The organism is Streptomyces sp. NPDC055243 (genome assembly GCF_044544025.1).
Taxonomy (GTDB): Bacteria; Actinomycetota; Actinomycetes; order Streptomycetales; family Streptomycetaceae; genus Streptomyces.
Window position 1 is genome coordinate 741,717 of sequence record NZ_JBITWR010000002.1, and the last position, 375,089, is coordinate 1,116,805.

Sequence of the window (375,089 nt, forward strand, 5' to 3'; positions counted from 1 at the left end):
GGACGGTCCCACCCGCCGGAAGGGAACGTGCGTGTGGCCGCGCAGCCGCTCCGCGCCCGTGGCCGCGATCAGCGCCTTGATCCCGGCGGCCGACGTGCCGGGCCCGGTGGGCCCTGCCAGCGGTGAGGGCGCGGCTCCGCCCTTGTTCATGTAGCGGCTCGACACCATGTGCCACTCGTGGCCGCCGGACTGCCAGTCCTGCAGGCCCTTGGCGTACGCGAGCACGTCCGCGCACTCCTTGGGCGGCAGACCGGTCTCGGCGAAGAGCGGGGCCAGTTCGGTCAACGCCGTGTTCTCGAACTGCTGCATCCGCGAGGTCAGCAGGTCGTTCACGGCCTCCGCCGCATCCTGCGTGGAGCAGTCGAGGAACTTCTCCAGGACCAGCACGCCGTTGGAGAGTTCACCCTCCTCCTCGATCTCCCGCTGGTACGAGAAGAGGTCGTTGCGCAGGTGCACCGCGTCGGAGAACGTCTCCTTGAGGACGCGCAGCGGCCGGGAACCGGCGACGGCCACCGGGACCTCCGCGCCCGTCGCGTACTCGATGAGCCCCGCCGACCAGGGCGCGCCGCCCACCTTGCGGCGCATCTCGATGTACTCGACGGGGTTGGCGATCCGGCCCTCGTTGATGTTCGAGAGCTCCCACAGGGATTCGTTGAGCAGGTTCTCCGTGCTTTCGGCGAACCGCGCCCGCCAGTCCTTGGACATGAACGGCACCGTGCGCGCCCACAGGTCCGCGAGACCCGCCTCGACCGGATTGGTCGGCTCCGGCACGGGTGCGCACAGGTCCATCGGCATGAAGGCGGGCAGCCGGTCGAGATAGGCCTTGCCGCCCTCGCGGTCCAGGGTCCGTTTGAACAGTTCGAGGAAGTGGTCGTCGAAGAAGAACACCCACACGTACCAGTCGGTGATCAGGGACAACGCCGGGCTGTCACAGTCGGGGTGGGTGTACGCGCACAGCGTCGCGTAGTCGTGGGCGTCCAGGTCGCTTTGCTCCCAGACGCCCGACCCCTCCAGCATCCCCATGTCGCGAGCCCACTTCCTGGAGTGCTCCCTCGCCTCTTCCACATGGGAGTTGAGGCGGGCGGGATGCGCCATGTAGAAGGCGGGCAGTTCGAAGGGCTGCGACATACGGCGTTCTCCTCGCGCGGTGGCGTACGGGCAGCCGAGCACTACCCGCGCGGGGGTGACCGATGCGGCGATCACCGGAGCGTCACACCATCGCGTGACCCGCGCGGTTAAAACCGCTTGCCCGTACGCGGAGTTCGGTATGCGCAGCTCGGTACGCGGAGTTCGGCCGGATCGCTGCCTCACGCCCCCTTGTACATGACATCTTTCTCGCTTTAGCCTGCTCGCGCCCAAGCGCTTTGGTCCAGCGGTCACCGGCCGCGTCCTCGCCCACGACAACGTTGCCAGAACGGCGGCCCTCGTGGCAGTCGCCCCCTGAACCCGCCCGCACCCCCGTCCCGAAGCCCGGAGGTTCCATGCCCCGCACGACCCGCACGCTCAGACCGCGTACGGCGCTGCTCGCGCTGGCCGTCCTCGCCGTTCCGCTGGCGCCCGCGGCGGTCGCCGCGCCCGCAGCGGCCCAGGGGGAGGCCCAGGAGGAGTCCATGACCCGCAAGCTCCCCGTCGTATCGCCGACCCCGCAGCACCTGGCCCGCGCGGGCGACGACGTGCCGCTGGCCCGGCGCGCCGAACTCGTCGTCGGCGACGACACGGACGAGGCGGCCCGAAGCCGCGTCACCGAGACGCTGCGCGCCCACGGGGTGCGCGACATCGACGTACGCGCGAAGGCCTCGGGCCGTGCCCCGCTGACCGTCCTGCTCGGCCCGGCGACCCGGCCCGACATCGCGAAGGCGCTCGGCGCGACGAAGGTTCCCGCGCAGGCCGAGGGCTATGCCCTGCGGGCGAAGCACCGCACCGTCGCGCTCGGCGGCAAGGACGCGACCGGCCAGTTCTACGCGGCACAGACCCTCGCCCAGCTGATCTCCAAGGGGCGCATAGCGGGGGCCGAGGTCTCCGACTTCCCCGCCATGCCGCTGCGCGGCAGCATCGAAGGGTTCTACGGCCCGCCCTGGACCGAGGCCGAACGCCTCGACCAGATGGACTTCCTGGGCGACACCAAGGCCAACACGTACGTCTACGCGCCCAAGGACGACCCCTACCACCGCGAGAAGTGGCGCGAGCCCTACCCCGCGGACAAGCTCACCCAGCTCGGCAAGCTGATCGACCGCGCGACCGCCAACCACGTGCGCTTCACGTTCGCGGTCTCGCCGGGCGGTTCCATCTGCTATTCGGACCCTGCGGACGTCAAGGCGCTGACGGCGAAGCTCCAGGCGATGTACGACCTCGGGGTGCGGTCGTTCTCCGTGCCGCTGGACGACATCAGCTACACCAAGTGGAACTGCGACGCCGACAAGGCGAAGTTCGGCGCGCCGGGCCGCGGTCCGGCGGCGAAGGCGCAGGTGGGGCTCCTCAACACCATCCAGCGGGACTTCATCGCGCAGCGCGAGGGCGCCAATCCGCTCCAGATGGTGCCCACGGAGTACGGGGACCTCACGGACACCGCGTACAAGCAGACGATGCGGGCCGAGCTCGACGGCGCCGTGGAGGTGATGTGGACCGGCACGGACGTGGTCCCGCCGGAGATCACCAACTCCCAGGCGGAGAAGGCCGCCGAGCTCTTCGGGCGCAAGGTGTTCGTCTGGGACAACTATCCCGTGAACGACTTCGCGCGTACGGCGGGCCGGCTGCTGCTCGCGCCCTACGACAAGCGCGAGCCCGGCCTGTCCGGCCACCTGAGCGGCATCGTGTCCAACCCGATGAACCAGGAGGGGGCCAGCAAGCTCGCCGTCTTCACCATGAACGACTTCTCGTGGAACGACCGCGGGTACGACCGGGCGCGGTCGGGTCGGCAGGCGGCGCTGTATCTCGCCGGGGGAGACGAGCGGGTCGCCCGCGCGGTGGAGACCTTCGTGGACCTCAACCACGCGGCGCCGACGTTCGGCGAGACGAACTGGCAGCCGCAGTCCCCGGTCCTCGGGGCGAAGCTCGACGCCTTCTGGAAGCGGTACGAGAGTGATCCCGCCGGGGCGGTACGGGCGCTGCGGCCCACGGCGCGGGAGATCGAGAAGGTTCCCGCGGTGCTGCGCTCCGGGGTGCCGGACGCACAGTTCCTCCACGACGCGAAGCAGTGGCTGGACGCGACGGAGCTGTGGGGTGCCGCGCTGGGGCACGGGCTCGCGGCGCTGTCCGCCGCCCAGCAGGGGGACGACGCGCGGGCCGCGCGGGAGCGTGCGGCGATGGAGTCCCTCGTGGAACAGGCGCGGGCGATCTCCGTGGACCCGGCGGAGCACCATCAGCTGGGGGCGGTGAAGATCGCCGATCCGTTCCTGGATCAGTTCGTCCAGGGGGTCCAGGACCGGACCTAGCCGCCGCCGCGCGGCGAAGCTCTCCAGTCCACCCACCCGATTGCCTCCGCAGTGCAGGGGTGAGCGGGTGGGTGTTCCCGTATCCGGGCAGAAAGGGCCGGCATTGCGATAACTGAGACGTCAGTCAGGATCGCAACACCTTAGGTAGCTGCGGAAAGGTGCTCCCTGCGGATTGCGATCACCGCAACGCCCAGGTAGCGTGACCGACCATGCAGCAAGACCCCGAGGTCGCGGACAGAGTCCGCAAGGTCATCTCCGACGCCGGCGCGACGCAGCGCGAATTCGCCCGCCGCATCGTGATGGACCCCTCCAAGCTCTCCCGCTCCCTCGGCGGCACCCGCCGCTTCACCGCCGCGGAGCTGGCCCGCATCGCCGACACCGGCGGCGTGGACGCGGGCTGGCTCCTGGGCACGGGCGCCCAGACCGTGGCACCCCCGGCCCGCCGGGAACGCACCGCCGCCGCCCCGGACGGCGGCCGCCCGCTCCAGATCGTCCGCGAAACGGTCCGGCTCGTGGCCGAACGCGGCTTCCACGCCGTACGCGTCGCGGACATCGCCGAAGCCTGCGCCACCAGCACCGCCGCCATCCACTACCACTTCCCCGGCCGCGACGACCTCCTTGAGGCCGCCGTCCGCTGGTGCATGGACGAGGACACCGCCCGCCGCGCGGCCCGCGTCGCCGACGCGGCCGACGCCGCCGACGAGCTGCGCCAGCTGGTCGAGCTCCAGATCCCCCGCACCCCGCAGCAGCGCTGGCAGTGGAGCGTCTGGCTCGACCTGTGGGCGGAGGCGGCACGCTCCACCGCCGTCGGACGGCTGCACGCCGAGTACTACCGGCAGTGGCGCGCGACCGTCGCCGACGTCATCCGGCGCGGTGTCGACCAGGGAGTGTTCCGCCTCGTCGACCCGCAGTCCGCCGCGCTCCGTCTCACCGCGCTGATCGACGGTCTCGCCACCCAGGTGCTCGCCTCCACCCCCGGCACCGACGGCACGACCCCCGACGACATGCACGAGGCGCTGCTCGTGTACGTCGACGCGACGCTCGCCGCCCCGCGCGGCGCGTAGACACCCGCAGACGCGTCCAGTCGGCTCCAGCTTCGGCTCCAGCTCCAGCTCCAGCTCCAGAAGTTCATCAATACCCCATCCCCGAGGGAGAGTTCACCATGCCCGTGAACCAAGACGTCATCATCACCGCCGCCCTCACCGGCGCGGGCGACACCGTACGCAAGAGTCCCCACGTCCCGGTCACCCCCGAGCAGATAGCCACCTCCGCCGTGGAGGCCGCCGAGGCCGGCGCCGCCGTCGTACACATCCACGTACGCGATCCCGAGACCGGCGACCCGTCGCGCGATCCCCGCCTGTACCGCGAGGTCGTCGAGCGCATCAAGGAGACCGGCACCGACGTCGTCATCAACCTGACGGCGGGCATGGGCGGCGACCTGGTCATCGACCCGGCCGAGCCGCTGAAGGGGCTCGGCGAGCTGCCCGGCACCGACCTCGTCGGGGGCCTGGACCGCCTTCCGCACGTCGAGGACCTGCTCCCCGACATCTGCACCCTGGACTGCGGCTCCCTCAACTTCGGCGACAACCTCTACATCTCCACGCCCGACATGCTCCGCCAGGGCGCCAAGCGCATCCAGGAGCTGGGCGTGCGGCCCGAGTTGGAGATCTTCGACACCGGCCAGCTCTGGTTCGCCAAGCAGCTCCTCGCGGAAGGGCTGCTCGACAACCCCACCGTCTTCCAGCTCTGCATGGGCATCCCGTGGGGCGCACCCGCCGACCCGGGCGTCCTCCAGTCCATGGTCAACATGCTGCCTGAAGGCGCCCAGTGGGCCAGCTTCGCACTCGGCCGCATGCAGATGCCGTGGGTCGCGCAGTCCATCCTGCTCGGCGGCCAGGTCCGTGTCGGCCTTGAGGACAACCTCTACCTCGGCAAGGGCAACAAGGTCAGCAACGCCCAACTCGTCGAGCGCGCCGTGCAGATCACCGAGAACCTCGGCTCGCGCGTCGCCACCCCGGACGAGGCCCGCCAGAAGCTCGGCCTCAAGCGGTAGCGCTTCGCCGGATCGCGCGGAGATCCGGCCGCGGACCGGCTGTGGCCGGTCGCGCGGTCACCCGCGCCCCTCGGGGCACGACCCCGCCGCACCCCCACGACGAGTAGGACCCCCTCCATGAACGACATCACCACACCCCCCGCACCCTGCGCCCCCGAGGACGTCCGCCGCGTCGCCTGCATCGGCGCCGGTGTCATCGGCGGCGGCTGGGTCGCCCACTTCCTGGCCCGCGGCTACGACGTCACCGCCTGGGACCCGGCCCCCGACGCCGAGCAGAAGCTCCGCCGCCTGGTCGGCGCCGCCTGGCCCGCGCTGACCCAGCTGGGCCTCGCCGAAGGCGCTTCGCAGGACCGGCTGACCGTCACCGCGACCCTCGAAGAGGCCGTCGCCGACGCCCAGTTCGTGCAGGAGAGCGCCCCCGAGAAGCTGGAGCTCAAGCGGGACCTGCTCGCGCAGCTCGACGCCGCCGCGCCCGCCGGAGTCGTCATCGCCTCCTCCACCTCCGGCTACCCCATGACCGACATGCAGACCGAGGCGGCTGACCCCGGACGCCTGGTCGTCGGACACCCCTTCAACCCGCCCTACCTCATCCCGCTCGTCGAGGTCGTCGGCGGCGACAAGACCGCCCCGCACGCGGTCACCTGGTCGTCCCGCTTCTACGAGGTCGCGGGCAAGTCCGTGATCACCATGGCGAGCGAGGTCCCCGGCTTCATAGCCAACCGCCTCCAGGAAGCCCTCTGGCGCGAGGCGCTGCACATGGTCGCCAACGGCGAGGCCACGGTGAAGGAGATCGACGACTCGATCACCGAAGGCCCCGGCCTGCGCTGGGCGTTCATGGGCCCCATGCTCACCTTCGCGCTCGCGGGCGGCGAGGGCGGCATGGCCCACATGCTCGACCACTTCGGCCCGTCCCTGAAGTCCCCGTGGACGCGCCTCGAAGCACCCGAGCTGGACAAGGAGTTGTACGACGCCGTGGTCGCCGGATGCGACGACGCGGCCGACGGCCGGACCATCGCCGACCTGGTCGCCGAGCGGGACCAGGGAGTCATCGACGTACTGCGCGCGACCGGCCGCCTGCCGCAGCAGCGCACGGCACAGGAGGACACCAAGTGAGCGAGTCCCTGCCCCCCGAGCCCCTGCCCCTTCTGCACCGGACCGTGCGTCCGGAGTGGATCGACTACAACGGCCACATGAGCGAGGCCTTCTACGTCCTCGTCTTCGGCTACGCCACCGACGCCATGATGATCGAGACCGGCCTGCACGCGGGATACCGCGAGTCCACCGGCTGCTCCCTCTACACGGTCGAGGCGCACATCCGCTATCTCGACGACGTCGCGGAGGGCGCCCACCTGGCGGTCCGCACCCGCATCCTGGGCGCCGACGCCAAGAAGGCCCGCTTCACCCACGAGCTGTACGTGGTGGACGAGCCCGACGCTGCGATAACCCCGGACGCGACCCCGGCGGCGACCACCGAACTCCTGGCCCTCCACGTCGACCAGAACGCGGGCCGGACGACCCCGTTCCCGGACCCGATCCGCGACCACCTGACGAGCCTCACGGAACCGGCCCCGCAGTGGGCGGGCCGCTCCATCGCCCAGGTGCCGAAGGAGGGTTAGCGCCGGTTGCGGCGCTAGCGCTCCAGCTCCTTGTGGGCGGTTTCCGGGAGCCTGAGATACACCGCCGACGACGCGAGGCAGAGCACGGCCACGTACCAAGGGAACAGACCCGGTTCGCCGATCTCCTTGAACAGGGTGCCCATGTACGGGGCCGTGCCGCCGAACAGCGCGACGGTGAGGGAGTACGGGAAACCGATCCCCGCGGCACGTACGCGGGCGGGGAAGATCTCCGCGTTCACGGCCGCCGAGATCGACGTGAAGCCGGTGAGCAGGACCATCCCCGCGCACTGCACCATCAGGAGCGAGCTGAACGAGCCGTCCAGAGAGCGCAGGAGCGGCACGCTCAGGACGGCGAAGCCGAGGCCGAAGAAGAGCAGGAGCGGCCTGCGGCCGAAGCGGTCGGAGAGCAGCCCGCCGACCGGCTGCAGCAGCGCGAAGAACGCGAGCGAGAGGGTGCCCGACAGGAGGGCCTGGCTCTTGCTGATGTCGGTGTTGAGCTCGGCGTAGGTCGGGAGGTACGACGTCCACGTGTAGTAGGCGATCGTGCCGCCCGCCGTGATGCCGCAGATCAGCAGCGACTGGCGCGGATGCTTGCGCAGGGCGTCGAACAGGCCGGGGCGTTCGGCCGCGTCCTGCGGGGCCTGGTGGGTCTCGTACGCGCCCTGCCTGATCCAGAAGCCGACCAGACTGAGCACCGCGCCGATGACGAACGGCAGCCGCCAGCCCCAGCCGTCCATCTGCCCGTCGGAGAGCGTGCCGACGAGCAGCGCCGCGACGCCGGACGCGGCGAGCTGGCCCGCGCTCGTCGACACGTACTGGAAGCTGGAGAAGAGGCCGCGCCTGCCGGGCCCGGCGGACTCGACGAGGAAGGTCGTCGAGGCCGCGAACTCACCTCCCACGGACAGGCCTTGGAGCAGCCGCGCCAGGACGAGGACGACCGGCGCGAGCACCCCCACGGACGCGTACGTCGGCGTCAGGCCGACCAGCAGGCTGCTGCCGCCCATCAGCAGGATCGTCACGGTCAGCGCGGCGCGCCTGCCGCGCCGGTCGGCGACCGCGCCCATGAGCAGTCCGCCGACCGGCCGCATGAAGAAGCCGACCGCGAAGACGGCGAACGTGGAGAGCAGCGGCACCAGGGAGTTGCCCGAACTCTTGGGAAAGACCTGGTCGGCGATGTACGTCGCGAGGAACGTGTACGCGTACCAGTCGTACCACTCCACGGCGTTGCCCACCGACGCGGCGAGCAGCTGCCGTACGGGGCGTCCTGGCTGGGCGGGGAGCGTGTCGGGCACAGGTTCGTGCCGGTGTTGCTGTGTCATGATCGCGACCATCCCCCGCCCGGCCCGTCCGCACACGTCCGGCGCCGGCGGAGTGTGTGCGGGGTGTGCGGCCCTGTGCCGGTCAGCCCGTCGTCGGCTTGTACGAGTAGACCGACGTCGTCACGAGGCACGGCGCCGGCGGTACGACCTCGGCGCGCAGCGTGCGGCGCCCGGTGTCGTAGTCGACGCCCTCCGTCTCGAACGTGCCGGAGCAGATGCTCCGTTGCGGGACGGCGAACAGGCTGGAGACCTTCCCTGTGACGGGCTTCCCGTCGAGTGCGTGCTCCAGGTCCACCTGGAGGACGGGGCGGTCCTGGGGCCACAGCTCCTTCGACGCGTCGTTGGACGCGCACACGAGGCGGGTCGCGGAGACGAAGTCGCAGCCCTGGATGTCGCGCACCGGCTTGTCGAGCGATATCTGACCGGCCTGGGGGAGTGCGCCGCCGGTGGGCGGGGTGGAGGAGTTGAGGAGCGGGGCGGGGAAGACCTGGAGGCGGCTCTGGTCGCCCCACTCGCCCGACACCAGCCACTGGTTGTCGGGCGACACGGCCGCGAAGGAGTTGTTGAGCTTCTCGCCCGCGTCGAGCTGGTGCTCGTAGAGGTAGCGCTTGCCGCCGGGTGTCGTGACGGCGAACATCTTCGACTTCGCGCCGTCGCCGCCCTGATAGGCGTCGACGGTGTGGCCCGCGGCTATGTCCGGGTCGCCGACGTGGCCCCAGCCCTTGATCCGCAGGTCGAGCGGGATCGAGGCGAGGCCGCGGTAGAGGAGGCTGCCGTCGGCGCGGCTGGCCAGGCCCTGGCTGCCGGTGAGGGAGTTGACGGACGAGACGCCGGTCTCCTGCCAGCCGCCGGGGGATCTCGGGGCGGCGTCGGCGGACGTATCGGCGGAGGCGCTGGTTCCGGTCGCTGTCGCGAGGGTGAGGGCGCAGAGCAGGGCGAGGGATGCTTTGGCGGATGTCTTCGCGAAGGTCTTGAGGGGTGTCATCGGTGCGCTACCTCCGTGGGGGGTCGATCGCTGCCGGGCAATCGTACGTAACGTGGCCTCTGTCGACGGTCGAGTTCTGACAGGTCGACAGATGAGCGTGAGCCTGTGGCCTGATGGTGCGACGGCTGTTCCGACAGAAGGTGGTTGAGACGTGAAGCTGGTCATTCTCGGTGGCGGCGGATTCCGCGTTCCGCTCGTGTACGGCGCGCTGCTCGGTGACCACGCCGAGGGCCGGGTCACCGAGGTCGTGCTGCACGACCTGGACGCGGGGCGGCTGGGCGCGGTCGCCCGCGTGCTGGCCGAGCAGGCGGTCGGGGTGCCGGACGCGCCCGCCGTCACGGCCACCACCGACCTCGACGAGGCGCTGCGGGGCGCGGACTTCGTCTTCTCCGCGATCCGGGTGGGCGGTCTCGAGGGGCGTGCGGCCGACGAGCGGGTCGCTCTCGCGGAGGGTGTCCTGGGGCAGGAGACGGTCGGCGCGGGCGGTATCGCGTACGGCCTGCGGACCGTGCCCGTGGCGGTCGACATCGCGCGCCGGGTACGACAGCTCGCCCCCGACGCCTGGGTCATCAACTTCACCAACCCCGCGGGCCTGGTCACCGAGGCCATGTCCCGGCACATCGGCGACCGCGTCATCGGCATCTGCGACTCGCCGGTGGGCCTGGGCCGCCGGGTGGCACGCGTGCTGGGCGGCAACCCCGACGAGGCGTTCATCGACTACGTGGGGCTCAATCACCTGGGCTGGCTGCGGGGCCTGAGGATCGCGGGCCGCGACGAGCTGCCGCGGCTGCTCGCCGATGCGGAGCTGCTGGGCTCGTTCGAGGAGGGGCGGCTCTTCGGGGCGGAGTGGCTCCAGTCACTGGGGGCGATCCCGAACGAGTACTTGCACTACTACTACTTCAACCGCGAGGCGGTACGCGCGTACCAGGAGGCGGAGCAGACGCGGGGAGCGTTCCTGCGCGACCAACAGGCGCGTTTCTACGAGGAGTTGAGTGCAGGCCAGGCGTCGACATCCGCGCTGAAGGCGTGGGACGCGACGCGGGCGGAGCGGGAGGCCACGTACATGGCCGAGAACCGGGAGGCTGCGGGGGTCGGTGATCGGGCTGCCGAGGACCTGGAATCCGGGGGGTACGAAAAGGTCGCCCTCGCCCTGATGCGGGCGATCGCGCGGGACGAGCGGACGACGCTGATCCTCAACGTCCGCAACCGTACGACCCTTTCGGCGCTGGACGCGGACGCGGTGATCGAGGTGCCGTGCTCGGTCGACGCCAATGGCGCACACCCCATGTCCGTCGATCCGCTGCCCGGGCATGCGACGGGGCTCGTGTGCGCGGTGAAGGCGGTGGAGAGGGAGGTGCTCTCCGCTGCGGAGAGCGGCTCACGCACCACTGCGGCGAAGGCGTTCGCGCTGCATCCGCTGGTGGATTCCGTGGCGGTGGCGCGGCGGTTGGTGGAGGGGTATCGGGCGGTGCATGAGGGGTTGGGGTACTTGCGCTGAATCGGGCCGGGGGCCTTGGGGGGGGCAGGGCGGTCCGTTTGCATCCCGGGTGCGTCGCCGGCTGCGGGTCGTGGGGCTTGCTGCGGGGTCGGTCTGTGGGTGGGTGCGGGGCCGTGCCGGTATGTCCGTCCTCGCTATCGTCCGGTGGTCGCGAGGGTGCTGCGGCACCGGAGGAGTGGGAGCCGTGCTCCGGGCGGACATACCGGCACGTCCCCTTGCGTCTCGTTGCCGGCTGCGGGTGCGCGGCGGGAGAAAATGGGAGGACGGCTGGAGGGGGGATTGGTAAATTCCGGATCATGGAACCTATCGGCGAGAAAGAGATTCGCGCGGCCTTCGTGAACTGCTCCAAGGGCGAAGCCCGCAGACTCACTCTCCCCGCGGGCTTTCCGGAGACGCCCTGGGCCGACCTGGACTTCCTCGGTTGGCGTGACCCCAAGGCGCCGGACCGCGGCTACATCGTGACGGAGCGGGACGGCGAGTACGTCGGCATCGCGCTGCGCGCCTCGACCGGCGCGCGCAAGAGCCTGCTCAAGTCCAGCATCTGCTCGGTCTGCGTGACCCCGCAGTCCGGCTCGGGCATCACCCTGCTCGTGGCGCCCCTCTCCGGCCCGGCGGGCCGACAGGGCAACTCGGTCGGCATCTACATCTGCGCGGACCTCGCCTGCTCCCTCTACGTACGCGGCAAGAAGACCACGGCGCTGGCCCGCCGCTTCGAGGAGAGCCTCACGCTGGAGGAGCAGAACGCGCGCACCGTGGCGAACCTGCACGGCTTCATCGACAAGGTCCTCGAAGGCTCGAAGTCGGCGGCCTGAGCCTCAGACTTTCCGGGGGTCGACCACCTGGAGCGTGAGCGCCGCCGAGGGTGCCGCGATCCCCGGCCCGCCCGCCTCGGCCCACGCGACTATCTCGTCGATCGACTCGTCGTCCATGGCGAAGCCGACCCAGACGGCTCGACCGCCTCTGCGGCGACCTTCTCGCGAGGGCTGTACGACGACGATGTTCGCCTGCCCGCAGGGCCCGAGGCACTCACTCGTACGCACCGCGAACCGCCCGGCCGACTGCGCGGCGGCGGCCTGCATCCGCGCCAGCTGCCATTCGTGGTCGGTGCCGGGGTGCTTGCGAGCGTTGCCGCAGCAGCAGCCTCGGCACACGACCAGTGTGCAGGGGCGGGCGGCGGCGGATCCGATGGAGATGACGGGACTCATCCGGTGATCATCTCAGTTCTGTTGTCAGTCCCTCATGGCACGCTCGGTCCATCGCACCCTGCGGGCAAGAGGGAGAGCCTCCATGTCGACCAAGTGGACCGTGACCATCGACTGCGCGAAGCCGGGAGAACTGGCCAAGTTCTGGGCGCTGGCGCTGGGTTATGCGCAGAAGCCGCCGCCGGTCGGCTTCGCCAGTTGGGAGGCGTGGTTCGCGCTCCATGAGGTCCCGGAGGAGGAGTGGGACGACGGTGCCTATCTGTCGGATCCGGACGGTTCGGGCCCCAGCCTCTCTTTCATGAAGGTTCCGGAGTCGAAGGTGGTCAAGAACCGCCTGCACCTGGACGTGCAGGTGGGCGGCGGCCGTGAGACTCCGTGGGAGGTGCGGTGGCCGCGGGTCGTCGCGGCGGTCGAGAAGTTGACTGCTGCGGGGGCGCGGGTGATCCGGGAGCACGAGATGCGGGGGAGGCCGGATCACGTGGAGATGGCTGATCCGGAGGGCAACGAGTTCTGCCTGCTTTGACCTGGCGTGGGCGCCTCAACGTCATGCGGGTCCCCCCGCAGCCCCACCAGACCGAACAAGCCTTTCCGCCCACCCGCCCGATTGCCCCGCAGCAACGAGCGATTACCCGCAGGCGGCAGCGAGACGCGAGGGGGCGTGCCGGTATGTCCGCCCGGAGCACGGTTCGCGGCGCTCCGGTGCCGCAGCACCCTGGCGGTCACCGGACGATAGCGAGGACGGACATACCGGCGCGGCACCGCACCACCACGGGACCGGCTCCGCAGCAAGCCCAACGGCCTGCAGTCGGCAGCGAGACGCGAGGGGGCGTGCTGGTATGTCCGCCCGGAGCACGGTTCCCAACCCTCCGGTGCCGCAGCAACCTCGCGGCCGCCGGACGATAGCGAGGACGGACATACCGGCGCGGCACCGCACCCCCCCACCCAGACCCGCCCCGCTAGCCCGCACCCCCCACCGGCACCCGAGCCGCCAAGAACCGCACCCTGCGCCGCAGCCGGAACCCCAGTGACTCGTACAGCCGGATCGCGTCGGTGTTCCGCGCCGACGTGTGCAGGAACGGCGTCTCCCCACGGCCGCGGATCCCATCCGCCACCGCCAGGACCAGCCGAGACGCAAGCCCCTCTCCCCGGAACCCCGGATCCGTGCAGACCGCGCTGATCTCCGTCCACCCCGGCGGACGCAACCGCTCCCCGGCCATCGCCACGAGCGCACCCCCACGACGTATGCCGAGGTACGTGCCGAGCTCGACGGTGCGTGGCAAGAAGGGACCTGGCCGGGTGCGCCGGACCAGATCCAGCATCTCCGGCACGTCATCCGCCCCGAGCCGCACAGCCTCCGGTTCAGGCGCCGCCGCCACCCCCTCATCCACCATCTGCACGCCGTCGATGTCGAACGCCACCTCCCAACCCTCCGGAAGCACCACCCGCGCCCCCGCCAGCGGAACCTCCACCCCGGGCCCCGCGAGCGCGGCGAGATCCGCCCAGTCGTCCGCCTCCGGAACATCGGGCAGGCCGATCCACGGCGACACGTCCAGCTGGTACCGCGCCACACGCCCCCGCCGCTCGGCGAACCGCGCGTGGGGCCCGTTCAACGCGGCGTAGGCCGGGTTGTCCAAGGGGTGCGACCCGAGCGGGGGCACCTCACGGCTCAGGGGCTCAAGGCCGGCCCCCGTCAGCCCCGTCAGCCCCGTCAGCCCCGTCAGGCCCGTCAGGCCCGTCACCTCAGTCACACGCCCACCTCGATCACAACCTTGCCGCGCGCATGCCCACCCTCCACCGCACGGAGCGCCTCCCCGGCCCGCTCCAGCGGATACGTCGCCGTCACCTGCGGCCGCAGCACCCCGTCGACGGCAAGCCGCGCCACCGCGTCCAGGACCTCACGGGTCCGCGCCCGCGCGACCGCCGCCCCGCCCAGCTCGGCGACCGTCTCCTTGGCCGCGGCCGTGATCAGCTTCCCCGCGCGGTCGGGAAGCAGGGACGCCACCGCCACGAGATCCTCGCCGCCCACCAGGTCGAAGATCGCGTCGACGCGCCCGCCCGGCGCGGCCGCCCGCACCCGGTCCGCGAGATCCGTCCCAAGGCCGCCGTGCCCCGACGGCACATGCACCGCCCCCAGCGCTTCGACGAAGTCCTTCTTGCCCGCGCTCGCCGTGCCCACGACACGGACACCGAAGTGCCGCGCCAGCTGCGCCGCGGCCACGCCCACACCGCCACCGACCCCGGTGATCAGCAGCGTCGCCCCGGCGGGCAGATCCAGCTGCCGCACCCCGTCGTACGCCGTCGCCGCCGCGACCGGCAGCGCGGCGGCCTCCGCGAAGGTCAGCCCCGAGGGCTTGTGCGCGGCGAGCGAGGCCGGCAGGAGGGTGTGCTCGGCGTAGCCGCCGGTGTCCGGGTTGCCGAACACCGCGTCGCCGACGGCGAAGCCCTCCACGTCCGCGCCGACCGCCTCGACCACCCCGGCGACCTCACTACCCAGCACCTCGGGGAACGCGACGGGCGGCGCCCCCGGCCTCCGCTTCCCGGCCCGCAGCTTCCAGTCGACCGGGTTGACCCCGGCCGCCCGCACCGCGACCAGGAGCTGACCCGGGCCGGGCTCCGGCGGGTCCTGGTCGACGAAGCCCTCCACTTCGGGGCCGCCGAACCGGGTGAATACGTACGCCTTGGACATGTGCTCCCTCGCTTCGAACCGCGTGCCGTGAACCGTGTGCCGTAAACCGTGAACCGTGTGCCGTAAACCGTGCACGTGAACCGTGCATCGACGCAGGTGTCACCTTCCACGACCGCCATGATCACCCCGCTATTCCCCAGGCGACGCAGCGTTCACGAGCTCGCAATGACGGGCGCGGGCGCGGGCGAGGGGCGTCGGCGAGAAGCGCGGGCGAGCCTTCTCCGTCGCCGCCCAAAAACTGAACACCCCGCAAAGTTTTGCCGACGCGAGCCTTGACCTTAAGTGTTCAACCAATCAAGACTCAGGCCCCGTAACACCGCACTGGCGCGGATGACGCATTCAGCTCTTGGCGTCGTCGACCCAGTTCGGCACGCCCAGAGCCGCGTTCGGAGGCCATTTCGCCATGCCTGCCACCACACGTCGTGAACTCATGAAGCAACTGGGCGGCACCGCAGCCGCCTTCGCCTTCGTGGCCGCCGCCGGCCCGATCGCCGCGGCCTCGCCCGCCGCGGCCGTCGGCGCAGGCGCCGAGGCCACCGCCTCCCCGGGCGCGGCCGCCGCCACGCGCCGCGTCCGGGGGCTCATCGCCCGCCTCACCCTCGACGAGAAGATCAGCCTCGTCCACGGCGCCACCGATCCGCGAAGACTGGGCCAGGCCGGATACCTGCCGGGCGTCAAACGCCTGGGCATACCGGAGCTGCGCCTGAGCGACGGCCCCGCGGGCGTGAACGTCACCCGGTCCGCCACCGGCCTCCCGCCGGTCGCGACCCTCGGCTCCTCGTTCAACGTCGAACTCGCCCGCCAGTACGGCGAAGTGATGGGCCGTGAGGGCCGCACCCTCGACATGGACGTGCTGCTCGCCCCGCAGATCGAGCTCTCCCGCACGCCCTTCTTCAGCCGCAACAAGGACCAGTCCGGCGAGGACCCGTACCTCAACGGCCTGATCGGCGCCGCCCAGGTCGAGGGCGTCCAGGCGCAGGGCATGCTCGCCCAGGCCAAGCACTTCCTCGCCAACAACCAGCGCCTGCACGAGTTCGACCGCGAGAAGCCGGAGAACTCCTACGACTTCGTCGTCGACGACCGCACCCTGCACGAGCTCTATCTGCCCGCCTTCGAGGCCGTCGTCCGCGCCGGGGTCGCCTCCGTCATGTCGGCGTACAACCACCTCAACGGCAAGTGGAACTCGGAGCAGAGCAGCACCCTCACCGACATCCTCCGCGGCGAACTCGGCTTCAAGGGCTTCGTCACGTCCGACTGGGGCGCCACCCACTCCACGGCCGCGCTCGAAGCGGGCCAGGACATGCAGATGTGGGACGGGTCGTTCTACGGCGAGCCCCTGAAGAAGGCCATCAAGGACGGCTCCATCCCCGAGTCCGCCCTGGACACCGCCGTCTCCCGCATCCTCGGCCGGTACGACGCCTTCGGCATGCTCGACGGCAGCCGCGTCCCCGCCCGCAAGAAGATCGACGTGAGGGCAGGTGCCCGCGTCGCCCGTGAAGTCGCCACCCAGGGCGCGGTGTTGCTCGCCAACGACGGCGGCCTTCCGCTGTCGCACGCAGCGCTGCGCGATCTCGCGCTCATCGGCCCGACCGCGGGCCAGGTCGCCACTTCGGTCTCGGGCGAGCGCGCGTACGGCTTCGAGGAGCGCCTGGTCAGCCCGCTCGACGCGCTGCGCCGCAGCACCAAGCGGAAGATCGCGTACGAGGTCGGCGTCGACCTCACGGGCACGGCCGTCCCCGCCTCCGCGTTCCCCAAGGGCCTGACGCGCAAGGGCGGCGGCACGGACAAGAAGATCGACTTCGTCGGCGACAAGGCCCTTCCCGTCGGCACGACGGCCGAGTGGACCGGCACCTTCGTGCCGCCCACCACCGGCGAGTACGCGCTCAAGATCCAGGGCTGGAGCGCGGCGGTCTCGCGCAGCATCGACGGCAAGGAGCTGACGACCGCGGCGGGCGCCCGCGACAGCTTCGCGCGCAAGTGGTCCTCCATCGTCCCGACCACCGACGGCCTCGACAACGGCCAGGCCGAACCCGTCGAGCTCACCGGCGGCAGGTCCTACCAGGTCGTCGTCAAGGCCACCGGCTGGGCCGCGACCGTCGCCGACCGCGGCCCGGTCCAGGTCCGGTTCGCCTGGGTGACGCCCGAGCGGCGCGGCGCCTCCATCGACGCGGCGGCGAAGCTGGCCCGGCGCGTCCACACCCCGGTCGTCTTCGCCTTCAACGGCTCGGGCGGATCGGTGGGCGGTGGCGGCGACTTCACCACGCTGACGCTCCCCGCCCACCAGGACGAGCTGATCACGGCCGTGGCCGAGGCCAATCCGCGTACCGTCGTCGTGCTCACCACCGGCTGCCCGGCGACGATGCCCTGGCGCCGCGAGGTCGGCACGATCCTGCACACCGGTTACGTCGGCCAGGAGGGCGGCTGGTCCACCGCCGATCTGCTCACCGGCCGCGCGAACCCGGGCGGCAAGGCCACGGTGACCTGGCCGAGGAAGGACACCGACCACCCCACCCTGGACCCGGCGCACCCCGAGCGCTACTACGGGGTCGACGGAGTGGTCACGTACAGCGAGGGGATCTTCACCGGCTACCGCGGCTTCGACAAGGCGGGCATCGAGCCCCTCTTCCCCTTCGGACACGGCCTGTCCTACACGGAGTTCGGCTACCGCGACCTGTCCGTGCGCAGGGCGGGCGACGGCTACGAGGTGTCGTTCACGGTGACCAACCGGGGGCGGCGCACGGGCGCCGAGGTCCCGCAGGTGTACGTCGGGGCGCCGCGCGGCGCCGATGTCGAGATGGCCGTGAGGACGCTGGCCGCCTTCGACCGCGTCGAGCTGCGCGCGGGGGAGTCGCGCCGGGTCAGGGTGCGGGTCGCCGAGCGGCAGCTGTCGTACTGGGACACGGACCGGGGCCGCTGGGTGCGCCCGGAAGGGAGACGTGCGGTGTACGTCGGGTCGTCGTCGCGCGACATCCGGCTGACGGGGACAGCGCGCTAGACGGCGGTGAGACCCACGTCACGTTCGTGCATGTCACAACTCACGGGGGCCGTCTCGTCCAAAGGGTGTATCCAGCAAGGACGACACAGGAGTACACCATGGAAGCTCGGTTGAACCTCATGGCGAACCCGGTCGCCGCCAAGGCCCTGAAGCACCTCGTCGCCGCGGGCCAGGCGCTCACGGAGTCGACGCTGCCGGCCTCGACGCGGGAACTGGTGAGCCTGCGCGCCAGCCAGATCAACGGCTGCGGGTTCTGCGTCGACATGCACACCAAGGACGCCACGCACGCGGGGGAGACCTCGCTGCGCCTCAACCTGGTCGCCGCCTGGCGCGAGGCCACGGTGTTCACCGAGGCCGAGCGCGCGGCCCTGGAGCTGACCGAGCAGGGGACGCGGATCGCTGACGCGGCCGGTGGCGTCACGGACGAGGCGTGGGCGAACGCCGCCAAGCACTACGACGAGGACCAGCTCGCCGCCCTGGTGGCCCAGATCGCCCTCACCAACGCCTTCAACCGCGGGAACGTCATCAACCAGCAGCCCGCCGGCGACTACCAGGTCGGCCAGTACCACTGAGGAGACGACCTAGGGGAGTCGCTCCGCCCCGGCCGGCTCATCGAGGCCCTGACCGTCCACGGTGAGGGCCTGGGTGAGCCGGTCCAGGTGCGCGCGGTACAGCCCGACGAAGTCCAGGCGCCCTTCGGCGATCGCCCACTGCACCTGGAGTCCGTCGGACACGGCGAGGATCTCGCGCGCGATGCTCTCCGGATCGGTGCCGGGCCTCAACTGCCCCGCGTCGAAAGAGCGTTGCAGCGCGGAAGCGAGGGAGTGCGCGACACGCTCGTACCGCTCGGCGAAGTAGGCGTGCGCCGGGTGCGCGGGATCTCCGGCCTCCGCCGACAGCTTGGTGTAGAGCTGGATGAGCCCCGGCTGGGTGAGGTTGTACGCGGCCAGCGCGAGCACCTCCCGGAACAGCGCACGCACGTCGTCGCCGCCGGAGTCGGGGCCCAGCTGTCCGAACGTACGCACCGTGCGCTCGTCACGGGCTTCGAGGACCGCCATCAGGAGCCGCTGCTTCGACCCGAAGTGGTGGGTGATGACGGTGGCGGAGGTGCCCGCCTCCGCGGCGATCTTCGCCAGGGAGGAGTTCAGATAGCCCGCCTTGGCGAAGAGCGCGAGAGCGGAGTCGATGATGGCCGCTCTGCGGGTGTCGGCGGCGGCGTACTGCCCTGACGGGCGGTGGCGCGGGGTGTGCTGCTCCATGGGGGCAGATTACGTTCCCCGCGTCCCTCACCTCGGGCTACGTCCCCCGGTCCCTTCACTTCAGGTCACTCAGATCATTTCAGGCTTCGGTACAGCGCCCCCACCAGGTGCACGCTCCGCAGATCCTCCCCCGAGGTCCCGCCGCCCATCCGATTCATCACGTACGCGTACGCGACCTTGTTCTCCGGATCGGCGAACGCGTACGACCCGCCAGCGCCCCCGTGCCCGAAGGCGCGCGGGTTGGGCCCGGCCTGCCCGTACAGGTTCAGCATGTAGCCGAGCCCCCAGTCCCATTTCGCGCCCCACTCCGTGCCCGCCGCGAGCACCAGATCGGGCTCGTCGGGCTCCCCCTGCCGCGTCCGCAGCCGCTCCAGCGCGGCGGGACTCAGCAACTCCCCGGCCCCGAGCGCCGCATACACCGTCGCGAGCCCCCGCGCGGACGCGTGCCCGTTGGCCGCGGGGATCTCGGCGGATCGGTACGCCGCCTTGTTCACGTTGCCCACGGGCAGGTACTGCAGGGCCAGCGTGACGGCGGCCATCGGGTGCTCGTCGATCGAGGTCACCGGCGGTGCGGGCGGAGGGGCGGAGCCCAGCGCGCTGCGCGGGCCGTCGTCGGATGCGAGCGGCCTCGCCATGTCCGCGCACCGGCCGTGCTCGCTCTCCGGGGTTCCCACGAAGACATCGGCCCCCAGCGGCCCGGTGACCTCCTCGCGAAGGAACGTACCGAGCGAGACCCCCGTGATCCGCCGGACGACCTCGCCGACCAGATAGCCGAAGCTGACCGCGTGGTACCCCTGGGCCGAGCCCGGCTTCCACCACGGCGGCGTCGCGGCCAGCGCCCCGCACACCTTCTCCCAGTCGTAGAGGTCCTCCGACGTCATGGGCTCGCGCGGTGCGATCACCCCGGAGCGATGGCTCAGCAGCCAGCGCACCGGGATGTCCTCCTTGCCTTCTCGGGCGAACTGGGGCCAGTAGCGGGCGACCGGAGCGTCCAGGTCGAGATCGCCGCGGTCGGCCAGGAGATGCGCGCACAGCGCGGTCATCCCCTTGGTCGTGGAGTACACGTTCACCAGCGCGTCGCGCTCCCACGCGCGCGTGCCCCTCTTGTCCGCGTCACCGCCCCACAGATCGACGACGAACTCGCCGTCCACGGTGGCCGCGACGGCCGCCCCGAGATCGCCGCGCTCGGAGAAGTTCCGCTCGAACTCCTCGCGTACGCTCTCGAATCCGGGGGCGCAGGTGCCGTGGACGCGTGCGGTCATGACTCTCCTCGATCGCCGGAAGCGCATCTTGGCGGAGGCAAAAAGAAAAGGCAAGGAGGTGTTCCCACTCCTTGCCACTCTTAATTTATAGCGCACAGGGGGGCTTGCGGCAAGGCCCCGGTGATGCCGCACAATCGCAGGCCAAAGCCAGGACCTGCGGAAACGGGAGATTCACCAAGTGCCTGCGTTGCTGTCTGCGTTCGACCTTCCTGCCCATCTCGCCCCCAAGGCCGACCCCACGCTGATCGCCGGTGACGAGAAGCACTTCGCGGCGATCGCCCAGACCCTCGAGCAGACCATCGCCGAGGTGTCCCACCGTCTCGACGTCCTGCGCAAGGCGCCCGGCGGCATGGGCCGCGACGCGATGGACCGGGATCTGGAGATCCACCGCCTGACCGGTCGCCTGAGCGCCCTGAACCGCTTCGGGCTCGACCTGTGCCTGGGACACATCGTCGGCGCGGACGACTCCCAGCCGGTGTACATCGGACGGCTCGGTCTCACCGACAGCGAGGGCCGTCGGCTGCTGCTCGACTGGCGCGCCCCCGCGGCCGAGCCGTTCTTCGCGGCGACCCACGCCGACCCGATGGGTCTCGCGAGCCGCCGCAGGTATCGCTGGACCGACGGCCGGATCAGCGACTACTGGGACGAGGTGTTCACCGCCGACGGGCTCGAAGGGCACGCGGCCCTCGACGACCAGTCCGCCTTCATCGCCAGCCTGGGCAGCAACCGGTCGGCCCGGATGCGGGACGTGCTCTCCACCATCCAGTCCGACCAGGACGCCATCATCCGCGCGGGGTCCCGCGGCGCCCTCGTCGTCGACGGCGGCCCGGGCACGGGCAAGACCGTGGTCGCCCTGCACCGCTCCGCCTACCTCCTCTACTCCGACCCGCGCCTCGGTCACAGCAGGGGCGGCGTGCTCTTCGTCGGCCCGCACCGGCCCTACCTGAACTACGTCGCCGACGTCCTGCCCAGCCTCGGCGAGGAGGGCGTGCAGACCTGCATCCTTCAGGACCTCGTCACCGAGGGAGCGGCGGCGCGGCCCGAGACCGACCCCGAAGTGGCCCGCCTGAAGTCGTCCGCGGACATGGTCAAGGCGATCGAGAAGGCCGTCAGGTTCTACGAGGAGCCGCCGACCAAGGGGATGACGGTCTCGACCGACTGGGCCGACGTCCGGCTGAGCGCCGACGACTGGGCCGAGGCGTTCGGCGCGGCGGGCCACGGCACCCCGCACAACGAGGCGCGCGAGCTGGTGTGGGAGGAGCTCGTCGCGATCCTCCTGGACAAGCTCGACGGCGACGTTCCCGGCGAGCTCTTCGAGAAGTCGCTGCGGCACGACGAGGAGCTGGTCACCACCCTGCACCAGGCCTGGCCGCTGCTCGAAGCGGCGGACCTCGTCGGAGACCTGTGGTCGAACTCCGCCTATCTGCGGATGTGCGCGCCCTGGCTCGACCGGGACGAGGTGCGCACGCTCATGCGCAAGGAGGCGCCCCAGGCCTGGACGGTCTGCGACCTGCCACTCCTGGACGCGGCACGCCAGCGGCTCGGCGACCCGGAGGCGGCCCGGCAGAAGCGCCGCCACGAGGCCGTCCTCGCCGCCCAGCGCGAGCAGATGACGCAGGTCGTCGACAACCTGATCGACGCCGCGTCCGCCTCCGGCGCCGACGGGGACGACGGTGTGGGCCTGGTGCGGATGTTGCGCGGTCAGGACGCCCAGGTCAGCCTGGTCGACGAGTCCGAGCTGCCGCCCGCCGACCCGGACCGGCTCGCGGGGCCGTTCGCGCACGTCGTCGTGGACGAGGCCCAGGAGCTGACGGACGCGGAGTGGCAGATGCTGCTGCTGCGCTGCCCGTCCCGCAGCTTCACCATCGTCGGGGACCGCGCGCAGGCCAGGCACGGGTTCACGGAGTCGTGGCAGGAACGTCTCGAGCGGATCGGGCTCGACCGCGTCGGCGTGGAGTCCCTGAGCGTCAACTACCGGACGCCACAGGAGGTCATGACGGAGGCCGAGCCGGTCATCCGGGCCGCGCTCCCGGACGCCAACGTGCCGACCTCCATCCGCAGCAGCGGTGTCCCCGTCGTCCACGGTTTTGTCGCGGACCTGGACTCGGTCCTCGACACCTGGCTGGCCGCGCACACGGACGGGATCGCCTGTGTCATCGGCGATCCCGCCTTCGCGGCGACGTCCCGTGTCCGGTCACTGACCCCGGAGCTGTCGAAGGGACTCGAGTTCGACCTGGTCGTGCTCATCGACCCCGAGACCTTCGGGGACGGGATCGAAGGAGCGGTCGACCGCTATGTGGCGATGACCCGCGCGACGCAGCAACTCGTCGTCCTCACGAGCTGACGGCGTCGCGCCGGTCAGCGTCACGGCGGTGTCAGAGCCAGCTGCCGTAGCGCCGGATGTACAAGCCCTTCACCACCTGGGTGAGCGTGCAGTACGCGAGCAGCGTCCCGATCAGCCACGGGAAGTAGCTCATCGGCAGCGGCCCCATCGACAGGGCCGAAGCCAGCGGCGAGAACGGCAGCCACAGGCCGAGGACCATCACCGCGCCCGTCATCAGGAGCACCGGCAGTGACGCGCGCGACTGGACGAACGGGATCCGGCGCGTGCGGATCATGTGCACGATCAGCGTCTGCGACAGCAGACCCTCCACGAACCAGCCCGTCTGGAAGAGGGTCTGCTGCGCGGGCGAGTTCGCCTGGAAGACGTACCACATCACCAGGAACGTGGTGATGTCGAAGACCGAGCTGATGGGACCGACCCGGATCATGAACCGGCCGATGCCCTTCGCGTCCCAGGTGCGCGGCTCGCGCAGGTACTCCTTGTCCATCCGGTCCCAGGGGATCGACAGCTGGCTGATGTCGTAGCAGAGGTTCTGCACCAGGAGGTGGATGGCGAGCATCGGCTGGAAGGGGAGGAACGCCGACGCGACCAGGACCGAGAAGACGTTGCCGAAGTTCGACGACGCCGTCATCTTGATGTACTTGATGGTGTTGCCAAAGGTCTGACGTCCCGTCAGCACGCCCTGTTCCAGGACCATCAGGTCCTTCTCCAGGAGAATGATGTCGGCGGACTCCTTGGCGATGTCGACGGCCGTGTCCACGGAGACGCCCACGTCGGCCTCGCGCAGCGCCGCCGCGTCGTTGATGCCGTCCCCGAGGAAGCCGACCGTGTGCCCGTCGGCCTTCAGGGCCCGTACGATCCGTGCCTTCTGGACCGGGTTGACCTTCGCGAACACCGTCGTCGTACGCGCGAGGCGCATCAGTTCGGCGTCGTCGACCAGGTCGATCGTGGCGCCCGTGATCAGCTCGCTGACGTCGAGGCCGACGTCCGCGCAGACCCGCGCGGCGACCAGTTCGTTGTCGCCGGTGACGACCTTGACCGCGACGCCGTTCTCGGCGAGCGCGCGCAGGGCCTCGGCCGCGTCCTGCTTCGGCGGGTCGAGGAACGCCAGGAATCCGACCAGGGTCAGGTCCGACTCGTCCGCCGCCGTGTAGGTGTCGCGATCGGCGGGCACGCCGCGCGTCGCGACCGCAAGGACCCGCAGGCCCTCACGGTTGTGGCGCTCACTGATGTGCCTGACCTGGGCGCGCAGTTGGTCCGTGAGCTCGACGCGCTCGCCGCGGTCCATGACGTGGGCGCAGAGCTCGACGACCTCCTCCACCGCTCCTTTGGTGACGATCGTGTGCTCGTCGGCCGGTCCGGACAGTTCGTCGCGGCGCAGCACGACGGACATCCGCCGTCGGGCGAAGTCGAAGGGGATCTCGTCGACCATCGTGAAGAGCCGGTCGACGACAACCTCCTCGGCCTCGTCGACGCGGTCGACGACCGCCTGGTCCATGAGGCCCCGCAGGCCCGTCTGGAAGTGCGCGTTGAGGTAGGCGTATTCGAGCACCTCGCGGTCCTCGTGACCGTGTGCGTCGAGGTAGCGGTCGAGGACGATGCGGTCCTCGGTGAGCGTGCCCGTCTTGTCGGTGCACAGCACGTCCATCGCGCCCAGGTTCTGGATCGCGTTGAGCTGCTTGACGACGACCTTGTGCTGCGACATCGCGACCGCGCCGCGCGCCAGGTTCGCCGAGACCACCATCGGCAGCATCTCGGGCGTGAGCCCGACCGCCACGGAGACGGAGAACAGCAGCGCCTGGTCCCAGTCGCCCTTGGTGAAGCCGTTGACGGCGAAGACGATCGGGACCATCACCAGCATGAAGCGGATGAGCAGGAAGCTGACCCGCCGCACCCCGAGGTCGAAGGCGGTCTGCGGGCGGTCGCCGACCAGGGCGCCCGCCATCGAGCCGAAGTAGGTGTCCGCGCCGGTGGCGACGGCCACTCCGGTGGCCGTGCCCGAGGTCACCGACGTACCCATCAGGCAGAGGTTGTCGGCCTCGACGGGGTCGGTGGTGGCGCGCTGGCCGAGGTCGGGGGAGCGCGTGTCCGCCTTGGCGGCCGGCAGCGACTCGCCCGACAGGGCGGCCTGGCTGACCATCAGGTCCTTGGCCGTGAGCAGCCGCAGGTCGGCCGGGACCATGTCACCGGCGGCGAGCCGCACGAGGTCGCCGGGGACGACCTGCTCCATGGGGATCTCTTCGGTCGCGGGGTGCTCGCTCCACCGGCGCCGGACCGCGCAGGAGGTGGTGACCAGCGCTTTGAGCGCCTCGGCCGAGCGGGTCGAGCGGAACTCCTGCCAGAACCGCAGCAGTCCGCTGATCAGCACCATCGAGGTGAGGATCCAGACGCCGGGGTCGGCCGGGTCCTGCCAGTACATGACCGCGGCGAGCACGACCAGGACGCCGATGAAGGGGTTGCGGAAGGACTTGGCGAGCTGCGAAGTCCAGTGCGGCGCGCGCTCCTGGGCGACGACGTTCTCGCCGTGCCGCTCCAGGCGCTCGAGGACCTGGTCCTGGCGCAGTCCACGGCTGTCCGTGCCGAGGTCCCGCAGGACGTCGTGGGCGGGCTTCGCGCTCAACTCGGCCAGTCGTACGCCGACTTCGCGGGTGCGGGCGTCCAGCTCGGCGGCCTTGCGCTCGCGGTTGTTCACGGGGTTCTCGCCCGGCGTCGCCGGGCGTACCTGGGGAATCAGCTTGTTCATGGCAGACCTCCCTCCGTGCGGGGGCATGGCGAAGCACGCCCGTGCACAGGGGTCGTAGGGGTGATGGGTGGTGCCGTCGGCGGGCACGGCGCATGACCGCGGCGCAGGGCCGCGGGTGCATGACCGTGTGATGACGGAAAAGAGGGGCGAGGTGCAACGGCGCCTCAGCCGGGAAGCGCTGTCGCTTCAGTGAGCAGTGCGCTTCAGAGAGACGTGGCGCTGACGCGAGGACTTCCTTCGGGACTCATCCCGAACACCTCCAAGCGATCGCGGGACACGGAAGAACGCACCATCGAGCGGTGCAGGGCCAAGTCAGGCATGTCGGTTCACATATGTCAAATACGGGACTTTAGGCCCCATAGGGTCGGGACTTGTGTCCCACCCACCAAGGGTTGGACTTCTCTTCACATCCAGGTCACGGCCCCTTCCCTGATCCTTGCTCCCCTTGACACACTGCACCCGCTCACGTCCCCCACACCCCATATGACGAGGTCGAATCCACTCATGCCAGAACTCAATCGGCGCCGGTTCATGCAACTCGCCGGCGGCACCGCAGCCTTCGCGACGCTCTCGCAGAGCATCGCCCGCGCCGCCGCCCTGCCCGCCCAGCGCCGCTCAGGCTCCATCGAGGACGTCGAGCACGTCGTCGTCCTGATGCAGGAGAACCGGTCCTTCGACCACTACTTCGGCACGATGAAGGGCGTACGCGGCTTCGGCGACCCGCGTCCGGTGACCCTGCCCAGCGGAAAGCCCGTCTGGAACCAGTCCGGCGGCGGCAAGGAGGTGCTGCCCTTCCACCCGGACGCCGAGGACCTCGGCATGCAGTTCATCGCGGGCCTCGACCACGACTGGGCCGGTGGCCACGGCGCCTTCGGCGGCGGCAGGTACGACAACTGGATCGCCGCCAAGTCCGAGCGGACGATGGCCTACCTGACACGCGACGACATCCCGTTCCACTACGCCCTCGCCGACGCGTTCACCGTCTGCGACGACTACCACTGTTCGTTCATGGGGGCCACCGACCCCAACCGCTACTACATGCTGACGGGCCACGTCGGCAACGACGGCAAGGGCGGCGGCCCGGTCCTCGGCAACCAGGAGTTGGGCTACGACTGGACGACGTACGCCGAGCGCCTGGAGCAGGCCGGGGTCTCCTGGAAGGTCTACCAGGACATCGGCGACGGCCTGGACGCGGCCGGGCACTGGGGCTGGATAGACGACGCCTACCGCGGGAACTACGGCGACAACTCGCTGCTCTACTTCAACAAGTACCGCAACGCCAAGCCCGGCGACCCCCTCTACGACAAGGCGCGCACCGGCACGAACGTCAAGGCGGGCGACGGCTACTTCGACCTCCTCAAGGCCGACGTGAAGGCCGACAAGCTCCCGCAGGTCTCCTACATCGCCGCGCCCGAGGCCTTCACCGAACACCCCAACTGGCCGGTGAACTTCGGCGCCTGGTACATCGCGCAGGTCCTGGACGCCCTCACCTCCAACCCCGAGGTGTGGGCCAAGACGGCGCTGTTCATCACGTACGACGAGAACGACGGCTACTTCGACCACGTCGTCCCGCCGTACGTCCCCAAGGACGCGGGCCAGGGCAAGTCCACCGTCGACACGGCACTCGACTACTTCCCGGGCAACGCGCAGTACGCCGCAGGACACTACGGCCTGGGCCAGCGCGTCCCGATGATCGTCGTCTCGCCGTGGAGCACCGGCGGCTACGTGAACTCCGAGGTCTTCGACCACACGTCGATCATCCGGTTCATGGAGAAGCGTTTCGGCGTGCAGGAGCCCAACATCTCGCCGTGGCGGCGCGCCATCTGCGGCGACCTCACCTCCGCCTTCGACTTCGCGGGCAAGGACACCGACCCCGCGAAGCTGCCGGACACCGACGCCTACGAGCCGCCGGACAACGAGCGCCACCCCGACTACGTGCCCAAGGCCCCCGCGAAGGCGAACCTGCCCAAGCAGGAGACCGGCTCCCGGCCCGCGCGCCCGCTGCCGTACGCCCCGCTGGTGGACGGAGCGGGAACGCCCGCCGACGGCAAGTTCACGCTGACCTTCGGCGGCGGTGACGCGGCGGGCGTCTGCTTCCACGTGCGCTCCAACAACCGCACGGACGGGCCCTGGACCTACACCACGGGGGCCGGCAAGAAGCTCTCCGACGCCTGGAACACGGCGTACTCGAAGGGTGCGTACGACCTCTCGGTGTTCGGCCCGAACGGTTTCCTGCGCGTCTTCAAGGGCCCCGGCAAGAAGGCGGGCCCGGAGGTCACCGCCCGCCACGACAAGGCCACCGGCAACCTCAAGCTGACGCTGAGGAACGCGGGCGGCGCCGACGTGAACCTCAGCGTGGCCAACTCCTACGGCGGCGCGGCCCAGACGTTCAAGGTGAAGGCGGGCGGCACCGTCGAGCACACCGTCGACCTGCGGACGAGCAAGCGCTGGTACGACGTGACGGTGAAGTCCGACGCGGACGCCACCTTCCTGCGGCGCTTCGCCGGACACGTGGAGAACGGCCGGGCCGGGGTCAGCGACCCGGCGATCGTCTCCGCCTAGGCGCGGGGCACGGAGCGGGGCCGCCGCCGGAGCCGGATCTCCGGCGGCGGCCCCACGCCCTGGAGGCTGCCGAAAACAGGAGGCCGGCGCATCCCGCCCGCGCCTAGCATGCGGAGGCATGACCTTCCCCCATCGCACCAGCGCGGACGGCGCCCCCGACAAGCCTGTTCTCGACGGGCTCGAAGAGAAGTGGTCGCGGCGATGGGACGAGTCGGGCGTATACACCTTCGACCGCTCCAGGACGCGTGAGGAGGTCTTCTCCGTCGACACGCCGCCGCCCACGGTCAGCGGCTCCCTGCACGTCGGACACGTCTTCTCGTACACGCACACCGACACCGTCGCCCGCTATCAGCGCATGCGCGGCAAGGAAGTCTTCTACCCGATGGGCTGGGACGACAACGGCCTGCCCACCGAGCGCCGCGTCCAGATCCACTTCGGCGTGCGGTGCGATCCCGCCCTGCCGTACGACCCGTCGCTGCGGCCACCGGAATCTGCGAAGGGTCATGCGAAGGGTCAACTGCCCGTCTCCCGGCGGAACTTCATCGAACTGTGCGAGCGCCTCACGGTCGAGGACGAGAAGGCCTTCGAGGAACTGTGGCGGCTGCTGGGCCTGTCCGTCGACTGGTCGCGCACGTACCGGACGATCGGCACCGAAGCACGTGCCACCGCGCAGCTCGCGTTCCTCAACAACCTGGCGCGCGGCGAGGCCTACATCGCCGAGGCACCCACGCTGTGGGACATCACCTACCGCACGGCCGTCGCCCAGGCCGAACTGGAGGACAGGGAGCGGCCGGGCGCCTACCACCGGCTCACCTTCCACGGGCCGGACGGCCTGCCGGTCGCGATCGACACGACCCGGCCCGAACTGCTTCCGGCCTGCGTCGCGCTGGTCGTGCACCCGGACGACGAGCGCCACCGGCAGCTGGTCGGCGCGACGGTCCGCACGCCGCTCTTCGGCGTCGAGGTGCCCGTCGTGGCCCACCGCGCCGCGGTCCCGGACAAGGGCACGGGCATCGCGATGATCTGCACGTTCGGCGACACGGCCGACGTCACCTGGTGGCGCGAGCTGCGGCTCGCCACGCGCCCGGTGATCGGCTGGGACGGCCGCTTCCTCGCGCGGCCGCCGAGCGGGGTCGAGTCGGCGGCTGCCGTCGCGGCGTACGCGAAGCTGGCGGGCGCCACGGCGCACACGGCGCGGGAGCGGATCGTGGAGCTGCTGCGGGCGAGCGGTGAACTGGAGGGCGAGCCGCGGCCCGTCACCCACGCCGTGAAGTTCTACGAGAAGGGCGACCGGCCCCTGGAGATCGTCACCACCCGGCAGTGGTACCTGCGCAACGGCGGCCGCGACGAGGCGCTGCGGGAGGAACTCATGGCGCGCGGGAGCGAGTTGGTGTGGCATCCGCCGCACATGCGGGTGCGCTACGAGAACTGGGTCGGCGGTCTCAACGGCGACTGGCTGGTCAGCAGGCAGCGCTTCTTCGGCGTCCCGATCCCGGTCTGGTACCCGCTGGACGGCCACGGCGAGCCGGACTACGGCCACCCGATCGTCCCGGCCGCGTCCGCCCTGCCCGTCGATCCGAGCGCGGAGGCACCGCCCGGATACGAGGAGACCCGGCGCGGCGTGCCGCACGGCTTCATCGGCGACCCGGACGTCATGGACACCTGGGCCACCTCCTCGCTCACCCCGCAGATCGCGGGCGGCTGGCGCTCGGACCCGGATCTGTTCGCGCGGGTCTTCCCCATGGACGTCCGGCCGCAGGCGCACGAGATCATCCGTACCTGGCTGTTCTCGACGGTGGTGCGGGCGCACGCCGAGCAGGGGGAGCTGCCGTGGCGTCATGCCGCGATCTCCGGCTGGATCCTCGACCCTGATCGCAAGAAGATGTCGAAGACCAAGTCGAACGTGGTCACGCCCGGGGACCTGCTCGTGAAGCACGGCTCGGACGCGGTCCGCTACTGGGCGGCGAGCGGGCGGCCCGGCACGGACACGGCGTTCGACGTCGGCCAGATGAAGGTCGGCCGCCGCCTGGCGACGAAGCTCCTGAACGTCGGCAAGTTCGTCCTGAGCCTCGGTGCGGCGGACGGATCGGACCTCGCCGCGGTCACCGAGCCGCTGGACCTGGCGGTGCTCGCCGAACTCGCCGCGACCGTCGAGGAGGCGACCGCCGCCTTCGACGACTTCGACTACGCGCGGGCGTTGGAACGTACGGAGCGGTTCTTCTGGCGCTTCTGCGACGACTACGTGGAGCTGGTCAAGGCGCGGGCGTACGGCGACCAGGGGGAGGGCGCGGGGACGGAGTCGGCGCGCGTGACGCTGCGGGCGGTCCTGGACGCGTTGCTGCGGCTGTTCGCGCCGGTCCTTCCCTTCGTGACGGAGGAGGTGTGGTCCTGGTACGCCACGGGCTCGGTGCACCGTGCGGCGTGGCCGACCCCGCGGGTCCCCGCCGGAGCGGACGCCTCCGTCCTGGCGACGGCCTCGGAGGTCATCGCCGCGGTCCGCAAGGCGAAGTCGGAGGCGCGGCTCTCCATGCGGGCGGAGGTGGCCCGAGTGGTGGTTCTCGGCCCGCGCGCGAGCCTGGACCGCTTCGCCCTCGCGCAGGCGGACGTCCGGGCCGCGGGGCGGGTCGGGGCGGTCGAACTGGCGGAGGCCGACGCTCCGCTGAGGGTCGAGGTCAGCGTCGAGAACGCGCCACGGTGAGGCCGTCGTCACAGGGGCCGCGCAGGGCTGGCGGACGGCCCCTGCCTGCGGGGTAGTGTGCGCGGGTGACAACGCAATCGAACACTCCTGCAGGCTGGTATCCGGACCCCCAGGGCGCGCTCCAGCTGCTGCGCTGGTGGGACGGTTCCCAGTGGACCCAGCACACCAGCCCCAACCAGCAGGCCGGTGGCCAGCCCGCGCAGGCACAGCAGGTCCCGCAGCAGGCCCAGCAGCCCGCCGAGGTCCAGCAGCCCGCGCAGGCCCAGCAGCCCGCGCAGGCCCAGGCCTCGCAGGGTCAGCAGCAGGCTCAATACGGGCAGCAGCAAGGGCAGTTCGTCCAGCAGCCCCAGCAGCAGGCTCCGCAGCAGGGGTACGGTCACCCGCAGCAGGCGGCCGCGCAGGCCGACCCCGCCAAGGTGCAGCGTCAGGTCCAGCAGCAGGCGGGCGTCACGCCGTCGGCCCAGGGCGGCGGCACGCTCTTCACCGAGCCGGTCCTGGTGGTGAACCAGAAGGCCAAGCTCATCGAGCTGACGAACGAGTACAGCGTCATGGACCAGGCGGGCAACACGCTCGGCTCGGTCGTCCAGGTCGGCCAGAGCACGCTGAAGAAGGTCGCGCGCTTCGTCTCCAGCATCGACCAGTTCATGACGCACAAGCTCGAGATCCGCGACGCGTACGGCCAGCCGGTGATGCAGCTGACCCGCCCCCGCAAGTTCATGAAGTCGCGTGTCATCGTCGAGCGCGCCGACGGCCAGCCGATCGGTGAGATCGTCCAGCAGAACATGATCGGGAAGATCAACTTCGCGATCATGGTGAACGGCCAGCAGGCCGGCGCGATCAAGGCCGAGAACTGGCGCGCCTGGAACTTCTCGATCGTCGACCACGCGGACAACGAGGTCGCCCGGATCACGAAGACCTGGGAAGGCCTCGCCAAGACGATGTTCACGACCGCGGACAACTACGTCCTGCAGATCCACTACCAGCTGCCCGAGCCGCTCCTGAGCCTCGTCGTGGCGACGGCCCTGACGGTCGACACGGCCCTGAAGCAGGACTCGCGCGGCTTCGGGTGAGGTTGTTCCTCACGGGGACGGGAACGGCATCGGCGCCCTGGATCTTGGGCGCCGATGCCGTTTCTGTTCTTTCGTCTGCGGGTGTGTGGGGGCTTGTCGCGCGGTTCCCCGCGCCCCTACGGGCTAGGGCAGGTGCATGGCGACCGGCTCCGCCTGGCTTGGGATGGACGGCAGGAAGTCCTCCGAAGACAGCTCCGAGGACCGCTCCGAAGGTGCCTTGTCGTAGGCCTCGTCGCGCGGTGACCTCGTCAGGACCACCACTCCGTACGCCGCGATCGCCGCACCCCCGGCCGCCAGGAACAGTCCGGCCACGCCTCCTTGCAGGCGCTCCCCGAGCAGCGTCAGGCCGATGACGGCCGCGGCCACCGGGTTGGCCAGGGTGACGACCGCAAGCGGCGCTCCGAGGCCCCCGCGGTACGCGGTCTGGGACAGGAAGAGACCGCCCACGGCGAACGCGGCGACGAGCAGCGCCACGACGATCACCTGCGGGCTGAGCAGCGGACCCGAGCGGTCCGTCGCGGCGACCGTCACGGTCTGGGTGAGTGCGGACGCGACGCCCGACGCGAACCCGGAAGCCGTCGCGTGCCGCAGCCCCGGCCGTGTGCCCGGGCGGGACAGGGCGCCGATCACGGTCATCGTGAGGGCCGCGACGGCCACCGCCTCCGTCAGGGTCAGCGTGTCGTCGGGCGCGGGCCCGGAGGCCGTGAGCAGCAGGGCGCCGAGGCCGATCAGCGTGAGCCCCGTGCCACGCCACTCCAGCGGGGTGACCCGCCGCCCCGCGAGCCGCGCGCCCAGCGGCACGGCGGCCACCAGGGTGAGCGCGCCGAGCGGCTGGACCAGGGTGAGCGGGCCGTACTTCAGGGCCGCCACGTGCAGCAGCGCCGCGCATGCGTTGAGCCCGACGGACGACCACCACGCGCCGCTGCCGAGCAGCCGCAGGAAGCCGTTGCCGGTGCCCGCGATGCGGGCGGCGAGGCGTTCCTGGGCCACGGCGGCGGAGGCGTACGCGGCGGCCGACACGAGTGAGAGCGCGACGGCGAGGAGGGTCGCGTTCATCGGCGGACCCCCGGGGCGGCCAGTTCGCGGGCGGGTGCGTGGCGTCGTACGACGAACGAGCGCGCGGGATGCGGCAGCTTGATCACGGCGAGCGCGATGCCCAGCAGCGCGGTCACCGCGATGGCGTCGAGCCAGTAGTGATTGGCGGTCCCGACGACCACGAGCAGGGTGACCAGCGGATGCAGCAGCCACAGCCAGCGCCACCGCGAGGAGGTCGCGGCGATGAGTCCGACGGCGAGCATCAGCGCCCACCCGAAGTGCAGGGACGGCATCGCGGCGAACTGGTTCGCCATCGTGTCGGTCTGCGGGGTGGAGCCGTAGACCGTGGGGCCGTACACCTGCCCGGTGTCCACGAGGCCCGCCGCCTCCAGCATCCGGGGCGGTGCGAGGGGGAAGGTCAGGTGCAGCACGAGGGCCGCCGCGGTCAGCGCGGCGAGCACCCGCCGGCTCCATACGTAGTGCCGGGGCCTGCGCAGGTAGAGCCAGACCAGGAACAGCGCGGTGGCCGGGAAGTGGACGGTCGCGTAGTAGGTGTTCGCGATGTGCACCAGGGTGTCGCTGCTGAGCAGCGCGTCCTGTACGGCCCCTTCGCCCGGCAGGTGCAGGGTGCGCTCGGCGTCCCACACGTGGTGGGCGTTGCGGAAGGCCTCACCGGTGTGGCCGTTGGCCAGCTGCCTGCCGAATTTGTAGACGAGAAAGAGTCCTACGACGAGGAGGAGCTCGCGGACGAGGGGCGGTCGGGCAGATGTGTCCGGCTCCCGGACGGTTATGTCCGGTTCCCTTTCGGCAGGCTCGGTTCGGGATTCCATCCCCCGGCCCCTTTACGTGATGACTGGGTGGTGCGGGTAGTGAGTGAGGGAGCGCCCCACGCATCGATACGCCAGTGTACCGATACGCCAGTGTACCGATACGGAGACGTACCGGTACACTGGCGTATCGATAGGGTCGGTCGAAGCCGCCGCATCGAGGAGAAGAGTCATGACGTCGCCGGACCAGGCACCAGATACAGCGACAGCGGACCCCGCGTGCTCGTCGCGCCGCTCCAAGATCACGCCCGAGCGTGAGCAGGAGTTCTACGACGCCGTCCTCGACCAGCTCCGCGAGTGCGGGTACGACGCCGTGACCATGGAAGGCGTGGCCTCGACGACCCGCTGCAGCAAGTCCACCCTCTACCGCCAGTGGAAGACGAAGCCCCAGTTCGTCGCGGCCGCACTGCGCGCCAACCGCTGCGTGCGCTTCGCGGGCATCGACACCGGCACGCTCGCCGGTGACCTGCGCGAGGCGGCGCGGGCCGCGGGGGAGTGGTCGACCCGGGACAGCATGCTGGTCCAGGCGCTGAGCCATGCCGTGCTGCAGGACGAGGATCTGCGCAGCGCGCTGCGCGAGGCGCTGGTCGAGCCGGAGACCCGGGCGCTGGACGACCTGGTCGCGCGGGGAGTGGCCCGGGGCGAGATCGCGGCGGACCATCCGGCCACGCGGTTCATCACGGCTCAGCTCATGGGCGTGGTCCGGGCCCGCCCGGTCCTGGAGGGCAAGCACGCGGACGAGGAGTACCTGTCCGACTTCGTGGAGGCGTGCGTGCTGCCCGCACTGGGTCTGACCGGACCCACCTGATCGTGGACCGGGGTCCGACGGATGACGGACCCCGATCTGCCTGCGCCGCGCCGCACCGTGGGGACGGGGGTGGCGTGGCCGACCTTGGCCGGGCGGCCGGAACCCTCGTGGTTCCGGCCCGCCCGGCTCCGGCGTTCCGGTCGCAGTCGTGGCGAGGCCGCCTCAGAGTTCTCAGACCTCCTGGCCGTTGCCGCCTCCGCCGCCCGCCGCGGCCTTGATCCCCTTGGTGATCTCGTCCATCACGGACACCTTCGGGGACTTGTCGTTGACGTCGATGCCGAAGCGGACGATGACCAGCTCGGACTTCACGGTGGGTGAGGGGAAGGCAAGCGACTGGACGTACCCGTCGTCGCTCTTCTCGGTGACGGCCTTCCAGCGCACGAGGTAGCCCTTCTGTCCGGCCACGGTGACCGCCTTGGACTCCAGCTCCTTGTGCGAGGTGATCTTGCCGTAGGTCTTGCCGCCGTAGGACTCCTTGGCGTTGACGGCGATGTCCGCTTTGGCGGCTGCCTCCGCCGTCTTGGCGTCGACCTTGAAGCCCTTGGCGGGGCCGGAGTAGGCGCCGCCGCGGGTGCAGGTCTTGGAGGTTTCCCTGGGGCAGGGATAGGGACCCGTGGTCACCGAGGCGCCGCCCTCCTGGCCGCTCGCGCCGGTCCAGCCGTCTGGAACAGGGAGGCTTATGCCGCTGAGGAGGTCGGTGGCGTACCCCTCCTCCGACGGCGGCGCGGAGCGGCCGGGGGGCTGCGACTGCTCGGGGTCCTGAGGTGCGCCGGGCTTCGAGGGAGCGGTGGAGGAAGGGGGCTCGGAGGCGCTGTCGCTGCCGTCGTCGTCGGCGGTCAGGAAGTAGACGCCGCCGCCTATCCCGGCGAGCACCGCGATGGCCACGCCCACGGCTATGCCTATGCGGAGGCCGCGGCGAGGGGCGGTGGGCTGCCCCGGATAGGAGGGATAGCTCGGGTACGCGCCCTGGGCGACAGTCGGCGCACCGGTCGGGGCCGCGGGCGGATAGGCCGGCGGAGCCGCCGGGGCGGGCCCGCCCCACCCGGCGGCGGAACCCACCGCGCGGACCTGATCCGTCCATACGCTCCCGTCCCACCAGCGTTCGGTACGGGGGCCGTCAGTTGTCTGGCCGGGGTCGGGGTACCAGCCGGGAGGGGTTACCTGGGTCATGGGCGCCAGGGTATGAGCATTCGGTGAAAGCGGGATGAGAGGGGGCCTGTACGGAGGTCACCGTTCGGCCGCTGTATTCGCCAGGGGGAGAGGCGGGATTCACCCGGGGGAGAGGCGGGATTCGCCCGGGGGAGAGGCGGGATTCGCCCGGGGGAGAGGCGAGTTCACCTCCCCTGCCCGTCCACCACCAACCGCACAGGTCCGCCACCCTCCGGAGCGGGCACCCGCACCCCGGCCCGCCCCGGAGTGATCGACCCCAGCACGCTCGCATGCCGGGCCCCCGTGCTCTGCGGCACCGTCCCCGGCAGCCCGTGCGCCGTCAGGAAACCGAGCACCGCGAACGCGTACGCCTCCTTCGCGGCGGACGGAAGACCGAGCTCGTCGGAGGTGCGCACCGGGATCTTGCCGCCCAACTCGGCCCGCAGGAACGCCATCAGCGTCGGATTGCGCGTACCGCCGCCGGAGGCGATCACCTCGGAGGCGTCGACCCCCCTGACGGCGTCGGCGACCGTGCGGGCGGTCAGCAGGGTGAGCGTGGCGACGACGTCCTGCGGGGCGAGGTCCTCGTACCCGGTGAGGGCCGCCCGCAGATAGGGCAGGTGGAAGAGCTCCTTGCCGGTGGTCTTCGGGGCGGGCCGCGCGTAGTACGGCTCGCTCAGCAGGGCCGCGAACAGCCCTTCGTCGACCGTGCCGCGTGCGGCCATCTCGCCGTCGAGGTCGCAGGTGAGCCGCTCCCGCGTCAGCTCGCGCACGGCGGCGTCGATGAGGGCATTGGCGGGGCCCGTGTCGAAGGCGGTGCCGTCCGGGGCGGTGATGTTGGCGATGCCGCCCAGATTCAGCGCGGCGGGGGCGCCGGGCCTGCCGCGCAGCCACATCCGGTCGACGATGCTGACCAGGGGCGCGCCCTGGCCGCCCGCCGCGATGTCACGGGGGCGGAAGTCGGCGACCACCGGAAGCCCCGTCCGCTCGGCGATCCACGCGGGCTGCCCGATCTGCAGCGTGCCGTGCACCTGGCCGTCCTCCACCCAGTGGTAGACCGTCTGCCCGTGCGACGCGACCAACTCGGCGCGCCCGTCGCACAGTTCGCGGTCCGCCTCGGCCGCCGCCGCGGCGAAGGCCTGGCCGATGCGGGTGTCGAGGCGGCAGACGTCGGCCAGCGTGGTCGCGGCGGTCGGCAGCGCGGCACCGAGCGCCGTCCGCAGCGACTCGTCGTACCCCCGGGTGATGAGACCCAACGGGGAGAGCAGCAGCCGGTCGCCGTCGATCGACAGGTCGGCCGCCGCGGCGTCGATGGCGTCGTACGAAGTCCCCGACATCAGCCCGATTACGCGCACGTGCTGCCCCTCTCGCTCTCCTCACCGGTGTGTTTGATCATCGCAGCGATGACGAGGCATGCGCACTCGCACGTACGATCCAGTTCAGGCCATCGACGTGGGGGAGAGCGCGCCTTGTCCATGTCCACCACGGGATCGCCGGGCCCGAGCGCGGGGACGCGGCGCACGAACCTCACCCGAACCGATGGCCCCCGAACCGACGGCACCCGAACCAGCGGCCCCCGAACCGACGGCGCCTGGAACGGCTTGCTCCTGGAGGTGCGCGAACGGCCGCTCCCCGGCCTGCGCCTGTGGACCGCCGAAAACCGTCTGCTCCTGACGCGGGGAGCCGCCGCCGAACCGCTGCTCCTTGCCCTGGTGGACCCGGGCCGCCACGGAGTCGACTGCTACCGGACCGGTCGCCACCGCCCCCTCGTCCCACCGCTGCGCGCACACCAGGCCCGCGCCTACGGAGGCTCCCGGCAACGCTGGGCCCACCACTTCGCGACGCTGCTCACCGCATCCCCCGACAGCCCTCTGCACGACGGGCGGTGGGTGCTGAAGCCGGACCCGCTGTTGCTCCGGTGGAAGCATCCGGGCGAGCGCGAGGGGGAGTACTGGCGCTCGCTGCTCGTCGAGGGCGATCCCGACGGCTACATCGACTGGTGGATTCACAGCGGCTCGTGGGAGATCTTTCCGCTGCGGGCGATGCCGGACGCCGACGACCCCCGCGTCAAGGCGTACCGCAAGCAGGCGAGGGACGGCACGCTGCCGCCCGTCCTGCTCTGGTGGGTGAGCGGGCTCGACAGCCACCTCGTCCTGGACGGCCACGCACGGCTGGCCGCGGCGATCGCCGAATCCGTGGAACCGGCCGTCCTGGAACTGCAGCGGACCACTCCGCGGGACGAGGTGGACACCGGCACCGAGCGGGCCGTCGCGGCGTACGAGGCGGAGCTGGCGAGGTTCACCGAACTGCGCGCCGCGCAGGGCCCGCGGGTCCCCGACGGCGCCGAGTTCGCCGGACCGGCCCTCGCCCGCCGCCTCCACGAGCTGCGCACGGCACACCGCCCCACGTGGGCATGGCCGCTCCCGGGCGGCCTCCCGGAGTGGCGCCGGATCGCGCGCGAGCAGGTGGGCGAGGGGGGATGGGAGTACGCGTGAGGGAGGTGGGGCCCCATGTGCGCGGCAGGGGCCGCTTCGGATGACGCGTCAGCCGTGCCCCCGCCCTCCCGACAGCACCAGCCGCCGGCACTCCCCGGGGCTGCCCCAAGCGGTGCGCAGGGCCCGCGCCTTCGTCAGCCACAGCGACAGGTCGTACTCCGCGGTGTAACCGATCGCCCCGTGCAGTTGCAGCGCCGCTCGCGCGGCGCCGTACGCGGCTTCGCCCGCCGCCGCCTTCGCCGCGGCCACATCGGCCGTCTCCAGGGTCAACGCTGCCCCGTACAGCAGGGGCCTGGCGAATTCGAGGCCTATCAGGACGTCCGCGAGGCGGTGCTTGACCGCCTGGAAGCCGCCGATCGGCGTGCCGAACTGGGTGCGCTGCTTCACGTACGCGACCGTCTTGTCCAGCAGTGCGAGCCCGACCCCCAACGCCTGCGCGGCCGTCGCGAGCGAGGCCCAGTCGGCCGTGTACCGGGAAGCCGTCGTCACCGCCGGGCCCGAGGCGAGGAGTTCGCCGCCCGGCCACAGTCGCGCCAGGCGCCGTACGGGATCCAACGACCGCTCCACGCGCGCGTGCCCGGAGGCCACGCGCAGCTCACCGCCCGTGGCGCTCAGCCGCAGCGTCGCCGCGTCCGCGTCCAGGGCGAAAGGCCCCCCTTCGGGGAGAGCGAGCGTCGTGACGGCCTCCCCGGAGGCCAGGGGTGGAAGGAGCCGCTTGGCCGGGGCCGCTTCGCCCAGCTCGGCGAGGCGGGCGAGCAGCGCGCCCGCCGCCACCGTCTCGACCAGCGGCCCCGGCACCGCGTGGCGCCCCAACTCGACGAATGCGACGGCCACTTCTACCGGGAGCGGCCCCACCCCCTCGTGCTCCTCGGGGACGGCCAGGGCGAAGACGCCCGCATCCGCGAGCCGCCCCCACACGGCGCGGCCCGGCGCGTGGTCCCCGGCGGCCCACGCCCTCGCGGCCGCCGGGGTGTCGGCCGCCGTCAGCATGGCGTCGAGCGAGCGCGCGAACTCGCGCTGCTCGGCGTCGAGGAGGAACCTCATCAGCGGCGTCCCTTCGGCAGTCCGAGCAGCCGCTCGGCGATGATGTCGCGCTGTATTTCGTTCGTGCCCGCGTAGATCGGCCCGGCGAGCGAGAAGACGTACCCCTCGGCCCATTCGCCGCCGTCCGCCAACTCGCCCTCCGCGCCCAGGAGGTCGAGCGCGGTCTCGTGCAGCGCTATGTCGTACTCGGACCAGAAGACCTTGTTCAGGCTCGACTCCGCGCCGATCGTCTCGCCCGCCGCGAAGCGCGAGGCGTTGGCCCAGGTGAACAGCTGATAGGCGCGGGCACCGATCACGGCGTCGGCCACCCGGTCGCGCAGCGCGGTGTCCGCGGGGTCGCCGTGCGCGCGCCACTGCCGCACCAGGCGGTCGGCCGAGGCGACGAAGCGGCCGGGGGAGCGCAGCGTCAGGCCCCGTTCGTTGCCCGTCGTCGACATGGCGATCCGCCAGCCCTGGCCCGGCTGGCCGATCACGTCCTCGTCCGGCACGAAGACGTCGTCGAGGAAGAGCTCGGCGAAGGCCGGTCTGCCGTCCAGGCGCCCGATGGGGCGGACGGTCACGCCGTCCGCGTCGAGCGGGAACATCAGATACGTCAGGCCCCGGTGCGGCTTGGCGGAGTCGACGGCGGGGTCGCTGCGGAACAGGCCGAACGCGCGGTCGGCGAAGGCGGCCCGTGACGACCACGTCTTCAGCCCGCTGAGCAGCCAACCGCCGTCCGTGCGGCGCGCGGTGGAGCGCAGGGAGGCCAGGTCCGAGCCCGAATCCGGCTCGGACCAGGCCTGTGCCCAGATGACCTCGCCGCTCGCCATCGGGGGCAGTATCCGTGCGCGCTGCTCGTCCGTGCCGACGTCGAAGAGGGTCGGCGCGAGGAGGTTGATGCCGTTCTGCGAGACCCGGCCGGGGCCGCCCGCCGCGAAGTACTCCTCCTCGAACACCAGCCACTTGACGATGTCGACGCCCTGCCCGCCGTACTCCTCGGGCCAGGACACCACCGACCAGCGGTCGGCCGCGAGCTCGCCCTCCCAGGCGCGGTGGGCAGCGAAGCCCTCCTGGGTCTCCAGTGACGGGAGCGGCTCCGCGGGCACGTGCCCGCGGAGCCAGTCGCGCGCCCGCTGCCTGAACTCCTCTTCCCCGGCGGTGAAGTCGAGGTCCATCAGTGGCCCACCTCTTCGGTCGGTGCTTCGGTCGGTGCTTCGGTCGGTGCTTCGAGCGGTGCTTCGAGCGGTGCCAGGGGCGGTTCTTCTCCGGCAGTCTTCCCTAACAAGTGTTTGGTAGATTATCCTGGTGTTGGGCCAGTCGTCGAGAGCGAGTCGAGAGCTGAAGGGGGCCGAGCATGGACGCACCCGCGTATGTGCCGGGGCACGGTCTGCTCGCGGGCCGGACCGCCGTCATCACCGCGGCGGCCGGAGCGGGCATCGGCGGCGCCACCGCCCGTCGCTTCCTGGAGGAGGGCGCGCGCATCGTCATCGGCGACGCCCACCCGCGCCGCACGAAGGAGACGGTGGAGGCGCTGGCCGGGGAGTTCGGCGCCGACCGGATCGACGGGACCCCGTGCGACGTGACGGACGAGGCCCAGGTGCAGGGGCTGTACGACCTGGCGGAGCAGCGCCACGGCGGCCTGGACGTCGTCGTGAACAACGCGGGACTCGGTGGCACCGCCGAGCTCACCGAGATGACCGACGAGCAGTGGGACAGAGTCATCGACGTCACGCTGAACGGCACGTTCCGCTCCACCAGGGCCGCCCTGCGCCGCATGCGGGCCGCCGACCGTGGCGGCGTGATCGTGAACAACGCCTCGGTGCTCGGCTGGCGCGCCCAGGCGGGCCAGGCGCACTACGCCGCGGCGAAGGCCGGGGTCATGGCACTCACCCGCTGCGCCGCCGTCGAGGCCGCGCCCCACGGCATACGGATCAACGCGGTGTCGCCCAGCCTCGCCATGCACCCGCACCTCGCGAAGGTCACATCGCCCGAGCTGCTCGAAGAGCTCACCGCGCGCGAGGCGTTCGGGCGGCATGCCGAGCCCTGGGAGATAGCCAACGTCATCGTCTTCCTGGCCAGTGAGTACTCCTCGTACATGACGGGGGAGACGGTCTCGGTCAGCAACCAGCACGCCTAGGCGGAGAATGACCGTGTGTCGAAACCGAAGCAGAGCAGCACCACGACGAAGCAGAGCAGCACCATGGCGAAGCAGGGCGGCAGCGCCGCGACGAAGCAGGGCGGCACCACGAAGAAGAAGGCCCCGGTGAGTCCATCGCCCGAGCGCCGCGGCGAACTCCTCGCCATCGCGGCCGACGTCTTCGCCGAGCAGGGGTACAACGCGACCACGGTCCGCAAGATCGCGGACGCCGCCGGCATGCTCGCCGGCAGCCTCTACTACCACTTCGACTCCAAGGAGTCGATGCTCGAAGAGATCCTCTCCACCTTCCTCGCCGAGCTCTGGGACGGGTACGACACCGTGCTCCAGTCGCAGCTCGGCCCCCGCGAGACCCTTGAGGCGCTCGTCACCGAATCCTTCCGGGAGATCGACCGGCACCGCTCCGCCGTCGCCATCTACCAGAAGGAGGCCAAGCACCTGGTCGCCCAGGCGCGCTTCCAGTACCTGACCGACTCGCAGCAGCGCTTCGAGAAGACGTGGCTGACGACGCTGGAGCGCGGAGTCGCCGAGCGCGTCTTCCGCGACGACCTGGACATCCGGCTCGCCTACCGCTTCGTGCGCGACACCGTCTGGGTCGCCGCGTCCTGGTACCGCCCAGGGGGAGGCCACAGCCCCGAGGAGATCGCCCGCCAGTACCTGTCGATGGTCCTGGACGGCATCGCCGTCCGCACGTAGGGAGCGCGTCGTCACCCCGGCGACCGCCCCGACCGAGGAGTACGAGGAGTACGCAGTCATGGCCGAGGCCTACATCGTCGAAGCGGTCCGTACCCCCGTCGGCAGGCGCAAGGGCGGCCTCGCGGCCGTCCACCCCGCCGACCTGGGAGCCCACGTCCTGACGGCGCTCGTCGAGCGCGCCGGGATCGACCCCGCCGCCGTCGAGGACGTCGTCTTCGGCTGCCTGGACACGGTGGGCCCGCAGGCCGGGGACATCGCCCGCACCTCCTGGCTGGCGGCGGGCCTCCCCGAAGAGGTGCCCGGCGTGACGATCGACCGGCAGTGCGGATCCTCGCAGCAGGCCGTGCACTTCGCGGCGCAGGGCGTCCTGTCCGGCACCCAGGACCTCGTCGTCGCGGGCGGCACCCAGAGCATGTCGATGATCCCCATCGCCTTCGCCTCCCGGCAGGCCGCCGAACCGCTCGGCCTCACCGAAGGCCCGTACGCGGGCAGCGAGGGCTGGCGCGCCCGCTACGGAGAGCGGCCCGTCAACCAGTTCCACGGCGCCCAGCTGATCGCCGAGAAGTGGGGCATATCCCGCCGTGACATGGAGGAGTTCGCGCTCCGCTCGCACCAGCGGGCCGTGCGCGCGATCGACGAGGGCCGCTTCGACCGCGAACTCACCGCCTACGGAGACGTGACCACCGACGAGGGCCCGCGCCGCGACACGACCCTGGAGAAGATGGCGGGCCTCAAACCCGTCCTGGACGACGGCACCATCACCGCCGCCTGCTCCTCGCAGGTGTCGGACGGAGCCGCAGCGATGCTCGTCGCGAGCGAACGGGCCGTGCGGGAGCACGGGTTGACGCCCCGCGCCCGCATCCATCACCTCGCGGTGCGCGGCGAGGACCCGATCCGGATGCTGTCCGCGCCGATCCCCGCCACCGCGTACGCCCTCAAGAAGACCGGCATGAGCATCGGCGACATCGACCTCGTCGAGATCAACGAAGCGTTCGCGCCGGTCGTCCTCGCCTGGTTGAAGGAGACCGGGGCCGACCCGGAGAAGGTCAATGTCAATGGTGGTGCGATCGCTCTCGGACATCCCCTCGGGGCGACCGGCGTCAAGCTGATGACGACGCTCCTGCACGAACTGGAGCGCACCGGCGGCCGGTTCGGCCTCCAGACCATGTGCGAAGGTGGCGGCCAGGCGAACGTGACCATCATCGAGCGCCTCTGACCGCGTCCAGCTTCGGGCCCGTCCGTCACTCCTTGCGGCAATTGCTGGCCGGACCCCGCACCGTGAGGCCCTCTCCCCAGCTAGTCTCGATGTCTGTACGTCGATTGAGCGACCTCGGGAGGTAGCGCGATGACGCAGGGACGGCCCGGAGGTGCCATCTGGGCCCCGCTGTGGGAACGCGATGCGGAACTCGCCGCGGCCACGAGGGCCGTCGACGAACTGTGCTCCGAATCCACGACGGCGGGCGGGCTGCTCGTCTTCCAGGGCGAGGCGGGCATCGGCAAGACGGCGCTGCTGGCCGAGGTGCGCCGCATCGCGCAAGGGCGGGCCATGGTGTGGTCCGCGCGCGGCGGCGAGACCGTCACCTCCGTTCCCTTCAACGTCGTACGCTAGTTGTTGCAGCCGGCTCTCGTCGCCCTCTCGCAGGAAGAGGCACGGGAGTATCTCGGCGACTGGTACGAGATCGCCGGCCCCGCTCTCGGCATAGCCGAGCCGACCGGTATCCAGGCCGACCCGCAAGGTGTGTGCGACGGCCTGGTCGAGGCGGTCGTGCGCCTTTCGGGGGTGCACTGGCCGCTGGTCCTGCTCATCGACGACGCGCACTGGGCCGACCAGGAGACCCTGCACTGGCTGGCCGCGTTCGCCCAGCGCCTCGACGAACTGCCCGTCCTCGTGGTGGTCGCCCACCGCCCGGACGACGCCACCGGCGAGAGCGCGCGCCACCTCGCGGCGGTCGGCGCGGCGGCCCGTCCCTCGCCCCCGCTGCGTGCGCTCACCCCGGACGCGGCGGCCGGGCTCACCCGCGCCACCCTCGGTGAGCACGCGGACGCCCCGTTCTGCCGCGAGGTATGGGCGGTCACCGGCGGCAATCCCTACGAATCCGTGGAACTGCTCGCCAAGGTGCAGGACAGCGATCTCGAGCCGGTGGAGAGCTCCGCCGCCGAACTGCGCGCCCTGAACCGCTCGGCGCGCGGCCGTGGACTCGTCGCCCGCCTCGAAGGACTCGGCACGGACGTCACACGGTTCGCCTGGGCGGCCGGCATCCTGGGCACCAACATCCCGCTCGACCTCGCCGCCTCGCTCGCCGGAATGACCCGCGAGGCGGCCGAGCGGTGCGCGGAGCGGCTTCGCACCGCGCGCATCCTGCTCGGCGCCGACGAGGGCCTGGAGTTCGTCCATCCGCTGATCGCCAGCACCGTCTACCGCTCGATCCCGCCCGCCACCCGCACCGCGATGCACGGCCAGGCCGCCTGGGCCGTCACCCTGTCGGGCCGCGGCGCGGCGGCGGCCTCCCGGCACCTCCTGGAGGTCCATCCGGACGACGACCCCGAGCTGGTCAAGCAGTTGCGCGAAGCGGCGGCCGAGCACCTCGCGGTCGGCGCGCCCGACGCGGCCCGCCGCTGTCTCGAACGAGCCCTGCGGGAACCGCCGCTGCCCGAGACCCACGCCCGCGTGCTCTACGAACTGGGCTGCGCCACGCTCCTCACCTCGCCCGCCACCACCATCGGCCACCTGCGCGAGGCACTCCACACCCCCGGTCTCGACCGCAAGCTGCACGTGGACGCCGTCTGCCGGCTCTCCCAAGCCCTGGTGCACAACGACCAGTTGGAGGAGGCCCTGCGGGTCGTGGACGCCGAGGCCGCCCGGCTGGCGCCGGGGCCCGACCAGATGCGTCTCCAGGGCGTCCACTACATGTGGGAGGGCATCTACTCCCGCGAGGAGGACGCGACGGGCCGATCACGCCGCCTCGCCGCGCTCGCCGGACCGCTGCAGGGACGGGACAACTCCGAGCGCGCGCTGCTGATCCTGCGCGCCTTCGACGCCATGACCCGCGGGGAGAACGCGGAGGAGATCGTCGAACTCTGCGACCGCTCCCTCGTCAACGGCCGCCTCGCGCCCGGGCTCGGCTGGACCGACACGGAGTGGGGCTTCGAGCTCCTGACGATGCTGGGCGGCGCCTACATCTTCACCGACCGCCTCGACCGTGCCGAGAGCGTCTTCGCCGAAGGGGTCCGCGCCTACGAGGCGGCGGGCTGGAGCGGCGGTCATCTGGCCGTCGCCAAGGCCTGGCTGGGCCTGGTGTACCGCAGACGCGGACGTCTCAGCGAGGCGGAGGCCTCGCTGCGGGAGAGCCTGCGCCTGACGGACCGCGTCGGCAGCGGCCTGCCGATGCACTGGGATGCCGCGTGCAAGCTCATCGACACCCTGCTCGTCCGGGGCAGGGCCGACGAAGCGCAGGAGGTCGCCGACCGGTACGGCATCGCGCCGCCCTACCCGTCCACGATCCTCCTGCCCGACATCCACTCCGTGCGGGGCCGCCTGCTGATCGCCACGGGGCAACGGGCGGACGGCATCAGCGAGTTGGAGGTGGCGGCCAAGGCGGCGAACGAACGTGGCCGCTACAACACGGTCGTCAACCCGTGGGCACACGACCTGGCCCGCGAACTCGCCGTTGACGACCCGCGGCGGGCCGCCGAGCTGGTCGCGGACGCGCGGGTCCAGGCGGAGCTGTTCGGCACGGAGACGGCGATCGGCGAGGCGCTGCGGTGCGCGGCGTCCTTGGAGAGCGGCCAGCGCGCGATCGCGCTGTACGCCCGAGCCGTCGCCTGCCTGGAGGCATCGCCGTGCGCCTATGAGCACGCGCTCGCCCGGGTCGAGTACGGAATCGCGGCGGGCTCGGCAACCGACCTGGCCCGCGGCCTCGCCCTGGCCGAATCCTGCGGCGCAGACGGCCTGGCCGCGCGAGCACGAGCGTCCTTGGAGGTCGCGGGGGTGTGAGCTGAGGGGCGGGCTGACGCTCAGCGGCGTGCATGGTGCCGGCGGGCTGATGCCCGGCGGCCCGTCCGGTGCTCAGCAGTCCGTGCGGCGGCCGGCAGTCTGCTGCTCAGCGGCCGTGCGGCGCTGGTGGGATGGTGTTCAGCGGCCTGTCCGGCGCTGACGGGCGCTCGGCTGCCAGGTCGGCAGTCGGCAGTGGCGGGCCAGTGCTCGCAGCCCGTCCCGTGTGGTGCTAACGGGCCGGGGGCTGGGGGTGAGACCCGGCCTTGGGGGTGAGTGAGGTGGGGGAGGTCAATCGGCTCAGTACCTCGGCTGCCTCCAGCATCGTCAGCGAGATCAGCTCCTCGCACGAGGGTAGGTCCTCGATGACCCCGGCCACCTGCCCGGAAGCCATGACCCCCGCCTCCGGCACCCCGTCCACCATCGCCGACTTCAACATCATCGGTGTGTTCGCGGCGAGCAGGACCTGGCTCCACGTCATCCCCTTCCCGTGCCGCATCGCGAGCCCGTCACGGACCATCTCTCCCCAGCCCATCCCGGACATCTTCCGGAACGCCGCCGCGTGGCGTACGGCGCGTGCGAGGGATGTCATGCGCCCCGACCTCTCCAGTGAGGCCACCAGCTCCGTCCGCAGCATCCGGTGCGGGAGACCGTCCACGCGTGTGGTCACCGTGACGTCCTTGACCGACGCGGCCAGATACCGCGCCTTGACCGCGTCCGGCACCGTCGAGTCCGACGTCAGCAGGAAGCGCGTGCCCATCGCGACGCCCGCCGCGCCGTAGGCGAGCGCGGCGACCAGCCCCCGCCCGTCGAAGAAGCCGCCCGCCGCGACCACCGGTATGTCCACCGCGTCCACGACCTGCGGCAACAGCACGGTCGTCGCGACCTCGCCCGTGTGCCCGCCGCCCTCGCCACCCTGCACGACCACCGCGTCCGCACCCCACGCCGCCACCTTCTCGGCATGCCGTCGCGCACCGATGGACGGGATGACGACCACCCCGGCGTCCTTCAGTTCCGCGATCAGCTCCTTCGAGGGGGCGAGCGCGAAGGACGCGACGCGCACTCCCTCGTCGACGATGACCCGCACCCGGTCCCGAGCGTCGCCCGCGTCGGCACGGAGATTGACCCCGAACGGCTCCTCCGTACGGGACTTGACCTCCCGGACGGCCGAGCGCAGCTGCTCGACGGTCATCGTCGCGGAGGCCAGGATGCCGAGGGCGCCCGCGTTCGCCGTCGCGGAGACCAGGCGGGGGCCCGCCACCCAGCCCATGCCGGTCTGCACGATCGGGTACCGGACCCCGACCAGCCGCGTCAGCGCCGTCTCCATGCCCGGCGGGGCCGACGTCACGAGCGCACCTCGCGCTCGCGCAGAGCGCGCGGGTCCACCACGTCCCGGATCAGCCGCAGTTCCTCCGCGGTCGGCTCGCGGGTGCACGGCACGTCGTCCGCCGCCGCGAGCGGGAAGGCCGTCGCCTCGCGCACCTGCTCCACCGTCACGCCCGGATGCAGGGACACCAGGCGCATCGCGTGGTCCGCCGCCCCGAAGTCGAAGACGCCGAGGTTGGACACGACCCGGCGCAGATCGTGGAAGCGCGTCGCGGAGGGACCGGCCGCCGCCGCGCTGTCGTAACCGACCCCGCTGATCATGTCGACCTTCTCGACGAAGACGCGCGTCGAGTGACGGGGTATCCAGTAACTCACCGGATTGTTGAGGGTGTTGACCGGCGCCCCGCGCACCCCGAGCAGCTGGCGCTTGGGCCGCTCCCAGTCGCCGATGCAGGAGATGTTCTGGTTCCCGAAGCGGTCGATCTGGCTCGCGCCCATCATCACGTGACGCCTGCCGCCCATGACCATGGTCAAGTGCTTGCGGTACGGCAACCAGCCCTCCGTCACCGCCGACGGCGCCCCCACGGCGGGCACATCCCCGATCAGCAGCGCCTCCCCGTCCGTGAGCAGCAGTTCGGGCGAGAAGGTCAGCTTGGCCAGGCGGGCTGCGATGGCCGGGACCGTGCCCATCGGCGACGCGAGGATCTCACCGGCGCCACGCCAGGCCCCGGCGCAGGCGATCACGCAGTACTCGGCGCGAGTGGCGGCGCTGACGGCAGTGGAGGCGGTCGTGGCGGTCGCGGCGGTCTCCTCGGGGGTGACGGCCGCCGCCGTCGGGTCGGTCTGCGTCATCGCTGCTCCTTGTGCCAGGCCTGGACAGCCGCTTGGTAATCCTGCTCGGTGCCGCCGAGGAAGCGGTCCTCGAACTCCTTCCAGGCCTCCGGGTCGGCCGCGGCGGTCGCGTACGCCTTCTGGAAGAGTTCGTCGCGGTCGTAGTCCGGCACGCACGACGTGAAGTGCGCGCCCTGGGACGTCTCGGCCACCCCCGTCACCGCGTGCCGGGAGATCAGCATGGTCTGCGGCGCCGCGCGCTCGGTGAGCTCGCTCGACTCGACGATCCGCTCGCACGACACGTACGCCGTGTCGGCCGCCTCGCAGAACAAGTCGTCGAAGTACGGATCGGGGCCCAGATACTGGGCGTTGCCCAGGCGGTCGGCGCGGTTCAGGTGGACGAGCGCCGCGTCCATCCGCAGGGCGGGCACGGCGACGAGCTTCTCCCCGTCCTCGTACGGCGAAGTCACCGTACGCAGCTGGGGGTTGACCCGCAGGACGTCCGAGCCGAGTCCCGCGCGGATCGGCAGGAACGGCAGCCGCTGGACACCGGCCGTCAGGCCCTGCATGAACATCGCCTCGTCCAGCTCGACCAGTTCGAAGGCGCCACGCTCGCGCGCCGCGCGGAAGTGCGGCTCCAGCGGGATCGAGTCGAGTGTCGTGAACGCCGTGACCAGCTTGCGGATCTTGCCCGCTGCGGCGAGCAGGCCGATGTCCGGGCCGCCGTACGACACGACGGTGAGGTCCGTGATCCCGGACCGCAGCAGGGCCCGCACCAGCGCCATCGGCTTGCGGCGTGAACCCCAGCCGCCGATGCCGAGCGTCATCCCGCTCCGCAGCCGCCCCACGATCGCGTCGGGCGTCATGGTCTTGTCCGTCATGCCCTGCCCTTCTCTTGCTTCTCTTCCTTCTTTTCCTTGCCGGATTCCTGTCCGAAGCCCCCGCGGACGCGGTCGGCCAGACCGCTCAGGTTCGCCTCGAAGGTGAAGCCCTGCTCGAAGCGGTAGCTGCGGTGCACGTCGACCGGGTCGATGCCGTTGATCGCGGCCTTGGCGAACCGCAGCAGCGTCCCGTCCTTCTGCGCGATCTCGCGCGCCAACTCCAGGGCGGCGTCCGGCAGTTCCTCGCGCGGCACGACACGCCACACCGATCCGTGCGCGTGCAGCTCGGCTGCCGTGGCCGTGCGCGAGGTGTAGTACAGGGCGCGCATCAGGTGCTGCGGCACCAGGCGGGCGAGATGGGTCGCGGCGCCGAGCGCGCCCCGGTCCAGCTCGGGCAGGCCGAAGGTGGCGTCCTCGCTGGCCACGATCGCGTCCGCGTTGCCCACCAGGCCGATGCCGCCGCCCAGGCAGAAGCCGTGCACCGCGGCCACGACCGGCACCTCGCATTCGTACACCGCGGAAAACGCTTCGTAGCACCCGCGGTTGGCGCCTATCAGGGCGCTGTGGCCGCTGTCGCGCTGCATCTCCTTGATGTCCACGCCCGCGTTGAAACCGCGGCCCTCGGCGGCCAGGACGACACAGCGCGTCCCGGGGTCACGGCCCGCCGCGCGCACGGCGGCCGCCAGGTCGAACCACCCCTGCACGGGCAGGGCGTTGACGGGCGGGAAGTCGACGGTGACGACGGCGACGCCCTTGTCCGGGGTCGAGGTGGAGACAGACATCAGAGGATCCGCTACCTTTCAACCAGGCCCTTCAACCAAACATTTGTTAGTTAGGACGGTAGCAGCGATGACTGACACCCGACAGGTGGTCGTCGTCACCGGCGGCACCCGAGGCGTCGGCGCCGGTATCGCCCGCAGCTTCCTCGCCGCGGGCGCGCGGGTCGTCGTCTGCGCCCGGAGGCCCCCGGACCGACCGGTCGAAGTCGGCGGGGAAGCCGCCGAGTTCCGGCCCCTCGACCTGCGTGACGCGCAGGCCACGCACGCGTTCTTCGCCGATGTGGCCGCCGATCACGGACGGCTGGACGCGCTGGTGAACAACGCGGGCGGCACGCCTTTCGGGCTCCTCGCCGAGTCCGCCCCCGCCCGCCAGGCCAAGATCGTCGAACTCAACCTGCTGGTCCCGCTGTACGCGTCCTTGGCGGCGTACGAGGTGATGCGCGGCCAGCAGACCGGTGGGGGCAGCATCACCATGATCGGGAGCGTGAGCGGCTCGCGGCCCTCGCCCGGCACCGGTGCCTACGGCGCGGCCAAGGCGGGCCTGGAGAACCTCGCGCGCACGATGGCCGTCGAGTGGGCCCCGACGGTGCGCGTGAACACCGTCGTGCTCGGCCTCGCCCGCACCGAGAGCGCCCATCTGCACTACGGCGACGAGGCGGGCATCGCGCAGGTCGCCCGCACCGTCCCGCTCGGTCGCCTCGCCGATCCGTCGGACGTCGGGGACGCGTGCGTCTTCCTCGCGTCCGACGCCGCGCGCTACATCAGCGGCGCCGCACTGCATCTGCACGGGGGCGGCGAACGCCCCGCCTTCCTGGACGCCGCGTCAGTCAACCACTGAACGTATCCGAGGAGTTCCGCATGACCTCAGCCGACAAGCCGGGCACGGACAAGCCGAGCGCGCACAAGCCGGGCACGGGAATCTGCGAGGGCCGCGTCGTGATCGTCACGGGCGCGGGCCGCGGCCTCGGCCGTGCGCACGCGCGCGCGTACGCGGCCGAGGGTGCCAAGGTCGTCGTGAACGACCTCGGTGTGGGGCCCGACGGCTCCGGGGCGTCCGGTGGGCCCGCGCACGACGTCGTCGACGAGATCCGCGCGGCGGGCGGCGCCGCCGTCGCGCACGGCGGCGACATCGCCACGTCCGAGGGCGCCGCGTCCCTGGTGCGGGCCGCGCTCGACACGTACGGACAGCTGGACGCCCTGGTCAACAACGCGGGGTTCCTGCGCGACCGGATGCTGGTCAACCTCGACGAGGACGACTGGGACGCGGTGATGCGCGTGCACCTGAAGGGGCACTTCCTGCCGCTGAAGCACGCCGCCGCCTACTGGCGAGGCGAGGCGAAGGCGGGGCGCGCGCGGCACGCGTGCGTGGTCAACACCAGCTCCGGAGCGGGCCTGTTGGGGAGCGTCGGGCAGGGGAACTACAGCGCGGCCAAGGCCGGGATTCTCGGGCTCACCATGGTCGCCTCCGCCGAATTCGCCTCCTACGGAGTGCGGGTGAACGCGATCGCGCCCGCCGCGCGGACGCGGATGACGGAGCGGACCTTCGCCCGGACCATGGCCGCGCCCGAGGGCGGCGGCTTCGACGCGATGGCTCCGGAGAACGTGTCGCCGGTCGTGGTGTGGCTCGGCTCCGAGGCGTCCGCGGGCGTCACCGGCCGCGTCTTCGAGGCCGAGGCGGGGCGCATCACCGTCATGGAGGGCTGGCGGCCGGGACCCACGGCCGACAAGGGGGCCCGCTGGACCCCGGCGGAGGCGGGCGACGCGACGCTGAAGCTGCTCGCGGGATCGGAGGTGCCCCAGCCGGTGTACGGGGCGAGGTAGGAGGCAGGGCCCCGGCGGCGCCGGACGGGCCTGCCGCGAGAGCCCGTCCGGTGGGAGTCCGTACGGCAAGAGTCCGTGCGGCAAAAGCCCGTCCGGCGCGAGGCGACGTCAGGCCCCGGACGCCACGCGCACCGGTTGCGTGCCCTCCGTGCTGTGCCGCGCCGCCCAGTTCTCCAGCGACGTACGGCACGCGTGGTCGAGGTGCCGCAGCTCCGCGAGGTCGAGCTCGATCGGGCGGTCCTGGGGCAGGGCCTCCAACGCGTCGAGGAGCTTGGGGAGGCACAGGAACGTGGCGTGCCCCGACAGATGGACGCGGAGCGGTCCCGTCCCCTTGTCGACGACCTCCACCTGCACGCGCGGCGTCTCCCAGGCGATCTTTATGACGGCCAGTGCCAGGCCGATCAGGACCCCCTCGAACATGTTCACCGAAACGATCGCCACGGCCGTCACGACCAGGACGACCGCCTCGCTGCGGTGCTCGCGCCAGAGCTTGGCCAACTGCCGTACGGGGATCAGCTTGCAGCCCGCGTGCACGAGGACGCCCGCGAGCGCCGCGACCGGGATGAGGCCGAGCGCGGCGGGCAGCAGCGCCGCGAAGAGGAGCAGCCAGACGCCGTGCAGGACGCGGGACGCCTTCGTCCGCGCACCCGCCTGTACGTTGGCCGCGCTGCGGACGATGACGGCGGTCATCGGCAGGGCGCCGAGCAGCCCGCACACGGTGTTGCCCGCGCCCTGCGCGATCAGTTCCTTGTCGTACGACGTGCGCGGACCGTCGTGCAGTCGGTCCACGGCGGCCGCGCTGAACAGGCTCTCCGCCGAGGCGATCAGGGCGAAGGCGATGACGGTGCCGATGGCGCCGATGCCGAGCAGATCACCGAAGGCGGTGGCGTCCGGCATCCGCACCGCCTCGATGAGCCCCCGCACCTCGACTGTGGCCACCGGCAGGGAGAAGAGCAGCGTGGCCCCCGTGGCGAGCGCCACGGCGGCGAGCTGTGCGGGCACCGCGCGGAGCTTCGCGGGGAGCCTGCGCCAGAGGACGAGCACGGCGATGGTGGCCAGGCCGAGACCGAAGGCGGTCAGCGCGCGCTCCGAGCCGATCACCCCGGTGAGCAGGCCCGGCAGCCCGGCGATCTTGTCGAGGCCGCTCGCGGGGGCTTCGCGGTCGGCCATGGCGTACAACTGCCCGGCGACCAGGACGAGTCCGATCCCGGCGAGCATGCCCTCGACGACGGCCACGGAGATGGCCCGGAAGAAGCGGCCGAGCCTGAGGAAGCCCATGACCAGCTGGAGGACCCCGGCGGCGAGCACCAGGGCGCCGAGCGCCGCGAGACCGTACTCCCGCACGGCTTCGTAGACGAGGACGGTGAGGCCGGCGGCGGGACCGCTGACCTGGAGGCTGCTGCCGGGCAGCAGACCGGTGACGAGACCGCCGACGATGCCGGTGATCAGGCCGAGTTCGGCGGGTGCTCCGGAGGCGACGGCCACGCCCAGGCACAGGGGCAGGGCGACGAGGAAGACGACCACGGATGCGGTGAGATCGCGCCGCGCGTTGTCGGGCGCCCGGAACAGGGAGCGGGCGCGGTCGCGTACGGAGGCAGGGGAAAGCTGCATGTCGGTTGACTCCTGAGCGCCGTGGGGGGCGCGTCGGTGTGACGTGGACCGGTGTCCGGGTCCGGCCGGCGGGGTCGCCTCAGACGTGAGCGCCTGGCGGCATGGCCGTGCCGGGTGAGCCGATCAGCAGCGGAAGACCTGTAGCAGGGCGGGTAGTTCGCGTCCTGTCGGTCCCGTGTCGTGGTGGCCGACGGTGACGGGGCGCGGCGCGGGCGTGCCGACGGCCGCGGCCGTGACCCCGCGGGCGGCGAGGGGCGGGGCCGTGTCGGGGGTGAGGTCGCGGCAGTGCGGCCGGCCGCGGGCCCGGAAACGCTCGGAGGTCTCCCCGGGGTGCGTGTCGTCGCCGCAGTGCGCGTAGGGGGCCGTGGCCGGTGGCGTACGGGAGGGCACGCCGGACGCGGGTTCGTTGACGCCGTGCGCGAAGAACTGGACGATCACCAGGAGCACGGCGACGAGCGCCGCGGGCAGTACCCGCCTGCGCACTCCGGCTCCCGTCACGGTGGCAAAGTCCTCACGTGGCTGCGCAACTCGCATGGTCACCAAGTAACTTAACCCGCCAGATGTGTCACCTGGGTGACCCGGTGGTGACACGGCGCGACGGCCACCCTTCGATCAGGCGTGCGTGCCGCCCTTTCGGCCGGTGCGGTAACGGCCCCAGTGACGGCCCGACGGTGTGTCTGGCAGGCGCAGGAGTCGACACGTTCCCTGGACACCGCGCCGTCGCGCGACTCTGCTGGGGTACGCCCGTATTGCGCCACCCGAAACCCATCCGAAACCACCCCACCGCGCCGCCCACCTACACTCCGGCCCATGGCGCGGATCCTGCCCTTCCAGCCCAGGCGGCTTCCCACCGGCGACGAGAGCGGGGCCTCACTGCGGTTCCGTACCGTGCACGGCTACCGGCGCGCGTACCGCGTCGCGGGTGAGGGACCGGCGATTCTGCTGATCCACGGCATCGGCGACTCTTCGGCGACGTGGTCCCCGCTGATCCCCCAACTGGCCCGGAGCCACACGGTCATCGCCCCCGACCTGCTCGGCCACGGTGCCTCCGAGAAGCCGCGGGCCGACTACTCGGTGGCCGCGTACGCCAACGGAGTCCGGGACCTGCTCGGCGTGCTCGGCGTCGAACGGGTCACCCTCGTCGGGCACTCCTTCGGCGGCGGTGTCGCGATGCAGTTCGCCTACCAGTTCCCCGAGCGCGTCGACCGGCTCGTCCTGGTGAGCACGGGAGGCGTCGGCCCGCAGGTCACCCCCGTGCTGCGGGGTGTGTCGCTGCCCGGCGCCGCGCTGCTGCTCTCGCTGCTCGGACTGCCCGGCGCCGACGTGCCGGTGCGGGCGGTGGTCGCGCTGCTGCGGCTGCTCGACACGGGTCTGGGGCGGGACGCGCCGGAGCTGGTGGGTCTGGTCGACGCGCTGCCGGACGTGTGGGCGCGGGCCGCGTTCATCCGCACGCTGCGGTCCGTCGTCGACTGGCGCGGCCAGGTGGTCACCATGCTGGACCGCTGCTACCTCGCCCAGGGCATGCCCACGCTCCTCGTCTGGGGCGACCGGGACGGCGTCCTGCCGGTCGACCACGCCTACACCGCGCACGAGGCGATGCCCGGCAGCCGCCTGGAGATCTTCCCGGAGGCCGGGCACTTCCCCTTTCACGCCGATCCCGCGCGCTTCCTCTCGCTCGTCGAGGAGTTCATCGGGTCGACGGAACCGGCCAATTGGAGCATCGACCAGTGGTGGCGCCTGCTGCGGGCGGGTCGGCCGGGCGACGACGCGTACATCGACGAGATGGAGCGGCGGTACCGCGAGGCGAGCGAACGGAGCGCCACCTGAGGGCCCGCCTCAGGTCCCAGGGGCTCCAGGTGGCTGGCGCGCCGGCCGGACCGTCATGTCCGCCGTCAGGAAGCTGACCCCGTCCTGCGGCATCGCCGTCGACTTCACCAGGACCACGAGCAGGGCGATGTCCCCGGCAGGGTTCTTCACGCAGATCTCGCTGCCGGCCGCCACCGCGGCCAGCGGCAGGTTGTGGCTGTCGGCGCCCTTCAGGATGGTGCGGCACGCATCGAGGGTGGCCCCAGGCTTGCCGTACAGCGGCGTGATCACGCTCTTGTCGCTCTCCAGCGAGCAGCTCGACGCCCCGCAGGTGAAGCGGAGATCGCCCTTGCGGTCCTTGCGGTCGACCGGCTCCCGGAGGCTCACGGAGTTCTTCTCGTCGAACCACTGCTGGGGGTACGCGATGGCCTGCGGCGGGGTGGTCGCGGTCGAGGAAGAGTCCGCGGAGGGGCGCGAAGCGCCTGCGGCCCCGTCGCCCTTGTCGCCGGTCCCCGATTTCTCACCGGTCGCCGCCCTCTCGCCGTCCCCCGAGGTCGTCCCGCCGGATGCCGCACCGGAGCCCGACGACCGTTCGGAGCCCGACGCACCGGACTTCGAGGACGCGTCCCGGTGGCGGAGGAGGTCCGTCGCGTCCATGACCGTCCACGTCAGGCCCGCCAGCAGCAGGGCGCTCGCCGTCACGGCGCCCGTGACGAGCGCGTTGCGTCTTCGCCGGGTCCGCCGTTCGTCCGCCGCCGTAGGCACGGTCGGCTGCGGCGGCGCGAACAGCAACGGCTGCGTGTGCACCCGGGTGGGGTGGGGGACCGGAGCCGGAACCGCCACCTCGGGCCCCGTGATCTCCCGCCAGACGGCAGGCCCCGCGCCCGCGTCGGCACCCCCGCCGAGCCGCTGGCGGCACCAGTGGACGACCTCCGCCAGGGTGGCCCGCTCCGCCGGGTCGGCGGCCAGACAACGGGCGAACAGCGGACGGAGCTGCGCGGGCAGCAGGGCCAGGTCGGGCTCCGAGTGCACGATCCGGTACAGCACGCTGACCGAGGGGCCGTCCCCGTACAGTGGCTCGCCCAGCGCCGCGAACGCCGCCGTCTGACCGAGCGCGAAGACGTCGGTGGCCGCCGTGACCTCGCCCGCTGACGCCTGCTCGGGAGCCATGAACTGGGGCGTGCCGGCTGCGGAACCCGTGGCCGTGTACGCGGAGGTGGCGCTGGACGTCAGTGAGATGCCGAAGTCGATCACGCGCGGCCCGTCGGCGGCGAGGAGCACGTTCGACGGCTTCAGGTCCCGGTGCACGATGCCCGCGCCGTGGATGGCCTGGAGCGCTTCCGCGATCCCCGCCATCAGCCACAGGACCGCCGGCACCGGAAGCGGTCCGCGCCGGGCGACGGCCTCCGTCAGGGAGGGGCCGGGCACGTACAAGGTGGCGAGCCAGGGCGGCACGCCGTCCGCGTCGGCGTCGATCAGCTCGGCCGTGTACGCGCCCCGGACCCGCTGGGCCGCCTTGATCTCCCGGCCGAACCGCCGCCGGAAGGCCGGGTCGTCGGCAAGCTCCGGCCGTACCACCTTGATCGCGACAGGGCGGCCGCCCTGCGTGTGCGACAGGTAGACACGGCCCATGCCTCCCGCGCCGATCCGGGCGGCGAGTCGGTAACCGGCCACCACCGGCGGATCGTCCGTCTGTAGCGGCTGGAACACCTCAGACGCGTCGTTCATCGCCCCTTGCCCCCTGCTTCCCCTGATCCCAGGACCCCCCTGATCAGCAGCAGCCTAAAGGGTGCTGGTGGCGGCACTCGCGGCCGTTACTCCTCCGTCGGCCTCCTGTCCTGCCCTCCGCTACTCCTCCGCGAGGACCCGCTGTGCCACCGCGAACGCCGAATTGGCCGCGGGGACACCGCAGTAGACCGCCGTCTGGAGCAGCACCGCGCCGATCTCCTCGGGCGTGAGTCCATTGCGGCGGGCCGCCCGGACGTGCATGGCCAGCTCGTCGTAGTGCCCGTGCGCGACCAGGGCGGTCATGGTGATCATGCTGCGTTCGCGGTGCGCGAGGGTGGGGTCGGTCCAGACCTCGCCCCAGGCGTAGCGGGAGATGAAGTCCTGGAAGCGGGCCGTGAAGGGCGTGGTGTTCCCCTGCGCGCGGTCCACGTGCGCGTCGCCCAGGACCGCCCGCCGTACGGCCATCCCGCTCGCCGCCGCACCCGTCAAGTGCGTCCGCAACGCGGCGACCACGGCCTCCGGCCGCTCCGCGGGCGCCAGATGCGAGGCGCCCGCCAGCTCCGTGAGGGAGGCGCCCGGCACCGCGTCGGCGATCTCGCGCGCGTGGGCGGGCGGCGTCGCGGGGTCCTCGCGGCCCGCGACGACGAGCGTGGGCGCGGTGATCGTGGCCAGCGCGTCCCTGATGTCGTACGCCGCCAGCGCGTCGCAGCACGCCGCGTACGCGTCGGGGTCGGTGTTCCGGTGGTCGTCCACCAGGCCGGGGACCGTGAACCCGGGCGTGAACCAGCGGTCCGGCGCGCTCTGCGCCAGCGTGGCGAGGCCTTCGCGGCGCACCAGCGCGGCGCGCTCCTCCCAGCGGGCGCTGCCGCCGAAGTGCGCCGACGAGCAGATCACGGCCAGGCTCGCCACCCGCTCCGGGTGGTGCACGGCCAGGTGCAGGCCGACGGCGCCGCCGAGGGAGACCCCCGCGTACGAGAAGCGGTCGATGCCGAGCGAGTCGGCGAGCGCGACGACGAGCGCGGCCAGGTCGGCGACGGTGGCTCCCGGGCCGATCAGGTCGGCGGGCGACTTGCCGTGGCCGGGCAGGTCCCAGCGCACGACCCGGTGGGTGGTGGAGAGTTCGGGCGCGACGGCGTCCCACAGGGCGGTGGACGTGCCGACGGAGGAGCCGAGGAGGAGCGGGGGAGCGGTCGGGGTGCCCTCGGTGGTGTGGTGCGGCAGCTTGCCGGTCATCGTCGCTCCAGGGCTCGGTCCGTGAGGGCTCCTGCGGAGCCGGTGTAACGGGCGGGGTCGGTGAGTTCGGTGAGGTCGACGGCCGAGAGAGCGGGCTCTTCGGCGAGCACCTCCGCGAGGGACCTGCCCTCGTCGCGGGTGCGGCGGGCCGCCGACGTGAGGAGTTCCTTCGCGCGGGCCCGGCCCAGGAGCGGTGCCAGCTCCGCCGTGAGGCGTTCGGAGACGATCAACCCGTGGGTGAGGCCGAGGTGTTCACGCATGACCTCCGGGTGGACCCGGAGATGTTCGGCGAGCTCCGCCGCATGGTGGCTCGCGCCGCCGACCGTGCGCAGGAGGTCGCGCAGGGTCTCCCACTCCGCGTGCCAGGCACCTGCCGGGCGTTCGTCCTCGGCGGCCATCGACGCGTGGAGCGTCGCCGCCAGGGCGGGGGCGCGGCGGGCCGCGGCCGCGACGAGGGTGGAGCGGACCGGGTTCGCCTTGTGCGGCATGGCGGACGAGCCGCCGCCCGACCCCTCCGAGAGCTCGCCGAGCTCGGTACGGCTGAGGGTGAGCACGTCCGTGGCCGCCTTGCCCAGGGCTCCCGCGGTGAAGGCGAGAGCAGCGGCGAGATCGGCGATCGGGGTACGGAGGGTGTGCCAGGGGAGGGCGGGTCCGGCCAGCCGGAGATGACGGGCGTAGGCCGACACGAGACGCTCGCCGAGCTCGCCCGCATCGGCGGACGTCCCCGGTCGCGAGGTGCCCGCGTACGCCTCGAAAGCGGCCAACGTGCCCGCCGCGCCACCCAGTTGGGCCGGGAGGGTGTCGCGGACGGACCTCACCCGGTCCCGCGCGTCGAGGACCAGTGAGCGCCAGCCCGCCGCCTTGAGGCCGAACGTCGTCGGCACCGCGTGTTGCGTCAGGGTACGGCCCGGCATCACCGTGTTCCGGTGTTCCGACGCGAGGCGGGCCAGTGCCGCCTCCGTGCGGGTCAGGTCCGCCAGGATGAGGTCCAGCGTGCGCCGCGCGACCAGCATCATCGCGGTGTCCATGATGTCCTGGCTCGTCGCGCCCCGGTGGACGTAGGGCGCGGCGTCCGCGGGCACCGCCGCCGTCAGGTCCGCGACCAGCGGGATCACCGGATTGCCGCCGCCCCGCGCGCGCAGCGCCACATCGCGTACGTCGAAGCGGTCGGCGTCGGCCGCGGCGGCGACGTCCGTCGCCGCCTGTGCCGGAGCCATGCCCACCGTCGCCTGGGCCCGCGTCAGCGCCGCCTCCGCGTCCAGCATCGCCCGCAGGAACGCGGTGTCGCCCGTCGCGGCCTCGGCGGGGGTGCCCGCACGCCCCGGGGCGAGCAGGCCGACGTCGGCACCTTCAAGATCCGCTGGAACAAGACTCACAAGACTCACTGGAACTCCAGGAACACCGTTTCGCCCTCGCCCTGAAGGCGGATGTCGAAACGGTACGTGCGGCTCGCCTCGGGGCGGGCGATCAGCGTCGTGCGCCGCGCCGGGTCCAGGGAGCCGAGGAGCGCGTCGCCCGGCTCGTCGACCAGGTAGGCGCGCGTGTACAGGTGGTGGAGCAGGCCGCGCGCGAAGACCGCGACCGCGATGTACGAGACGCCGCCGGGCGGGAGCGTACGGACCGTCCAGTGGCCGTCCGCGTCGGTCGGCACGCGGCCGAACCCGGTGAACGCGAGCCCGTCGCGCCCGATGACCTCGCCCGTGACCGGGTCGTGCCGCAGCGATCCCGGCGCGCCCGTGCGGGAGCCGTCGGGCGCGGGCTGCCAGGTCTCGATCAGGGCGTCGGGGACGGGGTTGCCCGCGCCGTCGTACACGTACCCGTGCAGGGTGATCGTTTCCGGGTGGCCGGTCGGCGCGACCTCGCCGCCCCGCGGGAAGGGCAGCGCGTAGCCGTAGAAGGGGCCGACCGTCTGGGAGGGAGTGGGAGCGTACGACATCAGTGGTGGTCGCCTTCCTCGAAGAGCGTGGCGGAGGGGCCGTCGAGGACGATGTCCCAGCGGTAGCCGAGCGACCACTCGGGGGCGGAGAGATCGTGGTCGTAGGCGGAGACCAGGCGTCGGCGCGCCGACTCGTCGGTGACCGAGCGCAGCACCGGGTCGTGGGCGAACAGCGGGTCGCCCGGGAAGTACATCTGCGTCACCAGACGCTGCGTGAACGCCGTGCCGAAGAGCGAGAAGTGGATGTGCGCGGGGCGCCACGCGTTGACGTGGTTGCGCCACGGGTAGGCGCCCGGCTTGATCGTCGTGAAGGAGTACGTTCCCTCGTCGTCGGTCAGGCAGCGGCCGAAGCCCGTGAAGTTCGGGTCGAGCGGCGCCGGGTGCTGGTCGAGCTGGTGGGCGTACCTGCCGGACGCGTTGGCCTGCCACAGCTCGACCAACTGGCCGCGCACGGGCCGCCCTTGGCGGTCGAGGACCCGGCCGGACACGGTGATCCGCTCGCCGAGCGGCTCGCCCAGGTGCTGGCGGGTCAGGTCGCGGTCGAGCGCGGTGATGTCGGTGACGCCGAACGCGGGACCGCTCAGCTCCACCGCCTCCGGGTCGTGCAGCGGGATCAGCGGCTGCTTGGGGTGGCGGAAGTGGCTGCTGCGGTACGGGGGGTAGTCGCGCGGCGGGTGGTCGGAGGGCGCCGCGGCGGCCTGCGCCTTGGCGACCTCCGTGTCCATCTCCTGCTGGCTCAGCCCGTCGGGCAGGGGTTCGGTGAGGGTCATGTCTCTCGGCTCCGTGAGGTACGGCGTGGTGCTGACGGTGGTGGAGGGCGGGCTCAGCGTTCGAGGACCAGGGCCAGGCCCTGGCCGACACCGATGCAGAGGGTGGCGACGCCCGTGCCCGAGCCGCGCCGGGCGAGCTGGTGGGCGACGCTTCCGGCGAGGCGTGCGCCGGACGCGCCCAGCGGATGGCCGAGCGCGATGGCGCCGCCGAGGGGGTTCAGGACGTCCGGGTCGAGGTCGGGCCATTCGGCCACGCACCCCAACACCTGGGCCGCGAAAGCTTCGTTGAGCTCCAGCGTGCTCAGATCGCCGAAGGACCTGCCCGCCTTCGCGAGGGCGCGGTTGACGGCCTCGACCGGCGCGAGGCCGAAGTAGTGCGGCTCGATCGCGGAGACGGCGGATGCCGATACACGGGCCAGCGGCTCGCGGCCCGTCGCCCGCAGGCCCTCCTCGTCGACCAGGAGGAGTGCGGCGGCGCCGTCGTTGAGCGGCGACGCGTTGCCGGGTGTGACCGTGCCGCCGGAGGTGCGGAAGGACGGCTTGAGCTTGGCCATCGCCTCCTGGGACGCGTCGGCGCGCACGCACTCGTCGCGCTCGAAGAGGGCCGCGTCACCCTTGCGCCGGGGGACGGAGACCGGCGCGACCTCCGCGTCGAACAGGCCGTCCTGCCAGGCCTGTGCCGCCTTGCGGTGCGATGCGAGGGCGTACGCGTCCTGCTGCTCGCGTGTGATCCGGTGCTTGTCCGCGACGAGTTCGGCACTCTCGCCCAGCGGGATCGTCCACTGCGGCTCCATCCGCGGGTTGACCATGCGCCAGCCCAGCGTGGTGGAGTACAGCTCGGTGCCCCCGGCGGGGAAGGGCCGGTCGTTCTTCGGCAGGACGTAGGGGGCGCGGGTCATCGACTCGACCCCGCCGGCCAGGGCGATGGAGACGTCGCCCAGCGCGATGGCCCGCGCGGCCTGGATGACGGCCTCGAGCCCGGAGGCGCAGAGCCGGTTGACGGTCACGCCCGGCACCGTCACGGGCAGGCCCGCGAGCAGGGCGGCCATGCGGCCGACGTTGCGGTTCTCCTCGCCCGCGCCGTTCGCGTTGCCGAAGTAGACGTCGCCGATCCGTGCGGGGTCCAAGTCCGGTGTACGGGAGAGGAGTTCGCGGATGGCGTGTGCGCCGAGGTCGTCCGGGCGGACGCCCGCGAGCGCGCCGTTGTACTTGCCGACGGGGGTGCGTACGGCGTCGACGATGTAGACGTCACGCAGGCTCATGACGGGAATCCCTCGGAGACGGCCACGGGGACGTGGACCTTGGCCGCGGTCTTGGCGGTGATCTCGTCCGGGGTGACACCGGGGGCCAACTCGACCAGTTCCAGGCCGGATTCGGTGACGTCCAGGACGCCGAGATCGGTGATGATCCGGTTCACGCAGGCCCGGCCGGTCAGCGGCAGCGCGCACTCCTCAAGGATCTTGGGCGAACCGTCCTTGGCGGTGTGCGTCATCGCCACGATCACCGTGCGCGCCCCGTGCACCAGGTCCATCGCCCCGCCGATCCCCGTGATCATCTTGCCGGGGATCGCCCAGTTGGCCAGGTCTCCGCGCGCGGAGACCTGCATCGCGCCGAGCACCGCGACGTCGATGTGACCGCCGCGGATCATGCCGAAGGACAGCGCGGAGTCGAAGTAGGAGGCGCCGGGCCGCACGGTGACCGTCTCCTTGCCCGCGTTGATCAGATCCGGGTCCACCTCGGCGTCCGTGGGGTAGCGGCCCACGCCGAGGATGCCGTTCTCGGACTCCAGGACCACCTCGACGCCCTCGGGGAGGTAGTTCGGGATCAGGGTGGGCAGTCCGATGCCCAGGTTCACGTACTGTCCGTCGCGCAGCTCGCGTGCGGCGCGTGCGGCCATCTGCTCACGGGTCCAGGCCATCAGCCGCTCACCGTCCCTCGTGCTTCGGGCACGGAGACCGTGCGCCGTTCGATGCCCTTGTCCACCGCCTGCTCCGGGGTCAGCTCGACGACCCGCTGGACGTAGATCCCCGGCAGGTGCACCGCGTCCGGGTCGATCTCGCCCGGCTCCACCAGCTCCTCCACCTCGGCGATCGTGACCCGTCCGGCCATCGCGGCCAGCGGGTTGAAGTTGCGGGTGGACTTGTTGAACACGAGGTTCCCGTGCCGGTCGCCCTTGGCGGCCCGCACCAGCGCGAAGTCCGTACGGATGCCGCGCTCCAGGACGTACTCCTGCCCGTCGAACTCCCGCACCTCCTTGGCCGGTGAGGCGAGGGCCACCCCGCCCGAGCCGTCGTAGCGCCACGGCAGCCCGCCGTCGGCGACCTGTGTGCCCACCCCGGCCGGCGTGAAGAACGCGGGGATGCCGCACCCTCCGGCGCGCAGCCGCTCGGCGAGCGTGCCCTGCGGGATCATCTCCACCTCCAGCTCACCGCCCAGGTACTGGCGGGCGAACTCCTTGTTCGCGCCGATGTACGACCCGGTCACCCGGGCGATGCGGCCCGCCGAGAGCAGCACCGCGAGCCCCGACTCCATCGCCCCGCAGTTGTTGGACACCACCCGCAGGCCCGACACCCCGGCCTCGTACAGCGCCCCGATCAGCACGCCGGGCACACCGCTCAGCCCGAACCCGCCCACCGCCAGGGACGCACCGTCGCCCACATCGGCCACCGCGTCGGCGGCCGAGGCCACCACCTTGTCCATCCGTCGAGCCCCATCTCTTCCAAGCCTTCGATGCCCCACACATTAATCAGGGCACTGACTATTTCTACGAGGTTGAACTTACGCTGCCACTCGTTCCCTGGGCCGTCAAGAGCGAGTAGTGTTCAGTGCACCTACATAAATCTCCGGCACAGTCACAGGCACAGCTACCGGCACAGTCAGTGGAGGAACCCATGGCCGCGGTGGACCTGACCACCCACCCAGGGCACCTGGCCCGGCGTCTGCAGCAGGCGCACTATCTGCTGTGGAACACGATGGTCTCCGAGGAGATCACCTCGCCGCAGTTCGCCGTCCTGAACGCGCTGGTGGCCGAGCCCGGCCTCGACCAGCGCACCGTCGGCGAGCGGGTCGGCCTGGACCGGTCGACCATCGCGGAGGTCATCAGCCGCCTGATCCGCCGCGAGCTGCTCGACAAGGTGCGCGACCCGCAGGACGGCCGCCGCTATCTGCTGCACCTCACCGACGAGGGCAAGCGCACGCACCGCAAGCTGACCGTGCGGACGGCCCGGATGAACCAGGTCTTCCTCGGCCCGCTCTCCGCGGACGAGCAGACCGTCTTCTTCGACCTGATCCAGCGGGTCTCGGAGGCGGCGGAGGGCCTGCGCCATCCCGCCGAGCCCTTCGCGGCGGGCAGGACCTGAGTCACCCCTTCGCGTACACCACCCACACCTGGCCCGGGGCGAACGGCAGTCGATCGCCGTCGGCCGTCGTGAACTCCGTGCCGTCGTCGGCGGACGACCGCTCCCAGCGCACGTCGTAGGCGCGGCCGTCCCGCAGGACGCGCGCCTTCCCCGAGCCGATGGTCTCGGTGAACGGCGTGTTGTTGCCGGAGCGGTCGTGGAAGCGGGACTCGCGCACCTTCACGTACTGCACGACGACCGTCGAAGCGGCCAGCTGCTTTCCGTTGACGGTGCGCGCCTGCGCACCGTCCATGGAGACCAGCCAGCGCGCCCGCTCGGCCGACCAGGTGAAGGTGAACCGCGCCGCCGGGAAGCGGACCGTGCGCTCCCGTTCCGGGGTGCCGCCCTTCTTGGGGCGCGGGCCGAAGAGGAAGCCCGTGCTCTCCAGGCCTCCCTCGCCCAGGTCGGCGTTGAGTTTCTCCGGGCGTACGAAGAGGTTGTGCGGGGCCGGCTTGGCGCCGCTGCGGAAGTAGGCGTCCTCCGGTGCCTTGCCGGGCGACAGGGGGCGCAGGGGAGCCGCCGAGATCAGCGGCAGGAGCTTCGACTGGGCCCCGGAGAACGCGAGGGCCGGATCGTCGAACTGCCGGAGCAGCTCCAGATCCGTCTCCCGTGCGCTGCGCACCGGGCCGATGATCGGTGGCAGCCGGCCGGCGTACACCGCCATCAGCCGGCTCAGGCCCGCCTCGACCTGCTCCGCGTACACGACGTCGGCCGTCTCCAGGCCCGTCTGCGGGCGGGCCGGGCCCACGTTGTCGATCTTCACGGCGAGCACGCGTCCGCCCTCGTCGGACGGCCCCTTCCCGTCGCCGCCGCCGGTGTCGTTCGGGGTGCAGCCGGGCGCGAGGCCCAAGGCGGCGACGGCCGCCACCGCCGCCGCCGTCATGCGTCGTGTCCGCGTTCCCGATCCCGTTCCCATACGGAGTTCCTACCCCGTCCGCCCCTGCTCTCCCGTCCCCGGGCCCCTCAGCCCAGATCGAGGGCGTTGCGCAGGCCGAGCCGGTAGCGGGTGCGGTCGTGGCGCTTGAGGAGCTCGATCGCCGGGACGCGGTACAGAGAGGCCACCGTGCAGGGTGCGGCGTCCGAGCCGACGCTCTTCAGGATGGCGTTCACCGCCTGGCGCGCCGACGTGTTGGCGCCCTCCATCGTCGCGAGGTCGATCGGCACGGACACGTAGTCGCCCGCCAGATAGAGGTTGGGGATCTTCGTGACGGCCGACGGGCGGTTGTGGAGGGTGCCGACCGGGTGGATGAGGAGCTCGTCCTCATTGGTCGGGTTCGGCGTCCCGATGCCGTCGACGCCCGGGTCCAGGAACCACGAGTGCAGCTTGCCGTCGCTCAGGACGACCTTGCCGGTGTCGTTGAGCGCGGCCTTGAGCTGCGCCCACACCTCCTTGGCGACCTCGTCGCGCGTGCACTGCTTGGCCGTCTTGCCGTAGAGGATTCCCGGCTTGTCCCACTCGGAGATGTCCACGGAGAGGCACTCGACCGCGACGCCGTCGCCGTAGTCCGCGGGGAAGTCGCGATCCGGCCAGTGGGACGCCTGCGCGATGCCGGTGAGCGACCAGGGCGAGTCGATGAGGTTGAAGTGGCCCTTCACCACGGGCGGACGCTCCGTCAGATAGAACTGGATGCCCGTCATCCAGTCCGTCTCCAGCTTGTCGCAGCGCGCCAACTGCGGGTCGGCCGCCTTCATTTCCGCGCTCCACGTCCTGCGCGCGTGCTCCACCGGCATCGCCTGGACGTAGTGGTCGGCGGTGACGTCGCGGCGTACGCCGTCGGGGTCGTCGACGACGGCCTTCGTGATGCGGCCGCCTGCGAAGCCCAGCTGCCGCACGGTCCAGCCGATGCGGAACTCCACGCCGAGGGACTTCAGATGGGTCACCCACGGGTCGATCCACGCCTCGTTCGTCGGCGCGTTGAGCAGCCGGTCGGGCGGGCCGTCCGCGCCCTGGCCGAGCGCGTTGAAGACGAAGGCCTCGCCCAGTGTGCCGACGGTGCGGGTGCTCGCCTCCTCGGCCTTGGTGGCGACGATGTTGCGGGTGACGCCGATCGCGAGGATGCGCTGGTAGTCCTTCGACATCTTCGCGGCGCGCACGAACTCCCACCAGGGCATGGCCTCCCAGGTGTCGTCGCGGCGCTCGTCGCAGCTGGTGAGGAAGACGAGGGCGCGGTTCACGAAGTACGCGGCCTCGTGCGCGGGCAGGTTGAACGCGGTGTCCAGGAGCGCGGTGAGCGCGCGGGCGATGTCGTCCAGGGTGAGCTTCTCCGGCTCGCTGCCCGGCCACGGGATCGGCATCCGGATGTCCTCGCGCCCGGTGCGCGCGAACGCCATCTCGCGCGGCGCCGCGAGGTTGTCCCAGACGCCGTTCGCGTTCCCGGGGAAGGGGATGCGGCGCATCGTGTCCGGGAGGTTGTGGTAGATCCCCGGGATGAAGCGGAACCCGTGCTCGCCGGGCAGCGGCCTGCGGTTGCCCTTCGCGCTGTTCGGTACGTCCATGCTGCGGGCCTTGCCGCCAAGGGCCCTGCGCTCGTAGACCGTGACGGCGAAGCCGCGCTCGGCGAGCTCGTGGGCGGCGGTCAGTCCCGCGACGCCGCCGCCCAGCACGGCCACATTCCGCTGCGCCGCATCCGCTGTCGCGGCGCGCTCATCGGCCGCCGCCGGCAGCGCTCCCGCCCCCAGTGCCACCGCGCCGCCCGCCGCGGCCGCCCCCGCGACGAACGTCCGTCTCGTGCTGCCCGCAGCTCCCGAGTACCCCATGACCCGGCCCCCTTACCGTAAGTAACTCCCGTGTCAGGCGCAGGAGCTTACGGTCGCCGCCGATGACGGGGAAGCGGCGCGAGGGCGCGGGCGCGAACATTGGCGTGAATGCGTACCCGGTGGTTTTCGGCAGTTCCAGGAGGTTCTCCCGGCCGGGGGCCTTCGGCCGGTGTGACGCGCGTATGGCAGGAGTACGAAGGCTGCGTTTCCGGAGAGCCGGGGCGGGTGAGATGACTTGACCCTCTCTTGGTGCCGTGGCTAGTTTCGACGCCATGCGAATATCCCGGCGGTTCAAGCAGCGGCGCGCTGTTGATCTGATGCGCGTCGCCGCCGCCCTGTGTAGCTGACGCTCGGAACGCTTTCTCGCAGGAAGCCGCGCGCCATTCCAGGCTTCCCCTTCCGTGTACGTCCGCCACTCCCGGGAAAGAGCCCATGCCCACACACAAACGGGCGGCGCTAGGCGCTGCCCTCGTCGCCCCGCTGCTCCTGGCAGGATGCGCCGACAACGCCTCGTCGACCACGACCGTCGACGCCAAGCAGGTCTCCGCCAAGATCCCGGCGAAAGTGGATCCGGGCACCACCATCACCGTCGGGGCGCCGGAAGCCCAGGTCGCCCTGAAACTCTCCGGACAGCTCGACAAGATTCCCTTCAAGGTGAAATGGGCCAACATCAGCGGCGGCCCCCAGTGCTCCGAGGCATTCCGGGCGAATTCCCTCGACGTGTGCTCCGCGGCCGAAATTCCGTCCATTCACGCGCATTGGACGGGGCTCGACACGAAATTGGTGGCGGCCAAATACCGCAAGGACCCGCTGAAGCACCCCGTGTACGAACTCGGCATCGCACCCGGCGCCGACATCGACACGCTGAAGGACCTGCGCGGCAAGAAGATCGCCTACAGCCCGGGGCAGGCGCAGGGCGCCCTCGTCCTGCGCATCCTCGCCAAGGCCGGGCTCACCAAGGACGACGTACAGCTCGTCGAACTGCCCAGCACCGGCGACGTGTACCCGTCCGCGCTCGGCAACGGCCAGGTCGACGCCGCGCCGCTGGGCGGGGTCAACATCAAGCGCTATCCCGCGAAGTACGGCAAGGACGGCGCGAAGACGATCCAGCACGGGCTGCGGGACGACCCGGGCCACCTGTGGGTGCCCACCGAATCGGTGGAGGACCCCCAGAAGGCCGCGGCCATCCGGGAGTTCGTGAAGTACTGGGCGCGCGCCTCCGCATGGGCCGACGAGCACCCCCAGGAGTGGATCGACGGCTACTACGTCAAGGACCAGGGCCTGACCCGCGCCGACGGCGAGTACCTGGTCAAGGGCATCGGCCACCCCGACATCCCGGCCGACTGGACCGCCGCCATCGCCCGGCAGCAGAAGACCGTCGACCTGCTGGCGAAGGAGACCGGGAAGGAGACCTTCGACGCGGAGGTCCTCTTCGACCGGCGCTACGAGTCGGTCGCCGCGGACGCGGTCAAGTCCGGGGCATCCGAGAGCAAGTCCGGTGCGGACGCGGGCAAGTCCGGTGCGGGGGAGGGCTCATGAGCGCCGAGGCCCCCACCCTGACCAAGGCCTCCGCCACCCGCCCCGCGCCCGTGGTCCGGGCGGCGGGGAAGCGTCCGCGCCGCAGGCTCGGACCCGGCAGGCCCGTCCCCTACGGATGGGCGATCGGCCCCCTGCTCCTGCTCGCCCTCTGGTCGGCGGGGTCGGCCGCCGGGTTCATCGACGCCCGCAACCTCTCCGCGCCCTGGACCGTGGTGAGCACCGCAGGCGACCTGATCGCCGAGGGGCGGCTCCAGTCGAACCTTGCCACCTCCGCCGAACGCGCCCTGCTGGGGCTGCTGTTCGGCACCGCGGCCGGACTCGCCCTGGCGATCGCCGCCGGGCTCAGCAGGATCGGCGAGGGCATCATCGACGGACCCGTGCAGATCAAGCGGGCCATCCCCTCGCTCGCGCTGATCCCGCTGCTCATCCTCTGGTTCGGCATCGGCGAGTCGATGAAGGTCATCACCATCGCGCTCGGCGTGTTCGTGCCGGTCTACATCCACACCCACAACGGGCTGCGCACGATCGACGGCCGCTACGCCGAACTCGCCGAGACCGTAAGGCTTTCGCGGACCGGGTTCGTGCGGCACGTCGTCCTGCCGGGGGCGCTGCCGGGCTTCCTGCTCGGCATGCGGTTCGCGGTCACCGCGGCGTGGCTCTCGCTCGTCGTGGTCGAGCAGGTCAACGCGACCAGTGGCATCGGCTACATGATGGAGCTCGCCCGCACCTACGGGCAGACCGACATCATCATCGTCGGCCTCGTCGTGTACGGCCTCCTCGGTCTCATCTCGGACGCACTCGTCCGGCTCGTGGAGAGGAAGGCGCTGTCATGGCGACGCACACTGGCGGGCTGACGGACGACGGTCCGGCCGTGCGCATCGAGCGGCTGGTCCGGTCCTTCGGGGACCGCACGATTCTCGACGGACTCGAACTGTCCATCGCGCCGGGCGAGTTCGTGGCGCTGCTCGGCCGCAGCGGCTCAGGGAAGTCCACGCTCCTGCGGGCTCTGGCGGGCCTCGACCACGAGGTCGAGGGCAGCGGGGAGCTGTCGGCACCCGGCGATGTCTCGGTGGTCTTCCAGGACGCCCGGCTGCTGCCCTGGAAGCGGGTCCTGGACAACGTCGTACTGGGTCTGGCGGGCCCCGGAGCACGGGAGCGCGGCAGCGCGGCGCTCGCCGAAGTGGGTCTGGCGGGCCGGGAAGACGCCTGGCCGGCGGACCTGTCCGGCGGCGAACAGCAACGGGTCTCGCTCGCCCGCTCCCTGGTCCGCGAACCGCAACTCCTGCTCGCGGACGAGCCGTTCGGCGCCCTTGACGCGCTCACCCGCATCCGGATGCACGCGTTGCTGCGCCGCCTGTGCGAGGCGCACCGCCCCGCCGTGCTCCTGGTCACCCATGACGTCGACGAGGCGATCGCCCTCGCCGACCGGGTGGTCGTCCTGGACGCGGGGCGCATCGCGGCCGACGTACGGGTGGAGCTTCCCGCGCCGCGCGGCCAGGGGAGTCCTCAGTACGCGGAGCTGCGGGGGAGGCTGCTGCGGCAGCTGGGGGTCGACCTGTCCGGCGACGATCCCGTGCCCGCCGGCGGCGCCGAGCGCGCCCCGCATGCCGTACCTGCCCCGTCCGCCTCGCACGCCCCGAAGGACGAGGTGGCCGTCGCATGAGCCGCCGCGAACTGCACCTCAACCTCTTCGTCTACCCCGGCGGGCACCACGAGGCCGCCTGGCGCCACCACGGCTCCGACCCCGCGCGCATCCTGGACATCGACTTCTACCAGGACCTCGCACGGCGCGCGGAGGCCGCCACCTTCGACGGGATCTTCCTCGCCGACGGCCCGGCCCTCGCCGACAACGTCCGCTACGCGAGCCGCTTCCGCCTGGAGCCCTTCACCTGGCTCTCCGCGATCGCCGCCGTCACGCGGCGCATCGGCCTCATCGCGACCGCGTCCACCACCTACAGCGAGCCGTACAACCTGGCCCGTCTCTTCGCCTCGCTCGACCATCTCAGCCGCGGGCGCGCGGGCTGGAACATCGTCACCACCGGAGCGCCGCAGGCCGCCCGGAACTTCGGCCTCGACGCGCACCCGGTGCACGCCGAACGGTACGACCGCGCACAGGAGTTCCTCGACGTCGTCTCCAAGCTCTGGGACAGCTGGGAGGACGATGCGCTCGTCGCCGACCAGAAGACCGGGCTCTTCGCCGACACCGACCGCATCCACACCATCGACCACGAAGGGCCGCACCTGAAGGTGCGCGGCCCGCTCAACACCCCGCGCACACCGCAGGGCCGCCCCGTCTACGTGCAGGCGGGCTCGTCGGAGGACGGCCGGGCCTTTGCCGCGCGGTACGCGGAGGCCGTGTTCACCGCGCACCAGACGCTCGGCAACGGCCAGGACTTCTACGCCGATCTGAAGAAGCGGGCGGCGGGGGCCGGCCGCGACCCCGACAAGGTGCTTGTCCTGCCCGGCATCAGCCCCTTCATCGGCTCCACGGAGGCCGAGGCGCACGCCCTGCACGACGAGTACAACGAACTCACCCAGCCCGAGTACTCCTTGCAGCTCCTGCACCGCATGCTCGGCCTGCGGCTGACCGCCGGGCAACTGGACGGACCCGTACCCCGCGAGCTCATCGAGACCGGTGGTGAGCGCGGCAACGGCAGCCGCTTCCAGGTGATCCTCGACATCATCGACCGCGAACAGCCCACCGTGCGCGGCCTGTTGCACCGCCTCGCCGGGGCGCGCGGCCACCGTGTCGTCGCGGGCACGCCCGAGCAGGTGGCGGACCAGATCCAGGAGTGGTTCGAGCAGGGCGCCGCCGACGGCTTCAACGTCATGCCGCCCGGCCTGCCCGGCGGCTTCGACCTCTTCGCCGACCAGGTCGTGCCGATCCTGCGCGCCCGCGGCCTGTTCCGCACCGAGTACACGGGCACGACCCTGCGCGACCACTACGGCCTGGCCCGCCCGGAGAGCCAGTACACCGCGTGAGCCTCTAGCGCGGCGTACTAGCGCAGCACATCGGCCAGGTCGTACCGGACCGGCTCCTCCAGCTGGGCGAACGTACAGCTGTCAGGAGTACGGTCCGGTCGCCAGGTGCGGAACCGTGCCGTGTGCCGGAAGCGCTGCCCGTTCTCCATGTGGTCGTATGCCACCTCGCAGACGCGCTCGGGGCTCAGCGCCACCCAGGACAGGTCCTTCTTGCCCGACCAGCGGCTGGGCGCGCCCGGCATCCGGGACGCCTCGTGCGCGGACTCGTCCGTCCAGGCCGCCCAGGGGTGGCCCGCGGCCGTCTCCATCCGCAGCGGTTCCAACTCGTCGATCAGCTCCGCGCGCCGCTGCATGGAGAACGCGGCGCAGACGCCGACGTGCTGGAGGGTGCCCTCGTCGTCGTACAGGCCCAGGAGGAGCGAGCCGACGACGGGGCCGCTCTTGTGGAGGCGGTAGCCCGCGACCACGCAGTCCGCCGTGCGCTCGTGCTTGATCTTGAACATGAGGCGTTCGTTCTGCCGGTAGCGCAGATCGAGCGGCTTGGCGATGACGCCGTCCAGGCCCGCGCCCTCGTACTGCTCGAACCACTTCCGGGCGAGCTCGGGGTCCAGGGTGGCGGGCGCGAGGTGGACGGGGGCCGTCACGCCCTCCAGGGCCTCGGTCAGCAAGGCGCGCCGCTCGCTGAGAGGAGTGTCGAGGTGGCCCGCATCGCCCAGGGCGAGGAGGTCGAAGGCCACGAACGAGGCCGGGGTCCGCTCGGCGAGCGTCCGCACGCGGGACGCGGCGGGGTGGATGCGCTCGGTGAGCGCGTCGAAGTCGAGCCGCCCGTCCCGGGCGATCACGATCTCACCGTCGAGGACGCAGCGGTCGGGAAGGCGCTCGAGCAGGGCCTCGGCCAGCTCGGGGAAGTACCGGGTCAGCGGCTTGCCCGTACGGCTGCCGATCTCCAGGTCCGCGCCGTCCCGGAAGACGATCGCGCGAAAGCCGTCCCACTTGGCCTCGTACTGCATGCCCGGCGGGATCTTCGCCACGGGTTTGGCGAGCATGGGCTTGACGGGGGGCATGACCGGCAGATCCATGCCTCGATTCTGTCCCCATAAGTCACTCTCCGCCCGGTATGCGACTCTCGTCCGTTGCGCCTAGCGTGGCCGCATGGGTGGAAAAGCGGTGGAGCTCGACGCGGGCGGGCGCTCTGTGCGGCTCTCCAGTCCGGACAAGGTCGTCTTTCCGGAGCGGGGCTTCACCAAGCTGGACGTGGCCCAGTACTTCCTCGCGGTCGGCGACGGGATCGTGCGCGCCCTGCGGGACCGGCCCACGACGCTCCAGCGCTTCCCGGACGGGGTCGCGGGCGAGTTCTTCTACCAGAAGCGCATCCCCAAGAACCATCCCGACTGGATCCCCACGGCCACCATCGCCTTCCCCAGCGGCCGCACCGCCGACGAGATGTGCCCCACGGAGGTCGCGGCCGTCATCTGGGCCGCCCAGTTCAACACGCTGACCTTCCACCCCTGGCCGGTCCGGCGCGCGGACACCGACCACCCCGACGAACTCCGCATCGACCTGGACCCGCAGCCCGGCACGGACTACGCCGACGCGGTGCGCGCCGCGCACGAGCTGCGTGCGGTTCTCGACGCGTACGGCCTCCAGGGCTGGCCCAAGACCTCCGGCGGGCGGGGCCTGCACGTCTTCGTGCCCATCGAACCGAGGTGGGACTTCACCGGCGTACGTCGGGCCGCGATCGCCTGCGGGCGCGAGCTGGAGCGCCGGATGCCGGACGCCGTCACGACCGCGTGGTGGAAGGAGGAGCGGGGCGAGCGGATCTTCGTCGACTACAACCAGACCGCCCGCGACCGCACCATCGCCTCCGCCTACTCGGTGCGCCCCCGCCCGAACGCCCCCGTGTCGGCGCCGCTGACCTGGGACGAGGTCTCCGACGCGGTGCCCGAGGACTTCGACATCGGCACGATGCCGGAGCGGTTCGCCCGGCTCGGCGACGTGCACGCGGACATGGAGAAGCACGCCTTCTCCCTGGAGCCCCTCCTCGAACTCGCCGAACGGGACGAGCGGGAGCACGGCCTCGGCAATCTGCCCTATCCGCCCGAGTACCCGAAGATGCCGGGCGAGCCGAAGCGCGTGCAGCCGAGCCGGGCCCGGCACGAGGAGTGACGAAGGCCCCCGCGCCCCGGGTCGGGGTGCGGGGGCCGGAGCCGGACCGGTCAGGGGCTGACTACAGCTCCTTGATCCTGATGTCCCGGTAGGAGATCACGTCCGTGACCCCGTGGACCTGCAACCCGACATAGCCGGACGAGTAACGCCGCCCGTCCGTGCCCGGGTCGTCGCCACGCGGCGGCGTGAACTCCTGGCCGCCGGTGTTGTCGAACTCGTTGATCAGGACACCGTTGCGGTAGATCGAGTAGTGCTGGTCCACCACCTTGATCTCGTAGTCGTTCCACGTGCCCTTCGGGGTGACCCCGGCGCCGCCGAGACCCACCCGGTCGAAGCCGTAGATCGAGCCCGACTTGTACATGTCGCCGTCAGGCCGGTCGAGCGCCTGGATCTCGTGCCCGTACTTGATGGCGACCCACTCCGGACGTGACTCCTCCGGGTGGTCGTGGACCTGCGGGAAGCGCACGAAGACACCGCCGTTGGCGTTGCCGTTGCCCGGCGCGTCGTCCCGCCACTGGAGCTTGAGCGAGAAGTCGCCGTACTTGCGCTGCGGGAACCACAGCATGCCCATGCCCTGGACGGTGGTGCTGCTGGTGATCGAACCGTCGGGGTTCAGGCCGAACTTGCCGCCGCCGACCTGCTCCCACTTGTTCAGGGAGTCCTGGGTGCCGTCGAAGATCTTGCGGTAGCCCTCGGTCTGGCCCGGCTTGCCGATGCCGGACTGCTTGGCGGCGCGGTTGATCTTGTTGTACTCGCGCTGGTCGATCTCACCGGCCTTCAGGAGCTTGTCCGTGACGGCCTTGACGTGCTTCAGGAACAGCGCGTGGGACGTCCACTCCTTCTCGTCCTCGATCAGCTCGTTGATGCGGCACCGGTTGTTGGTGACGCGGTTGGGGATGCCCGTGTCGACCGTGCCGACGATGACCGTGAGCCGCTCGTCGAACTCGGCGCAGTTGGGGGACGGAACCCCGCCGCCCTCCGCGACCGTGAAGGAGACGTCCTTGGCCGCCGCGGTGTTGCCCGCCTTGTCGCCGGCGCGGTAGGCCACCGTGTGCCGGCCCACGCGGTCGACGACGACCGGAGCGGTGTACGCGAGATACGGACCGCCGTCCAGGGAGTACTCGACCTTGTCGACGCCCGAGTCGGCGTCGGTCGCGGTGACCGTCACCTTCGCCCTGCCGACGTACGCGCCGTCCGAGTTCTTGTCGCCCTCGACCTTCGCCGCGGTCTCCGGCGGCGTCTTGTCCTCGACCGGCGGCGTGACCACGGTGAACTCGACGGCCTTCTCCGCCGCCTGGTTCCCCGCCTTGTCGGACGCGCGGTAGCGGATCTTGTGCGCGCCCGCCGCGTGGACCATGACCGGCGCGGTGTACGCCGTCCACGCACCGCCGTCACCGACCGCGTACTCGATCTTGTTGACGCCGGAGCCGGTGTCGGACGCCGTCACGGTGACCGTCGCCATCCCGACGTACTCGCCCTTGTCGTTCTTCTCGCCGCTCACCGTGGCCGAGGTCTCCGGTGGCGTCTTGTCGTTCGTGTCCGGCGCGACCACCGTGAAGTCGACGGCCTTCTCCGCCGCCACGTTGCCCGCCTTGTCGCTCGCGCGATAGCGGATCTTGTGGGTGCCGACCTGGTCGACGACCACGGGCGCCGTGTACGGCTGCCAGGCGCCGTCGGCCCCGACCGCGAACTCGGTCTTGTCGACGCCCGAACCCGCGTCGGTCGCCGTCACCGAGACGGTGGCGGAACCGACGTACGCGCCGTCGGCGTTGGTCTGCCCCTCGACCTTGGCGGCCGTCTCGGGAGCGGTGGTGTCCTCGCCGCCGCCCTCGGTCACCACGAGGATGCCCTGCATCGAGCCGTGGCCGGGGATCGTGCAGTGGTAGCGGTAACGGCCGGGGGAGAGAGTGACCTCCGCCGTGTGCTTGCCGCCCTGGTCGTCGTTGGGGTTGGCCAGGATGTTCAGCGGGACGTCGTTGTTGTACTCGGGGTCCGAGACGTCGAACGTCAGCGTGTGCGGCATTCCGGTGTCGTTGCCGGTCGCCGTGCTGTTCTCGAAGACGATCGTCGTCGCGCCCGCGACCGCCGTGGCGGGCGCGGAGGCGTACTTGTCGATCGCGTTGTTCGCGGTCCAGGTCAGCGTCTGGGCAGCCGCCCGGCCCGGGTTGTCGGACTGGCTCGCCGCCGTCGACGTCAGGCCGAGCACCATCAGGAGCGACGCGAAGAGCGCCGTCCAGAGTCTTCGCCTGCGTATCGCGGGCTTCGTCATCCCGCCCTCCTTGCCAGGTCCTTGGCGGCCGGCGTGGCCTCGCCGCCCGAGTAAGTGACGCGCCACAGCGCCGACTTGGAGTCCGAGGTGAAGAAGCCGCGGCCGTAGTCGAGCACGTACAACGAGCCGTCGGGGGCGAACTTCCAGTCCATGAGGTTCTTGATGCCGTCGTTGCCGATCGGGATGATCTTCTTCAGGGACTCGGCGTGCACGGGCAGACCGCCGCTGCCGACCGTCTTCGGGTCGGTCAGGACCGCGTGCCGGGGCTGGTCGGAGTCGTAGAAGTCGCCGACGAACCACTTGCCGTCCCAGTACGAGGGCCACTTGTCCGCACTGGTGCTGGTGGCGTCGTAGCGGTAGACCGGGCCGTTCATCGTGGCCTGGCCGCCGCCCTTGAGCCACGGCAGGAGCGTCTTCTGCTCCGACGTCTTGTAGCTCGGGATGCCGTTCGCGTCGCGCGGGTAGTCGACGCCGCCGCCCTGCGGCGAGTACCAGATGTTGTTGGGCTCGGCCGGCGGGATGTTCACCAGGCCGTCGTTGTTGGGCGACTCGTTCTTGAGCTTCTTGCAGTCGTACCAGCCCAGCGGCTTCGACGGGTCGGGGAGATTGCGGTCGCGGTAGGGCTGGTTGTTGCCCATGCAGTACGGCCAGCCGCGGTTGGAGGCGTGGGTGATCGCGGCGAACGTGTCGTACTTCGCCGGGCCCCACGTCGTCGACGGCTCACCGGCGTCGGGACCGACCCAGCCCGCGTAGAGGGTGTCGGTCTTCTTGTCGACGGAGATGCGCGCCGGGTTCCTGACGCCCATCACATAGATCTCGCCGCGCGTCTTGCCGCCGCCCTCGTCCGGCTCCTTGCCGGTGAAGAGGTTGCCCTCGGGGAGCGTGTACGTCCCGTCGGCCTCCGGGTGGATGCGCAGGATCTTGCCGTTGAGGTTGTTGGTGTTGCCCGCCGTGCGGCGCGCGTCGGCGAAGGAGACGCCCTTGAAGTTGGGCTGCGGGTTGTTGCCCGAGTAACCGGAGCTGAAGCCCGAGGAGTTGTTGTCACCGGTCGCGATGTAGAGATTGCCCTTGGAGTCCCAGGCCATCCCGCCGCCCGCGTGGCAGCAGCTGTGGATCTGCACCGGCCACTTGAGCAGGACCTTCTCGCTCGCGAGGTCCAGCTTGTCGGTCGCCTGGTCGAGCGTGAAGCGCGAGACGTAGCGCTCGGCCATGTGCGTCTCGCGGTTGATCTTCGAGTGGGGCGTGTAGTGCAGGTACACCCAGCCGTTCTGCTCGAACCTGGGGTCCAACTCGATCCCGAGCAGGCCCTCTTCGACCTTGATCAGCTCATCGCCGCCGCCCTTGTTGCCGAAGATGGTGAGTGCTCCGGCGAGCGTCACCTTCTTGGTCTTGGGGTCGTAGACGTGGATCTCGCCCTTGCCCTTGCCGATGTCGGGGTTGTTCCAGTCGGTGACGACCGGCTGCGAGGAGTCGGCGCCGCCGCGGCCGATGTAGAAGATCCGTCCGTCGGGCGCGGTGACCAGGCCGTGCGGCTCGCCGATCTGGTCGTTCTGGCCCGGCTGGTTGGCCTGGGTCAGGCGCTGCGCCTTGTAGTTGGCGGTGATCGTCGACTTGCAGTCGGCGCGCGCGATGCGGCTCGTCCACAGCAGGGCGCCGCGCAGGTGCTGGCGGAAGTCGGTCTCGTCGTACGAGGCCGCCGTGCCGCCCATGCCGGTGTAGAAGGAGCGTCCGCCGTCGTAGTCACGGCACCAGGAGACCGGGTGGTCGGCGCCGTTCTTGCTCTGGCCCGGCTGGTAGGTCGACTCGCGCACGCGGGCCACGGTGTGGACCTCGCCGGTCGGGTTCTTGGTCCAGTTCAGCCACTGGTCGGGGCGCTTCCACTGGAGGGGCAGGTCCTTGGTGGCCGGGTTCTCCCGGTCGCCGACCTCGACGGTGGCGCGCTGCACGTTCGTGGGGCTCGAATCGGCCGGGCGGGCACCGATCAGGCCGGTGAACCAGGTCGAGTACGGCTCGGCGCGGGCCGCGTCGTGGATGCCGACGAAACCGCCGCCCGCCTCCATGTAGGCCTCGAGACCCGCCTCCTGCTCGGGGTCGAGGATGTCGCCGCCGCCGGTCAGGAAGGCGATGGCGTTGAACTTGCCGAGCTTGGCCTCGTTCGTGAAGACCGCCGGGTCGTCGGTCGCCTCGATCTTGAACCGCTGGGCGGCCGGGCCCGATTGGCCGATCTTCTCGATGGCCTCGATGCCCGCGTTCACCACCGGTGACTCGTCGCCGCCCGCGGCGGAGCCGTGGAAGACGAGGACGCGTACGTTCGCCTGGCCGGGCGGCGACGGAAGGGACATCGTTGTCAACGGTGGCTCGGGATAGGGCCGCGCGGTGGCGGCCTGTGTGGAGAGCGCGCCGGTGACCATGGCCCCGGAGAGCAGGGCGGCGGCCCAGGCGGGGCGCGAGCCGACCCGGTTGGGCTTCTGGTTCTGGTTCCTTGGCTCGTCCTGGCGGTTCGATCTGCGTCTGGCTCTGCTCAACCCTCGTACAGCCAAGGGCTCTTGATGCGGTGTGAGCCGCATGAGTACACCCACCCCTCGTCGGTCACAGCAACAGGCGCGGATGAAGCTAGACCTCTTTCCGTCACTCGCCAATAGGTACGGACGGAATTCCGCGAACTTTGTCCTGCGTGTGGATAAACGAAGATCCCCCCGATACCGTGTGGCCGTCTCGGGGGCCTCCTGCGCCCCGTCAGTCTCCGTACCGCAGTGGGGAGTTGGGCATGGACCGACGGAGCTTCAACCGGCGGATGCTCGTGGGTGGAGCGGTCGCGACGGCCGGGGTGACATCGTTGTCGCTGGCCACCGCGCCCGAGGCGAGCACGGCCGAAGGGCCGAAGACCGCCCCTGCGGGCGGCGAGGTGCGCCGCATCAAGATGTACGCCGAGAAGCTGCCGGACGGGCAGATGGGCTACGGCCTGGAGAAGGGCAAGGCGTCCATCCCCGGCCCGCTGATCGAGCTGAACGAGGGCGACACCCTCCACATCGAGTTCGAGAACACCATGGACGTGGACGCCAGCCTGCACGTCCACGGTATGGACTACGAGATATCCAGCGACGGCACCAGGCACACCAAGAGCCACGTCGAGCCGGGCGGCAAGCGGACCTACACCTGGCGCACGCACGCGCCGGGCCGCCGCAAGGACGGCACGTGGCGGCCGGGTACGGCCGGCTACTGGCACTACCACGACCACGTGGTCGGCACCGATCACGGGACGGGCGGCGTGCGCAAGGGGCTCTACGGCGCGCTGATCGTGCGCCGCAAGGGCGATCTGCTGCCGGACAAGACCTTCACGATCGTCTTCAATGACATGACGATCAACAACAAGGCGGGTCACGACAGCCCCAACTTCGAGGCCACGGTGGGTGATCGGGTCGAGTTCGTCTCGATCACGCACGGCGAGTACTACCACACGTTCCACGTGCACGGTCACCGCTGGGCGGACAACCGCACGGGCCTGCTGACCGGCCCCGACGACCCGAGCCAGGTCCTCGACGACAAGATCACCGGACCGGGGGACTCGTTCGGCTTCCAGGTCATCGCGGGGGAGGGGGTGGGCGCGGGCGCGTGGATGTACCACTGCCACGTGCAGAGCCACTCCGACATGGGGATGGCGGGCTACTTCCTGGTGAAGAAGGCCGACGGGACGATCCCGGACTATGAGCCGCATCATGTGGCCGGGGGCGCGAAGAAGTCTTCGGGGGATGCGAAGAAGTCCGGGGACTCAGGCGGGGCGAAGGAGTCCGGAGCTGCCGGGGATTCCGCCAAGGCCGGGTCGTCCGGGCACGATCACGATCACAGCTAGCGCGAGCGCGAAGGCTGGCGCGAGGGCTAACGCTTGCGCACGTTGTCGAGGAGGACGGCGAGCTCCTCCCTGGCGGCGGCGTCCGAGAAACCCTCCGGCGCGTTGCGGACGGCCCAGCCCGTGTCGTGCAGGGCTTCGAGGCGCTCGATGAGCACCTTGCGCACGGAGCGCGACGGGAGACCGTTGCGGACGCCGCCGGGCACGTACGAGAGGCCCACCAGCAGCTCCCAGTGCGGGTCGGGGGATTCGAGCGCGCCGAGGAGCCGGTCGAACGCGTCCGGGGCGCCGCGTCGCAGGGCGTCGGCGATGCTCAGCGCGCGGATCTCGGGGTCGGCGGAGTCCGCTTGGCGCTCCAGGGCTTGGGCGGCGAGTGCGTCGGCGGCTAGGGCGTGGCCTGCCTCGCCCGCCTGGAGCCAGCGCAGTTCACTGGCCGCGACGCGGCGGACGCTGACCTCGGGGTCGTGATCCAGGAGGCCGATGAGTCCCTCCACGGCCCTGCCCTCCTCGGGGGAGCCCGCGGCGATCGGGAGGAGGCCGTCGGCGGCGGAGGCGCGGACGGCGGGGTGAGGGTGACGCAGCCCGTCCAGGAAGAGGTCCAGGGGCGGGTCCTCCAGGGATCGAGGCAGGTGCAGATGCTGGTAGCACCGCAGGATCCCGCTCAGGAGGAAGGGGTCCCGCGTGTCCTGGGCCTGCCGTGCGACGAGGCGGTCGAGCGTTTCGAGCACCCGGTCGCGCCGGACCGTGTTGCAGAAGAGGACCTTGGCCAGGGCCTCCACGCCCAGAGTCACCATGTCCCGCCCCTCGTTCTCCCCCTCCTCGTTCGCCTCGCCCTCGTTCGCCTTGTTCGCCTCGCTCGTGCACAGGTCAAGTACCTCGTCCGTGCACAGGGCGAGTGCCTCGTCGGCGCGGATGGCGGCGCGGGCGCGGTCGGTCCACGACTCCTGCTCCGAGGCCGGGGCGAACGGGGCCAGGAGCACGGCTCGTTCTTCGCTCCCCGGCGCGTGGAGCAGCGCGTTCTTGAGGGCAGTGCGTGCCTCGGCGCGGACCTGGTCCGCTTCCTGACCGGACACGGGTGTGCTCCAGCGCATCGTCACGCAGGTCAGCGTGACCGCGTCGTCGAAGGCCATGGCGCGCAGGAATCCGTCCGGATCACCGGTCCGGAAGAGGCCTTCGGACGCCCATGCCCGGCCGCGCAGCCGGCGGAGGGCGGCCCGCATGTCATCGCGCAGGTCGTTGTCGACCTCCCGCAGCGCGGGGGCGCCGCCGAGCTCCGCCGTCAGCTCGGTCCAGGCGCGGACGAGGCCCTCGGGGTCGTCCAGGTGCTGCGTGAAGATCCGCTCCGTACGCTCGCGCAGCGGCCGCTCGCGGCGCAGCGCCGCGGCGAAGCCCTCCACCACCGTCTCGGAGAACTCCTCCGCCCACGGCTCGCGCTCCACCGCCGAGGCCAGCTCGCGCAGCGCCCAGGAAAGCTCGCCGGACTCGGCGGCGGTCTTCGACGCCATCCGCCGGACCTCCGCGTCCGGGTCCCGTAGCGCGGCGGCCAGTTCCTCGTGCAGCTCAGCCTGCTTGCGCGCTCTCCGCTTCGTGAACATCACGACAGCCTAGGTGCCGGTCCGCAGGGGCTTGATGCGGGTGCGTGCCCGGCCGCGGGCCGTGCCCGGCGGCGGCCATTCCGGTGGGCATACGGCCGCCATTCCGGTGGGTATACGGCGGCCTTCCGGTCGGCATGTGGAGATCCTGTAGGACATGCCGGTCCAGGCCCCATCCCTTTACCCAAAGGTCCACGGTGGGTGTACTCCTTGTACGCCTCACCCACGTCGTCGCATCAACGTCGCCTCATCCACGCGCCACCCCCCGTACGTCCTCCGTGCGCACCCTCCGTGAACTGCCATTCAAGGGAGTCGAGTTGAGCAAGGACAGCGTGTACGACTACGTCATCGTCGGTGCCGGCTCCGCGGGATGCGTCCTCGCCGCCCGGCTCTCCGAGGATCCCGCGGTGCGCGTGGCGCTCGTCGAGTCGGGGCCACGCGACCGCAAGCCCGAGATCCGCATCCCGGCGGCCTTCCCGAAGATGTTCAAGACGCCCTACGACTGGGACTACTCCACCGCGAAGCAGTCCGCGCTGAACGGCCGCGAACTGTACTGGCCGCGCGGCCACACCCTTGGCGGCTCGTCCTCGCTGAACGCCATGATGTGGGTGCGCGGCCACCGCGACGACTACGACGCCTGGGGCGAGGCGGCGGGGCCCGAGTGGTCCTACGACGCGCTGGAGCCCTACTTCCGGCGGGCGGAGCGGTGGTCGGGCCCGAAGGGGCGGGGCTGTCGGGGCGAGCGGTGCGGGCGGGGCCGGAGCGAACAGCGTCTACGGAAGTGACGGGCCGCTCTGGATCTCCCCGCCCCGCGCCCTGAACCCGACCACCACCGCCTTCCTCGACGCCTGCCGCGACGCGGGCCTGCGCGAGCTGACCGAACTGAACGAGCCCGACCACAGCGGCTTCGCGCTCACCCCGGTCAACCAGCGCCGCGGCCGCCGCTGGAGCGCGGCCGACGGCTACCTGAAACCGGCACGGCGCCGCCGCAACCTGCACGTCCTGACCGAAGCCCGGGTCCGCAGGCTGGAGTTCGACGGGACGCGCGTGGCCGGGGTCATCGCCGACGGCGTACCCGGCAGGCTGATCGCCCGCCGCGAGGTGATCCTCAGCGCGGGCACCATCGGCTCCCCGCAGCTTCTCCAGGCCTCCGGCGTCGGTGACCCGCGTGACCTGTCGAAGGCGGGCATCGAGACGCGCGTCGAGGCCCCGGGGGTGGGCCGCCACCTCCAGGACCACCTCGCCTACGCGATCACCATGCGCTGCCCGCAGCCCGTCACCCTGACCGGAGCGGACTCCTTCGCCAACATCGGCCGCTTCCTGCTCGGCGGGCGCGGACCGCTCACGTCGAACGTCGCCGAGGCCGTCGCCTTCATCAAGACCAGGCCCGAACTCGCGGCCCCCGACATCGAGTTGATCTACGCCCCGGTCCCCTTCATCAACCACGGCCTGACCCCGCCGACCGAACACGGCATCACGATCGGCGTGGTGCTGCTCCAGCCGGAGAGCGAGGGCCGGATCACGCCGAGGGGCCCGGGGGTCGGCACCGCGCCCCACATAGACCCCGGCTATCTGACGGTGGAGGCCGACATCCGCACCCTCGTCGCCGGGGTGCGCCGCGCGGAGGAGCTGGTCGCGGGCCGCGCGCTCGCCCCGTACGTGTCGGGGCCGCTGGCGCCGCATCCGGGCACGGTCGACGACGCGGCCCTGGCCCGGACGATCCGCGGGGCGTCCGAGACGCTCTACCACCCGGTCGGCACCTGCCGGATGGGCAGCGACGAGGAGTCGGTCACCGACCCCGGGCTGCGGGTGCGGGGCGTGACGGCGCTGCGGGTCGTGGACGCGTCGGTCATGCCGCGGATCACGCGCGGTCACACGCACGCTCCCACGGTGGCGCTCGCCGAGAAGGCGGCCGAGCTGATCAGGGCGGACGCGCGCAGGTGACGCGGGAAGGGGGTGTCCCCCCGCCCCGCCCGCCGGTCGTATCCTGACCGGCGCACCAGCCAGCCGCCCCCGAGGAGCCCCACGTGACCGAGCCGCCGAGCGCCGCCCCGCGCCCCACCCTGGAGGCCGTGGCGGCCCGGGCCGGAGTCTCCCGGGCCACGGTGTCCCGCGTCGTCAACGGCGACACGGGCGTACGCGAGGTGCTCGCCGAGAAGGTCAGGCGGGCGGTCGACGAGCTCGGCTACGTGCCGAACCGCGCCGCCCGCAGTCTGGTGACCCGCCGCCACGACGCGGTCGCCGTGGTGATCGCCGAGCCGGAGACACGGGTCTTCGCCGACCCGTTCTTCGCCCTGCAACTACGGGGCATCAGCAAGGAGTTGACGTCGCGGGACGTCCAACTGGTGCTGCTGCTCACGGAGGGCCGGGACGACCACGAGCGGGTCGGCCGCTACCTGTCGGGCGGCCATGTGGACGGCGCCCTCGTCTTCTCCCTGCACCTGGACGATCCGCTGCCCGGCATCATCCGGGGCGCGGGGGTGCCGACGGTGTTCGGCGGCCGTCCGGGGTGGCCGGACGGGACGGTGACGTCTCCGTACGTCGACTGCGACAACCGAGGCGGAGCGCGGGACGCGGTGCGGCATCTGGTCTCGCTGGGCCGCACCCGCATCGCGCACATCACCGGAGCGCTCGACCAGACGTCGGCGGTGGACCGCCTCGACGGCTTCCGCGACGTCCTGCCGGATGCGGGGGAGAGGTTCGTCGCGCAGGGCGACTTCACCCCGGCGGGCGGCGAGCGCGCGATGCGCGAGCTGTTGGACCGCGTCCCTGAGCTGGACGCGGTCTTCGCCGCCAACGATCTGACGGCGTCGGGCGCGCTCCGGGTGCTCCGCGAGCGGGGCAGGCGGGTGCCCCAGGACGTAGCGGTGGTGGGCTTCGACGACATGCTGGCGGTGGCCGAGCAGGTGGAGCCACCCCTGACGACGGTACGTCAGGACATCGAGGAAATGGGCCGCCTGATGGCCCGCATGCTCCTGGCGCGCGGCGAACTGCCGACGGAAAGCGTGGTCCTGCCGACGAAGCTGGTGCTGAGGGGGTCGGCGTAAGGGGCTCGGCCTAATGGGACTCTTACCGGCCCGCGCCTCCGGGTGACCGTGAGGGCAGTCGGCGCGCGGCTCACGGGCGCCGCGAGGGCCCGGGGGCGGTCGTTGTCCCACGAACGGGTGCCCTCGTTCCCCCGCACGGTCCACCTGCGTTTTTGCCGCGGTGTGCCGGGGTGAGGCTCGGTTCAGCACTTCCCCTCATCCGGAGGTAACACCATGCGCAAGTGCGCGATCCTGGCAGCAGCGGCCTTCGCCGCGGTCACCGTCATCGGCGGTGCCGGTTCTGCCGTCGCCGACCCCGGCCCCGGCGCCTACGCCGAGGGCACGGCTCAGAACTCGCCCGGCGTCATCAGCGGCAACCTCCTGCAGGTTCCCGTGGATGTCCCAGTCAACGCGTGCGGCAACTCCGTGAACGTCGTCGGCCTCCTCAACCCGGCCGGCGGCAACACCTGCAAGTAGGCCCCGGACCCCGCCCCGCCCCGTCGCGAGCTGATCGCTACGGGGCGGGGCGGGGCGTGTGCGTCAGGCCCCGACGCTCACGGTGAACCGCCGCGGATTCCCGTCGTGCGCGGCCCCGGAGACGTCGGGCTGCCCGTCCGGGCGGACGTCGTCGTACGGGAACGCGTAGCCGATGGGCGAGTTCGCGTGCACCACTCGGGCCCAGTGGTTGGTCACGTCGCCCTTGTAGTAGTCCCCGGCGCCGGCGCCGTTCGGCTGCTCCGGGTGCGACAGCATGATGCTCCGGTTGAACCCCGCGGCGAGCCGCGCGAGCAGGCCCTTCTTGTCGTCGGAGTCCCCTGGGTTGTTGGTGAACGGCCCGTGGTTGCAGGTGAAGATGTCCTTGGACGTCGGCTTCGAGAACGTGTGCCCGCCGTTGAACGTCAGCGTGTCGCCGCTCACCCGGCCGGTGAACACGCCCCGGCCGCCCTGGAGGTCGATCTTCAGGTCGGTGCTGCGGTACTTGTCCCACACCTGGTCGATGTAGCTGTTCCACACGTCCCGGAACGGCATCTCGTTCGGGCGGTCGAAGTACGGAGCCATGAGGTTCTGGGGGGAGATGACGCGCAGCACGTCGCCGCCGTCGCCGCGGATCACCAGGTCACCCCAGGGCTGCCCGTCCTTCTCCCCCTGGGCGACGAGGTCGGAGGCGATCTTGCCGACGGCTCCGTCCGGCAGCGGTGCCACCGTGTGGGTGGCGTCCCCCTCCAGGGTCAGGCCGATGGGGAGGGCCGTGACGAGGTCGACGTAGCTGATGTTCGCGTACAACTGCGTGCTGTTGAAGGTGAATTCGCAGAACGACCAGGTGCGCCCGTAGTTGGCGTCCTCCTTGGTCGCGAAGGCGGGTTCGACCAGCGACGGGCCCGGGTTGAGGAAGAAGTCCAGCTTGTCGTCGCGTACGAAGTAGACGCGCGCGCCGAACATGTGAGGAAGTGTCAGGACCTTGGGCGCCGATCCCGCCGCGCCGAGCGGAATCGCGCAGTCGACGGGCAGCGGAGTCTGCGGGGCCGAGGGGGAGTCGGGGCGGTAGACGCCGCCGTCCGGCTTCAGCAGGACCCAGCGGTCGGTGCCCTGCTCGTGTCCGGTGACGTAGGCGCGCACCTGGCCGGGCAACGACTTGTTCTGGAGGGCGAGTTCACAGGTCGCGGGGGCTGCCTTGGCGCCGGGGCTGAGGGCGCTTCCCCAGACGGGGTAGGTGAGGGCTCCGGCGGCACCCGCGGCAGTGGACAGGAACACTCGACGCGATATCACGGAAGGTCTCCCGGGATGGGTGTGTGGGGGGACGTCGTGCGGCCGTGGTGACTGTGGGGGGTGCTCGGCCGCGTGGTGCGACCACTGTCGCGGCGGCGAATTCCGGCGTCAAGAGTTATGGCTGAGAGCGCTCTCAGAATCTTGTTTCCTTCACAAGGTGGCAGCACGCGCGCACTGTCAGTGCCGGGTGTCAGACTCAGGGGACGGAAGAGAGATGCGACAAAGGAGTCGATCATGCTCAATACCCGTTATGTCGTGGGCGCCCCGACATGGGTGGACCTCGGCACGCCGGACCTGGAAGGCGCCCATGCCTTCTACCGCGCGCTCTTCGGCTGGGAGTTCCAGTCGGGCGGCGCGGAATTCGGCGGATACGGCATGTATCAGGCGGACGGGAAAGCCGTGGCGGGCGCCATGACCGTCACCGCCGACCAGTCCCCTCCGGGCTGGACGCTCTACTTCAAGACGCAGGACGCCGACGCGACGGCCAAGGCGGTCGAGCAGGCGGGCGGCAGCACGGTGTACGAGGCCATGGACGTCGGCGACCTCGGCCGCATGGCGGTGTTCAACGACGCGCAGGGCGTCGGCTTCGCCGTATGGCAGCCGGGCACGAACAAGGGCCTGGACCTGGTCGACGCCCCGAACAGCCTGTGCTGGACGGAGCTCTACACCCCGGACATCGAGGCGGCCCAGGAGTTCTACGGCTCCGTGTTCGGCTGGGGCGCCACCACCCAGGCCTTCGAGGGCGGTTCGTACACGATGGTGCACCCCGCGGGCGGCACGGAGAACGACATGTTCGGCGGCCTGTGGCCGCTGTCCGACGCCCCGGAGGAAGCCGATGCCGGGCCGTACTGGACTCCGTACTTCCAGGTGACCGACATGGACGCGGTGCTGGCCAAGGTCGAACCGTCCGGGGGCACGGTGCGGGTGCCGCGCATGGACCTCGCCGGCGTCGGCGCCTTCGCCAAGCTCGCCGACCCGGCCGGGGCGCGGTTCGCGCTGATGCAGCCGGAGGCGCCGGGCGCGGGCTGAGGAGTGCGGGCCGGCGGGTACGGCCGGGCGGGACGGCGCGGTACGAGGTTCGAGCGGCACGAGCGGCACGAGCGGCACGAGCGGCACGAGAGACGATGAACGGAACCATCCCGTCCGGCACTCGCCATGCGCCAACCCGGCACTCGACCCGATGCCGCCCCGGCTCCCGTCCGGCACCCGAACCCGCAGCGGGCGTTTCGCCGCGTTCCCGCGTGGGCAGCCAGCAGGGGCCCGAGGCGGAAGCGGCCGAAACAGCCCATGCCATGGCGTTGATCGTTCGTTGATCCCTTGTTTCGCGCGCCCTGCCAGCATCGTCGGCATGCAGATCCATATGACAGCCGAGCCGGAAATCGCCTGGGAGCAGGCCCTGTGCGCCCAGACGGGCTCCGAGTTCTTCTTCCCCGAACCGGGCAGCTCGGTGCGCGAGGCCAAGTACATCTGCCAGCTCTGCGAGATGCGCCCGGCGTGCCTCGAGTACGCCCTGGCCCATGACGAGCGGTTCGGCGTCTGGGGCGGGCTCTCGGAGAAGGAACGGCTCAGCCTCAGGCGTACGTGACCGTGAACCTCCTCGTCCCCGCCGGAATGTGCACGTCGTCACCCGTCACCGTCAGATCCCGGCCGTCCGCCGTGGCCGCGCGCACCGGGCCGAACCGGCACGGATAGACGTACCGCACGCGCTCCGGCGCCCGCGTGATGTCCACGGTGACCTTCCGGCCGCCCGCGTCATGGGTGAGCCGGTAGCCGAAGGGCGCGCCGAACAGGTTCGGGGCGTCGTCGACGGCCACCGTCGCGCCGTCCGGCACCCAGTGAGGACGTACGCCCGGGGCGATGTAGAGATGCGGGTCCCGGTCCTCGTCGGCCTCGAAGAAGAGGATGTCGCGGATCAGGAGCAGATACTCGGCCGCCGCCCAGCCGTGCGGGATGTCCCCCATGTACCAGTGGCGGGAGGGGGCTTCGCGGTAGTCGGAGGCGATGGGGAACGCGTGCTGCTCGTTCCAGGCGCCCAGCGCCACAGCCCGCTCCTCGGTGCGCGGCAGCGAGGCGCCCACGATCCAGCCGAGCAGCGCGTCCATCCGCTCGGTGTCGCCGGACAGCAGGTAGGCGTGCGCCAACTGCGTCGTGAGGTAGGGGCCGTAGGTGTTCCAGGCCGCTTCGTGGCGGTAGCCGCCGGTCACGAAGTGCGCGTACATGGTGTCGAGCGTCCAGCGGGCCGCCCGGTCGATGTCCTCGCCCAGCTTGCTGCCCATGTGCAGCCGCAGCGGGTGGAAGAACGCCGCCGCGCCGATCATCGTCGAGTCCAGCCGCCCGACGTCGGCGGGCCCGGTCGGGATGTACGTCTCCCAGGCGCCGCGCCTGCGCTGCTCGCCCAGGACCCAGCGGATCGAGGCCGCCGTCGCCCGCTTCAAGTCGTCGAAGGCGCCCCAGAGTTCGGGCACGTCGGGGGAGCCGATCCGTTCCGCGAGCCGCGCGGCCTCGTACAGACCGGCGAGGCCCCACAGGTCGTCCCAGTAGTGCGGCTTGTCGCGCTCGCCCAGGTGCTCGGCGCTCCACCCGCTGTGCAGCAGGCCGTACTGATCGCGGTTGTCGCGCAGCCACCGGGCGCCGTCGACGACGTACGGCGTGTAGAGCTTGGCGCCGAACGCGGTGGAGCGGCCGTGGGTCCGGTCGAAGCGGCCGATCGCCCACAGCGCCTGGCCGTTGCTGTCCCACTCGTGGTCGTTCTTCTCGTGCGGCCCGCCGTAGAAGCCGTACTCGGCACACGGCCCGATCCGGCCCGTGCCACGGTTGAACTTCAGCGGATAGTGCGTGCCCAACTGGCGCTCGGCCAGGGCCATATCGCCGACCAGCGAGCAAGCCGTGGCCTCGACGGACGAGTCACGGATCCAGAAGGAGTCGTACACCGTCGGGCCCGGATGGATCTCGCCGTGGTCGGAGAGGATCAGGAGCTGCGAGCGGCACTGGCGGAACTGGTCGGCCAAGTGCGAGACGGGCTGGGGCAGTTCGGGCTGCACGCCCTGCGCGATCAGCTTGCCCGTCCAGAAGACGCGGTTGGCCTCCTCCAGTGCGGCGGCCGGAGTGGCCCTGATCTCCGCCAGGTCGGCGCCGCCGCTGTAGAGGTCGACCGGAAGGCGGACGTCGAGCTCGAACAGCTCGTCGTCCGCGACCCGGTAGGGCCAGGCGAAGGCCGCGCTGCACAGTCCCGCGATCTGGTCCTGCGCCTGCTGCGCGCCGTTCAGCTTGCCGCCCATGACGAGGTCGTGGAACGGGTTGCGGGTCAGATAGGAGTCCGGGTCGTACGTGAAGTCCGGGTTGCCGTACACGCCGTACTGCTCGGGAGGCGTGTCGAACACCGGCCCCCAGCCGCTGTTGGTCTCCACCCTGCCCTCGTCGGGCAGATGGCGCAGGAAGGTCAGCCGCCGGTCGGTGATCTGGCGGCCGTTGCGGTCGTGCCGCTGGAAGCCGCTCGGCCCCGCGGGCATGACGGCCGCGCACAGCCAGCCCTCGCGCGGCTGCCCGGTCGCGCTGCCCACGGTCAGCCGGGTCACCACGAGGTCCCGCTGCCGGGGGCCGATGGCCGTCCCGAAGGTCCGCTGCACGAACTCGGTGCCGTCAGAGGTGCGGAACGTCGTCAGGACCACCGGCAGATGGGGCGCCTCCATGCGCTGGCCGACGGCCCCGGCGTCGGTCAGCTGCGGCAGGCGCACGGCGCCGGTCGAGGGCGAGTAGAGGAAGAAGGACAGGCAGTACTTGTCGTAGACCGGCTCGATCTCGCCCGCCTGCCCGATCAGGGACTCCTGGCGGTGGTCCTTGACGCCCACCATGTGCCAGTAGCGGTACAGGGCGTTGGAGGCGAAGGCGGCCTCCTTGGATTCGTACGTTCCCGCGTCGAAGTCGTCGCTCCAGCGCCGGAAGGCCGCCTGGGCCCACCACGGAACGGGATAGGGCACCCGGGCCCGCCCCGCCCAGCCGCGCCACATGACTTCGTAGAACATCCACTCATGGGTCTGTGCCATGGGTTCCACCCCCGCTGCCCACCGTTGCACCGGGGTGGGCGGCCGTAAATCCGTTCGGCACGTCGGTCCTTGTGCGGATACGATCCGGGGGCGCGGGCGGACCGAAGACTGCTGGTCGGGCGCGTGTGCGGGGTCCTGTAGAGCAGAGGCAGACTCACCGCCATGACATGGCGGATACGCCGGTTCGAATCCGGTCGGGACCACGAGCGGAACGGCGCGCACGGCGCGGGCGGGGCGGGACGGATGAACGAGAGCGGTGGGATCAGCGAGGCGGACCTGGCGGTCTTCCACGAGATGATCGGCAGGCTCCGCGAGCTGCCGGTCGACGACCCGGTACGGCTGCGCGCCGAGCAGGTCGCCGCCTCCTTCGCCCGCGACGGACGGCTGCGCAGGCGCAAGGCGCGCGGGGCCGAACTCTCCGCCGCCGACGCCGCCGTGATGGCGGCCACCGCCACCGGGGCCGACGGCCGCCGCGAGGACGCGCCGCTGGTCGCCGAGGGTGCGGCAGGGGTCTTCCGGAGGCCACGGCCCTGCTATGTCTGCAAGGCGTCGTATCGACAGGTCGACTCCTTCTACCACCGGCTCTGCCCCGACTGCGCGGGCGACAACCGTGCCCGGCGCGCGCTCACCACCGATCTGAGCGGGCGCCGCGCGCTGCTCACCGGGGGCCGCGTGAAGATCGGCTTCCAGCTGGCCCTGATGATGCTGCGCGACGGCGCCGAACTCCTGGTCACCAGCCGCTTCCCGCACGACACGGAGCGGCGCTTCCGTGCGGTGCCGGGCAGCGAGAAGTGGCTCGACCGGCTCACGGTGCTCGCCGTGGACCTGCGTGACCCGCGCCAAGTCCTCGGTCTGTGCGAGGTGTTGCGGAAAGAGGGTGAGCCGCTCGACATCCTGGTCAACAACGCGGCGCAGACGGTCCGTAGGCCGCCCGAGTCGTACGCGGCCCTCGCGGCGGGGGAGTCCGCGGAACTGCCCGCCGGGGCCCGGGGCGCGCCCGGGTTCCGGCCGATGCGGACGCCGGAGGGCTCGACCGCGACGCGGGACGCGCTCGCCCTGGTCCTGCCGGAGTCCGAGGTCCTGCCCGAGCCGGACGTCCTTCGCGCGGCCGACGAGGCGGGCCTGCTGCCCGATCCCTCGCCGGAGAACTCCTGGTCGGCCCGGCTCGGCGGCCTCGACCCGGCCGAGGTCCTGGAGACCCAGCTGGTCAACGCGCTCGCCCCGGCCCTGCTCTGCGACCGGCTGCTGCCGCTGCTGCTGGCCTCGCCCCGCCCCCGCACGTACATCGTCAATGTCACGGCGGTCGAGGGCCGCTTCGCGGTGCGCAACAAGATGCCCGGGCACCCGCACACGAACATGGCCAAGGCCGCCCTGAACATGCTCACGCGGACCAGCGCGGCCGAACTCGCCGAGCGCGGCGTGCACATGTGCGCCGTCGACACCGGCTGGATCACCGACGAGAACCCCGCCCCCAAGAAGGACCGCATCGCCGGCGCGGGCTTCCGCACGCCCCTGGACGTGGTGGACGGCGCGGCCCGGATCTACGACCCGATCGTGCGGGGCGAGGCGGGCGCGCCGCTCTCGGGGGTGTTCCTCAAGGACTACCGGGAGGCGGAGTGGTGAACACCTCCGCCCGAGGGACGGCCTGAAGCGGGAGGGTACGATCCGGCCCAAGGGCGGGGTCGTAGCGCAGAGGCAGTCGCGGCGGTCTCCAAAACCGGAACACGCTGGTTCGAATCCAGCCGCCCCGCCCCCTCCTTCTCGATGGCCGGCCGCCCCGCCCCCTTCTCGGTGCCCCGCCGCCCCGCCCTTCCCGACGACCCGCTCCTCGGCAATTCGCTGTCCCCGGGCCGCTCCCGCCGGGCAGAATCCGCGCATGGCTCTGCCCGAGAAGTCCGCCGCCCGCCATCTGCTCTCCGACCTCGACCCCCTGCCGTATCCGCGGCGCATGCGGGAGATCGCCGAGAGCGCCCGGGACTTCGCGGGGCGCGGCGCGCTGCGGCCCGTCCTGGAGGAGCTGGAGGACGGCGGCCCCTACGAGCGCGGGGTGGCCGTCGTGCTGGCCTGTGCGGGCCGGGACACCGAGTGGACCGCGGCACGGATCGCCGACCCCGACGCCTTCGTGCGGGGGCACGCGCTGCGGGCCGCGGAGAGTCACCGGGTGCCGGACGCCGCGTTCGAGGCCGCGCTCCAGGACGCTCCCGAGGCGGTGCGGCGGCAGTTGCTGCGCGCGATAGTTGCCGGGCGGCGCACCGCGCTCGCCGATCGCGTCATCGACCCGCTGCGCCACCAGTGGGGTGACGTGGAGGCGGCCCGGCTGCTGCCCGGCTGCTCGGGCCCTGTGGTGGAGCGGCTCCTGCCGGAACTCTTCCATGCCGTGCGGGGGTGGCGGCCGTTGGCGAGGCGGCATGCGGGTGCGCTGTTCGACGTGGCGGCGCGCGAACTCGGCGCGCTGCCCGAGGCGCTGCGGGACGGGTGGTGGCAGCGGTACGCGGCGGGGATCGCGGCGGCCACGGAGGCGGATCCGGTGCGAGTGCTCGACCTGCTCGACCGGTTCGCGCCCAGCGCGTTCCCCCGTCAACTCCGCCCCCGTCTCGGCGTGCTGGCCGACGCGGCGCCCGGCCGCGTCCTCGCGATCCTCTCCGGCACCTGGGGCCGGTCGCTGCGGCGCGGCGGTGCGCTCACGGCCTCCGTGCTGCACAAGCTCGCCCGCTCGGGAGCGCCCGAACTCCTCACGTACGCCCGTACCGTCGCCGACGACTCCGCCGACCTCGCCCGGCTGATGCTCGCGCACGCCCCCGCCGAGCGTGCCGCCGTCCACGCGCGGGCCGTCGAGGGGCGCGGCGCGGGATACGCCACCGTCGACGCCGTCATCCTCGCCGCGCTGCCCCGCAGCGCCGTGGCCGACGAGGCGCGCCGGGCGGCCGAGCGGGCCAAGGAGCGTGGCGGGCAGTGGAGTTCCGTGCTGCTCGCCGAGTCCTTCCTGCCCTGCGCCGAGGTGCGCGAGCGGCTCGTGGCGGCGACCCGGCGGCCGCCGCCGACGACCGCGCCGAGGCGTGGCCGCTGCTCGTCCGCAATGCGGCACGCTCCGGCAGCAGGGCCCACGTCACCGCCGTACTCGAAGAGCTGACCCGGCTCGTGAACGAGCAGGACCCCGTACGGGCCGCGGCGCTGTCCGCGCTCGCCGAGACCCGGCCCGCCCTCTTCGGCGCCGAAGCCGAACCGTTCCTCGACCGGATCTCCGCGGACGCCGTCGCGGCCCGCGACTCCTCGCACCGCACCCGAGGCAGCCTCAGCCGTCTGGCCGTCGCCGTGCTGCGCGAGCACGCGGCGGGCGGGCGGCGGGAGTTGGTGAACTGGGCGCTGCGCACCCTGGTCCGGATCTCCGGCAACACCGGCGGCGCCGACCTCGGACGCCTCGACCACACCCTGCGCCGCGGACAGGAGCACGCCGTGTTCGAGGCGCTGCGCCCCTGGATCGAGGCGGGCGCGGAGAAGGCCGACTACAGCCTCGCCTTCGCGCTGGCCCGCGCGGTCGGCCGACGTGCCGCCGGGATGGCGGAGCTTCAGGAACTCCTGTGGCAGGCCGTCCGGTTCGGCGGCAACGTGACCGTTTCGCGGGCGGTCGACCTGTGGCTCGAACCGCCCGCCACCCGCGACGAACGCGTCGCCCGCGTCCTGGCCCAGGACCCCTCGACGGCCGTGCTCGCCCCGGTCCACTCCGTGCTGTGCGCCCGCCGCACGGACCTGCTCGACCCACTCCTGTCCGGCACACCGCCGTACGGGCGGTTCCTGACCAAGGGCGCGGCCTGGACCGTGCCCGCCGAACCCACCCGGGTCCAGCGTTGGCTGCCACGCCAACAGGAAGCACTGGCACGGCAGTTGGCGCGCAGCGCGAGTGACGCGGGTCTCCCGCGGTGGGACCGTGCGCTGGCGATCGCCCGCAGCGCGCACATCCCCGGCGCGGGGGAGGAGACCGTCCGCCGCTGGACCGGGTCGCCCGACACCGTCCTCGCCGAGGCGGCGCTCGGCGCCCTCGCCCACGTCTCGCGGCCGGGGGATGCGCTGCCCGAACTGCTCGCGCACGCCGGGGGCGAGCGGGCGCGGGTCGCGGTGTACGCGGCGACGCAGGCGTCCCGGCACGTCCCGCCGTCCCGGCTCGCCGCGCTGCTGCGCGACGTCCTGTGCGGGCCAGGCAAGAAGGTGACCAGCCGCAAGGAGGCCGCGCGCCTCGCCGCCGTGCGGCTGCCCGCCCCCGAGGCGGCGGCGCTGCTCGGCGACGCCTACGAGGCGCCGGACGCCCACCGCGACGTACGGGCGGCGTGTGTCGCCTTCGCGGGCGGGCTGCTCGGCGAGGAGCGGGTGTGGGGGCTGCTGCGGGATGCGGCCGGGGGCGAGGTGGTGCTGCGGACGGCTGTGCTGCGGGTGCGGCCGCTGGATCTGGCTCAGGGGTATCGCGAGCGGTACGCGCGTCTCGTGCGCGAAGTGGTCGGCGCGGACGACGACGAGGCGGCGGGCCCGGCGCTCGCCGCGCTGGCCCGGTGGGCGCCGTGGTCGCCGGACGCGGCCTCCGTGCTCGCGCAGGCGGCCGCGGATCTCGACCGGCGGGCCACGTGGCAGGTGGCGGCGCGGGGCCTTGTGACGGCGGCGGCGACGGCGCCGCACGGCGAGGACGCACTGTGCGGGGCGCTCGCGGCCCTCGCGGGCTCCGATGCGGCCCCGTCGCCGGACCGGGATCTGCCCGCGCGGCGGCGGATCGAGTACGTGGCGCAGTCGCTGGCCGGAGAGGGCGAGGTGTACCGGGCCGCCGCCCTGCGGGCGGGCGAGCTTCTCGCCGGGTACGGGGATTTCGTGCCGCAGGCCGCCGAGCTGCTCGCCGGTGCGGTCGCACTGGACGCCGCGCCCGCGGAGGTGGGGGCCGCGCTGTCGCGCCTCGCCCGGCTGCACGAGGGGCGGCCCGCGCTGGCCGTGGCCACGGCGTCGACGCTGGGCTCGCGCCTCGCCGACCCGGAGTCGGCGGAGCGGGTGGCCCCGCTGCTCGCGGTGGCACGCCTGCTGGCGGAGGACGGAAGCCACGCGGCCGGTCTCTTCGCCGTGGCGGCGGCCGAGTCCCTCGGGGAGCGAACGGACTGGGCGGGCCCGTGGAGGGAGCTGCTGACGTCCCTGCGGGCCCACGGCGTCCCGGACGTGCGGGACGCCGCGCTGACGGTGTGCACGTCGTACGAGTGATCGTGGACCCGGCAGCCCGCAGGGCAGGGGACTACTTGCCCCGCGCTGCCATCCGCGCCTTGCGCGCGGCCAGCTTCTCGTCGAACTTGCTCGCCTCGGTGTCGAGGCCGTTCATGTAGAGCCCGAGCTCCTCCTGCGCCTTGAGACCCTGGGGGCCGAGCCCGCCGATCTCCATGACCTTCAGGTAGCGCAGGACGGGCTGGATCACGTCGTCGTGGTGGATGCGCATGTTGTAGATCTCGCCGATCGCCATCTGCGCGGCGGCCCGCTCGAAGCCGGGCATGCCGTGTCCGGGCATCCGGAAGTCGACGACGACGTCGCGCACGGACTGCATGGTGAGGTCCGGGGCGAGCTCGAAGGCCGCGCCCAGGAGGTTGCGGTAGAAGACCATGTGCAGGTTCTCGTCGGTGGCGATGCGCGCCAGCATGCGGTCGCAGACCGGGTCGCCCGACTGGTGGCCCGTGTTGCGGTGCGAGACGCGGGTCGCGAGCTCCTGGAAGGCCACGTACGCGACCGAGTGCAGCATCGAGTGGCGGTTGTCGGACTCGAAGCCCTCGGCCATGTGCGCCATGCGGAACTGCTCGAGCTTGTCCGGGTCCACGGCGCGCGAGGCCAGGAGGTAGTCGCGCATCACGATGCCGTGGCGGCCCTCCTCGGCGGTCCAGCGGTGCACCCAGGTGCCCCAGGCGCCGTCGCGGCCGAAGAGGGAGGCGATCTCGTGGTGGTAGCTGGGGAGGTTGTCCTCGGTCAGCAGGTTGACGACAAGGGCGATCTTGCCGATGTCGGTCACCTTGGACTGCTCGGGCTCCCAGGCCTGGCCGTCCTCGAAGTAGCCGGGGAAGTTCCTGGCGTCGGAGAACGGCACGTACTCGTGCGGCATCCAGTCCTTCGCCACCTTCATGTGGCGGTTGAGCTCCTTCTCGACCACTTCTTCCAGGGCGAACAGCAACCGGGCATCGGTCCAGTCGTCCGTGCTGCCGAGATGAGGAGAGGTGATCGTCACGGGGGCTCCAGGGGGGACGGGAGATTTTTTACGGACTACGTGCGTAGGGGTTACGCGGTAGCACTAGCGGGTGCTACCTACCTACGGTGTCGTAGGTTACGTTGCCGTAGGTTAAGCGCTCCGTAAAGTGCTTGCGACGGCGGGGCTCTTGTGCCCCTCCTGCCCCACCCGCCCCAGCACTGGTCAGGAGTACAGCTCTCTGAGCCGCACTGAGAGGCATGTCACACAGCCTTCGAGCTTCTCGAACTCGCTGATGTCGACTACGACCGGGTCGAACCCGAGGTCCGCGAGCAGCTCCGCGCTCTTCGGCGCGCTCGCCGCCAGGAGCAGTTTCGAGCCGCCGAGCAGCACCACGTGCGCCCCGGACTCCTCGGGCACCGGCAGGAAGCGCGGGAAGAGCGAGGGGGTGTCCACGAGCGGCGGGTGGCCGATGACCGTGCCGTCCGGCAGCGCCGTCACCGCCGACTTCAGGTGCAGGACCCTGCTGACGGGCACGGCCACGACCCGCGCCCCCAGCGGCTCGAAGACGGCCCGCAGCTGCCGGACGCCGGCCGCGTTCGTGCGCCCGCCCGTCTCCCGCCCCCGCCCTTCCAAAGAGGCGCTGCGCGCCGCACCTCCTGATCCACGCCCCACGTAGATCGTGTCGTCGATCTTGAGGATGTCGCCGCCGTCCAGCGTGCCCGGCTCCCACACCCAGTTCACGGAGGCCCCGAGCCGGGCCACCGCCTCCTCCACGCCCGCGGTCTCCGCCCGCCGCGACTCGGCGCCGGGCCGGGCGATCAGCGCCACGTTGCGGAAGACGACCACCGTGTCCTCGACGAAGACCGAGTCCGGGCAGTCGTCGGCGGGTTCCACCTCGACCGTCTCCCAGCCGTGCGTCCGCAGCGCGTCGGCGTACGCCTCCCACTGGTCGAGGGCGAGGCCCGCGTCGACCGGGGCCCGCTCGACATGCGTGACCAGGCCTTCGGCGAGGCGCGGGCTGGGGCGGCGGATCAGCGCTTTCCGGCTGGGCACGACTGGGTCTCCGTAGGTGCGGGAGCGGCGGGGCGCCCGGTCCGGCGGGGGCCGGATCAAGGCGCTGCCGCACATCATGCAGCGTGCAAGGGGTCCAGGCCCAGGTCTCGTCGCAGATGAGCGGCGGTGAACGAGCCGTCCGCGTCGACCAGCTGCTCCGGAGTGCCCTCGAAGACGACCCGGCCGCCGTGCTTGCCGCCGTCGGGGCCCAGATCGATGACCCAGTCCGCGTGCTTGACGACCTGGAGGTTGTGCTCGACGACGAGCACGGTGTTCCCCGCGTCCACGAGCCGGTCCAGGAGGGCGAGCAGGCCGTCCACGTCCGCCATGTGCAGTCCGGTCGTCGGCTCGTCCAGGACGTACGTCGTGCCCGTGCGGTGCAGCTGCGTGGCGAGCTTGATGCGCTGGCGCTCGCCGCCCGACAGGGTGCTCAGCGGCTGCCCGAGCGTCAGGTAGGTCAGCCCCACGTCGTGCAGGGCCCGCAGCCGGCGGCGCACCGACGTGTCGTCGACGGCGGCGAGGAACTCCAGGGCGCGCTCGGCCGTCATGTCGAGCACGTCGGCGATGGAGCTGCCGTCGACGGTCAGCCGCAGTACCTCGTCCTTGAAGCGGCGCCCCTCGCACGCCTCGCAGGTCGTCGTCACCGGGTCCATGAACGCCAGGTCGCTGTAGATGATCCCGCGGCCCTGGCAACTCGCGCACGCGCCAAGGGAGTTGAAGCTGAAGAGCCCCGTCTCCTGGCCGGTCTCCCGCGCGAACAGCTTGCGCAGCGAGTCCATGATCCCCAGGTATGTCGCCGGGGTGGAGCGGCCCGAGATGCCGATGCCCGACTGGTCGACGACCACCGCGTCCGGATGCCCGGCGACGAACGCCCCCGACACCAGCGTGCTCTTGCCCGAGCCCGCGACGCCCGTCACCGCCGTGAGCACCCCGGTCGGCACGCACACGCTGACGTCCTTGAGGTTGTGCAGATCGGCGCCCTTGACCCACCGGCCGCCGATGGCCTCGCGCGGGCTCTCCTTGATGCCCGTGGAGCGCCTCAGATGCCGTCCCGTGAGCGTGTCCGCGCGGCGCAGCTCGTCCGGCGTCCCCTCGAAGACGACCAGGCCGCCGCCGGTGCCCGCCGCGGGGCCCATGTCGACGACGTGGTCGGCGACGGCGATGACGTCCGGGTCGTGCTCGACGACCAGGACGGTGTTGCCCTTGTCGCGCAGGCGCAGCAGCAGGTCGTTGAGCCGGCCCACGTCGCGCGGGTGCAGGCCGATGCTGGGCTCGTCGAAGATGTACGTCATGCCGGTCAGGCTGGAGCCCAGGTGCCGCACCGTTTTCAGGCGCTGGCCCTCGCCACCGGACAGCGTGGACGTCTCGCGGTCGAGGCTGAGGTAGCCGAGGCCGATCGCCTCGATCCGTTCGAGCGCCGCGACGGCCGCCGCCGCGATCGGTCCCGCCACCGGGTCGTCGATCGGCTCCAGGGCGGCGATGAGGTCGGTGACCTCCATGCGCGAGCAGTCGGCGATGTTCAGGCCGTCGATGCGGGTGGCCAGCGCCGCCGCGTTGAGCCGCGCGCCGTCGCAGAGGTCGCACCTGCCCTCGACGAGGAAGCGCTGCACCAGGTCGCGGGTCTTCTGGGAGAGCGTCGACAGGTCGCGGTTGAGGTAGAGCCGCTCGAAGCGGTCGGCGAGCCCTTCGTAGTCGATGTCCCGCGCGCCGCCGGTGTTGTCGACGCTGACCTTGCCGCTGTGCCGGTCGCCGTGCATCAGGAACTGCCGCTGTGCCGCGGTGAACTGTCCCACCGGTTTGTGCGTGTCCAGGTCGGGGGTGTTGGTGTACGTCTGGCCGTGCCAGGTGCCCGCGGCGAACGGCGGGAAGAGGATCGCGCCGTCCGCCAGGGACTTGGCGGGGTCCAGGATGCGGTCGTAGTCGGGCCGCACGGTCTTGCCCAGGCCGTGGCACCGGGGGCACATCCCCGAGGGGTCGTTGAACGAGTAGGCGGTCGCGGGACCGGCACTCGGTGTGCCGTGCCGCGAGAACAGCACGCGCATCACCGAGTAGATGTCCGTCATCGTGCCCACCGTGGACCGGGAGTGTCCGCCGATCGGCCGCTGGTCGACGACGATCGCGGGCGAGAGCTCCTCGATGGTGTCCGCGTGCGGCCGCTCGTACTTCGGCAGCCGGTTGCGGACGAACCACGTGAAGGTCTCGTTCAGCTGGCGCTGCGACTCGACCGCGATCGTGTCGAACACGACCGACGACTTCCCCGACCCCGATACGCCGGTGAAGACCGTGAGCTGGTCCTTCGGGATGCGCAGGCTCACCTCCTTGAGGTTGTTCTCACGGGCTCCGGTGATCGTGATGTATTGGTGCATACACCCGAAGCTAGCCAAAATACCCGACACCTTCTGTCGGGATTTCCTTCATTTCGCCGTCCAGCAGCAGCCAGCGCGTGATGCCGATCGACTCCAGGAACGGCACGTCGTGACTGGCCACGATCAGCGCTCCCTCGTACGACTCCAGGGCCGTGGCCAGCTGTTTCACGCTCGCCATGTCGAGGTTGTTCGTCGGCTCGTCCAGCATCAGGAGCTGCGGCGCGGGCTCCGCGAGCAGCAGCGCGGCCAGCGCGGCCCGGAACCGCTCGCCGCCCGAGAGGGTCGCCGCGCGCTGGTCGGCCCGCGCCCCCTTGAACAGGAAGCGGGCCAGGCGGGCCCGGATCCTGTTGTTGGTGGCGTCGGGGGCGAAGCGCGCCACGTTCTCGGCCACGGTCAGTTCGTCGTCGAGCACGTCGAGCCGCTGTGGCAGGAAACGCAGCGGGACGTGCGCCCACGCCTCGCCCTCCACGGCTTCCAGCTCTCCGGCGATGGTGCGCAGGAGCGTGGTCTTGCCCGCGCCGTTGCGGCCGACCAGCGCGATCCGTTCGGGGCCGCGCAGCTCGAACTCGCCCCGCACGCGCGCTCCGTAGCGCAGCGAGAGCTCGCGCAGGGTGAGTACGGTGCGGCCCGGCGGGACCGCGGTGTGCGGCAGGTCGACCCGGATCTCGTCGTCGTCCCGCACCGCGTCGACGGCGTCGTCGAGGCGCTCCTTCGCCTCGCTGAGTTTCTCCTCGTGCATGATGCGGTGCTTGCCCGCCGACACCTGGGCCTGGCGCTTGCGTTCGCTCATGATGACCTTGGGCTCGCGCTTGGTGTCCCACATCTTCTGGCCGTACCGCTTGCGGCGGGCCAACTTGACCTGGGCGTCGGCCAGTTCGCGCTTCTGCTTCTTCAGGTCCGACTCGGCGACGCGCACCATGCGCTCCGCCGCCTCCTGTTCGGCGGCCAGTGCCTCCTCGTACGCGGTGAAGTTGCCTCCGTACCACTTGACCTCGCCGTCCCGCAGGTCGGCGATCTGGTCGACCAGGTCCAGGAGTTCACGGTCGTGGCTGACCACGACCAGGACCCCGGACCAGGCGTCGACGGCCGCGTACAGGCGCCGCCGGGCGTACAGGTCGAGGTTGTTGGTGGGTTCGTCGAGCAGGAGCACGTCGGGGCGGCGCAGCAGCAGCGCGGCCAGGCGCAGCAGCACCGACTCGCCGCCCGACACCTCGCCGGTGGTGCGGTCCAGGCCGATGTGGCCAAGGCCCAGCTGATCGAGGGTCGCGACGGCGCGCTCCTCGACGTCCCAGTCGTCACCGACCGCGGTGAAGTGCTCCTCGGCCACGTCGCCCGCCTCGATGGCGTGCAGGGCGGCGCGCGTCGCGGCGATGCCGAGCACCTCGTCGACGCGCAGACCGGTGTCGAGGGTGACGTTCTGTGGCAGATATCCGATGTCGCCCGCGACGCGCACGGCGCCGTCGCTCGGCGCGAGTTCACCGGCGATGAGCTTCAACAGGGTTGATTTCCCTGATCCGTTGACGCCGATGAGTCCGGTCCTGCCGGTCCCGAAGGCGGCCTGGAGCCCGTCGAAGACGCCGGTGCCGTCCGGCCAGGTGAAGTCGAGGGAGGTGCACGTGATGGAGGTGGGGGAAGTAGACATGGGGTCCTCGCGGTTGCGTGAGATGAAGCGCGGTCAGGGGCACGCGTTTCGGGGGCACCGCGAGGCGCGACGGATCGGGCGGAAGCAGCGTCGTCAGGAGGCGAGGGCGGAAAAATGGGCCCTGCGCCGGGGGACGGCTCGAACGCCGAGGTCGCACGCTACGCACACGGCCGAGCCGTGTGACGCGGTGACTCCAGACCTCAGACGAGCAACGTCCTACTCCTATCGGCGACAACAGAACCGTTATACACCGTAGGGTGCGACCCGATTGCTGTCAACGATTTATCGTGACCGCGAACAAGGAGGCCCGATGCCTTTTGGCTCGCTCTCACTGCCGACCCGGATCTTCCTGCTGGCCTGGGACACCGGCCGGAACAGGATCGCCGGCGCCCCCGACCTGCACTACGCGGTGCGGGCCTGCGCGCTCGCGGAGCTGGCCCAGCGGGGACTCGTCTCGGATGCGGGCGGCATCGTCACGCCGGTCTTCGGCGCGCGCACGGGAGATCCGGCGCTCGACTCGGTCCTCGAACTCGTCGAGGAGTCCCGGCCCCGCAAATGGAGCGGCTGGATCACCCACAAGTCCCACGCCACGCAGGACGCGGTGCGCGACCAGCTGGCGGCGGAGGGCTATCTGCGGATGGAGCGCACCCGCATCCTCGGGGTCTTCCCCTCCCGGCGGTACGAGCTCGAGCGCGCCGGTTACGTCGAGGTCCTGCACGCCGAGGCGCTGGCGGTGCTGCGCGGTCCGGTGCCGGTGTCCGAGGTCCCCGCGGGCGACGCGGCCCTGGTGGTGTGCGCGGCGACGGGCAAGCTGCGCGGCATCATCTCGGGCAAGGACCGCAGGCAGTACAAGGACCGCCTCGACGCGCTGACCGACCGCAGCGGGGCCCCGTCCCCGGAGCTCCCCGAGCTGATGCGGGGGCTGCGCAAGGCGCTGGCGTCGGCGGTCTCGTACGCGGAGGCGGCGAGGTCGAGCGGCGGGGGCGGCTGAGGGACCGGCGATGGCGCCGGTTCAGCAGGCGTCCCGCATCAGGTCGGCGAGGTCCTGGTCCAGGTCGACGTGCAGATGCTCGTCGCCCGTGGGCACCAGGGTCAGGGAGCGGTGCAGGAAGCGGCGCAGCTCGCCCGTGCGGATGTGGACGATGGCCGTGCCCTCGGGGGCGTGGAACTCCACGACCGTGCGGTCGAAGCCGTACGGCCGCACGCGGACGTCGCCGTCGCCCACCGCCTGCTCCATGCCCTGGGAGAGCAGCTCGCGGGCGAAGGTCCAGTAGACCTCGACGCCCTCAAGGGTGGCCGGGGCGGGGAAGCTCATCCGGACGGCGAACGGATCGCCCTGGTCGTAGTGCAGCGTCGCGGGAATGGTCTGCATCCGCGGCGCGGCTGCGACGAGGCGGGCCTCTACGGCTTGCTCGATGGTGTTGGACAACGCCTGCTCCCTCAACTACAGCTGGACGACTCGGGTCGGCACTTGGATAGACGTCGGAATGACGGAATCCGTGCACGCGAACACCGAGTGACCTCGGTCACCGCGTGCTCTTCACCGTCTTCACAGGAATTCCGGAAGGAATCCTGCGTTCCGGTGGTAACTTCGCCCGCCATGAAGTCCTTGGGGAAGACGAGACGGTCGCGGTCGGTGGGTCGTGCGGTGTCGGTGGGGCTGTGCGGGGCGGCTCTCGCCGCGACGGCCCTTGCCCTGCCAGGGCTCGCCCAGGCGGCGCCCGCCCCGGCGGGTCAGCCGCAGCACGGCGGCTGGGACCTCAAGGACAGCGGCACCGACGCCCGCTTCCGCGGTCTCGCCGCCGTCAGCCGGGACACCGCCTGGGTGGCCGGCGCGAAGGGCACCGTGCTGCGCACGTCGGACGGCGGCGACAGCTGGCGCGACGTCTCCCCGCCCGGAGCGGGGGAGCTGGAGTTCCGCGACATCGAGGCCTTCGACGGCCGCCGCGCGGTGGTCCTGGCCATCGGGGAGGGCGAGGCCTCGCGGGTCTTCCGCACGGCGGACGGCGGAGCGACCTGGACGGAGTCCTTCCGCAACACCGACCCCAAGGCCTTCTACGACTGCATGACGTTCTTCGACCGCCGCCACGGCCTGGCGATGAGCGACCCGGTGAACGGCAAGTACCGCATCCTGTCCACCGCCGACGGCGGCCGCTCCTGGAAGGTCCTGCCCGACAAGGGCATGCCCGCCGCCCAGGAGGGCGAGTCGGGCTTCGCGGCGAGCGGCCAGTGCCTGGTGAGCTCCGGCCCCCGCGACGTGTGGCTGGCCACCGGCGGAGCGGCGCGTGCGCGGGTGCTGCACTCCGCCGACCGCGGCCGCACCTGGAGCGCCACCGACGCCCCGATCCCGGCGGGCGACCCGGCCCGCGGCGTCTTCGGCCTCGCCTTCCGCGACCGTACGCACGGCATCGCGGTCGGCGGCGACTACCGCGCAGGCCAGCCGTCGCCGAAGGCCGCGGCCACCACCGGCGACGGCGGCCGCAGCTGGACCACGTCCGCCGCGCCGCCGCCCGCCTACCGCTCCGGGGTGGCCTGGCTGCCCGGGAGCCGCCGGGGCGCCCTCGCGGTCGGGCCGACCGGCACGGACGTCACGGCGGACGGCGGGCGCAGCTGGCGGACGATCGACACGGGGTCGTACGACACCGTGGACTGCACGCGCGACCGGGCCTGCTGGGCGTCCGGCGAGAAGGGCCGGATCGCGCGCTGGGAGCGGGGCTAGCGCTGCTGCGGCCGGCAGGGCTAGGGCAGTTCCTGCCGGTAGGGGGCGAGTTCCGGGGCCGTCTTCGTGGCGATGAACTCGGTGATGCGGTACTCGCAGACCTCGGCGACCACGAACGGGTCGCTCGCCGCGATCTCCTCGATCGCCGCACGGTCGTCGGCGACGGCGAGGATCACGCCGCCGTCGCGCGGATTCTTGCGCCCGGAGGCGATGAAGACGCCCTGCGCGTACAGCTGGTCGAGCCAGGCGACGTGGGCCTCCAGCTCCTTGTCGACGGCGGACACGGGCGCGGTGTAGGTCAATTCGAGAACGAACATGATCGCGAGGCTACCGCCGCGCGTCGCCGGCGTGGCCGCGGGCAGGTGCGTTCGCTTTATCCCGTATCCGTAGCAAGTGTGAACTCACCTTGTGTGCACGGTGTGAAAGCGCCTCGACCCGGCGTGTAGTCGACTCCTATGCTGACCGCTCAACCGGCCGGTCCATGAGCTGACTTCGTGGTGCGCGGCCGGTCCATTTCTGCCGGGAGTTCACTTTGCTGTACAGGAAGACCGCTTTGCGCGTTGCCGCACCCGTGGCCGTGCTCGCCCTCGCGCTGACCGGATGCAACGACGACAAGGCGTCGGGTTCCGCGGACGAGAAGCCCAAGGCCAAGGCCAGCGCGAAGCCGTCGCCCGAGTCCGGGGGCGAGATGGGGGCGGGCGAGAGCGCCACCGGCAAGGTGAAGGAGGGCGACGCCGACGTCACCTACGAGATCACCGCGCAGAAGGTGGACCTGGGCACGGAGGCCGACACCAAGAAGATGGTGTCGGACCCCAAGAAGGCCAAGGGCCTGGTCCCGGCCATCTCGTACGTGAAGTACACGCACAAGTCCGGCGCGCCCCTCACCGAGACCCCGGACGCCAACGACGGCACGACCATCTGGGCGGACGGCCGGCGCGGCACCCTGGTCATCGGCGCCGCCGACGACGCGCCGGGCTGCGAGGACGCCCTGGACATCGAGGGCTGGAAGCAGGGCGAGAGCCACGTCCTGTGCGACACGTACCTGGTCCCCAAGGACGCCAAGGACCTGGAGATCCACTGGTCCGAGGAGGACGGCGAGCCGTTCACCTGGAAGTTCGCGGCCAAGTAGCGCACGGCGGGGGCGGGTCGAGCTCAGCCCGCCCCCGTGTTCGGCCGCTCCCTGCCCGCTCTCTCCCGTTCACGGGCCGACTCCGGCCCGGGGCGAGGCAAGACCTAGTCTTGACCGCACCATGACGACCCACGCCGCCGCCCTCGCGCACATCCCCGCCGACTGGCCCACCGACGAACAGGCCGCCCGCGCCGTCCAGGACGGACTCCGCACCCGCGTCGTGCTCGACGAAGTGGGACCGCGGCCGGGCACGGGACACGTCACGGGGGTCGACGTCGCCTACGACGACGAGCGCGACCTCGTCGCCGCCGCGGTCGTCGTCCTGGACGCCGCGACGCTCGACGTCGTCGAGGAGGCCACCGCGGTGGGCCGCGTGGCCTTCCCGTACGTGCCGGGCCTGCTCGCCTTCCGCGAGATTCCCGCCGTCCTCGCCGCCCTGGGGGAGCTCGAAGCCGCCCCGGGCCTCGTCGTCTGCGACGGCTACGGCATCGCGCACCCCCGCGGGTTCGGCCTGGCCAGCCACCTCGGCGTCCTCACCGGCCTGCCCACGATCGGCGTGGCCAAGAACCCCTTCACGTTCACGTACGAGGCTCCCGGCGCGCCTCGGGGCAGCGCGGCCCCCCTCCTCGACGGGACCGAGGAAGTCGGCCGCGCCCTGCGCACCCGCGAGGACGTCAAACCGGTCTTCGTCTCCGTGGGCCACCGCGTGAGCCTGGACAACGCCTGCGCCCACACGCTCGCCCTGACGCCGCGCTACCGCCTCCCGGAGTCGACGCGGCGCGCGGACGCCCTGTGCCGCGCGGCCCTGCGCGAGGCGATCGCTAGCGCGACGCCGCCACCCGGAACCTGAGCCCCGCCGCCGTCAGCCGGGCGGTCAGCGCGTCGCCCATCGCCACGGCGGTGGTCAGCTGCCCCGCCACGTCCGGCAGATCGTCGTCAAGGGCCAGGCACAGCGCCGCCTCCGCCAGCATCTTCGCCGTCTCGTCGTACCCCGGATCGCCGCCCGAGACCTCCGTGAACACCCGCTTGCCGCCGCCCTCGCCGACGAACCGCACGGAGAACCAGCTCTCCGCGCGCCGCCGCTCGCTGGGCCCCTCGCCCGGCTTGAGCCGCGAGGACAACCACCGCCGCGCGGGCGGCAGTTGCGCCGCGGCCACCAGGGTGCTGACGGCCGCCGCGCCGCCCACCGCGAAGGGCAGGGTCTTGACGGCCGCGTAGTGCCGGTAGCGGAAGTCGGGCCCGTAGCGTTCGAGGGCCCGCGCCGAGCGCTGCACGACCTGCGGGTCGATCGTCGGCAGGGGCAGGGCCCAGGCGCCGACCTCGCCGTCGTAGCGGGGCGCGCCCGGCGGTGCGTACGCCTTGCGGCCCACCAGGCGCGGCTCGTGCCGTCGCCGGTCCCGCGCGGCGGACAGCATCTGCGGGCCGCGCGCGAACTGGGCGAGCGCGGAGGCGAACGTGCCGCCGGAGAACGTCGCGTTGCTGCGCACGAACCCGTCGACGCGCAGCGGCACCCCCTCCGGGAGCCGGCGCACCGTGAAGTACGCGCCCAGGTCGTGCGGCACCGAGTCGAAGCCGCAGGAGTGCACGAGCCGGGCGCCCGTCTCCCGTGCGCGGGCGTCGTGCCGCACGTACATGAGGTCGACGAACTCCGGCTCCCCGGTGAGGTCCACGTAGTCCGTGCCCGCCTCCGCGCACGCGGCGACGAGCTCCTGGCCGTACGCGAGATAGGGGCCCACGGTGGTGGCGACCACGCGCGCCTGCCCGGCCATCTCCCGCAGGGACGCCGGGTCCGCCACGTCCGCGCGGACGAGGGGGAGTTCCGCGCAGGCCGGGTGGGCCTCGGTGAGCGTCTCCCGCAGCCGCTCCAGCTTGCCGGTGTCACGCCCCGCGATCGCCCAGCGCAGCCCGTCGGGCGCGTGCGCGGCGAGGTACTCCGCGGTCAGCACGCCGACGAAACCGGTGGCTCCGAAGAGGACGATGTCGTACGTGCGGTCCGCCGCACGCTCCTTGCCGTTGCCGTTCTGACTGGTCATGGCACCTCTCTGCCGTGCACCCCGCGCCGATGTCGGTGGCCGAGGCTAGCGTGAGGAGTCGGCGTTGTTACCAGGAGGTACCCCATGGCTGTCCTGAAGAGTGCCCTGACGAAGTGGGAACGGGTGCGCGACTTCGCGCTCGGGATGCCGGGCGCCGTCGAGGAGTTCCCGTGGGGCGAGAGCGTCGCCAAGGTCAACAAGAAGGTGTTCGTCTTCCTCGGAACGGACGACGGAAGCTACCCACTGGGCATCACCGTCAAGCTCACGGACGAGGCGGCGCACGCCCATGCCCTGACGGCGCCGGGCGCGGAGCCCGCGGGCTACGGCCTGGGCAAGGCCGGCTGGGTGCGCGTCCCGCTGGAGGAGAAGGGCGCCCCGGCCGCCGACCTGCTCTGCGACTGGGTCGAGGAGAGCTACCGCACGATCGCCACGAAGAAGCTGGTCGCGGAACTGGACACCCGCTCCACGTGACCCGATTTGTCTAAGCGCTTGCTTGCTAGGGTCTTGTGTTGAGTGGAACACGTTCTTAGCATCACTGGTGTTACATCAGTTGTGTCATAGCGCTGGGGGCTCAATGGCAGTGCCGGACAAGGGTGTTCACGGACCGCTCGCCGGGGTGCGTGTGGTCGAGCTGGCGGGCGTCGGGCCCGGCCCGTTCGCGGCCATGCTCCTCGCCGACCTGGGCGCCGACGTCGTACGCGTCGACCGGCCGGGCGGCGGCGGCCTCGCGATCAATCCCGAGTACGACGTCACCAACCGCAACAAACGCTCCGTGATCGTCGACCTCAAGGCGGCGGACGGCGCGGACCGCGTCCTCGACCTGGTCGACCGCGCCGACGTGCTCATCGAGGGCTACCGCCCCGGCGTCGCCGAGCGCCTCGGCGTCGGGCCGGGCGCCGCTCACGCCCGCAACCCGAAGCTCGTCTACGGACGGATGACCGGCTGGGGGCAGGAGGGCCCGCTCGCCCAGCGCGCCGGGCACGACATCGCGTACATCGCCATCACCGGCACCCTCGGCATGATCGGCAATCCGGGAGAGCCGCCCACCGTCCCCGCGAACCTCGTCGGCGACTACGCGGGCGGCTCGCTCTACCTCGTCGTCGGCATCCTCGCGGCCCTGCACCACGCCCGCGAGCACGGCACGGGGCAGGTCGTGGACGCCGCGATCGTCGACGGCACCGCCCACCTCACGTCGATGATCCACGGCATGCTCGCGGCCGGCGGCTGGCAGGACCGGCGCGGCGCCAACCTCCTGGACGGCGGCTGCCCCTTCTACGGCAACTACGAGACCGCCGACGGCGGTTACATGGCCGTCGGCGCCCTTGAGCAGCAGTTCTACGACGAGTTCATCGCCCTGCTCGGCCTGGCGGACGAGGCGCCCGCGCGCAAGGACCTGGCCCGCTGGGGCGAGCTGCGCGAGGCGGTCGCCGCCCGCTTCAAGGCCCGCACGCGCGAGGAGTGGACGGCCGTCTTCGAAGGCTCCGACGCGTGCGTCGCGCCCGTGCTCTCGCTCTCCGAGGCCCCCGATCACCCGCACCTCGCCGCCCGCGGCACCTTCGTCGACCACGGCGGCATCACCCAGCCCGCTCCCGCCCCCCGCTTCTCCACGACCCCGACCCACGTCCGCAGCGGCCCCGCCCAGCCGGGCGCGGACACCGAGGACGTGGCCCGCGACTGGGACGTACCGGCCCTGCGGGGCACACCCACGAAGGAAGACGACTGATGCAACTCTCCGCACCTCTCGCCTACGCGGGCGACCCGCGCCAGGCCGCCGACGACGTCGCGGCCCTGGAGTCCGCCGGTCTGGACGCCGTCTGGGTGGCGGAGGCGTACGGCTTCGACTCGCCCACCATCATGGGCTACCTGGCCGCGCGCACCGAGCGTATGAAGATCGGCGCGGCGATCCTCAACGTCTACTCGCGCACCCCCGCGCTCATCGCCCAGACCGCCGCCGGACTCGACGCGATCTCCGGGGGCCGGGCGATCATCGGGCTCGGCGCCTCGGGCCCGCAGGTCGTCGAGGGCTGGCACGGAAAGCCGTACGACAAGCCCCTGGCCCGCACCCGCGAGGCCATCGAGCTGACCCGCCGCATCCTGCGCCGCGAGGTCATCGACCACCACGGCATCACGGACATGCCGCTGCCGAAGGAGAAGGGCGGCAAGCTGGGCAAGCCGCTCAAGATCCTCATCAAGCCGGTGCGTTCGCAAGTGCCGCTGTACGTCGCTTCCCTGGGCCCCGCGAACGTCCGGATGACCGCCGAGATCGCCGACGGCTGGCTGCCCACCCTGTTCATCCCGGAGAAGGCCCACCAGGTGTGGGGCGCACCGCTCGCCGAGGGCAGGGAGAAGCGCGATCCGGCGCTCGGCCCGTTGCAGACGGTCGCCGGAGGACTGCTCGCCATCGGTGACGACGCGGCCGCCGTACGGGATTTCGCCCGGCCCCAGATCGCCCTCTACGTAGGCGGCATGGGAGCTGTGGGGAAGAACTTCTACAACGACCTCGCGGTCGCGTACGGCTACGAGAAGGAAGCCAAGCTCATCCAGGAGCTGTACCTCTCGGGCAAGAAGAAGGAGGCCGAGGCCGCCGTCCCGGCCGAGTTCTGCGAGCTCATGTCGCTGTGCGGCCCCGAGAGCTACGTCCGCGAGCGCGTCGAGGCCTTCCGCGAGGCAGGCGTCGACATGCTCAACGTCATTCCCGTCGGCCCCGAGCCGGCCACATTGATCGAGACCGTCAAGGGCTGGCTCTAGGGCTCCAGGAGGCCGTACGTGAAGCGACAGATCTTTACCGCCGAACACGAGGCGTTCCGCGAGACCGTCCGCACCTTCCTGGCCAAGGAGGTGCTTTCCCACTACGAGGAGTGGGAGAAGGACGGCATCGTCAGCCGTGACGCCTGGCGCGCCGCGGGCAAGCAGGGGCTGCTCGGACTCGCCGTGCCCGAGGAGTTCGGAGGCGGCGGGAACACCGACTTCCGCTACAGCGCGGTCCTGGCCGAGGAGTTCACCCGCGCGGGCGCGGCCGGGCTCGCGCTCGGCCTGCACAACGACATCATCGGCCCGTATCTGACCTCCCTGGCCACCGACGACCAGAAGCGGCGCTGGCTGCCCGGCTTCTGCTCCGGCGAGATCATCACGGCCATCGCGATGACCGAACCGGGCGCGGGCTCCGACCTCCAGGGCATCCGCACCACCGCCACCGACCAGGGCGACCACTGGCTGCTCAACGGCTCCAAGACGTTCATCTCGAACGGCATCCTGGCCGACCTCGTGGTCGTCGTCGCCAAGACATCGCCGGAGGGCGGCGCCAAGGGGCTGTCCCTCCTGGTCGTCGAGCGCGGCATGGACGGCTTCGAGCGGGGCCGCAACCTCGACAAGATCGGCCAGAAGTCCCAGGACACCGCCGAGCTGTTCTTCAACGACGTACGCGTCCCCAAGGAGAACCTCCTGGGCGAGCTCGACGGCGCCTTCATCCACCTGATGACGAACCTCGCGCAGGAGCGCATGGGCATCGCCGTCGCGGGGATCGCCGCCGCCGAGCACCTCCTGGAGATCACCACCACGTACGTCAAGGAGCGCGAGGCCTTCGGGCGCCCGCTCTCCAAGCTCCAGCACATCCGCTTCGAGATCGCCGAGATGGCCACCGAGTGCGCCGTCACCCGTACGTTCCTCGACCGCTGCATCGTGGATCACTCGAACGGGGAGCTCGACGCCGTGCACGCGTCGATGGCCAAGTGGTGGGCCACCGAGCTGCAAAAACGCGTCGCCGACCGCTGTCTGCAACTGCACGGCGGATACGGCTACATGACGGAATACCGCGTCGCCAAGGCCTTCACCGACGGCCGCATCCAGACGATCTACGGAGGTACGACCGAGATCATGAAGGAGATCATCGGCCGCTCCCTGCTCGCCTGAGCCTTCCTCCACCCTCACCTGCACAGTTCTTTGCGAAAGGCTGCTGTCTTGACCACCGAAGCGTACGTATACGACGCGATCCGCACCCCGCGCGGACGCGGCAAGGCCAATGGCGCCCTGCACGGCACCAAGCCGATCGACCTCGTCGTCGGCCTGATCCACGAGATCCGGGCGCGGTTCCCCGACCTGGACCCGGCGGCCGTCGACGACATCGTCCTCGGCGTCGTGGGCCCCGTCGGTGACCAGGGCTCCGACATCGCGCGCATCGCGGCCATCGCCGCCGGGCTGCCGGACACGGTGGCGGGCGTGCAGGAGAACCGCTTCTGCGCCTCGGGCCTCGAAGCGGTCAACATGGCCGCGATGAAGGTGCGTTCGGGCTGGGAGGACCTCGTCCTGGCGGGCGGCGTCGAGTCGATGTCGCGCGTCCCGATGGCCTCGGACGGCGGCGCCTGGTTCGCCGACCCGATGACCAACTACGAGACGGGCTTCGTGCCGCAGGGCATCGGCGCCGACCTGATCGCCACCGTCGAGGGCTACTCGCGGCGCGACGTCGACGAGTACGCGGCCCTGTCCCAGGAGCGTGCCGCGGCCGCCTGGAAGGACAACCGCTTCGAGAAGTCCGTCGTACCGGTCAAGGACCGCAGCGGCCTGGTCGTCCTGGACCACGACGAGTACATGCGTCCCGGCACCACCGCCGACTCGCTCGCCAAGCTGAAGCCGTCCTTCAAGGACATCGGCGACCTCGGCGGCTTCGACGCCGTCGCGCTGCAGAAGTACCACTGGGTCGAGAAGATCGACCACGTCCACCACGCGGGCAACTCCTCCGGCATCGTGGACGGCGCCGCGCTCGTGGCCATCGGCACCAAGGAGGTCGGCGAGCGCTACGGCCTCACGCCGCGCGCCCGGATCGTCTCCGCGGCGGTCTCGGGCTCCGAGCCGACCATCATGCTCACCGGTCCCGCGCCCGCCGCGCGCAAGGCGCTCGCCAAGGCGGGCCTGACCATCGACGACATCGACCTCGTCGAGATCAACGAGGCCTTCGCGGCGGTGGTGCTCCGCTTCGTGAAGGACATGGGGCTTTCGCTGGACAAGGTGAACGTCAACGGCGGCGCGATCGCGTTGGGCCATCCCCTGGGCGCGACCGGGGCGATGATCCTGGGCACGCTGGTGGACGAGCTGGAGCGCAGGGACCTGCGGTACGGCTTGGCCACCCTCTGCGTGGGCGGGGGCATGGGTATCGCCACGATCGTGGAACGGGTGTAGCGCCGCTGGGGCTGGGGCCGTCGCCGACCGCGGGTGCGTCGTGGTTGCTCGCGCAGTTCCCCGCGCCCCTGAAGGCATGCGCTGCGCGCAGCCTTCCCCGATACGCGCCCTGGAGATGGCGCACGCAGTGCGCATCTCCAGGGGCGCGGGGAACTGCGCGACCAGCCCCCACCGGCGGTCAGCCGGTCACATCCCCTCAGTTACCCGCCCCGGATCCCGCCCGGGCCCACTCACACTTCACGGAGCGCATCATGACGCAGAGCACCACTATCCGCTGGGAACAGGACGCCACCGGCATCCTCACCCTCGTCCTCGACGACCCCAACCAGTCCGCGAACACCATGAACCAGGGGTTCAAGGACTCCATCGCGGCGATCGCCGAACGCGCGGAGGCCGAGAAGGACTCCATCCGCGGCATCATCTACACCTCCGCCAAGAAGACCTTCTTCGCGGGCGGTGACCTCAAGGACATGATGCAGGCAGGCCCCGAGAACGCGCGGGACGCGTTCGAGGCGGGCGTCGCCATCAAGGCATCCCTGCGCCGCATCGAGACCCTGGGCAAGCCCGTCGTCGCCGCGATCAACGGCGCCGCCCTGGGCGGCGGCTACGAGATCGCCCTGGCCAGCCACCACCGCGTCGCGCTCGACGCGCCCGGCTCCAAGATCGGCCTGCCCGAGGTCACCCTCGGCCTGCTCCCGGCGGGCGGCGGCGTGACCCGCACCGTGCGCCTGATGGGCATCGCGGACGCGCTCCTGAAGGTGCTGCTCCAGGGCACCCAGTACTCCCCGAAGCGCGCCCTGGAGAACGGCCTGGTCCACGAAGTGGCCACCACCCGCGAGGAGATGATCGAGAAGGCCCGCGCCTTCATCGACGCCAACCCCGAGTCCGCGCAGCCCTGGGACAAGCCTGGCTACCGCATCCCCGGCGGTACCCCGGCCAACCCGAAGTTCGCGGCGAACCTGCCCGCCTTCCCGGCCAACCTGAAGAAGCAGATCAACGGCGCCCCCTACCCGGCCCCGCGCAACATCCTGGCGGCCGCCGTCGAGGGTTCGCAGGTCGACTTCGAGACCGCGCTGACCATCGAGGCGCGCTACTTCACCGAGCTGGTCACCGGCCAGACCGCTAAGAACATGATCCAGGCGTTCTTCTTCGACCTCCAGGCCGTCAACTCCGGCGCCAACCGCCCCAAGGGCATCGAGGCACGCCCGGTCCGCAAGGCCGCCGTGCTCGGCGCCGGGATGATGGGCGCGGGCATCGCCTACTCCTGTGCCCGCGCGGGCATCGAGGTCGTCCTCAAGGACGTCTCCGCCGAGGCCGCCGCCAAGGGCAAGGCGTACTCCGAGAAGCTGTGCGCCAAGGCGGTGCAGCGCGGCCGTACGACCCAGGAGAAGGCCGACGCGCTGCTCGCCCGCATCACACCGACCGCCGACCCGCAGGACCTCGCGGGCTGCGACGCCGTGATCGAGGCCGTCTTCGAGGACACGGCGCTCAAGCACAAGGTGTTCCAGGAGATCCAGGACGTCATCGAGCCGGACGCGCTGCTGTGCTCCAACACCTCGACGCTGCCGATCACCCAGCTCGCCGAGGGCGTCACGCGCCCCGTCGACTTCATCGGCCTGCACTTCTTCTCGCCCGTCGACAAGATGCCGCTCGTCGAGATCATCAAGGGCGAGCGGACCGGGGACGAGGCCCTTGCGCGCGCCTTCGACCTCGTACGCCAGATCAACAAGACGCCGATCGTCGTCAACGACTCGCGCGGCTTCTTCACCTCGCGCGTCATCGGGCACTTCATCAACGAAGGCGTCGCGATGGTCGGCGAGGGCATCGAGCCCGCGTCGATCGAGCAGGCGGCGGCCCAGGCGGGCTACCCGGCGAAGGTCCTCTCCCTGATGGACGAGCTGACCCTCACCCTGCCGCGCAAGATCCGCAACGAGACGAAGCGCGCCGTCGAGGAGGCCGGCGGCACCTGGGCCGGGCACCCCTCGGACTCCGTCATCGACCGCATGGTCGACGAGTTCGAGCGTCCGGGCCGGAGCGGCGGAGCGGGCTTCTACGACTACGTGGACGGCAAGCGCGCGGGGCTGTGGCCGGGCCTGCGCGAGCACTTCACCAAGCCGGGCACCCAGATCCCGTTCGAGGACATGCAGGAGCGCATGCTCTTCTCCGAGTCGCTGGACACCGTGCGCCTGGTGGAGGAGGGCGTCCTGACGTCCGTCGCGGACGCCAACATCGGCTCCATCTTCGGCATCGGCTTCCCCGGCTGGACCGGCGGCGTGCTCCAGTACATCAACGGCTACGAGGGCGGCCTGCCCGGATTCGTGGCCCGCGCACGCGAGTTGGCCGACCGCTACGGGGAGCGGTTCACGCCGCCCGCGCTGCTTGTCGAGAAGGCGGACAAGGGCGAGAAGTTCAGCGACGCCTGACCTGTCGCCCCGCTGCGGGAGCGGCTCAGCCTTCCTTGAGCCACTCCCGCAGCTCCTCCTTGAGGGAGCGCTGGAACGCCGTCACCAGGGCCTGCACCACCATCGGCTGCATATGGGCCGACAGGGACCGCATCGCCGCCACGTGCTCGGGGTCCGACTCCCGCTCGCGGTAGGGCCCCCACACCTCGTCGCGGAAGAGCCGGGACAGCTCGACGGCGGCCGAGCGGGTGTGCTCCATCAGCACCGTGCGCGCCGCCAGGATCGTCTCGTGCGCGATGGGTACGTCGAGCAGCTCCACGCCCAGGCGCAGCAGCCCCGGGTCGACGCGGTAGGCCCCCGGGAACTCCGTCGGCGCGACGACCCCCATCGCCGAGAGCCGGTCCAGGTCCGCGTCGGTCAGCGACCGGCCCGCCCTGCGCTCCAGCTCCGCACGGTCGGTGTCCTCGGCCGAGTCCGGGGCCCAGGAGGCCACCACCGCACGGTGGATGGCGAGGTCGTGGGCGCTCAGGTCGGGCGGCAGCTGCTCCAGATACCGCTCGATCGCGGCCAGTGTCATGCCCTGGTGCTGCAACTCCTCGATGAGCCCCAGCCGGGACAGGTGCTCCTGGCCGTAGTGCCCGACCCGGCGCGGGCCGATCACGGGCGGCGGCAGCAGGCCCTTGGTGCTGTAGAAGCGGATGGTGCGGACGGTGACACCCGCGCGTGCGGCCAGTTCGTCGACCGTGAGCGTCGGCTCGTCGGTGTCCGACGTCGTCGTCATCGTCATGGCAGCGCTTCGCCTCCCCAGTCGTGCACCGGTGTTGTGCACCGATCAGGTGCAACAGTATTGCTGTCTCACCACTGTTGTGAAAGCGTCCCGCCCAGTCACTTGCTTCGTCGATGACGCCAGGAGGCGGTCATGACCACGATCCTGCGACTCCCCGGGGAACCCACCGACATCACGCTCCCCGCCCTGCTGCTCCGCAACGCCGAGGACCACGGCGACCGCCCCGCACTCTCCTGGCGCACCACCCCCGAAGGGGAGTGGACGACACTGACCTGGAGCGAGGCCCGCCGCAAGGTCGCCGTCCTGGCCGCCGGGTACGCGGCGCTCGGCGTACGGCGCGGCGAGCACGTCCTGATGATGATGGGCAACCGTCCCGAACACTGGCTGAGCGATCTCGCCCTCGTGCACCTGGGCGCCGTGCCCATCACCGTGTACGGCACATCGGCCCCCGAGCAGATCGCGCACATCGCCCGGCACAGCCGGGCCCGCTTCGCGATCGTCGAGGGCGCCCACGAGCTGGCCCGGTGGGAGCCCCTCCTGTCGGACACCACGGCTCCGCTGGAGCGCCTGGTGGTCGTCGAGGCGGCCGACGCGGGCACGCACCGCACGTACGGCTCCCTGCACGCCACGGGAAGCCGCCTGTTCGACCCGGACGCCTTCGACAAGGCCTGGCGCGAGTCCCGGTCCGAGGACCCGCTGACCGTCGTCTACACCTCGGGCACCACCGGCGACCCCAAAGGCGTCCGCATCACGCACCGCAACGTCGTCCTCAACGGCGTCGCCCTGGACGCCGTCGTCGAGCTCCCCGACTTCGTGGAGCACATCAGCTACCTCCCCTTCGCCCACGTCGCCGAGCGCATGCTGGGCATCTACCTGCCGGTGTTCCGCGCCTCGCACGTGCACCTGTGCGCGGATCCGACCGCCGTCGCCGCGACCGCGCGCGAGCTGCGTCCCGCGCAGTTCTTCGGGGTCCCGCGCGTGTGGGAGAAGCTGGCCACGTCCGTGAAGGCCGTGCTCGCCGGGCTGCCGCGGGAACAGCGGGAGTCGATCGAGGCGGCGAACGAGACGACCCGTGCGCACCTGGCGTACGTCGAGCGCGGCGAGGACCCGCCGGCCGACCTGGAGACGGCGTACCGCGAGGCCAAGGAGAAGGTCCTCGACCCGCTGCTCTCCCTGGCCGGGTTCGACCGCCTGGTGTGGACCGCGAGCGCGGCGGCGTCGATGCCGCTCGACGTGGTGCGCTTCTGGTCGGGCTTCGGCATCGTGATCATGGACGCGTGGGGGCTGACGGAGACGACCGGGGTCGTCACCATCAACACCCCGGCCGCCTTCCGGCTCGGCTCGGTGGGCAGGCCCCTGGACGGCCTGGAGATCCGCACCGACGGCGACGGCGAGATCCTGGTGCGCGGCGCGACGGTCTTCGACGGCTATCTCCTGCCCGAAGGCGGTGTCGAGTCGGCCTGCGACGCGGACGGCTGGTTCGCCACCGGCGACGTCGGGCGGATCGACGAGGACGGCTTCCTGTGGCTCACCGACCGCAAGAAGGAACTGATCGTCACGTCGACGGGCAAGAACGTCTCGCCCGCGCTCGTCGAGAACACCCTCAAGGAGCACCCCCTCATCGGCCAGGCCCTCGTCCACGGCGACGGCCGCTCCTACCTGGTGGCGCTGCTGGTCCTGGACACCGAGATGGCGCCCGTGTGGGCCGCGTCGCGCGGCATCACGGGCGACCTGATGGCGAGCGAGGCCGTGCACGAGGAGGTCGCGCGGGCCGTCGAGGCGGCCAACGCGCGCCTGAACCGCACCGAGCAGATCAAGCGCTACCGGCTCCTGGGGGAGGAGTGGGGCCCGGAGACCGGGGAGCTGACCCCGTCCCTGAAGCTGCGCCGTCGGGTCATCCGGGAGAAGTACGAGGACGCCATCAACAGCCTGTACACCTCGTGATCATTGTGTGTACACCCCCTGCCCACCATGTGAGAAGTGCCGCTATGTGACGTGCGCCACCGCATGCCGGGCGATCTCTGGGGGAAGGTGTCGCGTCGGTCCACGCACGTCAGGGGTGTCGTGGACCGGAGCACATCCGGACACCGGAGTTTTCCGGGCACCAGAGAGTAGACCCCCCACGTGAGCAAGGAAGCCGTAGACACGGCCGCTGCGGACGCATCCCGCACAGATGCGTCCCAGGCCCCCGCGGACGCGGGCGACGCCGGTTACAGCAAGGACCTCAAGGCCCGTCACGTCAACATGATCGCCATCGGTGGCGCGATCGGAACTGGACTCTTTCTCGGTGCGGGCGGCCGCCTGCACTCCGCGGGCCCCGCGCTCGCCGTCGCGTACCTCGTGTGCGGCATCTTCGCCTTCTTCGTCGTGCGTGCCCTCGGCGAGATGGTCATCTACCGGCCGTCGTCGGGTTCGTTCGTCAGTTACGCGCGTGAGTTCCTCGGCGAGAAGGGCGCCTACGTCGCCGGCTGGATGTACTTCCTCAACTGGTCGACCACCGGCATCGCCGACATCACGGCCATCGCGCTCTACACGCACTACTGGAGCTTCTTCACCGACATCCCCCAGTGGGTGCTCGCGCTGATAGCCCTCGCCGTCGTCCTCGTGATCAACATGATCTCGGTGAAGTACTTCGGCGAGATGGAGTTCTGGTTCGCGATCGTCAAGGTCGCGGCCCTGGTCGCCTTCATGCTGATCGGCATCTTCCTGCTGGTCACCCAGCACGACGTGGGCGGGCAGACGCCGGGCCTGAGCGTGATCACCGACAACGGCGGCTTCCTGCCGAACGGCATCATGCCGGTCGTGATCGTCATGCAGGGTGTCGTCTTCGCGTACGCATCGCTGGAGCTGGTCGGCGTCGCGGCGGGCGAGACCGCCGAGCCGCAGAAGGTCGTCCCGCGCGCGGTGAACTCGATCATGTGGCGGGTGGGTCTCTTCTACGTCGGCTCGGTCGTCCTGCTCGCGCTGCTCCTGCCGGGATCGGTGTACTCGGCCGACCAGAGCCCGTTCGTGACGGTCCTCTCCAAGATCGGCGTCCCGGCGGCCGGTGACGTGATGAACCTGGTCGTCCTCACGGCGGCACTGTCGTCGCTGAACTCGGGCCTGTACTCCACGGGACGCATCCTGCGCTCGATGGCGATGGCGGGTTCGGCGCCGAAGTTCACCGCGAGGATGAACAAGAGCCAGGTGCCCTACGGCGGCATCCTGCTCACCTCCGCGGTGTGTGTGCTCGGCGTCGGCCTGAACTTCCTCATGCCGAGCCAGGCCTTCGAGATCGTCCTGAACGTGGCGTCCCTCGGCATCATCAGCACCTGGGTGATCATCATGGTCTGCCACCTGGCGTTCGTCCGCCGCGCCAAGGAGGGCGTGATCACCCGGCCCAGCTTCCGGCTTCCCGGCAGCCCGGTCACGGAGATCGTCACGATCGTCTTCCTGCTCTCCGTGCTCGTCCTGATGTGGAAGGACCCGGAGATCGGCCGCAAGACGCTCTACCTCATCCCGGTCATCGCGGCGGCCCTGGTCGCCGGCTGGTACGGCATCCGCCGCAGGGTGGACCACGAGGCGGCGAACCTCACGAAGTAACGGCGTACGTGGCGGGAATCACTCAACTCTCGTACAGGTGTGCGTTGTTGTGCACGGTTGAGCGGGTAGATCGGCTCCATGCAGCTCATACCGATGCCGCTGGGGCCGATCAATCCGGATGTCGAGAATCTGGTCGTCGGAGCCGTGCTGTTCGGCTCCCTCTACGTCTTCGTCAGGCGCATGATCCTGCGCGTCAACCGCGTACTCGAAGAGCGCGCCACGACCCTCGAAGGGGTCACCGGCGGTCCTGCGGCGCAGCTGCGGCGTGAGGCCGAGCGGATACGCGCCGAGCGCGAGGCGACCCTGGCCGAGGCCCGTCGCGAGGCCGCGCAGGTGCGCCAGCAGGCCCGCGAGGAAGGCGCCGCACTGATCGCCGCCGCCCGCGAGGACGGCGTACGCGAACGCGACGAGGTGCTGGCGGGCGGCAAGGCCAGGATCGAGGCCCAGCGCGCCTCGGCGGATGCCGAACTGCGGGCCCACGTCTCGGAGTTGGCCTCCGAGCTGGCCGGCAGGATCGTGGGCGAGCCGGTCGCCGCGACGACGGGTTCCGGCCGCTGAGGGGACGCTTTGCGTCCCGCCCGGGCCCGTGCGGCCCACCGGTCTGGCGCCCCGGCCCGGGTCACGGCACGCTCGGTGCATGGAACTCATGGTGCCGGTCAAGGACGGCGAGGTCTGGGCCGAGGACTCGGGAGGACCGGGTGGCCCGTCAGGCGCCGGCGGTGACGCGCTGCCGCTGGTCCTGCTGCACCCCGGAGTCGGCGACTCCCGGGTCTGGGACGGCATCCTGCCGCGCCTCGAGGAGGGGCGCAGGGTCATCCGCTTCGACGCGCGGGGATACGGCAGGTCGCCCGCCCCCACCGCGTCGTTCTCGCTCGTCGACGACCTGATCGCGGTCCTCGACCACTTCGACGTCGCCCGTGCCTTCCTCGCGGGATCGAGCATGGGCGGCGCCACCGCCATCGGCCTCGCGCTGCGCGACCCCGCCCGGGTGGCGGGGCTCGCCCTGCTGGTCCCCGGCATCACCGGCAACCCGGACTTCGTCATGGAGGCGTTCACGGCCGAGGTCGGCCGGCTCGCCCAGGCGGGCGACATGGACGGCATCGTGGCCCTGGTGAAGCGCACGTCGGCCGCCGCGGGGACCGGGAGCGACCCCGAGGCGGACGAGCTCATCAGGGCGGTGATCCCGGCCTGGTTCGCCGTCCACCCCCACCAGGTGCCCGACCCGCCCGCCTTCGACCGGCTCGGCGAGCTCGACGTGCCGTGCGTCCTGGTCCTGGGGGAGCGGGACGATCCCGAGGTGGTCCGCTGCAACGAGGAGATGGCGTCCCGCATCCCGGGCTGCCGCCTCGTGCGGCTGCGGGACAGTGATCACTTCCCGACCCTGCGCGAGCCGGACGCGGTCGTCGACATCATCCGGGAAGCGTACGCGGCCGCGCGCTAGGGGGGCGGTGGGGCCGAGGGGGCGCTGTCACAGCCCGTAGCTCTTCCCGATGATGTCCCGCTGGATCTCACTGGTCCCGCCGTACACCGTCGAGACCACCGCGGCCCGCAGATGCCGCTCCATGTCGTACTCGGTCGCGTAGCCGTAACCGCCCATCATCTGCATGCCTTCCAGCGCCGCGCGCTTCGCCGTCTCGGTGGCCTTCAGCTTGACCATCGAGGCCTCGCGCGGGAAGAGACGCTCCGGTTCGGCGTCGCACCTCGCCGCCACGTCGAAGACGAGGAGCCGCGCGCACTCGATCTCCGTCGCCAGATCCGCGATCCGGTGCCGCAGCGCCTGGAACGAGCCGACCGGACGCCCGAACTGCTCGCGCCCGCGCACGTACGTGACCGTGTCGTCGAGAATCCGCTCCGCCAGGCCCAGCATGTTCGCGGCAAGGAAGAGCCGCTCCGCGTTGAGCCCCGCCATCAGCTGCGGCCAGGCCCTGCCCTCGACGCCCACCACCGCGTCCGCGGGCAGCCGTACGTCCGTGAAGTAGACGTCGTTGACCTCGCGCCCGCCCATCGTGGAGATGCCCCGGATCTCGATCCCCGGTGTGTCGGCGGGGACATGAAACATCGTCAGGCCCTCGTGCCTGGGTCCGCTCGCGTCCGTGCGCGCGACCAGGAGGATGTACGACGCCAGATGCGCGTTGGAGATCCAGGTCTTGTGCCCGTTGATCAACCACCCCTCGTCCGCGGTCCGTTCGGCCCGGCACCGCAGCGCCGCCACGTCCGACCCGGCGTCCGGCTCCGACATCGCGATCGAGAGCACCTGCCCGGCGACGGCCCCGCCCACCGCCGCCTTCTTCTGCGCCGCCGAGCCGAACCTGTCGTACGCCTTCGCCGTGATGACCGACGTGACGAAGCCGCCCGCCGGGACCAGACCGCGTGCCGTCTCGCACAGGAAGAGGCAGGCGTCCGTCATGCCGCCGCCCGACCCGCCGAACTCCTCGGGCAGGCACACGCCCAGCCAGCCCAGCTCGGCCAGCTTCGCGTAGAGGGCGGGGGAGTGCGGGCCGCCGGACGCGGCGGTCAGGGCGTCGCGCTGCTCGCGCGTGCCGCACTCGCGCTGGGCGAAATCGCGCAGCGCGGCGATGAAGTCGAGCTGCTCCGAGCTGAGCCGTTCCGAGCTGAGCCTCTCCGTCATGAAACCCTCCTGGACTGGGCGTAGTTACAAAGAGATTGAGTTAGTGTCTGTGTAGCTGTGGTTGAGTGCGTGGGGACGACGGGGAGGGCTCATGGATTCGATGATGGAGCGCGCGCTGGACTCGGCGCCGCCGTCCGACGCCCTGACCGAGCAGATACTCGACGCGGCGCGCGAGCAGTTCATGACGTTCGGCCTGCGCCGCTCGACCGTCGACGACGTCGCCAAGCGCGCCAAGGTCTCGCGCGTCACCGTGTACCGCCGCATCGGCAACAAGGAGGCGCTCGTCTCCGCCTGTCTGCTGCGCGAGTACCGCCGTTTCGTCGGTGAGGTGGACGAGGCCGTCGCCACCCTCCCGACCATGGAGGACCGCATCGTCGAGGGCTTCGTCGTGGTCCTGCGGCACATTCGCGAACACCCGCTCATCGGCGGCCTGATGCGCCTGGAGCCGGAGACGATGTTGCCGTTCCTGACCCTGGAGAGCGGCCCGGCGTTCCTCGCGATGCGCGGATATCTCACCGACCGGCTGCGCCGCGCGCAGCGCGCCGAGGGAAAGGAAGAGGGTGATCCGACACCGGTGGCCGAGCTGATGGTGCGGATCACGGTCTCCTTCCTGCTCAACCCGGTGAGCTGCTTCGAGCTGGAGGACGACGACCACGTACGGGACTTCGCGCGCCGCTATCTGGTCCCCCTGCTCGGCAGGTAGCCACGCGAGCGCGGAGCGCTAGAACCGCGCGTGCAGCCTGCGCCCCAGCTCCACCGCCCGCGCCGTCTTCTCCCGCGCCGTCGCGAAGGACGTCAGGTCCGCGTACGGCGCGAACCGCTTCACCGTCACCGAGCGCGGCACCGCGAACGCCCGCAGCCCCTCGGCGCCGTGGATCCGCCCGTACCCCGATTCCCCGGTGCCGCCGAACGGCAGCGCGGGCACCGCCGCGAACCCGAGCACCGAACCCACGGACACGGAACCGGAGTTGAGCCGGGCCGCCACGTCCAGCCCGGCCCGCCGGGACCCGGTGAAGACGGCCGCGCCCAGCGCGTACGCCGACGCATTGGTCCGCCGCACCGCCTCGTCCAGATCCCGCACCCGGTTCACCGCGACGACCGGACCGAACGTCTCCTCGGTCATCGCGGGGGATTCCTCCGGGACATCCACCAGAACCACCGGATGCACGTAGGGTCCGCGCACGGACTCGGGGCCGCCGAGCGGCGCCCGCGCCCCGGCGGCCAGAGCCTCCTTCATGTGGCGCTCCACCACTCCCAGTTGGGAGGCAAGCGTCATCGGCCCGTACGTCTCACCGGCGCTCAGCGACCGCGCCCGCTCGACGATCAGCGCGCACAGCCGCTCGTGCACGGACTCCACCGCGTATACCCGCTCCACACCCGCGCAGGTCTGCCCCGCATTGGCCATCGCGCCCCACACCACCGCGTCCGCGGCCTCCTCCAGGTCGGCGTCCGCGCCGACGATCACGGCGTCCTTGCCGCCGCACTCCGCGAGGAGCGGCGTCAGCGACCGTGCGCACACCTCCGCCACCTTCCGCGCGGTCCCCGGCGACCCGGTGAACGCGACCTTGTCGACGTCGGCCTCCGCCAGCGCCTGTCCGGTCGAGCCGGGCCCGGTCACCGTCTGGAGCAGCCCCGCACAGTCCGGCACGGCCTCGTCGAAGCTGGACGCGAGGAACGCCCCTGTGGCCGGGGTGAGTTCGGAGGGCTTGAAGACGACCGCGTTGCCCGCCGCGAGCGCGTAGCCGATCGAGCCCATCGGGGTGTAGACGGGATAGTTCCAGGGGCCGATCACCCCGACGACGCCCAGCGGCCGGTAGCCGAGCAGCGCCCGCTGATGGACGGAGAGCATCCCCGACGGCACCCGGCGCACCCGCAGCACCCCACGCGCATGACGCGCCGCCCAGTCCAAGTGGACCAGGGCGAGCAGCACTTCGGCGCGCGCGTCGTGCACCGGCTTGCCCGTCTCGGCGGCGACCGTCCGCGCGAGTTCGTCCATCCGCCCGGCCAGCGACCGCTTCCACGCGAGCAGCCGCGCACGACGGCCCGACCAGCCGAGCCCCGCCCACACGGCGGCGGCTCCCCGGCCGCGTACGACCGCGTGCGCGATGTCGTCGGCGCCGTGCACGGGGTGCTCGCCGACCTGCTCTCCGGTGGCGGGGGAACGTACGATGAAAGTGGCCATGATTCAGCGCTCCAGGGGTACTTCGTCGGGCAGCGGCCGCACCGGACGGCCCTGTGCCCAGTGCGGGCCCAGGTCGTCGAGGGTGTAACCAAAGGGATACGACCGAGGTTTGGGCAGTGCGGGCCGACGGCGCGGCCGCGCGGGAAGCAGCCGGACGAACGTCGAGCGCGCCCGGACGGCACGCTCGGCAGCGATCCGCACCCAGTGAGCCTGCGTCCGGAACCCCAGTGCGCGCAACAGGGGTTCGTCGAGCAGTGCGAGGGTGAACCGCGCGACCACCGGGCGCACCGGACGCGGATACCAGGACGCCATCACGCGGAACGTGGCGTTCGCGACCCGGCGGTTGGCCGGATCGTAGGCGAACATCTCCGCCTCGTAGTCGTCCAGGAGCTTCTCGAATCCGGCGTACGTCGTCGGGGCGTGGTCGATGTCCATCATCGCCGCCATCTTGTGGCCGACCAGGGCGAGCGCCTCCGCTTCGTTGGCGCACAGCGGCCGCCAGCCGAAGCGGTCGATCCAGCGCTTGGGCCCGACGACGGTGGTGGCGAGGACGTACAGGAAGTCCTCGTTGGGGATCTGGTACTTGCCGTGGATGCGGTTGAGGTGGCGGGCGGCGGCCCGGCCGCGCTCGGAGTCGAAGCCGTCCTGCGCCATCTCGAAGCCGAACAGGACGGTGTCGTCGTACCGCTTCTGGCCGGCCTTCTCGAACTCCTGGGTGTGGTCGAGGAGTTGCGATATGCGTGGCACTCCATAGTCGCGCAGGAACGCGATGCTCACGCCTTGCGCGTAGTCCCAGGGGAACTCGTACTGGGAGATGAGCTTGTGTATGTGCGCGTAGTCGTGGGCGGGGTCCATGCGACGGATCTCGCGCAGTCGGCTGTAGCGGCCCATGAACGCTCTCCTATCGGCGTGGCGAGCTGCTGAGTACGGTGTAGCGGACGTCGGCGGCGTCCACGAGTACCTGGCCGGCCGTCACCGGCTCCAGGGTCAGCTCGGGAAGCTGGACGGCGACCGGCAGATTGGCCGGGATGACATCGGCGCCGATGCAGATCTGCGGCGTCCTGACCTTCAGACCCGGGATCTCGATGGCGCCCTTCAAGTACGTGGCGTAGACGTCGACGTCGCGGATGTCGAGCTGTACGTCCAGGACGTGCGTCGATCCGTCGGGCCCCTTGGCCTCGAAGTGGTAGTCGCGGGCCACGATGCGCTTCGCGTGCACCCACAGCACCTTGACGCGGCCGCCGCCGACGGTCGGCAGATAGGTCGAGCCGTGGATGATCGCGTCGGTGGCGGTGAGCCGGGCGGCCTTCACCGTGGGGTGGTAGGGGCTGACGGGGTAGGTGGCGCGGCCGGGGCCCGGCTGGTCGCCGACGACGAGCGGAGGTTTGAGGGCGGTGAGGTCGCCGGGGTCGCCGATCTCGCCGGGCTCGGCGGATTCGGACGGGGGCGGCCCGGTGGGCGGCGGGTTGTCGGCACCACCGGTGTCGACGCCGGTGAGGCAGGGGAGGGAGACCTTCGCGAGGGCGTCGCGGGGGTCTTCGTCGGCGTCGCGCGCCGTGGGGGGCGGGGCTTTGGCGTCGGGTTGTTCTTGCGGAGGGCTTGCGCTGCTGCCGGTGCCGGTGCCGGTGCCGGTGCCAGTACCGGTGTCGGTGTCGGTGTCGCCCGAGCACTCCGTCGCGTCCCGGGGCAGCGGTACGTCGGGCAGGCCGAGCCGGTCCAGCGGCCAGGGCAGGGGATCGGGCCCGGTCGCCGGATCGGGGCAGTCCGCCGCCGCGCTGCTGGTGCCGGGCACGCCGACGAGGAGCCCGGCGGTGAGCGCGAGGGCGAGGGCCACGCCCGTCCCGCGCCGCGGGGAGGCGGCGGGACGCCGCCGGGCGCGGCCCTCACGTGCTTTTGGGCGCAGGCCCTCCGCTCCGCCGCCGGACGCCTCCGGGTCCCGCTCGGGCGCGGCGCCGGGCGCCTTCGCATGCGGCAGCCAGCCGAACGCCATGGACGAGCCGAGCAGGCCAAGACCCACGCCGATCCCGAACCCGCCCAGATTCGTCGTCGCGAGCGACACCAGCGAGGCGATCGCCGTCACCACCGACACGAACATCCGCTGCGCGGGCGCGAACACGAAGAAGAGACCGCCCGCGATGAGGACGAGCCCCACCCCGATCGCCGACATCGCGCCGATGCCGACCTTGAGCATCAGCGGCAGCGGCGCCAGCGGCAGAAAGATCATCTCCAGGCCGCCGAGCACGGTCCAGACGCCCGCCCAGAACGGTCGGCGCCGGCGCCAGGACCGCAGCGTCCCGCGCAGCCCGGGCGCCGGGAGCAACCGGTCCAGCCACGCCCCGGTCTCCTTGGCCAGCTCGGCGCCGAAGCCGAGCACCAGTCCGATCACGATGCGCACGTCCTTCCGGTGGCACGCTCCGCGGGCACGTCGGCCGTGGTCCGTTGCGGCGGCACGTCAGTAGCACTCCTTGCCGTCTCGGCTCAGCTCGATGCTGACCTTGTCGAGGGTGAGCGAGCCGCCGTTGGAGGCCCACGCCGTGGACTTCACGTCACGGGCCACCGCGCCCGAGGCCTGCACGCCGAAGATTCCCTTGGGGCCCTGGATGCCGGGCACCTCGTCGAGCGTCGAGGCGTCACGTCCCGCCTGGACGCCGGTCACGCGACCGCCGCCGCTGGTGAGCGCGTCGGCGTTCACGACGAGGTTCTCGCCCTTGATCGGCTTGCCGTCGCCGGACCTGACGATCATCGAGACCTCGCCGACCAGCGGCAGCTTCTGCTTCATCGACAGGCACACCCCCTTCGGCGTGCCGCTCTTGATCCCGGCGAGCAGCACCGCGTGTCCCTTGCCGTCCGAACTGCTCAGCGACGAGGGGAAGCTGGAGATCCCGCGGCCGGTGATCTCCTCGGCGGAGACCTTGAAGTTCTTGCCCGACACCGCGAAGGAGGCCGCCATCGCACCTTGGGCGAGGGCGATCACCACCGCGCCGACCGCGGCGACGCCCGGCACGAACATCACGGCCGATCTCTTCCAGTGCGTACGTCCTTCTGCGCTCAACTCGCCGTCAAGTAAAGCCATTTGACGACCCCTCTCCTTCGATGAGTCAAAGTTACAAGGACTATTGACTTGTTTCATCGAGCGCGTCAACACTGCTGACGCAGATTCGACGAAGGGAGTCGCGATGAGCGGAACACGGGCCCCACGCCCGAGCGGCATACGGGCCCCACGGCGCGGCGGGGCCGCCTGGCGCTACTTCGGAGACACCCGGAACTTCCTGATCTCGCCCCAACTGCTGCTGCTCCAGGTCGCCCACCCGGTCGTCGGCGCGGGCGTCGAGCAGCACTCCAACTTCCGCGCCGAGCCGTGGCAGCGCCTGTGGCGCACGGTCTCCTCGCTCAGCACAGTCATCTACGGAGGGCAGGCGGCGGCCACGGCGGAGGCGGACCGGATCCGCGCGATGCACGAGCACCTGAAGGGAGTCGACGATCAAGGGCGCCGCTATCACGCCCTGAACCCGGAGGCGTACCACTGGGTGCACGCGACGCTGGTGCGCGGCGGGTACGACGGCCACCGGATCTTCGGCAAGGGCCTCTCGGCGGCCGACACCGAGGCGTACTACCAGGAGATGCGGGACGTGGGGCGGGTGTGGGGGCTGAGGGACCACCATCTGCCGCCGGACTGGGCCGCGTTCTGCGCGTACTACGACGAGATGGTGCGCGAACGCCTGGAACTGAACCAGTCGGTGCGTGACGTGCTCGACGAGCTGGCGCGCCCGCGGAAACCGCCGGTGCGGTGGATCCCGGCCCCGCTCTGGCGGCCGGTCGGCGCGCTGTCGGCGCACTACGCGCTGCTCGTGAACGTGGGCACGCTGCCGCCGGTCCTCCGCGAGCGGCTCGGCCTGACCTGGACCCCGCGCCAGGAGCGCGCGCTGCGCCGCGTCACCCGGTTCGTCCGGGTCGCGATGGCGGTGGTGCCGCCACCCCTGCGGATCGCGCTGACCATGGCCGTCGCATACTGGAACACACACAAACCGGGCACCGACCGGCGGGCCCGCCGACCCCTGGGAGCCGCGTGATGACCCACCGCCGCCAGGCTCCCGAGCCGCCCCCGCCCGGCGGGGTCCTGTGGGACATCGCGGGCGACGTCCGCGCCCTGCTCGCCCTGCCCGCCGCGCTCACGATGCAGGTCGCGCACCCCGCGGTGGGCGCGGGCGTCGACACGTACTCCGTCTTCCGCACCGACCCGTGGGGGCGCGGCGAGCGGTCGCTGCGCTCGCTGCAGACCTGGGTGTACGGCGGCGAGAGCGCGGCCGAGGAGGGGCGCAGGCTGCGTGAGCTGCACAAGCACATCCGGGGCACGGACGCGCACGGCCGCGACTACCACGCGCTGACGCCCGCCTACTACGCGTGGGTCCACGCCACCGGGTTCCCCGTCTACCACCACGCCCAGAAGTACCTGGGCCGCCCGTTCACCGAGGAGCAGGAGCGGCAGCTGTACGCGGAGTGGCTCCAGGTCGGCCGGATCCTCGGCATCCACGACCGGGACATGCCGCAGACGATCGAGGAGTTCTGGCCGTACTACGCGAAGGTCCTCGCGGACGAGCTGGAGGAGACGGAGGTGGTGCGCGACCTGGTCGCCACGGACCGTCCGGTCCCGCCGCCGGACCGTGGCCCCTACGTGCTGCGGCTGGCCCTGCGCGCCCTGTGGCCCGTGCTCCTGCCACCCCTGGCCCGCTTCCGGCGCTTCATCACGATCGGCCTGATGCCTCCGGACGCGAGGGCGGCCATCGGCCTGCCGTGGACGGACGCCCAGGAGCGGAGGCTGCGCCGCCTCGGCCGGGTGATCCGCGCGGTGGTCCCCCGGCTGCCGGAACGCCTGCGCTACCTGCCGCAGGCTCGCAGGGCTCGGGCGCACCGCACGTCACCGGCTGGGCAGGGCTCGGGCGCACCGCAGGAGCACCGGCTGTGCCGGGCTCGTCCTCAAACGCCGGACGGGCTAGTTCCCCCACCCACCCCACCCCGTCCGCAGGGCTGATTCCCCCGCCCACCCATCCCGTAGGTCGGCCTGATTCCGCCGCCCACCCCGTCCGTCGGCCTGATTCCCCCCACCGCCCACCTCGTCAGCAGGGCTGATTCCCCCCACCCGCCCATCCCGGACTGACCTCCGCCCACCCGCCCTCCCCAGCAGCTGGCTGCCGGGCAATCGGGTGGGTGGGCGGGAGACATCCGCCGCGAAGCGGCGGCTCAGTGTCAGCGACCGTGACCGTGACCGTGGTCGTGCACACCGTTCGTCGCAGCGATGGACTTCCACGACTTCGGCGCAGCTGGAACCGCGGAGGACCGGGCAATCCCCGCCCCCCGAGCGGCCGGAGCGTCCGGCCGCGAAGGCTGGAACAGCCAAGCGTCGAACAGCGAAGCCAGAGGCTTCCCGGACACCTTCTCCGCGTACTTCACGAAGTCACTCACCTTCGCGTTCCCGTACGCGTGCTCCTTCGGCCACCCCTTCAAGATCGCCGAGAACGACTTCTCGCCGATCTCGTTGCGCAGCGCCTGCAGGGCCAGCGCCCCGCGGTCGTACACGGCGATGTCGAACTGGTTCTCCGGACCGGGGTCGCCCGGCTTGACCTTCCAGAACGGGTCGTCGGCGGGGTGCTGCGCGTACACGTAGTCCGCGAGCTCCTGCGCCGTCCCCTCGCCCTCCTTCTCCGACCACAGCCACTGGCTGTACCGCGCGAAGCCCTCGTTGATCCAGATGTCCTTCCAGCCGTCGACCGACACGCTGTCGCCGTACCACTGGTGGGCCAGCTCATGGACCACGACGGACACGTTGGACCCGTTCGCGAACTGCCGCGGGCTGTAGAACGGCCGCGTCTGCGTCTCCAGGGCGAAGCCGCTGGTCACGTTGGGGACGTAGCCGCCCAGGGCGTTGAAGGGGTACTTCCCGAAGACCGTCTCCAGCCACTCGGCGACCTCGGCCGACCGCTCGATGCTCGCCCGCGCGGCCCCTGCGTTGTCGCCGAGGTCCTTGCTGTAGGCGTTCAGGACGGGCAGACCGTCCGCGGTCTTGTCCGTCGTGATGTCGAACTTGCCGACGGCGAGCGTCGTCAGATAGCTGGCCTGCGGCTTGTTCGAGCGCCAGTTGAAGCGCGTCCAGCCGAGCTTCGAACTCTGCGACTGGAGCACGCCGTTGGAGATGGCCTGCGAGCCGTCCGGCACGGAGACCGAGACGTCGTACGTCGCCTTGTCGAGCGGGTGGTCGTTGGACGGGTACCACCAGGCGGCCGACTCCGGCTCCTGCGCCGCCACGCCGCCGTCCGGCGTGCGCGCCCACGCGGTGAAACCGCTGATCTTCACCTCGGACGGCTTGCCCGCGTACCGCACGACGACGGTGATCGGCGTGCCCTTGGGCAGCCCGGCCGGCGGAGTGATCTCCAGCTCCTGCTCGCCGGACTTCTTGAAGGTGGCCTTCTTGCCGTTGACGCGCACCTCGCTGACCTTCAGGCCGAGGTCGAGGTTGAAGCGGGAGAGGTTCTGCGTCGTGGTGGCGTTGATGGTCGCCGTGCCTTCGAGCAGGTCGGTCTTCGGCTGGTACTTCAGCCGCAGGTCGTAGTGCGAGACGTCGTAGCCGCCGTTGCCGCTGGCCGGGTAGTAGGGATCGCCGATACCCGGGGCTCCGGGCGTGAAGTCGGCGGCCGATGCCGGGATCGCCAGCAGCAGGGAGGCCGCGAGCGCGCCCGGGGCGATGAGTCTGCGGTGCACAAGAGCTCCAAGTCGTACAAGTCGTAGGGGCACTTCGGTAGACGCGTCCGACCCTATTGAGCCCGGTGGTCACGCGTCATGTCCATGGTCGCCACTGTCACACGATCGCCATTCGGCCGACATGTGCCAAAACGCCCCATGAGGCTGTCACCGGCGCGTACCGCCCTCTGTCGCGCGGGAGTTGACCGGTGTACCTTCCGCGCCATGCCGATACGTGCGCGCCGCACGCGCTTGATCTGGAGATCACTGCTGACGGCGGCCCTTGCCGCCCTCCTCGCCACGCTCGTGGCCCCGGGTGCCGCGCAAGGGGCGCCGAGCGCCCCGCGCGAGAGCAAACCCGTCTACTCGTACGAGAGCGCGATCCGCGAATCCGTCTGGGTCGACACGAGGATCGACGGTGACGACGACGGGAAGACCGACCGGGTCGCCGTCGACATCGTCCGGCCCCGCGAACCGGCCCAGCAGGGCCGCAAGATACCCGTGATCATGGATGCCAGCCCGTACTACTCCTGCTGCGGGCGCGGCAACGAGAGCCAGAAGAAGACGTACGACGCGGACGGCAACCCCGTCCAGTTCCCGCTCTACTACGACAACTACTTCGTGCCCCGCGGCTATGGATTCGTCGCCGTCGACCTCGCGGGCACGAACCGCTCCGACGGCTGCGTGGACGTCGGGGGCCGCTCCGACGTCCAGTCCGCCAAGGCCGTCGTCGACTGGCTGAACGGCCGGGCCCGCGGCTACACCACCCGCACCGGCGGCAAGAACGCCAAGGCGTCCTGGACGAACGGCGCCACCGGCATGATCGGCAAGAGCTACGACGGCACCATCGCCAACGGCGTGGCCGCCACCGGCGTCAAGGGCCTGAAGACGATCGTCCCGATCGGCGCGATCTCCTCCTGGTACGACTACTACTTCGCCAAGGGCGCCCCCCTCTACGACAGCGGCCCCGAGTGGCTCTCGGACTACGTGGAGAGCCCCGAGGCGCGGGCCCGCTGCGGTGCCGTGCAGAAACGACTGGTCGACGGCGCGCCGCGCACCGGCGACTGGACCCGGCTGTGGAGCGAGCGCGACCACACCCCGGACGCGGACAAGGTCAGGGCCAGCGTCTTCGCCGTACACGGCATGCAGGACCTGAACGTCCGGATGAAGCACTTCGGCCAGTGGTGGGACGCGCTCGCCGACCAGGGCGTCGACCGCAAGGTGTGGCTGAGCCAGGCCGGCCACGTCGACCCCTTCGACTTCCGCCGCGGCGACTGGGTGCGCACCCTGCACCGCTGGTTCGACCACGAACTCCTCGGCTACGACAACGGCATCGACCGCGAGCCGATGGCCGACATCGAGCGCGCCCCCGACCGGTGGACCACCGACCGCGTCTGGCCCCCGCGCGCCACGGACACGGTCAAGCTCCGCCCCGCCAAGGGGGCTTCCCCCGGCGTCGGCACCCTGGGCACCCGCCCCGGCACCGGCAGCGAGACCTTCACCGACGACCCGAAGCTGAGCGAGACCGACTGGGCCGCCCAGATCGACACCTCCACCCCCTCGAAGGCCGGGTTCATCAGCAAGCCCCTCGGCCGTGACCTGCGTCTGTCGGGCTCCTCCGAGGTGACCGTCACCGCGACCCCGACGACCCGCACCGCCCACCTCTCCGCGGTCCTCGTCGACCTCGGCCCCGACACCATCCGCGACTACGCGGGCGCCGGCGAGGGCATCACCACGCTTCCCGAACGCACCTGCTGGGGCGCGAGCACCGGCGGCGACAGCTCCTGCTTCAAGGAGACGAAGGCGAAGACCGCCGACGTCGACTACACCGTCTTCAGCCGCGGCTGGGCCGACCTCGGCAACTGGGCCGACGCCCACAAGGGCCGCCCCCTGACGCCGGGCAAGAAGCACACCATCACCCTCGACCTGGCCGCGAGCGACCACGTCGTGCCCAAGGGCCACCGCCTCGCGCTGATCGTCGCGGGCACCGACAAGGACCTCATCGACCCGCCGGCCGACACCCCGACCCTGGCCATCGACCTGTCCCGCACGTCGGCGAAGGTCCCGCTGGTCGGCGGCGCCGACGCCTTCCGCACCTCCTCCGAGAGCGTCGTCCCCCGCGAATCCCGTCTCGACGGCGTGGCCCCGCCGCGTCCGTTCCGCCCCGTACCGGGAGGCAGCACTTCATGAGACCCCGCACCGGCCTCACACCCCGCATCCGCACCCTGGCGCTCGCCTGCGTCACCGCCGCGCTCGCCGCACCGCTCCTGACGGCGCCCGCGCAGGCGACGCCGACCCCGCCCCGCACCGGGTTCGAGGAGAGCAACGGCGCACGCTGGACCAGCCAGCCCGAGGAGCAGAAGCTCCTCGCCGCCGTCGACAAGGCGACCGACCGGGTCTCCGTCTCGCGCATCGGCACCACCAAGCAGGACCGGCCCGTCCAACTGGTCCGCATCGGTGAACGCCGCACGAAGAACACGGTGTTGCTGATCTGCAGCCAGCACGGCGACGAGCCGTCGGGCCGCGACGCGTGTCTGTCGACGATCCGCGACCTGGCGTACGCGAAGGACAAGAAGACCCGCACGTTCCGCTCGCGCACCACGCTCCTCGTCGTACCGACGGCCAACCCGGACGGCCGCGCCGCCGACACCCGCGGCAACTCCGACGGCGTCGACATCAACCGCGACCACATATCCCTCCAGACGGCGGAGGCCCGCGCCATGGCCGCCGTCATCCGCGACCGGCAGCCGGACTCCATCTACGACCTGCACGAGTACGGAGCGACCCCGAAGTACTACGACAAGGACCTGTTCGACCTGTGGCCGCGCAACCTCAACACCGACGAGGCGGTGCACGAGGAGGCGCAGACCCTGTCCAAGGCCTATGTCAGGCCCGCCGCCAACAAGGCGGGCTACACGACGGGGACGTACGGAATCTGGACCGACCCCGTGACCGGTGACCCGATCAAGCAGACGGCGGGCGACGGCCAGGAGCGCATCCTGCGCAACGTCTCCGGCATCAAGCACGCGGCGGGTCTGCTCATCGAGAGCCGCGTCGACCCGCTCACGGACGCGGAGAAGAAGGACGAGGCGCTGAACAACCGGCGCCGGGTGAAGTCGCAACTGGCCGCCCTCGGCGGCCTGTTCGCCTATGCCGACGAGCGGCGCGGCCGGCTGGAGGCGGCCACCGGCGCGGCCCGCGTCGAAGGCTTCCGTGACCGTGGGCCCGTCTACATCGGCGGCGCGGACAACGACCCCGCCGAGCCGTCCGAAGTGATCCAGGACCCGCCCTGCGGCTACCGCCTCGACGCCGCCCAGTACGGCGACATCAAGGACGAACTGGCCCTGCACGGCGTCACGGTCAAACGGGACGGATCGGGCGCCTATGTGCCGATGCGGCAATCCGCGCGATCTCTCGTACCGTTGCTGCTCGACGAGCGTGCGCCCTACCACCTGGTCACAGGTTCGCCCGACACCCGCTGTTGAGTGATTGATAGGTGCGTCACATGTGGTACTGGGTAGCGGGCCACAGAGTTTGTACGAATGCGAAACCGTGAGAGGTGTGCTTGTGACGCAGGACCAACAGAAAGCGGACGACGGGGGAGGGGACGGGCACCTCATGCATGCCGCGCACGGCGGCAGCCATCCCCAGACCGACCGCATCGTCTTCGGTGTGACCGCCGTGCTCACCCTGGCCTTCGTGGTCTGGGGCGCCGTCGCGACGGACTCGCTCGAGAGCGTCTCCACGAAGATGCTCAACGGCCTGATCCACAACGGTGGCTGGGCCTTCATGCTGGCGGCGAGCGGGTTCGTGGTCTTCGCGCTCTGGCTCGCCGTCAGCCGGTACGGAAAGATCACCCTCGGTGAGGAGGGCGAGGACCCCGAGTTCCGCACCGTCTCCTGGGTCGCGATGATGTTCAGCGCCGGTATGGGCATCGGCCTGATGTTCTACGGCGTGAGCGAGCCGCTCGCCCACTTCACCACGCCCCCGCCGGGCACCGATCCCGCCGACTCCGCGGCGAAGATGGAAACGGCGATGTCCACCACCCTCTTCCACTGGACGCTCCACCCATGGGCGATCTACGCGGTCGTGGGTCTCGCCATCGCGTACAGCACCTTCCGGCGCAAGCGCAGGCAGACCATCAGTGCCGTCTTCACGCCGCTCATCGGCGAGAAGCGCGCGAACGGCGCCTGGGGCAGGGTCATCGACATCATCGCCATCTTCGCGACGCTGTTCGGCTCCGCCGCGTCGCTGGGCCTGGGCGCCCTGCAGATCGGCAGCGGCTTCGAGGTCCTCGACTGGAGCAGTGACGTCCCCACCGGTCTGCTCGTCGCCATCATCGCCGTTCTCACGGTGGCCTTCGTGGCGTCCGCCATCTCCGGTGTGGAGAAGGGCGTGCAGTGGCTCTCGAACATCAATATGGTGCTCGCGCTGCTGCTCGTCGTGTTCGTCTTCATCGCGGGCCCGACCGTCATCATCCTCGACCTGGTGCCGACCTCGATCGGCTCCTACCTCGGCGATCTGCCCCAGCTGATCGGGCGCACCGAGGCGTCGAGCGGCAAGGGCGTGTCGGACTGGCTGGGCAGCTGGACGGTCTTCTACTGGGCCTGGTGGATCTCCTGGACGCCCTTCGTGGGCATGTTCATCGCCAGGATCAGCCGGGGACGCACGATCCGGCAGTTCGTGGGCGGGGTCATCCTGGTGCCCAGCACCGTCAGCCTGATCTGGTTCGCCGTCTTCGGCGGATCGGCGATGAAGGTCAAGGAGGCCGGCGGTCTCGGCGGCGAGTCGACCCCCGAGGGCCAGCTCTTCGGCCTGCTGCACGAGTACCCGATCGCCACGGTGACGAGCCTGCTCGTCATGATCCTCGTGGGCATCTTCTTCGTCTCGGGTGCGGACGCGGCCTCGATCGTCATGGGCACGCTCTCCCAGAAGGGCGCGCTCGAACCCGGCAAGCTGGTGGTCGTCTTCTGGGGTGTCGTGACGGGAGCCGTGGCGGCGATCATGCTGCTCATCGGCGACGGTTCGGGCAACGCCCTCCAGGGCCTGCAGAATCTGACGATCCTGGTGGCCGCGCCCTTCACCCTCGTGATGATCGGGATGTGCGTGGCGCTGATGAGGGACCTGCGCCACGACCCGCTGATCGTCCGGGGCGAGCACGGCACGGACGCCGTCGAGAAGGCCGTGATCGCGGGCCACGAGCAGTACGACGGTGACTTCGAGATCCGCATCGGCCCGAGCGACAACGGCAACGGCGACGACGAGGAGAGCGGGGCCACGAAGGTCTGAGTTCTCTTCTCCCCGCTCTCAGGAGGCGGCCGCTTCGTTCGCGAGGCTGCCGCCTCCTGCGCGTCGTCGTCCAGCCGGGGAACGCCTTGTACGCCATCGACCATGCGTACGCCGATCGGGGGCACACCACGGTCATCCGCCCCGTTTGTCCCGGGAGCGCAGCGGAATGCGGGATGCCGTGCTCACATCACCGCCCAGATGGGGATACTCACACCATGTCTGCCGAGTACGCGACTTTCGGTCTGGCACCGGCCATGCGCGCCGGTGGAGTTCTCGCCAACGGTGACTATCAAGTCCACCGGGATTTCGTCGACTTCATCGTGAACGGGCGCCCGCTGCTGTTCCAGCTCTCCGACCTCGACGCCGTCTCCCCACTCGCCTCCGACGTCCCCCCGGCGATCTTCACCCACCACGTGCGCGGACTCCTCCTGGAGGCGCAGGCCCCCCTGCGCGACGACCGGCACGTCATCTACGGCTGTCCCGAGTGCGAAGGCCTGGAGTGCGGGGCGGTCACGGCCGTCATCGAGCGGGCACCGGACGGCACCGACGCCTACATATGGCGGGACTTCGCCTGGCAGACGGCCGAGCGGGCCGACATGGAACGCAACGGCTACCACGGCATAGGGCCCTTCCGCTTCGAGGGCGCCGCATACCGGGACGCGCTGGGGCAGTTGCTGGCCCGCGGCGAACCCGCGGCGCGCCGCAGGGTGCTCCTGATCGGCGCCCGTGTCGCCGTCCTCGCCAAGCTCGCGGCGGCGCTGCGCACGATCGGTGTCGGCGCCGAGATCGCGGCGGACGCGGCGGGCGTGCCGCCGGACGAGCTGCGGACGTACGGGGCGGTGGTCTTCGGGCGGGCCGTCCCGGCGGCGACGCGCACGGGGGTGCGCGCGGCGTTCGAGGGGGCGGGGCTCCAGGTCGCGTACGTCGACGGGCTCGCCCCGATCATCCCGCTCCTGGTCGCCCAGATAGAACACGCCCTGGACCGCAGCCCGTTGGAGCTGCGCCGCCTGACGCGGCTCGGGGCGGCGGACGGCGCGGCGGACGTCGAGATCACCTCGACCTGCCGGGTCCAGCTCATCGCGTACCGCCTCGACCTGCTCTCCCGCACCCAGGTCCACGAGGTCTTCGACGGTGTCCTCGCGCCGGGGGAGCACCGCGTCGAGCTGGACGCGAAGGCGACGAAGGGGGAGTCGTTCGTGGTGGCGCGCACGACGGACAGCGTTCTGGTGGCACCGATAGTGAGGTGATCGGCAACTCCGAGGCGTCGAGGCTCCTTCCTGTGTGACGTGGCTCGCATTTCTGTGCGGCGGGCTGCGGGCCTGGACGTGGGCCCGGGTCCGGCGGGCCCACCCGGAAAAACCGAGCGGCCCGCCTCGCCTAAACTCGACCCCCTGATGACCGCAACCCTCGTCGCCAAGAATCTCGCCGCCGGCCACGGCGACCGCTCCCTCTTCTCCGCCCTGGAACTGGTCGTCGCCCCCGGCGACGTCATCGGCCTGGTCGGCGCCAACGGCGCCGGCAAGTCGACCCTCCTGCGCCTCCTCGCGGGCCTCGACACCCCGGAGACCGGCGAACTGCGCCTCTCCCCGCCCGGCGCGTCCGTGGGCCACCTCCCGCAGGAGCCCGACCGCCGCCCCGGCGAGTCCATCCGCGGCTTCCTGGCCCGCCGCACCGGCGTCGACGAGGCCCAGCGGACCATGGACGAGGCCACCCAGGGCCTGGTCGACGGAACCCCGGGCGCGGACGACGCGTACGCGCTCAGCCTGGAGCGCTGGCTCGCGCTCGGCGGCGCCGACCTGGACGAGCGGGCCGAGGAGGTCGCCGCCTCTCTGGGCCTCGACGTCGGCCTCGACCAGCCCATGACCTCACTCTCCGGCGGCCAGGCCGCCCGCGCGGGCCTCGCGTCGCTGCTCCTCTCGCGCTACGACGTGTTCCTCCTGGACGAGCCCACCAACGACCTCGACCTGGCGGGCCTGGACCGCCTGGAGAGCTTCGTACGCGGACTGCGCGCCGGGACGGTGGTCGTCAGCCACGATCGCGAGTTCCTCACCCGCACCGTCACCAAGGTCCTCGAACTCGACCTCGCCCAGCAGCAGATCCACCTCTACGGCGGCGGCTACGAGGCCTATCTGGAGGAGCGCGAGGTCGCGCGCCGCCACGCCCGCGACGAGTTCGACGAGTACGCCGACAAGAAGGCCGCGCTCGAAGGCCGCTCCCAGATGCAGCGGTCCTGGATGGACAAGGGCGTCAAGAACGCCCGTCGCAAGGCGGGCGACAACGACAAGATCGGCCGCAACTTCCGCAGCGACGCCAGCGAGAAGCAGGCGTCGAAGGCGCGCCAGACCCAGCGCATGATCGAGCGGCTCGACGTCGTGGAGGAGCCCCGCAAGGAGTGGGAGCTGCAGATGGAGATCGCGTCGGCGCCGCGCTCCGGCAGCGTCGTCGCCACCCTGCGCGAGGCCGAGGTGCGCCGCGGCGCCTTCACGCTGGGGCCCGTGACGCTCCAGATCGACTGGGCGGACCGGGTGGCGATCACCGGCGCGAACGGCGCGGGCAAGTCGACCCTCCTCGGCACCCTGCTGACCCGCATCCCCACGGACGCGGGCCACGCGGCGCTCGGCTCAGGGGTGCTCGTCGGAGAGGTGGACCAGGCCCGCGCGCTGTTCCACGGACCGGAGTCGCTCCTGGACGCGTTCTGCGCGGCCGTGCCCGACACCGAACCGGCCGAAGTGCGCACGCTGCTCGCCAAGTTCGGCCTGAAGGCCGCCCACGTCCTGCGCCCCGCGGCCACGCTCTCCCCGGGTGAGCGCACCCGGGCGGGTCTCGCGCTGCTCCAGGGCCGGGGCGTCAATCTCCTGGTCCTGGACGAGCCGACGAACCACCTCGACCTGCCGGCGATCGAGCAGCTGGAGTCGGCCCTCGACGCGTACGAGGGCACGCTGCTCCTGGTGACGCACGACCGCAGGATGCTGGACGCGGTGCGGGTCACGCGAAGGCTGGAGGTGACGGAGGGCAAGGTGACCGAACTGTCGCCCTGACCTCCGCCGACCCCCGCCGGATCAGCGCTTCTTGGGGTCCAGGAGCCCGGCCCGCCGCAGCGCGTCCGCCATCGCGTCGTTGGCCGGCGGCGGGCCCTGCTGCCGCTTCCCCTGACCGCCGCCCTGGCGCTGGGGGCGCTGTCCGCCGCCCTGCTGCCGCTGCTGCGGGGGGCGCCCGCCGCGCTTGGGGCGCTCCTCGCCGGTGTCCGCCGCTGCCTCGTCGTCCAGGCGCAGCGTCAGCGAGATCCGCTTGCGCGGAATGTCGACGTCCATCACCTTCACCTTGACGATGTCGCCCGGCTTCACCACGTCCCGCGGGTCCTTGACGAACGTCCTGGACATCGCGGAGACATGCACGAGCCCGTCCTGGTGGACGCCGATGTCCACGAAGGCGCCGAACGCCGCCACGTTCGTGACGACCCCTTCGAGGACCATCCCGGAGGCCAGGTCGGAGATCTTCTCGACGCCGTCCTTGAAGGTCGCCGTCTTGAACGCGGGACGCGGGTCGCGCCCCGGCTTCTCCAGCTCCTTGAGGATGTCGCTCACGGTGGGCAGACCGAAGGACTCGTCCACGAACTCGTCCGCACGCAGCGAGCGCAGCGTCGCCGTGTCGCCGATGAGCGACGCGACCTCGCCGCCCGTCTTCTTGGCCATCTTGCGCACCACCGGATACGCCTCGGGGTGCACGCTTGAGGCGTCCAGCGGGTCGTCGCCGCCGCGGATGCGCAGGAAGCCCGCGCACTGTTCGTACGCCTTGGGGCCAAGGCGCGCCACGTCCTTGAGGCCCTTGCGCGACGCGAAGGGGCCGTTCGCGTCGCGGTGCGACACGATGTTCTCGGCGAGTCCGGCGCCGATGCCGGAGACCCGGGCGAGCAGCGGGGCGGACGCCGTGTTCACGTCCACACCGACGCCGTTCACACAGTCCTCGACGACCGTGTCGAGCGAGCGCGACAGCTTCACCTCGGAGAGGTCGTGCTGGTACTGACCGACGCCGATGGACTTCGGGTCGATCTTCACGAGCTCGGCGAGCGGGTCCTGCAGGCGGCGGGCGATGGACACGGCGCCGCGCAGCGACACGTCCATGTCCGGCAGCTCCTGCGAGGCGAAGGCCGAGGCGGAGTACACCGAGGCGCCCGCCTCGGAGACCATCACCTTGGTGAGGTTCAACTCCGGGTGCTTGGTGATGAGTTCACCGGCGAGCTTGTCCGTCTCGCGCGACGCCGTGCCGTTGCCGATCGCGATCAGGTCGACCGCGTGCTCCTTGGCGAGCTTCGCGAGGGTGGCAAGGGACTGGTCCCACTTGTTGGCCGGGACGTGGGGGTTGATGACGTCCGTCGCCACGACCTTGCCGGTCGCGTCGACCACGGCGACCTTCACGCCCGTACGGAAACCGGGGTCGAGCCCCAGTGTCGCGCGGGTGCCCGCGGGCGCCGCGAGCAGCAGGTCGCGCAGGTTCGACGCGAAGACCCGCACGGCCTCGTCCTCGGCGGCGGTGCGCAGCCGCAGGCGCAGGTCGATCCCCAGGTGCACCAGGATGCGGGTCCGCCAGGACCAACGCACGGTGTCCTGAAGCCACTTGTCCCCGGGGCGACCGCGGTCGACGACGCCGAAGCGGTGGGCGACCATCCCCTCGTACGAGGACGGGCCCTCCGTGGCCTCCTCCGGTTCGAGGACGAGGTCGAGCACGTCCTCCTTCTCGCCGCGCAGCATCGCCAGGACGCGGTGCGAGGGCAGCTCCTTGAAGGGCTCGGCGAAGTCGAAGTAGTCGGCGAACTTGGCGCCCGCCTCCTCCTTGCCCGCGCGGACCTTCGCGGCGAGCCGTCCGCGCACCCACATGCGTTCGCGCAGCTCGCCGATCAGGTCGGCGTCCTCGGAGAACCGCTCGGCGAGGATCGCGCGGGCGCCGTCCAGGGCGGCCTGCGGGTCGGCGACGCCCTTGTCGGCGTCGACGAAGGCCGCCGCCGCGGCGAGCGGCTCCACCGACGGATCGCCGAGCAGGCCGTCGGCCAGCGGCTCAAGGCCTGCCTCACGGGCGATCTGCGCCTTCGTACGGCGCTTCGGCTTGAACGGCAGGTAGATGTCCTCGAGGCGCGCCTTGGTGTCGGCGGCGCGGATCTGCGCCTCAAGATCGTCGGTGAGCTTGCCCTGCTCGCGCACCGAATCGAGGATCGCGGTGCGCCGGTCCTCGAGCTCCCGCAGATAACGCAGCCGCTCCTCGAGCGTGCGCAGCTGCGCGTCGTCGAGCATCTCGGTCGCTTCCTTGCGGTAGCGAGCGATGAAGGGCACCGTCGAGCCGCCGTCGAGCAGCTCGACGGCAGCCTTCACCTGCCGCTCCCGTACGCCGAGTTCTTCGGCGATCCTGCCTTCGATCGATGCTGGAGTGGACGTCTGCAGAGGTGCCACGTTTCCCGCCTTCTCACTGGGGTTGCGGGGCAATTGTGGCAGGTGGCGCCGACAGCGGGGGGATCAGACCCGGCGTGCCCGCCCCGCTCGGCCGCGCGTCCGGCCGCCCGACCGGCGCCCCGATCGCCGTGTGGAGCTCGAGGCACCGCCGAAGAGCCGGGCAACGGCGCGGAACGGCAGCGTCACCACGGTGGCGAGTGCCGCGCCGATCTGGCGCAGGACATCTGCGATCGCTCGGAACACGGGATTTCCCCTTTCGTCGCCCGGTCCGGCGCGAAGCGCGCGGGACCGGAGACGGACGAGTACCTCGCGGGGCGCCGTCCATGCCTGCGCCGTGCGGGTGGCTACTCCTTGCCGAGCAGATCCGCCGGGAACGCACCCGCCTGGAGCGCCGCGCCGGCGAACACCGTGCCCAGCTCCGTCAGGCGTTCGACGCCCGCCGCGCCCAGGTGCTCGTACGGTGCCCGGTCGAGGCGGTCCGTGGCCTCCTCGACGTCCTTGCGCAGCTCGACGCCCGCCTGCGTCAACTCGGTCCCGCCGTCATGGAGTCCGCGGGCGTGCAGCCGCCGCACGGCGGCGTCCCAGTCGTCCTGGTTCCAGCCGCGCGTGGTGAAGTTCCACTTCGGCGTCATGCCCTTGCCGGTCGCGGTGTGGCTCACCAGGGCCTCCAGGCCGTCGAGTTCGGCGTACTGGAGAGCCGTGAGGTGTCCGTCGCCGCGGTGCTCGCGCAGCAGCGTCGCGGCGTGCCAGAGCGCGAGGTGCGGCTGCTCGGGGACGGGCAGGTCCGCGTGGGCGGCGTAGAGCGGGCGGGCCGAGCGGGAGCAGGCCTCGGTGGCGCGCAGGGCGAGCCCGGCCGCCTCCGCCATCTCCGGGGACGCGAGGGCCTCATCGCCGAGGAGGCGCCGCAGGGTCGTGTCGACGGCCCGCAGCCGCGCCGCCAGGACGTCCTCGGGGGAGGCGGTGCGCCAGATGGCGGGCACGTGCTGGGCGACGAGGTCGTGCCGGTAGTTGTAGAACGCCGCCGTGACCACTCCGGCGCCGACCGGTCCCATCGCCGCCGTGCGGACGGCGAAATTGACCGCCCGGGGGTTGGTGATCCCGAGCTCGGCCAGCTCGCGCCCCGCGTCGGGCGAGAAGTAGTGCGTCGAGTGCAGTGCGTTGAGCACGTTGTGGCATCGACGTCCCGCGCGCGGGTGCAGCGCGGCGGCCGGGGATGGGGGCGTGAGAGAAGTCATGGAGGCACGCTACCGACTGGTTGGTATGAGGTGAAGCCCGGGGCGCGGCCACGGCAGGACCGCCCCGCCGCCGCATGCGCCCATGGCAGGAAAAGTGGGCCATTCGTCATTGCGGCCATCTCCCGCGGGGCCAAGAATCATGGGCATGGAGCAGCGAACTGTCCTGGTCGTCCTCTTCGACGGGGTCCAGAGCCTCGACGTCACGGGGCCGGTGGAGGTCTTCGCGGGCGCCGCCGCCTGCCGCGGCGGCGACACGTCGGCGTACCGCATCCGCACCGCGTCCCTGGACGGCGCCCCCGTGCGCACGACCAGCGGGCTCACGCTCGTACCGGACTCCTCCCTGGCCGATGCCCCCGTGCCGCACACCCTGGTCGCCCCGGGCGGTCTCGGCAGCCGCGAGGCGGACCCCCGCCTGATCGACTGGCTGCGGACGAACGCCCCGCGCGCCCAGCGCCTGGTCTCGGTCTGCACCGGCGCCATCCTGTACGCCGAGGCCGGCCTCCTGGACGGCCGCCGGGTGACCACCCACTGGGCGTACTGCGCCGAGCTCGCCCGCGACCACCCCGCCATCGAGGTCGACCCCGACCCGATCTTCGTGCGCGACGGCCATGTCGCGACGTCCGCGGGCGTGACCGCCGGCATCGACCTGGCCCTGGCCCTGGTCGAGGAGGACCTGGGCCGGGAGGAGGCGCTCACCGTCGCGCGCCATCTCGTCGTCTTCCTGCGGCGTCCGGGGAACCAGGCACAGTTCAGCGCCCAGCTCGCCGCGCAGACCGCCCAGCGCGAGCCCCTGCGCGAGGTCCAGCAGTGGATCACCGAACACCCGGCCGAGAACCTCTGCGTCGAGTCGCTCGCCGCCCGCGCCCGGCTCTCGCCCCGGCACTTCGCCCGCGCGTTCCAGACGGAGACGGGGATGACGCCGGGCAAGTACGTCGAACGCGTCCGCGTCGAGCACGCGCGCCGCCTCCTGGAGGAGACCTCCCACGGGGTCGAGGAGGTCTCGCGCGCCTGTGGCTACGGCACCCCCGAGGCCATGCGCCGGGTCTTCGTCAAGACTCTCGGGGCGGCGCCCGCCGAGTACCGGCGGCGCTTCCACGCCCCTCTCGCCCCTCAGCAGGCACCCGCCCTCAACGGATAGGCAGCCCTCCATGCAGATCGCCATCGCCCTGTTCGAACGGTTCACCTCCCTGGACGCGGTCGGTCCGTACGAGACCCTCAGCCGCATGCCCGGCGCCGAGACCGTCTTCGTGGCGCAGCGCCCCGGCCCGGTGCGCAACGACAGCGGCTCCCTCGCGCTCGTCGCCGACCGCGCCTTCGCCGACGTACCGGACCCCGACATCCTCGTCGTCCCCGGCGGCCCAGGGCAGAGCGACAACATGGCGAACGAGGCGCTCCTGGGCTGGCTGCGCGCCGCGGACGCCACCAGCACCTGGACGACGTCCGTGTGCACCGGCTCGCTCCTGCTGGCCGCCGCCGGGCTCCTGAAGGGCCGCCGGGCCACCTCGCACTGGCTGGCCCTCGCGGAGCTGGAGCGGTTCGGCGTCGAGCCGACGGGGGAGCGGGTGGTCTTCGACGGCAAGTACGTCACGGCGGCCGGGGTCTCCTCCGGCATCGACATGGGGCTCGCGCTCATCGGCCGGATCGCGGGCGAGGAGCAGGCCCAGACCGTGCAGCTCCTGACGGAGTACGACCCGCAGCCGCCCTACGACGCCGGGTCCCCGCAGAAGGCCCCCGCGCACCTGGTGGAGAAGTTCCGCGCCGGGAGCCGCTTCAGTCAGTAGCGGCGCCGCCGGGAGTCCAGGTGAAACGCGGCTCGCGGCGCTCCAGGAAGGCGGCGACCCCCTCGGCGGTGTCGCCTCCGGCGCGCGCCTGCCCGGTCCAGTACGCGTCCCGGTCCGTGTGCCCCGCCGCGAACTCCTTGGCCGCGGCCTGCGTCAGCTGCGAGCGCGCGGCGAGGACCTTGGTGAACTCCGCGACCCGCTTGTCGAGTTCGCCCGCGGGCAGCACCTCGTCCACCAGACCGGTGCGCAGCGCGCGCCCGGCGTCGATCAACTCACCCGAGAACAGCAGGTACTTGGCGGTGGCGGGCCCCACGAGCGACACCAGGCGCCGCGTGGAGGAGGAGGGGTAGACGATGCCCAGTTTCGCCGGAGTGATCCCGAACAGGGCGCCCTCGTCGGCGAACCGCAGGTCGCAGGCCGCCGCGAGCTGGCTGCCGCCGCCCACGCAGTGCCCGCGCACCGCGGCGAGCGTCGGTTTGGGGAAGGCGGCGAGCGCCTCCTCGGCCCGCACCGCCAGATCCTGTGCCTCGCCGGGTGACTCCCGCAGCGAGGAGATGTCGGCCCCCGCGCAGAAGGTCGCGCCCTCGCCGGTCAGCACGACCGTCCGTACGGCCGGGTCGGCGGCGAGCCCCGCGAGCAGCGGCGGCAGCTGGCGCCACATGTCCGCCGTCATGGCGTTGCGCTTGGCCGGATGGTCGATGACGACGGTGGCGACGCCGTGGGTGACGGCCTGCCTCAGCTGCGGCTCCATGCGCAGGATGCTATCCGCACTGCTCGAACGTACGATCAAGAAGGGGTGGCCCTGAGAACTCTGCGCAGCCGGGGGAAGCAGGACGGAGACGCTGATGGCCCGACCCAAGAACGCCAGGCCCGCCGCACCGGAGGCCCAGGGCGCCAAACAGCTCAACCGCAGCCTCGGCTGGCTGGCCCTGATGGGCGTGATCCTGGCGGTGGCGGGGATCGTGGGCCTGGTCTACACCGGCGTCGCCACCCTGACCTCCATGCTCCTCTTCGGCTGGCTGCTCCTGATCGGCGGTTTTGTCGGACTGCTGCACGCGGTGCAGTCCCGGGGCACGAACTTCTTCTGGCTCGGCGTGGTCGTGGCCGCGCTGAACCTCGCCGCCGGTGTCGTGATCATCCGTAGGCCGGATGTGGCGGCGGAGGCGCTGACGATGTTCGCGGCGCTGCTGTTCCTGACCGGCGGCGTGTTCCGGCTTGTCGGCAGTCTGGTGGTGCGCGGCCCGCAGTTCGGCTGGACGCTCGTGCAGGGCGCCTTCGGTCTCCTTCTCGGCATCCTGGTGCTCGCCAACTGGCCCAGCAGCAGCCAGTACGTGATCGGCTGCTTCTTCTCGCTCGCGCTGCTCTTCGACGGCCTGGGCCTGCTCGCCGCGGGCCTGGGCGGGCGCCGGATCGTGAGCATGGTCGCCGATGGGCCGGGAGCCGGGCAACCCGTACAACCCGAAGAAAGCTTGAAAGCGAAACCGGACGGACAGGAGCAGTCACACAACTGACGTGGATGTGCGTCAGTGATCAAAAACCGTCGATAGTCGCTGACTTCTGGTCAGTTATCCGGTCCGGACCAGGGCATTCCCAACACTCGATGCGTGGTGACAATCGAGCGCAAGGGCGGCGACCGGACGATGGACGACGACGGGAGGGGGCCCGGCCCGCTCCCTCCGGAGACCGGAAAGGTTCCGTACGAAGGAGTGTGGCGGTTCACTGCCGCCGCCGTCGATGCCTCGGTGCCCCAGGCGCGGCACGCGGTACGTGACCTGCTCGCCCGGCAGGGTGTGCCCGCCCCGGACGACCTGGTGCAGGGCCTGCTCCTGATCGTCTCCGAACTGGTCACCAACGCGGTGCGGCACGCGGCGCTGCTCTCGCCGATGCTGGCGGTGGAGGTGGCGGTGGGCGCCGAGTGGGTGCGGGTCTCCGTGGAGGACGACCACCCCTACCGCCCGACCGCCCTGGTGACCGACCACGGCCAGACCGGGGGCCGCGGTCTCCTCCTCGTCCGCGAGATCACGCAGGAGGCGGGCGGTGCCTGCGACGTCGAACAGACCGCGAGCGGGGGCAAGGTCATCTGGGCGGCCCTGCCCCTGAAGCCCAACGGCTGCGCCTAGCGGGGGAGTTGACTCACCAGTTGACTCACCAGCCGGCGGACGGCCCCGTCAGTTCCCGGACGGCGGGGCGCGCCGCGTCCAGGACGGTCATGAACCACGCGGAGAACGGTCCCTTCGCATGCCGCTCGGCCAGTTCGGCGGCCGTCACGAACGCGGTCCCGCCGACCTCGGACGCATCGGGCCGCAGCGGCGACTGGACCATCCCCACGAAGAGATGGTTGAACTCCTGCTCCACCAGGCCCGAGTCGGGGTCCGGGTGGTTGTAGCGCACGGTGCCCGCCTCCGCGAGCAGCGAGGGCGAGACACCCAGCTCCTCGTACGTCCGGCGCGCGGCAGCTGCGAACGGCGCCTCGCCCGGGTACGGGTGGCCGCAGCAGGTGTTCGACCAGACGCCGGGGGAGTGGTACTTGCCCAGGGCGCGCTGCTGCAGCAACAGCCGCCCCTGCTCGTCGAAGAGGAAGACGGAGAACGCCCGGTGCAGCTGCCCGGGCGCCTGATGCGCGGAGAGTTTCTCCGCTGTGCCGATCGTCCTGCCGTCCTCGTCCACGAGTTCCAGCAAGATCGCTTCTCCGGTGCCGTTCGACGAGCTGTTCGCCGCGGTGGCAGGTGTGGTCGGCATACCCATCCTTCGCTTCGGTCTTCGAGCTTCAAGTCTGCCGTACGCGAGGGGCCCTATCGGCAAGGAACCACCGGAAGCCACTCTCAGGGTGCGTCAGTGGCAGAGCTTCGCCTCGTGCTCCGCGTGGCCGACCGGCTCCAGCTGGAACGTGCAGTGCTCGACGTCGAAGTGGTCGCCCAGGCAGCCCTGAAGCTCGTGCAGCATCTTCTCGTGGCCGATCGCGTTCAGCGTCTCGGTGCTGACGACCACGTGTGCGGACAGGACCGGCATCCCCGACGTGATGGTCCAGGCGTGCAGGTCGTGGACGTCCTCGACGCCCGGCAGATCCAGTATGTGCGAGCGGACCTCGGCCATGTCGACGCCCTTGGGCGCGGACTCCAGGAGCACGTTCAGGGTCTCCCGCAGCAGCTTCACCGTACGCGGGACGATCATGAGGCCGATGACCAGCGAGGCGATCGGGTCCGCCGCCTGCCAGCCGGTGGTCAGGATGAGCACCGCCGCGACGATGACCGCCAAGGAGCCCAGCGCGTCGGCCATGACCTCCAGGAAGGCGCCACGCACGTTCAGGCTGTCCTTCTGGCCGCGCATCAGGAGCGAGAGCGAGATCATGTTCGCGACGAGGCCGATGACGCCGAAGACGATGGCGAGGCCGCCCTCGGTCTCGGCGGGCGTGATGAACCGCTCGATCGCCTCGTACAGGACGTAGCCGCCGACGCCGAGCAGCAGCAGACAGTTGGCGAGTGCGGCGAGGATCTCGGCGCGGGCGTAGCCGAAGGTGCGGTTCTCCGTCGCCGGGCGGTTGGCGAACTGGATCGCGAGCAGCGCCATGCCCAGGCCCAGCGCGTCCGTCGCCATGTGCGTCGCGTCCGCGATGAGCGCGAGCGAATCCGCCATGATGCCGCCGACGATCTCGACCACCATGACGGTGATCGTGATCGAGAGCGCGATGCGCAGCCGCCCTCGGTACGCCGCCGTCGCCGTCCCCCCGTGCGTGTGCCCGTGGTCGTGCCCAGCCCCCATGGAAGCCGCCTCCGTGTGCTCGGTATCGGTCGTCTGTTCCCTGGTCGCGCGTCTGTCGCGATCACAGTGAACTACGGGTGGGGGGTATCCGGCAACACGGCACTGAACACCGTTGTCATATGCTCTGACCTGCGGAAATGACCGCAGGTCAGAGCGTCGGAACGATCAGGAGCGGCGCGCCTCGGGGTGGTGGAGGCACCAGCCGTCCCACGCGGATTCGACCATCTCGCGTACGGAGCGCCGGGCCTTCCAGCCCAGCTTTTCGGCGGCGAGACGCGCGTCCGCGACGGCGCGCGGCGCGTCGCCCGCTCGGCGCGGTTCGACGAGCGCCGGGCGCCCGGCGCCGGAGATCTCGCCGATGAGGGTGACGAGTTCGCGTACGGAAACACCCTCGCCGCGGCCGATGTTCACCGTCAGGTCGCCCTCGGGGTGCGCCTCGACGCGGCGGGCCGCCGCGAGGTGGGCGTCGGCGAGGTCGGCGACGTGGATGTAGTCGCGGACACACGTGCCGTCCGGGGTCGGGTGGTCGTCGCCGAAGATGCGCGGCGCCTCGTCGTTGCGCAGCCGGTCGAAGACCATCGGGACCACGTTGTAGACCCCGGTGTCAGCGAGCTCGGGGGACGCCGCGCCCGCCACGTTGAAGTAGCGCAGGCACACGGTCGCGATGCCGTGCGCCCGGCCCGCCGCCCGCACCAGCCACTCCCCGGCGAGCTTCGTCTCGCCGTAGGGGTTGATCGGGACGCACGGGGCGTCCTCCGCCACCAGCTCCACGTCGGGCGGGTTGCCGTACACCGCGGCCGACGAGGAGAAGACGAACCGCTTGATCCCGGCGTCGGCCACCGCTTCGAGCAGCGTCACCAGGCCGCCCACGTTCTCCCGGTAGTAGCGCAGCGGCTGCTCCACGGATTCGCCGACCTGCTTGCGCGCCGCGAGATGCACCACACCCGTCACGCCGTGCTCGGCGAAGACCCGCCGCAGCAGCTCACCGTCGAGCGAAGAGCCCCTGATGAGAGGGATGTCCGCCGGCAGCCGCTCGGGCACCCCGGCCGAGACGTCGTCCAGGACGACGACCCGCTCCCCGGCGCCGGCCATCGCCCGCGCCACATGTGCCCCGATATATCCCGCTCCACCTGTGATCATCCATGTCATGGGCGTCGACTTTATGTCGTTTGTGCCGGTCGAACGAAGCGCGGTTTGTGGGTGCCGCCCCCGATCGACCATGATGATCGAGTTGGCACGGGCCCTCGCAGGCCGTGCTTATCGGGCCGTAAACAGGCGGTGAACGCCTGCTTCCAATCATCCGATAGCCTCTGCCGACGTGCCGCCCGGCCGCTGCCGGCCTGGGGCGCCCCTCATCACGCACGTGCCCGGCGCGAGCCGCGCCGGCAATCAAGGAGTGAGTTCGTCTGTCGACCGCCATCCTGACCGGTCAGCCGGTCCCCGGGTCGCCGCTCGAAGGCGATCTGCGGTCCCTGGGGTTTGACGTCCGCATCGCCTCCGACGCGGCGGACACCGAGACGCTGCTCGCCGCCGTCCCCGCCGGACAGCGGGTCGCGGTCGTCGACGCGCGTTTCGTGGGCCACGTCCACGCGCTTCGCCTCGGCCTGACGGACCCGCGCTTCGCCGCGTCGGCCGTCCCCGGCGCCGTCACCGCCCAGCCCGAGGCCAGGGCGGACCTGACGCGCGCGCTGCAGGCCACCACCGGCTCCGGCACCACGGGCGGCTCGGCCCTGACGGTCGAGGCACTCGCCGACCAGGCGGCGCAAACGATCGAAGCCGAGGGCCGCGCGGTCCACCGCCCCGACCTCGGCACCCTCGTCGCCACCGTGCCCAGCGATCCGCAGACGCGGAACGAGGCACGGCAGGCCGTCGCCGCCGTGGACGACGAAGCCGTACGCCTGCGCACGGCCGTCAAGTCGCGGGACGGCTTCTTCACGACGTACTGCGTCTCCCCCTACTCGCGCTACATCGCCCGCTGGTGCGCGCGCCGCGGCCTCACCCCGAACCAGGTGACCACCGCCTCGCTGGTCGTCGCGCTGATCGCGGCGGGCTGCGCGGCCACCGGCACCCGCGGCGGCTTCGTCGCGGCCGGCCTGCTGCTGCTCTTCTCCTTCGTCCTGGACTGCACGGACGGGCAGCTCGCCCGCTACTCCCTGCAGTACTCGACGCTGGGCGCCTGGCTCGACGCGACGTTCGACCGCGCCAAGGAGTACGCCTACTACGCGGGCCTCGCGCTCGGCGCCGCCCGCGGCGGCGACGACGTATGGGCGCTGGCGCTCGGCGCGATGGTCCTGCAGACCTGCCGGCACGTCGTGGACTTCTCCTTCAACGAGGCAAACGCCGACAGCATCGCCGCGACCGCCAACACCAGCCCCACCGCGGCACTCTCGGACAAGCTCGACAGCGTCGGCTGGACGGTCTGGCTGCGCCGGATGATCGTGCTGCCGATCGGTGAGCGCTGGGCGCTGATCGCCGTGCTCACCGCGGTCACCACGCCGCGCATCACCCTGGTCGTACTGCTCGTCGGCTGCGCGCTCGCCGCCTGCTACACCACGGCGGGCCGCGTCCTGCGCTCGCTGACCCGCAGGGCGACCCGCACCGACCGCGCCGCACAGGCGCTGGCCGACCTCGCCGACTCCGGGCCGCTCGCCTCCGCCTTCGCGGCGCTGGGGCGCGCCGCCCTGCCGGTGCCCGCGCCGGTGCTCGCCTTCGCCGGCGGCGCGGCCATCGTCTGCGTGGCGGGTCTCACGTCCTACGGCAGTCCGTGGGTCGTCGTCGCCGCGGTGATCTACGTCATCACTTCGGGTCTCGCCGTCGCCCGCCCCCTCAAGGGCGCCCTCGACTGGCTGGTCCCGCCGTTCTTCCGGGCGGCCGAGTACGGCACGATCCTGCTGCTCGCCGCCAAGGCGGACGTGAACGGCGCCTTGCCCGCGGCTTTCGGACTGGTGTCCGCCGTCGCCTACCATCACTACGACACGGTGTACCGCATCCGCGGCGGCGCGGGCGCGCCGCCGCACTGGCTGGTGCGGGCGATCGGCGGGCACGAGGGCAGGACGCTGGCGGTCGCACTCGCCGCCGCTCTGCTCACCGACACAGATTTCACCGTCGCGCTCACGGCACTCGCCGTGGCCGTGGCACTCGTGGTGCTCGTCGAGAGCATCCGCTACTGGGTGACCGCCCACAAGCGCGGCGCACCCGCCGTACACGATGAAGGAGAACCCGCATGATCGGCCTTGTGCTGGCGGCCGGCGCCGGACGGCGTCTTCGCCCCTACACCGACACGCTTCCCAAGGCCCTGGTGCCGGTCGACGGTGACACCACCATCCTCGACCTGACCCTCGGCAACTTTGCGGAGATCGGTCTGACCGAGGTCGCGATCATCGTCGGTTACAAGAAGGAAGCGGTCTACGACCGCAAGGCGGCGCTCGAGGAGAAGTACGGCCTCAAGCTCACGCTGATCGACAACGACAAGGCCGAGGAGTGGAACAACGCCTACTCCCTCTGGTGCGGTCGTGACGCGATCAAGCACACCGTGATCCTCGCCAACGGCGACACCGTGCACCCCGTCTCCGTCGAGAAGACGCTGCTCGCCGCCCGCGGCGACGGCAAGAAGATCATCCTCGCCCTCGACACGGTGAAGAACCTCGCCGACGAGGAGATGAAGGTCATCGTGGACCCCGAGAAGGGCGTCCAGAAGATCACCAAGCTGATGGACCCGGCGACGGCCACCGGCGAGTACATCGGTGTCACGCTCATCGAGGGCGAGGCCGCCGAAGAGCTGGCCGACGCCCTGAAGACCACCTTCGAGCGCGACCCCGACCTGTACTACGAGGACGGCTACCAGGAGCTCGTCAACCGCGGCTTCAAGATCGACGTGGCGCCGATCGGCGACCTCAAGTGGGTCGAGATCGACAACCACGACGACCTCGCCAAGGGTCGGGAGATCGCGTGCCAGTACTGACGAGGCTCATCCCCTCGCCGGTCGTCGTCGACATCCGGCCGGGGGCGCTCAACGACCTGGCCGGTGTCCTCGCCGACCAGCGGATCTGCTCGTCTTCCGGCAAACTCGCCATCGCGATCAGCGGTGGCTCCGGCGCGGTACTGCGCCAGCGGCTCGAACCGTCGCTGCCCACCGCCGAGTGGTTCGAGGTCGGCGGCGGCACGCTCGATGACGCCATCAAGCTCGCCGACGCCATCAAGAAGGGCCGCTACGACGCGGTCGTCGGCCTCGGCGGCGGCAAGATCATCGACTGTGCCAAGTTCGCCGCCGCGCGCGTCGGCGCGCCGCTGGTCGCCGTCGCGACGAACCTGTCGCACGACGGCCTGTGCTCGCCGGTCGCCACGCTCGACAACGACGCGGGCCGCGGCTCGTACGGAGTGCCGAACCCCATCGCGGTCGTCATCGACCTCGATGTGATCCGTGAGGCCCCCGTGCGCTTCGTGCGCTCCGGCATCGGCGACGCCCTGTCCAACATCTCCGCGATCGCGGACTGGGAGCTGGCCGCACGCGAGCGCGGCGAGGACATCGACGGGCTCGCGGCCGCCATGGCGCGCCAGGCCGGCGAAGCCGTCCTGCGCCACCCCGGCGGTGTCGGCGACGACGCCTTCCTGCAAGTCCTCGCCGAGGGTCTGGTCCTCACCGGCATCGCGATGTCCGTGTCGGGCGACTCCCGCCCGGCGTCCGGCGCCTGCCACGAGATCAACCACGCCTTCGACCTCCTCTTCCCCAAGCGCGCGGCGAGCCACGGCGAGCAGTGCGGCCTGGGCGCGGCCTTCGCGATGTTCCTGCGCGGGGCTCACGAGGAGTCCGCGTACATGGTGGAGGTGCTGCGCAGGCACGGCCTTCCCGTGACGCCGGAGGAGATCGGCTTCACCGTGGACGAGTTCGTCCAGGTCGTGGAGTACGCCCCGCAGACGCGCCCCGGGCGCTACACGATCCTCGAGCACCTCAATCTGAATTCCGACCAGATCAAGGACGCATACGCCGACTATGCCAAGGCCATCGGTAGCTGAACTCCGCCCCGTCGTTCACCCCGCAGGGGTGAAGGACCGGCGCAGCGGTGAGCACTGGGCGGGACGCCTGTACATGCGAGAGGTCTCGCTGCGCTGCGACCGCTACCTGGTGAACACCAGGATCACGCCCAACCAGCTCACGTATCTGATGACCGTGGCCGGCGCCCTCGCCGCCCCGGCGCTTCTGGTGCCGGGGATCACGGGCGCCGTGCTCGGCGTGATCATGGTCCAGCTGTATCTGCTGCTCGACTGCGTCGACGGCGAGATCGCCCGCTGGCGCAAGCAGTACTCCATGGCCGGCGTCTACCTGGACCGCGTCGCCGCGTACCTGTGCGACGCCGCGGTGCTCGTCGGCTTCGGCCTGCGCGCCGCCGACCTGTGGGGCTCGGGCCGCATCGACTGGCTGTGGGCCTTCCTCGGCACGCTCGCCGCGCTCGGCGCCATCCTGATCAAGGCGGAGACCGACCTCGTCGGTGTCGCCCGGCACCAGCAGGGCCTGGCGCCGGTCAAGGAGTCGGCCTCCGAGCCGCGCTCCTCCGGCATGGCCCTGGCCCGCAGGGCCGCGGGCGCCCTGAAGTTCCACCGGCTCGTGCTCGGCATCGAGGCGTCCCTGCTGATCCTGGTCCTCGCGATCGTGGACTCGGTCCGCGGCGACCTGCTCTTCTCGCGCATCGGTGTGGCCGTCCTGGCCGGCATCGCGATGCTGCAGACCCTGCTGCACCTCGTGTCCATCCTCGCCTCCAGCAGGCTGAAGTGAGTGCGGCGGGGAGCCGGCCCCTGAAGGTCGGCGCGGTCATCATCACCATGGGCAACCGGCCGCAGGAGCTGCGCGCCCTGCTCGACTCGGTCGCCAAGCAGGACGGCGACCCGGTCGAGGTGGTGGTCGTCGGCAACGGCGCCCCCGTGCCCGACGTCCCCGAAGGCGTACGCACCGTCGAGCTGCCCGAGAACCTCGGCATCCCCGGCGGGCGCAACGTCGGCATCGAGGCCTTCGGCCCCGGCGGCACCGACGTCGACGTGCTCCTCTTCCTCGACGACGACGGCCTCCTGGCCAACACGGACACGGCCCAGCTGTGCCGCGAGGCCTTCGCCGCCGACCCGAAGCTCGGCATCATCAGCTTCCGTATCGCCGACCCGGACACCGGGGAGACCCAGCGCCGCCACGTCCCGCGGCTGCGCGCGGCCGACCCGATGCGCTCCTCGCGCGTGACGACCTTCCTCGGCGGCGCCAACGCCGTCCGTACGCAGGTCATGGCCGAGGTCGGCGGCCTGCCCGACGAGTTCTTCTACGCCCACGAGGAGACCGACCTCGCCTGGCGTGCGCTGAACGCGGGCTGGATGATCGACTACCGCGCCGACATGGTGCTCTTCCACCCCACGACCGCCCCGTCCCGGCACGCGGTCTACCACCGAATGGTCGCCCGCAACCGCGTCTGGCTCGCCCGCCGCAACCTGCCCGCGCTCCTGGTCCCGGTCTACCTCGGCGTGTGGATGCTCCTGACCCTGGCCAGGCGGCCTTCGGGCCCCGCGCTCAAGGCCTGGTTCGGCGGCTTCAAGGAGGGCTGGACGACGCCCTGCGGACCTCGCCGACCGATGAAGTGGCGTACGGTGTGGCGCCTGACCCGACTGGGCCGACCTCCTGTCATCTGACAAGCTCGGGTCTGAGAACATCTGGGCCATACCCCGGTCCCTGGCCCACGCCTACGCCCGACCGGCTGCGCATCTGAAGACGAAAGTTTCCACTCGTGAGTGAGACAACGCATGACGGCGGAGTCGCGGTGACAGCGCCCCCGTCGCCCGATGACGGGCTCTCCCGCGCCGATCTCGCCGCCAAGTACGGTCTGACCGTCAGCGGCGCACGGCCCGGACTTTTCGAGTACGTCCACCAGCTCTGGGGACGGCGCCACTTCATCCTCGCCTTCTCGCAGGCGAAGCTGACCGCCCAGTACAGCCAGGCCAAGCTCGGCCAGCTGTGGCAGGTGGCGACGCCGCTCCTGAACGCGCTCGTCTACTTCCTGATCTTCGGCCTGATCCTGAAGGCGGACCGGGGCTTCGAACGTGAGGTCTACATTCCGTTCCTGGTCACGGGCGTCTTCGTCTTCACCTTCACGCAGTCCTCGGTGATGGCGGGCGTCCGGTCGATCTCCGGCAACCTGGGCCTGGTCCGCGCGCTGCACTTCCCGCGGGCCTCGCTGCCGATCTCGTTCTCGCTCCAGCAGCTCCAGCAGCTGCTGTTCTCGATGATCGTGCTCTTCATCATCACGATCGGCTTCGGCAGCTACCCCAAGCTGTCGTGGCTGCTGATCTTCCCGGTCCTCGCCCTGCAGTTCCTGTTCAACACAGGCCTCGCGATGATCATGGCGCGGCTCGGCAGCAAGACCCCCGACCTCGCGCAGCTCATGCCGTTCGTGATGCGTACGTGGATGTACGCGTCCGGCGTGATGTTCTCCATCCCGGTCATGCTCCAGGGCAGGCCGGAGTGGATCGCGGACATCCTGCAGTGGAACCCCGCGGCCATCTACATGGACCTGATGCGCTTCGCGCTGATCGACGGCTACGGCAGCGAATACCTCCCGAACCACGTCTGGGCGGTCGCGGCGGGCTGGGCCGTGCTGGTCGCCGTCGGCGGCTTCGTGTACTTCTGGAAGGCTGAGGAGCGTTACGGCCGTGGCTGAAGAAGACAAGATCACCGACAAGGGGCACATCCCCACCGTCATCGCGGACGAGCTGCACATCGTCTACCGCGTGAACGGCGCGAAGACGGGCAAGGGCAGCGCCACCTCCGCGCTGAGCCGCATCGTCCGGCGCGGCGAGGAGCGGGGCGTACGCAAGGTGCACGCCGTGCGCGGCGTCAGCTTCACGTCCTACCGCGGCGAGGCCATCGGCCTGATCGGCTCGAACGGCTCGGGCAAGTCGACCCTGCTGCGCGCCATCGCGGGCCTGCTGCCCGCGGAGAAGGGCAAGGTCTACACCGACGGCCAGCCCTCGCTGCTCGGCGTGAACGCGGCCCTGATGAACGACCTGACCGGCGAGCGCAACGTCATACTCGGCGGGCTCGCGATGGGCATGACGCGCGAGCAGATCAGGGAGCGCTACCAGGACATCGTCGACTTCTCGGGGATCAACGAAAAGGGCGACTTCATCACCCTGCCGATGCGCACCTACTCCTCCGGCATGGCCGCCCGTCTGCGCTTCTCCATCGCGGCCGCCAAGGACCACGACGTACTGATGATCGACGAGGCGCTGGCGACGGGCGACCGGAAGTTCCAGAAGCGCTCCGAGGCCCGCATCCGCGAGCTCCGCAAGGAGGCCGGCACGGTCTTCCTGGTCAGCCACAACAACAAGTCCATCCGTGACACCTGTGACCGTGTGCTGTGGCTCGAGCGCGGTGAGCTGCGCATGGACGGGCCGACCGACGAGGTCATCAAGGAGTACGAGAAGTTCACGGGCAAGTAGCCCCGCCCGTACGTCCGAATACGCCAGGGCCCCGCCGGAGTCAACCCGGTGGGGCTCTGCCGCGTCATCAGTCTTCGACTGCCCCAATGGCCTCTCAAGTCCCTTGGGCCCAGGGAAGATTGACGCCAATCGGTGTGTTGTTGTGATGCGCGGAACACCCCGACGATGCAGGCTGCGTTGTACAACGTAAGCTGTACCGGTGCTGATTCGCGGCAAGTGGGGCGATATCGCGCGGCGCCCCGGCTCATGACTCGGTCCGCCTCGCGGAGTGCCGGGCGGCGTGTCCGAAATAGGATGTATTGGGTCGGCAGTGTAGAACGGGAGATGTGACGGCAATGGCTACGGATGATCTCCATCTGCGCGACGCATCCGCCGTCCTCGCGAAGGCCGCGGACGAGAACTTCCCGGTGGCGCCCTTCTTCCTGCCCCGCGCCTGGCGCGACGACCTCATGGCCGTGTACGGCTACGCCCGCCTCGTGGACGACATCGGCGACGGCGACCTTGCCCCCGGCGGCGCCGACGCCCGGTACCTCGGCGTGGACCCCGAGGCCGCCGACGACCGCATCGCCCTCCTGGACGCCTTCGAGGCCGACCTGCGCCGGGTCTTCGACGGCACGCCCCGCCACCCGCTGATGCGCGCCCTCCAGCCCACCGTGCGCCGCTGCGGCCTCACCCCCGAACCCTTTCTCGGCCTGATCGCGGCCAACCGCCAGGACCAGCTCGTCGCGCGCTACGAGACGTACGACGACCTGCTGGCCTACTGCGAGCTGTCCGCGAACCCCGTGGGGCGTCTGGTCCTCGGCATCACCGGCACCGCGACCCCGGAGCGGATCCGCCGCTCGGACGCGGTGTGCACCGCCCTCCAGATCGTCGAGCACCTGCAGGACGTCGCCGAGGACCTGGGGCGGGACCGTATTTACCTGCCCGCGCAGGACATGAAGCGGTTTCATGTCCAGGAGCGGGACCTGACCGCAGTGACAGCAGGCGCATCGGTGCGCGCGCTGGTTGCATATGAAGCAGAACGCGCCCGCTGCCTCCTGAATGAAGGCACCCCCCTGGTGGGTAGCGTCCACGGCAGGCTGAAGGTGCTGCTTGCGGGCTTCGTGGCTGGGGGGAGAGCGGCGGTTCACGCGATCGCCGCTGCCGGATACGACGTACTTCCTGGACCGCCCAAGCCCACCAAACCGCGTTTGCTGCGCGAGGTGGGTGCGGTTCTGCGAGGAGAGGGGTGAGCCGGACCGTGGAGTCAGGCCCGAACGTGTCCGCGCCGGTACTCGCCGCATACAGCTATTGCGAGGCCGTGACCGGGCAGCAGGCACGCAATTTCGCGTACGGCATCAGGCTGCTTCCGATGCCCAAGCGCCGCGCGATGTCGGCGCTCTACGCCCTTTCGCGGCGCGTGGACGACATCGGCGACGGCGCGCTCGCGCCGGACGTCAAGGCCGAGCGCCTCGACGAGACCCGGGCGCTGCTCGCCCGCATCCGCAAGGGTGAGGTGGACGACGACGACACCGACCCGGTGGCGGTCGCGCTCACGCACGCCGCGACGCACTTCTCCATCCCGCTCGAAGGGCTCGACGAGCTGATCGACGGCGTCCTGATGGACGTCCGCGGTGAGACGTACGAGACGTGGGAGGACCTCAAGGTCTACTGCCGGTGCGTGGCGGGGGCCATCGGACGGCTCTCCCTCGGCGTGTTCGGCACGGAGCGGGGGGCGCTGAACGCCGAGCGCGCGCCGGAGTATGCCGACACGCTCGGGCTCGCGCTCCAACTGACCAACATCCTGCGTGACGTTCGCGAGGACGCGGAGGGCGGTCGCACCTATCTGCCCGCCGACGACCTGGCGAAGTTCGGCTGCTCCGCCGGGTTCTCGGGCCCGCAGCCGCCCGCCGGGTCCGACTTCGCCGGGCTCGTGCACTTCGAGGTGCGCAGGGCGCGGGCGCTGTTCGCCGAGGGGTACCGGCTGCTGCCCATGCTGGACAGGCGCAGCGGGGCCTGCGTCGCCGCCATGGCGGGCATCTACCGGCGGCTTCTCGACCGTATCGAGCGGGACCCGGAGGCGGTCCTGCGCGGACGTGTCTCGCTGCCGGGACGCGAAAAGGCGTACGTCGCCGTGCGCGGTCTCTCCGGTCTCGACGCCCGCACCATCTCCCGACAGACCGTCAGGAGGCGTACTTGATGGGCATCCACGGCGAATGCGGTGAACGTAGGGTAACCTCCGCCAACCGGTGGGCAACCCTCCGCTCCGCCCCGGCGTCCCAGACTGCAACGGCCGAGGGGGGAAGCGCATGAGAGACGACGACACGCGATCGTCCGCGGAGGCCGACGACCACGTGGGACGAGGGGCCGCCGTGGTGGTCGGCGGCGGTCTGGCCGGCATCACCGCGGCGCTGTCCCTCGCCGACGCGGGCCTGCGCGTGACGCTGCTCGAAGGACGGCCGAGGCTGGGCGGGCTCGCCTTCTCCTTCAAGCGCGGCGAGCTGACCGTCGACAACGGCCAGCACGTCTATCTGCGCTGCTGCACCGCCTACCGCTGGTTCCTCGACCGCGTCGACGCAGCGGCCCTCGCGCCCCTGCAGGAACGTCTCGACGTGCCCGTGCTCGACGCCGACCGGAACCGTCTGGGCCGGCTGCGCCGCACCGCGCTGCCCGTGCCGCTGCACCTGGCGGCGAGCCTCGCCACGTATCCGCACCTGTCGCTCGCCGAGCGCGCCAACGTCGGGCGCGCCGCGCTCGCCCTCAAGGGGCTCGACCCGGCCGACCCCAAGCTGGACGGCCAGGACTTCGGCAGCTGGCTCGCCGCGCACGGTCAGTCCGCGCGTGCCGTCGAGGCCCTGTGGGACCTGGTCGGCGTGGCCACGCTGAACGCCGTCGCGGGGGACTCCTCGCTGGGCCTCGCCGCGATGGTCTTCAAGACCGGGCTGCTCTCGGACCCGGGCGCCGCCGACATCGGCTGGGCACGCGTGCCCCTCGGTGATCTCCATGACACGCTCGCCCGCAAGGCGCTCGACTCCGCGGGCGTGCGAACCGAACTGAGGACACGAGTCACCTCCATCTCCCGTACGGAGAACGGGGGTTGGAAGGTGGAAGTTCCCGGCGAGGAGATCGAGGCGGACACCGTCGTGCTCGCCGTGCCGCAGCACGAGACCCACGACCTGCTGCCGGACGGCGTCCTGGACGAGCCCGACCGGCTGCTCGACATCGACAACGCGCCGATCCTCAACATCCACGTCGTGTACGACCGCAAGGTGCTCAAGCGGCCCTTCTTCGCGGCCATCGGCTCGCCGGTGCAGTGGGTCTTCGACCGGACCGACGCCTCCGGGCTCGCCGACGGCCAGTACCTCGCGCTGTCCCAGTCCGCGGCCCAGGACGAGATCGACGCGCCCGTCGCCGCGCTGCGCGAGCGCTATCTGCCGGAGCTGGAGCGGCTGCTGCCCGCCGCGCACGGCGCCGAGGTGCGGGACTTCTTCGTGACCCGGGAGCGCACGGCCACGTTCGCGCCGACGCCCGGTGTGGGCCGGCTGCGGCCCGGTGCCCGCACCAAGGCCGACGGCCTGTACCTGGCCGGTGCGTGGACCGCCACCGGGTGGCCCGCGACCATGGAGAGCGCCGTCCGCAGCGGCATCAGTGCCGCCGACGCGGCTCTCCGTGCGCTCGACCGCCCCCGTGACCACCTCTTCGACGTCGAGGAGGCCGCGTGAAGCTCGACCTTCTGGGGTCAGGTCCCCAGGAATCCAGCACCGGAACAAGAGGAGAGACTGTGCCGACTGTGCCCTCGGCCGAATCGGCTGCCGACACGGTGGACGTGACCTCACTGCTCGAGCGCGGAAGGACGCTGGCCACCCCGGTGCTGCGGGCCGCCGTGGACCGCCTCGCGCCGCCCATGGACACCGTAGCCGCCTACCACTTCGGCTGGATCGACGCCGAGGGCAACCCGGCGGACGGCGACGGCGGCAAGGCCGTGCGCCCCGCCCTCGCCCTGCTCTCCGCGGAGGCCGCGGGCGCCGCGCCGGAGGTCGGCGTACCCGGAGCTGTCGCCGTCGAACTGGTGCACAACTTCTCGTTGCTGCACGACGACCTGATGGACGGCGACGAGCAGCGCCGCCACCGCGACACGGTGTGGAAGGTGCACGGCCCGGCCCAGGCCATCCTCGTCGGCGACGCCCTCTTCGCGCTCGCCAACGAGATCCTCCTGGAGATCGGCACCGTCGAGGCGGGCCGCGCCACGCGCCGCCTGACCACCGCCACCCGCGCCCTGATCGACGGCCAGGCGCAGGACATCTCCTACGAGCACCGCGAGCGGGTCACCGTCGAGGAGTGCCTGGAGATGGAGGGCAACAAGACCGGCGCCCTGCTCGCCTGCGCGGTCTCCATCGGCGCGGTCCTCGGCGGCGCCGACGACCACACCGCCGACACGCTGGAGAAGTACGGCTACCACCTCGGCCTCGCCTTCCAGGCCGTGGACGACCTGCTCGGCATCTGGGGCGACCCGGAGGCCACCGGGAAGCAGACCTGGAGCGACCTGCGCCAGCGCAAGAAGTCACTGCCGGTGGTGGCCGCGCTCGCCGCGGGCGGACCCGCCTCCGAGCAGCTCGGCGAGCTGCTCGCGGCCGACGCCAAGAGCAACGACTTCGACAGCTTCTCCGAGGAGGAGTTCGCCGCACGCGCCGCCCTGATCGAGCAGGCGGGCGGCCGTGAGTGGACCGCCGAGGAGGCCCGGCGCCAGCACACCATCGCCATCGAGGCGCTGGACACCGTCCAGATGCCTGACCGGGTTCGGGCGCAGCTCGTCGCGCTCGCCGACTTCGTCGTCGTACGGAAGAGATGATCACTATCGGGCAGATATGACTCGCAGTCGCCGGCCGGCGCCCAGCGCGTCGGCCGACGGCGGACCCACAGCAGAGAAGACGACTGCACGAAGGGGAAGCCATGACAGCGACGACCGACGGAAGCACCGGAGCGGTGACGCCCCGCGCGGCCTCGGCCAGCCAGCCACTCGACCGGGCCGTAGCGACGGCAGGGCCGCTCGACGCCGCCGCGCGCGCCATACGGCGCTCCACGGATTTCCTGCTCGCGCAGCAGGACGCCCAGGGCTGGTGGAAGGGCGACCTCGACACGAACGTGACGATGGACGCCGAGGACCTGCTGCTCCGTCAGTTCCTGGGAATCCGGGACGAGAAGACCACCCGCGCCGCCGCGCTCTTCATCCGCGGCGAGCAGCGCGACGACGGCACCTGGGCCACCTTCTTCGGCGGCCCCGGCGAGCTCTCCACCACCATCGAGGCGTACGTCGCGCTGCGCCTCGCGGGCGATGCCCCGGGCGATCCGCATATGGCGCGGGCCTCCGCCTGGATCCGCGACCAGGGCGGCATCGCCGCGAGCCGGGTCTTCACCCGTATCTGGCTCGCCCTGTTCGGCTGGTGGAAGTGGGACGACCTGCCCGAACTCCCGCCGGAGCTCATCTACTTCCCCAAGTGGCTGCCCCTCAACATCTACGACTTCGGGTGCTGGGCCCGGCAGACGATCGTGCCGCTCACGGTCGTCTCCGCCAAGCGCCCCGTCCGGCCCGCGCCCTTCACGCTGGACGAACTGCACAGCGACGCGCGCGTACCCAACCCCGGCAAGCCCCTTGCGCCGATGGCCAGTTGGGACGGCGTCTTCCAGCGCCTCGACAAGGCGCTGCACCTCTACCACAAGGTCGCCCCGCGCAAAGTACGCAAGGCGGCGATGAACCACGCCGCTCGCTGGATCATCGAACGCCAGGAGAACGACGGCTGCTGGGGCGGCATCCAGCCGCCCGCCGTCTACTCCGTGATCGCCCTGCATCTGCTCGGCTACGACCTGGAGCACCCGGTCCTCAAGGCGGGCCTCGCCTCGCTCGACCGGTTCGCGGTCTGGCGCGAGGACGGCGCCCGGATGATCGAGGCCTGTCAGTCGCCGGTCTGGGACACCTGTCTGGCGACCATCGCGCTCGCCGACGCGGGCGTGCCCGCCGACCACCCGCAGCTCGTCAAGGCCGCCGACTGGATGCTCGCCGAGGAGATCACACGCCCCGGTGACTGGTCCGTACGCAGGCCCCGACTGGCCCCGGGCGGCTGGGCGTTCGAGTTCCACAACGACAACTACCCGGACATCGACGACACCGCCGAGGTCATCCTGGCGCTGCGCCGCGTCGACCACCCGGACCGCCGGCGCATGGAGGACGCGATCGCCCGCGGCGTGCGCTGGAACCTGGGCATGCAGTCCAAGAACGGCGCCTGGGCGGCCTTCGACGCCGACAACACCAGCCCGTTCCCCAACCGGCTGCCGTTCTGCGACTTCGGCGAGGTCATCGACCCGCCGTCGGCCGACGTCACCGGGCACGTCGTCGAGATGCTCGCCATCGAGGGCAAGGCACACGACCCGCGCACCCGGCGCGGCATCGAGTGGCTGCTCGCCGAACAGGAGCCGGACGGCTCGTGGTTCGGCCGCTGGGGCGTCAACTACGTCTACGGCACAGGGTCCGTGGTGCCCGCGCTCACCGCGGCGGGCCTGCCGGGCTCGCACCCCGCGGTGCGCCGCGCCGTGGCCTGGCTGGAGTCGGTGCAGAACGACGACGGCGGCTGGGGCGAGGACCTGCGCTCCTACCGCTACGAGGAGTGGCGGGGCCACGGCGCCTCCACCGCCTCGCAGACCGCCTGGGCGCTGCTCGCGCTGCTCGCGGCCGGCGAGGCGGAGTCCAAGGCCGTGGAGCGCGGCGTCACCTGGCTCGCCGAGACCCAGCGGGACGACGGCTCCTGGGACGAGCCGTACTTCACCGGCACCGGCTTCCCCTGGGACTTCTCCATCAACTACCACCTCTACCGGCAGGTGTTCCCCCTCACCGCCCTTGGCCGGTACGTCAACGGAGAGCCGTTCGCGGGCCTCACCGTCAAGGGGGGCTGATGGAGCGCACCCCGGCCGCGCAGGACCCCGCACCGCTGCTGATCGCCTGCGCGCTCGGCATCGAGCGCCTCGCCCTGCGCACGGGCGACCGCACGGGCGCGCACGGGCGGGTCACCGTGCTCCGCACGGGCATGGGCCCCAAGAACGCCGAGCGCGCCGTCACCGACGCCCTCGGCAAGGAACCGCTGCGCCACGCCGCCGTCGTGGCCACCGGCTTCTGTGCCGGGCTCGCCCCCGGCATGCACCCCGGCGACCTGGTCGTCGCCGAGGAGACCCGCGACGCACACGGCCACACGGCGTGCGTCGGCACCGATCTGCTGGTCAAGGAGCTGGTGCGCGCCCTGCCGGGACGCACCGTGCACACCGGCCCGCTCACCGGCTCCGACCACGTCGTCCGCGGACACGAACGCGCCGACCTGCTCGCCACGGGCGCGATCGCGGTGGACATGGAGTCCGCCGCGACGCTGCACAGCGCGCTGCGGGCGGGAGACCGGCCGGTTGCCGCCGTCCGGGTGGTCGTGGACGCCCCACAGCACGAACTCGTCCGCATCGGCACGGTGCGCGGTGGAATATCGGCTTTCCGTGTTCTTCGTGCCGTGCTTCCCGCATTTTTCGAATGGCACCGTTCTTCTTTGCTCCCCCGGAGGTGAGCCAGATGGCCATGCCGCTGCGCCAGACCATCAAGGTCGCGACGTATCTCTTTGAACAGAAGCTCCGCAAGCGTGAGAAGTTCCCGCTGATCGTCGAGTTGGAGCCGCTCTTCGCGTGCAATCTCGCGTGCGAGGGATGCGGAAAGATCCAGCACCCGGCCGGAGTGCTCAAGCAGCGCATGCCGGTGGCCCAGGCCGTGGGCGCCGTGCTGGAATCCGGTGCGCCGATGGTGTCCATCGCCGGTGGCGAACCGCTGATGCACCCTCACATCGACGAGATCGTGCGGCAGTTGGTGGCGAAGAGGAAGTACGTCTTCCTCTGCACCAACGCCATGCTGCTGCGCAAGAAGCTGGAGAAGTTCACCCCTTCCCCGTACTTCGCGTTCGCCGTGCACATCGACGGCATGCGTGAGCGGCACGACGAATCCGTCGCGAAGGAGGGTGTGTTCGACGAGGCGGTGGAGGCCATCAAGGAAGCCAAGAAGCAGGGTTTCCGGGTGACCACCAACTCCACCTTCTTCAGCAACGACACGCCGCAGAACATCATCGAGGTCCTCAACTTCCTCAACGACGAGCTGGAAGTCGACGAGATGATGCTGTCGCCCGCCTACGCCTACGAGAAGGCGCCCGACCAGGAGCACTTCCTGGGCGTCGACCAGACCCGCGAGCTCTTCAAGAAGGCCTTCGCGGGCGGCAACAGGCGGCGCTGGCGCCTGAACCACTCGCCCCTGTTCCTCGACTTCCTGGAGGGCAAGGCGGACTTCCCGTGCACCGCGTGGGCGATCCCGAACTACTCGCTCTTCGGCTGGCAGCGCCCCTGCTACCTGATGAGCGACGGGTACGTCCCGACGTACAAGGAGCTCATCGAGGAGACCGACTGGAGCAAGTACGGCCGCGGCAAGGACCCGCGGTGCGCCAACTGCATGGCGCACTGCGGCTACGAGCCGACCGCCGTCCTCGCCACCATGGGCTCCCTCAAGGAGTCCATCCGCGCCGCCCGCGAGACGGTCTCCGGAAACCGCGGGTGACGTGATGACCCCTGGAACGCCTGTCGCACTGGGCCTTCCTGAGCTGCCGGTCCGACCGATCGCGGAGCGTCGCGTCTCGCGGCGCATCGAGGTCGGGCCGGTGGCCGTGGGGGGCGGGGCGCCCGTCTCGGTGCAGTCGATGACCACGACGCGTACGTCCGACATCGGGGCGACGCTGCAGCAGATCGCGGAGCTGACCGCGTCCGGCTGCCAGATCGTGCGGGTCGCCTGTCCGACGCAGGACGACGCGGACGCGCTGTCCACCATCGCGCGCAAGTCGCAGATCCCGGTGATCGCCGACATCCACTTCCAGCCGAAGTACGTCTTCGCGGCGATCGACGCCGGGTGCGCGGCGGTGCGGGTGAACCCCGGCAACATCAAGCAGTTCGACGACAAGGTCAAGGAGATCGCGCGGGCCGCGAACGACGCCGGTACGCCGATCCGGATCGGCGTCAACGCGGGCTCCCTGGACGCGCGCCTGCTCAAGAAGTACGGCAAGGCAACTCCCGAGGCATTGGTCGAGTCGGCCCTGTGGGAGGCGTCGCTCTTCGAGGAGCACGGCTTCAGCGACATCAAGATCTCGGTCAAGCACAACGACCCGGTGGTCATGGTCAACGCCTACCGCCAGCTGGCCGCCGCCTGCGACTACCCGCTGCACCTCGGTGTGACGGAGGCGGGCCCGGCCTTCCAGGGCACGATCAAGTCGGCGGTGGCCTTCGGGGCGTTGCTGAGCGAGGGCATCGGCGACACCATCCGGGTCTCGCTGTCCGCGCCGCCCGCCGAGGAGGTCAAGGTCGGCATCCAGATCCTGGAGTCCCTCAACCTCCGCCAGCGGCGCCTGGAGATCGTCTCCTGCCCGTCCTGCGGGCGGGCCCAGGTGGACGTGTACAAGCTGGCCGACGAGGTCACGGCGGGCCTGGACGGCATGGAAGTGCCGCTGCGCGTCGCCGTCATGGGGTGTGTCGTGAACGGGCCGGGGGAGGCCCGCGAGGCGGATCTCGGTGTCGCGTCCGGCAACGGCAAGGGGCAGATCTTCGTCAAGGGCGAGGTCATCAAGACCGTCCCCGAGTCGAAGATCGTGGAGACCCTCATCGAAGAGGCGATGAAGATCGCCGCACAGATGGAGGACGAGGGCATCACCTCAGGGGTGCCCGACGTCACCGTGAGCTGAGAAGAACCAGAGAGGGGGCCCGAGCATGACCATTCTGGAAACCATTCGGGGGCCGCGCGATCTGAAGGCGCTGACCGAGGCCGAGCTCGACGAACTGGCCGGGGAGGTCCGGGAGTTCCTGGTGCACGCGGTCGCCAGGACCGGAGGTCATCTCGGGCCCAATCTGGGGGTGGTGGAACTCTCCATCGCCCTCCATCGGGTCTTCGAGTCGCCGCTCGACCGGATCGTGTGGGACACCGGCCACCAGAGCTACGTGCACAAACTCCTGACCGGCCGGCAGGACTTCTCCAAGCTGCGCGGCAAGGGCGGCCTGTCCGGCTATCCCTCGCGCGCCGAGTCCGAGCACGACATCGTCGAGAACAGCCACGCGTCGACCGCGCTCGGCTGGGCCGACGGCCTGGCCAAGGCGCGCCAGGTCCTGGGGGAGCGGGGCCACGTCGTCGCCGTCATCGGGGACGGCGCGCTCACCGGCGGCATGGCGTGGGAGGCGCTCAACAACATCGCGGCCGCGAAGGACCGGCCGCTGATCATCGTCGTCAACGACAACGAGCGTTCGTACGCGCCCACCATCGGCGGCCTGGCCAACCACCTCGCCACACTGCGCACCACCGACAGCTACGAACGGGTCCTGGCCTGGGGCAAGGACATACTCCAGCGCACACCCGTCGTCGGACACACGCTGTACGAGTCGCTGCACGGAGCCAAGAAGGGGTTCAAGGACGCCTTCGCGCCGCAGGGCATGTTCGAGGATCTGGGGCTCAAGTACGTCGGGCCGATCGACGGGCACGACACCGGGGCCGTCGAGTCGGCGCTGCGACGCGCCAAACGCTTCCACGGACCCGTCATCGTCCACTGCCTCACCGAGAAGGGGCGCGGCTACGAGCCCGCGCTCGCCGACGAGGCCGACCGTTTTCATACGGTCGGCGTGATGGACCCGCTGACCTGCGAACCCCTCGCACCCTCCAACGGCCCCTCCTGGACCTCGGTGTTCGGCGACGAGATCGTACGCATCGGCGCCGAGCGGGAGGACGTCGTCGCGATCACCGCGGCCATGCTGGGCCCGGTCGGCCTGACCAAGTTCGCCCAGGCCTATCCCGGCCGGGTGTGGGACGTGGGGATCGCGGAGCAGCACGCCACGGTGTCGGCGGCCGGGCTCGCGACCGGGGGTCTGCACCCCGTCGTCGCCGTCTACGCCACCTTCCTCAACCGCGCCTTCGACCAGCTCCTGATGGACGTCGCGCTGCACGAGTGCGGCGTCACCTTCGTCCTGGACCGGGCCGGTGTCACCGGCGTCGACGGAGCCTCGCACAACGGCATGTGGGACATGTCGATCCTCCAGGTCGTGCCGGGCCTGCGGATCGCCGCGCCGCGCGATGCCGACCAGTTGCGGACACAGCTGCGGGAAGCGGTCGCCGTGGACGACGCGCCGACGCTGCTGCGCTTCCCCAAGGAGTCGGTGGGTCCCGCGATCCCCGCGGTGGACCGGATCGGCGGCATGGACGTGCTGAGCCGAGACGGCCAAGACACCGATGCGGACGTGCTGTTGGTGGCGGTCGGCGTGATGGCGCCCGTCTGCCTCCAGGCCGCGGAGCTGCTGCGGGAGCGGGGGCTCAGCTGCACCGTGGTCGACCCGCGCTGGGTCAAGCCGGTCGACGCCGAGCTGCCCGCCCTCGCCGCGCGCCACCGGGTCGTGGGGGTCGTCGAGGACAACAGCCGGTCCTCCGGGGTCGGTGCTGCGGTCGCCCTCGCGCTGGGCGATGCCGAAGTCGACGTACCCATAAGGAGGTTCGGCATCCCCGAGCAGTTCCTCGCGCACGCCAAGCGGGGCGAGGTGCTCGCGGACCTCGGGCTCACCCCGGTCGAGATCGCGGGGCGGATCAGCGCCACCCTGGCAGCCAAGGAGCACGGAGCATGACCAAGGAGTTCGACCTCGGCAGACTCCTCGCCGAGCGGGGCGCCGAGCGCTACGAACTGCACGCGCGGCATTTGAACCACCAACTGCCGCGCATGCTGCACACCATCGGCTTCGACAAGGTCTACGAACGGGCCGAGGGCGCGTACTTCTGGGACGCGGACGGCAACGACTACCTCGACATGCTCGCGGGCTTCGGCGTGATGGGCCTGGGCCGTCACCATCCCGTCGTGCGCAAGGCGCTGCACGACGTCCTGGACGCCTCGCTCGCCGACCTGACGCGCTTCGACTGCCAGCCGCTGCCCGGCCTCCTCGCCGAGCAGCTGCTGACCAGAAGTCCGCACCTGGACCGGGTGTTCTTCGGCAACAGCGGCACGGAGGCCGTCGAGACCGCCCTGAAGTTCGCGCGGTACGCGACGGGCAGGCCCAGGGTGCTCTACTGCACGCACGCCTTCCACGGCCTGACCACCGGGTCCCTCTCCGTCAACGGCGAGTCCGGCTTCCGGGACGGCTTCGCACCCCTGCTCCCCGACACGGCGATCCCGCTCGGCGACCTGGACGCGCTGAGCAAGGAGCTGAAGAAGGGCGACGTGGCCGGGCTCATCCTGGAGCCCATCCAGGGCAAGGGCGTGCACGAGACGCCGCCCGGCTATCTGCGCGCCGCCCAGGAGCTGCTGCACCGGCACAAGGCGCTGCTCATCGCCGACGAGGTGCAGACCGGCCTGGGCAGGACCGGCGACTTCTACGCCTACCAGCACGAGGAAGGCGTCGAGCCGGACCTGCTGTGCGTCGCGAAGGCGCTGTCGGGCGGCTATGTGCCGGTCGGCGCGACCCTCGGCAAGGACTGGATCTTCAAGAAGGTCTACTCGTCCATGGACCGGGTGCTCGTGCACTCGGCGAGCTTCGGCTCCAACGCGCAGGCCATGGCGGCCGGGCTCGCGGTCCTGTCCGTCATGGACGACGAGGAGATCGTCGCGAACGCGCGCGTCACCGGTGAGCTCCTGAAGTCGCGGCTCGGCGCGCTCGTCGACCGCTACGAGCTGCTGAGCGAGGTGCGCGGCCGGGGCCTGATGGTCGGCATCGAGTTCGGCCGCCCCAAGTCGCTGAAGCTGCGCAGCCGTTGGGCCATGCTCCAGGCGGCGCGCAAGGGGCTCTTCGCGCAGATGGTGGTCGTGCCGCTGCTGCAGAAGCACCGCATCCTCACGCAGGTCTCCGGCGACCATCTGGAGGTCATCAAGCTGATCCCGCCGCTGACCATCGGGGAGCGGGAGGTCGACCGGTTCGTCGAGGCCTTCACCGACGTGATGGACGAGGCGCACAGCGGCGGCGGGCTGATGTGGGACTTCGGCAAGACGCTGGTGAAGCAGGCGGTCGCGAACCGCTGAGCCGCCCGGAGGCCGGGCCGGAGGCTTTTGCCTCTGAGGCAAGAAAGTTGCCTCGGGGGCAAAGGCCTGGCTCAATCGGGGTATGAGCAATGCCGAGCCCGAAACGGTCGGCCCGGAGGCCGCCGAGGCCCTGCCGGCCGTCGCCCCGCAACTGCGTGAGCTGCGGCGCCGTGCCACGCTGACGCTGGAGGCCGCGGCCCGCTCCGCCGGGCTCTCGCCCGCCCATCTCTCCCGTCTGGAGACCGGGCAGCGCCAGCCGTCCCTGCCGATGCTGCTCGCACTCGCCCGCACCTACGGTACGACGGTCTCGGAGCTCCTCGGCGAGACGCCCACGGACCGGGACGCGATCGTCCGCGCCGCGGACATGGAGCCGACACGGGCGGGCGGCTGGACCTACTGGCAGGCGGGCGCGCAGGCCCGTGGCATGCAGGCCCTGCGGGTGCACGTGCCGCACGGGGCGCAGGGCGACATCGTGCGCGTCCACCCCGGCGAGGAATGGCTCTACGTCCTCCAGGGGCGCCTGCGGCTGCGGCTCGGCGACACCACGCACACCCTCGAACCCGGGGACAGCGCGCACTTCGACTCGCTGACCCCGCACCGGATCGCCGCCGCCGACCACCTCGGCACCGACCTTCTCTTCGTCCACACCCTGCTGCAGAGTCCCGCCACCGCGCTGTGCCTCGGCGGGACCGCGCACAGCCCCAGCCTGGGAGACCCGCGATGACGGAACCCGAAGCGCAGCGTCCCGCCCCGACGGACCCCGCGCCCGTGCCCACGCCTGTGTCCACGCCCGCGCCCGCCAAGAAGGCGATGTCCATGGAGGAGAAGTTCCCCCGCGGGCTCTGGGTCCGGCTGATCGTCTACGTGGCCGTCGGCCACCTCTTCGCGGCCTTCATCTATCTGCTGTTCTCGCTGGGCGCGCAGAACCAGTGACGGGCGGCGCCCCTCAGTCCAGCAGGCGCTCGCGCAGCCGCTCGCGGATCTCCGGGGTCACCTTGAGGCCCTCGGCGAGGTAGGTCTCCGTGTCGCCCCAGATCTGCTCGATCGTCTCGAAGGCGGCGTGCAGATACTCGATCCGGGCCTCGAAGAGGGGGCTGAGCAGCTGCATGACCTCGGGGGACATCGCGTTGGGGGAGTCGTCGCCGCGGCGCACCTTGTAGCGGCGGTGGGTGGCGTTCGACTCCAGGTAGTCCGCCTCGATGGCGTCGCGCTCGACGCCGACGGCCAGGAGCGTGACGGCTATCGAAAGGCCCGCGCGGTCCTTGCCCGCGGCGCAGTGCATCAGGGCGGGCAGGCTGTCGGCGGCCATGTCGTGCAGCACGCGGCTGTGCTCGGCGGTCCGCTCCTTGATGATCGCGCGGTACGTGTCGGAGAGGCTCCCCGCGGCCTGCCCGTCCGAGAGGGCCGCGCGCAGCTGGTCTATGTCGCCGTCGCGGACCATCGTCCAGAACTCGGCGCCGTGCGCCGGGTCGGTCAGCGGCAGGTTCACGTTGCGCACGCCGGGCAGCTCGACGTCCGGGCCCTCGAGCCGCTGGTCGGCCGCGTTGCGGAAGTCGTAGACCGTGTGCAGGCCCAGGGTGGAGAGGAACGCGGCGTCGGCCGCCGTGGCGTGCGCGAGGTGACCGCTGCGGAAGAGCCGGCCCTGCCGGACCCGGCGGCCGTCCACGGTCGGAAGTCCGCCCACGTCACGGAAGTTGCGGACTCCGGCCAGCTCGGGCTCGGTCGGCTTCGTCGGCGGGACCTGCTGCGTCACGGGGGGCTCCTCCCGTCCGGCCGCCGGCGCGGCTCGCCGGTGGGGTGCGGCTTCGACCATACGACATGGGTTCCTGAGGCAATCAGTGCTGGTGCGTGAGCGTTGCCTCACAGGTCCGGCCGGGTGCGGCACCAACCCGGCCGTACGGACACGGAGTTCGGACCGCGGGTCCACGGGGGAGGTCCGCCGGGTGTAAGCGGCGCAGGGGCCCGCCGCGTATTCCTGGCTTGGAGGAAACTTGACCGGTGGCTTATCTCACCCCCCGTCAACCCCTCCCTACGGTGGCGTAGGTCACTTAGCGAGGTGAAAGATATGACGACGTGAGAGCAGAGTCGACATCCTTCATCCCAGACACATTCACCTCCTACGCAGCGGTCGGCGACAGCTTCACCGAAGGCGTGGGGGACCCCGGTCCCGACGGAACGTTCGTCGGCTGGGCCGACCGCCTTGCCGTCTTGCTCGACGACCGGCTTCCGGAGCACACCTTCCGGTACGCCAACCTCGCCGTGCGCGGCAAGCTGCTCGACCAGGTCGTCGCGGACCAGGTGCCCCTGGCCAAGGAGCTGGGCCCCGACTTCCTGACGTTCTGTGCGGGCGGCAACGACATCATCCGTCCCGGCACCGACCCGGACGAGGTCGCCGAGCGGTTCGAGCGGGCCGTCGTCGACCTCACGTCGGCGGTCGGCACGGTCATGGTGACCACGGGGTTCGACACCCGCGGGGTGCCGGTCCTCAAGCACCTGCGCGGCAAGATCGCCACGTACAACGGTCACGTGCGCGCGATCGCCGACCGCTACGGCTGCCCGGTCCTCGACCTGTGGTCCCTCAAGACCATCCAGGACCGCCGCGCCTGGGACGGCGACCGCCTGCACCTCTCCGCCGAGGGCCACACGCGCGTGGCGCTCCGCGCGGCCCAGGTCCTGGGCCTCGAGGTCCCGGCGGACCCGGACCAGCCGTGGCCCCCGGAGCCGCCGCGCGGCACGCTCGAGGTGCGGCGCGACGACATCAACTGGGCGCGCGAGTACCTGGTGCCGTGGTTCGGGCGGCGGCTGCGCGGCGAGTCGTCGGGGGACCACGTGGAGGCGAAGGGCAGCGTGGACCCGTACACCGTCAGGATGCACATCACGTCGGCGTCCTAGGCGCAGGGCGGGGGCGCGGAAAATCCGGATGCTTCCGTGGGCGGTGATCACTACGGTGAAGGTGTCCAGGTGCGAAGGCGCGGGTTACTTCCTTTGTTGGGGCGGTTGCGGGTTCGAGTCCCGTCGTCGACTTCGGGTCGGCGTAGCTCAATGGGGTAGAGCACCTTGTCACCCGCACCGACTTCGATCTCTGGACACCTGGCGTGAGCCGTCTGCCCTCGGGGGAAACCGGGCAGGCGGCTTCGTTGTGTCCGGGGTCAGTCCGTCGCCGATTCGGCCGACAGCAGGCCCAGTTCGCGGTCGAGGGCCTCGTCCACCCACGCCAGCATGCGGGTGCGGGGCAGCGCACCCTCGTACGCCGTCATCTGCACCGCCAGGCCATCGAGCAGCGCCGTGAGCCGCAGGGCCGTGGTCCGGGGGTCGGCGCAGGTGAACTCGCCCGCCGAGACGCCCTGTGCGATGACCGCCGCGAGCGCCGCCTTCCACTGCTGGTCCAGCTCGCGCGTCACCGTGCGCAGGGTGGGTTCGCGCAGCGCCGCGGACCAGCCCTCGATCCACAGGCGCCAGCCCTTGGCCTGGCCGGTGGGGGCGTACCAGCGGACGGCGGCGCGCAGACGGCGCAGGGCCGTGCCGCGGCGGTCCAGCAGGGTGCGGAGGTGGGCGAGGTCGCCCTCCGCGGCGTGCGCGAAGGCCGCCGCCACCAGCTTCTCCTTCGTGGAGAAGTGGTACAGGACCAGCGCGTTGCTCACCCCCAGCGCCGCGGCCACGTCCGCGATGCGCACGGCCGCCACGCCGCGCACCTCGATCTGTTCGACGGTGGCGGCGAGCAGCTCCGCCCGCCGTTCCGCCACGCTCAACCGCACTCTCGCCACGCCGGGCAGCCTATCCACCCGCCGCCTGCGCGTTCGCGTACCAGCCGAATCGCTCCCCGATCACCGGCAGGCGGTCGGCCGCCAGCGCGTGGGCGGCCGCGCGCGGCGTCGTGCCCTCCGCGTCCGCGCGGTCCAGCATCACCTCGACCAGGGCCCGCATCGATCGGCGCGTGTGCGCGAAGGCCTCGTCCGCGTCGGCCCCGATGTCGCCGAAGAGCGTCCACCACCACCAGGCGTTGGTACCGGAGTTGACGACGACGTCCGGCAGGACGGTGACGCCGCGCTCGGTGAGGAGCCGCTCCGCCTCCGGCAGGACCGGCATGTTGGCCGCCTCCGCTATCCAACGGGCCGTGATCCGCGCCTGGTTGGTCTGGTTGATCGTGTACGAGACCGCTGCGGGGACCAGGATCTCCGCCTCCGCGGCCAGCCAGGCGTCGCCCGGCAGCTCGCGGTCGCCGGGGCGCAGGACCGAGCGGTCCACGGTGCCGTGCGCGTCGCGGGCGGCGAGCAGGGCCTCCACGTCGAGTCCCGCGGGGTTGGCGATGGTGCCCTTGATGTCGGCGACGGCCACCGTCGTCAGTCCCGCGCGGGCGAGGAACCGGGCGGTCGCGCCGCCCATCGTGCCCAGGCCCTGTACCGCCACGCGCGCGCCCGCGTGCGCGTGGCCCGCGCGATCGAGCGCCGCGAGGACCGCCTCGGCCACTCCGTGGCCGCCGACCAGCTCGCCCAGGCCGATCCCGTCGACCTCCACGGCGAACGCGTCCGCCAGGCGCTCGCGGGCCGCCGCCTCGTCGTCCAGGAGCGGGTAGACGGCCTGGACGGAAGAGATCAGGCCTGCTTCGGCCGCCGCCTTGTCGACCAGGTCCTGGGTCAGGCCCAGGTCCTCGCCCGTCGTCCAGGAGCTCTCGATGTAGGGCCGCATCGCCCGCAGGTAGCGCACCAGGACGTCGTACGCCTCGGGGGCGCGCGGATCGCAGTCGATGCCGCCCTTGGCGCCGCCGAGCGGGATGTAGCGGGCGCCGGGGGCGTAGTGCAGGGCTTCCTTCATCGTCATCCCGCGCGCCAGCCCTGTGACCTCGTCGAGGGTGCAGCCGGGGCGCATCCGCAGGCCGCCGCTGCAGACACCGCGTACGAGACGGTCGATGACCAGGAAACCCCGGTGACCGGTGATGTGGTCGGTCCAGGTGAGGGAGAGGAGGGGCGTGGGAATACCGGCGGACACGGGGGGAACAGGGGTCATGGAGTCCACTCCTACTGAATGGGGAATCAGTAGGAGTACATCACGCACCGATGCGGTTGTGGCCGATGCGGGTCGCTCCGCCCGGCCGCTGTCGGAGGCGGTGGACATAATGGAGATCTGACCCACCCATTCCAGGAGGTGCTGTGTCCCGTTCGCTGAGCTCTGGGCTCCGCTCGCTGAGGACCGCGCCCTTCGGCGCGGATCCGGCCGGTGAGCGGCTCGCGAGGATCCGCAGATCGCCGAATTTCGCCGACGGGACCTTCCAGAACCCCGAGGGGGCGCGGACGAAGCCCACCGGATCGACGCTCGAGTTCGCGAAGATCTACTTCCGCAAGGAGGAGCGGATCCGGCGCGGTCCCACGGGCACCGTTCCCGTGCACGCCACGACCCTCGCCGACCTCGCCAAGCCCCCGGTCGGCGGATTGCGGATCACCTGGATGGGGCACTCCAGTGTGCTCGCCGAGATCGACGGGCGGCGGGTGCTCTTCGACCCGGTCTGGGGCGAGCGCTGCTCCCCCTTCTCCTGGGTCGGCCCCAAGCGGCTGCACCCCGTGCCGGTGCCGCTCGCGGCGCTCGGCCCGGTGGACGTCGTGGTGATCTCGCACGATCACTACGACCACCTCGACATGCCCACCATCCAGGCCCTGGCGGGCACGGACACGGTCTTCGCGGTGCCGCTGGGCGTCGGCGCCCACCTGGAGCACTGGGGCGTCCCCGCCGACCGGCTGCGCGAGCTCGACTGGAACGAGTCCGCGAAGGTGGCGGGCCTGACCCTGACGGCGACGCCCGCGCGCCACTTCTGCGGCCGCGGCCTGCGCAACTACCAGCACACGCTCTGGGCGTCCTGGGTCGTCGCGGGATCCGAGCACCGCATCTACCACAGCGGGGACACCGGCTATTTCGGCGGCTTCCGGGACATCGGCGCGGAGCACGGTCCTTTCGACGTCACGATGATCCAGATCGGCGCGTACAGCGAGTTCTGGCCTGACATCCACATGACCCCCGAGGAGGGCGTGCGCGCGCACCTGGACCTCCAGGGCGGGCGGCCCGAGGGCGTGATGCTGCCGATCCACTGGGGCACGTTCAACCTCGCGCCGCACCCGTGGACCGCGCCGGGCGAGGGCACGCTCGCCGCGGCGGGCCGTGCGGGGGCGCGGATCGCGCTGCCCGTCCCGGGTGAGCCGTTCGAGCCCGCGGCGGACTCCGTTCCGGCGGAGCCGTGGTGGCGCGGCGTCGCGATCGAGCCGGAGGGCGGGTGGACCCCTCCGCAGGACGTCACGGCGGACGTCGAGCGCACCGAGCCCGCCGACCGCGCGGAGCGCACGGAGGGCACCGGCGAGCCCGAGGCGGCGCGGGTCGGCTGACGGAAGCGGGACGGGAGGCGCCGGGGTGCTCGCTGCCCGCGGCACCTCCCGGGAGGCCGGGGCGCCCGCGTACGACGGACGCGCCGCCCCGAGGCCCCAGCCGGGCGCGCCGCCCCGAGCCCCGGCCGGGCGCGGACGCCAGGGCCGAGCGGCGGCCCGCACCCTGCTCGGCCGGTGCGAGCGCTAATGGGCCTCGACCAGGAGCAGGGCGCGACAGGATCACGTCGTCGGCGTCTTCTACCGTGATCCGCCGTGATCTGCGTGATCGGCCCCGGTCGGATCGCTACCGCCGCCCGCCGAACTCCCAGTCGTGGACCTCGATGCCCGCGTACCGATCGGAAGCCAGGACACCGCGTGCCGTGTCCTGGTCCGGCGCCCGGACCAGCGCCGCCGTGCCCAGCCAGGTGGTGCCGTCGTCGGAGAGCAGCGGCCCGTACGCGATCAGCTCGTCCAGGTCCGGTGGTGTGTCGAGGTCGGCGTCCCGGCCCGAGCCGAGGCCGATGACCAGGTAGCGGTTGCCCTCGGTGGTGCCACCGGGGAAGTCCCACATGGTGCGCCCCAGCGTGTTGCGCCACCGGCGCAGCAGCACGTCGCGGTAGGCGCCCGCCTGGTAGTTGGGCTCGTCGAAGGCGAATGCGCGGGCGGCGGCGGGATCCGGCAGGTCCACGATGTGCACGCTGCCGGTGGGCGTCTCGCCGTCGGCCGCGAACGTCGGACCGCGCGCGATCAGCTCCGCCGCGTACTGGTCCATGTAGGACCAGTGGGCCTCCAGCAGTTCCTCGCGCAACGTGACGGAGCCGGGCCGATCGCGGTGGTAGCAGAAGAATTCCATGCACAGACTCTCGTCAACGGACGGCCGAGTCTCAACGGGTTTTGGTGACGAGGGTCGGAACAGACGCCCCACCGAACAGACGTCCCACCGTCTATTCGGACGGTCGTGCGACGCGTCATACCAGAGCGGGACGCGGAGTGCCGGACTTTGTCAACTGCCTCCCGCACATGAAGCGTTGGTGACTACCGTGAGTGTCCGCCGGTCGACGCAGGGATCATGGACAGGGATCGCGCCTGTGCCCTCCCGACCGGTACGGCGATGCCGCGAAGCCACGCGACGCGCGCCCGTCGGAGCCCGCACCCTGACCGAGGACGCTGATGTCTCACCTTCGTGCACCGGCCGCCCGCGCAGACCGCCGTGAGGGCGGCGGGCGGCACGGCAGGCCCGGCAGCCGACCCGCCGCGCCGCTGCCCGAGGCCCGGATACGGCCCCAGCTCCTGCGTATCGCCGTGCTGCCCGCCGTCGCGGTGGTGCTCTGCGCCGGTGCCGCCGTGATCTTCATCGTCCGGTCCGCCCCGGGCCCGCTCGACCCCGCGCTCCTGCTCATCCTGGCCGCCGCCGGGGCCATCAGCCTGGCCAGCGTCGTGATCGCCGCCGTCGCCGCCGACCGCACCGCGACCTCCGTACGCGAGCGCGTCGGCACCCTGCGCCGCAGCACCGCGCGCGGCCAGGCCGAACTGCGCGACGTCGTCGAGAAGCTGCGCCGCGGCGACGGTCCGCCCCCGCGCAGGGCACCGGCCAGATCCGCCCAGGACGGCGACGACTTCGGGCTGCTCGCCGACGAACTGTCCCGGGCCCAGGACGTCGCCGTCTCCGCCGTCGTGCAGGCCTCGCAGCTCTCCAGCCACGCGGGCAGCGAACAGAAGGTCGAGGTCTTCGTCAATCTGGCCCGGCGACTTCAGTCCCTCGTGCACCGCGAGATCTCGATCCTCGACGACCTGGAGAACGAGGTCGAGGACCCGGAGCTGCTCAAGGGCCTCTTCCACGTCGACCACCTGGCCACCCGCATCCGCCGGCACGCCGAGAACCTCGCCGTGCTCGGCGGCGCCATATCGCGCCGCCAGTGGAGCAACCCGGTCTCCATGACGGAGGTGCTCCGCTCGGCCATCGCGGAGGTCGAGCAGTACTCCCGGGTCAAGCTGGTGCCGCCGATCGCCGGCACCCTGCGCGGCCACGCCGTCGCCGACGTCATCCACCTCCTCGCCGAACTCGTCGAGAACGCCACGGTGTTCTCCGCCCCGCACACCCAGGTCCTGCTGCGCGCCAACCTGGTGACGGCGGGGCTCGCCGTCGAGGTCGAGGACCGCGGGCTCGGCATGCCCCTGACCGAGCAGAACAAGATGAACCACCTGCTCGCCGACCCGGACCAGGTCAACGTCGCGAGCCTCCTCCAGGACGGACGGATCGGCCTCTACGTGGTCTCCGCGCTCGCCCGGCGGCACGGCATCGCGGTCCGCCTCCAGACCAACATCTACGGCGGCGTGCAGGCCGTACTGATCCTGCCGCAGGGCCTGCTGGGCGCCGAGCCGCAGAACGAACCCGTCGCCGCCGGGCACCCGCAAGGGGCCCCTGACGCCGCGCCGCAGGGCGCCCCCGACGGCGTACGGCAGAGGACACAGGCGCCCGCGGCCGTCCCCCACCCGGAGCCGGTGGCCGTGCCGCGGCAGCCGGTGCCGGACGTGCCGCCGAGCGGGCCGCACGCTCCCGCACCGCACGCTCCCGCACCGCACGCTCCCGCACCGCACGCTCCCGTGGCGAACGGCTCCGGGCCCGCCCCGCTGCCCGTGCGCGGCCGGGAGGGCAGGCCCACCCCGGCCGACGCCGTGCCGGGGATCAGGCCTGAGGACCGCCAGGCCGCGGCCGAGAACGCCGGGACACCGCCGACCCCCCTCAACGGCGCCGTGCGCGGCCGGGTGGGAAAGCCCCAACTGCCCAAGCGGCGCGCCCAGGAACACATCGCGCCCCAGCTGCGGGACGCCCCCGCGCCCCGCCCGGAGAGCGATTACCCCGTCGGCCACGACCCGGGCCTGATGGCCGCCTTCCAGCGCGGCATCGGACTCGCCGCCGCCCAGGAGACGCGCGACGCGGCGCCCGAAGCCGACCTCCCCGATCTCCATGTCCCCCGCGACGGGGGCGACCAGGGTGGCTGAACCCCACCACCCCGCCGGCACCACGTCTGCCCCGGCAGACCCTCGTACCCCAAGGAGTCGATCCACCATGGCGAGCGATGCGCCGACCGGGCAGGTATCCGACCTCGACTGGCTGATGAGCGGACTCGTGCAGCGCGTGCCGCACACCCACAGCGCGGTCCTGCTCTCCTCCGACGGACTCGTGAAGTCGGTCCACGGCCTCGACCCGGACAGCGCCGACCACATGGCGGCCCTCGCCTCCGGGCTCTACTCGCTGGGGCGCAGTGCCGGCATCCGGTTCGGCGACGGCGGTGACGTGCGCCAGGTCGTCGTGGAACTCGACTCCACCCTCCTGTTCGTCGCCACGGCCGGCTCCGGCACCTGTCTGGCGGTGCTCGCCGGGCGCGACGCGGACGCGGCGGTGCTCGGCTACGAAATGACGATGCTGGTCAAGAGCGTGCGCCCCTACCTGATGACCGGACCCCGGCAGCCCGCCGGCGAACCCGCCCCGATGAGGCATTGAGCGTGGCGGCCCCGCACGACGGGCCATGGCTCGACGAATCCGCCGGACGCCTCGTCCGTCCCTACACGGTCAGCGACGGACGGACCCGGCCGACCGCCCAACTGGACCTCCTGACCCAGGTGATGGCCACCGGGAGACCGGTCATCGGCTACCTGGGGCCCGAGCACACGCAGGCGCTCGGGCTCTGCGCGGCACCCACGTCGGTCGCGGAGATCGCGGCGCAGCTGAAACTGCCCGCGGTCGTGACCAAGGTGCTGCTCTCCGATCTCGTCGACTGCGGGGCGCTCACCCTGAGGGCCCCGGACTTCTACCACAACCCCACTGACCGGTCCCTGTTGGAGGCAGTGCTCGATGGACTACGACGACAGCTCTGACCCCTTCCCCACCGCGTTGAAGATCCTGATCGCGGGCGGATTCGGGGTCGGCAAGACGACCTTCACGGGCGCGGTGAGCGAGATCGCGCCGCTCAGCACGGAAGAGCTCCTCACCACGGTCAGCGAGGGCACCGACGATCTGTCGGGCGTCGAGAACAAGACCACGACGACCGTGGCCATGGACTTCGGACGCATCACCCTCGATCCCGAGCACGTCCTCTACCTCTTCGGTACGCCCGGCCAGGAACGCTTCTGGTTCATGTGGGACGAACTCTCCGAGGGCGCGCTCGGCGCGGTGGTCCTGGCCGACACCCGCCGCCTGGAGGACTGCTTCGCGGCGGTGGACTTCTTCGAGCAGCGCGGCATGGGCTTCATCGTCGCCATCAACGAATTCGACGGCGCCCACCGCTACGAACCCGAAGAGGTACGGTCCGCCATCGACCTGGACCCGCAGGTGCCCGTCGTGCGGTGCGACGCGCGCATCTCCAGCTCGGGCATCGCGACCCTCCTCACCCTCGTCAAGCACCTCCTCGCCCACGCCCCGGCCGCACCGAGCTACGGAGCCCACACCTGATGTACGACACGACCGCGAACCTGCTGCTCACCCCCGTCGACAGGGAGGCGCCGACCCGGGTGCGGAGGCTGCGCAGGCTCGGCATAGGACTCCGTCCGGACCTCGCCTTCGACGCCTTCGCCGACCGGCTCGCCGAGGTCACGGGCGCGCCGTACTCCATGGTCAACTTCATCGACGAGAACCGGCAGTTCTTCGCGGGCCTGCACACCCCGGGCGATCCGGAGCACCGCTACATGGAGCGCGATCACGGGTACTGCCCGCATGTGATCGTGCGGCGCAAGGCCCTCGTCCTGGAGGACGTCTGCGACTACCCGCGGTTCGCGGGGAACCCGGTGGTCGACGAGATCGGCATCCGTTCCTATCTGGGCGCCCCGCTCATCGACCGCACGGGCATCGCGCTCGGCACGGTCTGCGTGGTGGACGTCGAGCCCCGGCCCTGGGGCAGGGCGGGCCTGGAGACGATCAAGGCGATGGCGGCGGACCTGATCGAGCAGATCCACCGCCGGGAGGACGGCGGGATCTGAGTCACACCTCCAGGACGTCGCCGTCGGGAAAGCGGACGCGCACGGTGTCGCCGTCGACCTCGCAGGAGACGGCCTGCCGCAGCGCCGAGGGCCGGACGGCGTCCTGGGAGAGGGCGACCAGCGTGACGTGGACGCTCGCCCCGCCCTCGTGGCGGGCGGACGTCAGATACGGGGTGGCCGAGTGCGGCCCGTAGGCGTTCGCCGCCACCTCACGGGCGATGCCCGCCCCCTCGTCCCAGCCGTGCAGTGCGACGACAGCGCTGGTCAGCCCGGCTTCCGTGCGGGTGAGCGCCCAGCCGGGGCCCTGTTCGGCGTGCGGGGGTGCCTCGTCGGCCACCGCGTAGCCGCCCTCGCGGACCGTCGCGCCCGCCGGGGCCTGGACCCGGTGGACGCGGATCTCCCACGGGCCGTGCAGCGCGCTGGTCGTCTCGACGGGGAACGCCTCCCGCGTGCCGGGCAGCAGCGCCTCGTGGCGGGATGCGGCCACGCGCCCCTCGCAGCGCACCGGGTGGATGCGGCGGCGGCGCGAGGGGGTGCCGTCCGGCGCGAGGAGCGCGAGGTGGTTGTCCACGGTGCGGCCCCATGCGCTCGGGGCGGTTTCGGGGGCGGTCGCCGTGGAGTAGGCGAACTTGGCGTAGTGCGGGTCGTCGGCCGCGGGGCCTTCGAGCGGGTTGTGGTCGCTGCCGTGGTTGACCAGGCGGACGATGCCGTCGTGCCGTGTGCCGTGCAGGAGCCAGCCGGGCTCGGGGAGCGCCGTGTACTGGTCGGACTCCTCGACGGGGAGCGGGAGTTCGCGCTCGGTCCACACCGGGTGGTCGGCGGGCAGGAGCAGGCCGAGGAACCCCTTGCTGGCCCAGTAGGGGGAGGCCGGACCCGAGTAGGCCTGGGTGGCGGGCAGGAACGTCCCGTACCAGCCGAGCGGCAGCAGACCCCGCTCGTCGGGGACGCCGCGCTCCACGAAGTGCCGTGCGGTGCCGGACGCCAGGCGCCGGGTGAGGCCGGGGGCCAGGGGCGTGCAGTCCGCGAGGGCGCCCATCCAGACCGGGGCGGTCGTCGCGAACCGGTAGGTCAAGGAGCGGCCCTGGTGGACGGGAGCGCCGTCCGCACCGAAGAACTGCGGGTAGGTGTCCAGGAATTGGGCCAGCCGCTCGCGGTAGACCTTGGCGCGCGCCTCGCCGTCCGGGCCCGCCATGCGGGACCAGAGCAGCGGGTACAGATGCATCGCCCAGCCGATGTAGTAGTCGAAGTTGCGTCCGTCGCCGTCGCTGTACCAGCCGGCGCCGCGGTACCAGTCCTCGATGCGGTCCAGGCCGCCGTCGATGTCCGCCTGGTTGTACGGAGCGCCGACCGAGGCCAGGAACTGCTCGGACACCACCTGGAAGAGCCGCCAGTTGTTGTCCCACGTCCTGCCGCCGACGAAGCCGGAGAACCAGTCCACGACCCGCTCCTGGACCCGGGGATCGAGCTTGTCCCAGATCCAGGGGCGGGTCTCGTGCAGCCCGATCGCGATCGACGCCGCCTCGACCATCTGCTGCGAGCAGTCGCTGAGTGCGGGCCAGGCCTCACCGCCCGCGCCGTCGCGGTCCGTGCCCGCTGTCAGACCCTGCGCGTAGCGTTCGAGGAGGTGGGGGTCCACCTCACCGCCCGCTCCCGCGATGCGGAAGGAGGCGAGGAGAAATGACCGTGCGTACCCTTCGAGACCGTCCGAGACGACCCCCGACCAACTGCCGCGCCCCGGCAGCCGGTACTGCGCGAAGTTCGGCGTCGCGTACGGGACGAGCGCCTCCAACTGCCGGTCGGCGAGCGCCTCCCAGTGGGCGCGGGTCCACCCCGTGAGCGGGGACAGGACCCGGTCGGTGGGCGGCAGGGCCAGGTGCGGTGCGGGCATGGCGGGTCCTCCGAGAGGTCGGTGGGGCGGCGGTCACCTCGCGGTCACCTCAGGAGCGCGGTGTGCGTATGGCCGCGCGAGCCCCCGACGCGGACGGTGACGACCGGGCGGCGGCCCGGCGTGACGGTGACCGTGTCGTCGGCACGGACCACCTTCCGTACGGCGAAGGGCAGTTCCACGGTGACCGTCGTGCCCGTGCGGCCCGGGTCGGCCACGGCCAGCGACATGCCGCCGTCGCCGCCGCGTCGCACGATCACGGTGCAGGGTCCCGATGCCGTGAGACCGGCCGCGCTGCCGGGCTGCCAGAAGTGCGCGGCGACCAGGCCGTGCCGACGGGCCTCGACGGCCTGGGCGGTGGCGTCGTTCGCCACGATGCGGACCGGCCGTGAGTGGGACCAGAGAGCGGTCGCGGTGGCGCCGGCGCCGGGGAGGAGGACGTAGGCGTACGAGGACGCGGCGGGGGAGACGCCGTGGTCGAGCCACAGGGTCAGATAGCGGCGGGTGAGCGGAGTCGTGCTGCCCCCGGTGTCCGCGCCGGTGTTGATCTCCCGCCAGGTGCCGGTCCGCTCCTCGCGCAGGGCGTGCAGGCGGGCGCCGCCCCGGTCGTCGGAGGTCGTTCCGGGGTGGTCGGGGAAGACGTAGCCGCCGGTGCCCTCCAGGTGGGCCCAGCGGGCGCCGGGCAGGGTCGCCGACCAGCCCGAGTGCGAGGGCTGGCGCCGGCCGTCGACCGTGAGGCGGGGCGCCCCGGCCTTGTACAGGTTGCGGTTCTCGACGACCGTCTCGATGGTCCGGCCGTCGCTCGCCGTGATGTCCGCGCCCAGGGCGACGACGGCGTTGTCGAGGAAGAACCACGCCTTCCTCGCGCGCAGCGTGCTGCCGTCGGCGAGGAGCTCCATCGCGGCGGCGCCGTACCGGCCCTCGAGCACCGCGCCGCCCGCGACGGCGTTCTTCGGCCGGTAGGTCCCCGTGCCGCCGCCCGAGCCGATGTCGGCGCGCTTGCGGGTGTCCACGGTGGTGCCCGGCAGGCGGTACGGATCGACCGTCGCCCAGAAGCCGTCCCCGAACTGCCCCAGGTCGTCGCCGTCGTACAGATAGGCCATGCCGTCGCCGGTGTACCAGCCGTGCAGGTTCTCGCCGTTGCCCGCCTCGTACGCGGCGATGCGCTTCGAGGAGAGCGAGAGCGTGAGCGCCCAGCCGGGGCGCCGGTGCACCACCCGGTCCATGTCCGCGAACGCGAAGTGCCCGGTGAGCCGGTCGGTGGCCGGCACGGCGGGGTCGTCAATGACGGCCTTGGCGCGGGCGAGCGCCGGGACACCCACCAGGCTCAGATAGGGGTGGGTCTTGTTGCGCCTCATCCAGCCCTTGGCCAGCGCGCGCCAGCGTTCGGCGTACGCGGCCGGTGCGCCGTCCGCCAGCTGGAGGATGTTGGTGAGGGCCGCCGCGCCGTCCTTGTGGTCCGGCGCCTTCTCGCGGGACGTCGCACGGCCGCGCAGCGCGTCCATCATCAGGCCGTCGAAGATGACCGGCGAGAAGGTCCGGTCCACCGCCTCGAACAGCACGGACGTCTTCGGATCGGTGACGGCCCACTCGGAGTCCGCGAGCAGCGCGATCAGCTGTCCCGCGCTGCCGAGCAGGACACTGCCGTACGTTCCCGTGTACGCGACGGAGCCGTGCTGCACGAACGACCCGTCCTCGTAGAACCCGTCGCCCGAAGTGACGTACGTGAACAGGCTGTTCTTGCCCTTGTCCCGGACGTCGGACAGGCCGTCGCGCGCCAGGGCCAGGGTGGCCGCGTCCCGTGCGAGGAGTCCGCGCAGTGCCACGATGACGGCCTTGTCGGCGCGGTTGGCGCCCGTCTCGGACAGGGTCGGGATGTTGGTGCGGCGGTCCGGGTCCGGGCAGAACTTCGCCACCGTGGAGGTGTACTTCGCCAGGTCGGCCGCGGGAACCTTCTCGCGCAGCAGCACGCACGTGTCCATCAGGGCGCGGGGCGCGCCGATCTCCCAGAACCACCAGTTGCCGGATTCGGGGCGGCTGGTGTTGTAGGCGTCGGCGTGCAGGAAGCGCAGGGCTTCGAGCAGGCCGTCCGCCGCTTCGGCGCTGCCGCTCAGGGAGGTGCCGGGCGTGGCCCAGGCCGTGGCTATCGTGCGCAGGCGGGTGTAGCTCTGGCCGAAGTTGCCCGGGTCCTTCGCGGGGGAGAGGTCGGCCCACAGGGCGCTGCGGCCCGCGGACCGGTCCAAGTCCCGCCACCAGCCCGCCGCCTGGGTGTCCAGGACCTTCAGGGCCGCCGCGAAGTCCGGGTCGGCGGCGTCGAACGCGCCGCCGGTGAGTTGCGCCGCCGCGCGGGCGAGCAGTGGATCGTACGGGTCCGCTCCGTCCCCGGGGGCTGCCCATGCCGTGCCGCCCGTGGCCACCGGCAGAAGCGCGGAGGCGGCAGCCGCGGCGAGGAGTGTGCGGCGTCGGGGGCCGGCGGGGCCGGGGAGGGGCGTAGGCATGCGGAACTCCCGTGGGTGTCGGGGCATCGGGGCATCGGGGCAGGGGAGGGAGAGGCGTGAGCGATTCCGCGACAGCATGTAAGCGGTTGCTGTGCGGGGGCAAGAGGGCCCGGCATCTTTCTATGTTCTTTCTGTCCACAGGGGTTTCGTGGAGATCCCACGCGCCTTAACCGGTTACAGCCGCCCGCCCAGTGAGGAGGGTGGGAAAGTCCAAGAGCGGAGGGCCTTCTGGGTGTTGACGGCGACAGTAAGCGATTACTACGTTGCGGCCCCATGGCTGAGAACAGGACCCGAACCGTACGTGATCGCAGTACCCGGACCGTCCGTGCTCGCAGTACCACCCGCACCCTCCGCGCCGCGACGGCGACGGCGGCCGCGGCCGCCACCCTCGCGCTCGCCCTCCCCGCCCACGCGGCGCCCCTCGACCCGACCCCGGGCGCGGACGGCGTCGGCGACCCGCTCTTCCCGACGCTCGGGAACGGCGGCTACGACGTCCGCCACTACGACCTCTCCTTCGATTTCACGCCGGTGACGTACGACTTCACCGGCACCATGAGGATCAAGGCGAGAGCCACCCAGGACCTGTCGTCCTTCAACCTGGACGTCGACTCACTGGCCATCGACGCCATCAAGGTCAACGGCAAGAAGGCCGCATGGGCGATCGGCCCCGGCAAGACCGGCCAGGAGCTCACCGTCACCCCTGCGGGCGGCCTGCGCGACCACCGGGCCTTCGACGTCGAACTGACCTACCACGGCAACGGCAAGACCAAGCCGATCGGCCAGCCGGGCTGGCGGTACATGTCCGACGGCGGTTTCGCCTCCGCCGCCCAGGCCTCCCGCGCCGACACCTTCGCGCCGGTCAACGACCACCCCTCCGACAAGGCCACCTGGTCCTTCCACCTCACCGCCCCGGACGGCTGGACGCCAGGAGCCAACGGAAACCTGACGGGCACCCGCGACGCGGGGCAGAAGAAGACCTGGGACTTCTCCCTCAAGTCCCCCATGGCGCCCGAGCTGTTGGGGATCTCCGTCAACAAGCAGACCTACGTCCACGGCCGCGGCCCGCGCGGAGTGAAGCTGCGCCACCTTCTCCCCGAGGACCAACTGGCGAAGTACCGGCCCATCGCCGAGGAGACCGGCGGGCAGCTCGCCTGGCTGGAGAGGACTCTCGGCGTGCGCTACCCGTTCGACACGTACGGCGTGCAGATCGTGCGGGACGGCTACAGCGACGCGTTGGAGAACCAAACCCTCTCGCTCTTCGGGCCGTCGTGGTTCGACCGGCCCACCTACTCGACCACCATGGTCCACGAGCTGACCCACCAGTGGTTCGGCGACTCCGTCACCCCCGCCACCTGGCAGGACGCCTGGCTGAACGAAGGACCTGCCGTCTACTACGCGGCCGTGTGGGCGGACCAGAAGGGCTTCCAGCCCATCGAGGAGAAGATGAAGACCGCGTACGCCAAGCTCGACGCGGTCCGCAAGACCGACGGCCCGCCCGGAAAGCCCACCGGGCTCGGCGGCTTCAACATCTACGACGGAGCCGCGGTCTCCCTCTACGCCCTCGACCAGCAGATCGGCCACGAGCGGTTCGAGGCCGTCATGAAGGCGTGGCTGACCGAGCACCGGCACGGCAACGCCTCCACCCAGGACTTCATCGACAACGCCGTCGAGGTCACCGGCGACGACTCGGTCGGCACGTTCCTGCACCACTGGCTGTTCGACCTCGACAACCCGCCCATGCCGGGGCACCCGGACTGGGGTGTCGCGAAGTGAGAAGCGTGAGAAGCCCCCGCATCGCCGGGATCACCATGGCCCTCGCCGCCGCCGGGGCCGCCATCGCCCCGCAGAGCACGGCCCAGGCCGCCCCCGGCCCCAAGATCCTCCACGTGTCCCCGAACGGCTCCGGAGAGTCCTGCACCGCCGCCCGCCCCTGCTCCCCGCAGGCCGCGCGCGACGCCGCCCGCACCGTCGGCGGACGGGACGTACGCATCGAACTCGCCCACGGCACCTACGAGATGCGCGAACCGCTGACGCTGGGCGCGGCCGACTCCGGGCGCGACGGGCACACCGTCACCTGGACCGCCGCGCGCGGGGCCGAGCCCGTGTTCTCCGGCGGCCGGGCGCTCAAGGGATGGTCCGAAGCCACCGACGGCACCTGGACCGCCCGTGTCCCCGAAGGGATCACCCCGCGCCAGCTGTTCGTGGACGGCGAGCGGGCGCTGCGCGCGCGGGGGAAGGCCTGCGCGGCGAGCACCTGTGACGCCACGAAGACCGGCATGACGGGCGCCACCGCGACCGGCATCGCGAACTGGAAGCGGCCCACCGGCGCGGAAGCCGTCATCAAGATCCGCTGGCGCGACTACCACTGCCGGATCGCGGGCGTCGAAGGGGACGACCTCACCTTCGCGCAGCCCTGTTGGACCAACTCCGCGAGCGGCACGAACCGTACGGGACCCGCCTGGGACTCCACCACCGTCGACTCGTCGCGCTACTCCGGAGTGGCCTTCTTCGAGAACGCCCGCGAACTCCTCGACAAGCCGGGCGAGTTCGTCTGGGACGCCGAGGACCGCACTGTCACCTACCTCCCGCGCAAGGGTGAGGACATGCGCCACGCGCGCGTGCTCACCCCGGTGACCGAGCGGCTCATGGTCGTCGACGGCGCCCACGACCTGCGCGTGCAGGGCATCGGCTTCGCGTACGCGGCGTACGGCCAACCTTCCACCGACGAGGGCTACGCGGGCACCCAGGCCGGTCTCACCCTCACCGGAGCGAGTGGCCCGGTCGATCACGCGGGCCGCCACTACACCAAGCCGAGCGCGGCCCTGACGGTGCGCGGCGGCCGTCATGTGGCCGTCAGCGGCGCCGAGTTCACGCATCTGGGCGGCGCCGGAGTCGTCCTCGAAGCCGGCACCAAGGACACGTCCGTCACGCGCTCGCGCTTCACGGACCTGTCGTCCGGGGCCGTGTACGTCGGCGACACCGAGCCGAAGCCGGACGCGGAACTGGCGGGTGAGCGGAACACCGTCGCGTACAACACGATCCGCAGCACCGGCGTCGAGTACACCGACGCGGTGGGCATCTGGGCCGGGTACGAGGCCGAGCTGAGCGTCGACCACAACACCCTCGACGAGCTGCCCTACTCGGGGATCTCCGTCGGCTGGGGCTGGAACCAGCCCGAGGCCCAGAAGTCCGTGCTCCGGGACAACCGGATCACCGGCAACAGGATCACGGACGTGATGCGCGTCGAGAACGCCCAGCACGACGGCGGCGCCGTCTACACCCAGGGCGCCCAGCCCGGCACGGTCGTCTCCGGCAACTACATCAACCGCTCCGCCTACGGGAACACCGAGCGCGACGGCAACGGCATCTACCTCGACGAGCAGTCCTCGTACATCCGCGTCGAGGGCAACGTCATCACCCGCATCGGCTACAAGTGGGTCTCCAACTGGGCCGATTACGGCATCCAGAACCACGCCACCGGCAACTGGACCGACACCGACGCACCCGCCCTCACGGGCACCGGATCGACGATGCGGGACAACCACACGGAGCTCGACCGGCTGCCTTCGGACGCGCTCGCCGTGGCGGCCCGCGCGGGCGCGCACCCAGCGGCGCCCGAGCAGCTCCGCCCGGACCTCGCCCGCGCGGGCACCGCGTCCCAGTCCTCCACGGACGGCGCGGCCGAGGCGGCGTACGCGACCGACGGCGACACCTCCACCGACACCCGCACGCTGTCCGAACCGGGCGCCTGGTGGCAGGTCGACCTCGGCGACGTGCGGCGCGTAGGCCAGGTCGAGGTCTGGAACGGCACCTCCATGGCCACGGCCGACTTCGACGTCCAGCTCGCGCGGCGCGCGGACTTCGCCGACGCGAGGACCCTGCACGTCACCGGGCGAGCGCTTCGGCCCACACTCCTCGACACGGACGCGGAAGCCAGATACATAAGGATCAAGCTCACCGGCACGGGACGCGTGGCGCTCGCCCACGTACTCGTGCACCCTGCACGTACATAGGCAACACCCGCACTCGCACAGGTATTTGTACGGAAAGGCACACCATGACCGACCTCCGTCTCGGCGTCCTCGGCTACGGCTTGCGCGGTTCGCTCGCCCGCACCGCCCACCGGCCCGGCGCGGGCTCCCGCGTCACCGCGCTCGCCGACCACGACGTGACCGCGCGGACGGAGGCGGCCGTGGCCTTCCCCGGAGCCCTGATATCCACCGACCACCGCAAGGTCGTCGAGGACCCGGACGTCGACGCCGTCGTGATCCTCACCCCCGACCACACCCACGCCCGGCTCGCCTGCGAGGCGCTGCGTGAGAACAAGCCCGTCTTCGTGGAGAAGCCGCTGGACATCGGCATCGAGGCCTGCGACGAGATCCTGCGGACCGCCTACGAGACGGGAACGCGTCTCTACGTAGGCCACAACATGCGCCACATGCCCGTGATCAGGCTGATGCGCGACATCATCCGGCGCGGCGACATCGGCGAGGTCAAGACGGTCTGGGTACGCCACTTCGTCGCCTACGGAGGCGACTGGTACTTCAAGGACTGGCACGCCGAACGGCAGCACACCACCGGCCTGCTGCTCCAGAAGGCCGCCCACGACATCGACGTCCTGCACTGGCTGGCCGGCGGCTACACCCGTCAGGTGCAGGCCCTGGGCGACCTCATGGTCTACGGGGACAACCCGCGCCGCGAGCCGGGCGAGCCGAAGACGGACGACTGGTACACCGCGGACGGCCACTGGCCGCCGCGCACCCAGCGCGACCTCAACCCCGTCATCGACGTGGAGGACGTCTCCCTGGTCAACATGCGCCTGGACAACGGGGTGTTGGCCTCCTACCAGCAGTGTCACTTCACCCCCGACTACTGGCGCAACTACACCGTGATCGGCGACGCGGGCCGCCTGGAGAACTTCGGCGACGGCCCCGGGGGAGTGGTGAAGGTCTGGAACGAGCGCCGCTCGGCCTACCGCCCCGAGGCCGACGCCGAGTACCCGGTGCCGGACGCCCAGGACGAGGGCGGGCACGGCGGCTCCGACCCGCTGCTCATCGAGGAGTTCGTCCGCTTCGTGCGCGAGGGCGGGCGCACCGACACGTCGCCGGTCGCGGCCAGGATGGCGGTGGCGGCGGGCGTGCGCGCGACCCAGTCGCTGCGGGACGGGGGCACGCCTCGGGAGGTGCCGGTCCTCGACCCGGAGCTCATCGCGTACTTCGAGCGGGGCCAGACCCGGGCCTGAAGGAGGGGCCTGAAGCCGGGCCTGAAGGAAAGCTGCGGCGGCGCTTAAGAAATCCTCGATGGACCCGGGCGCCGCCGTAAGGAAGATTCCTGTGTCGTCGGTGGAAGAAGCGACGTACGACAGGAGCCGTTGCGTTGAAGGCGCTGGTCAAGGAGAAGGCGGAGCCAGGGCTCCGGCTGATGGACGTACCCGAGCCGGTGATCGGCCACGGAGACGTCCTGATCAAGGTGCTCCGCACCGGGATCTGCGGCACCGATCTGCACATCCGGGCCTGGGACGGCTGGGCGCAGCAGGCCATCTCGGCGCCGCTGGTCGTCGGGCACGAGTTCGTCGGCGAGGTCGTCGAGACCGGGCGTGACGTCGCGGACATCAACATCGGCGACCGGGTCAGCGGCGAGGGCCACCTGGTCTGCGGCAAGTGCCGCAACTGCCAGGCCGGCCGCCGCCACCTGTGCCGCGCGACGGTGGGGCTCGGCGTCGGCAGGGACGGGGCGTTCGCGGAGTACGTCGCGCTGCCCGCCGCCAACGTGTGGGTGCACCGCGTCCCCGTGGACCTCGACGTGGCCGCGATCTTCGACCCGTTCGGCAACGCGGTGCACACCGCCCTGTCGTTCCCGCTGGTCGGCGAGGACGTGCTGATCACCGGGGCGGGGCCGATCGGCCTGATGGCCGCGGCCGTGGCCCGGCACGCGGGCGCCCGCAACGTCGTGATCACGGACGTCAGCGAGGAGCGCCTGGAGCTGGCCCGCAAGGTCGGCGCGAGCCTGGCCCTGAACGTCGCCGAGACCTCGATCGCCGAAGGACAGCGCGAGCTGGGCCTGCGCGAGGGCTTCGACGTCGGCCTGGAGATGTCCGGCAACCCCGTCGCGATGCGCGACATGCTCGCCAACATGACGCACGGCGGCAAGATCGCCATGCTCGGTCTGCCGGCCGAGGAATTCGCCGTCGACTGGTCCCGGATCGTCACCTCCATGATCACGATCAAGGGCATCTACGGCCGCGAGATGTTCGAGACCTGGTACTCCATGTCCGTGCTGCTCGAAGGCGGCCTCGACCTCGCCCCCGTGATCACCGGGCGCTACGGCCACCGTGACTTCGAGGCGGCCTTCGACGACGCGGCCAGCGGTCGCGGCGGCAAGGTCATCCTCGACTGGACCTCCTGAACCTCTCGGCCCTCCCATGGCTCCCACGGCTTAACTCCCAAAGGAATCAAGCATGTTCGACTCCGTACGCGACGACCTGCGCACCACCCTCGACGAGATCCGCGCCGCCGGCCTGCACAAGCCCGAGCGCGTCATCGGCACCCCGCAGTCCGCCACGGTCTCCGTCACCGCGGGGGGCCGCCCCGGCGAGGTGCTGAACTTCTGCGCGAACAACTACCTCGGCCTCGCCGACCACCCCGAGGTGGTCGCCGCCGCGCACGAGGCTCTGGACCGCTGGGGCTACGGCATGGCGTCCGTGCGCTTCATCTGCGGTACGCAGGAAGTGCACAAGGAGCTCGAGGGGCGCCTGTCCGCGTTCCTGGGCCAGGAGGACACGATCCTCTACTCGTCGTGCTTCGACGCCAACGGCGGCGTCTTCGAGACGCTGCTCGGCGCGGAGGACGCGGTCATCTCGGACGCGCTCAACCACGCCTCCATCATCGACGGCATCCGGCTGAGCAAGGCCCGCCGCTTCCGCTACGCCAACCGCGACATGGCGGACCTGGAGCAGCAGCTGAAGGAGGCCGCCGAGGGCGGCGCGCGCCGGAAGCTGATCGTCACCGACGGCGTCTTCTCCATGGACGGGTACGTCGCCCCGCTGCGGGAGATCTGCGACCTCGCCGACCGCTACGACGCGATGGTGATGGTCGACGACTCGCACGCCGTCGGCTTCGTCGGCCCCGGCGGTCGCGGCACCCCCGAGCTGCACGGCGTCATGGACCGCGTCGACATCATCACGGGCACGCTCGGCAAGGCGCTCGGCGGCGCCTCCGGCGGCTACGTCGCCGCCCGTGCGGAGATCGTCGCGCTGCTCCGCCAGCGCTCGCGCCCGTACCTCTTCTCGAACACGCTCGCCCCGGTGATCGCGGCGGCCTCCCTGAAGGTCCTGGACCTCCTGGAGTCGGCGGGCGACCTGCGCGAGCGGCTCGCGGCGAACACGGCGCTGTTCCGCTCGCGGATGACGCAGGAGGGCTTCGACATCCTGCCGGGCGACCACGCGATCGCCCCGGTGATGATCGGCGACGCCTCGGTCGCCGGACGGATGGCCGAGCTGCTCCTGGAGCGCGGTGTGTACGTGATCGGCTTCTCGTACCCGGTGGTGCCGCAGGGCGCGGCCCGTATCCGTGTCCAGCTGTCGGCCGCGCACTCCACGCAGGACGTGAACCGTGCGGTGGACGCCTTCGTGGCGGCGCGGGCGGAGCTGGACGCCGCGGGTGCCTGAACCGCTGGGTGAGGCCGCTGGTGTCGGTGAGGCCCGCGGTTTGGGACAATCGGCCTCATGATCGAAGCGCGGCGGCTGCACATCCTCCGTGCGGTGGCCGACCACCGCACGGTCACGGCCGCTGCCGCCGCGCTCTATCTCACGCCGTCGGCGGTCTCCCAGCAGCTGACCGCCCTGGAGCAGGAGACCGGTCACCGCCTGGTCGAGCGGGGTGCCCGCGGGGTCAGGCTGACCCCGGCGGGCGAGATCCTGCTCTCCCACACGAACGCGGTCCTCGCCCAGCTGGAGAGGGCCGAGGCGGAGCTCGCCGCGTACAGCTCCGGCGAGGCGGGGACGGTGACCGTGGCGTCCTTCGCCACGGGGATCGCCCTGGTGGTCGGCCCCGCCCTGGCCCGCCTCTCGTCCACGGCGCCCGGCATCCGGGTGCGGGTCCAGGACGCGGAGGGCGACGCGAGCCTGCCGATGGTGCTCGACCGGCAGGTGGACGTCGCGGTGGCCGTGGAGTACCGCGGCGCTCCGGGCGTGGACGACCCGCGGCTGACGCGGGTCCCGCTCTACGCGGAGCCGTTCGACGCGGTGCTGCCCAAGACGCATCGCCTCGCGGCGGCGGAGCGCGTGCCGCTCGCGGAGCTGGCCAAGGACGCGTGGATCGGCCCCTTCGCCGGGAACCCCTGCCACGACGTGGTGATACTCGCCTGCGAGGCGGCGGGCTTCCAGCCCCTGCTCGAACACTGGTCGGACGACTTCCGCGCGGTGGTCGCGCTGGCCTCGGCGGGCGCCGGCGTGGCGTTGGTACCGAGGTCGGCGCTGCGGGGCATGGACGTCTCGGGCGTGGTGATCCGCCCGGTGGAGGGCGTCGCCCCCACCCGCCGGGTCTTCGCGGCGGTGCGGTGCGGCGCGGAGGAGCACCCGCTGATCCGCCCGGTCCTCGACGCGCTGGGCGAGGCGGCGGAGTAGCGGCGGTGTCGCGGCCCGGTCCCGCCGGGGCGTGCCCGACGGGACCGGACAGGATGCGGACCGGATGCGGAGGGCGCGGGACGGCGGCTACATCCAGAGGCCGTCCAGGAACGGGTAGGCCTCGGTGAGCTTGGACGGGCCCTGGATGAGCTTGTCCTCGGTGACGACGACGAACTCGTCGCCCTTGGTGAGGAAGTAGTGCGCCGTGGACTCGGTCACGGCCGTGGCCGCGGCGTCCGGGCCGAAACCGAAGGCATCGGGTGCGGCCGTCAGCGAGAGCTGCTGGGACGAGCCGCGCGAGAGGGCCGTGGTGAAGCTGCCCTGCATGCCGAAGACCAGCAGCCTGCCGCCATCGGCGCCGAAGCCGGTGACGTCGCACAGCTCGCCGGCCCTTTCCAGAAGGTCGCGGGACAGGACGTCCTCCGCCTCATGGAGGGGGCCGTGGCTCTTGTCGGAGAACTCGACGGCCTGGCCCTGCGCGAAGCCCAGATAGGTGTGGCCGCTGCTCTTGGGGGCGGGCCCGACGGCGTCGAAGCCGTCGCTGAACGTCTTGGGCAGGTGCGGGAACTGGTCGGCGATCCTCCGGGGGCCCGACTCGATGCCGCGCCGCTTGGAGAAGCGGATGAACTCGTCCCCGCGGAAGCCGTCGAAGCGTACGTAGGGCGCGTCGCTGTCCGGGATCGCCTTGGCCGCCGACTCGAAGATCCCGCCGCCCGCGTCGAGCGCCTGCTTGGCCGCGCCGCCCAGGGAGCCGAGGACCGAGCCGAGGATGCCGCCGCCGGCGGAGACCACGGTGGCCGTCAGCGCGTCGAACGCCTTGGCCTGGCCGCGGCTCGGCACCCGCTCCAGGCGCCACAGCTGGGCGGGTCGCGGCCCCATGGTGGGCCTGCCCGCCTGCTCCAGGGCCGCGTCCGGCGCGACGCTGTCGTCGTGGACGGACAGCAGGTGGCCGCTGTTCACGTTGACCAGCGCGTACCCGTCGCCGACCACCTCCGGCCGCCACAGCTGTGACACCAGCAGGTCCTGCCGGGTCTCCGCCGGGCACTGCTGCACCGGCGAGCCCGCGCGGCCGCGGCCGGTCATGATGTCCATGCGCAGGGTGCTGTGCACGCTCTGCAGCGTCCAGGCGCCCTCCTTGGCGGCGGTGGGCCGCACATGCCACAACTGGCTGTACCGGGCGGTTCCCTGCGGGTGCAGCTCCTGCTGCACGATCGGGACGCTCTGCGCGGTCTTGGCCCCCTGCACTCCCGCGTACAGCCCGCTCGCCTCGTTCTTGAGCAGGTAGATCCCCTCGGACAACGCAGACATTGCCAACCTCCGTGGAAGACGGACAGTGATCCCCCGCGTGTGCGCCTCACAGAGTAGGAGCTGAGACCGGATACCGATACGGATGGATTTCGGCTGCTATTCACCCCTCAATTACCGGGACTTGGGGCGTTCTTCCGTGCGGGCGTCGACCCAGGTGGCATCAACTCTCCCCGTCGGCACACCCGTTGGGGGAACGCGTGGCGGGGCGGGACGCGCCTGGAGTGCGGGGGCCGGTTCTCACCCGTGACGCCGCCGCCTCGGACGCTGCCCGGGGTTCGGCCGGGCCAGGCTGCCGGAGACCGGCGCGGCGCCGAGGCCGCCGTCCCCCTCCTCGTGGCGCAGGACCCAGTCGTCGAGGTCGCGTGCCGCCTCCAGCGGGTTGCCGGCGGTGTAAGCCCGCCACCAGCCCGCATCGCCGGGATCGCCGGTGGCGGAAATCCCCTCGGGGGAGCGCAGTTCCTCCCGGAAGCAGGACTCGGCCGCGGCGAACCGCGCCCGCGCGGTCCGTGCGTCCACGCCCAGGACGTCGCCGATCAGTTGCCACCCGGCGCCGCCGAGCCGCTCGGCCACGGCCGCGGCCTCGAAGAACCGGTGCGCGGCCCTGAGGACGTGGACGGCGTCGGCCAGTACGGAGCCGGGGGAGCGGGCGCTGCCGTCGGGACGCAGCTCGTGCTCGCCGATCGGTACGGCGGCACGCGCGAGGTCTGACAGGGCGTACGCCTCGTAGGCCATCGCGAGACGGGCTCGGGCCGCGTCGGTGCAGGGCTCCGTGGGCGGCTCCGCGTACGACGGGGCGGCGGGGCGGGGGTCGTCATCGCTGTCGCTCATGCCGGTCGGCCTCAACCGCGTACGAAGTAGAGGACGGTCATGGTCACGGCGGTGGTGAGGATGATGCCGCGCAGCAGCCGGTCGGAGAGGCGGCGTGCGAAGTGGGCGCCGGTGAAGCCGCCTGCCAGCGCGCCGACGAACATGGGGGCCAGGACGAGCGGGGTGCTCAGCGCGTCCGATGCGCCGAGGAGCAGTGCGGCGGCGCTGAGGTTGATGGCCGCGATCTGGGTGACCCGCATCGGATTGCTGACCGCGGTGTCGAGACCGAGGCCGATGCCCCACAGGGCGAACATCATGATGCCTACGGCTCCGCCGAAGTATCCGCCGTACAGCGCGAGGAGGAACTGGCCCACCAGGACGGCGCGAGGGCTCATGCTGAGCTGGTGGCCGAGCGCGTCGCTCACCGCGCTGGAGAGGCGGCGGCCGAAGGCGAGGACCACCGTGGCGAAGGCCAGCAGCCAGGGCACCGCGGCGTCGAACGACGCCGCGGGCAGCGTGAGCAGCAGGAGTGCGCCGAGTCCGCCGCCGACCACGCTGACCACCGTCAGCGCTCGCGTGGACGTCGCCCCGACCGGGGCGAGTTCGCGCCGGTAGACCCATCCGCTGGCCACGGCTCCCGGTACGAGGGCGATGGTCGAGGACGCGTTCGCCGTCACGGGGGAGAGGCCGACGGCGACCAGGGCGGGCAGCGCCACGAACGTGCCTCCGCCGCCGACGGAGTTCAGCGCTCCGGCGGCGACGCCTGCCAGCAGGACGAGCAGTAGTTCGGACACCCGCCGAGCATCGCCCTGTGACGGGCGGGTCCACAATGCGTTATCGGTGTACCCAGCCTAAGGCTGTGCCATAGGCTCACGAGGTGCGCTATGACCTGGACGATCTGCGGCTCTTCCTCGACACCGTGACGGAGGGGTCGATCACGGCGGGCGCCCGCCGCATGCATCTGAGCCTGCCGTCGGCCAGCGCCAGGGTCCGCTCCCTCGAACAACAGGCCGGTGTACCCCTGCTGATCCGCGGCCGTCGGGGCGTGCGCCCCACCCCGGCGGGGACGACCCTGGCCCGGCACGCGCGCGAGGTCCTCGCCCAGACCGTGCGGCTCGAAAGCGCGGTCGCGAGCTATACGAGATCCCCGACCGCGCCCCTGACCCTGCTGGGCGGCGGCTCGGCCGTGCACCGGCTCGTCCCGCAGGCCCTGGTCACCTTCCTCCGCGCCCACCCGGACATCGACGTCCGCGTCTTTGAGAACCGCACCCCGCAGATCGTGCGGATGCTGGCCGACGGCGATGCGGACCTGGGCGTCGTCCTCGACGACGAGGCCCGCGACTGCGGTCTTGCCATGGAACCCCTCGGCGACGATTCCCTCGTGGTGGTCGGCCAGCCCGGCGGAATCCTCGCGGGCCGTACGTCGATGACGTACAGCGAGGCCGCCGAGCACCCGCTGGTGGGGCTCGACGCCGATGCCTCGTTGCGCCGCTGGATCGAGAGACACGTGGGCCCCCACGCACCGGTCGTCCGCTACCGCACCACGGTCGCCAACCTCAACGTCCTGGTCGCCCTGGCCGCCGCGGGCGTCGGCCTCGCGATCGTCCCGCGCCGGGTGATCGACCCCACCCAGCCCCTGGAGGTATGCGCCCTCCAGGACCCCTGGGCCCGCCGCCACCACCTGCTGGCCTGGGCCACCAAAACGGGCCCCGCCTCCCCCTCGGCCCAGGCCCTGGCCGACCACCTGCGCAGGGCGTCGACTTCCGAGCCGATGCTGCCGGGCCACCGGGTGGCGTGATGGACCCCATGGCTGTGGGGGCGCCCGCCCTCCAGGCCCCTCACGTCCAGGCGCTCAGGCCGTGGGCCGCCCCGTGCTGGCCCGCAGCACCACCTCGCCCCGCACCCGCTCCACCCGTGACCGCGCGCCCCGCTCGCGCAGGGCGAGGGCGAGGACGTCGCGCCCCATCCGCGTCAGCGGCAGCGCCACCGTGGTCAGCGGTGGGGTCAGTTCCCCGATCAGGGGGATGTCGTCGAAGCCCGCGAGCGACACGTCGTCCGGCACCCGGAGCCCCCGTTCCCGCAGCGCTCCCAGCGCCCCCACGGCCATCACGTCGGTCACCGCGAAGACGCAGGTGGGCCGCTGCCCCCGGCGCAGCAGTTCCACCGCCGCCGCATGGCCCCCGTCACGCGTGAAGGCACCCTCCACGATCCGCTCCGGGGGAAGGGCGACCCCCGCCTCGGCAAGGACCGCGCGGAACCCGGCCAGGCGGTCGGCGACCGTGGTGAGCCGTTCGGGGCCGGTGAGGACGGCGAACTCCCGGTGGCCCAGGCCCATGAGCGCCCGCGCCAGCGCGCCGGCCCCCGCCCGGTTCTCGGGCTGCACCGTGTCCACGCGCAGGCTGCGGTGCCGGCTGACCACGGCGACACGGCCCCCGTCACGCATGTAGGGGACGAGCTCGGCCTCCAACGACCTCTCCCACGCGGGGTCCTGGAAGCCCGAGCCGATGAGCAGGATCGCGCGGGCGCGCTGCGCCCGCAGCATCGAGACGTACGCGATCTCCCGTGCCGGGGCGCGGAAGGTGCTGGCGAGCATGACGAGGAGGTCCAGTTCGGCCGCCGCCGCCATCACTCCGCTCGCGATCGCCGCGAAGTAGGGGTCGCCGACGTCGTGGCAGATGACGCCGATGGTGTTGTTCGACGAGCTGGCGAGCGCCTGCGCATGGGCGTTGGGGATGTACCCCAGCTCATCCGCCGCTTCGAGCACCCGCAGCCGCAGGTCCTCGCGGACGCGCGTCGTACCGTTCAGGGCCCGCGACGCGGTGGCCGGGGACACCCCGGCGGCACGGGCCACGGCATGCAGGGTCACATGAACCCCACGCTCACGCCCGCGCCCGGGGGCGGGCGGGGGGTGCTGTTCGCGTCTACGCCCGAGGCCGGGTGGGGGTTGCTGTTCGCGTCTACGCCCGAGGCCGGGCGGGGGTTGCTGTTTGCGGGTCGGCCTCGATCGGGGGTGTTCTTCGCGTTGGCGTCCGGCGTCGGGTTCGTCCTCGCGTCCACGCCCGAGGCCGGGCGGGGGTTGCTGTTTGCGGGTCGGCCTTGGTCCGGGTTGCTCTTCGCGTTGGCGCCCAGCGCCGGGTTCGTCCTCGCGTCCACGCCCGAGGCCGGGCGGGGGTTGCTGTTTGCGGGTCGGCCTCGATCCGGGTTGCTCTTCGCGTCGGCGCCCAGCGCCGGGTTCGTCCTCACGTCCGCGTCCACGCCCGCGCCCGGTCGTAGGCTGCTGTTCGCTGGCTGGCCCCGATCCGGGGTCCCCGTCGCGTCCGAGCCCAGCCCCAGGCTCTGCCCCGCGCCCCCGCCCGCGACCGCGTGAGGGCGTGGCTTGCTGCTTGCGCCCCCGTCCGCGTGGCGCGTCCCGCTGGGCGCGTTCGAGATCAGCCTCGGGCTGCCGCTCGCCGGTTCGCCCCGATCCGGGTTGCTCCTCACGGGCCGGCCCGTCTCCGGGTTCCTTCCCACGGCGGCGGGACCGCCCCGCCCCGGGCTCCCCCTCGCCCTCCGGCGCCCGCCCCGCACCCGCTCCCTGCTCGCGCCCTAGCGCCCGCACCGCGCCCCCTTCGTCTCGCGCCGCGAAACTTCGAGCCGACCTATTGACCCTGCGGTCAGCCAGTCATTAGCGTGGCGGACACCTTACCAGAAAGCGCTTTCTGAAAGCGGTTTCCGCACCTTCTCGCACCTTCCCGCACCGTCCCGGACATCTCCGCACCTCTCCGCGCCACCCGCACGCCCCTCCGCAACTGACTCCGAAGTTCGCTGAATGCCAGGGGAGTTCACCGTGAGCCAGAGCGCACTGCAGGCAACTGCCGTCAAAACGGCGGGCGTTGTCGACCGAAGCCGCCCGACTCTGCGGCAACGTACCGCCGACGCGGCCGAGAAGAGCTGGCGGCCGCTCGTGCTGCTGCTCGTCTGCTTCGGGGCCTGGTGGCTCATCGCCGCCACCGAGATGGTCGAGGCGTATCTCGTGCCCTCGCCCGGCGCGACCCTCGACGTGATCCTCGACAAGCCCGACTACCTGTGGCAGCACAGCTGGGTCACCACCTACGAGACCCTGCTCGGCTTCGTCATCGCCGTGGCCGTCGGCATCCTCGCCGCGGTCCTCATGGTCTACTCGACGACCGTCGAGAAGACGCTCTACCCGATCCTCCTCTTCGCCCAAGTCGTGCCGAAGATCGCCATCGCCCCGCTGTTCGTCGTCTGGCTCGGCTTCGGCATCGCCCCGAAGATCCTCATCGCCGTTCTCATCGCCTTCTTCCCCGTCGTCATCTCGATGGTGACCGGCCTCAAAGCCGTCGACCCGGAGATGCTCCAGCTCTCCGCCACCATGGGCGCGCGGCCCTGGCAGACCTTCCTCAAGATCCGCTTCCCGGCGTCGCTGCCGCACCTGTTCTCCGGCCTGAAGGTGGCCGTCACCCTCGCCGTCACCGGCGCGGTCGTGGGCGAGTTCGTCGGCGCGAACGAAGGCCTCGGATACGTGATCCTCCAGGCCAACGGAAACCTCGACACCCCGATGCTCTTCGCGGGGCTGCTCGTCATGTCGCTGATCGGCGTCGTCCTCTTCGTGCTCGTCGAGATCGCCGAGAAGCTGCTCCTGCCGTGGCACGCGAGCCGCAGGGACGTGGCCGCCACCACGTCGTACTGACGCCGCCACGCGCTCTGCCACGCCACGCCCCGCCCCCAGCCGTGTCCCCATATCCCCATGTCCGTCGTACGCGAGAAGGGCCGCCCCATGCACGCGCGCAGACTGCTCACCGGCCTCGTCCCCCTGACCCTCGTCGCGGTGACCGCGACGGCCTGCGGCGGCGATGACGACAAGACGAGCACCAGCGACTCCGGCAAGAAGCTGGACAAGGTGACGCTGACGCTCAACTGGTACCCGTACGGCGAACACGCGCCGTTCTACTACGGCAAGCAGCAGAAGATCTTCGAGAAGCACGGCATCGACCTGGACATCAGGGCGGGCCAGGGCTCGCAGAAGACCGTGCAGGCCACCGGCGCCGGGCAGACCGACTTCGGCTGGGCGGACACCCCGGCGGTGCTCGCGGGCGTCGACCAGGGCGTCAAGGTGAAGAGCCTCGGGGTCTTCCTCCAGACGACGCCGGCGTCCGTGCAGTACTTCGAGGCGCAGGGCATCAAGTCGCCCGCCGACCTCAAGGGCAAGACGATCGCGGGCACGGCGGGCGACGCGCTCACCAAGACCTTCCCGATCTTCCTGGCGAAGAACGACATGGAACTCTCCGACGTCAAGGTCCAGAACACGGACCCGGCGGGCAAGATCGCCGCGGTGATCTCCGGCAAGACGGACGCACTGCTCGGGTACGCGAGCGACCAGGGCCCCACCATGCAGAACAAGGCCAAGAAGGGCGTCTCGTATCTGCGCTTCTCCGAGAACGGCCTCAACTTCTACTCCAACGGCCTCATCGCCGGGCCCAAGACCCTCCAGGGCAGGGGCGACCTGGCCAAACGCATGACCGCCGCCGTGAGCGAGTCGTGGGCGGCCGCCGAGAAGAGCCCGGAGCCCGCGGTCGCCTCGATGGACGGCGCCTCCGAGCAACTGCCGCCCAAGGACGTCCTGTCCGAGCAGTTCAAGACGACGCTGACCCTCCTGCACACCGACGCGACACAGGGGAAGGCGCCGGGCGCCAACACCGAGGCGGACTGGCAGCAGACCATCGACGTCTTCTCGGAGGCGGGCCTGGTCAAGAAGGCCAAGCCCGTCGCCGACTACTGGGATTCGGCCCAGGGGATCAAGGGCTGAGGGGCGGCAGCGCGATGACGAAGGATGCGACTCTCAAGATGAGCGACCAGCCGCCCGTGCCGGCGCGGGAAGCGAGACCGTCCGCGGTGCGCCTCGGTGACGTCGCCGTCCGCTTCCGTACGAAGAAGAAGGACGTCACCGCCTTGCGGGACGTCACACTGAACGTCGGCGCCGGCGAGTTCGTGGCGATCGTCGGGCCTTCGGGCTGCGGCAAGTCCACCCTCCTGAAGCTGATCGCCGGACTGCTCGCGCCCTCGTCGGGCGACGTGCTGCTCGGCGGCGAGCAGGTGCGCGGGCCCCGGCGCGACATCGGTTACGTCTTCCAGCGGGCCGCGCTCCTGGACTGGCGCACGGCACGCCGCAACATCCTGCTCCAGGCGGAGATGCGCGGCATCCCCGGCGCCGAGGCACGCGCGCGTGCCGACGAACTGATCCGCATGACCGGACTCGACGGCTTCGAGGACGCCTATCCGCACGAGCTGTCCGGCGGCATGCAGCAGCGCGTCGCGCTCTGCCGCGCCCTCCTGCACAAGCCGCCCGTACTGCTCATGGACGAGCCCTTCGGAGCGCTCGACGCGCTCACGCGCGAGCAGATGAACGTCGAGCTGAACCGGATCTGGCGCGAGACCGGGACCACCGTGCTCCTGGTGACCCACTCGATCCCGGAGGCCGTCTACCTCGCGGACCGCGTGGTCGTGATGAGCCCGCGCCCCGGCACGGTGGAGGAGATCATCGACGTCGGTCTGCCCGCCGAGCGTTCGTACGCGACGACGCTGGCGACGGCCGAGTTCCGCGACGCCACCGGGCGCATCCGCGAGCTCCTCGGGGCGGTGTCGGCGCACGAGTGAGGCCTGAGTCACGGGCGTCGACGATTGCCGCCCGTCTCATATTCGGGATAGTGTCCCGAATGTGGAACATGATGGTGTCGACGAACGGCTCGCCGCCCGCCTGTCCGAGCTGCGCGCCGAACGCGGCTGGTCCCTGGGCGAGTTGGCGGACCGCAGCGGCGTGAGCCGCTCCACCCTCTCCCGTGCCGAACGCTCGGAGATCAGCCCCACCGCTTCCCTCCTGAACCGGCTCTGCGCCGTCTACGAACGCACCATGTCGCAGCTCCTGAGCGAGGTGGAGGCCGAGCCCGCGCAACTGGTGCGCGCGGCCGACCAGAGCGTGTGGACGGACAGCGCGTCCGGCTTCGTGCGGCGCTCGGTGTCGCCGCCCCACGCGGGGCTGCGCGGCGAACTCGTCGAGGGCCGCCTGGAACCGGGCGCGGACGTCGCGTACGACCGGCCTCCCGTGCCCGGCATCGAGCAGCACATCTGGGCGCTCGACGGGACGCTGGAGATCACCGTGCAGGGCGAGCCGCACTCCCTGGACGCCGGGGACTGCCTGCGCTTCCGGCTCTGGGGACCGACGCGCTTCCGGTGCGTGGGGGAGCATGCCGTGCGGTACGCCCTGGTGGTGGTCGCGCGATGAGGGCGGGACGGCCCACTGCGACGCCGACACGCCTGAACCCTGACCAACTCATCGATTTCGCCCACGACTTGGGCGCCCTGCTCGCCGACGTCGTGGACGGCGGTTCCTCACTCGGCTTCCTGGCGCCCCTCGACCGGGTGGCCGCAGCCGACTGGTGGCGGGGCCTGGCCCCGGCGGTGGCGGACGGACGGCTCGCCGTCTGGGCCGCGCGCGACGCCGAGCGGATCACCGGCACCGTCGGCGTCGGCTTCGTGGACAAGCCCAACGGCAGGCACCGCGCCGAGATCCTCAAGCTGATGGTGCACAGCTCCGCGCGCGGCCAGGGCCTCGCCCGCGCCCTCCTGGCCACGGCGGAACAGGCGGCGGCCGACGCTGGCGTGACCCTCCTGGTCCTGGACACCGAGACGGGCAGCCCCGCCGAGTCCCTCTACCGGTCCGGGGGTTGGACGGCCGCCGGAGTCATTCCGGACTACGCGGCCGATCCGGCCGGGGCGCTCCACCCGACGACCCTCTTCTTCAAGAAGGTGGGTGGTTCGGGCGCGCCCCAGCCGGACCCCTCACATCAGTACCGCAGCGCCGCCAGGTAGGCGTAGCTGTTGCGCGCCGTGGCGAACGGATCGGTGGGGCTGTCGTGCTCCACCAGCCACTGCTTGACGCCGCCTTCGCGCGCGTGGTCGAACATCGCGGCGAAGTCCAGCGTCCCCGAGCCGACGTCGGCGAAGCCGCCGTCCGGCGCCATGTCCTTCACATGGAGCGCGGGGAACCGCCGCCGATGCCGTACGAAGTACGTCGCCGGATCGGCGCCGCCCTTCGCCGCCCAGTAGACGTCCAGTTCGAAGCCGACCAGATGCGGGTCGGTCTCCTCGACGAGGATGTCGTACAGGCTCGTGCCGTCCACCACCACATGGTCCGTGCCGTGGTTGTGGAAGAGGACCGGGCCGAGGCCCGCGTCGCGCGACGCCTGACCGATGCGGTTGAACTGCCGTGCCGCCTCCCGGAATCCGTCCGGGGTGTGCAGCGCGCCGGGCAGACTCGGCACGACCGGCCACTTCGCGCCGAGGGTGTGCAGATCCTCCAGGGCCTGCGGCAGACCGCTGCCCTTGAGCGTGTCGTACGCGACGTGCTCCAGGACCGCCTTCAGGTCCACTGCGTCGAGCATCCGCCGGATGTCCGCCGCGCCGTTCCCGTGCCGCCCGCTGACACCCACGGTCGCGTAGCCGATGTCCGCGAGCTGCTCCAGGGTGCCCGCGAAGTCCTGCGCGAGGGCGGCGCGCATCGTGTAGAGGTGCATGCCGATCCCGCCGCGCGGGATGCGCCGGCACCCGGACGCCTCACCCGCGCGCGCGGGCAGTGCGGTGCCGAGCGCTGCCGCGAGCCCCATCGACGTACCGAGAAAGGCTCGTCTGGTTCCGTTCAGACCGGTTCTCCTGCCGGTTCTCTTCATCGCTGACATGGCTGCCCCCTCACTTCGCCGTGATCTTGACCGCGCCGGTCGTCGTGTCGCCCTTGTCGTCGGTGACGGTCAGATGCGCCGTGTACGAGCCCTTGCGCGCGTACGTGTGCTCGGCGCTGCCGCTCTCCGTGCCGCTCGGCTTGGCGTTGTCGCCGAAGTCCCAGTGGTACGAGGCCGCGGTGCGGCCCTCCGGGAGCTTCACCGTGCTGGTGAGCTTGACGGCGAGGGGCGCGGTGCCGTCGGCCGGTGCCGCCTTGGGCGTCACCTTGGCGCCGGCCTTCTTCTCGACTCCGGGGCCGTTGAAGCGCAGCCAGTCGACCGAGAGGAGGTCGGCCTTGTCGGGCGCCCACTCGGGGTTGGTGAAGACGGCGTACAGCTTCGTCGTGCCGTCGTGGGCGGCCAGCGCGGTGGTCGGCGAGACGAAGTTGCCCCAGCCGCCCGTGTTCAGCACGTTCACCTTGCCGAGCAGCTTGCCCGTGGGAGAGCCGGCGCGGAACTCGATGTCACCGCCGAGCCCGCCCGAGGACGCGCCCACCGTCACGGAGTCGACGCCCTTGAGATGCACCGGGTCGAAGGAGACCCAGTCCCCGTCCTCGATCTCGATGAGCCGCTTGCCGCCCGACGCGTCGGCCCGGTCACCGATGGTCGCGCCTTCGTGCGCGCCGCCGGTGGAGGTGCGGTGCTCGCCCTCACGGAAGGAGGTCCGCAGGGTCAGCGAGGAGGAACCCGTCAGGGCGGGCACCCCGGACGCGCCCTTGTCCTCGTACTGGGCGGTGATCCCGTAGTAGAGATTCTGACCGGCGCCATGGCTGTCGCCCGCGTCCGTCACGATCTCGCCCGCGCAGCCGGTGTAGTTGTCCAGCGGATGCAGATGCGTGTCGTGCCCGAGCTGGGACTGGACGACGACCCGCTTGCAGTCGATCGGCCCGTCCTCCTTGTCCGTCACCTTGATCCTGAACGGAATCGTGTCCCCGAAGCTGAACGTGCCGCCGTTGGGCGGCTGCTGGATCGTCACCACGGGCCGGGTGTTCCCGACGGTGATCTCCTGCACGGCCAGACCGCTCAGCTCGTCCGGGCCCGTCACCTTCAGGCGCGCGCTGAACTGCCCCTTCTTGGTGTAGGTGTACGTCGGGTTCGCCTCGGTCGAGTCGGTCGTGCCGTCGCCGTCGAAGTCCCACGCGTACGTGACGGGCTTGCCGCCGGGCAGCCCCGACCCCGCGCTGGAGAACTTGACCTTGAGGGGGACGCCGCCGTTGTCCGGAGTGGCCGTGACGCGGGCGTCCGGCAGCCGCCCGTCTGCCACGTAGTCGATGCGGTAGATGCCCGCGCCTTCGTTGCTGCCGCCGCGGCCCGTGCCGCTGCCGAGCCCGAAGTCGATGACGTACATCGCGCCGTCAGGCCCGAAATCGGCATCGAAGGGCTGGTTCCATTTCATGTCCGGGAAAATGGAGTTGATCGAATTCAGGTCGCCCGCCTTGGCGGGCTCGAAGCGCGGATCGGTGAACGTCTGGTCCTTCTCCTGCATCGAGAAGACCTTGAACCACTGCCGTGTCAGCTCGTAGTTGAACCACTTCCCCTCGAAGTACTCGGGGAATTTGGACTTGTACGTGTTGTCCGCGTCGTAGTCGTAGACGGGGCCGCTCATCGGGCCGCCGCCGCCCGTACCGAGCTCGGGGAACTTCTCGGAGGCCGAGTAGGCGTACCAGACCTTCGCGGGCTGGGCCGGGGGCAGGTCGCGCAGGCCCGTGTTGTTCGGCGAATCGTTCACGATCTTCGAGCAGTCGAATTTCGCCCCCGACCTCTTCGTCGCGAAGTCGTAGTCGTTGAACGGGGTGTTGTCGCCGATGCAGTAGGGCCAGCCGTAGTTGCCCGCCTTGGTGATGCGGTTGTACTCGACCGTCCCCTCCGGCCCGCGGTCGGCGACGGCGGCCTTCGCGTCGGGACCGTAGTCGGCCATCAGCAGGGCGCCGCTCAGCGGGTCCGTGGTGATGCGGAAGGGATTGCGCATGCCCATGGCGTAGATCTCGGAGCGGGTCTTGTCGGTCCCCGGCGCGAAGAGATTGCCCTCGGGCACGGAATAGGTCCCGTCGTCCTCGGGCGTGACGCGCAGGACCTTGCCCCGCAGGTCGTTCGTATTGCCGGAGGTGCCCTGCGCGTCCCAGGCGCGGCGGCCCTCGCGCTCGTCGATCGGGCTGAATCCGTCCGATGCGAAGGGGTCGGTGTTGTCACCCGTCGCGATGTACAGGTCGCCCTTCTTGTCGAAGGCGATCGAGCCTGCCATGTGCGAGTTCGCCCGGCCTTCGCCACGGAAGGTGGGAATGGTCAGAATCCGTTTCTCCGTCGCCGGATCGACCTTTCCGCCCGCTTCGGTGAAGCGGGAGAGGTTGATGCGTTTCTCGGTCTTGTCGGAGTTCAGGAGATAGACCCAGTGGTTGTCCTGGAACTTCGGGTCGAGCGCGAGGCCGAGCAGCCCGTCCGACTGGCTCGTCATCTCGGGGGTGTAGTCGAAGTCGAGCGCCGTGGAGACCTTCAGCGACTCCTGATCGATGATCTTCAGCTTCCCGGTGCGCTGGATGAAGAACACCCGGCGGTCGGGGGCGACGGCCAGCTCGAAGGGGTCGGCCAGGTCGTTCGTGGCGAGCGGCGTGCGCTGGAAGGCGCCGGTCCTGGTGGCCGTGCAGTCACCGGGCTTGTCGCCCGCGGCCCACTCGATGCCGCCGAGGACGTGCTTGAGGAAACCCTCCTCCTGGAAGGCCGACTTGTCGTGCCCGCCCGCCGTGTACCAGGAGCGGCCGCCGTCGTAGTTCTGGCACCAGGACCACGGCTGGTCGACGCCCTCGTCGAGCCCGGTGACGCCGTCGCGCACCTTGACCTGCGCGAGCGTGTGCACCTTCCCGGTCGGATTGGTGCGCCAGTTGTACCACTCCTCCGTGCGCTCCCAGAGCTCCGGAAGCCCCTTAGTGGAGGGGTGCGCGTGGTCGAGCACCTTGACCCGCCCGGTCTGCACCTCGGGGTGCTTGTCGAAGATCGCGCCGACCAGACCCTCGTACCAGGTCCAGTCCCGCTCGCTGGCCGATGCCGCGTGCAGCCCGACCCAGCCGCCGCCCGCGCGGACGTACTTCTGGAAGGCCGCGCGCTGTTCGGCGTCGAGCAGGTCGCCCTTCTCCGGGGTGGAGTTGGTGTTGTTGAAGACGATGGCCTGGAAGCGGGCGAGATTGGCGTCGGTGAAGGCGGCGGCGTCGTCCGTGGCCTCCACCTCGAAGCCGTTCTCGGTACCGAGCTTCTTGATGGCCTCGACGCCCGCGGGGATCGAGTCGTGGGGGAAGTTCGTGACCTTGGAGAAGACCAGCACGCGGAAGGGGCCGGCCTTCGCCTCCGCTTGCGCGCGGGGCGTCGCGGTGAGGCCGAGGCCGATGACCAGGGCCAGCAGGGCGATGATCGCGAGCCAGGGGCTCGGCGTGGTGGGGCCCGGTCTCGGCCGGACGGAGCCGCGTCTGGGCGCGGTGGGACTCGTGGAACTCATGGCGCTCCCTGGGCTGGGCGGGTGGACGGCTGCCGGTAGCCGGGTGTGCGGTGAGTGCGAGTGGCGCGGTGTGCGAGTGGCGCGGAGTGCGCGGGGAGAGTGTGCTAGAAAGCGCTTTCTCCTGCGCGTTGTTCAGCGTAGGTTCCGCTCTGACGGGGGGTCAATGGGTCGGGAGGGCCTGGCGTGAGAAGGGAGTCACCGGGCAGTCGGCGCGAGGTGTTGGTATGAGGTCGCGTGTGCGGGGGAGGGTTCCAGGACCAGGAAATGAAGCCGTACCGATGTCGTACGCAGACCGAAGCTGTACGCGGGCACGGGACCGAGCCGTGCACCGTGCACCGTGCACCGTGCACAGAACCGAAGCCGTACAAGGGGAGCCTTCCGCAATGTCTGACCACGCCTCGACGCCCGCCCCCGCCGCGTACACCGCCGGACTCGTGAACGCGGTGGACGGCGTACCCGTCGCCACGTACACCTGGCTGCCCGAAGGCGGCCGGCCGCGCGCCTACGTGCAGATCGCGCACGGCGCGGGCGAACACGGCCTGCGCTACGACCGGTTCGCCCGCCACCTGACGGCACACGGCTACGGTGTGATCGCCTCCGACCACCGTGGCCATGGCGCGACGGCGCAGGCGACCGGTGGGTACGGAGTGACGGGCACCTCCGCCGACACACCTTCGGACGCGGAGGCCGCCGACAGCTGGCGCGCGATCGTCGACGACCTCAAGGCCATCGGCGACCAGGTCCGCACCCTGAACCCCGGGACCCCGCTCTTCCTGCTCGGCCACAGCATGGGTTCGCACCTGGCCAGGGACTACGCCCAGGAGTACCCGGACGGCCTCGCGGGACTGATCCTCTCCGGAACGTTCCGCTCGCTGCCCGGCGTCGGGATCGAGGAGTCGATCGCCCGCCTGGAGCGCGAGATCGCCGAGGACGGCCGCGAGGCGCTCTCCTCCTACCTCCCCGAATTGTTCGCCGCCTTCAACGACCCGTACCCCCACCGCACCGGCTTCGAGTGGCTCTCCCGCGACGAGGCCGAGGTCGATGTGTACGTCGCCGACGAGCGCTGCGGATTCCCTTTCTCCGCCGGGCTCTGCCTGGACTGGGTGCGCGCGGTGCGCAAGATGAACGACCCGCGGAACCTGGCCCGGGTCCCGGCGGACCTGCCCGTCCACATCGCCGTCGGCACCGAGGACCCCTGCAACCAGGGCATGACGCTGGTCCACGAACTCCTTGAGGACTACCGGTACGTGGGCCTGGACGACCTCACGTGGAGGGGGTACGAGGGGGCGCGCCACGAGATCCTCAACGAGACGAACAGGGACGAGGTCCAGGAGGACCTGCGGAACTGGCTGGACAAGCGGGTGCTGTGAGGGCGGGAGCGCCCCGTATCGGACGCCCGGCATGGGACGCCCGGCATGGGACGCCCCGCATCGGACGCCCCGCATCGGCAGCCGCATCCAGCCACGCACAGGCCTTGATCCGGCCTCAGTTGCTCCTTCTCGGCGAGCTGCTTACCGTCAACACCCCGTGCCCCTATGGTGATACGGACACGACAGTGAGACTGGGGGGTGAGACCGATGGCCTTCACCGAGATCGCCGTAGCTGTGATTACGGCCGGTCCTGCCTACATCGCGGTCTACTTGGCCGCACGCACTGCTCAGGGCGAGCCCGCTCAACCGCGGGCTTGTGCGCAGCACGCCATCTGTGAGCAGTGCGAGGATCGAAGCACGGCCGACGGCATGCCGAGCCACCGGAAGGCCTGGGCCCTCGCGTCCTGACCCCTCCTCTTCGCCGTAACGCGGCGGGCCCGCCACCTCCAGTGTGGCGGGCCCGCCGCTTCGTCGTTCTGCCGTCTCGCCGTCTCGCCGTCTCGCGGAGTCGCCGTGTCGCCGTGCCGCCGTGTCGTGAACGGCGTCCGGGAGGTCGCTGTCAGTGGCGTTGGCTACCGTTCAGGGCATGTCTCGAGCTCATGCCAAAGCCCAGGTCACGGGTGACGATGTACGCCGTGTCGCACTGGCCCTGCCGGATACGACGGAGAAGATCGCCTGGAGCATGCCCACCTTCCGGGTGGCAGGAAAGATGTTCGCCACGCTGCCCGAGGACGAGACGTCCATCGCCGTGCGGTGCCCGAAGGAGGAGCGCGACGAGTTGGTCCTCGCGGAGCCGGACAAGTTCTGGATCGCCGACCACGAGGCGATGTTCGCCTGGGTGCGCGCACGGCTCTCGGCCCTGGACACGGCCGAGCTGAAGGACATCCTCGCCGACTCCTGGCGCCAGGCCGCCCCCACCCGACTCCTGGAGGCCTACCCGGAGTTGGGGCTTCCGCCGAAGAGCTGAGCGGGACCGGCCGTTGTCAGTGCCCCGTGGCATGATCCAGGCAGGGGTGGAGGGCGAGGACTCGCGGGACGGCGGGGCCGGCGCTGTCGCCAGGGGAGGGGACAGGGGTGCCGTCAGGGGACGGGGTGGACGAGGGCGCCGGGCGTGGGCGTGGGCGTGAGCGGGGTCCGGCGGCGGAAGGGCAGGGCAAGCGCGCGCTGGGTCCGGCGACTGGGGGTCAGGGCGCGCGTGGGCGAGGTCCGGCGGCAGAGGGGCGGGGCGAGTGTGTGTGGGGCCCGGCGGCGGAGGTGCGGGGCGAGCGTGTGGGGGGTCCGGCGGCGGAGGAGCAGGACAAGCGCGCGCGGGGTCCGGCGACTGAGGCGCGGGGTAAGCGCACCGCGCCCGGGCGCAAGGGCCTGCGGGTGGCCGCTGACCGCGAGGCCCTGCGGGGGAGCGCTGACCGTAAGGCCGTGCGAGTGACCCCTGACCGCAAGACCCTGCGGCTGACCGCGGACCGCGAGGGCATCTGGTCGCGGGACTTCGGGTTCTTCTTCGGCGCACGGACCGTGGCCAAGCTCGGCGACACCATGCTGCCCGTCGCGCTGGCCGCGGGCCTGCTCCAGCACGGGCACGGAGCGGGCGCCGTCGGTCTCGCGATGGCCGCCACGACGGTCTGCTTCGCGGGTCTGGTGATCTTCGGCGGGGTCTTCGCCGACCGGTTCAGCACCCGCCTGCTGATGATCGGCGCGGACGTGGTCCGGCTCGGCACGCAGGCGGTCGCGGCGGTCCTCTTCTTCACCGATCACGTCGTCCTCTGGCAGATCTGCGTGATCGGCGCGGTCAACGGCGCGGCGGGCGCCCTCTTCCAGCCCGGCGTCGCCAGCACGGTCCCGCGCCTGGCCACCGACGTCCAGAAGGCCAACGGCGCGATACGCGTGGCCGAGTCGGCCGCGGCCCTGGCAGGACCGGCCGTCGCGGGCGTCCTCGTCGCCTTCGCCTCGCCCGGCGCCGTCTTCGCCGCGCACGCGGGGACGTACGGCCTGAGCGCCCTGTGCCTGGTGCTGCTCCGGCTGCCGCCCGCACTCCCCGGCTCGCTCCCGCACAGCAACGGCTTCCGGGCCGATCTGGTGCAGGGCTGGCGGGAGTTCAGGTCCCGCACCTGGTTGTGGGGCGTCATCGCCATCTTCTGCGTCCTGATGATCACGACCACGGGCCCGCTGACACCACTCGTTGCCACCCTCGTCGTACAGGAGCACGGCTCGGGTGCGTACGGCCTGGTGAACTCCGCCCTGGGCGCCGGCACCGTACTCGGCGGCCTGGTCGCCCTGCGGCTGCGGCCCCGCCGCATGCTCCGGGCCGGTTCCCTCGCCCTGGTCGGCTACTGCGCTTTCCCGGCGGCCGTCGGCGCCCAGCTCGGCGTCCCGCTGATGGCGGTGGGCGCCGCGGTCGCGGGCGCCGGGCTCTCCTTCTGGGGCGTCATGTGGGCGACGAGCGTCCAGACCCAGGTGCCGCCCGACGTCCTCAACCGCATCCATGCCTACGACGTCGCCGGATCGATCGCCCTGCTGCCGGTCGGCCAGGCCCTCGCGGGACCGGCCGCGAGCACCTTCGGCGCGGAGCAGGTGTTGATCACGGGCGCCGTGACGACGGTCGCCGTCTGCCTGGCCATGCTCTCGGTGCCCGCGATACGCGGGTTGGTGCGGGTGGACGGGAGGGCGCCGGTATCGGGCGGGGGAGCGGGGCCCGGAAAGCCGGTTCGCAAGGCCGCTGCCGATGGACCTCGGCACGAAGCGGCGGCGCGCCGCGCGGACAGGTGATCAGCTCGGCGGTGGCGCGGCTTGCCCAGGAAATAGAACTGGGTCGTATGTACGTCGTCGACTACCAGACCGAGCGGCAGGAGCAGATCCTTCGCTGCCTGCGGGAATGGGTATCCGCGCACGGCGCCCCCGACCCTGGCCGAAATCGGCGAGGTGGTGCGCACGGGCCTGCGCTCGCGCGCCTACCATCCGGTGTAGTTGTCCACAGGCACACACGTTCCCGCAGGCCGTGTCCTACGGTGCCCGGCATGGATCAAGAGATGTGCCTCGCGCTGACCCTGGACGAAGCGCACGACGTGATGGACGTCGTGGCGCACGCCGCGACGGCGGGAGATCAGCGGGCCGAAGATGCGCGGCTGCTGTGCGAGCTGGTAGCGCGGGTGCCATCGCGGGGGGAATGACATCACCGCGCCGTAAGTGCCCGCCGAGCGTTGTTGATGACGTTGTGCGCGTCGGCGCCGTAGACGGCCGACTCGCGAAGCGTGTTCCAGACCTTCGCGTACAGCGTGATGCTGTCCGCGTCGTCCAGCCACAGCTCTGCGTGCCAGTCTTCAGCGATGACGAGCCGCTCATCGAGCACCCAGAAGCCATTGGCGGGGGCGACCTTCACGGAAGCCGTGAACGGGATGATCCCCAGGTCGACGGTGTCCATCCCGATCATCGCGGTCAGCCTGTCCAGCTGGATCGCCAGGACGGAGGGCGGGCAGATCAAAGAGCGCAGCGCTGCTTCCCAGATCAGTACGCGGAACCGGTGGTCTCGCTCGGACAACCATTCCTGCCGCCGCGCCCTTGCGCGTACGGCGTCTTCGACATCGTGTACAGATCCGTGCAGGTCGGCGTAGCGACTGAGGACGTGCCGCGCGTAGTCGGTGGTCTGGAGCATGCCGGGGATGACCGCCTCTTCCCAGGCGTGGACAACTGTGGCGCGGTCGATTTCCGCGTTCCATCGCTCCTGCACAGGCCGGTGTCCGTCCGCCAGCTGCCGCCGCCACGACTGGATATGGGTTTCGAACCCTGCAAGGCGCGCGGCTAGTTCATCGAACGCTTCAGGGTTGCCGACGGCAGCCGCGAGGGCGCGCAGATCGTCGCGCGTGGCCGTCTGCTTGCCGCCTTCGAGTTTGTAGATCTTGGAGTGCGGCCAGCCGAGTCGGGCGGCGAGCTGGGGACCGGTGAGCTTTCCTCCAGGCCGTTGGACCCGAAGCTCCCGGAGCCGTGCCCCAAGAGCCGTCCGCGCCTGCTGATAGTCGGTGCTCACCGGTCACGCTCGCTACTACTCAGTCGTGGACGCCTGGTCTACGAAGTCCGCGTACGGGATGGCGTGATGCACTGCGGCGTCACGCGCCATGGAGTACCGCACGACTTCGGCGGGCTCCGTGATGGTCTCGATGCTGGTCAGTACGTCCGTGTCGTCGAAGTGCAGGATGGCGACGAGCCGTGAGTCGAAGATCCAGAAGTCTTCTTCGAGCGGGCCGATCCGCTGCGCCTCGCTGCGCCACAGGCAGCCGACATCTTCGCCGGCCGCCACGTTGACGGCGCCATAGGCCAGCAGAAACCGCTGCCCGTCGGTCGGCGGGTCGTCGAGGACGCGGACGCGACCCACGCGCTTGCCCTGGTCGACCTGGCCGCGGATGTTCTGGTTCCACGTGCTGTCGAGATCCCAGGTCACCTTGCCGGTCCTCAGGAATGCCCCGAAGTCCAGGTCTTCACGGTCGGACGCATAGCCGGAGCGAGTCTCCAGGTGCCAGGCCGTGTGCTCGAACGTCTCGAAGAGACGGCCGAACTCCTCCGGGCTGATCATCTGCGGCACGCGCTCCATCTCCTTCGGTGCCCAGTTGACGAGCAGTTGGCGCGGTACGACGACGGCGACGTCCCCGGCACCGAAGTACTTCAGCTGCGCCACGCCGTCGGGGTCGGTGAACGGTGTGCCCTGGACGATGATCTCGCGGCTGTCCAAGTCCTCGTGCAGGGCCGGGCAGCCGCCGTTCTTGCTGTCGGTACCCGTGAAGCGCAGGCGTCGAGTCACGATCGTGTCCTTTCAGGGACGGTGATCATTCCAGGATGGCGACGCTTCGGGCCGTGCACCACAGACTCTCGCTGCCTGTGTGAGAACACCAGGGAACACTCAGCCAATGCGCGAGAACATCCGAGAACATTCGCTTTTCCTGCGAACACGTCGTCCCTAGCGTCCAGTTCATGGCCGTCACACAAGAATCGCAGGACGTCGATCCGTACGCAGCGACCGAAGCGGCGCGCGATGCCCTCGCGGATGTGGGGATCGTCTACCCCTCCCTGGGGGTCGACTACGGGTCGGTGAACCTTGGGCGTGTCCGTCCCGAGGTGGCCATACGGCTTGCTGATCAACTCCGGCGAGGGGGCCGCGAGAGATGACAGATCGTCCGACAGGGGGCGCCGGTGAGCCCCCAGGCAGGCTGACGCTGCGGGTGTACCGAGTGGCCCCGGATGGGGCCGTGACCAGCGATACCGGGATGCGTCAGGTCTACAGTGACGGCGCCCTGGCGCTGGACGACGGGCCCAAGTACCCGCCCTGCGCGTGTCCGCGGCACCGACCCCGAGGGGGCGGGGCATGAAGACGGTGCTCCTGCCCGACCCTGCGACGCTGAGCAATCTTCAGCTCACCCAGCAGGCCTGCGCCCTGTGCGGCGCGCGGCTCTACCGTGACCGGCTGCTCGGCACCGTCACGTACCGGGACCTCTACGGCCGGAAGGTCAAAGCCGAGTTGTGGGCGTGTGCCCGGAGTGTGCGGGTGGCAGGCGATGACCAAGACCTGCCGCGAGTGCAACGAGGACACGGACGAACCGGTCCCCGTCGCCCTGGAACACGTGGCATCCGGCGCCGGACGCGTCGTCTACCTCTGCCCACTGTGCCGGGCGGCGGCGGGTGATGACGGCACCCCGTCAGGGTCCCCGCCGCCGTTCGCCCATCCCGCTCCGGTCGTCCGCCTCCGAGCAAGGCGACCGGAGCGGGACAACTCCTCCATGAAAGAAGGAAGTGCCATGGTGATCCAACTCGCCGATAGCCCGGTTGTCACACTCTGCCGGGAACCGCGGGAGCTGCTCAATGCGGTGCGCCCGTACGTGAAGGAGTGCACTTACAACGTCTTCGACGCCCCCGGCAACGAAGGGTGCTTGTGGGACCGGGAGATCGCGCTGCTCATGCGCGACAACATCATGGTCAAGGACATGGCTGAACGCATCCTTGGCAACGCTGTGATGTACCTGATCACCGCCATGGAGCGTCCCGATCTGCACATCGGTATCGGCAAGGTCGTCGACATCGGCGTGCATCAGATCATCCTGGACACGCCCGTGTACTTTGCGTTCTGCGAGGTCTACAACGGCGGTCGGTACAAGCACCATGCGCCGCTGGTCCGGCGCCGCAGCGACGGCCTGGTCATCCGCACCGCCGATGTGATCCGTGAGCAGGGTTTCGCTGCGGACGAAGAGCTGTGGGCCATCGACGGCACCAGCTGCTCGCCGTGCGACGACAAGGTGCCCGACAGTCACTGATCAGTAGGACCGCCTGCCCCCACGTTCCCGAGCGGGGGCAGGCTTCCGCCACGACGAAGGAACCCCGTGCCTGTACCTCACGACATCGCCGCAGAGACCGAACTGTGGGACACCTATGCGGAGTCGGCGTTCAGTGCGAGTGCCGAGCCCGTTCTCAACTGGACGCAGTACGCCGGACATGGTCCCGGTCTCGAACTGCTCGGTGAGCCTGCGGGCGTCTTGGAGATCGGATGCGGCACCGGCCGCGCGCTCGCCCATCTCGCCGGCCAGGGCATCGCCGCCCGTGGCGTCGACCTCTCGCCCGTCATGGTCAAGAAGACCAGTGAGCGATGGGCCGAGACGGGGGCGGAGTTCACGTGCGGCGAGGTACTCGATTTCCTGCGCGAGGACACCCGCACCTACGACGCTGTGTACTCGATCTTCGGCGCCGCCTGGTTCGTCGATCCGGGCAGACTCTTCCCACTCGTGCGCGAACGCCTCGTGCCCGGCGGCGTGTTCGTGTTCAGCCAGCCACCCGCGATCCCCGGAGCCTACGGCCCGCAAGGGATGTACAAGGGCGGCTTCGCCGGGAAGGCGATGTTCACCTACCGCTACAGCTACAAGCCCGCGATCTGGGAGCGGCTGCTCCTGCGGGCCGGATTCGGGAGCGCCGCGGTGCACGTGATCGAGGCGCCGACACCCGGTCACATCGGCACGTTGATCGCGCGAGCTGCAGTCACGTGAAGTGATCTGTCGTGCCCCCGTTCCCCATGCTGCGGGGGTGGGGGCATTGTCGTCTGTCGTGGACATCTCTCGTATGGCACGCCGGGTTCATCTGGCAGCTGTGGCGGCGCAGAAGGCGCGGGCTCTGGAGCATCTCGCCGCGTTGGCTCACGAGCGACTGAGCCCGGAAGTTTCGCTGACGGACAAGGCGATCGTGTTCAATCTCCTGAAGGTGCAGCTCAAGATCATTGAACCGGTGGCGGCTGTGTCCCATGGCAAGGGCTGTCCCGTGGGCCGGTGGTTCCGTGATCACGGACGCACCGTCCCGGCGCTGACAGATGAGGCGTGGGACCGGGGCGAGCCGGTCTGCCACTCGCGCCACGTGGGGACGGAGATCGTGCCGTCACATGATGTGCTCGATTCGTTCCTGATCAAGGCTCGTACGGGGATCCTGTTCCGCGAGCTTCCCGCAGACCGAGGGAACGGCACCCTGTATGCACGGTGGCGGCGCTGGCTGGCCGCTGGGACATGGAAACAGGTCATGACCTTGCTCGAAGGATCACCCGAAGATCCACCGGCGGGGGGGCGTCCCGGTCCCCGAAGTGGAGATGACCATGGAGGTCATCCCCGGTCTCGTGCCGAAGCACCTGGACAAGGATGGTGATCTCGGCCACGCGCCGCCTGGTCCATCGGGAGGGCGAGAGCGCGGACCGTCACGGTAGTGAGGAGCGGCTTCCGTGCTTCTCGTCCCCGGTCATCCGCCCCATGAGGGGGGCCAGGTCTGCGTATCCGTATCCGTGCAGGCGTTCCGTCGTCATCGTCATGCCACCGAGCGTGCAACCTCAAGTTAACTTGAGGTCAAGAGGCCTCAAAAGGCGTGAGCGATCACGGCTTGGAGTGCGGTATTGTTTCGGTGCGCGTTCGGCCAGGGGAAACCCCAGGTCACACGGGCATCGGGACGTGGCGCAGCTTGGTAGCGCACTTGACTGGGGGTCAAGGGGTCGCAGGTTCAAATCCTGTCGTCCCGACGGAAACGTCGCAGGTAGGGGCCATCTTCGGATGGCCCCTACTTCGTTTTTGGGAGCAATTCTGGGAGCGGGAAGCGGCTCCCCGCGCTCCCTGGGAGCGAAAGTCTGGGAGCCACGTCAACCGGGGGTCGACGGCTGGTCACCCGATCCGGTCGCTCCCAGGGAACATCTCTGCTGCTTGGTCTGGTGTACGAGGCAAGGGGTCGCACTGTCCGCCCCCTTGTCCGAATACTCGTCATGGGGCCGTGCTCCCATTCGACCCTTTGACGGCTTTCACCGTATGCCGCTCGAAAATACGATTCGGTGTTGTGAGCTGCGGCGAGTCCGTTCGGTCAGGCGGTTCTTTCGTACTGGTTGATCAGGCCTCCGAGGAGGCGTTGGCGCCGGATCCGGTGGGCCTGGAGGTTGGTGACATGGGCCGGGGCGGCTGGTTCGGTGCTGTCTGGGGGTAGTTGCTGCCGGGACTGGTGGGGACGGTGCCCGTTGTAGTGCCTGATGTATTCGACCAGGACTGCGCGAGCGTGGGCCTCGTTGTAGATCAGCATGCGGTCGAGGAGCTCGCGGCGGAGGGTTCCCACGACTCTCTCGCAGATCGCGTTCGCTTTGGGCGCCTGCGGCGGGCTGAGCAGGATCTCCACGTCATCGGCCTCGAAGACGGCGTCAAAGGAACGGGTGTACTTGCTGTCCCGGTCCCGGAGGAGGAAGCGCAGCGACTCCAACCGGTGCCCCTGCGCCATGGCAAGGTTCCTTGCCTGCTGAACGGTCCACGCAACGGTGGGGTGGGCGGTGATGCCGGCGAGGTGGACGCGGCGGGTGCCATGTTCGATGAAGATCAGGGCGTACAGGCGCTCGAGCGAGATGGTGTCCAGGTGCAGGAAGTCGGCGGCGATGATGCCGTGGGCCTGTGCGGTCAGGAACTGCCGCCAGGTGGGGCCGGAGCGCTGCGGCGCGGGGTCGATGCCGGCTGCGTGGAGGATCTCCCAGACTGTGGACGGGGCGATCGGGTAGCCGAGGCGGGCGAGTTCGCCCTGTATCCGGCGGTGGCCCCAGCTGCTGTTCTCCCGGGCCATGCGCAGGATGAGCTGTTTAACGGCGGGCGCGGTGGAGGGTCTGCCGGGGCGGCGGTGCCGCGTGAACGTCCATTTCCTGGCTATGAGTTGGCGGTGCCAGGCCAGCAGTGTGGTGGGGGTGACCGCGAAGGCCTGGCGCCAGCGCTCGCGCGGGACGAACCGCGAGAGCGCGGCAAGCCAGATTCGGTCTGCGGGCTCGTAGCGGACGCGGGCGATCTGACGGCGCAGCACCGCGTTCTCATGCCGTAACGCGAGGACCTCTGCGTCCTTGGCCACGCGGCTGCGGAGCACGGCATACGGCAGCTTTATCAGGTTCCGGACCAGGGTGGTGACGATCGACAGCGACATCGAAGGAGCATCCCAGGCGCCATCGAGGCTGTTGCCCCGCGTGGAGAAGCTGCAGGCCAGAGCCGGAATCCTATTTCCGAGCGGGACACGTCATCGAATACGTCGCCAGCGCTGTGGCTACCGGCTACGACCGCCACCCCGACCTCGAACTACCGCTGCCCGGAGCGCACTTTGTCGACCGTCTGATCCTCGCCGCCGCAGCATTCATGCCGCACGCCACCAGCACCCTGCAGACTGCGGAACTGCCCAACCGGCCCCAGCCGGCCCCAGCAGCCGAGCTCTCCCCGGCCCGCAGCCGGACGCAGGAACCCGAGCGGCTGCTGGTCAAGGTCACCACCGAGGACTACGAAGGCGCATCCGTACGCCGGTTCTTCAAAGAAGCAGTCGCCGTCTGCTGGGAGAAGGCAACCGCCGCCACCTCGGCGGACACGCGCATGGCCTACTACCTCAAACGCCACCGCACACGTACAGCCCTGACGCTGACACCTACACCCGCTCCTACCGGACCCGCGGCCAGGCGCCATCCCGTGGCAGCATCACCTTTCCTGGGATTCAACAGATCCTGACCTGGTCATCACCACGCGCGGTAACCGGTGGCGCATTGGCGGACCAAGGCAAGACGCCTTCCTCCGCGGCTCAGGTGGGTGTGGCCCACGAGCGCAGCCTTCCGGCGACGGTGCGCAGGGTGAGAGTGCCAGTACGCAGTCCGGTCACGAGCTCGGGCAGGCCGCCGGCGGGGGCCTTGACGGGCTCGCCGGATTCGCGCATGTAGCGCAGTGCGAGCGCGCTGCCGGCCAGGCCGTTGTAGTCCTGTAGGGGACGGGTGGTCACGAACATCTGCAGCAGGATCGCCGCCCGGACCGGCGTCTCCACATAGAAGGGCTCGCCCGCGTGCAGCTCGTACGCGTGGCGGTACAAGGCGGCCGCGAGTGCACCCCAGTCATCTATGCCGGTCTCCCGGCCCGTCTGCTGCTCGAACTGCTGGAGCGATTCCTCGATCCAGCCGGCGTCGACACGCAGGAACATCAGCGGTTGCCCGCCTCGAACGCCTCGTCGAACTCAGCCACCAGATCGGCCATGTCACTGACCAGACCGGCCACGAACGCCTCACGGCTGGGGTCGATGTCCTTCTCGACCAGCCCGGACACGTACGCCTGGACAGACATGTGGCTCCGGCCCGCCCGCTTCTTGAGTAGATCGTGCGTTTTGGCCGGTACCCGGACGTTCAGCTGCTTCAGGTCGCTGTCCATACATCCCATGCTAGCAATTGCTAGCATGGGATGCTAGTGAACACGGGATCGCCCACCTGTGATGGGCGGCGCGCTCCGGGCTGCCAGACCCCGGGTACGGGAGCCTGATCGTCTCGGGTCATATGGGGTGTTCCTCCCTGGCAGCGGAGTGGTCAGGCGTGGCGGAACCCGCGGGCAGAATCGCGGGCGTGGGCGGAGTCGAACGGGGTAAACCAGTCGGCCGGGGCCTGGCCGATCTCGCTGTCCTCAAGCCCAGCGTCAAGGTCAAGTCCGCTCCGACCACGGCATCCAGGTCGGGTGAGGAGTTCCCCCGTCCAGGAGTCCAGACGTTCCTCACCCGCCTCGTCTCTCAGTGTCCCGGCGGGCTCCGTGGATATGTTCCAGAATTCCCGTACGGCTTCCAGAGCGGCCTCCGGCACCTCCGTGGACGCCGGTATGCGTGACGTGATCACCTCGGAGGCGGCGCGCTGCATGCGGTCGAGTTGCTGTCTCTCGTGCCGCTCGACGAGTCTGCGGCGTAGGTCAGCAGTCACATCGCCAGCCACATTCGCCCCTTCCGGCAGGTCGTTCCCAGGGGCCTAGGGGATCCTTGTTCCGGGGCCGTTGTCGGCGCTCAGGTTCTCGCCGAACAGTGCCTTCGGCGCCGGTGCTCCGATGTCCGTCGGGTTCTGGGCGGTCGAGTTCGCGGCCGTCACTCCGGAGGCGGAGCCGCGCAGGAGCCACACCGCGCCGCCGTTCACGACCGTACCCAGGTTCTCGCCCGGCGCGCCCGCGGTCAGGTCCGCCTTGCCGTCACCGGTCACGTCGAGCAGCCGCAGCGAACCTCCGAACACGTCGCCGGACTCCGCGGCACCCGGCACGCCCGCCGTGTCCTGGTGGAACGCCTGCGCGCCCTTGCCGGTGAGCCCGCCCTTGCCGCTCTTGAGTAGCACCACGGCTCCGGCCTTCGCCTTCGAGCCGATCGCCTCGCCGGGGACGCCGACGGCCAGGTCGGGGTATCCGTCGCCGTTCGCGTCGCCCGCGCTCAGCCGTCCGCCGAACTGGTCGCCCTTCTCGTTGGCCCCGGGCACACCCGCCGTGTTCTGCGTGATCGTCTGCGTGCGGGTCTGGCTGGGGCCGGACGGCGAACCGTAGTAGATCTTGAGGGTGCCGGGGTCCTTCTCGGTGCCCTCCGTGTCGCCGTTCGGGATGATCCGGGTGGCGAGGTCCGCGTAGCCGTCTTGGTCGAAGTCGGCGACGGCGGTGCTGGATGCGGAGTTCAGGGCCTTCGGAGCGGTGGACAGGCCGGACTTGCTGCCCAGCCACAGCTTGCCGCCCTCGGCGTGGTTCTCGTAGACGTAGAAGGTCGCGAGGTCCTCGATGCCGTCGCCGTTGAAGTCGCCCGCGGCGGTCGAGTTGATGGAGTTGTCGGTGCTGTACACCTTCAGCTGCTGCGAGCGGGCGGGGACGCCGTCCCGGCCGAAGGGGCCGTGGAGCACGTCGTGGTAGTCGTAGTCGTCGCCGTTGCGCATGAACAGGTCCGGGTGCCCGTCACCGTCGAAGTCGCCCGCGGTGAGGTGGTCCCCGACATCCGCGTTCGCCGGTGCGGGGACGCGGACGGCGTCCTGGCCCGAGATGCCGCCCTTGCGGCCCCACAGGACGATGACCGATCCGTTGACGTTGTCATCCGGCCGGTAGCTGCGGGCCCTCACCGCCAGGTCGGCCAGGCCGTCGCCGTCCAGGTCACGGGAGACCATCGTGTAGCCGAAGGCATTGTCGTCGCCCGATTCGCCGGGCACGCCCGGGGTGTCCTGGGTGATGACCGTGGTGCGCGCGGGGTCGATGCCCTGCGCCGAGCCATAGCTGACCGTGATGTAGCCGGCCCAGGCATGGCCGCCGACTTTTGCGCCGGGGGCGGTGACGGCGACGTCCTGGTAGCCGTCACCGTCGAAGTCCTCGCGCACGGTGCCCACGGCTGCGGCGCCCCCGTCCTTCGCGCCGTCCTTCGCGGCAGCGGTGCCGGCGACGATCGGCACGCCGAGCGACCCGATCAGGGCGGCGGCCACGGCGGTCGAAATGGCGGGTCGGCGTATGCCCACGGTTCCTCCTCAGAGCGCAAGCGACGTCGAGACGCGTGCGCGCGGATGTGATTCATCTGCGAGACACGCGGATGCGGCCGATGGTTGTGCTCCCGGCCACAAATCCCCTGGCGGGACGCCCGCGTTGCAGTCGGAACTTCTTGGAAGCGCAATGCAGTTCGATAGTGGGGGTCTCTCATGGCACTGTTCGGCAACGCGCACACGATCGATCCGATGACCGCGCAGCAGGACTACGCGCGTCTGCTGGGCCACGGTGAGCAGGTGCAGGCGGCGTTCCTGCTGATCCGCGACACGATGCTCTTCACGGACCGCCGTCTCGTGCTCGTCGACAAGCAGGGGATATCCGGCAAGAAGGTCGAGTACCACTCCGTTCCGTACCGCAGCATCACGCACTTCTCGGTGGAGACCGCCGGGCACTTCGACCTCGATGCCGAGCTCAAGATCTGGATCTCCGGGACCCCCGAGCCGATCCAGAAGACCTTCACCAAGGGCGTCGACATCTACGAGGTGCAGGCGATCCTCACGCAGTACGTGGCGCGCTAGGCGGTAGGCCCGCGGACCTCTCAGGCCTGGGGCACCCGGTCGAAGAATCCGTGCACCGTGCGGATCCGGCCGTCGTCCGCGAGCACGATGACGTCGGAACCGGCGACGGGGGCGGAGCCGTCCGCGACCGACACCAGCTCCCAGCCGAAGCGCGCGACGTGGTGGTGGCCGTCGACCGTCCCGGTCAGCCGGAACTCGAAGCCCGGGAACTGCTCGTGGGTTCCCGCGATCACGGCGGCGATGGACTCGTACCCGTAGACGTCGGACTGCGGGTCCGTGTAACTGCCGTCCTCGCTCCAGGCGGCGGCCACGGCCTTGGCCAGGGCGTCGGCGCCCTCCGTGTTCCAGGCCTCGAAGTAGCGGGCGACGGCGGTCTCGTACGCGGAAGTGTCGTGTGCGGACATGGCGGGTGCCTCCTGCGGATCGGGGGTATCGGGGTGGTGCCTTCGATGGCTTGAGCTTGCCGTGGCTGCCGCAGGGGGTCGATTACGTCCGGGGTAATGCGGGGGCCGAAAGCGCCACCCGCCGTCTTCTCACGCGCGTGCGACTGTGCTTGCCAAAGGGGCTCTTTCGGCCGCCTGAACGGGAGTTGGCGTATGCGCAAGCCGTGGATCGGTGGGGTGCTCGCCGCTGTGCTGCTCCTTGGAGCGTGCGGTGACCCCGGGGCCTCCGGGGGTGAGAGTGCCCCGGAGACCGTCCCCAAGGCACCCACCGACTCCGGCAGCGCACGGGCCAATCCCTCCGCGCCCCCGGCCTCGCCCTCCTAGGTCTCGGTCCTGCGACCGGAGAGACGACCCGCACCCGCTCTATTGCTAGCGCTCACGGCGCCGGGTGGGGCTGCCGAGGACCCGTTCCTCAAGGCCCTCGGCAAGACCCGCGACCGCGTCCCGCAGCTCGCCGAGGTCTTCGCTGCCCAGGACACCCACGCCGCCGACATCAGCACAGCTCCGTGGCCCGACCCCGCGCCCATGGGCAGCCGCGACCTGCACGAGCCCCAGCGGCACGGTCACGCCGCGTGACCCGGTTCCTCACCCCGCAAGAGCTCCTGCAGATCGCGCAGACCCTCCCGGGTGACCCGGCCTGTCTCGACCTGGGCGTGCTCGACGGAACCTGCGCCCGAGTCCAGGCCCACTACATGGGCCGCGACGTGTACGCGAGCGACTAGCTCAAGGCCGCGGCCATGCTGGAGAGCATCGCGCTGCACGAGCCGCTGGAGGCGAAGAACGAGTTCTTCGCCTGGCTGGTCGCCGAGACCTTCCTCAACACCAACGGGGTCACGCTGGACTACGAGCCGGAGGACGCACTCGCGCTCGTCATGCGCGCCAAGGACAAGGGCGCCCACGCTCAAGAGGTCGCTGCGCAGCTGCGCGCCTGGTCCGCCGGCTGAGACCCACGCCCGCCCGGAAGGACGGGCGGCCAAGCCGGTCCAGGAAGATGGATCAGCCCGGTTTTAAGGCGGTGAAGAGCCGGGCCAACGGTGCATTCCGTGGGGGATGCGGTCCAACACTGCACTCGGTTGGTCCTGTATCGGCGTACACGTCGCGCGGCGGGCCCTCTGCGGGTGCGCTCTATGCAGGAGGGACAGGCTGCTCGTCCCCGCCTGCAAAGAGGTACTCGTGCATCTGCTGCAGATAGCCGTACAGGGAGTTCTCGTCATCGAAGGCGATGTTGGTCAGCCGTTCGTAGTCGCCGACGGAAAGCTCCCGTGTGCGCAGCACACGCTCGAGGCCGTCACGCACACCGTCGACGTAGTCGCTTTTGAACGCGTGCAGTGTCGGACGCAGCCTGTGCGTGCCGGAATCTATGACACCCCTAAGCGACCTGCGAGTATTCGTGGATGAGGCCGCTGAGTCGATCGCGTCGGGAGATGCGGGTTTTGCCAGTGGCGGTAGTTGGTTCGGACTCGGTGAGTCGGCCTGGCGCCCGTTGTCCGAGGGATCGATGCGGCCGGTGACTGTTGTAGTGCTCCGTGCACTCGTCGAGGACGAGTCGGAGGTGGCGCTCGCCGGTGATCAGGATGCGGTCGGTGGACTCGCGTCGACATGATCCGATCCAGCGTTCGGCGATCCCGTTCATCCGTGGCCCAGCGGGCAGTGTGGGGATGACGCGTACGCCGGCTGCTTGGAAGACGGCGTCAAAGCTGTCGGTGAAGTAGGCGCCGCGGTCCCGGATGAGGAACTTGACCGACTCTGCGCGGTCACCCAGGTCCATGAGGTAGTTCCGCGCTTGCTGGGTGATCCAGGGGCCGGTCGGGTGTCGAGTGATGCCGGCGATGTGCACGCGGCGGGCGCCATGGTCGATGAAGAACAGCACGAACCAGCGCCGCAAGAGGACGGTGTCGATGTGGAAGAGGTCGGTGGCCACGATTGCGGAGGCCTGCGCTTTGAGGAAAGCAGCCCATGAGCGGTCCGCGCGTTGCGGTGATGGGTCTATCCCAGCCTTCTTCAGTACCTCCCAGACGGTCGAGGCGCCGACCTTGCGCCCCAGACCAAGCAGTTCGCCGTGGATCCGTCGATATCCCCACCCCGGGTTCTCCCGCGCGAGGCGCAGGACCAGGTGCCGCAGTGCTTCCGGCTTCGGAGGTCGGCCCGGGCGGCGGTGTGGATAGGTCCACTTCCGGGCGACGAGACGTGCGTGCCAGCGTAGGACCGACCGCGGTGTCACCAGCAATGCCAGCCGGGCACGCTGCTTCTTGTTCACCATCCGGAGCAGCGCTGCCATGACAGCCCGATCGCTCCAGGAAAACCGAGGCCGTGGCTGGATGCGTTGCGCGACAGCGAGCTGGTGCCGGAGCGTCAAGATCTCGACGTCCTTCGCCGCACTCGACCGGGCAAGCAGCACAAGCCATCCCAAGAGCTGGCACGCTAGTTGATAGATCAGACGTATCGCCACGACCCAGCATGATGCCGCACAGTACCCGCCAGCCTCCCGCGCTCGGGTAGATCCGAACCCGCAGGTCACCTCGGGTGACGCAGTTTCCGGCACCGACAGGCGCGCAGCAGCGTGCGAACATCTCGTACGCCCCAGGCTGGCGTGACCGCTAGCCTGGGCGCTCCGAACATCACAAGGAAAGGCGAACTCACGTGGTGGACATGCAAGCGGCCGCACGCAAGGTCTTCGACCGGTACGACCTCGACGGCGACGGCCAGATCACGGCCAAGGAGTACCGGCAGGTCGTCGCAGAGCTGAACGGCGAGCACCTCACCGACGAGCAGGCGCAGCGGTTCATCGACGTGCTGGACACGGACGGCGACGGCACCATGTCCTTCGAAGAGTTCTGGGCACCGATGCAGGACGCCTGACAGCGCTCGGCCGAGGTCATGGGCGCAGAGATGAGAGGCCGTTTGCGGACGGCCTCTTTCCGTTCTCCGGGCGCTCTCGAGTGGCAGTGCGAAGCGGGAGCACTGCCCCTGCCGAAAATCCCATCCGCGCAGTTCAAGCGGCATGCTGCGGACTTGCCGCTTCAGGTGTCTCGGCGTCGCCGTAGTTCCGCGTACGGCGTCGTACGACCGTCAATGGCGCTTCAGAGCTCCGAACCGGAATCGCGCGCCTGACTGGGGGGCAAGGGGTCGCAGGTTCAAATCCTGTCGTCCCGACGGAAACGTCGCAGGTAGGGGCCATCTTCGGATGGCCCCTACTTCGTGTTCTGGAGCAATTCTGGGAGCGGGGAGCCGCTCCCTGGGGGCGGGAGTCTGGGAGCGACGACAACCGGGGGTGGACGGCTGGTCACCTGATCCGGTCGCTCCCACGGAGCGTCTCCGCTGCCGGGTCCGGTGTCTGAGGCAAGGGGTCGTACTGTTCGCCCCCTTGTCCGAATACTCGTCACGGGGTCGTGCTCCCACTCGTCCCCTTGACGGTCTCAGCGACCCCATGTCTGCGCGAACTCCATGTCGCGGTGCGCACGTCATCCAGAGGTTGAACGCTGTGGCGAGATGCGGTGCAGGTCGGAGGGGGGTGTCGGCTGGGGGCGCCTGCTCCTGTGGGTCCCCTTGGCGCGGTGCAAGTGGCCGTTGCTGTCTGTCCCGCTGAGCCCCGAACAAGAGGGCATTTCACAGCCGTCGGCGTCGAACAGACACCGGCTCGAGCAACTGGCTGTCGTAATCCTGGGCTGCCACAGCTACCTTCTACCGCTCCGCCTTGCGTCTATCACGTCCAGGGGCGTCGCGGTCTTCGACAACCAGGCACGATGGAAACTGACTGCGAGTCACCAGTGTGCACCTCGGGCCGTGATGTGCTCGTAGGGAGGATCAGCCATGGTCCCCCAGGGTCAACCAAAAGGTACCGTCGTGATCACTGCATGCCTAGCTGACTCGTGCACCGGCGAGGTGTGCTGAACCGGTGCACGAGTCGAACTAAGCATCACCAAGGCGCCAACTCTTGGTCGGCTGGCCATTCTCATCCCACTGCAAATCTTCGCGTAGCGTCAGGCCATCACTGTCAAACACTTTCCGAGACGCCAGCGTACCGTTGGGGTGCCATTCACGGAACTCTCCGCAAGGAAGCCCCGTGCGCACAGTGCCCTCGGAGCGCAGAGTCCCGTCTTGGTACCACTCGCGCGATACGCCGTCCTGCGTCCCTTCGGTGTAATGATCCAGGCTAACCAATTTTCCGCTGAGATATTCCACTACCTCACCGGTGAAAGGCTCCCCCCGGTAAAGAAGGTGCTGCGCTTCGTCCATGTCTACTTCTGGATCATCGATGTCGATTCGCTCTGTGGGAGGCATTATTGGATCCAGTTCTCATCGCTCGGCGGATACCCCGTGAATCGTCCGTGACTACTCGGTACACCATGGAGCATGTGGTTACAGTTCGCGCAGAAGGGGGCTGGACGCCCAGGGGCGCCCGTAGCCTTGTCTGACAGGTACGGAAATTCCACAGCGGCCCGCATCTCGGCGAGCGCGGCATCTCCATCAGGTAATCCTTGTTTCGTACGCGCCCAGAGTAGCTCGTTTGCAGCTTTTACTTCGGCGTGCCCGAGAGGATGGTCGTTGTGAGGAGGCGGCGTACCGATGGAGTTGTAGCGTTCCGCAAGAGTCGGGTGCAGTTCATCGATGGGGATGACGGCATCAGCCTTGCCGTTAATACCCTCAATGATCGTGCCGGTCCGCAGATCAACCACAGCGCCTACGCAGGCTCCCGTTTGTTTCCGAGGGAAGGTTCCGGCTTCCTTCGCAGCGCGATAGGCGGCGCCACGATCACGGGCAACGTCGTCCAGGTAGTCAGCCACCGGACGGCCGTCGACGCGGGTGATCAGACCGTTTGTGCGGACCACCCGGCTGTCATCCAATTGATCGAGAACCTTCTCACCTGGACCTGGCGCAGGCGAATCGTGACCGCCTGGCTGGTTGTGGGGCTGGCCGTCGTCTCCTGATCCGTACACATGGTCGTCGAGTCAAGGCGTTCTCGACGCCCAGCGTGGACGGCCGAGGGGCGAGTGGTTCGAGTCATTCGTTGGCTTGTCGACCGGCGGGTGCTGGTGCAGTGGCGGGCAGGGGGCGGCAATTCTGCGGTGGGCAGCGTCGCTGTCGCCGATGCAGCGAGGGCGCTCGCGGGTGCAGACGTTTGCTGCCTGCCTGCCTGGCGGCGGCGGGGCGGCCCGCCCGCCGCCGATGAGTTCCCCAACGCCACAGGATGACGTACGGCCGTGTGCTGGATCGGGTGATTGTCCTGTGAGGCCGAAAGGCCGACATCGCCGGCTTGTACGGCGCTCGCCGTGACGTACCGGCGATCGGGTGCCGTTCGGGAGATCGTGACGGACGGCCTGCTGGGTGGCAGGCTGGCACCAGCATTGGTGCCGGGGGAGTGAGGCGGCGATCTGACGCAACTCTTTGGCGCCGTACTTCTGCGTACAGTGGCGTACGGGCGCCACAGGCCGTCAGGACTCCGAACCAGGATCGCGCGCCTGACTGGGGGTCAAGGGGTCGCAGGTTCAAATCCTGTCGTCCCGACGGAAACGTCGCAGGTAGGGGCCATCTTCGGATGGCCCCTACTTCGTGTTCGGGGGGAAGTGCGTGTGATGCGCTTGTTCTGGGCATGTCATTCCTGGTCGTGGGCCCCACACCGCGACGGATCAGGAGGACATGGTGAAGAAGAGCTCGCGTGCTCGCAGAGTCTCGTTCGTTCTCGGTAGTGCCGTTGTGCTGGTCGTCGCTCTTCCGGGGAGTGCGCTCGCGGAACCGCCCAGGTCGTTGCCCGCCAACGCTGACGGGCTGGAGCAGAGCTTTCAGCCGGCCTACGACTACGACACCGACGGCTGCTATCCGACGCCCGCCATCGGCCCCGACGGCAGCGTCAATGGAGGGCTGAAGCCGTCGGGTGCCGTCAACGGTCAGTGCCGTGACTCCTGGGATCTCGACAACACCAACGGGTACGCCCGGTACAAGTGCAACAACGACTGGTGCGCCATCATGTACGGCCTGTACTTCGAGAAGGACCAGGCCGTCGCGGGAAGCGGCCTCGGTGGGCACCGTCACGACTGGGAACACGTGGTGGTGTGGGTGCAGGGCAACGAAGCGCGCTACGTCTCCACCTCGGCCCACGGCAACTTCGACGTCCACGGTCGTGACCAGATCCGCTGGGACGGGACGCATCCCAAGATCGTGTACCACAAGGACGGCGTGAGTACGCACTGCTTCCGCCCTGCCGGTTCCAACGACGAGCCGCCGGAGAACCACAAGCGGACATGGCAGTTCCCCGGCCTCGTCGGCTGGAACGGCTATCCCGCGGGCGTGCGGGACAAACTGAGCCAGGCGGACTTCGGCAGTGCCGTCTTCGGGCTCAAGGACGGCAATTTCAACTACCACCTCGAGAAGGCCAAGCCGGCCGGCATCCCGTTCGACCCCAACGCCTGACGGGCGGCTGGGGGTTGGTGGGGTTGCCGGGGTTGCCGGTGCCCGGCGGCGTCCGGGGTCGCCGTGGCGGTCCCGGACGCCTGAAGTGTCGTAGGCGAGTGCCGTACGCGAGGAACGGTCTACCAATTGTCCGGCCGCACCTCGTAGGTGAGGGTGTAGTGGGCGCCGTCCTTGCGGAACACGGCGACCTGTTCGCCGCGGCCCGAGACGGACGGGCTGATGTGGAAGTCGCCCAGGTGGTCGTCCGGGTCGAAGTCGTCCTTGTCCCACATGGAGACGACGTCGGCCCCGCTGTTGACCAGTGAGAACGGCCCGTTGTTGACGTTGATGACGTTTCCGTTGTTGATGTCGCCGCGACCCCAGACACGCTGGCCGCGGAAGTCCACCCACAGCTCGTCCTCGCCGTCGTCCTGGGTCTCGATGCATCGCAGTTGGTAGAACTTGACTTGGTGTCCCATGAGTTGCTCCCGGTTCGTTCCGGCCGTCGGACGTGTTTCCGACACCCATGAGAATGCGCGCATCGGGGGTACCCTCGCGTCCACTCTGGAGTGGATTAGCGGTGTACGACCCAGGGTGTACGTTTCTGCGTCGCGCCTAGGCAGTTTCATGGAGCCATGAGCGACTCGCGCGACCCCATGGATGAGACAACCGTGCTGGTCACGGCCGCGGACGTCACCCTCGAACCGATCGGCGCCAGGGCCCTGCTCGTCGACAGGGACGCCCTCTTGGCCCCGGATCCGCCGCCTCTCCTCGCCGAGCCGCAGGGGGAGTTGGTCGCCGTGATCACACCGGTGCCCGCCGACAGCGGACCCGTGGAGCGGATCGCCGTGGTCGGTGTGGAGCGTCTCGGCTCCGATGTATCCGCGACGGATGCGACGGGTGCAACGGGCGTGCCGGACGTGCCGGAAGCGCCGGAGGGGCCGGGCGTGTGGGGTGCGGCGGCGAGCGTGGTGCGGCTCGCCGGGCGGTCCCGTTACGTGGTGCGTGCCGAGTCCTTCACCCAGCGGCGGCTGACCGAGGCGCTGCTCGCCGAGGGCGGCGACCTGTGGGCGGCGATGCGCACGCTCGGCTATGACTCGCCGGTGCCGCCTGACCGGCCCGGAAGGGTGGGCCTGAGCGGGGCCGGGGTCGGGGCCGGGCCGAGCGAGGATGAGCTCGACGCGTTCGCCGCCGGGCCGTGCCGGGTCATCCGCACCTGCTTCCCCCACCCGCCTCGCCCCGATGACCCGCCGAGTCCTGATGGCCCGCGCCCGCCGCGCCCGGGTGACCCGCGTCCGCCGCGCCCCGGCGATCCGCGCCCACCGACCCGACCATGACCGCCAGACCCGGAGCCGCCCTCGGCCGGCTGTATCGGGCGGCTCCCGCCGTTCAGGACTCGGTGCTCGCCGTCGCCCTGTTGCTGCCCGACCTGTTCCTCTTCTCGGACTTCGCCCTCCCGAACGTCGGCCTGGCCGACCGGCTGTTCACGGTCGGGTACGCCGTCCTCGGCTATGCGGTGCTCGCGGCGCGGCGGCGGGCGCCCCGGGCGGTGTTCGGCTACCTGTGGGCGCACGCTCTCGGCGGTGAACTCCTCACCGCCGTCGGGGTGTTCGACTACAGCCCGACCTTGGCCCTGCTCGCCGCGCTCTACACCGTCGCCGCACTCCGGAGCGCCCGTCTGTCCGCGCTCGCGCTGGCTTCCGTGACGGTGCCGGTGGCGCTCTCGGTGCGGGCGGCGCTCGCCGACGTACCCGCCGCGGAGCGGCTCACCTCCCTGATCGGGGTGGCCTGCTTCTACGGGATGCTCAACCTGGAGGTGTGGGCCGTCGGCCGGGGTGTGCGTGCGGGGCGTGCGGCGGCAGCCCGGGACCGGCTGGCGTTGGCGCGTGCCCAGGACGCGACCCTGGCCGAACGTGCGCGCACGGCACGGGAGTTGCACGACATCGTCGCCAACGCGGTCACCGTCATGGTGCTCCAGGCCGGGGGTGCCCGCCATGTGCTGCGGGCCGACCCGGACCGGGTCGAGCACGCGCTCGACCAGATCGAGTCCAGCGGCAAGACCGCCGTCGCCGAGCTGCGGCACATGCTCCTGGTGCTGCGCACCGACGGCGAGCGGCTCGCCGCCGAGGGGTCGAGCTTCGGGCTCGCCGATCTGGACCCGCTTCTGAACGGGGCCCGCCAGGCAGGCCTGCGCGCCCGCCTGGAGGTGACCGGTGCCCCCGCCGCGCTCGCCAGGAGCGTCGACCTGACCGCCTACCGGCTGGTGCAGGAGGCGCTGACCAACGCGGCCAAGCACGCGGGCCCCGGAGCCGCCACGGTCGTACGCCTCGACTGGTCCCGGGCCGACGGGCGGCTGAGGGTCGAGGTCGCCGACGACGGGCGGGGCACCCCGGCCGCAGCCGGCTCCGAACTGTCCACCGGGCACGGCCTGATCGGGCTCCGCGAGCGGGTGGCCGTCTGCGGCGGCACGTTCGACGCCGGTCCCACCAGGGAGGGTGGCTTCCGGGTCGCCGCCACCTTGCCCGCGGAGGAACACTTTCGGCAGGAGGCCGCGTCATGAGATGCGTCATGAGCTGCGTCATGAGTCGGGTCACGACTCGCGTCACTAACGGTCGCACCGGGGCAGGAGGAGCGTGGTGATCCGGGTGCTGCTCGCGGACGACCAGGCCATGGTGCGCTCCGCGCTCGCCATGCTGCTCACCGGCGAGGACGGCATCGAGGTGGTGGGCGAGGCCGCCGACGGGGTCGAGGCCGTGGCCCTCGCGGCCGAACTGCGCCCCACCGTCGTCGTCATGGATGTGCGCATGCCCGGCATGGACGGCGTCGACGCGACCCGGCAGATCACCGCCGACGCCTTTCCCGGCGAGGCGCGGGTGCTCGTGCTGACGACGTACAACGTCAGTGAGGCCGTCTACCAGGCGCTGCGCGCCGGGGCCTCCGGCTTTCTGCTCAAGGACGCGGCTCCCGGCGAACTGGCCGGGGCAGTACGGGCGTTGGCGGCGGGGGATGGCTGGTTGGATCCGGCCGTGATCGCTGACCTGCTGGCCGAGTTCGCCGCGAGGCCGGAGAGGATCAGACCGGCCCCGGAGGAACTGGCGGCGCTCACCGGCCGGGAGCGCGAGGTCCTCGTCCTGGTCGCGCACGGATTCTCCAACGCCGAGATCGCCGCCCATCTGTTCATCGGCGAGGCGACGGTCAAGACCCACCTCGGGCGGATTCTCCTGAAGCTGGGAATGCGCGACCGGGCCCAGGCGATCGCCGCCGCCTACCAGACCGGGCTCGTCGCACCGGGCTCCTCCCCGCCGCTGCCCTGATGAGGGGCGGGGCCGCCCTGTGCCGGGCCCGCACTGCCCTGTCCGGGCCCGCACTGCCCTGTCCCGAGTCGCACTGCCCTGTCCAGGGCCGCACTGCCCTGTCCCGAGTCGCGCTGCCCCGTGCCGAGCGACGCCCCACCGAGCCATCCCGCGCCGAGCCATCCCGCGCCGAGCCATCCCCCGCCGAGCCATCCCGCGCCGCATCGGCTTACGCCTGCGCGGACCCGCGCCGCGCCAGCCCGAACGGGCCCAGCCCGCACCGAGCCATCCCGCACCGCGTCGGCCTGCGCCGGACACGCCCGGCCCGCACCAGCCCATTCCGCACCCAGCCCATTCCGCACCCGGCCCATTCCGCACCCGGCCCGGCCCGCACCAGTCCAACCCGCACCGCAGTCGGCCCTAGGGCCCCGCATGCACCTGGCAGGCCCACAGGCTTGGGGTCTGGGGATATGCGTCGCGCAGCGCTCGCACGGTGGAGTGCAGGGCCTCGGCCGTTCGGTCGACTGCCAGGGTGCCGTCGTCAGCCGTGCTCAAGGCCTCGTACACGCCCTGGGCGACCCGCGCGCCGATCGTGTCGTCGACGTGCCACAGCGAGCCGACGATATGGGGGAAGCCCGCGATCTGGAAGGCGCTGACGATGTGGACGGCCTCGTCGGCCAGTTCGGGGCTGGTCCGCAGGGTGTCGCAGGCCGAGAGGTAGACGAGCCGCACCGATGGCAGCCGGAGCCGGGCGAGGTCGCGTACGGTCAGCGGGCGTTCGGTGTGGTCGTGCAGGACGAGTCGGCTGCCGGACGGCCGGTCGAGATCTCCCACGGCATGGCAGGCGAAGTGCGCGTACGCGTGCCGGTGCAGGGCGGAGACCACCGCCGAGTGGGTGGCCGACGCGCCGGTGAGCACCTCGGGGGCGGGCAGCAGCCGTGCCAGGTGTTCGGCCTCGCGGTGCGCGGCGGGCAGCGGTGCGAAGTCCGCGGCCTCGCCGACGGCGACGACGAGCGCACCGGTGCCCGCCGGGCGCGCGGCCCGCTGCCTGGCGTGGTGCAGCGCCCGCAGGGTCGGCGTGTACGAGGAGACGACCCGGTCCAGCGCGCCGGACGCGCCGCCGGCGGGGGCGGCCGCGTGCAGCGGCATCGTGCCCAGGGCTCCGGCGGGCGACCACCAGACCCGGGGGAGCCGGTCGGCGGGCAAGGCATCGAGGGCCAAGCTGCCCAGGACGGGGGCGACCACTGCCTGCCACAGCCAGCCGAGCGTTTCCCGTACGACCTGCTGGGCGCGCTGCGACTGCTTTCGGGAAGTGTCGGGTGCGTCGATGCGGTGCAGCGCGTCCTGAAAGGCCGTCCGGCGCGCGGTCGTTGTCCCCGGATCGAGTCCCGGGAGCGGTACGGCGGCTATGGAGTGCTCGCCGACGACCAGCGCGTCGCTGCCGTACGGGGACACGTTGACCAGGACCACCGGTCCCGCGGAGGCGGTCGCGCGCAGTTCGTGCTCGTGCCACTCCCGCACCGGGCGCAGCAGGCCGAGCTCGGGGTGCGCGGCACGGATTCGGGTGGTGAGCTCCCGCCATTCGGCGGCCAGTTGCTGGCGTCGGTCGGCTCGGGCGGCGGACGCCCGCGCGGCCACGGGGGCCTGGCCCAGCGGTTCGGCGCTGAGCGACTGCCCGCCGTCGGTCGCCGTGTCGAGGGCCTCGCGCAGTTCCTCGAAGCGGTCGGCGAGGTCCGGGGCGGCCTCCCGGAGCCGGGTCAGATCGCTGTCGGCGTCGAAGGCGTGGGACAGCAGCACGCCTCTGGCCTGTTCGAGGAGCCCCACCGCCAGCTGGGGACGGCCGCAGCGCACGGCGCACGCCGCCGCGGCGGCACCCAACCCGATGGTCCGGCTCAGCAGGAACTCCTGGTCGTCGCGGACCAGATGGCGCGGGGCGACGGAGTGCAGCAGGTCGACCGCCACCACGTACCCGTCGAGGGCGCGGTCCCAGACACCGAGCTCCGCCCAGGCGTCGCCCCAGGACCGTGCGGCGTCCAGGCGCTCGGAGGGCGCGCACTGCTCCTCCAGGGCCGCGGCCCGGAACACGTCGGCCGCCTCGGCGACAGCCGCCCGGCGGTCGCGGCGGGCCGCCTGGTCCCGCAGGGCGTTGCCGAGGTTCGTCAGGCGCAGCGTGCGCCGCGCGTGGCCGGGCGGGGTGACCTCGACCGCGCGGCGGAACAGCGCGATCGCGTCGTTCCTGAGCGTCGACGACATCAGGGCGCCCAGGCTGGAGAGGCGGGCGCCGGCGGCCACCGCAAGGGCGCCGGGAAGCTCGGGGGAGTCCGCGGGCAGCGCGGCGATCACCGCGTCGGCCAGAGCGCGTGCCTCCCGCGCGTCGCCGAGCTGGTGTGCCGCCCGGCAGCGGGTCATCAGGGCCATGGCCAGGTTGTGGCGCCGGTGCGGCAACCGGGGATCGTCCGCCGGGGTGAGGGCGAGGGCCTGCCTGAAGAGCCCGATCGCCTCGTCGAGTTGTGCGGGCGGGTCGGCGGCACGCTCGTATCCCGACAGCCGGCTGATCGCCGTCGAGCCGACCAGCGCCGCCCGGTGCGCGGGCCCCAGGCCGGGCAGCTGTGCGGCCCGGCGCCGGCACTCCTGGGCCTCCCTCAGGTCCTCGCCGTCCTCGGTGAGGCGGTGGCGCAGGCCCAGGGCCATGCCGAGGTTGAGCAGCCGTACGCCGAGGATCTCGTGCGCCTCGGAGGTGAGCGCCACCGCCTCCCGGAGGGCCTGGATGGCATCGTTCAACTCCGCCGGGTTTCCGGTGTGTTGGTAGCCGGTGCTCAGGACCATCCCGAGGTCGCTGAGGGTCACGGGCCGCTCCGGGTGGCCCGGCGGCAGGAGCTTCTCGGCCCGGCGCAGGAGTCGCAGGGCTTCGGCGAGGTCCGCGCTGTTGGCCGCCGGGTCGAGGCCGTACCGCGCGTGCAGGGCCATCGCGGGGGCGATCAGCCGCACCGCGGTGCGGGGCGTCGGCTCGCCGGACGCGGCCACCACGGCGGACAGGTGGGTGATCGCCGCGTCCAGGTCGGCGGGATCGCCGGTGAGCGCGTACCGGGCGCGCAGCGCGTTGCCCAGGACGCCGCGGACGCCGGTGCGCTGGTCCGGGTCCTGTGACGCCTCCAGCGCCCCGGTCAGTACGTCGACCGCCTCGTGCAGGTCGTGCGGCCCGCCGCTGCGCTGGTGGCGCAGGATCAGCCCGAGGCCCAGGTTGATGCCTGCCGCCGCCGGGCCCTTCGGATCGCCGGGAGCGGCACGGCGGAACAGGTCCACCACCTCGTCGCACTCCTCGGGCGTACTGCCCTCCCGCTGCCGCAGCGCCAGCAGCGCGCCGCCCAGGGTGCTGAGGCAGTGGGCCAGATGCGGGCTGTGCGGGGGCAGTTGGGCCAGCACGTCACGGGCCGTGCCGACCGCCTCGTGCAGGTCGTCCACGTCGTACGACCGCTGGTACCGCTCCAGGAACTGGACGCCCAGGTTGCTGAGCGTGAGCAGCCGTTCAGGGGCCTCGGCAGGAAGGCGCTTGAGGGTGCGGTGGGTGAGACACAGCGCCGCGTCCGGGCCTTCGTCGGTGCCCGGGTGCCGTCCGGCCAGGGACTGCGCGTAGGCCAGATCGGCGACCCGGGTCGCGTACGCGGGGTCGTGCTCCGGCGTCGCGAGGACGGCGAGGCCGGCCATCGCGACCGCGAGGCCCACCAGCACCTCACGGGTGGGTACCGATGAGCCCACCCGTACGGCCAGTTCGTACAGCCGGAGGTCGTCCTTGGTGGCGTCCGGCGGCGGGCGGTGCTGTCGGCCCTCGGCCGCGATCACGGCCGCGGCGCACTCGGCCGACCACTCGGCGGGGCCGTCCGCGTTCGCCGGGTCGGGGCGATCCGCGGGGTCGGTGGCTTCGTAACCGGCCGCCAACTGCGGCGGCACGAGCCCGGGATCGGCCACCCACACAGGGAAGAGCAGCGTGCCGGCCATGGCGCCGTGCACACTGCCCTGCGCGTCGCAGGAGGCCGCCGCGCGGGCGGCGCAGAGCCAGCCGGCCACGTGCCGGGCCTCCAGGTCGACCCTGGTGTCGGTGCTCCGGAGCAGGCCCCGGAGTTCGGCATCGGCCTCGGGACCGCACACCACGTCCCTGTGCACACCCCCGTCCGGGGTCCCGGCCCGTGCGACGCGCGCGCGGATCACCTGTACGAGCCGGTCCCGGTCGTCCCTCACCTCGTGTCTCCCCCCTGTGGTCGACTCCGGCAGCACGACGATCCACCATCGACTCTGCCTGCTTTCCGGCACACTTGGAGCATGACCGTATCGCCCGAACATCCCGAACTCGCCTCCGGCACAGCGGCGTTGTGTTCGCTGCTCGGCTCGCCGGACGACATGGCGGAGCCCGGTGTCCGGGAGCCGGCCGAGCGGGCGAGGGAGCTGCTGCGGTCCGGCGCGGGCGCCGACGAGATCGCGGAGTGCTACGAGTCCCTCGACGACGCGCTGCGCCGGGCCGGGGCCGCGGGCGGTCTGGTCAACGGCTCCCGGGGCGCCACGACGCCCGGCCTCGCGCCGCACATCAGGGTGGCCGTGTGCCCGGGCCCGGCCCGCTGCAGCCGGCTCGAGCGGGCCAGGGACCTGCTGCCCGCCCCCCAGTGCGCGGTCAACGGCGCACGCATGCGCAAGGGCCGACTGGGCCCCGGGCAGTGACCGCCTCCGGGCTCCCGGCCTCATGAACCCCCTCCTCGCCACCCTGGGCGGCAAGCTCACCGAACGCTGGCTGAACCTGCTGGTGCTGCCCGGCGCGTTCTTCCTCGCCGTCACGGCCGTCGGCGTCGAGCTGGGGCACCGCCACTGGCACGACGCCGACCGGCTGCGCGCCACCCTGGACGACCTGGCCGCACGCCCCGCGCTCGACAGGACCGGCACCGCCGCACTCCTGGTGGCGCTCGCCCTGCTCACCGCGGCCGCGGCCTCACTGGCCGCGCAGTTCCTCGGCGGCGCGATCGAGAACCACTGGCTGCGCTTCGGCCGGGACCCGCTCTCGCGTGCCCTCACCGCACGGCGCGAACGGCGCTGGCGGGAAGCGGACGCGAGGCTCGCGGACGCCGTCGCGCACGCCACCCCGACCGGCGCCGGGGCGGACGGCGCGGTGACGGTCCCGAGGAGCGCGTGGGCGCTGATCCAGGCACGCAACGAGGCCCGGGACCGCATCTCGCTGTGCGCGCCGACCCGCCCCACCTGGTACGGCGACCGCATGCAGGCGACCGCCGACCGCGTCGAGGGCGCCTACGGCGTGGACCTCGCCGCCCTGTGGCCACGCCTGTGGCTGATCCTCCCCGAACCCGCCGTGCGGCAGGTCCAGGCGGCCCGTGACTCCTTCAGCGCCGCGGCCCGTCTCGCCGCCTGGGCCGTGGGCTATGCCCTGCTCGCCTGCTGGTGGTGGCCGGCCGCGCTGGTCGCCGTCGGCTGCGGGGCCGTGGCCCGCTCCCGTTCCCGGGCCGCGCTCGACGCGTTGGCGGGCCTCACCGAGGCGGCCGTCGACGTCCACGTACGGGAACTGGCCACGCGCGTCGGCCTGCTCGGGCCGGACGCGACGGGGCTGCTGGCCCAGGACACGGGGGACGGGATGTCGGAGGTGTTCCGCAAGGCCGACTGATGGCGTCCCTCAGCACCTCGGAGACCCTCACCACCCCGTCAACAGCAAGTGATTGACGGCGAGCGCGAGTACGGCCTGTGCGGTGAGCCAGTGGCGCCGCCCCGCCGTCGGCAGGAACGCCGTCGCCATCGGCAGGAACGTGGCGAACGGCAGCCAGATGCGCTCCGTCTCCGCCTTGCTCATCCCGGACAGGTCGGCGGCGAGCAGCGCGAGCAGGGCGGTCAGGACCAGGACCGTCAGGCGGTCGGCGGGTGTTGTCCGCCCGGTGCGCAGGCGGCCGATCGCGCCGGGGGCGGCCGACGCCGTCCTGCGCAGGCCGGCCACCGTGGCGAGGCCGACGACCAGCACCGTGCAGGCGAGGTTGGCCCAGACGAAGTAGCCGTACGGTCTGATGCCGCCCGCCCCCTGGTGGTAGCGCTCGACGAGCAGGCGGTACGCCTCCCACCAGTTGAAGCCCGCCAGGGTGAAGACGAGCGGGACGACGACCGCACCGGCAAGGAACAGCGGGAGCGGGCGCCGGGTACGGGTGATCAGCAGGACGGCGGCGGCGACGAGCGCGAACAGGGTCAGGCCGTACGAGAGGTAGCAGGTGAGGCCGAACAGCAGGCCTGAGCCGAGGGCCGCGGCGGCGGGGAAGCGGACCGTGCGCGTCGCCGCCAGCGCGAGCAGGGCGATCATCCAGGCCGTGACGGCGGCGAAGTAGCCGTCGGCGGAGGCGCCGACCCAGATCGCGGCCGGGGCCAGGACGAGGAAGGGCGCGGCCCGGCGGGCGCTCGCCTCGTCGGCCAGCGCGCGCAGGGTGATCAGGACGGCAGCCACGGCGGTGCTGCCCGCGGTGATGCAGAAGGCCCCGGCCCAGGCACCGCCGCCCAGGCCGACGCGGTCGAGCAGGACGAAGGTGAGGGTGGCGCCCGGTGGATGGCCCGCGGTGTGGGCGGGCCAGTGGCCGGGGGAGTCGATCAGGATGTGCCGGGTGAAGTCCCGCAGCGCCGCGGGGATGTCCTCGAAGCGGTCGATGACCTGGAGGTATTCGTACTTGGTGGTGAGCCGCCGCGCCACGCCCCGGTGCGGGCCGTCGATCAGCGCGAGCGACCAGATCCAGGCCATGGATGCGGCCCACGCGGTGAGGAGCAGGGGTCGCCAGGAGAGTCGGGCGGTGAGGGCGGGGGCGTACGCGATCACGGCGACGGCGACCGCGAGCGCGGCGGGGGAGCCCGGTCCGATGTGCGGGTCCCATTGGGCATACAGGGGTGGCCAGTTGAGGTGCAGCGTGCCGTCCGCGTGCTCGATCGAGGCGCCGACGACGACGGCCGCGGCGACGAGCAGCGCCGCGCCGCAGGCCGCGGCCAGGTCACGGCGGTGCCCGGTGTGGTCTGTGGTGCTCACGTCTGCACGGTAGGCACAGGTGGAGCGGGCGACGCGGGTCCGAGGGGCGACGTCAGCGTTTCGTCATGAGTCGTGGGCCCCGCCCGGGGCAGGGCCCGGCATACGGTCGGTCCATGCCCCCCGCACCACGTGTGACCTCTCCTGTCGACCCCGGATTCTGGCGCAGCCCGCTGCGCGGACCATGGCTCACCTCGGTTCTCGGCGTCGTTCTGATGGCCGGTGTCACGGTGCTGTTCGTGACCGGCCTGCTGTCGTACGCCGCGTACAACCCGAACCTGTCGCCCGTCAACGACAAGACACCGGACAAGGGTCTCCTCGGCTTCTACCTCTTCGACTGGCCGACCGACCCGCACTGGCTCTACCGCCTCAACCAGGGCCTGCACGTCACCCTCGGCATCACGCTGATCCCGGTGCTGCTCGCGAAGCTGTGGTCGGTGATCCCGAAGCTCTTCACGCTCCCTCCGGCGAGGTCGCCCGGGCACGCCCTGGAACGGGTCTCGCTGCTCCTGCTGGTCGGCGGTGCGCTGTTCGAGTTCGTCACCGGGGTCCTCAACGTCCAGCTGGAGTACCTCTTTCCCGGCTCGTTCTATCCACTGCACTTCTACGGAGCCTGGGTGTTCTTCGGCGCGTTCGTGACCCATGTCGTGCTGCGCCTGCCCCAGGTCGTCCGCCTCCTGCGAGAGCAGGGATGGCGCCAGCGGCTGCGGGACCCGCGCCCCGAACCGGCCGACGAAGCCGACGAGGCCGACGAGGCCGGTGAAGCCGACGAAGCGGGGCTCGTGGCGAGACGGCCCGCGGAGCCGACCGTGTCGCGGCGGGGAGCGCTCGGCATGGTCGGCGCGGGCTCCGCCCTGCTGTTCGTGACGACGGCGGGGCAGACCGTGGACGGGCCACTGCGCCGCACCGCGTTGTTCGCCCCGCACGGCGGTGGCGATCCGGGGAGCGGGCCGAACGGCTTTCAGATCAACAAGACGGCCGGGAAGGTGGGCGTCGAGCCGCGCGACACCGGTGAGGCGTGGCGGCTGGTCATCAGCGGCCCACGGGGAGACGTCAGGCTGTCCCGGGGTGAGCTGCTCCAACTCCCCTCGCACAGTGCCGCGTTGCCGATCGCCTGCGTGGAGGGCTGGTCGACGTCGGACCAGTGGTGGCGCGGCGTGCGGCTGCGCGACCTCGCGGCCCTTGCCGGGTTCGACGCGGATCCTCCGGGCGTCCTGGTGGAATCCCTGCAGCGGCACGGGGCCTTCCGTAGGGCGGCGTTGCGCGACAACCAGGTCCGCGACCCGCGATCCCTCCTCGCGCTGCACGTCAACGGGGAGGACCTGTCGCCGGACCATGGCTACCCTGCACGGATCATCGTTCCGGCCGCTCCCGGCGTGCTCAACACCAAGTGGGTGTCCCGTCTGACCTTCGGGGAGCTGTGATGACCGGTTTCACGCACCGCTTGGGCCGGTGGTACGGCGAGGGCCCATTCCAGCTTCTCGTGCTGCTGGCCTCGTTCGCGCTCGCCGGGTATGCGGGGGTGCGCCTCCTGGACGGCCGGTGGCTGCTGATCGCCGGCTGGTTCGTCGGTGCGGCGCTGGTGCACGACCTGCTGTTCGTGCCCGCGTACGCGCTGGCCGACCGGACGCTGCGGGCCGGCGTGGGGCGGTGGGGCCGTCGGGAGTGGATCAACTACGTGCGCGTTCCGGCTTTCCTGTCCGGACTGTTGCTGCTGGTGTGGTTCCCGCTCGTCACCGGCCGGGCGGAACGCTATGAGTCCGCCACCGGGCTGCACGCCGGCGTCTTCCTCGCCCGCTGGCTGGCCGTCACGGCCGTGTTGTTCGCGGGAGCCGCCGGGTGCCGGGTGCTTCAGGTGCGCCGCGCGCGGCGCAGCGCCAGGAAGGAACGGCCGCCGCTGCTCCACTGATCGGCGGCTTGCCAGCCGAGCGGACGGGCGTGACGCAGCAGGGCGGGGGTGCCGAGACGGGCCCAGGGGAACAGCTCGCCCGGTGCGCCGCGCCCGTCGTCGACGTGCACCTCGACGCGTTCGTCGACATCCAACTGGACCGTCTCCGAGATCAACAGACCGCCGGGGGAGAGGAGTTGGGCAACACGCCGGAGCAGTGCGGTGGGGTCGCCGCCGATCCCCACATTGCCGTCGATGAGCAGGGCGGTCCCCCAGCGCCCCTCGCCCGGCAGCGCGTCGAAGACGGAGCGCAGCAGCGCGGTGCCGCCGAGCCGGAGCGTGTGGTCGACGGCTGCCTGGCTGACGTCGACCCCCAGGACTCGATGGCCCCGGGCCGCGGCCCCGGCCACCAGGCGGCCGGGGCCGCAGCCGATGTCGAGGACACTGCCCTCGCAGCGGCGCAGCGCGGAGAGGTCCGCGGCGTCGGCACCCGCGCACCAGCGCTCGACGTCCAGGGGCAGCAGCCAGCCGTCGCTGCGGCGCAGGAACAGCGGGCCGTGGCCGTTGCGCAGGGCGTTGGTGTACGGATCCGCACGCCAGGGCGTGGCTCCTGGGCCGGTCCTGCGCTGGGCGGTGTCCGGCGGCGCCGTGCTCATCGGCCACCGCCCGGTCCCGCGTGGCCGGCCGCCGTCGCGAGGCGTGCGAGCGTGGCGGCGAACCGGCTCTCCGGTGCGGTGCCGGCGACCTTCCCCGCGTCGTCGGCCGTGTCGACGTCACGCAGCGGCGGCAGGTCGCGCACCGTCAGGCCGGCGTCGGCGAGCCGGGCCCGCTGCAGGGCGCCGGTGTCGGGCCTCGACATGGGGACGCCGCGCAGCAGCCGCGGATCGGGCTCGGCCAGGCCGAGCGCCCAGAAGCCGCCGTCGACGGCGGGGCCGAACCAGGCGTCGCAGTCCTGCCAGGCGTCGGGGCCGAGCGCGGGGGCGAGGAGCCCGGGGGTGATCTGGGGAGTGTCCATGCCGACCAGGAGGGCCGGCCCCGAGCAGGCGGCGAATGCCGCGGCGAGCCGTTCGTCCAGGTCACCCGCGCACTGCGGCACCACCTCGATGCCGGAAGGCAGCCAGGGGCCCGGCCGGCCATCGAACACCAGGACGCGTCGGCGTGCGGGCGCCGCGAGCACGGCGTCGAGGGTGTCGGCGAGGGAGGCCGCGGCCAGCTCGGCTGCCTCCTCGGGGGTGTAGGGCGGAGTGAGGCGGGTCTTCACCCGTCCCGGCAGGGGCTCCTTGGCGATGACGAGCAGGGTCGTCGCACACGCGGTCACCGGGCACCACCCGACGCTCGCCCTGCGTGGCCGACGGAGGCGGCCCGCGGTGGCTCCGCGAGCACGGCCCGCATGTCGCGCACGGCGTGCCACGTCCCGCGCCACGTCCCCGTGACCTTCGACTTCCCGGCGCGCGGCAGATACGGCACGTCCCGCTCCTCGATCCGCCATCCGGCGTCGGCCGCCCGCACGACCATCTGCAGCGGGTAGCCGCTGCGCCGGTCGGTCATGTCGAGCCCGAGCAGCCCCTCGCGCCGCGCCGCACGCATCGGGCCCAGGTCGTGCAGGCGTACGCCGGTCCGCCGCCGCAGCATCCGGGCGAGCGCCAGGTTGCCCGCGCGCGCGTGCGGCGGCCAGGCGCCGCGTCCCTGGGGGCGCCGCCGTCCGACGACCAGATCGGCTTCGCCGTCCGCCACCCGGCGTACGAAGGTCCGCAGCAGCCCTGGGTCGAGGGATGCGTCGCAGTCGCAGAAGCACACGATGTCGGCGTCGGACGCCGTGAGGCCCGCATGGCAGGCGGCGCCGAAGCCGCGCCGCGGCTCGTGCACGACGGTGGCGCCCAGGGCGCGGGCGATGTCCGGCGAGCCGTCGGTGGAGCCGTTGTCGACGACGACGGCCCGCCAGTCCTCGGGGACGCGTTCCAGGACCCAGGGCAGTGCGGCGGCCTCGTCGAGGCAGGGCAGGACGACATCGACCCGAACGGTGCGCGCATCGGGTGTGTCCGGCGCGTCGGGTTCGGCGGAGGGGGAGGGGGTCATGTGGTTCACCCTATGAATCCGAACCCGGCATATCGGACTTCAGGTTCTTACGAAACGGGGACGTCGGAGTCTTGCGAACGGGGACGGCAGAGTCTTACGAAACGGGAACGTCGGCGACCGGGAGCAGGCTCGACCGGCAGGTTCGGGCCCCGCGGGTGCGAGGCTGGCGGTATGCAGCCACCACCGCAGGATCACGCATCCAGGGTGCTCGTCGTCGACGACGATCCGACCGTCGCCGAGGTCGTCGCGGGCTACCTGGAGCGCGGCGGCTACACGGTCGACCGCGCAGGAGACGGCCCCGGAGCCCTGGAGCGCGCCGGGGCTCTCCGGCCCGACCTGGTCGTCCTCGATCTCATGCTGCCCGGCATGGACGGTCTGGAGGTGTGCCGCCGTCTGCGTGCCAAGGGCCCGGTGCCCGTCATCATGCTCACCGCCCGTGGCGACGAGGACGACCGGATCATGGGCCTTGAGGTGGGGGCCGACGACTACGTCACCAAGCCGTTCAGTCCGCGCGAACTGGTCCTGCGGGTGCAGTCGGTACTGCGGCGCAGCCGCGCCGCCCGCGCCCCCGGGGCCGTCGCCACACTGGCGGCCGCGGGCCTGTGGGTGGACCCGGCGGCACGCAGGGCGACGAAGGGCGGGGTCGAACTCGCCCTGACTCTCCGCGAGTTCGACCTCCTCGCCTTCCTGCTGCGCCATCCGGGGCAGGCGTTCGGGCGGGAGGAGCTGATGCGGGAGGTGTGGGGCTGGGAGTTCGGCGACCTGTCCACGGTCACGGTCCACATCCGCAGACTCCGCGGCAAGGTCGAGGACGACCCGGCCGCACCGCGACTGATCCAGACGGTGTGGGGTGTGGGGTACCGTCTCGACGTACCGGACGTACCGGACGTACCGGACGTACCGGACGAGCTCGATGTACAGGACGAGGAAGAGGCGACGAGCGGCGCCGGTGACCCGGCCGTCCGCACCGTGCCCTCCGTTCACGATCCCCTGGACCCCCAGGGCGGGCGCGTGCCGCCCCGAGCCGAAGGCTGACCTCCATGCGGGACATCCTCGTCATCGCCCTGTTCGCCTTCCTCGGTGCCGCGAGCGCGGGGCTCCTAGGCGCCCTGACGCTGCGCCTGCTGCGCCACCGCTCCGTCACGGTGGCGATGAGCGTCGTGGCGGCCGTCGCGGTGCTCGCGATGCTGGCCGGGACGCTCGCGGTGGCCTGGGAGATGTTCCTGTCACCGCACGACCTGAAGGTGGTGACCATCGTCGTGGCGATGGCCGCCGTGGTCTCGCTCGCCACCGCGCTGCTGCTCGGCCGCTGGGTGGTCGCCCGCAGCAAGGCACTGACCCTGGCGGCCCGTTCGTTCGGCGACGGCGGCAGCTTCGCCGCCCCTCCCGAGCCCGTGAGCGCCGAACTCGCGGCACTCACCAGGGAATTGGAGTCGACCAGCGCCAAGCTCTCCGAGTCCCGCGAGCGCGAGCGGGCCCTTGAGCGCTCACGCCGCGAACTGGTCGCCTGGATCTCGCACGACCTGCGCACCCCGCTGGCAGGCCTGCGGGCCATGTCCGAGGCGCTCGAGGACGGCGTGGCGGCCGATCCCGACCGCTATCTGCGCCAGATCCGCACCGAGGTCGAACGCCTCAACTCCATGGTCGGCGACCTCTTCGAGCTCTCCCGCATCCACGCAGGCGCGCTGGCGCTGTCTCCGGCGCGGATCTCCGTCTACGACCTGGTGGGCGACGCGCTCGCGGGCGTCGACCCCCTCGCCCGCGAGCACCGAGTGCGTCTCGTCGGCGACCGCGTCGATGCCGTCCCGGTGGTGGTCGACAGCAAGGAGATGAGCCGCGTCCTGGGCAATCTCCTGATCAACGCGATTCGCCGTACACCCGCCGACGGAACCGTCGCGGTGGCCGCGGAGCGATCCCCCGACGGCGTGGTCCTGTCCGTGACCGACGGGTGCGGCGGCATCCCCGAGGAGGACCTGTCCCGCGTCTTCGACACCGGCTGGCGCGGCAGCCAGTCCCGCACACCCCCGGCGGGTGCGGGGCTGGGCCTAGCGATCGTGCGCGGCATCGTCGAGGCCCACCAGGGCCGGGCGGCCGTCCGCAACGTGGCGGGCGGCTGCTGCTTCGAGGTCACGCTGCCGACGGCGCGGGCGTAGCGGCCCTCGCACTGAGGCCTTCGTCTGAAGCTTCCGGCCGGGCTACCCCCGCAGCGGAGCCTTCGCGAAGGAAGCCATCCCCTCGGCGAAGCCCATCTCGGCACGCCACCCCAGCTCCGCCCGCAACCGCCTTGAGTCCGCCGTGACATGCCGTACGTCCCCAAGGCGGTACTCACCCGTCACCGCCGGGGCCGGGCCGCCGAACGCCCGCGCCAGCTCGCGGGCCATCTCACCGACGGTGTGCGGCTCCCCGCTGCCGGTGTTGTACGCCGTGAACGCCCCCGCCTCACGCTCGCGCACCGCCTCCAGAGCCATCACGTTGGCCGCCGCCACATCGTGTACATGCACGAAGTCCCGCCGCTGACGGCCGTCCTCGAAGACCTGGGGCGCCTCGCCCCGCTCCAGCGAGGAACGGAAGAACGAGGCCACACCCGCGTACGGGGTGTCGCGGGGCATGCCGGGACCGTACACGTTGTGGTAGCGCAACGACACGGCGCGGCCGCCGCCTGCCCGCGCCCAGGCGGCGGCCAGATGCTCCTGCGCCAGTTTGGTCGACGCGTACACATTGCGGGGATCGGCGGGTGCGTCCTCCCCCACCAGGCCGGGGGCCAACTCGGCCGCGCAGTCGGGGCAGAGCGGCTCGAAGCGCCCGGCGTCCAGGTCGTCCGCCGCGCGCGGACCCGGCCGGACCACCCCGTGGTGTACGCACTCGTACCGCCCCTCCCCGTACACCACCATCGAACCGGCGAGCACCAGATCCCGTACCCCGGTCTCGGCCATCGCGGCGAGCAGGACGGCCGTGCCCAGGTCGTTGCAGCCGACGTACTCGGGGGCGTCCGCGAAATCCTTGCCGAGCCCCACCATCGCCGCCTGATGGCAGACCGCGTCCACCCCGTGCAACGCGTCCCGCACGGCGTCCCGGTCCCGGACGTCGGCGACGGTCCAGCGCTGTCCGGCGGGTGGCCGCGGTGGTACGGCGTGGGCGGAGGGCAACAGGGCGTCGAGCACCGCCACTTCGTGCCCGCGTTCCGTGAGGGCTTCGACCACGTGCGATCCGATGAACCCGGCGCCGCCGGTGACAAGTACGCGCATGCGGCCCACGCTAGGCGCGCCGAGCCGGGGTGACGATCACCGACGGGGCTTCGTCACGGGTCCGTAAGAACCGTGCGGAGAAGGATTCACCCTGAAGCTTTGAGCTGACCCGGCTGAAGTCCGGACAGTGGATTGGCATACTTCTGCTGTGAGTTGAAGCGACCCCTTCTGTAGTCGAGACGGCCCTATGGGGGTGGTCTGGATGATGCTTCATACATCCGTCAGGCAGGGCTGCCTGGTGGTGGAAATGCCCCCGGAAGTGGATATCGGCAATGCCGAACCGCTGCGGTGGGAGCTGGGTGAGATGTGCCGGACCCGGCTGGACCGCGCCGCGCGCGACGGGGTGTCGGCAGTGGTCGTGGACTGGGCCGCCGCTCCCTTCCTGACCATGGCCGGGGTGGCCGTCCTCGACGACCTCCGGCAGCGTCTGGTCGAACGCGGAGTCGCGGTGCGGGTGGTGGCCTCGCGCAGAGTGGTGCGCGCGGTGCTGCGCATCGTGGGGCTGGCCGACGTGCTGGCGATCCACGACACCGTGGAACAGGCACTGACCGCCGGCAAAGCCTCTGGTGAAGGACGGGGCCGGCCCGAGATGGGGAAGAGTTCCTGACCGGGGGCGGACGGGAGGGTGCGGACATGACGAATGGCGAACGTCGGCGAAGCCACGGGACCCCGTCGAGTCATCTGGGCGACCACCTGGGTCTGATCACCCAGTTCACCGAGCAGGCGCGGGTCGGCCTGGAGAAGGAGACCGAGACCGCGCGGATCTTCATGGCGATCTATTCCGGCTTCCTCGTGGAGGCCGGAGCGGGGATTCGCTGGCTGCTCGAACCGTCCCTGATCGAGCGGGCGACGGTCGCCGTCCGCCGTGCGGCTCCCGAGGCCAGGGGCGCGGAGCGTGACCTGGCGACCCGTCTGCTCGCCACCTTGTGGACAGCGGGCGTCGTCGCCGGCATCGACACCGAGGACTGGATCCGAAGCGCCCCGGAGCTCCCCGAGATCTGTCTGCGCATGGCCGCTCAGGTCGTCGAGGGGACGGATGCCGGGTCCTGACCGTGTCGAGGCGATGGATGCCGGGGCCTGACGGCAACGAGTGCGCCGGATATGCGAGTTGCCGGGCGGCCTCGGCGCTGTCCCTCCCGCCCCGTCCCTCGTGCGCTCGTGCGCGAGGGACGGCCGCCGCCTGCTCACAAGGGCGGCGGCCGTCGGGCGCGCGAGGGGCGAGGTTCCCCGTCATCGCCCCCGCGCGCGGGATGCCCTCCCCGGCAGTGGGGTCGCGGGAGTACCCCACCCTCGGACGGGGAGGGCAGCGGCCGGAGAGCTCATGCGGACCACGGCTCGCGTCCTGCTGCCTCGTTTGGATGGTAGGAGCGTGCCGGGTTGATCGGAACAGGGGCTGACCAACTCCTGTGTCCCATGAGGTGACGTCAGGTCACCATGCCGCGTGCGACGCCGAGTTCGACCAGATCCTGGGGGCGCAGTCGCAGCTGCTCCGCCGTCGACCGGGTCTCGTCGCCGCCCCGTTTGAGGATCGCGGTGGCCAGCTCAGGGGCGATCACCGAGAAGTAGCTGTCCGGTGTCGCCCAGAGGTTGCCCGGCGCCGCGAGGGCGAGTGCGCCGCCGGAGCCGCCCTCGCCGATGACCAGCGAGGTGACCGGCACCGGCGCGGAGGCGACGGCGGCGAAGAGATCGGCGATCGCCGCACCGGCTCCCGCCCGTTCGGCCTCCGCCCCGTTCGCGGCCCCCGGCGTGTCCACGAGCGTGAGCACGGGAAGACCGAGCCGCCCCGCGAGCCGGACGAGGCGGGCCGCGGTGCGGTACCCGGCTGGCGTCGTCGCCGTCCCGCACTGCGCCGCGTACGCGACCGTACGCCCCTCGCGCAGCCCGAACCCGCAGAGCATCCCCGGGTCCGTGCCCCCGCACCGGTCGCCGCGCAGGGGTGCGCGCTCCGTGAAGTGGGCGTCCAAGTAGGCGGCGGCCCGCGGTCGTTCGGGGGCGCGGGCGCGGCTCACGGCTTCCCAGCCGGTGGCCGGCAGGTCGGTGCGGCCGAGGGCGGCGGGGGGCTCGGGCGGTGTGGTCGTCGGAGCGGGCGCGGACAGCAGCCTGAGGCGCAGCCCCAGCGCGTCGCGCAACTCCTCGGGGCGTACGACGTCGTCGATCGCGCCCGCCGCCAGCTGCGCCTCGGCGGTGTACGCCGCCGGGTCCGAGTCCGCCGGGCGCACCCGGGACCCGGCGAAGCCGACCTGGCTGCCGGGCAGCGCCAGGATCAGGTCGGCGCCCGCTCCCAGGGTGGCCCAGCCGCCGCCCGTGGTCGGATCGCGCAGGACCGCGATCCGGGGGAGGCCCGCGGCGCCCGTGAGCTCGGACTGCCGTGCCACGCGCTGTAGTTGGACCAGGGCGCGCATGCCTTCCTGCATACGGCTGCCGCCCGTCGCGATCAGCGAGACGAAGGGCAGCCGGTGTTCCCGGGCGTGCCGGTGCGCGGCCTCCAGACGGTCCCCGGTGCGCTCACCGAGGGAGCCGCCCAGGAAGCCGAACTCGAAAGAGGCGATCACCGCCCGGGTCCCGCCGACGGTGGCGGTGCCGCACACCACCGATTCCCGCTCGCCGGTGCGTGCCTCGGCCCGGGCGCGGGAATCGGCGTACCCCTGCCAGGCGAGCGGGCCGTCCAGCCGCTCCTCCCTCAACCCCTGTTCTGGAAGGGCGAGTTCGCGGAAGCTGTCCTGGTCGGCCACGGAGGCGATGGCCGCGCGGGCGGACTGGCGGGCGGACGGGCGAGCGGGTGCGGACTCAGGCATGGAGGGACCGCTTCATGATCTTCCCCATGTCGTTGCGGGGGAGCTCCGACAGATAGTGCACGGTCCGTGGCCGCTTGTGCGGGGCGAGCTGGGCGGCCACGTGGTCCGCCAAGTCGGCCTGCGGCGGCGGCTGTGCGGGGTCGGACGGCACGATCCAGGCGACGATGCGCTCGCCCAGGTCGTCGTCCGGCTCGCCGGTGACGGCTGCCTCCCGCACCCCCGGGTGCTCCAGCAGGGCGTTCTCGATCTCGCCCGCGCCGATCTTGTATCCGCCGCTCTTGATGAGGTCGGTGGCCTTGCGGCCGACGATGCGTACGTAGCCGTCCTCGTCGCGCACCGCCATGTCGCCGGTGCGGAACCACCCGTCGGCGGTGAAGGCCGCGGCGGTGGCGTCGGGCCGGTTCAGATACTCGGTGAACAGGTTCGGGCCGCGCACCTCGATCTCGCCGACCTCCTGGCGGTCCGAGGTCTCTGCGCCCGCCTCGTCCACGAGCCGCAGCTCCACACCGCCCAGCGGCACCCCGACGGTTCCGGCGCGCGGTTCGCCGTCGGCCCGCACGCTCGTGTTCATCAGGGTCTCCGTCATGCCGTACCGCTCGATCACCCGGCGCCCGGTGGCCGCCGCGATCCGCTCGTGGTCGTGCACGGGCAGCGCGGCCGAACCGGAGACCAGGAGCCGCGCGCCGGACAGGGCCTTGGCGAGCCCCGGGTCGGTGGGCAGCGCCTCCGCGATGCGGTGGTACATGGTGGGCACGCCGAACAGCATCGTGGACCCGTCGGCCAGTTCCTGCCGTACGCCCTCGATGGAGAACCGCCCCAGATGCCGTACCGAACCGCCACGGCGCAGTGGCCCGAGGATGCCGAGGATGAGCCCGTGCACGTGGAACAGCGGAAGCCCGTGCACCAGCACGTCGTCGGACGTCCACTGCCAGGCGTCCTCAAGGGCGTCCAGGGTGGAGCTGAGAGCCCGGCGGGGCAGTACCGCGCCCTTGGGGGGTCCGGTGGTGCCCGAGGTGTAGACGACCAGGGCGGGGGATTCCGGGTCCGGTTCGGCGGGCAGCTCCACCGGCGCCGCGGTGCCGGTGAGGGTGAGGGTGATGTCCGTACGTTCCAACGCGCGCAGGGGCGCGGGGAGTTCGTCCCCCGGAGCGGCGAGCACCACCGACGGGGCGCTGTCCGTGATGATGTGCCCCAGCTCGCGCTCGCCGATCTTCGGGTTCAGCGGGATGACGGGCACACCGGCGAGCAGCGCGGCCACCACACCGACGGCGGTTTCGAGCGTCGGCGTCGCCCACAGCGCGACCCGGCGGGCCGAGCCGATCGAGGCGGCCAGGGACCCGGCCGTGGCGGCGAGTTCGGCGTACGTCAGCGAGCGCTCGCCGAAGCGCAGGGCGGGGATGCCGGGGCCCGCGACGAGGGCCGGGAAGAGGGGCGGGAAGTCGGGCGGGAAAGGGGCCGGGCGGGGAGAACTCACGCTGCGTATCTCCTTGGTTGTCATCGAGGTGCTGTCGTGCCGTTGTGCTGCTGTGCTGTCGTGCCCTGTGGGTTCGTTCGTCCTACCCGAATCCTGGCACCACGAGGACGAGCCACACCGCGGCGGGCACCACGGCCACCACGATCCCGCCGTACACCATCAGCTGGCGGAAGAAGCGCTCCCGGTCGACGTCCGGGGCGGCGGCGAGCACCAGCGCGCCATTGGTCGAGAAGGGACTGACGTCCACGACGGTGGCGGAGACGGCGAGCGCCGCGATCATGCCGACCGCGCCGATCTCGCCCTGGGCGAGGAACGGCACCGCGAGCGGGATGAGCGCGCCCATGATCCCGACGGAGGAGGCGAACGCGGAGATGATCGCGCCGATGTAGCAGAGCAGCACGGCGGCGAGGAGCGGGACGCCGATGTCGGAGACGCCCTCTCCGGCCCAGTCGATGGTGCCCATCTCCTCCAGGACGCCGACGTAGGTGAGCACGCCGCAGATCAGCAGCACGGTCGACCAGGCGATCTCGCCGACGGCCTTGCGGCTGGAGTCGGGCCAGACCGCGCTCAGGATCACGGCCAGGGTGATGGCGCTCAGACCGGCGTCGAGATCGAAGCCGAGCACGGCGACGACGAGGGCGACCAGGGCGGCGAGAGTGGCGATCTTGGCCGGATCGAGCCGCGAACTCGCGCCGTTCCCGGCTGGTTCGGCCCCTTCGGGTCCGTCCCCGTCGATCCCCTCGGCGCCCTTGCCGGTGTCGCGGCCGCCCAGCTTCAGCCCGCCGAAGAGGACGAAGACGATCCCGGCGATGAGCACATTGACGATCAGTGAGGCGAGGAAGAGCGCGAGCTCGTTCCCCGGCAGGTTCTCGCGCTCCACGATGCCGTTGACGATCGAGCCGTAGATGCTGATGGGCGAGAAGCCGCCGCCCTGGGCGCCGTGCACCACCATGGCGCCCATCAGGAGCGGGCTGATTCCGTACTGTGCGGCGAAGCTCAGGGCGATCGGCGCGACGATCGCCACGGCGGCCGGGCTGACCGCGCCGATCGCGGTGAGCGCCCCGGTGATCACGAACATCACCCAGGGGATCAGCGCGATCCGCCCGCGCACGAGCCGGATGGAGGCGTGCACCAGCCAGTCCGTGGTGCCGTTGGCGCGGGCGATCGCGAACAGATAGGTCACGCCGACCAGGACGACGAACAGATCGCCGGGGAAACCGGCGAAGATGCCGTCCGCGTCGAGGTCGGCGGCCAGCTCGCCGACCGCGAAGGCGGCGGCGAACGCGAGCGCGCCCATGTTGATGGAGCGGGTGGTGGCGATCACGAAGACCACCACGAGTACGAGGATGGAGATGAGTTCGGCGGACATCGGGGGGCTCCCGTCCCTGGGGCCGTCCTTCATTGGCCAAGTGGCTGAGCCAATCCGGCTGTTGGCGGAACTCAGCGTCGGGGTATCGGTTTCGGCCGTCAAGGGATCGGACGCAAATTGGCTGAACCACTTGGCCACTCGTCCACCGCGTCGGCCGCTGTTAGGCTGCGAATCCATCGGCACGGGGGCCGGGATTCGGCACGGCGACCGGGCGGGGACCGAAATGGGGGGTTGGGATGTCTGACGCGCTGCGCCCCATGGGCAGGACGAGGCTGTACGAGCAGGTGCTCGACCGGCTGCGTGCTTACGTCGGCGAAGGCGGCCTGCGCTCCGGCGACCGGCTGCCGCCCGAGCGTGAACTGGCCCAGCGCCTCGGCGTTTCCCGCGCCTCCGTCAAGCAGGCCATCGTCGTGCTCGAAGTGCAGGGCCTGGTCGAGGTGCGGCACGGCGGCGGCACCTACCTGGTCAAGGACAGCCTGGACGCCGAGCCCGTGGAGCGGCTCGTGGAGCGCAGGCGGCGGCTGCCCGACGTCCTCGAGGCGCGCGAGGCCCTGGAGACCAAACTCGCCGAACTGGCCGCCGAGCGGCGCACGGACGAGGACCTGCGGGCGATGCGGGGCGCCCTCGACACGATGGCGCGGGAGATCGAGGCGGGCGAGCGGGGCGTCGAGGGCGACCGGCTCTTCCATGCCGCCGTGACCGCGGCCGCGCACAGCGTGCTGCTCGCCGACTTCATGCGCTCCATCGCCGAGCAGATCACCGAGAGCCGCAACGAGTCGCTGCGCCAGGTGCGCCGACCCGCCCGGTCCCTCGCCCAGCACCACGCGATCCTCGACGCGATCGAGGCCGGCCGGGGCCGGGCGGCGGCGGCCGCGATGCGCCGGCACGTGCGGACGGTCGCGAAGGTGCGGCTCCTGGACTGGAACCCGGACGACGAGGCGAGCGCTCCGGACCACTCCGAGGCGTAGGGCCGGGCGGCACCTGACAGCACCCGGCGGCACCAGGCGGCACCCAGGCAGTACCTGCGGTAACTTCCCGGCCGCACAGGGCTGTTCATTCGGCGTCGCAGACCTCACCATTCTCGGCACTGCTCACGCGCAACGAGTCCTGGCGACCGCGAGCGCGTGACGTCCGCCGGCCCGAGGGGGAACCTGTGCTGCGCCGAATCTCCGTCCCGCTGACCATCGCGGCCGCCGCCGCCCTGCTGACGCCGCTGACCGCGGCGCGGGCGGACGAGGCCCCGAAGTCCGCCCGCACTCCGGTGATCTTTGTCCACGGCTACAACGCCGACCCGGGCGTGTGGAGCTCCCTGCGCGACGACTTCAAGGCGTCCGGGTACACGCACGCGGAGCTGTTCTCCTGGGGCTACGACACCAGCAAGTCGGTGAACGAAGTACTCTCCGGGCGGTTCGCCGCGTACGTCGACGAGGTGCGCGCACGGTCGGGAGCCGAGGAGGTGGACATCGTCGCCCACTCCTTCGGCAGCCTGGTCACCCGCTGGTACGTCAAGCACGGCGGCGGCACCGGGAAGGTCGCCCACTGGGCCTCCCTCGCGGGCCCCAACCACGGCACCGCGACGGCCTGGGCCTGCGCCGCCTGGTCCCAGGCCTGCCGAGACATGACGCCCGGTTCGTACGTCCAGGACGGGCTCGCGGAGGGCGACGAGACGCCGGGAGACGTCGCCTACGCGACCTGGTGGTCCAACTGCGACGAGATCATCAACCCGGACGACAGCGTGCGCCTCGGCGGGGCGACGAACAACGCCGCGGGGTGCCTCAAACACAACGACCTGCTCGGGGACGACGGGGTGTCGGCGGGGGTGCGGGACTTCGTCCGCGGTTGACTTCGTCCGCGGTCGACGCGAACCCACCCGAACCCATTCGCCTGGTCCTTCGCTCCTGAACGTGTTGTTCGCCTTCGGTGCCCCGCGCGGCACCGAAGGTGGGCTCCATGGACGACGACAACGCTCCCCGTCACACAGGCACAAGCGCAGGCACAAGCGCAGGCGCAGGCGCAGGCACAGGCACCGGCACCGAAGCCCGCGCCTCCGCACTCCTGCGCCGCCCCAAGCTCTGGCTGGTGCCCACCGTTCTGACCGGCATGCTCGCCCTGCTCCTGTCGCTGCTCTACATGGGCGGCATCATCAGCCCGAACCGCGACCTGCGCGACCTGCCCCTCGCCATCGTCAACGCGGACCAGGGCAAGCCCCCGGCCGGACAGAAGCAGAACCTGGGGACGCAGGTCGCCGAGAGCATCCTCGCCGACACCTCGACCGACAAGGCCGACTGGCGCCGGCTCACCCGGGCGCAGGCCCAGGAAGAACTGGACTCCGGCAAGATCTACGGCGCCCTGCTCATCCCGGCCGACTTCAGCGACTCCGTCGCCGCGCTCACCACCACGCGCGCGACCGAGCGGCCGACGATGACGGTGCTGACCAACCCCGGCATGGGCAGCCTCGGTTCCTCCCTGGCGAGCAGGATCACCACCGCGGCGGCGCAGCAGTCCTCCCAGGCCATCGGCAAGCAGCTGAAGGAGGCGGGCGCCGACCGGCAGGCGGGCTCCACCGCGGGCCTGCTGCTCGCCGACCCCGTCGGCATCACCACCCAGGTCGGCCACCCCATCGGCGACAACAGCGGCCTGGGCCTGAGCGCGTTCTACTACACCCTGCTGCTCGTCCTGGCCGGGTTCCTCGGCGCCAACATGATCAGCATGGGCGTCGACACCGCCCTCGGCTACGCCGACAGTGAGATCGGCCCCTGGCACACCCGCCGCCCGACCGTGCCGATCAGCCGCACGCAGACGCTGCTCCTGAAGATGGCCATGACCGCGGGCATCACGGCCCTGACCACCACCCTGATCATGCTGGCCACCGTCGCGATCCTCGGGATGGACGCCACCCACCTGCCACTGCTGTGGATCTTCTCCTACTGCGCGAGCCTCGCCGTCGGCCTGGGGGTCCAGGCCATCAACGCGGCCTTCGGCGGGATCGGCCAGCTCGTGTCCATGTTCGTGTTCATCGTCCTGGGCCTGCCCTCGTCCGGGGCCACCATCCCGCTGGAGGCGGTCCCCGGCTTCTACCGCTTCCTCGGCATCTTCGAGCCCATGCGCCAACTCAGCGGCGGCGTACGTTCCATCCTCTTCTTCGACGCCCGCGCCGACGCGGGCCTCGGCCGCGCCTGGATCATGATCGCGATCGGGAGCGTGATCGCCGCGGCCTTCGGGTTCGCGATGACCCGCTACTACGACCGCAAGGGGCTGCACCGGATGACCCCGCAGCCCTCGCCCTGAACTCGCCCTGAACTCGCGCCGAACCCTCCCCGGGCCGGTCAGCGGCGCAGCCGGACCCGGGTCAGCAGATCCTCGCCCGCCGGACCCGAGCCCGACTTGTCGAGCACGTACGCGTGGCCGCCCGCCACCTGGACGTGATTGGGGTTGGCGCCGGTGGCCACGGACTTCACGACGACGCCCTTGTACGGGTCGACGATCGTGACGGTGGCGCTCGTGCGGTTGACGGCCAGGACGTGGCCCGAGCGGTGGTCGACGGCCACGGACTTGGTGCCGCCGCCGGTGGGCACGGACCGGGTGACCGCACCCTTGCGCAGGTCGACGACCGTGACGGTGCCGGAGGTCTGGTCGGCGGTGTAGGCGGTGCGGCCGTTCTTGGAGAGGGCGATCGAGAGCGGTCCCTTGCCGGCCGGGATGAGGCGCGGGCTCCCGGCGCCGGGGGAGACCTCGATGATCTGGGCGCCGTGGTAGTCGGCGGCGTACACCGATCCGGTCCGCTCGTTGACGGTGATGCCCGTCGGGCCGGTCCCGGGGACGGTGTGGCGCTTCTTCTCCTTGAAGGTCTTGGAGTCGAAGGCGACGAGGCTGCCGTCGGCGAAGGAGCTCGCCCACACCGTGTCGCGCCGCTCGTCGACGACTATCTCGCGGGCGTGGTTGACGTTCGGCAGTGTGGCGAGGCGCTTGCCGGTGCGCTGGCTGTAGACGGCGACGGAGTTGTCGCGGGTGTTCGTCGTCCAGACGGTGTTGTGCTCGTCGTCGACGGTGACGCCGTAGACCGACTCGACGGCGCCGGTGGCCGCGTCGGTGACCGGCGGCGCGTAGGCCTTCTCGACCTTCAGCGTGTCCGGGTCGACCCGCAGCAACCGGGAGTCGGTGACGGTGGCGGGCGGCATGCCCACGGAGGAGGTCATCCAGAGCGCGTCGTTCCGCTCGGAGTACGCGGACTGGTACAGGCCTTGCCTGATCGGCACCGCGACGGTGGGCGAGCCGGTCCTCGCGGTGTCGGCGCCCGCGGTGCCGGTCGAGACCAGCGCACCTCCCGCGGCGAGCGACACGGTGATCGCGGTGGTTCGGCGGGCCTGGCGGATGGTTGAGCTCATGCTGCGTCGATCTCCTTGGCAGATGTGCCTCCGGAGGAAGGCACTCGCCGATCAACTTACCTAATCCGTCAGGCCCCTCCCGTCAGCTCTTCCCGCATCCCGGCTCTGCTCAGGACAGGCAGCCCGCGTGCGCGAGGGCCTGCTTGAGCAGGACGCCGTGACCGCCCGGCATCTCGTTCTGGACCACCACCGACAAGGCCTCCTGCGGGCTGAACCACGCCAGGTCCAGAGCGTCCTGGCGGGGACGGCAGTCGCCGGCGACCGGCACGATGTAGGCGAGGGACACCGCGTGCTGGCGGGGGTCGTGGAACGGCGTGATGCCTTGCGTCGGGAAGTACTCGGCGACGGTGAAGGGCTGCAGGGAGGCCGGGACGCGGGGGAGCGCCGCCGGGCCGAGGTCCTTCTCCAGGTGGCGCAGCAGGGCGTCCCGGACCCGCTCGTGGTGCAGGACCCGGCCGGAGACGAGGGAGCGGCTGACCGACCCGTCCCGTCCCATCCCCAACAGCAGTCCGATGCTGGTGACTTCGCCGCTGTCGTCGACGCGCACCGGCACGGCCTCGACGTACAGGATCGGCATGCGGTTACGGGCCTGCTCGAGCTCGTCGGAGGTCAGCCAGCCGGGCGTGGTTTCGGTCGTGTCAGACATCGGCTGATCATACGTTCACTGGTTCCCGGCGTGCGGCTTCACCCGTGTCGCGGTGTCGCCGTCGACGGCCGATGCCAGCTGCGGCACCAGGCGGTCCAGCATGTACGGCAGGCTCAGGACCGTCACGAAGGAGACGGAGTTGCCGTAGTCGCTGCTCTCCGCGACGTAGACCTCTCGGTCCTCCTTGGCCACGTCCAGATCGGCGTAGAGGGCGTTCTTGTCGAGCTTGGCCTCGTCCTTCGCCGGGTCGGACGCGATCCACACGATCGCGTCGGTGTCCAGCAGATCGGTGCGCTCCTTGCTGATGTTGGCGCCGAACTCATCGCCGATGACCTTGTCCAGGCCGCCGGGCAGGGTGAAGCCGAGACCGGTCAGGACCCGGGAGCGGGGGTCCTGGCTGCCGAACGCGAAGATTCCCTCGTACGGAGTGGCCATCACGGCGCTGGACTTGGCGAACGCGGGGTTCTTCTTGGTCGCGGTCTTGAAGTCGGCCTCGACGCCCGTCACCAGCTTCTTCGCCTCGGCCTCCTGGCCGAGCGCCTTGCCGATGGTCTCCGTCTGCCGCTGCCACGGGACCCCGAAGTCGTTGTACTCCTTGGGCTGGGCCACCACCGGGGCGAACTTCGACAGGGTCGTGTACTGCTCCTTGGTGAGGCCTCCGTAGACGGCCAGGATCAGGTCGGGGCGGAGGGCGGCGATCTTCTCCGTCTGCGGTCCGGTGCCGGTGTCCTTCAGGACGGTCGGCGCCTTGGCCTTGCCGAGCTCGTCGGATGCCCAGGGGCCGATGGCGCCCTTGTAGCCGCCGAGCCACTCGGTGGTGCCGACGGGCACCTTGCCCAGGGCGAGCACGGCGTCCTGGTCGGTGAGGCCGACGGTGACGATCCGCTTGGGTTCGGCCTTGACGGTGGTGCTGCCGTACTTGTGCGCGATGCTCACCGGGAAGGCGCCGTCCGCGGGCGCGGCGCCGTCCGAGCCCGTGTCGGCGTCGTCCCCGGAGCCGCAGGCCGTGGCGGTGCCGATGAGGAGGAGCGCGGAGGCGAGCGCGGTGGCGAGACGCGCCGGGCGTCGGGGAGAGAGGCGTACGCGTCTGGGGGAGCCGAGCATCAGTCGTCGTCCTTCACGGTGGAGGTGTCGGGGCCGGCATGCTGCGTGGGGGTCTTGTCGGGCGCGGTACGGGTGCCGGACCACGCCTGCCACAGGGAGGCGTAGGGCCCGGAGCCCTCGCGCAGTTCGTCGTGGGTGCCGCTCTCCACGATCCGGCCGCCGTCCATGACGACGATCCGGTCGGCGGTCGCGGCCTGGGTGAGGCGGTGCGCGACGACGAGCGCGGTACGTCCCTCGACCGCGCGGCCCGCGGCCTTCTCCAGGAGCCGCGCGCCGGTGCTGCCCGCCTCGGCCGTCGCCTCGTCGAGCACGGCCACCGGCGGGTCGGCCAGCATCAGCCGGGCCAGGGCCAGTTGCTGGACCTGGGCGGAGGTGAGGCGGTGGCCTCCGTCGCCCACGACGGTGTCCAGGCCGTCGGGCAGCGCTTCGACCCACTCCAGCGCGTCGACGTCGGTCAGCGCCGTGCGCAGCTCGTCGTCGGTGGCCTTGGGGTGGGCCAGGCGCAGGTCGTCCGCCAGCGGCCCGGCGAAGACGTGCGTCTCCTGGGTGACCAGGGCCACCGGCAGACCGCTGCCCCGGCCCGGCGTCCCGGTCAGCTGCACCGAGCCCGAAGTCGCCCGGTGCACCCCGGCGATGAGCTTGGCCAGGGTGGTCTTGCCCGCGCCGCTGGGGCCGACCAGCGCCACCCGTTCCCCGGCCCGGAGCGTGAGGTCCACGTTCTGCAGGACGGGCTGTCCGGGTACGTACGCGTGGTCGATGCCGATCACGGTGACGGTGCCGTCCGGCCGCGCACCGGGCTCGCGCGGCCGTGTCGCCTGTGTGGCCGCGGGCTCCGGGGTCGGCTCGTCGGCGACCCCGACCAGACGGGCGAGCGAGGCGGTCGCCGACTGGGCGTCGTCGAGGAGTACGAGTGCGGAGTTGACCGGCGTGAACAGGCTGTGGAAGTAGAGCGCGGCGGCGGTCGCGGTGCCGATGGACACGGAGTCCGCGCGGACGAGGAGGAAACCGGTGACGAGGACCGCGGTGAGGCCGGTGTACTCGGCGACGTGCAGCCGGTTGTAGAAGTCGAGGACCAGCCGTATGCCGCGCATCTTCAGCGCGACCGCGGTCGACGAACGCCGGGTCACCCGCGCGGTGTGCTCCTCCTCGATGCGAAAGCCCCGCACGGTGCCCGCGCCGGCGATGGTGTCCAGGAGCTGTTGCTGCTGGGCCCCGGTGGCGATGCGCTGCTGGGCGTAGAGCGGGACGGCGTGGCGGACGTACCAGCGGGCGGTGGTCGCCTGGACGGGCACCGCGAGGAGGGCCGCGACCAGGAAGCGCCAGTCGAGGACCGCCATCGCGGTCAGCGTCAGGAAGATGGCCAGGAGGGAGCGGGCCAGCTCGGGCAGGGCGCTGCGCACCGCCTCGCCGACCACCGAGACGTCCCGGGTCACGCGGGCGGTGAGGTCTCCGGCCCCGGCCTTCTCCACCTGTTCCAGCGGCAGCCGCAGGGCCTTCTCGACGAACCGCTCGCGCAGCTGCGCGAGCACGGTCTCACCGAGCCGGGAGATCAGCGACAGGCCGAGCGCGGTGGTCGCGCCGTGCGCGAGGGCGACCAGGACCAGCAGCACGACCGGGAGCGTGAGGTCCCCCGGCGGACGCTGGTCGGCCACCAGGTCGACCATGCGGCCGAGGAGCGGCTGGACCAGGAGTCCCACGCCGGTCGCCGCGATCATCACCGCGAAGCCGCCGACGGCCAGGCCGCGGTGCGGTCGCACCAGCTCGCGGACCGCGGCGCGGGTGCGCGGCGCGGTGGCGGTGGGCAGCAGCTCGCGGGTGTCCTGCTGCTGCTCGGAGGTGGTCTCGTTCATGTCGGAAGGGGTCTCGTTCATGCCAACACCGCCGTGCGATAGGCCTCGTGACGCTGGATCAGGTCGGCGTGCGGGGCCGAGTCGGTGACCCGTCCCTCGTCCAGGAGCACCACCCGGTCGGTGACCGAGAGCAGGGCGGGGCTCGTGGTCACCAGGACCGTGGTGCGGCCCTTGCGGATCTCGCGCAGACCGGCCGCGATGCGGGCCTCGGTCACGGCGTCGACCGCGGTGGTCGGATCGTGGACCACGAGGACGGGCCGCTCGGCCGCCAGCGCACGGGCCAGGGCGACGCGCTGGCGCTGCCCGCCCGAGAGCGCGTGGCCGCGCTCGCCGACCGGTGTGTCCTCGCCGTCCGGCAGGGTCTGGGCGACCTGCGCCACTCCGGCGGCCGCCATCGCCTGTTCCGGGTCGGTGCCGTCGGGCGCGGCGGCCGTGACGTTCTCGCGGACGGTGCCCGCGAAGAGGTCCGCGTCGTGATCGGCGACGAGCATCGCCGTGCGCAGCTCGGCCGGGTCGAGGTCCCGCAGGGATATGCCGTCCAGTGTGACGGTCCCGGTGGCGGGGTCGGTGCGCCGGGCCAGGCAGCGCAGCAGATCGGTGGCGTGGGCGGGATCGGTCGCGACGATGCCGAGCAGTTCGCCGGGCGCGACGTCGAGATCCACCCCGTGCAGCCCGCCGTGCCGTACGCCGTCGAGGCGGACGGCGCCGCGCACCGGCTGGGGCAGGCTCCGGTCCCCGGCGGTGACGGCGGGCGCGGTGGCGACGACCTCCGCGATCCGGCCGGCCGACGCACGGCCCTGGGCGAGCTCGGCGTTGACCCAGGCGAGGGTCTCCAGCGGGCCGATCAGGAAGAGCGCGAGGCCCACCGCCGACACCAACTCGCCGAGGCTGATGTTGCCCTGGGCGGCCAGCCTGCCGCCGACCAGCGCGACGGCGGCGATCAGGCACCCCGTGAGGGCGAGGACCACACCGCTCTGGAAGGCCTGCGCGCGTGCGGCCTTGAGCGTGGCCCCCAGGGAGTCGCGGCTGGTGGTGCGGTAGCGGGCGATGGCCGCCGACTCGCCGCCGATGCCCTTGAGGATCCGCAGGCCCGTCACCAGGTCGGCGGCGACGGCGGACGCGTGCGCGGCGCGCTCCTGCTCGGCCTCGCTGCGGCTTTCGAGGGGCTTGCTCAGCAGATGCCCGAGCCAGAGCAGCACCGGCGTGCCGAGCAGGACGACGAGGCCGAGCGTCAGTGACATCCGCAGCAGGACGACGGCGCAGGTGAGGATGCCCATCAGCGCCGAGATCCCGGCCATCAGGGCCATGTTGACGGCGCCGACCCGCTTGGCGTCCTCGGTCGCGATGTTGGCCAGGGCTCCCGGCAGGCGGCCTTCCTCGGCTCCGCCGCCGGGGTCGAGTATGCGGCGTACGAGAGAGATGCGCAGGGTGTGCTCGGCGCGGGCCGCGGCGCGCTCGCCGGCCATGGCGCCGAAGCGGAAGCTCAGCGCGAGGGCCACATAGCCGACGGCCAGGACACCGAGGCAGACGAGCAGGGCGCCGGTGTCGGAGTCGGTGACGGCCTGGTCGATCGCGACGCCGATCAGGACGGGGACCAGCGCCTCGCCTATCTGATGGCCGGAGCCCAGCACCGAGCCGACGGCGACGTCGCGCCGCTGCCCCCGTACCGACTTTTTCAGGACGTCCCGCCCCGACGGACTTGAAGAACTCACCCGCCACCCCTCCAGGGCCGGACATTGGAAAATCTAGGTGAGGCTACCCTAAGTTGGTTCGCCGTGGTGACGGCCCATGGGAATGACCAGCGGAGTCCCGCTGACGGGGTCCGGTGTGATGCGGCACTTCAGCTCGAAGACGTCCCGCACGACGTCCACGGTGATCACCTCGGCCGGGGTGCCTTCGGCCACGATCCGCCCCGCCTTCATGGCGACGACGTGATCGGCGTAGCGGCAGGCCTGATTGAGGTCGTGCAGCACCATCACGACGGTGCGGTTCTCGCGGCGGTTCAGGTCGGTGATCAGGTCGAGCACGTCGATCTGGTGCGCCAGGTCGAGATAGGTCGTCGGCTCGTCGAGGAGCAGGACGGGGGTGCCCTGGGCGACCGCCATGGCGATCCAGGCGCGCTGGCGCTGCCCGCCGGAGAGTTCGTCGACGGGACGGTCCGCGAGATCGGTCATGCCGGTCGCGGCCAGTGCCTCGTGGACGGCACGCTCGTCGGACTTCGACCACTGCCGCCACCAGGTCTGGTGCGGTGAACGGCCGCGGTTGACGAGGTCGACGACGGTGAGACCCTCCGGGGCGACCGGGCTCTGCGGCAGGATGCCCAGGCGCTGGGCCAGTTCGCGGCTGGGTATGGAGTGCAGGGCGCGGCCGTCCAGGTGGATGGCGCCGTCGCGGGGCGCGAGCAGCCGGGCCAGGGCACGCAGCAGGGTGGACTTGCCGCAGGCGTTGGCGCCCACGATGGCCGTGATCCGGCCCGGCGGGACGGACAGGTCCAGACGGTCCACCACGAGCCGGTTGCCGTAGGACAGGCGCAGGTCACTGGCGCGCAGGTCCACGTCGGTGGCCGGCGCGGGGCCCGCCGGGACGGGGTCGGTCGACAGGGAGTCAGCCGACATGGGGATCAACCTCCTGAGCCCGCGCGGTTGGCGCGGACGAGCAGCCAGAGCAGGATCGGCGCGCCAAGCACGCCGGTGACGATGCCGACCGGTAGTTCCGTGCCGGGGACGAGGGCGCGGGCGACGAGGTCGCTGCCGAGGACCACCACGGCCCCGGTCAGCCCCGATGCGAGGGCGGGCGGCCACGCGGTGCGGGCCAGGCGCTGGGTGATCTGCGGTGCGGCGAGCGCCACGAAGGCCACCGGCCCGGCGGACGCGGTGGCGAAGGCGACGAGCCCGACCCCGGTGAGCAGGACGGCCAGGCGCACCGGCTGTACGCGCGTGCCGAGCCCGGTGGCCACGTCGTCGCCCAGTTGCAGGGTGCGCAGCAGCCGTCCGAGGAGCAGCGCCGTCGGCAGCAGCACCGCGAGGGCGATGGCCAGCGGCCCGACCTGGCCCCACGTACGGCCGTTGAGATTGCCGACCAGCCAGCCCAGGGCGGCCTGTGCCTGGAAGCGTCCGCCCTTGGCCACCAGATAGTCGGTGGCGCTGGTGCAGATCCAGGCCACCCCGATGCCGACCAGGATGATCCGGTAGCCGGTGGCGCCGCGGCGCCAGGCCAGGGCGTACACGATGAGCGCCGTGGCCAGCGCGCCGAACAGCCCGAGGGCCTGCGTGCCCAGGCCGCCGCCCCAGCCAAGGACGATCCCCGCGACGACGGCGGTGCCCGCGCCCTGGGTCAGGCCGATCATGTCGGGGCTGGCCAGCGGATTGCGGGTCATGGTCTGGAACAGCGCCCCGGACACGCCGAAGGCGAATCCGGCGAGCAGCCCGACCAGCGCGCGGGGCAGCCGCAGCTCCTGGACCACGAGCACGGTGCCCGGGTCGCCGGAACCGGCCAGGGCACGTACGACATCGGCGATGGCGATCGGATAGTCGCCGATCGACAGGCCCCAGCAGAACAGCAGGAAGCCGACGACGGCGAGTACGGCGCCCAGCGCCACGAGCCGGGGGCGCAGGACCCCGGAGACGGGCGGCACGGTCAGCCGGTAGGTGCGGAAAGAGGAGCCGAGCGCGGTCTTCGGAGCACTCATGCTCATACCTCCGACAGATGGCGTCGGCGGACCATGGCGATGAAGAACGGGCCGCCGATGAAGGCGACGACGACGCCCGCCTGGATCTCGGTGGGGCGCGCGACGACCCGTCCGACGATGTCGGCGGCGAGCAGCAGGCACGGGGCGAGCACCGCGGAGAGCGGAAGCAGCCAGCGGTGGTCCGGGCCGATCCCCGCCGACTGGGCGAGCACGCGCGCCACATGCGGGACGATCAGCCCGATGAAGACGACGGGACCGATCACCGCGACCGCCGCGCCGGTCAGCAGCGTGACCGCGGCGACGCCCTGGAGCCGGACCAGTCCGAGCCGCCGCCCCAGCGAGGCCGCCACGTCGTCGCCAAGGGCCAGGCTGTTGAGGGCCGGTGCGCACGCCAGGGCGAGGGCCGCGCCCACGGCGATGAAGGGCAGGATGCGCAGGACCGTCGCGCCGTCCTGGTCGGCCATCGAACCGGCCGAGAAGAAGCGGTAGCGGTCCAGGGCGTCGGGGTCGGTGAGCGCGATCGCGCTGGTGAGCGAGGAGAGCAGCGAGGTCACCGCGACGCCGGCGAGCGCCAGTTTGACCGGCGTCAGACCGGAGCGGCCCAGCCTGCATAGGAGATAGACCACGACGCTCGCCACCAGGGCGCCCGCGAAGGCGAACCAGACGTACCCGTGGAACGAGCCGACGCCGAGCACCCCGACGGCCAGGACGATGGCGAAGGAGGCACCTGCGCTGACACCGAGAATGCCCGGGTCCGCGAGCGGATTGCGGGTCAGGGCCTGCATGAGCGCGCCGGAGAGACCGAGGGCCGCGCCCGCCGCGAGGCCGAGCGTGGTGCGGGGCACGCGCGCCGACCAGACGATGTTCTCCACGAGCCGGCTGGGCGCGTGGCCGAACAGCGCCCGCACGACCTGGTCCGGCGGAACGTTCGCCGCACCGAGGGCGATCGACAGGACGCAGAGCGCGGCCAGGGCGGTGCAGAGCAGAGCCACGAGAAGGGCTGGACGGGCCCTTTTGCTCCGTGTCACCTTGCGGTCTCCAACTGCCAACTCCCTTGAGGGCGGCGGGACTTGGACGTGATGCGGGGCGCGATCTCCGCCACAGTCGGGCCGGTCGATGAGGTTACCCTAACTTTTCGGCCACCGCCGGTGAGGGCCCCGCCGCTGCCGTCGCCGTCGGACCCCTGCCCCCGTGGACCCCTAGGCTTCCTCCAGGCACCGACCCCGACTCCCTGGAGCGCACACCGTGTTCGACCCCGCACCGGCGCAGCACCCGTACCCCGACGCTCACCGGCCGGACGAGGCACCGGCACCGCACGCGCTGCTCACGCCCGTGCTCGGACTCCTGGGCAGTTGGCACGGGCGGGGCCAGGGCGAGTACCCGACCCTGGAGGCCGACTTCACGTACGCCCAGGAGGTCACCTTCAGCCACGACGGCCGCCCCTTCCTCCGGTACGAGGCACGGGCCTGGCTCCTCGACGCCGACGACGCACCGCTGCGGCCCTCGGCCCGGGAGAGCGGATGGTGGCGGCTACAGCCCGACGGCCGGGTGGAGGCGCTGATCACCCAGCCCACCGGCATCGCCGAGATCGCGGTGGGCCACGCGGCCGGCAACACGATCGACCTCTCCACCAGCGAGGTGGCCCGCACCCCCACCGCCAAGGAGGTCAAGGCGACCCGCCGCCGCTACACGCTCACCGACGACGGCCAACTGACCTTCGTCCACGACCTCGAAGCGGTCGGCCAGCCGCTGCAGCACCACCTCTCGGCACACCTGCGCCGCACGGCGTAGCCGCCTCCCGCGGCGCCTCCCGCCGCGCCGCCCGCACGTGGCCCGAAAGCGGCCTTGACCGAGGCTCGCCGAAGTCTATGGTCTGGACTAATCGGCCAACGAGAACATCTGGCCTCAGCACTTCACGCACGCCCCCCACTCACAGCGCCGTGAAGGAGTCACGCATGCACAGGAAGCGGAAGTTGGCCGCCATGATCGGTGCGGGCCTCGCCCCGGTCCTCGCGCTCACGCTGCCCACCGGTTCGGCCAGTGCGCACGGGTACGTCAACGCACCGGCCAGCCGCCAGGCGCAGTGCGCCGCGCGCACCATCGCGTGCGGCGACATCAAGTACGAACCGCAGAGCGTCGAGGGCCCCAAGGGCCTGCGCAGCTGCAACGGCGGCAACGCGCGGTTCGCGGAGCTGAACGACGACAGCAAGGGGTGGAAGGTCAGCAACGTGAGCAGGACGCAGACCTTCACCTGGACGTTCACCGCACGGCACCGCACCGCGAACTACGAGTACTTCGTCGACGGCACGAAGGTCGCCACGATCGACGGCGGCAACCAGCAGCCACCCGCCACCGTCTCGCACCAGGTCAACCTCGGCAGCGCCACCGGCAGGCACAAGGTGCTCGCGGTCTGGAACATAGGCGACACCTCGAACGCCTTCTACGCGTGCATCGACGTCAACATCCGCTAGGGCAGCCGTCCATGACCCGCGTCCTCGACGTAAATCTCTCCGGTCATGGCCCTATGAACTGATACGCCCTCTGGTTACCCTCCGCCGCATGATTTCCACGGTTGTCTGGGGAACCGGAAATGTCGGCCGAGCGGCCATCCGTGCCGTCGAGGCCCACCCGGCGCTGAAGCTCACCGCCGTGCTCGTCCACACTCCCGACAAGGTCGGCCGCGACGCGGCCGACCTCGCCGGGCTCGACGAACGTCTCGGCGTCGCGGCGACCGACGACATCGACGCCGTCCTCGCGGCATCACCCCAGGCCGTGGTGTACGCGGCCTCCGGCGACATCCGCCCCGACGAGGCCCTGGCCGACGTCGGCCGCGCGATCCGGGCCGGGGCCGTCGTCGTCACCCCCGCGCTGTACGCCCTCTACGACCAGCGCAACGCCCCGCCCGAGCTGCGCGATCCGCTCCTCGCCGCCATCGCGGACGGCGGCGGCTCCCTCTTCGTGTCCGGCGTCGACCCCGGCTGGGGCAACGACGTCCTGCCGCTGCTGATCAGCGGCCTTGGCAGCACCGTCGACGCGATCCGCTGCCAGGAGATCTTCGACTACTCCACGTACGACCAGGAGGATTCCGTACGCCACCTGATCGGCATGGGGCATCCGATGGACTACGAGCCCCTGATGCTCGCCGAGACCGTCCCGACCATGGTGTGGGGCGGCCAGATACGGCTGATGGCCAGGGCGCTCGGCGCCGAACTCGACGACATCCGCGAGACGTTGGAGCGGCGCGCGCTCGACACCTCGGTGAGCACGCGGACGATGGGCGACTTCGCGGCGGGCACCCAGGGCGCGGTGCGCTTCGAGGTGCAGGGCATCGTCGGGGGAGAGCCTCGCATCGTCATCGAGCACATCACCCGCATCCACCCGTCCTGCGCACCGGACTGGCCGTCGCCGCCCGACGGCGCGGGCGCGCACCGCGTGATCGTCGAGGGCCGCCCGCGCATCGAGGTCACGGTCGAGGCCACCGACGAGGGCGAGAACCGGTCGGCGGGCGGCAACGCCACCGCGGTCGGCCGGCTGGTCGGCGCCATCGACTGGCTCGTGGCCGCGGAACCCGGACTCTACGACGCGCTCGACGTCCCGCTGCGTCCCGCGACCGGCAAGCTCGGAAGGAGCAAGCAATGAGCTCGATGCACATCGACATCCCCGAGGGCCAGGAGCCGATCGGGTACGTGTGGGGCGACATGGTCCCCGGGATCGGCATGGCCGCCGCGAACTTCTCGCTGTCGGTGTACGAGCACACGACACTGGGGCTGCGGGAGTTCGAGGCCGCGCGGCTGCGCGTCGCGCAGATCAACGGATGCCTGTTCTGCCTCGACTGGCGGACCGAGCGCGAGGGCCAGAAGGTCGAGGAGGAGTTCGCCGAAGCGGTCACCCAGTGGCGCACCACCGACGCCTTCGACGACCGGACACGTCTTGCCGCCGAGTACGCCGAGCGGTACGCCCTGGATCACCATGGCCTCGACGACGAGTTCTGGACGCGGATGACCGCGCACTACAGCCAGCGCGAGATCGTGGAGCTGAGCATGAGCATCGGCTCCTGGCTGGCGTTCGGCCGGCTCAACCACGTGCTCGGCCTCGATGCGGTGTGCGTCCTGCCCGGGCACTGACGCGCAGTGCCCCGGCGCCGAGGGGCCGTGGCTACAGATCGGTCGCGATGATCTTCTCGATGTTCCGTTCGGCGAGCGCCGTGATGGTGACGAACGGGTTGACGCTCGTGTTGCCGGGGATCAGCGAGCCGTCGATGACGTACAGGCCGGGGTGTCCGTGCAGCCGGCCGTAGTTGTCGGTGGCCTTGTTCAGGACGGCGCCGCCGAGCGGGTGGTAGGTGAGATGGTCGCCCCAGATCTTGTACGTGCCGAACAGATCGGTGCGGTAGATCGTCCCCTCCTTTGAGTTGATCTTGTCGAAGATGGTCTTGGCCGCGTCGATGGACGGCTGCTTCCAGGCGGTCTGCCAGTTCAGCTCGGCCTTGCCCGCGGCCGCGTTCCAGGAGAAGGAGGCGCGGTTCGGGTTCCTGGTGATCGACAGGTAGAACGAGGCGTAGGTCTCGATCCCGGTGGGCAGCGGCGCGACCTCGGCGAACGCGCCACCGGCCGCCCAGTTGTCGATGCCGCCGGTGGGGATGGCCGACTGGACCTTGCCGGTCGCGTCCCACATGTGGTTGGCGCGGCCGCACATGACGTTGCCGTTGTCGCCCCAGCCCTTGCCGATCTCCCCGTTCAGGTTCGGCAGAGCGCCGGTGGCTTTCAGTTTGACGAGTAGTTTGCTGGTGCCGACGCTGCCCGCGGCGAAGAACACCCTGTCCGCGGTCACGGTCTTGGTGGCGGTGGTGGTGCCGGTGGTGTTGAGCTGCTCGATGACGACGGTGTAGCCGCCGCCGGACGCGGGGGAGACCGTGGTGACCTTGTGCAGCGGGGAGATGGTGACCCTGCCGGTCGCGGTGGCCTTGGCGATGTAGGTCTTCTGGAGGGACTTCTTGCCGTGGTTGTTGCCGTAGAGGATCTCGCCGGCGACCGCCGACTTGGGGACCGTTCCCGCCGCCTCCTGCTTCATGTAGTCCCAGTCGTAGACGCCGGGCACGAAGAGGAACGGGAATCCGGAGCGCTGGGCGTGCTTGCGGCCGACCCGCGAGTACTGGTAGCAGTCGACGCTGTCGAACCAGGCCGGGTCGATGGTGCTGACGCCGAGACCGGCGTTGGCCCGCGGGTAGTAGGTGGAGTACATCTCGTCGGCGTTGACCGACGGGAGGACGGCGCCGAAGTTCTCGCGCTTGGGCGTGACCGCCATGCCGCCGTTGACCAGTGAGCCGCCGCCGACGCCGCGGCCCTGGTAGACGATGATCCCGCCCATCTCCTCGGCGTCCAGGATTCCGGTGTAGCGGGGGATGTCCTTGTCGATCGGGAAGCCGAGGAAGTTGCTCAGGGGCTGCTTGGTCCTGGTGCGCAGCCAGAAGGAACGGGCGTCGGGCGAGGTCGTGTGGGCGAAGATCTTGCCGTCGGAGCCGGGGGTGTCCCAGGCCATGCCCATCTCGATCATGTGGACGTCGACGCCCGCCTGGGCCAGGCGCAGGGCGGCGACGGAGCCGCCGTACCCGGTGCCGATCACCAGGACGGGGACGCGGGCCCCGTCGCCGATGGGTCCGGCCGCGGCCGTCGCGTCCGGCTGGGCGGAGGCCGGGGGGATGGCCTGGGCGGAGAGGGTGACGGCTCCCAGAATAGAACCGGTTCCAGCTATGAATCTTCGCCGTGTGACGCCCTCTGGGGCAGTGATGCGCGTGGTAGTGCCACTCATGTGACGTTCCTCACTCTCGTAGGAATGGGAACGAGTTCTACTGCTACTGGCGCATTAAGTCACTGCATACCTAGAGGTAACTTCTGTCCGATCTTGTGCCTGTGCGGAGCCGTCGCCCAGGAGCTGCTTCCTGGCCAGGCCGACGTCGAAGCCCGCCTTCGGGTACTGCGGATCGAGCATCTTCAGGTGCTCCAGGAGCAGGCTGCTGATCGCCCAGTTCCGGTACCACTTGCGGTCCGCCGGGATGAGGTACCACGGGGCGTGCGCCGTCGAGCACCGTTCGAGCGCGATCTCGTACGCCTCCTGGTAGGCGGGCCACAGGGCGCGTTCCGCGATGTCGCCGGGGTTGAACTTCCAGTGCTTGTCCGGGTTGTCGAGGCGTTCGAGCAGTCGGCGCCGCTGCTGTTCGTACGAGATGTGCAGGAAACACTTGATGACGGTGACGCCGTCCTCGGCGAGGGTCTGCTCGAACTGGTTGATCCGGCCGTAGCGGCGGCCGAGGTCGCTGGGCGGGACCAGTTCTCGGACGCGGGCGATGAGGACGTCCTCGTACTGCGAGCGGTCGAAGATGCCGATCTCGCCGGGCAGCGGGAGTGCCTGCGTGATGCGCCAGAGGAAGGGGTGGCTCAGCTCCTCCGGCGTGGGCGACTTGAAGGCCCTGATGCGGCAGCCGGAGGGGTTGAACTGGCCGATGACGTGCTTGACCGTGCCGCCCTTGCCGCTGGTGTCCATGCCCTGGAGCACGAGAAGCACGCGGCGGCGGTCGCCCGCGGTGCTCGCCGCGTAGAGGCGCTCCTGGAGCTCGGCGAGCTGTTCGCCCATCCGGGCGGTGGCCAGGACTCCGGCGGCCTTGTCCGCCGGGCCCGCCGGGGTCGCGTCGGCCGCGTACGAGGCGAGCTTCACCCGCTCGCCCTCGGGGATGCGCAGCAGCTCGCGGAGCGGGGCCGGGGCGGGGGCGGAGGCCTTGCCGGACTGCTTTCCGGCCTCCTTGCCCCGCTTCTTCTTGTCCTTCTTGGAGTCCTTCTTGTCCTTGGCCACGAAGCGGCCCCTTCCGCCGGTTTTCCTCGATGGTGCGCAGGGGGAGGGGGCGCCGCCACTCGGACCGAGCCGGTCGGCGCATCCTTGTAAAGGAGTCTTTCTAAAGATAGCTTTATATGGTGGACGAGACTCCGGAGAACCCCATCCCCCCCGAGCGCAGCATTCAGCTCACCGACCCCCGGGCCCTGCGGGCCTACGCCCACCCCACGCGCATGGCCCTGGTCGGCCTGCTGCGGCAGAGCGGTCCCTTCACGGCCACGCGTGCCGCCGAGCTGACCGGCGAATCCGTGGCCAGCTGCTCCTACCACCTGCGGATACTGGCGAAGTACGGACTCGTCGACGAGGCCCCCGGCGGCCGGGGGCGCGAAAAGCCGTGGCGGGCGACAGCCCGGTTCACCGACTGGCCCGGCTACAGCGAGGACCCGTCCGTCGCCGAAGCGTCGGACGCACTGTCCGCCGCGGTCGCCCGGCGGTACTTCGATCGGGCCGCCCGGGCCATGGAGAAGCGCCACACGCTGCCGCGGGCCTGGCAGGAGGCGGAGCAGTTCAGCGACTCGCTCCTGCACCTCACCCCCGAGGAGCTGACCGACATCGGCGAGCGCATCGACGCGCTGCTGCGGCCTTACGAGGACCGGGGGACCGATCCGGCCCGGCGCCCCGAGGGCACGCGCACCGTCAGCGTGGTGCGGCTCGCTTTCGTGGACCGCGAGATCCCCGAGGGCGCCCCGGACGGCGACGGCGAGGCGGACGAGGGGACGGGCGGGGACCCGGAAGGGGAGTCCGGAGCATGAGAAAGGCGAGAGCAGGGGCAGGGGCAGGAATGTGGGCGGGGGCGGGGATACGGCAGCGCATACCCGCCCTGCTGCGCGAGCGGACCTTCCGGAGTTACTGGACCGGGCGAACCGTCTCGCTCGTCGGCGACGAGATCTCCCTGATCGCCATCCCGCTCGCCGCCGTGCTCGTCCTCGGCGCCGACGCCGCCGAGATGGGCTGGCTGAAGGCGGCCGAGCTGCTGCCCGCGCTCCTCCTCAACATCCCGCTGGGCGCCTGGGCCGACCGGCAGGCCCGGCGGAGGCGCGCCATGATCGCCGCGGACCTGGTGCGCGCGGCACTGCTGGTGTCGCTCCCGGTCGCGTATCTGCTCGACGTCCTGACCCTGACGCAGCTCTATGTGACGGCCTTCGGGATCGGCGCGCTGACCGTGCTCTTCGAGGCATGCAACAACAGCCTGTTCGTGGCGCTGGTGTCGCGCGAGCGCTATGTGCAGGCCAACTCGCTGGTCAACGGAAGCCGTTCGATGTCCTGGCTGGCCGGACCCGGCATCGGCGGGCTTCTGGTGCAGTTCCTCACCGCCCCCTTCGCCCTGCTCGCGGACGCCTGCACCTATCTCGCGTCGGCCCGCTTCCTCGCACGCATCGACCCCGTCGAACCCGTGCCCGCGCCAGTCGGCAAGGGGCACTTCACGGCCGGCCTGCGGTGGGTGGTCAAGGAGCCGTCGATGCGGGCGCTGTTCGCCTGGTCGGGGACCATCCAGTTCTTCAACTACATGTTCCACACGCTCTTCGTGCTGTACGTGACGGTCGAACTGGGCCTGAGCGCGGGCGTTCTCGGCGCGATCCTGAGCGCCGGTGCCGTCGGCGGTCTGATCGGCGCCGTGAGCAGCGGCAGGATCGTGGCCCGCTTCGGCATCGGCCCCTCGATCCTGTGCGGGTCCGTGGTGTTCACCCTGCCCCTGGTGCTCGTACCGCTCGCCGACGGGCCGGTGCCGCTCGTCGTCGTGACGCTCTTCGCCGCCGAATTCCTCAGCTGCGTCGGCGTGATGGTCATCGACATCGCCTCCGCGTCCCTCCAGATGGTGCTGATCCCCGAGGCCATCCGCTCCCGGGTGATGGGCGCCTTCCGCACCCTGAACCACGGCTTCCGCCCCCTGGGCGCCCTGCTCGGCGGCGCCCTGGGCGCGGCGCTAGGTCTGCGCCCCACGCTCTGGATCGGCACGGCAGGCGCGGTCCTTGCGATCCTGTGGCTCCTGCCGTCCCCGATCCCCGCCACCCGGTCCCTCCCCGAACCGGCCCCCCAGGACACCATCCCCGCCTGAGCGCGCCGCCGGGCGGGACGCCCCGATCAGGCCGCCGGAAAGCCCGGTGCCCCCGCCAGGCGCGTTCTACGATGAGCACCGCGCATCACCTCAGGGGGAAGGGGCCGGCTCGTGGAGGTCAATCTCACGTTCGGCGACGGAACCTCGGGCGCCCACGAACAGAGCGACGAGTTCGCGGCGTCCGTGCTGTCGCTGTATCGCTGGCTGGTGACGGAGCCCGAACTGCGCGGTCACGCCCGGGTGTCCACCGGGACGCGGCAGGCCGAGCAGGGACGCATGGGTGACGGTCTTGACCTCGTCAACGTCGTCCTGGCCAACAGCATCGCCTTGGGCGGCCTGGTCACGGCCGTCGCCGCGTGGAGGGGCTCGCGTCCGCGTCCGCCGCAGGTGCGGCTCGAACGGGACGGCGTCGTGATCGACCTGCGGGACTGTTCCCCGGAGACCGTCGAACAGGTCCTGCGGCTGTGGAACCAGGGCCCCGGCGCATCACCGCCCCCGCAGCCGGCGCCCGCACCCGCCCCGGCGGACGGGGATGACGAGTAACCGTGGCGCTGCTGTCGGATCCGGCCCGCTCCGAGGCCGTACTGGTCGGTGTCCACGACTACACCCACCTGGCAGGCCTGCCCGCCGTCGCCCGCAACCTGAAAGGGCTGCAAGCCGTGCTGACCGACCCCGCCATCTGGGGTCTTCCCGAGGGTGCCTGCACGGTGATCTCCCAGCCGGGCAGCGCCGGACGGGTTCTTGACGTGGTGCGGGACCGGGCACACCGGGCCCTGGACACCCTGCTCGTCTACTTCGCCGGACACGGTCTGACGGACCCGCACACCGAGGAGCTGTACCTGGCCCTGCCCGACTCGGACGGCGAACGTGAGTACACCTGGCTGCGGTACGAGTACCTGCGCAGGGCCGTGCTCGATCCGCGGGCCCGCGCCCGGCGCACCGTGCTGATCCTCGACTGCTGCTACAGCGGCCGTGCCCTGGTCGGCAAGATGAGCGCGAGCGCACACGTCGCGGACCAGGCCGTCGTCGACGGGACGTGCGTGATCGTGTCCTGCGCCGAGACGCGCCCCGCGCTGTCCCTGCCCGGCGAGACGTACACCGCGTTCACCGGCGAGCTCATCACGACCCTTGGCGAGGGAGTCGCGGGCAAGCCCGATCCGCTGGACATGGACACCCTCTACCGGGACGTACGGCGGGCGCTGACCGCCAAGTCCCGCCCGGTGCCGCAGCAGCGCAACCGCAATCTCGGCGGCGACATCGCCATCGCCCGCAACATGGCCGCGGCCCGCGGCGCACCGTCCCCGCCGGACCTGTCGAGCCTGGACCTGCGGCAGCGGGAGGCGGAGGAGCGGCTCGCGCGGTTGGAGCGGCGGGCGGAGCAGATGCGCCTGGAGAGCGAGGGGTTGCGCCGAGAGGCGGAGCAGCGTGCCCGGGAGACCGTCGAGACCGCGCAACGCCTGGCGTCGGCGGTGGCGGCCGCTCCCGAGCCCGACTTCCAGCCGTTCTGGTTCGCGGTGCCGGTCGCGCGCCCGCTGATGGGCGAGGACGGAAAGCTGCAGCCGATCGCGGAGCTGGCCTCGGGCGTCTGGCACCTGGCCGTGGGGAGGCGCGGAACAGCGCTTGTCGCCATGACCCAGGAAGGCCATCGCGGGCTTCTGCTCGACGTCTCGGAACTCCAGTGGGGTGTCAGCGAAGAACCCGATGGGCGCAAGGAGCCCAGTCCGTACGGCAGAAGCAACACCGAGTCGCTGCGACGCACCCAGCGGGCCGTGCGCGAGGCCCGGCGCCTTGTCGACGCGGTGACCGCCTCCGACGATCCGGACTTCGAGCCGTTCTGGTTCGCGGTGCCGGTCGCGCGCCCGCTGATGAGTGAGGACGGCGCCCTCGAACAGGTGGCGGAGCTGCGACCCGGCACGTGGTACCTGGCGGTCGAGCAGCGGGGCGAGGGGCTCGTCGCGCAGACCCAGGACGGCCGACGCGGGTTCCTGCTCAACACCTCCAACATCCAGCGGGGCTGATCGCCGCCGACCGCGGACCAGAGAGGGCCGCCAACTCCCTTGTGTCACAGGCGTTTTGGCGTCGTGCGGGGCATTGACATCCCAACCCCGCATAGAGAAGCTCCATCACGCCCGTGTTAACGCTAACACCGGGCCGACACACACCTGGGGGGAGCCACCCATGTCAGGTAGTCGTCACAGCCTTCATCCGGTGCCAGGCCCCGCGCCCGACCGCCGCACCGTCCTCGCCGCGGCCGCCGCAGGAGCGCTCGCCACGGCCTGCGCGACCGCCGGCGGACAGCCTCCCGGCAAGGTCGCCGTGCTCGGCGACAGCGCCGCCTGGGAGAAGCCCATGGCCGCCGCGGGGGCGGCCATGAAGTCCGTGGCGGGCCTGCGCCTCGTGCCGGAGGTCAACCCGTCCCTGGAGTCGTTCGAGCAGGTCGTCAAGTCCTCGCTGCGCACCAGCAAGACACCGGACATGCTCAAGTACTGGTCGGGCTACCGGCTCCAGGACCTCGCGCGCACCGGCGGCATCGTCGACCTGACCCGGCAGTGGGACCGGGCCGTCGGGAAGGGCTGGGTCGACGCCTCGTTACGGGACGCGTTCACCTACCGGGGGCGGGTCTACGCCCTGCCGATGAACCTCGCGTACTGGGTCTTCTTCTACAACATCGAGGTGTTCGAGGAGCACCGCCTCCAAGCCCCCAGGACCTGGGCCGACTTCCTCACCGTCTGCGAGCGCCTCAAGGAGAGCGGGATCAGCCCGCTGCACGGCTCGGCGGCCGACCGCTGGCCCGCCTTCATCTGGTTCCAGGAGATCCTCAGCCGCCAAGACCCGCGGTTCTACGAGGACTTGATGAACGGCCGCGAGCGGTACACCGACCCGCGCGCCGAACGCGCCCTGCGCACCGTGGAGTCCTTCTTCGACAAGGACTGGTTCACGCCCATGGACATGAGCCACGCCTCCGCCGCCCCGGCCCTCGTCCACGGCAAGGTCGGGATGGTCCCCTGCGGCACCTGGCTCGGCTCCACCCTCGTGGGCGCGGGCGCGAAGCCGGGCAAGAACCTCGGCGCCTTCGTCCTGCCCATGGCGGACCCGAAGGCCCGCCCCTGCGTCGTCTTCGAGTCCAGCGGTCTCGTCTCCACCGTCAAAGGCCCCGACCGGACGGAGGCGCTGGAAGCGGCGGGCAACTGGATGCACCCCGCCGTCATGAAGGCCTTCTCGCACAGCCTCCAGGACGGCTGCCCCAACCCGAAGGTGGAGCCCCCGAACCCGGTGATCGCCGGTCTCGCGAAGAAGGTCCGCGGCGACAGGCTCTGGCTGCTCAACCGCTTCTGGGAACAGGGGCCGCCCGAACTCGTCGAGGCGACCGTCGACGACCTGGCCGGGTTCCTGCTGAACCCGTCCTCCCACCGCAAGGTGCTGCGGACCATGCAGGACCGCGCGGACGAGGCATGGCGGGTGTGGCGGGAGGCGGAGGAGACATGACCGAGATCGTGACCCCCGCCGAGACCGCCGCGAAGCCCGTGCGCGTACGCCGCCGCGTCCCGACCCGCACCCCGCACCAGGCCGCCCGAGGCAACGGCAGGCTCGGCGGACCGCTCGCCGCGCTGCCCTGGGCGCTGCCCGCCTTCGCCTTCGTCGGCGTCCTGCTCGTCTATCCGTTCTTCCGCAGCGTCTACGACAGCTTCTTCGAGGACAACGGCTTCACGAGCAGCTTCACCGGCCTCGACAACTACGCGCGCCTCGCCGACGACCCCATGTTCGGCCGCTCGCTGCTCAACACCCTGATGTGGGTGGCCGGGACCCTGCTGCTGCCCGTCCTGGCCGGACTGCTCATCGCCGTCGCCACACACCGGACGCGTCTTGGCGGCATCGCGCAGCTCGTCATCGTGCTGCCGTACGCCATCTCCGCGGCCGCCACCGCGGTCCTGTGGAACTTCATGCTGACGTCCGACGGCGCGGTCAATCAGGTACTTCGCGGGGTCGGCCTGGACTCGTGGGCGCAGACCTGGCTCCTGGAATGGCCGCAGAACACGCTGTCGATGATCGTCGCCAGCACGTGGCAGGCCACCGGGCTCAACGTCGTCCTCTTCGCGATCGGGCTGCGGGCCATTCCCCAAGACACCGTCGAGGCGGCCCAGCTGGACGGCGCGAGCGGCTGGCGGATGTTCCGGTACATCACGCTGCCCCAGCTGCGGGCCGTGACCGTCGTCGTGGTCGGGATGGCCGTCGTGAACAGCCTCAAGGCGTTCGACATGATCTGGATCCTCACCAAGGGCGGCCCGTCCCGCTCCTCCGAGACCCTCGCCCTGAGCATGTACCGCGAGGCGTTCCGGCTCTTCCACATCGGCTACGGATCGGCGATCGCCCTCGTCCTGTCGGTGATCGTCGTCGCCTCCTCGTGGATGTACCTGCGCCGCCAGATGCCCGAGGCCGACGCCCGCGCCGCCAACGCCAAGGCCTGAGGAGGCACCCCATGGGTCGCACCGTGCGCCATGTCTTCATCGCCGGATGCGTGCTGCTCTGGCTGATCCCGCTCTACCTCCTCGTGGTCAACGCCCTGACGCCCGTCGCCGAGTACACCGGCAAGCCCGACTGGACCGTCCAGGGCTTCGGCCTCGTCGAGAACCTCGAGACCGCCTGGGACGTGGCGGGCATCGGCGACAGCTTCCAGGCCTCGCTGCTCTACGCCGTGGTGTGCGGCCTGGCCGCCGTACTCATCGCGGCCATGGCGGCGTTCGCCGTCGTCGTCCTGCCCATCCCCAGGCCCGCCTTCTGGTTCTGGCTGATCTACTCCGGCACGCTCTTCCCGCTCCAGATCTTCCTCGCGCCGCTCTTCGGCCTGTACGCGGACGCCAATCTGTACGACACCCGGCTCGGGCTCATGCTGATCTACGCCGCGTGGGCCGTGCCGTTCGCGTTCTTCCTGATCCGCAATCAGATGACCACCATGCCGCCGGAGTTGACTGAGGCGGCCCTCATCGACGGTGCCTCCTTCCGGCGGATCTTCTGGCGCATCCACGTACCGCTGATGAAAGCCGGGCTCGCCGCGGCGTTCATCTTCCAGTTCACGGCCGTCTGGAACGACCTGCTCCTGGGCATCACGCTCAGTCGCAGCCCCGACGTCCAGCCGGTGATGGCGGCCCTGAGCACCCTCAACAACGCCTACTCATCGACCGGGCCGCCCGTCATCCTGGCCGGCGCGCTGATCGTCTCCCTGCCCACGCTCCTCCTCTTCCTGGTGTTCCGCGGCCTGTTCCTGCGCGGCGTCACCGCATCCGCCCGCTGACCTGCCCCTCTCTGGGAGAACCGCATGACGACACGGGCCCTCGTCCGCACCACCGACTGGGACAACGACCGCATACGCGACAGCCTGCGCTCCTCCGTGGTCACCGCGGAGGGAAGCCTCGGCGACAGCGCCCTGAGGCTCACCGAGGAACCACTGCTGCGCAGGGCGGCGGACGGCGGCGGTCTCACGCAGTCGCTGCGGATCGAGGCCGTCAACGGGTCGGTCCTGCCGGGGGAGTTCACCGTGCGCACCGAGGCCGGGACCGCGCTGCCCGTCGAGCGGCTCGCCGGACCCGGCGGCTCCGTACGCCTCATGGTGCCCGCCGTCGACACCGAGACCCGCCTCACCGTCTGCCTGCCCGACGCCCCCGAGGGCGCCGAGGGCATCGACGTGCGTCTCACCCCACAGCGCCGCTGGACCCTCCACCTGGTCCACCACTCCCACCTCGACATCGGCTACACCGACCCCCAGGGCCACGTCCTGGCCGAGCACCTCTCCTTCCTCGACTCCTGCCTGGAGCTGACCCGGGCCACCGACGACTGGCCCGCCGAGTCGCGGTTCCGCTGGTGCGTCGAGTCGTTGTGGTCCTTCCGGCAGTGGGCGGAGGCCCGCCCCGCCGAGCAGGTCGAGGAGTTCGTGCGCCGCGTGCGCGAGGGACGCATCGAGCTGACCGCGCTGCCGTTCAACCTGCACACCGAGACCTGCTCCACCGACGAGCTGCACGAACTGCTGCGCCTCGCCCACGACCTGCGCGACCGGCACGGCGTCACCTTCACCTCCGCCATGCAGACCGACGTGCCCGGAGCAGTCGTCGGACTGGTCGACGCGCTGTCCGCCGCCGGAGTCAAGTACCTCTCCGTGGCGCACAACTGGGCCGGACGCTCCGTGCCCCACCTGGTCGGCGGCGAGAAGCTGCCCCGCCTCTTCCGCTGGCGCGCGCCCAGCGGCAACAGCGTCCTGGTCTGGGTCACCGACACCCCGCACGGCCTCGCCTACATGGAAGGCCCGCTGCTCGGCTTCGACACCAACTACGCGGACGTCGACGACCTCCTTCCCGCCTATCTGGCCTCCCTCGCGACCAACCCGTACCCCTACCGCGGCGGCATCTTCGGCTGGGCCATGGACCAGACGGAGACCAAGCGCGAGCCCTACCCCTGGGACGTGCTCCACCTGCGCGTCCAGGGCAAGTTCGGCGACAACGCGCCGCCACGGCGCATCATCGCCGACACCGTCCGCCGCTGGAACGAGACCTGGGCCCACCCCCAGCTGCGGCTCTCGCGCAACGAGGACTTCTTCACCGACGCCGAGGCCAGGCTCGGCGACGCCATCCAGTCCTTCGAGGGCGACTGGACCGACTGGTGGGTCGACGGAGTCGGCTCGGGTGCGAGGCCCCTGTCCCTGGCCCGCACCGCCCAGTCCGTGGTCGCCGACGCCCAGACCATCGGCACGTTCGCCGGACTCCTCGGCGCCACGGGGGCGGAGGAAGACAGCGCGGACGCAGCCGGGGTCTACGAAGCGGTGTCGCTCTTCGACGAGCACACCTGGGGCGCCGGCGACCCATGGACCCACGGCGACGAGGGCGGCCACAGCGGCGAGCACCAGTGGCACTGGAAGTACGGGCAGGCGATGCGCGCCCACGACGACGGGAACGCCCTTCTCGGCAGGGCGAGCGCCCGGCTCGGGCAGCGGCTCGCGACGGTGCCGGGCGTGGCGGCGACCTACCACGTGGTCAACACCTGCTCCTGGCCGCGCACGGACGTCGTACGGATCTTCCTGCCGGAGAGCAGCGTCCCGCTGGAGCAGCCGGTCGCCGTGCACGACGCCCGCGCCGGACACCGGCTCGACCACGAGGAACGACCGCAGAGCAACGACGACCACCGGGACGCCGGACGGTTCCTGCTGGTCCGCGTGGACGAGGTGCCGCCCGCGGGGTCCGTGCGCCTGGACATCACCGCCGACGCCACGCGGGCCGACGCGCGGACGCGGACCACGGTCGTGAAGGCCGCCACCGGCTGGAACCCCACCGGCGGCACCGAGCGCGACGACCCGGCGCGGACCGCCGCCGCGGCGCTCGCCCTGCCCGATCCGACGCTCCTGGAGAACGAGCACCTCGCCGTCCGCGTGGACCTGGCGCACGCCTGTATCGCCTCGGTCGTCGACAAGGCGACCGGCCGCGAGCTCGTCCGCCCCGACGCGACCGTCGGCTTCAACGGCTACATCCACGACAGCTACACCACCGCCGGAGCCTTCAACCACAACTCCAGCCGCACGACGGCCTCCGACCGCCTCGAACACCTCGGCGTCCGCGCCGTCGCCCCGCCCGCCGCGCTCATCGCCCGCGCCTCCACCGCTACGGCCGAATCCATCACGTACGAGACCCGCCCGGCCGGGGCCAACCGGCTGCGCACCACGCTCACCCTGCCCGTGGGCGTGCCCCGCCTCGACATCGAGAACCGCCTCGACAAGGACGCGACACTGCGCAAGGAGAGCGCCTACTTCGCGTTCCCCCTCGCCTTCGACGAGCCGGTCGTGCGGATGGAGGCATCCGGCGGCCTGACGGGCAACACCCTTCCCGTGGTGCCGGGTTCGGCCCTGCACATGCGGGCCGTGCGCCGCTGGGTGACCCTCGCCGACGACGGGTTCGCGGTGGCCTGGTCCACGCAGGACGCGCCGCTCGTGCAGTTCGGCAACATCGCCCTGCCCTACGCGCCCTTCCCCAGGACCATGGGGCACGACGAGCCCGCCACCGTCTTCTCCTGGATCCACAACAACCTGTGGGACACCAACTTCCCCAGCGAGCAGGGCTTCGAGTTCACCTACCGCTACAGCCTGGCCTGCGCCCCGGCCGCCGACGGGCTCGGCCCCCGGACGGCGGCGGCCTGGAGCCGCCCGCTGCGGGCCGTGCGGGCCAGGGGAGCCGAGGACGGCGGGCAGACCTCGCTCGCCTTCGTCGGGCTCGGGGACGCGCGGGTCCGCCTGGTCGGGCTCACGACGCCGCGGCCCGGCGAGGTCCTGCTGCGGCTCCAGTCCTTCGCGCAGGAGCCGGTGGCCTGCCCGGTGCGCGCCCACTTCCCGGTCGCGTCCGCCCACAGCGCGGACTACCTGGGCACGGCGGGCGGTGAACTGGCCGTGACTGGAGGGGCGCTGAGCATCGACGTCCCCGCCCTCGGTACGACCGCGGTGCTCTTCGTACGTCCCTGAATCCTCCCTACGTCTTCCAGCGAACCCCCTGCATTCTCCAGCGAAGAACCTCCGCACGAAGGAGCACGCGTGTACCGGCTCGACCCGCGATATCCCCCGGCGCCGGGGACCGTACTGATCAGCGGCTGGGAGGCCGTGGCCGCCCAGCTTCCCTCCGAACCCGCGATCGTGGCGGTCGAGGGACCACCGGCCGCCGACTGGGAGACCATCGCGGACCGCCTCGCCGCCGCGTGCTCCCTGCCCGTACGCACCCTCGACGTCCGTACGCGCTACGCGTCCCCGGCCGTGGTGCGGCGCCGCACCATGAGCGCACCGGACGCCGACGACCCCTACTACTGCCGGCTCGCGGAGAATCCGCTGGCCGACCTGTTCGACGAACTCCCCCGCGAAGACCGCGGCACGGAAGAACTGCTGCTCGTCTACGGACCCGGCGCCTCCCTGGTCCTGCACGACGTGCTCTGGTACGCCGATCTGCCCAAGCGGTACGCGGAGGCCGCGGTGGCGGCCGGAGAGGCGGACAACCTCGGACTGCCCGATGAGCGGGGCGAGTTGAAGCGGCTCTTCTACGTGGACTGGCCGATGCTCGACCGCCACCGTGACGCGGTCGTCGGCCAGCTGGACGGCTGGGTGGACGTACAGGACCCCGGGCGGCCCGTGTTCCTCGACGGGAACGGACTGCGGGCGAACTACGCCGACCTCGCACGGCACCCCGTGCGCACCAGACCGTTCTTCAACTCCACACCCTGGGGCGGACATTGGGCACAGCGTGCACTCGGATTCAATTCCGGCGCACGCAACACCGCTCTCGGCTACGAACTCATCGCCCCCGAAGCGGGCATCCTCATCGGACACGGTCCGCAGACCCAGGCGGAGGTACCCTTTCAACTCCTCTGTGTCCTGCACCCCGACGAGGTGCTGGGACGGGAGTCACGCGCCCGCTTCGGTACGTCCTTCCCGATCCGCTTCGACTACCTGGACACCGTGGGCGGCGGCAATCTGTCGGTGCACTGCCACCCCAAGGAGCCGTACATGAGGGAACGGTTCGGCTGGTCCTACACGCAGCACGAGACGTACTACATGACGCTCGGCAGCGCGGACACACACGTCTATCTCGGGCTGCGCGAGGACGCCGACCTCACGCTGTTCCGCAAGGAGATCGAGGAAGCCGCGCACGACGGGGTGCCGATGACCCCCGAGGACCACGTCATGACCTTCCCAGCCGAACGAGGCAGGCTCTTCATGATCCCGGCGGGCACCCCGCACGCCAGCGGCGCCGGGAACCTCGTGCTGGAGATCAGTGCGACCCCCTACCTCTACAGCCTGCGCTTCTACGACTGGCTGCGCCCCGACGCCGACGGCCGGCCGCGCCCCCTGCCCTACGAACACGGCCTGGCCAACCTGGAGACGGAGCGGCGCGGCGACGCGGTGCGGCGCGACCTGGTGCAGGAGCCCTGCGTCCTGCGGCGCGGGGACGGCTGGCGGGAGGAACTGCTCGGCGCGCTCGACGAGATGTTCTACGAGGTGCGGCGCTACGCGCTCGACGCGGGCGCCGTCGCCGCCGACGACACGGCGGGCCGCTTCCACGTGCTGAACGTGGTGGAGGGCGAGGGCGTCACCGTGCTGACCGCGGCGGGGGAGCGGCACGCGCTCTCGTACGCGGAGACGCTGACGGTGCCCGCGGCGGTCGGCGGCTACCGCCTGGAGTCGCGGGGCGGTCCGGCGAAGGTGGTGAAGGCGCTCGTGCGCGACCGCCGTGCCGCGGGTGCGGGGCCCTCGTGAGAGCCGTGCTGGAGCTCGGTGGCACCCATGTCACCGCCGCTCTGGTGGACCCGCTGCGCACGCGGGTGAGGCGCCGCATCCGGCGGCCGCTCGATGCGCGGGGCGACGCCGAGCACATACTCGGCACGGTCGTGCGCTGTGCCGGGGAGCTCCAGGTGCCCGCGGGCCAGGTGTGGGGCGCGGCCGTGCCGGGACCCTTCGACTACGAGAAGGGGATCGCCCGCTTCGAGGGCGTGGGGAAGTTCGACGACCTCTACGGCATCGATGTGCGCTCGGTGCTGCTCGACGGCGTGTGGCCCAGACCCGCGGACGTGGTGTTCCTGAACGACGCGCACGCGTTCACGCTCGGGGAGTGGAACGCGGGGGCCGCGGTCGGCCATCGGCGCTGTGTGGGGATCACCCTGGGCACGGGGGTGGGGTCGGCGTTCCTCGCGGACGGCGTGGTGTGCCGCGAGGGTGCCGGGGTGCCGCCCGAGGGCCGCATCGACCTGATGACCTGGTCCGGCGCACCGCTGGAGCGCTTCGTCTCCCGGCGGGCGATCCTTGCCCGCTACGGCGACCACGACGTGGACGTGCGGGACATCGCGGCGCGTGCGCGGGAGGGCGAGCGGTGGGCCGGGCAGGTCATCGCCGACGCCCTCGGCGCGCTCGGCACCGTCCTGGCCCCGTGCGTACGTGACTTCGGCGCGTCGGCGGTCGTGATCGGCGGCGCCATGGCGCTGTCCTGGGACCTGGTCGGGCCGGGCATCGGCAGCGGCCTCGGGGATACTCCGGTGAGGCCGCGCCCCGGCACACTGGGCGCGGACGCGGCGCTGATCGGGGCGGCGGAGTACGCGGGAGGCGCCGGACGGTGAGGCGAGCCCGGGGGAAGGGACCCACATGACGATGCCCGAACCGCGTCCTGCCGCGGACGGCCCGCCCACGCTGCGGGACGTCGCCGAGCGGGTGGGAGTCAGCGCGATGACCGCCTCCAGGGCCCTGCGCGACGACCCGCGCGTGCTCCCGGCCACCCGGGAACGCATCCGCGACGCGGCGGCGGAACTCGGCTACCGGCCCAACGAAGTGGCCCGCAGCCTGCGCCTGGGCCGAGGCACGGGCCTGGTCGGACTCGTCGTCACGAACCTGGCCAACCCCTTCTACTCGCGCCTCGCCCTGGGCGTGGACTCCGTCATCGCGGACGACGGCTTCAAGACCGTCATCGGCAACACCGGCCAGGACCTGGACAGCGAACGGGAACTCGTCGCCGACCTGGTGGCCCGCCGCGTCGACGGCATCATCGCCGTCCCCGCAGCGGCCGACCAGCGCCATCTCGCCGCCGCGGCGGCCGACGGCGTGCCCGTGGTGCTCGCCAGCCGGCCGCCCGAGGGGTTCGAGGCCGACTGCGTCCTGGTCGACGACTTCGGCGGGGCCCTCGCCGCCACCGCCCGCCTGATCATCCGCGGCCACCGCCGGATCGGCTTCCTCGGCTCACCACCCGCCGTCTACACCGGCACCGAGCGCCTGCGCGGGTACGCCGCCGCCCTCGCCGCCCACGGCCTGCCCTTCGACGAACGCTACGTACGCCAGGGCCAGACCGAACCGCGCGAAGCCCGGCGGGCCGCCGCCGCGCTCCTCGCGCTGCCCGAGCCGCCCACCGCGCTGTTCTGCTCCAACAACCGCAACACGATAGGGGCGTTCCGCGCCCTTCGCGCCTCGGGCACCGACACCGCGCTCGCGGGCTTCGACGACTTCGAACTGGCCGACGCGCTCGGCCTGCCGGTCACCCTCGTCGCGTACGACAGCGACGAGCTGGGCCGGGTGGCGGGCCGGCTCCTCGCCGACCGGATGCGGGGGAGGGGCTCCGACATCACGAAGCCGCCCGAGCCCGGCACGGCGCGGCGCATCGTGACGCCCACCAGCCTGGTGGAGTACGGCAGTTGACGCTACGTCCGGCCGTCCGGCGCCGGCTCCGCCTCGGCGCCCGCGCGGCGGCGTTGGCGCGAGGCGCGCAGGTTCGCGGCGTTTCCGCAGCCGCGGGTGGAGTGCCAGACGCCGCTGTTGTTGCGGGAGCGGTCGTAGAACGCCGTGGCGCAGCGTTCGTTGCGGCAGATCTTCAGGCGCCGCCACTCACCGGTGGTCTGGGCGAGCAGCGCCTCGCACAGCACGGCGGACGTCAGCCAGCGCCAGCCCTCGCCCTCGGGCTCGGTGGTCAGGGCCGCGTCGCCGTGCAGGTTGACCTGGAGGGCGCACGAGGTGAAGCGGGCGGTCTCGCCGCTCGTCGTGCCGCACCGCGAGAGCAGGGCCCGGCGCAGCTGTTCGCGCAGCTGTCGCAGCTTGGGCAGGTCCTCTTCGGTGAGGGTGAGCCGCACCGCAGTGCGGCCCGTCCGCTCGGCCCAGGTGGGCAGCGCCACGGAGACCCAGTCCTGCGCGGCGGCCACGTCTTCGAGGAGATCGGCCTCGGGAACACCACAGGAGGGTGCGGTGTTCAGGATGTCCTGCACGAGCCCCAGGCCGCCGGGGACGGCGGTGGGGAAGTAGCGCTCGGTGGCAGGCCAGGTCATGCGCATATCGTACGCGACCGGGGGCGACAGCAGTGTATGGGTTTAGCTGCGGTCGCAGCGCAGACGCCTTCGGATGCCGCCGCGAGGACGGTCCAGGCACCCCGCGCGTACGGCCCCGGCGCCACCGGGGCCGTACGCGGGTGGCTGTCGCTCAGGCCAGGCTCTTCAGCAGCGACTTGTCGAACGGCAGCGCGTCACCGAGGCGGTTCTCCAGGGCCTTGGCCGCCCACTCCGGATCGGCGATGAGGGCGCGGCCCACCGCCACCAGGTCGAACTCGTCGCGCTCCAGGCGGTCGAGGAGCGGGTCGATGCCGGTGGACGCGGACGGCGCGGCCCAGCCCTTGGGCCCGATGAACTCCTGGTCGAGGCCGACCGAGCCCACGGTGATCACCGGCTTCCCGGAGACCTTCTTGACCCAGCCCGCGAGGTTGAGGTCGCTGCCCTCGAACTCCGGGAGCCAGTAGCGGCGGGTGGAGGCGTGCAGCACGTCGACGCCCGCGTCCACCAGCGGCGTGAGCAGGCGCTCCAGCTCCTCGGGGGACTCGGCGAGCTGCGCGTCGTAGCTGCCGGCCTTCCACTGCGAGAGCCGGAAGACGACGGGGAAGTCGGGCGAGACGGCCGCGCGCACGGCCGCGACGATCTCCGCGGCGAAACGGGTGCGGGACTCGATGTCGCCGCCGTAGCCGTCCGTGCGCTGGTTGGTGCGCTCCCAGAGGAACTGGTCGATCAGATAGCCGTGCGCGCCGTGCAGCTCGACGCCGTCGAAGCCGATGCGCTCGGCGGCCGCCGCGGCGTCCGCGAACGCCCGGATCACGTCGTCGAGGTCGTCGGCCGTCAGCGCGCTGCCCTTGGGCTGCCCGTCCAGGCCGATCGCGGAGGGGCCCGCCGGGGGAGCGGAGGGCACCGGGCCCGTGCCCTCGTCGCGCGTGATGCCGACGTGCCACAGCTGGGGAATGATCTTCCCGCCCGCGGCGTGCACGGCGTCGACCACCTTGCGCCAGCCTTCGAGGGCGTCGTCGCCGTAGAAGCGCGGGACGCGGTCGCTCGTACCGGCCGACGCGTGATCGACGTACGTCCCCTCGGTGATGATCAGGCCGACACCGGCGGCGGCACGGCGGGCGTAGTACTCGGCCACGTCCGCGCCCGGCACGCCGCCCGGCGAGAACTCCCTGGTCATGGGCGCCATCACGATGCGGTTGGGCAGGGTGAGGCTGCCGACGCCGAAGGGGCGGTCGAGGGTCTGGGGGGTGCGGGCGGTCTGCGACGCCGAGGTCATGCGTCCTCCTGGCAGGGAATGAGGGTGCGGTCGATCTGTGATCGATGACGTAAGCGTACGCGCTTTGCTCATGTCGCCTGTCGGAGGGCCCTCCGACAGGCGACGACCGCCGGGTGGTGGCTTCGACCGCTGCGCACCGCCGTGAAGAGCCGACGCGCGCGCTGCCCCCGGGGCAGCTGCCGCAGGGCGACGGTCGCGGGCTGTTTGTCCCAGAGGAGGCCGGGGAGCAGCGCGGCGGCGTGGCCGCGCTCCACGAGGCGCAGGTGCAGGAGGAGGTCGCTGGACTCGAACCGCACGTCGGGTTCGAAGCCCGCGTGGCGGCAGAGCGTCGTCGCCCAGTGCCGGGCCGCCGACCCCGCGGGCTCCATGGCCCAGGGGTGGTCGGCGAGGGCGCGCAGCGCGGCGATCGGGCTCTGCGCGTCGCTCGCCGGGACGGGCGGTGCCAGGTGGCTCGCCAGTTGTGGCGGTGCCAGGTGCAGGGGGTCCTCGCAGAGGTCTTCCTGCTCGATGCCCGCGGGGCGGGGGTTCGGCAGGCCCGGGTACTCCTCGGCGATGACCAGGTCGAAGTCGCGGGCCAGCAGCGCGGACAGGGACTCCTCCGGTTCCATCTGGGTGAGGTGGACCCGCAGGCCGGGGTGCGCCTCCCGCAGCAGGGTCAGCGCGGTCGGCACCAGGGTGCGGGCGGCCGTCTGGAACGAGGCGATGCGCAGCGTCCCGGTCAGGTCGGTGAGGGAGGTGGCGATGTCCGCCTCGGCGCGCTCGAGCCGTTCGAGCACCGCCTCGGTGTGGGCGACGAGGATCTCCGCCTGCGGGGTGAGGCGCACGCGCCGCCCCACCGGTTCGAGGAGCCGGACGCCGACCTCCGACTCCAGCTGCGAGAGCTGCTGCGAGACGGAGGAAGGGCTGTACGAGAGGGCGGCGGCGACGGCCGCGAGCGTGCCGCGGTCCTTGAGCTCGCGCAGCAGCCGCAGCCGGTGAAGGTCGAACATGGGCTGGTCCTCGTCGTCGGCGGCCGACCGCTCGGATCGGACGGGGGGCGCGGGTTCACGGGGGCGTGGGTTCTCGGGTCCACGGGTTCGCGGTGGACGGGTTCTCGGGTCCACGGGTTCGCGGTGGACGGGTCTTCATCGGTCGGAAACCCTGATGAATATAGGTCGGAAACATTCGCTGGACCGATGGGTGGAGGTGGCCGCAGGCTGGCCGCATGTCTGAGAACACCGAGAAGCCGGTGGCCTGGTTCGCCCGGCCCGCCGCCCGCACCTGGACCTGCCCGCAGGCCCCCGCCGATGCCCAGGCCTTCCACGCCTCGCTGCCCGGCTACGCCGTCACGCCCCTCCACGAACTACCGTCTCTGGCAGCCGAGTTGGGCATCGGCCGGGTCTTCGTCAAGGACGAGTCCGCGCGCCTGGGGCTCCCGGCGTTCAAGGCGCTCGGCGCCTCCTGGGCGGTGCACCGGGTCCTCGCCGAGCGGGCCGCGGGCGGTGAGGCTTCGCCGGAGCCGGTCACACTGATCACCGCCACCGACGGCAACCACGGCCGCGCGGTCGCCCGGATGGCCCGGCTGCTCGGTCAGCGCGCCCACGTCTTCGTGTCCAAGGGCGTGCATCCGGCCGCCACGGCGGCGATCGCCGCCGAGGGAGCCGAGGTCACCGAGGTCGCCGGGCCCTACGACGAGGCCGTGCACCGGGCGGCCGCCGCCGCGGCGGAAGGGGCCGCCACCGTGCTCGTCCAGGACTCCGCCTGGCCCGGCTACGAGCGCATTCCGCGCTGGATCGTCGAGGGGTACTCGACCCTGTTCGCCGAGATCGACGCCCAACTCGCCGCGGCCGGTGTGGGGTTCCCCGACCTGGTGGCCGTGCCCGTCGGCGTGGGCTCGCTCGCCCAGGCCGTCGTCACCCACTACCGCAGCCGCCCCGCGGGAAGGACGGCCCCCGCCCTGCTCTCCGTGGAGCCCGAAGCGGCGGCCTGCGTCATCGAGAGCCTCGCCCGCGGGGAGCTCACCGGCGTCGTCACCGGCGACACCGCCATGGCCGGCCTGAACTGCGGCACCCCCTCCAGCCTCGCCTGGCCCTACCTGCGTGACGGCCTCGACGCCGCCGTCACCGTCACCGACGCCGACAGCGCACGGGCGGTCCGCGCGCTCGCCGCCCTCGGCGTCTCCTCCGGGCCCTGCGGAGCCGCGTCGCTCGCGGGCGTCCGAGCCGCACTGACCGGCGACGGCGCCGACGGCCGCCGCGCGGCCCTCGGCCTCGGCACCGCATCGACCCTCGTACTGCTCAGCACGGAAGGCGCGGACGCCAACCCGCACCACCAGGAGCCCTGATCCAGGGCTGACCGAACCGCCGTACCGGCAACGGAAATACACGCCCGCGTGGGAGAATCCTCCGCGTGGACGGGGGCATCCTCGAGCGGGATCTCGAGCTGGCCCGACTGACCGCCGCCGCACGGGAAGCGGCCGACGGCGCGGGCTCGGTGGCGCTCGTCTTCGGCGAGGCCGGGATCGGCAAGTCGAGCCTCGTGAGGGCCCTGCCGGGTGCGCTGTCCGCGCAGGCCAGAGTGCTGGTCGGGCAGTGCGACGACCTCGCGACGCGGCGCCCGCTCGGCCCCTTCCGCGACCTTGTGGGCAGTGTGCGGGCCGAGTTGGCGCAGGCGGTGACCGAGGGCGGCGACCGGCATCGGGTGTACGACGCGCTGCGGACCGAGCTGGGTGCCCCGCCGCATCCGACGGTCCTGGTCGTAGAGGACGTGCACTGGGCGGACGAGGCCTCCCTCGACGCGCTGCGGTTCCTGGTACGCCGTGTGGACCGGATGCCAGCCGTCCTTGTACTGACCTACCGCGACGACGAGTTGAGCCGCGAGCATCCCCTGCGGCACCTCCTGGGCCAGGTGTCGCAGGCGGCGCGCGTGCACCGTCTCCCCCTGGCCCGGCTCTCGCGGAACGCGGTGCGCACACTGAGCGCGGCGAGCGGCCTCGATCCCGCGCAGGTGTACGCCGTGACGTCGGGCAACCCCTTCTACGTCGCCGAGGTCGTCGCGGCGGGCGGCACCGGGGACGTGCCGCCGACCGTGGTCGACGCCGTCCTGGCCAGGCTGCGCGGACTCGACGACGCCGCACGCGACGCGCTCGAACAGCTCGCCGTGGTGCCGTCGGCGGCGGAGCGCTCCCTGGCCGACGCGCTCCTGCCCGACGGCGTATGCCAGTTGACCTCGGCGGAACGGCGCGGCCTGCTGGTCGTCACCCCCGAGCGCGTGGTGTTCCGGCACGAGATCATCCGCCGGGCCATCGCCGACTCGCTGCCCGCCGCGCGGCGGATCGAACTCAACCGCAAGGTGCTCGCCGTCCTGGTCAGGCGGCCGGGCGCCGACTCCTCCCGCATCGTCCACCACGCCGCTCAGGCGGGCGACCAGGACGCCGTCGCGCGCTACGGCCCCGACGCGGCCAGGGACGCCGCCCGCACCGGCGCGCACCGGGAGGCCGCCGCCCAGCTGCGGCTCGTCCTGCGCCAGCGCCGGCGCTACGGCCCTGCCGAACTCGCCGGTCTCCTGGAGAGGTACGCGGTGGAGAGCTACACCATCGCCGACTCCCCGGCCGCCGTCAGCGCCCAGCGGGAAGCCGTCGCCCTGCGCCGCTCGCTCGGCGACCTGCGGGCCCTCGGCGCCGATCTGCGCTGGCTCTCGCGTATCCACTGGTGGGCGGGCGACGCGGACGCCGCGCAGGAGGCCGCCCGGGAGGCCATCGACGTACTCGAACAGGCCGGGGACGAGCGGCTGTTGGCGCTCGCGCTCAGCAACACCTCACAGCTGCGCATGCTCTCCGACCGGTACGCCGAGGCCATCGGGTACGGCGAGCGCGCCATCACCCTGGCCCGGCGGACGGGCGACGCGGCGATCCTCTCGCACGCGCTGAACAACGTGGGTACCGCCCGCTGGCGCGGCGGCGACCCCCTGGGCCGCCCGCAGCTGGAGGAGAGCCTGGCGGTGGCGCTGAAGGCGGACGAGGCCGAGCACGCCTGCCGCGCCTACGCCAACGTCATCTGGACGCTCCTGGAGAACCTCCGGTTCACGGAGGCGGACCACTTCCTGGCGCCCGCCATGGAGTTCGCGGACCGCACGGAGCATCTGGGATTCCTCCGCTACCTCCAAGTGGAACTCGCCCTGCGGCAGTTCGCCGCAGGGAAGTGGGACGAGGCGGAGAAGCACGCCGAGTCCGGTGACGCCTACGAGTTCGCGCCCGCCCGCTGCCCCGCCCTGACCGTCCTGGCGCGGGTACGGATCCGGCGGGGCGCGCAGGGCGGCGACGAACTCCTCGCCCGGGCCTGGGAGGTCGCGGCGCGGACCCGGGAGCTCCAGCGCACCGGCCCGGTCGCGGCCGCCCGGGCGGAGGCAGCCTGGCTGCGCGGCGACCACGCGGCCGTGATCGACGCCGTCGGCCCCCTGTACGTGCAGGCGCGCGGCCTGGCCGCCACGCCCTACCGCGCGGAGCTCGGCCACTGGCTGGCGAAGGCGGGCCAGCCCGTGCCGGTGGACGACTCGGACCACCCCTATGCCCTGCAGGCCGCCGGGCAGTGGAGCAGGGCCGCCGAGGCCTGGCGGGCGGCGGGCTGCCCCTACGAGCACGCCGCCGCCCTGGCGGAGAGCCCGGACCCGGCGGACAAGCTCGCCGCGCTCGCCGGTCTCGACGCGCTGGGCGCCGACCCCCTGGCCCGGATCGTCCGCACGGAACTGCGCGCCCTCGGCGTCGCCCGGATCCCGCGCGGCCCGCACGCGGCGACCCGCCGCAACCCCGCGGGCCTCACCGGCCGCCAGCTCCAGGTCGGACGGCTCCTGGCGGAGGGCCTGACCAACATCGAGATCGCCGGGCGGCTCTATCTGTCCGTGCGCACGGTCGACAACCACGTCCGCGCGGTCCTGGAGAAGCTCGGCGCCCGCACCCGGCGCGACGTCGCCGCACGCGCCGCGCAGCTGGGAGTGGAGATCGGCCGCGAAAAGTAGGCAGTCGCCGGACGCGAGCTGGGTGGCGGGCACGGATATCGGTGCGCCCGGGACGGCACTAGAACGGGCTGATCGGATGCGCCGATCCAACGGGGGATTGCATGTCCATGACGGCGGCACAGGCTGCACGGCACGAACTGGCGGGCTTCAAGGGGGAGTTGACGGGAGCGGACGACGCCGGGTACGACGAAGCGCGCGCCGTCTACAACGCGATGGCCGACAAGCGCCCCGCGCTCGTCGCCCGCTGCGCCGACGCCGACGACGTGTCCCGCGTCATCGGCTTCGCCCGCGCGCACGGCCTGCCGCTCGCGGTCCGCGGCGGCGGCCACCACGGAGCGGGCCTCGGCACCGTCGAAGGCGGCGTGGTCGCCGACCTGTCACCGCTCAAGGCCATCGAGGTCGACGCGCGGGCCCGCACGGCCAGGGTCGGCGGCGGCTGCGTCTGGAGCGAGGTGGACCGCGCCACACACGAGCACGGCCTCGCCACGCCGAGCGGCATCATCTCCTCGACCGGCGTCGGCGGCCTCACCCTCGGCGGCGGCCTCGGCCACCTCACCCGCAGGTTCGGGCTGAGCGTCGACAACGTCCTGGAGGCCGACCTCGTCCTGTCCGACGGCCGGCAGGTGCGGGCGAGCGCCGAGGAGAACGCCGACCTGTACTGGGCGATTCGCGGGGGCGGCGGCAACTTCGGCGTCGTCACCTCCTTCCTCTTCCGGCTGCACGAGCTGAGCACGGTCGTCGCGGGCCCCACCTTCTGGCCCGCCGAGCGCGGAGCCGAAGTCCTCGCCGCCTACCGCGACTTCCTGCCGCAGGCGCCCCGCGAGGTGAACGGCTTCTTCATGTACGGCACCGTGCCACCGGCCCCGCCCTTCCCCGCGAGCCTCCATCTGCGCAAGGTCTGCGGCGTCGTGTGGTGCCACACCACCGCGGACCCCGAAGCGGCGGCCCACGCCATGGCGCCCCTGCTCGAAGCGCTGCCCGACCCGCTCCTGCACGCCGTGTCGGAGATGCCGCACCCCGTGCTCCAGTCCATGTTCGACGGGCTCTACCCGCCCGGCGACCAGTGGTACTGGCGCGCGGACTTCGTCGACACCATCCCGGACGAGGCCGTCGCCCTGCACGCCAAGTTCGGCCCCGAGGTGCCGACCATGAAGTCGACGATGCACCTGTACCCCATCGACGGCGCGGCCCACGACCACGACTCCGCCGACACCGCCTGGAGCTACCGGGGCGCCCGTTGGGCCTGCGTCTACGCGGGAGTGGACACAGACCCGGCCAAGGCCGACCTGATCAGGCGCTGGACCGTCGACTACTTCGACGCGCTGCACCCGTACTCGGCGGGCGGCGCCTACGTGAACATGATGATGGACGAGGGGCAGGAGCGCGTACGGGCGAGCTACCGCGACAACTACCCGCGCCTGGCCCGCGTCAAGGCCGCCTACGACCCGGACAACGTCTTCCGTCTCAACCAGAACATCGAGCCCGACCCGCGCGGCCCCGCGTAACCCCGGCGGCCCGCCCGCCGCGCCCCCGCGCGCCGGGGGCCTTAGCGTGAGGGCCATGTGCTGGAGCGCGACCGCCGATCTCGTGGCGGGCGTGGGTGTCGCAGCCGTGGGGGTCGCGTGTGTGACCCGGGCGGCCCGCGGACCCCGCCCGGGCGACCTGCCGCTCGCCGCGCTCCCGCTGCTTCTCGGCGCCCACCAGATCATCGAGTCCGAGGTCTGGCGCAATGACGGCGGGACGGGTCCCGCCACCGTCGCCTGGGCAGTGATCGCCATGCCGCTGCTCGCGCTGTGGATGCCCGTGGCGGTGCTGTGCGCGGCGCCGCCGAGCGCACGCCGCCGCCTCCTGATCCCGCTCGCGGCGGGGATCGCGACGGCGGCGGCGCTCTCCTACTGCCTGGCGACCCGCACCGTGAGCGCCGAGATCCGCGGCCACACGGTCGGCTACTCCCTCGGTCTGCCCCACCCCGAGGTGGTCGTCGCCGGATACCTCCTCGCCACCGTCGGCGCCCTGCTCCTCTCCGGCGACCGGGGCCTGGTCCTCTTCGGCGTCCTGGTCGCCGTCGGGGCGGCGGTGTGCCTGGCGCTGTGGGAGCGGGAGTACATCTCCACGTGGTGCGCGTTCGCGGCCGTTTGCTCGGTGGTCCTGTACTTCTGGGTCAGAAGGCGCTCTCGGCCAGCTCCAGCGCGGTCCGGTCCAGGCTCTCCAGGAGCGTGAACTGGGCTTCGGTCTTGGGCAGTTCGTGGCGGAAGAAGTAGCGGCAGGCGCCGCGCTTGCCCGCGTGGACGTCCTCGGTGCCGCCTTCGGCCGCCAGCAGCTGCTCCAGCCACATCCAGGCGACGACCACGTGCCCGACCGCTTCGAGGTAGACGCTCGCGTTGGCCAGGGCCGTCCGCGGGTCACCGGTCGACCAGAGCCGCCCGGTCGCGCTCGCCACCCGGCGTACGGACGCGTCGAGCGAGGCCCCGTACGCGGCGGCGTCACCGCCCGCCTCCGCGGCCCGCGCGGTCGTCTCCGAGACGCGCCTGCCCAGCAGCGCGAGGCCCGCGCCGCCGTTCATGACGACCTTGCGCCCCAGCAGATCGAGGCCGTGGATGCCGTGCGTGCCCTCGTGGATGGGGTTGAGGCGGTTGTCGCGGTAGAACTGCTCGACGTTGTACTCGCGCGTGTAGCCGTAGCCGCCGTGCACCTGGATCGCCAGGTTGTTGGCCTCCAGGCACCACTGCGACGGCCAGCTCTTGGCGATGGGCGTGAGCACGTCGAGCAGCAGCCTGGCCTCGTCGCGCGCCTGCGGCGACGTGCCGGTGTTCTGCTCGTCGAGCAGCCGCCCGCAGTACAGGTTGAGCGCCAGCGCGCCCTCCACGTACGCCTTCTGGGCCAGGAGCATCCTGCGTACGTCGGCGTGCTCGATGATCGGGACCTGCGGCGACGCGGGGTCCTTGGCGGCCAGGGGGCGCCCCTGGGGGCGGTCGCGCGCGTAGTCCAGGGCGTGCAGGTAGCCGGTGTAGCCGAGCGCGGTGGCGCCCAGGCCCACGCCGATGCGGGCCTCGTTCATCATGTGGAACATGTACGCGAGGCCGTGGTTCGCCTCCCCGATGAGGTGGCCCACCGCGCCGGGCGCACCGCCGGGCCGGTGGACGCCCTCACCGAAGTTCAGCAGGGTGTTCGTGGTCCCTCGGTAGCCCATCTTGTGGTTGAGGCCCGCGAGCACGACGTCGTTGCGCTCGCCGAGCGCACCGTCCTCGCCGACCAGGACCTTGGGCACGATGAACAGCGAGAGCCCCTTCACGCCGGGCGGACCGCCGGGGATGCGCGCCAGGACCAGATGCACGATGTTCTCCGAGAGCTCGTGCTCACCGCCGGAGATCCACATCTTGTTCCCGAAGAGGCGGTACGTCCCGTCGTCCTGCGCCTCGGCCCGCGTGCGCACATCGGCGAGCGACGAACCGGCCTGCGGCTCCGACAGGCACATCGTGCCCAGGAAGCGGCCCTCCACCATCGGGCGTACGAACTTCTCGATCTGCTCCTTCGACGCGTGCGCGAGGAGCAGATTGGCGTTGCCCATGGTCAGGAAGGGGTACGCGGCGGTGCCGACGTTCGCCGCCTGGAACCACGCGAAGCAGGCCTGCGCCACCACGGCCGGCAGCTGCCCGCCGCCGATCTCGTGGTCCATGGCGCCGGCGAGCAGCCCCGAGTCCCCGAAGACCCGCAGGGCCTCCTTGACCTCGGGGATGATGTGCACCCGCTCACCGTCGAAGGTGGGCTCCTGGGCGTCGTTCTTCTTGTTGTGCGGGGCGAAGTGCCGCGTGGCGATCTGCTCGCTCAGCTCGAGGGCGGCGTCGAAGGTCTCGCGGGAGTGGTCCGCATACCGCTCCCGGCCGGTGAGCGCGGGCACGTCGAGCCACTCGTACAGCAGGAACTCGAGGTCACGACGGGACAGGAGCAGGGATGCCATGCGGATTCTCCATGCGGTGACGGCGGTACCGATCCCGGGGCAGGGAGCCCCGCACACCCGATACTAAGCGGTTGCTTATGGGGTTTGTCGAGGGCGGCCCCGGCGACAGCCTCCGTACGGCAGGCTCCGGGCGGCCGGCTCAGGGCCGCGGGTCCTCCTGGAAGGTGGCCGCGTGCACGGCCTCGAACAGCGCCGTGACGTCCTGCCCGGTGTATCCCTCGGCCCGCGCCTGCCGCATCCACTCCGCGAGGGCGTTCCGCAGAGGGGAGTCGGGGCCCGACCGGGGCCGGGCGAGGGAGCGGGTGATGAACGTGCCCGCTCCCTGGCGGACCTCGGCGAGGCCCGCACGCTCCAGCTCGCGGTAGGCCTTGAGCGTCGTGTTCGGGTTGACCTTCGTGGCCGCGGCGACCTGCGCGGCCGTGGGCAGCCGGTCGCCCTCCTCCAACGCGCCCATGCGCAGGGCCTGTTCGACCTGGCGCACGATCTGGAGATACGTGGCCACACCGCTGCGCCGGTCGATGCGGAATTCGACCACTGTCCCCGCTCTCTGCTTGTCTGCGGACACTTTACGTACTCACCGTCACGGCCGTCCTAGAGGGGGCGCCGCGACGCCCACCACAGGACGAAGACGGCCACGGCGGCGGTGCCGCCGAGCAGCAGGGCGGCGCCGGTCCACTGCATGCCCGGCATCTGGTCGTAGCCGAAGTACTCGACCACGTTGTTGACGATGCCGTGGTCCTTGATGCAGGCGTTGGTGGCCTTCTCGGTCGGCTCGGCGCAGATGCCCCAGCCGTAGAGCTGCCCGTCGGCGGTGCCGACCCAGCGGTCCGTCTCCACGACGCTGCTGCTGTTGACGATGCCCGGCGTGTCGGCGTTCAGCGGCCAGGTGATCAGACGCGGGGTGGCCAGGCGGCCACGGAACTCGCCCCAGGCCACCTGGACGACCAGAGCGAAGAGGAAGGTGGCCAGCATGGCGGGCAGCACCCTGCGCAGCAGCATGCCGATCGCGATGCCGCTGATGGTGAGGAAGAGGGAGAGCGCCACCAGCATGGGACCCGTGTTGTCGAACACCGAGCCCGAGAGCCACTCCGAGAGGAGCAGGGCGCGGTAGGGCTCCCACCACCAGAAGAACAGCGTGGAGAGTACGAGGGTGGACAGCAGGACGAGCGAGAGGCACCAGGCCAGCTTGGCGGCGAGCCAGCGGCGGCGCGGCACGGACTGCGTGGTGACCAGCTGCGCGGTGCCGTGCTCCTGGTCGCTCGCGATCAGCGGGGCGCCGATGAAGACGGCGAGGACGACGGGCAGGGCGCCCAGCGCCTCGGCGATGTAGTCGTAGCTCCGCGGGGACGTGGTCAGGCTGACGTCCTTGTCCGGCCAGCCCAGCCCGGCGAGCATGTCGGCCATCTCGCCGCGCTCGTAGACGATCGCGCCCGCGCCGAGCACGACCAGGGCGACGACGATCCACGTCGTGGTGCGGTGCTGGCGCAGGACGAGCCAGGTGAGCCCGTGCAGCAGCCCCGGCTTCACGGCGGCCTGCCCGGTGCGGGGCTTCTCGGTGAGGGTGGTGCTCATGCGGCGGTCATTCCTTCGGCCTCGATGCGGGCGTCCTGGGTGAACAGCGGGTCCGCGTCCGGCGAGCGGAGGTGGGCGAGGAGGATCTCCTCCAGGCTCGGCTCGGAGACCTCCCAGTCCGGGGCCAGCGGGCCGCCGGGGCGCAGGAGGGCACGGAACTGCCGCCCCTGGAGCCGGAATTCGACCACCGTGTGCGGGGTGAGGTCCGCGGGCGGCAGGCCGTCGGGGGCGAGCCCGGTCACCAGGGCGTGGGCCGGGACCAGTTCGTCGGTGTCGCCGGCCATCCGGATCCGGCCGTCCGCGACGACCAGCAGGAAGTCGCACATGTCCTCGAGCTCGGCCAGCATGTGGGAGGACATCACTACCGTCGTGCCGCGCTCGACGGCCTCGGACATCAGCAGGGAGCTCATCTCGTCCCGGGCCAGCGGGTCGAGGTCGGCCATCGGCTCGTCGAGCAGCAGCAGGTCGGGCCGCTTGCCGAAGGCGAGCGCGAAGGCGACGCGGGTGCGCTGGCCGCCCGAGAGCGTGCCGACCTTGGCGTTCAGCGGGACGTTGCCGGAGCGCACGATCCGCTCGGCGGCGGCCATGTCCCAGCCGGGGTTGAGCTCGCGGCCCATCCGCAGCGTCTCGGCCACCGTGAACCGCTTGAACAGGGGCTTGTCCTGCGAGAGGAACGCGAAGCGGGGCATCGCGGCCGGGTCGTCCACCGGCACTCCGAAGACGCGCAGTTCGCCCTCGGTCGGTGTCACCAGGCGGGTAGCGAGCCCCAGCAGGGTGCTCTTCCCCGCTCCGTTGGGGCCGACGAGACCGCAGATCCGCCCGGCGGGCAGCCGGAAGGAGCAGTCGCGCAGCGCCCAGCCGCGGCGATAGCGCTTGCCCAGGCCGCGGGCCTCGAGCGCGGTCGCGCCCAGGGGGCCTGCGGCCTCGGTGGGGTCGGCAAGGGTCATGTCCACGCGCGCCTCTCTCGATTCCATTAAACAATTAATGGAATCATGATCTGCGCGGCAGGGCCCTGTCAAACGACTGCTGCCCGCCGGTTCCTCCGGCGGGCAGCAGATGGTGGAGCAGGGCCGAGGCGGCTACGGCATCGACTTCGTGGGTGCCGTGACCTCACGCTGGTGCGGGATCAGGCCCGGCGGCAGCTCGCCCTGCTGGACGTTCACCGTCCTGACCGGGGCGGGCACCCGGATGCCCTCGGCGCGGTAGCGCTGGTGGAGCTGCTTGATGAACTCGTGCTTGATGCGGTACTGGTCGCTGAACTCGCCGACGCCCAGGATCACCGTGAAGCTGATCCTGGAGTCGCCGAACGTGTGGAAGCGCACGGCCGGTTCGTGGTCGGGCAGGGCGCCGTCGATGTCCTTCATGACGCTCTCCACGACCTCGGTCGTGACGCGCTCGACATGATCCAGGTCGCTGTCGAAGCTGACGCCGACCTGAACCATGATCGACAGGTCCTGCTCGGGGCGGCTGAAATTGGTCATGTTCGTGCCCGCGAGCTGGGCGTTGGGGATGATGACGAGGTTGTTCGACAGCTGCCGCACCACCGTGTTGCGCCAGTTGATGTCGACGACGTAGCCCTCTTCACCGCTGCTGAGCCTGATGTAGTCGCCCGGCTGCACGGTCTTCGCGGCGAGGATGTGTACGCCCGCGAAGAGGTTGGCCAGGGTGTCCTGAAGGGCCAGGGCCACAGCGAGGCCACCGACGCCGAGCGCCGTGAGCAGCGGGGCGATGGAGACGCCGAGCGTCTGCAGGACGACGAGGAAGCCCATCGCGAGCACGACGACACGGGTGATGTTCACGAAGATCGTCGCCGAGCCCGCGACGCCCGACCGGGACTGCGCGAGGGACTTCACCAGGGTGGTGACCACGCGGGCCGCCGTCAGCGTCGCGGCGAGGACGAGCAGGGCGGTCAGCGTCATCGTGACGTTGCGGCCGGTCCTGGGGGTGAGCGGCAGGGCCGCGGCGGCGACGGCCGCGCCCGCGGATATCGCCGCGCAGGGGACCAGCGTGCGCACGGCGTCGACGATGACGTCATCGCCGCTCCACCGGGTCCTGCTGGCCCGTTCGCCCAGCCACCGCAGGATCATGCGCAGCAGCAGACCCGCCGCGATGCCGGCGGCCACCGCGATGCCCGCGGTGATCAGGTCGTGCCATGTGAGGGCTCGCTCCATCAGTTCATTCTCCAGGTTGTGCGGGCGCACCGGACGTATGTTCGCGGTCCGGCGCGAGCGTCATCCTGCCCCATGGGTGCGGCGCCTTAGCCGGGGGCCCGCACCCACCCTGCCGTCAACTCACCAGGCGCAGGGCGATATCAGACATCCCGATCACCACTGACTGACCCCAGGTCAGTTCCACCGCATCGCTCTCCACTCCATCGCCGAAGACGATGAGCCGGTCCGACTCCACGGTGACCCGCAGCCGCTCCAAGGCCCCGAGCGCCCCCTCCACCTGTGACGTCCCGGTGGCGGGCGAAGGCCACGCCTCCCGTACGAACCACACCAGGCGCTGTTCGGCGGGACCCGGGAGCGGCAACGCGCTGCCGCTCTGCTGCCACAGCGAGCGCAGCCAGCCGGTGGCGCCGGTACCGGTGCCGACCAGGACGCCGGAGGAGGCCTGCGCCTCGGGGGCGGCCGTATCGGTGTCCGGACCGATGCGGTAGCGGGCGGTCTGGTGGCCCGGCGGGCCGAGGTAGATCTCATTGAGGGCGAGCAGCCGCTGGGTGTCGTCGGACACCGCCTCCACCATGGTGAGTTCGTCCACCCGGGCCCCGGAGCCGACCGCCGCCGGGAGCAGCTTGGCCGCGTCCGCGCCCCGGTGGCGTACGAGCACTCCGGGGTTGCGCCCCGGCTCGGTGTCGATGCCGATCACCGGCTGTCCGGCGAGGTACTTCGCGGCGTTGGCGACCAGCCCGTCCTGGCCGACGACGACCACGACGTCCTCGGGGCCGAAGAGGAAGCGATCGAGATCGGCGCGTTCCACGCGGGCCCGGCGCCACTGCCGGGGCACCGCGGCCGCCACGTCGGCGAGCGTGCGGTGCGCCCGGTGATGGCGCTCGGCCACCTCCCGCAGGCTCCGGCCGCGTGCGGCGAGGAAGAACTCGGCCTGGCCGTGGGTGCCGTGCCGGGCGAGCAGCTCCTCGTACTCGGTGGTGCGGTGGACGAGCACCGCACGCGGCGCCAGGCTCATGACCGCGCGCCTCCGTCCTGGGCGCCGTGTCCCAGCTTCGCGAGCAGGCCGGTGAGGACGTCGGGGGAGAGGGTGAGGCTCTCGATGCGCGGGACGTTCTCGGCGAGCCGGGTGGCCGCCAGGGCGTGCAGGGTTGCGGCGTCCACCGCGCAGTGCGCCGCGAGCCAGGAGGCCTGGGCCGCCGCCTTCGCCTCGCCGACCGTGCGCGCGGAGGTGGCCTCGGCACGGGCGAGGCGCTCCGTGCGGGCGGCCTCGGCCTCGGCGCGCACGGCGTCGGCGGCCGCGTTCTCCTCCGCCTCGCGGCGTGCGTTGGCGCCACGCCGCTCCACCAACTCCTTTTCCTGGCGGGCGAGTTCGATGCGGCTGGTGAGTTCGTTCTCGGCGATGGCCCGCTCCCGCTGCACGGCCACGGCCCGTCGTTCGTACGTCGCCCGGTCCGCGTCCTGCTGTATCCGCTCCCGCGCGGGGGTGCGCAGGGCGCGCTCGACCTCGGGCTCCGGACGGATCGCGATCACCCGGACGGCAACCACCTCGATGCCGGTGGCGGGCAGCCTGGGCTCCTGGGCGAGGCCTTCGGAGATCCGCTCGCGGACCGCGGTGACACCGTCCGTGAGCGCCTCGGCCAGCGGGGTGCGGGCCAGTACGTCGAGGGCGTTCTGCTGGGCGGACTCCGTGAGCAGGGCGGCGAGTTGCTCCAGCGGTGCGCCGCGCCAGGAGCCGGTGTCCGGGTCGACGGCGAAGTCCAGACGGGACGCGGCGAGCGCCGGGTCGCTGATCCGGTAGGTCACCGTGGCCTGCACGGCGACGTCCTGGAAGTCGGCCGTGCGTGCGTGGAAGGTGACCGCCAACTCGCGGTCGTCGACCGGCACTTCGGAGAGCGCGGCGCTGAGCGCACGGAACCAGAAGCTCAGCCCCGGCCCTTCGTGCACCAGCCGGCCGCGCCGGTGGTGGCGGATGTGGGCGGTGGGCGCGGAGCGCAGGTGGTGCAGTCCCAGGCGGCGGGTGATGTCGGCCATGGTGGAATCCCTCCCCGTTTTCGTCATGCCGACGATATGAGGGTCTGCCTTTATAGTCAAGGTGACTTAAAAGGGGGAGGGGTTCCGCGGCGAACGACGTCGACCGGTTACGCCTTGCGGCCCACCCCCGCGTACAGCGGCACCGGCGTGCCGTTCCTGACCTCGTCGACGCCGAGCTCCGGATGCCAGTCCGGCAGCCACGCGATGCCGGGGTCGAGGAGCTCAAGGCCCTCGAAGAACCGCTCCACCTCGGCCCGTGCACGCGGCACGAGCGTGACGCCGCCCGCCTTGTACATCTGGACCGCCTGCTCGGTCCGCTCCGGATCGACGTCGCCCGCCATCTGGGACAGGACCAGATGACTGCCCGGCGCGAGGGCTGCCACCAGCCGCTCCACGACGTCGTACGCACCGTCGTCATCGCTGATGAAGTGCAGCAGCGCGATCAGCGAGAGCGCGATCGGCTGCGTGAAGTCCAGTACGCCATCCGCCTGTTCGAGGATCTTGTCCGGCTCGCGCGCGTCCACCTGGAGGTACTCCGTCGCCCCCTCGGGCGTCCCCCGCAACAGCGCCTCCGCGTGCGCGAGGACGATCGGATCGTTGTCCACGTACACGACGCGCGCCTCGGGGGCGGCCGACTGGGCGATGCGGTGGAGGTTCGGTTCGGTGGGAATCCCCGTGCCGATGTCCAGGAACTGGCGTATCCCCTCTTCGCCCGCGAGGCGGCGCGTGGCGCGCTGCATGAACCAACGATTGTGCTGCGCGCAGTACTTGGTCTGCGGTTCGAGCGACACGATCTGGAGCCCGAGCTCCTCGTCCACCGGGTAGTTGTCCTTGCCGCCCAGGAACCAGTCGTAGACGCGGGCGGGGTGCGGCTTGCTGGTGTCGATCAGCTGGGTCACGGGCGGCGGGATCGCGGACATGGGTCAACTCCCATAGGTGCGGCGGGCGTTCGGACGCACATACGGCGCGTGCGTCCGGTCATCGTGCCCGCTCGCCCCACCGGGCTCAAGCGTCAACGCGCTCAAGCGTCGCCGGGATTCCGCAGCAGGCTGCCCGCGCCCGGCACGTGCGGCGGCAGGCCCAGCTCGGTCAGGATGCGGTACGCCGTCGCGGTGGCCGCCGACAGGACGGGCAGGCCCGCCGCGTCCTCCACCGCCTGGATCGACGCCAGCGAAGGCATCTGCACACACGCCGAGAGGACGAGCGCGTCGGCGCGGCCCAGGTCCACGCGGCGCCAGTGGTCGCGCAGGTCGGCGGGGTCGAGCCGGGCGACCGCCAGGTTGTCGGGCACCTCCAGGCTGAGCGCGTCCACGACCTCGACCCCGGCGTCCTCGATGTAGTCGGCGACCAACTGCGTCAGCGGCTTCATGTACGGGGTGATGATCGCGACCCGGGCGGCACCGAGCGCCTTGATGCCGTCGAGCAGGGCGCCCGCACTGGAGATCACCGGTGCCTGCGCGCCCTCGGACCGCAGGGCCGCGGTGATCTCGTCCTCCGCCGTGCAGTGGTGGCCGGGGCCCTGCGCCATGATCGCGACGAGGCAGGCGGTGGCGACCACGTCGGGCCTGGCGTCGGCGAGTTCGAGCGCGGCACGCTCGGTCTGCGCGTTCATCGCCCTCAGCTGCTCGGGCGTCACGTGCTTCATGCGCATCCGGCTGCTGTGGAAGACGAACCGATCCTGCGGGGCCATCGCCTCGCGGTCGCGCAGCATGCGCGGCAGCTCCGTCTCCATCGTCAGGTTCGAGCTGGGCACGATCATGCCGATGTGGTGGTCGGTCGCTGTCGCGGGCGTCGCGGTCACTGCCACGGGATCCTCCGGATGGTGTCGTACGGGCTGCCCGTACGGCAGTCCGTACGGCTATGAGCCCTCGGTCAGCCCCTCCCAGTGATCGGCGAGGGACGTGAGGAGATGCATGACTTCTTCGCGCCGCTCGTCGCCGAACGGTTCGAGGAGCCGCTCGTCGAGCTCACGTGCGCGACGGTTGGAGTCGTGGAGGGTGCGCTCACCCTCCTCGGTCAGATAGAGCAGCTTGCGGCGGCCGTCGTCGGCGGCCGTCCTGCGCACGATCAGCCCCCGGTTCTCCAGGCGCCGCGCCACGTCCGCCATCGTCGACGTGTCCAGGGCCACCGCCGACGCCATCGACCGCTGGTCGTGGCCGGGCGAGGCGTCCACCGCCTGGAGCACGGCGAACTGCGGTCCGGTGAGGGTCGGGTCCACGGCGCGGATCCAGACCGCGAGGTAGGCCTGGTACAGGCGCCGTACCTGGTATCCGGGTGCGGCCGTGAGGGCGGCGGGCGGCCCGGGCTGCGTGGATCTCGTAGCCGTCGTAGGCGTCGTGGTGGAGGTTTCGTCAGCCATGGAGCCCACTTAAGCACGGGGGTTGATCGGTTCGGACGATCAGGTCAGCATCGGTCGCAGTGCCTCGCGCAGCGCGGAGATCGCCGCGCGGGTGCTGTCCCAGAACAGCATGTGACCCGCGTCCGGGACGCCGGCGAAGACGGCCGACGGGTGCAGCCGCGCGGCCTCGGCGGCGCCCGCCGCGGTGACGACGGGGCTGTCCGCGCCGTACAGGAGCGCCGTGGGCCCCGGCACGGAGGGCCACCAGGCGAAGAAGTCCTCGCTCTCGAAGCCGCGGTGGGTGGCCGCGATCGCCTCCGCGCCGCAGCTCGCCAGCCAGCGGGCCCGCAGCTCCTGCTCCCGGCGCGGCCAGCGCGGCCAGGACCGGGCCACCTCGTCCGCGTCGGTGCCGCGCCGGGCCTGCGCGAGCTGGTCGAGGAAGGCCTCCAGAGGAGTGGGGTAGGGCCCGCGCCCGGGGCCGCTCATCGGCGGGTCCCCGAGCACGGTGCCGCGCAGCGCCACCTTGGCGCGCACCGCGGTGACGGCGGCGATGCGCGCGCCCATGGAGTGCCCGAACAGGATCGGCCGGTCGAGTCCGAGGCCCGTGACGACGGCTTCGACGTCCTCGGCGTACTCATCGAGGGAGTAGGAGCCGCCCCCGTCGGAGAGCCCCCGCCCCCGTACGTCGAGGATCAACGGCCGTACGACGTCGGTCAGTTCACGTGCCACGAAGTCCATCGTGACGGCGGGGCTCGTGATGCCGGGCAGGACGAGGAGCGGGGCGCCGGTGCCGCCGTAGTCCAGCACGTGCAGGCGCGTGGCGCCCGAGCGGACCCAGCGGCTGGTGGCGGGGACGTCGGCGAGGTCGGCGAGTGCGGACTGCGGCAGGCAGCGGTCGGGCGGGGTCATGCGTTCCTCCTGGCGTGCGCGAGGGTGCCGAGGTAGTCGACGGCTTCCTTCAGGTCGATGACGTCGCCGTACTTGGCCTGGATGTCGAAGAGGCTCGCCTCGTGCGGCCCCGCGGCGCGATCGCCGACGCAGGCGCGCGGCACGAGCACCGAGAACCCGCTCTGCACGGCGTCCACCGCCGTCGCCCGCACGCAGCCGCTGGTCGTCGCCCCGCACACCAGGACCGTGTCGCAGCCGAGGCCGGTGAGCAGGGCGGCGAGCGAGGTCCCGAAGAAGGCCGACGCACCCTTCTTCACCACCATCAAGTCCCCTGGGTCACGGGGGAGTCGTGGGTCGAGCGCGACTTCCTCACTGCCCTCGACCAGGGACCGCATGCCTTGCGCCTTGTGCAGCCAGGTGACGGCGTCACCCGTGGCCTCGGCGGGCGTGTAGGAGATCGCCGTGAAGACGACGGGTACGTCGGCGGGGCGTCCGCTCTCGAGCAACTCACCCACCGAGCGCACCACTTCGGTCAAGTCGGCTCCCGAGGGGAAGCCGTCCTCGGTGAAGCCGCGGGTGAGGTCGACGACCAGAATGGCGGGGCGGCTGCCCCGTCGCACGGGGGCGCCGAATCCCGCTCGCTCATAGGTACGTTCCGTCTCCTGCCCGTAGTTCACGACGCCCTCCTCGGCGCGCGCAGGGCCCGCAGCTCCCGCGCCTGCGCCCCGAGCCGGCCGAGCAGCCAGCCCTCCAAGAGGCCGACGGCGAAGGCGCCGGCGACGGCGCCGTACTTGGCGGCGGCCGGTCCGAGCAGCATGGACAGGCCGTCGAGTTCGGCCGCCGCCGGTGCCGCGGGGTGCGCGGCGTGGGGAGCCGCGGCAGCCGCGGCAGACGGGGCGGACACGGCGGACGGGGTGGACGCGGCGGACAGGAGGGAAGAAGGCGCGGCCGGTGTCCGCTCCTGGTCGAGCAGACTGCCCAGGTTCTGTGCGAACTGCTGGAGGATGCGGTCGGACACCGTCGCGATGGCCCCCTTCCCGAACTGCGCGATCTTGCCCCGTATCACCAGATCCGTGGAGATCTTGAGCAGCGTGCCCTCGGTCGCCGCGAGTACGTCGAGCGCGACCTCCGCCTCCGCGTCGCCGCTCCCATGGGTGTCGGCGCCGCGCGCCTGGACCCGCAGCCGCCGCCCCTGCTGGTCGACCTCCAGGAAGCGGACCGTACCGGCGTACGCGGCGCTGATCGGGCCGACCTTGATCTTCACGGTGCCCTGCCAGGCGTCCCCGTCGCGCCCGTCGAGCGCCGCGCCCGGCATGCACGAGGCGACCCGCTCGACGTCGTTCAGCAGGGCGAAGACCTCGTCCGGCGAGGCCTTGACCGGGACCGAGTTGGTGAGCTGCATCAGAACTCCTTGGGGCAGCGCCGGGCGACGGCGCAACCGTCGATCGCCTCGACTACGGTCTGGTAGCCGGTGCACCGGCAGAGGTTGGAGGCGACGACCTCGCGGATCTCATCCTTGGTCGCATCGGGCCGCTCGTCGAGGAACCCCTCGGCGAGCATCAGGAAGCCGGGGGTGCAGAAGCCGCACTGCAGGCCGTGGTGTTCGCTGAACGCCCTTTGCAGATCGCTCAGGTCGGTCCCGTCCGCAAGGGACTCGACCGTCCGGACCCGGGCGCCCTCGGCCTGCGCCGCGAACATCAGACACGCACGCACGGGCCGGTCGTCGACCAGGACCGTGCACGCGCCGCAGATGCCGTGTTCGCAGCCGACGTGGGTGCCGGTCAGGCGCAGATCGTGCCGGAGCACGTCGACCAGGGTGCGGCGCGGCTCGGTGATCACTTCGTGCCGCTCGCCGTTGACGTCAAGGGTGAGCAGCAGAACGTCGGCGGCGTTGTCGCTGCGAGTACTGGTGCGAGTGCTGGTGTGAGTGCCGGTGTGAGCGCTGGTGTCGGTGTCGGTCATGAGGAGAGCTCCAGGTTCAGGGCGCGGTGCACCGTCTCCGGGGTGATGGGGGTGTGGTCGAGCTCGACGCCCGTGGGCCGCAGGGCGTCGTTGACGGCGTTGAGCACGGCGGCCGGCGCCCCGATGGTGCCGCCCTCGCCCGCGCCCTTCGCGCCGGTCTCGGTGAACGCGCACGGCGTCTCCAGGTGGTGGATCAGGACGTCGGGGATCTCGTGGGCGGTGGGCACCTTGTAGTCCATGAAACTGGTGGCCGATGGCTCGCCCATCGCGTCGTACGTCACCTGCTCGAAGAGCGCGCCCGCGATGCCCTGCGCGATGCCGCCCCGGCACTGGCCCTCCACGACCTGCGGGTTGATCGCCACACCGCAGTCCTCGACGCAGACGTACCGCAGGATCTCCACCTGCCCGGTGCCTTCGTGCAGTTCGACGACCACGCCGTGGGTGGCGTTCGAGAAGGTGCCGTCGTTGAAGACGTCGAAGGTGGCGGTGGCGCTCAGGCCGGGCTCGATGTCCTTGGGCAGCAGGTGCGCCTGGAGATAGGCGATGTCGGCCAGTTCTTCGTACGTGAGGGTGGTGCCGTCACGGCGCCGTACGCCTCCTCGCGCGATCTCCACGTCCTGCGGCCCGACCTCCCAGCGGGCCGCCGCGATCCGCCGCAGCTTCTCGCCGAGCTTGGCCGCCGCGAGCCGCACCGCGCTGCCGCCCACCGTGATGGAGCGGCTCGCGAAGGTGCCCCAGCCGTAGGTGATGCGCTCGGTGTCGCCCTGATGGAGCTTCACCTTGGCCATGTCCAGACGCAGTTCGTCGGCGATGATCTGGGCCATCGTCGTCTCGTGGCTCTGTCCGTGGCTCATGGTGCCGGTGGTGACGGTCACCGCGCCGCTGGTGTCCATCTTGACCTCGGAGATGTCGAAGCCGGGGACGACCCGCATCTTGCGCTGGGCGAAGGCCGCGGAGCCGTAGCCGGTGCGCTCGCTGAAGCAGGCGTAGCCGATCCCGATGTGCCGCCCCTCGGCTGCCGCCGCGGACCGCTTCTCGTACCAGCCCTCGTCCTTGACGAGCCGCTCGCACAGGTTCAGTGACTCCAGATAGGAGCCCGGGTCGTACGTGATGTTGTTGACGCCCGTGTAGGGGAAATCGGTGATGACGTTGCGGCGGCGGATCTCGACGGCGTCCAGGCCCAGTTCCCGCGCGGCCCGCTCGAAGAGCCGCTCCACCACCATCACGTACTGCGGACGGCTCACCCCCCGGTAGGGCGCGGTGGGCGCCTTGTTGGTGGCGACCGCCCGGCCGCGCACCCGGTAGGCGGGCACCTGGTAGACGCCCGGCATCTCCGCCGCCGCCATCAGCGGCTCGATGCCCGCCGTGAACGGATAGCAGGAGTAGGCGCCCATGTCGCACACCACATCGGCGTCGAGGCCGAGGATTCTGCCCTCGGCGTCGAAGGCCGCGCGCACGTCGTAGTGCTGCTCGCGGGCGAGGAAGGAGGCGGACAGGGCGTCCTTGCGGTCCTCGATCCACTTCACCGGCCTGCGAAGGCGCAGCGCCGCGGCCGCCGCCGCGATCTCCTCGCGCCCGACGACGCACTTCTGGCCGAAGCCGCCGCCCATGTCGGGCACCACGACCCGCACGGCCCGTTCGTCCAGGCGCAGACAGCGGGAAGCCACCGTCCGCACCTGGTGCGGGACTTGGGTGCAGGTCTGCAGGACGAGCTGTTCCTCGCGGTCGTCCCAGTGGGCGACGACACCGCGCGTCTCCAGCGGCAGGGCGTTCTGCCGCCCGGTCCGCGAGGCGACATGGACGACGCAGGCGGCGGCGTCGAAGATCGCGTCGATGCCGTCCGTGGCGAAGAGTGAGACGTCCACGAGGGTGTTGCGCGCGGCCTCTTCGTGGAGCAGGGGTGCGCCGGGCGCCAGGGCCGCCTCCTCGGAGGTGACCGGCGGAAGGGCCGCGTAACTGACCTTGGCGGCCTCCAGGCCGTCCTCCGCGGCGTACGCGTCCTTCGCCACGACGATCGCGACGGGCTCCCCTACATAGCGGACCCGGTCACGGGCCAGGACGGGCATCGCGGTCGGCACGAACTCCGTCAGCGGACGGCCCAGTTGGGCGGTGATGTCGGTCAGCTCCAGGTCGTCGGCCGTGAACGCCGCGACGACACCCGGCACGTCGCGCACCGCCGTCAGGTCGATCGAGGTGATCTCGCCGTGCGCGACCGTGCTGCGCACGAACTGGGCGTGCAGCATGCCCGGCAGCGCGATGTCGTCGACGAACCGGCCGCGCCCGGTGAGCAGCCGGGGATCCTCGCGCCGGGCCACGGATCGGCCCACCAACTGCCCTGTCGTGTCAGGCTCGTTCATCGGGCCATTGCCTCCTCACAGGCACGCCGGACCAGCGTGCGGACGAGCTGCTTGCGGTAGTGCGTGCTGCCGGACGCGTCGGCCGGGGGATCGACAAAGTGCGCCGCCGCGGTCGCGCACTCGGCGAAGGAGCCCCCGGCCGCGAGGACGGCTTCCGCCTCCGGCACCCGCACCACGCGGGCGGCGACCCCGCCGAGCGCGACGCGCCCGCCGCGCACCGAACCGCCCGCGACGTCGAGGTCCACGACGGCGGAGACGATCGCGAAGTCCCCCTGCCGCTCGGCGAACTCGGCCAGGGCGGCGTGCGGTGCCGGACGCGGGAAGACGATCTCGACGAGGATCTCGTCGAAGTCGAGGGCGGTGGTGTAGTAGCCGTGGAAGAAGTCCCCGGCCGCGATCCTGCGCTCGCCGCGCGGCCCGCGGGCCACGAACTCGGCGTCCAGCGCCACCGCCAGCAGGCACCACTCGGCGGTGGCGTCGGCGTGCGCGATGCTGCCGCCGACCGTGCCGCGGGTGCGGATCGGCAGATGCCCGATCCACGGCATGGCCTCGCGCAGCACGGCGAAGTCCGCCCCGAGCCGCCCCGCCGGGTCCCTCTCCACCGTGTGATGCGTGGTGAGCGCCCCTATGCGCAGCCCGCCCGCCGGGTCGGTGCGCAGCCGGTCGAGCTCGCGCAGGCCGCCGATGTCGACCAGGTGCCGGGGCCGGGCAAGACGGAAGTTCATCATCGCGACCAGGCTCTGGCCACCGGCGACGACCTTGGCTTCGTCGCCGAGCTCGGCGAGCAGCCGCGTGGCGCCGTCGAGGTCGCGGGCCCGGTGATAGGCGAAGGGGGCGGGCTTCATGGTCCTCCTGTCGTACGTGAGCGGTCGTGCGCCGAGCGGCCGTACGGAGCGGCCGTACGGAGCGGCCGTACGGCCGCGGTCAGAGTGCCGCCTGCTCGGTGACCGGCAGGGGTGACGCCGACGCGGGTACCGGGGGCTCCTCGTCCCCGTCCAGCTCCCGTCCCTTCGTCTCCGGCGCCGCCACCGCCATCCAGGCGACGGCGACCAGCACGGTCCCGCCGAGCACGGCGAACGTCAGCGGCAGGCCGAGCAGCGGCCACATCACCGATCCGAAGAGCAGCGGTGCGAAGCCGGTGAGCACCCGGCTGACCGAGGAGGCCCAGCCGAAGCCGCTGGCGCGCAGGGGAGTGGGGTAGAGCTCGGACACGTACGCGTACAGGGCGGGGATGGCCAGCTGGGCCAGGAAGCCGAAGACGCCGATCGCCACGACCGAGCCGGTCGGCAGGTCCCGCACCAGGGCGAAGACGACCAGGGCGAGCGAGGCGACCGGGGCCGAGACGCCGATCAGCCACTTGCGGCCGATGAGGTCGACCAGGGCGGTGGAGACCAGGACGCCGACGATGCCGACGCCGCTCATCAGGGTGGTGCTCATGAACGCGGCCGTGTCGCCCTGGCCCTCCTCCTTGAGGATCGAGGGCATCCAGCTCAGCGCCGCGTAGTAGACGAGCATGATCGTGGAGAAGAGCAGCCAGGCCGCGGAGGTGATGCGCGGGCTGAAGCGCCAGATGCGGCGCAGCTGGTCGACGGCGGCGGCCACACCGCGCGGCCCGTCGTCCACCGCCGGCTCGGGGATGACGTAGGGCTCCACGGGGGCTCCGGTGCGCGCCACCAGGTCGTCGATGACCTTGCGCGCCTCGGCCTCGCGGCCCTTCTTCGACAGATAGATGGGCGACTCGGGGATGCCGCGCCGGGCCCAGAAGAGCAGGAGCGCGGGCAGCACCATCGTCGCCAGCATCCACCGCCAGTTGCCGTCCAGGGTCAGCATCGCCGTCGAGACGAGCCCGCACAGGGTCACGCCCACCGGCCACCACGCGTCGAGCGCGGTCAGGATGCGCCCCCGGTACTTGCGCGGCGAGAACTCGCCCACCAGGGCGTAGTCCACGGGGATGCAGCCGCCGAGCCCCACACCCGCGAGGAACCGCAGCGCGAGGAAGACCGGATACGTCGGCGCGAGCGCACCGAGCACCGAGAACATGGCGAAGATCAGCAGTGTGACGCTGAACGCCTTCTTGCGCCCGATCCGGTCGGCGACCGCGCCCCAGGCGACGGCGCCTACGGCCATCCCCACCAGGTTCGCGGTGGCGACGAGCCCGCGCTCGCTGAGCGAGAGGTCGAAGTGCTTGCCCAGGAGCGGCATGAGGAAGCCGTTCAAGGCGATGTCGTACGCGTCGAAGAGGTAGCCGAGGCCGCCGATGATGAAGATCTTGCCCTGGACCGACCATCTCCAGGGGAGTTCCTGAACGATCTGATCGCCTGTTTTCACGTTCGCTCCAAAGGGGCTCAGCGGGTGAACTGGCTCAGCGGGTGAACTGGTAGGAGAACGCCCCGAGATCGGGGTCGTTGAGCGGGCTGCCGCCCCAGAGCCAGTCGTACGAGAGATCGGACTCGCCGTCGAAGTCCCGGCGGAGCTTCTCGTCCCTGGCCCGCTGCTCGGGACCGTCGGGGAAGTGGTAGAAGGTCTTGTTCTGCAACGAGGCGTCCTGGACCATCCCGGCGTGCTTGGCGCGCCGGTCGACATAGCGGCGCAGCGCCGCCTCGATGCCCTCCGCCGTGACCGCGCCCAGCTCCTCGGCGAGCACCGCGGCGTCCTCCATGGCCTGCGAGGCGCCCTGCGCCTGGTAGGGCAGCATCGCGTGGCAGGCGTCGCCGAGCAGGGCGACCCGGCCGTCCTGCCACACCGGGTCGCGGCGCCGGTGGTAGAGCGCGAAGCAGGAGACGTCCTCCTTCGCCTTGGAGAGCATCGCGGGGACGCGGTCGTCCCAGCCGGGGAAGGCGTCGACGAGGTCCTGCGCGGTGGCGGCGACGGACCACTTCTGTGCGACCTCGTCCGTGCAGGGCACGCAGGCCACGATGTTGAGGTACTCGCCGCCGCGGATCATGTAGTGGACCAGGTGGCGGTCGGGGCCGTACCAGATCGTGGACTGGTAGCGGTCCACCAGCCAGCGCGTCGCCGGGTCGGCCGCGATCAACTCGCCCGGTATGAGCGCCCGGTAGGCCATCTCGCCGGAGAAGAGGAGCGTGTCCGGGGCGCCCATCAGGTCGCGCACCTGGGAGCGGATGCCGTCGGCGCCGATGACGACGTCGGACACGTACCGCCGCCCGTCGTCGGTGATCGCCACCGGGCGCGCGGGGTCCGTGCGGTCGAGCTCGGCGACCTTGCTCGCGGTGTGCAGCGCGACGACGGGGCCAGGACCTGCCGGGTCGACACAGGCGTCCATGAGGACGCGGTGCAGATCGGCCCGGTGATAGTGCCAGTACGGCGCGTTGAACTGCTCCTTGCAGCGCCGGCCCAGCGAGGTCAGGCCGACGACCCTGCCGTCCTTCCAGCGCCGCCGCACCTGGTCGAGCGGCTCGGTGTGGATGGCCTCCAACTGGCGGCGCAGGCCGAGGCCGAGCAGGACGCGGCTGGCGTTCGGCGCCGTCTGGATGCCCGCGCCCACCTCGCCGAGCTGCGCCGCCTGTTCGAGCACGGTGACCCGCAGACCGCGGTGCCGCAGCGCCAGGGCGGCGGTCAGACCACCGAGGCCGCCTCCGACGACGGTGACTTCGTACGACTGGCTGGACGCCACGCTTCCTCCATCTTCCTTCTCCGGACGAGCAGTTGGAGCGCCGGTCAGCGCTCGGTGAGACGGCCGCCCGTCACGACCTCGGTGCCGTCGACCGCGACCGTGCAGCCGCGCATGGCGATGTCCAGATGCGCGTACGACTCGCGCCCCAGGACGGGGTGCGGTCCGGTGGACCACAGGAAGTTCCCGGCGAAGGCGCGGGCGTCCATGCCCATCAGGTCGTCCTTGCCGTACATCGCGGTGGCGAACCAGTCGGCCGTACGCATCAGGCCCCAGCCCATGTGGGAGAGGCTGCGCGCCCACTGGTCGTTCGCGTCCTCGAAGAACGTGTTCAGGAGCTCGGCCTCGGCGCCGCCCGACACCTTCTCGATCTGGCCGCCCGCGATCTGCAGGGTCACCGGCTGGCGCACGTACTCCTTGAAGGGCAGCAGGATGTCGCCCTCGGCGAGCACGATCTGCCCGTCGGAGATCTCCGGCCAGCACAGCACCATCGTGCTCGGCCAGTGGTCCCAGCGGCCCGGGTCGTCGGCGAAGCCGCACTGGAACTCGGGCTTGGAGCCCGCGAGTTGCACGGTCAGGTCCGTGCCCGCGTCCGAGGTGACCTGCATGACGGACGACCGCTTGAGCAGCTGGACGCCTTCGAGCACCTCGTCCTTGTCGGCCTCCTTGGGCAGGTTGCGGATGAGGACGTCGGGGGCGTCGCAGACGAAGATGATGCGGGTGCCCGCGCGCAGGATCTCCTGCTGTACGGGTGCGTGGATGAAGCCCTCGCGGGTGAGGTCGACGACCAGGTCGGCGGACTTCAGCAGGTCCTGCGCGGTGGAGTCGTTGAGCACCGAGACGAGGCCGGGGCCCGCGCCGGTGTGGGTGCTCGGCATCGGGGCGGGGCTGCCGCCGGGGACGGTGGCGGCGATGACATGGGCGCCGCACGTCTTGGCGGCGCCGAACGCGGCCGCCACGTAGTCGCCGCGGCTGCCGGGCTCGGAGAGGACGACGACGTGCTCGCCCTCGCGGAGCTTGCACAGCCGCAGTTCGCGGGTGAACGCGTCGAGCAGATCGACGGACGAAAGATCGAACACGGGGGATCCCTTCTTTCGGGCTGCCACGGACTGCCGGAGGCATGCGGGCAGCACGACTCCGGACACATCGTGCGAGGGGAGTTGTGGGGGAGCTTTCGGGTGCTCAGGCAGGCCTGACTGGCCCGCCGTACAGGGTCTGAGCTGCGGATACGAGGCGGTGGGTGGCCGCCCGACTGAGATAATCCGAACACGTACGATCTGCCTTGGCAAGGGGTCGCGCACGGAGTTAACCCGGGTGTTTCCTGACGGGCCATCAGGGAAATGCGACGGCAGCCCGGCGCGTCGGCCGCATGGTTTCTGCCTCTGCGAAGGGGGTTCCCCGTCGGTCATGGATATGCAAGTCTCCTCCTTAATCTCCGGGAGCGGCCGTCGACCCACTGGTCAACAGGGCTGCCCCGCCCTCGACATGGGGTGAAGAAGTGTTGCGGAACGGAACGCGGGGGCACGACCTCGCCTCGCTGCGCCGGTTGAACACCACCGTGGTCCTGCGCGCCCTGCACCGCCGCAGCCCGCAGACGCTCGCCGAGCTCGCCGCCGGCACCGGACTCTCCCGGCCCACCGTGGAATCCGCCGTCGAGGAACTGGCCGCCCACGGCTGGGCGGGCGAGGCCGAGCGTGACGACGACGGCGAGCGCACACCGGGGCGCCCCGCCCGCCGGTTCCGCTTCCGCGCGGAGGCGGGCCGCGTCGTGGGCGCCGACATAGGCCTGCACAAGATGGTGCTGCTCCTGGCCGACCTCGGCGGGACGGTGCTCGCCGCGCACCGCGAGGACATCGACCCGGAGCTGGGCGGAGCCAAGCGGCTCACACTCCTGCGGAAGGGACTCGAAGCCTTCCTGGACGCACACTCCGTACGGCGCGGCGACGTCCTCGCCCGCTGCGTGGGCGTACCCGGCGTCGTCGACGCGGGCGGCACCATCACGTCGCACGTCATCCCCGAGTGGTCCGGCGTGGACATGGGGCGGCTGCTCGCCGAGGGGGAGCCGGGCCACACCCTCGTCGAGAACGACGTGAACCTCGCCGTGCTGGCCGAGCGCTGGCAAGGCGCGGCCACCCTCGCCGGTGACGTCGTCTGCGTCCTGACCGGACACCGCGTGGCCTGCAGTCTCACCATCGGCGGGCGGCTGCACCGGGGGCGGCGCGGCGGCGCGGGCGAGCTGGGCCTGCTGCCGCTGCTCGGCATGAACACCGCGCAGGACGCGCTCAGCTGGAAGGGCGACCGGCGCGACGGCGAGTCCGAAGTGGCCGCACTCGCCCGCGCCGCCGACACCGCCGACCCGCGCGCCCTGGCGGCCGTGGCGGACTTCGCCGACCGCATCGCGCCGGGCATCGCCGCCCTCGCCCTCGCCGTCGACCCGGAGCTCGTGGTGCTCACCGGCGGCGCGACCCCGCTGGGCGGCCATCTCGTGCCGCTGATCGAGGACAGACTGCGCCCGCTGACCCTGCACGTCCCCCGCATCGCGCTGAGCACGCTCGGCGAACAAGGCGTCGCGATCGGCGCCGTACGCAAGGCACTTGACCAGGTCGAATCCGATCTCCTGGCGGATTCGGCGCTCTAGAAAGGCTCTGGAAGAGCTCCAGGACACCGCAGCAGAACCCGGACTCAGGACACCGCAGCAGACCCCGGACTCAGGACACCGCGGAAGAACCCGGAAACGGAGGCACCCATGCGCAGGAGGACTCTGCTGTACGGAGCGATGGCGGCGCCCCTGCTCGCCGCCTGCTCCGGTCGGAGTGACGACGGCAAGGAGAGCGGTGGCCGGACCACCCTCTCGTACGGCGTGTGGGACGTGGCCCATGTGCCGGGGCTCCAGAAGGTGATCGACGCCTTCGAGAAGGAGAACCCCGGCATATCCGTGCGCATAGAGCTCACGCCGTGGTCCAGCTACTGGACCACCCTGAAGACCGCGATGCGCGGCGGCACCGCCCCCGACGTGTTCTGGATGAACGCGGTCAACCTCCAGCTGTACGCCTCCAGCGGCGTCCTCGAACCCCTGAGCGGCCACATCAAGAGCGACGCGACCCCCGTGGACCGCCATCCCGAGTCACTCGTGCAGATCTACGCCTATCAGGGCACGCAGTACGGCATTCCCAAGGACTTCGACACCATCGGCCTCTGGTACAACAAGGCGCTCTTCGACAAGGCGGGCATCAAGTACCCCGACAGGACGTGGACGTGGGACGACGTGCGCGACGCCGCCGCCGAACTGACCAACCCGCGCGAGCGCGTGCACGGCATGGCCGCCGAGATGGACCGCCAGGCCCAGATCTACCCCGCCATCCACGGAGCGGGCGGCTACGTCCTCAAGGACGGGAAGTCCGGTTTCGGTGACGAGCGCTCCATCGAGGGCCTGCGCTACTGGACCGACATGATCGACCGCGGCTGGTCACCGCCGCAGAGCGCGATGGTCGAGTCCAAGGCCCGCAACCGCTTCTGGTCGGAGAAGGCCGCCATGGTCTACGAGATATCCGCGTTCTCCGGGCAGATGCACGCCACCCCCGCGATCAAGGACCACGGCGGCGTCACCGTCCTGCCCAAGGGCCGCGAGCGCGCCACGATCATCCACGGCCTCGCCAACGTCATCTCCGCCAAGAGCCGTAAGAAGGCGGCCGCCTGGAAGTTCGTCCACTTCATGGCCGGTCGCAGGGCCGCCGAGATCCAGGCGTCCTCGGGCGTCACGCTCTCCTCGTACGAGGGGACGCAGGACGCCTGGTTCAAGTCGATGCCCGAGTTCGACCTGAAGGTCTTCGTCGAGATGCAGCAGTACGCCGTGCCGTACCCGAGCTCGAAGAACACCGCGGTCTGGGAGAACCTCCAATACCCGCTCCTGGGCGCCGCGTTCAGCGGCAAGGGCGGCATCGAGAGCGCCGCCCGCACGCTGGGCGAGCAGATGGACCGGGCCCTGAAGGAGGAGCGCGCATGATGAGTGTCTTTCCCTCCACGGCGGCGGCGAAGAAGGCGGCGGGGCGCGGGAAACCGGCGGCGGGCTCCCCGCCCAGGCCCCGTGGCCAGCGCGCCGCTTACCTCTTCGTCGCGCCGCTGGGCATCGGCTTCGCCGTCTTCTACTTCTGGCCGTTGCTCCAGACCTTCTACTTCAGCTTCACCGAGTTCGGGGCGTTCGGCGGCCACACCTGGATCGGCACGGACAACTACGTGCGCGTCCTCAAGGACGTCACCGTCTGGCAGGCGCTCGGCAACACGCTGATCTACTGCGTCATCGGCCTGCTGGCCCTGCCGATGGCGATCGGCGTCGCGGCGCTGCTCAACCGGCGTGGCCTGCGCGGCGTCTCGCTCTACCGCGCCCTGTACTTCATCCCGTTCGTGACGCTGCCCGTCGCCGTCGGACTCGTCTGGAACTGGCTCTACAACGGCGACTACGGCCTGATCAACGAGGTCTTCGAGTGGTTCGGCGCGGACCGCCGCTACTGGGTCTCCGACCCCTCGACCGCGGTGTACGCGATCGGCACCGTCATGGTCTGGTCGACTACCGGCTACTACTTGATCATCTTCATGGCGGGCATCAAGGGAATCCCGCAGGACTACTACGAGGCGGCCGAGTTGGACGGCGCCGGTCCCCTGCGCCGCTTCTTCACCATCACGCTGCCGCTGCTCAGCCCGACGATCTTCTTCGCGTCCATCATCTGCATGATCAACTCACTGCAGACCTTCGATCTCATCTACATCATGATGGCCGAGAAGAATCCGGCGATCGGCGACACCCAGTCCGTGGTGAGCCTCTTCTACAAATGGGCCTTCGTCGAGAACGCCCAGGGCGCCGCCGCCGCGCTCGCCTTCCTGCTCATGCTGATCATCGCGGCGCTGACACTGATGCAGTTCAGGCTGCAGAAGAGGTGGGTGCACTATGCGTGAGTCATCCGAGTCCGCCGAGTCCGCCGAGTCCGTCGCGTCCGCCGAGTCCTCCGTGCGGCCCGCGAGGCGCCGCCGCTTCAACGGCGGATCGGTGGCCACCCACACGGTGCTCTCGCTCGGCGCCCTGGTGATGGTCTTCCCCTTCCTGTGGCAGCTGCTCACCGCCGCCAAGTCCCTCGCCGAGACGGCGAAGGTGCCGCCGACCTTCCTGCCCGACACCTGGAACTGGTCGAGCTTCGAAGAGGTCTTCACCGCGCTGCCGTTCCGGGAAATGCTCTTCAACAGCGTCTTCAACACCGTGGGGCGCACGGTCGGGCAGCTGGTGTTTTGCTCGCTCGCCGCCTACGCCTTCGCGCGCATGCAATTCCGGGGCCGCAACGTCCTGTTCGCGCTCTTCCTCTCCGTCCTGATGGTGCCGAGCTCGCTGCTCGTGCTTCCGCAGTACGACATCATCCAGAGCCTCGGTCTGCTGAACTCGGCTCCCGCGCTGTTCCTGCCGGGCATGTTCAGCGCGTTCGGGACCTTCATGCTGCGGCAGTTCTTCCTCACGCTCCCCAAGGAGCTGGAGGAGGCGGCGCGGATCGACGGCGCGAGTTCCTTCCGCATCTTCTGGTCGATCATGCTGCCGTTGGTGCGGCCCGCGCTCGCCGCGCTCGCCGTCATCACCGCGATGTGGTCGTGGAACGACCTCCTGTGGCCGCTGATCGTGAACACCGACCCGCAGAAGATGCCGATCAGTGCCGGCCTCACCTCGCTGGAGGGGCAGTTCGAGACCAACTACCCGGTGATGATGGCCGGTTCGCTCATCGCGAGCCTGCCCATGCTCGTCGTCTACGTCTTCCTGCAGCGGCACTTCGTGCAGAGCGTCGCGCTCTCCGGATCCAAGAGCTGACCCTCCTCCAGCCTCCAGTGGCTGACCCTGTCTCAGGAACCAGGAAAGGTGACCCCCTTCATGCGACCGCTTCACATCGGCCTGATCGGCGCGGGCGGCATCGCCCGCGCCCATCTTCCCGGCTGGCTGGAACTGGGTGCGCGCGTCAGCGTGTACACCGTCGACGGCTCGGCGGAGAAGCTCGCCGCCGAGTACGCGGGGCGCGAGGTCGCCGCGGTGGCGAGCCTCGGCGAACTGCTCGCCGACTGCGCGGCCGTCGACATCTGCACCCCCACCCCCACCCACAAGGAGCTCGCCCTGGCGGCCGTCGCCGCGGGCCGGCACGTCGTCTGCGAGAAGCCCCTCGCGCTCGGCGCGGCGGACGCCGAGGAGATCGCGGCAGCCGCCGAAGCGGCGGGGGTGCGGCTGCACCCCGCCCATGTCGTCCGCTACTTCCCGGCGTACGCGGCGATGCAACGAGCCGTCGAGCAGGGCGAGTTGGGCTACCTCGCGGTGCTGCGGTTCACGCGGGGCGGTGCGCGACCGCAGTGGGCGCCCTGGTTCGGTGACCCCGCCAAGTCCGGCGGCGTCATCATGGACCTGATGGTGCACGACATCGACATCGCCCGCTGGATCGCGGGTGACGTCGTCCGCGTGCACGCGCAGACGCGAGGCGTCGAGCAGACCACGGGCGGCACGGAGGCCGAGGTCGTCTCGGCGACCGCCGTCCTCACCCACGCCTCCGGCGCGATCAGTCACATCACCGGTCTCTGGGGCCTTCCGGACCAGCAGTTCCGTACGACGTTCCGGATCGCGGGCAGCGACGGTCTGCTGCGGCACGACTCCACGTCCGTGCCCGGCTACCGGATCACCGCGCAGGGCGTGCGCGCGGCCAACGAGGGCATCCCTTCCAGCCCGATGACGGAGAGCCCCTACCTGGCCGAGCTGCGGGAGTTCGCGGCCTCGTGGGAGGAGGGCGGCGGCGCGCCGAGGGTCAGCGCGCGGGACGGGATCGAGGCGGTGCGGATCGCCGAGGCGGCGGTGGAGTCGAGCCGTACCGGCCGGGCGGTCGAGATCACGACGAGCGGCCGGGCGGCCGAGGTCCGGACGGGTACCAAGGAGGTCACGCGATGAAGGTCGCCGTGCTGTCGTTCGCCCATGTCCACGCGGCCGGGTATCTGCGGCTCCTCTCCCGGATGCCGGGTGTCGAGGTGATCGGCAGCGACCCGGACACCGGGTCGGCCGCGCCCGGCGAGGTGCGGGGGCGGGCGTTCGCCGACGAGATGGGGGTCGCGTACGCCGAGACGTACGAGGAGGTCTTCGCCTGGGGCCCGGACGCGGTGATCGTCTGCTCCGAGAACGCGCGCCACCGACCGCTGGTGGAGCTCGCCGCGTCCCACGGCGTGGCCGTCCTGTGCGAGAAGCCGCTGGCCACGACGGTCGCGGACGGGGAGGCGATGCTGGCGGCCTGCCGGGCGGCCGGAGTGCGGCTCGCGGTCGCCTTCCCGGTCCGCTTCAGCCCCGCGTACGAGGCCGTCAAGGCGGCGGTCACGTCGGGCGAGGCGGGCCGGGTCCTGACCGTGTCCGGCTCGAACAACGGCTCCATGCCGACCTCGTCCCGGCGCTGGTTCGCCGATCCCGAACTCGCGGGCGGCGGCGCCCTGATGGACCACACGGTCCACATCGCCGACCTCCTGGACGACCTCTTCGGCGAGGCCCGCCCCGTCGACGTGTACGCCCAGACGAACAACCGCATGTACGAGGGCGAGGTCGACGCGGAGACCAGCGGCCTGGTCACTGTCACCTACGACAACGGCTCGGTGGCCACGATCGACTGCAGCTGGTCGCACCCCCGCTCCCACCACTCCTGGGGCGGCCTCGAACTCACCGTGGTCGGCGAGCGGGCGACCCTGGAGATGGACGCCTTCGACCAGTCGGTCCACGGCTACAGCGAACGCCACCGCCAGGGCCTCGAAGTCCCCTTCGGCGCCGACCTGGACGAGCGCATGCTGCGGGCGTTCCTGTACGGACCGGAGGAGGGCGGCATGGACGTGGCGGACGGCGAGGGCGGACTGCGGACATTGAAGATCGTGACGGCGGGCTACGCGTCGGCCAGGAGCGGGGTGCCGGTGGCGGTGGGCTGAGGGCGGTGGGCTGAGGGTGATGGGCTGAGGGCGGTGGGCTGAGGGCGGTGGGGCCGCCCGCCGTCTCAAGCTTCAGCCGCCGAACAGCTGTGTCCAGTACGTGCCCGCCGAGCCGCCGCCCGCGAAGCCGACTCCCAGGTGGGTGAAGGAGGGCTTGAGGATGTTGGCCCGGTGGCCGGGGCTGTTCATCCAGCCGTCCACCACCTCGGCGGGGGTGCGCTGCCCGCAGGCGATGTTCTCGCCGATCGCGCGGTGCGTGCTGCCCGCGGCGGACGCGCGGTGCCAGGGCTCGCCGCCGTCGGGCGATGTGTGGGAGTAGAAGGCGCGGGCGACCATGTCCGCGCTGTGGCCCTGCGCCGCCACGGTCAGGTGCGGGTCGGGGGAGAGGGGGCGCAGGCCCTGCGCCGTCCGTTCGGCGTTGGTGAGGCGGAGCACGGCGGCTGCCCACTCGGCGAGGCCCCGCGGGGTGAACGGAGTGGCCCACAGCGCCGTCCAGTAGACGTCGCCGGAGCGTGCGTCGGTGGTGTGGCCCACCCCGACCTGCGTGTACGCGCGGCTGTGCACCGTTCGCCGTGACTGCTCCCCGGAGAGGCAGTACTCCACGAAGTCGGCGGGCGTGCGCGGCCCCGAGACCAGATGCTCCCCGATGGCCAGGTACGCGTACCCGCCCGCGACGACGCGCTGGTAGAGGGACGTGCCGTCCGCGTCCTGCGAACCGAGCGCGGACCGCGCCGCCATCCCGGCGGCATGCGCGCCCGCGGCGGCGGCCAGCCGTGCGTCGAAGGCGACGGGAGGCGCGCCCACCGAAGCCCGCGCGGCGTTGACCAGCGGAAGGAAGCCGTCGAGGGAGGAGGGAGGGGAGGGAGCGGAGGGAGCGGAGGAAGGGGACGCACCGCCGGGCGCGCTCGGCAGCGGTCCGGCACCCGGCGGCTGCGCTGCTTCGTCCTCCGCCACGTCCACCCCGAAGTCCCGCGCCACCCCCGCGAGCCCGTCCGCGTACCCCTGACCCAGCGCCCGCAGCTTCCACCCCGGACCCCGGCGGTAGATCTCCGCGAGCAGCAGGACCGTCTCGCGGTCGGGGCGCGGCGGTGTGAATCGCGCCACGAGGCGGCCGCCGGGCCCGTGCACCTGGAGCGCGATGGCGGGCAGCCGGCCCAGGGGCGTGCCCGGCTCGGCGGGGCTGACGGCGACGGTCACCCGGCTCGCACCGGCACGCAGGCGCCGCCCGTCGACCGTGACCGTGTCGCCCTGGAGCCGGGCGCCGGACGTGGCGGGCTGGTTGTAGAAGACGAAGTCGCCGTCGCCCGCGACCTTCCCGCTGTCGCCCGTCACGATCACGGACAGGTCGAAGGGGCCGGGCACCCGGAGGGTGACGGCCCCGTCCGGCAGCGGCACGTTCCCCCCGGCAACCAGCTCGTTCATGCAGGGACAACGCGAGACCGCCACCGCCGGGTTCCCACCCGGGAAGGCCCGGCCGAGCGGGCACCGCCATCCGGCGGATGGCGCCTGAGACCGGAGGCGGATCCGCGCCGCGAAAGCCGCGTATTAGCGTGGGGGTCACGGGAAAGCACAATTCACCGACAGGATCCGAGGTGCCCGGCAGATGGCAAGCCGCAGCGAGAGCCGTACCCAGCTCGTCGAGGGACTCATGGAGCGGTTCCCGCAGGTGCCGCGGGAGGCGGTGATCAAGGAGGACCTGCTCAGGGGAGGCATGGCGTTCGACGAGTCCGCGCTCAGCGACAACGAGGGCGGCGAGGTCAAGCCGAAGTCGTACTTCATCTTCTCCTTCGACCACAGCACGCTCCCCGAGCTCGGCGCCGCCGCCCTGCGCCGCCCGCCCGAGGAGATCGTCCTCACCGGCGGCCCCTACGACCTGCGCCGCACGGTCGTCTCGGTCCGCGTGAACCCCTCGTCGCCGTACCGCGTGGCCGCCGACGACAACGGCGTACTCGGCCTCTACCTGGACGGCGTCCGCATCTCCGACGTCGGCCTGCCGCCGATGCCGGACTACTACCGGCACACGCTGGAGAACGGCAAGTCCGTCATGGAGGTGGCGCCCACCATCCAGTGGGGCTACCTGATCTACCTGACGGTCTTCCGGGTCTGCCAGTACTTCGGCGCCAAGGAGGAGTGCGGGTACTGCGACATCAACCACAACTGGCGCCAGCAGAAGGCGGCGGGTCGCCCCTACACGGGCGTGAAGCCGATGGACGAGGTCCTCGAGGCCCTCGCCATCATCGACAAGTACGACACCGCGAAGTCCTCCACCGCGTACACGCTCACCGGCGGCGCCATCACCTCGCGGCTCCAGGGCAAGGACGAGGCCGACTTCTACGGGCAGTACGCGAAGGCCATCGAGGAGCGCTTCCCGGGCCGCTGGATCGGCAAGGTCGTCGCGCAGGCGCTGCCCAAGGCGGACGTCCAGCGCTTCCACGACTACGGAGTGCGGATCTACCACCCCAACTACGAGGTGTGGGACCCCTACCTGTTCGAGCGGTACTGCCCCGGCAAGGAGCGCTACGTCGGCCGTGACGAGTGGCACCGCCGCATCCTTGACTCCGCCGACGTCTTCGGGCCGCGCAACGTCATCCCGAACTTCGTGGCGGGCGTGGAGATGGCCGAGCCGTTCGGGTTCAAGACGGTCGGCGAGGCCATCGACTCCACCGTCGAGGGCCTGCAGTACTTCATGTCGCGCGGCATCACGCCCCGCTTCACCACCTGGTGCCCCGAGCCCACGACGCCGCTGGGCAAGGCCAACCCGCTGGGCGCCCCGCTGGAGTACCACGTCCGCCTGCTTGAGGCGTACCGCGCGACGATGGAGGCCAACGGCCTGACGTCGCCGCCCGGTTACGGTCCCGCCGGGCCGGGGCGCGCGGTGTTCTCCGTCTCCTCGTTCATGGACAGCCTGGCCCCCGACGAGGCTGCCGAGGAAGTCGGGGAGACGGTGGCGGGCTAGGGCGCGGCCAGCGCCGACAGCAGACGTTCGGCCTCCGCCGTCACCGAGGTGAGGGCGGAGGCCGGATCGGGCGAGCGGGCCAGGAGCATGCCCGCCTCGCACAGCGCGCCGAACATCAGCTGGCAGCGCACGTCCAGATCCCCGTCGCCGATGTGGCCCGCGGCCGCCGCCGCACGCATGCCGCCGGTCAACACCCGCAGCGTATGGGCGTATTGGATCTCGCGGACGGTCTCCCAGCCGAGGACCGCGGGCGCGTCGAGCAGCACGATCCGCCGGAACCCGGGGTCGAGGCAGTGCTCCAGGAAGCGGCGGCAGCCGCGCCGCAGCGCGGACCAGGCGTCGGGCTCCCGCGCCGCCGCCCGCTCCAACTCCGCCGCGATCTCCTCCTGTTCGCGGACGAACACCGCGCGGAAGAGCGCCGCCTTGCCCTCGAAGTGGTGATAGGCCGCACCCTTGGTGACCCCGGCGTCGGCCGCCACGGCGACGATCGAGGTCGTCGCGTACCCGTCCCTGCCGAAGAGCCGCTGCGCCGCGGTGATCAGCTGCGCGGTGGTCGCGTCGGAGCGTTCCGCCTGTGTACGACGGGCAGTTGGGCGCGGGGGCGGGAACATGGTCGGCTCCTCTTGACGGACGTACTCAGGGTACGTAGGTTCCGCACCAGTTGCATACCTTCGGTATGGAAGCGAGTCGAGCATGACGAATTCGCTCTTCGCCATCTACGGAGCCTATGGACACACCGGACGCCTGGTGGCTTCCGAACTCCTCGCCAGAGGTGGGGAGTTGCTCTTGGTAGGCCGCAACGCCGAGGCGTTGCGCACGCTGGCCGACGAACTCGACGCGGGAGACCGGGTACGGACAAGCGCCGCGGCCGTGGACGACACCGCGGCACTGCGCGAGGTGATGACGGACGCCGACATCCTGATCCAGTGCGCGGGCCCCTTCGCCGTCACCGGCGCACCCGTCGCCACCGCCGCCGCGGAGGCCGGCTGCCACTACGTCGACCACGCCCTCGAACCCCACCACGTGAAACGGGTCTTCGACACCGCGCAGGCCACGGCGCAGCGCACCGGCGCCGTCATGATCCCCAGCCTCAGCTTCTACGGAGGCCTCGGCGACCTCCTGGCGGGTGCGGTGTCGGACGGCATCGCGGGCATCGACCGGATCGTCGTCGCGTACGCGGTGAACGGCTGGCGCCTGACCACCGGCGCCAAGAACACCGCGACCCACCTCTTCGCCGAGACCGAACGCCTCACCTTCAGCGACGGCGCCCTGCACGCGGGCTACGTCGAACCGCGCAACGCGGTCTTCCCCTTCCCGCCGCCGCTCGGCCCGCGCTCGATGATCGCGCCGTTCCCGTCGAGCGAGGTCGTGACGGTGCCGCGCCACGTCCCCGTCCGCAACATCGACCTGATGCTCAGCACCAGCACCTTCGAGGCCAAGGACGCCTTCGAGAGCGAACACATCGGCGCCGCGGAGCGGGCGGGCACCGACTTCACCGTCGCCGTCCAGGCGATGTGGGACGGGGGCAGCGCGGCCGGGCAGCTGACGGGCCACGACCTGTGGCGGGCCGGAGCACTGGCCTCGGTGGAAGCGGCGGTGCGGATCGCCGAGGGCAGAGGCCCGACGAAGACAGGGGTCCTCGCCCCCGGAGAGGCGTTCTCGGCGGAGCCGTTCCTGCGGGAACTGGTGCGCCGGGGCGCGTTCACGCTCACGCTGCGGCGTGGAGAGGGCGGACAGGGCGGAGGAGGTGGCGAAAAGTGAGCGGGACGCCGAAGGACGCACCGGTCCTCGTCACCGGAGCGGCGGGCGGACAGCAGGGTTCCACCGGCCGCCATGTGGTCCGGCTGCTGCTCGACCGGGGTCAGGCGGTACGAGCCTTCGTGCGCACCGACGACGAGCGCGCCGCCGGGCTGCGGAGGATGGGCGCGGAGGTGGTCGTCGGCGACCTGCGCGAGATCACGGACGTGCTCGCGGCGGTACGGGGCGTACGCCGCGCCTTCTTCACCTACCCGGTGACCGACGGCCTGCTGGAGGCGACCGGCGCCTTCGCCGCGGCGGCCAGGCGCGAGGGTCTCGAACGCGTCGTCGAGGTGTCCCAGCTGGCGGCGGCGCCGGACGCGGGAACGCCCCGGATGCGGCAGCACTGGGTCGCCGAGGAGGTCTTCGACCGGGCGGGGGTCGGGGCGGTGCATCTGCGGGCCGGGGTGTTCTTCGAGAACATCGACTTCCTGGTGCGGGCGGGCGGCGAACGTGAGCTGGTGATGCCGCTGGGCTCCCCGAGCACCGTGCTTCCGCTGATAGCGGGGGCGGACGTGGCCCGGGTCGGAGCCGGGCTCCTCACCGACCCGCTGCCGGAGTGCCCGGACCCCGTGGTGCTGCTGACCGGGCAGGTGCTGTCGGTCGGTGAGGTGGTGGAGACGTTCGGCGGCGGCCTGAAGTACGTGGACGCGTCCCCCGTGGAGTGGCGCGAGCGGGCCAGGGGCCTGTACGGCGACGCGCATGTGGTGGCCCACCTGGACAAGCTCTGGGAACTGTTCCGTCTGATCGGCTCCCACCACGAGCTGTACCAGGTGACGGAGGCGATCGAACGGTTCGGGGGGAGGGAGCCGGGGACGCTGCGGGAGTTCGTGCGGGACCGTCGGGGCTGAGGCTCGCTCCGGCGGTTCGGGAAGGGGCGGGGTGGGGGAATGATCGATCAAACGGCAATCCCGCCCACCCCGCACCTCCGGAGGATCACGTGCAGCACCACCCCGTCACGGTAGTGACCGGCGGCAGCCGCGGCATCGGCGCAGCCATCGCCACCCGTCTCGCCGCGGAGGGCCATCACATCGCCCTCGGCTACCACTCCGACGCCGACGCCGCCGAAAAGGTGGCGGCGGAAGTCCGCGCGACCGGCGCGGACGCGGGCGTCCGCTGCGTCACCGTCCGCATGGACACCGCCGACGAGGCGGACGTCGACCGCCTCTTCGAGACCGCCGCCGCGGACCTCGGCCCGGTCACGGGGCTGGTGAACAACGCCGGGATCGGCGCCCCGGTGGGCCCCCTCGCGGACGCCGACGTCGCCGCCATGCGCCGCGCGCTCGACGTGAACGTACTCGGTTATCTCCTCTGCGCCCGCCGCGCGATCCGCGACATGACGCGGACCGGCGCCGGCGGCGGCATCGTGAACATCTCCTCCGCGGCGGCGACCCTCGGCGCCCCGGGCGAGTACGTCCACTACGCAGCCGCCAAGGGAGCCGTCGACACGATGACGATCGGCCTGTCGAAGGAGGTGGCGGCGGACGGCATCCGGGTCAACGCCGTCGCCCCCGGCGTGATCTGGACCGAGTTCCACGCGGACCCCGAGCGCCCGGCGAAGCTCGCGTCGGGCATCCCCCTGGGGCGCTCGGGCCGTCCCGACGAGATCGCGGCGGCCGTCTCCTGGCTGCTCTCGGCCGACGCGTCGTACACGAGCGGCACGATCCTGCGGGTGGCGGGCGGAAGGTAGGCGGGCGGGAGGGGGTGGATGGAAGGTGAGTGGGCAGCGCTCGCGCCTGCCGCAGTGCCTACCCTTGGCGCATGATCACCGAATCCGTCCGGATCGCGCCGGACGTCGTCATGCGCCCCGCCGCCATGGAGGACGCGGACGGTCTCGCCCGCGCCCGCCTGCGCAGCCGCGCCCACCTGGAGCCCTGGGAGCCCGTGCGGCCCGAGGACTACTTCACCTCGCGCGCTCAGGCGGCCCGGCTCCGTGGCCAGCTGGAGGAGTGCAGGGCGGGGCGGGCGGCTCCCTGGGTGCTCGAATGCGAGGGGGAGATGGCCGGCTCGGTCACCTTGTCGAACATCTCCCTCGGCCCCTTCCGCAGCGGAACCCTCGGCTACTGGATCGCCGTGGACCACATCGGCCGCGGCCTCGCCACCGCCGCCGTGACGCGGGCCTGCGCGTCCGCCGACAGCGAGCTGGGCCTGCACCGCGTCGAGGCGGGCACCCTCCTCGACAACGTCCCCTCGCAGCGCGTCCTCACCAAGTGCGGATTCGAGGAGTTCGGTGTCGCGCCGGGCTATCTGCACATCAACGGCGCCTGGCGCGACCACCGGCTCTTCCAGCGGATCCTCAACGACCGCACCCCCTGAGGAGATCCCAGGGGGTGCGGTCGTTGAGGGATCGACGGAGGGACGGCTAGATGATGTCCTCCGCGATCTCCGCCTGCTCACGCTCCGATCCGTACGCCGACGGCGTGCTGTAGGAGCGCCGCGCCACGAACCACCACACCGTGGCGAGGATCAGCACCACGGCGAGCGCGATCGACGCGTAGTTCATCGTGTCGACCGTCACCGGCGAGACCTGCGGCAGGCAGAACAGGACCGTCACGAACGCCACCCAGAGCACGGCGATCCAGCCGATGGGCTTGCTCCAGCGGCCCAGGTTCCACGGTCCTGGCTGGAAGCGGTCGCCCGCCCGCAGCCGCAGGAAGATCGGGATGGCGTACGCGGGGGTGATGCCGATGACGTTGATGGCGGTCACGGCCGTGTACGCGGTCGCCGAGTACAGGGAAGGCAGCGCGATGGCCGCTGCCAGACCGACCGACAGCCACACGGCCGGCACCGGCACCTGCGTGCGGGAGCTGACCTTGCGCCAGATCTTCGAGCCGGGCAGCGCGTTGTCGCGGCTGAACGCGAAGACCATCCGGCTGGCCGCCGCCGTCTCGGCGTTGCCGCAGAACAGCTGCGCCACGATCACGATGAGCAGCAGGGCCGTCGCGCCGGACTCGCCGAGTGCGTCGATCATGATCTGCGCGGGTGGCACCCCGGTGTCCGTGTTCTGCGCCCCCGCGTAGTCCTGGATCGCGAAGGTCAGCCCGGCGAGCAGGATGAAACCGGCGATCCACGAGGCCCAGATGGCCCGCACGATGCCGCGCGCCGCCGAGACGGACGCGTTGGAGGTCTCCTCCGACAGGTGCGCGGACGCGTCGTACCCGGAGAACGTGTACTGCGCGAGGAGCAGGCCGATCGCCGTGACGTAGAGCGGGTTGTCCCACCCGGTGTCGTTGACGAACTCGCCGAAGACGAACGACGGCGACTGGTGGTGGTCCGGCACGATCGCGAGGACGCCCACGATGACCGCGACACCGGCCACGTGCCACCACACGCTGATCGAGTTGAGCAGACTGACCAGACGTACGTTGAAGAGGTTCAGGACGGCGTGCAGCAGCAGGATGCAGAGGAAGATCAGGAAGGTCTTCTCCGGCGTCGGCGTGAAGCCGAACTGGAGGTTCAGAAAGGCCCCGGTGAACAGCGCGGCGCCGTAGTCGATGCCCGCTATCGCACCGAGCAGGCCGAGCAGGTTCAACCAGCCGGTGTACCAGCCCCAGCGGCGCCCGCCGAGCCGGTCGGCCATGTAGTAGAGGGCCCCCGACGTGGGGTACGCGCTGGTGACCTCGGCGAGTGCGAGGCCCACGCAGAGCACGAAGAGACCGACGCCCGCCCAGCCCCAGAGCATCACGGCCGGGCCGCCCGTGCCCAGGCCGAAGCCGTACAGGGTCATGCAGCCGGAGAGGATCGAGATGACCGAGAAGCTGATGGCGAAGTTGCCGAAGCCGCCCATCCGGCGCGCCAGGACCGGCTGGTAGCCGAGCTCCCTGAGCCTCTGTTCCTCGTCGGGCAGCGGGGCGGTGGTCGAGGCTGGGCTCGACCAGGTGGTGCGGGACACGGATGTACCTCCGTCGGGGAGCGGTCGATCGGGGAGCGGGTGGTGCCGATGGGGGTGGTGCCGATGGGGGAGGCCGGGGTCGGGGGCCTCAGCCCGGATCGCGTACGGCGCTCAGACAGCGCGTACGTGCCTGCATGAATGCCTCGGCCGCCGCGTCCGCGTCACCGGGCGACCGTGTGCGGTACGTCCACGGCGCCACGGTGTAGAAGGGGTCGAGTGCCTCGAACACCCGGGTGGCGTCCTGGAATTGATGCGCTCCCCACAGGGCGTGGGCCACGTAGTTGAGGTCGAGGAGCGAGGTCGCGGCGGGCAGCGCGTGCTCGAACCACAGGTGCAGCGCGCGCAGGGCGGAGCGGGTCGCGTCCTCCCCTATCCAGTGCAGATCCAGGGCGTGCTCGGCGCCGCCGTCCTTGCGGTACCGCTCGACGCGCACATACAGGGGCAGTACGTGGAGCGCCGAGCCCGTGTGGGCCGAACCGGACGCCCAGTGGGCGAAGTTGACCGCTTCGGTGAGCGGGCCTCCGGGGCGGCGGGTGTACGCGAACTGGAGCATCCGGTGGTAGGCCTCGCGGTTGCCCGGGTCGCGCTTGTCTGCCTCGGCCAGGAGATGCCAGGGGCCGGGGAACAGCATCGGCTCGGGGGCCGGCACACGGTGCTCGTCCCACCGCTGCCCCTTGTCGAGCTGGGCGAGGGCGAGCAGGCAGACCCACGGCACGGGGTCCTCGGGCGAGGCGTCGATCGAGGCGCCGCACGCGGCTGCCGCCTCGCGCCACAGCTCGTTGGTGTGGCGGTGCCCGGCGCGATGGGCGCGCAGGGTCCGCTCGACCAGGACCCGGGTATGCAGGACGGAAGCGGCGGCGCTGTGCGGCTCCTCGGCCTGCCAGGCCCTGACCACGTCGGAGCCGGCGACGGCGGCCGCCAGGATCTGCGTACGTTGCGTCCACAGTCCCCAGTCGGGAGTCGAGTCGAGCAGGTTGCGCGTCGACACCCAGCGACCCGTTTTGAGGTCCTGGAGCACGGCGCGCAACTGTTCGTCGTGGCCCGCCGGGTGGTACACGGGGCGGCCTGACGGAGTGGGCATGAATCCTTCTGTGGGGGAGGGCGGAGGGCAGGTGATGGCGTGAACTGGCCTGTGAATCATTGATGTTGTTTCGGCGGTCAGTGTAGATCCGCAACTTCCGTTCTCAGGGCGATTCGTGGATCTTTTGGGATCGACTTATGGTCAACTCGGCGCGCCGGTTGGCAATTTGGGAGACAAGTGGGTCGGGATCGGCGCGCGAAGGGGGCCCTTGACGCCTTCCGTGCCGCTGTAGCAGGCTTCCGCGGTGATCACGAATGGCAGAGGACCGCGCGGCGAGGCTGTCCTCGCCATCGACCAGGGCACGTCCGGCACGAAGGCTCTCGTTCTCTGTCCGGAACGCGGGGTGATCGGTTCCGGCACCGCGCCCGTACGCCCGCGCCACCTCCCCGGAGGCCGGGTGGAGGTAGATCCGGCGGCGCTGCTCGCCTCGGTCGTCGACGCGGGACGCCGCGCCCTGGCCGACGCGGGAGAGCCGGTCGCCGCGGTCGGCCTGGCCAACCAGGGCGAGACCGTGCTGGCCTGGGACCCGGCGTCCGGCCGCCCGCTGACCGAGGCGATCGTGTGGCACGACCGGCGGGCGGAGCCGCTGTGCGCCGAACTCGCGCCGTACGCGGATGAGGTGCGGCACCTGACGGGACTGCCCCTCGACCCCTACTTCGCCGCGCCCAAGATGGCGTGGATACGCCGCAACCTCACCCGGGAAGGCGTCGTCACCACCAGCGACGCCTGGCTGGTCCACCGGCTCACGGGCGAGTTCGTCACCGACGCGGCGACCGCCGGACGCACCCAGCTCCTCGACCTGGACGACGTCACCTGGTCACCGCGCGCCCTTGACGTCTTCGGCCTGGCCGACGAGCGGCTGCCGCGCGTGGTCGACGCGGCGGGCCCGGTCGGCACCACGAAGGCGTTCGGCCCCGAACTCCCCTTGACCGGCCTCCTCGTCGACCAGCAGGCCGCGCTGCTCGCCCAGGACGTGACCGAGCCGGGCACCGCCAAGTGCACCTACGGCACCGGCGCGTTCCTGCTCGCCCAGACCGGCTCACGCCCGTGCAGGGGCGACTCCGGCCTGGTCACCTGTGTCGCCTGGCGGCTCGGCGGGGAGAGCAGCTACTGCCTCGACGGGCAGGTCTACACCGCCGCCTCCGCCGTCCGCTGGCTCACCGACCTCGGGGTGATCGAAGGGGCCGCGGACCTCGACCTCGTGGGCTCGTCGGTGCCCGACGCGGGCGGCGTCACCTTCGTGCCCGCGCTTGCCGGGCTCGCGGCGCCCTGGTGGCGCGGCGACCTGCGCGGCTCGATCACCGGCCTCGGCCTCGACACGTCCCCCGGCCATCTGGTCCGCGCCCTGTGCGAGGGCATCGCGGCCCAGGTCGCCTCCCTCGCCGACGCGGTCGCCGCCGACCTGGGCGAGCCCCTGACGAGCCTGCGCGTCGACGGCGGTCTGACCCGCTCGGCCCTGCTGATGCAGACCCAGGCCGACCTGCTCCAAATCCCCGTCGAGGTGTCGGCGTTGCCCGATGTCACCGCCCTCGGCGTGGGCGCGGTCGCCCGCATGGGCCTCGACCCCAAGCTCACGGTGCGGGACGCGGTCTCCCGGTGGCGGCCCGCCACCGTGTACGAGCCGAAGATCGACGCCACCCGGGCCGCCGAGCGCATCGGCGGCTTCCGCGCGGCGGTCGATACCCTCCTCGACCGTGCGCCCGTGCCGTCGTCATGACCGTCACCACCAAGGGGCGGCTGCCCTCCGAGCCCTACGACGTGACCGTCGTCGGCGCCGGGGTGGTCGGCTCCGCCATCGCCCGTGAACTGGCCGGATTCCAGCACCTGCGGGTCGCCCTGGTCGAAGCCTCCGGCGACGTGGGCGACGGCACGTCGAAGGCCAACACCGCGATCCTGCACACCGGTTTCGACGCCGTGCCGGGCTCCCTGGAGTCCCGCCTGGTGCGCGAGGGGCAGCGCCTGCTCGCCGCGTACGCCGCCGCGAGCGGCATCCCGGTCGAACCGGTCGGCGCGCTGCTCGTGGCCTGGGACGAAGAGCAACTTGCGGCCTTGCCGGGCCTGTTGAAGAAGGCGAAGGCCAACGACTACGACGAGGCCCGGATCATCGACGCCGACGAGGTGCGGACCCGCGAACCCCACCTCGGTGAAGGCGCGTTGGGCGCGCTCGACGTCCCCGGCGAGTCCATCATCTGCCCCTGGACGACGACACTCGCGTACGCCACCCAAGCCGTGCGCGGGGGAGTGGACCTGCACCTCAACTGCGAGGTGGAGACGATCGGTCCGTCGCCCACGGGGCCGGGCGGCGGCTGCCGTGAGCTGACCACGCCCCGCGGCGTCGTACGCACCCGCTACCTCATCAACGCCGCGGGGCTGCACGCCGACGCGCTCGACCGCGGACTGCTCGGGCGGGGCGCGTTCACGGTGACCCCGCGCCGCGGCCAGCTCATCGTCTTCGACAAGCTCGCCCGCGACCTGGTCCGCCACATCCTCCTGCCGGTGCCGACGGCACTGGGGAAGGGGGTCCTGGTGGCGCCGACCGTGTACGGAAACGTCCTTCTCGGCCCCACCGCCGAGGAGTTGGACGACAAGACGGCGACGGGTACGACGGAGGAAGGCCTCGCCGGGCTGCGTGCCAAGGGCCGGCGCATCCTGCCCTCCCTGCTCGACGAGGAGGTCACCGCTGTCTACGCGGGGCTGCGGGCGGCCACCGAGCACGACGACTACCAGATCCACAGTTCACCGGAGGAGCGGTACATCACCGTCGGGGGCATCCGGTCCACGGGTCTCACCGCGTCGATGGCGATCGCGGAGTACGTCGTCGGCCTGCTCGCCGACGCGGCGGGCCCCGACCTCGACCTGACGGCGGCCGGAAACCTGGAGCCCGTCCGCATGCCGAACCTCGGAGAGGCGTTTGCCCGCCCCTACCAGCGTGCCGACCTCATCGCGACCGACCCCGCGTACGGCAGCATCGTCTGCCACTGCGAACGCGTGACCCGCGGCGAGATCAGGGACGCCCTCATCAGCACGGTCCCGCCCGGCTCGCTGGAGGGCCTGCGGCGCCGGACCCGGGCGCGCGGCGGACGCTGCCAGGGGTTCTACTGCGGGCCCGCGGTACGCGAACTCTTCGACGGCTGGGGCGAGTCGGGGGCGGCGCGATGAGGCGGCGGCGGAGCGTGGACGTACTCGTCGTCGGCGCGGGCCCCGCGGGGCTCGCCGCGGCCGAGCGCCTCAGGGCCTTGGGCGCGGGCGCGGTGGAGGTCCTCGAACGGGAGACGCGGGCCGGCGGGGTGCCGCGCCACTGCGACCACGGAGGGTTCGGGCGCTGGGGAGTGAGGGGGCCGCAGTACGCGGAGGGCCTCGTCGAGGCCGCGCTCGGCGCGGGGGCGGCGGTACGGACCGGGGTGAGCGCCACCGGATGGGCCGGGGCGCTCTGTGTGGACACGACGGGACCGCACGGCCTGGAGCGGATCACCGCGCGGGCCGTGGTCCTGGCCACCGGCGCGCGGGAACGGCCGCGGACGGCACGGCTCGTGCCAGGGACACGCCCGGCGGGGGTGTTCACCACGGGGGAGCTCCAGCAGGCGGTGCACGTCTACGGGCAGGAGATCGGGACCCGGGCGGTGGTCGTGGGGGCGGAGCCGGTGAGCTACGCGGCGCTGTCCGCGCTGCGGCGCGCGGGGGTGGAGGTCGCCGCGCTCGTCACGGAGGAGGCGCGGGCGCAGGTGGGGTGGGCGCGGGCCGCGGTGACTCGGCTCGGGGTGGACCAAGTGCCGCTGCTGACCGGGGCGCTGGTGGCCGAACTCCTGGGGCGTGGGCGGCTGTCGGGGGTGCGGCTGCGGCGGTCCGACGGGCGGGAGAGCGTGCTGGCCTGCGACACGGTGGTGTTCACCGGAGACTTCGTCCCCGACCACGAGCTGGCGCGGCGCGGGGGCGTGCTGCTCGACCCCGGGACGCGGGGCCCGGCGGTGGACGGTTCCTTCCGCACGGCTTCGGAGGGAGTCTTCGCGGTGGGCAGCGGGGTACATGCGGTGGAGCCGGCGGGGGTGGCCGCGGGGGAGGGTGCGCGGGTCGCTCGAGCGGTGCGGGGGCATCTGGAGGGTGCGGGGTGGCCGTCCGGCGTGCCGGTGGTGGTGGACGCCCCTCTGCGGTGGGTGGCGCCGAACCGGCTCGCGCCCGGCGCTCAGGGCGGTCGCTTCCTCCTGCGGACGGCGGAGGCCGTGGTCTGTCCTGTCCTGGTGGTGACGCAGGACGGGCGGTGCCTGCACCGGGAACGGGTGCTGCGGAGGGTGCCGGCCCACCGGGGGTTGTCTCTCTCGGGGGGATGGGTGGGGAGGGTGGATGCGGGGGGCGGTCCGGTGCGGGTGGCGGTCGGGTAGGGCCTTTCCCGTCCCCAGCCCCATCCCGTCCCCAACCCCACCCCTTCCCGCAAACCCGCTCGGCGCGGGAGCCTTGGTTGCCGTCATCACCGGCTCCGCCGAGTTCGTCCTCAATCGCCGGACGGGCTAGGACTTTCCAGCACCGGCCGGAATGTTCAGCCCCTCCGGCGTTTGAGGAGCGGGGGTCTGGGGGCGGAGCCCCCCGGTCTGTCGCCGGTGGGTGCCCACCCCCGATCGGCCCCCCGAACATTCCAGCCCGTCCGGCGTTTGAGGGCCGGGGTCTGGGGAGGAGCCCCCGGTAGGTCCAGGGCCCAGGCGCGGTATATGGGAAAGATCGCTCTTCCGCCCGGCGCTCGCTGCCCGTACACTCCAAAACTAGCAGTGCTAATTTACGTCACGCCGTTGCGCCGCAACCCCGCAGACGACGACCGCAAACGATCCGGAGCCGTATCGTGCGCCCAGTCCACTTCGCCGCAGCCCGCCGCACCCCCATCGGCAAACTCCGCGGCACCCTCTCCTCCGTCCGCCCGGACGACCTCGCCGCCACCGTCGTACGCGGTCTCCTCGCGGGGACCCCCGAGCTGGACCCCGCCCGGATCGACGACGTCTACTGGGGCGCCGCCAACCAGGCGGGCGAGGACAACCGCAACGTGGCCCGCATGGCCGCCCTCCTCGCAGGGCTCCCGGAATCCGTGCCCGGCGCCACCGTGAACCGCCTCTGCGCCTCCGGCATGGAAGCCGTCACCGCAGCCGCCCGCACCATCGCGTCCGGCGAGGCCGACGTCGTCCTCGCGGGCGGCTCCGAGTCGATGAGCCGCGCCCCCTTCGTCCTGCCCCGCCCCGACGAAGCGCTGCCGCACAAGATGGAGACCGTCGACACCCGCCTCGGGTGGCGCCTGGTGAATCCCGCGATGAAGGACCTGCACGGCGTCCTCGCCATGGGTGAGACCGCGGAGGAAGTGGCGCAGCGCCACGGCGTCTCCCGCGAGCGCCAGGACACCTTCGCCCTCCGCAGCCACCACCGCGCCGCCGAGGCCCGCAAGAACGGCCACTTCGACGCCGAGATCCTCCCCGTCACCCTCCCCGACGGCACCCTCTTCGAGCGCGACGAATGCGTCCGTGAGGACACCTCGTACGAGAAGCTCAGCGGCCTGCGCCCCGTCTTCCGCAAGGGCGGCACCGTCACCGCGGGCAACGCGTCGCCGATGAACGACGGCGCGGCCGGGCTCCTCCTGGTCAGCGAGGAAGCCCTGAACGAGTTCGGGCTCGAATCCCTCGGGCGGTACGTCGCGGGCGCCTCCGCCGGCGTGCATCCGGACGTCATGGGCATCGGGCCCGTCCCCGCCACCCAGAAGGCGCTCACCCGCGTCGGCTGGTCCATCGGCGACCTCGAGGAGGCCGAGTTCAACGAGGCGTTCGCGGCCCAGGCCCTGGCCTGCGTCGACGCCCTGGGCATCGACCCGGAGCTGGTGAACCCGACCGGCGGCGCCATCGCCATCGGTCACCCCCTCGGCTGCTCCGGCGCCCGCATCCTCACCACGCTGCTGCACCGCATGCGCCGCACCGGCGCGGCCCGCGGCCTCGCCACCATGTGCGTGGGCGTCGGCCAGGGCAGCGCGCTGCTCGTCGAACGCGGCTGAATCCCACAGCCCCCAGGCCGCACGGCCCCAGGCGGCACAGCCCACCCAGGCCGCACGGCCCCAGGCCGCACAGCCCACCCAGGCCGCACGGAACGCAAGGAATCGGAGCATCACCCATGGCCACGCTGTCCCTCGCCGCGATCCTCGCCGAGCCCGCCCGCCGTCACCCGGACCGCACCGCCCTCGTCGAGGGTGAACTGCGGCTCTCCTTCGGCGAGTTGTGGGAGCAGGCCCGCACGCGGGCGGCGGCGCTCGGGGAGCTCGGGGTCGGGCCGGGGGACCGGGTGGCCCTGATGGCGCCCAACACCGCCGAGTTCCCGCGCGCCTACTACGCGATCCTCGCCGCGGGCGGCGTCGTCGTCCCCGTACACCTCCTGCTCTCCGCCGAGGAGGTCGAGCACGTCCTGCGGGACAGCGGCGCCACCCTGCTGCTGTGTCACCCCGCGCAGGCCGAGACGGGCAAGGCCGCCGCCGCGGCGACCGGCGTACGGATGCTGACCCTCGGCGCGGACGGCGAGCTCGACACCCTGGCGCACGCGGCCCAGCCGCTCACCAGCTACGTCACCCGCGAGGCCGACGACCCCGCCGTCGTCTTCTACACCAGCGGCACCACGGGCGTGCCCAAGGGCGCCGTGCTCAGCCACCTCAACCTGGTGATGAACGCAACGGTCTGCGCCTTCGACGCCCACGACGTGCGCGGCGACGACGTCGCGCTCGGCGCGCTCCCGCTCTTCCACGCGTTCGGCCAGACCGTCTCCATGAACGCCACCTGGCGCGCCGGCGCCACGCTCGTCCTCCTGCCGCGCTTCGACGCCGCGCGGGCCATCGCGCTGATGGCGGCGGAGGGCGTCAACACCTTCCACGGGGTGCCGACGATGTACGTGAACCTGGTGGCGGCCGCGGCGACGGCCGCCGAGCTGCCCGCGCTGCGGCTCGCGATCTCCGGCGGTGCCTCGCTGCCCGTAGCCGTACTGGAGCGCTTCGAGGCGGCCTTCGGCGTACCGGTCTACGAGGGGTACGGGCTCTCCGAGACCTCGCCCACCGCCTCCGTGAACCAGCCCGTCTTCGGCACCAGGGCGGGCAGCATCGGCCACCCGCTGTGGGGCGTGGACGTGGAGATCGCCCGCGCCGACGTCGAGGGGCGGATCGAGCTGCTGCCCACCGGGGAGCTGGGGGAGGTCGTGGTCCGCGGGCACAACGTCTTCTCCGGCTACCTGGGACGCCCGGAGGCGACCGCCGAGGCCGTCGTCGACGGCTGGTTCCGCACCGGGGACCTCGGCACCAAGGACGCCGACGGGTTCCTGGCGATCGTCGACCGCAAGAAGGACGTCATCATCCGCGGCGGGTTCAACGTCTACCCGCGCGAGGTCGAGGAGGTGCTCATGCGCCACCCCGACGTCGCGCACGTCGCCGTGATCGGTCTGCCCGACGAGGTGCACGGCGAGGAGATCTGCGCCGTCGTCGTCGCGGCGCCCGGCTCCGCGCCGGACGCCGCGCGGATCACCGATTGGTCCAAGGAGCACCTGGGCCGCCACAAGTACCCGCGCCGCGTGGAGTTCACCGGCGAGCTGCCGCTCGGACCGAGCATGAAGGTCCTCAAGCGGGAGCTGCGGGTCACCTACAGCGGGGCGTAGGCCCCCGGCGGTCCGGGCGTCCAGGATGTGGCCGCCGCTGACGGCGCGGAGATAGTTGGGCCTAGCATCTGTTGCTGGCATGGACATATCTCTGATGGACGTATCCCTCTGGGAATACGCCGCGCTCGCCGCGGCCGCGGTGCTGGTCGGCTTCTCCAAGACCGCCGTCAGCGGGGCCAACACGGTCAGCCTCGCCGTCTTCGCCGCGGTCCTTCCGGCCCGCGAGTCGACGGGTGTCCTGCTGCCCGTCCTCATCGCGGGCGACGTACTGGCCGTCCTCACCTACCGCCGCCATGCCCACTGGCCCACCCTGTGGCGGCTGTTCCCCGCCGTCGCGGGCGGCGTGGTGGTGGGCACGGTCTTCCTGATGTGGGCCGACGACGCCGTCGTCCGTACGTCGATCGGGGCGATCCTGCTCCTGATGGCGGCGATCACGCTGTGGCGCCGCCGGGCGCCCGCGGACGAAGCGGAGGAGCCGGCGTCCTCGCGCGGAGCCCGGCTCAAGGCCCCCTCCTACGGCGTGCTCGGCGGCTTCACCACGATGGTCGCCAACGCGGGCGGCCCGGTGATGTCGATGTATCTCCTCTCCGCAGGCTTCCGGAAGCTGAGCTTCCTGGGCACGTCGGCGTGGTTCTTCCTCATCGTCAACACCTCGAAGGTGCCGTTCAGCGTGGGCCTCGGTCTGATCGACGCGCACTCGCTGCTGCTCGACGCGGCGCTCGTGCTCTTCGTCGTCCCGGGCGCCCTCATCGGCAGGGCGGTCGTGCACCGGATCAACCAGCGTCTCTTCGAGCAGCTGGTGATCGGGGCCACGGTCCTCGGCGGCCTCCAGCTGCTGCTGCGCTGAGCGCGGGCCCCGGCCGTCGGTCCGGGCCCGGCCGCCGGCCTAGGCCTTGCTCAGCGGGACGGGCCCCCGCGCCTCGGGGGCGAGGCCGTGCTCCAGGTCCTCCACGAGCAGCCGCTTCGCGATCGCGTCGACGGCCTTGACGAGGTCCTGGTCCGCGGGCCGGCCGCTGTCCTTCTCCACCTGCTCGCCCAGCCACTTGGCCCACGCCTTGCCGATCACGTCGGCCTCGCGCTCACCCGCGGGCGTGTGCGAGAAGAGCAGGCCGGAGCGGGTGAGGAAGCCCTCCTCGACCATCCGGTCGAAGACCGGGACCAGGACTTCGTACGGCAGCTGCCGCCGGGCGGCAATGAGGCCGAGACTCGCGTGACCGACCATCCGGTCGAAGAGCGACACCTGCATCACGGCCCATGCGCCCGCGATGTCGAGCCGGGTGTCGGAATCACGGATGACACGACGCGCGGTGTCCATACCGGTACTGCGGATGATGTTGCCGACCGCCAGTTCGAGCACCCGGTCCGAGCTGCCGCTCGACGTCGGTGACGCGAAGCCCTCGCCCATGTCCGCGGAGCTCATCCGCGCGCTGTCGCGCAGCTGCACCTGCTTGAGGAAGAGGGCCACCACGAACCCCAGCAGCGCCACGGGAACCGTCCACAGGAACACGGTGTGCAGCGTGTCGGCGTACGCCTTGATGATGGGCGCGGCGGCTTCCGGGGGAAGGTCGTGCAGCCCCTGCGGACTCTGCGCGGCCTTGGCGACGACAGCGGGATCGGCGGCCCCCGCCTTGGCCGCGGCGGCGACGCCGTCCGCCAGGTTCGGCTTCAGCGTGTTGGCGTAGATGGTGCCGAACACGGCGGTGCCGAAGGAACTGCCGAGCGTACGGAAGAAGGTGACTCCGGAGGTCGCCGTGCCCAGGTCCGAGTAGACGACGGTGTTCTGCACGGCGATCGTCAGGACCTGCATGCAGAGCCCGATACCGGTACCGAGGACGAACATGTACAGCGATTCGAGCCAGGTGCTGGTCTCGCTGCCCATGAGGGAGAGCAGATAGAGCCCGAGCGCCATGACCAAGGCACCGATGATGGGAAAGATCCGATACGTCCCGGTCTTGCTCACCACGTTGCCGCTGAAGATCGAGGCGATGAGCAGCCCGATCACCATGGGCAGCGTCCGCACGCCCGAGATCGTGGCCGAGTCCCCGTCGACGTACTGCAGATAGGTCGGCAGGAACGTCATCGCGCCCAGCATCGCGAAGCCGACGATGAAGCTGAGGATCGAGCAGACCGTGAAGACGGGGTTGGCGAACAGGCGCATCGGCAGCATCGGCTCGGCGGCCCGCGTCTCGACCACACAGAACAGCGCGAGCGCGATCGCGCCGCCCACGAACAGCGCGATGATGGTGCCCGAACCCCACGCGTACTGGTTGCCGCCCCAACTCGTCGCCAGAATCAGCGCGCTGGCGCCGATCGCGACGAACGCGATGCCGAGATAGTCGATGACGGGACGCACCGCCGATCGCACGACGGGGATCGTGCGGGCCGCGGCGATCACCACGACGATCGCGATGGGTACGTTGACGTAGAAGGCCCAGCGCCAGGTCAGATGGTCCGTGAAGAGCCCGCCGAGCAGCGGTCCGATCACGGTGGCGACGCCGAACACGGCGCCGATCGCCCCCTGGTACTTGCCGCGCTCGCGCAGCGGGATCACATCGGCGATCAACGCCATCGAGGTCACCATGAGCCCGCCGGCGCCGATGCCCTGGAGGGCGCGCCAGGCGATGAGCAGCGTCATGTTCGTCGACAGACCGCACAGGAACGAGCCGGTGATGAAGACGATCGCCGACACCTGAAAGACGATCTTCCGCCCGAAGAGGTCGCCGAACTTCCCGACGAGCACCGTGGCGACGGTCTCCGCGAGCAGATACGACGTCACGACCCACGACATGTGCTCGGCGCCGCCCAGATCCGCCACGATCGTGGGCAGCGCGGTGCCCACGATGGTCTGGTCGAGTGCGGCGAGCAGCATCCCGAGCATGATCGTCACGAAGACGATGTTGCGGCGGCGCTTGTCCAGGACGGGCGGCCCCTGCTCAGGGGCCTCGGCGGCGGGCTCGGCGGTGGTGGTCACACGGTCACCCTCACACCGCCCCCGGGCCCGTGCATGCGGGGCCGGTCCGGTCCGGTGACGCGGGGACGGGCCGACCGCGCCCATTCGGTCAGTCCAGGTTGCGGCGCAGCAGATAGGTGTCCATGATCCACCCCTTGCGCTCGCGCGCCTCGGCCCGGAGGGCCTCGATGCGGGGAGCGGCCTCGTCGAGCGGCCCGGAGACGAGGATCTCGTCGGGGGTCCCGAGATAGGCACCCCAGTAGATGTACAGGCGGCCACCTGCGTGACCTTCTTGGTACTGCCGGAAGGCCTGCTGGGCATCGAGCATCACCACGACATCGTCGACACCCTCGGGAAAGCCGCCGTCGGCGAGGCGGCGCCCGGTGGTGATCTGCACGGGGCGGCCGACGCGGTTCAGGCCGGTGCGGTGCCTGGCGGCGAGCGAGGAGACACTGCTGATGCCCGGCACGACGTCGTACGAGAAGGTCACCGCACCCCGGTCGAGGATCTCCTCCAGAATGCCGAGCGTGCTGTCGTACAGCGCGGGATCGCCCCACACCAGGAACGCGCCGGACTCGTCATCGCCCAGCTCGTCGCCGATGAGCCGCTCGTAGATGTCCGCGCGGCGGCTGCGCCACTCGGCGACGGCGGGGGAGTAGTCCGCACCGCCCGCCTTCCGGTCACGCGCGGGGTCCCGCACCTCGACGACGCGGTAGGCGCCGTTGCCGCCGTCACTGCCGCCACCGCCGTCACCGCAGTGCGCGTCGAGGATGTCACGCCGCAGCCGGACGAGGTCGTCCTTCTCCTCGCCCTTGTCGAGGATGAAGAACACGTCGGTGCTTTTGAGGGCCTTGACGGCTTGAAGGGTCAACTGGTCGGGGTCGCCCGCACCGATGCCGATGACATGAATCTTTCGCACGGCGAAAGTCTGCCACCCGGCCCTACGGCGTCACGCGCTGCCGGCCCCGCGCAGCCGTGGGGCGTGCTCGGCCGCGTCGATCGTGGGCCCGTCCCCTTCCAGGGACCGCGCCAACTCCCGCGCCCACACCACCAGTCCGTCCAGATCAAGCCCGTGGGGCCGCTCCCCCCACGTCCCCGCGCCGATCGCATCCGCGCCCCTGAGCAGCAGCCGGGCCCCGCCCGTGATGTTGCCGCGGGCGGAGTGGGTCAGCCCAACGGCCAGCTGAGCGAGCCCCTTCCACAAGTCGCGCTCTTCCTCGGGCCCCGACTTCCAGGCGTCCTCGAAGACCTCGTGCGCGTGAAAGGGCCGCCCCGCGTCGAGCAGTGCCTGCGCCTGCGCGACTGTCTCCTCCGGCGTACGCGTCACCCCTTCGGGCTGCCGCTCCACCCCCTCGGTGCCGTACGGCAACGGCCGCCCGAGCCCGTCACGCGGCCGCGCGTTGCGGGCCCGCCCTTCCTCGTCACGGTCACGGCCACGGTCATCGGGTCGGGGTGCGGTGCTCATACGCCGATTGTCCCTCGCCAGGCGTCCGCCGGGGGGAGCGGACCACCCCCGAACGTGGGGTAAAGTTCTGTTTGCGCGATCACGCAGAACACCGCGAGACACGCGCATCGGGACGTGGCGCAGCTTGGTAGCGCACTTGACTGGGGGTCAAGGGGTCGCAGGTTCAAATCCTGTCGTCCCGACTCGAGAGAGTCGAGGTCAGGGCCGGTTTCGGAGCAATCCGAAACCGGCCCTTAATCGTTTTTGGGGACCACTTGAGGACCGGCGTTCCTTGACCGGTGTCAACGAGTGAGGGCGTGCGGGCTCGGCAGGGTACGTGGGGCGCACAACGCGCCGAGGTGTGCGGTGAGTGCGGTTCCGGCAGCCGAGATCTTGTGTATGTCCGGGTGCAGGTAGCGCTGGGTGGTGGTCAGCGATCCGTGGCCGGCGATGCGTCGCAGGATGTGGATCTGCACTCCGGCGTCGGCGAACCAGGTCAGGCCGGTGTGCCGGAGGTCGTGACGGCGCATCGGCCGTTGTCGCAATCGAACGCTCCGGGCTGTGCAGGAATGCCCCGGGTACTGAGCGACGGAGGCTTCTTGCAGTGGGCAGCGGTGGCTAGGTCGACAGCGCGACGGACAGGTGAGGACCTGGCTGGACGAGGAGTGCCCTGCCACGGCCGACAGAGTCGGAGTGGACAAGGTGGAGCCGGTTTGGGCGGATCAATGCGGGTTGCGCTCCGACGCGGGGCCGCCGGGCCGGTCTTGGGCACCAATCCGCAAGTCAATTCTCTGCACGCCCTTATGAGGGTTACAGCAAGTCCCAGATATACGCGCCAGCCCGGCCGCCACCTATGAGGCGGCGAGAGGAAGTACCCCCGATCCAGGCGAGAGAAGTGAGTGTCTGTTCGGTTCGTGTCATGGCGATCGACACCCCGTGTTGATCCCAGATCCGCACGGAGTGGTCGTCACTGACTGTTGCCAAATAGGCGCCATCAGGTGAGTAGGCTAGGGCTCTTACAGTGACCGAAGAATTGACGAAATCTGAAACTCGGCTCAAATGATTATTGTGGCCGCGAATTTCGAGGAGACAGGTAGGTCTCGCAGGTGCTACTGCGTCCCACACCCGCACATAGCCGTCCTTGTCTCCGGAAGCAAGTCGGGTGCCATCGGGCGAATAGGCCAGAGCCTTCACCTTGCCGGGGTGGCGGAGACGGTACTTGGGCTTGCCGGAGTCCGGAGCGATGATCAAAATGCGGAAGCCGACTGCAACAGCAAGCTGGCTTCCGTCGGGGGAGTATGCCAACGCGAGTACTTTGGCCCTTACGCGGGTCTTGGCGGATCCTGTGGCGAGGTCCCATAGCTGCATGGAGTCATCGCCCCCGCTGGCGAGTTGGGTTCCATTCGGGGCGTAGGTCACCGCGTTCACCCAATCGGTATGCCCTGTGAGGGAACGTACCAGGGTGCCAGATTCTTGGTTCCAGATACGAACAATATGGTCGTCGCAACCGGTCGCGACATGGCTTTCGACAGGTGCGTAGGCCACCGTGCGTACCCGATCAGGGTGTTCAGCGAAAGCGCGGAGCGTGTCGGTAGCCAGTTCGTAAACGTGCAGTGCATGGTTTGGGCCGGGAAAAGCGAGAGCGGCCTGAGTGCCATCGGGTGCAACGGCGAGGGCCCTCACACATGCGGAGCGGGAGTCGTCGGACGAGCCGTTCGGGTCCCAGAGCAGCACGGCACCGTCCTTGCCGGCGGTTGCAAGGCGTCGTCCGTCGGGAGAGTACGCCATTGCGTACAGATTCCCAGTGTGACGGGTCAGTGTCTGGGAGATGACGCCGGTGGCCAGGTCCCAGATCTGCACTTTTCCGTCATGGCCCGTAGTAGCCAGCTGTCCTCCGGCGGGTGCGAAGGCCACTCTTGAGACCGCGCCCGTGTGGCCGTCGAGTGTATGGACCAGAGACCTGCTGGCCACGTCCCAAATCCACGCGACGCCCTGATTCCCCGCAGCAGCGATCAGTGCTCCGTCGGGGGAGTAGACCACCGTACGGACCTTGTTGGTATGTCCAGTCAAGACGCCGATGGAGGCGCTGGTGAGCGGATCCCAGATCCGCACTGTTTCGTCGTAGCCGGCCGTAGCGATTTGTGCACCGTCGGGCGAGTAGGCCACGGCGCGGACCCTGTCGGTGTGTCCGGTCAGGATGCCGATGGAGGCCCCAGTGGCCGGATCCCAGATCCGCACCGTCTCGTCACAGCCAGCCGTAGCGAGTTGGCCGCCAACGGGTGAATATGCCACGCGGCGGCCTTTGCGTGTGTGCCGCCGGGGAAGGGTGTGGGCGACTTTACCGGTGGCGATGTTCCAGAGCCGTACTCGCGTCCCGACAGTGGCCAGCTGCGCTCCGTCTGGTGAATAGGCAAGGTCGCAGATGCGGTCGAGCGTCTTCACCCGTAGCGAGCTCATGGTCATGCCGCTCGACGGATCCCAGAACCGGATGGATCTGTCGTCGCCGGCGGTGGCCAGTCGCGTGCCATCGGGTGAGAATGCAAGAGAGTGGACCCAGTTTTTATGACCATTGAGGGCACGTTCAGAGACCGAGCCGGGGAGGTCCGGCAGCTCGAAGGAACTGACTAGAACGGGATTCACTCCCTGGGCGCGACGCAAGACGATCTGTTCGCGCCAGGCAGGGAGGTGGCTAAGGCGGTCATGAAGGATTCCCACGACAGCGTGCGCCGGGTTCGTAGGCGTCAGAAGGTGGGCGATCCGCGCGATGTCGCGAGCTCGCTGGCGTGAGCCCTCCGTAGGGACACGGAGGCAATCGTTCTGTGCAGCGGCCGCTCCCCGCTGTAAGAGGCGTGATTCCACCCAGCGCAAGTCGCCACTCGTTGCCTCGGCCTCAGTAGTCCGCCCGGCCATCAGCAAGTGGTCCAGGATATTGTCATGGATATATCCATATCCCGTCTGCCACCACTGACGTCCACTAGGGGCGCTGTCCGACGGGTCTGAATTATCAGACGGCAGGAGGGCGGCGCACGCGTCCAGAAATGTCTCGTTGGTCTGCGTCAGACGCTCAGAGCCGAGTTCGGCTCGCAGATAGTCGCGTACGACATCGTGCAGGGCCAGCGACCCTGTCGCCCCCTGAACGGGATTGGCAAGAGATAGCCCTGTAATCTTCCCGAGTAGAGCTTGGGAAGCGGTAGAGCTCAACCCCGCGGTTCTCTGCCATAAGGCTTCCACCAGCGCCGGAGGGATGGCATCATCCGCAGCGAACACGGACAGTTCAGCAAATCGATCCCCGCCGTGCTCCGGCAGCAACCCGGCAGCGGCCTCGATGGTGGCCCGCACCGCTTTGGCCCGATGCCTCGGGTCGTCCAGCTCGATGAGTTCCCACGGGTCGTCGACCGCCGTCGGCCCCGCTGCGCGCATCTCCCGCAAAATGCGTTGTGATGCTGCCGCAGCTGCCGTCATTCTGGAAGGTTCGCCTTCGTCAGTGACGAAGCTACTCTCGGCAAATACCGCCCTGTTGATCAGACGCAGCAACAGAGGCCAACGGCCCGTTGCTCTCAGGAGTTCCTCCACACATTCCGGAGGCAGCGGCGGGAGTTCGCGCAGCAGCACCTGACGTGCCTGCGCCGGGGACATCTCATCAACCACGATTCGATGGCCCGCCCCGGGAAGTATCGCCGGACGACGCGTGGTAACCAGCCGGACACAATTGCTGCCACCGATCACGAACGGTCTGAGCTGCTCTGCCTCCCACACATCGTCAAGCACAAGAAGGGTCCGGGAGTGTTTTTGCAGCAAGCGACCAAGGTGCGCACCCGCCATCTCCGGGTCCTGGAACACCTCGGTATTGCCCGTGATGAAGCGTGTGACCTCACCAACCTTGGCCGAAATCGCTGCACGTCCGCGGACGTCACGTCCCACCGTGACCCGAAAGACTCGGCCGCGGAAGCGCCGCTGCACCCTGCGGTTCGCGCAGACCAGATCGGCAATCGTAGACTTGCCGAACCCGCCAGCGCCCTCAAGCACCGCAGTGATGCCGGCGGCTCCCCGTCGGGAGGAACACACGGCGGCGATGGCCTGTTCGGTTTGGGAGCGACCGATTACCCAGTTTGGTATCTCGGCCGGCCCAGGGGCTGGCGGATCTTCCTCGACGGCGGACAGGCGCGTTGAAACGGTGGTCAGCAAGATGGTCGCTACCGTGAGCATGACGGCAACTGCTGGCCATGGATGCTCTCGTAACGCATCAAGAATGCCCGGCCAGTGAGCGTCCTCAGTCGCCGAATTACTCGCAAGGGCGAGCAGGGCAGTCGACACAGCCACAGCGACCGTCAGCCCGATCGCTACCCCCCGCAGTCTGGTCACTGATCCCCCCTCGCCCCTAGATTTGGTGGCACGTTATCCATCAGCAGCTCCTGAGTCATGCTTGAGACGTGCTCAGTCGAGACGTCGGTCCAGGGTCAACAGTGCCAGTGCGGTGGCCGCAGCCTCGCGCCTTCCCGGCAGCGACCGTTGGCGAAGCGGCAGTGGACTCCCTCTGGGTCCCTTGGCCGCAGCCCAGCTCTACACCACCAACGCCAGCCCTCTGGCCGAGAGCAAGGGCCACTCGCCGCTGTGCCGACACGCCCACGAACGCGCGGTCGTGGCCGGCGACGACCTCCTCACGGTCGCCGACCTCATGGCGCGCACCGACTTCGGCTGGTGCAGCAAGTGCGGCGGCTACGCCATGCGCAGGCTCAGCGAAACTCAACTGTCCTACTATCGGGCGGCTCACCAACTGCACGACACCAAAAGGCGATTCGACCGCGGGACCGGAACCTCCGAAACCGAGATCTCCACGGTGATCGCTCGCCTGGACGAACTGGTGGCCTGGCAACCGGAGAGTGAAGCAGAGTGGTGCGGCAGTGATTCCAGGCAATTGCAGGACACCATCCGCGAGCTCAGGCGGCGGGTCGCGAGTTCTCACACCAAGACCGTCCCTGGCGAACCCGCCTCCTGACCAGGCGGCGGTCCTCGGACGTGCGTCGCGGATGCCCCGTCGGCGATGACACAAGCGTCTCCTCCAACTGGTCCGAAAGCTCGGCGAGGTTGACTTGGGGACCAGCTCTGGGGACCAGTGGTCTGCGCAGGGACCTTGATCGTAGCGTCGACCGTGGTGAAGATCCGGGAAGCGGACGGATGCGCCCAGCACGTCGACCTCCTGATTGATGACGTGGCGCAGGTTCAAACCCTGTCGTCCCGATCATGCGGAAACGCAGGTCGGAGGCCGTTCTCTCATCCATGAGAGGGCGCACTTTCGCGTACCGAACTTGGGGCATCTCACCCGGTCATTCCTCAGGTACCCGGAGGAAGCAGGACCCCGCGCTCGTCCGGGGCGCTGTTGAGCAGGTCGCGGTGCGGAACGTCATCTGTCGCGTAGTTGTAGCGGGTGGTCAACAGCTCCTTGAACGCCTGCGGGTTGGGGGTCGTCATAGCGGAGCCCAGATTCCAGCGGCGTTGGGCGACGGCCAGCAGAGTCACGTCCATCTGTTTGCGCAGGCTGTCAGCGGTGAAGGCGTTCAGGGACAGTGCGGTTGCGTAGTGACTTTCCGGTGTCCGGAAGAAGCGGGTGGGATAGTCCCGGGGAATGCTGTCCGGGCTGGCCTGCTGCAGTCGCAGGTTAGCGGCGATGTTGGCCAGGGCCACCAGGATCTGCCAGTCGAGCCATCCTTCCTCGCGCAGTTCCTGCAGTCCTGTGCGGGTGTCCGGGTCGGCCAGGACACGGGGCAGTGTCTCGCTGAGTACCTGGGGCAGGTCGGTGTAGTTGTCGTGGATCATGTCGAGTGCTCTGGTTCGGTCGTAGCCGGGTCCCGGTGTCGTGGGCTGGGAGAGTTGCGGGGCGGTGGGCGGCTGGAATGCCGTGTCCGACCACGGCGGCATAGCGGTTTGCCGCAGAGCGTCGTAGTGGGCCTCGGTCAGCAGACCGGCAGCTTCGTCGTAGGGGCGGCCGCTGATCAGTTTGTGCAGGAGTCCGCGGGCGAATGTTGTCTCCACCAGGGACATGAACGCCTCGGTGGGCCTGGCGCTGAGGTGGGCCAGCAGGTGCACCACCGTGGCGGACAGTTCGTGTTCGAAGGCTGTGTGGTCGGTAGAGGCGTTGTAGGGGCTGAGAATGACGGTGCAGTCGACGGCGTGATTGTTGGGCCGGAAGGTGACTCTGTCCCCTCCGCTCAGTGGTGTGCCCGTGATCACCCGGACCAGGATGTCCTGGGGAAAGAACAGAGGATCGTGCGGGGCGAGTTCCGCAAGCGAGATCTGGACCGCGGCGGTGAAACGCTCGGCTGCCAGGACGGTGGCGCGGGTGTTGTCGCATCGGATCCGCCATGTCGTGCCCAGGGTTGCGAAGTTCAGATCTCGGTGTGCTCCCACGTCCGAGAACGGTCTTCCGGTGAGCTGGTCGTCTGCGTTCTGGATGAACTGCTGCTCGGTCTGCGCGAAGCTGGGCCGGATCAGCGGGAGGTGTTCGTCCAGGTCGGCCAGGTAGTCCGCATCGGTGAGCTCGCGCAAGGTCGGCAGGAGCGCGGGGCGGAACCGCTCTGCGCTGAGCATCACCATGCTGGCGTGGAAGTCGAGTTGCTGGATGTAGCCGTGAGAGGGGTAGTCCTCCGGGGTGTCGGCGAACAGGTGGTGGGCCATGAAGGCGAGTCCGCCGAGAGCGAGGGCGTCGCCCCAGTGGCCCGCCGCGTGGGTATGGGCCATGGCTTGGGTCAATGTGGCGGGCAGCAGGTCTGCATGTTCTTGGCCCGTGGTTGAGGCTGCGACGGCGGCGGCGGTCAGTGCGTACTGCCGGGCGGCTTGCTGCATGTCCAGGTCGCCGTAGATCTTCCCGATCATGCGCATGGTCAGCAGCGCGCCGCGCAGGGTGTCGCCGTGCCGCCAGTTGATTTTGACCTCGTGCAGTTCGTGCAGCGCGTCCAACGGTCTGCCCGCGCGCAGGAATGCCATCGCACGGTCCCGGCAGCGTGCAGCGACACTGCTGTCGCCTGTCAGGTCTGCCTGCGCGGCGTCCAGCGCGTCGCGGATTTTCTCGTAGCGAGGGTCTTCGGTGAGGGCGGGTGCGAACATCTGGAACGTCTCGCTCACACCGCCGACCGGGAAGGCACGGGCCTGCGGCAGCAGGTCGACAAGCTGGTCCAGACAGTCCATCGCCTCGGTGACGTCCACCGGGCGGCTGGCCGGGCTGACATCGGGCACGATCTCACCCGCCAGCCGCAGCCGTGTCGTCTCCTGCGGGGTGGGTAGCACCCCTGCGGCCGGGCGTGTGACCTGCGGCCAGCGCGGGTGCAGACACAGACGGGCGGCCACGTCGAGGAGCGACGCCTTGCGTACCGGGTAGACAGCGGCGTCGGTGTCCTCGATCAAGACGGCCACACGCTGCCGCAGGCGCAGGTCCAGCTCGCGCAGTTCCTCGGCGTTCGTCGTACCCATGTGACGCAGCCAGGCGCCGCCCCAGTACAGCAGCAGTTGGCCCGCGTCATCCAGGAGCGCGACACGCTCCGAGGACAGGGCGGCGTCGATGACCGCCCGGATATCCGCTTCGACACCGTCCAGGCTGTTCTTCCCGCGCAGCACGGCCAACACCCGTTCGTAGCGCGCCCGCAGGGCAAGCTCTCCGTCCCCGGCGTCGATGAATTCCCCGACGTAGCCGAGCCACTCGGGCAGGTCCACCCGCGCCTCGGCGTCGAAGGTCGCATGCCGCAAACCGTCCCGGACCTCGGACAGGGCTCCCGGCGTCAGACGCTTGCCCGGCCGCTCCCGCAAAGCGGTCAGGGTGGAGCAGTACCAGTCCGGATGTGCCTCGGCCGGCTCGTCCGGGATCATCGCCGAGGGCAGATCCAGAAACCGCTGGGCGATCCAGACCAGGTCGCCCTGGGTGAGCATGCCGGCCACAGCCTGCCCGTCGAACACGTCCAGGGCGACGTCGTAGGTATCCCGCGCGTGTTACTGCTCCCGGTGCCGTGCCGCCACCGGGATTTCGTGCACCGCGAAGAAGGCCACCCTGCGCACGGGTTCGCCTCGGCTGCAGATCGACTTCAGGTCGTCGCGGATCTTCCCGTCCAACGGCGGCTTCTGCACGGATGCCGCCAGGACCCAGGGCTCCGTGGTGGCACGCCCGATGAACCCGCCCGCCCCGGGCAGCTCGTGTGGCAGGTTTGTGTAGTGCGACTCGGCGTCACGTCCCTGGTCCCCGCCGGCACTCACCGGACCGGTAGCCGGCACGATGTTGCTGCTCAGCCGGCGCAGCGAAATCTGAAACACGATCTGCTCGAACACATGGTGCTCGTTGCGGCCCGCCAACTGCTCAAGCAGAAACTGGATATAGCGTTCGGTCTCAGGGAAAGTCGCCACACAAGGATTCTCTCCCACACCACTGACAACGGGCGCTTGCTGTGGGCGGGAACGTTGTGAGCCCCGATCTTCTGTGCGCGGTGGAGCAGCCGCCCACCCACGATCGGGGCGGGCAGACGTGACGCGTGACCGCGTCAGGGCCGAGAGGGGCCCGGCGGATGAGGCAGCTCGAAGTCGCGGCTGCTGTGCGAGTGAGCGAGCGGTCAGTGGCGCTGTGGTGCCAGCCTGGCGAGAGCGCGGCGAGGTCTGGGTCCCGTTGCAGGGTTCTACGGGGATGGGTTGGGGACCAGTTGGGGACCACGCGGTGTGCGCGATGATGCACGACGGAGCCCGCTATGCACATTATCCGCCCCGATTGAGCATGTTATGTCCAGAAAGTACCCTGACTCCTACTCCTGGGAGGTCAAGGGGTCGCAGGTTCAAATCCTGTCGTCCCGACGGAAACGTCGCAGGTAGGGGCCATCTTCGGATGGCCCCTATTTCGTGTTTGGGGCAACTCTGGGAGCCGCTCCCTGCGCTCCCTGGGAGCGGGAGTCTGGGAGCGACGTCAGTCGGGGGGTGACGGCTGTACGCCTGCCGAAACTCCAAGCAACGGCGGCGTGGGCGTCCGTCAGGTCCATCATCGGGTTCCGGGCGGCCTGGGCGACCCAGGCCGCAGTGGGGTGTGCGGTGGCGGACACGGCGGGTGGTGTGTTCGATGACCGCGAGGATGTGCTGGCCCTCCGTTCAGAGTGACGGTCTCGATGAAGTCGCGGGCCAGGAGAGGCAGCGGCGCCAGTAGAGCGGCAAGTAACGCCCGGCCTCCGCGGTGAACTCGGCCTGGTCCGTTCCGCGTTGTCGCTCGCCGCGCTCGTGCTGCGCGCGGTCTTCCGACGGCACGGGCGGACGTGGCTGCGGGCGGGCGGCGGCATCGTCGACCAGTCGCTGCCGGAGCGGGAGTTCGAGGAGGCCTGCGAGAAGCCGCGGAGCGTCTCGCGCACGCTGGTGCGGGCCCAGGGGTGGTGACGATCGCACGTCGGCCCGACCGGCCGCCAGTCACTGAAACTTTACGGCGCTGTTCGACTTAAGGCTCGCCCCGCGCTACTCTCAAACTGAACAGTGGTGTTCAAGTTAAGGAGCGTGTCGTGATTGCAGCGTCGCCCCCGATCTCGACCGGCGCCCCGCCGGTAGCGGCCGGGCACCCCCTGCGCCGGCCGATTCTGGTGGTGCTGTGCCTGAGCCTGCTGATCGTGGGGCTCGACGTCACCGTACTGAACGTCGCCCTGCCCACACTCGTCGGCGAACTCGGGGCTTCCACCAGCGAGTTGCAGTGGCTGGTCGACATCTACAGCCTCATGGCCGCCGGCCTGATGCTCTTCGCCGGCAGCCTCGCCGACCGCTACGGCCGCAAGCGGGTCTTCCTCTCCGGCCTGGTCCTGTTCACCGGCGCCTCCGCCGTCGCGGCGTTCTCCGGCAGCACGACCCAGCTCATGATCGCCCGCGGGGTCATGGGTGTCGGCGAAGCCCTGATCATGCCCGCGACGCTCTCCATCATCGGTGTCGTCTTCACCGACCCCAAGGAGCGGATGAAGGCGATCGGCCTCTGGTCCGCGATGATCGGGGTCGGCCTCGCCATGGGCCCGCTGGTCGGCGGCTGGTTGCTCGGGCAGTTCTGGTGGGGGTCCGTCTTCCTGATCAACGTACCCATCGGCATCCTCGCCCTGGCCGCGGCGTTCACGATGGTCCCGAACTCCAGGGCCGCCGTCGCCCGGCGACTTGACCTGCCGGGCGCCCTGCTCTCCGTCCTGGGCATCGGCACCCTCCTCTGGGCGATCATCGAGGGTCCGTCCAAGGGGTGGACCAGTGCGCCGGTGCTGATCGGCTTCGCCGTCGCCGTGCTGTTCCTGGCCGCCTTCCTCGGCCGCGAGCACACCGCGAAGGAGCCGATGCTGCCGCTGGGGATCTTCGCCCACCGGCGCCTGGCCATCGGGAACATCCTGGTCTTCCTCGGACTGCTCTCGCTGCTCGGTGCGCTGTTCGTGATCGTCCAGTACCTACAGTTCGTCCTCGGTTACGACGCGGGGGAGACCGGGCTGCGCATCGCACCCACCGCCCTGATCATCCTGATCGCCGCCCCGCTCGCGTCCTTCCTCGGCCAGAAGGTGGGCACCCGCCGGCTGGCGGCGACCGGCCTCGCGTTCGCCGGGGTCTCCCTGCTGATCCTCGCGACCACCGGCGACGGCGACGGCTACGGCCGGGCGCTGGCCGCGATGCTGTTCCTCGGCTTCGGGGCAGGGTTCATCATCGGCCCGACGAGCGACGCCATCGTCGGGTCCCTCTCCGACGACGACCTGGGCGTCGGCTCCGCCACCAACAGCGCGGCCGTGCAACTGGGGTCGGCGCTCGGTGTGGCCGTGCTCGGCAGCCTGCTGGCCGGCACCTACCGCAGCGAACTGACGGACGGCAAGGCCGCCGCCGGTCTCCCGGACGCGGCCCTGGACGCCGCGGGTGACTCCGTCGGCGGCGCCCTCACCGTCGCCGGGGAGATGCCGGGCCAGGCGGGGGAGGCGTTCGCCGATCTGGCGCGCTCCGCCTTCGTCTCCGGGATGGCGCCCTCGATGTTCACCGGGGCCGCCGTCACCGTCGTCGGCATCGTTGTCGCGGTGCTGCTGTTCCCCCAGGGCAAGGTCGGTGACGCGCGCGGTGCGAGGGTGCCGGAACAGTCCGATGCTCCGTCCGCGGCCGAGCCCGTCGAAGCCATGGATCGGCACCTGGCCCCTGGTCAGAGGGGGTGACCTACGCTCCCATCATGTCCACGCCGCATGAGAAGGTACGCCGCCCCGGCGGCCGTGCCCCAGGAGGAGAGCCGCGCCGACGCGCGGACGCGGAGCGCAGCATCGCGTCCATCGTCACCGCCGCGCTCGATTGCTTCCGCAAGGACCCCAACGTCAGCCTGTCCGCGGTCGCCGTCGCGGCCGGGGTCAGCCGGGTCACGCTGTACGCCCACTTCCCGTCCAGGGGGGACCTGCTCGACGCGGTGCTCGCGCACTCCGTCGAGCAGGCGGACGGGGCGCTGCAGAGCCAGGCGCTCGACGAGGGACCGGCCGACGAGGCCTTCTCGCGGCTCGTCCGGTCCGGCTGGCGCATTCTCGAGCGCCATGCGTTCCTGCTCGCCGCGTCCGAGGGCGTCATCGCCCCGGCCCGGCGCCGCAGTCACCACGAGAAGGTCCTCGCGCGGGTGGAGCGGGTCCTGGTCCGCGGACAGGAGGAGGGCGTGTTCCGCACGGACCTCCCGCTGTCCTGGCTGGTGACCACCTTCTACAGCCTGTTGCACGCCGCGGCGGCCGAGGCCGACGCACGACACCTCAAGGTCAAAGACGTCCCCGACATCCTCGACAGCACACTGTCGTCGATGTTGCGGACGCCCGCCTCGTCCTGACGCTCCGTACGAACGGGGCGTCCCGTCCCGACACCGGAGCAGCCGGATCGGGGCCGGGTCCCGTAGGAGGCCCCGCCCCTGCCGCATCGACAAGTTTTCTCGCCAGCCGCAAGAGCAGCCGCAATAGCCGAGCAAGAGCCGACGTAAGAGGTGGTCCCGATCAACTCGATCGACACGAACGAAAACCCGCGGCACACCCGCGTGGTCAACGCCCTGAGCGCCGAGGACCCGTCGGTCCGGCTTCAGGCAGCCATGGCGGTCGGCTCGACCCCCGACCCCGGATTCCTGGAGACGCTCGTCGAGCGGTGCGCGGTCGAGCCGGACCTCTTCGTGCGGGACACGCTGTCCTGGGCGCTGATGCGCTACTCGCCGGAGATCACCCTGCCGCGGATCCGCCGGGAACTCGACTCCGAGCGCGCCCAGGCCCGTAGCCAGGCGTTGCACACCCTCTCCAAGATCGGCGACAAGGGGGCGTGGGACTGGATCACGCGCGACGTGCTGCGTGACGCCGACGACGAGACCGCTCGGACCGCGTGGCGCGTCGCGGTCTCCCTGGTGCCCGAAGGTGAGGAGCAGGACCTGACCGACGAACTGGTCAGGCAGCTCGGCCGCGGCAACCGCAGTCTGCGACTGAGCCTGAGCCGGGCCCTGGTCGACCTCGGCGACGTGGTCGAACCCGCCCTGGACACGGCCGCCGGCGACCCCGACCCGGCGGTGGCCGAACACGCCGCCGCCACCAAGCTGCTCCTGAAGACCCGTCAGGCCGCTCTCCGGGAAGCCACCGAGAAGGCGAAGCGGGCCGCCGCTCGGGGCGAGGGCCGGCCGCCCGGCGGTGCTGTCCTTCCGTAGCTCGCGTAGCTCGTCCGTGGCTGACCCGGGAGAGGGCAGTCGGGGATGAGGGCCGGGGCGTCGGCAGGTCAGCAGACGCTGTCCGTCGGCTTCGGGTTGGTCAGGCCGAACAGCGGGCGCAGGCGCAGGCCCGCCCAGGTGCCGAGGATGGCCACGACGGCCCAGATCCAGCCGTGGAGGGATCCGGAGGCGATGCCCGCGAGGTAGGCGCCGATGTTGCAGCCGCCGGCCAGGCGGGCGCCGACGCCCATCAGGATGCCGCCGATGACCGCGGCGAGCGCCGTACGGGCGGGGATGGTGCGGTGCAGCCGCCACACGCCGCCGGCGGCCGCCGCGACGGCCGCGCCGACCATGATGCCGATGTCGGTGAGGCTGTTCTTGTCGGCGAGCACCGGCCCCGACAGCTGAGCCGCGCTGCCGGGCTGCTGCCAGAACGTCCAGGTCTCCGGCATGCCGCCCAGTGCGCCCACGACCTTCGAGCCCCACAGGGCGAACGCGCTGGTGACGCCCCAGGCACCACCCGAGACGAGCAGTACGCCGGCGCCGAGTACCGCGAGGACCAGGGCCCCCGCCGCCAGCGGCCAGGAACCGCGCACCGTACGGCGGAGCGCGCCGCGCGCCGACGGCGGGGTGCCGACCGGCGGGGGAGTGCGGCGGGCCTGCACGGCGCGGGCGGTGAACCAGATCGCGGCGAGCGCGGCGATCGTCACCGCCCAGGAGCCGAACCAGCCGATGTGGTCGGACAGCACGTACGGGTCGAGCGCGGGCAGCTCGTTCCAGAGGCCGAATTGCCAGGCGGCGAGGGTGGAGCCGGTGATGAAGCCCAGGAGGGTGAGGACGATGGTGCCCTGGCCGGAGCCGACGGCGAAGAGGGTCCCGGAGGCGCAGGCGCCGCCGAGCTGCATGCCGATGGCGAAGAGGAAGGCGCCGATGAGCAGCGCCACTCCGATCGGCCCGGCACTGGGCGCGGGCACCGAACCGAACAGACCGCTGCCGGTGCCGATGATCAGGGCGAAGAGCGTCGCCGTGGTGCCGAGCAGCAGGGTGTGGGCCCGCAGCCCGGTGCCGTTGCCGACGGCCACCAGCTGCCGCCAGGCGGAGGTGAAGCCGAACCGGGAGTGGAACAGGGCGAACCCGAGGCCGATCCCGAGCAGCAGCAGGACGCCGGGCTTCGCCCCGTGCTCCGCGAAGACGTAGCCGGCGAGCGCGACACCGATGGCGCCCGCGACTCCCAGCGGAACGCGCCGGACCGGCGGCAAGGCCTCGGCCGGAGGGGCGGAGACGGAGGTGGGGGCAGGGGCGAGCACGGCGGTGCGGGGCGGCGCCCCGGCTTCGGGAGCGGTGGTCAAGGGTGTCTCCGGGAACGGGAGGGGGGTCGGACGGGCGATGGCCGCTGAGCGCGCGGCGAGGCGTCAGCGGCGACAGAGCGCGTCGTCGACGCTCCGCGGCGTGGCCGCGAAGAGCGCGAGAGCGAGCTGACGAGCGGGTCCGAACATGCGCACCACCCTAGGCATCCCGCGGAAATCCTGGAACGCCGTCTCACATAGAGAGCACACATGGGGAGCACACACAGGGAGCACACACAGGGAGCACCCAGGGAGAGCGCATGCGTCCTGGACGCCCTCCCGGCCGGACGCCCTCCTGGCCGGGCGCCGCGAGGGGGGCGCGACCCGCCCCGGCCCCGGCGGACTGGAACAGCTCCCACCCAGGAGCTGGCCTGACGGCGCAAGCTGCGAAAGGTGTCGGCAGCAGGCCCTCACGGCGTGCAGGTGCGGCCCGGCTTGCCCGGGAGAAGGAGCTTCACCTGCCCGGCCGGGACGCGCAGCGGCTGTTCGGCCGAGGGGTTCCACAGCACGACGCTGCCGTCCGCGACGCCGAACGAGAGGTAGGGGGTGTCGGGCGACAGGGTGCCGCCCTGCTCGTTGAGGGAGCGGGCCGGCACGGTTGGCCGGACGCAGGCCCAGTCCGTGGAGATGCCGAAGTACCCCGGGGCCGCCGTGTGTTGGACGGCGGCCTTTCTCAGGAGCTCGGCTGCCCGCTGCGGTGACGAGAGCGTCGCGTCGACGGACAGGGTCACGCCCAGGACCAGGAAGAGGGCGGCGCAGGTCGCGGCGAACAGGCTCCTGGGGCGTATGAAGTGGAAGTAGCGCATGATTCCCCAGGTGGCGGCCACGAAGAGGATCGCCCCGATCGTGGGCCAGAGCAGCTTCACCGCCGAGACGATCTGCCATACGCCGCTGACCGCCGTCTCCTCGGGAGTCAGGGACAGCTCGTCGGCGTAACCGTCCTGCAGGATTCGCCCGGTGAGCGGAAGAGCGGCGACGAGCAAGGTGGCAAGGAGCGGCAGCGCACCCGCGGACAGGACCTGCCAGCGCCGACGACGGCCCAGCAGGACAAGTCCGGTCGCGTAGAAGGCGACGCCCGCGGCCGTCAGCGCGTACTTCGGGTGCAGTCCGTCGGAGAGCCCGGGGACGCCCAGCGCGTAGCAGGCCATGCCCAGGGTCGCGACGGCGGAGGCCGCCAGGCAGCGGAGCCGGGTGCGTGACAGCGGCAGCGCGAAGGCCGTCCACCAGGCGGGGACCGCGCACACGAGCGCCAGGAACCAGCACACCACGGCCGTCGTGGACCGGGTGTGCCGGGCCAGTGTCACAAAGAGCGCCATCGCGAACAGCGGTCCCATGAACAGCGCGAGGGCCCGGTTGAGGGCGTCCTCCCGGTGCTGGACCGTCCCCGTTCGCCCGCGTCCGTCGAGGGGACGCACGTACAGATCCGCGCGGGGACCATCCGGGTGCATGTGACGGGCGAGGTGCAGGGCGGCGTCCCTGCCCGCGTGCACACGGACGTGGTCGTCGAGCAACCCCGACCGTGCGGCCATCCAGCGTCCCGCCGCGAGAAGGCGTCGAGTTGGCGCTCGACGGGCCGCATCCCCGGCCGGGCGCCCCGCCGCATACACCTGCCACTCCGGTTCCATGAGCCGGTCTGTCTCGTCCCGCTGGAACAGCCGGCCGTAGACGACTGCCTGTGCCGACTTGCTCAGTTCCGTGACGCGCCACGCCGCTTCACGGTCCGCGCGCCAAGAGGAACCGGTGACCGGCACCTCCACCCAGCGGAACTCACTGACTGCGGGGTCGGCATCGAGGGCCCGGCGGGCGACGCGTCGTTCCTTCGGCGTCAACTCGTGGCACGGCCAGCCCAGTTCGTCCAGCCGACGCTGCGCCTTCTCCCACTGCGGACGGCCGCCTTGCAGCTCGACGAGGGTCGTCACCGTACAGTCCGGGCTTCGGGGAGCCACTGAGCCTCCGTCTCGTGCGGTCGGGCCTGCTGGAGCGGGGATCGACTCTTAGAAGCCTCTTAAGTGCCCCTCGGATACTCACGATCATGGACCAATCCAAGAACGCCCCGCAGGGGAAGAGCGATGGAGGCCACGGAGAGCCGGACCGCGGACGGCACCGGGACGCTGCCGTCGTCGGGCGCAGGAGACGCCGTCGCTGTCTCGGAATGGCCGTCGCGCTCGTGGTCACCGGGACCACCGCATCGGCCGGGTACGCCGTCGTCGTGGCCGCCGATGACAAGTCCGCGCAGGCCAGGCCCCCCGAGGTGCACGGCGGGGCCGTGGACTTCGAGGTGGCAGGCGGCACCACCACGGTCGACACCGGCACGCTGCGGGTGACGGGGCGGGCCGCGGGCGGTGCGCTCGTCCCCGTCTCCGCCGCCGCGGCCGACGACTTGGGCAGGCCGGGCCGGGTGCGAGTGGAGGGGCCTCGCGCCCGGTGGTCGTATCCCGCCAAGGGTTTGCAGGTCACCGCGGTCAGTGAGGCGGGGCGGCTGCGGATGACGGTCCGGGCCGAGAAGGACGGCACCCTCGCCTGGCCCGTCACCGGTGACGTCAACGGCAAGGGGCGGGGCGCCGAGGCCGCGAACGCCTCGCTGCAGATTCCCCGGGGCGAGGGACTTTCCGTGCCGGCCACGGACCGATTCTGGAACTCGAAGGCGGCGGGTCTGGCCGGCACCGAGGCGGAACTGGCCACCGGCTCCCTGACCCTGCCGCTGTGGGGATACAGCGCGGGCGGCCACGGCGTCAGCTACCTCGTGCCGGAGAGCATCGGCAGCTCACTGGCCTTCGCATCGACGGGCGGCCGGTTGAGCGCGACGGCCAAGCACGCGTTCTCCCGGCGGGAGAAGACCCTCGGCTACACCGTCACCTTCGCCCTCACCTCTGGTTCCCCCATCGCGCCGGGCAGGGACTACCACCGATGGCTGCGTCAGCACGGCGAACTGCGCACCCTCAAGCGGAAGATCACCGAGAACCCCGAGATCAAGAAGCTGCTCGGGGCCCAGCACGCGTATCTGTGGGGCGGCGCCCGCGGGACCAAGGCCGTCGAGAGGCTGCGCAAGCTGGGGAACACCCGGCTGTGGCTCGGCTATGACGCCGACGGCAGCCCCATGAGCGAGGAAGCGGTGGCACAGGCCGAACGGCAGGGCTATCTCGTCGGCCCGTACGACACCTACGCCAACGGCCAGGACCCGGAATCCGCCGACACGCCGGTGTCGAAGTGGCCGGACAAGGTCTACCCCGACTTCTGCGTGCGCGACTGGAAGGGGGAGATCAAGACGGGCTTCGGGGGCCGCGGCTGCTATCTCAGCTCGGAGGCGTTCGCCAAGTCCGCCGCCGCTCATCCCTATCTCGCCCGGCACGTCGAGGAAATGACCGAGAACGGCGTCAACAGCGTCTTCCTCGACGTCGACGCGGCGGGAGAACTCTTCGCGGACTTCTCCGAGAACCACCCGATGACCAAGAAGCAGGACCGGGCCAACCGCATGGAACGCATGCGCACGCTCGCCGACGAGGACGGTTTCGTCCTGGGATCGGAATCCGCCGTCTCCTGGTCGGCACCGGCACTCGCGTTCTCGCACGGATCTCAGACGCCGGTGAACGACACCCTGTGGCCGTACCAGAAGGAAAAGGAGTGGGGCGCCTACTACCCGGACGACGCCCCCGGGTTCTTCTTCAAGCCCACCACGCTTCCCGCGTCGCTGGCGAAGTCGATGTACGACCCCGCCTACCGTGTGCCGCTGTACCAGACCGCGCTGCACGACTCCCTCATCAGCACCGACCGCTGGGAAATGCCCTACAACAAGTTCCCCGCGCAGAAGAAGGACCGCGCGCTGATGTCCGTGCTCTACAACACGCCGCTCAACTTCGTTCTCGGCGAGAAGAATCTGGAGGCCACGGGCAAGGAGATGGCCGTACTCCAGCGGTACTTCGCCCCGCTGCACAAGGCGGCGGGCACGGAACGGATGACCGACTTCCGCCGGCTCACCAAGGACCACATGGTCCAGCGCTCGGTCTTCGGCGACGGCGCCCTGACGGTGACGGCCAACTTCGGTACGAAGCGGCACGGAAGCCTCCCGGCGGGTTGCGTGGACGCCGAGTTGAAGGCGGACCCGCAGCCGCGTCGCCTCTGCCCGGCCGACGGCTGACGACCGACAGGTGGCGGGTGACCGCTCAGTGGATGGGTGTCCAGTGCCCGAGGGCGTCGTCCAGGCATCGACGGGTTCGGCCTGCCACGGACCAGGAGATCCGCTCCGTCGATGCCCTGCTGATGCGGTACGTCGGGTACGGGCTGCCCGCGGAGTTGAGCAGCGGGGCGAACGAGGTGGGGGCGCGTACGCGCGGCCAGCCGGTCAACTGCTCCCAGGCGGCGCCGACCTGCTCGGCGCCGACCCGCTCGGCCTCATCGATCAGGCAGGCGCGGCCGCCCGAGCCGCGTAGGCGCGGACGTCTGCGTCCGGGTCCAGGACCGCCGTGGCGAGTGCCGTGCGGGCGTCCTCGGTTGCCCCGTGGCGGAGGAGGGCCAGGACCGCGGCCTTGCGGACGTCGGCGTTGGGGTCGCCCAGTGCCCCGGACAGGGCGGGTACGGCGCGGTGGGGATCGGCCGCTCCCAGTGCCGAGGCCGCACCCGCGCGGACCTGCCAGGGCGGGGCGGAGAGAGCCTCCACCGCCGTGGCGTCGTACGGCGTGGGGCAGCCCGCGGACGCCAGCGCGGTGAACGCGGCCGCGCGGACCAGGACGTCCGTGTCGTGGAGCAGAGGAGACAGTGCCTCCGGCGTGTCCAGGCCGCGCGCCACCGTGACACGGACCTCGCGGGCCGGGTCCGTGCGGGCGCGGGCGACGGCGTCGAGGGCACCGACCGAGACCAGGGCGCGGACCGACGCGATACGGACCTCGATGTCCGGGTCGGCGAGCGCACGGGCGTAGGCGGTGGCTTCACCGAGGCGCAGGGCGCGCAGGACGTCCAGGGCGGTCGCCCGGACCAGGGCGTCCTCAAGGGAGAGGGCGGCGTGCAGGGCGTCGGACAACTCCGGCTCGGCGACGAGGACTTCGACCAGTTCGCGCAGGGACGCGGCAGCCGCGCCGCGCATCGCCGGATCGGGGTCCGCGAGCGTCCCGGCGAGCGCCGGGCCCGTACCCGTGGGGACGGTCTCGGTGAGTGCGGCCACGGCCGCCCGACGCACGGCGGGGTCCGGGTCGGTCAAGAACGGGCGCAGCAGCGGGAGTTCGGGTTCGTTCTCGGTGAGGGCGAGCAGTTCCAGGATGCGGGGGGAGTGGGAGGTCGCGGCCGTCTCCCGTGACGTAGTGGTGTCGGTGCGGATGGTTCCCGAACCCACGGGGGCGAGGTCCCGCTGCCCGGCCGTGGCCACCTGCTCCGGGTGCACCTCTCCCAGATGGCGTGACGCGCCGCCGCCCGGCGTGAACTCCTCCACCGGGACCAGGTACGGCGCCACCGGGCGTGCCGTGAACTCCATCGCCCCGGAAGGGGATTTGCGGAGGTCCAGGTGGTGCAGCCAGCCGTCGTCGTCGCGCTTCGGGTGATCCGTGCGCTCGTGGTAGAGCCCCCAGCGTGACTCCGTGCGGGCGAGGGAGGAGCGGGCCGCCATCTCGGCGCAGTCCCGGATGAAGTGCACCTCGGCGCAGCGCATCAGCTCGTGCGGGGTCTGCGCGCCCATCGCGTCGATCTCGCCGCGCATCCGCTCGAAGTGGTCCACGGCCAGGGAGAGCCGGGCACCCGACTTGGGCGGGGCGACGTAGTCGTTCACGAAGCGGCGCAGTTTGTACTCGACCTGCGGCTGCGGAGGGCCGTCCGGGTTGCGCAGGGGGCGGTAGATCAGTTCATGCGCGTCCCGCACCTGGTCGGACGGCAACTCTCCCTCGTACGCGGTGAATCGGGAGGCGTCCGCGCCCGCCAGATCGCCGAAGACGAACGCGCCGATCATGTAGTTGTGCGGTACGCAGGCCAGGTCCCCGGCCGCGTACAGACCGGGCACGGTGGTGCGGGCGTGGTCGTCCACGCGGACGCCCGACGCCGAGTGGCCGCCGCACAGGCCGATCTCGGAGATGTGCATCTCGATGTCGTGGGTGCGGTAGTCGTGACCGCGGTTCGCGTGGAAGGTGCCGCGGGTCGGGCGCTCGGTGGAGTGCAGGATGTTCTCCAGCGCGCTGATGGACTCTTCCGGCAGATGGCTGAGCTTGAGATAGACCGGCCCGCGGTCGGAGGCGAGTTCGGCCGCGAACTCCGACATCATCTGGCCCGACCAGTAGTCGGAATCGACGAACCGCTCGCCGTGCCGGTTGACCTGATAGCCGCCGAAGGGGTTGGCGACGTAGGCGCAGGCGGGGCCGTTGTAGTCCTTCATCAGCGGGTTGATCTGGAAGCATTCGATGCCGGTGAGTTCGGCGCCCGCGTGGTAGGCCATGGCGTAGCCGTCACCCGCGTTGGTGGGGTTCTCGTACGTCCCGTAGAGGTAGCCGCTGGCGGGCAGGCCGAGGCGGCCGCAGGGGCCGGTCGCGAGGATCACGGCACCGGCGCGCACGGTCACGAACTCGCCCGTACGCGTGTTGAATCCGGCCGCGCCGACCGCCCTGCCGTCCGCCGTGAGCACCCGCACCGGCATCACGCGGTTCTCGATGCGGATGCGCTCGCGCATCTCGCGGCGGCGCAGCTGCCGGTAGAGGACCTTCTTGACGTCCTTGCCCTCGGGCATCGGCAGCACGTACGAGCCGGAGCGGTGCACCTGGCGCACCGCGTACTCGCCGTGCTCGTCCTTCTCGAACTTCACGCCGTAGGACTCCAGGCGCCGCACCATCGAGAAGCCGCGGGTCGCGGTCTGGCGGACGGTGGACTGGTCGACGATGCCGTCGTTGGCGCGGGTGATCTCGGCCACGTAGTCGTCGGGTTCGGCGCGGCCTGGGATCACTGCGTTGTTCACGCCGTCCATGCCCATGGCGAGGGCGCCGGAGTGGCGGACGTGGGCCTTCTCCAGGAGGAGGACGTTCCGGCCCTGCTCGGCAGCGGTGAGAGCCGCCATCGTGCCGGCCGTTCCGCCGCCGATGACGAGGACGTCGCAGGAGAGCTCCTGGGCGTCGGTGACTGCGGGGATCTGCATGGAAGGAGGGCCTCTCAGGTGCCGAGGGACGTCAGAACGGTGCGGCGCAGCTCGACGGTGGCGGGGTCGCCGTGGGACGTACGGTCGCGGGGGCGCGGGACGTCCAGGACGCGCAGGACGCGTCCCGGGCCCGCCCCCAGGAGCGCGACGCGGTCGCCGAGGAAGAGCGCCTCGTCCACGTCGTGGGTGACGAAGACGACGGTCGCGCCCGTGCCGCGCAGCACATCGGCCAGCAACTGCTGCATCCCGGCCCGGGTCTGCGCGTCCAGCGCGCCGAACGGCTCGTCCATGAGGACGGCCCGCGGCTCGCCCGCCAGGGCGCGGGCGAGCTGGACCCGCTGGCGCTGTCCGCCCGAGACGCGGTGCGGGAGTCTGGCGCCGTGCCCGCCGAGGCCGACACGCTCCAGCCACTCGTCGGCCAGGGCGCGACGCTCGTTCCGCCTCAACCCCTTGATGGCGAGCGGCAGTTCGACGTTGGCCCGCAGGGTGCGCCACGGCAGCAGCGCGTCGTCCTGGAAGATCAGTGCCCGCTCGGCGTGCGGCGCGGTGATGGGCTCCCCGTCCTGGGCGACCTCTCCGCCGAGCGGAGGCAGCAGCCCGGCGAGGGTGCGCAGGAGGGTGGACTTCCCGCAGCCGGAAGGGCCGACGACGGTGAGGATCTCGCCGGGCGCGACGTCCAGTCCGAGCCCGTCGATGACGGCGGTCCCCTCCCGCCCGATCGACGCGTCGCGCAGGGTGAGCCGGGTGCCGCGCGGCGGGGCGATGACGGGGGCGAGGGCGGATTCGGGGGTCGTCGTGGTCACTTCGGGGGGAGTGGTCATGGGGTCACGCCTCCTTGTGGACGCCGGTTCGGCGCATACGAACGGATCGGCGCATACGAACGGATCGGCGCGGTCGCACGGGCGTCTCGACGCGGGACTCCGTCCGTGGCAGCCACCGCGTCACCCGGCGGCCCAGTACCTCCACCGCCGTCGACGTCATCCACCCCAGCGCGCCGATCGTCACCATGCCGACGAGGACGCCGGGGTAGTCGACCACCGTGTAGTCCTGCCAGGTGCGGTAGCCCACGCCGTACTCGCCGGAGATCATCTCCGCCGAGATCACACAGATCCACGACACGCCGATGCCCACGGAGAGCCCGCCGAGGATGCCGGGCAGCGCCCCCGGCAGGACCACCGAGCCGAGGACGCGCCACCGGCCGCCGCCCATCGTGAGGACCGCCTCCTCCCAGACCGGGGTCAGGGCGCGCACCGCGTGCCGGGTGGAGACCATGACGGGGAAGAACGCCGCGGTGAAGGTGATGAAGACGATGCCCTGCTCGTTGCTGGGGAAGAGCAGGATCGCCACCGGCACCAGGGCGATCGCCGGTATGGGCCGCAGCACTTCGAGGACGGGCCCGAGCAGATCGGCGGCCAGGCGCGAGCGGGCGATCGCCGTGCCGACGGCCACCCCCGCGACGGCGGCCAGCGCGAAGCCGGTGACGATGCGGCTGAGGCTGTCGGTGAGGTCCTGCCAGTAGGCGTCGCTGCCGATGCGCTGCCCGAGCTCCCGCGTCACGTCGACGACCGTGGGGAACTGCTCGAAGCGCAGCCACAGTTGGACGTCGAAGGCGGTCAGCAGCTGCCACAGGCCGAGCGCTCCGGCGATCGACAGAACGCGCAGGAGGTGACGCCACGTCATGACGCCTGCTTCAGGGCCTGGTTGTACGAGACGGTACGAGCGCCCGGGTGTGCCTCGGCGTAGGCGCGGGCGGCGGAGGGCGTGACGAAGGGCAGCAGCTTCGTGCCGTCGGCCAACCACACCGCCTTGTCGGCGAACCAGGGCGTCCCGGTGGTGGTGTCGGGTACGTACGCGGCGCGCACCTTGCCCTGCTGTGCGGCTGCGTGGCGCAGCAACCCGGCCGGGGTGGCGAAGGACCGGGTCTTGTTCTCGCCCTTCAGCCAGAGCTCGCTGCGGGGCGGCCCGGGGGCAGTGGTGAGCGCGGTGGCGTAGTCGTCGCCGTGCGCCTTCTTCACGTACCGATCGTCGACGAAGCGGTCCACGTCCACGTCGCCCACCAGCTTCGCCGATTTCAGGACGGGCACGTCCTTCTTCAGTGCGGCCACCAGCGCGGGCTTGATCGTGGTGTCGAAGGTGGCGATGCCGTGCGCGCCGTTGTAGAGGTAGACGACCTCGGGCGGCAGACCGGTGGCCTTCGCCACCGACTCGGCGGCCGCGACCGGCCGCTCGTTGAGATAGGCGGTCGCCTTGGCCTGCGCGCGCAGGAAGTCTCCCAGGACGCCGGGCCGCTTCTTCGCGAAGTCCTCCCGCGCGGTGACCCCGTGGAAGGTCGGCAGGTCCAGTTCCGCACCGTCGTACAGCGCACGGGCCCGGTCCTGGAAGGCGAGAAGACCCGGCCACGCCACGAACTGCGAGAGCGCGTCCGCGCTGCCCGCCTGGAGCGCCGAAGCACCCACGGCGGGCTGCTGGTTGAGCTTGCGGATGTCCTTCTCGGGGTCGATGTCCGCCTGCCGCAGCGCCCGTACGAGAGTGCCGTCGGCGGCCGAGCCGACGCTCGTGGAGACCTTCTTGCCGCGCAGGTCCTTCAGCGCCGAGAGCTTGGAACCGGTGCCGGTGACAATGGTGTTGAGGCCGCCGCGGAGGTTGTAGCCGGTGACGGAGACGAGCTTCGTCGGCCGGTTCAGCTGGGTGCCGCGGGCGGCGTTGATCAGGAGGGGGAAGTCGCCCATCGAGCCGATGTCGATCTTCCCGGCGGTCATCTGCGCGGTGATCGGCGCGCCGGTGGCGTAGTCCTGCCACTTCACCTTGTAGGTGACGCCCTCACGCTCGCCGCGGGCGGCGAGTTCGCGCTCGAAGTAGCCGAGCGACCGCAGCAGCGTGCCCGCGGTGACGGTGTTGATGGTCTTGGACTGATAGCCGATGGTCACGGTGACGGTACCGGGATCGCCCGCGCGCGCCCCGCCGCAGCCCGCCAGGGGGATGCTCAACAGGGCGGCTGCCAGGACAGCGGTGAGAGACGTGCGTTTCCTCGTGCGTTTCATGGGGTTCACCGCCTTCACCGGAGCAGGTAGGGCATGTTGACCGTGACCGCGTCCGTGGGGCAGCGGGCCGCGCACGGCCCGCAGTACCAGCACTCGTCGACGTGCATGAAGGCCTTGCCGCTCTCCGGGTTGATCGCGAGCGAGTCGAGCGGGCACATGTCGACACAGAGGGTGCAGCCGTCGATGCACTTCGACTCGTCGATGGTCACGGGCACGTCGGCGCGCTGGGGGGCCAGAGGCATGGCTGTCTCCCGGAAAGAGGTGGCGGGTGAGATGTCAGTGGGCCCGCGGGGACGGGGCCCAAGGGGACGGGGGCCCACGGGGGCCTGCGGGTCAGAGCGCGCGGTGGAGCAGCCCGCTCATGCTGATGCGGTCACCGCGGAAGCGGATGAACTCCAGGTCCACGGGGCGCCCGTCGGCCAACGAGGTGAGGCGTTCGAGCATGAGCACGGCGACCCCGCGCGGGGCCTCGAGAACGGCGGCGGAGTGCACGTCGGCGTTGACGGCCTCCAGGGTGATCTCGGCCGTGCCGAGCGACTGCCCGGTCAGGGTCTCGAGCAGCCGGAACACATCGGTGTTCTCCAGGTCGCAGCCGATGAGACCGGAGCCGATGTCCATCGGGACGTAGGTGAGGTCGAGGGAGAGCGGCAGGCCGTTGAGGCGGCGAAGGCGCTCGATGTAGAGCACGTCGGTGTGTTCCACGAGGCCGAGCCGCCGGGCCACGGGTGCGGGCGCCGGGACGGGACCGACCGTACGGACTTCGTTGGTGACGTCGCCGTGTTCGTGCAGGGTCTCGGCGAGGCCCTGTAGCCGGTTCAGGCCGTGCGGATACTTCTCGGCCACCACGACGGTGCCGACGCCCGGCTGCCGTTCGAGCAGTCCTTCCGTACGGAGCAGGTCGAGCGCCTGCCGGACGGTGTTCCGCGACACGTGGTAATCGCTGCCGAGCGTGCCCTCCAGCGGCAGCACACCGCTGGGAAAACCTCCGGTGCGCACCTGGTGGCGCAGCAGGTCGGCGAGCTGTCGTGCCTGGTCCGCGCGCAGCCGACGCCGTCGGGCGGCGGCGACCGGCACTGTGTGCTCGCGGATACGTTCGGCTGGCATGCGAGGGACCATACCGACGGGGCCGGGGCCGTGGTGTTGCCGGAGTATTGCGCCACTCGACAGACCGCGTGTACCGCCGCTGACCTGCGGGTTCGCGAGGCTGCCGGGAAGATCTGCCAGCTGTACGACAGCTGTACGACCGCACAAGGCGCCGTCGGCGGGAATTCCGCGCAGGCCCAAACCGGGAGCGACTTCAATTCGCTCACCCTTGTCTGCCGTTGCCGGAAAGGTATTTCCGCCCGTATTGGCGAAGGATCTTTCAACGGCCGCGGTGAGGCCGCGGTGAAGGCAGAGGCCGGTCAGCGTTCGGGGTCGAGCAGCGTATGCGCGACGGAACCGCTCAGGACCTGGCGGGCCACATCGGAGAGCTTGAGCTGCCGGTTGCGGGCATAGGTCCGCATGCGGATGAGTGCCTGGTCGGCGCTGCATCCACGGGAGTTGGAGAGAAACCCCTTGGCCTGCTCGATGACGATCCGTGCGTCGAGCGAGCTCTGGAGCCGTGCGATCTGCGTCTTCTGTCCTTGCATCACCTGCTGCTGGATCACGCACATCGTGGCGGTGTCCGCCAGCGCCTGGGCCGTCCGCAAAGCGGCCTCGTCCAGCGGTCTCGGCCGGTCGTGGAGCAGGTTCAGGGCGCCGACCACCGTGTCCTGGCGCCGCAGGGGGACCGTGGCGACCGAGGTGAAACCGAGGAGGAGGGCACGCGGCGCGAACCGGGGCCACCGTTCACAGGCGGCCTCGTCGTCCAGCCTGAGTTCAGAGATGCCCGCCTGGGAGCGACAGCAGTCCCGGCACGGCCCCTCGTCCCATTCGAGGCCGAAGAGCTCCAGGGCGCGGGTGTACTCGTCGGAGGCCACGACCTCCACGACCTGACCGAGCGGAACGTCCAGCAGGACGCCGGCAGCCGACACGTCCAGCAGGTCCACACAGTGTTCGGCCAGGGTCTGCAGGACATCGGGGACGCTCACGTCTCGCACCAATGGCGCCGCGAGATCCACGAACGCGGACGCCAGCCGGTCCTCGCGCTGCCTCTCGGACATGGCGGTCATGCCGCCTCTCCTCTCCGTGACACACCGTCCACAGCGGCCGGTGTGAGGGGTCCGGCCGCAGGGGGCCGGGAGACATGTCCCGCTGGCGACGGAACCACTGCTCCCCTTCCCGACGGTCGCCCAGTACCAGCAACAGAACCGCGTTCATGCTCCAGTTGAGGAATTCACGGAATCTTCTCCACGCTACCGCGATTGTTCGTCTCATATCAGACACACGCCGATCGGATGTGGTCCCAGGATCGCAAGAACCGCAATTAACCGCCCCTCTTTCGCTCTGTTGAAAGCAGGATTGAATTCCTGTCAACCTCCTCGGTCCGTCACGGCCTTTCCGTCGACCGAGGCGGCCGGGGAAAGAATCCGCTGGTGCGCTTCCGGTAGGCGGCGTAGCCCGGCCGGTCCGCCATGTGCCGTTCGAGGAGCGCCTTGCCGCTGCCCCGCGTCAGCAGATACGCCATGACCAGGGGCCCGACGACCGTGGCGGCGGCCGCCGCGGGCGCCTCGCACGTGATGAGGAACAGGCCCCACCAGACGCAGAAGTCACCGAAATAGTTCGGATGGCGCGTCCAGGACCACAGACCGCGGTCCATGAGGCGGCCCTTGTTGGCGGGGTCCGCCTTGAACCGGGCGAGCTGGTGGTCGCCGACCGCCTCGAAGACCAGGCCGGTCAGCCACAGGAGCCCTCCAAGGGCAGCGAGCGCCCCCAGCGGCCCGGAGATGTACGCGGCGGCCTGCACGGGCAGGGACACCAGCCACACCAGCGCCCCCTGCAGCAGATAGACCATGCGCAGGGCGTACGCGTTCTTGCTGCCCGGAGCCTTGGACAGCAGCCGCTCGTAGCGCGGATCCTCGCCGTGGCCCCGGGCCCGCCAGGCGATGTGTCCCGCGAGCCGCAGGCCCCACACCACCGTCAGGGCCGTCACGAGGAGCCGTCGCCCCTCGTCGCCGTGCCCCGCCGAAAGGGCGTACGTCACGAGGGCGACGGCAGCGAAGGCGATCCCCCAGGCGATGTCCACGACGCGGTGCGGCCCGCGGCGCAGCGCGAACGCGAAGGTGGCCAGGAGCACGGCCAGGGCGGTGAGCGCGGCGAAGGCGAGATTGACGCCGAACGCGCCCCAGGCGAAGCCGTTCACGACGCACCGTCCAGTCGGATCTGGTGCACGTCGAGGTAGCCGGAGCGGAAGCCCGCTTCGGAGTAGGCCAGGTAGAAGTCCCACATGCGCCGGAAGGTGGCGTCGAAACCCAACTGACCCACTTTCTCCTCCTGTTGGGCGAAGCGCTCGCGCCACAGCGCCAGCGTCCGCGCGTAGTGCGCGCCGAAGCCGTCGCATGCGGTGACCCGTAGCCCGGTGTGGGCGCGCGCGGTCTCCTCGACGGCGCGGACGGAGGGCAGCTGACCGCCGGGGAAGATGTACTTCTGCACCCAGGTGTAGGTGTTCCGGCCGGCGAGCATGCGGTCGTGCGGCATGGTGATCGCCTGGAGCGCCACCGAGCCGCCCGGCGCGAGCAGGGAGTCCAGGGCGCGGAAGAACGTGGGCCAGTACTCCGCCCCGACCGCCTCGATCATCTCCACGCTCGCGATCGCGTCGTACTGCCCGCGCACCTCGCGGTAGTCGCACAGCTCGATGCGGACGCGGTCCTCGTGGCCCGCGGCACGCACCCGTTGCCGGGCGAGGTCGCGCTGCTCGGCGGAGAGGGTGACCGAGTGGACGCTCGCGCCCCGCTCCGCCGCGCGGATGGCCAGGGCTCCCCAGCCGGTCCCGATCTCCAGCAGCCGCGTCCCGGGTCCCACACCGCACAGGTCGAGCATCCGGTCGATCTTGCGGTGCTGGCCCGCCTCCAGATCGGGCCAGGCCGCGGGCAGTTGGTCGAACAGCGCGGCGGAGTAGCTCAGGGACGCGTCGAGGAACAGCGCGAACAGGTCGTTCGACAGGTCGTAGTGGTGCTGGATGTTGGCCTGCGCGCCGCTCGGCGTGTTGCGCTGTTCGGCCGGCTTCCTGGGCGCCCACAGGGCGCGCAGCCGCTGGAGCGGGGGCGGCACCAGCGTGGCCGCGTGCTCGGCGAACACGGTCAGCACCGCGACCAGGTCCCGCGCCTCCCACTCGTGCGCCATGTACGACTCGCCGAAGCCGACCAGCCCGTGCGTCGCGACACGCCGCAGAAGGCTGTCGGGATCATGGATCTCCAGCAACGGGCCGCCTCGGCCCAGGACTTCACCGTCGCCCATCGCCACCTTCAGCGGCAATCCGTTCAGGGCGTGTCGGACGACGGCCCGGGCCAGCGCGCGGCGCGCCGCGGAGCAGCGCGGTACGGCCACGACATCGGGCCACCGCTCGGCGTCGATCGCGTCCTGCGGACGGGAGAGGCCGGGGGCACCGGACACGCCGGACGCATCGGATACGGACGTACTCACTTCAAGCCCTCCTGGGGACGGTGCCGGGGTCGCTTCCGCACGGGCAGACCGCGCAGCCACAAGGCGATGCCGTGCCGCCGGATGGCCGCCGAGACGGCCACCGTGGACCAGGGGTGACGGACGGCCGCCCGCAGCAGCACCCCGGCGGACGCGGGACGGCGCTCGCCGCGCACGGTCGCCGTGAACATCCGGTGGCCGCCCTGGTCGAAGTGCAGCGTGACGCCGAGGCGTTCGCCCGGCACGGGAAGCCGCATCCGGTACTCACCATCGACGGGGAAGAACGGCGAGACGTAGAACTCCTTGGCCACGTCCGCGCTCCGCGCGGCATCGGGGCCCAGGAGATAGCAGTGCCGCTCGCCGTAGGTGTTGTGCACCTCGGCCACGACACAGCGCAGCTCGCCGCCGGGGCCGTGGCACCAGTACAGGGACAGCGGGTTGAAGACGTACCCCAGGACCCGGGCATGGGCGAGCATCAGCACGCGCCCGCCGTCCAGGGTGATCCCGCGCGTGGCGAGGAAGGCATCGAGCCCCGTCTTGATGCCGGTGCTCCCGCCGCCGAAGTGGTCGCGTCCGTCGAATCCGGCCAACGGGCGCAGCATGCGGGGCAGTCGGGGAGGCGCGTCCAGGTCGATCAGCCACAGGTACGTGCGGTGGGTGAGCTTGTAGTGGCGCGGGCTCGTCCGGACATGGGTGATGACGCTCGGATACAGCGCCGGCGCCGGACCGGGGGAGACGTTCACCAGCGCACTCCCAACGCCTGGGCCGCCTCGACCCCCGAGCGGCAGCCGTCCTCGTGGAACCCCCAGCCGTGATAGGCGCCCGCGAAGGCGGTGACGGGCCCGCTCAGGGAGGGGAGACGTCGCTGCGCGGCGACCGACTCCGGGGTGTAGACGGGGTGTTCGTACGCCATCCGGGCGAGCACCCGGTCGGGGCCAATCCGCTCGTCGCTGCCCAGGGTCACCACGTACGTCTCGGGGGCGTCGAGCCGCTGCAGACGGCTCATGTCGTAGCTGACCCGCACGTGGTCGGTCGTGGCGCCGCACGAAGGGAGCAGATAGTTCCACGAGGCGCGGGCGGCCCGGCTGTGCGGCAGCACCGTGGTGTCGGTGTGCAGCAGTGCGGGGTTGCGGGAGTAGGGGAAGGCCCCCAGGATCTCGCGCTCCTGAGCGGACGCGTCGGCCAGCAGACGCAGCGCCTGGTCCGGATGGACCGCGACGACCACGGAGTCGTACGTGTCGGTCGTGCCGTCCTCGGTGGTGAGCGTCACGCGGCCCTCGCCGCGGCGCACCGACCGCACCGGCGTCGAGGTGCGCACGGACTGGAGCTGCTTGCCGACCCGCTCCACGTACTGCCGCGAACCGCCCGCCACCGTGCGCCAGGTGGGAGATCCGGACACCGTGAGCATTCCGTGGTGGTCCAGGAACCGGAACAGATGGCGGGCCGGATAGCGCAGGGCCGTACCCGGCGGGCAGGACCACACCGCCGACACGAGGGGCACGGCGAAGTGCCGCACGAAGTAGTGCGAGAAGCCGTGGCGGGTGAGGAACGCGCCGAATGTGCCGCCGTCGGGTTCCGTGCCGTCCGCGCCCTGCCCGCCTGCCGCCAGGGACTGCGCCGCCCTGCGGTGGAAGCGCGGTATCTCGGAGAGCATCCGCAGGTACGGGCCGCGCAGCGCGTTGCGCGGCTGCGCGAACAAGCCTCGCGGGCCGCGCGCGCCCGCGTATTCGAGGCCGCACCCCTCGCACCGCACGGACATGCTCATCTCCGTCGGCTGCGAGGTGACGGCCAGTTCCCGGAACAGGCGGAGCAGATGCGGATAGGTGCGGTCGTTGTGCACGATGAAGCCGGAGTCCACGGCGTGCGTCCGGCCGTCCGCCCCCGGGACGTCATGGGTGTGCGCGTGCCCTCCGAGGCGGTCGTCGGCCTCGTAGAGGGTCACATCATGTACGGATCGCAGGATGTGGGCGGCGGTGAGCCCCGCCACCCCGGAGCCCACCACCGCCGTACGCCGTCGCTGTTCTCTCATGCCGTCCCATCTCCTCGTCCGGACCTGCCGGACGTGCTCTGAAGATGATTCGGAGCGGGACACTCCGTGGCTTGGTCAAGAACGCCAGGGACTCCGTCACCAGGACGTACTGGCGGGAGGAAGCTGGTCGGCGATCACGGGAGGCAGCTCGGCCAGGCCCAGCAGCCCGGCGACCGCCCCGCCGGTCAGGCCGTGCCACGCGGCGGCCCGGCGCAGCATGGCGTGGCCGCTGCCGTACATCGGCACGGTGGCCGTCTCGGCGCCCGCGGCGCCCGCCCGCGCCGCGAAGTCCACGGAGGACCTGGGATCGGTCGTACGGTCCTGGTCGCCGTGCAGCAGCACCACGCGGCGGCCGCGCAGGTGCGCCACCGGTTCGCCGGTGGGGCACCAGGGCGCGAGGCCGACCACCCCGCGCACCAGCGGATGCCCGGCGGCCCGCAGCGCGGCGCGGGCCCCCATCGAGTGCCCCACCAGGATGATCGGCACCTCACCGGTGAGCAGCTCCAGCTCGCGCAGGGCCCGGCAGGCGTCCTGCGCCGCGTCCTCCCGATCGCCGTTCCAGCCGCGGCAGCGATAACGCACCCGCCCCATCAGCACGTTGCCTCCCGACGTGGACCGACGGATCGCGCCCTCGAAGAGCCGCAGCCGCGCGTCCGGCAGATTCCACGGTGGCGGCGCGGCGGTCCCGTGCTCGCGGCCGCCGTGCAGCAGGAGCACCGCGGCACGGGGCTTCTCGACCCGCCCGCTCAGCTCCAGCGCTGAGCGGTGGCCATCGCGGAAGGGCACAGGAACTCCTCGACATGTCGGTGACCGGCCTACCGGACGGACGTGACTGGTTCGGAGCCGCGGCCCGGGCGGGGGGGGGGGGGGGGCCGGGGGGGGGGGGCCCCCCCCGCACGGCGCCCCCCGGCCCCCGCCCGGCCCCCCCGGGGCCGGGGGGGCGGGCCCCCCGCCGCCCCGG

Annotated in this window: 320 protein-coding genes, 4 tRNA genes and 3 pseudogenes (1 of these 327 only partly in view); 178 read left to right on the forward strand and 149 right to left on the reverse strand. The window is 71.3% G+C overall.

Features of this window, described 5'->3' with window-relative positions; translation table 11 throughout:
* Positions 1–1,128 carry the 5' portion of a terpene synthase family protein gene (locus ACIGXX_RS08095; protein WP_351160907.1) on the reverse strand. The gene continues 1,119 nt to the left of window position 1, outside the view, so 1,128 of the gene's 2,247 nt are visible here — the first part of the coding sequence; the start codon lies at positions 1,126–1,128; its stop codon lies beyond the left edge, outside the window.
* Positions 1,129–1,481: 353 nt separating this feature from the next.
* On the opposite strand from ACIGXX_RS08095, the gene ACIGXX_RS08100 reads away from it, so the two are divergent.
* The 5 genes from ACIGXX_RS08100 (at position 1,482) to ACIGXX_RS08120 (ending at position 7,100) form a co-directional block, all read left to right on the forward strand.
* Complete coding sequence (locus ACIGXX_RS08100) at positions 1,482–3,431, forward strand: beta-N-acetylglucosaminidase domain-containing protein (protein ID WP_399973750.1); 1,950 nt, start codon at positions 1,482–1,484, stop codon at positions 3,429–3,431.
* Between the two features lie 209 nt (positions 3,432–3,640).
* Positions 3,641–4,495 carry a TetR/AcrR family transcriptional regulator gene (locus ACIGXX_RS08105; RefSeq protein ID WP_351160913.1) on the forward strand — a complete coding sequence of 285 codons (855 nt, stop codon included), beginning with the start codon at positions 3,641–3,643 and terminating at the stop codon, positions 4,493–4,495.
* 98 nt (positions 4,496–4,593) lie between these two features.
* The gene (locus ACIGXX_RS08110; protein ID WP_351160917.1) at positions 4,594–5,484 is read left to right on the forward strand and encodes a 3-keto-5-aminohexanoate cleavage protein; all 891 of its coding nucleotides are present in this window, start codon (positions 4,594–4,596) and stop codon (positions 5,482–5,484) included.
* A 117-nt stretch (positions 5,485–5,601) separates the two neighbouring features.
* Positions 5,602–6,597, forward strand: a complete 996-nt coding sequence (locus ACIGXX_RS08115) for a 3-hydroxyacyl-CoA dehydrogenase NAD-binding domain-containing protein (RefSeq protein ID WP_361461620.1) — start codon at positions 5,602–5,604, stop codon at positions 6,595–6,597.
* Positions 6,594–7,100 (forward strand): thioesterase family protein, encoded by a 507-nt coding sequence (locus ACIGXX_RS08120; protein ID WP_399973756.1) that lies wholly within the window; start codon positions 6,594–6,596, stop codon positions 7,098–7,100. Before ACIGXX_RS08115 ends, ACIGXX_RS08120 begins: the two co-directional genes overlap by 4 nt.
* Before the next feature lie 14 nt (positions 7,101–7,114).
* Here ACIGXX_RS08120 and ACIGXX_RS08125 read toward each other — a convergent pair whose 3' ends face one another.
* Positions 7,115–8,431: an MFS transporter gene (locus ACIGXX_RS08125; protein ID WP_383817888.1), complete on the reverse strand. Its 1,317-nt coding sequence runs from the start codon at positions 8,429–8,431 to the stop codon at positions 7,115–7,117.
* 70 nt (positions 8,432–8,501) lie between these two features.
* Positions 8,502–9,404, reverse strand: coding sequence for a hypothetical protein (locus ACIGXX_RS08130; protein WP_351160928.1), 903 nt, complete (start codon positions 9,402–9,404; stop codon positions 8,502–8,504).
* A gap of 151 nt (positions 9,405–9,555) precedes the next feature.
* Between ACIGXX_RS08130 and ACIGXX_RS08135 the strand changes: the two genes are divergently transcribed.
* On the forward strand, positions 9,556–10,902 hold the full coding sequence (locus ACIGXX_RS08135) for a 6-phospho-beta-glucosidase (RefSeq protein WP_399973761.1): 1,347 nt from the start codon (positions 9,556–9,558) through the stop codon (positions 10,900–10,902).
* 296 nt (positions 10,903–11,198) lie between these two features.
* Complete coding sequence (locus tag ACIGXX_RS08140) at positions 11,199–11,714, forward strand: FBP domain-containing protein (protein ID WP_351160932.1); 516 nt, start codon at positions 11,199–11,201, stop codon at positions 11,712–11,714.
* A 3-nt stretch (positions 11,715–11,717) separates the two neighbouring features.
* On the opposite strand, the gene ACIGXX_RS08145 is transcribed toward ACIGXX_RS08140, so the two are convergent.
* Entirely contained in the window at positions 11,718–12,107 is a 390-nt protein-coding gene (locus ACIGXX_RS08145; protein ID WP_399973765.1) for a (2Fe-2S) ferredoxin domain-containing protein, read from the reverse strand.
* An 82-nt stretch (positions 12,108–12,189) separates the two neighbouring features.
* Here ACIGXX_RS08145 and ACIGXX_RS08150 point away from each other — a divergent pair, with 82 nt between their 5' ends.
* Positions 12,190–12,627 carry a VOC family protein gene (locus ACIGXX_RS08150; RefSeq protein ID WP_361461604.1) on the forward strand — a complete coding sequence of 146 codons (438 nt, stop codon included), beginning with the start codon at positions 12,190–12,192 and terminating at the stop codon, positions 12,625–12,627.
* A gap of 433 nt (positions 12,628–13,060) precedes the next feature.
* Here ACIGXX_RS08150 and ACIGXX_RS08155 read toward each other — a convergent pair whose 3' ends face one another.
* Together ACIGXX_RS08155 and ACIGXX_RS08160 are read right to left on the reverse strand one after the other, a co-directional pair.
* Complete coding sequence (locus ACIGXX_RS08155) at positions 13,061–13,798, reverse strand: GNAT family N-acetyltransferase (RefSeq protein WP_383817943.1); 738 nt, start codon at positions 13,796–13,798, stop codon at positions 13,061–13,063.
* Between the two features lie 50 nt (positions 13,799–13,848).
* Positions 13,849–14,790: an NADP-dependent oxidoreductase gene (locus ACIGXX_RS08160; protein ID WP_361461601.1), complete on the reverse strand. Its 942-nt coding sequence runs from the start codon at positions 14,788–14,790 to the stop codon at positions 13,849–13,851.
* A gap of 403 nt (positions 14,791–15,193) precedes the next feature.
* Here ACIGXX_RS08160 and ACIGXX_RS08165 point away from each other — a divergent pair, with 403 nt between their 5' ends.
* Together ACIGXX_RS08165 and ACIGXX_RS08170 are read left to right on the forward strand one after the other, a co-directional pair.
* On the forward strand, positions 15,194–17,785 hold the full coding sequence (locus ACIGXX_RS08165; RefSeq protein WP_399973769.1) for a beta-glucosidase: 2,592 nt from the start codon (positions 15,194–15,196) through the stop codon (positions 17,783–17,785).
* A 98-nt stretch (positions 17,786–17,883) separates the two neighbouring features.
* On the forward strand, positions 17,884–18,357 hold the full coding sequence (locus ACIGXX_RS08170) for a carboxymuconolactone decarboxylase family protein (RefSeq protein ID WP_399973772.1): 474 nt from the start codon (positions 17,884–17,886) through the stop codon (positions 18,355–18,357).
* A 9-nt stretch (positions 18,358–18,366) separates the two neighbouring features.
* Here ACIGXX_RS08170 and ACIGXX_RS08175 read toward each other — a convergent pair whose 3' ends face one another.
* Both ACIGXX_RS08175 and ACIGXX_RS08180 read right to left on the reverse strand, forming a co-directional pair.
* Entirely contained in the window at positions 18,367–19,044 is a 678-nt protein-coding gene (locus tag ACIGXX_RS08175; RefSeq protein ID WP_399973775.1) for a TetR/AcrR family transcriptional regulator, read from the reverse strand.
* Between the two features lie 74 nt (positions 19,045–19,118).
* Positions 19,119–20,306 (reverse strand): serine hydrolase domain-containing protein, encoded by a 1,188-nt coding sequence (locus ACIGXX_RS08180; protein ID WP_366464982.1) that lies wholly within the window; start codon positions 20,304–20,306, stop codon positions 19,119–19,121.
* A gap of 178 nt (positions 20,307–20,484) precedes the next feature.
* On the opposite strand from ACIGXX_RS08180, the gene helR reads away from it, so the two are divergent.
* Positions 20,485–22,650 carry an RNA polymerase recycling motor ATPase HelR gene (gene helR, locus ACIGXX_RS08185; protein WP_361461591.1) on the forward strand — a complete coding sequence of 722 codons (2,166 nt, stop codon included), beginning with the start codon at positions 20,485–20,487 and terminating at the stop codon, positions 22,648–22,650.
* Between the two features lie 31 nt (positions 22,651–22,681).
* Here helR and mgtA read toward each other — a convergent pair whose 3' ends face one another.
* The gene (gene mgtA, locus ACIGXX_RS08190) at positions 22,682–25,393 is read right to left on the reverse strand and encodes a magnesium-translocating P-type ATPase (protein WP_399973780.1); all 2,712 of its coding nucleotides are present in this window, start codon (positions 25,391–25,393) and stop codon (positions 22,682–22,684) included.
* Positions 25,394–25,897: 504 nt separating this feature from the next.
* Between mgtA and ACIGXX_RS08195 the strand changes: the two genes are divergently transcribed.
* The 3 genes from ACIGXX_RS08195 (at position 25,898) to ACIGXX_RS08205 (ending at position 31,723) form a co-directional block, all read left to right on the forward strand.
* Positions 25,898–27,955 (forward strand): phosphocholine-specific phospholipase C, encoded by a 2,058-nt coding sequence (locus ACIGXX_RS08195; protein ID WP_399973785.1) that lies wholly within the window; start codon positions 25,898–25,900, stop codon positions 27,953–27,955.
* A 118-nt stretch (positions 27,956–28,073) separates the two neighbouring features.
* Positions 28,074–30,653 (forward strand): valine--tRNA ligase, encoded by a 2,580-nt coding sequence (valS, locus tag ACIGXX_RS08200; RefSeq protein ID WP_399973788.1) that lies wholly within the window; start codon positions 28,074–28,076, stop codon positions 30,651–30,653.
* Positions 30,654–30,718: 65 nt separating this feature from the next.
* A complete protein-coding gene (locus ACIGXX_RS08205; protein WP_361461583.1) occupies positions 30,719–31,723 on the forward strand; it encodes a phospholipid scramblase-related protein in 1,005 nt (334 codons plus the stop codon).
* 123 nt (positions 31,724–31,846) lie between these two features.
* Here the strand turns inward: ACIGXX_RS08205 and ACIGXX_RS08210 are convergent, their stop codons facing one another.
* Together ACIGXX_RS08210 and ACIGXX_RS08215 are read right to left on the reverse strand one after the other, a co-directional pair.
* Positions 31,847–32,779, reverse strand: a complete 933-nt coding sequence (locus ACIGXX_RS08210; RefSeq protein ID WP_351160957.1) for a DMT family transporter — start codon at positions 32,777–32,779, stop codon at positions 31,847–31,849.
* Complete coding sequence (locus ACIGXX_RS08215; RefSeq protein WP_399973792.1) at positions 32,776–33,588, reverse strand: phosphatase PAP2 family protein; 813 nt, start codon at positions 33,586–33,588, stop codon at positions 32,776–32,778. Before ACIGXX_RS08215 ends, ACIGXX_RS08210 begins: the two co-directional genes overlap by 4 nt.
* 169 nt (positions 33,589–33,757) lie before the next feature.
* Here ACIGXX_RS08215 and ACIGXX_RS08220 point away from each other — a divergent pair, with 169 nt between their 5' ends.
* On the forward strand, positions 33,758–34,393 hold the full coding sequence (locus tag ACIGXX_RS08220; protein WP_351160961.1) for a TetR/AcrR family transcriptional regulator C-terminal ligand-binding domain-containing protein: 636 nt from the start codon (positions 33,758–33,760) through the stop codon (positions 34,391–34,393).
* A 171-nt stretch (positions 34,394–34,564) separates the two neighbouring features.
* On the opposite strand, the gene ACIGXX_RS08225 is transcribed toward ACIGXX_RS08220, so the two are convergent.
* Both ACIGXX_RS08225 and ACIGXX_RS08230 read right to left on the reverse strand, forming a co-directional pair.
* Positions 34,565–35,563 (reverse strand): DUF2510 domain-containing protein, encoded by a 999-nt coding sequence (locus ACIGXX_RS08225; protein WP_383823147.1) that lies wholly within the window; start codon positions 35,561–35,563, stop codon positions 34,565–34,567.
* 164 nt (positions 35,564–35,727) lie between these two features.
* Positions 35,728–36,897 carry an anhydro-N-acetylmuramic acid kinase gene (locus ACIGXX_RS08230; RefSeq protein ID WP_399973796.1) on the reverse strand — a complete coding sequence of 390 codons (1,170 nt, stop codon included), beginning with the start codon at positions 36,895–36,897 and terminating at the stop codon, positions 35,728–35,730.
* A gap of 120 nt (positions 36,898–37,017) precedes the next feature.
* Here ACIGXX_RS08230 and ACIGXX_RS08235 point away from each other — a divergent pair, with 120 nt between their 5' ends.
* Positions 37,018–38,037, forward strand: coding sequence for a hypothetical protein (locus ACIGXX_RS08235; RefSeq protein WP_399973799.1), 1,020 nt, complete (start codon positions 37,018–37,020; stop codon positions 38,035–38,037).
* A gap of 48 nt (positions 38,038–38,085) precedes the next feature.
* Here the strand turns inward: ACIGXX_RS08235 and ACIGXX_RS08240 are convergent, their stop codons facing one another.
* Together ACIGXX_RS08240 and ACIGXX_RS08245 are read right to left on the reverse strand one after the other, a co-directional pair.
* On the reverse strand, positions 38,086–39,081 hold the full coding sequence (locus ACIGXX_RS08240; RefSeq protein WP_399973802.1) for an acyl-CoA dehydrogenase family protein: 996 nt from the start codon (positions 39,079–39,081) through the stop codon (positions 38,086–38,088).
* Entirely contained in the window at positions 39,081–40,235 is a 1,155-nt protein-coding gene (locus tag ACIGXX_RS08245) for an acyl-CoA dehydrogenase family protein (RefSeq protein WP_399973805.1), read from the reverse strand. Before ACIGXX_RS08245 ends, ACIGXX_RS08240 begins: the two co-directional genes overlap by 1 nt.
* A 179-nt stretch (positions 40,236–40,414) precedes the next feature.
* Here ACIGXX_RS08245 and ACIGXX_RS08250 point away from each other — a divergent pair, with 179 nt between their 5' ends.
* The 4 genes and pseudogenes from ACIGXX_RS08250 to ACIGXX_RS08265 all read left to right on the forward strand — a co-directional run bounded on the left by ACIGXX_RS08250 (position 40,415) and on the right by ACIGXX_RS08265 (position 45,905).
* Positions 40,415–41,197, forward strand: a complete 783-nt coding sequence (locus ACIGXX_RS08250; protein ID WP_361461563.1) for an SDR family oxidoreductase — start codon at positions 40,415–40,417, stop codon at positions 41,195–41,197.
* 126 nt (positions 41,198–41,323) lie between these two features.
* On the forward strand, positions 41,324–41,911 hold the full coding sequence (locus tag ACIGXX_RS08255; RefSeq protein WP_351161675.1) for a TetR/AcrR family transcriptional regulator: 588 nt from the start codon (positions 41,324–41,326) through the stop codon (positions 41,909–41,911).
* Positions 41,912–41,969: 58 nt separating this feature from the next.
* Positions 41,970–43,127 (forward strand): acetyl-CoA C-acetyltransferase, encoded by a 1,158-nt coding sequence (locus tag ACIGXX_RS08260; protein WP_399973810.1) that lies wholly within the window; start codon positions 41,970–41,972, stop codon positions 43,125–43,127.
* 129 nt (positions 43,128–43,256) lie between these two features.
* Positions 43,257–45,905, forward strand: a pseudogene (locus tag ACIGXX_RS08265) (ATP-binding protein).
* Positions 45,906–46,134: 229 nt separating this feature from the next.
* Here ACIGXX_RS08265 and ACIGXX_RS08270 read toward each other — a convergent pair.
* Genes ACIGXX_RS08270 through ACIGXX_RS08285 form a run of 4 tightly spaced genes read right to left on the reverse strand, consistent with a single transcriptional unit; the run spans position 46,135 to position 49,722 of the window.
* On the reverse strand, positions 46,135–47,229 hold the full coding sequence (locus tag ACIGXX_RS08270; protein ID WP_361462243.1) for a nitronate monooxygenase: 1,095 nt from the start codon (positions 47,227–47,229) through the stop codon (positions 46,135–46,137).
* A 17-nt stretch (positions 47,230–47,246) separates the two neighbouring features.
* The gene (locus tag ACIGXX_RS08275; protein ID WP_399973813.1) at positions 47,247–48,080 is read right to left on the reverse strand and encodes a CoA-transferase subunit beta; all 834 of its coding nucleotides are present in this window, start codon (positions 48,078–48,080) and stop codon (positions 47,247–47,249) included.
* Entirely contained in the window at positions 48,077–48,940 is an 864-nt protein-coding gene (locus ACIGXX_RS08280) for a CoA transferase subunit A (protein ID WP_399973816.1), read from the reverse strand. Before ACIGXX_RS08280 ends, ACIGXX_RS08275 begins: the two co-directional genes overlap by 4 nt.
* On the reverse strand, positions 48,937–49,722 hold the full coding sequence (locus tag ACIGXX_RS08285) for an enoyl-CoA hydratase family protein (RefSeq protein WP_351160991.1): 786 nt from the start codon (positions 49,720–49,722) through the stop codon (positions 48,937–48,939). The genes ACIGXX_RS08280 and ACIGXX_RS08285 overlap by 4 nt, the downstream gene beginning before the upstream one ends.
* A gap of 67 nt (positions 49,723–49,789) precedes the next feature.
* Between ACIGXX_RS08285 and ACIGXX_RS08290 the strand changes: the two genes are divergently transcribed.
* Positions 49,790–50,557 carry an SDR family oxidoreductase gene (locus ACIGXX_RS08290; protein ID WP_351160993.1) on the forward strand — a complete coding sequence of 256 codons (768 nt, stop codon included), beginning with the start codon at positions 49,790–49,792 and terminating at the stop codon, positions 50,555–50,557.
* A gap of 20 nt (positions 50,558–50,577) precedes the next feature.
* Positions 50,578–51,540, forward strand: a complete 963-nt coding sequence (locus ACIGXX_RS08295) for an SDR family oxidoreductase (RefSeq protein ID WP_383823173.1) — start codon at positions 50,578–50,580, stop codon at positions 51,538–51,540.
* 108 nt (positions 51,541–51,648) lie between these two features.
* Here the strand turns inward: ACIGXX_RS08295 and ACIGXX_RS08300 are convergent, their stop codons facing one another.
* Entirely contained in the window at positions 51,649–53,151 is a 1,503-nt protein-coding gene (locus tag ACIGXX_RS08300; protein ID WP_361461545.1) for a SulP family inorganic anion transporter, read from the reverse strand.
* A 123-nt stretch (positions 53,152–53,274) separates the two neighbouring features.
* On the reverse strand, positions 53,275–53,649 hold the full coding sequence (locus tag ACIGXX_RS08305; RefSeq protein WP_351161000.1) for a hypothetical protein: 375 nt from the start codon (positions 53,647–53,649) through the stop codon (positions 53,275–53,277).
* A gap of 312 nt (positions 53,650–53,961) precedes the next feature.
* Here ACIGXX_RS08305 and ACIGXX_RS08310 point away from each other — a divergent pair, with 312 nt between their 5' ends.
* Complete coding sequence (locus ACIGXX_RS08310; RefSeq protein ID WP_351161003.1) at positions 53,962–54,978, forward strand: alpha/beta fold hydrolase; 1,017 nt, start codon at positions 53,962–53,964, stop codon at positions 54,976–54,978.
* A gap of 9 nt (positions 54,979–54,987) precedes the next feature.
* On the opposite strand, the gene ACIGXX_RS08315 is transcribed toward ACIGXX_RS08310, so the two are convergent.
* The 8 genes from ACIGXX_RS08315 to ACIGXX_RS08350 form a co-directional block, all read right to left on the reverse strand.
* Positions 54,988–56,685: a serine/threonine-protein kinase gene (locus ACIGXX_RS08315; protein WP_399973823.1), complete on the reverse strand. Its 1,698-nt coding sequence runs from the start codon at positions 56,683–56,685 to the stop codon at positions 54,988–54,990.
* Positions 56,686–56,805: 120 nt separating this feature from the next.
* On the reverse strand, positions 56,806–57,918 hold the full coding sequence (gene pcaD / locus ACIGXX_RS08320) for a 3-oxoadipate enol-lactonase (protein WP_399973826.1): 1,113 nt from the start codon (positions 57,916–57,918) through the stop codon (positions 56,806–56,808).
* Positions 57,915–59,294 (reverse strand): 3-carboxy-cis,cis-muconate cycloisomerase, encoded by a 1,380-nt coding sequence (pcaB, locus tag ACIGXX_RS08325; protein ID WP_399973830.1) that lies wholly within the window; start codon positions 59,292–59,294, stop codon positions 57,915–57,917. Before pcaB ends, pcaD begins: the two co-directional genes overlap by 4 nt.
* A gap of 5 nt (positions 59,295–59,299) precedes the next feature.
* Positions 59,300–59,854 carry a protocatechuate 3,4-dioxygenase subunit alpha gene (gene pcaG / locus ACIGXX_RS08330; protein WP_351161015.1) on the reverse strand — a complete coding sequence of 185 codons (555 nt, stop codon included), beginning with the start codon at positions 59,852–59,854 and terminating at the stop codon, positions 59,300–59,302.
* Positions 59,854–60,579 carry a protocatechuate 3,4-dioxygenase subunit beta gene (gene pcaH / locus ACIGXX_RS08335; RefSeq protein ID WP_351161678.1) on the reverse strand — a complete coding sequence of 242 codons (726 nt, stop codon included), beginning with the start codon at positions 60,577–60,579 and terminating at the stop codon, positions 59,854–59,856. The genes pcaG and pcaH overlap by 1 nt, the downstream gene beginning before the upstream one ends.
* 98 nt (positions 60,580–60,677) lie before the next feature.
* Positions 60,678–61,880 (reverse strand): thiolase family protein, encoded by a 1,203-nt coding sequence (locus tag ACIGXX_RS08340; protein ID WP_399974373.1) that lies wholly within the window; start codon positions 61,878–61,880, stop codon positions 60,678–60,680.
* A gap of 2 nt (positions 61,881–61,882) precedes the next feature.
* Entirely contained in the window at positions 61,883–62,542 is a 660-nt protein-coding gene (locus tag ACIGXX_RS08345) for a CoA transferase subunit B (protein WP_366462415.1), read from the reverse strand.
* A complete protein-coding gene (locus ACIGXX_RS08350; protein WP_351161026.1) occupies positions 62,542–63,324 on the reverse strand; it encodes a CoA transferase subunit A in 783 nt (260 codons plus the stop codon). Before ACIGXX_RS08350 ends, ACIGXX_RS08345 begins: the two co-directional genes overlap by 1 nt.
* A 191-nt stretch (positions 63,325–63,515) precedes the next feature.
* On the opposite strand from ACIGXX_RS08350, the gene ACIGXX_RS08355 reads away from it, so the two are divergent.
* Positions 63,516–63,983, forward strand: coding sequence for a MarR family transcriptional regulator (locus ACIGXX_RS08355; protein ID WP_351161028.1), 468 nt, complete (start codon positions 63,516–63,518; stop codon positions 63,981–63,983).
* Position 63,984: 1 nt separating this feature from the next.
* On the opposite strand, the gene ACIGXX_RS08360 is transcribed toward ACIGXX_RS08355, so the two are convergent.
* Both ACIGXX_RS08360 and ACIGXX_RS08365 read right to left on the reverse strand, forming a co-directional pair.
* Positions 63,985–64,938, reverse strand: coding sequence for a DUF3048 domain-containing protein (locus ACIGXX_RS08360; protein WP_383823195.1), 954 nt, complete (start codon positions 64,936–64,938; stop codon positions 63,985–63,987).
* A gap of 47 nt (positions 64,939–64,985) precedes the next feature.
* The gene (locus ACIGXX_RS08365; protein WP_351161033.1) at positions 64,986–66,779 is read right to left on the reverse strand and encodes an FAD-dependent oxidoreductase; all 1,794 of its coding nucleotides are present in this window, start codon (positions 66,777–66,779) and stop codon (positions 64,986–64,988) included.
* A 432-nt stretch (positions 66,780–67,211) separates the two neighbouring features.
* Here ACIGXX_RS08365 and ACIGXX_RS08370 point away from each other — a divergent pair, with 432 nt between their 5' ends.
* Genes ACIGXX_RS08370 through ACIGXX_RS08385 form a run of 4 tightly spaced genes read left to right on the forward strand, consistent with a single transcriptional unit; the run spans position 67,212 to position 71,300 of the window.
* Positions 67,212–68,318, forward strand: coding sequence for an ABC transporter substrate-binding protein (locus tag ACIGXX_RS08370; RefSeq protein WP_399973836.1), 1,107 nt, complete (start codon positions 67,212–67,214; stop codon positions 68,316–68,318).
* A complete protein-coding gene (locus ACIGXX_RS08375) occupies positions 68,315–69,172 on the forward strand; it encodes an ABC transporter permease (protein WP_399973839.1) in 858 nt (285 codons plus the stop codon). Before ACIGXX_RS08370 ends, ACIGXX_RS08375 begins: the two co-directional genes overlap by 4 nt.
* Entirely contained in the window at positions 69,148–69,981 is an 834-nt protein-coding gene (locus ACIGXX_RS08380) for an ABC transporter ATP-binding protein (protein ID WP_399973842.1), read from the forward strand. The genes ACIGXX_RS08375 and ACIGXX_RS08380 overlap by 25 nt, the downstream gene beginning before the upstream one ends.
* Positions 69,978–71,300: an LLM class flavin-dependent oxidoreductase gene (locus tag ACIGXX_RS08385; RefSeq protein WP_399973845.1), complete on the forward strand. Its 1,323-nt coding sequence runs from the start codon at positions 69,978–69,980 to the stop codon at positions 71,298–71,300. Before ACIGXX_RS08380 ends, ACIGXX_RS08385 begins: the two co-directional genes overlap by 4 nt.
* A gap of 17 nt (positions 71,301–71,317) precedes the next feature.
* Here ACIGXX_RS08385 and ACIGXX_RS08390 read toward each other — a convergent pair whose 3' ends face one another.
* A complete protein-coding gene (locus ACIGXX_RS08390; RefSeq protein ID WP_351161044.1) occupies positions 71,318–72,379 on the reverse strand; it encodes an ATP-dependent DNA ligase in 1,062 nt (353 codons plus the stop codon).
* A gap of 73 nt (positions 72,380–72,452) precedes the next feature.
* On the opposite strand from ACIGXX_RS08390, the gene ligD reads away from it, so the two are divergent.
* Positions 72,453–73,466 carry a non-homologous end-joining DNA ligase gene (gene ligD, locus ACIGXX_RS08395; RefSeq protein WP_366462408.1) on the forward strand — a complete coding sequence of 338 codons (1,014 nt, stop codon included), beginning with the start codon at positions 72,453–72,455 and terminating at the stop codon, positions 73,464–73,466.
* A gap of 61 nt (positions 73,467–73,527) precedes the next feature.
* On the opposite strand, the gene ACIGXX_RS08400 is transcribed toward ligD, so the two are convergent.
* Both ACIGXX_RS08400 and ACIGXX_RS08405 read right to left on the reverse strand, forming a co-directional pair.
* A complete protein-coding gene (locus ACIGXX_RS08400) occupies positions 73,528–75,735 on the reverse strand; it encodes an OmpL47-type beta-barrel domain-containing protein (RefSeq protein WP_399973850.1) in 2,208 nt (735 codons plus the stop codon).
* Positions 75,732–78,146, reverse strand: coding sequence for a ThuA domain-containing protein (locus ACIGXX_RS08405; RefSeq protein ID WP_351161683.1), 2,415 nt, complete (start codon positions 78,144–78,146; stop codon positions 75,732–75,734). The genes ACIGXX_RS08400 and ACIGXX_RS08405 overlap by 4 nt, the downstream gene beginning before the upstream one ends.
* A 356-nt stretch (positions 78,147–78,502) precedes the next feature.
* Between ACIGXX_RS08405 and ACIGXX_RS08410 the strand changes: the two genes are divergently transcribed.
* Positions 78,503–79,585: a multicopper oxidase domain-containing protein gene (locus ACIGXX_RS08410; RefSeq protein WP_351161051.1), complete on the forward strand. Its 1,083-nt coding sequence runs from the start codon at positions 78,503–78,505 to the stop codon at positions 79,583–79,585.
* Positions 79,586–79,611: 26 nt separating this feature from the next.
* On the opposite strand, the gene ACIGXX_RS08415 is transcribed toward ACIGXX_RS08410, so the two are convergent.
* On the reverse strand, positions 79,612–81,177 hold the full coding sequence (locus ACIGXX_RS08415; protein ID WP_399973854.1) for a hypothetical protein: 1,566 nt from the start codon (positions 81,175–81,177) through the stop codon (positions 79,612–79,614).
* Positions 81,178–81,491: 314 nt separating this feature from the next.
* Here ACIGXX_RS08415 and ACIGXX_RS08420 point away from each other — a divergent pair, with 314 nt between their 5' ends.
* The 4 genes from ACIGXX_RS08420 (at position 81,492) to ACIGXX_RS08435 (ending at position 84,677) form a co-directional block, all read left to right on the forward strand.
* A complete protein-coding gene (locus tag ACIGXX_RS08420) occupies positions 81,492–81,959 on the forward strand; it encodes a GMC family oxidoreductase N-terminal domain-containing protein (RefSeq protein WP_399973857.1) in 468 nt (155 codons plus the stop codon).
* Positions 81,960–81,990: 31 nt separating this feature from the next.
* Positions 81,991–83,118 (forward strand): GMC family oxidoreductase, encoded by a 1,128-nt coding sequence (locus tag ACIGXX_RS08425; RefSeq protein ID WP_399974376.1) that lies wholly within the window; start codon positions 81,991–81,993, stop codon positions 83,116–83,118.
* Between the two features lie 83 nt (positions 83,119–83,201).
* Positions 83,202–84,221: a LacI family DNA-binding transcriptional regulator gene (locus ACIGXX_RS08430; RefSeq protein ID WP_351161059.1), complete on the forward strand. Its 1,020-nt coding sequence runs from the start codon at positions 83,202–83,204 to the stop codon at positions 84,219–84,221.
* Between the two features lie 213 nt (positions 84,222–84,434).
* Positions 84,435–84,677 (forward strand): chaplin, encoded by a 243-nt coding sequence (locus tag ACIGXX_RS08435; RefSeq protein ID WP_351161061.1) that lies wholly within the window; start codon positions 84,435–84,437, stop codon positions 84,675–84,677.
* Positions 84,678–84,740: 63 nt separating this feature from the next.
* Here the strand turns inward: ACIGXX_RS08435 and ACIGXX_RS08440 are convergent, their stop codons facing one another.
* Entirely contained in the window at positions 84,741–85,967 is a 1,227-nt protein-coding gene (locus tag ACIGXX_RS08440; RefSeq protein WP_383823220.1) for a glycoside hydrolase family 64 protein, read from the reverse strand.
* 234 nt (positions 85,968–86,201) lie between these two features.
* Here ACIGXX_RS08440 and ACIGXX_RS08445 point away from each other — a divergent pair, with 234 nt between their 5' ends.
* Together ACIGXX_RS08445 and ACIGXX_RS08450 are read left to right on the forward strand one after the other, a co-directional pair.
* Positions 86,202–86,996 (forward strand): VOC family protein, encoded by a 795-nt coding sequence (locus tag ACIGXX_RS08445; protein WP_351161066.1) that lies wholly within the window; start codon positions 86,202–86,204, stop codon positions 86,994–86,996.
* 319 nt (positions 86,997–87,315) lie between these two features.
* Complete coding sequence (locus ACIGXX_RS08450) at positions 87,316–87,552, forward strand: WhiB family transcriptional regulator (RefSeq protein WP_351161069.1); 237 nt, start codon at positions 87,316–87,318, stop codon at positions 87,550–87,552.
* On the opposite strand, the gene ACIGXX_RS08455 is transcribed toward ACIGXX_RS08450, so the two are convergent.
* A complete protein-coding gene (locus ACIGXX_RS08455; protein ID WP_399973863.1) occupies positions 87,539–90,010 on the reverse strand; it encodes a hypothetical protein in 2,472 nt (823 codons plus the stop codon). The two genes, ACIGXX_RS08450 and ACIGXX_RS08455, sit on opposite strands and share 14 nt — an antisense overlap.
* Positions 90,011–90,141: 131 nt before the next feature.
* Here ACIGXX_RS08455 and ACIGXX_RS08460 point away from each other — a divergent pair.
* From ACIGXX_RS08460 to ACIGXX_RS08475, 4 genes are all read left to right on the forward strand, one after another.
* A tRNA-Val gene (locus ACIGXX_RS08460) sits at positions 90,142–90,213 on the forward strand.
* A 40-nt stretch (positions 90,214–90,253) separates the two neighbouring features.
* Positions 90,254–91,633, forward strand: a complete 1,380-nt coding sequence (locus ACIGXX_RS08465) for an SDR family NAD(P)-dependent oxidoreductase (RefSeq protein WP_399973866.1) — start codon at positions 90,254–90,256, stop codon at positions 91,631–91,633.
* Positions 91,634–91,686: 53 nt separating this feature from the next.
* Positions 91,687–91,762, forward strand: a tRNA-Trp gene (locus tag ACIGXX_RS08470).
* Between the two features lie 1,200 nt (positions 91,763–92,962).
* Positions 92,963–95,239, forward strand: coding sequence for a hypothetical protein (locus tag ACIGXX_RS08475; protein ID WP_399973869.1), 2,277 nt, complete (start codon positions 92,963–92,965; stop codon positions 95,237–95,239).
* Between the two features lie 31 nt (positions 95,240–95,270).
* Here the strand turns inward: ACIGXX_RS08475 and ACIGXX_RS08480 are convergent, their stop codons facing one another.
* The 4 genes from ACIGXX_RS08480 to ACIGXX_RS08495 all read right to left on the reverse strand — a co-directional run bounded on the left by ACIGXX_RS08480 (position 95,271) and on the right by ACIGXX_RS08495 (position 101,264).
* Entirely contained in the window at positions 95,271–96,242 is a 972-nt protein-coding gene (locus tag ACIGXX_RS08480; protein ID WP_351161079.1) for an acyl-ACP desaturase, read from the reverse strand.
* Between the two features lie 183 nt (positions 96,243–96,425).
* Positions 96,426–97,256 (reverse strand): N(G),N(G)-dimethylarginine dimethylaminohydrolase, encoded by an 831-nt coding sequence (locus ACIGXX_RS08485; RefSeq protein ID WP_366462399.1) that lies wholly within the window; start codon positions 97,254–97,256, stop codon positions 96,426–96,428.
* A gap of 74 nt (positions 97,257–97,330) precedes the next feature.
* The gene (locus ACIGXX_RS08490) at positions 97,331–99,622 is read right to left on the reverse strand and encodes an ATP-binding cassette domain-containing protein (RefSeq protein WP_399973874.1); all 2,292 of its coding nucleotides are present in this window, start codon (positions 99,620–99,622) and stop codon (positions 97,331–97,333) included.
* A gap of 10 nt (positions 99,623–99,632) precedes the next feature.
* The gene (locus ACIGXX_RS08495; protein ID WP_399973877.1) at positions 99,633–101,264 is read right to left on the reverse strand and encodes an ABC-F family ATP-binding cassette domain-containing protein; all 1,632 of its coding nucleotides are present in this window, start codon (positions 101,262–101,264) and stop codon (positions 99,633–99,635) included.
* Positions 101,265–101,574: 310 nt separating this feature from the next.
* Between ACIGXX_RS08495 and ACIGXX_RS08500 the strand changes: the two genes are divergently transcribed.
* Positions 101,575–102,255: a GPP34 family phosphoprotein gene (locus ACIGXX_RS08500; RefSeq protein WP_399973880.1), complete on the forward strand. Its 681-nt coding sequence runs from the start codon at positions 101,575–101,577 to the stop codon at positions 102,253–102,255.
* Positions 102,256–102,276: 21 nt separating this feature from the next.
* Here ACIGXX_RS08500 and ACIGXX_RS08505 read toward each other — a convergent pair whose 3' ends face one another.
* Entirely contained in the window at positions 102,277–102,693 is a 417-nt protein-coding gene (locus ACIGXX_RS08505; protein WP_351161090.1) for an SsgA family sporulation/cell division regulator, read from the reverse strand.
* 171 nt (positions 102,694–102,864) lie between these two features.
* On the opposite strand from ACIGXX_RS08505, the gene ACIGXX_RS08510 reads away from it, so the two are divergent.
* Positions 102,865–103,983 (forward strand): WD40/YVTN/BNR-like repeat-containing protein, encoded by a 1,119-nt coding sequence (locus ACIGXX_RS08510; RefSeq protein WP_399973884.1) that lies wholly within the window; start codon positions 102,865–102,867, stop codon positions 103,981–103,983.
* A gap of 20 nt (positions 103,984–104,003) precedes the next feature.
* Here the strand turns inward: ACIGXX_RS08510 and ACIGXX_RS08515 are convergent, their stop codons facing one another.
* Complete coding sequence (locus ACIGXX_RS08515) at positions 104,004–104,300, reverse strand: YciI family protein (protein ID WP_361461474.1); 297 nt, start codon at positions 104,298–104,300, stop codon at positions 104,004–104,006.
* Positions 104,301–104,515: 215 nt separating this feature from the next.
* Between ACIGXX_RS08515 and ACIGXX_RS08520 the strand changes: the two genes are divergently transcribed.
* Together ACIGXX_RS08520 and ACIGXX_RS08525 are read left to right on the forward strand one after the other, a co-directional pair.
* Positions 104,516–105,112 (forward strand): hypothetical protein, encoded by a 597-nt coding sequence (locus ACIGXX_RS08520; protein ID WP_351161097.1) that lies wholly within the window; start codon positions 104,516–104,518, stop codon positions 105,110–105,112.
* A 121-nt stretch (positions 105,113–105,233) separates the two neighbouring features.
* Positions 105,234–105,962, forward strand: coding sequence for an endonuclease V (locus tag ACIGXX_RS08525; RefSeq protein ID WP_351161100.1), 729 nt, complete (start codon positions 105,234–105,236; stop codon positions 105,960–105,962).
* On the opposite strand, the gene ACIGXX_RS08530 is transcribed toward ACIGXX_RS08525, so the two are convergent.
* A complete protein-coding gene (locus ACIGXX_RS08530; RefSeq protein WP_351161102.1) occupies positions 105,934–107,145 on the reverse strand; it encodes a saccharopine dehydrogenase NADP-binding domain-containing protein in 1,212 nt (403 codons plus the stop codon). The genes ACIGXX_RS08525 and ACIGXX_RS08530 overlap by 29 nt on opposite strands.
* An 84-nt stretch (positions 107,146–107,229) precedes the next feature.
* Between ACIGXX_RS08530 and ACIGXX_RS08535 the strand changes: the two genes are divergently transcribed.
* The 6 genes from ACIGXX_RS08535 (at position 107,230) to ACIGXX_RS08560 (ending at position 114,740) form a co-directional block, all read left to right on the forward strand.
* Positions 107,230–107,616, forward strand: a complete 387-nt coding sequence (locus ACIGXX_RS08535) for an MmcQ/YjbR family DNA-binding protein (RefSeq protein ID WP_351161104.1) — start codon at positions 107,230–107,232, stop codon at positions 107,614–107,616.
* A gap of 103 nt (positions 107,617–107,719) precedes the next feature.
* On the forward strand, positions 107,720–108,868 hold the full coding sequence (locus ACIGXX_RS08540) for a CaiB/BaiF CoA transferase family protein (protein WP_399973889.1): 1,149 nt from the start codon (positions 107,720–107,722) through the stop codon (positions 108,866–108,868).
* Positions 108,868–109,893 (forward strand): LLM class F420-dependent oxidoreductase, encoded by a 1,026-nt coding sequence (locus tag ACIGXX_RS08545; protein WP_399973892.1) that lies wholly within the window; start codon positions 108,868–108,870, stop codon positions 109,891–109,893. Before ACIGXX_RS08540 ends, ACIGXX_RS08545 begins: the two co-directional genes overlap by 1 nt.
* 18 nt (positions 109,894–109,911) lie before the next feature.
* Positions 109,912–111,054: an acyl-CoA dehydrogenase family protein gene (locus tag ACIGXX_RS08550; RefSeq protein WP_399973895.1), complete on the forward strand. Its 1,143-nt coding sequence runs from the start codon at positions 109,912–109,914 to the stop codon at positions 111,052–111,054.
* Positions 111,055–111,102: 48 nt separating this feature from the next.
* Positions 111,103–112,317: an acetyl-CoA C-acetyltransferase gene (locus ACIGXX_RS08555; RefSeq protein ID WP_351161115.1), complete on the forward strand. Its 1,215-nt coding sequence runs from the start codon at positions 111,103–111,105 to the stop codon at positions 112,315–112,317.
* Between the two features lie 251 nt (positions 112,318–112,568).
* The gene (locus tag ACIGXX_RS08560) at positions 112,569–114,740 is read left to right on the forward strand and encodes a 3-hydroxyacyl-CoA dehydrogenase NAD-binding domain-containing protein (protein WP_351161116.1); all 2,172 of its coding nucleotides are present in this window, start codon (positions 112,569–112,571) and stop codon (positions 114,738–114,740) included.
* Between the two features lie 25 nt (positions 114,741–114,765).
* On the opposite strand, the gene ACIGXX_RS08565 is transcribed toward ACIGXX_RS08560, so the two are convergent.
* The gene (locus ACIGXX_RS08565) at positions 114,766–115,500 is read right to left on the reverse strand and encodes a MerR family transcriptional regulator (RefSeq protein ID WP_351161686.1); all 735 of its coding nucleotides are present in this window, start codon (positions 115,498–115,500) and stop codon (positions 114,766–114,768) included.
* A 138-nt stretch (positions 115,501–115,638) separates the two neighbouring features.
* On the opposite strand from ACIGXX_RS08565, the gene ACIGXX_RS08570 reads away from it, so the two are divergent.
* From ACIGXX_RS08570 to ACIGXX_RS08585, 4 genes are all read left to right on the forward strand, one after another.
* Complete coding sequence (locus tag ACIGXX_RS08570; RefSeq protein WP_351161119.1) at positions 115,639–117,450, forward strand: AMP-dependent synthetase/ligase; 1,812 nt, start codon at positions 115,639–115,641, stop codon at positions 117,448–117,450.
* Between the two features lie 180 nt (positions 117,451–117,630).
* Entirely contained in the window at positions 117,631–119,088 is a 1,458-nt protein-coding gene (locus ACIGXX_RS08575; RefSeq protein ID WP_351161122.1) for an amino acid permease, read from the forward strand.
* Positions 119,089–119,166: 78 nt separating this feature from the next.
* A complete protein-coding gene (locus ACIGXX_RS08580; RefSeq protein ID WP_399973900.1) occupies positions 119,167–119,646 on the forward strand; it encodes a hypothetical protein in 480 nt (159 codons plus the stop codon).
* A gap of 79 nt (positions 119,647–119,725) precedes the next feature.
* Positions 119,726–120,529, forward strand: coding sequence for an alpha/beta fold hydrolase (locus ACIGXX_RS08585; protein WP_399973904.1), 804 nt, complete (start codon positions 119,726–119,728; stop codon positions 120,527–120,529).
* A 27-nt stretch (positions 120,530–120,556) separates the two neighbouring features.
* Here ACIGXX_RS08585 and ACIGXX_RS08590 read toward each other — a convergent pair whose 3' ends face one another.
* Positions 120,557–121,717, reverse strand: coding sequence for an acyl-CoA dehydrogenase family protein (locus ACIGXX_RS08590; protein ID WP_399973907.1), 1,161 nt, complete (start codon positions 121,715–121,717; stop codon positions 120,557–120,559).
* A gap of 91 nt (positions 121,718–121,808) precedes the next feature.
* Between ACIGXX_RS08590 and ACIGXX_RS08595 the strand changes: the two genes are divergently transcribed.
* On the forward strand, positions 121,809–122,420 hold the full coding sequence (locus ACIGXX_RS08595; protein WP_351161132.1) for a TetR family transcriptional regulator: 612 nt from the start codon (positions 121,809–121,811) through the stop codon (positions 122,418–122,420).
* An 18-nt stretch (positions 122,421–122,438) separates the two neighbouring features.
* On the opposite strand, the gene ACIGXX_RS08600 is transcribed toward ACIGXX_RS08595, so the two are convergent.
* From ACIGXX_RS08600 to ACIGXX_RS08615, 4 genes are all read right to left on the reverse strand, one after another.
* Positions 122,439–123,899, reverse strand: a complete 1,461-nt coding sequence (locus ACIGXX_RS08600; RefSeq protein WP_399973911.1) for an aldehyde dehydrogenase family protein — start codon at positions 123,897–123,899, stop codon at positions 122,439–122,441.
* Positions 123,900–123,902: 3 nt separating this feature from the next.
* On the reverse strand, positions 123,903–124,790 hold the full coding sequence (locus tag ACIGXX_RS08605; protein ID WP_399973914.1) for an oxygenase MpaB family protein: 888 nt from the start codon (positions 124,788–124,790) through the stop codon (positions 123,903–123,905).
* 10 nt (positions 124,791–124,800) lie between these two features.
* On the reverse strand, positions 124,801–126,285 hold the full coding sequence (locus ACIGXX_RS08610) for a DUF6114 domain-containing protein (protein ID WP_399973917.1): 1,485 nt from the start codon (positions 126,283–126,285) through the stop codon (positions 124,801–124,803).
* Positions 126,286–126,351: 66 nt separating this feature from the next.
* Positions 126,352–126,972, reverse strand: a complete 621-nt coding sequence (locus ACIGXX_RS08615; protein WP_399973920.1) for a DUF6230 family protein — start codon at positions 126,970–126,972, stop codon at positions 126,352–126,354.
* Between the two features lie 103 nt (positions 126,973–127,075).
* On the opposite strand from ACIGXX_RS08615, the gene ACIGXX_RS08620 reads away from it, so the two are divergent.
* Together ACIGXX_RS08620 and ACIGXX_RS08625 are read left to right on the forward strand one after the other, a co-directional pair.
* Entirely contained in the window at positions 127,076–127,969 is an 894-nt protein-coding gene (locus tag ACIGXX_RS08620; RefSeq protein ID WP_399973922.1) for an oxygenase MpaB family protein, read from the forward strand.
* On the forward strand, positions 127,969–128,928 hold the full coding sequence (locus ACIGXX_RS08625; RefSeq protein ID WP_366462387.1) for an oxygenase MpaB family protein: 960 nt from the start codon (positions 127,969–127,971) through the stop codon (positions 128,926–128,928). Before ACIGXX_RS08620 ends, ACIGXX_RS08625 begins: the two co-directional genes overlap by 1 nt.
* Before the next feature lie 215 nt (positions 128,929–129,143).
* On the opposite strand, the gene ACIGXX_RS08630 is transcribed toward ACIGXX_RS08625, so the two are convergent.
* The gene (locus tag ACIGXX_RS08630) at positions 129,144–130,652 is read right to left on the reverse strand and encodes a M1 family metallopeptidase (RefSeq protein WP_399973926.1); all 1,509 of its coding nucleotides are present in this window, start codon (positions 130,650–130,652) and stop codon (positions 129,144–129,146) included.
* Between the two features lie 204 nt (positions 130,653–130,856).
* On the opposite strand from ACIGXX_RS08630, the gene ACIGXX_RS08635 reads away from it, so the two are divergent.
* The 5 genes from ACIGXX_RS08635 (at position 130,857) to ACIGXX_RS08655 (ending at position 138,958) form a co-directional block, all read left to right on the forward strand.
* Entirely contained in the window at positions 130,857–132,821 is a 1,965-nt protein-coding gene (locus ACIGXX_RS08635; protein WP_399973931.1) for a Xaa-Pro dipeptidyl-peptidase, read from the forward strand.
* Positions 132,818–134,116 carry a M14 family metallocarboxypeptidase gene (locus ACIGXX_RS08640; protein WP_399973934.1) on the forward strand — a complete coding sequence of 433 codons (1,299 nt, stop codon included), beginning with the start codon at positions 132,818–132,820 and terminating at the stop codon, positions 134,114–134,116. Before ACIGXX_RS08635 ends, ACIGXX_RS08640 begins: the two co-directional genes overlap by 4 nt.
* Positions 134,117–134,249: 133 nt before the next feature.
* Positions 134,250–135,920, forward strand: coding sequence for a BCCT family transporter (locus ACIGXX_RS08645; protein WP_351161688.1), 1,671 nt, complete (start codon positions 134,250–134,252; stop codon positions 135,918–135,920).
* A 215-nt stretch (positions 135,921–136,135) separates the two neighbouring features.
* Entirely contained in the window at positions 136,136–137,167 is a 1,032-nt protein-coding gene (locus ACIGXX_RS08650; RefSeq protein ID WP_399973937.1) for an oxidoreductase, read from the forward strand.
* A 147-nt stretch (positions 137,168–137,314) separates the two neighbouring features.
* Positions 137,315–138,958, forward strand: coding sequence for an ABC-F family ATP-binding cassette domain-containing protein (locus tag ACIGXX_RS08655; RefSeq protein WP_351161158.1), 1,644 nt, complete (start codon positions 137,315–137,317; stop codon positions 138,956–138,958).
* Positions 138,959–138,979: 21 nt separating this feature from the next.
* On the opposite strand, the gene ACIGXX_RS08660 is transcribed toward ACIGXX_RS08655, so the two are convergent.
* The 3 genes and pseudogenes from ACIGXX_RS08660 to ACIGXX_RS08670 all read right to left on the reverse strand — a co-directional run bounded on the left by ACIGXX_RS08660 (position 138,980) and on the right by ACIGXX_RS08670 (position 142,596).
* Positions 138,980–141,361 (reverse strand): Tex family protein, encoded by a 2,382-nt coding sequence (locus ACIGXX_RS08660; RefSeq protein WP_366462385.1) that lies wholly within the window; start codon positions 141,359–141,361, stop codon positions 138,980–138,982.
* Between the two features lie 120 nt (positions 141,362–141,481).
* A pseudogene (locus tag ACIGXX_RS08665) lies at positions 141,482–141,604 on the reverse strand (LPFR motif small protein); the annotation flags it as partial.
* Positions 141,605–141,705: 101 nt separating this feature from the next.
* Positions 141,706–142,596, reverse strand: coding sequence for a hypothetical protein (locus ACIGXX_RS08670; RefSeq protein WP_351161165.1), 891 nt, complete (start codon positions 142,594–142,596; stop codon positions 141,706–141,708).
* A gap of 145 nt (positions 142,597–142,741) precedes the next feature.
* Between ACIGXX_RS08670 and ACIGXX_RS08675 the strand changes: the two genes are divergently transcribed.
* Positions 142,742–143,734 (forward strand): GlxA family transcriptional regulator, encoded by a 993-nt coding sequence (locus ACIGXX_RS08675; RefSeq protein WP_399973942.1) that lies wholly within the window; start codon positions 142,742–142,744, stop codon positions 143,732–143,734.
* A gap of 10 nt (positions 143,735–143,744) precedes the next feature.
* Positions 143,745–144,377 (forward strand): DJ-1/PfpI family protein, encoded by a 633-nt coding sequence (locus ACIGXX_RS08680; protein ID WP_351161169.1) that lies wholly within the window; start codon positions 143,745–143,747, stop codon positions 144,375–144,377.
* Here the strand turns inward: ACIGXX_RS08680 and ACIGXX_RS08685 are convergent.
* On the reverse strand, positions 144,367–145,128 hold the full coding sequence (locus ACIGXX_RS08685; protein ID WP_366462383.1) for an enoyl-CoA hydratase-related protein: 762 nt from the start codon (positions 145,126–145,128) through the stop codon (positions 144,367–144,369). The genes ACIGXX_RS08680 and ACIGXX_RS08685 overlap by 11 nt on opposite strands.
* A gap of 94 nt (positions 145,129–145,222) precedes the next feature.
* Here ACIGXX_RS08685 and ACIGXX_RS08690 point away from each other — a divergent pair, with 94 nt between their 5' ends.
* The gene (locus tag ACIGXX_RS08690) at positions 145,223–145,888 is read left to right on the forward strand and encodes an HdeD family acid-resistance protein (RefSeq protein ID WP_351161174.1); all 666 of its coding nucleotides are present in this window, start codon (positions 145,223–145,225) and stop codon (positions 145,886–145,888) included.
* 93 nt (positions 145,889–145,981) lie between these two features.
* Entirely contained in the window at positions 145,982–146,497 is a 516-nt protein-coding gene (locus ACIGXX_RS08695; protein WP_383823295.1) for an ATP-binding protein, read from the forward strand.
* 25 nt (positions 146,498–146,522) lie between these two features.
* Here ACIGXX_RS08695 and idi read toward each other — a convergent pair whose 3' ends face one another.
* From idi to galE, 3 genes are all read right to left on the reverse strand, one after another.
* On the reverse strand, positions 146,523–147,116 hold the full coding sequence (idi, locus tag ACIGXX_RS08700) for an isopentenyl-diphosphate Delta-isomerase (RefSeq protein ID WP_351161176.1): 594 nt from the start codon (positions 147,114–147,116) through the stop codon (positions 146,523–146,525).
* A 93-nt stretch (positions 147,117–147,209) separates the two neighbouring features.
* Positions 147,210–148,136 carry a cation diffusion facilitator family transporter gene (locus ACIGXX_RS08705; protein ID WP_351161179.1) on the reverse strand — a complete coding sequence of 309 codons (927 nt, stop codon included), beginning with the start codon at positions 148,134–148,136 and terminating at the stop codon, positions 147,210–147,212.
* Positions 148,137–148,301: 165 nt separating this feature from the next.
* The gene (gene galE / locus ACIGXX_RS08710; RefSeq protein WP_399973951.1) at positions 148,302–149,285 is read right to left on the reverse strand and encodes a UDP-glucose 4-epimerase GalE; all 984 of its coding nucleotides are present in this window, start codon (positions 149,283–149,285) and stop codon (positions 148,302–148,304) included.
* Positions 149,286–149,542: 257 nt separating this feature from the next.
* Here galE and ACIGXX_RS08715 point away from each other — a divergent pair, with 257 nt between their 5' ends.
* The 19 genes from ACIGXX_RS08715 to ACIGXX_RS08805 all read left to right on the forward strand — a co-directional run bounded on the left by ACIGXX_RS08715 (position 149,543) and on the right by ACIGXX_RS08805 (position 170,608).
* Positions 149,543–151,363, forward strand: coding sequence for a DUF5941 domain-containing protein (locus ACIGXX_RS08715; protein ID WP_399974381.1), 1,821 nt, complete (start codon positions 149,543–149,545; stop codon positions 151,361–151,363).
* Positions 151,360–152,097, forward strand: coding sequence for a phosphocholine cytidylyltransferase family protein (locus tag ACIGXX_RS08720; protein WP_351161184.1), 738 nt, complete (start codon positions 151,360–151,362; stop codon positions 152,095–152,097). Before ACIGXX_RS08715 ends, ACIGXX_RS08720 begins: the two co-directional genes overlap by 4 nt.
* Positions 152,085–153,149 carry an iron-containing alcohol dehydrogenase family protein gene (locus tag ACIGXX_RS08725; RefSeq protein ID WP_351161186.1) on the forward strand — a complete coding sequence of 355 codons (1,065 nt, stop codon included), beginning with the start codon at positions 152,085–152,087 and terminating at the stop codon, positions 153,147–153,149. Before ACIGXX_RS08720 ends, ACIGXX_RS08725 begins: the two co-directional genes overlap by 13 nt.
* Complete coding sequence (locus ACIGXX_RS08730) at positions 153,127–153,906, forward strand: CDP-alcohol phosphatidyltransferase family protein (RefSeq protein ID WP_399973956.1); 780 nt, start codon at positions 153,127–153,129, stop codon at positions 153,904–153,906. Before ACIGXX_RS08725 ends, ACIGXX_RS08730 begins: the two co-directional genes overlap by 23 nt.
* A 20-nt stretch (positions 153,907–153,926) precedes the next feature.
* Complete coding sequence (locus ACIGXX_RS08735; protein WP_351161695.1) at positions 153,927–154,799, forward strand: glycosyltransferase; 873 nt, start codon at positions 153,927–153,929, stop codon at positions 154,797–154,799.
* A 95-nt stretch (positions 154,800–154,894) separates the two neighbouring features.
* Positions 154,895–155,824 carry an ABC transporter permease gene (locus tag ACIGXX_RS08740; protein ID WP_351161189.1) on the forward strand — a complete coding sequence of 310 codons (930 nt, stop codon included), beginning with the start codon at positions 154,895–154,897 and terminating at the stop codon, positions 155,822–155,824.
* Complete coding sequence (locus ACIGXX_RS08745; protein ID WP_351161192.1) at positions 155,817–156,605, forward strand: ABC transporter ATP-binding protein; 789 nt, start codon at positions 155,817–155,819, stop codon at positions 156,603–156,605. The genes ACIGXX_RS08740 and ACIGXX_RS08745 overlap by 8 nt, the downstream gene beginning before the upstream one ends.
* A gap of 335 nt (positions 156,606–156,940) precedes the next feature.
* Complete coding sequence (gene hpnC, locus ACIGXX_RS08750) at positions 156,941–157,837, forward strand: squalene synthase HpnC (RefSeq protein WP_351161195.1); 897 nt, start codon at positions 156,941–156,943, stop codon at positions 157,835–157,837.
* Positions 157,834–158,784: a presqualene diphosphate synthase HpnD gene (gene hpnD / locus ACIGXX_RS08755; RefSeq protein ID WP_361461398.1), complete on the forward strand. Its 951-nt coding sequence runs from the start codon at positions 157,834–157,836 to the stop codon at positions 158,782–158,784. Before hpnC ends, hpnD begins: the two co-directional genes overlap by 4 nt.
* Positions 158,785–158,893: 109 nt before the next feature.
* The gene (gene hpnE / locus ACIGXX_RS08760) at positions 158,894–160,306 is read left to right on the forward strand and encodes a hydroxysqualene dehydroxylase HpnE (RefSeq protein WP_351161200.1); all 1,413 of its coding nucleotides are present in this window, start codon (positions 158,894–158,896) and stop codon (positions 160,304–160,306) included.
* Positions 160,303–161,433: a polyprenyl synthetase family protein gene (locus tag ACIGXX_RS08765; protein WP_351161203.1), complete on the forward strand. Its 1,131-nt coding sequence runs from the start codon at positions 160,303–160,305 to the stop codon at positions 161,431–161,433. The genes hpnE and ACIGXX_RS08765 overlap by 4 nt, the downstream gene beginning before the upstream one ends.
* A 101-nt stretch (positions 161,434–161,534) precedes the next feature.
* A complete protein-coding gene (shc, locus tag ACIGXX_RS08770) occupies positions 161,535–163,529 on the forward strand; it encodes a squalene--hopene cyclase (RefSeq protein ID WP_351161205.1) in 1,995 nt (664 codons plus the stop codon).
* Positions 163,529–164,179: a 1-hydroxy-2-methyl-2-butenyl 4-diphosphate reductase gene (locus ACIGXX_RS08775; protein ID WP_351161208.1), complete on the forward strand. Its 651-nt coding sequence runs from the start codon at positions 163,529–163,531 to the stop codon at positions 164,177–164,179. The genes shc and ACIGXX_RS08775 overlap by 1 nt, the downstream gene beginning before the upstream one ends.
* A 5-nt stretch (positions 164,180–164,184) precedes the next feature.
* Complete coding sequence (gene hpnH, locus ACIGXX_RS08780; RefSeq protein WP_351161211.1) at positions 164,185–165,207, forward strand: adenosyl-hopene transferase HpnH; 1,023 nt, start codon at positions 164,185–164,187, stop codon at positions 165,205–165,207.
* A gap of 4 nt (positions 165,208–165,211) precedes the next feature.
* Positions 165,212–166,378, forward strand: coding sequence for a flavodoxin-dependent (E)-4-hydroxy-3-methylbut-2-enyl-diphosphate synthase (ispG, locus tag ACIGXX_RS08785; RefSeq protein WP_399973965.1), 1,167 nt, complete (start codon positions 165,212–165,214; stop codon positions 166,376–166,378).
* A 25-nt stretch (positions 166,379–166,403) separates the two neighbouring features.
* The gene (dxs, locus tag ACIGXX_RS08790) at positions 166,404–168,293 is read left to right on the forward strand and encodes a 1-deoxy-D-xylulose-5-phosphate synthase (RefSeq protein WP_351161216.1); all 1,890 of its coding nucleotides are present in this window, start codon (positions 166,404–166,406) and stop codon (positions 168,291–168,293) included.
* On the forward strand, positions 168,290–169,675 hold the full coding sequence (locus ACIGXX_RS08795) for an aspartate aminotransferase family protein (RefSeq protein WP_351161218.1): 1,386 nt from the start codon (positions 168,290–168,292) through the stop codon (positions 169,673–169,675). The genes dxs and ACIGXX_RS08795 overlap by 4 nt, the downstream gene beginning before the upstream one ends.
* A gap of 82 nt (positions 169,676–169,757) precedes the next feature.
* Entirely contained in the window at positions 169,758–170,399 is a 642-nt protein-coding gene (locus tag ACIGXX_RS08800; protein ID WP_383823310.1) for a helix-turn-helix domain-containing protein, read from the forward strand.
* 92 nt (positions 170,400–170,491) lie between these two features.
* On the forward strand, positions 170,492–170,608 hold the full coding sequence (locus tag ACIGXX_RS08805) for a DUF6126 family protein (protein ID WP_135329603.1): 117 nt from the start codon (positions 170,492–170,494) through the stop codon (positions 170,606–170,608).
* A 13-nt stretch (positions 170,609–170,621) separates the two neighbouring features.
* Here ACIGXX_RS08805 and ACIGXX_RS08810 read toward each other — a convergent pair whose 3' ends face one another.
* The gene (locus ACIGXX_RS08810; RefSeq protein ID WP_351161222.1) at positions 170,622–171,428 is read right to left on the reverse strand and encodes a tyrosine-protein phosphatase; all 807 of its coding nucleotides are present in this window, start codon (positions 171,426–171,428) and stop codon (positions 170,622–170,624) included.
* Between the two features lie 320 nt (positions 171,429–171,748).
* Here ACIGXX_RS08810 and ACIGXX_RS08815 point away from each other — a divergent pair, with 320 nt between their 5' ends.
* Positions 171,749–172,567 carry an SGNH/GDSL hydrolase family protein gene (locus tag ACIGXX_RS08815; protein WP_351161225.1) on the forward strand — a complete coding sequence of 273 codons (819 nt, stop codon included), beginning with the start codon at positions 171,749–171,751 and terminating at the stop codon, positions 172,565–172,567.
* Between the two features lie 257 nt (positions 172,568–172,824).
* Here ACIGXX_RS08815 and ACIGXX_RS08820 read toward each other — a convergent pair whose 3' ends face one another.
* Both ACIGXX_RS08820 and ACIGXX_RS08825 read right to left on the reverse strand, forming a co-directional pair.
* Complete coding sequence (locus ACIGXX_RS08820) at positions 172,825–173,439, reverse strand: TetR/AcrR family transcriptional regulator (RefSeq protein WP_351161227.1); 615 nt, start codon at positions 173,437–173,439, stop codon at positions 172,825–172,827.
* Between the two features lie 10 nt (positions 173,440–173,449).
* The gene (locus ACIGXX_RS08825; RefSeq protein ID WP_351161229.1) at positions 173,450–174,679 is read right to left on the reverse strand and encodes a Glu/Leu/Phe/Val dehydrogenase dimerization domain-containing protein; all 1,230 of its coding nucleotides are present in this window, start codon (positions 174,677–174,679) and stop codon (positions 173,450–173,452) included.
* A gap of 143 nt (positions 174,680–174,822) precedes the next feature.
* On the opposite strand from ACIGXX_RS08825, the gene ACIGXX_RS08830 reads away from it, so the two are divergent.
* Positions 174,823–176,043 (forward strand): MBL fold metallo-hydrolase, encoded by a 1,221-nt coding sequence (locus ACIGXX_RS08830; protein WP_399973974.1) that lies wholly within the window; start codon positions 174,823–174,825, stop codon positions 176,041–176,043.
* A gap of 283 nt (positions 176,044–176,326) precedes the next feature.
* Here the strand turns inward: ACIGXX_RS08830 and ACIGXX_RS08835 are convergent, their stop codons facing one another.
* Positions 176,327–176,875, reverse strand: a complete 549-nt coding sequence (locus ACIGXX_RS08835) for a YciI family protein (protein WP_351161235.1) — start codon at positions 176,873–176,875, stop codon at positions 176,327–176,329.
* A 317-nt stretch (positions 176,876–177,192) separates the two neighbouring features.
* Here ACIGXX_RS08835 and ACIGXX_RS08840 point away from each other — a divergent pair, with 317 nt between their 5' ends.
* The 5 genes from ACIGXX_RS08840 (at position 177,193) to ACIGXX_RS08860 (ending at position 180,999) form a co-directional block, all read left to right on the forward strand.
* Positions 177,193–179,025, forward strand: coding sequence for an ATP-binding protein (locus ACIGXX_RS08840; RefSeq protein WP_399973977.1), 1,833 nt, complete (start codon positions 177,193–177,195; stop codon positions 179,023–179,025).
* Positions 179,026–179,092: 67 nt separating this feature from the next.
* Positions 179,093–179,527: a roadblock/LC7 domain-containing protein gene (locus tag ACIGXX_RS08845; protein WP_351161240.1), complete on the forward strand. Its 435-nt coding sequence runs from the start codon at positions 179,093–179,095 to the stop codon at positions 179,525–179,527.
* A 2-nt stretch (positions 179,528–179,529) separates the two neighbouring features.
* Positions 179,530–179,901 (forward strand): DUF742 domain-containing protein, encoded by a 372-nt coding sequence (locus ACIGXX_RS08850; RefSeq protein WP_249586447.1) that lies wholly within the window; start codon positions 179,530–179,532, stop codon positions 179,899–179,901.
* Entirely contained in the window at positions 179,879–180,475 is a 597-nt protein-coding gene (locus ACIGXX_RS08855; protein ID WP_249586446.1) for an ATP/GTP-binding protein, read from the forward strand. The genes ACIGXX_RS08850 and ACIGXX_RS08855 overlap by 23 nt, the downstream gene beginning before the upstream one ends.
* On the forward strand, positions 180,472–180,999 hold the full coding sequence (locus tag ACIGXX_RS08860) for a GAF domain-containing protein (protein ID WP_399974384.1): 528 nt from the start codon (positions 180,472–180,474) through the stop codon (positions 180,997–180,999). The genes ACIGXX_RS08855 and ACIGXX_RS08860 overlap by 4 nt, the downstream gene beginning before the upstream one ends.
* A gap of 1 nt (position 181,000) precedes the next feature.
* Here ACIGXX_RS08860 and ACIGXX_RS08865 read toward each other — a convergent pair whose 3' ends face one another.
* Both ACIGXX_RS08865 and ACIGXX_RS08870 read right to left on the reverse strand, forming a co-directional pair.
* Positions 181,001–182,887 (reverse strand): DUF2264 domain-containing protein, encoded by a 1,887-nt coding sequence (locus ACIGXX_RS08865; RefSeq protein ID WP_399973982.1) that lies wholly within the window; start codon positions 182,885–182,887, stop codon positions 181,001–181,003.
* A 44-nt stretch (positions 182,888–182,931) separates the two neighbouring features.
* Positions 182,932–185,382 (reverse strand): polysaccharide lyase 8 family protein, encoded by a 2,451-nt coding sequence (locus tag ACIGXX_RS08870; RefSeq protein WP_399973985.1) that lies wholly within the window; start codon positions 185,380–185,382, stop codon positions 182,932–182,934.
* Positions 185,383–185,655: 273 nt separating this feature from the next.
* Here ACIGXX_RS08870 and ACIGXX_RS08875 point away from each other — a divergent pair, with 273 nt between their 5' ends.
* From ACIGXX_RS08875 to ACIGXX_RS08900, 6 genes are all read left to right on the forward strand, one after another.
* A complete protein-coding gene (locus tag ACIGXX_RS08875; RefSeq protein WP_399973988.1) occupies positions 185,656–187,155 on the forward strand; it encodes a M1 family metallopeptidase in 1,500 nt (499 codons plus the stop codon).
* A 35-nt stretch (positions 187,156–187,190) separates the two neighbouring features.
* Entirely contained in the window at positions 187,191–189,395 is a 2,205-nt protein-coding gene (locus ACIGXX_RS08880) for a right-handed parallel beta-helix repeat-containing protein (protein ID WP_399974387.1), read from the forward strand.
* A 44-nt stretch (positions 189,396–189,439) separates the two neighbouring features.
* A complete protein-coding gene (locus ACIGXX_RS08885; protein ID WP_351161252.1) occupies positions 189,440–190,624 on the forward strand; it encodes a Gfo/Idh/MocA family oxidoreductase in 1,185 nt (394 codons plus the stop codon).
* 134 nt (positions 190,625–190,758) lie between these two features.
* The gene (gene tdh, locus ACIGXX_RS08890) at positions 190,759–191,787 is read left to right on the forward strand and encodes an L-threonine 3-dehydrogenase (RefSeq protein ID WP_351161256.1); all 1,029 of its coding nucleotides are present in this window, start codon (positions 190,759–190,761) and stop codon (positions 191,785–191,787) included.
* A gap of 52 nt (positions 191,788–191,839) precedes the next feature.
* Complete coding sequence (locus ACIGXX_RS08895; protein ID WP_351161259.1) at positions 191,840–193,048, forward strand: glycine C-acetyltransferase; 1,209 nt, start codon at positions 191,840–191,842, stop codon at positions 193,046–193,048.
* Positions 193,049–193,105: 57 nt separating this feature from the next.
* Positions 193,106–194,005, forward strand: a complete 900-nt coding sequence (locus ACIGXX_RS08900; protein WP_351161262.1) for a LysR family transcriptional regulator — start codon at positions 193,106–193,108, stop codon at positions 194,003–194,005.
* A gap of 87 nt (positions 194,006–194,092) precedes the next feature.
* On the opposite strand, the gene ACIGXX_RS08905 is transcribed toward ACIGXX_RS08900, so the two are convergent.
* The 3 genes from ACIGXX_RS08905 to ACIGXX_RS08915 form a co-directional block, all read right to left on the reverse strand.
* Entirely contained in the window at positions 194,093–195,313 is a 1,221-nt protein-coding gene (locus tag ACIGXX_RS08905; RefSeq protein ID WP_399973994.1) for an RICIN domain-containing protein, read from the reverse strand.
* Positions 195,314–195,550: 237 nt separating this feature from the next.
* Positions 195,551–196,141, reverse strand: a complete 591-nt coding sequence (locus ACIGXX_RS08910; protein ID WP_399973997.1) for a hypothetical protein — start codon at positions 196,139–196,141, stop codon at positions 195,551–195,553.
* A gap of 11 nt (positions 196,142–196,152) precedes the next feature.
* Positions 196,153–196,914: a sulfite exporter TauE/SafE family protein gene (locus tag ACIGXX_RS08915; RefSeq protein WP_351161269.1), complete on the reverse strand. Its 762-nt coding sequence runs from the start codon at positions 196,912–196,914 to the stop codon at positions 196,153–196,155.
* 83 nt (positions 196,915–196,997) lie between these two features.
* Between ACIGXX_RS08915 and ACIGXX_RS08920 the strand changes: the two genes are divergently transcribed.
* Positions 196,998–197,918: a LysR family transcriptional regulator gene (locus ACIGXX_RS08920; protein ID WP_361461340.1), complete on the forward strand. Its 921-nt coding sequence runs from the start codon at positions 196,998–197,000 to the stop codon at positions 197,916–197,918.
* Between the two features lie 54 nt (positions 197,919–197,972).
* On the opposite strand, the gene ACIGXX_RS08925 is transcribed toward ACIGXX_RS08920, so the two are convergent.
* Positions 197,973–198,986 carry a LacI family DNA-binding transcriptional regulator gene (locus ACIGXX_RS08925; RefSeq protein ID WP_399974001.1) on the reverse strand — a complete coding sequence of 338 codons (1,014 nt, stop codon included), beginning with the start codon at positions 198,984–198,986 and terminating at the stop codon, positions 197,973–197,975.
* 510 nt (positions 198,987–199,496) lie between these two features.
* Here ACIGXX_RS08925 and ACIGXX_RS08930 point away from each other — a divergent pair.
* The 6 genes from ACIGXX_RS08930 to ACIGXX_RS08955 all read left to right on the forward strand — a co-directional run bounded on the left by ACIGXX_RS08930 (position 199,497) and on the right by ACIGXX_RS08955 (position 203,986).
* On the forward strand, positions 199,497–199,709 hold the full coding sequence (locus ACIGXX_RS08930; RefSeq protein WP_399974004.1) for a hypothetical protein: 213 nt from the start codon (positions 199,497–199,499) through the stop codon (positions 199,707–199,709).
* Positions 199,710–199,928: 219 nt separating this feature from the next.
* Positions 199,929–200,810 carry an ABC transporter permease gene (locus tag ACIGXX_RS08935; protein ID WP_361461332.1) on the forward strand — a complete coding sequence of 294 codons (882 nt, stop codon included), beginning with the start codon at positions 199,929–199,931 and terminating at the stop codon, positions 200,808–200,810.
* Positions 200,811–200,897: 87 nt separating this feature from the next.
* Positions 200,898–201,926 (forward strand): ABC transporter substrate-binding protein, encoded by a 1,029-nt coding sequence (locus tag ACIGXX_RS08940; RefSeq protein WP_351161704.1) that lies wholly within the window; start codon positions 200,898–200,900, stop codon positions 201,924–201,926.
* Between the two features lie 38 nt (positions 201,927–201,964).
* On the forward strand, positions 201,965–202,774 hold the full coding sequence (locus tag ACIGXX_RS08945) for an ABC transporter ATP-binding protein (RefSeq protein ID WP_366462846.1): 810 nt from the start codon (positions 201,965–201,967) through the stop codon (positions 202,772–202,774).
* Positions 202,775–202,835: 61 nt separating this feature from the next.
* Positions 202,836–203,399 (forward strand): XRE family transcriptional regulator, encoded by a 564-nt coding sequence (locus ACIGXX_RS08950; RefSeq protein ID WP_366462845.1) that lies wholly within the window; start codon positions 202,836–202,838, stop codon positions 203,397–203,399.
* Positions 203,396–203,986 carry a GNAT family N-acetyltransferase gene (locus ACIGXX_RS08955; RefSeq protein ID WP_399974009.1) on the forward strand — a complete coding sequence of 197 codons (591 nt, stop codon included), beginning with the start codon at positions 203,396–203,398 and terminating at the stop codon, positions 203,984–203,986. The genes ACIGXX_RS08950 and ACIGXX_RS08955 overlap by 4 nt, the downstream gene beginning before the upstream one ends.
* On the opposite strand, the gene ACIGXX_RS08960 is transcribed toward ACIGXX_RS08955, so the two are convergent.
* Entirely contained in the window at positions 203,962–204,780 is an 819-nt protein-coding gene (locus ACIGXX_RS08960) for a sugar phosphate isomerase/epimerase (RefSeq protein WP_361461325.1), read from the reverse strand. The genes ACIGXX_RS08955 and ACIGXX_RS08960 overlap by 25 nt on opposite strands.
* Before the next feature lie 82 nt (positions 204,781–204,862).
* Entirely contained in the window at positions 204,863–208,375 is a 3,513-nt protein-coding gene (locus tag ACIGXX_RS08965; RefSeq protein WP_399974012.1) for a ThuA domain-containing protein, read from the reverse strand.
* 383 nt (positions 208,376–208,758) lie between these two features.
* On the opposite strand from ACIGXX_RS08965, the gene ACIGXX_RS08970 reads away from it, so the two are divergent.
* From ACIGXX_RS08970 to ACIGXX_RS08985, 4 genes are all read left to right on the forward strand, one after another.
* Positions 208,759–209,745, forward strand: coding sequence for an alpha/beta hydrolase (locus ACIGXX_RS08970; RefSeq protein ID WP_351161290.1), 987 nt, complete (start codon positions 208,759–208,761; stop codon positions 209,743–209,745).
* A gap of 586 nt (positions 209,746–210,331) precedes the next feature.
* Positions 210,332–210,712: an MmcQ/YjbR family DNA-binding protein gene (locus tag ACIGXX_RS08975; protein ID WP_351161293.1), complete on the forward strand. Its 381-nt coding sequence runs from the start codon at positions 210,332–210,334 to the stop codon at positions 210,710–210,712.
* Between the two features lie 449 nt (positions 210,713–211,161).
* A complete protein-coding gene (locus tag ACIGXX_RS08980) occupies positions 211,162–212,508 on the forward strand; it encodes an MFS transporter (protein WP_399974018.1) in 1,347 nt (448 codons plus the stop codon).
* Between the two features lie 248 nt (positions 212,509–212,756).
* Positions 212,757–212,909, forward strand: coding sequence for a hypothetical protein (locus tag ACIGXX_RS08985; RefSeq protein WP_366462841.1), 153 nt, complete (start codon positions 212,757–212,759; stop codon positions 212,907–212,909).
* 2 nt (positions 212,910–212,911) lie between these two features.
* Here the strand turns inward: ACIGXX_RS08985 and ACIGXX_RS08990 are convergent, their stop codons facing one another.
* Positions 212,912–213,763: a helix-turn-helix transcriptional regulator gene (locus ACIGXX_RS08990; protein ID WP_361461312.1), complete on the reverse strand. Its 852-nt coding sequence runs from the start codon at positions 213,761–213,763 to the stop codon at positions 212,912–212,914.
* A gap of 15 nt (positions 213,764–213,778) precedes the next feature.
* Positions 213,779–214,531: a DUF6879 family protein gene (locus ACIGXX_RS08995; protein ID WP_399974022.1), complete on the reverse strand. Its 753-nt coding sequence runs from the start codon at positions 214,529–214,531 to the stop codon at positions 213,779–213,781.
* 991 nt (positions 214,532–215,522) lie between these two features.
* Between ACIGXX_RS08995 and ACIGXX_RS09000 the strand changes: the two genes are divergently transcribed.
* From ACIGXX_RS09000 to ACIGXX_RS09015, 4 genes are all read left to right on the forward strand, one after another.
* Positions 215,523–216,035, forward strand: coding sequence for a hypothetical protein (locus ACIGXX_RS09000; protein ID WP_351161310.1), 513 nt, complete (start codon positions 215,523–215,525; stop codon positions 216,033–216,035).
* Between the two features lie 66 nt (positions 216,036–216,101).
* Positions 216,102–216,758, forward strand: a complete 657-nt coding sequence (locus ACIGXX_RS09005) for a class I SAM-dependent methyltransferase (RefSeq protein ID WP_351161312.1) — start codon at positions 216,102–216,104, stop codon at positions 216,756–216,758.
* A gap of 58 nt (positions 216,759–216,816) precedes the next feature.
* Positions 216,817–217,401: a transposase gene (locus ACIGXX_RS09010; RefSeq protein WP_399974027.1), complete on the forward strand. Its 585-nt coding sequence runs from the start codon at positions 216,817–216,819 to the stop codon at positions 217,399–217,401.
* Positions 217,402–217,691: 290 nt separating this feature from the next.
* Positions 217,692–217,765 (forward strand) — tRNA-Pro (locus tag ACIGXX_RS09015).
* A 332-nt stretch (positions 217,766–218,097) separates the two neighbouring features.
* Here ACIGXX_RS09015 and ACIGXX_RS09020 read toward each other — a convergent pair.
* Complete coding sequence (locus ACIGXX_RS09020; protein ID WP_399974030.1) at positions 218,098–219,183, reverse strand: integrase core domain-containing protein; 1,086 nt, start codon at positions 219,181–219,183, stop codon at positions 218,098–218,100.
* Between the two features lie 113 nt (positions 219,184–219,296).
* Here ACIGXX_RS09020 and ACIGXX_RS09025 point away from each other — a divergent pair, with 113 nt between their 5' ends.
* Positions 219,297–219,749: a hypothetical protein gene (locus tag ACIGXX_RS09025; RefSeq protein ID WP_383823365.1), complete on the forward strand. Its 453-nt coding sequence runs from the start codon at positions 219,297–219,299 to the stop codon at positions 219,747–219,749.
* Between the two features lie 70 nt (positions 219,750–219,819).
* Here the strand turns inward: ACIGXX_RS09025 and ACIGXX_RS09030 are convergent, their stop codons facing one another.
* The 4 genes from ACIGXX_RS09030 to ACIGXX_RS09045 all read right to left on the reverse strand — a co-directional run bounded on the left by ACIGXX_RS09030 (position 219,820) and on the right by ACIGXX_RS09045 (position 222,511).
* Positions 219,820–220,209 (reverse strand): hypothetical protein, encoded by a 390-nt coding sequence (locus ACIGXX_RS09030; RefSeq protein ID WP_351161323.1) that lies wholly within the window; start codon positions 220,207–220,209, stop codon positions 219,820–219,822.
* Positions 220,209–220,433, reverse strand: a complete 225-nt coding sequence (locus tag ACIGXX_RS09035; RefSeq protein ID WP_351161326.1) for a hypothetical protein — start codon at positions 220,431–220,433, stop codon at positions 220,209–220,211. Before ACIGXX_RS09035 ends, ACIGXX_RS09030 begins: the two co-directional genes overlap by 1 nt.
* 152 nt (positions 220,434–220,585) lie before the next feature.
* The gene (locus tag ACIGXX_RS09040; RefSeq protein WP_351161328.1) at positions 220,586–220,978 is read right to left on the reverse strand and encodes a hypothetical protein; all 393 of its coding nucleotides are present in this window, start codon (positions 220,976–220,978) and stop codon (positions 220,586–220,588) included.
* A gap of 33 nt (positions 220,979–221,011) precedes the next feature.
* Positions 221,012–222,511 carry an FG-GAP and VCBS repeat-containing protein gene (locus ACIGXX_RS09045; RefSeq protein ID WP_399974036.1) on the reverse strand — a complete coding sequence of 500 codons (1,500 nt, stop codon included), beginning with the start codon at positions 222,509–222,511 and terminating at the stop codon, positions 221,012–221,014.
* A gap of 177 nt (positions 222,512–222,688) precedes the next feature.
* Here ACIGXX_RS09045 and ACIGXX_RS09050 point away from each other — a divergent pair, with 177 nt between their 5' ends.
* Complete coding sequence (locus tag ACIGXX_RS09050; protein ID WP_351161333.1) at positions 222,689–223,054, forward strand: PH domain-containing protein; 366 nt, start codon at positions 222,689–222,691, stop codon at positions 223,052–223,054.
* 20 nt (positions 223,055–223,074) lie between these two features.
* On the opposite strand, the gene ACIGXX_RS09055 is transcribed toward ACIGXX_RS09050, so the two are convergent.
* On the reverse strand, positions 223,075–223,458 hold the full coding sequence (locus ACIGXX_RS09055) for a nuclear transport factor 2 family protein (protein ID WP_361461290.1): 384 nt from the start codon (positions 223,456–223,458) through the stop codon (positions 223,075–223,077).
* 405 nt (positions 223,459–223,863) lie between these two features.
* Between ACIGXX_RS09055 and ACIGXX_RS09060 the strand changes: the two genes are divergently transcribed.
* The 3 genes from ACIGXX_RS09060 to ACIGXX_RS09070 are packed head-to-tail and all read left to right on the forward strand — an operon-like array spanning position 223,864 to position 224,441.
* Positions 223,864–224,073 carry a hypothetical protein gene (locus ACIGXX_RS09060; RefSeq protein ID WP_351161339.1) on the forward strand — a complete coding sequence of 70 codons (210 nt, stop codon included), beginning with the start codon at positions 223,864–223,866 and terminating at the stop codon, positions 224,071–224,073.
* On the forward strand, positions 224,070–224,219 hold the full coding sequence (locus ACIGXX_RS09065; protein WP_351161341.1) for a hypothetical protein: 150 nt from the start codon (positions 224,070–224,072) through the stop codon (positions 224,217–224,219). The genes ACIGXX_RS09060 and ACIGXX_RS09065 overlap by 4 nt, the downstream gene beginning before the upstream one ends.
* A gap of 15 nt (positions 224,220–224,234) precedes the next feature.
* Positions 224,235–224,441, forward strand: a complete 207-nt coding sequence (locus tag ACIGXX_RS09070) for a hypothetical protein (RefSeq protein WP_351161344.1) — start codon at positions 224,235–224,237, stop codon at positions 224,439–224,441.
* Positions 224,442–224,622: 181 nt separating this feature from the next.
* On the opposite strand, the gene ACIGXX_RS09075 is transcribed toward ACIGXX_RS09070, so the two are convergent.
* Positions 224,623–224,772 carry a hypothetical protein gene (locus ACIGXX_RS09075; RefSeq protein WP_383823375.1) on the reverse strand — a complete coding sequence of 50 codons (150 nt, stop codon included), beginning with the start codon at positions 224,770–224,772 and terminating at the stop codon, positions 224,623–224,625.
* Positions 224,773–224,866: 94 nt separating this feature from the next.
* Positions 224,867–225,946 (reverse strand): integrase core domain-containing protein, encoded by a 1,080-nt coding sequence (locus ACIGXX_RS09080; protein WP_366462834.1) that lies wholly within the window; start codon positions 225,944–225,946, stop codon positions 224,867–224,869.
* A gap of 200 nt (positions 225,947–226,146) precedes the next feature.
* Between ACIGXX_RS09080 and ACIGXX_RS09085 the strand changes: the two genes are divergently transcribed.
* Positions 226,147–226,356, forward strand: a complete 210-nt coding sequence (locus ACIGXX_RS09085) for an EF-hand domain-containing protein (protein ID WP_383823626.1) — start codon at positions 226,147–226,149, stop codon at positions 226,354–226,356.
* Between the two features lie 1,050 nt (positions 226,357–227,406).
* On the opposite strand, the gene ACIGXX_RS09090 is transcribed toward ACIGXX_RS09085, so the two are convergent.
* On the reverse strand, positions 227,407–227,733 hold the full coding sequence (locus ACIGXX_RS09090; RefSeq protein ID WP_361461283.1) for a hypothetical protein: 327 nt from the start codon (positions 227,731–227,733) through the stop codon (positions 227,407–227,409).
* 359 nt (positions 227,734–228,092) lie between these two features.
* Between ACIGXX_RS09090 and ACIGXX_RS09095 the strand changes: the two genes are divergently transcribed.
* The gene (locus ACIGXX_RS09095) at positions 228,093–228,425 is read left to right on the forward strand and encodes a hypothetical protein (protein ID WP_366462833.1); all 333 of its coding nucleotides are present in this window, start codon (positions 228,093–228,095) and stop codon (positions 228,423–228,425) included.
* Between the two features lie 709 nt (positions 228,426–229,134).
* The gene (locus ACIGXX_RS09100; protein ID WP_399974046.1) at positions 229,135–229,905 is read left to right on the forward strand and encodes an NPP1 family protein; all 771 of its coding nucleotides are present in this window, start codon (positions 229,135–229,137) and stop codon (positions 229,903–229,905) included.
* A gap of 119 nt (positions 229,906–230,024) precedes the next feature.
* Here the strand turns inward: ACIGXX_RS09100 and ACIGXX_RS09105 are convergent, their stop codons facing one another.
* Positions 230,025–230,363, reverse strand: a complete 339-nt coding sequence (locus tag ACIGXX_RS09105) for a hypothetical protein (protein WP_351161351.1) — start codon at positions 230,361–230,363, stop codon at positions 230,025–230,027.
* 156 nt (positions 230,364–230,519) lie between these two features.
* On the opposite strand from ACIGXX_RS09105, the gene ACIGXX_RS09110 reads away from it, so the two are divergent.
* The 3 genes from ACIGXX_RS09110 (at position 230,520) to ACIGXX_RS09120 (ending at position 233,198) form a co-directional block, all read left to right on the forward strand.
* Complete coding sequence (locus ACIGXX_RS09110) at positions 230,520–231,221, forward strand: hypothetical protein (RefSeq protein ID WP_399974050.1); 702 nt, start codon at positions 230,520–230,522, stop codon at positions 231,219–231,221.
* Positions 231,218–232,444 (forward strand): sensor histidine kinase, encoded by a 1,227-nt coding sequence (locus tag ACIGXX_RS09115; RefSeq protein WP_399974053.1) that lies wholly within the window; start codon positions 231,218–231,220, stop codon positions 232,442–232,444. Before ACIGXX_RS09110 ends, ACIGXX_RS09115 begins: the two co-directional genes overlap by 4 nt.
* Before the next feature lie 73 nt (positions 232,445–232,517).
* A complete protein-coding gene (locus tag ACIGXX_RS09120; RefSeq protein WP_383823396.1) occupies positions 232,518–233,198 on the forward strand; it encodes a response regulator in 681 nt (226 codons plus the stop codon).
* Positions 233,199–233,597: 399 nt separating this feature from the next.
* On the opposite strand, the gene ACIGXX_RS09125 is transcribed toward ACIGXX_RS09120, so the two are convergent.
* Positions 233,598–237,413 carry a CHAT domain-containing protein gene (locus ACIGXX_RS09125; RefSeq protein ID WP_399974058.1) on the reverse strand — a complete coding sequence of 1,272 codons (3,816 nt, stop codon included), beginning with the start codon at positions 237,411–237,413 and terminating at the stop codon, positions 233,598–233,600.
* Positions 237,414–237,494: 81 nt separating this feature from the next.
* On the opposite strand from ACIGXX_RS09125, the gene ACIGXX_RS09130 reads away from it, so the two are divergent.
* A complete protein-coding gene (locus tag ACIGXX_RS09130) occupies positions 237,495–237,887 on the forward strand; it encodes a hypothetical protein (RefSeq protein ID WP_399974061.1) in 393 nt (130 codons plus the stop codon).
* A gap of 22 nt (positions 237,888–237,909) precedes the next feature.
* On the forward strand, positions 237,910–238,836 hold the full coding sequence (locus tag ACIGXX_RS09135; protein ID WP_399974064.1) for a hypothetical protein: 927 nt from the start codon (positions 237,910–237,912) through the stop codon (positions 238,834–238,836).
* A gap of 27 nt (positions 238,837–238,863) precedes the next feature.
* Here the strand turns inward: ACIGXX_RS09135 and ACIGXX_RS09140 are convergent, their stop codons facing one another.
* The gene (locus tag ACIGXX_RS09140; RefSeq protein ID WP_383823406.1) at positions 238,864–240,222 is read right to left on the reverse strand and encodes a hypothetical protein; all 1,359 of its coding nucleotides are present in this window, start codon (positions 240,220–240,222) and stop codon (positions 238,864–238,866) included.
* A 113-nt stretch (positions 240,223–240,335) separates the two neighbouring features.
* Between ACIGXX_RS09140 and ACIGXX_RS09145 the strand changes: the two genes are divergently transcribed.
* Together ACIGXX_RS09145 and ACIGXX_RS09150 are read left to right on the forward strand one after the other, a co-directional pair.
* Positions 240,336–241,643 carry a molybdopterin-dependent oxidoreductase gene (locus ACIGXX_RS09145; RefSeq protein ID WP_399974067.1) on the forward strand — a complete coding sequence of 436 codons (1,308 nt, stop codon included), beginning with the start codon at positions 240,336–240,338 and terminating at the stop codon, positions 241,641–241,643.
* Entirely contained in the window at positions 241,643–242,128 is a 486-nt protein-coding gene (locus ACIGXX_RS09150; RefSeq protein WP_383823412.1) for a hypothetical protein, read from the forward strand. Before ACIGXX_RS09145 ends, ACIGXX_RS09150 begins: the two co-directional genes overlap by 1 nt.
* Here ACIGXX_RS09150 and ACIGXX_RS09155 read toward each other — a convergent pair.
* The 3 genes from ACIGXX_RS09155 to ACIGXX_RS09165 are packed head-to-tail and all read right to left on the reverse strand — an operon-like array spanning position 242,071 to position 244,183.
* The gene (locus ACIGXX_RS09155) at positions 242,071–242,763 is read right to left on the reverse strand and encodes a class I SAM-dependent methyltransferase (protein ID WP_383823415.1); all 693 of its coding nucleotides are present in this window, start codon (positions 242,761–242,763) and stop codon (positions 242,071–242,073) included. The genes ACIGXX_RS09150 and ACIGXX_RS09155 overlap by 58 nt on opposite strands.
* Positions 242,760–243,425: a DUF2064 domain-containing protein gene (locus tag ACIGXX_RS09160; protein ID WP_399974070.1), complete on the reverse strand. Its 666-nt coding sequence runs from the start codon at positions 243,423–243,425 to the stop codon at positions 242,760–242,762. The genes ACIGXX_RS09155 and ACIGXX_RS09160 overlap by 4 nt, the downstream gene beginning before the upstream one ends.
* The gene (locus tag ACIGXX_RS09165) at positions 243,422–244,183 is read right to left on the reverse strand and encodes a glycosyltransferase family 2 protein (RefSeq protein ID WP_399974073.1); all 762 of its coding nucleotides are present in this window, start codon (positions 244,181–244,183) and stop codon (positions 243,422–243,424) included. Before ACIGXX_RS09165 ends, ACIGXX_RS09160 begins: the two co-directional genes overlap by 4 nt.
* Positions 244,184–244,354: 171 nt before the next feature.
* Here ACIGXX_RS09165 and ACIGXX_RS09170 point away from each other — a divergent pair, with 171 nt between their 5' ends.
* Both ACIGXX_RS09170 and ACIGXX_RS09175 read left to right on the forward strand, forming a co-directional pair.
* Positions 244,355–245,218: a response regulator transcription factor gene (locus ACIGXX_RS09170; protein ID WP_399974076.1), complete on the forward strand. Its 864-nt coding sequence runs from the start codon at positions 244,355–244,357 to the stop codon at positions 245,216–245,218.
* A 5-nt stretch (positions 245,219–245,223) separates the two neighbouring features.
* A complete protein-coding gene (locus ACIGXX_RS09175; protein ID WP_351161388.1) occupies positions 245,224–246,336 on the forward strand; it encodes a HAMP domain-containing sensor histidine kinase in 1,113 nt (370 codons plus the stop codon).
* Between the two features lie 42 nt (positions 246,337–246,378).
* On the opposite strand, the gene ACIGXX_RS09180 is transcribed toward ACIGXX_RS09175, so the two are convergent.
* Entirely contained in the window at positions 246,379–247,428 is a 1,050-nt protein-coding gene (locus ACIGXX_RS09180; protein ID WP_383823424.1) for an NAD-dependent epimerase/dehydratase family protein, read from the reverse strand.
* Between the two features lie 202 nt (positions 247,429–247,630).
* Between ACIGXX_RS09180 and ACIGXX_RS09185 the strand changes: the two genes are divergently transcribed.
* On the forward strand, positions 247,631–248,035 hold the full coding sequence (locus ACIGXX_RS09185; protein ID WP_399974081.1) for an STAS domain-containing protein: 405 nt from the start codon (positions 247,631–247,633) through the stop codon (positions 248,033–248,035).
* 26 nt (positions 248,036–248,061) lie between these two features.
* A complete protein-coding gene (locus tag ACIGXX_RS09190; protein ID WP_361461237.1) occupies positions 248,062–248,478 on the forward strand; it encodes a hypothetical protein in 417 nt (138 codons plus the stop codon).
* 374 nt (positions 248,479–248,852) lie between these two features.
* Here the strand turns inward: ACIGXX_RS09190 and ACIGXX_RS09195 are convergent, their stop codons facing one another.
* From ACIGXX_RS09195 to ACIGXX_RS09205, 3 genes are all read right to left on the reverse strand, one after another.
* Positions 248,853–250,223, reverse strand: coding sequence for a carboxyl transferase domain-containing protein (locus ACIGXX_RS09195; protein WP_399974085.1), 1,371 nt, complete (start codon positions 250,221–250,223; stop codon positions 248,853–248,855).
* Positions 250,216–251,697, reverse strand: a complete 1,482-nt coding sequence (locus ACIGXX_RS09200; protein ID WP_399974088.1) for an acyl-CoA synthetase — start codon at positions 251,695–251,697, stop codon at positions 250,216–250,218. The genes ACIGXX_RS09195 and ACIGXX_RS09200 overlap by 8 nt, the downstream gene beginning before the upstream one ends.
* A gap of 82 nt (positions 251,698–251,779) precedes the next feature.
* Positions 251,780–253,066, reverse strand: coding sequence for an SLC13 family permease (locus ACIGXX_RS09205; RefSeq protein WP_366462821.1), 1,287 nt, complete (start codon positions 253,064–253,066; stop codon positions 251,780–251,782).
* 236 nt (positions 253,067–253,302) lie between these two features.
* Here ACIGXX_RS09205 and ACIGXX_RS09210 point away from each other — a divergent pair, with 236 nt between their 5' ends.
* The 3 genes from ACIGXX_RS09210 (at position 253,303) to ACIGXX_RS09220 (ending at position 256,354) form a co-directional block, all read left to right on the forward strand.
* Complete coding sequence (locus ACIGXX_RS09210) at positions 253,303–254,034, forward strand: FadR/GntR family transcriptional regulator (protein WP_351161404.1); 732 nt, start codon at positions 253,303–253,305, stop codon at positions 254,032–254,034.
* Between the two features lie 185 nt (positions 254,035–254,219).
* The gene (locus ACIGXX_RS09215; RefSeq protein WP_399974093.1) at positions 254,220–254,909 is read left to right on the forward strand and encodes an esterase/lipase family protein; all 690 of its coding nucleotides are present in this window, start codon (positions 254,220–254,222) and stop codon (positions 254,907–254,909) included.
* A gap of 212 nt (positions 254,910–255,121) precedes the next feature.
* A complete protein-coding gene (locus ACIGXX_RS09220; RefSeq protein ID WP_399974391.1) occupies positions 255,122–256,354 on the forward strand; it encodes a YhgE/Pip domain-containing protein in 1,233 nt (410 codons plus the stop codon).
* Positions 256,355–256,392: 38 nt separating this feature from the next.
* On the opposite strand, the gene ACIGXX_RS09225 is transcribed toward ACIGXX_RS09220, so the two are convergent.
* The 8 genes from ACIGXX_RS09225 to ACIGXX_RS09260 form a co-directional block, all read right to left on the reverse strand.
* On the reverse strand, positions 256,393–257,451 hold the full coding sequence (locus ACIGXX_RS09225) for a YncE family protein (protein ID WP_399974096.1): 1,059 nt from the start codon (positions 257,449–257,451) through the stop codon (positions 256,393–256,395).
* Between the two features lie 109 nt (positions 257,452–257,560).
* Positions 257,561–258,097 carry an NUDIX hydrolase family protein gene (locus ACIGXX_RS09230; RefSeq protein WP_351161410.1) on the reverse strand — a complete coding sequence of 179 codons (537 nt, stop codon included), beginning with the start codon at positions 258,095–258,097 and terminating at the stop codon, positions 257,561–257,563.
* A gap of 15 nt (positions 258,098–258,112) precedes the next feature.
* Positions 258,113–259,201, reverse strand: a complete 1,089-nt coding sequence (locus ACIGXX_RS09235; protein WP_351161413.1) for an iron-siderophore ABC transporter substrate-binding protein — start codon at positions 259,199–259,201, stop codon at positions 258,113–258,115.
* Positions 259,201–261,072 (reverse strand): ABC transporter ATP-binding protein, encoded by a 1,872-nt coding sequence (locus tag ACIGXX_RS09240; protein WP_399974101.1) that lies wholly within the window; start codon positions 261,070–261,072, stop codon positions 259,201–259,203. The genes ACIGXX_RS09235 and ACIGXX_RS09240 overlap by 1 nt, the downstream gene beginning before the upstream one ends.
* Positions 261,069–262,763 (reverse strand): ABC transporter ATP-binding protein, encoded by a 1,695-nt coding sequence (locus tag ACIGXX_RS09245; protein WP_399974104.1) that lies wholly within the window; start codon positions 262,761–262,763, stop codon positions 261,069–261,071. Before ACIGXX_RS09245 ends, ACIGXX_RS09240 begins: the two co-directional genes overlap by 4 nt.
* Before the next feature lie 48 nt (positions 262,764–262,811).
* Positions 262,812–263,666 (reverse strand): ABC transporter ATP-binding protein, encoded by an 855-nt coding sequence (locus ACIGXX_RS09250; RefSeq protein ID WP_361461213.1) that lies wholly within the window; start codon positions 263,664–263,666, stop codon positions 262,812–262,814.
* A 5-nt stretch (positions 263,667–263,671) separates the two neighbouring features.
* The gene (locus ACIGXX_RS09255) at positions 263,672–264,745 is read right to left on the reverse strand and encodes a FecCD family ABC transporter permease (protein ID WP_399974108.1); all 1,074 of its coding nucleotides are present in this window, start codon (positions 264,743–264,745) and stop codon (positions 263,672–263,674) included.
* Positions 264,742–265,767, reverse strand: a complete 1,026-nt coding sequence (locus ACIGXX_RS09260; RefSeq protein WP_399974111.1) for a FecCD family ABC transporter permease — start codon at positions 265,765–265,767, stop codon at positions 264,742–264,744. The genes ACIGXX_RS09255 and ACIGXX_RS09260 overlap by 4 nt, the downstream gene beginning before the upstream one ends.
* Before the next feature lie 217 nt (positions 265,768–265,984).
* Here ACIGXX_RS09260 and ACIGXX_RS09265 point away from each other — a divergent pair, with 217 nt between their 5' ends.
* From ACIGXX_RS09265 to ACIGXX_RS09280, 4 genes are all read left to right on the forward strand, one after another.
* Positions 265,985–266,530, forward strand: coding sequence for an FABP family protein (locus ACIGXX_RS09265; protein WP_351161429.1), 546 nt, complete (start codon positions 265,985–265,987; stop codon positions 266,528–266,530).
* Between the two features lie 164 nt (positions 266,531–266,694).
* A complete protein-coding gene (locus ACIGXX_RS09270) occupies positions 266,695–267,210 on the forward strand; it encodes a lytic polysaccharide monooxygenase auxiliary activity family 9 protein (protein ID WP_351161432.1) in 516 nt (171 codons plus the stop codon).
* An 88-nt stretch (positions 267,211–267,298) separates the two neighbouring features.
* The gene (locus ACIGXX_RS09275; protein WP_399974116.1) at positions 267,299–268,378 is read left to right on the forward strand and encodes a dihydrodipicolinate reductase; all 1,080 of its coding nucleotides are present in this window, start codon (positions 267,299–267,301) and stop codon (positions 268,376–268,378) included.
* Between the two features lie 5 nt (positions 268,379–268,383).
* Positions 268,384–268,863: a carboxymuconolactone decarboxylase family protein gene (locus ACIGXX_RS09280; protein WP_351161712.1), complete on the forward strand. Its 480-nt coding sequence runs from the start codon at positions 268,384–268,386 to the stop codon at positions 268,861–268,863.
* Positions 268,864–268,894: 31 nt separating this feature from the next.
* Here the strand turns inward: ACIGXX_RS09280 and ACIGXX_RS09285 are convergent, their stop codons facing one another.
* Positions 268,895–270,547 carry a GMC oxidoreductase gene (locus ACIGXX_RS09285; RefSeq protein WP_351161438.1) on the reverse strand — a complete coding sequence of 551 codons (1,653 nt, stop codon included), beginning with the start codon at positions 270,545–270,547 and terminating at the stop codon, positions 268,895–268,897.
* 54 nt (positions 270,548–270,601) lie between these two features.
* On the reverse strand, positions 270,602–271,585 hold the full coding sequence (locus ACIGXX_RS09290; protein ID WP_399974120.1) for a PPK2 family polyphosphate kinase: 984 nt from the start codon (positions 271,583–271,585) through the stop codon (positions 270,602–270,604).
* A 116-nt stretch (positions 271,586–271,701) separates the two neighbouring features.
* Between ACIGXX_RS09290 and ACIGXX_RS09295 the strand changes: the two genes are divergently transcribed.
* The 11 genes from ACIGXX_RS09295 (at position 271,702) to ACIGXX_RS09345 (ending at position 285,870) form a co-directional block, all read left to right on the forward strand.
* Positions 271,702–272,376: a helix-turn-helix domain-containing protein gene (locus ACIGXX_RS09295; RefSeq protein ID WP_399974123.1), complete on the forward strand. Its 675-nt coding sequence runs from the start codon at positions 271,702–271,704 to the stop codon at positions 272,374–272,376.
* Positions 272,373–273,680 (forward strand): MFS transporter, encoded by a 1,308-nt coding sequence (locus tag ACIGXX_RS09300; protein ID WP_399974126.1) that lies wholly within the window; start codon positions 272,373–272,375, stop codon positions 273,678–273,680. The genes ACIGXX_RS09295 and ACIGXX_RS09300 overlap by 4 nt, the downstream gene beginning before the upstream one ends.
* 111 nt (positions 273,681–273,791) lie before the next feature.
* Complete coding sequence (locus ACIGXX_RS09305) at positions 273,792–274,223, forward strand: hypothetical protein (RefSeq protein WP_351161446.1); 432 nt, start codon at positions 273,792–273,794, stop codon at positions 274,221–274,223.
* Between the two features lie 2 nt (positions 274,224–274,225).
* Positions 274,226–275,698, forward strand: a complete 1,473-nt coding sequence (locus tag ACIGXX_RS09310; RefSeq protein WP_399974129.1) for a caspase family protein — start codon at positions 274,226–274,228, stop codon at positions 275,696–275,698.
* 190 nt (positions 275,699–275,888) lie between these two features.
* On the forward strand, positions 275,889–277,166 hold the full coding sequence (locus tag ACIGXX_RS09315) for an ABC transporter substrate-binding protein (protein ID WP_399974132.1): 1,278 nt from the start codon (positions 275,889–275,891) through the stop codon (positions 277,164–277,166).
* Positions 277,163–278,146, forward strand: a complete 984-nt coding sequence (locus ACIGXX_RS09320; protein ID WP_366462807.1) for a sugar ABC transporter permease — start codon at positions 277,163–277,165, stop codon at positions 278,144–278,146. The genes ACIGXX_RS09315 and ACIGXX_RS09320 overlap by 4 nt, the downstream gene beginning before the upstream one ends.
* Before the next feature lie 11 nt (positions 278,147–278,157).
* Positions 278,158–278,970, forward strand: coding sequence for a carbohydrate ABC transporter permease (locus ACIGXX_RS09325; RefSeq protein ID WP_361461192.1), 813 nt, complete (start codon positions 278,158–278,160; stop codon positions 278,968–278,970).
* A 24-nt stretch (positions 278,971–278,994) separates the two neighbouring features.
* Positions 278,995–282,171 (forward strand): alpha-mannosidase, encoded by a 3,177-nt coding sequence (locus tag ACIGXX_RS09330; RefSeq protein ID WP_399974138.1) that lies wholly within the window; start codon positions 278,995–278,997, stop codon positions 282,169–282,171.
* A gap of 69 nt (positions 282,172–282,240) precedes the next feature.
* Positions 282,241–283,950 (forward strand): class I mannose-6-phosphate isomerase, encoded by a 1,710-nt coding sequence (locus ACIGXX_RS09335; protein WP_399974141.1) that lies wholly within the window; start codon positions 282,241–282,243, stop codon positions 283,948–283,950.
* A complete protein-coding gene (locus tag ACIGXX_RS09340) occupies positions 283,947–284,804 on the forward strand; it encodes an ROK family protein (RefSeq protein ID WP_351161465.1) in 858 nt (285 codons plus the stop codon). Before ACIGXX_RS09335 ends, ACIGXX_RS09340 begins: the two co-directional genes overlap by 4 nt.
* Before the next feature lie 31 nt (positions 284,805–284,835).
* Complete coding sequence (locus ACIGXX_RS09345; protein ID WP_351161717.1) at positions 284,836–285,870, forward strand: LacI family DNA-binding transcriptional regulator; 1,035 nt, start codon at positions 284,836–284,838, stop codon at positions 285,868–285,870.
* 2 nt (positions 285,871–285,872) lie between these two features.
* Here ACIGXX_RS09345 and ACIGXX_RS09350 read toward each other — a convergent pair whose 3' ends face one another.
* The 3 genes from ACIGXX_RS09350 to ACIGXX_RS09360 form a co-directional block, all read right to left on the reverse strand.
* Positions 285,873–286,490: a CGNR zinc finger domain-containing protein gene (locus tag ACIGXX_RS09350; protein ID WP_351161467.1), complete on the reverse strand. Its 618-nt coding sequence runs from the start codon at positions 286,488–286,490 to the stop codon at positions 285,873–285,875.
* A 151-nt stretch (positions 286,491–286,641) separates the two neighbouring features.
* Positions 286,642–287,766 carry an NADH:flavin oxidoreductase gene (locus tag ACIGXX_RS09355; RefSeq protein ID WP_399974144.1) on the reverse strand — a complete coding sequence of 375 codons (1,125 nt, stop codon included), beginning with the start codon at positions 287,764–287,766 and terminating at the stop codon, positions 286,642–286,644.
* Between the two features lie 68 nt (positions 287,767–287,834).
* Entirely contained in the window at positions 287,835–288,755 is a 921-nt protein-coding gene (locus tag ACIGXX_RS09360) for a LysR substrate-binding domain-containing protein (protein WP_399974147.1), read from the reverse strand.
* A 215-nt stretch (positions 288,756–288,970) separates the two neighbouring features.
* On the opposite strand from ACIGXX_RS09360, the gene ACIGXX_RS09365 reads away from it, so the two are divergent.
* The 4 genes from ACIGXX_RS09365 (at position 288,971) to ACIGXX_RS09380 (ending at position 294,978) form a co-directional block, all read left to right on the forward strand.
* Complete coding sequence (locus tag ACIGXX_RS09365; protein ID WP_399974150.1) at positions 288,971–290,089, forward strand: diaminopropionate ammonia-lyase; 1,119 nt, start codon at positions 288,971–288,973, stop codon at positions 290,087–290,089.
* A 65-nt stretch (positions 290,090–290,154) separates the two neighbouring features.
* Positions 290,155–292,758: an ATP-binding protein gene (locus ACIGXX_RS09370; protein ID WP_399974153.1), complete on the forward strand. Its 2,604-nt coding sequence runs from the start codon at positions 290,155–290,157 to the stop codon at positions 292,756–292,758.
* Positions 292,759–292,859: 101 nt separating this feature from the next.
* A complete protein-coding gene (locus ACIGXX_RS09375) occupies positions 292,860–294,263 on the forward strand; it encodes an FAD-binding oxidoreductase (RefSeq protein ID WP_399974156.1) in 1,404 nt (467 codons plus the stop codon).
* Between the two features lie 55 nt (positions 294,264–294,318).
* Positions 294,319–294,978, forward strand: a complete 660-nt coding sequence (locus ACIGXX_RS09380) for a DUF6629 family protein (RefSeq protein ID WP_366462794.1) — start codon at positions 294,319–294,321, stop codon at positions 294,976–294,978.
* Here the strand turns inward: ACIGXX_RS09380 and ACIGXX_RS09385 are convergent.
* The 19 genes from ACIGXX_RS09385 to ACIGXX_RS09475 all read right to left on the reverse strand — a co-directional run bounded on the left by ACIGXX_RS09385 (position 294,920) and on the right by ACIGXX_RS09475 (position 314,745).
* Positions 294,920–296,716 (reverse strand): acyl-CoA dehydrogenase, encoded by a 1,797-nt coding sequence (locus ACIGXX_RS09385; RefSeq protein WP_399974160.1) that lies wholly within the window; start codon positions 296,714–296,716, stop codon positions 294,920–294,922. The genes ACIGXX_RS09380 and ACIGXX_RS09385 overlap by 59 nt on opposite strands.
* Positions 296,717–296,855: 139 nt before the next feature.
* Positions 296,856–297,281: a GntR family transcriptional regulator gene (locus tag ACIGXX_RS09390; protein WP_361461163.1), complete on the reverse strand. Its 426-nt coding sequence runs from the start codon at positions 297,279–297,281 to the stop codon at positions 296,856–296,858.
* 26 nt (positions 297,282–297,307) lie between these two features.
* Entirely contained in the window at positions 297,308–298,288 is a 981-nt protein-coding gene (locus ACIGXX_RS09395) for an ABC transporter permease (protein WP_399974164.1), read from the reverse strand.
* A complete protein-coding gene (locus ACIGXX_RS09400; RefSeq protein ID WP_351161721.1) occupies positions 298,285–299,235 on the reverse strand; it encodes an ABC transporter ATP-binding protein in 951 nt (316 codons plus the stop codon). Before ACIGXX_RS09400 ends, ACIGXX_RS09395 begins: the two co-directional genes overlap by 4 nt.
* Positions 299,236–299,367: 132 nt before the next feature.
* Positions 299,368–300,459 carry a mechanosensitive ion channel family protein gene (locus ACIGXX_RS09405; RefSeq protein WP_351161493.1) on the reverse strand — a complete coding sequence of 364 codons (1,092 nt, stop codon included), beginning with the start codon at positions 300,457–300,459 and terminating at the stop codon, positions 299,368–299,370.
* A 115-nt stretch (positions 300,460–300,574) separates the two neighbouring features.
* Positions 300,575–301,474, reverse strand: a complete 900-nt coding sequence (locus tag ACIGXX_RS09410) for a hypothetical protein (RefSeq protein ID WP_361461158.1) — start codon at positions 301,472–301,474, stop codon at positions 300,575–300,577.
* Entirely contained in the window at positions 301,471–302,490 is a 1,020-nt protein-coding gene (locus ACIGXX_RS09415) for an SPFH domain-containing protein (RefSeq protein WP_399974170.1), read from the reverse strand. The genes ACIGXX_RS09410 and ACIGXX_RS09415 overlap by 4 nt, the downstream gene beginning before the upstream one ends.
* Positions 302,491–302,597: 107 nt before the next feature.
* Complete coding sequence (locus tag ACIGXX_RS09420) at positions 302,598–303,410, reverse strand: SAM-dependent methyltransferase (protein WP_351161502.1); 813 nt, start codon at positions 303,408–303,410, stop codon at positions 302,598–302,600.
* Between the two features lie 101 nt (positions 303,411–303,511).
* The gene (locus tag ACIGXX_RS09425) at positions 303,512–304,249 is read right to left on the reverse strand and encodes an Asp/Glu racemase (protein WP_399974394.1); all 738 of its coding nucleotides are present in this window, start codon (positions 304,247–304,249) and stop codon (positions 303,512–303,514) included.
* Between the two features lie 99 nt (positions 304,250–304,348).
* On the reverse strand, positions 304,349–304,849 hold the full coding sequence (locus tag ACIGXX_RS09430; protein WP_351161504.1) for a MarR family winged helix-turn-helix transcriptional regulator: 501 nt from the start codon (positions 304,847–304,849) through the stop codon (positions 304,349–304,351).
* 39 nt (positions 304,850–304,888) lie between these two features.
* Positions 304,889–305,737, reverse strand: a complete 849-nt coding sequence (locus ACIGXX_RS09435; RefSeq protein WP_399974175.1) for an alpha/beta fold hydrolase — start codon at positions 305,735–305,737, stop codon at positions 304,889–304,891.
* Positions 305,734–306,393 carry an isochorismatase family protein gene (locus ACIGXX_RS09440; RefSeq protein ID WP_399974178.1) on the reverse strand — a complete coding sequence of 220 codons (660 nt, stop codon included), beginning with the start codon at positions 306,391–306,393 and terminating at the stop codon, positions 305,734–305,736. Before ACIGXX_RS09440 ends, ACIGXX_RS09435 begins: the two co-directional genes overlap by 4 nt.
* Positions 306,390–307,118, reverse strand: coding sequence for an SRPBCC family protein (locus tag ACIGXX_RS09445; protein WP_399974181.1), 729 nt, complete (start codon positions 307,116–307,118; stop codon positions 306,390–306,392). Before ACIGXX_RS09445 ends, ACIGXX_RS09440 begins: the two co-directional genes overlap by 4 nt.
* The gene (locus ACIGXX_RS09450) at positions 307,118–307,678 is read right to left on the reverse strand and encodes a (2Fe-2S)-binding protein (protein WP_399974184.1); all 561 of its coding nucleotides are present in this window, start codon (positions 307,676–307,678) and stop codon (positions 307,118–307,120) included. Before ACIGXX_RS09450 ends, ACIGXX_RS09445 begins: the two co-directional genes overlap by 1 nt.
* The gene (locus ACIGXX_RS09455; RefSeq protein ID WP_399974187.1) at positions 307,675–310,035 is read right to left on the reverse strand and encodes a xanthine dehydrogenase family protein molybdopterin-binding subunit; all 2,361 of its coding nucleotides are present in this window, start codon (positions 310,033–310,035) and stop codon (positions 307,675–307,677) included. Before ACIGXX_RS09455 ends, ACIGXX_RS09450 begins: the two co-directional genes overlap by 4 nt.
* Positions 310,032–310,880 (reverse strand): xanthine dehydrogenase family protein subunit M, encoded by an 849-nt coding sequence (locus tag ACIGXX_RS09460; RefSeq protein WP_351161519.1) that lies wholly within the window; start codon positions 310,878–310,880, stop codon positions 310,032–310,034. Before ACIGXX_RS09460 ends, ACIGXX_RS09455 begins: the two co-directional genes overlap by 4 nt.
* Positions 310,881–310,959: 79 nt before the next feature.
* Positions 310,960–312,363, reverse strand: a complete 1,404-nt coding sequence (locus ACIGXX_RS09465; protein ID WP_351161521.1) for an MFS transporter — start codon at positions 312,361–312,363, stop codon at positions 310,960–310,962.
* A gap of 34 nt (positions 312,364–312,397) precedes the next feature.
* A complete protein-coding gene (locus tag ACIGXX_RS09470; protein WP_399974191.1) occupies positions 312,398–313,669 on the reverse strand; it encodes an FAD-dependent monooxygenase in 1,272 nt (423 codons plus the stop codon).
* A gap of 44 nt (positions 313,670–313,713) precedes the next feature.
* Positions 313,714–314,745 (reverse strand): hypothetical protein, encoded by a 1,032-nt coding sequence (locus tag ACIGXX_RS09475; RefSeq protein WP_399974194.1) that lies wholly within the window; start codon positions 314,743–314,745, stop codon positions 313,714–313,716.
* Between the two features lie 419 nt (positions 314,746–315,164).
* Between ACIGXX_RS09475 and ACIGXX_RS09480 the strand changes: the two genes are divergently transcribed.
* The 6 genes from ACIGXX_RS09480 to ACIGXX_RS09505 all read left to right on the forward strand — a co-directional run bounded on the left by ACIGXX_RS09480 (position 315,165) and on the right by ACIGXX_RS09505 (position 321,631).
* Complete coding sequence (locus ACIGXX_RS09480; protein WP_366462785.1) at positions 315,165–316,304, forward strand: ROK family transcriptional regulator; 1,140 nt, start codon at positions 315,165–315,167, stop codon at positions 316,302–316,304.
* A gap of 108 nt (positions 316,305–316,412) precedes the next feature.
* On the forward strand, positions 316,413–317,669 hold the full coding sequence (locus ACIGXX_RS09485; protein WP_366462784.1) for a sugar ABC transporter substrate-binding protein: 1,257 nt from the start codon (positions 316,413–316,415) through the stop codon (positions 317,667–317,669).
* Positions 317,666–318,616, forward strand: a complete 951-nt coding sequence (locus tag ACIGXX_RS09490; protein ID WP_399974199.1) for a carbohydrate ABC transporter permease — start codon at positions 317,666–317,668, stop codon at positions 318,614–318,616. The genes ACIGXX_RS09485 and ACIGXX_RS09490 overlap by 4 nt, the downstream gene beginning before the upstream one ends.
* Positions 318,609–319,508, forward strand: coding sequence for a carbohydrate ABC transporter permease (locus tag ACIGXX_RS09495; protein WP_399974202.1), 900 nt, complete (start codon positions 318,609–318,611; stop codon positions 319,506–319,508). The genes ACIGXX_RS09490 and ACIGXX_RS09495 overlap by 8 nt, the downstream gene beginning before the upstream one ends.
* 60 nt (positions 319,509–319,568) lie before the next feature.
* Positions 319,569–320,621, forward strand: coding sequence for a Gfo/Idh/MocA family protein (locus ACIGXX_RS09500; RefSeq protein WP_399974205.1), 1,053 nt, complete (start codon positions 319,569–319,571; stop codon positions 320,619–320,621).
* Positions 320,618–321,631: a Gfo/Idh/MocA family oxidoreductase gene (locus tag ACIGXX_RS09505; RefSeq protein ID WP_351161542.1), complete on the forward strand. Its 1,014-nt coding sequence runs from the start codon at positions 320,618–320,620 to the stop codon at positions 321,629–321,631. Before ACIGXX_RS09500 ends, ACIGXX_RS09505 begins: the two co-directional genes overlap by 4 nt.
* 72 nt (positions 321,632–321,703) lie before the next feature.
* Here ACIGXX_RS09505 and ACIGXX_RS09510 read toward each other — a convergent pair whose 3' ends face one another.
* On the reverse strand, positions 321,704–323,053 hold the full coding sequence (locus ACIGXX_RS09510; protein ID WP_399974209.1) for a CAP domain-containing protein: 1,350 nt from the start codon (positions 323,051–323,053) through the stop codon (positions 321,704–321,706).
* Positions 323,054–323,234: 181 nt separating this feature from the next.
* Here ACIGXX_RS09510 and ACIGXX_RS09515 point away from each other — a divergent pair, with 181 nt between their 5' ends.
* Complete coding sequence (locus tag ACIGXX_RS09515; RefSeq protein WP_351161546.1) at positions 323,235–324,587, forward strand: radical SAM protein; 1,353 nt, start codon at positions 323,235–323,237, stop codon at positions 324,585–324,587.
* On the opposite strand, the gene ACIGXX_RS09520 is transcribed toward ACIGXX_RS09515, so the two are convergent.
* Complete coding sequence (locus tag ACIGXX_RS09520) at positions 324,584–325,198, reverse strand: TetR/AcrR family transcriptional regulator (RefSeq protein ID WP_351161549.1); 615 nt, start codon at positions 325,196–325,198, stop codon at positions 324,584–324,586. The genes ACIGXX_RS09515 and ACIGXX_RS09520 overlap by 4 nt on opposite strands.
* Before the next feature lie 82 nt (positions 325,199–325,280).
* Here ACIGXX_RS09520 and ACIGXX_RS09525 point away from each other — a divergent pair, with 82 nt between their 5' ends.
* The 4 genes from ACIGXX_RS09525 to ACIGXX_RS09540 all read left to right on the forward strand — a co-directional run bounded on the left by ACIGXX_RS09525 (position 325,281) and on the right by ACIGXX_RS09540 (position 328,700).
* Complete coding sequence (locus ACIGXX_RS09525) at positions 325,281–326,348, forward strand: saccharopine dehydrogenase NADP-binding domain-containing protein (protein ID WP_399974214.1); 1,068 nt, start codon at positions 325,281–325,283, stop codon at positions 326,346–326,348.
* A complete protein-coding gene (locus ACIGXX_RS09530; RefSeq protein WP_399974217.1) occupies positions 326,345–327,235 on the forward strand; it encodes an NAD(P)H-binding protein in 891 nt (296 codons plus the stop codon). The genes ACIGXX_RS09525 and ACIGXX_RS09530 overlap by 4 nt, the downstream gene beginning before the upstream one ends.
* A gap of 89 nt (positions 327,236–327,324) precedes the next feature.
* Entirely contained in the window at positions 327,325–328,074 is a 750-nt protein-coding gene (locus ACIGXX_RS09535; protein ID WP_399974220.1) for an SDR family oxidoreductase, read from the forward strand.
* A 71-nt stretch (positions 328,075–328,145) separates the two neighbouring features.
* Complete coding sequence (locus ACIGXX_RS09540) at positions 328,146–328,700, forward strand: GNAT family protein (protein WP_366462775.1); 555 nt, start codon at positions 328,146–328,148, stop codon at positions 328,698–328,700.
* A 46-nt stretch (positions 328,701–328,746) separates the two neighbouring features.
* Here the strand turns inward: ACIGXX_RS09540 and ACIGXX_RS09545 are convergent, their stop codons facing one another.
* Together ACIGXX_RS09545 and ACIGXX_RS09550 are read right to left on the reverse strand one after the other, a co-directional pair.
* A complete protein-coding gene (locus tag ACIGXX_RS09545) occupies positions 328,747–330,276 on the reverse strand; it encodes an amino acid permease (protein WP_351161563.1) in 1,530 nt (509 codons plus the stop codon).
* A gap of 88 nt (positions 330,277–330,364) precedes the next feature.
* Entirely contained in the window at positions 330,365–331,357 is a 993-nt protein-coding gene (locus ACIGXX_RS09550) for a hypothetical protein (protein ID WP_351161566.1), read from the reverse strand.
* A gap of 244 nt (positions 331,358–331,601) precedes the next feature.
* Here ACIGXX_RS09550 and ACIGXX_RS09555 point away from each other — a divergent pair, with 244 nt between their 5' ends.
* From ACIGXX_RS09555 to ACIGXX_RS09580, 6 genes are all read left to right on the forward strand, one after another.
* The gene (locus ACIGXX_RS09555) at positions 331,602–333,074 is read left to right on the forward strand and encodes an FGGY family carbohydrate kinase (RefSeq protein ID WP_399974224.1); all 1,473 of its coding nucleotides are present in this window, start codon (positions 331,602–331,604) and stop codon (positions 333,072–333,074) included.
* Positions 333,071–334,516, forward strand: coding sequence for an FAD-dependent oxidoreductase (locus ACIGXX_RS09560; protein ID WP_383823547.1), 1,446 nt, complete (start codon positions 333,071–333,073; stop codon positions 334,514–334,516). Before ACIGXX_RS09555 ends, ACIGXX_RS09560 begins: the two co-directional genes overlap by 4 nt.
* Positions 334,513–335,733 carry an FAD-dependent oxidoreductase gene (locus ACIGXX_RS09565; RefSeq protein ID WP_399974227.1) on the forward strand — a complete coding sequence of 407 codons (1,221 nt, stop codon included), beginning with the start codon at positions 334,513–334,515 and terminating at the stop codon, positions 335,731–335,733. The genes ACIGXX_RS09560 and ACIGXX_RS09565 overlap by 4 nt, the downstream gene beginning before the upstream one ends.
* A 452-nt stretch (positions 335,734–336,185) precedes the next feature.
* Complete coding sequence (locus ACIGXX_RS09570) at positions 336,186–337,373, forward strand: thiolase family protein (protein ID WP_383823553.1); 1,188 nt, start codon at positions 336,186–336,188, stop codon at positions 337,371–337,373.
* A gap of 116 nt (positions 337,374–337,489) precedes the next feature.
* Positions 337,490–339,007: a long-chain fatty acid--CoA ligase gene (locus tag ACIGXX_RS09575; RefSeq protein WP_399974230.1), complete on the forward strand. Its 1,518-nt coding sequence runs from the start codon at positions 337,490–337,492 to the stop codon at positions 339,005–339,007.
* Between the two features lie 79 nt (positions 339,008–339,086).
* Positions 339,087–339,854 carry a sulfite exporter TauE/SafE family protein gene (locus ACIGXX_RS09580; protein ID WP_399974233.1) on the forward strand — a complete coding sequence of 256 codons (768 nt, stop codon included), beginning with the start codon at positions 339,087–339,089 and terminating at the stop codon, positions 339,852–339,854.
* Positions 339,855–339,893: 39 nt separating this feature from the next.
* On the opposite strand, the gene ACIGXX_RS09585 is transcribed toward ACIGXX_RS09580, so the two are convergent.
* From ACIGXX_RS09585 to ACIGXX_RS09595, 3 genes are all read right to left on the reverse strand, one after another.
* Entirely contained in the window at positions 339,894–341,978 is a 2,085-nt protein-coding gene (locus ACIGXX_RS09585; protein WP_366462769.1) for an MDR family MFS transporter, read from the reverse strand.
* A gap of 88 nt (positions 341,979–342,066) precedes the next feature.
* Positions 342,067–342,876 carry a precorrin-6A synthase (deacetylating) gene (cobF, locus tag ACIGXX_RS09590; protein ID WP_366462768.1) on the reverse strand — a complete coding sequence of 270 codons (810 nt, stop codon included), beginning with the start codon at positions 342,874–342,876 and terminating at the stop codon, positions 342,067–342,069.
* 30 nt (positions 342,877–342,906) lie between these two features.
* Positions 342,907–343,422 (reverse strand): DUF309 domain-containing protein, encoded by a 516-nt coding sequence (locus ACIGXX_RS09595; RefSeq protein WP_399974238.1) that lies wholly within the window; start codon positions 343,420–343,422, stop codon positions 342,907–342,909.
* 108 nt (positions 343,423–343,530) lie between these two features.
* Here ACIGXX_RS09595 and ACIGXX_RS09600 point away from each other — a divergent pair.
* A tRNA-Pro gene (locus tag ACIGXX_RS09600) sits at positions 343,531–343,604 on the forward strand.
* A gap of 99 nt (positions 343,605–343,703) precedes the next feature.
* On the opposite strand, the pseudogene ACIGXX_RS09605 reads toward ACIGXX_RS09600, so the two are convergent.
* Positions 343,704–343,931: pseudogene (locus ACIGXX_RS09605) on the reverse strand (tyrosine-type recombinase/integrase); the annotation flags it as partial.
* Positions 343,932–344,211: 280 nt separating this feature from the next.
* Positions 344,212–347,763, reverse strand: coding sequence for an NB-ARC domain-containing protein (locus ACIGXX_RS09610; RefSeq protein ID WP_399974241.1), 3,552 nt, complete (start codon positions 347,761–347,763; stop codon positions 344,212–344,214).
* Positions 347,764–347,944: 181 nt separating this feature from the next.
* Between ACIGXX_RS09610 and ACIGXX_RS09615 the strand changes: the two genes are divergently transcribed.
* On the forward strand, positions 347,945–348,397 hold the full coding sequence (locus ACIGXX_RS09615; protein ID WP_399974244.1) for a hypothetical protein: 453 nt from the start codon (positions 347,945–347,947) through the stop codon (positions 348,395–348,397).
* Between the two features lie 335 nt (positions 348,398–348,732).
* Here the strand turns inward: ACIGXX_RS09615 and ACIGXX_RS09620 are convergent, their stop codons facing one another.
* Together ACIGXX_RS09620 and ACIGXX_RS09625 are read right to left on the reverse strand one after the other, a co-directional pair.
* On the reverse strand, positions 348,733–351,345 hold the full coding sequence (locus ACIGXX_RS09620) for a hypothetical protein (protein WP_399974247.1): 2,613 nt from the start codon (positions 351,343–351,345) through the stop codon (positions 348,733–348,735).
* A gap of 33 nt (positions 351,346–351,378) precedes the next feature.
* Entirely contained in the window at positions 351,379–351,786 is a 408-nt protein-coding gene (locus tag ACIGXX_RS09625; protein WP_399974250.1) for a hypothetical protein, read from the reverse strand.
* An 819-nt stretch (positions 351,787–352,605) separates the two neighbouring features.
* On the opposite strand from ACIGXX_RS09625, the gene ACIGXX_RS09630 reads away from it, so the two are divergent.
* From ACIGXX_RS09630 to ACIGXX_RS09645, 4 genes are all read left to right on the forward strand, one after another.
* Complete coding sequence (locus tag ACIGXX_RS09630) at positions 352,606–352,791, forward strand: chorismate-binding protein (RefSeq protein ID WP_399974397.1); 186 nt, start codon at positions 352,606–352,608, stop codon at positions 352,789–352,791.
* Between the two features lie 119 nt (positions 352,792–352,910).
* Positions 352,911–354,560 carry a DHA2 family efflux MFS transporter permease subunit gene (locus ACIGXX_RS09635; protein ID WP_399974253.1) on the forward strand — a complete coding sequence of 550 codons (1,650 nt, stop codon included), beginning with the start codon at positions 352,911–352,913 and terminating at the stop codon, positions 354,558–354,560.
* Positions 354,561–354,574: 14 nt separating this feature from the next.
* On the forward strand, positions 354,575–355,204 hold the full coding sequence (locus ACIGXX_RS09640; RefSeq protein ID WP_399974256.1) for a TetR/AcrR family transcriptional regulator: 630 nt from the start codon (positions 354,575–354,577) through the stop codon (positions 355,202–355,204).
* A 150-nt stretch (positions 355,205–355,354) separates the two neighbouring features.
* Positions 355,355–356,053, forward strand: coding sequence for a HEAT repeat domain-containing protein (locus tag ACIGXX_RS09645; RefSeq protein ID WP_399974259.1), 699 nt, complete (start codon positions 355,355–355,357; stop codon positions 356,051–356,053).
* Between the two features lie 68 nt (positions 356,054–356,121).
* Here the strand turns inward: ACIGXX_RS09645 and ACIGXX_RS09650 are convergent, their stop codons facing one another.
* A complete protein-coding gene (locus tag ACIGXX_RS09650; protein ID WP_361460986.1) occupies positions 356,122–357,402 on the reverse strand; it encodes a YeeE/YedE family protein in 1,281 nt (426 codons plus the stop codon).
* Between the two features lie 407 nt (positions 357,403–357,809).
* The gene (locus ACIGXX_RS09655; RefSeq protein WP_399974262.1) at positions 357,810–359,318 is read right to left on the reverse strand and encodes a hypothetical protein; all 1,509 of its coding nucleotides are present in this window, start codon (positions 359,316–359,318) and stop codon (positions 357,810–357,812) included.
* Positions 359,319–359,431: 113 nt separating this feature from the next.
* Between ACIGXX_RS09655 and ACIGXX_RS09660 the strand changes: the two genes are divergently transcribed.
* Positions 359,432–361,534: a glycoside hydrolase gene (locus ACIGXX_RS09660; protein WP_399974265.1), complete on the forward strand. Its 2,103-nt coding sequence runs from the start codon at positions 359,432–359,434 to the stop codon at positions 361,532–361,534.
* Positions 361,535–361,559: 25 nt separating this feature from the next.
* Here the strand turns inward: ACIGXX_RS09660 and ACIGXX_RS09665 are convergent, their stop codons facing one another.
* The 13 genes from ACIGXX_RS09665 to ACIGXX_RS09725 form a co-directional block, all read right to left on the reverse strand.
* The gene (locus ACIGXX_RS09665) at positions 361,560–361,742 is read right to left on the reverse strand and encodes a hypothetical protein (protein WP_351161634.1); all 183 of its coding nucleotides are present in this window, start codon (positions 361,740–361,742) and stop codon (positions 361,560–361,562) included.
* A 53-nt stretch (positions 361,743–361,795) separates the two neighbouring features.
* Positions 361,796–364,498 (reverse strand): fumarate reductase/succinate dehydrogenase flavoprotein subunit, encoded by a 2,703-nt coding sequence (locus ACIGXX_RS09670; RefSeq protein WP_399974269.1) that lies wholly within the window; start codon positions 364,496–364,498, stop codon positions 361,796–361,798.
* A 14-nt stretch (positions 364,499–364,512) separates the two neighbouring features.
* A complete protein-coding gene (locus ACIGXX_RS09675; protein WP_366462751.1) occupies positions 364,513–365,319 on the reverse strand; it encodes an ABC transporter ATP-binding protein in 807 nt (268 codons plus the stop codon).
* Between the two features lie 4 nt (positions 365,320–365,323).
* Entirely contained in the window at positions 365,324–366,178 is an 855-nt protein-coding gene (locus ACIGXX_RS09680; protein WP_366462750.1) for an ABC transporter permease, read from the reverse strand.
* The gene (locus ACIGXX_RS09685) at positions 366,175–367,539 is read right to left on the reverse strand and encodes an ABC transporter substrate-binding protein (RefSeq protein WP_399974274.1); all 1,365 of its coding nucleotides are present in this window, start codon (positions 367,537–367,539) and stop codon (positions 366,175–366,177) included. Before ACIGXX_RS09685 ends, ACIGXX_RS09680 begins: the two co-directional genes overlap by 4 nt.
* Before the next feature lie 14 nt (positions 367,540–367,553).
* Positions 367,554–367,781, reverse strand: a complete 228-nt coding sequence (locus tag ACIGXX_RS09690) for a ferredoxin family protein (RefSeq protein WP_190086068.1) — start codon at positions 367,779–367,781, stop codon at positions 367,554–367,556.
* 91 nt (positions 367,782–367,872) lie between these two features.
* Positions 367,873–368,643, reverse strand: a complete 771-nt coding sequence (locus ACIGXX_RS09695) for a GntR family transcriptional regulator (RefSeq protein WP_351161645.1) — start codon at positions 368,641–368,643, stop codon at positions 367,873–367,875.
* A gap of 299 nt (positions 368,644–368,942) precedes the next feature.
* Complete coding sequence (locus ACIGXX_RS09700) at positions 368,943–369,692, reverse strand: ANTAR domain-containing protein (RefSeq protein WP_399974279.1); 750 nt, start codon at positions 369,690–369,692, stop codon at positions 368,943–368,945.
* A gap of 317 nt (positions 369,693–370,009) precedes the next feature.
* Complete coding sequence (locus ACIGXX_RS09705; protein WP_399974282.1) at positions 370,010–370,822, reverse strand: DUF1295 domain-containing protein; 813 nt, start codon at positions 370,820–370,822, stop codon at positions 370,010–370,012.
* Positions 370,819–372,102 carry a class I SAM-dependent methyltransferase gene (locus ACIGXX_RS09710; protein ID WP_399974285.1) on the reverse strand — a complete coding sequence of 428 codons (1,284 nt, stop codon included), beginning with the start codon at positions 372,100–372,102 and terminating at the stop codon, positions 370,819–370,821. Before ACIGXX_RS09710 ends, ACIGXX_RS09705 begins: the two co-directional genes overlap by 4 nt.
* Positions 372,099–372,845, reverse strand: coding sequence for a DUF1365 domain-containing protein (locus ACIGXX_RS09715; RefSeq protein ID WP_399974401.1), 747 nt, complete (start codon positions 372,843–372,845; stop codon positions 372,099–372,101). Before ACIGXX_RS09715 ends, ACIGXX_RS09710 begins: the two co-directional genes overlap by 4 nt.
* Complete coding sequence (locus tag ACIGXX_RS09720; RefSeq protein WP_383827323.1) at positions 372,839–374,128, reverse strand: NAD(P)/FAD-dependent oxidoreductase; 1,290 nt, start codon at positions 374,126–374,128, stop codon at positions 372,839–372,841. Before ACIGXX_RS09720 ends, ACIGXX_RS09715 begins: the two co-directional genes overlap by 7 nt.
* 96 nt (positions 374,129–374,224) lie before the next feature.
* The gene (locus ACIGXX_RS09725) at positions 374,225–374,914 is read right to left on the reverse strand and encodes an alpha/beta fold hydrolase (RefSeq protein WP_361460951.1); all 690 of its coding nucleotides are present in this window, start codon (positions 374,912–374,914) and stop codon (positions 374,225–374,227) included.
* Positions 374,915–375,089 lie beyond the last annotated feature (175 nt).

Coding starts and splice junctions, on each gene's coding strand:
- ACIGXX_RS08100 (WP_399973750.1), top strand. CDS start 1,482: ATGCCCCGCACGACCCGCACGCTCAGACCGCGTACGGCGCTGCTCGCG.
- ACIGXX_RS08105 (WP_351160913.1), top strand. CDS start 3,641: ATGCAGCAAGACCCCGAGGTCGCGGACAGAGTCCGCAAGGTCATCTCC.
- ACIGXX_RS08110 (WP_351160917.1), top strand. CDS start 4,594: ATGCCCGTGAACCAAGACGTCATCATCACCGCCGCCCTCACCGGCGCG.
- ACIGXX_RS08115 (WP_361461620.1), top strand. CDS start 5,602: ATGAACGACATCACCACACCCCCCGCACCCTGCGCCCCCGAGGACGTC.
- ACIGXX_RS08125 (WP_383817888.1), bottom strand. CDS start 8,431: ATGGTCGCGATCATGACACAGCAACACCGGCACGAACCTGTGCCCGAC.
- ACIGXX_RS08130 (WP_351160928.1), bottom strand. CDS start 9,404: ATGACACCCCTCAAGACCTTCGCGAAGACATCCGCCAAAGCATCCCTC.
- ACIGXX_RS08140 (WP_351160932.1), top strand. CDS start 11,199: ATGGAACCTATCGGCGAGAAAGAGATTCGCGCGGCCTTCGTGAACTGC.
- ACIGXX_RS08145 (WP_399973765.1), bottom strand. CDS start 12,107: ATGAGTCCCGTCATCTCCATCGGATCCGCCGCCGCCCGCCCCTGCACA.
- ACIGXX_RS08150 (WP_361461604.1), top strand. CDS start 12,190: ATGTCGACCAAGTGGACCGTGACCATCGACTGCGCGAAGCCGGGAGAA.
- ACIGXX_RS08160 (WP_361461601.1), bottom strand. CDS start 14,790: ATGTCCAAGGCGTACGTATTCACCCGGTTCGGCGGCCCCGAAGTGGAG.
- ACIGXX_RS08165 (WP_399973769.1), top strand. CDS start 15,194: ATGCCTGCCACCACACGTCGTGAACTCATGAAGCAACTGGGCGGCACC.
- ACIGXX_RS08170 (WP_399973772.1), top strand. CDS start 17,884: ATGGAAGCTCGGTTGAACCTCATGGCGAACCCGGTCGCCGCCAAGGCC.
- ACIGXX_RS08175 (WP_399973775.1), bottom strand. CDS start 19,044: ATGGAGCAGCACACCCCGCGCCACCGCCCGTCAGGGCAGTACGCCGCC.
- ACIGXX_RS08180 (WP_366464982.1), bottom strand. CDS start 20,306: ATGACCGCACGCGTCCACGGCACCTGCGCCCCCGGATTCGAGAGCGTA.
- mgtA (WP_399973780.1), bottom strand. CDS start 25,393: ATGAACAAGCTGATTCCCCAGGTACGCCCGGCGACGCCGGGCGAGAAC.
- ACIGXX_RS08195 (WP_399973785.1), top strand. CDS start 25,898: ATGCCAGAACTCAATCGGCGCCGGTTCATGCAACTCGCCGGCGGCACC.
- valS (WP_399973788.1), top strand. CDS start 28,074: ATGACCTTCCCCCATCGCACCAGCGCGGACGGCGCCCCCGACAAGCCT.
- ACIGXX_RS08210 (WP_351160957.1), bottom strand. CDS start 32,779: ATGAACGCGACCCTCCTCGCCGTCGCGCTCTCACTCGTGTCGGCCGCC.
- ACIGXX_RS08215 (WP_399973792.1), bottom strand. CDS start 33,588: ATGGAATCCCGAACCGAGCCTGCCGAAAGGGAACCGGACATAACCGTC.
- ACIGXX_RS08220 (WP_351160961.1), top strand. CDS start 33,758: ATGACGTCGCCGGACCAGGCACCAGATACAGCGACAGCGGACCCCGCG.
- ACIGXX_RS08225 (WP_383823147.1), bottom strand. CDS start 35,563: ATGACCCAGGTAACCCCTCCCGGCTGGTACCCCGACCCCGGCCAGACA.
- ACIGXX_RS08235 (WP_399973799.1), top strand. CDS start 37,018: ATGTCCACCACGGGATCGCCGGGCCCGAGCGCGGGGACGCGGCGCACG.
- ACIGXX_RS08240 (WP_399973802.1), bottom strand. CDS start 39,081: ATGAGGTTCCTCCTCGACGCCGAGCAGCGCGAGTTCGCGCGCTCGCTC.
- ACIGXX_RS08245 (WP_399973805.1), bottom strand. CDS start 40,235: ATGGACCTCGACTTCACCGCCGGGGAAGAGGAGTTCAGGCAGCGGGCG.
- ACIGXX_RS08250 (WP_361461563.1), top strand. CDS start 40,415: ATGGACGCACCCGCGTATGTGCCGGGGCACGGTCTGCTCGCGGGCCGG.
- ACIGXX_RS08260 (WP_399973810.1), top strand. CDS start 41,970: ATGGCCGAGGCCTACATCGTCGAAGCGGTCCGTACCCCCGTCGGCAGG.
- ACIGXX_RS08270 (WP_361462243.1), bottom strand. CDS start 47,229: ATGGAGACGGCGCTGACGCGGCTGGTCGGGGTCCGGTACCCGATCGTG.
- ACIGXX_RS08275 (WP_399973813.1), bottom strand. CDS start 48,080: ATGACGCAGACCGACCCGACGGCGGCGGCCGTCACCCCCGAGGAGACC.
- ACIGXX_RS08280 (WP_399973816.1), bottom strand. CDS start 48,940: ATGACGGACAAGACCATGACGCCCGACGCGATCGTGGGGCGGCTGCGG.
- ACIGXX_RS08285 (WP_351160991.1), bottom strand. CDS start 49,722: ATGTCTGTCTCCACCTCGACCCCGGACAAGGGCGTCGCCGTCGTCACC.
- ACIGXX_RS08290 (WP_351160993.1), top strand. CDS start 49,790: ATGACTGACACCCGACAGGTGGTCGTCGTCACCGGCGGCACCCGAGGC.
- ACIGXX_RS08295 (WP_383823173.1), top strand. CDS start 50,578: ATGACCTCAGCCGACAAGCCGGGCACGGACAAGCCGAGCGCGCACAAG.
- ACIGXX_RS08300 (WP_361461545.1), bottom strand. CDS start 53,151: ATGCAGCTTTCCCCTGCCTCCGTACGCGACCGCGCCCGCTCCCTGTTC.
- ACIGXX_RS08310 (WP_351161003.1), top strand. CDS start 53,962: ATGGCGCGGATCCTGCCCTTCCAGCCCAGGCGGCTTCCCACCGGCGAC.
- ACIGXX_RS08315 (WP_399973823.1), bottom strand. CDS start 56,685: ATGAACGACGCGTCTGAGGTGTTCCAGCCGCTACAGACGGACGATCCG.
- pcaD (WP_399973826.1), bottom strand. CDS start 57,918: ATGACCGGCAAGCTGCCGCACCACACCACCGAGGGCACCCCGACCGCT.
- pcaG (WP_351161015.1), bottom strand. CDS start 59,854: ATGTCGTACGCTCCCACTCCCTCCCAGACGGTCGGCCCCTTCTACGGC.
- pcaH (WP_351161678.1), bottom strand. CDS start 60,579: ATGGACACGGAGGTCGCCAAGGCGCAGGCCGCCGCGGCGCCCTCCGAC.
- ACIGXX_RS08345 (WP_366462415.1), bottom strand. CDS start 62,542: ATGGCCTGGACCCGTGAGCAGATGGCCGCACGCGCCGCACGCGAGCTG.
- ACIGXX_RS08350 (WP_351161026.1), bottom strand. CDS start 63,324: ATGGACAAGGTGGTGGCCTCGGCCGCCGACGCGGTGGCCGATGTGGGC.
- ACIGXX_RS08355 (WP_351161028.1), top strand. CDS start 63,516: ATGGCCGCGGTGGACCTGACCACCCACCCAGGGCACCTGGCCCGGCGT.
- ACIGXX_RS08360 (WP_383823195.1), bottom strand. CDS start 64,938: ATGGGAACGGGATCGGGAACGCGGACACGACGCATGACGGCGGCGGCG.
- ACIGXX_RS08365 (WP_351161033.1), bottom strand. CDS start 66,779: ATGGGGTACTCGGGAGCTGCGGGCAGCACGAGACGGACGTTCGTCGCG.
- ACIGXX_RS08370 (WP_399973836.1), top strand. CDS start 67,212: ATGCCCACACACAAACGGGCGGCGCTAGGCGCTGCCCTCGTCGCCCCG.
- ACIGXX_RS08375 (WP_399973839.1), top strand. CDS start 68,315: ATGAGCGCCGAGGCCCCCACCCTGACCAAGGCCTCCGCCACCCGCCCC.
- ACIGXX_RS08380 (WP_399973842.1), top strand. CDS start 69,148: ATGGCGACGCACACTGGCGGGCTGACGGACGACGGTCCGGCCGTGCGC.
- ACIGXX_RS08385 (WP_399973845.1), top strand. CDS start 69,978: ATGAGCCGCCGCGAACTGCACCTCAACCTCTTCGTCTACCCCGGCGGG.
- ACIGXX_RS08390 (WP_351161044.1), bottom strand. CDS start 72,379: ATGGATCTGCCGGTCATGCCCCCCGTCAAGCCCATGCTCGCCAAACCC.
- ligD (WP_366462408.1), top strand. CDS start 72,453: ATGGGTGGAAAAGCGGTGGAGCTCGACGCGGGCGGGCGCTCTGTGCGG.
- ACIGXX_RS08400 (WP_399973850.1), bottom strand. CDS start 75,735: ATGACGAAGCCCGCGATACGCAGGCGAAGACTCTGGACGGCGCTCTTC.
- ACIGXX_RS08405 (WP_351161683.1), bottom strand. CDS start 78,146: ATGGTCACCGGCGCGCTCTCCACACAGGCCGCCACCGCGCGGCCCTAT.
- ACIGXX_RS08410 (WP_351161051.1), top strand. CDS start 78,503: ATGGACCGACGGAGCTTCAACCGGCGGATGCTCGTGGGTGGAGCGGTC.
- ACIGXX_RS08415 (WP_399973854.1), bottom strand. CDS start 81,177: ATGTTCACGAAGCGGAGAGCGCGCAAGCAGGCTGAGCTGCACGAGGAA.
- ACIGXX_RS08435 (WP_351161061.1), top strand. CDS start 84,435: ATGCGCAAGTGCGCGATCCTGGCAGCAGCGGCCTTCGCCGCGGTCACC.
- ACIGXX_RS08445 (WP_351161066.1), top strand. CDS start 86,202: ATGCTCAATACCCGTTATGTCGTGGGCGCCCCGACATGGGTGGACCTC.
- ACIGXX_RS08450 (WP_351161069.1), top strand. CDS start 87,316: ATGCAGATCCATATGACAGCCGAGCCGGAAATCGCCTGGGAGCAGGCC.
- ACIGXX_RS08455 (WP_399973863.1), bottom strand. CDS start 90,010: ATGGCACAGACCCATGAGTGGATGTTCTACGAAGTCATGTGGCGCGGC.
- ACIGXX_RS08465 (WP_399973866.1), top strand. CDS start 90,254: ATGAACGAGAGCGGTGGGATCAGCGAGGCGGACCTGGCGGTCTTCCAC.
- ACIGXX_RS08490 (WP_399973874.1), bottom strand. CDS start 99,622: ATGCACCAATACATCACGATCACCGGAGCCCGTGAGAACAACCTCAAG.
- ACIGXX_RS08495 (WP_399973877.1), bottom strand. CDS start 101,264: ATGTCTACTTCCCCCACCTCCATCACGTGCACCTCCCTCGACTTCACC.
- ACIGXX_RS08500 (WP_399973880.1), top strand. CDS start 101,575: ATGCCTTTTGGCTCGCTCTCACTGCCGACCCGGATCTTCCTGCTGGCC.
- ACIGXX_RS08510 (WP_399973884.1), top strand. CDS start 102,865: ATGAAGTCCTTGGGGAAGACGAGACGGTCGCGGTCGGTGGGTCGTGCG.
- ACIGXX_RS08515 (WP_361461474.1), bottom strand. CDS start 104,300: ATGTTCGTTCTCGAATTGACCTACACCGCGCCCGTGTCCGCCGTCGAC.
- ACIGXX_RS08525 (WP_351161100.1), top strand. CDS start 105,234: ATGACGACCCACGCCGCCGCCCTCGCGCACATCCCCGCCGACTGGCCC.
- ACIGXX_RS08530 (WP_351161102.1), bottom strand. CDS start 107,145: ATGACCAGTCAGAACGGCAACGGCAAGGAGCGTGCGGCGGACCGCACG.
- ACIGXX_RS08535 (WP_351161104.1), top strand. CDS start 107,230: ATGGCTGTCCTGAAGAGTGCCCTGACGAAGTGGGAACGGGTGCGCGAC.
- ACIGXX_RS08540 (WP_399973889.1), top strand. CDS start 107,720: ATGGCAGTGCCGGACAAGGGTGTTCACGGACCGCTCGCCGGGGTGCGT.
- ACIGXX_RS08545 (WP_399973892.1), top strand. CDS start 108,868: ATGCAACTCTCCGCACCTCTCGCCTACGCGGGCGACCCGCGCCAGGCC.
- ACIGXX_RS08560 (WP_351161116.1), top strand. CDS start 112,569: ATGACGCAGAGCACCACTATCCGCTGGGAACAGGACGCCACCGGCATC.
- ACIGXX_RS08565 (WP_351161686.1), bottom strand. CDS start 115,500: ATGACGACGACGTCGGACACCGACGAGCCGACGCTCACGGTCGACGAA.
- ACIGXX_RS08570 (WP_351161119.1), top strand. CDS start 115,639: ATGACCACGATCCTGCGACTCCCCGGGGAACCCACCGACATCACGCTC.
- ACIGXX_RS08580 (WP_399973900.1), top strand. CDS start 119,167: ATGCAGCTCATACCGATGCCGCTGGGGCCGATCAATCCGGATGTCGAG.
- ACIGXX_RS08585 (WP_399973904.1), top strand. CDS start 119,726: ATGGAACTCATGGTGCCGGTCAAGGACGGCGAGGTCTGGGCCGAGGAC.
- ACIGXX_RS08590 (WP_399973907.1), bottom strand. CDS start 121,717: ATGACGGAGAGGCTCAGCTCGGAACGGCTCAGCTCGGAGCAGCTCGAC.
- ACIGXX_RS08595 (WP_351161132.1), top strand. CDS start 121,809: ATGGATTCGATGATGGAGCGCGCGCTGGACTCGGCGCCGCCGTCCGAC.
- ACIGXX_RS08600 (WP_399973911.1), bottom strand. CDS start 123,899: ATGGCCACTTTCATCGTACGTTCCCCCGCCACCGGAGAGCAGGTCGGC.
- ACIGXX_RS08605 (WP_399973914.1), bottom strand. CDS start 124,790: ATGGGCCGCTACAGCCGACTGCGCGAGATCCGTCGCATGGACCCCGCC.
- ACIGXX_RS08615 (WP_399973920.1), bottom strand. CDS start 126,972: ATGGCTTTACTTGACGGCGAGTTGAGCGCAGAAGGACGTACGCACTGG.
- ACIGXX_RS08620 (WP_399973922.1), top strand. CDS start 127,076: ATGAGCGGAACACGGGCCCCACGCCCGAGCGGCATACGGGCCCCACGG.
- ACIGXX_RS08625 (WP_366462387.1), top strand. CDS start 127,969: ATGACCCACCGCCGCCAGGCTCCCGAGCCGCCCCCGCCCGGCGGGGTC.
- ACIGXX_RS08635 (WP_399973931.1), top strand. CDS start 130,857: ATGCCGATACGTGCGCGCCGCACGCGCTTGATCTGGAGATCACTGCTG.
- ACIGXX_RS08640 (WP_399973934.1), top strand. CDS start 132,818: ATGAGACCCCGCACCGGCCTCACACCCCGCATCCGCACCCTGGCGCTC.
- ACIGXX_RS08645 (WP_351161688.1), top strand. CDS start 134,250: ATGCATGCCGCGCACGGCGGCAGCCATCCCCAGACCGACCGCATCGTC.
- ACIGXX_RS08650 (WP_399973937.1), top strand. CDS start 136,136: ATGTCTGCCGAGTACGCGACTTTCGGTCTGGCACCGGCCATGCGCGCC.
- ACIGXX_RS08655 (WP_351161158.1), top strand. CDS start 137,315: ATGACCGCAACCCTCGTCGCCAAGAATCTCGCCGCCGGCCACGGCGAC.
- ACIGXX_RS08670 (WP_351161165.1), bottom strand. CDS start 142,596: ATGACTTCTCTCACGCCCCCATCCCCGGCCGCCGCGCTGCACCCGCGC.
- ACIGXX_RS08675 (WP_399973942.1), top strand. CDS start 142,742: ATGGAGCAGCGAACTGTCCTGGTCGTCCTCTTCGACGGGGTCCAGAGC.
- ACIGXX_RS08680 (WP_351161169.1), top strand. CDS start 143,745: ATGCAGATCGCCATCGCCCTGTTCGAACGGTTCACCTCCCTGGACGCG.
- ACIGXX_RS08685 (WP_366462383.1), bottom strand. CDS start 145,128: ATGGAGCCGCAGCTGAGGCAGGCCGTCACCCACGGCGTCGCCACCGTC.
- ACIGXX_RS08690 (WP_351161174.1), top strand. CDS start 145,223: ATGGCCCGACCCAAGAACGCCAGGCCCGCCGCACCGGAGGCCCAGGGC.
- idi (WP_351161176.1), bottom strand. CDS start 147,116: ATGCCGACCACACCTGCCACCGCGGCGAACAGCTCGTCGAACGGCACC.
- ACIGXX_RS08705 (WP_351161179.1), bottom strand. CDS start 148,136: ATGGGGGCTGGGCACGACCACGGGCACACGCACGGGGGGACGGCGACG.
- galE (WP_399973951.1), bottom strand. CDS start 149,285: ATGACATGGATGATCACAGGTGGAGCGGGATATATCGGGGCACATGTG.
- ACIGXX_RS08720 (WP_351161184.1), top strand. CDS start 151,360: ATGATCGGCCTTGTGCTGGCGGCCGGCGCCGGACGGCGTCTTCGCCCC.
- ACIGXX_RS08730 (WP_399973956.1), top strand. CDS start 153,127: ATGCCAAGGCCATCGGTAGCTGAACTCCGCCCCGTCGTTCACCCCGCA.
- hpnC (WP_351161195.1), top strand. CDS start 156,941: ATGGCTACGGATGATCTCCATCTGCGCGACGCATCCGCCGTCCTCGCG.
- hpnE (WP_351161200.1), top strand. CDS start 158,894: ATGAGAGACGACGACACGCGATCGTCCGCGGAGGCCGACGACCACGTG.
- shc (WP_351161205.1), top strand. CDS start 161,535: ATGACAGCGACGACCGACGGAAGCACCGGAGCGGTGACGCCCCGCGCG.
- ACIGXX_RS08775 (WP_351161208.1), top strand. CDS start 163,529: ATGGAGCGCACCCCGGCCGCGCAGGACCCCGCACCGCTGCTGATCGCC.
- hpnH (WP_351161211.1), top strand. CDS start 164,185: ATGGCCATGCCGCTGCGCCAGACCATCAAGGTCGCGACGTATCTCTTT.
- ispG (WP_399973965.1), top strand. CDS start 165,212: ATGACCCCTGGAACGCCTGTCGCACTGGGCCTTCCTGAGCTGCCGGTC.
- dxs (WP_351161216.1), top strand. CDS start 166,404: ATGACCATTCTGGAAACCATTCGGGGGCCGCGCGATCTGAAGGCGCTG.
- ACIGXX_RS08795 (WP_351161218.1), top strand. CDS start 168,290: ATGACCAAGGAGTTCGACCTCGGCAGACTCCTCGCCGAGCGGGGCGCC.
- ACIGXX_RS08800 (WP_383823310.1), top strand. CDS start 169,758: ATGAGCAATGCCGAGCCCGAAACGGTCGGCCCGGAGGCCGCCGAGGCC.
- ACIGXX_RS08805 (WP_135329603.1), top strand. CDS start 170,492: ATGGAGGAGAAGTTCCCCCGCGGGCTCTGGGTCCGGCTGATCGTCTAC.
- ACIGXX_RS08825 (WP_351161229.1), bottom strand. CDS start 174,679: ATGACCCCTGTTCCCCCCGTGTCCGCCGGTATTCCCACGCCCCTCCTC.
- ACIGXX_RS08835 (WP_351161235.1), bottom strand. CDS start 176,875: ATGGAATTCTTCTGCTACCACCGCGATCGGCCCGGCTCCGTCACGTTG.
- ACIGXX_RS08840 (WP_399973977.1), top strand. CDS start 177,193: ATGTCTCACCTTCGTGCACCGGCCGCCCGCGCAGACCGCCGTGAGGGC.
- ACIGXX_RS08845 (WP_351161240.1), top strand. CDS start 179,093: ATGGCGAGCGATGCGCCGACCGGGCAGGTATCCGACCTCGACTGGCTG.
- ACIGXX_RS08855 (WP_249586446.1), top strand. CDS start 179,879: ATGGACTACGACGACAGCTCTGACCCCTTCCCCACCGCGTTGAAGATC.
- ACIGXX_RS08865 (WP_399973982.1), bottom strand. CDS start 182,887: ATGCCCGCACCGCACCTGGCCCTGCCGCCCACCGACCGGGTCCTGTCC.
- ACIGXX_RS08870 (WP_399973985.1), bottom strand. CDS start 185,382: ATGCCTACGCCCCTCCCCGGCCCCGCCGGCCCCCGACGCCGCACACTC.
- ACIGXX_RS08875 (WP_399973988.1), top strand. CDS start 185,656: ATGGCTGAGAACAGGACCCGAACCGTACGTGATCGCAGTACCCGGACC.
- ACIGXX_RS08880 (WP_399974387.1), top strand. CDS start 187,191: ATGGCCCTCGCCGCCGCCGGGGCCGCCATCGCCCCGCAGAGCACGGCC.
- ACIGXX_RS08885 (WP_351161252.1), top strand. CDS start 189,440: ATGACCGACCTCCGTCTCGGCGTCCTCGGCTACGGCTTGCGCGGTTCG.
- ACIGXX_RS08895 (WP_351161259.1), top strand. CDS start 191,840: ATGTTCGACTCCGTACGCGACGACCTGCGCACCACCCTCGACGAGATC.
- ACIGXX_RS08900 (WP_351161262.1), top strand. CDS start 193,106: ATGATCGAAGCGCGGCGGCTGCACATCCTCCGTGCGGTGGCCGACCAC.
- ACIGXX_RS08905 (WP_399973994.1), bottom strand. CDS start 195,313: ATGTCTGCGTTGTCCGAGGGGATCTACCTGCTCAAGAACGAGGCGAGC.
- ACIGXX_RS08910 (WP_399973997.1), bottom strand. CDS start 196,141: ATGAGCGACAGCGATGACGACCCCCGCCCCGCCGCCCCGTCGTACGCG.
- ACIGXX_RS08935 (WP_361461332.1), top strand. CDS start 199,929: ATGCCAGGGGAGTTCACCGTGAGCCAGAGCGCACTGCAGGCAACTGCC.
- ACIGXX_RS08940 (WP_351161704.1), top strand. CDS start 200,898: ATGCACGCGCGCAGACTGCTCACCGGCCTCGTCCCCCTGACCCTCGTC.
- ACIGXX_RS08945 (WP_366462846.1), top strand. CDS start 201,965: ATGAGCGACCAGCCGCCCGTGCCGGCGCGGGAAGCGAGACCGTCCGCG.
- ACIGXX_RS08955 (WP_399974009.1), top strand. CDS start 203,396: ATGAGGGCGGGACGGCCCACTGCGACGCCGACACGCCTGAACCCTGAC.
- ACIGXX_RS08960 (WP_361461325.1), bottom strand. CDS start 204,780: ATGGGGCTCGCGGCAGCGCTCGGCACCGCACTGCCCGCGCGCGCGGGT.
- ACIGXX_RS08965 (WP_399974012.1), bottom strand. CDS start 208,375: ATGAGTTCCACGAGTCCCACCGCGCCCAGACGCGGCTCCGTCCGGCCG.
- ACIGXX_RS08970 (WP_351161290.1), top strand. CDS start 208,759: ATGTCTGACCACGCCTCGACGCCCGCCCCCGCCGCGTACACCGCCGGA.
- ACIGXX_RS08975 (WP_351161293.1), top strand. CDS start 210,332: ATGTCTCGAGCTCATGCCAAAGCCCAGGTCACGGGTGACGATGTACGC.
- ACIGXX_RS08985 (WP_366462841.1), top strand. CDS start 212,757: ATGGATCAAGAGATGTGCCTCGCGCTGACCCTGGACGAAGCGCACGAC.
- ACIGXX_RS09000 (WP_351161310.1), top strand. CDS start 215,523: ATGGTGATCCAACTCGCCGATAGCCCGGTTGTCACACTCTGCCGGGAA.
- ACIGXX_RS09020 (WP_399974030.1), bottom strand. CDS start 219,183: ATGTCGCTGTCGATCGTCACCACCCTGGTCCGGAACCTGATAAAGCTG.
- ACIGXX_RS09030 (WP_351161323.1), bottom strand. CDS start 220,209: ATGTTCCTGCGTGTCGACGCCGGCTGGATCGAGGAATCGCTCCAGCAG.
- ACIGXX_RS09035 (WP_351161326.1), bottom strand. CDS start 220,433: ATGGACAGCGACCTGAAGCAGCTGAACGTCCGGGTACCGGCCAAAACG.
- ACIGXX_RS09050 (WP_351161333.1), top strand. CDS start 222,689: ATGGCACTGTTCGGCAACGCGCACACGATCGATCCGATGACCGCGCAG.
- ACIGXX_RS09055 (WP_361461290.1), bottom strand. CDS start 223,458: ATGTCCGCACACGACACTTCCGCGTACGAGACCGCCGTCGCCCGCTAC.
- ACIGXX_RS09070 (WP_351161344.1), top strand. CDS start 224,235: ATGCTGGAGAGCATCGCGCTGCACGAGCCGCTGGAGGCGAAGAACGAG.
- ACIGXX_RS09085 (WP_383823626.1), top strand. CDS start 226,147: ATGCAAGCGGCCGCACGCAAGGTCTTCGACCGGTACGACCTCGACGGC.
- ACIGXX_RS09090 (WP_361461283.1), bottom strand. CDS start 227,733: ATGGACGAAGCGCAGCACCTTCTTTACCGGGGGGAGCCTTTCACCGGT.
- ACIGXX_RS09100 (WP_399974046.1), top strand. CDS start 229,135: ATGGTGAAGAAGAGCTCGCGTGCTCGCAGAGTCTCGTTCGTTCTCGGT.
- ACIGXX_RS09105 (WP_351161351.1), bottom strand. CDS start 230,363: ATGGGACACCAAGTCAAGTTCTACCAACTGCGATGCATCGAGACCCAG.
- ACIGXX_RS09110 (WP_399974050.1), top strand. CDS start 230,520: ATGAGCGACTCGCGCGACCCCATGGATGAGACAACCGTGCTGGTCACG.
- ACIGXX_RS09115 (WP_399974053.1), top strand. CDS start 231,218: ATGACCGCCAGACCCGGAGCCGCCCTCGGCCGGCTGTATCGGGCGGCT.
- ACIGXX_RS09130 (WP_399974061.1), top strand. CDS start 237,495: ATGACCGTATCGCCCGAACATCCCGAACTCGCCTCCGGCACAGCGGCG.
- ACIGXX_RS09135 (WP_399974064.1), top strand. CDS start 237,910: ATGAACCCCCTCCTCGCCACCCTGGGCGGCAAGCTCACCGAACGCTGG.
- ACIGXX_RS09145 (WP_399974067.1), top strand. CDS start 240,336: ATGCCCCCCGCACCACGTGTGACCTCTCCTGTCGACCCCGGATTCTGG.
- ACIGXX_RS09150 (WP_383823412.1), top strand. CDS start 241,643: ATGACCGGTTTCACGCACCGCTTGGGCCGGTGGTACGGCGAGGGCCCA.
- ACIGXX_RS09155 (WP_383823415.1), bottom strand. CDS start 242,763: ATGAGCACGGCGCCGCCGGACACCGCCCAGCGCAGGACCGGCCCAGGA.
- ACIGXX_RS09165 (WP_399974073.1), bottom strand. CDS start 244,183: ATGACCCCCTCCCCCTCCGCCGAACCCGACGCGCCGGACACACCCGAT.
- ACIGXX_RS09170 (WP_399974076.1), top strand. CDS start 244,355: ATGCAGCCACCACCGCAGGATCACGCATCCAGGGTGCTCGTCGTCGAC.
- ACIGXX_RS09175 (WP_351161388.1), top strand. CDS start 245,224: ATGCGGGACATCCTCGTCATCGCCCTGTTCGCCTTCCTCGGTGCCGCG.
- ACIGXX_RS09180 (WP_383823424.1), bottom strand. CDS start 247,428: ATGCGCGTACTTGTCACCGGCGGCGCCGGGTTCATCGGATCGCACGTG.
- ACIGXX_RS09185 (WP_399974081.1), top strand. CDS start 247,631: ATGATGCTTCATACATCCGTCAGGCAGGGCTGCCTGGTGGTGGAAATG.
- ACIGXX_RS09190 (WP_361461237.1), top strand. CDS start 248,062: ATGACGAATGGCGAACGTCGGCGAAGCCACGGGACCCCGTCGAGTCAT.
- ACIGXX_RS09195 (WP_399974085.1), bottom strand. CDS start 250,223: ATGCCTGAGTCCGCACCCGCTCGCCCGTCCGCCCGCCAGTCCGCCCGC.
- ACIGXX_RS09205 (WP_366462821.1), bottom strand. CDS start 253,066: ATGTCCGCCGAACTCATCTCCATCCTCGTACTCGTGGTGGTCTTCGTG.
- ACIGXX_RS09210 (WP_351161404.1), top strand. CDS start 253,303: ATGTCTGACGCGCTGCGCCCCATGGGCAGGACGAGGCTGTACGAGCAG.
- ACIGXX_RS09225 (WP_399974096.1), bottom strand. CDS start 257,451: ATGAGCTCAACCATCCGCCAGGCCCGCCGAACCACCGCGATCACCGTG.
- ACIGXX_RS09230 (WP_351161410.1), bottom strand. CDS start 258,097: ATGTCTGACACGACCGAAACCACGCCCGGCTGGCTGACCTCCGACGAG.
- ACIGXX_RS09235 (WP_351161413.1), bottom strand. CDS start 259,201: ATGCTCGGCTCCCCCAGACGCGTACGCCTCTCTCCCCGACGCCCGGCG.
- ACIGXX_RS09240 (WP_399974101.1), bottom strand. CDS start 261,072: ATGAACGAGACCCCTTCCGACATGAACGAGACCACCTCCGAGCAGCAG.
- ACIGXX_RS09250 (WP_361461213.1), bottom strand. CDS start 263,666: ATGTCGGCTGACTCCCTGTCGACCGACCCCGTCCCGGCGGGCCCCGCG.
- ACIGXX_RS09255 (WP_399974108.1), bottom strand. CDS start 264,745: ATGAGCATGAGTGCTCCGAAGACCGCGCTCGGCTCCTCTTTCCGCACC.
- ACIGXX_RS09270 (WP_351161432.1), top strand. CDS start 266,695: ATGCACAGGAAGCGGAAGTTGGCCGCCATGATCGGTGCGGGCCTCGCC.
- ACIGXX_RS09275 (WP_399974116.1), top strand. CDS start 267,299: ATGATTTCCACGGTTGTCTGGGGAACCGGAAATGTCGGCCGAGCGGCC.
- ACIGXX_RS09280 (WP_351161712.1), top strand. CDS start 268,384: ATGCACATCGACATCCCCGAGGGCCAGGAGCCGATCGGGTACGTGTGG.
- ACIGXX_RS09285 (WP_351161438.1), bottom strand. CDS start 270,547: ATGAGTGGCACTACCACGCGCATCACTGCCCCAGAGGGCGTCACACGG.
- ACIGXX_RS09295 (WP_399974123.1), top strand. CDS start 271,702: ATGGTGGACGAGACTCCGGAGAACCCCATCCCCCCCGAGCGCAGCATT.
- ACIGXX_RS09300 (WP_399974126.1), top strand. CDS start 272,373: ATGAGAAAGGCGAGAGCAGGGGCAGGGGCAGGAATGTGGGCGGGGGCG.
- ACIGXX_RS09320 (WP_366462807.1), top strand. CDS start 277,163: ATGACCGAGATCGTGACCCCCGCCGAGACCGCCGCGAAGCCCGTGCGC.
- ACIGXX_RS09325 (WP_361461192.1), top strand. CDS start 278,158: ATGGGTCGCACCGTGCGCCATGTCTTCATCGCCGGATGCGTGCTGCTC.
- ACIGXX_RS09330 (WP_399974138.1), top strand. CDS start 278,995: ATGACGACACGGGCCCTCGTCCGCACCACCGACTGGGACAACGACCGC.
- ACIGXX_RS09345 (WP_351161717.1), top strand. CDS start 284,836: ATGCCCGAACCGCGTCCTGCCGCGGACGGCCCGCCCACGCTGCGGGAC.
- ACIGXX_RS09350 (WP_351161467.1), bottom strand. CDS start 286,490: ATGACCTGGCCTGCCACCGAGCGCTACTTCCCCACCGCCGTCCCCGGC.
- ACIGXX_RS09355 (WP_399974144.1), bottom strand. CDS start 287,766: ATGACCTCGGCGTCGCAGACCGCCCGCACCCCCCAGACCCTCGACCGC.
- ACIGXX_RS09360 (WP_399974147.1), bottom strand. CDS start 288,755: ATGTTCGACCTTCACCGGCTGCGGCTGCTGCGCGAGCTCAAGGACCGC.
- ACIGXX_RS09365 (WP_399974150.1), top strand. CDS start 288,971: ATGTCTGAGAACACCGAGAAGCCGGTGGCCTGGTTCGCCCGGCCCGCC.
- ACIGXX_RS09375 (WP_399974156.1), top strand. CDS start 292,860: ATGTCCATGACGGCGGCACAGGCTGCACGGCACGAACTGGCGGGCTTC.
- ACIGXX_RS09380 (WP_366462794.1), top strand. CDS start 294,319: ATGTGCTGGAGCGCGACCGCCGATCTCGTGGCGGGCGTGGGTGTCGCA.
- ACIGXX_RS09385 (WP_399974160.1), bottom strand. CDS start 296,716: ATGGCATCCCTGCTCCTGTCCCGTCGTGACCTCGAGTTCCTGCTGTAC.
- ACIGXX_RS09395 (WP_399974164.1), bottom strand. CDS start 298,288: ATGAGCACCACCCTCACCGAGAAGCCCCGCACCGGGCAGGCCGCCGTG.
- ACIGXX_RS09400 (WP_351161721.1), bottom strand. CDS start 299,235: ATGACCCTTGCCGACCCCACCGAGGCCGCAGGCCCCCTGGGCGCGACC.
- ACIGXX_RS09405 (WP_351161493.1), bottom strand. CDS start 300,459: ATGGAGCGAGCCCTCACATGGCACGACCTGATCACCGCGGGCATCGCG.
- ACIGXX_RS09410 (WP_361461158.1), bottom strand. CDS start 301,474: ATGAGCCTGGCGCCGCGTGCGGTGCTCGTCCACCGCACCACCGAGTAC.
- ACIGXX_RS09415 (WP_399974170.1), bottom strand. CDS start 302,490: ATGGCCGACATCACCCGCCGCCTGGGACTGCACCACCTGCGCTCCGCG.
- ACIGXX_RS09420 (WP_351161502.1), bottom strand. CDS start 303,410: ATGTCCGCGATCCCGCCGCCCGTGACCCAGCTGATCGACACCAGCAAG.
- ACIGXX_RS09425 (WP_399974394.1), bottom strand. CDS start 304,249: ATGATCGTGCCCAGCTCGAACCTGACGATGGAGACGGAGCTGCCGCGC.
- ACIGXX_RS09430 (WP_351161504.1), bottom strand. CDS start 304,849: ATGGCTGACGAAACCTCCACCACGACGCCTACGACGGCTACGAGATCC.
- ACIGXX_RS09435 (WP_399974175.1), bottom strand. CDS start 305,737: ATGACCCCGCCCGACCGCTGCCTGCCGCAGTCCGCACTCGCCGACCTC.
- ACIGXX_RS09445 (WP_399974181.1), bottom strand. CDS start 307,118: ATGCAGCTCACCAACTCGGTCCCGGTCAAGGCCTCGCCGGACGAGGTC.
- ACIGXX_RS09450 (WP_399974184.1), bottom strand. CDS start 307,678: ATGACCGACACCGACACCAGCGCTCACACCGGCACTCACACCAGCACT.
- ACIGXX_RS09455 (WP_399974187.1), bottom strand. CDS start 310,035: ATGAACGAGCCTGACACGACAGGGCAGTTGGTGGGCCGATCCGTGGCC.
- ACIGXX_RS09460 (WP_351161519.1), bottom strand. CDS start 310,880: ATGAAGCCCGCCCCCTTCGCCTATCACCGGGCCCGCGACCTCGACGGC.
- ACIGXX_RS09485 (WP_366462784.1), top strand. CDS start 316,413: ATGCGCAGGAGGACTCTGCTGTACGGAGCGATGGCGGCGCCCCTGCTC.
- ACIGXX_RS09490 (WP_399974199.1), top strand. CDS start 317,666: ATGATGAGTGTCTTTCCCTCCACGGCGGCGGCGAAGAAGGCGGCGGGG.
- ACIGXX_RS09495 (WP_399974202.1), top strand. CDS start 318,609: ATGCGTGAGTCATCCGAGTCCGCCGAGTCCGCCGAGTCCGTCGCGTCC.
- ACIGXX_RS09500 (WP_399974205.1), top strand. CDS start 319,569: ATGCGACCGCTTCACATCGGCCTGATCGGCGCGGGCGGCATCGCCCGC.
- ACIGXX_RS09505 (WP_351161542.1), top strand. CDS start 320,618: ATGAAGGTCGCCGTGCTGTCGTTCGCCCATGTCCACGCGGCCGGGTAT.
- ACIGXX_RS09510 (WP_399974209.1), bottom strand. CDS start 323,053: ATGAACGAGCTGGTTGCCGGGGGGAACGTGCCGCTGCCGGACGGGGCC.
- ACIGXX_RS09515 (WP_351161546.1), top strand. CDS start 323,235: ATGGCAAGCCGCAGCGAGAGCCGTACCCAGCTCGTCGAGGGACTCATG.
- ACIGXX_RS09520 (WP_351161549.1), bottom strand. CDS start 325,198: ATGTTCCCGCCCCCGCGCCCAACTGCCCGTCGTACACAGGCGGAACGC.
- ACIGXX_RS09525 (WP_399974214.1), top strand. CDS start 325,281: ATGACGAATTCGCTCTTCGCCATCTACGGAGCCTATGGACACACCGGA.
- ACIGXX_RS09540 (WP_366462775.1), top strand. CDS start 328,146: ATGATCACCGAATCCGTCCGGATCGCGCCGGACGTCGTCATGCGCCCC.
- ACIGXX_RS09550 (WP_351161566.1), bottom strand. CDS start 331,357: ATGCCCACTCCGTCAGGCCGCCCCGTGTACCACCCGGCGGGCCACGAC.
- ACIGXX_RS09560 (WP_383823547.1), top strand. CDS start 333,071: ATGACCGTCACCACCAAGGGGCGGCTGCCCTCCGAGCCCTACGACGTG.
- ACIGXX_RS09565 (WP_399974227.1), top strand. CDS start 334,513: ATGAGGCGGCGGCGGAGCGTGGACGTACTCGTCGTCGGCGCGGGCCCC.
- ACIGXX_RS09575 (WP_399974230.1), top strand. CDS start 337,490: ATGGCCACGCTGTCCCTCGCCGCGATCCTCGCCGAGCCCGCCCGCCGT.
- ACIGXX_RS09580 (WP_399974233.1), top strand. CDS start 339,087: ATGGACATATCTCTGATGGACGTATCCCTCTGGGAATACGCCGCGCTC.
- ACIGXX_RS09595 (WP_399974238.1), bottom strand. CDS start 343,422: ATGAGCACCGCACCCCGACCCGATGACCGTGGCCGTGACCGTGACGAG.
- ACIGXX_RS09640 (WP_399974256.1), top strand. CDS start 354,575: ATGTCCACGCCGCATGAGAAGGTACGCCGCCCCGGCGGCCGTGCCCCA.
- ACIGXX_RS09660 (WP_399974265.1), top strand. CDS start 359,432: ATGGACCAATCCAAGAACGCCCCGCAGGGGAAGAGCGATGGAGGCCAC.
- ACIGXX_RS09670 (WP_399974269.1), bottom strand. CDS start 364,498: ATGCAGATCCCCGCAGTCACCGACGCCCAGGAGCTCTCCTGCGACGTC.
- ACIGXX_RS09675 (WP_366462751.1), bottom strand. CDS start 365,319: ATGACCACTCCCCCCGAAGTGACCACGACGACCCCCGAATCCGCCCTC.
- ACIGXX_RS09680 (WP_366462750.1), bottom strand. CDS start 366,178: ATGACGTGGCGTCACCTCCTGCGCGTTCTGTCGATCGCCGGAGCGCTC.
- ACIGXX_RS09685 (WP_399974274.1), bottom strand. CDS start 367,539: ATGAAACGCACGAGGAAACGCACGTCTCTCACCGCTGTCCTGGCAGCC.
- ACIGXX_RS09690 (WP_190086068.1), bottom strand. CDS start 367,781: ATGCCTCTGGCCCCCCAGCGCGCCGACGTGCCCGTGACCATCGACGAG.
- ACIGXX_RS09695 (WP_351161645.1), bottom strand. CDS start 368,643: ATGCCAGCCGAACGTATCCGCGAGCACACAGTGCCGGTCGCCGCCGCC.
- ACIGXX_RS09700 (WP_399974279.1), bottom strand. CDS start 369,692: ATGACCGCCATGTCCGAGAGGCAGCGCGAGGACCGGCTGGCGTCCGCG.
- ACIGXX_RS09720 (WP_383827323.1), bottom strand. CDS start 374,128: ATGAGAGAACAGCGACGGCGTACGGCGGTGGTGGGCTCCGGGGTGGCG.